This is a genomic window from Ohtaekwangia koreensis, assembly GCF_900167975.1.
Classification (GTDB): domain Bacteria; phylum Bacteroidota; class Bacteroidia; order Cytophagales; family Cyclobacteriaceae; genus Ohtaekwangia; species Ohtaekwangia koreensis.
On record NZ_FUZU01000003.1, the window covers coordinates 403,701 to 865,073 of the forward strand.

Below are 461,373 nucleotides of genomic sequence, written 5' to 3' on the forward strand. Positions count from 1 at the left end.
ATAATCAGCTGGAACTTTCGTTTTCTCTTCGCTCATTGTCTGTTTTTCGAACCGTCAAAAATAAGTTTTTTTGCCTGCCACACCGCATCTTTCAAGAAAAAAAACGATGTATTTTTTAAAAGGTAAGAGCATCAAAAAAAGCAGCTTTGACTTTAATAACTAAATTTTTAGTTTTGATCACTATGCGTCATCAAGCACTGCAATTTCTGATCGTTATAAGCTTGCATTTTTTGTTCTTGTCCTCTTCACTTGCGCAACCCTTGATAACAAAAAAACGCAACGTTGAAGTTCCTGTTTACAGGTCGATGCAAGACTCTATTCGATTGGCTAACGTTGATGCTGTGCTTCAAGCGATATCAAGCCACGAGCCCGTGGATATAAAGGTGCTTGACAGCATCATGGCGTTGAAGCAGACGATTTATCAAGAGTCCGTTCTTCGTCTCAGAACAATTTATAAACCATCTGAAGATTTTATACCTTTTGATAGTATACACTCACGAAAGGACATTCATACACTCAAGAAAGTTAGCATCGCCAGCAGAAAACTTAACACGCTTCCGGAAGAGCTTCTTCAATGTGATAGTCTCGAAAGCCTGGAGATTGTAAACTGTTCGATTCGTAAAATTCAAAAGCAGATCAATAATCTTCCACGACTAACAAGCATTACGATCCTGAATAATAAAAGTAAAAGGCCACTGAAGCTTAGCAAGAATATACATGTAACGTCCTTCACCATCCATGGTGATCGCCCTAATGCATTGCCTCGCTCCTATCGGAAGTTCAAGGCGTTAACGATGCTTGATCTTTCCAACAATGTACTTACAAAATTTCCCAACGGTGCAGCACACAACACGAAGCTCGATGAACTAAGTCTGCAGCACAATGAGATTACACTGGTTCGTGACAAATTGAAGAGTCATCCCAACCTTCAAAAGCTGGCATTGCAGCAGAACAATATTTACCGCATACCTGCCAGCATCGCTCAATTTCCGAACCTTACGCGTCTCAGCCTCAATCATAATAAAATTACCGAAGTAGCACCTGAAATAAGCACGCTGAAAAAATTAGAACATTTATCGTTTTATAACAACCAGTTGACCTCTGTTCCATGGGGTGTATATCAACTGCGAAGTTTAAAAGTTATTGATCTATACTTCAATCAGATTGATACCATCAGTAACCTTATCAGCAATTGGACATCTCTGGAAATACTTTTCGTTGCTCACAATAAACTGCTGGTGTTACCCGAGAAACTTACTGCTATAGCTTCGCTTCAGGAGATTTATGCATATGATAACCGACTTACGCGAATTGCCGAAGATATAGACCGGTTGTCGAACCTTCGGATCATGCTGGTAAATAATAACTGCCTTAAACAAATTCCGCTTTCGTTGCTGAATCTCGGGGGGATTGAAGAACTCGATTTTTCGGAGAACTATATGACTGATCTACCCGAAGGTATATTTGATTTTAAAAATCTGAAATTCATTTCACTGATGAACAATCCCTGGAATGAACGAACCAGGATTCTAATTGATAAAAAATCTAGAGCATTGGCCGATAAAGATATAACCATTCGGGTTTCTGGACCTTCCTATACCTTTCAATGATCATTACTTTTTTTTGATTTACGGGCGGTCTCTTTTTCTGCCAACAGTTGTACTTTGGCTTTTCCAAGCTCTGCTTTTTGTTCAGCCAAAACGGAAGGATATTCGAGGCTGAGGGATTGAAACTGTTTATAGATGATTGACACCATCGCGAGCCGTGCATACCATTTGTCGTCTGCCGGTATAACAAACCAGGGAGCATGATCTCTGGATGTAGCCTTTAATGCTTCTTCGTATGCCTTCTGATAGTCGTTCCAATGCGCACGCTCCTTTAAATCGCCAAGGGAAAACTTCCAGTTCTTGGTTGGATTATCGATGCGCTCCAAAAATCTTTTCTTCTGCTCCTTTTTAGATACATGCAAAAAGAACTTCAGGATGATCGTTCCGTTTTCTGACAAATTCTTTTCGAAGCGGTTGATCTGTTTAAACCGCTTCTTCCAGAAATCTTTATCTATATCTTCAACGGACTGAACACCGGGGAGATTTTCATTGAGTATATATTCAGGATGAACCCGGGTGATTAACACATTCTCGTAATGCGACCGGTTATGAATGGCAATTTCACCACGTGCCGGTAATGCTGCATTATGTCTCCACAAATAATAATGATCTAATTCCTGACTCGAAGGTGTCTTAAAGCTATATACCCGAACACCAGTGGGATTAAGACCACTTAACATGTGCTTTACAGCACTGTCCTTTCCTGCAGCATCCATCGCCTGCAGAATGATAAGCACACTATAGCGGTTATGCGCATATAGTTTGTCCTGGATCTCTGCGAGGTGTTCAAGCCCCTGGTCAAGTAATATCTTCGATTCTTCTTTTGTGATCTCCTCGCCGGTATAGGATGTATCGTAGTCTGAGAGCTTAAATTTCTTGCCTGGCTTAACCAACATTTTTTTTATCTGTACAGCTGCTTCTTCAGTGATTGTCATGTGTGGTTCCTTTATAGAAGAAAGATAGCTGTTTTCAGATACAGATCTTATACTACAATCTAAAATTGGCGTGACCGCAGCATCACCAGCGTACACGCTTCCAATGCTTCTATGCCTTTGTCTTCTGCCATTTTTTCGAACTCTTCATTTTCCGTTCCGGGATTAAAGATGATCCGCTTAGGATTTAATCCCAAGATATAGTCATACCATTCCGGCTGCCGTTGTGGACCGATATATAATGTAACCGTATCAACATTTTCAATCTTAGGCTTCTGCTTTATATCGAGAATTTTATTGCCAAATACTTCACCTGTTTTTATACCGACCGGCACGATTTCATTTTCATACTGCGTAAGCATCGATGCTGCCAGGTAGGCATACCGTGATGGATCGTTGGTTGCTCCTATGATGACTGTTTTCTTATTCATTGCTTATTATGTTCAAGCTTTATCAGAAGATCTGCTGTTGTTAATTTTCATAAAAGCTGCCTCAGCACAACGCTCACCATCCATGGCAGCTGAAACAATTCCACCGGCATATCCGGCACCTTCTCCACATGGGAAAAGATTTTGTATCTGCGGATGCTCCAGTGTCTCTTTATCACGCGGAATCTTTACCGGTGAAGACGTACGGCTCTCAACCCCTACAATCTGCGCTTCATTTGTAAGATAACCCTTCATCTTACCTCCAAAGTTCCGGAAACCTTGCTGCAACGCATGGGCTATCCGTTTTGGAAGTATCTCCCGCATCTCAACAGAAGCCAAACCTGGTTGATAGGACGTCTCCGGCAATGATGACGAAATCTTTTTCTCAACAAAATCTACAAGCCGCTGTGCGGGAGCCAATTGTGTACCACCTGCTACAGCGCATGCCTTTTGTTCTATAGACGATTGAAAAATCATGCCTGCAAGTGCACCGTGATGAGCATATTCTTTAAAATCAGTTTCATCTATAGCGACCACAATGCCTGAATTTGCAAACCTGGAATCTCTTCTCGAAGGGCTCATGCCGTTAACAACAACTTCTCCGGGGGCGGTGGCTGCCGGTACAATAAAACCTCCGGGACACATGCAGAACGAAAATACACCGCGATCTTTTCCATCTATATTTGCCTGATGTACTAGCGCGTAGGATGATGCTGGTAAATATGGGCCGCGATCTCCTTCACAGTGATACTGGATCTGATCGATCAAAATCTGCGGATGCTCTACGCGAACACCCAATGCAAACGGCTTCGCTTCTATTAGTATTTTTTTATCATGAAGCAAATGAAATATATCGTGTGCAGAATGCCCGGTGGCGAGAATGACAGCCTCGCTTTCAATCTTATCTCCACTCTGTAGAACAACGCCCTTTATAGCTTCATCTTTTACTATGAAGTCTATAACTTTTGTATTGAAGTGCACTTCTCCTCCAGCCTGTATTATACTTTGTCTGAGTTCAGCTACAAGCTTGGGAAGTTTGTTGGTCCCTATATGTGGATGCGCATCGAACAAAATCTCATCTTTAGCACCGTGTGCTACCATAATCTCCAATACTCTTCGGATGTCGCCACGTTTTTTAGAACGGGTATATAATTTACCATCGGAGTATGTGCCTGCACCACCTTCACCAAAACAATAATTTGATTCTGGATTAACAATGTGATCTTTGTTGATGGATGCAAGGTCTCTGCGTCTTGCTTGCACATCATTACCGCGTTCCAGTACGATGGGTTTTATACCGAGCTCGATCAAACGAAGTGCTGCAAATAATCCTGCAGGACCGCTGCCTACCACAATGACTTGTCGCTTATTGCTTACATCATCATAGTTCTTGGTATAGCTTGTGGATGATCTTTTTTCTGAAGGAGAAAGCAATTCGCACTGCACGCGAATCACAACCTGGCGCGAACGTGCATCGATGGAACGTTTAACCGGCTGGATGTATACATCTCCATCTTTTTTTAAGCCAAGCTTCTGGTATAGCAAGGCTTCGAATTGATCTTCATCAAACGCCTCTTCGGGCGATAGTACTAGTTCTACTGTTTTCATATCGGAAGGTTTTTATCCTTCAAAAGTTTTAGCAAAGATAAAGGAGCTTAAAGTAAAAAGCTAAAAAGCTTTTAGCCCTTAACGGAATGAGAATACATTTCCAAAGTTCAGTCCGAAATGAAAACTGGTTGATAACTTGGATTGATTGAGGTCGTCAAAGTAACTCGCAAAAGTGGGATCTACATCGAAACTTCTATAGCCAAAATCATACGAGGCAAACGTGTCGATTGTGAAACCACGACTATTGTTTTTACGCATGATGCGATAGCCGAGTAACGGCCCCCATTCTATGCGTTGCTCTACCGAGTTAAATGTAAATATTTGATTAGGATTCTGATCGATTGGTTGATTAACAAAATGACCAAGATTCGTAAACCTTATTTCATGACCGAAATACCACATGCCTGCTTTCAGTCCGTTGTAAAATTTTTGTTTGATGCTGATGCTATATCCCCGTTGGAATTGTTTGCCCGGTGCAATGTTCAGGTCTGAAGTAAAGAAAGGATCACGTATACCCACAAATTCGAATTCATGCCCAAGTCTCTCCTGCAAGTAAAATTCTACTCCAAAAGGAATTCTGCCAACGGCGAGCCATATAGGATTCGTACTCATGATCACGCCTTGAAACTCGTTCCCTTTCTCCCTGAAATATCTAAAACCCTTTGCTTGTTGCTTGGCCCGATGTGTACTCCTGGTAGCAAGCTGCGTGATTTCTTTACCGAGTTTACGGTCATTATAATAAGGTCTGTAGTAACCGGAGAGTCGTCCATCCGTTTCGTATATTTCCCACGTACCGGTTTTCAATTCACCCTCATACGCTCCCTTGGTTTGCAAGCTTCCATTGGGATAGTAGCCGCGATATATACCTTTATCATCTATATAGTCGCACTCACCTTCACGTTTACCATCCTCATAATAAAACATCCACTTCCCCTGGCGTTTCCCTTCTTTAACAAGACCCTTTATTCTTAACTTTCCGCTAGTATAGTATTCGCGATACTCTCCCGTTCCCTGGTCAAATGTAGCTTCACTCTTTACAGACCCATCGGTGTTAAGCGTTTTCCAATATCCGTTCTTTTTGCCTTCTGTAAATTCTCCCGAAGACCGTGTAGTACCATCTTCAAAATAATATTCCCATTTACCAGTAGGTTGATCTTGTACATACTTACCCTTCGATAAAACTTTACCAGAAGGATAATAGGTGATCCACTCGTCATTCTTCTTTCCATTCTCATAATCCCCTTCACTTTCAAGCGATCCATCTTCTGCCAGGTATCGCCAATGTCCTGTATTCTTGGTTCCTGTCTTATTACCTTCGCTTAATACTTTTCCCGAATGATAATACTCAGTATATCTCCCAAAATCATCGGTATAGTCTATCTCGCCTTTTAATGTCCCATCTTCAAAATAATTTCTCCAGATGCCAACGTGCTTCTTGTCCTTATAGGCTCCCGTTTCTTTTACTTGCCCATTTTCATAGTATGATTTCCATTCCCCCTGACGGTCCTTACCATTCACGATTCCTTCCATACTTTTCTGACCACTCTCATAAAAGTATTCCCATAAACCATAGTTTGTGCTTTTAAAAAGAATGCCGCGCATCTTAAGCTTACCGGTTTCATAGTAAAACTCCCAGACACCGGCTGTCTCGTTATTCTCAAATTGTCCTTTTGATTCAATGTTGCCGTTCAGATAATACGACAAGTATTTACCATGCGCGATGTTACGAATGGTGTCTTTGACCTGGTATATTTCCTTGATGTGTTTCTTCTCGGGATCGTGGTAGGTTTGCCGTGTAAATCCCTGACCGACAACAAGCGTTTTACTTGCCAGAAGAAGCAGAAGAAAGAGAAAGCGTTTTTTCACAAGCAGGCATTCAAACCTCGGCCAAAGATACTAATTAGAAGTGAGATGGCTGTATCTGCTTTTTCCTCAGAATATTAATAACATTATTCATGCGATCGAAAGACCACCAGGTCGGTTTCGTTGGTATCGCCATTAAACATTTTAGCCTGGTAATAGATTTTTGATAATGGGGGAACGCTTCGTGTAAGCCACACATTTCCGCCAATAACGCTGTGATGACCGATAACCGTTTCGCCACCGAGAATCGTAGCCCCTGCATACACTACAACGTGATCTTCCAGAGTCGGATGGCGCTTGCGCGAAGCATCCTCTTTGTTAACACTCAATGCTCCAAGAGTAACGCCCTGGTATATCTTGACATGATCGCCAATAACAGAAGTTTCACCAATCACCACACCGGTACCGTGATCGATGCAAAAATGTCTTCCTATCGTTGCTCCGGGATGTATATCAATGCCCGTCTTGCTATGTGCATGTTCCGTGATGATGCGTGGTATTTCCTTTACGCCTTGCTTTAACAACTGGTGGGCCATACGGTATGCTGCTATAGCATAAAATCCTGGATACGTACGCACTACTTCACTCCTGCTTTTCGCAGCCGGATCTCCTTCATACATCGCGGTAACGTCTTCTTCAATTCGTGTATGAATATCAGGCAACGCCTGAAAGAAATCATCCGCGAGTTTTGTGGAACCACCTGCATCGGAAGCCAGATTGTTTCGCAGCAATTTTTCAAGGTCATCCTGTTGTTTATTCATCAGCCGCGCAAAATCATCCTCGGATAAATGTGAGAGTTGTGTGAAGTCGGCAAACAACGCTCCCAATAATTCCACAAAGAAATAGGACACCTCTGCGGGTGTCGGGCACGTTGGGCACGCCTGGTGCGATTGATATAGTTTCTGAAGAAACGACTTATCCATGTGTACAAATCTGGTGGTAATTGTACCGCGTAAAAACGGCATTCTGGGTAATAACGTGTTTTCTAATCTTTTGATTGAGCGATTGAAGAATTAATCTTCATCCCTTATGATTCCATTCGCTTGCGGGCTTCGATACACCATAACAATTCACTTACAAATCCTTTCGCACGCTTATCAAGTACAGCTTTATCTTTTGCATTGCCTTGTTCATCCAGCAACTCCTGCGCTTTCGGAACAGGAAACATGGCAGGAACTACCCAAGCCCGAATTTTCCACAGCGAAAATTGCAATGAAGTAATTACTTGTGTTCCGCCAAACGAGCCATCGGATACAGTAGATATAGCGATTGGTTTCCGATGCCAGTCCTTGTATAGAAGGTCCGTTACGTTTTTTATACTGGCCGGATAGCCACCGTTGTATTCCGGTGTAACAATGATAACTCCATCAGACTTCCGGATCTTGTCGGCAAACTCCAATGTCTGCGGAAGTGGATTCTCCTGGTGATCCAGTCGTTCGTGAAATACAGGGAACTGGTATTCATTCAAGTCCAGAATCTCAACTGTTCCGAGCCCGTTTTCAAGTATATAGTTTCGGAAATATAGGGCTACGCGATGGCTGATGCGACCGGTACGAACACTGGCAGAAATTACGGATATATGCGGCATACAATGTCAGGCTTTTAAAATATATACTTCTATAGTGATGATGAAATGGATTCTACGGTCTACTCAATACGTTGTATTTCGTATACTTTGTTGTTAAAGTTAAATGTATCTTTCACCTTTAGCCCCAACAGCTTTGTACCAATGGGTGATGCCGTTGATATAGCAAAAAAAGATTCATCATTTACCTTCAGCAGTCCAGCACTGATGGATATATAGAAGTTTCCCTGATTGGTTCGTACCAGGCAGCCCGGCTGCACCACATCAGTTTGTACCACGGTCTCCATCTGACTGATAGTCTGCTTTAGTTTTACAGCTTCATTCAGCTGCACGCTATACTTCTCCATCTCCAGCTGCATCATAGCGCGGCCGGTTTCATATTTATCGCCTACACTACTTTTTGTTTCTTCATCGGCAGATACCTGCAAGGCTTCCATTGCTTTCTGTGTTGTTTCTATCCGTTGATCAACATAGGCGTGGCAAAGCTTATATAGCTTTGATTTGAGTTCACTCATGCGTTTAAAAAATATAGTCTGTTTAAAATTAACTTTTGATGGCGGTCACTTCTATCTCCACAAGGTAATCCGGATCGATCAATGAACTGATCTCGATCATCGAGGTAGCAGGTTTGATCTGCTGAAAGAACTCGCCATGTGCTTTTCCGATAGACTCCCATTGTGATATATCCGTTACAAACATACGGGTGCGCACAACATCCTGTAACGTAAACCCTGCCTGTTGTAAAACTCTTTCTATCTTCTCCAGAATAAATTTTGTCTGCTGGTAAAAACTTCCTTTACCAACCACACCATTCTCATCGGTGGCTACCGTTCCTGAAATTTCAAGATGATTACCAACCAACACAGCCCGGGAGTACCCGACAATATCTTCCCATTTGGCACCAGAAGAGAAATTTTTTCGTTGCATTTGTGTGTATCGTATTTTTGAATTGAATGAGCAAGTTAACGAACGAAGATCATAAACGGTATAGCCGCCACCTTGTGTTACAAGAATTTGGTGTGAACGGCCAGATAAAATTAAAAGATGCTAAAGTATTGGTGGTGGGTGCCGGAGGCCTTGGCTCTCCTGCCCTGCTCTATCTCGCGGCTGCTGGCATTGGTACACTGGGGATTGTAGATGCCGATACTCTTGATCTTTCTAATTTGCAGCGCCAGGTATTATATACTGAAGGTGATGTCGGAAAAAAGAAAGCGCTGGCGGCAGTATCGCGATTGAAGGCACTGAACTCTGCCATTCAACTCCAGGGCTATGCTTTTTCCTTGCAGGCTTCCAATGCGTTGGATATAATCCGTGAATATGATGTTGTGCTGGATGGTACGGATAATTTTCCGGCACGCTATCTGATCAACGATGCCTGCGTATTACTCAACAAACCTTTTGTGTATGGATCGATCCTGAAGTTTGAAGGTCAGGTTGCGGTCTTTAATCATTTGAAAAATGACGGAAGCTTCAGTGCGAACTACCGCGATCTCTTTCCAGAGCCACCAGATCCTGCGAGCACGCCTAATTGTGAACAAGCAGGTGTGTTGGGTGTGTTGCCAGGCATGATTGGTTGCATGCAAGCCAATGAAGTTATCAAGATCGTTGCAGGCATTGGCGAACCACTCGCGGATAAACTTTTATTGTTCGATAGCACTACGATGCAGCAGAATATCATCACCATTCCAAACCGGCAGGCACACGCTACTATAAAACATTTAGTGGATTATGATGAATTTTGTGGTATAAATGGATGGAAAAATAAATCTTTGAACCTTAATCAAGAGAATACAATGAAAGAAGTAACGGTACAAGAGTTAAAAGAACTCATCGACTCCAAAGCAGATTTTCAATTAATCGATGTACGCGAGCCACATGAATTCGATATCTGCAATATTGATGGTGAGTTGATCCCACAAGCAGACGTTCCGCACAGCATCGATAGAATCTCAAAAGATAAACAAGTGGTCGTCCATTGCCGCAGTGGTGCACGCAGTGGTAACATGGTACAGTGGCTTGAAAAAAATCATGGATTCACCAATCTATATAATCTCAAAGGTGGCATCCTCGCGTGGGCAAAAGAGATCGATCCTTCCATGCCTACATATTAGTAGCGATTTAAAAGATTGATCACAGGTATAAAGCTCAAGATTAAAAAGAGTAATCGCTATATCTATAGTCGTTACTCTTTTTAACCTTCATAACTATTACCGGAGATTTACTATATTTTTCCAGGCAACCTGAATCGTTATCGAAGAATTGCCACTGTAGCTTCCTGGCTATAGTGTGAAAGACGTTTGAATTTCGCTGATTCAAAAGATTGAAAGGTCGGGCTTTTTAAAAAGCACTTCAAAGGTTGTTCCAATATCAACTTCGCTTTGAACTTTAATCTTTCCACCCAATGCTGACATTTGAGTTTGTGCCAGGTGAAGTCCCCGTCCTTTACCATCAATGTGCAGGTGAAACCTGGCATAAAGCGTAAAGAGCTTATCCTTGTTTTTTTGTAAATCAATTCCTAAGCCATTATCAGAAATGATAAGAGAGATATAGTCATTTGCATTTACCGCAGTTATTTTAATATCAGGAACTCGGTCAGGATGTCGGAATTTAATTGAATTACCTAACAAGTTAAATAACACGCTTTCAAGATAAACTTTGGAAGTAATGATTGATTGAATTTCTGAAAAGTCGGTGCTGATAATTGCATTTGCATTCTTGATTTCTTTTTCAAGATCTGAAATCACTTTACTGGTTATCTTTTCCAGATCGAGTTCTTCTAATTGACTCGGTGTGTTTTTGATCTGTAATATCTGATTGAGATCGGAAACTACGGAATCAATCTCCTCCGCAGTAAAAACCAGTTTATCAGTTATTGTCTTCACCTCATGAGGAACATTTTCAGTCAGGTTCAAAATGTTACCAAGCCCCAATATCCTGGCAACAGGTCCTCGCAGATTATGTGCAGTAACAAAAGCGAATTGCTCAAGCTGATGGTTGTATTCTACCAGTTCTTTCGTTCTCCTGCTTACCTCTTCTTCAAGGGTTTCATTTCTATGCTTTATCTCTCTATTTCGATTCTCAATTGTAATCTTGGCATCGTAAAGTTGATAATTCTGTTGTGATAGTTCTTCGTTAACGTTAATCAGTTCCTTCGTTTTTTCTGTAACAACTTCCTCCAACGCAATTTTTTGTTTTTTTATCCTTCGTATATTGAGTTGTATAACGCTATATAGTAAGGCAAAAAATGAAACTATATAGAGAAGATAACCCAGTGCTGTTCTATACCACGGTGGGGCTATTCTAAAAGTAAATGAAGCCGGTTCACTGACAACTCCATATATATTTTTTGCTCTGACATAAAAAGTATAGTTTCCTTCAGGCAAATTGGTAAAAAACGCTTCCTTGATGAGGGTCCAGTCTGACCACTTATTTTCAAAACCATCCATTTTATACTGGTATAGGTTTTTATCGGTATCCTCAAAAAATGAACAAAGAAACTCGAACTTGAAGTTGTTAAAAGCAAAGGGCAAAGTATGAGTTGATTCTTTTTCAGGATGCTGATAAATTAAAGAATCCCGGGTCCATACTTTCTGAATAGACAGCTGTATCGGGTCGTTATAAAAATATTTCTGGTTCGGGTTATAGCTATACACTTTCCAATTATTCCCGATCCATACTTCCCCCGAATTGCCAACAAGTATTGGAGCATCTACATCTAGTCTTAAATCCCGAAAAGGAGTGGCAATTTTATTGAATGGTGTTAGTAGCAGTTTGAAGTTTCCGTCTGACTGTTTTTTTAAAACCCCTGCTGTTTCGTTTTTGTGTGCGTGAGCTCCCCAAAAATAAATATCACCTTCCGGACTTTCTGTAAAACTATAGATACAAAATCCTTTCCCCAATGCCTTGTTATACTTCTCCTGAGACTCAAATCGGTCACTGTTTTTGTTATACCGATATATTCCATCAACAGTAGCTGCAACAACTTCTCCATTCAAACGATAAATCCTGTTATTGAGGTTTGACGGCAATCCGTTTGGTTTGCCATAAAAAGTGCGGGAGACCACGGAATCCATCTGCTCATTTAACTGTAGCTTCCAAATGCCTTTGTTGTAATGACTGATCCAGATATTTCCTTCCTCATCCTCCTGTATATAGCGCGTCTCCTCTTCAAACCCCTTTATTTTCTTCTTGCTCCATTCATTTCCTTTTTGCTGCAGCAACCAGATACCGTTATAATAAGTACCCAGAATGATCCTGTCAGAATGCTTTCTAAGCTCACACATTGACATTACCCATTCATGTCCAAGGATCTTCGTTACCTTCTTGCCTTGTAGCTCGAACACGCCCGATTCATTCATTACGTAGAGCTTGTCCTGAAAATTGTAAAAATTCCATGCACCACCTTCTGTCCCTTGCAGTAAAGTAAAAGTATTTCTGTTTTCCTGGTATAAAATTCCCTTATCGGTTCCTATATATTGATCACTTCCTTTTCTTCCCAGGGAGAGGACAAAGCCCTCCAAACCATTTTCACTGTCGTAATAGGAAAGCTGAGAACTGGATATAACCTGGAGAATTTTCGAATCACCATTTACCCAAAGATTATGTTGCTTATCTTCAAAGAGATATCCCCATAACATAAGGTCATCTTTATATATACTGTAATGTAATTTTCCCTCCGTGCTAAAAAAAAGGATTCCCTTCCCGATATGAATTGCAATATTGCCATTGTCAAGGCAGGCCATACTCTGGATTTTCAGGTTTTTCAAATTCTGGTTGAGTTGTTCGGAAAAAACCTTCCACTGTTCCGGGTGTTTTTCATCAACGAGCCAGACCTGATTTTTATCATCCAGCACCAGGAAACTGTCAGGGCCATAATCCGTAACCCATTTATATACCATTCCCTTTATTTTCCTGAAATAAGGTGCAGTCTCAAATCCATCATTTTTGTATCGATGTAACCCATTATCTTTTTGAATATATAGGTTGTTGGGATTCTGAATCATTCCCTGACTCAGGGTATGCAAAATTTTGAAATGGCCATCGTTATAAACATAGACGTGATTTTCACCTCGAAAAAAAACCTTGTTGTCAATGACTCTGATCCAGGTAATCGCCATGTTCTGTTTACAGGAGTCAGGCAGTTTTGAAAGCAACGAATGGTATTCATACCTTTCGTTGGCCTTGCGTTGGAAATAACCCAGATCATAGTCAGACGCGATGTAAACTTTACCTGCGGAATCAATGTCAACTGCATATATAGCCTCTTTGTCTGGTAGTGACAGAAGATCCCAACGGTTACCATCATACTTGAGCACACCTTCTGTGTTAGCAATATAAATAGTGCCTTGCTTATCCTGACGCACAGCCCAATTCTGACTGGCTCCTTGATAAACCTCTATGGGATAATTTTGCACGAATAGTTGCTGCCCTCTGATAAGAAAACAGGTAAAAGAAAATAAGCAAGTAATTATCAGATAGCGCATTTAATTCCTGCGTCAGTTTGTTGATTTTGAAAGTCTAAAAGTAAGGCTCAGCACTGAGCCTGATAATAGCACGACCATACCCATACATACAGCCTCGTTTTTTTTGGGGGATATATTTTAGTTGCTGTATGTATTCTTTGGGTGACTTAAAAATTGTTCGAATTTATAGTAATCCATCCATCCATGAAATAAAGAGAATACGGACGGAAGCATCTATATTTTCACTGATAAAAAATGGTTTCTCTACTCATTATGTTCTCAGTAAAAATACGGAGCCTCTTAGGTCATTTTTACCGATTCATTAGGTTACCACTTTTAATACTTTTGATATAATCCGATATCCAACCGATCTGAATGATTCAGATAATCTGATTTACCAAATAGAAGACCAATGAAATACACGGGGATGTTGAACATCACAGCAAGTTAATCGCAATTTCTAATTATTGATGCATAGTATATGAAGTTCTATATATCTGTTATCCTGCTTATCGCTGGCTGCTACAAAATAAACGGACAGCAACTTTTAATACAGAAATATCCCATAGAGGTATATCAGGCTTCTACTCAAAACTGGCGTATGGTGCAAGATCACCAAGGCACACTTTATTTTGCCAATACAAATGGGGTGCTCATATTTGATGGCATTCATTGGCAACTGATCGCACTACCTGGCAAAGCTTATCTCCGATCGCTTGATATTCATCAAGATGGCAAAGTATATGTTGGAGCAGATCGAGAATTTGGATATCTCGAAAGAACAGGTAAGGGCAATTTTAAATACGTTTCATTCATGCCGTTACTCCCGGAAACGAGAAGACATGATGTAAAAAATATAAGCGATGTAGAGGTTTGGGGTGAAACAGTCTTATTTAGTGATGATGAACATGCCTATATATACCGAAACGGCAAAATTGATTTTTTGAATAAAACGGGGTTGTGGTTTTATCAATTGGGAGATTCGGTGTATACGATAAGAGATGAACAGTCTACGCTTTACGTATATAGGAACAATGCGTTTGTGGAAACAGGTTTAAATCTGAATATCAACATCACCCTGATAACAAGTTATAAAGGGAATCTCTTGATGATGGATGATAAAAATCAGATATGGGTCGTGGATCCAGGCGCAGCCTCTAAAGACAAAATGTCTGTTCTTTCCGAAAATCTTAATGCAAGTTTGAAAGAACTTTCTATAATAAATATTCGCCCGCTATACGATGGAAGGTTTGCCATTCTCACGGATCGTGAGATTATTATTGTTGATCTGAATGGTAAAGTTCTCTACAGGGTAACCCAGTCAATGCTTGACGATAGTAATTTACAGAATACTATACTATATGAAGATGCCCAACACAACCTCTGGTTTACAACAGACGAATTTATAGGTTTAATCATTACAAGTTCTCCGCTCGCCTATTTTGATAAAACGAATGGTTTTCATGGAGTCATATATTGTTTAGAAGAGCAAGATGGACAACAATACACCGGTACAAGTACTGGACTGTATCACCAAATGGACGGAGGTGAATTTGAGTTAATTCCGGGAGTGGAGGGGCCCATTTGGACTATTTATAAATCAGACGATCATCTTTACGTAGCATATGACAGCGGTGTCTTCGAGGTAATGGGACGAAAGGCTACTAAAATAATATCACATGAATATCCTCAGACACTATATGCTCCTAACAAACATCGTGACTGTTTGATTATGAGCAGTTATAATTCAGGTCTCTGGTTGCTGAAAAAAAACAACACCGTGTGGACGAAGCATAAAATAAGAGGCTTTGAAGAAGAAACCAGGTATATCCAGGAAGATGACAAGGGTAATGTATGGATTTCGCATGAAGGGAAAGGCATTTGGAAACTACAGTTAAATGAAGCGATGGACGCTGTCATTTCTAAAAAGCTCTATACAACATCCCATCAACTTCCTTCCAGTCTCAACAACAGTATCTTTAAATTAAGCGATCAGAAAATCATTGCTGCAACGCAAGATGGTATATATTCTTACAATGAATCTAAAGATGTCTTTGAACCAGATTATCGTTTTCAAAAGGCGCTACAAGGTATTACTATTTATTCATTGGCTGAGGGTGAGGACGGTCAGATTTATTTTAGGGGAAATGACCACGTGAAAGAGATTGCTGGCGTACTGACAAAAGAAATTAACGGAACGTACTCAGCTTTACTCACGCCCTTTAATAAGATCACATGGGGCGATTCAGACGGGATCTTAATGGCTACGCAGCAAGGAGCATGGTTCGGTAATAATAGCAGGATTATAACGTATAATCCTAAACAAAAAACACACTACCAGCAACCTCTCCAACCTATTATCAAAAAAGTAATAGCAGCTGATTCTATTATTTATGTAAATGGCACTACGCGTCAGACCGCAAGCATTCCTTACTCGTGGAATAGCATCTTGTTTGACTTTGATGTGATGTACTATGAAGATGCTGAAAAGAATGAATTTCAATATAAGCTACTCGGTTTCGATAAAGAATGGTCTGCCTGGACTAATGCGAGAGAAGCGCACTTTACGAATTTGCCGGAGGGTGACTATACATTTGTAGTACGTGCCCGGAATATTTATAAAAATAAGAGTCGAATTGCAAGCATGACATTTCATATAGATCCGCCCGTTTATAGAACATTGTGGGCCTATATAGTATACTTGATACTGGTTGTCGTCATTTTTACGGTTCTGTTGTACTGGCTTATTAATCTCAAGACAAAACGGGTGAACAGACAAAAGGAAATCCTCAAAAAGGAGGTCGATGAAAAGACCAGGGAACTATTGGCAATGAATGAGGAAGTAAAAAGTCAGGCCGAAGTTCTTAAAGCTTCAAACTACACCAAGGATAAATTATTTTCGATCATCTCCCACGACATGCGCGGGCCTATACATCAGGTTCGGGAGATATTCAACATGATTGAATCGGGATATATATCACCGGATGAATTTAGAACGCAACTCATGCCTGATCTTAAAGAACGGGTTACGTATGTAGCTACACTTACCGACAACTTGTTACACTGGGCAAAAGGACAGATGGAGGGTATACAGGTTAAACCATCTGTGTTTAATCTTTTAAATGTCATTGATGAAAATATTAATTTACTAAGCGCGCAAGCGTTGAAAAAATCTATCAACCTGACTTCAGGCTCGCAAAAGTCTCTTGACGTCTATGCCGATAAGGATATGATAAAACTTGTAATCCGCAATCTCATCAGCAATGCGATTAAATTTACTCCTGAATACGGTACGATTGAAGTAAACACGAGAGCAGAGAAAAGATATACCTACATATCGGTGCGCGATACGGGGACGGGTCTTTCCCCTGAAGATATCGGTAAAATCCTGGACAAAGAATACTTTACAACGTACGGAACAGCAGGAGAAAAAGGATCTGGACTTGGGCTAATGCTTTGTCGCGAGTTCGTTGAAAAGAATGGCGGTGAGTTTACTATAGAAAGCCAGCAGAATGTTGGAAGTACATTTACGTTTTGTCTGGCAATACCCTGAATCACAACGCCCGGATAACCTATAACGATCACCGTACTGCAATCCGATGTGTCAGCACTTGGTTGTTCCAGTGGATGCGAAGTATATACAAGCCGGCTGCATAGGTTGAGAGGTTGAGCGTTTGTGAAGGATTCTCTTTAGAGAACGTCAGATCGCTTGTAAATAACAATTGTCCCTTCGGAGAAATAAATTCAATCTGGCAGGCCGATACTTCTACGGCGCTGAAAGGTTTGATAGAAAGTGTATCGTCAATAGCCGGATTCGGATATACTATAAATGGATTTTCGCGCAGGTACTTCAGTAAAGTTTCTACAGTAAGATAATTGGGTATACCATAGCCCAACAGGTTATCAGGTGTATTGGCTTGTGAGCCCGACTGACGAATGATGTCCAATATCTCCTTGTTGGTTAAAGAAGGGTAATGCTGCCATATACCGGTTACCAGACTAGTAATGATGGGTGCTGCGAGCGAAGTACCCGAAGCTGACCCCACTGAACCATTGGGAAGTATAACACTTGTATTGGAACCCATCGCAGCTACATCTGGCTTGACAATTCCATCTATACTCGGGCTTGGGCCCTTGGAGCTGGAGGGCACGCGTATACCTGTACTGGTTACCGAAGCAACTGCCAGTATATCTTTAGCATCTGCAGGTGCAGTTATAATTTGCCACGCAACTGCGCCTTCATTACCAGCGCTGCAAACTATAATTATACCACGGTCCGCGGCCCATTGTGCAGCACGTGTGATTACCGTAGTCTTTCCATCCAGTGCGGCCTTCGCGTAGTCCATGGATGAATCATCAAAGGTATTATAGCCTAATGAAGAGTTGATCACATCTACACCGGCACTATCTGCAAGTTCTGCAGCAAAGAGCCAGTTATACTCTTCAATTCTATATTCTGTACTAACGTCTTCGGTAACGAAAAGCTGGTAACTTGCTTTGTAAGCGCCCCCGGTATAGGTACCCTCCTGATGGGCAGCGATCACAGAAAACACTTCTGCACCATGCTCATCGTATTGAAATATATCTTTTGTGTTATATACAAAATCATGCGATACCGTCAGGTTTATCCGGTTCTCAGAAAATATAGCCTGGAACGGTTCATTTACATTCACGCCTTGAAAACCACTATCAAAAATTCCAACGACCATTCCTTCACCATGAAATCCACCGACATGCATATCATCTATACCTACCATGCCGAGTTGGGTTTGGGTTACATCGGATGCTTTGGATGAACGTGCTTTGGTATTCGACTTTTTCCGTCCATTGGTCATGAGCTTGGCATTGGGTGCTACATATTCCACGCGTTCAACGAATGATAAACCTTCAAGTGCTGAGACCACCGACTCATCGCACTGTACCAGCACGCCATTGAACCAGCGCGTTTTAAAGTATACTTCTGCGCCAGCATCACGCACAGCAAGTACATAATTCGGATTTACGGGCAAATCTTGTTCCGTGATTGCTATATTTTGATTAGCCCTACGATCGATGGCGCGTTGTGAAAGAAATTCTGCCGGATTGGAAGTAGTATAAGGCGTGCCTGCCTTATCTTTAAATATAACTACATACCGGTTTACCTGTGCGAAGGATGTTATACTGATGAGCAGTAAAACTATAACGCGAACACCATTACTCCACACCATACGCCCTGATTGTCTGTTGATAGATTGTACCACTCTCCACTTGTTGCTGCCCGAGACAATTATCTTTTGTACAGAAGCTTAGTTGAGTCGTTGCCTTGTGAACAAGTCCTATATCTTTAGCATATACTTCTTTGCGCTGATCAAGGAAGACAATATAGTCGTCATTATCGCTTTGGTTCACAGTGAGACAATCGGAAAATGATTGATCATTAAAAGTCTCTGTTGTATTTACAGACTCCAGTATATACTCGTCTTCTTCCAGAGTATTGTAAGCATTACCATTCCACGTGACTCCTGCATTTACCGGAAACTTCAATTTTACATATGAGATATTCTCTTCGTTCTGTACTATTTCAAGGTTGCTGTTTCGTACTGACCAAGTTGCATTATAGACCCACGGGTCGATGTCTGTATTTCGTTTGCTGCGGTGAATTACGAAAGCACTGTCGCCTTCAGTGTTCAGGAACTTATCAACGATCGCCACCTTTAATTGATACTGCAATGTTTCAGGGACGCCTAAAGTATAGATGATCTCATTGACATCATAAACCTGGTAGGAACCTGTTTTAAGCGGGAAATATGCTTCACCGATGCTACGCTTTTTATCATCATCAGATGAATCACAGGCCACCACCATCATCCCGGTAACTGCTGCTAAAATTAAATATCTGAGAAAATGTTTCACTGATTAATCATTTTTCTTTAAATCCGCGCTCGAATTTGAACGTAAACACCCTCAAAGTTATTTTTTCCAGAGCATTTTAACTATGGCATTAAAGACATTCGTAAAAGTAGGCAGCATATCCAACCTGAGCGATGCACGGTATTGTGCAGGTATGGGCGTTGATTTGCTCGGTTTTCGCGCAATTGAAGGACAAGAGAGTTATATCAGTCCAAAACAATTTCAGGAAATAAGAGGCTGGGTTACGGGCCCACAGATCGTGGCGGAAGTATACGGCATAACAAACGCAGAACAATTGGCAGCTGTTTTAGAAAATTACCGCCCCGATTACCTGGAGCTTGGTAAAAAAGAGTGGCAGGCTTTGCGCGAGCTTATAACGCTTCCGTTCATCCTCTCCATTGACTCTGGCGAAACGCTGGCATCCATTGAAGCCGAACCTAGTTTTATATTGGTACGCGAACGCAGTGACCTGGCACAACTTGCCAACGATCATGAAATTTTGCTGGCGGTTGAATCTGCTGAAAACATTGAGCGCATCGATAAGCAGAACATTCACGGTATAGCGTTGAGTGGCAGCAGTGAGATAAAACCGGGACTTAAAGATTACAACGAGCTCTCGGAGATTTTAGAAATGCTCGAAGACGATCATTAACTATAACACTTTAATTATAGAATCTCGTATAGAATCGGTGTTGATTGCCTGCGCTGTATCAACACCGATTATTTTTTAGACACTTATTGATGTGTAACGCTATCGCTATGTAAACGAATATAGGTTTCGATGATTTCGCGATCTATACCTGTCTCTTCAATCTTTTCAATACCGCGTTGTACCAGGGTATCACTTTTCAGTGTAACGGTGAAGTGAAATGTTTTGTCTTCCCACTCGCGGAAGTTACAATACTCCAGGTGCTCGGTGTATTGATCGCCCGTAAGTGTATAGCGACCACCACCGGCTACATACATGGCGGAGGTAGAGTCTTTACCATGATTAAGATCGTGATTCAGGAATGCAAAATGTGTGTCGTTGATGATCTTTATCATCCGCTGACCTTTTTGATAATCTGTGTGTGTTGTGTCATTCTTTTGAATAGTCGTACCAGTGATCAGCAGCCATGTTCCTTGCAGCGATTTTACTTTGTCTGGTCCGTGATTTAAAGCATTACGCTCGCACGACAGGAGCATAACAAGAGCGGACACGCAGAGAATTCTTACGTTCATATTGATAAGTTGGGTTTGTTTGGGGCCCGAATATAAACGATAACTTTTTACAGTCACATATTTACCCACTGTAACTGTTAAAATTTAAACTCCGCTACAACAGCAGCATGATCGGAGGCTTGATGCAAGGGACTTTCTATTGTGTTCTTACCATTGAATATACCACCGCGCTCTATCCTGCTATCAGTATATTTATCCGACAACGCTTTTGAAACCAACAGGTAATCAAATTGCTTCCGGGTGTTGAGATATGTGCCGTGTGTACCTTCATTGCGGGCAATTATATTTTCCATGCCTTGCATAGAAAGAAGCGGTTTTAACGATTTGCTATCAGGAGTATCGTTCAGATCTCCGGCTACCACTACGTTATCTTTTGTGAGGTTGAATTTTTGGTTGATGATTTCCTGTACGCGCTCCGCCTGAAGTTGCCGCTTGTTGTTATTCGCACCCGGACTGCCATATCCCTGGCTCTTAAAGTGGTTACACAAAATGTGGATAGGGCTTCCATTGTAATCAATGGTATACATGGCACAATCACGGCTGAATATTTTATACTGCCGCTTGTTTGCTCCCGTGTAGGTATCAAAAATATGGGTCTCAATATTCGTGATTGGATAATTGGAATAAAGACCTACATCTATACCACGGTCATCATTACCATCGATCAGCATCGAATATTTATACTTGTTCGTCAACAAATTCTTGTTGAAATTCTCCATCGCGGTACGGCTTTCAACTTCAACGGTGCAGAGTATATCTGCTTCCAGCGCATCAACAATGCGCGCTGTATTTTGCGTAGCGACCTCGTGTACTTCCTGTTTCACCAATTGCACCCACCCAAGCCAATCCTGCTTCCCTCCTGCTTTCAACTTGACCTTACCGGTCGCTATACTATATAGCTTTTCACGCACCTGTATAATCTCGAAGTACTTCTTCTTTACTGTGGTTTCTATACGGTTCTTTATGATGTGCTTTATCTCCACCTCATCCTGCGTGTAACTATCTTTGCAAAGTAATTCTATCAGGCGATAATAGTCTTTTAAGATAAGGGAGGCTTCCGCAGAGAGTCCATCCAATTCAAAAACTTTAGGACGTTCGAACAGGTTGTTCAGGTTGTAAGTAGCAATTTTCATTTTATCAAACAGGTATAGCTATCGTTCATAAGGTTAACCGGTAGTGCACTCAATCACTCTCAACATCACTATACCAGGCACACCGGAAACCTAAATCTTTCTTACGATAAGAGGTTTATGATCATCTTCATTATAAAAACAAACCTGTTTGATTCTTCTGAAAACAGAGTAGTATCATTTCGTTAACGTTTATCATTACTAACAACAGGTATACCAAATATCAGCTATACTTTCGGGGACTTGCAACTAAAAAGAGATTTAAATTTCTGATTACACTATATACTTTACTAACAACGTCTTTTCGATAACGCAATCTGTATTACTCAACATTAAAAAAATGTACTATATTTTTGTGTGATTAACCTGCGCTGTATCATATTGCGCAATTGGCAAGGTGAATGTGAATACAGAGCCTTTATTTTTTTCGCTTACTACTTCCATAGACCCACCATTGTTTGCAATCATCTGCTTGCAAATAAGCAGCCCCATACCTGTACCTTTTTCCTGGTTGGTGCCTAGCTTGGTAAAGTATTCATCGTGGTGTAATAACTTTTGGGTTTCTTCTTCAGTCATGCCAATGCCGGTATCTTCAACAATCACCTTCACAGCATTAGCGTGACGCTCACCTGAAATTTTAATTGAACCGTTCGCCGGTGTAAACTTAATAGCGTTGCCAACCAGGTTCCGCATAATAATTTCAACCTGGTTCTTATCAGCCCATGCTATATGTTCATCGGTTAATGCATTATCGCATGTTATTTTTTTCTCAGCCAGATTTCTTCTGAACTGATCCGATACGTGGTCTGCAATGTCCCGAAGTATAATTTTTTCAGAATTGGTCTTGACTTCACCAAGCTGCGCCCGCGCCCATTGAAGAAGATTCTCCAATGCATTGCCGGATGCCTTTACCTGGTGATTGAGCTCTGCCAACAGTCCCTCATATTGTTCGGGTGTAAGGCCACCAATTTTATATAAATCCAAAACGGCCTGCAGATTTCCAAGCGGCCCGCGGAGATCATGGCTGATTACTGAAAACAGTTGGTCCTTAATTCTATTAAGTCGCGCCAGCTCGCGATTCGAATATGATAATTTATCATTGAGTTTCTTCCGCACCTTCCCTGTTCGAAGAGCGATATAAGCCAATATACTGATGAGTGCTATAATAATACCAAAAGCAATCTTCACGTAGCGATGTTGGCTTATAATCGCCACGTTGGCTTCGTTTATTTTTTGCAACAACTCAAGCTCACTTTGCTTTTGCTTGAATGCCTGCGTTGCCTGGAGTTGTTTCAAGTTTCTGCCGTTGATCAAAAGTTGTTTTTCACGTGCTACCTCATAGTACTTGTTCTGATATTCAAACGCTTTTTTATAGTCACCAAGCCCTGCATACAAAAATGCATACGACTCATCGATATAGTCCATCGGATTGAAGAAATCATTAAACTTGATTTGTCTATTTGAAATTATATACTGTGCACTGTCCAGATAGCGCAACGCCATCGGGTAGTTCTTCTTCTTTACAAATACTCTTCCGAGATGAGCATAGGTTTCAATCTCGTTCTCAAATTCTGAAGTAAGCCTAATCAGTTTCAAGTTCCTGAAGTAATAGAACAGACTGCTATCATAGTTCTGCTGGCGCAAATGAACGCTTCCTATATTACCGGCCAGTATAGCAATCCATGCGGTATCGTTACGGATAGACGCAACCTGATATGCCTTTCTAAAATCTCTTATTGCTTGCTCGTATACTTCCTGCTCGCGTAAAATCAGGGCAAGTCCATTGTAACAATTAATGATCGTTCTATAGTGAAGTGAATCTCCTCCTACAGCAAGCGTTTTGGTATAGTATTCTTTTGCTTCTTCATAATTCTCAGCCTTATGTTGAATGAGCGCGATTTCAAAGTAGCTATGCGCTTCGCCTATTTTATTATTTTGCTTCTCAAACAAGACTGCACTTTCCATAAAGAAAACAATGGCATCATTCATCCGTCCATTGCCAAACATAGTTCCTGCCCAACCATAAACGCTCGGCAATATCTTTTCAGAAAATTTTTTATCACGGGCAATGTTTACGATCGTGATTACATCGTCATCCTGGAAATGTAATTTCCCTGCATGAAAAATAGTAATCATCTCATCAAAGGCAGACTGAAATTCGTGTGACGTTGAAGCCTCTTCAAGCCGCTCCCTGAAGTCAGGGACAGATTGTCCTATAACCAACAACGGCATAGCTTGCAACAAGATCATTACGATCAGTATATAAATTCTTGACAACAAAAAAGCAGGTTGATGCGGCATGACTTATTTCCTAAGTTAATATCCGGTACGCTTATAAACTACACAAGCCGTAAAAAATAAGACTTAATTTAGAGAAATAGAATCACATATAACACCTGATTTGATTGAGCTCACAGGCAGCATTGGCTTAAAGTGTCATTCTTAATAATTATGTTCATCGGTATATCAATGAAAAAAACGTATGTTGCTTTAAAAGCACCGACTTGTTAAAGGCCATAAGTCCGTATTCAATCAATCGATGTAGCCACCCTATATTTCTGATTTATGTCGCTACATGTTCTCCGTTATCTACGGGCCGATCATACGAGAAGTATTCCAATGATGATGTTTTAAGGTTGCTTCATGCAACCTGGATAAATTATATTTCGTAAATTTACAAAGGTGTAACTATCGGGATCATGATCGTTGAGAACTATTCACCGTCTGCAACTCTAAAGCCTTTCATCAAAGCTTTTGTAATCATCGAAAGCGAAGATGGAATGAAAAATAAAATACTGCCTGATACTTCGATCATCATGGCGTTTCGATTTAAAGGAAGTATGGTATATGGAATACAGGGCTCACAAAACATGATGCCTGCCGCTGTAATATCAGGACTTCGTAAGTCTCCACGAATTGTACAATACTCGAAAAAGACTGCAACGCTGCTCGTTAAATTCAATGAAGGTGGCGCTGCTGCATTTTTTAAAGAGCCGCTGCACGATCTCTTTGAACAGAGTATATCACTCGACAACCTGGTTCCTCGCTATAAATTGACACAAGTTGAAGAACAGCTGGAAGAGGCTAAAAATAACGCAGCACGGATTTCAGTTGTTGAGCGCTTCCTTGTCTCAGAGTTAAAAAAATCTTCAGACGATCTGCTGGTCTATAGCGCTATTCAAAAAATTAAATCTACCAATGGAGCGATCCGTATAAACGAACTGCTGGAGGATCTACCGATTAGCCGTGATCCTTTCGAGAAGCGTTTCAGAAGGATCATCGGGACTTCTCCCAAGCAATTCTCTACTATTGTCCGGATCAAAGACCTGATCAATATATATCCACAAAAACAAAATCTTACCGACACGGCTCATGCTGCCGGTTATTTTGATCAGGCGCATTTTATAAAGGACTTCAAATCGTTTACGGGGCAAACACCGCTCACGTTCTTCAAAACTCCTCCACGCTGGTAACGCATCATTACAGATACACTATACTTCTCTCCTATCTGAAATCCAACCGATATCGATTATCACTTGTACGGTGAATGAGGTTGATGCCTAACTTCTTTTTCAGATTTTGGATATATACATCAATAGAAGTATCGAACAGGTATATCTCGGAGCCCCAGATGTTTTGGAGTAAATTTTCATGAGAAATAACCTTGCTCGGGTTTTGTGCAAAGAAGAAAAGAAGTTCAAACTCAGGTTTGCTTAGCGTTATCTCATGATCACCGATATGTACTGAATTTGATTTACGGTGTATCCTGAGATTACCCACTTTTAATTCAGCTATACTCTTCCTGATAACAAACTTGCGTTTCAGTACCGTAGCTACTTTATAGGTAAGCGCTCGAAGTCCGATAACTTTTTCTATATAGTCATCGCCACCTGTGTCGAGTGCAGCTTCGTGATAGTAACTTTCAGATTTAGCGGTAAGGAAGAATATATAGGTATCTGCAAAACGCTTCATGCTCCTTAACTCGCGACAGATTTCGATACCATTGGGATGAGGCATCATAATATCCAGAATAATCAGGTCAGGCGCGAAGTCCTTTGCAACGGCTATAGCATCATGGCTTTCATCAATCGTCTTTACAGTGAAGCCCTCTTTTGCCAGGTTGTACTCTAATAACTCAAGGATGTCTCTGTCATCATCCACCACCAATACCTTGAAATGCTTTTTATCTCTCATAACTTTTCCGATACGGAAAAATACAGAGCAAACGTTATCGCATCTTTACACAAGCATTACGAAGGAATGAATTTTATAGCGTTGAGAGGTTGCGCACAGCAGCCAGTCCGTTACTTCTTGCCGAGTTTCACAGCACGATCTACTGCCTCAGCAGTTATATTCTCATACTGTACCGACACGCGGGCATCCGTCTCCAGCCAATTTAAAATCTTCTCGAGGTTCTTTTTCTTTACGCGCTTTAGTACAGGTACTCCGAGTTGCTTTAAAGACGCTGCATTATAGTGCTGTTCCAACTGCGATTTCATAGGAACAACCATCAGCTTTTTACCAAGGTATAGGGCTTCAGCAGGGGTTTCAAATCCTGCGCCACACAATACGCCTTTGGCGGAGGTTACACTCTCTGCAAATTCATCTTTGTTTACAGGATATACCGAAAGCTTTCCGATGTGGTATGGCTTCCGCGCATGCTTTGAAAAGATATGCCATTTTATCTGCGGAATCTTCGCCAGTAACGGCACCAGTTTTTTATCATCATATGACGGCAGGTAAACGGTATAGTGATCTTTCTCTATATTCTTACTCTCTCGCACTGCCGCACGAATCACAGGTGTATATATATTCTTGTCGTAACGCTCAAAGTGAAAGGATACATATTTATCTACGGGAGCATAGTTATGAAGCACCCATTCTCCTACCGGATCCATCTTTTTAGGTGTTGGCACTTTCGATGAAAGTAAAGCAGACTGATGGCTAAGACCTACACAAGGTATATCTCGCTTGCGACACGCCCAGGAAGTAATCGGTTCAAAATCATTTATCACCAGGTCATACTTCTCTACCGGAAATTTTTTAATCTCCTTATATACTTCCTTGGAACTGTTGTGCTTGAAAGTGCGCATAAAATCTATACCACCGCTTTTACCAAAGTAAAAACTCAAACCTTTTGATTTATACTTTACAGCATACGGAAGTTTGATATCGGCTTGTGCTCCGCTAACAAACAGATCAAGGTCACCATACTGTTGAAGAATTGGAATGATATCTTCGGCACGCGCCAGATGGCCGTTGCCGGTACCTTGAATAGCAAATAGGATTTTCACTTTTTAACTGTTAAGAATTCATTGACAAGGTCGCGAAAAATTTCATCGTTATCGAGCCTGTCACCCCTGAAACGCTTCGGTAATTTTATAGCCTGAGCAACTTTATCCTGGGCATACCGGTAAATGCGCCAATTCGTACCATCGTATTCCAGGCACGAAAGATTTTCAATCCAGTCACCGGAATTCAAGTACATAACCTCTCCTTTCTCCGTTTGAATTTTTTTTATCTCCGGATGATGAATATGGCCACACACAACATAATCGTAACCATTTTCAATGGCTATATCTCCTGCTGTCTTTTCAAAATCATTAATGAATTTTACTGCTGACTTGACACTATCTTTTAAACGTTTAGAAAGTGATATTTTTTCGCGGCCCAGTTTCAGCAAACACCAGTTTACAAAAGTGTTGATCAGAATCAGTGTATCGTATCCTATAGCACCGAGTTTCGCCAGCCATTTGGAGTATTGCATGGTAACGTCAAACACATCCCCATGAAATATCCACGCGCGTTTACCATGAAGCTTGAGTACAATTTTGTTATCAATGATAAATGACCCAAGACGAAAGCCTGAAAATTTTCTGAGCATCTCATCATGATTACCGGTGAGGTATATAACTTTTGTATTCTTGGCAAGCAGCCCCATAATGTGTTTCACCACCTGCATGTGCGACTTGGGCCAGTAGCGTTTACTGAATTGCCACATGTCGATGATATCACCATTCAGAATGATTTTCTTGGGCCGGATCGTTTTGAGATAACGCAACAGCTCCTCTGCATGACAGCCATAGGTGCCAAGATGAATGTCGGATAAAATGACGAGTTCAACGTCTCGTTTCTTTTTCTTGCCCATGGTTAAAAATAATGATTCCCCAAGACAATAAAGCCTCTGGGGAATCCCCAAACCTATGAAGAAGTTCTTTGCTTCAAAGATATAGGGCTATTGTGAAGTGAGTTGTCTGATGCTGTTATCAAATTGTTAACCGTTGAACTTTAAGCACCATTGCTAACTAACAAGTGTATTCATGAATCATATATAATACTTCACGAGTAACGATTAGCCAGTATACTCAGCCAAGCAGTTCTTTCTTACGTTCGCAGCGTTTGATCGAGTCTGCGGCAGTTTCTATAGTCTTGGCGTCAAACGAATTTTGAATGTGCAGTCGGAAGTAATGTATAGCATCGTCCAGTTTACCTTGTGCTTCGCGAAGCAAACCATATTCATTATAGATACTTGCGTAACTAATTCCGGATACTTTGATCGCTAACTCCAGCACACGCTCAAGTTCCTCGTGTTTACGAAGTGCTGAAAGGCAATAACAATAGTTATAGTATGCCGCGGGATACTCCGGTGAAAACTTAATGGCTAATCGGTAGTGCTCTTCCGCCTGGACGTAATTTTTAAATTTTGTTTCGTATAGCCATCCCAGGTGATTATGCGCTTTACCAAAATCAGGAGCCTCTGCAAGAATCTCTTCCAGCAGATGTGCTGCTTCACTCAACCTTCCTTCGCCAATCATCCGGTCAGCACTCAGGAACTTCTCTTCGAGATAGAAATTTGTTGTATCACTCATACCGAAATTTAAAAAATTAAAAATGAAAACGAAGATACTTGATGGTCTCTCCTTTGGCTGCGAATGCTTCTTCGTAACGGGTTTTAATATCAAAACATTCCGGGCGCAGTTCGGAGGCATATACATCGCTTGTAAATTTCAGCTCATGTATATCATTTCTGTTTTGAATCTCTTCGAGCGAGTATTCATATAGCGGAGTATTATCGGTTTTGAGTCGGACATAACCTCCTGGTTTAAGGAGGCGTTTATACATTTCTATAAAGCGCGGGCTGGTTAATCGCCTTTTGATATCACGTTTGGTAGGACGAGGATCCGGAAATGTAAGCCATACTTCATCGATCTCGCCTGGCTCAAAGAATTTTTCGATCATGAGTATATGCGTACGGAGGAATGCTACATTCTGTAGGTTTTCTTCTATAGCAATGGTACTCCCTTTCCAGATCCGCTCTCCTTTCACATCTACACCAATAAAATTCTTGCCGGGGAAAAGTCGGCCTAGCCCTACAGAATACTCACCGCGACCGCAGGCTAACTCTACCGTTATAGGTTGATCATTTTTAAAATATTCCGCTCTCCACTTTCCTTTGATAGCCTCGTAAATCGGCTTTGTTGGCTCAATAACATTACTCCGCTCTTCAATGATCTTAAACCGTTCCAGTTTTCGTTTCACAAATATATATTTTCTATTTTTTTCTACTTTCAAGATTCTGGATTGTCAGATGTAAAGCTGAAGATTGCCAGATTAATAAAATTTACGATTCAATGAATCAATCCTTATCCGTGAATCATTTTTATATGGTATCAATAATATAAAATTACAATCCTTCAATCTCAGCTACTATAAATGTACTTCCTCCAACAAAGATTACATCGTCTGTCGTGGCTGTAAGCTTTGCTTGTGCTATAGCATCATTGACATTGGGTATTACTACGCCCTTCAATCCAAACTTACCCGCCTGTTCTGCCAACGTAACGGCATCCAGCGCCCTTGGAATATTGGCCTGGCAAAAGTAATAGTTAGCATCCTTTGGCAAAAGCTGTAATACACCCGAAATATCTTTATCCTTCACCATGCCGATAATCACGAATAATTTTTCGTAGACGAGGTGTTTTAACTGATGTACTACGTTTTCAATTCCATCGATGTTATGGCCTGTGTCACAAATGACCAACGGAGAAGCACTCAGTTTTTGCCACCGTCCCTTTAAACCCGTTTGTGAAACGACCTTGAGTAGACCTTCGACTATATGCTGATCTGAAATCTTCCAGCCAGACTCCCGAAGTATGCTCACTGCCTTCAAAACACCGGGCAGGTTTTTCCGTTGATATTCCCCTTGCAACGGCAGGTCTAAGCGTTCCACTACCGGAACCTTGTTCTTAAAAACATCAAAGAGTATATTTCCTTTTTCCGCAGCAAGATTTACGCTATACGCATCAGAGGCGAAGCATAACGATGCGTTCTCTTGCTTCGCTTTATCTATGAATACTTTTTCAACGGTGGATTGACGTTCACTGATTATGACGGGAACATTTTTCTTGATGATGCCTGCTTTTTCTGCCGCTATCTTTTCAAGTGTATTTCCCAATAAGTCGGTGTGATCCCATCCTATATTTGTAATCAGCGAAAGCTCGGGAGTGATTACATTGGTAGAGTCGAGTCTTCCGCCCAAGCCAACTTCAATCACAGCAATATCTACCTGTTCACGAACGAAGTAATCAAACGCCATTGCTACAGTAATCTCAAAGAATGAAGGTTGAATCGAATCGATGGAAGTTTGGATACGATTCACAAAATCAACAACGAAAGCTTGTGTGACCTCTTTGCCGTTCACGCGAATGCGTTCTGTAAAAGACTTCAGGTGTGGCGAAGTATATAGTCCGGTTTTATACCCGGCAGACTGCAGCACCGATGCCAGCATGTGCGAAGTGCTTCCTTTTCCATTGGTCCCGGCTATATGAATCGATTTGAATTTTCGCTGTGGATTATCCAGTGATTCACAAAGCGCTATTGTGTTGGTAAGATCACTTTTATACGCTACTGCCCCGATGCGTTGAAACATGGGAAGGCTCGTGTACAGATACTCCAAAACATCTTCGTACTGCGTAAACATGGGCGCGAAAATAATTGCAATTCGTGATAGTCCGTGATCCTGAAACAATACTTTAAGCGCTGACTTTGGAAAGTGTATTTTCAAGGGCGTTTTATTCATTAAAAGATTTTCAAAAAATCCACACTTTTTAGCCATCCAGGGTTAAAATAAAGTCACCTACAACGTTTTCGGTCATTTTTCTTTCAAACGTGCGGTACTTTTAGAGGCACTCTTTAAAAAAATTCCGATTTTTGATTTACAACCAGAATTAACGCCTTATGAAGAAATCATTAATCTTTTTGCTGCTGCTCATGGGCTTCAGCATATTGGCCGTCTTTATGCCGGCCTTACCCAAACAAATTGTAACCGAGGGATTGAACGGTGGAGACATTGCCTGGATGCTTGCAGCTTCAGCATTGGTACTTTTGATGACACCAGGTCTTGCTTTCTTCTACGGTGGTATGATCGATGTGAAGAACATCATATATACTATGTTCCAAAGCTTTATCGCGATGGGTGTTGTAGGTGTACTTTGGATCGTTGTTGGTTTTAGTCTGGCCTTCGGAGATTCCATCGGTGGACTCATCGGTGATCCCAGATCTTTCTTTATGTTTCAGAATGTTATGGATGGTAAGCCATGGTCACTCGCCCCGACTATACCGCTTATCCTTTTTGCATTCTTCCAATTGAAATTCGCGATCATCACTCCTGCCTTAATCACGGGTACATTTGCTGAACGCGTTCGCTTTAAGTCCTATATTATTTTCCTGGTACTCTTCTCGCTGTTTATATACTCTCCACTCGCACATTGGACATGGCATCCGGAAGGATTCCTTTTCAAGATGGGGGTTCTTGATTTTGCCGGTGGAACTGTTGTACACATGTCTGCTGGTATAGCTGCATTGGTAGCTTCTATATTTCTGAAAAGTAATGAAGAGAAAAAACACATCGCTCCTGCTAACATTCCCTATGTATTGCTGGGTACAGGTTTACTGTGGTTCGGATGGTTCGGCTTCAATGCCGGGAGTGCATTTGGTGCAAACTCATTAGCTGCATCTGCATTTGCAACCACCAATACTGCCTCTGCTGCTGCGGGCCTTGCTTGGATATTATTTGATTCTGTTCGGGGTAAAAAACCTTCTGCACTTGGATTTTGTATTGGTGCCGTAGTGGGATTGGTAGCCATAACACCGGCTGCAGGTTTTGTTACTATACCTTCCAGTTTATTCATTGGTACATTTGCGAGCTTGATCAGTAACGTGATGGTTCATTGGAAAACTACTAAGACTTCACTCGAAGATACACTGGATGTATTTCCTTGCCATGGTGTAGGTGGTGCTGTTGGTATGGTAATGACAGCGTTGCTTGCTAACACCGCTGTGAACGGTGCTAACACAACAGGCAATGGTCTTTTCTTTGGTGAGACTGCTCTCTTCATTGTACACATGAAGGCGTTGGTCATCGTTGTGACCTATACATTTATAGGCACGGGTATATTGTTGAAGATCACAGACCTGATCTCACCATTAACAATAAGCCAATCGAAAAGAACAGTTGAACCTGCTTTTGAAGGTGAACTGATGCCCGACTTAAGCTCGGCTAAATAAACACTAGCATCTGAAAGAACTACAAAAGGCCCTGCAATCTGCCGGGCCTTTTTTTATTCTAAAATTTTGCCAGCAACACTATAACGGTTACTTTAGCTTTCTCTGACCCTTACAAATTATGATCATCCACTCTTCCTTCTCTGACTTCGTTGTTTTTCTGTACGTTCATCTATCACAGGCTGATAATAGTTATGATCCGTCTGAGCTCTCCGCTATCAAGGGGAAAATGGCGAGCCTATACCCGGACGGAACTGACATCGAAAGGAAACTATATACTGCTATTCGGGAGTATAACTCTTTCGACAGTGCTAAGCTTAGCGACTTGTTTCTGCAGACTGTAAAACACTTTGGACAGGAACAACAATTACAAAAAAGTAATTTGCTTGATGCGATGCAGGAAATCATCCGAGCCGATGGTAAAGTAGACCAATCGGAAACCAAAGCACTTGAAGCATTGAAACAGCTTATCGAAATTACCGTATAACAAACTAACTATGAGAGGTCTTTCGATCATTCCGCTACTGATACTATTTTCATTTGCAGCCTGTAAGAAACCTGCATCTATAGCGAATGACGATTTCCCAACCGGCACGCTGCCTCCGCTGGTGTTGCGGGCCTATCTCAAAGATACACTTTCACAAAAAGCACTGGAGGCATTGCAACTGAGTGATCTCGCTGGAGTCAAGATAAAGTATAACTCCGGAAACTATGCGAGTTATTTTGAATACGAAGCGGATCGCGAAGTACTTCTTAAAACAATGGCTTCCTTACCATTTCCGAAGTATGCTATAAAAGCAGATACGGTTTGTTACCAGGTCTCCTATCGGGATCTTGCTTCCATAAGACAACGCATTACACTCACGGAGTATGAAGCGTCAGCTTTCTTTTGGGATACCGCTATAGATGAATATGATGTATTCGAATGCCTGAAGTCTCCGATGAGGCACACGCTTCTCATCAGCAAAAAAACTAAAAAGGTATATCACCGTATCGAGTATACCGGTTGATGTATATCTCATTCACAAATAAAAAGAGGATGCCTTATCTAATCAGGCATCCTCTTTTGTTTTCAGTATAACATCTTTTACTAATTTGTCATAAAAGCAAGTTGCGTTATGGTATGCTTGTCTTCATTGAAGCCCACCAATACTTTAAGCGGAGCCTTTCTATCTTCACCGGCACACATGATTGGCATTGGACAAACAAACTTAAAGGTCTTTACGCCTTGAAGCTCGGTCTGTTTTGTCTCGGTAGTAAGAGAAAGATCACCAAACATAAACTCGCCTTTAAAACTATTGGCGGCAAATTTTTTATCGCCATCCGTATTGAAAGTAAACCCGACAAGTTTAACCTCTTCAGCTTGTGCGGCGAGCACGATGCCATAGTTCTCGTAAAAATAAGTTACCTCGCCACTGGCATGAGTCTTCTTTTCACTTGGTTCACCATATTTAGCAATGAAATCAGAGATCTTCAAGCCCTTTGCAAATTTCAGATCGCCTAACTGAAGATCGTAGGTTTGCGGATTGAATTTAACTTTTAGCGATGATTCATTTGTAAAACCGGTAAAGGCTGTACATACTACAAACAACAGTAACACTTTAGTTTTCATAGGGAGAGTTTAGGGTTTATAGATTAAGACTATTATTTCTTTACCGCCAATCTATATAGCATTGCGATCATAGCGATGAAAAATAATGTACCCAGAATCTGATACCCACCTGCTCCAAGACTTTCAACCAATCCATGTTCAAGATTCAAAGACCCCATAATCGATGGCAATACCACTGCGAGGATTGCCACGATCACACCTGTCAATGCTCCTCCTGCAATGAGTCCGGTAGCAAATAAGCTTCCACGTCCCAGTTCATCGTCTTGTGGTTTTTCTCCCTTACGCTCCGCTTTCCAATCAACATAGCCTTTCACAGCACCACCCGCAAAAATAGGAAGCGTAGTGGACAGTGGTAAATATAGGCCTATAGCAAATGCGAGTGCTTTAATGCCGCATAGCTCCATGGTTATCGCTATAAATACTCCGACAATTACGAATTGCCAATCGAGGTTATATGAAAGTATGCCACGCGCCAGCGTAGCCATCAGTGTAGCTTGTGGTGCTGGATATGTATCACTCCCTATAGCATGTTTTATACCTTGCGCTGCCATGGCTGCTGTTGGAGTATCCAGTATCTTCACAATTACTCCTATCGCTATGGATGAAACTATAGCGCCTATAAAAAGTGCGAGCTGCTGGTAGCGTGGTGTAGCACCAACAATAAAACCTGTTTTCAGATCCTGCGAAGTGCCACCTGCATTTGATGCTGCGATACAAATCATACCGCCTACAACCAACGCGAGTGGTTCATAGAATTTACCAGACCAGCCAATGCTGGTAAAGATCAAACAAGTACCCATCAATGTAGCAATCGTCATTCCGGAGATCGGATTGTTACTGGTTCCTACCAAACCAACGATACGGCTGGATACAGTAACAAAGAAGAACCCGAATACTACAATCAGTAGCCCGATAAAAAGTTTTTGAAATATACCATCACCTGGAATGATCGTGCCAGGAAGTATAGCTGTTAAGAGTACCAAAGCAACGCTTCCTATAATTACAAATTTAAACGACAGATCATCTTCTGTGCGCAGTACACTACCCTTTCCTTTTTCTTTAAGTGAGCCCATGCTCTCACGGAAAGAGCTTACAATCGTCGGTATTGTTTTGATCAGCGTTATAAAACCTCCTGCTGCCACAGCGCCTGCACCAATCTGGCGGACGTAGGCGCGGTATAATGCATCTGCATAACTTCCGAACGTATGCGTCTGTGGATCCCAGTTGCCGTAACCTCCGGGTGTATTGAGATTGGCAAGACTTCCTAATTTTACCAGTTGTGTAGCCACTGTATCCGGAGCAACGAGTGTACTCAGCAATGGTATAACAGCCCACCACGCCAGTACAGAACCTGCTACTAAGACTCCTGAAATCCGTGGCCCTATAATATAACCCACGCCTAAATATTCGGGTGTTATTTCTCCGCGCGTTGCTGCGGAAGGCCAATATTTACTGGCCTGATTTGTAACGTAGGATGGTACTTCTGCTATGACGTGAAATACTTTTTGAAACAGCGCATATACCATCGCTATACCCATTCCTGCGAAAGCAGTTTTTGCAAACACACCGCCCTTTTCTCCGGCCTGTAATACGGAGGCACAGGCAGTTCCCTCCGGATACGGAAGTGTGCCATGCTCTTTTACGATCAACGATCTTCTCAGCGGAATCATCATCAATGTACCCAACATTCCTCCGAATGCTGCGAGTATAAGGATGGTGAGGTAATCAAAATATGCTTCGCCTATACTTACTCCATCCTGACCGGGCGAAAGAAAAAGAAAACCGGGTAATGTAAACACAACCCCCGCTGCGATCGTCTCCCCTGCAGAGCCTGTGGTTTGTATAATGTTATTTTCAAGAATTGTAGTCTTCAGAATTTTACGTCCCAGCGTAATGGCAATCACCGCGATGGGAATCGAAGCTGTAACGGTAAGCCCGGCTTTTAGCGCCAGATATACTGTTGATGCTCCGAAAAGAATTCCAAAGAGTGAGCCGAACGTAACTGCTTTGAGCGTAAACTCCGGAATGTTCTGCTCCGGTGAGATGTACGGTTTAAAAAATTTATTTACTTCCATAGGTGGTTAATGAGTGCGCGTGAATATTTATTGAATATTACCCATCAGTTTCCGGATTGGTTTACTAAATACAATTACGATAAGGCCACCAACAAACATGATCTTTACAATGAGACCAAAGAGATCGGTGAGTAACGAGGGATTGGCAGTGATTGCTTCATCATTAAATTCTCCGGCATATATACCGGCAAAAAGATTACCGAGTGCAAGTGCCATAAAGAATACCCCCATCATTTGGCCGACCAATCGTTTTGGAGACAACTTGGTTACACCACTCAAGCCGATCGGGTATAGACAGATCTCACCAAATGTGTGAAACATATAGGTTACGATCAACCAGGTTGGTAAAGGTTTACCACCAGCGATCACGATGTCTGATGCACCGATCATTACCAGGTATCCTAATCCCATAAAGATTAAACCTAAAGCCATCTTCACCGGAGTAGTCGGATTTAATTTCCGCTTTGCCAATGAAAACCACAACCAGGTAAATACGGGAACAAAGAGTATAACAAAGAATGGTGGAGCAGATTGCAGCCAGCTTGCCGGCATGGTAAAGGTGCCGAATACGCGTTGTGTATAGCGGTCGGCAAAAAGATTCAGCGATGAACCTTGTCCTTCATAGCCTGCGTAAAATGCCGTGGTTATTAAGAACATCAGGAATATAGCGAACACTTTCCGTTTCTCGTCTGTGTTGAGTTTCTCAAAGAGAAATACATATACAAAGTATATCAGTACAGATATACCGATCACAATTCCGGAAGCTTCGGCAAATACTACTGGATTTATAGTAATGATCCCCATCAGCAATGATGTGACGAACGCAGCCAGTGATAATGCTGCAATCCATAAACCTGCGCGAATTGTATTGTCACGCTTTTGTTGTTGCGCAGCATTGGGCAATCGCGTTGGTTCGAGGCCTGCTGTTCCGAGGTATTTCTCTGTGATCTTAAACTGAATTAATCCGAAGATCATACCAACACCCGCTGCAGCAAAACCATAGTGCCAGTTTATATTCTCTCCTAAATATCCGACAATGATCGGTGAGATGAGTGCACCGGAATTTATGCCCATAAAGAATATAGAGAACCCCGCATCACGCCTTACTTGTTCTTCCGGTGGGTAGATCTCTCCTACCATACTGCTGATGTTCGGCTTCAGTAATCCTGTTCCGATCGTGATCAGCAAGAGGCCTATAAAAAATGTTTCAGTGGTAGGAAGTGCTAAACATATATGTCCTAAAGCGATGATACAGCCGCCATAAAATATACTCTTACGAAGTCCGAAGAATTTATCGGCAAGCCATCCGCCTGGCAGTGCGAGCAAGTATACAAACATGGTATAGAGTCCATATATAGCACCACCGGTTTTGTCGTCAAGGCCCATTCCGCCCTCCTCAACAGAAGCCACCATGAAGAGCAGCAGTAGTGCCCGCATACCGTAGTAGCTAAAGCGCTCCCACATCTCCGTAAAAAATAAAGTAGCCAATCCACGCGGATGGCCAAAAAATGTTTTGTCAGAACTCATTTAAACCAAAGGTCAGGTAGGTAAAATAAAATATTGCTTGCGGTTCTTTAAACCGGCTTGAAAGTAGGCCGATAAATCCATTTTCGCAAATAGTCTTTGTTCACCGCAACAGGAAACAAAATATAATTGCAAACGATTGAAACGATTTCAAATTGCCCTAACTTTGCATCTAACTCATTAACCCAAATTGAAACATGTTGGAATTCGGAACCAGATCCCGATCATTCGGGATCGAACACCTCGGTATTCCCGAAGGGAAAGCCTACTGGAACCTCTCACCCGATGAACTGACCATGATGACACTGGAAGGTGGCCATGCAAAGATCACCCGAACGGGCGCGCTCGCTATAGATACAGGTGAGTTTACCGGCAGGTCTCCTAAAGATAAATTCACAGTAAAGGATGACGTTACTGAAAATTCAGTCTGGTGGAATAACTTTAATATACCTTTCGATGCTGCTAAATTCGAACAGCTCTATAGGAAGATGCTGGTATATTTGAATGGCAAAGAATTTTTTGTGCGTGATGTATATGCCTGTGCCGATGAACGCTATCGGATGAATATACGAGTGGTCAACGAATATGCGTGGTCCAATCTTTTTGTATACAACATGTTCATTCGCCCTTCGGAGGAAGAGTTGAAAGCGTTTGAGCCCGAGTGGCTCATCGTAAACACCCCCGGATTCCATGCTGATCCTGCCGTAGATGGAACACGTCAGCATAACTTTTCAATTATAGACTTCACTCGCAAAATTATTCTTATCGGTGGAAGCGGCTATACCGGTGAAATCAAGAAAGGAATTTTTTCAGCGTTAAACTTTATACTTCCCTATCAAAAAAATGTACTGCCTATGCATTGCTCTGCCAACATGGGTGAGCAAGGTGATACAGCTATATTCTTTGGTTTATCCGGAACGGGAAAAACAACGCTCTCTGCAGATCCAAACCGGAAGTTAATTGGTGATGATGAACATGGATGGACTCCGGATAATGTGATCTTCAATTTCGAAGGAGGTTGTTACGCGAAAACAATAGATCTTTCTGAAGAAAAAGAACCTGATATTTTCCGGGCTATCAAACCGGGTGCTCTCCTTGAGAATGTCTGCTTCAAAGAAAAAACGAATGAAGTAGATTACACCAATGGGTCGCGTACTGAAAATACGCGCGTGAGTTATCCTATAGACTATATCCAAAATATAGCACAACCTTCTCTTGGCAAGAATCCAAAGAACATTTTCTTCCTTACCTGCGATGCTTATGGTGTGCTGCCTCCTATCGCCAAGCTTACTCCGGGGCAGGCTGCGTTTCATTTTATATCAGGCTATACGGCGAAAGTAGCCGGAACAGAAGCTGATGTCGTTGAGCCTACCATGACTTTCAGCGCGTGCTTTGGTGCTCCGTTTATGCCTCTTCATCCTGCTATATATGCAGAAATGTTAAGCAAGAAAATGAAGGAAGCAGGTGTGAACGTATGGCTGGTAAACACCGGTTGGTCTGGTGGAGCGTATGGTATAGGTGAGCGTATGAGTCTGAAACATACTCGAGCACTGATCACCGCTGCATTGAATGGAGAACTTGATACTGTTTCTTTCAAGATACACGACGTGTTTGGTATAGCTATACCTTCCGATTGTCCTAATGTACCAACAGAAATACTCGACCCCCGAAATACATGGCATGATCATGACGAATATGATCACAAGGCTCACTTTCTGGCAGAAGCGTTTTTGAAAAACTTCGAGAAGTTTGCAAAGAATGCGAATGCAGAAACATTGGCCGGTGCGCCTACCATAAAGATGCACGTGCAATAGCAAGATCGCACTTGTTGGCTTTATTAAGAAGGGATTGATAAGAGGCCGCCTCGAAATTTTCGGGGGCGGCTTTATTATTTCAACGAGATCATTTTCCATTAAAATGGATTTTTTACCGTTTAGCGTTAACTCGCGATTGTTTCAACATTCAATTTGTTATACTGCGTATTGTAATAAATCGAAGTTTCACCTTAAAAAGTCAATCGTATGAAGTTGAAGTTTTTTAGCCTGGTGTGTTTCATGGCGCTTTTTTCTGCACCGTTATTCGCGCAAGACGCTGCGGCCGTCACCGATGAGGAGTTGAAGAAATATGCGGTTGCTATGGATTCTGTGAATGAAATGCAAGCTGTTCTTACTGGACAAATCAAGCAGATGGTTACAACGAATCAGACTGTAACAGCACAACGTTACAATGAACTTTTCAAGATCATTGGTGATGAAGGGAAGTTACTCGAAGCGAATGCAACTCCTGACGAAATCAGATTTGTGAAGGATGTAATTGCTAAGAAAGACGAAGGTACTGCGAAGATCAAGGAAACGTATCAATTGCTGGCGAAAGACTATGTTGGTGCTGCGGCATTCAACAAAGTAAAGAAAGCGATCAGCAGTGATGAGAGTTTGAAATCAAAGTATCAGTCCATTATGGATGAGCTGGCAAAAGACAATGCCGTGAATTAAAAGCCGTCATCCTATAAAAGAAGGGCTGCTCTGAATCAGAGCAGCCCTTCTTTTTTTTATCTGCTAATGCAAGACCCTCCAAAGTCTCAAAGCTTTGTGAAGCAATCGCCATGGATGAGACTACAGTATATACAGATGTAAGTTTTTCAGCACAACCTTAATGTTATGGTAAAGTTATAGTATAGTAAATGTCATATATTTGCAACCTTAATGATGTTGCCAAATGCGTGATCTTGTCAAGCCCTTGCTACTTCTCTCCCTTGTGTCGTTCAGTTTTATAGCCCATGCTCAATTTGATGGATTATTTTCCCCATTCGACTGCCGTGAGCATGCTGAACTGTTTTACAATGAACCTGTAGAAGAGCCCATCGTTACGATCGACTCATCAATCTTTGCCGCGGTTCCCGAAGAAATGGAAATTACGGTTGATACCATCAACGGCTGGAAGCAGTGGAGCTCGGTGGAGAATTTTACATTTGGTAAAGATCGCGGAGCGATGACTATGATTACCGACATCCGCGCATTGCATCCCTATTTTCGCGACCAGATCAGAACGTTGATCGCGGCCTGCCATGCAAAAGGAATTGAACTTGCAGTAGTAGAATCTTATCGTACTCATGCAAAGCAAAATGAGTATAAAGTAATGGGAAAGAAATATACCAGCTCGGGTGCGGGCCGCTCCAAACATCAATATGGTCTTGCTATAGATGTTGTTCCGATTGTTGATTCAGTAGCCGTATGGGATAATAAAGAGCTTTGGAAAAAGATTGGTGTTGAAGGTGAAAAACTCGGCTTGCGCTGGGGAGGTCGCTGGAGGACACCGTATGATCCTGGTCACTTCGAATGGACAGGCGGATTAACTTCGGTGCATTTGTCACAAGGACAATTACCCCCAGTCCCCAAATGTGATATGCTATATCCTTGCATGGAAGAAGACATCCGGATTCTCCGGAAGTACTGGAAGGAATGGGAAATCACCCAGAGCGCTATGACGCGCAAATAGCTATGAAACTTACTTTTCCGGAACACTTTTTCTTTGGAACAAGTACAGCGGCAACACAAATTGAAACTGCTTTCGAACACGACTGGCAAGGACTTACATCGCGCGATGGTTTTCTGTTTGAGCAAACTACCGATCACGAACTTAGAATTGAGGAAGATGTAAACATCATCGCTTCCCTTGCTCCCAATTATAGGATGAGTTTGATGTGGAGTAAACTTCAGCGTGAGCCTTTAGGCAACTTTCATCCTGAAACAAAACAACATTACCATTCTCTATTACAGCAATTAAAATCACGTGGTATAGGTATCATGATGGTGCTCCACCATTTCACGAACCCGTTGTGGTTTGCCAAGCGTGGTGGCTGGGAGCGTGAAGAGAACATTGCATTGTGGGTAGACTTCGCTAAAAAGGTGGTGGATGAATTTGGTATATATACTTCGTACTGGAATACCTTTAACGAACCAAATGTATATGCAAGCTATGGATGGATTACAGGGTTCTTCCCTCCTTTCAAGATCAATCCGTTAACCGCCGGCAAAGTTGTGATCAATATGGGAAAGGCTCATGATATAGTATATGACTATATCAAAACGAAACTGCCCGATCAACCGGTGGGTATATCTCACAACGCAACGGTATTCTCTGCCGAGAATATATTAGGCTGGTTCCCCGCTCGTCTCAGCGACTGGTGGTTTATGGATTATGTACCGAGTCATTTCGAAAAAGTAGATTTCTTCGGGATGAGTTATTACGGACGCATTCCACATGACCCGTTGCCCATTACCTATTTACAAACACCACATAAAATAAGAGAGCTCGGCAGAAAGCATGATGACATCTGGGAATATTACCCGGAAGGAATGCGCGTGTGCCTGGACCGTTACTGGAATAAATACAAGAAGCCCATCATCATTACTGAGAATGGTGTATGCGATGAAAGTGATTTCCTCAGGCTGCAGGCAATACAGGATTATGCTGAGGTTATGCACCAGGCTATCAAGGATGGTATTGATATACGCGGATATTATTTCTGGAGTACATGGGACAACTTCGAATGGCATCTGGGCCCTTCCATGCGCTTCGGGCTATATGAATGTGATCTAAAAACCAAGAACCGCATGATGAAACCAAGCGGTGCGCTATATGCTTCGCTGGCACATTCAAAAAAAATCAGCATTCAAAAGCATAAAGAAGTTACCGTTTAAGAAATTTGCGCTATCTTCAATTTATTGCTTTACCTGCAACCGTACTATGACAAGAAGTTTACTTTGCCTGCTATTTGTAGCCCTTTCTCTCCTTCCGTCTACTGCACAAACTAAAAAAGAATTCCTGTACGTGGGCACATTTAGTGTTCGTGGCAGTGAAGGCATCTATATCTATACTTTTAACCGCGCGAAGAAATCATTTACGCTGGTCCAAACCGTTACCGGACTGGAGAGTCCCTCCTTCCTCGGTATTCATCCTACACGCAAATTTTTATACTCTGTAAATCGTGGCAAAGCAAGTGAGAATGAAACGGGTGGTTCTGTAGCAGCCTATACCATTGATCAAAAGACGGGTAAATTAAACACGCTGAATACGCGCTCTTCATTTGGTGCCGATCCTTGTCACATCAGTTTTGATAAAACAGGCCAATATGCTTTTGTATCGAACTATAACGAAGGCAACTTGGTGGTGCTCCCGTTGTTTGAAGACGGACTCGTAGGCAATCCATCTGACTCCAAGAAATATATAGGCAACAGTATAAATCCAGACCGTCAGCAAAGTTCACATTTACACTCTGCGTTGATCTCTCCAGACAATCGCTTTCTGTATGCTGCTGACCTGGGCACGGATAAGATCTATATCTATAATTTCAACCTGAAAAAAGGAACGCTGGAAGATTCCAAACAAAAAGAAGCATCTGTAAAACCGGGGACAGGTCCGCGACACTTTACTTTTCATCCATCCGGTAACTATATGTATGTAGCAGAAGAACTGACTTCTACCGTTGCTGTTTTCAAAGTAGATAAGAAGACGGGTGATCTTAGCATTCTGCAAGACTCTGTTCTTTCCTTACCAAAAACCTTCACAGGTAAAAATACAAGTGCTGATATACATGTCGATCCGAAAGGAAAATTCCTGTATATGTCTAACCGGGGATATAACGGTTTGAGTATTTATTCCATCGGTGCTGATGGTAAAATAAAACTCACCGGGCAGCAGACAACAGGTGGCAGCACTCCACGTAACTTCATGATCGATGCGAAGGGAGAATATATATTTGTGGCTCACCAGGATACAGATACCATTGCTATATTTCGTATCAATCCGAAAACGGGTAAGCTCACGCCTGTCGGTAAACCCCTTAAAGTGCCCGCTCCAGTTTGTTTGAAGATGATCTCTTTAGGATAAACTTTCATTTCGCGGCAAGATTTTACCAGATTACCAACTCTCCGATACAACTCGCAAATCATGACTCACAGCCCGAAGCGTTAGCTGCGGACTGTGAGAATGAAATATACTATACCGTCAATTTAGTTAAACGATACTGAATAGTTTTTTGTGGTATAGTTAAGTCCTCCGCTGGAAGATGTTATCTCGTAGCCAAACTGTACATCTCCTACAGTTATATCTCCAAACCAGCCACGCGCTCTTACCCAGTCCATAATCGGTTTCAGATTTACAGTTGCATTGTTGGTTTTGGTCGTGCGCAGAAAAGAGTACACCATGTTGTTTCCATTGTAGCCACGAAACACATTCCACGTATGTCCACCTACTGAGACATTAGTATGCGTAGGAATGGGATAACCCAGAGCATTCCAATTATAGGATATAGGTTTAATGTTACCACTTCCGTTTGGATTGCTGGTATAATTCATCCATAGCATAATCTCATGTTGCTTGGCCTTATCCCATACATCGAAAGAAGCAGTCCAGGCTCCGCCCGGAGGAGTAGTAATACTGATACTACTTGTACAGGAATTTAAAGAACTTAATGTGCGACCTATATAACGTGTAGAGTTCGGATAAGCCTTTATACCATCTGTATTGGGATGGTTTGCCCATACTCCCCAGTTACTATACGAATTCGCCCAAATAGATTGAGGACCAGGACCTGCCTTTTGTCCCCATACATTATTATAGACAGTATACCCACCGTTGGACCAACTGGCCCATGCTCCTGTAGCTCCCCATGCTGCCAGAACTTCAGCGCTGTTAGAGGGTTGAACATCTTCATCCTGACAACCTAAAATAATGCTTGCGACAAAAAGGAATGTAAAAATTTTTCTCATGTTTTGTTGGTTTAAAACGTTTGCATAAAAGTATCGCTACCAACAGGACTTTTTGTTTCCATTTTAGGGTCAAATGGATAAGTGAGGGTATCAAATATTCTAAAGTGCGGTACGATTTCGATACAGCAAACGATTGAAAATGTAATTTTCAGTCTCTTTTACCAAAATCAAGCACCCAATAACCAGCTATACTTGCACCGCCAACTTCGAGATATATAGTATCCATGAGGTTCTTACAATGATTTTCGCTTTCCTTCCATCCTTCCATTACATCGGCAACATTAAAGTATCCGCGCGCAATATTCTCGCCTACATATATACCCGCATATCCTGCCTGCTGCGCTCTGGCAATGGGTGGAGTTCCGTCTTGTGATAAATGACTGAAGTAATTATGGGTATACATATCGCGTGCATGATCAAGTGCGACACTTTCAAGTGTATCATTCCAGGTTAATGCGGCTACTGGTGGCATAGTATCTTGTCCGCATTGGCAGCCTGTGCTGCGAAGTATATTAACGGCTTTCAGCAATTCGTCTTGTATATTCTCTGCTTTCACAGGTTCATCATCGGAGCAGCTTACTATCGTAAATGCTATATATATAAGTAACGCTATAAAAGGTATATTTACTTTCATTTATTAATTCGTTAACCGTTAATTGTTACTGATCATCTGTTATCCGAGAAGGCGTAAATGATTCCTTTCCCCAAATATAGATATTGAAAATTAACTCATTGACTCCTTATTACTTTCGATCTGATACCATTTAGGATAAACATGCTTTCATGACAAACTGGCTATCTTCCAGATATTAATGGGTTCAGCTTAGTTTTCAATAGGTTTCTAAGGCCAAGGTAAGGCTCTTTGGCCTTCCTATACCCTTCCTTTTTTCAAGCCACTTGGCTACTCATAAATATAATTTGGGGTTCTAAACTTTGAATCAGAAATCCACTATCAAAATTTCATGAAAATTTGGGGTATGAAATTAAATCCTCATACTTTTGATACATAAGACAATTGCATTTGTCTTTAGCTCCCAAACTAAATCATCATCCGTACAAGTCTAATTTTTATTCACAGATGTTAAAAACTTTTCTTCCCTCACTTATACTATTGCTTCTTTTGTCTTCTACATTGATTTCCGCTGCACAAAATTCAGGCGCGCTTTCATATCAGGATTCAACATGGACAAAACCAACCGAGCCATTTCGTGTTGCGGGCGATATATACTATGTTGGCTCGTACGACCTTGCGTGCTATCTTATCGTGAGTGCTGAAGGACATGCACTTATTAATACAGGTCTTGAAGAATCTGTTTCAATGATTCGTAAAAACGTAGAGTCGCTTGGCTTTAAATTTACCGATATCAAATTCTTGCTAACCACCCAGGCGCATTTTGACCATGTGGCCGGAATGGCGGAGATAAAAAAAATTACCGGGGCAACGATGATGGCGAATGAAGCCGATGCAAAAGTTTTGGCTGATGGTGGAAAATCAGATTTCGCGTTTGGTGGCAAGAGCGGTCTTTTTACTCCGGTAACAGCGGATCGCTTGTTACACGATGGTGATATACTAAAGCTCGGAGACACAAAATTAAAAGTCCTTCACCATCCTGGGCACACGAAAGGTGCAACGAGTTTTTTAGTAGATACCAAAGACGACAAGCGTTCATGGAAGGTGTTGATTGCAAACATGCCTACTATGCTTTCGATGACCAGGATTTCAGGGATGCCTTCCTATCCAAACATTGGAAAGGATTTCAAATATACCTTGGCCTCTATGAAAAAACTTGACTTCGATCTTTGGGTCGCATCACACGCCAGTCAGTTTGACTTACACGACAAACGAAAACCCGGTGACTCTTATCGTCCTGAAGCTTTCAACGATCGTCCCTCCTATGATGCCACTATAAATAGCCTGCAGCTTGAATACGACAAGCGATTGAAAAGCGGACAGTAGGCTTTCAACGATGTAGCTTACACTGGATGATTGGAATCTATACTTTTAGGTATATCCGCATTGTTGAGCGGTATGCGAACGGTTACTGTAGTTAATTGCCTTCGCTCGCTTTCGATGGTGATGGTTCCACCTAAAATTTCAAGTGCTTTCTTTACTATAAATAAACCCAATCCATTACCGATTGACTTGTCTGATCCCCTATAGAACATTTCGAATATTCTATTGCGTACATCCTGAGGAATACCAATTCCATTGTCTATCACTTGAATAATTAACTGTTGGTTTTCGAGGTAAAATATAGCCTTGACAAACGGATCTTCTTTTCGGAAGACAATACTGTTCTCCATGAGGTTTACAACAATATGATTCAGCAAAACGGGATCACTCATGAGAGATTCACCCACTTTATTTTCTATTTCTATTCTTACTTCGTTGCTGGTATTAATAGTATTCAGTTGATTTTTCAGAGATTGAATAAATTCATCAACACGTATATTTTCAATTTCACGTTTGGAGCGAAACAATGTACCGGTATCACTTAACCGCCCGAGAAGTCGTAACATACGACTAGCAGTATACTCTATATTGGAAAAGTAGGCGTTTAATTCTTCCTGTTGATTTTGCATTTTGGCCAGCCGCGCCAAACCGAGTAGCGATGTGATTGGACCTCTTAAGTCATGACTGGACCGGTAAAGAAATGTATCAAGTCCTTTATCGGTTTCAATAAGTTGCTCGATGGTGAGCTTGAGTTCTTCTGTTCTATTTTCAACAAGTTTTTCCAGATTTGAATTAACTCGCTGGAGCTCTTCATTTACAGAATTTACCTCTTCATATACTTGCTCCAACTTCTCATTCTTCTCTTTGATTTCTTCTTTTTGTGCCTCCACTAACTTTGTACGCAATGTTACCAACTCTTCCAGTTTTCGTTTCTGTTTAAACAGAAAATTAGTTCGCATGTGAATAACTACAAGCGTAAATATGAGAAGTAAAATTGCCAGGCCGGCTTTAACGCTCATCCGTTGGTGCCACTTGGGAACAACAATAATTTGTATACTGGCGGCATCGTCATTCCAATACCCGTCTCCATTGGTAGCACTTACTTTAAGTGTATAATCACCAGGCGGCAAATTAGTATACGTGGCTATTCTGCTTTCACCTATATTGTTCCAGCCATTATCAAAACCTACCAGGTGATATCGATACTTGTTCTTTTTTGGAAACTTGTATTCAAGACATGCAAACTCGATAGAGAAAACATTTTGATCCGGTTGGAAAGTAATTGTTTCAAGCTTCGATATACTCTTCGATAACAGTTGTGACTTGTCGTTCATTTCCACAGCATCATGAAACAGGCTAAGCTTCGTAAACACAACTTTTGGTTTGCTGTGATCTTCCATCACTTTTTCAGGTCGAAATATATTCAGGCCGTTCGTGCCTCCAAAGTAATATTCTCCTGTCGAGCTTTTTAATCGCGCTCCCTCATTATACTGTACGCCTTGCAGGCCATCAGCTATCGTATAATTAAAGATCCTGTCATGTGCAGGGTCATATCGATGCAGGCCATCGAAAGAAGTAAACCAAAGGTTAAGAGAATCGTCCTCGAGTACCGAAGGTATACTCTCTTCGCGAAAATCCGGGAGAAGCTCACTAAAAGAAAATGTTTCAGGATCAAACCGAATCAATCCCTTGTCATCGGTACCGACCAGAAGTTTTCCGTTATTATCCAGGGTAAACTGAATAATTTCATTTGTTGGTAAGCCCGATGAATCTCCGGGTATATTTAAGAATGACTTGAATGTTCTTGTCTTAGGATCATACCGATGTATACCTGCCAACCGCGTTCCCATCCAGATATACCCTTGCCTGTCTTTACGGATACAGAAGACCGATGCTGTTTGTGTGGTGATGCGACTATCGCCTGCTATCGTCAGTACATTGAATACTTTTCTATCCGGGAGAAATTCATTTAGTCCGCCCAATTGTCCTACATAAATCCGGTTATCATCTTCCAGAAGTGACCAAACGTGGTTGGTGCTAATACTGGTTGTATCATCCGGATGATGCATATAGCGTGTAAAGGTATTCGTCTTTGTATCCAGATAGTTTAATCCGCCGGCAAAGGTACCTATATATAGGTTGTTCTTATGATCGACCAGCAGCGACTTCGCCACATTGGTACTGATGCTGTTTTTGTTTTTCGGAGAATGCAGATACGATGTAAACTCCCTGGTGACCGGATCAAACTTATACAACCCGGCCCCATCGGTTCCAATCCATATCTTTTTATCGTGATCTTCTGCGATCGCAAGCACAGAATTTTTCCCAATACTTTCCATGTTAGCGTTGAAGTACCGGTAATACTCAAAGCGGGGACGCGCCCCGGATATAAACGTTAGTCCTGCACCAAAGAGCCCCAGCCAATAATTATTCTGCTCGTCAATATAAATAGTATGCAACGTTGCATTGTTAAGGATGCGATTTTCCCGGATAAGAATTTGTGTAAACTTACTGTTACCTTCATATCGATAGAATCCAGACCCATCTGTACCAACGAGAAGTATACCATTGCGATCTATGGCCATGGACGAAATAATATTGTTACCGATAGAAGGTTTGCCTGGCGTATGAACAAAGTATTCGAACGTTCGATCATTTTCATTTTCCAGCCTTAACACTCCACTTCCATTGGTACCGAAATATATAGCACCAGTTGAATCCTGCACTATATTTACAACCAGCGTAGACGTTAACCCATCAGGTGCAATGCTCTGAGGTATAGTATGCTCTACCCCCTTGGCTCCGATGATATTAATTCCTTTACCAGTACATACCCATATCTTTCCATTCCTGTCTTCCAGCAGAGAATTTACCGCATTGTCTGCCAACCCGGTTCCGTCTTCACGGTAATGGTAGCGTGTGATATCGAACGTCTCCAGATTGATCTTGTTCAATCCCCAGTATGTACCCACCCAAAGGTTATGGTTACGGTCTTCCAGTTGACAGAGGATTGTATTCTGGCTGATGGTATTTTTATCTGAGCGGCTGGTTAGAAATTTCTGAAAGGTCTCTTTCTCACTGTTATAAAGATTGAGACCATTATAGGTTCCTATCCATAGTCGACCCTTGCTATCCAGCAGTAGAGATCGAATTACATCATTGCTAATACTTGTAGAATCGCTATCTGAGTGGCTGAAGTGTATAAAAGAATATCCATCGAAGCGGTTAAGGCCATCACCGGAACCAATCCACATGAACCCATCCAGATCTTTGGTTATACAAGAAATACTGTTTTGCGATAATCCTTGCTCACTGGTGAATGTGTTGCTATATACAAAAATTGGAGATGATGGTTGGGACAATCCATACTTACAGGACAATAACGCAGCTATCGCCAGAAGCAAAGTCTTTGCTCTGTTTCCAAAGAATACGTGAAAAATTACGTTGGTTGACAACCCTCCCAATTTCGAAAATAAAATCGACATGAACCAGAACACGGATTGAATCTTTACTTACCACGTCACAAATTCCGGTTCGCTACAAATGGCTAGCATCCAATCCGACTATTTCGTCCCAAATCCTTTTCGCTACCGGTATACCAGATTTTATATTCGCTTCGCGGATCTGTGCAATGTGCTCACCGGGATAGCGCACATCTTTACCATGTTCAGGTTTTGAAGTATGATAATCGTGGATGATCTGATCCAACGAATTTGCTATAGCCGGAAAATGACTGAGCTTCGCTACATCGATTGCTATATATACCTGAGAAAGGGCATGTTCCGCTTCGCGCGTTGAAATCTCGTGCGTGGACAGTCCTCCGGAAAGTATAGTGGCCAGTATATCCAGTAGTAATGACAACCCTGAGCCTTTCCAATAACCGATTGGTAATACTCTTCTGGAGGCAAGAATTTTATCAGCATCCTGCGTGAGATTTCCATCAACATCATAACCTCCGGGCACGGGCAGCTTTTGATTCTTGGAGCGGTATAGATCCAGGGAGCCATACGAATATTGCGACATGGCTGTATCCAGCACGATAGCTTCATCTTTATAGGGCACGGCTATTACCAATGGATTATTACCAAGTTTACTATCCGTAGCGCCCCAGGCAGGCATATTGGCAAGGGTATTTGTCCAACCTATAAATATGAATCCTTTGCTTGCTGTGTGCCAGCCGTAATATCCTCCCCGCATCCAATGATTTGTATTGGACAACGCTATACATCCTATGCCATATTGTGTTGCTAATGCCATAGCCTGATCGGCTGCATATATAGCATTGAGTGGCCCAGGGCCAAGATTGCCATCCCATTGCTCGATAGCACCGAAACCACTTTTCCGTGAAGGGGCCTGGTCTACTTTTATATACCCGTCTTTAATATAGGATATAAATCGCGGGAAGCGATTTATACCATGGGTATAGATTCCTTCTGCACTGTTGATAGAGAATATCTCTGCACACCGTGCGCCATTGTCAGGAGTAAATCCGTGTTTTTTTAATATAGAAAGAAATGTATCGTACATCTGCTGGTACGGTACATGTATAAATGCTGAATCGTTGCTCATAAAAAAAGCGCTAACCAGTTTATCTGCTTAGCGCTTTTAAGTTAATAAATGCTTTCGACTTAATCTTTCAGAATACGCATCTCTACGCGTCTGTTCTTGGAACGTGCGTCCGGTGTCATTTCATTGGCCAGTGGTTGAGAGCCACCAAATGCTTTAGTCTGGATTCTCCCTTTTGAAATACCTTTCTCCACCAGGTATTTCTTAACAGCATCTACACGGCTTTGAGAAAGTTCAAGGTTTGCCTTCGGGCTTCCCACATTATCAGTATGACCTTCAAGTTGTATTTCGATACGTGTGTTCTCTTTCATCATCTGTACGACTTCATCGAGCTCTCCGTATGATTTCGGATCAATTATAGATTTACCTTGAGAAAAGATAAGGTGATTAAGGATGATGGTTTGTCCTTTTGGAGTTAATGCTACATCACGGATTACTTTTTTGTTGGCATCTATATCCTTCGGATCAACTATAACCGTTCTGGGATTATACCCTTCTGCGGCTGCCGTAATCTGATATTTAGCAGTTCCGAAAATTGAGAATGAAAATGTACTATCATTAAAACGCCCGAAGATACTGCCTGTGGGGATACTGCTATAGCGGATATTGGCTTTTATACCTTTACCGGTACGGGAGTCGGTGATTTTTCCTTCTGCAGAAATAGCATCGTTCTGGGCATAAAGCGTGTGAGTAACAAGAATAACTAAAATGAGGCTGATTATTTTTTTCATAGTCCTAAAAGTATAAAAGCTTAATCACCCAAACAAAACTTATGCCGCAGATAGCGCCTGGACATCGCCCTGTAAACCAGCCCATAGGTGAATTAACTTTCCTTTCATGCAGCTCGTCTCTTTTCAGAGGAAAAATCTTTGTCAATCCAGCGAACGGTCTCTCGCCATATAATAGCCTCCATATCTTTTCTGAAAAAACCGAAATGCCCTACTTTCTTTTTTAGGACATCCTCCGGAGTCAAGTACCAGTGCTCTGTTTTCAAACTTCTATAAAACCGTTTCAGATCAAGTACAGCATCATATGGTGCCAGCGCATCATCCGAGAAGCTGATCATTAATGTCGGCTGTTGCAAGGTATCAAACGACTTCTTCTCAGAAGGCAATTCATCAAATATATAGTTCTTATTCTTCGCCCATCGCGCCCATTGCCGCGCAACTTCTGCGGGCAGGTCTTCAAACAACTTTAAGCGAGATGCTGGAAAATAGCCAAATACTTTTGTCGCTATAGGTATAGCGAGATACCAGAACATCAGCAATTTTAGTTTTATACCAAGGCCTTTATAGTTCTTCCAGTATGGAGTTTGTGAACCGATCATGATAAACGTCGACAGATTGGACATGCCTATCAATTGTCCGCCAACACTGTGCCCGATGATGATCAATTGCGCGCCTGGATGTACATGCGTGATATAGCCAATCATCGCATCAACGTCTACGGACCAATCGTGCATGTCGTATAATGCATCTTCCAATTTTTCAGGACGTGAGTTTCCTATACCTCTGTAATCGAAAGTATATACATGAAAGCCTTCACGTGAAAGCCATTTTGCAAAATCGCTATAGTATTGTTGTCTCACTCCGGTGGCAGAATTGATCAGCACCACCTTTTCATGTGGGCTTTCTGCCATAAACCAGGTAGCCGACAGGTGAATACCGTCACGGGCTACCACATCTAAAACTTCTTTCAATAAGGGTCTTTACTGAGGGTTCTTTTAAAGACTCTTAGTACTTGATTATCAGTCTAAAGGTTTCGTTTGTCTCTATAATGTTGACACATGAGAGCTTAATCCCACAGTCCTTTTCCCTTTGAAAGGCTATAGCGGCCTGCACCGGTGAAGAAAATGGCCAGTGCGGTGAGCATGAAAAGCATGTTGGTTTCAATCATCCAGCCTCCATAATCGTTTAGTTTCAAGGCTATATCACGATGTGCAACCCAAATGGTCATAAACATATTAATGGCAATGACCAACGCGGCAAGTCTTGTTTTAAAACCAATGATTACAAAGATGGGTGCTATACATTCGCCAATGATACTGCCATATGCAACAACTGCCGGAAGACCGGCAGCTGTTACTAGATTTTTTACATGTTGTATATCTACAAATACTTTGAAGATGCCATGAAAGAGAAGTATACCTCCGCACGTGAGTCGCAAGATCAATCTGGCAAGATCATCGTTATGAAACTTCATCGCGTCAGCTTGCTACAGAAACGGATTGCACTTCGTTCTCATCCGGTGAAGGATAATCAAACAAATTGTATTCTTTTATAGCTTCCTCTACTTTATGGGGCACAAATTTCTCCCAGCCGTTCTCTCCTTTTCTGATCATCGCCAATACATTGTCGGAAATGATATGAAGCTTCCTCGAATCAGCATCACTTACATCCTCCAGTTTATTATTGTCCATCAGATAACGGAACAAGTATTTGAGATTAGCAGGTAACTCGGTCTCAAAATCTTTTAATGTAAACAGCTCCTCGGAATCTTTGCGCAACGCAGGGTATATATATAGCTTCACGTTGGAGCCGAAGAGTGAGGCAAAGCATTCCAGAATTCCACCGCGGGTATTCTCGTATGTTTTCTCATCGAATACTTTCTGCAGAGCATATATACCCATAATGATACCGATCTTCTTTCCTTTGGTGATCTTCGACAGGTAATCCACCAGGCGATAGTATTCAAAGTAATTTGAGATCAATACATTCTGTCCTAACGAACAAAGTATATCTGCACGATGAAGAAAATCTTTTTCATCGATCTTGCCATCGGGGCTAAGATCATTTAACGTAAGTTCTGAAAGCAATACGATCTTGGAGCGATCTACGTCCTTCTCTTGTTTGAAATGTCTGCGTGACGTAAGTAACATATCAACGTTTACATGTGTAGGCGGTCTGAATCTACCACGCAACACGAGCACGTTCTTTTTATATAGTTCATCCGAAGGCTGCATCACATTGCCATCGGGTCCAAACATGGCTGCCTTTGTCAGGCCATTCTTTACCATCTTGAGTGCCATCAGGCGATTGTCCACATGCTTGAAGTCTGGTCCCGACAACCGGAACATATCGATTTCAATTCTGCGTGCAGTAAGTCCATCGAGTAACGACATCAGAATATCTTCCGGATCGCTCATAAAGTTACAAGCGTATAATAAGTTCACACCTACTATACCCAGCGCGAGTTGTTGTTGTAGCTGGTCGGTGTCGTGCATCTTCACATGGATCACGCAATCATTGGGTTCGCTCTTCGGTGTGAGTTGAAAACGAAGTCCAATCCAACCGTGTCCCTGATTGGTGCGCTCATAGTTGAGGATTTCCACGGTATCCGCGTACGCAAAAAAGCGCGTGTTCTCGATGCGATGTGGCAATCGTTCGGGAAGCAATACATATTCGTGGTCAAGCATCCGGAACAACCGGTCTTCACAAACATACCGATCGCATACCCCATAGATAGCGTCACTGAATTTCATGTCGTAAGCCGACATCGTTTTCGCTACTGTGCCGGAGGCGCCCCCTACTTTGAAAAAGTTAGCCGCTACTTCTTGTCCCGCCCCTATCTCGGCAAATGATCCGTATATTGATTTGCTTAAATTGATTCGCAGGGCCTTTTCCTGCGTAGTAAGTTTTCTGAATTCTTCCATAAGCTGTCTCCTGCTTTCGCGTCTAATTTACCGCTAATGGCAACGCGTTGAAAGTTAATTTATTTAAAGTTCATTAACATAACTGATCAGTGACCTGTAAAGTTTTGACATGTAGGATTTTGAGTCTATATAAAAAATAAAGGGGCAACTGTTTAGTTACCCCTTCCATATCAATTTTGTATTGAAAAATTCTCACGTGCTGCCCGTTTGATTTCTTCCCATTCATCGGGTGGCGGTGGTGTGCCCTTATGAAATTCTTCGAGCAGCCATTTCACAAGTTCTTTTTTCATTCCAAATTGCTCCACAGCTTCTTCACAGAATTCGATTTCGTGTTTATCTACAACGTCATCGGCATATACCATAAGCACCAGGTCATAGAGAAGATTCATCCGGTCGTTATGATTGTCCGGTACATTCATGAAATGCTTCTCATCACTATCTACAAGCTCCTTTACCTGCCGATCTTTCAACCCATAACGCTTCCCGATTTTATATAGCAACGCTTCTTCCTTCTCGTGCATGTGACCATCCACCTTGGCAAGCGCCAGAAGATTTTTAATGTGATTCTTTTTATAGGAAAGATATTGATGCTCGAAAAAGCCAATCATAGTTAAAGGGTTTATTATACCATGAAGTTACGATGCTTGTACGCGACAGGCAACTTTTAAACATCTAATTGTAAAGTTTAATATGCACACATGTGTAGTATACATATTCTCCGCAAAACAATTTTACGCTGTAGTAGTCGCTGCCTCCTGTTCTTTTAAAGCACGCCTTAGTATTTTACCAACATTGGTCTTTGGTAATTCAGTTCGAAACTCAATATGTTTTGGTACTTTATAGTTGGTAAAGTTCTCATGAAAGAATGCTTTTAGTTCTTCTTCATTCAAACTCTGGTCCTTCTTTACTATAAATACTTTGATTACTTCACCAGATTTAGCATCCGGTACTCCGATCGCTGCTACTTCCAGAACCTTGGGATGTCCTGCAATAACATTTTCAATTTCATTGGGGAACACATTAAAGCCGGATACTTTGATCATGTCCTTTTTACGATCAACGATCTTAAAATATCCATCGTCATCCATCCTTCCTATATCTCCGGTACGAAACCATTCCCCCGGAAAGAATACACCTTCGTTATCCTTCTCCCAGTAACCCGACATAACCTGTGGACCACGCGCACAGATTTCTCCGGTGTCACCTTGCGATAACTGCTTTCCGTTATCATCAAATATAGCTACTTCGGTGCTTGGCATAGGTATACCGATGCTTCCCAGGCGATGCCCTCCATCCAGCGGATTACAGCAAAGCACAGGTGATGTTTCACTCAATCCATATCCTTCTATCAAAGGCTTTCCGGTAACTTCCTGCCAGCGCTTTGCTACAACATCCTGAACTGCCATGCCTCCTCCTATAGCACCTTTCAGCGCATTGAAATCAAGATCCTTAAATCCGGGTGTATTGAGTAGACCATTGAACAATGTATTAACGCCTGTAATGATCGTAAACCTATATTTAGCAAGCTCCTTCACAAATCCTTTCATATCGCGCGGATTGGTGATCATAACACTTTTAACACCCGTGCTAAACATCAGGAAACCATTTACCGTCAGCGCGAAAATATGATACATCGGTATAGCCGTGATGATCAGATCGTCTCCTCCCTGCGACATATAGGGCTTGAACCATTCGGTGATCATGGAGTTGTGTGCTATAATATTTCCATGCGAAAGCTTTGCTCCCTTTGATATACCTGTAGTGCCACCCGTATATTGCAATACTGCTATATCTTTTACACTAAGATCAGGCTTTGTGAATTTAAGCGATGCTCCTTTTTTTACTGCGTCTTTAAATGGAATAACATTTGGAAGATTGTATTCGGGAACCATCTTCTTAATATACTTTACAACGAAGTTTACGAGCGTTCCCTTCAATCCACCCAACATATCGCCAAGCTGTGTAACGATTATATGTTTGATTGATGTATTGGCGAGTATCTTTTCAAGATGGTTAGCAAAATTTGCAACGATAACAATCGCGCTTACCCGGGCATCTTTAAACTGATGCTCCATTTCTCTGGGTGTATAGAGTGGATTTGTATTCACTACTATTAACCCGGCACGCAGTGCTCCAAAAAAAGCAATCGGAAACTGAAGCAGGTTGGGCATCTGGATAGCGATGCGATCTCCTTTTTTCAATCCAAGACTCTGAAGATAAGCGGCAAAGTTTCGGGAGAGTTCATCAACCTCTTTGAAGGTCATCTCTTTTCCCATGTTTACGAAAGCAACTCTGTTGCTATACTTCGCACAACTTTTTTCAAAGAGATCAACTAACGAGGTGTAATCATACAAGTTAATTTCGTGAGGGGTGCTTTTAGGATAATGCTTGAACCAAGGGAAATCCTTCATAGTATGTTCGCTCTTAAATTTCTTCTGTAAAGATTCCCAAAGCAAACGATTGTTTGCCAGCAAATCAAATCAGATTACAAGATTTATATAGTGGTAATGAGAACCAAATCTTTAGAATAAAAAACAGCAGCTTGTCACAGAACTCCATAAAAAAATAAACCCGCCTCTCCTGGAGAAGCGGGTAGCTCTGAATAACTCATTAACCTAAACTGAGCTGCTGTAGGAGAAGGATTCGAACCTCCACGAAGCGGTTAGACGTTGACCTGATCTTGTTTCATGAAGAAGCGAGATCAGGGTGCATTGCTTTATTCCGTTTACCTTCACCCCCGAGACCGGAGGGCATGTCTGCCAGTTTCAACACCCTACAATATGTTGTGTGATGCGTGTGTGTGTTGCCCCCGATAAGTTATCGGAGGACTTTGCTGTAGAGGGAGGGCTCGAACCTCCACGGAGCAGTTAGGTCGCCAAAGGCTGGACTTTATCCTGTAATCTCCACCCTCGAGACCGGAGGGCATGTCTGCCAAATTCCAACACCCTACAATAGATGTGTGTGGGTTTTGAGTGTGAGTGTGTTTTTCAGTGCGTCTCGTTGTAAATTATGTAACAAAGTAACACCTAAACTAGTACCTGAATCAATAAACGATCAGAATATTTGTATACTTTTCAATTTTATTTCATATTTTTGAATTAAACTTAAAACCAGATTTCAATATGGCCGAAAATTATAAAGTTGACAATGTGGATCTGAAGATTCTTGAGATTCTGATGCAGGATGCAAAGAAACCTTATACAGAAGTTGCCAAAAAAGCTTTCGTTTCGGGTGGTACAGTGCACGTACGCATGAACAAAATGGAAGAAGCCGGGATTGTTGAAAAGACTACACTTAAAGTTAACTATGCAAAACTCGGGTACGACATCACCGCTTTTATCGGGATATTCTTACAGAAGAGTGCCTTGTATGATCAGGTGATGGCGAAGCTTAAGGCTATTCCCGAAATCACCAGCATCCATTATACAACCGGTAACTATAGTATGTTTACCAAAATACATTGCAAAGACACGAATCACCTGAAGCAAGTGCTTCATGATAAAATACAACAGGTTGAAGGCATTGAACGTACGGAGACGATGATCTCTCTCGAAGAAAGTCTGGACCGCAGCCTTAACCTGACCTGAACCAACGCCAATCTTTTATAATAACTACACCATTCGAAAGAAACTTTGATCCTGGCCTTAGAAGGCTGGGATTTTTTATGTCCTTGACTTCTAATTGATTGATTAACGGAGAGATCATAATTCCGCGCTGTCAAATGCTTTATAAGGCGATAGAAAACTTCTATGGGGAAATAAACACGGTAGAGAACCTAAAAATCTCATTTTTGTTATAGCTTTGTAGGTTTATAATCAGTCTAAATAGACGAATTGAATGAGTAAAGATAATCAGGTATTAGAAGCGTTAACTTCCAAGGAATACGAGCACGGCTGGTCCACCAACATCGAGACCGATTCTGCTCCCAAAGGGTTGAACGAAGATATTATACGATTCATTTCTTCCAAGAAGAATGAGCCGGAATGGTTACTTGAATGGCGTCTGGATGCATACCGCCAGTGGACTAAAATGAAAGAGCCTACCTGGCCAAACGTTACCTACCCTCCTATCAATTACCAGGATGTTATCTATTACTCGGCACCCAAGCAGAAGATAACACCGAAGAATCTGGAAGATGTAGACCCCGAATTGATAAAGACTTTCGAAAAACTGGGAATCTCTCTAACAGAACAGAAGAGACTTACCGGTGTGGCCGTTGATGCTGTGATAGACAGTGTTTCGGTTGCCACTACATTTAAGGAGACGCTGGGAGAACTTGGAATTATATTCTGTTCCTTCAGTGAGGCTGTGCTGAAGCACCCTGATCTCGTGAAGAAGTATATGGGATCGGTTGTCCCTGTCAACGATAATTATTTTGCAGCACTGAACTCCGCAGTGTTTACAGACGGATCGTTCTGTTACATTCCGAAAGGCGTTCGTTGCCCGATGGAATTATCAACTTATTTTAGAATCAATGCTGCCAACACCGGACAGTTCGAGCGTACGCTGATTATTGCTGATGAGGGATCTTATGTAAGTTACCTCGAAGGATGTACAGCACCGATGCGTGATGAAAATCAATTGCATGCGGCTGTGGTTGAGATCTACGCGATGAAAGATGCACAGGTAAAATACTCTACCGTGCAAAACTGGTATCCCGGTGATAAAGAAGGCAAAGGTGGTATATATAACTTCGTTACGAAACGCGGTCTTTGCTTTGGCGATGGCTCGAAGATTTCATGGACGCAAGTTGAAACGGGATCAGCCATTACCTGGAAATATCCTTCGTGTATCCTGAAAGGCGATAACTCGATGGGTGAATTTTATTCGGTAGCCGTAACCAACAACTATCAGCAAGCTGATACCGGAACGAAGATGATTCACATTGGTAAGAATACCAAGTCACGTATTGTATCCAAAGGTATATCTGCTGGTCATTCGCAGAATAGCTACCGCGGACAAGTACATATCATGAAACGCGCAGAAGGTGCACGCAACTTCTCTCAATGTGATTCTTTACTAATGGGCGATAAATGCGGTGCGCATACCTTCCCCTATATCGATGTTGAGAATAACTCTGCGAAGATCGAGCACGAAGCAACTACATCCAAGATCGGTGAAGACCAGATCTTCTATTGCTTACAACGTGGTATAGATGAAGAATCAGCAGTAGCATTGATCGTAAATGGCTATGCGAAAGAAGTACTCAGCCAGTTACCGATGGAGTTTGCTGTTGAAGCACAGAAACTTCTCGCATTAACCCTGGAAGGAAGCGTAGGATAATAATGATTAAAGCCCCGAGTCTATACTATATAGACAAGCTTTACTCCCAAGTATAAATATAAAAGCAACGAATAGAGATGTTAACAATAAAGAATCTACAAGCGAAAATCGGTGATAAACAAATCCTGAACGGAATCAACCTGGATATTAAGCCTGGTGAAGTGCATGCTATTATGGGACCGAACGGTTCGGGTAAGAGTACACTGGCATCTGTACTTGCAGGTCGTGAAGAGTTTGAAGTTACCGGTGGTGAAGTTGAATTTCTTGGAAAAGATCTTCTTGAGTTAGCACCTGAAGAACGTGCACGTGAAGGTGTATTCCTCGCGTTTCAATACCCGGTGGAAATTCCAGGGGTGAGCACTATAAATTTCATGAAGACTGCCGTGAATCAGATTCGTGTTCATCGCGGACAACAAGCTTTGGATGCAGTATCTTTTCTTGGATTGATGCGTGAAAAAATGAAACTCGTAGAGATTGATCAATCATTATTGAATCGTTCCCTCAACGAAGGTTTCTCCGGTGGTGAAAAGAAACGCAATGAAATTTTTCAAATGGCGATGCTCGAACCAAAGCTTGCTATACTTGACGAAACCGATTCAGGTCTTGATATCGATGCATTGAAGATCGTTTCAAACGGTGTGAACAAACTTCGTAATAAATCAAATGCTGTAATCGTGGTAACACACTATCAACGATTACTGGATTATATAGTGCCTGATTTTGTACACGTACTTTATAAAGGAAAGATTGTAAAATCCGGTACGAAAGAACTGGCCCTCGAGCTTGAAGCAAAAGGCTATGATTGGATTAAAGATGAAGTTTCTGTAGCCTAACGCAAGTACGATGAGTGTTACTGTATCTAAAAAAAATATAACCCAGGAAATTGCATCCGGAATTGAAAAAAATCTGGCAGCAAACATTTCTGATAGTGCACTACGGAAAGAAGCGTTAGAAGCTTTTCGTGCCCTTGGTCTTCCTGCCAATAAATCGGAAGAGTATAAGTTCACACCGATTACACGTGCGTTGGAGAAGAACTTTGAATTCTCTGGACCGAACGCAATTGTAAAAGAGTTTGATATCACCCCTATAGCAATTCCGGGACTCGATGCAGATGTGTTGGTATTTTTGAATGGCGTGTTTTCAAAAACTGCGTCTTCGATCACATCAAAAAATCTGACGGTTCTTACTATACAGGAAGCTATCGCTTCTAAAAATGAAGTAGCGCTGAAGCATCTTGGCAAGTATGCTGATTTTAAAACGGATGCTCTTGTTGCCTGGAACACCGCTGCATTTCAAGACGGTGTATTTGTGCATGTAGCGGATAATACAATCATTGAAAAACCGGTGGTGCTATATCATATTCATGATGCAAGCGCTGGCCAGGTTATATCCCTCAACAGAAACCTGATTATTGTTGGCAAGAGCAGTTCAGTTACTGTGCTTGAAAAATTTGACTCAACGGGTTCGGCTAATTTCTCGAATACCGTAACGGAAGCCATTGTTGCTGAGAATGCTGGTTTAGAATTATACTCTATCCAGAATGATAATGGACCACGTTATCAATTCGGACTCACCCAAATTCATCAGTCAAATTTCAGTCGCGTAAATACCTATACTTTTACGCTCAGTGGAAAACTGGTTCGTAATAACCTGCACTTTGTATTGAATGGCGAAGGAATTGAATCGCATATGTATGGACTATATTTATTGGCGAAAGATACACTGGCCGATAACCATACCGTTGTGGATCATAAGAAGCCTAATTCCTTTAGCAATGAACTATATAAAGGGATCATGGGCGACAGCTCCAAAGGGGTTTTTAACGGAAAGATATATGTTCGTCCGGATGCCCAGAAGACAAATGCTTTTCAAGCAAACCGAAATATACTCTTAACGGATAAAGCAACCGTTAACACAAAGCCACAGCTTGAAATCTGGGCCGATGACGTTAAGTGTTCTCACGGATGCACCACTGGACAATTGGATGAAGAAGCACTCTTCTATCTCCAGACCCGTGGCATTGGCAAAGACACTGCGCTGGCCATGATGCTCTATGCATTTGCCGGTGAAGTATTAGAGTACGTAAAACATCCGGTGATTAAAGAATATCTAGATAACGTAATCAGCGAAAGGTTACATAAAAACTTTTAAGTATGGTTTCCTCCTCTCCGGCTATAACCCGTAAACTTGATATTGAGGCGATCCGAAAAGAATTTCCGATCCTGCATCAGCAAGTAAACGGACGTGATCTGGTATATTTTGATAATGCTGCCACTTCGCAGAAACCTTTAAGCGTAATCAACGCACTGATCGATTACTATAAAGGTTACAATGCCAACATTCATCGCGGCATCCATACATTAGCGGAGAAGGCAACGAAAGCATATGAAGAAACACGCCATGCTGCGAAACGTTTCATTAATGCACAATCCGAACAGGAAATCATCTTTACACGTGGCGTTACTGAAAGTATAAATCTCGTATCGTCTTCCTATGGAAGAGCCTTTATTAAAGAAGGTGATGAGATTATAATCTCTGGCCTGGAGCACCATTCAAATATAGTTCCATGGCAGTTCGTATGCGAAGAGAAGAAAGCTACGCTACGGACAATTCCGGTGTCTCCGGAGGGCGAACTGGATCTTGATGCGTATCGAAAATTACTTTCATCAAAAACAAAACTGGTATCTATCAACCATGCTTCCAATAGCCTGGGTACTATAAATCCCGTAAAGGAAATTATAAAACTGGCGCACGAAGTTGGAGCGGTTGTACTGGTTGATGGAGCGCAAGCCGGAGCACACATTGAAATTGATGTGCAGGATCTGGATTGTGATTTCTATTGCCTCTCATCGCACAAGATGTATGGCCCTACCGGAACAGGTATACTATATGGTAAGAAAGAACTTCTGGAAAAGATGCCTCCTTACCATGGTGGTGGTGAAATGATCAAAGAAGTAACCTTCGAGAAAACTACGTATAACGATCTCCCTTATAAATTCGAAGCGGGTACTCCAAACATTGCTGATGTAGTAGCCTATAAAGCTGCATTTGATTTCATTAACGAACTTGGTAAGGAAAATATAGCGGCCCACGAACATGAGTTGCTGGTATATGCAACCGAACGCGTTTCGAAATTAAAATCAGTGAAGTTGATTGGCACAGCCAAACACAAGGTTGGTGTCTTATCGTTCGCGGTGGAGGGTATACACCATTTTGATATCGGGCAGATGTTGGATGCACGCGGAGTCGCGGTTCGTACCGGGCATCATTGCACGCAACCTCTAATGACTTGTTTCGGAATTGAAGGAACTGTGCGGGCTTCTTTTGCAGTTTATAATACGAAACAAGAGATTGATCAGCTTGTGGAAGGACTGGAGCGGATCATTAACTTCATGAAGTAACTTATGACTGTCAATCAGATTCAAGACGAAATCATTAGTGAGTTTTCCCTGCTGGATGGAGATATGGAAATGACCGTATTCTACATCATGGAGTTAGGACAAAAGTTACCGGTGATGCCGGAATCTGACAAAACAGAAGAAAATGTAGTAAAGGGCTGCCAATCTAAAGTGTGGTTAACTGGTATAGTAAAGGATGAGAAGATTTTCTTTACGGCCGATAGCAACACCGCTATAACAAAAGGTTTGGTGAGCTTGCTGGTAAGAATCTTCAATGGACAAACTCCGGATACGATTCTGAATACAGACCTATATTTCATGCACAAGATCGGGATGGAACGATTCATTGGGACACAACGTTCCAATGGTTTTGCCGCCATGATCAAACAAATGAAACTGTATGCGCTTGCTTTTAAAACTAAAATGGAAGTAAAGTCATGAGTGAGCAAGTTGAAAACGTAAATCTGTCATCTACTTCTGTTGCCGACCTTCGGGACAAAGTGGTACAAGCCATCAAAACGGTTTACGATCCGGAAATTCCGGTAGATGTATATGAGTTGGGCCTCATTTATGAAATCAATGTTTATCCGGTTAACAACGTGTACGTCCAAATGACGCTTACGTCACCCTCCTGCCCTTCTGCAGAGGTAATTCCGGGTGAAGTGGAACAAAAAATTAAAGCCATTGAAGGTATCAATGATGTGAAAGTTGAAATTACCTTTGATCCTCCCTATACGCAGGACATGATGAGTGAAGCTGCGAAACTTGAACTAGGATTTCTATAATTTGTTATACTATCAGATTTAACTGTCAATAAAAACTATGTATCCCGAACAATTAGTAGCACCTATGCGCACCGATCTTACGAGCGCAGGTTTTGCTGAATTAAAGACTTCTGAGGAAGTTGATAACTACCTTCAAAACAAAAAAGGAACAACTTTACTGGTTATCAACTCTGTTTGTGGTTGTGCAGCCGGTGCGGCGAGACCCGGAGTAAAGTGGGCCTTGCAATCTTCTCCCAAGAAACCTAGCAACCTGGCTACGGTATTCGCTGGTGTCGATAAAGAAGCTGTTTCAAAAGCCAGAGAATATACGCTTCCATATCCTCCTTCTTCTCCAGCTATTGCTTTGTTTAAAGATGGAGAATTAGTACATTTTGTTGAGCGCCATCACATTGAAGGCAGAAATGCTCAAATGATTGGCGAGCACCTTGCCGAAGTTTTTGAAGAATTTTGTTAATAAAAAAAGCGGGTTTATAGCCCGCTTTTTTATTTTACAAGTACTGGATTCAGGAGTTAGTTAATAACTCCTTTCTTATTTCCATTCACATCAAGCTCGACAATTTCATAGCTGAGTCGTTTGAGTCCAGGTAAGATGTTTGCCTTATCTCCTACTAACAGTATATTCAGTTTACTTGTATCGATCCATTTCGAAGCCAGTATATTCAGCTCGTCTTTTGATATAGTGCTGACAATCTTGTTCTGCTGATCAACAAAATCACCAGGTAAATTATAGCGGAGTATATTGGCTATAAACGATGTCTTTTGAAAGCCCGTTTCATAACGCAATGCATCACGCTGTCCGATAGCACTTCGCATAAACGACAACTCGCTGTCCTGTATACCTGCCTTCGCGTACTTTGTAAGTTCATTGATAACCTCTAAAAGCGCACTGTCTGTTGCCGCGGCTTTTATACCGGCACTGAACACAAACTCTCCGGTATATTTATCGCCCGAGAAACCGGAACGCGCACCATAGGTCCACCCTTTATCTTCACGTAAGTTGAGGTTCACACGACTATTGAATGCGCCACCCAATGCATAGTTCATCAAACCTGCTTTATAGTATTCACCGATAGCATCGTATTTTAAACCTGTAACATAGCCAACACGAAATTCAGTCTGCGCTGCTTTCGGCACATCCACTATATAGATACGTGTCTTCTCAACTGCAGGAGCTTTGGAAGGTAAAGCGGGTTTTACATCTTTCGCAGGAAGCTTCTTCAGAAAATCGAGCTTGCCAAGAATTGTACTTTGTGTTACATCTCCTACGATAACAACATCCACTCCAGTGGAAGTAAAATAGTTTGTGTAGTAGTTCTCTACATCTTTCAGCGTCAGGTTCTTTACGGAGTACTCGGTTCCGATATCACTCAGACCAAGAATATTATTGCTGCCATAATTCAACCGGGTATAAACATCGCTGGCAATAATTGCAGGTTGTGATTTACGCTGCTTGAATCCTTCAACAGTTTGCTTTTGAATTCGGGCAAAGGCTTCCGGGGTAAATTTCGGACGAAGAATTCGTTCTTCCAGCAAGGCGAGTGTCTTATCAAGATTCTTCGTCAACGACTGGACATTCACAGTAATACCATCCAGACCACTGGAAACACTGATGGAGCTTCCTAATTTCTGAAGCTCTGCCTGCAACTGCTCGGCAGTATACTTCTGTGTATCTTCATTCATCATCGAAGCAAAGATTCTGGGCAGTCCAATCTTCGAAGTATCATTCGCCATTAGTAAATGACCTCCAGGGATAGTAACCGAAAGTGTAACGATAGGAAGTTCTTTACTTTCAGTTCCGATCACGCGGATTTTATCGATATCTTTTCTCCAGAACCCTGGTATTTTTACAACGGGATTCACACCATTGCCCGGTAATTTGGTACGATCGAATGCATCGCTTGGCTTGGTGTACTTTAATCCGCTATATCCATAGTCGGGTGCTTTATAGTTTGATGTATTTACAGTATAGTTATCCGGTGCTGCTATGTTACTTTCATTGCCTTTTGTAACTACACTGAGAATAACGGCTGCTTTTCCTTTTATATAGGTGTTGTAAACTCGGATCACATCTTCTTTCGTAACTTTATTATAGGCATCGAGCTCTTTACCAATTCTGTTAGGACTTCCGGTAAAAGTCTGGTAGGCCGCGAGTTGTGATACCTTGCCGGATACACTTTGCAGACTATAGATCAATTGCGCCTGCACGCTTCCTTTAAACTTTGCTATATCTTCATCGGTAACGCCACGTGTTTCAAAAGTCTTGATAGCATTGTCGAGAAGTTTCTTTGATTCAGCAAGTGAAACTCCCGGAGAGGGTGTTAAGCTTAATCTGCATTCACCTGCGAGTTCCGTTGTGGAATTAAATGCCGCTGCGTTCAATGCCTTTTGGTCCTTGACGATCTGTTGATATAGTATAGAGTTTTTACCTTGCCCCAGAATTTCCACCATGCAATCCAGTGCGGGTTCATCCGGATGATAACTGGGGACAGTGGGATATGTGATCACGAGTTGTGGCAGCCGCGCATAATTATCAACGAGCGTAACATAGCGATCGCTTGTGATAACCGGTGCCGGTAATTTCATATTCTGAACATCGGGGCCTTTTGGAATCGATCCAAAATATTTTTGTGCAAGCTTTACAACATCGGCAGCTTTAACATCACCGCCTACCGTTACCGTTGCGTTGTTCGGTCCATACCAGCGAAGGAAGAAATTTTTAAGGTCGTCTACACTTACTCTATTCAGATCTTCTATATATCCGATGGTAAGCCATGAATATGGATGTCCATACGGGTATAGATTCTTGGCAATGGTCTCACCCATCAATCCATACGGGCGGTTATCATAATTTTGACCGCGTTCATTCTTTACAGTAGCACGCTGGATCTCAAACTTCTTTTGTGTAACGGCATCGAGTAAAAATCCCATGCGATCGGCTTCAAGCCAAAGCATTTTTTCAAGTTGATTGCTCGGTACAGTTTCAAAGTAATTGGTGCGATCACGATTGGTTGTACCGTTGAGTGTCCCTCCTGATTCAGTTACAATTTTGAAGTGTTGCTCATCTCCAACGTTATCACTTCCCTGGAACATCATGTGTTCAAAAAAGTGCGCGAAACCAGACTTGCCAATTTCTTCACGTGCAGAACCAACGTGATACGTTACATCAACATGCACGATCGGATCGCTGTGATCTTCATGTACAATGACGGTGAGCCCGTTTGGTAATATATACTTCTCGTAGGGAATAATGACTTGGTCACCTTTCTTCTCGATTTTTTCTACCAGCTTTGCTTGTGCTGCCAACATCATGGGCGCACAAATCAATGCCAGGATTAATAACTTCTTCATAGATTAGATTAATGAGTTTATCCTGCGTTGAAATACGCGAAAAAATTCTGTGTCGTAAATCGATTTATGACAAACGCTAAATTGAAGAAGTCAGTGGTGTTGTGTCAGGTAAGACCTCTTTCGAGGATGAGTCTGGTTTCTTCGAGATCGAGTTCATATTCAATCCTGCGCAGTACTTCGTCACTGATCACTCCTTCTCTGCGCAGGCGTATCAAGTCTGCACGTTCTTTATGAAGCAGCTCTTGCTGAAGTCTGTGAAATTCGTGGATCTGCTCTTCCTTTAACTTTTGTTCTGTCTGATCTTTTCGCAGTCTTTGAATTCGGATCTCATACTTTGTTTTGATCTGATTCAAAACATCATCGCTTAACGACAACGCATAATTTTCTTCGATGTGCTCAATGATAGAAGAAGCCAACATCAAACGGGCCCGCTGTTCATCCTCGTAATCTTTTCCATCGACTTCTATACCAAACCAATTGATCATAGGCCGGAGTGTTAAACCCTGCAATACCAAAGTCGAGAAGATCACACAGAAAGTAAGAAAGATAATCAGGTTACGATGCGGAAACGGAGTTGATCCGTTAATCGTCAACGGCAACGCGAGTGCCGCTGCCAAGGATACAACGCCACGCATACCTGACCAGGCTACAATGGTTGTGAGCTTTATGTTAGTATCCGGTTCTTTTTCACGGATGCGTTTACTTAACCAGCGTGGTATATAGGTGCCTGGATATACCCAGATGATACGCCCTATAATTACAGCAAGACTGATAATCACGGCATACTTCCAGGCCCAAAAAGAATTCGCTCCGATGTTCTCTATTATTTCCGGAAGCTGAAGACCGATGAGTATAAAGATTACACCATTCAGAATAAAGAGCACCGTGTTCCAGGAACCGTATGCCTGCAACCTTGTCTGTTGTGAAAAAACTTCACTGGAGTTCCAGCTCACATATAGTCCTGCTACTACTACTGCGAGTACACCTGAAAGATGGAATGATTCAGCTCCGAGGTAAGCAACAAAAGGCGCCAGGAAGGTAAGCGTTGTATCGGTGGTGGCATTATCAGGAGTAAATTTATGAATCCATTTGAAGATGAACCCCACCAGCAACCCGAAGACTATACCACCCGTAGCTACAATCACAAACTGAAGACCTGCATGCCAAATATTGAACGCCCCTGTAGAGACTGCGATCACGGCATAGCGGTATGCGATAAGACCCGTAGCATCATTTACCAGGCTCTCTCCTTCTAATATAGTAATAACACGTTTGGGTACACTGAGCCCTTTTGTGGCGGCTGTTGCTGCCACTGCATCCGGAGGTGAAATGATCGCACCCAGTACAAATGATTCTGCCCAATCAAATCCAGGAATCATCATGTGCGCAACCCAGGCGACAGCGCATGTGGTAAAGATCACGCATCCTATAGCCAGCAATGTGATGGGTCGTTTCGCTGCTTTGAAATCCGGCCACGAAGTATTCCACGCGGCTGAATATAGTATAGGAGGCAGGAAGACCAGGAAAACAATCTCAGGATCAAGCGAGATGGATGGCATCCCCGGAATCATACCGATGACGATTCCAGCTACCACCAACAAAATCGGATAGGGAATTCTGATCTTATCCGTTACCTCTGCCAGAGCAGTGACTACGGCAAGCAGAATAATAACAGTAGCAATATTTTGCATGCAGCGGGGTTAACTGACTGAAGACTATATTAGTAACTGAATTTACTCAGGAACTCTTCCAGTTCTTCCTTTAGTGGTCGATTATTAACAATCCCCAATATATCATTTACCTGTTGATTTACCTTCACGTTGAGTTCGTGCAATCGCAGGTGTTGGTTGATAAAAATAAATTCCAGCGGAGGAATGAGTTCTTTGAGAACGTCCAGTATATCAATGACCTTAAGATTGCGATCTACTAGGTTGTAGGTTCCATTCTCCAATGGAGCAGTCAGTAAATTTGCAAGGGCATTCGAAAGCATATCCACATGAATGAATGTGCGCGATTGTTTGCCATCGCCTTGTATCGTAATGAGTTTATTGAAGTTTGCTTCGAAGGCGAACTTGTTGATCACGGCATCAAAGCGCATGCTCCGGCTATAACCGTATACATTACCACACCGCATGATATAGGTGTTGATCTTGCTTGATAATCTTCGTACATGTTCTTCACCGCGTACTTTAGAGATCGCGTACAAAGTCTGCGGATCCGGAGCCGTAAGTTCATCCACAGCGTCTTTTGATGAACCGTAAACTCCTGTGCTGCTGGTATAAATAAACCGTTTTACATCGCTTTCTTCAACAGCATAAACAAGTTCAGCCGTACCCCAATGATTTACCTGCTCATACGAATGAGCATCCGCATTCGCGAAAGGCGTTGTTACTTTGGCCGCCAGGTGATATACTACATCTACGCCTTTCAGTACTTTACGAAGTGCACGGGAATCAAGTAACTCTCCTTTTACAAAAGTTATCTTCGTGTGTTTCTGAAGCCTTAATCCCAGGAACATATTATAGTTCAGGCGGCTCAGATTATCATATACTATTACTTGATCTACTTCAGGTTTTGCAATCAGCGCACTGATCAACTCAGTGCCTATATATCCGGCACCTCCGGTAACTAATACTTTCATCTTATACTTAAATGCTTTCTTATTTGTTGATTAAATCCGTATGCAGGCCACATTCAACTTTGTTCATTCCGAACCAGCGGGCTTCGCGCTCCTGCATTTCAGGGTCTAATTTACGGGTGCAAGGTTCACAACCTATACTGATATATCCTTTTTCTTCCAGCGGATGTTTAGGAAGATTATACTCCTTTTGGTATTGCCAGATCATTTTAGCATTCCAGTCAAGCATCGGGTGAAAACGAAGACAGCCATGTTTGGCAGGTTGCTCAACTTTCATCGCGGCACGCACAGCGCTTTGATCGGCGCGCACGCCATTGATCCATACATCATGTGACAGAAGGATGGCATCCGTTGGTTGTGTTTTATTGAGATAGCAGCAGTGGTCAGGGTCTGATGTAAAGAGAAGTCTGCCGTCTGCATCACGCTGCATAAACTTCGGGACATCGGATTTCAGGTCGACTATATTTAGTCCGAACTGATCACCAATGTAATCTCTGAACTGAACTGTTTCCGGAAAATGATAGCCTGTATTGATAAAATAAATCGGGATCGTTTTATCGATGCGACTCAAAATGTGCAGCAGTACCAAACTGTGCGATTGGAAGGATGACGTTGTAAAAAGCTTCTTGCCTTCCGCCTGATATGCCTCCAGTTTAGTTTTGATTTCCTCGAATTTCACTGCAACTTATCGGTTAAGTAAAACATTCTAACTACTTAATAATCAAATAATCAATAATACTATACTAAATAACTACTTTATATTTCTATATTGGTTTACCTAAACCCTAAACCTTATCTACCTTGAGCTCGAAATATCGCGTTCTTTTAGCAGTATTGCTTACACTCCTGGCAATTTGTACCCAAGCCGTGTTTGGGCAAACCAAAATTGTGCAGAAAATAGTTCACATTAATCAGCAATCGGTTAATGTTTCGCTTGACAAATTAACACCTAATGATTGTCAGGTTGGTGCCGGCTCTATTGCCGTTTCTGTTTCCGGAGGATCCGGCAAGTATATATATTCCTGGACCGGCCCTTCCGGTTTCACCTCCTCGCAGGAAGATATAACAAATCTCAGTCAGGGAATTTATACACTTCAGGTCAGCGATGGCAGCGACTGTATCCTTTCCAAACAATGGGAAATGGCCTATGCCTGCGCTTCAGGCTGCAAGCTGGTGGATGTATCCACCGTAACAAATTCAAAGACCTGCAGCTCGAATGACGGCTCTATCAATGTGGCAATCAGTGGTGGCTCCGGTGCATACTCGTTCATCTGGTATAATAAGAACTTCAACATCGTTGGCAATACTAAAACGCTGACGAGTGCTGCTCCGGGTACCTACTATCTCGAAGTTACCGACACAAAGAATACCAGCTGCACCACGATGTTCTATTATTACATCGAGTCATCCTTAAAAGTAAACTTCACCACCGTATCAAATACCAAATGTACTATACCGTATACGGGCAGTATCGCGGCCGTTGTCACGGGAGGTTCAGGAAGCTATTCCTATCAATGGCAATATCCGGACGGACAAAAAGCAACTGCTGGCGGTGCGTCTTTAGCAGGATTACGGGGTGGCAATTATATACTGATTGTCAAGGATAAGACTTCAAATTGTGAAGTAGAACAAAACATCTATCTCGCCAATACAGCCGCTGCAACGCTTGGGATAGGCGAAGTGATTTCCCCTGCCACAATGTGCGCGCCAGCCAATGGCTCGGTAGATGTAACGATCACCAAAGGATCCGGAAATTATACCTATTCATGGTATGAGCAATCCACAGGCGTATCTGTAAGCACGGCCGAAGACCTTACCAATGCTGTCGCGTCAAACTATACTGTGTATGTCGCGGATCTTCTTTCGGGCTGCAATGCATCCAAAAAGTTTGTGATTCCCGATAAAACGCAGAAGCCAGAATTTATACTTGCAAAAACCGATAACACAAACTGCTCCACTCCTTTTAATGGAGCCATCGAACTTGTGTTTGCAAAATCAGGAACGTATGCTATATACTGGAGCAATGGTGCTATATCTCAAAGTATAAAAAGCCTCGCTCCCGGCTCCTATGGTATATCGGTTACGGATAAAACAACGGGTTGTAAATCTATCATCACCCCAAGTGATGATCAAGCTGTTAACATTAAAGACCTCTCTGAACAACCACTTGAAGTAACCATTGATGCGGTTGCTGATAATACGAAGTGCATAACTCCAAACGGATCAATCCAAACTTCGATCACATCAACTTCACCAACATCCATTTCATGGACAGGCCCGAATGGTTTTATATCCGATCAGCAAGGTCTGTCCGCACTGACTGCCGGTGATTATATACTTACAGCTTCAATCCAGTGCAACACCGCTCCGGTTATTGAAGCTGAAGAGTTCACCGCTCAGGCAAGTTCTTCTATCGAACTGGATTTAAGAAAGATCATTTCAGATCGTGACAACAATCTTGATCCATCCAGCATAATAATTACCAACATGCCACGAAGCGGAGCAAGCGCCTCCATCACCGATGAATTGCTCTTACGAATTCAATATCAAAATACATTTAAAGGTATTGATAGTATTCAGATACAGGCATGCGACCTGATGAAGGCATGCTCTGAAAATATAATTACCATCAACGTTGAGACGATCTCTCAATCCAAACAAGATGGTATAGTGGTATATAACGCGGTGGCTCCCAACAGTATAGGCAATAACAAGTTTATGCGCATCGAATACCTTCCCCAGGTCGATAACCGCGTCAGTATTTTCAATCGATGGGGTGATAAAGTTTTTGAAGTACAGAATTATACGAACGAACTTCCCGGAAAACGCTTCGAGGGATTAAATGATAGTGGTAAAGAGCTGCCTACAGGTACATACTTCTATAAAATAGAATTCGCAGACGCTACCAACCCTGTAACGGGATATCTCTCACTAAAGCAATAATCACATGAAGCATCTTTACCTTCTGCTTTTCCTGGGGACTTTCATTCAAGCTTTTTCCCAGGAAGACCCGCTCTATGTTCAGTATATAAATAACCCGATGATTCTAAACCCTGCCTATGCGGTGCTCAATAATAATTTCAACGCTTCGGTTTCATATCGCAAGCAATGGGGAGGATTCGAGGGAAGCCCTTCAACCTTTCATGTGAGCAGTCATACATCGTTAGCTAAAAATAAAATGGGTCTCGGTATACTTTTGATACAAGACAAAACCGGAGCCAATAGCAACACAGAAATGAACATGACGTATGCGTACAGGCTAAACTTCAACGGCACGCATTTATCTTTTGGCATGCAGGCTGGTTTTATAAACTATAAAACGGATAACACTTTATTGAATACGTACGACCCAACTGACCCTGCTTTTAATTCCGATATAAATGTAATCAGACCCAACGTTGGTGCAGGCATCATTCTGAACAGTGAAAAATTCTTTGCAGGGATTTCTGTTCCCAGGATGTTGAATACTACAACACTTCTCTCTACGGACACGGCATCAACCAAGGCCAGACTTTATGATCAACATTATTATGGAAGCTTCGGGTATGTATTTTATTTATCAACACGTATGCGGCTAAAGCCTTCATGCTTGGTACGTTATGTTCAGGGTGCTCCTTTATCTGTTGATTATACTATTGCTATAAATCTGGATGAGAAGTATACCGCGGGTTTATATACACGTAATCTAAATGCAGGTGGATTTCTTTTACAACTCAGATTTGCAGGCGCTTATCGCTTCGGGTATGCATTTGAAGTGCCCCTGAATAACAATACGGTTGCTACCCGGTTTAATACGCATGAGCTTACACTCGGAATTAATTTGTCACTTTTCAGCTTTCAATCTTCTTCGATTACAAACTTTTGATTCTTTTATGAGGGTGATTTAAAATAATCTACTGAACCTTTTAATCTTAAACCTGTTTAACTTTATGACATGAAGATAAAGGTATCTCGGAAAGAACACTTTAATGCGGCTCATCGACTTTTCAACCCGGAGTGGTCTCCTGAAAAAAATCAGCAGGTATTCGGAAAATGTAGCAATCCTAACTTTCATGGACATAATTATGAAGTCATCGTCAGTGTCATCGGAGATCCTGATCCCGCCACGGGATATGTTTATGACATGAAGATATTGAGCGATGAGATCAAAGAGCATGTGTTAAATAAGTTCGATCACCGAAACCTGAATCTTGATCTCGAATATTTTAAAGACCTTAACCCAACAGCCGAAAATATCGCCCTTGTTATCTGGAGAATACTACGGCAGCGAATTGACTCTAAATTTGAATTGAAAATTACTTTGTATGAGACAGAAAGGAATTTCGTTGAATATCCGGCCAGTTAATCCTGAGGAAGAAGACATCGCAGATGATCACGTGGCAACATCTGCAGACACGCCTATGCGTGAAGATGCTTTTAACATGGACGATGAGGAGAAGATTGATCTGATTGAAAAACACTTTCGTGAGATCATGAACATCCTTGGACTCGACCTTACGGATGACAGTCTGAACGGAACTCCGCGCAGAGTCGCCAAGATGTATGTGAAGGAAGTTTTCAGCGGATTGAATCCGAAGAACAGACCACATGCCCGGCTATTTGAAAATAAATATAATTATGATCAGATGCTGGTGGAGAAGGACATCACGTTCTACTCACACTGCGAACATCACTTCGTACCTATATATGGTAAAGTACATGTAGCGTATTTCTCCAGTGGAAAAGTAATTGGCCTTTCGAAGATCAATCGAATCGTTCAGTATTTTTCGAAACGTCCGCAGGTACAGGAAAGGTTAACGGTACAGATCGGGAAAGAAATGCAACGTGTATTACAGACAGAAGATGTAGGCGTTGTGATCGATGCAAACCATATGTGCGTTGCCTCGCGAGGCGTTGGCGACACAAACAGCAAAACCGGTACAGCTTATTTCTCAGGAAAGTTTAAAGATGAAAATATTAAACGCGAGTTTCTAAACTACATAAATAGCAAATAAAGCCCGAAAAGGGCTTTTTTTATGAGGCATCGCAACATATGTGTTGTACCGGATTATTAAGGTATTATGTTCAACGTACATCATTAATGGTTAATTTGGTTGTATAAGTAAACCCAGACCCCCATTATATGTCATTAGAACAAGATCTCCAACAAGAAGACTTTCAGAACGAGTATCAGAAAGCCTTACTGAACATGCTCTTCACCAATTACTACATGGTGGACAAGATGAATGGTGTTTTCAAGAAACACGACATTACACGTCAGCAGTACAACGTTATGAGAATTTTAAAAGGCCAGTTACCAGGCCACGCCTCCATCAATCTTATCAAGGATCGTATGCTTGATAAAATGTCTGACGCTTCTCGTATCGTTGAACGGTTACGCGTGAAAGGATTTGTTACGCGTGAGTTTTGTGAGAAAGACAAACGAAGCGTTGAAGTAAAAATCACACAAACAGGACTTGCCGTCTTAGAGAAAATGCAAGCCGAAGTCGAAGCCTTTGAAAATATTCTTCACAATCTTTCAGAAGATGAAACACATCTTTTGAATCATTTGTTGGACAAGATAAGAGGTTCGGATAAAGTGAAGCAAACGAGTGCAAAGCAAACGCTGGAAGCCGAAGCTTCTTCGCGATAAAAAATTTGCTACTTTAGCATCGCTTTAAATTTTAAACTCTTATGGTATTCGATTTAGAAATGATCAAGGCTTTGTATGCTAAGATGCCCGCACGCATAGCCAAAGCTCGAAAGGTTGTTAACCGTCCTCTTACGTTGTCTGAAAAAATATTGTATTCTCATCTCCATGAAGATCAAAAACTGGAGAATTTTGGCCGGGGAAAATCATACGTAGATTTCGCACCTGACCGTGTAGCAATGCAGGATGCCACCGCGCAGATGGCTTTGTTACAATTTATGTCTGCCGGAAGGCCAAAGGTAGCGGTACCGTCTACTGTACATTGCGACCACTTGATCGTTGCTAAAACTGGTGCACAGGAAGATTTAGTAAACGCCAACGCAGAAAGTAAAGAGGTATATGATTTCCTCGCTTCTGTATCAAACAAGTATGGAATTGGTTTCTGGAAACCAGGAGCTGGTATCATTCACCAGGTAGTATTAGAGAACTATGCTTTCCCTGGTGGCATGATGATCGGTACTGATTCACATACAGTAAACGCAGGTGGCTTGGGAATGATCGCCATCGGTGTTGGTGGTGCTGATGCTGTTGATGTTATGTCAGGCATGGCATGGGAGTTAAAATTCCCGAAACTTATTGGAGTAAAATTAACAGGTAAGCTGAACGGATGGGCATCTGCAAAAGATGTTATTCTGAAAGTGGCAGGGATCTTAACTGTAAAAGGTGGAACCGGTGCTATTGTAGAATACTTTGGTGAAGGTGCTACTTCATTGAGCTGTACAGGTAAAGGTACCATCTGTAACATGGGCGCTGAAGTTGGTGCTACCACATCTACTTTCGGTTACGATGAGTCCATGGCACGTTACCTTGCTTCTACCGGACGCGCTGAGGTAGCAGAACTTGCTAACCAGGTACAGGAACATCTTACCGCTGACCCTGAAGTATATGCTGACCCTGAGAAATATTTTGATCAGGTAGTAGAGATCAATCTCACTGAACTTGAGCCACACATCAACGGTCCGTTCACTCCGGATTTAGCAACCCCTATATCTAAGATAAAAGAAGAAGCTGCTAAAAACGGCTGGCCTACTACAGTTGAAGTAGGATTGATTGGATCTTGTACAAACTCTTCTTATGAAGATATATCCCGCGCAGCGAGTCTTGCCAGGCAAGTTGCTAACAAAGGATTGAAGACAAAAGCAGAGTTTACCATTACACCAGGTTCAGAGTTAGTACGCTATACTATAGAACGCGATGGTTTTATCGATGCATTCGATCAGATCGGAGCGAAAGTATTTGCTAATGCCTGCGGACCTTGTATCGGTATGTGGAGCCGTGTAGGTGCAGAGAAAAAAGAAAAGAATACCATTGTGCATTCATTCAACCGTAACTTCCAGTCACGGAACGATGGTAATCCGAATACATATGCCTTTGTAGCGTCACCTGAATTGGTTACAGCGCTTGCTATAGCAGGAGATCTTACCTTCAACCCGAACACAGATTTCCTTACCAATGAAAAAGGCGAGCAAGTGAAACTTGATCCTCCATCCGGTGATGAACTTCCAACAAAAGGTTTTGATGTAGAAGATCCAGGATTCCAGGCTCCCGCTAAAGACGGAAGTAAAGTACCGGTTAAAGTTAACCCTGCCTCCGATCGTCTTCAGTTGCTTGATCCATTCAAAGCTTGGGATGGTAACGATCTGAAAGGTTTACGTTTGCTGATCAAAGCGAAAGGTAAATGTACCACGGATCATATCTCAATGGCTGGTAAATGGTTAAAGTATCGTGGACACCTTGACAACATTTCGAATAACTTGTTGATTGGTGCTACTAACTTTTTCAACGAGAAGATCAACAGTGTAAAGAATGGTCTTACAGGTCAATACGATGAAGTACCAAAAGTACAACGTGACTATAAAGCAGAAGGTGTAGGTTCAATTGTAGTCGGTGACGAAAACTATGGAGAAGGTTCATCACGTGAACACGCAGCTATGGAGCCACGTCACTTGGGCGTACGTGCTATACTTGTAAAATCATTCGCGCGTATCCACGAAACAAACCTGAAGAAACAAGGTATGTTGGGATTGACATTCGCTGACAAAGAAGATTATAACAAGATTCGTGAAGACGATACTTTTGATATTGTTGGTCTGACTACATTTTCTCCTGACAAACCATTGACGTTGGTTATTCACCACGCGGATGGTACTGAAGAGAGCATCACTGTAAATCATACTTACAACGCTGGTCAGATCGAGTGGTTCAAAGCCGGATCTGCTCTTAACCTGATGGCAAAGAAATTTGCTGACGAGAAGAAGCAACCTGTCGCTGCGAAACCAGCTCCTGCTGCTAAAGTTGTAAAAACTACTTCGCCTGCTCCTGCTGTTAAAACGATCAGCAAGCTTATCGCTGCAGACAAGACTAGCAGTGCTCCTGTAAAGAAGGCGGCTAAGAAAGTTGTGTCGAAAAAAGCTGCTCCTAAGAAAGCAGTGAAGACAACAACAGCGAAAAAGGCTGCTCCTAAAAAAGCTGCAAAGAAAGTAGTTGCTAAAAAGGCCGCTCCTAAAAAAGTGGTTAAGAAAGCAGTAGCGAAGAAAGCCGCTCCTAAAAAAGCAGCGAAACCTGTGAAGAAAGTAGTTGCTAAAAAAGGAGCCAAGAAGCCCCTTAAAAAAGTAACAGCAACAGCGAAGAAAGCTGTTAAGAAGTTACCTAAAAAAGCAGCGAAGAAATTCGCCAAGAAGAAAAAATAGAATTGTAAAAGGAAAAAGAAAAGCCCCGCTAAACCGGGGCTTTCTTTTTTTACACCCATTGAACGGAGCTGTTTCAAGTCATGTCGAGAATCAAATTTAATCGTTAGCTTCGAGGCAAAAATATATAGTCAACGTGCAGTACGATGTTATTGTAATCGGAGGCGGAGCAGTCGGGCTCGCCACAGCTTTACAGCTTATCAACCGTAACCCGGACCTTAAGGTCATTCTTCTTGAGAAAGAAAAAGTAGTCGCGAATCATCAGACCGGTAACAACAGTAATGTTATCCACTCGGGTATATACTATAAACCCGGGAGTTTGAAAGCGAGGAACTGTATCCATGGTTATAATCTATTACTCGACTTCTGTAAAAAGTACGATGTTCCGCACAATATCTGTGGTAAAGTTATCGTGGCTACAGATGAGCATGAACTTCCTTTATTGAAAAACATATTCGACCGCGGGCAGCAAAACGGATTGCAGAATCTTAAAATGCTTACGGCTTCCGAGTTAAAAGAACATGAACCGCATGTAGCAGGTATAGCTGGTATATATGTACCTCAAACCGGTATTGTTGATTATAGAGCTGTTGCCGAAAAGTATGCTGAAGTATTTCAGCTGCAAGGTGGTGAAATAAAATTGGGCGAGAAGGTTGTTGATATCCACTTCCACACAGAGAAGGTTGAAGTCGTTACCGAGAACACTACCTATAGCGGGAAGCTGGTGGTAAACTGTGCAGGTCTATATTCTGATAAGATTGCACGACTTACTTCTTCGAACGTAAACGTAAAGATCATTCCCTTCCGGGGAGAATATTATAAACTGAAGAAAGAAAAAGAATACCTGGTGAAGACGTTGATATACCCGGTGCCGGATCCGAACTTCCCATTTCTCGGAGTACACTTTACCACGATGGTTGGTGGTGGTGTTGAATGTGGACCTAACGCGGTACTTGCTTTTAAAAGAGAAGGGTATAAAAAAACAGATATCAACCTTGCTGAACTTGGTGAGACATTAGCCTGGCCTGGCTTCCGTAAAATTGTATCAAAGTACTGGCGCACAGGCGTTGGCGAAATGTATCGTTCGTATTCGAAGGCTGCATTTACAGAGGCACTTCAAAAGTTGTTACCCGAAATAAAAGAAGATGATCTGATCGAAGGCGGTGCAGGTGTTCGCGCACAGGCATGCGACAAAACGGGTGGGCTACTGGACGACTTCATGATCCTGGAAGAAAAGAAGGCAATCAATGTTTGCAATGCTCCCTCTCCTGCTGCTACATCTTCACTCTCCATTGGAGAAACTGTCGCGGAGCTCGTAGAGAAAAGACTATAACCGTAAATATTCTATCTGCGCACTTGCGTAAGGTCAAGCATAAAAAAAGAAGAGGTCGGGTGACCTCTTCTTTTTTTTATACTATATCTATACTTTTTAAGAATCAAACATCGAACTCGATGGTAGTGCCAGGATTGAGAGTTCCGCTTGACGGCGTGTCTCTTTTATCTGACTTCTCATCTTCTCCCCTTACCTTTTCTTCTTCTTTGCTGGCTTCACCTTTTTGGCCGGAGCTTTTGCTGCTTTCTTCACCGAAGAGGGCTTGCTGCTCGACTTGGATTTTTTTGGTGGGCTCACTTTTTTGCTGGTGGCTTGGGGCTTGGCTTTGACTGTCTTCTTGGCTTGCTTTTTCGGGCTCGCCGAAGAGACTGACTTGCCCGTCTTCTTCGATGATTTCAGGTTCGAACTCAATTTTTTTTTTGACGACTGATCGGTATCAGTAGTCTCGACTAACGTATTTTCGTCATCACCTTCTTCAAGTCCGGTTTCTTCTTCCTGAACAAGTTTAACCTTCGTTACCTTGTATTGAGAAAGTTTGTTACCAACAGCTTTCCAGCCTTTGACATCGACAACTTCCTCCAGGTTTATAACCTCCGTTGTTTTAGGTTTGTCTTTCGCCTTCACAATTTCTATTTCCACTTCTGGTGTTTCTGAAGTTGTTACCGCTACCAGACGTGACCCTATACCTTCTGATATAAATCCAAATTCTTTATCAAGCGTAGTGGTTTCTATAAGGAAACGCTTCACCATATACTGCTTGCTCTCACCATCAACATATACCGCAGAGATTGCCTTTTCAGGACTAAACTTCTCTACGCGCAAAGTCTTTTCCGGATCGAAGCGATTGGTGAGTTCAAAGTTTGTGATCTTGTACGATCCGTTACGATAGAACGTGATGATCTTGTCATCTACATCAAACTTACCAATATAGCGTCCGCGCTTATCTTTATTCAAGCGGCCTGCATCTTCATCAAACCACAGATCGAGTTTACTAAGTGTTGAGCCACCGGCCTTCAGGAAATCTACTTTCCGAACCGGGTATGGTGTGATGATATTTCCTCTTGAGCTTCTTCCTTTTATCTCCAACTCCGCGAAGTCGTAAGTAAAGATCTTCTTGCGCGCTGTACTGGACTGCGAAAGTTTTACTTCTACTTTTTCAGCTTCACCGTTTGGATTTCCGCTGACGTATAAAATCTTGGAGTTCGGATTTCCTTGTGTCAGATCATATTCTTTATCGCGGGTTACACCTGGAATATTGAAACGCTTCGCGAAGCTCTTGCCTCCCTTACCGTCAGAGTATATCACATTGAATACCATGCGATCATCCCCTTTCTTCCAGATACCTACGTATAGTATATCTTTACCCATAAAGACTTTTTCCTGAATCCTGGAGATTCTTGCTTTACCGTCCTTGCGGATCACAATAACATCATCCAGATCAGAGCAATCACAAATATACTCGTCCTTCTTCAGGCTATACCCTATAAAACCATCGGTACGGTTTACATATAGCTTCTGGTTGTTCGCAATAACTTCCACAGCTGTAACGGATTGGAAGCTCTTGATCTCCGTTTTCCGTTCGCGGCCCTTGCCATATTTTTCCAACAGCCTTTGGAAATAGGCAATGGCATAGTCGATCAGGTTTTTGAGGTGATGCTCTGTTTCCTTCAGTTCCTTCTGAAGATCGCGAAGCATTTCATCTGCCTTGAACGAATCGAATTTAGAGATACGCTTAATTCTGATCTCTGTAAGACGAACGATATCTTCGGTTGTAATCTCACGATAGAATTTCTTCTTATGAGGCTTCAGTCCTTTATCGATAGTCGCGATAACTTCTTCCCAGCTTTCAGCTTCTTCAATGTCGCGGTAAATTCTGTTCTCAATGAATATCTTTTCAAGAGATGAGAACAGGATTTTCTCCATCAACTCTTGCCGTCTGATTTCCAACTCTTGTTTCAAAAGTTGAACAGTCTGATCCGTGTTATACTTCAGGATCTGGTTAACCGGTAAGAACTTCGGCTTGTCATCTATAATAACGCAAGCATTCGGAGAAATAGAAATCTCACAATCTGTGAAAGCATATAGTGCATCGATCGCTACTTCAGGAGATTGACCTGGCTGAAGATGAAGCTGGATCTCGACAAACTGTGCCGTGTTATCTATAACCTGTTTTACTTTAATCTGTCCTTTCTCACTCGCCTTCACGATTGACTCCATCAACGAAGTAGTTGTCGTTGAGAAGGGAATCTCTTTAATGGCCAGTGTTTTCTTATCGACTACTTCGATCTTGGCTCTCACCTTGATTTTACTTCCACGCAATCCCTGGTTATAGTCTGAGAAGTCGGCTATACCTCCGGTTGGAAAATCAGGATATATCTTCGGGTTCTTACCTTTCAATATATCAATTGATGCTTTGATAAGTTCAATGAAATTATGAGGAAGGATTTTGGTAGACAGACCTACGGCAATCCCTTCGACACCTTGTGATAACAGCAGTGGAAATTTTACAGGAAGTGTTACCGGTTCACGCTTACGACCATCATACGAAAGTTGCCATTCAGTAGTCTGTGCGTTGTAAACAACATCCAATGCAAACTTGGAAAGACGAGCTTCAATGTAACGCGGTGCTGCTGCACCATCTCCCGTACGTATATCTCCCCAGTTACCCTGCGTTTCAATAAGAAGATCCTTCTGTCCTATATTAACGATCGCATCACCGATAGAAGCATCACCGTGCGGGTGAAACTGCATAGTGTTACCAATAACGTTTGCCACTTTATTGAAGCGACCATCATCCATTTCTTTCAGCGAATGCATGATCCTGCGCTGCACGGGTTTGAACCCGTCTTCCAGGCGAGGCACTGCGCGCTCCAGAATTACATAAGACGCATAATCCAGGAACCAAGTCTGATATAAACCATCAATGGCAATGGAGTGTATAACATCTTCACTCCCACCGGTACCGTTGGTTTTCTCTTCGTTCGACTCGTTGTCCTGATTCGCTTTCGGGTTTTCTTTCTTACTCATGACCGATTAAAAAATATAACTTCAAAAATGCTTTTTGATTTCTCTCACCTATATACTGCAAGAGCTTACTGAACTTCTATGCCTCTACTTCTTCCTCTTCCGTTTTCTCGGCACTCGCCTCCACTTTATCAAGTTCAACACGAAGGTTTTCAATGATAAAGTCCTGACGGGTTGGAGAGTTTTTACCCATATAGAATTCAAGTATCTTCTGAAGATGACTATCCTTGTGAAGCAACACAGGCTGCAAGCGGATGTTCTCTCCTATAAATCTTCCGAACTCATCAGGAGATATCTCTCCTAAACCTTTGAAGCGCGTGATCTCTGGTTTGCTTCCAAGTTTTCTAACCGCGTTTTGTTTTTCCTCTTCGCTATAGCAATAGATCGTTTCTTTTTTGTTCCGTACCCGGAAGAGTGGTGTCTCCAGGATGAACACGTGACCTGCCTTTACTAAATCAGGGAAGAACTGAAGGAAGAATGTCATCAGCAATAACCGGATGTGCATACCATCCACATCGGCATCGGTAGAGATAATTACTTTGTTATAGCGCAGACCATCCAAGCCATCTTCAATGTTCAATGCATGTTGCAGCAGGTTGAACTCTTCATTTTCGTAAACAACTTTCTTGGTCAGTCCATAACAGTTCAGCGGTTTACCACGCAAGCTGAACACGGCCTGTGTTTCTACATCACGTGATTTTGTAATGGAACCACTCGCAGAATCTCCCTCGGTGATGAAGATCATACAATCTGCACCCTTCGGATTTTTTTCATCGAAATGATACCGGCAATCACGAAGCTTACGATTGTGCAGGTTCGCTTTTTTCGCACGCTCATTTGCCAGCTTTTTGATACCGGCTATTTCTTTACGCTCACGCTCCGATTGTTGAATACGTTTCTTTAAAGCTTCGGCAGCAATCGGATTTGTATTGAGGTATATCTCCAGTTCTTTGGCTACAAAGTCGCCAACAAAACTTTTAATAGGCTGCCCCCCTTCCGGAGCGGTATAGATAGAACCTAATTTTGTTTTTGTCTGAGACTCAAACACCGGCTCCTGTACGCGAATGGCAACAGCTCCAATTATACTGGCGCGGATATCCGCTGCATCAAAATCTGTTTTATAAAACTCACGAACACCTTTTACAACGCCTTCGCGGAAAGCGGCCAGGTGAGTACCACCTTGTGTTGTGTTCTGCCCATTAACAAATGAATAGTATTCTTCACCGTACTGATTGCCATGCGTAAGTGCTACTTCAATCTCTTTTCCTTTCAAGTGAATGATCGGATAACGCAAATCATCCGGATCAGACTTTTGTCTTAACAGATCCAGCAAGCCATCCTTGGAGAAAAACTTTTGACCGTTGTAATTGATCGTAAGGCCCGCATTCAAAAACGCGTAGTTCCACATCAGGTCATCCAGGTATTCCGGAATGAAGTGATAGTTTTTAAACATCGTGCTATCCGGCTCGAACTCAACATACGTACCGTTGCGTTCATCCGTCTTTCCTAGCTTCGGATCATTTACCAAAACTCCCTTCTTGAACTCAGCAGTCTTCTGCTGCCCTTCGCGAAACGCCTGAACTTTGAAGTGACTTGACAAAGCATTCACTGCTTTCGTACCGACACCGTTCAAACCAACAGACTTCTGGAAGGCACCTGAATCATACTTCGCACCGGTGTTGATCTTGGAAACAACATCCACCACTTTACCCAGCGGTATACCACGCCCGTAGTCGCGCACCGTAACTTTGGATTCCGTTATATGTACATCGATGTTCTTTCCATAGCCCATCATGTGTTCATCGATACAGTTATCGACTACTTCTTTTACCAATACATAGATACCATCGTCCTTCGATGAACCATCACCGAGTTTACCGATATACATACCAGGACGTAAGCGAATGTGTTCACGCCAGTCAAGCGACTTGATACTGGACTCATCATAGGTAAAAATAGAGGACTCTTTCTCCGATTTTGCCATAGCACGAAAAGGATTTAGTGTTCAGAAAATTGAAGATCAAAAAATTCAAGTTCAAAGTTTAAAAAATCTGCTGTGTGGTAAAGTCCTGAAGCAAAAAAAATCGCGCTTCGGGCGCCTCAGCAAAAATCTATAAGCATCTAATAACATGAATTTTAAAATCACTTCAAGTAATTCAATAAAAACTTTAACTATAAAAATGAATAAGATAAACCAACTTAAACATCTGAATTACAGACTATAAATGTGATCAATTTAAATTGATCAATTAGATTTTTTGTTTGTAAAAAATTTAATAAACGGCCAGCTGATCGCCCATACCACGATCAAGCCAACACTTCCATAAATAACAAAACCGATGCGGCTGAAATCAAAACGCTCATCGCTGTTATAGGCATTGATCAGGAATAATCCCACTATAAAAAAGAAATTGAGAGTAACGATCAATCCAGTGAACCAAGCCTTGAAAGATTGCTCTTGCTTAAAAAAAGCAGAGATTATGAACACCAGTACGTTGACGATCGTGACCAATCCCAGCACAATATAGAAGAAAATATCCCGCGCCAGTAAAACGGTTTCGACTCCCTCCTGTCGCACAATCACATTTTCGGGAAGATCAGCATACACATATAACATGGCTCCCAATACCCCCAGCAACGAAAAAAACCACACCGCACGAAACAGCTTAAACATCATACGTCTTTCAAATTTGGCGCAATTAACCACCATCATTTTTAACAACCAAAAGTCCTTCTGATTTAGGATGAGAAGAAGAATGACTTAAAATGTGCCAACCAGCTTCTTGCATATGATTTCATTATGCCTTTCATTTGCACACATAAACGCATCGGGGTGCTGTGAAAAACAGCTGAGATTATACCCGGGGAACCTGATTCTGGTTAGTACCAGCGAAGGGAATGCAAGCTTCGATTTTACTGCTAAGGGTATAAGATATTGAGCCGCATTCCTTTTGGATGCGGCTTTTTTATTTTCATTAAACTGATAATTATGTCTTTCAACCTTGTCACGCAGAACCTTCGATCATGGCAGAATCGTAAAGAGTGGTTCTTCAACCGCGAACACACTGACACCTATGAACTCTGGTATGAAGGCCGCTACAAGCGAGCGGAAATCTGGCAGAAGAAAATCATCGGTGATCTTATCAAGAAGGATGAACGTATAGAAACCCTTCTTGAGTTTGGCTGTGGTACCACACGTTTCACGCGGTGGTGGAAAGATATAGGAATTGAAGCAACCGGAGGAGACCTCTCTCCTTTCATGTTGGGACAGGGTGTACAATTATTCAAAGGTGATCTTGTACTTGCTGATTCACACTATATGCCCTTCAAAGACAACATGTTCGATGCCGTTGCCTTTATTACTACTTTCGAATACTATAAAGATCCTGTGAAGGTAATTCGTGAAGCGGCACGAGTTGGTAAACATGGAGTAGTGTTTGGCATGATGAACCGGAATTCTCCGAAGATTGTCCGCAGACGAGTACAGCAATTCTTTGGTAAAAATCCTTTTTACGTAACAGCCACCTTCTATACCCCGGCAACGCTCACAAAAATTATCGAAGAGGCGCTGCGCGGAAGAGACTATACACTTGAATGGAATTGCACAGGACTTCCTGAATGGTTTCCGGTTCAACAATGGAAAGTGCCTTACGGAGATTTCTTCGGGCTATACGTGAAGATCAATTCTTAGAACATTCAACTCAACACACCTAATCGATGGAATCTGATTTCCCGGACACCGGAAAAATTCAAAATCGCTTCTTCAAAGAGAAAGTATTTCCATTCTGTGGCGCTACACGCAGTGAAGTAGTCGTAGGGCCGGAGTACGGAGTGGATGTAGCGATTGTTACCTTACCCAACGGGCTGGCTATGGCTATGACAAGTGATCCGCTTTCGCTGATCCCGACACTCGGCCTGCGCGAATCAGCTTGGCTATCGGTTCAATTGATGGCCAATGATATGGCTACCACCGGTTTTGCTCCCCAGTATGCGCAGTTTACTTTAAACCTTCCTGCAACGCTAGGGGTACACGAATTTGAGCAGTACTGGAAATACATTCATGAGTTTTGTTCGCGGCTTGGTATCGCCATCACGGGAGGTCATACAGGTCGTTTCGAAGGAATCAATTCCACTATAGCCGGAGGCGGCACTATGATCACAATCGCTCCAGGCGAACAGATCATTACCAGTAAGGGTGCGCAACCAGGCGATCTGTTGATCATGACAAAAGAGTGCGCATTGATCGCGACTTCCATTCTTGCTTTAAGTTTTCCGGAGACGATAAAGGAGGCGTATGGTTCATCTGTTCAACAACAAGCATCCGCGTTGTTTTATGAAACAAGTTCTGTTGAAGCGGGTCTCGCTGCCGGAGAATTTCATCGTCATATAAATGCTATTTCCGCCATGCATGATGTTACGGAAGGTGGTGTACTCGGTGCAATCTTTGAACTCGCGCATGCTTCTGGATGTGGTATTGTGGTTGAAGAAGATGCTATACCGGTTGGTAAAGTCCAGAAAAAAATAGGCGACCTGTTTAAGATTGACCCTATGTACTGCGTTGGAGCAGGCTCCATGATCATCACAGCGAAAGCAGATAAGGCAGCGTTATTGCTCGAACATCTGCGAAGCGCTAACATAAAAGCAACCATCATTGGTAAGGTAACGGAACCTTCAGAGGGCTTGATTCTTCACAACTCACAGGGTATACGCCCCCTGCAGCATCCCGGTGCTGACCCTTACTGGAATGCATTTTTTGATTCCCTGAACAAGGGATTGAAATAATGTATAGATCGATAATATAAAATTGATTGTGAGCAGATTATGGGTATTCAAGTTAAATCTAAAATTCAACACCAAATTAACGGAGGAGTGTATCTGGTAGTCAATCCGGCTGAGGGTATTGATACGGTTTTTCCAAAAGTTAAAGCTGCGCTTGCAGGAGGTATAGATGTGCTGCAAATCTGGAATCACTGGCAAGAACATCAGGATCAAAAAGCATTCATCGACACTATTATAGTCGTTGCCCATGAATACAATGTCCCGGTATTCATCAACGAAGAATGGCAGTGGCTAAAGAATACAATGCTGGATGGTGTGCACTTTGATAGCGTTCCATTAAACTGGGCATCCATCCAGCGAGAAATCGATCGACCATTTTTAACCGGCATAACCTGTGGTAATGATGCAGAGCGTATTCAGTGGGGCATCGACTATGCAGACTATCTTTCATTCTGCTCCATGTTTCCTTCAGCATCTGCCGGAACTTGTGAGATCGTTCGCCCGGAAGTCGTTCGCGAGACGAGACAAAAAACCTCGGCTCCTATATTTGTCTCCGGAGGTATAACGCCAGACTTAATCAAAGATTTACTACCCCTCGGTATCAATGGCGTTGCTGTAATCTCGGCCATCCTTAAAGCAGATGATCCTACGCAGGCAACGCGCCACTTCAAGCTTGAATTGAAGTCAAAGTAAATTATAATTATATACATCCATTACTTACCATGAAAACTTCGCTTCTGCAAAAACTCGCCTGCCCTTTCGATAAACACGACCTTGAGCTTAAGGTCTTTAAACAAGAACAGGATACAATTCTGGAAGGTATCTTAACCTGCACGCAGTGTAATCGGTATTACCCGATCATCTATGGCGTACCCATTATGTCGCCTGATGAGTATAGAGAGAAGTCACTCGAACATCCGTTGCTACATCGATGGGGATTGCAACTTGATAACGATTCCAAAACTTTTAGACTTCTTGCCGCTGGTCAGGAAATTGAAAAATGAGTGAGGAAACACATCGCGTCTGTAAAAACTTGTGATAAATTTACGCCCTTACTAAAAAAGATCATGAGTGAGTTACTTCAAAACGTGCAGGAAAAAGCAGAGACCTGGCTTAACAGTCGCGCTATTGACAATACAACCAAAGCTGAAATCAAAGCCCTGTTGACAAAACAGGACCCAAAAGAATTAATCGATAGTTTTTATAAAGACCTCGAATTTGGTACCGGTGGACTTCGCGGTATAATGGGTGTTGGTTCAAACTGCATGAACAAGTATACCGTTGGTGTGGCTACTCAGGGACTGGCGAACTATCTGAATAAAACATTTCCGGGCAAACCTATCAGCATTGCCATAGCGCATGACAGCCGGAACAACAGCGGTTACTTCGCAGAAATTGTCGCAGGAGTTTTCTCTGCCAATGGCATCAAGGTATATATGTTCGATGAACTTCGCCCCACTCCCCTGCTTTCGTTTGCCATTCGTTATTTGAAATGTGATTCAGGTGTGGTGATAACCGCTTCTCATAATCCGAAAGAATATAATGGGTATAAAGCATACTGGAATGATGGAGCCCAGGTTGTACCTCCTCACGATAAAAACATCATCGAAGAAGTAAAAGCCATCACATCATTCGACCAGGTAAAGTTCAAACCTACACTGGCGAACATTCATCTTATTGATGAAGAAGTTGAGCAAGCTTACTACGAGGAAGTAAAGAAGATCATCCCCAATCACGAGGTGATCGCTAAACATAAGAACATTCCACTGGTATACTCAAGCCTGCATGGTGCCGGTATAACTATGGTGCCCGAGTGTTTGAAGCAAATCGGTTTTACCAACATTCATGTCGTAAAAGAACAAGAAGAACCGGATGGAGATTTCCCAACGGTTAAGTCTCCGAATCCGGAAGAACCTTCTGCGATGGAGTTGGTCATTAAAAAAGGAAAAGAAGTAAATGCCACCATGGTAATGGCTACCGATCCGGATACTGATCGTGTTGGAATGGGCGTGCGTAAATCTAATGGCGAATTCATTCTTTTGAACGGCAACCAGGCGTTTAGTCTGATGATGTACTTCATCATGAAAAACCTGAAAGAAACGAACAATGCCTATATCGCCAAGACGATTGTTACATCAGAACTGATCGATACTATGGCTGCCAAGTTTGGTGTAGAGTGCTATAATACCCTTACGGGATTTAAGTATATAGCAGAGTTAATGGGCAAGTTCGATGGCAAGAAGAAGTTCGTTGCTGCAGGTGAAGAAAGCTATGGCTACATGGCCGGTGATTTTGTCCGCGATAAAGATGCAGTTTCATCGTGCGCATTTTTTGCTGCGATGGCGGCAAGTGCTACCGATGAAGGCAAGTCTATGTATGACTGGCTTATCGATATGTATGTAGAGTTCGCATACTATAAAGAAGGTCTTCTTAACGTAACTAAAAAAGGACAGCAAGGAGAACAAGAGATCAAAGCGATGATGGAGAAATTCAGAAACAACCCTCCAGCGGAAATCATTGGCAGTCGCGTGGTTCGTCTGTTAGACTATAAACTCTTGAAGGAAAAAGATTTGCTGACCGGCAAAGAAAGTGATCTGGAGTTTCCGAAGTCAGATGTACTTCAATTCTATCTTGAAGATGGCACTAAAGTTTCGGTGCGCCCATCCGGGACCGAACCTAAAATAAAATTCTACATTAGCGTGAATGCTCCTTTAGCATCCCGCGATGAATTCGAAAAAGTTGATCAACAGTTGGATAAAAAAATCAAAGGTGTTGAAGAATACCTGCTAAGTGTCTAATAATCATAGGTGTTTACGTTTTTGGAGCAATCTATTTTTACCAGCAACGTAAACACCTAAACACTTTACATTTTCTATCTTTGCAGCTTGATCATGAAAAAAGTTGCTTTTTATACACTTGGCTGCAAGCTGAATTATTCAGAGACATCCACTATTTCAAGGGCATTCGAAGAAAAAGGCTATAAGAAGGTCGATTTTACCGACACTCCTGATATTTTCATTATCAATACTTGTTCGGTTACCGAAAATGCCGACAAGAAATGTCACAAGATTGTACGCGAAGCACGAGGCATTTCTCCTGATGCATACGTAGCCATCATTGGCTGTTATGCTCAATTAAAACCAAAAGAGATTTCTGAAATTCCAGGTGTAGATGCAGTACTGGGAGCGGCAGAAAAATTCAGACTCGTTGAATTACTGGATGGTTTCGTTAGAAAACCACAGCCAGAAGTTTTTGCCTCTGAAGTTGACCAGGCTACCAAGTTCAACACCTCCTACTCGATCAATGATCGCACGCGCACCTTCCTTAAAGTACAGGATGGATGCGACTACTCTTGCACGTTCTGTACTATACCTTTAGCGAGAGGAAGCAGTCGCAGTGATAGTATTGAAAATATACTTTCAACAGCACGAGATATAGCGAAGACTGATGTACGGGAGATTGTATTGACTGGAGTGAACACCGGAGATTTCGGTATTCAACAAGGACAACGCGTTGAGCGTTTTATAGATCTGATAAAAGCACTTGATAACATTGAGGGCATTGATCGCTTTCGAATATCCTCTATAGAACCGAATCTCTTAACAGATGATATCATTGAATTTGTAGCACAATCCAAAAGATTCGTTCCGCACTTTCATATACCCTTACAATCAGGGTCTAACAAAATTCTGAAGCTTATGCGTAGAAGATATCTGCGCGAACTATATATAGAGCGTGTTGCAAAGATTAAAGCGCTTATGCCACATTGTTGTGTAGGTGTAGATGTGATTGTAGGATTTCCGGGCGAAACCCAGGAAGATTTTCTGGAGACCTATAAATTTTTAAATGAACTAGACATCTCCTACCTCCACGTATTTACATATTCAGAGCGCGAGAATACACCTGCTGCCTCTATGGCGGGAACGGTGCCTGGAAACCAACGATCTGATCGTTCTAAAATGCTCCATATACTTTCAGATAAAAAGCGAAGAAAGTTTTACGAGGAAAACCTCGGCAGAAATTCAACTGTGCTGTTTGAAAATGATATAGAGAATGGAATGATGCATGGCTTCACAGAAAACTATATTCGTGTTTCAGCGAAGTATGATCCTATTCTGATCAATGAGTTGAAACACGTCAAGCTTCTCAATATCAACGACCAAGGCTTAATGGAAGCAGAAGATGTTCAAACTGAAATTTTCGCCCATTAAATTATTTCTTTAAGCACCACCTTGAAGTAGGTTAGTTGTAAGATTACGGCCTGCAACTCTAAATTCTATACTATATAATCGGTATTTCTGCAGAATTATCGTTCACCTTACACTTCTGCCATCTTTCCTTTCTCTGCAAGAATCAGTTTCTTCCGCTGCTATACATTTGTATTATCAATCCAATAAAGAAATAAGCAGTCTACTCCTAACCTGTCTGCTTTTAGGTTGAAAGAGAAAGCCACGAACTGGGGGTTTGGTTGTGAGGGGCTTTCTCTTTCTTTATTTATATACTTCCCGATCTTATTCGATCTCTTTCTTTACTGTTTTACAATTCCATCCTTTATCTCAATCCTTCTATCCGCCATCTTCGATAATTCTTCATTGTGAGTAACAATGATAAACGTTTGCTTCAGATCCTTGCGCAGTTGAAAGAAAAGGGAATGGAGTTCCAGCGCATTTTTTGAATCCAGATTTCCGCTTGGTTCATCCGCGAGTATAATAGCTGGTGAATTGATGAGCGCCCTGGCTACCGCGGTTCGTTGCTGCTCCCCTCCTGAAAGTTCAGAAGGTTTATGGTTTATCCGTGAACCAAGTCCCAGCATTACCAATAAATCTTCTGCCCGTTTTCGGAGCGCTCGTTCATCCGAGGTGCTCGCTATCAATCCAGGTATAAGTACATTTTCAAGCGCAGAAAATTCCGGAAGCAGGTTATGAAATTGAAAGACAAATCCAATGGATTTATTCCGGAAGGCTGCCAGGTTCCTGGACGACTGCGAAAAAACATTCTTGTCGTGAATGAAGACTTGCCCCTTGTCGGGTATATCAAGCGTCCCCAGAATATGTAGCAAAGTACTCTTACCAGCACCAGAGGCGCCAACAATGGCAACTACTTCTCCTTGATGGACTTCGAGATCTACTCCCTTCAGCACCTGCAGCTGACCGTAGGATTTTTCAACCTGTATAGCTCTTAACATCGCTAATTATATAGATTCCTTTGAAATAAAGCTTTAAATACGCTAGTTTCGCCCAAAACAAAAAATTCAATGAACATTCACGAATACCAAGGGAAAGAAATTCTGAAGAAATATGGTGTGGCCGTTCAACGGGGCATTGTAGCAGATACTCCTGACAATGCAATCATTGCTGCAAAAGAATTACAAGCAGAGACCGGCACGAAGTGGTTTGTAATTAAATCTCAGATACATGCGGGTGGTCGTGGAAAAGGTACAGTTAAAGAAACAGGCTCACGAGGCGTTGTTCTTGCAAAAGGTATAAATGAAGTTCCTGAAAAAGTAAAAGCTATCTTGGGCGGTACGCTAATAACAATTCAGACCGGACCTGAAGGTAAAAAAGTTAACAAGGTATTGATCGCTGAAGATGTATACTATCCAGGTGAAGTAGAACCAAAGGAATACTATATGAGCATTCTATTGGATCGCTCAAAAGGTTGTCCGGTAATTATGGCCTCTACCGAAGGTGGAATGAACATCGAAGAAGTGGCTGAAAATCATCCTGAAAAAATTATAAAAGAATGGATTGACGCGGAGTTAGGCTTACAACCTTTCCAGGCACGTAAGCTTGCTTTCGCATTAGGATGGGAAGGAAATGCTTTCAAAGAAGGTGTGAAATTCATTCACTCACTTTATAATGCATACTTAGGATTGGATGCATCGATGTTTGAGATCAACCCTTTATTAAGAACATCTGATAATAAAATACTGGCTGTTGATGCCAAAGTAAATTTAGATGACAACGCATTATATCGTCATAAAGATCTGGCAGAGTTGCGTGACATCACAGAAGAAGATCCATTGGAAGTAGAGGCAGGCAAAGCAGGTTTGAACTATGTGAAGCTTGACGGGAACGTTGGCTGTATGGTAAATGGAGCTGGCTTAGCAATGGCTACGATGGACATCATTAAAATCTCCGGCGGTGAGCCTGCGAACTTCCTTGACGTGGGTGGTGGAGCAAACGCTGAGACGGTAGAAGCTGGTTTCAGAATTATCCTTAAAGATCCGAATGTAAAAGCTATACTCATTAATATTTTCGGGGGTATTGTTCGTTGTGACCGTGTAGCCAATGGCGTAGTGGAAGCGTACAAGAAGATTGGTGACATCAAGGTTCCGATCATTGTTCGCCTGCAAGGAACAAATGCAGAAGAAGGAGCTAAAATTATAGAGCAATCAGGATTGAAAGTATTCTCCGCTATACTATTAAAAGACGCAGCACAACGAGTAAAGGAGGTATTGGCATAGGAATTTCCATTACTTCGCAAATTTCCTATATTGTATAAACTTTGACCGTAATGCGATCAATTAAAAGACTCCTCGTTATATCTTCTTTTATTACTGGTGTTGGGCTTCAATGTGCCGATGCTCAAAGTTTCTATGCGGTAAGAAAGAACAGAAACTTCTTGGTTGGATTGGGATCTGGAACTGCCAACTACTATGGTGAGATGGTTAATCCAGGAGAGTTTGGAATACTGAAATTCAATATTGCTGCTAATGCTGAGTACTATGTTCATAGTCGAATCAGCGTTCGGGCCAATTTAACTTTCTTTCAGGTATCTGGAGATGACTCAAAAGCAGATGATGATAGACAAGAAAGAAACCTCTCTTTTACCTCAAACAACATCGAGCTAAGCGCGCTTGGCGTTGTGAATCTAAGTCCAATGGGACTTAGGTTTTATCAACGATCCAAGCTAAATCTTCATGCGTTTGCAGGTATTGGGCTTCTTTACTTCAATCCAAAGGCTGAATATCAGGGTAAGAAATATGCACTTGCTCCTTTAGAAACAGAAGGCAAGAAATACAGCAGGATCACACCTGTTATTCCGGTTGGTTTAGGAGTTAGGATTAAATTAGACCCTTTTTTCAACCTCTTAGTAGATGGCGGTTACAGAATAACATTTACCGATTACATGGATGATGTTAGTGTAAGGCGTTATCCTGACGCTTCAACTTTAAAGAGTGATTTATCCAGAGCGCTTTCTGATCGAAGAGTAGAGATAGGAACCCAGCCCGCTAATCCGACTCAAGCAGGTGTAAGAGGTAATCCGAAAAAGAATGATGGATATTTCCTGGCAAATATTACTGTCCAATACTATATACGAAAAGAGCTGTTTAATAATTCTCAGCGGAAGCTATATAACAAGAAGAGGAAGTATTATTACAACAGGCCATAATTACTTTAGCATATAAATGAAAAAAAGTGTAGTGACTACTATTTAGCCGCTACACTTTTTTCATTTATACTCGAATTGGGGACTATTGCCTCGTATAGTATATGGATGCCAAGTGATGGTGAACTACCTTAAAAGGCCATGCAATTATATAAGATGAGTGAGTGAGATACCTCAGTGAGCGATGTCAAGAGCTTCAAACCTCGAGTAACTACTTTTATATTCAGGAACAACTTCCTTCATAAGCGTTACCATTTTGTGCTCATTTTTATCGTCTATAAACTCTTCCAGTAAATCAAGGTTTCGACAAACTTCATCGTATTGATACTCCGATACTTTTGCCTTTAGAATCTTCTCATGGTGTGTAGGGATCGTATTTTCCTGATCACTTAAAAGTTCCTCGTACAACTTCTCTCCATCACGCAATCCGGTAAAGACGATCTCTATATCTTTATTTAATTCCTTACCCGAAAGCTTTATCATTTTTCGGGCTAAATCAAAAATCTTCACGGGCTTGCCCATATCAAATATGAATATCTCTCCACCATATCCCATAACACCGGCTTCAATAACTAATTCACATGCTTCCGGAATTGTCATAAAGAACCTGGTTATCTCTGGATGGGTTACCGTAATGGGACCTCCCTTTTTTATCTGCTCCTTGAAAATCGGAATAACCGAACCGTTGGATCCCAAGACATTTCCAAACCTGGTGGTTACAAAAGACGTCTTGCCCATACCTGTTTTCTCCAGATGACGGTTCAATGACTGTACATAGATCTCTGCAATACGCTTTGTACATCCCATGACATTCGTAGGGTTTACCGCCTTATCCGTGGAGATCATCACAAATTTCTGAACCCTAAATTCAACCGCCAGATCTGCAAGTAGCTTCGTTCCAAATATATTAACCGATACCGCCTCAGAAGGATTACTCTCCATTAGCGGAACATGCTTATAAGCAGCAGCATGAAATAATGTATGTGGTTTAAACTCATTGAATATTTTCCGGATTCTTGATTTGTTACAGACGTTAGCAACAAATACAAACAGCTTCGTTTGTTGATTCTTGGCTCGAAGCTCGCGTTCGATTTCATAAAGCGGAGACTCAGCCTGATCAATTAATACAAGTGTATGAGGCTTGTAGCTCAACACTTGGCGAGCGAGTTCAGAACCTATAGATCCTGCACCTCCTGTTATAAAAATAACCTTACCGCTTATCTCTGTTTCAATGCTCTTATTATCAAGTTTGATAACTTCTCTTCCGAGTAAATCTTCAATGTTTACATCGCGGATTTCTTTTACATCCCAATCATTTCGTAACCACTTGTCGAATGAGGTAACATAGCTTACGCGGATGAGGTGATTTAAAGCATCATCTACTATTTCATTTTTCCGCTCGATGGAAAGATTCTTCACAGCTATAATGATCTTTTTTATTTTATGCTTCAATACAAGCTCAGGCAACTTATCGTAGCTATATATCTTGGTTCCATTAATATCCTTACGATTCTTTTTAACGTCATCATCCAGAAATGCAATAAGTTTATATTGGCCGGTCATGTCTGCTTCGATCGCTTGCTTTGTTAAAAAACCAGCTACTCCTGCACCAAAAATCAACACAGGAATCTTATTAGGGAAACTTGATTTATAGTAACTAAAAACACTTTTAACAATTAATCTATATTGATATAGAAGTAATGAAGAAACAAAGAATGAAATAAACAGAACAGAGTATGGAATAAGATTCTTCCCAACGTTGTAGAAGTAAATCAAGTTTAAGATGATCAAAAATGACAAACTCAAAAATTCCGTATATAGAATTCTCACTGCGTCCTGTATACCTGTATACCTTACAATTCCGGCATAGGACTTTGTCAGCAAAGTAGAAATAAGTGAGATAAATAAAGCAATCGGAATGCTGTAGGACGGATCGAACATGTCGATCGTATTGACATTGAAATTAAACCTCATGAAAAAGGCTAACCCTAACGACAAGGCTATTACCGATAAATCAATAAGTATTATAACCCATCTGGGCAGAAAGGTGAGTCGATTAATGATGTCCTGAAACAAAGGCGTAATTTTTAGTTCTTCTATAAAGACTTCACTCTCCCCTATTCCTTTGAGGAAAGTTTTCTGGAGCCCAAAAATCTTTTTAATCCCAAAACACAGCCTCCAGCAATTAACCATTCAAGACCTGTGATAGGGACAGCAGCGTCAGGATCCGTTGTCTGCGGGTTGCCCGGCTGTGCTACGAGAGTGAAACTTCCTACAAAAAATATAACTAGTAAGACAAGTGTAAATTTTATTCTCCGCATCATTTTAAGCTCAAAACCTTAAAAATCTTTATTTTATTTTTATTCTTAATACTAACAAAGTAAACTCCTGAAGGAAACTCTGTCAAATCAAATTTTCCAATGTATCCATACCCCTCTTTGGGTTGCATTAAAACTCTTCCGATCACAAGGCCCATGGAGTTTACAACTGGTAACTCAGTGGCATTTAATTCTTTGGCTTCCACAACTAACATGGTTCCTAAAGAAACCGGATTAGGGTAGATACGATAGCCTTCCAAAGATAAGTCAGATTCTGATCCTTTAATAGTGATATCTTGTTTTGATACAGTAATGCAGCTACCCTGCGTTACTTTTAATTGATACTCACCTGATTCATAGACATTCAAAAGCCTCTCAGCGCCTATAATCGTGCCATTCAAGTACCACGTATTTCCTGATTCAAAATTAGAGACTAATACATTTCCTCCCTCAATTGAGATATTCGCTTGTTGAATTTCTTCAACATTTAGAGACGTTACCTGCTTTTTGATAAGCCCCTCACATTTTGAGGTCTTTTCCGTTACTTCTAAAATGTTGGCGCCAATTACAAGCTTTTCTTTTGGAACGCTTATTTCAAGCGTACTTCCGTTTCCTGCCTGACTGGATACTTCTTCATCTCCAATTGTAACAACGTAGTTATAGGCTGAAGTAGTATTATTCAGGTATATGGATACACCTTCTCCTTTACAGAAACTATTCTTCGTTGTTGACAAAGAAAATTCTGACGTATAGGAGGGTGAAATAGTAATCTCGAATCGATCGGAGCCAAAGCTTTTTGGATCAGAGGTTACAGCGAACTCATAACTTCTTACTGTGTTAACATCAATGCTGGCACCAGTAAATTTATCGGAAAGAGAAATAAGAACATTATTCGTGAACGATTCAATCTCCGTAAAATCAAGTTTATAGGAACCTGCTTCTACATTGTCGACATTAAGTCTGATGGTTTTATTACAACTTAAAGCAGGCAATGAATTAATGGAAATCTTTGTGCCATCGTCAAGCGAAGTTGAAAGATTCAAAGCATTATTTTGAAGCTTAAAAGCATCAGCATAGTCGTCAAATTGTTCGGTAGCATCGTCACGAAAGTGAATAGCCGTTTCATCACGGGTAGCACCTTGGCGCAAAGTAATGCGTAACACATTGGCTGGTGCCGACTCTCTGAAGAAAGTCCCCTGCCCTGTTGGTGCCTTAACAGATTCCGTGGCACTAAACGTAATCGGCCCACCGTTACTCTTCACGAAGAAAGCCTGTCCTAATGGTATATACCTTGTTCCTCCGTTAACACCAATCGTGCCGTTATAGCTTGCATATATAAATGGACTCACTGCGTTGTCAACCATGTATATAGTATTTGTCAGGCCCGTTTTTGTCCAGCCCGTAGCGGCATCCCAATCGATCGTAGAAGGGTAGGGATTACCTACTAAGTTCCAACCGTCATTTGCATTATTGCCAGAAGACGTATAGGAAACCAACGGCGAGAAATTAACGGTTCCCGAATTGATTGGATTTCGTACATCCCATAAAGCATTTCCCCGAGTTGATATAGGGGATATATTTCCGCGTATAAATAATGTATACCCTTTTCCTGTTACCAAAACTTCTTTGTTACCATTGACAGGAAAATCCTGATAGCCATCATTAGAATCATTAACACCATCGCCATTTGTATCGGTAACGGTCAATTCACTATACGAAAACATAGACTGAAAGGTACCGCATCCGGAGCAGACACTTGTACCTGTAAAAGAACCCGTAACCGGGATCTCACCTTGAATATCCTGAACAATGGCATTCTGAACAGGTGAAGATATATACCGGTATATTCTTCCGTTGTTAAAAGTTGGACTATTACTTCCGCCTTCAATGGACATATACCGTTGTACAGTTACACTCCCTAAAACCTGGGAAGTGCCCGAGAGAATGCCAATGGCTGCATCCACTGACGGATCATCGTCAGATGAAAGTAAAGTAAAGACGGCTGTATCTGCTGCGCCATCAGCGTCCATCGTTGCATTGGCTGCCAGCGTTAGTATACCCCGTAAGTTTTGATTATTTTCTATACGAAGATCAGGACTGGCCGTGGTGTTTGCTACAGTCGCGTTATTAAAAGTTGTTACACTGCTTCCGCTAACCACTTGAGTTACACCTGCTGTTCCCAGGAAAGCTACTGTATTAGTACCTGCTACAAAGGAACCATTGTTAGTGAAAGAACCATATATATTCAGCGTGGTAGGTGATGTCAATGTCCCGCTTATAACGATGTTCTGAAAAGAAGGATTGGACGTCCCAAGTATAGAAGAGGTGCCATTAAAATTAACGATTCCGTTGTTTCGATTAAATGTACTGTTATTCGTGAGGTCTCCAGACAGTGACAGTGTTGAGCTGGGTGCATTAAAAGTTCCTGCAGAAATTACCAATGAAGTAACCAAAACTGTATTGGCACCACTGGTAAATGTCCCAGATGTAAGGGTAAATATACCGGAAGCATTCAATGCAGTAGTTAATGTTATAGTACCAGCATTACAGGTAACAGCATTGAGTACACCACGCGCCTCTGCTCCTGTTGACATTGTACCACCGGTATATATTAGATTATAGGGGCCTCCTAAAGGAATAGCGCTGGTTCCTGTAAAGGATGCCGCAGAGTTTCTGGTAACCGTAGCACCGTTGCCAAATGTTAATCCAGATATATTATCAAATATACCATCTGTAAGTGTAAAGGTATTCGATATAGTCAGCAGACTTTCTAATGTTACCAATGTTCCAGTGGTTGACCTGTTCAAAATAAACGCACCTAAAACATTGCCTGTCGGAGAAAATGACAGCGTACCTACTGTACCAGTGCCTGTAATTGTAATGGTTGAAGTAGCATTTGAAGAAATCACGCCTCCCGAAAGTGTATTATTAAATTGAGACTGTAAGTCAAGGGAGTGGTCTTCAATATATAGGGTTGTACCAGTGGCAAGGTTCAGGTCGTCCAGAATAACCAACGCGGCATTCATATCAACGCTTCCATTAACAATTGTCAGATCCAATGTGGTAAGATCATTTGAGAAAGCTATAGTAGCATCCATCCTATCAACCGAGATGGATTCAACGGACGTCACGCCGGCAACAGGAAAATCCATACCCAAAGTACCCGATCCATTAATCTCAAGGTTGCTGTTATCACCATTGAAAGCTATTGTGTTTGATCCGCTGATCGTACCATTAACAACCAGGATTGCATCCGCATCACCACTGTTGACATTTATACTTCCTCCTGTGAGACTTATCTCGCCATCGATTTGAAGTGTCCGTTCCAGCGTTGTTGTATTCAATAACAGGTCACCGCCCGTGAGGTATACATTTCCCGGAACAACAAGATTGTCATTACCAATGTTCAAATTTCCAGTGGTCACGTATAAATCATTTCCCAATGTTAAGGAGGTGAGTGCACCGAGCTCGATCGATACACCTGAAGCATTATTGATTTCGGTATCAACACCAGAAGTTGAAGTATGGCCTGCTCCTATAAATTGGGGATTTGATCCTCCATATACTATACGCGAGCCAGCATTGAAAATACGATTGGCTACACGAATATTGCCCACACCACTTGATGAGCCCGTAACAATCGCCCCGGTGGCATTTTCCGATTCAACGATAACAGTTCCACTGACAGTCAGCGAGCTTCCGCTACCTCCCATCATTTGAGACTCTCCTATCAATCGCAAAGAATGTGAAGCAGGTATACTATAATTCAATAGGCTGACATTGCTTATGGTGCCTGTGTTCAAGAACGTATGATCCACACCTGGTGAAACGAAATTAATACTTCCGCTACCGACACCTACTTCTGAAAATGTTCCACTTATGAGTTCAAAATTACCGGCTATATTTAAAACATCTGTGCCATTTCTCGAAACAGCAAGAAGGCCTCCAGGTGCGTTCATGCTGAAGTCGCTGCCTATATTTATAGTACAAATACCGGAAGTGGTAAGATCTGAACCTGTGGCATTTGTTGAAGTATAAATAAAATCTCCGGTAACATTATATATAGTGCCTGGCGCAGCTCCGGTTGTTGACAAGCGTACACGTGACGTTCCTTCAACCGTTAAATTTCCTCCAATAGCTATGGTGGGATTCTGCGTAGTGGCCATCTGAAAAACGCCTGTACCTGTACTTAATACTCTGTAACTACCTGCAACAGAAGTCAGTAATCCATTCATATTAAAAGTGCCCGTCTGCAGTGGACAATTCCAAACAACGTTGCCAAATGATTGCGACCAATTACCTCCCGCACTCCCTACTGTGAATGTAGTATAGCCTTCTATCTGTAAAGTCGAATTAACATGCCACGAAGCAAGTGGTATTGATCCCTGTGTGGTTGTAAAAAGATGACTATATACCGATCCTGCCCCGAAGACTAAATTGTTGCCGGTAGTACCCGTTAAGTTTGAGTTGTCTTGTCGAACTAACGTGCCATATATATAGTTCTGAGAAAATCCCGGGCTGCCTTCCGATAGTATAGTTAAGGTTCCACCCGTGTTAATTGTAACCACAGCATTCACGGTCATACCATCGACAGTAACTGAATATGCACTAGGTATGGATATGTTATGATTGACAATTATTTCTGTGGAGTTGGCCGTAGTCGGGATTATGCCTCCAGCCCAGGTCGATGCATCATTCCAAAGCCCATCTTGATTTGAAGTTATAGTCTGGGCAAGCGAACAAGTGGTAATCAGTATAAAACTGATTACCACGCTAAAGCAGGTAAGTTTATTCATAGAGTAGCGGGTATCTGATTCTATCTAAAGTTAGCGGAACCATCCAAGTAATAAAAATTTACAAGGATGTTTATACCACTAAAGAAGTTACCATCTCTACAAATAGTATAATACCAAATGAACTACAAAATAAGTTTAAACACTGATTGTTTGCACAACTCTGAGTTAGCTTATAGCAGACAGTTTTTTAATCACTGCCACTATCCCTGACAATTGCTTCACTGTAAGATTCGATCCGGACGGCAAGCACAACCCAGATTCAAAGAGCCTTTCAGAAACACCGGAAGAAAAAGACGGGAATGATTTAAATACAGGCTGAAGATGCATCGGCTTCCATAGCGGTCTGCTCTCTATATTTTCTTTTTCGAGTGCTAAACGCAACTGCTCACGGTCGAATCCACTTTGAGTTGGATCAATCAATATTGTTGTGAGCCATCGGTTGGAAAATGCTCCTTCAATTTCATTTTGGAAACTGATTCCCTTGATGTCAGACAACTCCCGTCTATAAAAGTTATATACTTCTCGGCGTTGCTGTACCCTTTCATTGAGCACAAGAAGCTGACCTCTTCCGATACCAGCGCATACATTGCTCAATCTATAGTTATACCCAATCTCAGTATGCTCGTAGTGTGGAGCAGGATCACGAGCTTGTGTAGCCAGGAATTTTGCCTTGGTTATCCAATCTTTGTTGGCAGCCACCAAAGCTCCGCCTCCGGAAGTTGTAATGATTTTATTTCCATTAAAAGAATAAATTCCAAAGTCGCCAAAGGAACCAAGTTTCTTTTCAAAATATGTAGAACCTAATCCTTCCGCAGCATCTTCGATTACAGGTATCTCATACCGTTTGGCAACCGACATGATCGCGTTCATTCTGGCAGGCATTCCATAGAGATGTACAGCAATGATAGCCTTCGGCTTTTTACCTTTCGCGATACGATCTTTTATTGCATCTTCCAGCAATGCGGGATCCATATTCCAGGAGTCAGCTTCTGAATCAACAAATACAGGTATAGCTCCCTGATACCGGATGGGGTTACAAGAACCAGAAAAGGTAAAGCTGGAACATAACACTTCATCTCCGGCTCCTATATTTAAAATAATGAGAGCAAGGTGAATTGCCGCAGTACCCGATGAAAGTGCAGCACAGTAACCTACTGAATTATAAGCTGCAAGTTCCTCTTCAAAAGAACTTATATTGGGCCCCACAGGAGATATCCAATTTGCATCAAATGCTTCATTCACAAATTTAATTTCGTCTCCTCCCATATGGGGAGATGAAAGGTATATTTTTTCTGTATTCATGTTTAGAGTGTAATATTCGTTAGTTGAAAGTATCCTTTGTATTAATTTTCTTTTGATAGTAAAACGCAGGGATTAGTAACAACAATAGCGTTGGATTCAAAATCAGCCTGTGCAAAAAAGAAAGTAGTGGTCCATTATAATCTGGATAGTATATTTTCATCACAAAGTATGGGATCAGAAAAAAGATAATTCCTATACCCTGTACCCAGAAAGAAAAGATCAAATACTTTCTCTCGTAGAATAAAGCATAAATCAATCCGATAGTCAACAAATCGTTTAGCAAAAAACGAATGGTTCTGTTAATAATAAACTGATGAATGCTGCTGTTGGTCAAATTAAAAATTTCTGCAACATTAATGCGTTGAAAGAGAAAAACCAAAGCGAGTCCAATGGCTGAAAGTATTCCTATAACAATGCGTAACCTCATTTTTTTTGAGATATCGTGGTGGGTGAAATCCTCACCCACCAAATCCATAAAACCAAAACAGCAACATAAATTATCGCCGTAAAGAAATATTTGTGAGTAAAGTACATATAGTCTGGTCTGTTACGCGCTACCCAAAAAAGCATGGTGATTCTTCCCAGATTTATCAAATGTATAAGTATGAATCCCACGGGAATAAACCAGATCATTTTTTTACTAAAAGGTCCAAAGGCAATAATGAAGGAGATAAAGACAATCATTACGTTGATACCATTGCATCCTTCATAAACAGAGACGATACGCTTTCCATCACAAAAAAGCGTGGTTGTAGGTTTGGTCATCGAATTTTCAGTGATGACATTCATTCCCAATCCGATTAAAACAGATGCTGAGTGGTTTGAAACCACTTGCGTTATAGGATCCGGTTTTGGATGATACGATGTTATATACATGCCATATAGTAAACTCAATACTATATATAGTCCGACGAATTTACCAAGGAAGTAAACAGTTGGTTTGAATTCTTTAAAAGATAGAGCGCCCATGTTCAAATTTCTTTTGCCGGTACACCGGCTACCGTTACAGACGCAGATACATCTTTGAGCACAACAGATCCCATGCCTACCTGCGTGTTATTTCCTACTGATACTCTATTTAAAATATTGGCGCCTGAGCCAATGAGCACAGACTGGCCAACGTTTACTTCTCCTGCAATGTTAACTCCACACATAATGGAGGTATAGTCTCCAATTTTAGTGTCGTGTCCGATGGTACTGTTGAGATTAATCAGTACATGATTGCCGATATGTATATCGGTTGTTAAAACAGAACCTGCACCAATTACACTTCCGGTTCCTATTGCAATGCTGGTTGGGTCTTGTAAAATCACTGAAGGATGAATCAAGACTGGATATTGTACAGCGAACTTCTTCAATTGTGCTTCGACTTTCTTTTTAACCAGCGGGTCACCTATGGCAAGAACGATATAGATGGGGTGCTTCATTGATTTCAATACAGATATATCACCTATGATTTCAAGTTCTTTTATATAGGTATTAGGTGCTTGAAGATCATCGATAAAACCAACTGGCTCCCATTCGGGCAATGAACGCAGAAGAGCTAAAATCTCTCGACCAAGTCCTCCTGCTCCATAAATCAGCAGGGGCTTCTTCATGGCTTATTATATTTAATAATCTTAGCTGGATTTCCCACGGCCACAGCGAAATCCGGTATATCATTAATGACAACGGAGCCCGCACCTACCGTAGCCCATGCTCCTACTCTCTTCCCGGGAATGATGACCGAACCCGCTCCTATAAATGCTCCCTCTCCGATGGTAACACAACCACAAAGTATGACACCCGGTGCTGCGTGAACATAATCATCCAAAATACAATCATGATCTACTCGCGCTCCTGTATTAATGATAACATGATTTCCGATACGGGCTTGTGCCTGTATAATCGTGCCTTGCAAAATCATGTTGCCAATTCCCATGGTGGCGAAGGTAGACACAATGGAAGAAGGATGGATCACATTTGTGAATTGATGCCTAGTTTGAGAGACTACTCGTTTACGGATGAGATTACTCCCAATAGCAACCACTGCTTTGGCAGAAGGTTCAAAGTCTGGATCATACTGTCCTTGTTGTGGTATACCAAATAAATCTCCAGCATATTTCGGGTCGAACAGCGCAACAACATTTTCGCCTTGAACTAATAAACTGTCCAGTACCACACGGGCATGCTCACCACCGCCTTGTAAAATTATTTTATGTGTTGCCACGAAATTTTTCCATTGTTACCGAGGTGCCACTGCTAACACCTTCAGCTTTAAAAACTTTTACAATTGTCAAAAATAATATTTTAATATCTAACGCAAAGGATATACGGTCAACATACCATACATCGCAGGCAAAACGCTCTGGCCAGTTCAGTGTATTACGACCGTTCACCTGTGCCCAGCCGGTAATACCGGGTTTAACTTCATGCCTTCTTCTTTGTTGTTGATTATATAGCGGAAGATATTCGACCAGCAACGGACGCGGTCCTACAATAGACATATCTCCTTTCAGTACATTAATCATTTGAGGCAATTCATCGAGCGAAGTCTTTCGTACGAATTTGCCAACGGCTGTCAGGCGCCTATCATCGGGCAACAAATTGCCTTGAGCATCCCGTTCATCGGTCATTGTTTTGAACTTAATGACCTTGAATATTTTGCCATCCTTTCCAGGGCGCTCCTGCAGAAACCACACGTTTCCCTTGTTGGCAAACCATAATAGTATAACAGACAACACCAATATAGGCGAGGCTATAATCAGCACCGCAAAAGCAGTGAGTCTGTCGAAAAAAGGTTTTAAAATCGATACGTACACACTCGATACTTTATTGACAAAGATACGTTAAGCTATACATGACACGTTGCATTTTATATTGTTAAGCGCGCTTTATATTCATTCAACAATTCGTTCCATACAAACTGCTGATCAAAATTTGCTACTATATAATCTCTGGCGGCTTTTGAATATGATTGTCGTAAGGATATATTTTCCATCAGTGTAACCATGGCTCGGTATACTGCTTCCGCGTTCTTTACAGGAACAATGATTCCGGTTTGTTCATGCTGAATAATTTCATTGCAACCATTGATGTTCGACACGATACAGGGTACATTGAGACAACACGACTGCATCACTACATTCGGAAATCCTTCTCGATAACTTGGAAAAACAAAAACATCGGAAGCCATTATCCAGGGGCGAACATCAGACTGAAAGCCTGCCAGGATAACGCTCTTATTATTGTGCAAAAATTTATAGTCGTCTTCATGAAGCGGATCAAGCTCCTGCTCAAACGGACCAATCAAGAGTAAATATACCTTTGCTCCTCCTGGTAATTCGGGGAGCTTTTTAAAAGCATGAACGAGTTCTCCTATACCTTTATCTCTAACGATTCGTCCGACAAAGGAAAATACAACATCGCCCTGTTTTATTCCGTAGCGTCTGCGCAGTTCGCTTGCCTGCTGCTCTATATCTTCGGATCGTTTAAAACGACCTGTATCTATACCGTTACTACTGCCTTTGCCGATGATCTTCAGTTTGTCGTTATTAACACCCAGCGATTGCGTCATATAGTCTTTCAAGCCTACTGAGTTCGGATATACACCTGTAGCACAAAAGTAAGTTATCTTCTCGGTGACTACGAGTATAGATCGTTTCAACCCGGTTGCTTCAACCAAAGGCAAACCTGCTACGGTATGCATGCGGACAGGCACGCGACACAGCCAGGCTGCGAGCATTCCAATAAGCCCGGCTTTAGGCGTATGCGTATGCACTATATATGGACGGATAGACCGGATGATTCGCATCATTTTCCAAAGACAGAGAAGATCCTGAATGGGTGTGATCTTTCTTGTAAGTGGCACTTCAATGTGCTTTACCCCTTCCTTTAGTACTTCCGGTATTTCCTTGCCCGCTGCACTCATGGTATATACTTCAAAACCTTGTTCGCGCATAAAGCTAAATTGTCCCTTCAGTAAAAGGTGCAGTGAAATAGGAACCGTAGTAATGCGCAGCAATCTAGTTTTTTCCATGAAGCTGATAGATACGATCTGCAGTTTCTCCCATCGTTAAACTTTCCATTTTATAACGATTCTTACAAAAGTTGTAGTGTTCCAGAATTTGCGTCAGTCCGGCTATACTTTGCTCCGGAAAGCTTCCAAAATTGTGTGGATGCCACCACAAGTGATATACTTCGCCGCGCTTGGCAGCACGCTCCAGTTCACTCTTAACGCGGCCTATCTTCATGGTATTCAAAAAGTATTCCGAAGGCCTATACGGGCGTAGCAACCTGCTTGCCGGCAAGCACAATGGAAGACCAGAGCGTACTTCGACTGTATCCAATGCATAGGTGTTTTTCTTCCCGATAGGTATATATGCATCAGCTCCTCGATTGAGACGTTTTAGCATTGATTCATTTTGTGTGCTGCGGATATCCCAGAACCAATCGCGAGGATTATCGCGAACCGTTACAAATCCTTCTTCATAACAGGCACGAAGATAATCTTCATTGAATTGGTTTCGCGGGAACACCAACGATTTCAACTTCTTTCCATACAGGGCTGCTGACTGCTGTGCTGCGCGAAGATCCGCACGAAACTGTTCCAGAGTCTGCCCTGCTTCGTTACAGTAATAGTGAGCAAAAGTATGTGACCCTAATTCCTGGTATTGTGTATTTAGAATGATCTTTATCAGTGAAGCTGCATAATGAAATGGATCTTCTTGCTCATCTTTACCTATGCCTTGGGTATCGATAAAGTTATAGGCCGACAATTGTTTATCGGCATAGGTTGGTTTCTGCGAAGGTATAGCATTACGTAGCGACTCATTGTTGTTATGAAACAACATTCCTACACTGGCCCAGGTAACATGTACTTCGTGCTGTTCAAACAACGAAAGCATTTGAGGTATAACCTTACGCGTATTAAAAAAATACTGCTGATACTGTTGCAAACTCCATTTTTCAAAGCCTCCCCAATGGAGTTCAAAATCAAGAGAGATTGTAAATATACCTTTCGTCATGTGGTTGCATTTGTAGCGTTCTCCCGGGATCGTCTCAGCTTGATTAATTGTTGATGCTTCCAGGCTTTAAATTTTTCTTCATCCATAAATGCCATAACAACAAACAAAACCAAAATCATAACCTGGCTTTTCTGTCGCATCGCTAAACCTAAATTTCCGGAAATCTGTGCTAAAGCAATTGATATAGTTATAAAACTTAAGAAGGCGGTTTTTGCCAAAAAATTGCCGGTCACCAGAAATTTCAATCCCTTTAAATTCCCAATAAGCTTTAATGATATTAACAAATAGAAAACATTTTCAAATGAAACGATGATACCAAGAAATCCGGGAGCATCCACGAAGAGTGGCCGATACAGAAATGTAAAGACCTGCATGGGTAAACTATATTGAGAGATGTCTACACCCGAAGATGCTTTGGTAAGTTCTTTTGCACGATGCGACAGGTCTAATCCCTGCGTTACAAATTGCTCTTCATCAATACCCACCATAGTAAGAACATCTTTATAAATAAAAAAGAAAGCAACGGAAGCACCCGCCAAAAACATAATTCGTAATGCTATGCTTACCCCTTTAGATGAAAAAATAAATCCCATGGCCGATGATACCAATATTACAAGCATGATGTGCGGCCTCACATGATAAATAATTAGCCCCCCAATAGCCAGCGCCCATATTCTTTTTTTGACGTTAGTAATCGCGTAAAAGAATAATCCGAGCCCCATAAAAATAATAGACCCCTTCCCCAACGATGTTGACCAAAAATGAAGGTTAGGTAAAAAGAAAATTAAAGTAAGAAGGTCATATCCATAAAACTCATGCTTGAACCGAATATTCTCCTTAAAGAATATATAAAAGTATACGAACCCGAGAAAACCAAAGAATGAGAATAGAGCCATTAGAGCTTCGTAAGAAAAGCCCAGATAATTTACAAAAGGATAGCTCACCCATTCAATGAATGGGGTACTTGTTCCATAGAAATCAGACCAGGAATCTCCCCTAAAACCGATAGATACTTTTCTGTAATAGTTTCTGGAGTCGGAAGGATTGTAAAGTATATATGCAAAGTATGCGAAGGATAATAAGATGTGATAGAAATAGAGCCTCTTGAGAAGAGCATCATCTATAATGGGATGTATTTGCTTTAACCTGTTGATTAAGGCAAATGAAATCAATCCTGTAATTATAATGACTAATATCCCTCCAAGCATGTCTAAAATAATTCAAGATCTCCAAAGGAAGGACTCCACCCTTCGAAGCCCGTAAAGTTGCTTAAATCTGGCAATATTATATTGTGAATCATTACAGTCGGTCCAACTTTACGTTTTAATACTAACATATCTGCTCCCAGAAGATTCGCGATTCCAAAGTTCCCTGACGTTACATAATCAGCATTGTGTTCGTGAACCTTACTATCCAATATCTGCTTCAAATTCTGAACATACTTTTTATCGGAAAAAAAAACATCGGTGATTCTGAATTCCGTCCCTGCAAACGTATGCTTGATTCGATAAAAAAATAATGCTTTCAATTCTTTATCCTCAACTCCTGCCGCATGGTATTCTGCTACCGGTACATCTGCATAACGCCACTTCAATGTCGCAGCAGAGTGCTCTGTAATTACATTAGAGCCATAGAGCAAATTATTTAATGATATCAGCTTAGCCAACCCAACATTATTCAAATAGTATGAGATTGATTCATCTTTTTTTAACGTCGTTTTTTGCCTTGCCTTTTTTCGTAACACAACATCGAGCATCATCGATACCGGTCTTATCACCTTCATTTGAATCGGTAACTTACCGGCCTCTGCCCAACCTAGTTTAGTATATCCTCGTTTACTTTTTTTATTAGGTGTACTGAATAACATCCCATATTCATATTTATGGCAATGATCTATTAATGCCAAGGTTAGTTTTCCAAACATACCGTTACCTTGATAGTCCGGATGTACAACAGTATCTACTCCCCTCACCGCTTCAATGATCCCATTACTTGACCTCCACTTCCAACGCATAAATGTTCGAACGCCAACGATTTTATTTTTGTCAATGGCCAATAATACCAATGACTTTCCAAAAGGGTTATCCTGATGTTTCCATCGCCAATAAATTTCAGATTTAGGAAGAAGACTCTCTCCTAATCCTAGCTTCAGTAGGCTTACGATTTCAGGTATGTCACCTTCCTCTGCGAGGCGAATTTCCATATAGTTTAAAAGGCAGGTAGGTACTTATTCTTTAGATTGCTAACACGGCTAGATAATAGTTTGAACTCTAAACACCTAAAGGTTTTTCGTATTTATTACTCTGACTTGTAGTGTCCAAACAGGTGAATCTAAAACAACTCGAGATCACCAACGGATGGCCCCCATCCATGAAAATTAAGGAGCGTATTGGCAGCATCAAACGTTATATTTCGAACTGTAACAATAGGCCCTACTGGTAACTTTCTTAAATATGGTCCTGCTCCGTTCAACCAAGAATTTAGTCCTGAAACTGTGACATAGTCAGCCGCATGGAGTTTTACCAGTTCCTTTACCATAGCACGTACTTCTGCCCTATACTTATCAGCGTCCATGAAAATATCGGTTACCCTAAGTTCATTGCCTGCTTTGGAAGACTTCAATCTATATACCAATAAAACATTCAGCTTTTCTCCAGTTTGTAATGCACGAGTAAAGTATTGGGCTACCGGTACATCTTGATATCTCCATTGTAATGAATGTACAGAATGTGACGTAATGATTTGATCTTTACAGCGTGCTGCGTTCTGTTTCAAAAGTTCTTCAAGCCCCGAATGTTGAAGATGCAGTTCCTGGCAACTATCATTTATCTTTATTGATGACCGTTTAAGTCTTGACATATTTAGTGCGATAGAAAATGGATGTACTATAGGAATGCTAATAGGAAGTTTCCCTGCCTCTTTCCATCCCATCTTAAGATATCCTGGCTTACTACTATTATTCGGAGTATTGAAAACAAAATGCCATTTTTCACGGGCGCAGTAATCCAAAAGCTCCAGAGTCAGTTTCTTAAAAATACCGCGGCCCTGATAATCTGGATGTGTGGCTGTATCTACTGCACGGACAGCCTCAAAGATTTGTCCTGCAGATCTCCATTGCCATCGCATAAACGCCCGCACACCTACCAATGTATCATTTTCAAAAGCCAGTATTACAGGAGATTTACCGAACGGATTATCAATATGTTTCCATTGCCAATACTCTTTTGACTTTGGCATGAGTTCCTCGCCAAGGCTTTTTTTTAGTAACTCAACAATTAAAGGTATGTCGTGCTCGGTAGCAGTCCTGATCTCCATAGCAATTCTTTGTCATGCAATACTCGCTATTTTTCAACATTATTGCTTTCCGCTAATCGAGGGAAATGCTAATTAGTACTCTTTTACTTCCTGCTTATATACGTCTTCAAGTGCCTTCACCATTCTCTCCATGCTAAATTCCTCCTTAACACGTTGTCTTGCCTGGAGGGCTAACGTATTTCTTTTTTGGGTATCTGCAATTAGCTCTGCTGCAAATTCAACCAAACGCTCCGGTTCATTAACATCGCACAGAAGGCCATCTATACCGGGCCTGATCACTTCTTTTATACCTCCTGCATTCGTAGTGACTACGGCACATCCCGAAGCCATAGCTTCTAATAACGCAATGGGCAGACCTTCGAAGATGGAAGTCATCATATACAAATCAAATGTCGATAAGTACGGACGCACTTCTGTTTGAGTACCGGCAAAATGGATTCTGTTCTCCAGGTTCAGCTGCTTTTGTTTTTCGAGCAACAGATCCTTCAACGGACCATCTCCTACAATGATGAAATGGGTTTCTGGTCTTTGTTCAAGAATTTTTTTTGCTAGCTCAATCCATAGATCCAATCGCTTTTGAAAACGAAATACTGCTATCGTACCAACTAAAGGTGCATCAATAGGTATATTAAACTCTTTACGAACATCCTCTCGTTTAAATTGTCCAGGTGCGAATCGTTCGGTGTTAACACCATTCAGAATGGTATTCAATGATGCCTTTAAATTCGATTTATGTTTGCGTATAGATTGCTCTACATCTTCCGAGACGGCTATGATTTTCGTAAGCCAATTCAGTGTGAGCAGATTTACTAGTCGCGTAGCTATATGATAACGCTCCTGCTTATTATGCTCGGTATAAATGACAGGAATACCAGACAGTTTCCCCGCAATACGGGAAGCTACACCAGCCCATGGAAGATGTGCGTGGATCAAATCTATATTGTGCGCTTTTGCATATTCTGAAACAGCCTTCGACTTGAACAGTAGCTCGATATTGTTACTTGCCGCAATACAAGTAACTTTTCCTCCGTGTTCAAGAATAGAGCTCACCATAGCGTCCTTCCACGGAAGAAAGTATATATAATGAAACTCGAATTGATCTTTATTATGCACGCGCAGTGTTTCCGGTAGCAACATTTCAGCGCCTCCCCTGCCTAGTGATTTGATAACGTGAAGGACTTTTATTTTTCGATTCATACTGCGCTTTTACGGTTCAGAACTTTGGTATATGCGTCAGCGAATTTTTTCGCTATTCTATCATTCATGAATTCTTTTTGCACAAATTGATTAGCATTCTTTTTAAGCTCAGTTGTCTTGGTTGTGTTTACGAGTACATCTTTTACTGCTGCTATAAATTCGCCTTCGTTATCCTTATCGATCAACCAACCTGTTTCATTATTTCTAACAACCTCGCTGATACCACCAACGTTATACGCTACTACGGGCACCTCGCAATAAAAGGCTTCCAATATTACTCCGGGCAGTCCCTCTATCCTGCTTGGCAATGTGAACACATCAGCATTAGACAGAATCGACAACACATCAGAGCGATACCCTAACAATATCACATGATCCTCAAGTCCCATCGCTGCAATTTTTTGTTGCAGGCTTTCACGAAGCTTTCCATCTCCCAATATCAACACTTTAATATTGTTATATTCTTTCGCTACTTCACGGGTTATACGCAGTAATGCTTCGTGATTTTTTTCCGGAACGAGGCTGGCAACATTCACGATCACTTTTGCCGAGTTAAAATATGGACGTACATCTTCCGACAGAGTCTTATCAATGATTGCAGCATCGATACCAATCGGTATCATCGTAGTTTTCTCTGGAGGTATACTATAGGTCTTAATAAAGTCAAGCCTGCATAATTCACTTACTGAAATGATATGCTGTAGCTGATTAACCAAAAATTTATTAAAGACAAGTTTAGGGTGGGACGTAATGAAGTCGCTTACTTTATTGGCGTTCCTATATACAATAGGAGTTTTCCATCGGTAGAATAATTTAGATAAGGCAACAAATTTTAAAGTATCACCTGCATTCGCCTGAATTATATCTGGCTTATTCTCTTTTATATATTTGGCTAGTTGCTTCCAACCCTCAACATCAAAAAATCGTTTCGCCAAAGGTCTTTTCAGATTTACCAGCTTCCCTTTAAAAGGAAGTTTCGCGTTGCCATCGAGTAAACAAATAACAGTGACTTCATGCCCCATATCCAGCAGGTGGTTGGATAACTGGCAGGCGAACATCTCTGCTCCTCTTAACTGAGGCTTTTGTATGAACTGGAGGATTTTCATTGAAAATTATACTTTGACTTCAAACTATTGAATGGTTTCTCTACAATAAACCAAGACAGTGATGACACCATTAGTAAAATCATAATATTGAAAACAAAGAAGAAGAAATCGTGACTGAGAAAACTACTATGTCCTATTATTTTATAATAGTAATTATCGGAGAAACCAGGAATCAACGTGTGATATAAATAGATACCATAGCTTATCTTACCGCAAAAAACCAGTTGGTCATTGGTAAACATTTTTTGATAAAAAAAAGATATAGCATTCTTGCTTGGAACAACTAAATGAAATAATACAAACAACGAAAAGACTGACATAACTACTTTAGCCGGGATGAGCAATTCCAATGAGTAGATTTGCGTAATTATTAACCATGTTAAAATGACTAACGAAACAAAATTGATTACTTTAGAAAAAGTGGATATCCTATCCTCATGATATCGTTGAACAAATGCGAGCAAAGCTCCAAAACCAAAGGCGTCAAAAGCTGCAAACGGTAACAGTCCGAAAAACGTACCTTCTTTAACAAATATGATCTGGAAAGACAATCCTGTTAAAATAAAAACAACTATAAGGAGCCAGGTAAATCGTCTATTAACAGTCAAGACCAAAATGGGCCAAAGAAGATAATATTGTTCTTCAACGCTTAATGACCAAAGGTGCGAAACTGTTCCGCCTAGTTCATTCCTTTTAAAAAAAAGTATATTGGATGAATAGGCTAGAAAGTATGCTAGCTGATCTTGGATCAAAGTATATCCATAGAAAAACAAAAACAATACGAACAAATAGTATATAGGGAATATCCTTAGCGATCTTCTTATATAAAAGACCTTAATCGCAGACCAAACTCCGCCTTTATCAGCATCAATTTTATCCTTATAACTAAAAAGAATAGAGCTTATCAGATAACCACTGAGTACAAAAAAAATTGTAACGCCAATAGCTCCATTAGGTAAATAATTTAACCAATGACTCTTTGAAACCCAATGAGATATAATTACTAAGAGAACTGCAATAGCTCTAAGCCCGTCTAAGGTTTTAATGTATTTCATCGTGGCGAGTTAGGGATAACAGTGACTTTTGGAGTTCAAAGTCCCAAGTGCCATTTGACAAAATATACTCCATTCCTCTTTTGGAAATCTCTTCTCTAAATTCAACATTTGAAATTAATTCTGTCAGTTTCGTGGCCATATCATTAATTTCCCCCGCCGTATAAAGCATAACAGTTTCACCATGCATAAACAAGCTTGGTATTTCGCCAGCCCTTGGAGCTAACGTTGCTTTTCCTGCAGCTAAATATTCTCGAAGTTTTAAAGGAGAATAATGAAATCCTTCTGATGATCTGGCACTCACAATAGCAATATCAAAAATTGAAACAAAAGAAGGAATTTGGGCAAACGCTTGCCTCCCCGCAAAAACAACAGCATCAGTGATCTCCAGTTCTTCAACCAACTTTTCTATGTTTACTTTTTCAAATCCATCTCCAACAAGAAGTAAACTGGTATCTGGATGCGATTGATGCACTTGGTTAAAAGCCTTCACCAATAAATCTAAACCATGAAAATTTCTAAAACTTCCTGTCCATCCAATTACCGTTTTATTGCTAAGTCTTAATGACTCTTTGAGTGATTTTGCATCTTGATTTTTCTTGAAAAGGTAAGGATCTACAGCCATTGGCGAAATCAATATTTTATTTTTTGGAATCCCCATCTTTTCCAATTTGTCAGCTACTTCCTGAGAAACGCAAGCGACTAAATCTGATCTTTTTAGCGCTGGGGCTTCGACAAATTTTTCCAGAAACCATCCCCAAACAAAGCGGTTTACACCCCATTTGGCAGATTCCCAAACCTGAGGTGCGTGGACATACGTAATTAAAGGCACCTTATATTTATTAGCCATTTCTCTACCTGGCCCAGGAAACAAATCGTGCTGTTCCCAGATAAAGTTTATATGCTCAGCATTAAATGGCAGAGGGTAAGAGTAATTGCTTTTTCTCCTAGATTTTCTCCACAGTAGTAAATCCTTTATCAATGTGATTAACATCAAAGGAATCCACCTACTTAATTGGCCTTGTCTTCCTTGTTTTATATTTCTGGCTGCTAACGGATAATGAATGACTTCATCGGGTTTTGCTATTCTGTCCGTAGTTAATACGTAAGCATCGCCTAAAGCCCTTGCTGCTGCCGCTGCCCATCCTGCAACTGTAATCCAAAGGGCTTCTGCACCAGCCCAATCACTGCTACTACGAGGCATAATAAATATGGCACAATTCTTCGTTATACTATCGGACTTCTTGCTCATAGTTCGTCGGTTGTCTATTCGGCTATATTTGGTTCTTCACCTCAAACATTGTCTCAACAAAATTGTAGTAACTGCCTGTATTAGGATAATAGTTTATGACGATTCGTGTAAGCATTGCTTATGCTGCACTAGGGAGTGCTTCGCCGTGGGATTATAAGAATTGAAGTTCTACTTATCAATTTGACGGCACGTTTAATAAAAGAGACTAGTTATTTGTCACAATAGCTTTCAAAGTATCATCCAGAATAATTGATTTCTCGTTGTTCTTTTCCAACATTTTTAAAAACTCCCTAAACTCAATATCAGGATCATGTAGCCCTTGAGCTGCTATATGTCTTTTGTTTGCTTCCATATCAACTAAATCATCCCTATACCCTTTACTGTAGGGTGTTTTAAAGAATGTAAAACCTGTTATATAAACCTCTTTAAAAGGCGATTTCAAAATGCTATATAAAGCCGCGTAACCAACGGTTGGCTTAAACCCATTAAATGGTTGCTCTATTTCGCGGTAATAAGCATTCGAAAGAAGATATGTTACCTTTAACTCATTGTATTTCTTATAAAAGTTATAGTTCAATCTCCATCCTTCTTTGTTATTAATTGGATTGACTACATACTTTACATTCCGCTTTTCAAATAATTGAAAGTCCAATGGACCTCCTCCGCTCAAGTTATTTTCATAAAAAGAATGAAATAAGACATCTGTTTTTGTACCGATAAACACTTCATTCTCTTGTCTCCAAGTTGTTAATGCCTTATTGATTCTAATCACTATGTCAAAAGAATCAATATAAGCACCAAGCTCCTTCTCATAAGCTGAGCTGGCAGCTCCGATTACTGCGATGCGCTTTCCTTTAAATATCTTATCAGGGTTAAAAATTCTAATACCCCAAGGCATTATGAATAAACCAGATATAGCTTTCAATAATTTAACGATCATAGCTAGTAAATGAATTGATATAGTCTACTCCGAGACCTTTCATTTGCACATTATTATACCCAAAGAAATCAACTCTATTGGAAGAAGCTGCTTCCCAGTCGTTTATTGAATCCCCTATAAAAGCAACGGTTTCTGATGGGTATTCAAATTCTTTTAACAGATCTGCCACAAGTTGTTTCTTCGGTGTTGGCGACCCATGTATAGAAATAAAATATCCATCGAGTTGTAGTTGCTGACAGAGATAGCGGAGCTCGTTCTGATCGGAACCTGACACGACATGCATTTTATAGTCTTGATAATTCTCTTTTATAAAAGCAATGGAATCATGAATCAACAATTCTATGTTTAGCAACTCTTTTCTCATCACCTGCGAAAATTCTTCCGCCAATGTAAGCACTTCCGGTTCTGTAATAGTTTCCCTTCTAATCACTTCAAAGAAGTGTCTGAATTTTACATAGCGCGAAAGTCCACCATTTTGTCGATGATAAACGAGTAGTTGCTCCACTTCTTGATCGGGATATGATGCCAACACCAATTGAAAGCCGCGATCACGAACGGGCATAGAGTCCATCAATACGCCATCAAAATCCCAAAAAATGGCCTTATACTTTGTAAAGTCTGTCATAGATAGCTTCGGCAATCAAAAAATCATCTTCCAAATCCACATCTAGTGATTTAATTGCACCTAACACGAAGATGTCAAGGTTTGGAGTGACTCTGTTGTTATACTTAAGATAGTTACTCTTGCTGTTGATATAAAAGGCATGATTTACCTCGTAGAGTGGCCTTAAGTCCTGCGTTCTTGGCCAATTTCCTCCTTCAATATCGAAGTTAATCATTTGCCGGCTATCGTTGTCCCAAAGAAACTGTTGCAGCTTATTCACGCTTAGCAAACTATCAAATGAATTATTGTTGAGGTTTTTAAAGTACTGTTCAATAGCTTGGTTGTAATCTTCAACACCAACAAATGGTGTCGTTACATGCAACCAAAGTATATGATCGGTGGATACGCAAGTCGGGACATAGGCAATCAGGTCTGATACCTTTGTTTCAGAAAGGCACAAATTCTCTGGTCGTTCAATAATACGGAGGCGGGTGTCTTTAAAACGTGATCCCACATCAATGGAAGCCGGATCATTCGTTGATAGTATAATTTCATTAACGTTTTTGAGCTTGAGTATATTTTGCAATTTTAAATACAAAAGCCCTCCCTTTATTCCGCAAAAGTCTCTTGTGTTCTTATTTGCAACACGCTCACTGCCTTTTCGCGTTGGAAGGAACACGCTTATCGAATTATCCATAGATGATTGAGTATACAGAATTTACATTAAGAGATTTATAATTAGTCGGTGTCAAACTATACAATGAGCAAGAACAAGAGTCTACAAATTTTTTGAACAAATATTCGTTCTCATATATAAGACTCTGTTCTTTCTGTGTAATCGACCCCTCCTGGTAACCGTCATAACCGATTACTGCCAACTCTTCAACACCTAAGCACAATGCAGTTTGCAATGCTATTGCCGTATGTGAATCCCCAAATTTATCCGTAAAAAGGTCAGAGGGCAATTCATAAGATTTGCCTCCAATAGCAGCAGGAATATATGTACCCATTTTTCTTGGATATGGAGGCAGCACACAGTTCCCTTTAAAATTTTTTATGTCTTCAAAAACTTGCTCCAATCTATAGCCTTCGTTGCCAACGAGTGAAAAATACTGATCGAAATTTATATCTTTATATAGTGCCGCGTTTTTTGACGAAGCGTGTATTATTACAAGATCGTTTTGTGCTTTGATGAATTCACTTATTGCCCTTTGGTGGTATCTGGCTGTAGGACCTCCACCGATGATCAGCCCTTTTTTACTTTTTTTGTTTGGTCTAAATTCGGCTAGCCTCTCATTGTCAATTATACCTGCTTTCTGATTTTCAAGAGCTCTAATAATACTATTGATTGAGTAATACCGGGTAGACACCCACTCCATTACATCCTTTTGTGGAAGCGAATTAGCGCCAGAAACCATATACGGTAGGTTTGTACCCCAGTGATAATTCTGTTTTAATTTTTCAAATCCGTCTACTGTCTTTGAAAGAGCATTAAAGTTTAGCTTCAGGCCCATCCTGGCATTCAGTGCGGTCAGCAGCAATTCTGTTTTCAAATTACCGGCACCACGTCCCATACCTGTAACAGTAGCATCAATAATCTCGGCACCGTGCTCCGCAGCAGTCAAAGAATTAATGAGCGCCAACTCCATATTATTATGACCATGAAAGCCTAACTTAACGGAGGTACGTTCTTTTACCATCTGTATAGTATCAATAACATCTTGCGGATATACACCACCATAAGAATCTACCATGTAAAAGTAATCTGCTACAGCATCTACATATTTTAGTTCATTTAAAAATGCAGTATTCTGCTTCCACTTGCTCATGTACATGGTGTTGAAACCTACTTCAAATCCCATCTTCTTGATTTCTTCTGCAAGTTTTAACGCGCGGCTAAACTGCTCTGGATCAAGCGCAATTCGAACCATATCAATCAGTCCTACGCATGGCTTTAATAGTTGCTCAACATGTTCAGGTCTAACATTTTTTTCATCCAGAATAATTACCAGCTTTTTAGTCGACAATTGCCTGGCTTCCCGCAACACATATTCCGGGCAATAAAAATATTCACCCAGATATTCTTTCATGGGATTATTTCTATAACCAATCTCTAAATAATCGACTGGTAAATCATTAAAGGAGTTCAGGTAAGTGTTCACCAGATCTCTATTAAAATCCCAATTCGTGTAGTAGCCACCATCACGAAGGGTACAATCCAATATTTTGTAGTTTATTATTTTATCCATTTCAATCTCATCCTAACGTTGAACACTCTATACACTATGCGAATTATTCTGGCTACTATTTTTGTCATCCAATCATAATCATTCATTCTTATACCTTTAAAAAGTGGCGGTGAGGTGATCGTTTTTTGATCATAATACTTCGCTTTAACGCCACCCTTCAAAGCATAAAAACCATACTTTATACAGCCAGTTATATCTTTGTTTGGCAAATCGGTTTTAAGCAAGCTCAAGATATCCTCTTTATCATTCGGAATATAGGCAACATCCAAAAACCAGTAAAAACTCTTTGCCAGCAAAATTACAGGTTTTCTCCAAAAACTTGATTCAATCCCTATACTGGAGCCAAAGACGATAATTTTATCAGCCATATTTATCAGCGCATAACTATCTACCGGGCTTTCAGGTGGAATCACATGGATATTTGGATGTATCTTATCCAGCGTAAGGATTCCGGTGGCCTCTGCTCCTTTGACACCTTTTAAATTAGGATGCATGCGGATTATCAGATTAGAATCTGGTAACTGTTTCCCCATCAAATCCACCACATAGTTGATACCGTCTAACTGGTCAACGAAAAAAGGATTCTTGTATTCTTTACCTACGGCAGCAAATTCATCGTCCGAACTTGTGAATAAAACAATGTTCCTGCTACTGTTTTTTACTTCCTCAGGCAACAAGCCTTTTTGTTGGCCTGCTACATACGACTTGTCAACAATAACTTTCCCCGCTTTCTTTTCCTCAAAAAACTGGATACCAATCTTCGTCTTTTCATCGAGTGTATATTCAGGATTATTCCAAGCCTTGTTTATCCACTCCGTCTTTGCTACAATGTTATGTGGTAATGTATTCTTGAAAATTTCTATATATCCTCCCGGACGGGTCCGCTCATAATTATAGCAATCTATACCTAAAGCTTCAGCCGCACGAAATATAGCTCTCTTATAGTCCATTCTGCCATTAAAACTTACTACGGTGTTAATACCGTTCTCCTTCAAAAAACGCTTACTAGCTATATATAGCGCCAAAGAATTAACTTTTGATTTCATTATATAGGTTGACTTATTTGCCAATTCCAAATCGCGACTCCGTGTATTAGAGATATAGACCGAAAGCAGTGCCTCTCCGATTTCAAAGTTGTGGTATTTGGTATTAAAGTCAATAGCGGCATTGTCGTTAAAGAACAAATTGGCTTGATTCAAGTCATCCGCTGTTAAGATATCCTGAAAACTTAAAGGCGTGTAATCACCATTAAATAGCCTTAGATTTCTATTCGCATTAATCCTACATGAAAAGCAGACGTTCGGCCTTCCCTCAAAATTAAAATAGCATGCATCAAAGCTATTTAAGCAATTCAAATAATATATTTTATCTGACGGACCTTTCGATTCAACACGTTCTGCCAGTTGATCCAGCATAATGGATCTTGAGCATGTGTTTACATTATATGCTGAAACTATCAGAGTATTCATTTTCAATTTATTAAAATTTTTTCCCAGCTATTCATAACTTTTTCCTGCGTGAATCTGTCCAGTCCCTTCGTAACGTTTCTTTTCAGATGCGCATACAGATCCTTATTTACAAGAAGCTCGGTCATTGCTTCTCCCATTTTTTCATAATCACCTACCGGAAATAAATAGCCGTTATCTCCATGAAAAATTATTTCTTTAGGACCTGTCTTGGCTAGTGACGAAATCACTGGTGTGCCTAATGACAAAGCCTCTACCACTACATTTGGAAAGCCTTCGCGAAGCGAAGCATTTATTAGTGCGACAGCATTCACCATATAAGGATGCGGGTCACCTATAAATCCCTTCAGCTTAACGTAATCAGTCAACTCAAGCTTTCTGATCAATGCTTTCAAATGAAGCATCTCCGAACCATCTCCTAAGATAACTAAATCTGCTCTTTCAAAAATCCTGAATCGATGATATGCTTCTATTACCTGTGCTACATTCTTTTGCCGGCTAAGTCTCGACACTATTGCAAAGTATGTGCGGCTTTCAGGAAGTTCTGATGCTTGCTCCGCGTTCTTTTTGGGCAGAGGAACCGGGTTATAGATGGTTACTAACTTGCGCTTATTAAGAAAAAACCGAGTAACATCTTCCTTCAATTCTTCTGATGGGCATACTACGTATTTTACCCAGGGCATATTATAGAAAAACCAGAATTGCCATTGCTTGTACTTTTTATAGCCTATCAAAGGATAGATATCAAATCTGGTGACTGTATGTCTGAATAAAACGCATGTGGCTAATAAGCTGCCTATACGTGACATCGCAATCAGTCGCTTCGGTCTAAGCGTTCTGACTAGCTTTCTTACATTTGCTATAACATATAATGCACTAAGTACCTTACTGGTGTATCGCTTATGATCTACATGAACAATATTTACTCTGGGATCCAGTTCAAAAGCGATGTTGCGTATAAAAAGAGCTATAGTAACAGCATGGCCACGGCTAACCAAATGGTTAGCGAGTATAGCAGTATTGCGTTCTGCTCCACCTTTCTTCAGTGAGCCTACTAATAATAGATAATTAAATTTCATCAATTGTACGTTGGTAAGAATCTACTAAGCAGTGAAGAACTATTATAGATAAATATGGATACATCCTTTGAAATACCATGCTCTCTAATAAGTTGGATCAAATCTTCCACAATCAACTCTCCGTAAAGTTTATTGTTCGTTTTGTGAATTGAATCACTACTAAAGACTTTTTTATTCTCTTCAATCAAAGCAGAAATAACATCATCAGAAACAGAGGGGTTTTTCAAAAATGTAGTATCATAAAAATAATCTGAATTCATCAAATCTATACCACAAATAATGATTCGCTTATATTTCATTTTAATTCCGAAAAACAAGAGACCGACTATTGAGGCTCTCTTCCAAAAATTAATAAAATTGAATAAACCATATTTGTACAAGAAATCAATCACCGACAAAGAGAGATTAAAATATCTCTGGGAGGAACCAGGGATTGAAAAAAAGTCCATAAATGACCCGACACCAAATACCTTATCACGAAAAGCGCTATCTCTCGCAAAACGAACATCTTTATATATTACTAATGAAGATTTATATTGTTCTTCTACAGAAAGAAATAGTTTCTTAAAAGTCTCATATCTTCCCTTGTCCCTTGGTGTTTCAAAGAAATAAAAACTCGGCACAAAACTATGAACGGGCCAAAAATTAAAACCTATAGTATCATAACCAGCAAACTCTTCCCAATGAATTTTACTAATTTCATTAATGGATTTTCCGCTTCCTAATATAACGAGGGTATCTGATTTTTTTCTCTTCTGTAGTTCATTCCAAGTAACAGTTTTACTTTCACCTTTTTTTCTCCAACTAATCTTCGAAAACTTCAGAAGAACTTTATATATAAAGTAATTTATATAGATGATTCGTTTTATCATTGCATTAAAACTGTTGCAGTTCAACCATTTTCTGGAATTTCTTTGAATTCACTTTCAAATCATCAAAATTGCCTATATCTTCAATTACACCTTTATTAAGATAGATGATCCTGTCAGCATTCTTAACTGTCGACAACCTGTGGGCAATGATAATAATGGTGAATTGTCCTTTAAGTTGATCTATATTTTCCTGAATGCTTCGTTCTGTTTCGGAATCAAGTGCTGATGTTGCTTCGTCCATAAATAGGAAGTCAACATCTTTATATAACTCACGGGCAATAGAGATGCGCTGTTTTTGCCCACCACTCACCATAATACCATTATTTCCTAACTGTGCTTTTTCTTTATCGGGCAGGCCCATTACAAAATCATATATAGAAGCCATTTTCATAGCCCGTTCAAATCGCTGAATATTGGCAGGCGTTGGTACATCCCAAAATGTTATGTTATTAAATACAGTATCATTGAAGATAACGGGCTCTTGTGTGATATACCCTATTCTCTTTTGAAACGATACGATATCAATCGTCTGACTATCCTTATCATCAATAAAGAACATTCCTTTTTCACCACTTAAAAGTCCGCTCAATACATTCATTAACGTGGTCTTTCCAGAACCACTTTCTCCTACCAGCGCAATGGTTTCATTTTTTGGTATTTCAAGGGAGATATCCCGAAGTATAGGTTCATTTCCATAGGAGAAAGATAAATTTTTCAGTAGCAATGACTTCTGAAACTTATCTACTTTTTCGGTTCCTCTCACCTCCTGATGTGATCTCAGTTCATTCGTAAATTCAGACATGTTCTCCAAAGAACCGGAAACTGATAAAAAAGTATTCCAATAGTTCTGAAGGGCCATTAAAAAGGTAAGGGACCTATAGAAGAACAATAAACTCAAAATAATCAGTCCCAAGCTCTGAGAGAAAAATTTTACCTGTACCAGGATCACGGACACTACTACCACCATAACGATTGGTTCTCTCATGGCTGCCAGAAATGTAGACATCAGGCCTATTCTTCGTTGTGCCTCTTCTATTTTTAGAATAATGCGTTTTAGTTTATCTCCAAAATCGTGTATCAGTCCTGTAGCCTTTAAGTATTTAAAGTTTGCAACCTTTTGAATTAACAATCCTTGAAAAATGTGAGACTCCTTCGTTAGCTCCCGAGACAACTGCTTTGTAATCTGGTATACTTTTTTAAATATCAAGTTAGTAAGGGCTCCACCGATAGCAACCAGAATGGCGAATTGAGGATTAACCATAAAGGCAAGGAAAATATATACTGCTACCAATACACCGTACTGAAAAGATGTAAAGTAAGATCGATAAGCCTGCAATACTTTCTCAACTTCTCCGCTAAATGTGTTTTGAATTCTTCCTGAGTCACTGCTTACAAAAGCTTTATATTTAAAACCGGAAAGCAATGTGATATTTGAAAACCGAATTATCCTTATAAATCGTTGTTGCAAGAGCACTTTATAATATCCTTCAGCATATTTCATTAATCCTTTCAAAACAAAAAAAGTAAGGATTACCAAAAGAACTGTTTGTAGTGTGAGGCTAAAACCCAACCAACTCAACCCGTCAACCAAAAAAGATAAATTTCCCATCTGTTCAGACTGAACCTGAGCACCACTATTATCCACCATCTGTAGTAACGGCAGAAACATAGCCAACCCGAAACCATCCAGAACACCTACTGCTAAACTTATACCGACAGAAATAAAAATTCTGTAACCAAGATAATTATAGAAGTAGTAGAAGTCTTCAAATTGTTTTTTAATTAATTGCTTTAGCCTATCCACAGATTCAGAATTTTAACGAATTGATAACTTCGGTTTTTTCAGTTTATACTAGTCCCTGATTTAGTATAGTCTCACATAGAGCCCAGTCTAAAGGGGAATCTATATCCTGTGAGTGTAACTCATCCATAACATACTTCCTGACTTTTTTAAATTCATGAAGCGGTTGTTTTCGCAATGAAAAAACATTAATCATGTATAATGACCCATTATAAAAGTAGCTTGACGGAGCATCCTGCCGTCTCTTAAAAGAACCTGACTTACTTTTTTGAAGAAATCCTTCCTGGTCCTCTTCAAAAATATTAAAATAAGGACTATAGGGACTCACCCCTACGGATACAACCATGTCCAACGAACTAGTATATAGCGCTTTGATCTCCTGTAAATGTTCTGCCTTACGGAAAGGCGATGTCGGCTGCATTAGCAAAACAGAATCATATTGAATTCCGTTCTTCGCATAAAAGTCCAAAGCATGCAGTAATACCTCGTAGGTACCGGCTGTGTCGGTAGCCAACGATTCAGGTCTGGTAAAGGGAACTTTCAAACCCGTTTCCAGAACACAATCAATAATTTTATCAGAGTCTGTAGAGATACATATATCTGCATCATCTGTGAAAGTTCTTGCAACTTTTATACTGTGATGTATCAACGGAATTCCGCCCAACGGCTTAATATTTTTAAGGGGTATACCCTTTGAACCACCACGTGCCGGTATAATTACTAAGGTTTTCATTTATAGCTCAAGGTGTTTAATATCCATCTGTGCTTTGAGAAAATCCTGTTGATTACCTATATCAAGCCAGTAGTTGAGTATCGGAAAGTTTACAACTTTACGCTTGCTGCGTATCAGATCATCCATCAGATCGGTTGCATTATACATGCCTTCCGCAGGAATGAGATCACGAAGTTTTGATCTCAAAAGATAGATACCTGCATTCGAGTAATATACATAGGTTGGTTTTTCTTTTAGTGAAGTAACATGAAGATCATCACTTAACTCCAATACTCCATAGGGTATATTTACACTGTACGGAACGCTGGCAACGCACATATCTGCATTGATAGCAAGAAAGTGTTTATAGAAATCCTCAAAATCAAGTGTTGTCAGAATATCAGAATTCATTACTAGGATATGCTCGTGGCGAATTTGTGGCGCCAGGCGAAACGCTCCTATCGTACCAAGTGGTTCATCCTCCTCGATATACTTTATATTGACACCTTTCGACTTTCCATCTCCAAAATAATCCTGAATGTTTTTTCCCAGGTACTTGATACTGATGTAAAAGTCTTCAACACCATATTTGATAAGTCTGTCGATATTGTGTTCAATGATGGGTTTATCACCGACTTTCAACATGGGTTTAGGCGTAGCATCTGTAAGCGGTCTTAAGCGCTCACCCCTGCCACCCGCCATAATCAGTGCGGATATAGGAACTATAGCTTGCACTTGTTTCAGATCGATCAGCTTTACAATACGCTCTTTTGAATCAAGCACAGGAAGCAGATGAATCTTAAGTCCTTTATACAGTTTTACTTCTTCTGCATTGATCTGATCTTCGCGAAGGAATTTGAATTTCCGGTTCATGTAAAGATTTACATTCTCAGATATCTCTCTCCCTGACAGAAGGCCTCTGCGAATATCACCATCGGTTACTGTTCCTAAAAGCTTACCTTCTTCGTTGATAATAAAAAGCGTGCGACTGTCTTTTGAAGACAGCGCATCTAACTTTTGTAAAGCCTGACGAGCATTGCTTTTGTCGTCTATTACATATTCTCTAAAATCAACAAACATAATCTATGGCTAATAAAATAGTTGCTTTAACGAACTACATATCGTATCGGCTGAGCCGTCTCGATAGTATATATTTTCACCTGTATAGTCACCCTTTCCAGAAATTGACTTAACTGCTTCCAACATAGCGTCACTGGATATCGGAACATCTACGATATTATCAGATTGCATGCGTCCTTTTTGGCGGTCGCCTACATTGATAACGTATTTGTGTAATGATGCTGCTTCAATGATTCCACTGGATGTATTACCCAATAGAAATGCACAATGATGCATTACCGAAAAATATCCTCTTGTACCTAAATTCTCCACCATTACTATATGAGGCAGACCTGATAATTTTTCAATGAATATATTTCGAACCGTAGCTCCTAACGTATCGGCATTCGGCATTGTAATTACAATTTGAAATTGAGACAACGCCATAAAAGTCTTTACCAATTCATTGGCATAATGTATATTCTCCGATACGTTCACTGTCTCCGGATGAAATGTTACCAATATCGTAGGCGCTGCCATATCAATATTCCATTTATTCTTAATCTCATCCTTCGATAAGAAAGAAATATCTGCCAGCGAATCAAGACTTAATGCTCCTACATTATATATATGTTCGGGTTCATCCAACATTTGCTTTAACCGTTCTGCATACGCTTCGGTCGAAACAAAGTGACACCACGCAGCCTGTGAAATAGAATGCCTGAAAAAATTATCAATAGCCCCTAATGTTTTTTCACCACCATGTAAATGTCCAAATTTTACACCAAAAGGGACTCCTGCCGTTACAGCAGCAAACATCTCGTAACGATCTCCCAGGCAGAGCACTATATCATATTGACTTGCACGCATTCCCCAGTACTGCGAAAATTTCATCATCGTTAATGACATCGCTGTAGCAATTGCTTCAGGAGAATCACCTGTTAATAAAGACTCAATCTTTGTATCAATGGAAAAACCTTCTGCTTCAATCGCCTTTACTGTATAACCATGAAAAGGAGACAAGTGACTTCCAAAGGCTATAATCTTCAAATTGAAGAAAGTATCGTTCTGCATCTTCTTCAGTAAAGGAAGATAGATACCAAAATCTGCTCGTGAGCTTGTCAGAACGCCTACTCTCAATGGAAGTGTTGCCATGTTAATTTTTCACCAGACGCTAAGTTCTTCGATACTTTTTTTCCTATAACAAGATCAAGTAACATCGGAGATATACCGTCACCAGGGCGCTTCATGATGAGGTCACTCTTCGACAACACATCCCCTTCTTTTTTATCGGTCGCTAAATGTATACTCTTTCTTACCAGGCTTTTATTCGGCAATTCAGATGCAGAAGCACGCTTCCTTCCATCACCTTGCAAGGCAAGCTCTACATTGCGAATAGATCTGACCATGTGTGCCAGTTCATTTGGTTCCAGTGATGCTTTGTGATCAGGCCCCGGCAAATTACGATCAAGTGTAAAGTGCTTCTCTATTACGGTAGCTCCTAATGCCACTGCTGCTATCGGAATTTCTATACCTAATGTATGATCCGAATATCCTACACGAACTTTAAATGCATCTCTGATAGAAAGCATAGCGCCAAGATTAACATCTTCGAAAGGTGTAGGATATTGTGAATTGCAATGCAGCACTGCTATATCTTCAATAGGGACACCTGCTTGCGTCAACACATCCAGTGCTTGCTCAATCTCTCCCAAGGACGACATACCGGTAGAAACCACAACAGGTTTCTTCTTTGAAGCCATGTGCTTGAGGTATGGATAATTGGTGATTTCTCCAGACGGCACTTTAAAGAAATCGATACCGACCGAATCCAGAAAGTCAAGGCTGTCCTCATCAAATCCCGTTGACAGAAATTTGATACCAGCTTCATCTGCATATTTCTTCAGTATGTGATGGTCAGCTTCGCTTAGCTCAAGCTTCTTTAACATGCCATACTGCGAATCATCCCCATCGTTAATATTTTTGGATTGATAAGAAGCTTTCTTGGCTTCTGTGCTTACAAGTTTGTCAGCTTTAAACGTCTGAAACTTTACATAGTCCGCACCCGCTTCCGCAGCAGCATCAATCAATTGCTTTGCTTTTTCTATCTCGCCATTATGATTAACTCCGGCTTCTGCTATAATAGTAACTTGACTCACGGTGTTGTATTAAAGATTATAAATATCAGATTTATACCCGGCTATGTTTTGGGACTGAGAGAACCACTCAATGGTCTCTTTCAATCCTGCATCCAATGTATACTTTGGTTTCCAGTCTGTATACTCTATAAGTTTTTGATTGCTGCCAAACAATCTGAACACTTCACTCTTCTCAGGTCTTAATCGCTGTTGGTCTTCTTCAATTTTAATATCCGAACCAATTTGACTCACAAGCTTACGTGCCAGGTCTCCAACCGAAATTTCAGATTGAGTGGCTATATTAACATCATGCCCCAGGAGCTCATCACATTTAGCAATGGCTACAAACCCTTCAACGGTATCTTTTACATAAAGCAAATCACGTGTCGGTGTGAGATCTCCAAGTTTTAGTGACGTTGCTCCATTCAGTAACTGTGTTATAATAGTAGGTATAACTGCTCTTGCAGATTGACGTGGACCGAATGTATTAAATGGTCGTACAATTGTAACCGGTAGATTAAAACTTCTGTAGAAAGACTCAGCTATACAATCTGCTCCTATTTTAGATGCCGAGTACGGAGACTGCGGTTGACGAGGATGACGCTCATCTATAGGTACATATTGCGCTGTACCATATACTTCTGATGTTGATGTAACCAGTACGCGTTTAGTATTAAGATCGCGTGCTGCCTGCACTACATTTAACGTTCCTTTTACATTGGTATCAACATAGCTATCCGGTGAGTGATAGCTAAATGGTATAGCGATTAAAGCCGCAAGATGAAAAACAACATCAACGCCTTGCATGGCGGTACGCACTCCATTGGGATCACGTATATCTCCTGCAAAAATCTCAAGTTTATTCTTCAATTCTTTTGGAAATGTATCAATCCACCCCCAGCTATTAAAAGAGTTATAGTAGACAAAGGCTTTTACTTTACATCCTTCTTCAAGGAGTCGTTGTGTGAGATGGCTCCCTATAAATCCATCTGCTCCTGTAACTAATACTGTTTTACCTCTTAATTCCATGTATTCTTATTAGTATTTCAAATAACTTTAATACTTCTCTTCTTTTAGTTCCAATGGATTGACTGGGCTATCGAGCAATTTAAACTGTTCATAATCTATATACTTTCCGAACCAGGTTTCGCGTTTACAAAGCTCTTGAATCAACCTTAAGTAGGCTACTTCTGATCCATGTAACCCATCAACCGCTTCGTTATCGTTAGATCCAATAGTCTCCAGTGAAATAAAATTATGCACCCTTAGATTGTTTGCGCTAAATGTAGAGTCTAATTTTAGCATATATCTATACTTTCCTGATTCAACCATTCGATTATAAATCGCTGTTGGGTAAGGAGGTACGAACATCACCAATTCAATACCATTATTTTTGCAATAATCCACAAATGATTTCAGAATACTGATTGCATCATCATTTACCTCAGCTCCCCACTCAAATCTGTGCCTTCCCGATTTAATTCTTTTCTCAACATCCCTAAATGAAATTTTTATACCACTCTTAAAATCATGAATTATCTTTCCATAATAATAGCTCCCATCATCAGTTCTATATCCAGCGTTATTCATCATAGCAGTTATACCGTAGCGATTGTCGCTTTCCGTAATACTTTTTATTTGAATTTTACCATCCATTAGGTCAGTATATATATCGAGAGAGGATTTACTTAACATATTCAATTCGCTCACTTCAGAATTATACTCACATCCCTTTTTTAGATTATCCCAATTTTCGTTAAAGAAATATTGATCAAGGCCCAGTATAAGTACTTTAGGTTTGTAAGTGTTTTTATTCCATTCATCAATCAGGCATGGCAAATCACCTATTCTCGATATCAGCCTTCCTCCATTAAAAAAAGCTCTGGGCTCTTTAAAAAAGAAATCACGTATCTGGAGTACTCTTGACGTACCAACCGCAAGGATATCAGGCCTTCTAGATAGTATCTCGCCAAGTTTATAGTCCTTTGATTGCTCACTATATGCCAACCCAAGCAAGTGATGTCGTCCAACGGTTACTCTCGACAAATCGCTCATCTCACCGGAGACCTTCAGAATAACATAGGGCAACGAAAAGAAAAGAACTACTGGCAATACGAATACCAATATTTTACATAGAAACTTCTTCATCAAAATTGAAAGTATATGAAATCCTGATTACCAAATGCACCAAAGAACACAATCAAGGCAACCAAACCGTAGTATATAGTGAGCCGCCAAGCTACATGCCTGCTTCTTACAAATTCAGGCATACCGTTTCTAAACAACCATTCCAACAACAAAAAAAGAAATAATATTATAATAAATTTTTGATCTATACCTTCGAGACCATGGCTGGGTAATAACTGATTTGTAAAAAATCCATATATATAATCAAATGCCTCTCCTATGTTCGCTGCTCTGAAGAAAATCCAGGCAAAACATGTTAGTAAGAAGGTTGTCGCAATTTGAAATGTCTCCTTAAATGTGGGGAAGAAACGTCCTTCCGCAACGGTATCTGTATGAACTCTGTTTTTACCAGAGATAAGAAGTGGTAAAAAGTATAGCCCATTAAGCGCTCCCCATACAATGAATGTCCAGTTCGCTCCATGCCAAAAGCCGCTAATCAGAAAAACAATCATTGTATTTCTAATTGCCTTCATGGTATTTACCCTGCTTCCTCCCAGTGGTATATAGATATAGTCCCGAAACCAGGTCGTTAATGAAATATGCCAGCGTCTCCAGAATTCTGCTATGTCGCGTGAGAAATATGGCGTTCTAAAATTAACGAGTAACTCAATACCAAATAGTTTGGCCGTTCCAATCGCAATATCCGAATAGCCCGAAAAATCTCCATATATCTGGAAGGCGAAGAATATCGCACCCAATGCTAATTCGACTTTAGAAGCGGTTGCCGAGTTCTCGAATATATGGTTCACAAAGACTGCGCAATTGTCCGCAATCACCACCTTTTTAAACAACCCCCAAAGAATAAGTCGTAACCCATCAGCAGATTGAGTATAGTTAAATTTTCGATCAGCAGTGATCTGTGGTAACAAGTGCGTAGCTCGTTCAATCGGACCTGCAACCAACAAAGGAAAGAAACTTACAAATAAAGAATAGTCTACAAAGTTGTGAATTGGTTTAGTGTTTCCCCGATAGATATCAATTACGTAAGACATTCCGTGGAAAGTATAAAATGATATTCCAACAGGTAGCACTATATTAATAAAAACAGGATTCATGGTGATCCCGAAGAAAGAAAGCGCCGCCTGTGTGGAGTCTGCAAAGAAATTAAAGTACTTGAAAAAGAAGAGAACGGCCAGATTGTTAAATATACTCAACCACAAATAGAGCTTCTTTCGACCCTCAGAGTTATATATTAACAAGCCAAACGAGTAATCGATAATAGTTGACAACATCAGTAGGAAAACAAAGCGCCAGTCCCACCATCCGTAAAATATATAGCTTACTAACAGTAACAAGTTATTCTGTGAGCGTCTGCTATGCTTTAACAGCCAGTATAGCGTATATACTATAATTAAGAAAAAAACAAATTCAATTGAATTAAATAGCATCTGGGTCAAATAAGTTATTCATATTATCAAAAAACAGTGAGTCACTATTCCTGATAATAATCATTACCGTTTTTCTTTTTCTTGCGGCCATAATAGTACCCACCATATTGGTAACCCGACCCGTAACCATAGCCATAACTATACCCTCCATAACCATAGCCAAGACCGGATTTCCGAAGATCATTGAATAGCACACTTACGCGAAGTAGTCTTCCTGATTTATAAAAATCATCGAACGATCGCAATGCCTCCTTCGGTGTATAATCTTGACGGATGACGAAGAGCGTATGATTAACATGCTTCGACAAGACAAACGCATCTGTAACCAGGCTTAAAGGAGGTGTATCAATAATAATATAGTCGAACTCGGTACGTAAATAATTTATCAACTCTTCCATCGCTGGTCGCAGAAGCAATTCACTTGGATTCGGTGGCATTGGGCCACTCGCTATCAGATATAAACTATCGACTGAAGAGGTTTGTATTATTTCCTCTTTAGTTGCCATGCCAGACAGGTACTGGCTAAGACCGATCGTATTATTCAAACCAAGTTCATCGTATAGTTTGGGCTTCCGAAGGTCAGCACCAACAATTACAGTACGTTTACCTGCTAAAGCATATACGGTAGCCAAATTAAGTGTAGTGAATGATTTACCCTCCCCCGGAATAGAAGAGGTAACCATAAAAATTTGATGGTCCTGACTTCCAGTAAAGTAATTTAAATTAGATCGTAAAGATCGAAAAGACTCAGCCATTGCAGAACGTGGCTTATTGTAAACAATCAATGCGTCTGATGCCGGATTATGCCCCACCGCACCAATTACAGGGGCTGAAGTCATATTCTCAATATCGTCTTTTGACTGGATTCGATTATTAAGAATTTCGAGCAAGATAAATATTGACAGCGGTACCAGTAAGCCAATCCCAACTCCAATCATTAGATTTTGCATTGTCTTAGGTGATATAGCTCCGCCCGCCATGGGTGGATTGACCACCACTATATCCGAGGTAGTAGAAGCCATGGAGAGTCCAGCTTCTGTTCTTTTCTGCAAAAGAAATATATACAGATTCTCACGTAGTGAGTAGTTGCGTTGTATTCCAACCAGCTCTCGTTCTGTACTTGGTAACTTGGCGAGCTGATCCTCCACAAGTTTAATCTGATCGTTTATAAACTTGATGTTGATCTTTTGAGTGCTCCGGTTATTTTCTATCGTCTTTAATATATCTGCTTTCAGAAACTGAATTTTCTTAAGCTTGGCTTGATATTCGGGATTATCTTCCAGATGCAACACGCCTCGTGTTGTGTTAGTTTTGTATAGGTTGACCTGCCCCTGCTCTTCGATAAGTGTTGTTATTAGCTGTGTTATAATTCCATCTGTAATACCAACACTTTGAGGCGTAAAAATGCCTTCATACTGATTTTGTTCTAACAATTGCGAGATATAGGTAAAGTAATTGTCTAATAACCTGTATTGAAATTTTTGATTTTCGTAATCCTGGAGTTTCAGATATAATCTGTTAGTTTCTTCCGCAAGCTCTGTAATAACATTTCTTCGCTTGAAATCTTCGACCTGATCTTCGTAATGCTCGAGTGAGTCTCCAATGACCCCTAGTTGGTTGTCCAAGAACATGATGGCGCGGGCCACCATTTTATTTTTTTTCTCTACGTCGTAATCCTGGTAACGCTCAATGAATTTACTCAGAAAATCGATTTCTTTTTGAATAACAGATCCGTTAATCTCAAGATCTACTACCGACGATCCTGTCATCGCCCATCCGATTTTTAGCCGGCTGGAGTAAGACTTCGCCAACGACAACGGATTGTTGAATCTAACTACCAACGTCTTGTTAAATAATTCGGAGACATCCGCTTTTCGAGTCACGAATAATTGGTAGCCATTTATTTTAACAGTGTCGTTGAACTGCAGCGATGAAAACTCTTTTCCTGGTTGGTCATCATCAACCTTGTATTGCAATGAATACGTATGCTGATCTATTACTTTAAAATAAAATGATTTGCCGTAAGGTCGCTTATCTTTATTGGCTATAGCTTTTATTGTTAATGGGAAATTAGGCTCATAATACTCCGTTGTTTTTATATCTCCTTCTCTAAAATAGGACACATCGAATCCAAGCTCCTCAACTACCTCCTGAAGTAGGGGGTATGATTTCATTATATAAATTTCATTATAGAAATTCCTATATTCAGTAAGCAACTCATTGTTATACAAAAATTTCGCACCGACATTTTCTTCGCTTTCACGAATAATGATGGATGCTTTGACCGGGTAAATACGCGTACTGTAGCGATTCATCAAGTATGCAACACTAACGCTTATGATAAGCGAAAGCAATATGATATACCAATAGCGTATAGCACGATCCGCTACGCGCTTAAAATTGATTTGAATCCCTTTGGAAGAAGTATTGGGGCCTTCAGTAATATCTGGTATAGGAGCCTGGGTATTCAAATTTTTTATCGGGATAAAGTTACAATTAGCACGATGAACGAAATGGTTGTCGTTATTATACCCAGGTTATTGGTAAAATATCTTCTGAAGGGACGTTGTCTTAACGGAGGAACTATAATCACATCGTTTTGTTGGACAAAGTAGTAGGGAGATTCTATATAGTCTTCTTTTAGGAGATCAACGTAGAAAACTTTCGTACTGTCACCACTTTGTCGAAGTACCTTAACATGACTTCGATCGGCTAATTCAGACAAGCCACCAGCAAGACCTATCGCTTCCATCATAGTGAGTCTTGTATTAGTAGCTTGAACGGTCCGTTCGCCATTTACTTCTCCTAAAACAGTATATCTGAAATTGAGCATTCTTACTCTTACCACAACATCAGGCATAAACTGCGAAGCTCGCTTTTGAATAGAGTCCTTTGCCTGAAAAAGTGTCAGTCCTGACACTTTTATTTTTCCTAGTACGGCATAATCAATTTCTCCGTGGGTATCTACTAAAATACCGCTCAACATAGCACCAGAGCTACCACCACTGCTACTTCCAGAATTGACATTTAATCTTGAAAGAAAATCAAAATCATCGTTCTCCTTACTAAGAGTCTCAAAATTGATGCTTAATATATCGAGTGGTTGGATACGGTATTCTCTTATCTTTAAGACATGGGAGCGTAATATCGTATCCTTCGGAATTTCATCTCGGTGTTTGAGATCATCCTTTTGCAAATAAACAATTTTTCGATTAGGAACGCAGGCGCCAAGAAGCAAGAATAGCACGCCTAAAATCAGACAAATTCGGGTCATTTCTTTGTTTTTTCCTTCCTTAAGGGGGGTAAATATACAGTTATTAAACCCAATTTCAATTTCAATTCACCCACCGCAACAACAATCTATCCTACCTTCAACACTCTTTATCTATTTGGTGGAACGGAAATATAGTTTGCATTCAAACCTTTATTGAACACGGGTAAAGTTAACAAATCTGACTATAATTTTGGAGTAGAATAGCACTAATACTCCAAACTAAGGGATAAAAAAATTATAAAAGCAAACATTCAATCCTCGAGCATAATCAACACTGAATTGAGGATGTCTCTCCTGAAATCTTCAATCTACATAAGCGGAAAATGTCACACGTTGAACTGGGTTTCTTGGATCGTTTGAATAGATTGTTACAGCTTTTTGTTGCGTGCCCTTACGATCTTGTGGCTTAAAATTTACTTTGATGGTACTGCTTTCACCTGGCTTAAGCGTGGGCTTGGTGGCGGATGCTGTTACACATGTACAGTTGCCTTGCAATGAACGGATATTAAGTTCCTTCTTTCCATTGTTGGTTACTGTGATTTCGCGCGTAGCCCCAGCGGATGAGACAGTACCGAAATCAAGTGACGTCATTCCTAAGCGAAGTTGTGGTGCCTTTGAAAGTTCTTCCGGTTTTAAAGGCTCAAAGTAATCCTCGAGTGTAGCATAAACCGAAAATGACTTCACCGGATTCGACTCGTCATCGGTTTGAATTTCAACGTTGTCTGATTGGAAGCCATATGCATTCTTGAGCTTCCCGTTATAACTGATTTTGATATTACCCTTTGCACCGGGCGCTAATACTTTAGGTGTAACATCAACTTTTATATAGGCTGGACCTACAAACTTTCCACTAAACGTAATGGCTTTGTTACCTCCGTTCAGTACTTGAAAGTCGCGTGTAGTAAATTCGTCTTTGCGATATACTTTACCAAGATTAAACGAGCCTGCTTTAAGTTTCCAATTGCCATTCGCTATATGAAAGTCAGATGGTGTTGCAGAACCCCCTGTGTTAACCTGACCTTTTATTTGCAGAACGATAGGCGTTGCTTCAAGGTCTGTTGTTACAGTTAATGATTTTGTAAAGAAACCCGGGCGGCCTTTCGGATTGAAGCTCGCCTGTATATATCCGGTCTTACCTGGTGCTACAGGTTCTTTTGACCATCCAGGAGTTGTACATCCACACGATGCCTGAACTGTTAATACTTTTACAGGACGCGTACTTCCATTTGTAAAAACAAACTCATGCGTTACAGGTCCCCCCTCCTCTGCTACAGCACCGAAATCAAAAGTCTCTTCTTTGAACTGAAGTGGTTTTGATTGTTGTGCCCATGCCTGAGTTCCTGCTATCACCAGTATTAAAATGAATAACCGTATCATTTTCATCATTATCAATTTGTAGAAGATCACAAATTTAAAACTAATTCAGTTCTGCATTATTTTATTTTATTTGCAAAGATTATGGCAAGAATTTTAACAGGCATACAAAGCAGCGGCCGCCCTCACCTGGGCAATCTATTGGGAGCCATCATTCCGGCAATAGAGCTTTCAAAGAAAACAGGCAATGAATCATTTTTCTTTATCGCAGACCTTCATTCCCTCACCACTATAAAAGACGCCGAAACACGTACCAGCAACGTGCGGGCTGTAGCGGCAGCATGGCTGGCATTTGGTTTCGATATCGACAAAAATTATCTCTACCGGCAATCCAGAATTCCGGAAGTGTGTGAACTCACATGGTATCTTAACTGCTTCACGCCTTTTCCGATGCTGGCGAATGCTCATTCCTTTAAAGATAAATCTGAGAGACTTTCAGATGTTAATGCCGGACTTTTCACCTACCCTGTTCTCATGACTGCTGACATTATTTTATATGATGCACAGTTTGTACCGGTAGGCAAAGACCAACGTCAGCATGTGGAGATGGCGCGTGACATTGCTACTACTTTCAATACGCAGTACGGAGAAACTTTTGTTATACCGGAAGCGAAAATTGAAGAGCAGGTAATGACTATTCCGGGTACGAACGGGCAAAAGATGAGTAAGTCGTATGGAAACATTGTTGATATATTTCTATCCGAAAAAGAATTGTTGAAGCAGATAAAAACAATAGTAAGTGACAGTACTCCGTTGGAAGCTCCCAAGAATCCGGATACTGATAATACGTATGCTATATATAGTTTGTTAGCAAGCGAAGAACAAAAGCAGTCACTACGAGAAAAATACCTGGCTGGTAATTTTGGTTACGGTCATGCGAAGCAGGAGCTGTACGAACTGATACTTCAGAAATACAGTAAAGAGCGCGAAGCATTTAATTTCTATATGAGCAATCCGGTGGAGCTCGATCGGAAACTCGAACAGGGTGAAGCAAAAGCCCGTGTCATCGCGCATGAAGTCCTCCACCGCGTAAGGAAGAAGTTAGGCTTTGAATAACGAATTAATATATTGTGTAGCCTGTGCTACACAACATATTATATATAGTATAGCTCTATTTTGCTGTCCAGACAACTTCTTTCTTGTCTTTACCGATAGCCAGTGTGATTCGCACAGGGTTTGTCTCCAGGAATAACACGGTATCCTTCCCTTCGTATTTCTCAGTTTCTACTGGAATGCCTTTTAAATAAGCAATCGGCATCAACACATCATTATCGGGGCACAATTCTTCATGTATATCCTGTAAAGCATCCTCAAGGTATTCGCCATGTTTCAGTTGGAAGTCATCCTCCAGATCATGAAGCTGTTCTTCCAGATCGTCATACTTGGGGTTGTTGTAATTAATTTTGTCCAGCTCTGAGCGTTTTTTAACAATTTCCTGAAGAGCCTTGTCAAGTGCCTGAATATCCATGTTTCGTATTTTCCCCCAAAGATTAAAGAAATCATTGAATTTGAAAACAGGTTTTGCAAAAGAGGGAATAGAGTCGTCTGGAATTTATCGTTATAAAATTTCGTAAGATGGTCCAATTCAGTAAGGTCTGCCAATAAAAATCGCTCGATTTTCATTTTACGGAATGTCCTTCGCATCACTTCCATCCTCTTGTCTGTTGACGTAAATTCACCAATTCAAACATGTGCATCAACCGTTAACATTTAAAATTTCAGGTTTATGAATCAGGATTTCCTGCCGATCAACGGCACCGACCACATTGAATTTTATGTTGGCAACGCCAAGCAATCTGCCCTATATTATCAGCATTGTCTGGGCTTTGAGTTGGTAGCCTATGCGGGACCAGAAACCGGAGTGCGCGATCGTGCCTCGTATGTACTTCAACAAAACAAGATCAGGTTTGTATTAACTACAGCATTACAAAAAGATTCTCCTATAGCAGAACATGTTTGCAGGCATGGCGATGGTGTGAAGGTGCTGGCGCTATGGGTTGACGATGCACGGAAATCTTTCTTTGAAACAACATCGCGTGGAGCGGTCGCAGCGCAAGAACCGACTCTTATTAAAGATGAGTGTGGCGAGGCCGTTGTGGCATCTATCAAAACCTATGGAGATACAATTCACACTTTCGTTGAGAGAAAGAATTATAGCGGACCATTTCTTCCGGGCTATAAAGCACGCAAAAGTATACTACCTCCATCTCCTATAGGTTTAAAATACGTAGACCACTGCGTGGGAAATGTAGAGTTGGGAAAGATGAACGAATGGGTAGGTTTCTACGAGAAAGTGATGGGCTTCAGCCTCCTCGTTACGTTTGATGACAGTGATATCTCTACAGAATATAGTGCTTTAATGTCCAAAGTAGTTTCCAATGGAAATGGCTATATCAAGTTCCCGATCAATGAACCCGCGGAGGGCAAGAAGAAATCACAAATAGAAGAGTACCTTGATTTCTATTACGGTCCTGGTGTACAACATATAGCGATCGCTACCGATGACATCGTGCATACTGTAAGCGAACTTCGAAAACGGGGTGTTGAATTTTTATACGTGCCCGAGACCTATTATGAAGACGTCCTCGATCGTGTTGGAACAATCAACGAAGATCTCAAAGAACTAAAGAAGCAGAATATACTCATTGACCGTGATGAAGAAGGGTATCTGCTCCAGATTTTTACTAAGCCTGTCCAAGACCGTCCTACACTTTTCTTCGAGATCATTGAACGCAACGGAGCTAAATCTTTCGGCAAAGGAAACTTCAAAGCGCTGTTCGAATCAATTGAACGCGAGCAGGCATTGAGAGGAAATCTTTAGCTTGTTGTCCTCGGAAGTATAAACCGTATCAAACAAAAAAGCATAAGGTTGAAAGAATGCACTACTCTTTCAACCTTATGCTTTTTGTTTAAGCTTTCTAATCGAAACTAATTATTCCATTAAGACGCTTTTATACTTCTTCGGATCCTGAAGCGCTTTGGCTGCGCCTTTGCTTACGGATTGAAGTGCTTCGTCATCTATATGTACCGGAAGTTTTATACGTTCTTCAAAGCGTTCGCGTAATCCACGCAAGTATGCGCTTCCTCCAGTGATGTGAATTCCATTCTGGTAAATATCGGCTGCCAGCTCAGGAGGACAAGTCTCCAATGTCTGAATCACGGCATGTTCAATGGCACCAATTGACTTATCCAGTATATGTGCTACCTCGGTATGATCGATTTTGCGTGTTACAGGTATACCTTCCATCAGGTCCTTCCCGCGTACCATCATCGGCTCAGGTTTCTCCGCAAGGGTATTTATAACTGCACCAACTTTTATTTTTACCTGTTCCGCTGTCTTCAGACCAATGGCCATGTTATAATTTCTGCGGAAGTGATCCTGTATCTCCTGATCAAATGTATCACCGGCAACCTTCACGGACTGAAAAGCTGCAACACCAGATAGAGAGATGATCACAATTTCGGTGATACCTCCTCCTATATCTATAACCATTTTTCCATTCGGCTCGCGAATGTCGAGGCCCATACCCATGGCAGCAGCCAGTGGTTCAAACATTAAATAGGTGTGCTTAGCATTGAACTGTCCTAAAGCATCGCGCAATGCTCTGCGCTCAACTTCTGTCGTTGAAAATGGAATACCCGAAATGATACATTCATATCCGCTCAGAAAAGATCTGTCGGCATTTGCCTGACGAACCATCTCGTGAATCATCCGGCTTGCAGAATCATAGTCTGCTATAACTCCACCTTTCAAAGGCTTTACCGGTTTGAGTTCATCGTGGTTTTTTTCAAACATATTGTAGGCCTTCTCTCCTACTGCTTTCACAGTGTTGCCCTCTACATTAAATACGATGTATGATGGTTGCGACACCAACAGATTATTTTTATCGCGTACCAGTGTATTGTTGTTGCCAAGGTCGATCGCCAGGCTTCGGTTTCTAAAAAAATTCAGGTTCATCATCACAAAAAAATTTCCGCTCGTAATCTATATTCTCCAAAAATCTATCTCAGCTTTTCCAAGCACTCAAATATCGTAACTTCCATAAGTCTAACCAATCAGAAGTACCTTATGTATAATGAATCAAGAAAATCCAGGAGAAGCTTTCTGAAGAAGGCCTTTGGTACAGCAATCATCACGAGCACTGCGCCTTCTCTTCTCTCTGCCTCCTCTTCAAAAATTGTAGCACTGGAGCAACAAGGTATTCTTGAAAAAAAGTATACGGCCAACGATCAGGTAAATATTGCTATAATCGGCATGGGCATCATGGGTTTCAGCAATGCAGAAACCAGTGTAAAGATACCGGGAGTAAAACTGGTAGGTGTATGCGATCTATATACCGGCAGACTCGATCACGCGAAGGAGGTGTATGGTAATGGCATCTTTACGACAAAAAATTATAAAGAGATATTGGACCGAAAAGATATCGATGCAGTGATCATCGCTACATCAGATCACTGGCATGACCGGATGTCGATCGAAGCCATGAACAAGGGCAAACATGTATACTGTGAGAAGCCGATGGTACACAAACTGGAAGAGGGCGCTGAAGTAATCGCCACACAAAAGAAGACAGGCAAAGTACTGCAGGTTGGAAGCCAGCGGGTGAGTTCGATTGTAACGCAAAAGGCGCAGGAGCTTTTCGAGTCGAAGATCATTGGTGATCTGGTGATGGTCGAGACCTATATGGACCGCCACAGCGCCAACGGTGCGTGGCAATATTCAATACCTACCGATGCAAAGGGGGGCACTGTGGATTGGGACAGTTTTATAGGCGATGCTCCAAAAGTTGCGTATGATCCTGTACGTTTTTTCAGATGGAGGAATTACCAGGATTATGGTACGGGGGTTGCCGGTGATTTGTTTGTACATCTATTCTCTGCGCTTCATGCCGTGACGAGTTCGAAAGGACCGAACCGGATTTATGCTTCCGGTGGATTGAGACATTGGAAAGATGGCCGCGATGTCCCCGATGTGATCACAGGTATATATGACTATCCGGAAACCAAGCAGCATCCGGCCTTTAATCTACAGATGCGCGTAAATTTTGTGGACGGAAGTGAAAGCGGTGAGCGGCTTCGTTTTATCGGCACCGATGGTGTGATCACGCTGGGATGGAACTCTGTAAAAGTAGAACGTCATAAGATCTCAAATATACCTACTTATGGCGGTTGGGACTCCTTCAATACGTTTACAGAAGCGCAACAAAAGGAGTATAAGAAATGGTACGATGCTACCTATACTCCTATTAAACCGTCCATCATTGAATCAGACCTTGAGTTTAAAGCTCCACAGGGATATAGTGCTAACCTCGATCATCATTTGAATTTCTATGCGGGCATCCGTGAAGGTAAAGCTATAAAAGAAGATGCGCTCTTCGGCATGCGTGCAGCCGGCCCTGCCCTCGCCAGTAACAAAAGTTACTTCGAGAAAAAAATAATTACCTGGGATCCGGAAAACGCGAAACTCGCGTAGCGTTTCTTCAGTATAGCTATGCCATGTACTATAGCTATACCGGAGGGTATAACAGCCAAAACGACATATACTCCTATAGATGGGGTAAAAATCAAAAAGCCCTGCGCATAGCAAGGCTTTTTTGATTAGAATCAGAAACTACTTAGTCTTCTTTTTAACACGGAGTGAAATTTCGTTGTCAAAAGCCAGCTTCCGTAAGGAACCAAGTGTTCTACCAACTTGCTTTGCAATTTTTGTAGAATTGTTTCCTTCTTTTACCAGTCTCTTAATGTCAGCAATTTCTTTCTTGGTAATTACCTTACCGTGATTCGATGGGTTTTTCTTTGCCATAGCTTTAAAAATTTAAATTTCACAAATATAGTGTATTTATAGTTAATATTTATACCTGATATGTACTCTTGCTAAAAACACAGGCTGGTACGGTTTTTTAGAAGTCACAACGTTAATGCGACTTCACACCGTTTTAGCTATATATGTATGGTTAAAATAACTGAGGTTATAAGAATATAGGAACCGTAAATTATTTTATATATATGAGTATAGATACCTTAACTGCCCGGGGTCAGTCAATGAATATCATCGATCAAATACGTGATCGGCGAAACGACCTTATTAAGGATTTTTTGGATGAACGTACGCTCATCAATTATGTATCGGAACAGTATAAAATTACGGATCTGTCTCCCATGAAGATTCAATTCATAAAAAATGAACTGAAGGATTTACTCGCTTCTCCTGTAGACGCCGAGTTTTTTAAACCGCTGATAGACGAATCTAAAAAAACAGACAACTTTATCCTCGAAGACTATCACGACAAATTCTTCTACCAGGAAATCATGTTCATCATAAAAAACTACATATACTAAACCACTGCTATACGCAAGGTATGCGTCTCACCACTGTTTCCGCAAAACAACGGAGTGCCTATGAGCATTTTAATTTTAAATGGAGTATATAGCGTCCTGGCGCGACTTTAAGCTTGGGGTATTGACTTTACCTTCATTCCCCTTACCTTGCTGCCTGCAATGTATACTTCACTATGAAAAAACTTTCAATCTACATCATCGTTGTGCAGCTGCTGATAGCATGCTCCGCGCCACCCAAGGAAGAAACTAAAACCACTGAACAACCTTCATTGGACAGTCTCCTCCATCAGTATCATGAAGAACGGCTCAAGCTCTTTCCCATGGATGCTACCATGGCGGGAGATAACCGGTATAATGATCGTCTTCCGAATAACATTACACAGGAATACCGTTCGCAGCTAAAAGAGTTTTATACCCGCTACCGCGATCAGCTCACGGCATCCGATCGAAGTAAACTATCAGAAGAAGACCAGATGAGTTACGACATTCTTTTATGGGAATGTGACATTGCTCTGGAAGGCTTGGCCTTTAAAGATTACCTCACCCCTATAAATCAATTCTGGTCCTGGCATTTAATGGCCGGACAATTAGCCAGTGGCAGCAGCATGCAGCCTTTTAAATCTGTTAAGGATTATGACGACTGGTTGAAGCGTCTGGATGTCTATGCGGTTTGGATAGACACAGCCATCGTAAATATGAAAAAAGGAATCGCCCAAGGGTATGTCATTCCGAAAGTACTCATTAAGAAAGTTATACCTCAATTGTCTGATCTTGATCATGGCCCTGTAAAAGATCATCTATACTATAATCCGATTAAGCTATTGCCTGCAGATTTCTCTGCCGAGGACAAAGCCCGCCTTACCAAAGCGTATGAGGAGATGATTCAAACCAAGATCATTCCCGGTCATAAAAAACTAAATGACTTTATTAAGAAAGAATATCTAGCAGCTGGCCGTGAAACGTCCGGTATATCTGCATTGCCCGATGGAAAAGAATACTATAATTACCTGATCAAACAATTTACCACTACGACTAAATCTGCTGACGAAATATTCGCGTTGGGAAAAAGTGAAGTGGAACGCATCACAAAAGAAATGGAAGCTGTAAAGGAGCAAGTTGGTTTTAAAGGAGACCTGAAAGCATTCTTCGCTCACATCCGTACAAAAAAAGAACTGATGCCGTTTACAAAACCGGAAGAGGTGATTGCACATTTCAATGCTATACATGAAAAGATGAAGCCGAACCTCGCCAAGTTGTTCGATAAAACGCCGAAGACTCCATTTGAGGTAAAGCGCACGGAAGCTTTCCGCGAAGCATCAGCAAGTGCAGAGTATAATCCCGGGTCACAGGATGGTACGCGTCCCGGTGTATTTTACGTTCCCATTCCGAATGTTAAGGAGTACAACACACTTTCCGATGAAGATTTGTTTTTACATGAAGCTATACCAGGGCATCATTACCAGATCTCATTGCAACAAGAGAATACATCATTACCTGCTTTCCGCAGAATACTAGGCTATAGTTCATATGCTGAAGGCTGGGCGTTATATACTGAATCTCTTGGCAAAGAACTGGGACTATATACTGATCCGTATCAATACTTCGGAATGTTGAGTGCAGAAATGCACCGCGCCATCAGGCTGGTGGTTGATGCTGGTATGCATACACAAGGTTGGACACGTGAGCAGGCCATTCAATATTCGTTAGATCATGAAGCTGAAACCGAAGAGGGAATCATTGCCGAGATCGAACGCTATATGGCGATACCGGGCCAGGCTTTGTCGTATAAAATTGGCCAGTTAAAGATTCGTGAACTGCGCACCAAGGCCGAGCAGGAATTGGGAGACAAATTCAGCATCGCGCAATTCCATAATCAGGTTCTGGATTCAGGATGTATACCCTTGAAAGTATTGGAAGATAAAATCAACCGTTGGATTGAATCGGTGAAGAAGGGTTAAGATATAAGGCTTCGTCTTCGTATATATATCATTCAGGTTCGAGGTGGCGTATAATCAGCGTCTGCTTCGGACCTGTTCTTTTTAAGCTATATTTTAAACCTCGAAGACAATATACTCTCCTGGTAGCTGATCGGAAGCCGGATGATAAACTTGGAGCCTACGTGAAGATTTGTTTCCAGGCGGATAGTACCGTTTAGTTTTTCAATGGCTTTGCGGACGATATATAAACCGAGGCCGTTGCCCTTGCTACGATCGCTGCCTCGGAAATACATTTCAAAGACGCGTTCCTGATATTCTTTTAATATACCCTGTCCGTTGTCTTCTATGGTCATCACGCATTGATCGCCTTCCTGGTAAACGTGGAGATGTATAAAAGGATCCACCGGTGTACTGAAGTTAATAGCATTCTCTACCAGATTTTCAAAAATGATCAGGATCATAGCAGGGTACGACACCAGCGACTCCTGCAAGGTAACTTCACATGAAGTCTTTATACCCTTTGCCAAAAGCTCTTCTCTGAAATCGTCACATATATTCAGGAAAATCTCCTCGATCAACACTTCTTTATATACCAGTTGCTGTGTTCCAACATCGCTGATGGATTGAAGCTTGACCAGCATTTTGTCAAGGCTCTTAGCAGTTTCGCGTACCTTATCAAAAAGCTCCAATGCATTTTGATCTTTCACAGTTACATTCGCTACTTCAGCAAGCCCCATAAACGTTGTGAGCGGCCTTCTGAAATCATGTGACGATCGATAGAAGAAAGTATCAAGTTCTTTATACGCTTCGTTGAGTTGTGCTGTACGTCTGCTTACGGTCTCATCCAGGTCCTGGTTGATCTCTACGATCATTTCATTTGTCTCACGAAGTTCTTCCGACTGCGCCTGAATTTCTTCTGTCTTCTCGATCAGTTCATCGTTTAACTTTACCAGTCTTTGGTTTGCTTCGGTAAGCTCTTCGGATTGTGCCTGGATCTCTTCTTTCTGTTCAGTGATCGAACGATTTGCTTTCCTGATCTGGTGGTTATACCGGTAGCTTTTAATGGCCAGCACGGAGATCAGAATTATACCGGTAATAACAAAAAGTATCACCGTGTTCTGAAGGTTAATCTGCGATTCCTGGATGTCAATTTTATTTTTCTGAAGTTCACGTTGCTGGTTAAGCATCACGATCTCCTGATCTTTCTTTTCTACCTGGTATAGTGCTTGTAGCTCGGCCAGACGTCCGGCACTGTTCTCGCTATATAAACTATCATTCAGGCTCGAGTACTCCTGATGCTCCATCAATGCTTTCCTGAAATCGCCCTTCGCTTCATAATACTTCGACCAATAGAATTTATTATTCATGAGCAAAGTCTTCGACTGTATCTCCTCTCCTATACGTTGTGCTTTGCTCAGGTAATCACTCGCTGCAGCCAGATTGCCGAGGGCGGTATATAAACTTCCGATGGAATTATAAGACACACCCAACCCAAACTTGTTGCCGATCGACTCATCCATAGCAAGGGCTTCCTGCTGATAACGTAACGCTTCTTTATAGTTCTTTTGACCCTCATATACCAGTCCTAGATTAAACAAAGTAGCGGAAACACCTTGCCGGTGATCGATGCGTTTTCGAATTGCCAGTGACTTCTCCAGATATTCCAGCGCCAGGCTATATTTACTCTCCTGGAAATAAATCAAGCCAAGCACATTATAGCAATTGGATATTCCATGTTCATCCTTGATCTCCTGCCGTAGCGCTAATGACTTGTCTATATATTCATGCGCCAAACGGAAGTTGAATTGATTTTTATAGATCCACGAAACACTACTTAAGATCTTTGCGCATTCGTGCTTATCGGCAAGCTTTTCAGAAATCTTCAGAGCCTCAAAAAAGTAACGCAGTGCCAGATCGTTTTGTCCTTGCTCTTCATACACAGCGCCAATATTATAGTATACGGTTAGCGACAGTGAGGGAACATTTTTCTGTTCCAGCATTTTCAATGCTTTGAAAAACAAATTCAACGCATTGGTATATTCGCCCTTATTTGTTTTCAGTTCACCATCGTTAATCAAACATTGAAGTTGCAAAAAATCATCGTTCAATGCCTGAGCGACTACACACGACTTGTTTATATACTCGGATGCTGTTGTATACTCGGTGAGGTTGCGATATACCTTTGATAACAGAAAACCTGCATCTGCTACATTTCGAGTACTGCTTTTACGTTCGTATAGGGAAATTGCTTTCTTAAGGCTCTCCTCCGCCTCCTTGTTCTTCCATTGAATCATGTAAAGCCTGGACATACTTTTATAGGTATAGGCTAGATATTCTTCCGAGTGTATCTGATTTAACACGTTCAATGCCTTTGAATAGAAGTAAGCAGACGAATCGTATTTCGCGATGACGCGGTATAGATTTCCGGTCATCACATAGCCGTAGGCTAAGAAATCATCATCGGGAATTGGCAGTGAGTACGCCTCGCGGTATAATTGCAGAGCAGCGGTATACTCCCCTACATCCTGGTGGTAAAAGCCATTGAGGATGAGTGCATGTCTCAACCCCTTTTTATAATCAATGCTTTTAGCTTCTTCGCATGCTTTCTCTGCATATAAGTGTCCTTGTACAACATCATAGTTATAGCTGGCCGAACTTATCTCACAAAGTAATTCAACTCTGTCTATAGTACGTTTAGTAGAATTCAACACTTGCAAAAGACTGTCCACCATGGCCTTCTGACCAAATGCATGGAGTCCTGAAAAGAATAAACAAACCAAGACTATAGAAAGTCTTTTCATGCGGTAGATTAAGCCGGTTTATAAATTGCTTAATTTAAAGAATAGCTTTCAAAAAAGTATTTATTTCGAATAATTCATTTTCAAACAGTAACTTTCACAGGTTATACGGTCAAAATGTTTAAATCACTTGCCTTTATCAGTAAATCTGAATTAACCCGTGAGAAGCAAAAAGATTATCGCAACGTTGTTATCATTCAGGTCGTTATCATTGTCTCGGGGCTAACATTATCGGAGTTCTTATTACAGGGTACGCAAACGCCAGCCGCAAAACTTGTTACCACTGTTTTCTCTTCGTTCGCAGCCATATATGCTTTTCTGCTTTGGGATCTGCTGAGAAACTTCACCCGTAGTGTTCTGCTGGTGCGTCTATACCTGGTGGTGCTGATCGGGATTGTATTCATTGGTACATTGGTAGAGTTTCCATATTATACTATACTCGAAGTTCCTAACCGCCAGCTATATCTGTTAACGATCCACGGATTATTGTTTCCGATTGAAGTTACTGTGATAGCCTTTGCGATACGCGATATCTTCTCAGGTGAATTTCTCACACCCGATAAACTGTGGGGATCTGCGTGTATATTCTTAATGATCGGCATCTCCTTTGGAAGTCTGTATGATCTCATTTGTATTGTGAGTCCCGGAAGCCTGGGCGTAGCGTTGGGCATGGGGCTTCCTAACTATTCGGAGTGCGTACGCTATAGCCTGTGCATTCTTGGCGGTCTCGATCCCGCGTTGCCCAATGCCAGTCGTCTCATCAGAAACATCAGTGTAATTGAAGCTGTGTGGAGTAATTTATTTGTAGTTTTGATTATCGGAAAACTTATGGGACTCCCCCGACCTTCTAAGACCGATACGGCTGAAACATAGCAACATTATCTTTCACAACAGTAACAATAGGCGATTCATGAATCGCTATATCCCTTTACCTACGCTAAATCTAACTTTATATCTATATGAACAACCGCAGACTTGTGCCTTTCATCGTCATCGGAGTGATCGCTCTTTTCGTTCTTGCAGGACTATCTTCAAACATCTTTTATAAGATCGGTCCCTCAGAGCGAGCCGTTATCTTCTACCCTTTCGGGAATGGTCTTGACAAAGAGCAAATTATAGAACCGGGCACACACATGAAGGCCCCCTGGAATGATGTGATCATGTATGAAGTTGCTGAGATCACATCGGAAGAGAACATGGACATCAATGATAAAAACGGTTTGCCTATACATGTTGATGTATCCGTTCGTTACTTCCCGATGCCTAGCAAGATCGGTGACATTCACGAGAAGTTTACCAAGGACTATGTTAACCGTCTGGTGATTCCGGAAGTACGCTCGGTGTCCCGCCAGGTGATGGCGAAGTATACTGCTGAAGAAATTTACTCTACGAAACGTGCAGAAGTAGAAGTGTCTATCAAAAGTGAAACTGAAAAAATCCTCAACGCTAATTTTGTAAACGCAACGGCTGTGCTGATCCGATCTATCAAACTTCCGGATCAGATTCGTGTAGCGATAGAAAATAAACTTCAACAAGAGCAGGAAGCGCTCGCGTATCAGTATAGACTTGATAAAGAAAAGAGTGAAGCGGAACGTAAACGCATTGCAGCAGAAGGTGAAGCACGTGCTAACAACATCGTTAACAGCAGCTTATCAGACAAGCTCTTGAAGATGCGCGGCATCGAGGCTACCCTTGAACTTGCCAAATCGCCAAATTCCAAGGTTGTTATCGTTGGTTCTGGTGGGGACGGCATGCCACTGATCCTGGGCAACAATTAAAAAAAACATACTTTTTTAATGCATTTTTAACGCATTCCTTTCGATTGCAACAATCTGCCCTGTATATTTAAAACCGCTGTTAAATCTCAAATTAAAATGTCGAAAACTGCTGAATTAATCATTGATGGTAAGTCCTATACACTGCCAGTCGTTGAGGGAACTGAAGGAGAAGTTGCTGTAGATATCAGCGATCTTCTTGAAAAAGCCAAAGTAATTACTCTGGACTTAGGGTATAAAAATACAGGTGCTACCAAAAGTGCTATTACATTTTTGGATGGTGACAATGGCATTCTTCGTTACCGGGGCTACTCTATAGAAGACCTTGCTGAAAAATCGAATTTCCTGGAAGTTGCTTATCTGTTGATCTTTGGCGAGTTGCCAACCAAGCCGCAATACGACAAATTTTCCAACGACATTAAAACGCATACACTCGTACACGAGGATGTGAAAAAAATATTGGATGGTTTTCCATCCACAGCTCACCCGATGGGTGTGCTTGCTTCTTTATTCTGCTCACAGACTGCCTTCTATCCGGAATCACTGGATCCGAATCGCTCTGCTGAAGGAGTATATCTTAGCATTGTACGTTCACTTGCAAAGATGCCAACCTTCGCGGCTTGGGCTTATAAGAATGCTGTAGGACATCCGGTAAATTATCCGGACAACTCGCTTAACTATAGCTCACGCTTTTTGAAAATGATGTTTGCACTTCCGGCTGAACAATATGAAGTTGACCCGGTAGTTGCAGATGCCCTTGACAAGCTTTTGATTCTGCATGCGGATCATGAACAAAACTGCTCTACCTCTACAGTACGTATTGTAGGTTCATCCAAAGCCAGTATATATTCTTCCATCTCTGCAGGTATCAATGCACTTTGGGGACCACTTCATGGTGGTGCAAACCAGGAAGTGATTGTGATGCTGGAGGCGATCAAGAAAGATGGTGGCGATACAGAGAAGTGGATCAACAAGGCTAAAGACAAAAACGATCCGTTCCGTTTGATGGGATTCGGACATCGTGTATATAAGAACTTTGATCCTCGCGCGAAGATCATCAAGAAGGCTGCCGATGATGTACTGGGTAAACTTGGTATCAATGATCCTGTATTGGAGATCGCTCAAAAGCTCGAAGAAGCTGCATTGAAAGATCCATACTTCGTAGAGCGTAAACTTTATCCAAACGTAGACTTCTATTCAGGTATTATATACCGTGCGTTAGGTTTACCAACCGATCTGTTTACCGTAATGTTCGCGATGGGTCGTATGCCAGGCTGGATCGCACAATGGAAAGAACTCCGTGAAAACAAAGAGCCTATCGGTCGTCCGCGCCAGATATATACTGGTGCTAAACTGAGATCATACGTAGATATAGTGAAACGCTAGAACTGTTAAACGTTATCAGGTAATGGTTATCCGGCAAACGAATAATCATTACCTGATGATGAATAATAGATAACTGTTAACCCCTATGGAATTACAACAACAATTTGAAAGTGCAGTAAGTCGTTCAAAAGAATTGACGAGACGTCCTTCGAATGAAGAATTGCTTTCGCTCTATGCACTTTATAAACAAGCTACCGAAGGAGATGCAAGTGGTGAACGCCCCGGAGGTTTTGACTTCAAGGCAATTGCCAAGCACGATGCGTGGGAAGAGCTGAAGGGTAAATCCAAAGAGCTGGCTATGCAGGAATATATCCTATTGGTTGAAAAGCTATATCAACAATACGCGTAACGCGTGAATCTCTTTTATCAGCCCCTTCTTCCTGAAGGAATTCTATACCTCGATGCCGATGAATCCAGGCATTGCATAAAAGTTCTCCGTCACAACACTGGCGATGTCATTCATATAACAGACGGCAAAGGATTTTTCTACGATGCTGTTATAACAAAGGCTGATGATCGTCAATGTACATTTCGTATCCAGGAGAAAAGCGCTAAGCCAGTCCGTGATTACACCATACATATAGCCATCTCTCCTACCAAAAATGCAGATCGCATTGAATGGTTTGTAGAAAAGGCCGTAGAGCTTGGTGTTGATATCGTCTCGATTATAAACTGCGAAAACACAGAGCGTACTTACCTCAAGAAAGAACGTCTTGAAAAAGTAGCAGTCAGCGCTATGAAGCAATCGTTGAAAGCTACGCTTCCACGGATTGAAGGCTTACTGGAATTTGATGCTATCGTAAAAAGTGAAGCGTCACAAAAGTTTATAGCATTTGTCGATCAGCAGAATCCTGACCATTTAAAAAATATAGCGCTTCCCGGAAAAGATTACCTGGTGTTGATTGGACCTGAAGGTGATTTCTCTGCTGAAGAATTAAGTGCCGCTATCGCGAATGGCTTTCAGAAAGTTAGCCTTGGACAAAGCCGATTAAGAACTGAAACCGCAGGACTGGCAGCATGCCACATTCTCAACCTTGCCAATGACTGATCATTAAAAATCAATTTGTAGCTTCGTGCACAGGCCGTTTGAATCGGCAAGATTGATTGGGGTAACTATATAGTTGGCGATCTTTGTACTAACTTTACTTTTTTACACCGCCTATGGTTTTGAATTACATTTGGGTTTCGTTCTTCCTGATCGCGTTTGTTGTATCACTCGTCAAGTTAATTTTTCTCCAGGATGTTGAAGTCTTTCCGCAGATGCTGCAGTCTACATTTGATATGGCGAAGACAGGCTTCGAAATTTCAATTGCACTTACCGGTGTAATGTCGTTGTGGCTTGGCCTTATGAAAATTGGTGAGCGTGGTGGCATCGTTCCTATACTTTCAAAAATCGTTGGCCCTTTCTTCTCGCGCTTGTTTCCGGAAGTACCCAAAGATCACCCGGCAACAGGTTCTATCATCATGAATTTCAGCGCGAACATTCTCGGGCTGGATAATGCCGCTACACCGCTTGGATTAAAAGCGATGAAAGAATTACAAGAGCTCAATCCAAATAAAGACACTGCTTCCAATGCGCAGATCATGTTTCTGGTATTGAATACATCCGGTCTTACGGTTATACCGTTGGCTATCATTGCTGATCGTGCAACACTGGGTGCTGCGAATCCTACCAGCATCTTTATACCTACCTTGATCGCTACATTTTGCTCCACCATTGTTGGACTGATCTATATAAGCATCAAGCAAAAAATTAATTTGTTTGAACCTGTTGTGTTGGCCTACCTGGTTGGACTCAGTGCATTTATATGGCTGGGCGTTTCATACTTCGCGTCATTGTCGCAGGAAGAGTTGCAGCAACAGTCTTCACTATTTACCAGTGTGATCATTATTTCCATCATTATTTCATTTTTACTCCTGGGATTAAAAAGGCGCATTCCACTTTTTGAAACTTTTGTTGAAGGTGCCAAGGAAGGCTTTGAAACATCTATTAAAATAATTCCTTTTTTGATTGCTATACTCGTTGGCATCGGCTTGTTCAGAACATCGGGAGCATTAAACTATATTATACAAGGCATAGCCTGGGGCTTTACGCAAATGAATATAAACAGCGACTTTGTAGGTGCATTACCCGTTGCATTTCTGAAACCGCTAAGCGGACAAGCGGCACGCGGAATGATGATTGAAATTTCGAAGACTACTCCGGGAGGACCAGATTCTTTTGTAGCCAATCTTGCAGCCATATTCCGCGGCTGCGCAGAAACAACATTTTACATTCTTGCAGTGTATTTTGGTTCAGTAAATGTTCGCAAAACGAGATACGCATTAACGGGTGGATTAGTAGCCGATGTTGCGGGGATAATTGCTGCTATCTTTGTTGGTTACATGTTCTTCTATTAGAAGATAAAGTAAAGTGAATTGTTGTTAAACTCCTCAATCAGGATTATCATTGTTATATGGAAAGAAAAGCGGATATCCAGAAGACTATTTACGATAACGCAAAGAGTCACTTCCTCGGAAACTTCCCAGATTCGTTACCTATCGAGCAAGCTTACGTACACATTGGTATGTACTTGGGATGGATTATTGATTCAGGTTTGTACTCCGAATATTTTGAAGACGAAGCATCGAATCAGATATTCCGTTTCAAACGCAGAGAAATATCCTGCACAATTCTAAGTGAGATCTGGGATGGATACCTGGGCTACGAATTGTTTAATCGCCAAGGAAATATGTTTACATATTATTACTATGGCGGTGGTCTCTATAGAAATGACTACGATGAAATACTCGTGCGTACACTCCCTTCTATTTACCACGTAACGGATAGCTGGGAAAACTACGAGAAAATAAAAACCCGCATCGACATGCGCTTCTCCGACTGGAAAAAATTAGTAGGAGCTGCTTAAAGTATAATTATTATAAATAGAAAAAGCAGGTGTTTATACATCTGCTTTTTTTATGCAATTCATTTTCTGTGGATATACTATATCTCCACACGCTCCTCTCTTCTCTCCTACTTCATGATCTTTCCATTCTTATCAACAATACTTTGTAGAGCATCTGCCTTGATAGTAAGCTCACCGGTGTCCTGTTTAAACATGATCTCCTTCGGAATAAAGGCAAGTTGATAATTACTGCTCCACGCAAGTCCGTCTGAACGATAGATCTTCGCCAGGGTCGCAGCATACTTGTTATCCTTGTTCGCTTTCTCACTATACATCAAAACAAAATAGATCTGACCAGCAGCGTCCGAGAATGTAAGCGATTTTGCAGAAGGCAACCCGGATTGTTTGAAGCTTGATTTATCGATCGCGAATTTAATCTTGATATCGGGTATACGCGTTGGTGTTATTGAATAAAAATAACCTTCAGCATTCACAGAGTCTTTATAGTATAAACCGGTCGTATACTTTTCATCGATGATGGATAATGGCTTGAACTTCGAACGGCTTACATCTTTAAACAACGGTATAGAATCAGGAACCTGTACCAGCCAACGCAATGCTTCGTTACGCTTTACCAGTTTTTTGTCGAGCGCTTTTTTCTCACGCTCAGCATAATCTTTTAAGGTTCGTATATAACTTTTCAATACAATAGTATTGTTATATGTACTCGTGATGAAGTTTGCATAGTCTTCAGCTTTTGTATCTATATTCTGCGTGTTCAGCTTATCGGCTATACTATCAAGCTTGGAAAGATAGCGTTGTTCACGACTGGCGCGCTCAAGCTGCTGATGCACATCCGTTGAATCAGCTTGCTTCTTATGCTCTATGAGCGTTGACCTATATTCCAGGTCTGCAATTTTTAAACTGAAAACTTCCATAGGCAACGGTTCCTTATCGAACTTTTTCAATTGCTCCATCAGTAATTTATCGATCAATGTTGTCAGGTCGCTCTTTACAGATACAGAATCTTTACTCAGCTTATCACGCAGTTTATTGATTTCGATATCATACTCTACCAGGTGTTTATTCATGGGCAGGATCTCTTTTTCAATTACCGCTTTCGACTTATCAGCAAATCTCCTATAGTCCCATACTTCCATTTCGTTTTTATAGAAGTCTGCAGCAGAAGCACCATCCTTTTTAAAGTCAGCAATCTCGCGAGGCACCATCACCTGGTTATAGCTTACTTTGCCTAAAGTAGCCAGGCTTGATTTATAGTTTTCAAATGCTTTCACAGAAGAATCATATCGCAACGCCAATGCTGTTAGTGATTTGGTAAGGTTTTCATCCGCGCGCAAATAAAACTCTTTCTCTCCCGGATAAGCTTTTTGTATCGATCTGAACAACACGTTCGATTTACGATACAGGCTATCGGACAAAACGAAATAATGCTTCACCATTTTTATCCGGTCAATTCGTTCGCGAAGACCTTCCAATTTTTTCTGAAGATCAAACTGCACATCAGAAAGCTTTACCCCAAATTCACCCGTGCGTAAATCCCTTCGATTATATATTTCGTAATATTCATCATTGCGCTTCAGTTCTTTTTCGGTGATGAGCTGATACGCCTTTGTATAGAAATAGATAGCAGTGTCCATCTCCGCGATGGTCTTTTCTGTCAACTTCAAAATATCTTCCTTGGCCGATTTCTCGTGGGCGATGATTCCCATGTACAGGTAGGCGTTGGGGTTATCTTCATTCTCTTTGAGATACTTCTTCAGGAAGGGCTCTGCGGCCTCATACTGCTTGGTTTTAAGCAGTCCGAAGATATCCTTATACTTTACTTTCTGCCCATAGGCAGAGCTTACGAGAAGCATCAGGACAACAACCTTGATAAAACCAACTTTGATCATGACAGGGTAGATAGATTAACGTACGAAATTAATTAAATTCAGAGAACAATCGTAACCACAAGATGTGCTACAGAGTTGTTATCTTTGCTATATGAAGCAGAAATACAAAACCTATTACCCAAATGGGTTATATCCGTTTCATAATTTCCACACATTTTAAATTAACCTCTTCCTGATATGAAAAACATATTGAAGAACCCACGTACAGCATCGATCTTTAAAATGATAAGACCCTGGATTACGCTGGTTGCTTTAATACTTGTGTTGCGCTATACCGGCATCCTGGCGGGAATATCCGTTATCACCAACACGGCTATGATGAGAACCGGTGTTCTGGATGCTGATTCGGAACCGCTCGAACTGACCAAGGACTTCGACTACAACTTTTCTATCACCGATCTCGAAAATAAGAAAGTAGATTTCAATCAGTTCAAAGGCAAAACTGTATTCCTGAATTTATGGGCAACATGGTGTGGACCATGCCGTGTTGAGATGCCATCAATACAAAAATTATACAATGAAGTTAATCATGACGATATCGTTTTTGTAATGCTTTCGCTTGATCGTGCGGAAGACAAGGAGAAAGTTGTAAAGTTTGTGAACGATAAGCAACATACCTTCCCGGTATATGTACCCGCCGGATATTTACCCGAGCAATTAAATGTATCTTCGATCCCAACCACGTTTATAATCAGTCCCGAAGGGAAAATTGTATCGAAGAAAGTCGGAACCGCGAATTATGATACCGAGGAATTTAAAACGTTTCTCGAAAAATTATAGTCTACGCGATAAGTTCCAGTAATTCACGCTTCACAGTTTCCATACCGGTGCTGGCTTTATCAGCAATCATTTTTATATAGGGTATATTTCCGATGTCAGGAAGTTTCGGATCCACTACATATTTCATGGATTCGTATGGAACGTAATTGATTAAACCTGCTGCCGGATATACCGCCATGGATGTTCCTACCACCAGGAATATATCTGTTTTCTTTGCATAGTCGGCAGCCACCTCCATCAGTGGCACCATCTCGCCAAACCATACTATATTTGGGCGAAGCTGTGATCCCTTCTCACAGAGGTCGCCTATATTTAACTCCCAGCCTTCGATGGGATATACCAGTCTTTCATCTTTGGTACTCCGCGATTCGAACAAGCTTCCATGCAAATGAATGACCTTCGTGGAGCCCGCTCGTTCATGAAGATTATCTACGTTTTGCGTTACTACCGTGACATCAAAGTAATTTTCAAGCTCAGCCAAAATCTCATGGCCACGGTTGGGCATTACTTCGAGCGCTTTCTTTCTGCGCTGATTATAGAAATCGAGCACGACTACAGGATCTTTATACCATCCTTCCGGTGATGCTACATCCTCCACACGAAATCCTTCCCACAACCCATTCGAATCACGAAACGTAGGGATTCCACTTTCAGCGCTAATACCCGCACCACTTAATACTACAAGCCTTTTCATTCTTAAATTTAGGTATATTTCAAAAAATTATATTCCTCTTTTGTTCAACTAATTTCTAACGCTGTTCCAATTTAATCCATGGAGTTTATTACGTACCGGAAATTTTACGAGAAAGATCAGTCCGATGCACTCGTTGAAATCTTAATAGCAAATGGAATAGAGTACGAAACTACTGAAGATCGTGAGAGCCTGGATTCATTATATGGCGACAAACAATTTAGCCGACAATATTTTGTGAAGATCACGCAAAATGATTTTGCAAAAGTTGATTCACTTCTATCAGCCATTTCTGCTAAACAACTGGAGTCGGTAGATCAAGATCACTACTTGTTTAGTTTCAGTAATGATGAGCTATTTGAAATCCTTGCTAAACCAGATGAATGGAATGAATTTGATTACCTCCTCGCACAACAAATATTAAATAAACGTGGAGTGGAAGTAAATAGAGATACAATTCAGCTCCTGAAAAGGCAACGTATAAGGGATTTATCAAAACCAGAAGATCCAGGCAAGGTGTGGATTTATGCTGGCTATATATTTGCCATCCTTGGTGGGCTGTTGGGTATATTTATAGGCTGGCATTTGAGCTCATTCAAAAAAACATTGCCGAATGGAGAAAGAGCTTATGCCTTTCAAAAAGACGACCGGGCACATGGTTGGAGAATTCTATTTATAGGCATGGCCATGTTTATTATCTCCCTCTACATTAGAATATCAGCATGGGATTTCTGAAGTCAGTAATTTCAGTGAGTATCTACAAAATATTACAAAAAAATCGGTTAACCATTATCAAATAAGGTTAACCGATTTACATCTGTTTTCAGGAGCTGCTAAAATCTAAAGCTTATACTGGTTGTAACGTTTCTTGGTTTCTGCGGATTGATGGTAGACCAACCGTTGTAGTAGTCTTCGTTGGTGAGGTTATCAACCTTGAACGCTATGCGGAACGCATCTGTACTATAGGAAAGTGCTGCATTCAAAAGTGTATAGGATGGAATCATAAATGTCCCGGTAGTAGCACGGTCCAGTGTAGCATATTCACTTGCATAGTTCCCTCCCACTGCTATACCCACTCCTTGCAGAGCACCTTCGCGCAGTCGATAGCTTACCCAAAGGTTCGCCATGTTTCTCGGACCAGCACTCTCCGGTCTTCTGCCGATAAAGTCCTCGCTGTCGGTCTTCGTCATCTTGCTGTTGTTATGGCTATAGCCACCCATTACATTCATTCCCGGAAGCGGTGATGTTACAATGCTGAACTCAATTCCTTTGCTATAGTTCTCTCCATCCTGCACATAGTAATTCAAGCGTGTAGCATCTTGTCTCACGACATTCGATACGAGTATATCATAATAACTCAAGGTAGCACTAACCTTACCATCATACAGGTCTGTCTTTACACCCACTTCCCATTGGTTAGCCTGTTCGGGATCAAACGACCTTACGGTGATGTTATCGCCAGCACCTTCCGTACGAGGAGCAACATTGGAGAAACCATTCATATAGTTTGCAAACACAGAGAGTTGATCTTTGATCGGCTGATATACTATACCGAACTTCGGTGACAAGGCAGTCTGGTTGCTGGCATCGTCATCCTTGTTTACAAAGTGGTCAACACGCAAGCTCACCATGGCAGATAAGGTTGGCGTAATGTTCAATACATCTGAAAAGTAGGCACTGAAAACTTCCTGTTCTGCCTTCGTGTTGTTCAGCGTAGTTCCGGCAAGAATTGCATCGGTGGCTGCTTTGGACAATACACCGCTATCATTATCGGTTTCATAAGCTTCCGGATCTGTAATTCCGAAAACAAGCTCGTTTACGTCTTTTACACTGGCGTTGCCTATATATATAGATCCATTCCCCACATAGCCTGTGTCATTGTTCTGCGCACTGTTGTTATAGTAATCCAAACCGGCAACAACGCGGTTACGAAGGTTTCCTATTGTGAAATCGCCAATGAAATTCTGTTGGATATCGGTAGTAAGCGTGGAAGAATTCTGTTTGCTGATATAGCGTCCGAATACGCTTCCTTCTGATATTGTATAATACTGAGTGGATTCATATAGATATGAATAATATCCGTCTGATTTAGCTGAGCTTCTTGAAAGCACAGTCTGCGATCTCCAGGTATCTGAAAGTTTATAGTTCATCTGGGCCTGTAGGCTGAACGTAGGATTCTTCATCGCCAGATCGTTGCTGGTATAGGAGCGCTTATGATCGTAATTCAACGCCTCTAATGTAGGCACCGTAAGCGGGGCACCACGATCCAGAAAGAGCATGGTTTGATTCGTATTCTCCGCCGCTAAGAATTCTGCATTTACAAGGAATGAAAGTTTGTCGTTCACTTCGTACGCTAATGATGGAGCAATGAAAAATGATTTCCTGAATCCGGCATCCTGAAAACTGTTCTCGCTGTGATAAGCAGTATTCACACGCAACGCCACTTTCTTTTCTTTGCTAAGCGGTGCATTTATATCTGCCGTAATTCTGTTCAATCCGAAGCTGCCCGTGTTGTACGCTATCTCTCCGCCAAACTTCTCATACGTTGGCTTTTTGGTTACAATGTTAATCAGACCGCCATAAGAAATAAGACTACTTCCATAGAGCGTTCCAGAAGGACCGCGTACTACTTCAATGCGTTCGATGTTTGCTATATCCAGTCCGCCATTCGTTAGTCCAGGCAAGCCGTTGATCAACGTTGGCTGCACAACAAATCCGCGGAGCGAAAAATATCCTGCACCATCACCACTTCTACCCGTGGACTCCCAACGTTTATCAAGGCCAGGAGCATTCTTCAACGCATCGTTAAAGCTGGTAACAACCTGGTCTTTGATAAGCTCGGAACTGATCGTAGTATATACTTGTGGATTCTCTATATTCTTCAAAGGAAGCTTGGCAACATAATCACTTTGTTTCCGGTCGAACTCATTTGTTTTATAGCCGCTCACTACAATCTCATCAAGCTGTTGTGAGTTTTCATTTAGCACAACTTCCGGTACGGCAGTAGTCTCACCTGCCTTTACTTCTATACTATATTCTTTCGTTTCCAGACCGATGAAAGAAACAAGCAAAGTATAGTTACCCGGATCGACATTCTTTATTTCATATTCACCCTTATTGTTTGCAATGGCGCCTTTGTTTGTGCCTTTAAGGATTACGTTTACGTGTGAGGCTGGTTGGCCGTCGGATGATTTCACTTTACCTTGTACAGAACCTTTGTTCTGTGCCCAAAGGCTTGTGCTGATCAACAGGAAAAAAAATAATAGATACTTGGGTTGCATATAGTTTAGTTCGATAGCATTTAGAATTCTGTCAGGACAATACAGTATCACTACACCTCTACAGGAGGTCTATATATAGCGTTACTTAGATTGATTTTAAATAGTGCGCAAATATGATTGCGACAGTGTGAGAAAACAAAGGTCTAAACACAATTCACCTGTAAAATACCCTATAGAAGGTATATGAATAACCTGATTAGTGTAGTCTTTAGGGTGACGCATGAGGCTATTATTGGCCAGACCGGATTATTAAGCGTCAGTTGATAACCGTGTGTTATTCCGGAACACGAAAATATTAAACAAAAAAATCTTGAGACACTGAGCTATAGGAAGTGAAGTTCTATCCCCACCCTATTGACATTTTTTCAGTATTTGATTAATAACACCCTTTAACTTAGCAAGGGCAGTATAGTATAGATATAGGTTGAATCGTGTCGACCTATTTAACACACAACTTCTCAGCGGATTTCCAAGGGTTGACCATTTTGCTATCGGCCGTTACATCCGGAGGAAGAATTCTGAGTTTGCCATCCGCTTTATCGCTTACAAATTCAAGAACGATGCGTGTGCAGAATTGTCCTTTGCCATGATCGATCTCTATTGTGGACGATGCTTTATCCACTTTTACAATCTGATACTTCTCAACCATAAACTGGTTTATTTTCTTATCGCCAAGATTTTTCTCTTTCAGGTAATCAGATGATATATAGGGCTGCAGATTGTCCCAATTGGTCATGGCTATCATGAATTCATCTGTGGCCTGTCGAATCGCTTTTTCATCTTGAGCCCGTGCATCGAATGATATCGTAAGTATAAAAAGCAGGGAGGTTAAGGTGAGGGAATGCATATAGATGGGTTATCGGTTATTCGAAGATGCAAAATTCAACTTAGAGTACAAATAAAAAAGCTTAAAGCAGAATCCGAGGTTTTCCACTTTAAGCTTTCTGCTTAGTATATATTCTTAGTATATCTACAGATATCTACTTCTTCCCTTTACCTGCGCTTTTCTTCGCTGCTTTCTTGGGAGCCGCCTTTTTTGCTGCTGCTTTTTTAACAGGTGCCGTTTTCGCGGGAGCCGTTTTTGCAGCAGGTGCTGGTTTACCAAATCTTCCTTTTTTCTCAGGAGCATTCGCAGCAAGCGTAACACATTCCTCTAGCGTAAGGTCTGCAGGCTCCTTGCCTTTCGGAATCTTTACATTCTTCTTACCGGCTTTTATATAGGGACCAAAACGTCCGTTCAGAATTTGTATATCCGGGTTTTCATCAAAGGCTTTAATTAGCTTATTAGCATCGGCAACACGCTTGTTCTCAATAAGCTCTACAGCCTTCTCCGGATCGATCGCATAAGGATCTATATCTTTAGGTATAGATACAAATTTCTTATCGTGCAAAACATACGGACCGAAGCGGCCTATATTTACCACGATTGGTTTCTCTTCAAATATACCAAGATCGCGTGGCATCTTGAAGAGCTCCATCGCATCTTCCATGGTAATGTTCTCAATGAATTGCCCAGGGCGCAAGCTTGCAAACTTTGGTTTCTCACCACCGTTGTCATCCGGGTTCTCACCGATCTGAACGTAAGCACCAAACTTACCAAGTTTGGCATATACATTCTTACCGGTTTTTGGATCTGTACCCAACTCACGCGCCTTGCCTACTGATGAACGCTCTATCTTTTCCGTAGAAGTAACTTTTTTATGGAAGGGCTGATAGAAGTTATCGATCATCTTCTTCCAGTTCAGTTTTCCGCTGGCGATTTCATCGAACTCCTGTTCTATTTCAGAAGTAAATGAAAAGTCGGTTACATCCGGAAAATGCTCTACCAGAAAGTCGGTTACAACCATAGCGGTATTGGTCGGGAACAGTTTGTTTTTTTCTGCCCCGGTAATTTCAGTCTCCAATGCTTTTGAGACTGTATCGCTCTTGAGTGTAAATACATTGTACTTGCGCTCTACACCTTCGCGCATTTCTTTCACAACGTATCCTCTTTTCTGAACTGTTGTAATCGTAGGTGCGTAGGTAGATGGCCGGCCTATACCAAGCTCTTCAAGTTTCTTTACAAGACTCGCTTCGGTATATCTTGGAGGATGACGGGTAAATACTTGCTTGGCGATTAACTCATCCAGGCTTAAGTTCTGTCCCACGGTAAGAGGCGGCAATACTTTGCTGTTCTCTTCTTCGTCCTCATCATCGCCTGATTCCATATATACTTTGAGGAACCCTTCGAATTTGACTACCTCACCGGTTGCCACCAATGTGCGTGGATTGGTAGATATGGCGATGGTAGCGGTCGTCTTTTCAAGTTCAGCATCTGCCATCTGCGAAGCTATAGCACGCTTCCAGATGAGGTCGTACAGACGAAGTCCATTTCGATCCATACCCGGATCCATCACCGAAAAATCAGTGGGCCTGATCGCTTCGTGAGCTTCCTGTGCGGATGACGATTTTGTTTTAAACTGACGTGGTTGAAAAAATTCTTTTCCAAACGCGGATTGTATTTGTCTCATCGCACCGTTGCGTGCTTCATCTGAAAGGTTCACAGAGTCTGTACGCATATAGCTGATCTTACCAGCTTCGTATAGCTTCTGTGCTACCATCATGGTTTGTATAACCGAGAAGCCCAGCTTACGCGAAGCTTCCTGTTGCAAGGTAGACGTTGTAAAAGGAGGTGCCGGTGATCGCTTGGACGGTTTAGTCTGGAGATCTTTTATACTATACTTGGCGCCTTTGCATGACTCCAAAAATTCCAGTGCCTCTTCTTCGGTATCAAATCGTTCGGAAAGTTCAGCAACGAGTGTCTTGCCTTTGTCGAGGTTGAACTCTGCTGTTACACGATACGATGACTTTGCTTTGAACTCGCTGATCTCACGTTCACGCTCAACGATCAAACGAACTGCTACACTTTGAACGCGTCCTGCAGATAAACCTGTCTTTATTTTTTTCCAAAGTATAGGAGACAATTCATATCCCACAAGCCGGTCAAGCACACGTCTTGCCTGCTGTGCATTTACAAGATCGATATCAATACCACGCGGAGACTGTATAGCATTGAGAATAGCGTTCTTCGTTATTTCCGTAAATACGATCCTTCTGGTTTTCTTATCCGTAAGATCCAATACTTCTTTCAAGTGCCACGAAATAGCTTCTCCCTCACGGTCTTCATCGCTTGCGAGGTATACCATTTCGGCATCCTCGGCAAGTTTTTTTAATTTTTGTATGATATCTTTCTTACCTTCTGTTATTTCATAAGTCGGTTCGAAGCCATTTTCCACATCGATTGCTCCTCCACCCTTGGGCAAATCGCGGATGTGTCCCATACTGGAAGCCACCTTAAAATCCTTTCCCAGGTAGCCTTCGATGGTTTTAGCCTTAGCGGGTGACTCAACAATTACTAGATTTTTTGACATGCGGATAAACTTTCAAACAGGTCAAATATCTGGAAATTTTTAAAAAATCAAATTTCGCGTGTTAATATTGACGTCAAGCAACCTCTATAACAGTCAGAAAAGAATTACATATGCCGCGCTATTTATATCTCGTACGCCACGCACAAAGTGCTGAAAAACAGGTCAATCAGAACGATATTGGCCGCGAATTAACATCCGCCGGTGTTAAGCAGTCTTTATTAATTGGTGGATATCTTCTACAGCAACAAATTATACCGGATGTGATCATGAGTAGCACCGCAGAACGTGCTCGCATGACTTCCAGCCTGATCGCGGATGCACTCCGGACGGATCCTGATAAAGTTGTTTTACAGGACGATTTATATGAAGCCTCTACGCGAACATTTTTTCAATTCATAACCCAGCTCGAAGATCATCAGCAACACATTATGTGTGTCGCGCATAACCCGGTGATCTCATACCTCGCCGAATATCTGAGTGGTGCCGAAGTTGGTGATATGGTGCCTGCCGGTATGGCCATTATCAAATTTAATATTCAATCGTGGAAAGAAGTGAGCCAGGGAAATGGTGAACTCGAAAATTACGTCACTCCGGAAATGCTTACACCATGATCTATACCTTGTGGTATGATTATAATGAAGTATTCGTGCTGACCGAGTTCCAGCCATTGAGATGAATAAAAAAGAAGAAATCATTCAAAGCTTTGATCCGAATGGTCCCGGTATAAACGGGAATCTGTTCGGCCTCCCCTATACACCCGAGACTTCGGAGATCGTAGTTATACCCGTGCCGTGGGAAGTTACCGTGTCGTATCATACCGGTACGGCTCTTGGCCCTGCTGCTATACTGGATGCATCGTCACAAGTAGATGTATACGTTAAAGATATACCGGATGCATGGAAACTAGGTGTGAGCTTAACCAACATACCGGATAACTTACTGGAAGAGAGTAATAATCTTCGCGAGCTTTCAGCGCAGCACATCAGGCGGGTTGAACGTGGTGAACCGATCCATGCCGCAGATCCGCTTATTGCAAAAATCAACGAAGCGTCCGAAAATCTCAATATATATATCAAGTCAGCAACACAACGTTACCTGCGCGATTCAAAAATGGTAGGTTTGTTAGGAGGCGATCATAGTACACCATTGGGTTTTCTGCGAGCGCTGAGTGAAAAGTATGAACGCTTCGGCATTCTGCAGATCGATGCACATGCTGATCTGCGCAAAGCGTACGAAGGCTTTACATACTCACATGCTTCGATTATGTATAACGCGCTGAAGTTGCCATCGGTTAGCCGGCTGATACAAGTTGGGATCAGGGATTTTTGTGAAGAGGAACAAGACGTTATAAATCGTTCGCGAGGCCGCATCTCAACGTTCTTCGATGAAGATCTGAAAGCTTGGCGCTATAAAGGCGAGACGTGGGATGCACTCTGCAACTCTATAATTAAAGAGTTACCGGCAAATGTATATATCAGCTTTGATATCGATGGGCTCGATCCTAAACTTTGCCCCAACACCGGCACTCCGGTGGCTGGAGGACTCGAATTCCAGGAAGCGATTTACCTGATCAAAAAAGTAGCGCAGTCCCGAAAAATTATTGGCTTCGATCTGTGTGAGGTCGCGCCAGGCCAAAATGATTGGGATGCCAATGTCGGTGCCCGCCTGCTATATAACTTATGCAACTGGATGGCCGTGTCGCAGGGAAAATTAAAAATTGCGTTTTGAAATGTAGTGTGCTCTATAGCTTGACTTTACAGCCGGTCGAATCGGGAACTTAAATATTATATCAAAAGAAATTTCCGTTCTCCATCGTCAATTCTAAATATCTTATATCTTTGCCCCCCGGCAAGCCGGCACGACCAGCTCCTGCTGAACTCCCCCAGGATCGGAAGGTAGCAAGGGTAGGCGGTTGTAGCGGTGCGATGTTCGGCTTGCTATTTTTTTTTGAAGGTTTTCAGATACGGGATTAAAGTATTCACAATTACATTTTCCATGAACCATTCCTGGTTTTTTCTCCTTCTCTTAAAAGATATCCTTAACAAACCGAATAAATAAAAATCATCATGAAATTTTTCATCGACACTGCTAACCTGAACGAAATCAAAGAAGCCTATGATCTTGGCGTATTGGATGGAGTAACTACCAATCCTTCACTGATGGCGAAAGAAGGTATTAAAGGCGCGGATAATATTAAAGCTCACTATAAAGCTATCTGCGATATAGTTGACAACAACGTAAGTGCTGAAGTGATCGCTACTGATTTTGATACGATCATCAAAGAAGGTAAAGAACTTGCAAAGATCGATGATAAGATCGTGGTGAAAGTACCGATGATCAAAGATGGTGTAAAAGCAATCAAGAAATTTACAAGTGAAGGTATACGTACAAACTGTACACTGGTGTTCTCTGCAGGCCAAGCTATACTTGCTGCTAAAGCTGGCGCAAGTTATGTATCTCCTTTCGTAGGGCGTCTTGATGATATATCTCAAGATGGTCTTGAACTGATAGCTCAGATCAGACTGATCTATGATAACTTCGCTTTTGACACTGAAATTCTCGCAGCATCTGTTCGCCATACCATGCACTTGATTCAATGTGCAGAGATCGGTTCCGATGTTGTTACATGTCCATTGAATGTAATCACAAGCTTATTGAAACATCCATTAACGGATAGCGGATTAGAGAAATTCCTGGCTGACCATAAGAAGGTAAACGGGTAATTTTTGCTGTTCGCAGTTAAAAGGTTCATAGTTTAATGTTGAAATGATTAAGTTTAACGTTGAACTTTGAACCTTTCATTTTTTTAAAGCTTCAGTATGTTTTCAAACGATCCGGTAGTAAGCGTTCAGGACGCCAGCATTTTTCAAGATCACAATACCATCTTAAGTGATCTCAACTTTAACATTGAAAAAGGAGAATTTGTATACCTGGTGGGCCGTACCGGATCCGGAAAATCATCGTTATTGAAAACACTCTATGCAGACCTTCTGCTCAGGTTGGGAGATATACATGTTGCCGGCTTCGGCATTCGTGGTATCCGGCCTGCTCAGGTTCCGTTGCTTCGCAGAAAGCTTGGTATAATCTTCCAGGATTTTCAATTACTGAACGATCGCAGTGTCGCTGAAAATCTCATCTTCGTAATGAAAGCCACCGGTTGGAAAGACAGTACAAAGATGAAGGCACGTATGAATGAAGTGTTGATGAACGTTGGTCTTGGTTCTATCGAGAAGAAAATGCCACATCAACTTTCCGGTGGAGAACAGCAACGCGTGGTAATCGCGCGAGCACTCATCAACGAGCCGATGATACTGTTAGCCGATGAACCTACGGGAAATCTCGATCCGGAAGTATCGCAAGGTATATTGAAAATATTTCAGCAGATCAATAAGAGTGGCACAGCTATACTCATGGCAACGCATAGCTATAACCTCATTAAAAAATATCCGGCAAGGGTGTTAAAATGCGAAGATGGCAGAGTTATAGACTCGGCAAAGGAACCGTTTGAGCTGGCAACCGAAAGTTCCAACTAGACTTATTCACTGACTATAGCTAAGAGTATATCTATATACTTGTTGACTTCTTGTCTTTCTCCTGAGCTTTATAACCTTTCTCCAAAGAGTGTAGTTGCTGATTAAGCAAATCTATTCTCACCAATAAATTCAGCACGAGCGCGTCTTTTACTTTCTGGCTTGGATGTGTATGCATTTCTTCTTTCAATACCAGGTACATGGCTTCCAGCTGTTGAAAGTCTTGAGTGAAACCGTTCAATCCCTCGCTCCTTTGAAACTCATCGATCATCTCAACCTTTTGCGAGATCTGCTCCACATAAAACGCTTCTACATCGGTAAATTCTTTCAAGGCTATATCTGAGTTCGCAGGCTTCTCCCCTCCTTTCGGTATCAACAGGTATACTGACAGCACCATGAAGATCACGGCCGCTGCGCGCCACAACGTGAGCGAATTCCACCAGCCGCCCCGTTGTAAGCCAACCGAAGCCTCTACATTTTTCCAAATCTTGTCCGAAGGCTCCTGGTCATCAAAAGCACTTCGGTTCTGACGGACGAAATCTTCTATTTTCATAACGCTTAAATTTATAGTGTGTGGTGTGAAAAATATATACTTAGTTTTGAATCTCTTTTCCTAAAAACTCGCGCAGTTTTGCTTTCGCCCGGTTGAGTTGAGATTTGGATGTTGATTCTGTGATACCCATGATCTCGGCTATTTCCTGGTGATCGTATCCTTCCAGTAAATATAGCGAGAGTACCGATCGATAACCATCCGGCAATTGCCCGATGGCGCGCTTTACACGCTCAACCGTAAGTTCATCACCATATTCTACCGGTGCTTCCTCCTCGGCAACATCCCAGCGATCATCGTCTGGTATGGATTCGTGTTTGCGCTTATTTAAAACATTAATCGCTTTGTTTACCACGATGCGCTTCAGCCATGCCCCGAAAGCAGAATCGCCCCGGTAACTTTCAAGGCTTTTAAACGCACTGATGAAAGCCTCTTGCAACGCGTCTGCTGCATCATCTTGATTGCCCGTGATTCTATACCCAACATTGAACATAGCCTTTGAGTAAAGCTTATACAGCCTGTAATGGGCATCACGATCACCCGCCTTACAGCGCGCAATCAACTCGTCCTGCATGTTCAATACCAATGTCTCCAAGCGTAATTATCGTCTTCGTATAGGAAAGACAAGGTAGAAAGAAAAGGGTTGCATGACGATACCGTTAAACCCTAACGTTATTCGTGATCCGGAGCAGCCATCCATGCTACTACTTAACAATATTGAGGGGATTCTTCAGACCGGAGTATTCGATGAGTTCAACTCCGGCACTACCAATGAACATTTTGGCATCGATCTTCAGGGGAATACGATTCTTGTCGTCTGAGAACCAGGCAGTAATGGAATTCTCACCATCGAACAACTCGTTCTTGGGCATAACAGGCTTGAAAACCAACGCTCTCACTTTACCAACCTTGAGCTTCACGTTCTCTTTTCCCTGGTATATAATTTTCAACTTATAAAACTCATCTTCAAAAAAACCTGCGATCGTTACGGTATCCTTTACTTTAAGTTTAGAAAAGTCCATCACACGGAGGTAAAGAAATCCTCCGATCATATCGCGCACATGAGCAGGCGCTTCATAAAATTTAGGTTCCTTGAATTTACCGGTCTTCTTATCTATAGTTTTCACTTCGATCTTTCTATTCTCATGATCGAAGTTTGTCCACTCGTCTTTTTTATAGCGCCCTTCGCGAATTCTTCTGTAAAATTGATGCGGCACCAAAGCAACCGTATCTATATAGGCTCCCCATTTATCATCGACATCAGAAACCCAGTTCACCATACCAACAGTTTTGCCTTCAACATCCACTTTGAAACAATGGCGGTCGTTCATTTTATAGTAAGTCGGGGCAATGGTGGCACTACCTTTTCCTACAGTAAAAATTCCGTACGTCATTTTAAAGCGAATGACTTCACCCCGAGTGAAACTTTCGTTTCTCACGGTTGGGTACATCTCACTTTTTTCGCCTATAAAGCCCGAAAGAACTGAGATCAAAAAAAATCCAAAGGCCAACTTCTTCATACTGCTTTTTCAAATTTACGCAAAGCAATTTATTGACACGTAAACGCTATGTTAAATTCAAAGGATGTGCCAACCCTGAGATGTTGGCACAAATCCTCAAATTTCAGCATTCATTAAACTGAAACATTGTTTTCACGCAATGCATCATTCAACGATGTTTTCTTATCAGTGCTCTCTTTGCGTTTTCCGATGATCAATGCACAGGGTACATGAAAATCGCCCGCAGGAAATTTCTTGCTATAGGAGCCTGGTATAACTACAGAACGCTCGGGCACATAATTTTTATATTCAACAGGCTCAGAACCAGTAACATCAATGATCTTTGAACTCGCTGTTAAAACTACATTGGCACCCAACACAGCTTCTTTACCAATGCGCACACCTTCTACAATGATACAGCGTGACCCAATAAAGGCATTATCTTCCACAATTACAGGCGCGGCTTGCACCGGTTCGAGCACACCTCCTATACCAACGCCTCCGCTGAGGTGAACATTTTTGCCGATCTGCGCACAGCTTCCTACGGTTGCCCATGTATCTACCATGGTACCTTCATCAACATACGCACCTATATTTACATACGAAGGCATCATGATCACTCCTCTGTTTACGAAAGATCCATGACGTGCAATAGCATGAGGCACAACGCGAACGCCAAGCTCTTTATAGTTACGTTTCAGTTTAATCTTATCGTGAAACTCAAATGGCCCTACTTCGATCGTCTCCATTTGTTGAATCGGAAAATAAAGTATCACCGCCTTCTTAACCCACTCATTTACTTGCCAACCGTTCGCAGTAGGTTCTGCTACACGAAGTTCTCCTTTATCTAATTTTTCCACGACTGAACGGATTGCATCCTGTGTTTCGGATGACTGAAGAAGTGAACGGTCTTCCCAGGTTTTTTCGATGAGTTGTTTCAATTCCATTATATTAGTTTTAAATCGACATGCAAGAAAGAAAAAAAAGAAGAATAGTCATTGCCTCCGTGCTGAAACCCGTTGATGACACGCGCATGTTTGAGAAAATTGGTAAGAGTCTGGGAGAAACAGCGCGATTTGATATTCATATTTTTGGATACCCTTCCGGAAAAATTCCGCAAACTTCCGATTCTGATATAACGCAGCATGCTTCACAACCTTTCGGGCGACTTAATATCAAGCGGTTGACACAACCGTTGAAGATTTTAAAAAAGATACTTCGCCTGAAGCCCGAACTGCTGATCATTACTACGCACGAACTTCTCTTTATAGCATTTTTTATTAAGCTGCTAACGAAATGCTGTCTACTGTATGATGTGCAGGAAAATTATTACCGGAACATTCTCTATACCAATGCATACCCCAGTATGGTGCGTCCGCTGCTGGCGGTATATGTAAGGATTAAGGAAATCATATTTTCATCATGGATCGACTATTTTATAGTGGCTGAAACGGGATACACTTACGAGATTACTTTTCTAAAAAACAAGAGCATCATCATTGAAAACAAGATGAAGAGGCCTTCTGGTATACTTCCGAAAAAAAACACAGCAGACCAAAATATACATCTTCTTTTTAGCGGAACGCTTGCCGAAACAACCGGAATATTTTCCGCCATAGCGTTAGCAAAGTCGTTATATATTGCTGAGCCCCGAATTAGACTTACCATTATCGGGTACAGTCCGCAGGCAAGAATATTTAATCAGATCAAGAAAGAAATAGCGGGTGCAGATTTCATTCACCTGATCGGTGGCGACACACTGGTTCAACATTCGGAAATTTTAAAAGCAATTCAGCAAAGTGATTTTGGTATCATCGCGTATCCTCCGAACAAGTCAACTGAGAACTGTATCCCAACGAAACTATATGAATATCTGGGGTGTAAGCTTCCCATTCTCATGGTAAATCATCCACTCTGGGTAAAGCGCTGCCATCTATACCCTGCGTGTATACCTATAGATTTCAATACTCTTGATGTCTCCTCTATTCTTCTCCAAATGTCTTCCACAAAATTCTATATAACGGCTCCTGAAGATGTATTCTGGGAAGAAGAAGCAGAGAAACTTGTAAACCTGGTTGACCACATCCTATTGATTCGTAACGACAAAAAGAATGTTTTCTAAAATGTATTATTATTTCCTATACCTCCGCACCTACCTGATCATTAAAAGAAAACAGTTACTGAATGCGGTTAGTCTTACCAGAAAAAATAGCTATACTCCGTTTGTTATTCTCAGCGAACCCCGGTCTGGCTCTACCCTGCTTCATACCTATCTTAATTCGCATACACAGATTAAATCGTATGGAGAAGTACTGCGTGAAAATCTGGAAGAACGTCCGGATAGAACGATCAAAGATCCTCTGAATAAACTTGCCTTTAAGCCACATACCCCGGCACTGAAAGCGATTGGTTTAAAATTATTCTATGAGTATTATGAGCATCCGCTTTACGCGGAATCTTTTAAAAATGTTATTGACCGAAAGGATATTAAGATTATACACTTGATCAGAAGAGATCCTTTGAAAGTATATACATCGTTGAAAATCGCTCAGAAGACGAACGTTTGGAGTACACTCAAGTCTGCTGATGCAAATAGGATTCAAAAAATCCAAATTGACTGCGAGGACTATACTTCTTTTTTAAAATCTTATCTGAAGCACCAGCAACTTTTCTCTGCAATGTTTACAGATCATCCGTTACTTGAAATTGCCTATGAAGATCTTGCTAAAAATCCGGAACAAACGCTTTATACTGTACAGGAATTCCTGGGTGTTAAACCCAAAAAACTATTTAGCTTACTAAAAAAACAAAATCCCGACTCATTGCAATCACTCGTTGTTAACTATGATGAAGCCGTAAAACTAACACACGAGTTATACCTATCTAAACTATAATACCAGATCGTCATCATCGTGACGATCTGGTATATCTATATCTGTTAATTTATTTAGCCAACTGGAATTTGATTGGCAGCGTCATCCGTACAGAAACGGGCCGATGATTTTGCACACCCGACTTCCATTGAGACAGCAACGAAATTACACGTTCGGCTTCTTTGTCACAGTCCGCGCTAATACCACGCACTGTTTTTACATCTACAACTTTCCCTTCACTGTTGACAACAAAACTTACATATACTGTCCCCTCTATACCGAGACGTCTCGCACTGGCAGGATATCTCACTTTACGTTTTATGAATTCGTACAGCGCATCCATGCCACCATCATAAGCAGGCATTATTTCGCAAATAGTTACCGGCCCCGTAGGAGCAGGTAAATCGGAAGGAAGCTCTACTCCTTGGCCAGTACCTGTATAAGGAGTCGCTTCTCCAGTACCGGCATCATCACCAGTATTTACCGATGTCACTATATCAGCATTAGTCGGTATAATTGTCTCAACCTCAGCGGTTGTAACTTGAACTTGAAGATTATCGCTTACCGCAGCGGCAGCAGCCTGACGTACTTGTGGTTGTGGTGGCAGAGGCTCCGGAATATAGGGCTGCTGTTCAAATATTATAGTCTCATCTTCCGTAACAATTGGTTTTACATCAGCTATTATATCTTCACTCATAAAGGATGATAGTATAGGTATAATAAATACCAGTATAGATAACCCTATACTTACTGAAAAACCCGCGACCAGATTATTTGAGTAAGACTTCCTTACTTCATAAGCACCATACGCTTTGTTACGATTCTCAAACACCAGATCATCCCAGTCGTTGATTGCAAAGGTTTCTGTTTTCATAATTCAGGCGGTTTAGTAAAAGATTTATTTATACTTAAAATCCGCCTCCCGGAAGAAGGTCACATAAATTCTAAATTATTTTGACAAAGATTTTATAGGCCTCCTTTAACAAAGAACAAGAATTATTCTAAATAATTTTTTAGACTAGCCTAAACTTATATTTTTGTAAAACCGTTAAACACTCAAGGATGCTGAGTTATACCGAAGAAAACTACCTCAAAGCCATTTACCACTTGTCTGACAGTGGTGCAAAAGCTGTATTGACCAGCGAGATCGCTGAAACCATGAATACAAAAGCGGCTTCTGTAACAGACATGATCAAAAAGCTGTCGAACAAGAATCTCATCGCGTATGAGAAATACTATGGTGTGAAAATTACCAAACAAGGAAGAACGGAAGCCCTGATGGTGGTACGCAAGCATCGCTTGTGGGAAACATTCCTGGTACAAAAACTTCAATTCAGCTGGGACGAGGTGCACGATGTAGCGGAACAACTTGAACATATCCAGTCGACATTATTAATCGAGAAGCTGGATGAGTTCCTGGAATATCCAACCGTGGATCCGCATGGTCACCCAATCCCCGACAAGAGCGGAAAAATCCTCGAAGTAAGGCAGATACCACTCTCCGAATGCTCGGGCAAAAAGAAAATTATAGTGCGGTCAGTTAAACATGGCTCACCTTCATTTTTGCAGTATCTGAGTAAAATCGGAGTATATATAGGTGCAGGCATTTCCATTTTAGACAAAGTTGAGTTTGATGGTTCACTTGAAATTATGATTGACGCCAAGAAAAAAGTATTCATCTCGCGCGAAGCCGCGCAAAACTTATTAGTAACTGAATAATTATGATATATATAGTAGCCAAAATAAAATCACTCGCAAAATACCTTTCTCTACTTGCTGCTGTGGCTCTTCTGGCACTGACAAGTTGCTCCAAGAAACAATCCACAGAAAAGCATGATAAGCTCGTAATCGTAACCACTACGGGAATGATTAAAGACGCGGTCGAAAATATAGTGGGCGGTCATGCAGAAGTAATCGCCTTGATGGGACCAGGCGTTGATCCACATTTATATAAAGCGACACAAGGTGATGTAGAGAAACTTACCAATGCAGATATAGTCTTCTATAATGGGTTACACCTCGAAGGAAAAATGGGCGAAGTCCTTGAAAAACTCGGACATTCCAAACCCGTCATTGCCGTAGCTTCAGATATACCGGATAGTTTGTTGCGGGCAGTGCCAGGCTTTCAGGGTACACATGATCCACACATCTGGTTTAATGTAAAACTATGGGAGAATGCTGTGCGTACGATCAGTAAAACACTCGAACAACAAAATCCAGCACAAGCAACACTCTATGCAACGCAACGCGATCACTATATACACCAGTTGGACTCGCTACACGAAGTGGTCAAAGTAAGGATTGCTGAGGTTCCTGTACAACAACGGGTATTAATTACAGCACACGATGCTTTCGGATATTTTGGAGATGCCTACGCTATAGAAGTAAAAGGCTTGCAAGGAATTTCTACAATGTCGGAGTTTGGCGTGCGCGATGTAACGAATCTTGTAAACTTTATCATTGCACGAAAGATCAAAGCTATATTCGTAGAAACATCTGTATCTAAAAAATCTATTGAAGCCGTAGTAGAAGGTTGTCACGATAAAGGCTGGGATGTAAAAATCGGAGGAAGTTTATTTTCCGATGCCATGGGAAATGCCGGTACACCGGAAGGTACTTATATAGGAATGGTAAGTGCAAATGTAAAGACGATCGTTGATTCCCTAAAATAGTGGGACTAAAAATTTAAGCACAAAATGTATGGACAATGAAAATATAGTATATCCGGCATTAGAGGTTCACGACCTGACCGTAGCATTCGACCGGAAGCCGGTATTATGGAATATAGATCTTACGTTACCGGAAGGAAAGCTGGTAGGAATTGTCGGTCCGAATGGTGCAGGTAAATCAACACTGATCAAAGCAGTGATGGGACTATTGCCCCTGAGTAGTGGATACGTAAAACTATTTGATCAACCGATTAATGATGTGCGTAAAAGAATCAGCTATGTACCGCAGCGTGAATCAGTAGATTGGGATTTTCCTGCCTCTGTCCTCGACGTTGTGCTCATGGGACGCTATAGCAAGCTTGGTTTATTCAAGCGACCGCGCAAGGCAGATTACGATGTTGCTTTGGACTGTTTGAAAAAAGTAGGAATGGAAGCCTATATTAACCGGCAGATCTCACAGCTTTCCGGAGGACAACAGCAACGCACATTTCTGGCGCGTGCCCTGGCACAGCAGGCAGATATATACTTTATGGACGAGCCATTTGCAGGAGTAGACGCTGCCACCGAGAAAGCCATTATAAATTTGCTTCGAACCATGACGGAAGCAAAGAAAACAGTAATCGTTGTTCATCATGATCTGCAATCTGTAACGCAATACTTCGACTGGTTGCTCATGCTGAATACACGATTGATAGCGTGTGGCCCCACATCCACGGTTTTCACACAACAAAATCTACAGGAAACCTACGGAGGTAAACTCACATTGCTCTCCGATGTAGGCGACCTGATCCGCAGAGAGAATTTTCCAAACAGAGAAGGTGTAACGAGAAAAGTATTATGAACTCGCTCTTTGAATTCTTTTCATTTGCAGATCCCAACATCAGGTTCGTAGTGATCGGCTCTGTGCTGCTTACGGCCAGCTCTGCTATAGTGGGTACATTTACTTTTCTCCATAAAAAATCTTTAGTTGGAGATGCCATTGCACACGCTGTCCTGCCTGGAATTTGTCTCGGGTTTATTTTATCCGGCACAAAAAATCCGGCTTACCTGATAACGGGCGCGTTCATCACCGGGTGGATATCGCTTATAGGTGTTGAGTACATTACCAAGCATACCCGCATCAAAGATGATACAGCCATTGGACTTGTGCTTTCTGTATTTTTTGGGATTGGTATACTTATGCTTACCGTTATTCAAAAAGGTGGAAATGCATCGCAGTCGGGGTTGGATCATTTTCTATTTGGCAAAGCTGCTGCATTAGTGGGTGATGACCTTATAGTATTTGGTGCTGTAGCCGTTACGTTGTTGATCGCGGTCTTCCTGCTGTTTAAAGAGTTTTCATTATTGGCGTTCGATAAAGAATACGCTAAAGCCATAGGACTGCCCGTGCGCTGGATAGACCTTGTCCTCACCTCTCTTACAGTATTGGCAGTAGTGATTGGGATTCAGGCAGTCGGAGTTGTATTGATGGCAGCTATACTTATAACACCGGCAGCCGCAGCTCGCTTCTGGACGAATAAAATCAACGTGATGGTTTTGTTAGCCAGTGTCTTCGGTGCGTTTAGCGGCCTGAGTGGTGCCTATATTTCATATATAGCCCCCGCGATGCCAACCGGTCCCTGGATTGTTATCGTTATTTCTACGATCGCGTTTATATCATTTTTCTTTGCACCCAAACGAGGTGTTATCAACAGAGTTCTTCGTCAGCGGAATATACGGAGAACTATTAATGATGAGAATGTTTTAAAAACACTATACCAGCTTGGAGAGGAGAACAAAGATTACTTCATCCAACGTAATAAGGAAGAGATCATTCGCAGAAGGCGATTCTCTCCTGAAGCATTGGGGAAAATTCTTCAGCGTCTCGAGAATCAAGGCTATCTAGATAAAACCAGTAAGCATTGGGTGTTGACTGAAGAAGGGAAAGCCCGTGGGCAACGTGTAGTCAGGATTCACAGGCTATGGGAGCTATATCTTACTACACATTTGAATATTGCACCCGATCACGTGCACGATGATGCCGATACGATAGAGCACTTGCTTACACCCGAACTTGAAGTTGAACTGGAAAGACTTTTAAATTACCCGAAAGTTGATCCTCATAAATCTGAAATACCGTATTCATAATACACCGTTACGCTGAATAAAATGAAAACGAGTTTATCATATACGGAATTAAAACAGTATTGATATGAATAATAATGATCTGTCTATAATATTTACAGCATCACTCGTAGCAAGCAGTTGTGCTCTGCTGGGATGCTTTCTGATACTTCGAAAAATGGCGATGGTAGGTGATGCTATATCACATGCGGTATTGCCTGGTATAGTAATCGCTTTTTTGATATCAGGTTCACGCGATTCGATGACGATGCTGATCGGAGCAGGTTTGATTGGTGTCCTTACAACTTTCCTCATCGAGTTTCTTCATAAAAAAGCAAAGCTTCAAACCGATGCGTCTATAGGAGTTACCTTTACCTGGCTGTTTGCTATAGGTGTAGTGCTTATATCATTGTTTGCCGGCAAAGTTGATCTCGACCAGGACTGTGTACTATATGGTGAAATTGCCTATGTACCATTGGACACGCTTATCGTTGGTGGACAAAGCATAGGTCCTCGTGCCCTTTATATCATGGGTATAATTCTCACGATCATTATCCTATTTATCTGGATTGGCTATAAAGAACTATTTCTTACAACATTCGATCCCGCTTACGCAAGTGCCATCGGTATATCAACTACCCTTTGGCATTACCTATTGATGGGTGCTGTATCTGCAACAACAGTAGCATCCTTTGAATCGGTGGGCGCTATATTAGTAGTGGCGCTGTTGATCGCTCCTGCCGCAACGGCATACCTGATCACCGACAATTTAAAATGGATGTTAGTGATTGCATGCATAGCAGGTATTGTCGCATCCATTACAGGATACTTTTTTGCAGTATGGCTGGATGGATCTATAGCGGGAGCAATTGCTGCGATGGCAGGTGCTATATTTGTGCTGGCGATGATCTTCTCTCCTACACATGGTATCCTGATGAAGAAAATCTCGGCTCAGCCGGAGTCTTAAAATAAGCTCAATAACAGTTTTACAATAAAGATATACTCTCCTACTTTGTCGCTATGTCAGCTAACAACTTTTTGAATGATACAATTGTAGCGATGGCTACAGCACAAGGTCTCTCCGCTATAGCAGTGATCAGGCTTTCAGGTGAAGACGCCATAGCCATTACTCAAAAAGTTTTTCAAGGAAAAAATTTAATAGAGCAACCCTCCCACACAGTGCATTTCGGAACGCTGCGTGATGGTACTAAATTAATTGACGAAGTATTGGTCACGATCTTTAAGGCACCTAACTCCTTTACAAGAGAAAACAGTACAGAAATTTCGTGTCACGGTTCTCCGGTTATTGTAAAAGAGATCATTAAAGTTTTATTGAAGCATGGTGCACGATTAGCAGAACCTGGTGAGTTTACCAAGCGCGCTTTTCTCCATGGCCGCTTTGATCTGGCACAAGCTGAAGCTGTTGCTGATTTAATAAATGCAGAAACTGACAATGCACGTCAGGCTGCGTTGAACCAGATGCGTGGCGGCTTCTCCAAAGAGATAAATAATCTTCGTGAAGAGTTGATTCACTTTGCATCGCTGATTGAACTTGAACTTGACTTTGGTGAAGAGGACGTTGAGTTCGCTGAGCGTGATGATTTAAAAAAACTGATCAAGCGCATCCAGACATTCTTACTTTCTTTAATTCAGTCCTTCGACCAAGGCAATGTTATAAAGAACGGTGTGCCTACTGTGATTGCTGGAAAACCCAATGCCGGAAAATCTACATTGCTCAATACACTCTTGAATGAAGAGAAAGCCATCGTATCAGATATACCCGGAACAACCCGGGATGTGATTGAAGATGAAATGGTATTGGGAGGTATAAATTTCCGTTTCATTGATACAGCAGGAATCCGCGAAACACAAGACGTTATCGAAGCGATGGGCGTTGAGCGCACACGCGACCGAATGAAAAAAGCATCGCTTATAATTTATCTGTTCGATCTCACACAAACTACATTAGAAGAAATTCTGCAGGAAGAAGAAGGCCTTAAGGCATTAGGTATACCCTATATTAAAGTCGGTAACAAAGTTGATAAAGCCGATGATGCGTTGGTGAATATATTGCAAAATCATGATTTCCTGTTCATCAGTGCTGCGAACAAAACAAATATAGGGGAACTGAAAGAAAGGATATTGTCGACATTCGGAATACAGACCGTGAAAACCGGTGACGTAATGGTTACAAACCTTCGGCACTATCAAAACTTGCTTCAAACAAACGCGGCCCTGGACCGCGTCCTCGAGAGCATGCACAACGGAGTGACTGGTGATTTCCTTGCCATGGACATCCGCCAATCCCTACACTATCTCGGAGAAATAACAGGCACAATCAGCACCGATGATTTGCTCGATAATATATTCTCGAAGTTTTGTATTGGGAAATAAGATACAAAAAAAATCCGAACAAAATCCAAATAACAGTTTAATAGTCAATACGTTATAAAATAACAGGAAGGATTGCCTTGGCAATCTTTCTGGTTATTTCGGGTCTTTTTTGTTGCTAGTTTGTTACTCGACCTTCTGAGCACTATACGCGCAACAAAAATTAAGGGTCACCGGGGAGCTGATGTCAGATGCTGACACTCCCTGACACAGTTAGACACACTTAGACACGTATAGACACATGAGCTCGAACATTAAAAGCACTACAAGCAGTTGTTGCTCGAACAGAATCTTGGCCAGGAAAATATTAAAGTCTCTCCTCTTGAGACTTTAAGGAATGCATCGCAGGAATACTTCGAAGTAAACGAGGCCGCCTCCATCATGCGAATCAGCAGACGGACTTTATACCGACTGATCTCACTCAAAAAAATTAAAAAGAAAAAAATGCTTTCCAGAACAGTGATCCTGAAGGATGACATCAAATCATTTTTTACTAAGCAATATATATCTATTGGCATATATACCGATATAGATTGTGCCTTGAAAACCCGGACACATTATTTTTGGCATATAATTCAACATTTGCCATGTGCTTGATGGCAATAGTACAATTAAATAAAACATACTCTTCACAAGTTACTACCAACTGCGGAAAGGATATTTAAGACAACGACCTCTGTTAGATTTATGCTGTTTTTGATATACTATAAATCAAAACATCAAGAATCTGACATGACCTATCACTCGTCAACTTGTGGTTATTAAACTATGTTTTCGAACTCAACATTAAAAATCCGTCTACCTGAATTTGTCTACAAATGCTTTAATTCATATCATTTTTTATATAATCTACTTCTATCAATACCGGAAAATGATCGGATGGGAATTTACCATTATAGCTATCGGTAAGAATTCCATAACGTTTCACGCGAAAGGCGGATGTTAGAAATATATGATCGATCCTGCGATCTGTTTTGCTGGTAATGTCGAAGCTGTTAAAAGTACCATTCGGAGTCAGTTTAATCTCAGCAGTGGTATATGCATCTTTCAATATTCCTGACGTATGCAGCAAGGCATAGCTTTCATTGAACTGATCAACATTGAAATCTCCGGTGAGTACCACGGGTGCGCTACCCGCTATAGTTTTAATCTTGTCCAGGATTAAGCGGGCACTCTCCTTGCGTGCCTGCACACCCCGATGATCAAAATGTGTATTGAATACATAGAACTTAAGACCGCTCTTTTTTTCTTCAAACTCTCCCCAGGAGCAAATGCGCGGCAGAGCGGCGTCCCACCCCTTAACAGGTTTATCCGTAGTCTCTGCGAGCCAGAACGTTCCCTTCTTTAACAGACGAAATTTATCGGTCTTGAAATATATAGGTGAGAACTCACCTTTCTTATCGCCATCATCTCTGCCAACTCCTATATAATCATAGCCTGGCAAGTTTTTAGAAAGATCTTCACGTTGATTGAATAAGATTTCCTGTCCTCCAAAAATATCGAAATCGTAGAAGGCGATCATTTGTATGATCACCGGCAAGCGTTGCTTCCAGGCATTCAAACTATCGCCAGCATTATCGTAGCGCATATTATAGGTTGCAATTCGAAACGTCTGTGCATGCACAAATCCTGCTGATAAAACTATAAACAGGCATAGGGTTAACTTCTTCATTTATATAGTTATTTATTTAAGAGTATACTTTAAATGAAGCGCACGTCTTAACACTGCGTGCGCTCCCAATGCTTTAATTAATGTCCCATCCGGGGTTTTGCCCAAGCGCCGGATTCATTAACCGGTCATTCTCCGGAATCGGATATAAATAATGCTTGTCCTCCCATACCCGCGGTATATTTGTAAGCCACGTGATCTCTCCCGACGTTGTGTTGGACAATCGCTGCGGATTTACACCGGAGCTGATCGTAGGCGCAACATTAATATATGTTACACCGGCCACCGGGTTTTGTGGTGGCGTGATATAAAAGCAAACATCAAGCTTACCATCTTCATTCAGATCCAGCGGCTGGTCAACGGCAGGAACATAAAAGCCATTCCACGTTTGCTCCAGCAATTCACCATGCTTCCAGCGTACAAGATCATAAAACCGAAATCCCTCCAACACCAATTCAATACTACGCTCTCTGCGAATCTCCAAAATTACAGGATCCGCTATATCCGGAAAATAATTAGCTTGAAGATAAGTATCCACAACGGTAGGCATAGTGGTCAGACCACTGGTGATACCGGCACGCTTTCGTAATGCTCCTATAGTCTTTGTCCAATCTGCATCCGTAAATATACCAAGCTCTGCTTTTGCCTCGGCAAAGTTCAGTAAAACTTCCGCATAGCGGATAATTGAAATCGAATTATCATTCCGGCTGCCACCATCATAATATGTATCATCCAAGCACCATTTAATAGGTTGATACCCGGTATAGGTATAGGAAAAAACAGGAGGCGCAACTTCGGTTATACCTGCATTCGTCCGTTTATAGTCTCCCATGCGAATCGTCTGCTGAAGTCTGCTGTCGCGGGATTTTACTTCCTGCGGAAACGTCATGGTCTCATAGCCGGCTTTGTCGGTAAAGGGAGTGCCATCGATCGTCAGGTATGTATTGATGAATGTTCGCGTAAAGCTTAGACGTGCGCCATAGGTAGCGCTGGTCCACCACCAGTTCGCATCATTGAAAACACTGAGCGTTGGATCGCACAATGCCGCCAGCATAATTTCAGAGCCTACCGGGACTTTAGAGGTAAATAACTGACGATATGATTTGCCAGGGCCCCCTGTTTCATTTATACTGAAACCCGCTTCATCCATCACAACCTGTGCTGCCGAAGCTGCTTCATTCAACAACGCTTCTGCACCGGGTAAGCCAAGTTCGGTATGATACTTCCGAAATGTACCTTCGAATAAACATACTCTCGACTTAAAGGCATACGCTATATATTTCGTAACCAGGCTGCGTGTATTATCGGTAACTGTACGGATGTTGGTCGTTGCGTAATCCAGGTCGGCCAGAATGGAATCCATCACCACGGTGCGTGAATCACGGCCGCTAAATAATTTGGGATCATCCACATCCATAGGTTTACCGATCCAGGGTACATCTCCGAATCTTTTTATTTTATCGAAATAAAACCAGGCACGAAAAAAACGGGCTATACCTATATAATGCCGTTGTACATCTGGAGCAATGTTCGGGTAATTACAATTTTCAATAAAGTAATTTACATTCCGCAGATCTCGCCAATCCCATCCTGAACTCTGGCGCGGCCCGAACGCACCTTCGCGAATGAAATCAAGGGGTTGACTACGCGCTCCATAATCTGACATCTCATCACCGCGATGAATGTTATTAGCGGTTGGCAATATATTGTAAAATGAATTAGCATAAAGTTCCAGTCCCTTCTCACTTCCGAAGACAGCATCTTTGGACGTTGTGGCTTCCGGAAGTTGCTCCAGGTCACAACTGGCCAGGAGTATAATAAACAAGAACAACAATCTGGTATATCTTTTCATAAGCATGATTTTTAAAATCTGACGAATGATTTATTAAAGTGTGATGGAAAGCCCGATGGTATAACTCTTCAACATCGGATAGTTGTTTCCGTTACCGGATGATCCTGTCGTAAGAACTTTATCCGAAGGACCTGTACTTTCAACATCCAGATCACGTGTCACTTTATAGAATGGTGACCACGAAAACAGGTTTTCACCGGATATATATACCCGTGCACTCTGCATTTTTATCCTTTCCATCAGCGTCTGTGGCAGGTTATATCCGATCTGTATATTTTTCAAACGGAGGTATGCTATATTTTGGAGATACTTCGTTTGCTTTACCCCTAGTTCTCTGGATGTGCTTTGTGCAGTATATCCACGCAGGCGTGGAAAATATGCATTTGGATTTTCTTCTGTCCAGTAATTACCGAGCATCGATTCAGGCATACTGTTATACGGACGGTTATAAGGTCCCCAGAAATAATCAGCTTCCGCACCAGGCCACCAGTCTTGCTTGCCAACGCCCTGAAAGAATGCAGAGAAGAAAAAGTTATTCCAGTCTGCTCCAAACATCGCCCCATAGGTATACCGTGGTGAGGTGTTCCCTATAATTACCATATCGCCCGGATCATTAACCGTATTGGCACCGTTGTCTATAATGGTGCGACCGTTGGCAGCAATTTTGCCATCGATATCCTTGAACTTGATATCACCGGGAAGGATTTGTCCGGAGTTTGAAGCTTTGATCAGGCTTTGATCTGCATGTGCATCGATATCTTCCTTCGAAGTGAAAAACCCTTCGGTAACATATCCCCATACCTCTCCGATCTTTTGACCTTCGTAGTAATCGCTGAGTTTTTTATCCGGGTTATTATACCGTAGAATTTCAGATTGATTATCAGCCAGTGTCAGTCGAACAGTATAGTTAAATGGTTTGGACGCCAGTGAGATTTCATCTGCCCAGCCCAATACAATTTCCCATCCGGTAGTTTTCAGATCAGCATAGTTTCCTTTGGGAACATCGGTACCAAACACGGCAGGCAACGTCATGCCTACTGTAAACATGTCGGTTGTCTTCCGTATATAGGCATCTGCGCTCAGGGTTAATCTTCCGGATAACATGCCGAGGTCAAGTCCTATATTTTGAGTAGTTGATGTTTCCCAGGTGAGTCCGTCCGGTAATACTCCCGGCTGACTGGTATACTGCGGCTTCACTCCATTCAATATCAAGCTTGATTGCGATACGGCAAATTTTTCCTGGAATGCGTAGGATGCTATACTTCCATTTCCGAGTGACCCATATGATCCGCGCAACTTCAGGTCGGAGATAAATCTTTTGGATACATTCCAGAATGATTCATTGGAAATGCGCCAGCCGGCCGATACCGATGGAAAGAATGCGTACCGCTCATTGGCCGGAAACTTCGAAGAACCATCGTACCGTCCATTGACCTCGAGTAAATACTTATCATTATATATATAATTCAACCGGAAGAAGCCACCCAGTATATTCCATTTCTCCCAGCCACCCACGGTAGTGATCGATTGACCAAGTGCCAGGTTTATATCCTGTGCATCTTCATATATAAGGCCATTGCGTTGTGCCGATAAACCTTTATAGGTTGACTGCTCATAGTTATACCCGGCCATAGCCTTTACATAATGCTTCGCCTGAAATGTATTCTCATACTCAATGTAAAAGTTGGTAGCCAGGTATTGCGTTTCATTATAGGCATCTTTAAGATCATTGGTATTTGTGCCTACATATTCAATCACACCAGGTCTTCTGCTATAGGGCACAGGTGTGCGTACCGTCTTTTGATTATCGTCTGTATCCTGAAATGTAAAGTTCCCTTTTACACTGAACTTATCATTCAGGAAATCGGCTGTAAAAGAAGTGGTGTTACGCAGCACGCGGTTTTGCATATCGATTCCATTTTTGCCATACCAATAATCGCCAACGGTATAGGCAGCGGAATAGGTTAACGTTCCATCCGGATTAAACATCGGTGACATGGCGTGCCCTTCATCTGCCAGGTTTCGCCATATACCACCACCCTCTCCTACGTTCAGCGGATTGTGATAATTCATGGTAGAAAACTGTGCATTGTTTTCAAGTTGCAACCACGGACGAATCTGTATAGAGCCCTTCGCACGAAAGTTATACATCTTGTAGTCATCAGAATTATAGCGGAACAATCCCTTCTGATCAAAGTATCTTCCCGTTACATAGAATGAAGTTTTATCACCGCTACCGGAAACCGTAACATTGTGCTCCATGGCACTGGTAGATTTCTTATACAGTTCTTTATACCAATCCGTGCTGCCATAATATATATACTCACCTGTAGGACCAACTTCTACGCGCGGCAAACTTGGATCTTCAGATCTTCTTTTCAATTCAGCCAGATACGCAGGAGAAAACTTCAATGTCTTGTTTACATTCTGCGGGGTCTGTGAGTAATCATTCCATGCCGTCCACGCTTCATTGAATACCGATGCCCATGTATAGCCATCCGTTACCAGGTCTGGCACAGCCGTTGGTTTCTTGATTGAATAGTTGGCAGAATAATCAACCGTCATTCTATCTTTAGCAGGTTTCTTGGTGGTAATCAATACCACACCAAAAGCACCACGTGCGCCATAGATCGCGGCAGACGCTGCATCTTTAAGCACCGATACACTCGTGATGTCGCGCGGGTTTATCAACCTCGGATCACCTTCAACACCATCAATCAAAATCAACGCGCTTCCACCTTGTCCAATGGACGTGGTGCCCCGAATGTTATAGCTTGGTGATTGTATAGGTTTACCATCTTCCAGGCGGATGTTCAGGTTTGGTATCATACCCTGCAGCCCTTGCGTTAGATTGGGCATAGGTCTGTTTTCAAATACTTCGCTCGTCACCTGGTCAACAGCACCGGTCATATTTACTTTCTTTTGTGTGCCATATCCTACCACAACAATTTCCTCAAGCGATTTTGAATCGGGTGCAAGTTGAATATCGATCGTGGTTTGCTCACCTATAGCACGCTCTACGGTTTTATACCCGATAAAGCTGAACTGAATGGTTGAACCTTCGGGGGCATCTAAAGTATATATACCGTTGATGTCAGTTGACGTTCCGGTAGCGGTACCTTTAACAAGTACATTTACTCCGGGGATAGCCTCACCGGTACCAGCGTCCGTTACTTTTCCCTGAACCGTTTTAACAATCACTGGAGCAACTTCCTTATCGGCAACGATTTTCCGGGAAACAATAATGTTATAGTTAATCTGCTTGAATTGCAGTTCGCTATTCCTGGATATCTCCAGGAGTATATCTGCCACTGTAACATCAGGTTTATAAAACGAGAATTTACCTTTAACCTTCCGGATCGAACTTTGATAAACAAATACGTAATCTGTTTTATCCTCGATGGCAGAAAAGATCTCTGTGATTCCCGCATTCTTAAGGTCAATAGAGATTCTTACCTCGCGAATGTTCTGTCCGTGAGAAGGTGCCGCAAGCAAAAACTGTATGGCGAGACACTGCCATATAAAAACATAGACTATTTGTTTTGACGCGAACATCAATATTTTGAGTAATTTCAAGCTCATAAGTAGACTATAAAGGTTTACAAATCTTTGTGGTCGGCCCATCCCTGTTGCCGCAGCGGATGGGCTTCTTTTTTATACTATAGGCATTTCTTCAGCCGGGAAGAAACCACCTGATTTATAGAGTCATATTTAAATCATAGGCATCAGGGGTTACAAGGTTTTCCGGATATTATTATTTCACGCTCACTTGCAAAACGGTACGTTATACCGTGCATAATTTTCAAGCCCTCCAGTATATTGGTTAGCCTGTCACTTTTATACTTGCCACTGATGGTGCAGTTCTGCAGTGCACCATTTTCGAGTTCGATCTTTACGTTATACCACCGCTCCAATGTATTCACCAGTTCTTGCACAGAGGTACGATCAAGGTATATAATGTTCTCAGTCCACGCCATATAGCGCTCTGCCGGTACGTTACGAAACTTCCAATCCATGAGAGCCTCGTCATATTGTATTTGCTGATTAGCTCCTAACACAGCTTCCTCTTTCTTACGAATGCTTGCAACGTGTACTTTTCCTGTACTGACCGTGATTTCTATGCGCTCATGATGGTATGCGCGAATGTTAAAAGAAGTACCACGCACAGTAGTCAGCAGTCCACCGGATGTAACTATAAATGGTTTATCCGGATCCGGCTTTACTTCGAAAAATGCTTCACCATAGAGTGTGATTTCGCGTGTGTCGCCAACAAATTTTTCCGGAAAAGAAATTGTGCTGCCCGCATTCAGTTTTACAACGGAGCCGTCATCCAACGTAATCGTAGCCCGCTGTCCTAAGTTAGTGGTATGCGTTATATACTTGATTGTTTCCTTTTTCCCAGTGCGGAAATTATATACAAATAATCCTGCCAGGAGAAGTATACTAACGGATGCCGCTATTTTAAGGAATGAAAACGTGAATGATCTGCTCTCCGGAGCCAGGACTTCGTTCTCAGCTTCATCAAGATCAATCGTACGGGTAAGAGATTGGTATATTTCAATTTGGATACGATCCTTATCCGTCAGTTGCCAGTCCGACCAATACTTTTCATCTTTTTGAAAAGCATTAAAAAACACATCGAAATATTTCTGCTCATCGATTGAGCACTCTCCTTTAACATACCGGTCCAGCAGTGCTTTGAATTCTACTTGTGTCATGCCATTGCGTTATACTCTATAGTATAGGCAAGCCCGCTAAACACGGGGGTAAAATCTTTCAGAAAAGCACATATAATAAAACAGTAATACGATTAACAGAATGGTAACACAAGGCTTGGAAATACTTTAGAGCAACAGGAGTACTATACCAATATGAATCACGGCATGCTCAATAGAATCACGAAGATGTTTTAGTGCATTGGAAATATGCCACTCCACGGTACGCGTAGAAAGATTGAGACGCTCCGCGATTTCTGTATTGGAGAGATGTTCAAAACGGCTGAGGTAGAATACATTCCTGCATTTTTCCGGAAGGTTGTTCAAAGTCGCTTGCAGTAAACTATCGAGCTCTTTAAAATCGATGAGCTCTTCGGTACTGTTGATCGCCTTGTCTTTTCCTCCCAGATATAGTGTGTGCTCCATACTCAATTCAGTTCTGCGCAGATGTTGGGCTACCTGGTATTTTACAGATTGATATAGATAGGCTGAAAGAAAAGTAATCTGCAGGGTTTGCCGCTTCTTCCAGATCGCCAGAAAAACCTCCTGGACAATATCTTTTGATGCATCTTCATCACGCAGCAAAGCATAGGAAGCGCGATACATACCTTCCCAGTAGCGATCGTACAGCGTGCTGAATGCAGCACGGCTATCGTTCTGCAACAGTTTTAGTAATTGTTCATCCGGGAGTGTATGTATGTTTTGAGACTCCATATAGGAGTTCAAATAACTTAAATAAAAAAGGAGCCAGTAACGTAAGTAGCATTAAGGAATTCTTAATTTTTAGGAATCGGAACATCCTGTTTGTCACAATATTCAGAGCTAACACTATATCGCTGAGAGTTCAATTAATAAAACGTTAATATATCCTTTGATGTAAAGTAACGCTATTGCTGTTTCTTTGAGTCCCCCAAAACCCCGTGTCACCCGGATACGGAAAAATTACTGGCTGCATTTTGAATCTATGCTACTTCCGTTTGTCTTACGGATCGTGTTTTTCTGTTACATCGATCAACAAAATCATATACTATAACAAATTCAGAAGAGCTTGTTCTGATCTACTTCTGAATTGACTACTATAATAACAAAACAATTTGGACAATGCTGAGCAAGAGGTCTCACAGTGTCATACCTTTTGGCTAAGACGAGAAACGATAGGTTTCATACTTCGTTGACATTTTTTTTGTTTGATTTTTAATGTTTGCGTGGCATTCTCATTTTTTACTATGCGCTTCAAAGGGTTGCATAGTAAGATATAGTATACCGACAGAGTCAGCGCTTTCCGTGTCAAGGGTGTAGATGCTTTCTTTTAAAGGAATTGCTAATACTTCTGAATACAGATATATTCTGAAGATAATCGCTGCTTGCCGTACCTACGAGCAGATAATATTTATTGCTATCAAACAGCATAACTTCATACTTGAGTCTTTTTACCTGTGAAGCTGAATCGTTCCGGTATGAAACAATTTCAAATCCATTCAGGCTATCAATGACAATTTTGCGGATACCATTTTTGTCCACTTGACAGTCGGCACAAACGTCTTTCAATTGACCTAACGCAAAATCTTCACTTTGCTCTATATAACTATTCTCCATGGATGGGCCGGCAAAAAAAGAAAGATCAAAGATTTCCTGTTCGTTCCACTTGCCTTCCCTAGTATACATTAGCGAAGGACCTTGCAGCAGTTGCGCAAGTTTAAGAGGCTTTGCATCTATTGTAAAAGATAATGCACGCTGATCAGCTATATTCTCTTTTGCAACACGGGTTGTTATCAGTGCATTCCTGATATTGTCAGAGAGTTCGCGATCATTCTCTTTCAGGTATGCACTCATCACCGTGATAGCATGTCCATTCAATGGAAAGACCAGTGACCATTGTATGAAGTTTAGCCCCTGTGAAATCCGAAACGTTTTATATAACATGGCTTCCGTACTATCTATTGTAACCGGAATGGTGCTTAACAATTCGCCACCTTGTTTTGCCAGGGCTTGAGCGGTGAATCCACCTGCTATTGTTTTGAAATCCAGTGGCGATTGCAATACCATGATTGAAGCGGTGAGGCGCGTATGCTTGAAGCCACCTATATCGGGGGCAAGTGTAAACTCTTCTGGCGGAATCAGCGTCACCGGTGTTCCGGGTATATGAATATATTTTTGTTTGCTATCCGATTCACGCATGGAGCAACCTGATATAAAGAGTAATACCAATATGATATAGCTGGTGAATGTCCTCATAAACAAAAATTTAGATTGGTATATATTGTACTGAAAAATAAAGGAAGGGTGTAACAAGCACCCTTCCAGCCAGGCTTAGGTTAATTTATTTTTTTATAACACGGACAACTTCACTTCTACCACCGTGTTGTGATTTCACATAGTATACTCCTTGTTGTAATTCGTTACCGAGTGAAATTTTTGAATTAGTTTGAAGTCCGACAAGTCTCGATACGACATGACCACTCTTATCTAATACGATCACGGTTAGTTCTTCCTGCGTGGCTGTGGACACCTCCAGGGTTGCTTCTGCATGAAAAGGTGAAGGGAAAACTTTTGTATCACCATTACGCGCAGTGGCTAGAGTTACCGGGCAATTGTTAACGCTTACGAAAATTGCTTTGCGGTACAAGAACAAATCCGGTACATTACTATTGGTGACCTCAGTAGAGTAAGCGCCTGCATTCGCTACGGCTACTGCTGGAATAATGAGTACGGGACTGGTGGATGGATCAGATACAAATGAGAAATCGCTTGTGAACCAGGTAAAGCTGTTGTTGGGAGATGCTTCAAGCACATCGGCTGAAAGTTTCAAAGTGTCGCCTGCACAAACGGTTACCGATTGATTTGTACCAACGCTATCCTGTGGAGCGTAGCTTCCAGGAAGCATTTTAGAAATATTCGGCTCTATATCCGCAAAGGTAAGTTTGTTACTTCCAACAATTAATTGAAAAAGGGAAGCTACACCGGAAAGGTTTGGCAGGTTTTCAATTCGATTGTTCTCAATGTTAAACAAATATAGCTTTGTAAGCGAAGAAAGAGATGACGGTACAGAACCAGTAAGTTTGTTGTTGGCTGCATTGAAATATACTATACTGTCCATTAATCCAATCGTAGCGGGCAGACAGCCGCTAAGCTGGTTTTCGGAAATATATACCTGCTTGACTTTATCCAAAAAACCAATTACGGATGGAATCGTACCACTGAGTTGGTTGTTCTCCAGGAAAAGACTTTCCAGGTTAACTAAAATAGCAATGCTTACCGGTATCTTTCCTGTCAGTTTATTTTGTGCCAGGTTGAGGTAACGCAAATTGTAGAGTAGCCCAACCGTTGCTGGTATAGAACCGGTTAGTGAATTGCGGGAAAGATTCAGCGTTGTTAACTTGGTTAAGAATGTAAGTGAAGCAGGGATGCTTCCTGAAAACTGATTCTCAGACAAATCAAGCGTTGTCAGCTTGGATAAATTACTCAGCGCAGAAGGGATCGATCCGCTAAGCTGATTGCCAGGCAACCCAAGATTTTTCAATTCAGTGAGTTTTTTTACCTGGTCCGTTAGCGTTCCCGTCAGGTTGTTAAAGGGAAGGTATATTTCAGTAACACGTTTGCTTGTTACGGTAACACCTTGCCATGTACTTACCGGGCCACTTAACCAGTTGGTAGCAGAAGCCCAGCTTCCACCGTTGGTACTGTTGTAGAAAGCCACCAGCGCAGTGGAGTCAGCAACCGTTACCTGTGCCATACTTTTATAGCCCGTAATAAACACGGACAATACTACTGTCCAAACCACTGCATTCCACGGTCTGAAAAGTTTACGTTGTAGAAGTTCTTTGTTTTTCATTGTGTTTAATGTTTTGAATATGTTTAGCCTGGCTTATTCTATTTTTGTTTTTTGCGCAGCTTTAAAGGGAGTCGCAAGGATGCTCTTTGTGCTGCACCAGAAGATTCTTCCACGGCGAGGCCGCCTACGTAATTTGATGTACCGAGTTTAATAGAAGAGTATACAGTTTGAATTGTAGCAACCGGATCAGTCCCGGGGATCACTGAGAAGTCGTAACGTGCCCGGTATATATCTGCAAGCTGTGGATCCGCGGCACTGGCCTGAATCCAATATATATACTTCTCTTGCGTGTCAAGCGAGATACCGGCAACCTGACTGGCACTCAGTACTTTTAGTTCGGTAAGAGAGCCGGTTCCATCCAGGTCTCCACTCAGGATTCTGAATTCACCGGTAGCCTCATTGGCGTCCAATACAAAAATCTTCCCGGAGGAATAGTCTATTTTAACATCGAGTACATAGCTCAACCCGTCAGATACATCAAATAGTGATTGCAGCGATCCCGATCCATCGGCATTGCCCTGCAAAATCTGATAGCCACTGGTATAGTTCAGATCGGCTAAATATACTTTGTTATTATTAGGAAGATAGGTTATCCCCATGATGGACTCAAGACCATCGCTCGTATCGAACAGCAATTCCGGTGTTCCGGAACCATCGGTATTTCCCCGGTATATACTGGTGCTTCCCGACCAGTATATCTTTTGATTGGCGGCATCCAGACTCAGATCGATTATTCCATTTCCACCAGTCTCTGTAAAATTGAACAACTCTACCCTTCCTGTATTATTCAGATTGCTCTGAATCAATGCCCCGGACTCATCCAGATATACTTTGCTATTGGCAAGGTCGACTACCAGACTGCTTACGCTCGCAGCGTTGGCTGTCTTATATACAGTTTGTGTTGCCGGAGGATCAAAGACAGCTTTCTTAATAAGGACTGCCTGTGATGTAACGATATCATCTGCAGCAGAATAATATACATTCCTAACCGTAGCAGGCTTAGCCTTCACGGAAAACGCTATAGCATTGGAAGTTTTTCCGAAAGCGGTAAGGGTGATATTATAATTGCCGGGTGCAATATCCGGTATATATACCGATACCTTATCGGGTAATACATCCCCCGCATTCACGAGTGTGGCTACGGTGTTACCAAACTTGACTATATTATTACTTTCAGTCAGATCAAAATCAGTACCCGTTAGCGCTACAGTAGCGCCCGGAATTCCCTGTGTAGGCGTGACCAGTGTAATGGCAGGCTGACCTTCCACTATAATTTTCCGATCCTTGTTTGAAGTCTCTCCAGACTGATCTACGGATATAGACCATTCACCGGGGCTGATGTCCGAAGGCACCACAACGGTGAGCTGATTTTCTGAAGCCGTAAGCGGAGTTCTACTCGAAGCACCGTTGCCGGTAAATGTCACCCCTATATCTTCCTTCACTGCACTAAAATTGGCACCGGTAATCGTGAGCGTTGCGCCACGCTTTATAGTACCAGGATTCAAGGCAGTAATAACAGGAACTAATTTTGAATATATAGTAAAATCGAGGCTTGTTCCGGTCTTGCTATCTTTGGTTACAGAGATTGGGCCGGACTCTGCTCCTTCCGGAACGCGAACGATTAGTTCTGTTGCCGTGGCGGATGTAACAGTGGCAAGCTTGTTATTGGAAAAACGTACTTCATTCTGTGCAGCCACAGTACTGAAGTTTTCTCCCTTTATTACAACAGTACTGAGTACCGGACCACGGTTGGGCTGGAGCTCAAATACAACAGGTGTGCCCGCAGCCGAAAGTGTAAAGGATGGTCCTGTTGCAAGACGGCCGTTTACGTCAACCGTTACAGGGCCTGATGTAATTCCTGCCGGTAATTTTACCTGCAACTCTCTTTCTGTAGCTTTGGTTACCGCTACATCTATACCGTTAAACTTAACTTTATTCTCCGACAATATAGAGCTGAAATTATACCCTGTGATCTTAATGGTGGCACCCGTCAGTCCTGATCGCGGGAATATATCTGTAACGGATGGATATACCTCGAAGAGTATATCTGAAACAATTTCGATATCGTCGTATTCAATTTTCAAAGTACCATCTGTTGCACCCGGAGGAACAACAACTTTTAAATCGCGCGATGTACTTTCAGGCAAAGGATTGCCGGATGCATTATCGCCTGTAAAATATATAGTAACATCGGCGCTTGTATTCAATCCTTTTCCTTTCAATGCAATAGTATCTCCTACTACTCCCTGACCGGGCTCAAGAGATGCTATAATTCCTGTATTCAGTGTAAAAGATACTCCGAGGTATCCCAGCACACTGATACTGCCAGTACGGGCAGATGGCGGGACAATCACTTTCAACTCGATGGACGATCCTCCGATCACGGCTGCCAGCGCCTTAACTTCCTTCGGATTAAACCGAACTGAATTCGTCTGTGGCTGTGATCTGAAGTTATTTCCTTTTATCGTAACGGTATCTCCAATCCATGCATGATCTGGTTCTATTTTATCAATCACCGGAACGAGGATGGTTAGCGGCGGGCTATCAGCAGTTTCTTCATCCAGTATATTAACATGTATAGTACCGGACTGAACGCCATCAGGGACTTTCACATATAGTCTTCCGGTAGTAGAATTATCCAAAGGTTTTACGCTACCGGATATACCCTGGAAAGATATATCATTATACTCATAACCGGGGCTAAACCCTTCCCCTATAATAGCAATGGTATCGCCAACCATAGCTTGAGCAGGTTCTACTGAAAATATTTTCAGGGGAGTGAATTCATCCTCTTGCTGACAGGATATAGTAGTATAGATCAGCAGCACACTTGCTATAGCAGTCGCTGCTATTTTAAATTTTAATGTCGTCAGAAGCAGGTAAAGATCTTTTCGTAGCATCATGGGGTTAAGTGTTTATAAAAACAACTCCTGCCTTACGGGGCAGAAAGTTGTTTGTATGAAATCAGTCCAGTTGTAGTGAGAATAACTTCTTACCTAGTTAGGATAAGGAGCATTTTGAGGATCGTAGTTCACCCATGATCCGGTGAAATTCCATCCGTTATCATCTGCAAATCTGCGGGCACCACGGAAGAATGTAGTGGTAACCGTCGTGCTGGTTGTGTTAGCAGTAAAGAAGCTGTCCAGTAAATTTGCATTTGTTCCGTTCGTCTCAACAGCAGAAGTTGCGCTTGAAGGTCTTACGCTTGGATTGGTTAATGTCCATGCAGCAGTAGACAAGCCACTTTGAGCTACCATGCTTCCTGCGCCCAGGTTAGAACATACTGTTGCGTTGTTACAAAGATTCGTTGCGCTTAATGTCCACACATTGTTAGGAGCAACCGGTTCAGTGAAGCAAAGAGAAGCTGCTACATTGAAAGGTTTCACCGCAGTATTGTGTGTTAACTGTACGCCTGCAGGTGATGCAACAACAGAAGTTGTTTCAGCAAATACCTGGTTCCGTGGCCAGCCTGTAATAATCGTGTTGTATACATCTATACCGGTGTTACGTCTCAAATGTAAGCCATCCTGAAAACGTGGGTCCGGAGAAGGGTTGTTTACAACGGTACGGGTACATGCCGGATCGTAAGGACCGATCAATGTGAAATTACTGAAGCGAGCAGTGGTACGTGTTCCGTTTACACCATCAGCATCTGTATCGGATTCAAAACCGTTCGATGCAGAGTTGTCAGCAATTGCAGGATCGCGCACAGCGATTCCAAATTGTACTTTACCTTTATATCCGAAATCACTATCGAAGTCATCATCCTGGTTACGATAAGAGATCAGGTATTTGGCATTTACGGCACCACCAAACCATTCGAAAGCATCGTCACCACCATAGGAAACCTGGATGTGATCGATGTCGGTTTCACTACCGACACTATATAGAGTTAAACCATTCTTCTCGCTATTTGCAACAGAAGCTTGTGGTATACCACCGAACTCGATACGCACATAACGCAACACGCCAGAGTCGTCAGCATCGTTTGTACCACCGTACTGAGGTGCTGTAACGCATGCAGGATAACCTTCTGCATTCACGTTTGCACCCTGGTTGTTTACAGCTCTTCCTAAAATGTTAACGCCACCCCAGTCTTTGGGAGCACGTGAACCTGCAGGTTGATTAGATGTAAAAACAATTGGATTGGTAGAAGTACCGTTCGCTATAATTTTTGCGCCACGTTCAATGGTCAGAGTTCCTCTGGAAGCTTTATCACCACGAACAACAACACCGGCCTGTATAGTAAGTGTTGCGTTATTGTTAACCCGTACATCGCCATACAAGATATAGGGATTGCCGGCAGGTGTCCACGTAGTGTTCGCAGTAATGTTTGTAATGGTGCACTCCGTTGCTGTAGAAGGGCCAACCGGTGTAGCAAGCAAACTTACATTACCATTTCTGCTAGGATCATTGATGAGACTGTTTGAATCATCTGTTGCCAGCTGGTCGGAACACGCATAGAGCATGCCAGCAACGGCTGCCACTGCAATGGCGCGTGTTGCTAAAATTTTAAAGTTGTTTTTCATTGTGTGTTGGTTTATATTTAACAATTATTTAAACTGGACTGCATTTCCGGTTTTCATTGTGTGATGGCTCCGACTGCATCGGGGCCATTTTTATATAGCTATATCTATAGATCATGGAGTTCCGGTCAATTCATTCTTCTTCCATAGGATCCATAGCGTAAAGCATTCTAGAGTGTGAGATTTAGTCCCAGCATGAAATAGCTTCCGGGACGATATTCCTGGAACATCCAGTCTTTATTGGGAAGCTTCGTTCTTCGCTGATCATCCCAGTATTGATTACGGTCATAATCGCGATACAATCTGCGCGGCTGATTGAGCAAGTCCTGAACACCTCCTTTAAATTCCAGATACTTATTGATACGCTGTCGTACAACAAGATCGATTACCTGTCGGGGCAGTTCGTATGTTTCAGGAAAGAAAGATGTACCTGCATAGATTAAGCGCTGTCCCAGTACGTTGTACAGCACCGATAGTTTAGTGCCCCATTGCTCCTGATCGAAATATAGTCCTACATTAATTACGTATGATGCTGTACCTTCCAACGGACGCGTGCCGATCCGGAAGTCATCAAAATCATTTGCCTGGTCAGGAAACAAACCATCTTTAAATTTGACTTCACTCTTCAGCAACGCAAGGTTTGCTATAGCTGAAAATTTTCTTGCCCAACGCCAAGGAAGAAACGCGAGGTTCTTACGCACTTCGGTTTCTATACCATACACTATAGCTTTAGGAGTGTTATCATATCGTATAAACTCACGGCTTCCTTCACTATAAGCATATGGTTCAATGGCATTGTTCAACCGCTTGTAAAAAGCGCCGATTGATACAAATTCACTTTCAGAAGGATAAAATTCCCAGCGAAGATCGAAGTTATGAATCTCGGCATCCTTGAGTGTATCATTACCAACCGAGACATTGTCCAATCTTGGATCGGTGATGTTGATGGGAATAAGCTCGCGGTAATTCGGGCGGTTGAGTGTTTTTCCATAGGCACCACGCAGTAACATCTTATCTGAAAAACTCCAGCTTACATTCACTGAAGGAAGCCAGTAGTCCAGGTACCGATTGATCAGGTCTGCTTTAATCCCTGCACCGGTCAGGTATTCGCTTGGAGGGATTCGCAGGTATAGGTCTTGTCCTTCATAGCGAATTCCTCCATATATCTGGAGCTTCTTATGGATGAGTGGTATATTAACCGATGTATAGCCAGCGTAAATTTTACCATCCACTGTGAATACACCCGACAGATATTTGTTATCGAATATATAGGCCCCGCTCCCATCCGTTTTAAAAGCATCGGGATTGAATATCTCCTCAGCCTCGTATTCATCAACATCATTGCCCGCGGATTGATACGATAACCCATTGATAGCAATGAGTCGTGAATCGATGTCCTTCGTTTTATTTTCATTGAAGAATCCGGCACGAAAAAATATACCCGATTCATTTTTCTTCTCATAGTCGAGCGTAAAGGTCAGGTTGTCTTCCGAGCCGTTGGAATAGAACAGTGAGTTCACGGTCGTGAAGGGATTGGAAGCCGTTCCACGGATATACTGCTTTGCATCCGGATTGTTATTATCCGAAGCACTGGCCGGCAACAGCAACAGCGAACGCTGCGCAGGTACATCGTCATTGGCTAAACTATATCCGGCAGACCATAGAAGTTTATGGCTATTGTTCTTTCCGAGTGTGTGCGTACCTGCCAGCTGACTTGCGAGTATCTCGCGACTTCGATAGGTATAGGTGATCTTGCGGAGATAGGAATTATAGTCTGTGGAAAAATCGCTTCCATCGCGAACGATCGTTTCATCTATACCGAGCCTATTATATATACCTTTTAACTCCAGACTATGCCTGGGATTAATAATGAGATTTAGATTTTGCAATACACCCCACCGTGCCGTTACCTGGCTGATGGTATCTCGATAAGCTTCTATATCACGCTGCTTGCCATCACCTGTTGAAATACGTTGCGGCTTAAAATCCTGGCGAACAATTTGCGTAGCTTGTGTGGTGTTGATTGAAGTAAGATTGCTGAGTCGTACACTGCCCAACCGCCAGGCGTTATAGTAATTTATGCCTGCACGATAATCCATTCCGGATTTTGTTTTCTGAAGGTTCCATTTGTGATAGAGCTTCTTGGCCCAGTTTGCATTTGCAGCAAGTTCATCAGCTGTATACTTGGACGGATCACGGGAATCGGCTAATGTACCGAGCCCTCCTGCCGGTATAGCTGCAGTTTCAGGAAATCCTGAAGGCAATGCCCGGGAGCCATCATCTTTACCGAGCCAGTCTCTGCTCCCACCACTATAGGTATAGTAATTTTCAAAGTTTGAATCCGGCCTATACCATGAAGATAAATTTACTTCCAGCTGCCGTGCTATAGATGTATTCTTAGTTTCAATTTTGATCACACCTCCCGCGAAGTCGGACAATAGTTCCGGGCCGGGGCTGCGATACACCGTCATCTTGTCGATCATGTTGCTGGGCAGCATATCATATGAAAATGCTCTGCGATCGGCTTCAGAACTGGGAGCTACCATGCCATTTAAAAACGTCAGATTATAGCGCTCCTGCATGCCGCGTATACTCACAAAATTATTCAGCACCGTTACACCCGGTAAGCGTCTTGCAACATCAGCCGCATCCTGATCTACACTTCGCGAGATTTGCTGTGCAGATATACCGGTAATGATCAGGGAAGAACTGCGAATTGAATTCAACAGCGATACTTCATTGGTCTCCACTACATTTCCGGATAACGCTTTATCGCCAATGATAACTATATCCTGAAGCTGTGTGCTCGATGGTCGCAGTTTCTGTTCGATCAACGTTGGTTCGCCCGCAGTAACTTTTACATCGCGGACGATGGTACTTTCATAGCCGAGGTATGAGAATGCAAGCTGATATATACCGATCGGTATATCTTTTATCAGGAAGTTTCCCTCAACATCCGAAGTAGCGCCCCAGGAAGTACCTACGATCAAAACATTCGCTCCAATCAAAAGCTCCCCGGATTCAGCGTCAGCGATCGACCCCTTTATAGACCCGGTAGTTTTTGTGACTTTTGATTCTGCAGGCTTTACATAGATGATGATGTTGGATTTATACTCTTTATAGGCCAGATTCGTTTTCTGAAGAATGAGATTTAGTGCATCCGCTACGGTGATGTCGGTTTCGTTGCAGGTAATCCGTTTGTCTTCGGGCAGATCGTTGTTGTTATAGGTTACGCCATAGCCGCTTCGCTGCCGCACAACATCGAGTGCTTGTTCGAGAGAGGCATTGCGAAGTGAAAGAGAAATTCTGAGTTGGTTAATATCGACTGACTGACCTGCAGCCTGAATTTGTCCGGCCAAACAGGTGAACAATAGAAGAACAATGAAGTTTCTGGAATAAACAGAAGTTCCAGGTAAAAGTTTTTGCATACTTTTGACTTGCTTTTTTTGGTTAAATCTTAATCGGTTATTTCCGGAAAGCAATGAGCTTCAAAACTCATTTTCAGAACGGAGGTGTTCGAGCACCTTCGTTCCCTTTATAGATCCGTGAGTCACATATTTTTTCAGTGCATCTGTAATAATTTTAGTGCGAACATTTTCCTGCGTATAGTTTTACTGTATTGCCTTCAATCTTGTAAGTGATTCTGTTAGTGATGCTCAACATCTTCAGCACATCCTGCAGCGTTGTGCCCTCCTGGAAACTGGAGGTAAACGTACAATCCTCAACTTCCAATTGATTTGCTTCCACATGTATATTATACCAGCGCTCCAACGTACTGGCCACTTCCTGAAAGGAAGCTTTTTGCAGTACAAGTTTCCCCTCTGTCCATTCTATAGTATGCTCTACGGATATAAGTTCTTCTTTCGAAAATGAATTTGTGTGGCGATCATACTGGACTTGTTGATTTACCGTCAGCAGGTGCTGCTGCTGTGGCGTAACAGATGCAGTGTCCTGGAAAACAGAGACTGAAACTTTGCCTGTCAAAACGCTGACTCGGATTGTATTCTCTTCCGGATAAGCATGTATATTAAAAGAAGTACCGAGGACTTGTGTACGAAGTTTACCGGTATGGACCAGGAACGGTTTTTCTTCATCATGCACAACTTTAAAAAAGGCTTCACCTTGCAGCGTCATCTCGCGGGTACCATTTCTAAACCGATCCGGATACGTAAGTTTACTTCCGGCATTCAATACTATATGTGAACCATCCGGCAAATTAAATTCAAGGCGCTGGCCTGCAGAAGCGCGTTGTGTGATATAATGTACAGGATCAACTATATTCAGAATGCTCTGCCAGTGGGCAACAAAGGTATAGATACAGACCGCCAGCAAAAGCAAGGATGCCGCGATGCGGTAAAGCGTGGCGAACTGTATGCCGCGACTTTGTGGTATAGCAAGGTTTTCCCTGACTTTATTGTAGTGCAGTGGATGAGACTTTAGTTCTTCTTCTTCAGCATCGATCTGCTCCCAGCTTTTTGTAAATATCTCTTCCGTTACGGCATCGTCCGGAGCACTGCTCCGTATAAATGCAATTACTTCTGCACGCTCCTGCTCATTGGCACGATGCTGCAGAAATTTATCCATCAGCTCTTTCGATATTTTTTGTTTCCGCTCCAATTGAATTCCTTTTATATAGAATACACCAGACTGAAGCGGGAGGTCTATCGGAGTTGGATTTTTTTTAAAATATATTTCCTATGAATAGAAGTATCCCGATCGGGACATCGACATGGAGTTTAAGATACTCACGGATTGTTCTTAAAGACTTAATCATTTGCAGGCGGACAGTGTCTTTGCTAATGCCCAGTGTCTGTGAGATCTGATCGTAGCTCATACCATCAAATCTGCTCATTATAAAAATAGACCGCCTCTTCTCCGGTAACAATGCTATAGCCCTGTTGGCGAGCTGTATATACTCTTCATGAATAAGTGAATCTTCAACCGCGTTGTGAAATGTAGTTAATGAAAGGCAATACTCCTTATTAAGAGCCGAGTTCCGTTGCAGATCTCTCAAGTGATTCAGGATGTGATTCTTCGTGATCCTGAATAGAAAATTATTGAATGATTGAGCTTCGTCAATCGTATCACGATTGTTCCAGATTTTTACAAATACATCCTGGGCGAGTTCTTCTGCAACCGGCTCGCTCGCTACAAAACGCAATGCATAACGGTATACCTTACCAGCATAGCGATCGAACAGTTCACGAAAGGCAGGTTCACTCCCACTCCTGAGCGCGATTACCAAATCGGATATACTTTTTTGAGAGAGCTTTTTATGGAACATAACGCTTTTAGCAAAACTGACTTTACTACCACAATTTCGTCCAGAAAGAACATCTCAAGTTTACACCATAATTATGTATCCATCCTTATTTCAATATTAAGTGTATGTTAAAGTATGAGCGACTTTAGCAAAGCCAACTGACATTTTATAATCCCCTCCATGTGGATATATCTACATCTTATCCCGCCTTGGATGTCGGGAGGTACTTTAGGTTAAAAGAAACAGAGCAATAAAGCATCTGTATCTATTCCATTAGATGGGTATAGATCTTGGATCAAGTACATATAGTATTGATAATATATCATCTTCAAAATGGAAAGAGGCTGTCCTAATGGATTAAGACAACCTCTTTTATTTTGTGTAGTCGTTTTAATTAAGTGTATAGATCAATCCAAGCTTATCCACTTCATCTCCCGAATTTCCAAAGAAACCGGTTACACGCCAGCCTGCTGGTGCAGTATAGGTTATCGTTGCGCTGGTTTGCGCTCCGGTAGATATACTTCTCCCCTGGTTGGTACGAAGCTCTATATAAAATATACGTGTACGTCCATCTTTCTGACCAGAACACATTTTTACAGCTTGAACATATTCACCTGCATTCAGGGTGAGCGTCTTTTCAGTTCCACCGGTACCGCCATGGGATAGTATAGCTCCGCTTATCAACTGAACGCCTACCTGATCTACCCGCGAAGCACCGCGCAGAATAAATTTACTGGCTATTGAGTTGGTAGCGAGCTGAGCTAAATCATTAAACGGTGTACCATGCGGACCGCCAAACAGGTCACTTTGCAGGAAGCCGCTTTTAAGTGACCACGAAAAGTTGGTAAGTAAAGGATAATGATCCGAGAGAGGTTGATTATCATCCGTTACAAAATCCGGATCATCCAACTGATAATATGTCGGTGTGAAGTCTATAAATTTGCTATCACGATAAAAGATCTTGTCTACTACTTCGCAGGCATTGGTCATGTTTGGAAATTCACATACGAGCGCTGGACTGCCCATAGCCGGTATATCTCCATTACGGACGACTTGAATCCATGTATCTGTAAGGCCATTGTTAGTGATCAGTTCACGAATGTTATCCTCGGCACGTGTATAGCGACAGTTCATATCGCCCATCACGATAACGGCATTGCCACTTGAATTTTGTGTAATGAACTGTGACAACTGTGAAATGTTTGCGCGTCTGGCAGCGAGATCAGCAGTAGCTGTTCCTGCATTGGGATGTGCGTTGTAAAAGTCTACATATACACCTTCATCAATGCGTATGCGGCTGAACGAAAAACCTTTTGGCGTAAGGCAATCCGTACCATTGCAGTTGTTCCATTTCACGCGTTGAAAATCGGTATACGGAAATTTCGAAAGTGTATTGAGTCCATCACCAAAAGGCACTCCTCCGCTGGTGGGTGTACGGTATGTATGATTGTCGTTAGCGTAGAGCGCGGCATGGTAATTAAAATCTTCCTGTACATGCACAATGTCATAATCACGAATGCGCAAGCCCATCTCAGGTGTATTGGCTTCGGGATTCGAGCTAGATATTCCTTCTGGTAGTCCTGCTACATTATAGGTGAGCACAGAGAAAGTACCTGTTGACGCAGTGCGTGCAGCACTTCGGATGTCTGTTATTTCCTGTTCGGATTCAACCGTAACATCCGGCTTGATCACTTCATTGTCGCAGCCCGCGAGCGCAACCAGCACAGCCAGTAAAAAATTTTTCTTGTTTTTCATTTATAGTATAGTTTTAATGTTAGTTTGGTTACGCGTGGTTCTTTAGAAGTGCCGAGTCTTTATGAAATTTTTATATACCTATAGCTATCGATCTGACCACTATATATGCTTTGCGCTCTGGATTAACAGATCGTGTCGTCAGTAGTTGTCAGCGTTTTTTAGTATTGGCTTCAAAAGTAAGCATACATCGAGTCGGTTGAAATATGTTATGTAGTATATTACAAAGACTTCATGAGAAGTTAATCTACCAACACTACTAAATCTTATTTATAAATCAAGGTCACAACATATTTATAAAAGAATCAACTCCTTATAGTGTACAGATGCTTTTTTACTAGCACCATGACGGGCTATCTTCCATTAGCATTTTAAATAACACTTGATGAGTATATTTTCACAAACGCGTTCTATAGTAACTTTAAAAACAAGAATGACCTTATTCAAAATCCACAACAGCGCGCATCACATGAATGGTCAACTTTTTGGTGTGACGAGCAAAAAACTTCAGACATCAGTATTTATACGTATCTCCTTGTAAGCATTACCCCTTCGCGTGATCTACATGGTATAACTTTAACTATATAATAATCTCAACACAGTTGCCGTATCGAAAAACTGTTTTTTATTTACAGTAACATTCAGACATGAATCATTCGGCAACATCCAAAGACGAACCCACTATTGTCTCTGAACTTAACAAGGGTAGCAAGCAAGCTTTCGATTGCCTTTTTGATATATACCATGCGAAGCTATTTCTATACTGCTTCCGGTTTGTAAAATCAAAAGATCTGGCTGACGAAATTGTGCAGGAGACGTTTATAAAAATCTGGAACTCGCGGGAAGGAATAGATCCCGGGCTATCCTTCGGTTCTTTCCTGTTTAAGATAGCATTCAACGGTATACTTGACTTTCATCGAAAAGTAGCACGTGATGCTGCGATGCAACAGGAAATGGTTTACCGGATTGAACAATCTCACAATCATACTGAAGATGAAATAATATATAAAGATCTTCAACGGCTCAGCGACGAAGCAATACAATTAATGCCCGATCAGCAACGTCTTGTTTTTAAACTAAGCCGCGAACGTGGATTATCGCACGAAGAAATAGCAACACAATTAGGTATTTCATCCAATACCGTTAAAGTTCACATTTTCAAATCACTCAAGCACATCCGCAGCTACCTGCAGCAAAACGCAGACTTCTCCTTTGTACTCATCATAACTTTCCTTTCCCAGAAGCGATAGCCATGCTTACAGTATTCTCCCAGCACTTCATATTAAAGCACTTTTTTGTTAACAAATCCTTAATCACATCTGACTAATACCTCCTGCATGCCACCGGCGTATTAAGGTCGTATGCAAGATCATGATACTAACGCCATCGACATTGACGCGCTCGTCAGAAAGTATATACAAAATACATGTACACCTGAAGAGCTGGAAGCATTTATACAACTATGCAATAATCCGTTTCTGGAAGATCGTCTGAAGATGGCTATGGAAAAGGTTTGGAATGATACTCCGAACCAGGCACATCTTCGTGCAGAACACTCGCAATTCATTCGTACACAGATTGAAGCTTCGCTATACTATAAGAAGTCTGAATGGTATCAGTTGCATCATTATTGGAAAGTTGCTGCTGCTGTCGCCTTGCTATTGATATCTTCATTTCTGGCATATCAGTACCAGGATTCGCTGCGCGAATTAGTCGATCCGGTAAAAATGGTAACGGTGCATAACCCTGCCGGCAAACGATCTAAAATCTTACTACCGGATGGCACAACGGTATGGCTAAATGCAGAAAGTACATTAACGTATCCGCATTGGTTTAAACGTGCGCGCAGAGCCGTGGAACTTTCCGGTGAAGCATTCTTTGAAGTAAAGAGAAAGGAAGATCAACCGTTTAACATTCAGGCAGGCACTATAGAAACAACGGTGCTGGGCACATCTTTCAATATCAGAAGTTATCAAAACGAAAAATTTGTCATCACGGTGGCAACCGGCAAAGTAAAAGTAGAAGATGCAGAAAAGCATGGTCTTCTGCTATTGGCTAATCAACAAACTTCTTATCGCTCTGCCTCCGGGTTTTCAAAAATTGAGACTATAAATGCAGGCGAAGCACTCGCCTGGACAAAAGGAACCCTGCTCTTTAACAATAAAACATTTAAAGAAGTAGCCACAATGCTGGAGCGATGGTATAACGTAAAAATTATACTGGCCAATGATAAGCTTAACAATTGTGTGCTGATGGGCGAACACACTAATCAATCACTGAATTCAGTATTATATACCCTTCAATTCATACTCGACATTCGCTATACCTATAAAGATGGCGTGGTCAATATAAAAGGTGAAGGTTGTGCTGCTGTCAACCCATAAATGAAGTATACCATGAATGATTCATCCTGAAAAACAAAAGCAGAAACATTACTGCTTCTGCTTTTGAGAAGAGAACCCTCCTGCTCTACTTTGGACGGTCAGTGCAAGGTTGTTCTCCGGTCAATAACACTCTATCAACCTTATCAAAAATATGAAAAAACCACTACTTAAAACAGTGTTGAATATTTCCCTGCGGCTTTTGAAGATCTTAACGGTGATCTGTATTTTCTCAGGAATTATTCTGGCGAATGAAAGCAGGGCTCAACATCTGACAGATGCTTTAATTTCACTGGATCTTGAACACGTGAAAATAACAGAAGCTTTCCGGGCGATCGAACACAAAACAAATTTAAAATTCAGCTACGACAAATCACTGGAAGAAAATCGCGCGACTGTTTCCCTTCACGTGAACAACACCGCTGTCGAAAAGATACTCGACATCATTGCTACACAGACGGGCCTGGTATTCCGACAGGAAGGAAATACGATTGCTGTTAACGCCCGAAATATAAAGAAGACGGCAACGGCTGATGAAGTGTCTTCTGTTCATTCAATGATTATACAGGGAACCATCAAAGATGCTCACACGGATGAACTGCTTCCTGGTGTTAATATACTTATCAAAGGAACAACACAGGGAACCACAACCAACAGCAATGGATTTTTTTCAATAGAAGTACCCGATGCCAATAGTATACTCGTATTCTCATTTATAGGATACGTTACCCAGGAGATTACAGTGGGGAATCAAACCACTATAGCTATAGCCTTGTCCAGTGATGCACAATCACTGAAAGAAGTAGTTGTAATCGGATATGGTGAAATGAACAAAGGCGATCTGACTACTGCTGTCTCTTCCGTGAAGGCTAAAGATCTTGCTAATCAACCTGTAACAAGTTTCGATCAGGCCATGATCGGCAAGATGGCGGGCTTGCAAATTTCACAAACTACGGGCGCTCCGGGTGGCAATATTAACATCCGCGTACGTGGCGTAAAATCTATTACAGCAGGCAACGATCCGCTCTACGTGATCGATGGAGTTCCTCTTTCCGAACGAATCAAGAATGCACCAGGCGGTCCTAACCCTGCGAGTGGCGCGAGTTCCTATGCCGATCAACCTCTGAATCCATTAAGCTCTATTAACCTCAATGATATAGAGTCTATAGAAGTTTTGAAGGATGCATCGGCAGCCGCTATATATGGGTCGAGAGGATCAAACGGAGTAGTGATCATCACAACAAAAAAAGGAAAATCAGGTAAGCCCGTTATAGCCTATGATACTTATGTGGGTTGGCAAAAAGTGTCCAAAAAAATCGACATGATGGATGCCTATCAATATGCGGCACTTGCCTGGGATGCTCACAACAATACATACCTGGATGCGACCCCCAGCGGTACCGTTAACGATCCGAACAGTGCGCGGCCTGCTGCCGGTCAAATCCCATATGAAGTACTTCCTTATCTGGATGCAAACACTACCGCAGGCTTCATAGCCAACAGCGGTACATCTATACCGGCAAATATACTTGAACTGATGAAGCCGGAAAATAGAGGCAAACTGGTAAACACCGACTGGCAGAATGAGATCTTTAGAACCGCGATGATGCAGAGCCATAACTTGTCTATCTCCGGAGGTAAAGACCATGTAAACTATTTTGTGTCGGCAAGCTATCAGAAGCAAGATGGCGTTGTTATCAGCTCCGGCTTTAAGCAATATGGACTGCGTGCTAACATAGAGATCAAAAACAACAAACTTAAAGTAGGTGTAAATGTTAACCCCTCCGTTGTAAAGAACGACATTGTAAATGGTGAAGGTCCCTGGTTTGACGAAGGTGTCATCGGCAATGCTCTGGCCGCCTCTCCTATCTTTCCAGTATATAATAATGATGGCTCCTATAATTTTGGAAATAACATCTGGTGCTGCGGACAAACAACGGTGGTCAATCCCGTTGCACTGGCAAATGAAATCAATGACAATCTCACACAGGTGCGACTGTTGGGAAACGCTTATGCCGAATATGAATTGACCGATGGACTGAAGTATAAATTGTCTGCCGGTACAGACATCAATAACTATAAACGTGATTATTTCCGTCCATCGCAGACCGTTGAAGTAGCAGGGCTTACAGGGCCTCAGCTTCCGGTGGGCTTTTCAAGATCCAAACTATTTATCAACTGGTTAATAGAACATACTTTATCCTATAACAAAGTTTTTGGTGAACACTCTATTGCTGCTATAGCGGGCTTTACCTCCCAGATGGAACGTGAAGAATCAAACTCAGTAGAAGGCATAAATTTTCCCAATGAATATGTACAGACCCTTGATAACGCGGGACTCATCACAAGTGGTTCTTCTTCTGCACAAGAGTGGTCATTGATATCATACCTGGCACGTATACAATATGACTACCGTGGTAAATATCTTTTATCAGCATCATTAAGGCGCGATGGTTCTTCACGTTTTGGTCCGGGTAACAAATGGGGAATGTTTCCTTCCGTATCAGCAGGCTGGAAATTATCAGAAGAGCCCTTTATCAAACAGATCAATGTATTCAGTAATTTGAAATTGCGTGCCAGCTATGGTCTTACCGGAAACTTTCAGATAAACAATTACTCACAGTTTTCTTTAGTAGGCACAACCAGTTACGTATTTGGAAGTTCATCCACGGTGGTAAGCGGCCGGGTGCCGGGTACAGCGGGTAACAATACTTTGGGATGGGAGAAAACAGCCATGTTCGACATTGGTTTTGAAAGCGGATTTTTCAACGACAAAATTTCCCTGGAGGTAGATTATTATAATAGCAATACATCTGATCTTCTATTGGACGTTCCTGTACCGGCACTATCGGGATACGGAACACAGTTGCAAAATATAGGCAAGGTCAATAACAAAGGCATTGAAGTATTACTGACAACACATTCTATACTCGGGCAACTGGAAATTGATAATTCGTTTAACATTTCGGCCAATAGGAACACCGTTGTAGCGCTCGGTCCCGATAATGCTCCGATCATTGCCACAGGGGGAACCGGCAACACCTATTTTATTACGCAGGTCGGCAAGCCGATTGGTTCGTACTATACTATGGTTTCTGATGGCGTGTTTAACAGTGCCGATGAAATTACAGTTGCCAACGGGTTTCCCGGCAACTCAAAACCAGGTGATCGTAAATTTGTTGACGTTGATAAAAACGGTATACTCTCTCTGGATGGTGACCGCAAAATTACGGGGAGTTACTTGCCGAACTATATTTTCGGATTCAACAGTACATTTCGATATAAAGGCATTGACCTGGGGTTTGCTATACAGGGCGTACAAGGCCATGAGATCTTCTACCTGAACAACCGCTATATCTATAACAGCGAAGGTAATTTTAACAACATGGTTGGGGTAGAGAATCGCTGGAAGTCACCAGAAGATCCCGGAGATGGACAAGTATTCCGTGCAAACCGAAATGCAAAAGGGAATAATGCAGTTCCTACCGATCAATATATACAGGATGCTTCTTTTGTACGTGTGCGCAATATTACTATAGGGTATAATCTTTCCGCCAGCGTAATTGGAAAAGCGAAACTGAGTCGTGCGCGCCTCTATGTTGCTGTGCAGAACCCATTCACCTTCACAAAATTCAAGGGGTATAACCCGGAGATTAACAGCAGGCCCGGAAATGCGTTGGCCAGTGGTGAAGACTACAATACATACCCGTTATCGAAAACACTTTCCATTGGTGCCAATATCGCATTCTAGAATTTCCTAACCACAACAAAAATGAAAATCAGAATATATATATTAATATTCCTGGCAGGAGTATTTTTCTCCTGCGGAGAAGATTTCCTGGACAGAACGCCCATCTCCAACACAACAGCAGATAGTTATTACAAAACTGCTGATGACATGACCAACGCTGTGAATGCCGTTTACTCCAAACTGGCAAGCAGTGCGCAATACGGCAGCAATTTTTTACAACTGATGGAGTACCGGTCGGACAACATAAAAAATAATAACCCAGGTGCTGGCGGCGGTGTGCTATATCAATGCGAAACCTTTACAGATGTACCTTCCAATAGTACACTCTCTGCAACATGGTCATCTTTATACGAGGCAGTGTATGCCGCCAACATCGTCATCGGCAGAATAGATGGTGTTACCTTCAAAGACGAAACTCTTAAAAAACGATTACTTGGAGAGGCTTATTTTCTTAGAGCACTCACGTACTTCAACCTGGTGCGCTTGTGGGGAAAGGTTCCTTTGGTGTTACGGGAAGTCTCTGTAGATGAATCAAAGTCTATAAAACGTTCGGCTGTATCAGAAGTATATACCGCCATTGAAAGTGATCTGAACATAGCCATTGAGAATTTGCCCTCTGGATATGCCTCCAACTCCGTTGATCTGGGACGAGCCAGTGCGATAGCTGCAAAAGCATTGCTGAGTAAAGTATATTTATACGAGAAGAAATATACACCGGCTCGCATACTCCTGTCCGAAATTACAGAGGCTTCCGCCAAGGATGGAACTCCCCTCCTGCTCACGGCTGTGAAAGATGTATTCAGCGCTTCCAACGAGATGAATAAGGAAATCATCTTTGCCATACGATACCTGAAAGGCAATTCTGGTACAGACCATGCGAACTGGTATACTTCAGGAGATTCAGACACTGATCTCTCGGTTATAACCGCACTCTATACTTCTGCCGACAAGCGAAAAGACCTGATGGTATTACAAGGTAGCGGAACCAATAAATGTCCTTCAAAACTATATGAGGCACCTACCGGTAACCGTCAGGGAACAGACTTTCCAGTATTGCGCTACGCCGATGTATTGCTGATGATGGCAGAAGTATTAAACGAAGAAAGCTATACTGCCGATGGTCTGGCATTTACATACCTGAATGCAATACACACGCGTGCCGGTCTTACTGCTTATAGCTCTGCCGATCTTGCGGATCAATCGGCTTTTCGTCAAGCCGTATGGAATGAACGCAGACTTGAGCTGGCGCTGGAATGCGATCGCTGGTTTGATCTTGTTCGCAGCGGGCAAGCTATAACTGCCATGAGTACCGTAGGATATACCATACAGGAATATCAATATATATATCCCGTACCCCAAAAGCAGATCGATATCGTAGGAAGTGATATCCTGGATCAAAATGATCTTTATAATTAATATACAAAATCAAAATGGTAAGCCTGTTTATTCTTTTCTTCTGCAACGGTTGTTGTCTGGTATATATCTATCGTGCAAGCGCCACGCTTCAACCAAGGCTTTCTAAAAACGCTCAAAACTATATCAACGATTTTTAAACAAATAAACTGATATACAAATTTTTTAACTATGCAAAAAACAAAAACTTTACTATCATCATTATTGCTGTGGATAGCCTTTAGCAGTTCATTGCTGGCGCAGCAGTACAAGACCAATTATATTATTAACACATTAAAGCGCCCCCAAAAAGATCTGGTGGCTGTTTGTGCCCACCGCGGCTACTGGCGCGAGCGAGGTGTTCCTGAAAATTCGCTGGCAGCCATTCAGCGTGCCGTTAATGTAGGCATCGAAACAATAGAGCTTGATATAAAACTGAGCAGTGATGGCGTACCGGTGCTGATGCATGACGTTACGCTTGGTCGAATCACGAATGCTCCGCAGGTTTTTCCAAGCAAAGGAAATAATCCTCCAGTAAACTGGTGTACCAATGGAGATTTGCAGAAGCTCCGATTAAAGGACAGATATGGCTCACTTACAAATGAACATTTACCAACCTTGTGGCAAGCGCTTGAGTATATTAAAAATCAACGGCTTTCCGTTGTCATTGTGTTGGACATTAAAGACCGCCAGGCTACACGCGCATGCTGGGACGTTGTCAAGTGGGCAAAAAATTACTGGGGCACTCCCGCTTACGACTGGGTTATCTTTAAATTAAACGCAACTGTTTACGGAGAGAACCCTTCAACCATGGAAGACGATTTACAGCTAAAGAAGGGACACAAGGGTGACTTCGGACAATGGATAACATGGGAGTATAATTTCAAATACGTTCCTGTCTTCACCACCAACATGTATGAGAAACTCAACTGCCTCAAGACCTACAACAATTACAAGAACAAGCCTTACTTTATTAGTGTTGAAGTTGATTTGAAACAAGATCGTGGCATTCATTCCGACATTGTTAACCAGGCAAAACGCGATAAGAAAACATTAGTTTGTTTCAATGCGTTACCCGATGCAGGAGGAGACCGTTTCTGGAAAGTGGATTATTCTGGCACATACCGGTTGAAAGATATATACTATACTGCTCCGGGTGGTAGCCCGCGCGATACAGATGACAAGAGAGGAAGCTGGCAATGGCTGGTGGGCTGGAGATGCCGTTGGATTACTACTGATGAGCCTTATACACTGATAACAGATTATCTAAAACCACAAGGCAAAAGAAACACAAGCTGGTATTACAAAAACTGGGCGAACTCTGCTTCGGGCCGACTCTCGGAAGAAGGCGACTCGTTACTAGTGGAAGACGACACATTGTTGGATACGATCAATTATACTTCACAAACAACTGACGCCTTTAGTAAAGCTTCAACCTCTTCAACTACCGATAGTCTTTCGGTGTTTCCTAACCCAACGGATGGCAGATTGAGTGTAAGTGTTTTTTATAACATCACGGGGTATGTAACAATCAATCTTTATGATGCTTCCGGTGTTGTTGTATTTCAGCAAGGTATACGAATGGAGGATGGACTTCAGGACCTAAATATACTCGACCTGAAAGCAGCAGGAGTTAAACCCGGTATATATGCGCTTCAGGCAATACTGCCTGAAGGACGAGCGCAGAAGATGATTCGTATCGTATTAAGATGATCTTCACAAAGTATAGTTCGTATCCTAATTATTAATAAGAAATTATTCTCACAGGAGTCGTTGGTCTCACGCATGAAAACATTTCACATGCCTTACAGATCAGCGACTTCTGTAGAAGTCCAATCTGAATATATACATCATGAATATCACCGAGTATAGCGTTGCAAAATTAATCTATCCTCTCCTTTTTTGTTTTACTTTACTTTATACTTCGAACGCCTGTGCGCAGCAGCTACCACGAAAATCTGTTAAAAGTATACAACAGAGGCTCAGTAATTCTACCGGAAAAGATGTAATGGTTATCTCTCATCGCGGTGACTGGCGCAACGCTCCCGAAAATTCCCTGCAGGCAATTCGCAATTGCATCGCCATGGGCGTTGACATCGTGGAGATCGACATTCAAAAAACCAAAGATGGCCAGCTTGTACTCATGCATGACAAGACGCTTGACCGAACTACTACGGGTAAAGGCAATGTTTCTGCCTGGACACTTGATTCTCTGAAGACTTTGTTTCTTCGCGATGGTATCGGCCATACTACAGCGCATAAGATTCCTACTCTCGAAGAAGCAATGCGCGCTGCGAAGGACTATATCATGGTTAACCTGGACAAATGCTATGATTACTTTCCGCAAGCCTATAGCATTCTTGAGAAAACCCAAACCGTTGACCACGTTATCTTAAAAGGTTCTAACAAAACGGTAGAAGCCGTGAAAAAAGATCTTGCTATATATTTGAATCAAATATACTTTATGCCGATTGTCAATCTGGATAAGCCCGGTGCTGAACAGATGATTCGCGACTTTCAACAGCATTTAAAGCCCGTAGCCATCGAGTTTGTTTTTTCTTCTGATACCTCGCGCGTTATCTCGAAGTTTAACGAGATAAAACAAAAAGGATCTCGTATTTGGGTAAATTCCCTATGGAGCGAGTTGTGTGCAGGACATGATGATGAGCGTGCTGTTGTTGATATCGACAAAAATTACGGGTGGATTCTCATGAAAGGTACCAACATGGTTCAGACCGATAGGCCATTGTTATGGATAGAATATCTTTTTAACCACCACACGGTTAAGTAGTACGTGCCTGCCATTAAGTAAACAGGAAACACCTATTGTATACTATATCATGTAGCGCACAATTTAAATGCACATAGTTATATACATATCAAATATCACATCACAAATTTATACAGTATATAAGGGCAGAATTTTTATACTACTATGCCGGTTGCACCGAGAGGCATTTGTCTTTGAAACTGAATGGCCTTTTGCGGGGAACTCAAAGCAAGATGATTCTCAAACACAAAAGCACTTGAAAAGATCGTCTTCAATAGTTTACTGATATGGTTGTCATTAAGATGGACATTAATAGAAGCGTCTACTTGTTTTTCCAAGCGTTGGGCTATACGCTCACCGATAATATTACGGGCAAAAGTATTGGCAACTACCAGATCACGATCAATCAACGGACGATTGCTTTGACGCGCGCAAAAATCCGACAGCGATTGCAGAAAGTAGTTAGACGCATAGGCATCGTCCATGATTCCAACCAAGCCATATTTATCTGGAATTAAATCCTTCTGTAAAAACCAGTACGATTCTAACTCATTTAGCATAAAATTCATTTCTCGTTCAATACCCATTTGGCTGGCTCGTTTGAGCCCGGTGTCGAAGAACTCCGGCACGAGATTCACATAGGCGATACAATGGTCACGCAGAATCCTGGCCGTTTCTACATCGATGCGGCTATTTGACATTGCGGTAACTTTGATTAAAAGTGCTACAACATGGTCAGTTTGCCGTTCATGATCTACTGCCGCATCAATCATCTGTTGTATGGTTCCGATTCTCATAGCGTATTTTGATTTTACTCATATTGATCATACTTAACCAAATTTAACGATAACGTTAAGCATATCCCTTCAACAACACTTCACTAAAATAATCAGCTATATCATTGATTCATCGCAATGTCTGCAACTGAAAATTTGCTAGCCCGCCCAATGGTGACCTTCTGATATGACAAAGGGGATAAATGAACACCGCTGATCGTACAGCTAACAGTTGCATCTATACTTTTAGTTCTGTAAGTCCGTCTGAAGTGTTTGGAAAGGTCCTGAATGGCTTGCTCTACGGTATTTGGTTTCTTGAGATAATCGGTAGCGCCCAATTCCTTGCAAAGCTCTATATCTTTCTGATCGCGGCTTGTAGAATATATAATCACGGGTATACGCAAATTTTGGATCTTTCTTTATATTTTTCAAACATGCCTTTCCATCCATGGCTGGCATATTGATATCAACAACAACATAATCCGGAAGTGCCTTGCTATTTTCAAGAAATTCAAGGGCGGCAATACCATTTACGGCGTTCACACACTCGATACGCGGATCAAATGAATGTATCACTTCGCAAAACAGATTAAAGTCATCTATATCATCTTCTGCATATAGTATCAGCATACTGCTGTGATGTCTAATTATAGTATAGCAATTGCTTTTGCAAGCAGATATTCCGTTCGTCAACGATCCTGATCTCAACATTACTAAAACAAATCATGCCGTTGATATATATATTGTCGGATTTACCCCCGTATGACTCGTTATCATAAGTAACCGTAGGGTTGATGGTTTCTTAAAAAATAAAAGACCAAGGCCTGAACCTTGGATGTATCCGGTCAGGAGCTCTATAGAATATCTTGACACATTGGCTGGATGATCTGCATCTATTCCCAATCTATATACTTTACGATATACTAGCCTATATTTTCACAAGGAGACAGAAGCAGTATTGGTACCGCTTTTAATTTACTGAACACTATGCGTGTTGCAATACAGTATATAGCAATTTGTTTACTTATACTAAACAAGTGCATCAAATTGTTTACCAATAGTGAATATTAATTTTTTATTATATATATTAAGCTAATAAGAATATAATGTACCTTTGCTTAGTAAATAACCCATTTATGGCCAAAGTTAGTCGAAAAGATATTCAATTATCCATTGAAGGTGCCCTTCAGCAGACGCTCCTAAAACTCGATCTTCCAGAACCTTCCAAAAAAATTGAAAAGCTTGTGGATAATTTCTCCCGAAAGTTTTCAGTAAAAGTAAAAGATGCCATTAAAAAGAATGACAAGGCAAAGAAGCGAGCCAAGCCAGAAAGTACACTAAAGAAAACAAAAGCGTAATCACACACACAACTATTTGTTGTAGATTTGACTTATGACAAATAATGGACGTGATCTGAAAAGAGTATATATTCCAATGCTTCAGCCTTATTTTGAGGTGCTGGAGCATCTGGAGACAAAAATGAATCACGATCAATGGATCAACTATGTAGAACGCACTGTAGAGTATATCTGCAACGATCCTGAACAATACCTCGGAAATAATATACCCTCAAAAGAAGTAGTAGCAGAAATTATCAGAGAAGTATTTGAGGAATTTCTAAGCAGCCATGTATCAATGGTATGAGCCCTCAAGTGATCTGCTTAATTATGTTTGCTATAAATGACATTCATGTCATTATTCAATTTTCTCGAATAAACCTCATCATTGCTCTCGGAGTGTAGTACTCCCATTTGGATAGTTTTTTTTACTAAAAAATCAGTAGCACTAAAAAGGCTGCTTATATCGAAAGATTCCGCATATTATTATTTGATAAAAGGTTTTCTTCTGATTCCGAAAATCACATTTAGAATATTAACTATATATATCATTTAAAAGGGCTCCTTCAAAGAGCTGGGTAGATTAACCACTTCGGGCTCATCTTTACAAGATAAAAAAAGATGATAGAGAATATCGATACTGTTACTAAGAAGTATCTTCATAAATGCATTAATTAAGTATTCGGACACCACACGTTATAAAATTAAATTTCAGATTTAAATGATTGCATTTTATGGCAAACCACTTCGAAAAATCTATAGCGAAAGATTCCAATTCCCATATGGGAGCGATTAATATAATATGGTGTTTTCACATACTTCTTTTTACTAAATGCATTTACGCATTGTATAGCTTCCTGGCCGATGAGCTAACAAAATCTGCGCCTGCAAGCCGCTGATAAAGCGAGGCTTGGAATGGACAATGTCACAAAGAATTTGCATTTGCAAAAATGGCGTATTTGGAAATTATTCGTCACCGGCAAACGCTTTCCAAAATCAGCGTTATTTGATTCGGGTATTAACGGTTACCACAATGCATATCAATATGCACTACAAGGGAACGAACGATATCTAAAGTTCTACAAGATGCCCCGGACTGTGATCCGTTTGCTTAATAAATACCGGATTATAGGATAGGCGTACTCGCCATGAGTCCTCAAAATATGCTCCAAGTTACAGCAAGAACACCATTTGGGACAATTTCGATAATTCAGATATACCTCCGCCCGTACTTTTGAGACAATATCATTGTCCAACAAAATTTTAAATGTTATGAAAAACTCCTTCTTACTGTTTTGTATCCTGCCTTGCTTCATTTCTTGCTCAAACGACGATTCGGACAACGATCCAAATCCGAATCCAGGCCTGGAGATCGGATATCCGCAGGAATGGGTCTTCACGGCAGGTGGTGAAACGACTCCGCCTACAGATCCTTCAGTAGCCGAATATGATTACATCTACACGAACGGGAGTGCCATGTTTCGCGACAACATCCTGAAGTCCTATCCGCTAAGTGATTTAGTTGAAGAGGAAAAATGCCTTTGGTATGTCGCCGAGGCCGGAAAAGTCGACGGAAAAATGAGCTACACCATTCAATTGAATGAAAACAAAAGTCGCTTCCTGGGCGTCGGGATGTCGTCCAACAAGGAGGAGGTACACCTCTATATAGCAAACGGTATTCTTGTTACGCCGGTCGGGTCTCAGTCGTATTATGCACCTCCTGATGGCGATGATGGTGCGGAGTATCAATTTTATATTCACAAGATGCCGAGTGTCAATGACGTTACAACGGTTGCTATAGAAAGCGCGGGAATGCCGGGATGGTTTATCAGTGACTCTCCTCCGGGATTTAATTATGCGCAGAACATTGTAACCTTTCAGCAGTCAAAGAATGCCACAGGTGCACCGAAGTGGCAGTGCAGAGGTGCAAATTAATCTAACGTGATCTCACAATCATGATATTGTGAGATCACTTTTTACTTCTTTGTAAATCCAAAATATGCTGTTCACTTTTTAGAGCTGTTATTAAAAAACAAGTCGGCAAAAAAGCTATGGCTGGAGAACTTTGTCCGCGAACTGCGATGGCGTCATACCAGCATAATCTTTAAAACTTTTACTGAAGTGGGAAACATTGTTAAATCCACAATCGTACGCAACTTGGCTAACCTGAGCCCCTTTAACACTCAAAAGCTGCTTTGCTTTCTCCAACCGAAACTGCTTAATAAACTCCCCGGTAGACTGGCCCGTGAGCGCTTTCAATTTGCGATGTAGTTGCATGCGGCTGAATCCGATCTCACGATTGAATTCATCGACGCCAAATTCAGAATTTGAACAAGATTTTTCCAGAACGGAAAGCGCCTTTTGAAGAAACTCAGCATCCAGCGAAGTCACAACAACATCATTCGGCTGTAGCATAATCTCCTGGCGGTATAAATCCCGGAGTTTTTTACGTTGAACGATCAGGTTTTGAACACGTACTTTTAACTCCTGCAGGTCAAATGGTTTCACGAGGTAATCATCGGCCCCACGTTGTAAACCTTCAATTTTACTTTGCTGTCCGGCTCGGGCAGTAAGCATCACCACAGGAATATGGCTTGTCGTAAAGGTGCTTTTTATTTTTTCACACAGTGTGGTGCCATCCATGCGTGGCATCATGATGTCCGAAATAATTAGATCCGGGAGGAACGCTTGAGCTAGTTCCCAGGCATGGAGTCCATCTTCGGCCTCAACAATTCTATAATCGCGCTTCAAGGTGTCACGGATAAACGATCGCATGTCGGCGTTATCCTCAGCGATTAAAAGGATGGGCAATTCTTCGTTTTCTGTCTCTGTCAGTTTTTCTTCGGCGCTTTTTACAGATTCACGATACCTCGGGTCTACCATGTCTTTCTTTCCGCTTGCCTGAGTAAAATCGTCAGCATGGTAATGTTCCCGGTCAACAGGCACGGCAAGTATAAACTCGCTACCTTTGCCTTCAGTGCTAATCACCTGCAAAGAACCTTTGTGCGTTTCGGCCAATTCCTTTGCGAGGGCCAACCCGATACCCGTACCTTCCCTGAAACGGGTAGACGATGTATCAACCTGATAGAACCTGTCAAAAACAAATGGAATATGCGCACTCGAAATTCCAATACCATTGTCGCGGATGCGGATAACAAGATCCGATGGCTTGCGTACCTCAACATCTACACGTCCTCCGTCTGGCGTAAATTTGAATGCATTCGAAAGCAGGTTGTAGATGATCTTTTCAATTTTATCGCGGTCGACCACACCAGCGCCATTCCCGTCATCGAACATGATGTGATATTCCATTTGGCGTTGATCCGCCTGTGATTGGAATGCAGAACAAAGCGTAGCTATAAAACGGCGAAGATCCGTTTCCTCAAGATGCAATCTCATTTTACCAGATTCAAGCCGAGATAAGTCCAGTAACTGATTGATCAGCCCATGAAGCCGCGTCGCATTACGATACATCATATCAATATCTGATCTCGAAAGGTTGCTATCAGGTTCCGAAAGACTTTTCTGCAATGGACTCAGTATTAAACTAAGTGGCGTACGAAACTCATGAGAGATGTTGGCAAAAAAACTGGACTTAACAGCATCTAGTTGCTTTAACTTTTCAGCGCTGCGTTGTTTAATTCGGTAACGATTATAGAGCAGAGCAATGAGCAAGAAGGCGAGCAAAGAAATTCCTATGAGATAAATTCGTTGCGTACGCTGTTTTTCGAGTTGTAACGACTTGATCTCATTGTCAGCATGAAGATTTGAAATCTCGTTTTCCTTTTTTTGACTTTGATATTTTGCTTCAAGCTTATCAGCGGCTTCTTTGTTGTGAAGAATATCCAGACTGTCTTTCATTGCCACGTAGCGAATATAATTCTCATGCGCCTGCCGATACTGCTTTAGCTCACTGTAGATATCGCTCTTATTCTGATACCCATCCATGACCAATGCCTGAACGTTTTTCTTTTTCGCGAAAAACATTCCCGAATCAATGTACACAAGAGCCAATTCAAGTTTCTTCAGGTTATAAAAAGTGATCGCTGCTGCAGTGAAGTCATAGGCGATTCCTACCGAGTCTGGAATTGTCCTTTTTATTCTGAGCGCATCGAAATAATAATCGAGCGCACGATTGTATTTGCCCAGTTCAAAATAAATATTTCCAACATTGGTGTACGTCTCGCCAAATTCGCGCTTTTCACCTAGCTTTTGATATAAGCCCGAGGCTGTTGCGTACCTTTTCAACGCTTCATCAAATCGTTTTTGTTTGCGATAAATCCGGCCGAGCAACCTGTTGGCATAAGCGACAGAAGCGTCTTTGTTTGCCTTTTCAGCAATTTCAAGAGCTTTCAAAGCATAAGCTTCTGCTTTGTCCGTGTTCCCTAGAATGTTTAGAATGTTCCCTAGGTTAGACAGACTCTGCGTCAATTCGTCATTACTTTTATATTGTTCAAAGATCGCAGTGGCCTTAATGTAATTTTCCACCGCAACTGTAAAGTTATTCTCCTCTTTCTCCACATTGCCCAGCATGTTGTAGAGTAGTCCAAGCTTTAGCGCTTCGTTTTGAGCCTTGGCTGTCACAATACCTTGGCCTAAAACATTACGGGCGGAATCCAGTTTTTGTTGCCGTAGATATACGATACCAAGTTCTAGGTACGCATCCGTTAACAAAGCTGAAAGCTCTTCGGCAACCCCACTTTTGATAGCATCCTTTAATGTTGCCTCCGCGTCTTTGTAATTACTGGTCTTGGAATACAAAGCCCCGAGGTGTGTAAGGCTGATAATGATTTGCTTATTATCTCCCTTTTGCTTGGCTTGATTCAATGCCTGTTTAGTTGCAGCTATTTCCGAATTGGAATCCTCTTGGAGTGAGTTGGAAGATTTTTTTTGCGCGTGCATTAACGTAGCCATCAGGCAAAACGCAATTGTAGCGACAATCATTTTTATGATGACACGGTCTGCACGTCGAGGGTAGAAATTTGGGGTCAAGCGCGATGAGGGTATAATGCTAAGCTAGTAGAAACCGCGTTTGGAAGCAATGACCAGTGCATTGAAAACAGCGCCGGCAATAAGATTTAGTCTGTGATGCTAATAGCAGTATATTTCTTTGTGCCTGCATAAAAAACAGTCAATTAGATATCAACTGTGCCTGCATGACTTATAGACTTGTTGACAGCTGTACTATTCACTCGCATTGCTTTGGTCCTTGAGTACGAAGATAAATTGATTCAACACCAAATTCCAATTGCATATTGCCGCGTTGATATCCTTACGGAAGAAACAAAAATGCTGGTTATACTATTTACTATATACATCCACGGACACGTGACTCACTCGGCGGCTATAACAGCTTTTGTTTGCGTTATTTATAAATATTAATTGCTGTCCCGTTAGTATACTACAAACTGTCCAATAGAGTTACACCCTTGCCATATCCTGTGCATGTTTCCAAAACAGAAAATAGGAGATAAATGATTTTTGAAGTGACCCTGTTGGTGGCAAGTACTAAATCAAAATATTCAAGAGAAGCTTGCTAGCTCTTAATTTCAGGTAGTGTTTTTGATTTATTTCACTACAACTTGGCTGAGACGATTCTTCATTGATAAAGAATTGCCAGTATTAAATTGATTTTTAAACAGTTCAAAAAAATATCCTTTTCTCGCGATCAAGTCCTCGAGTGAGCCTTGTTCAACGATTCTTCCATTTTCAAGATATATAATTTCGTCAGCAAACCCAAGAGCGCTAAGGCGGTGTGTAATCGTAATGAGTGTACTTATTTTACAGGTATCGATCAGAAATCGATATATACTTTCCTCACTGGCAGCGTCAATTTCCGAGGTTGCCTCGTCGAGTACGAGCAAATCCGGATGGCGGACGGCTGAGCGCGCAATTGCAATTTTTTGTTTTTGTCCTCCACTTAGCTGCGATCCTCTTTCTCCAAAGGAGCGCACCGATAGGTCAGTACCCGCCTCATCCTGCAGCCGTATCTGCTGAAGTATATCTGTTAAATTTTCTATGCTAGAGTTATCATTACCATAGGAGAAATTCTCCTGTAACGTACCATTGATGATAAAGTATTCCTGTGAGCAAATGCTATAGGAGTTCATCCATTGCATCATCGGTATATCTTTTAAGTCCTGTCCATCAACAAAGATACTTCCCCGTTTAGGTTCGATAATTTTACTCATTAAGTCTGCCAGCGTTGTTTTCCCACTACCACTGGTGCCCACAAGCGCATAATGTTTACCGGCTTTAAAAGTAAAATTAAAGTCCTGCAATATCGGTTTATCGGCGTGCGCAAAACTGATATTACGAAACTCGACTGCATTAAATGGTTTAGAAAACATGGTTAACTCACCTTCCAGGTTTTGCTGCGGAGGTTCATCAAAGAGTTCAAAGAGTCGTTTGATAGAAACCGAAGTTTTTACAAGGTCTACATATAGGTTAACGACATTGCGCAAAGGCTCATGCAGTTTATTGGCATATTGCAGAAAGGCTATAAGTGTACCCACGGTCATGGCATCCTGTAGTACAAGCTTTCCCCCGTAGGCCAGCACTACGAGTGGAATGAGGGCGAGTAGAAAAACAGACAACCCGTTTGAAGCGGATGACAAGACTGTTGAATGAAGGTTGAGTTTCACGATTTCAGAGATTCTGGAATCCATTGTTTGATTTTCCGAACGATAGCCGTTAAACAACTTTATGAACTTAATATTGGAAAATCGCTCGGTCAAGAAAGCCATCAAATCAGATTCTTCGCGTCGGGTTTTTTCCACAACGCGTTTGATGGAAGGTGAAAACAATTTCATCACCATCAAAAGAAGCGGGTACAATATCGATACCACCAGAAACAATTTCATATCGAGCACAATCATCAACACGATTAAAGCAATGATGGTAATGATGTTATTAATCATGCTGATCACCGTACCCGTGAATGCTCTGCGTACCTGTCCCACTTCATTGTTTATTTTATAAACGATGGTGCCCACACTCTGGCTGCGAAAAAACTGAATCGGTAATTTTAGCATGTGAGCAAATAAACTTGTTGTCAGGGTAACGGTAATTTTATTACTGATCCAGGTATATAGGTAGTCTGCCAAAAAGCCTGCTATAATGCGGAGTATATAAATCGCTGTCAACGTAAAGATTATGTTGAGCAGCAGATCGTAATTGCGCTCGCCAAAAACTTTGTCGATAATAATTTTTAAAAAAAATGGTGTTACAAGCGATCCTAAATTTCCAATGAGTAGTAAAACCAGAAGCAGCAATCCATATCCTTGATAAGGTTTAAAAAATCCATAAAACCGCAACCATATACGCATCGCTATATTTATTTAATTCCAGACAACGTCCTGGTAGGCATCTCGGATGGCAACCATTTTATGATAGGCGTTCCACATATTCTGACGGGCAAAGGATTGGAGGACGCGCTGGTAATTCTCGTGATTGATAAAATTCTCGGACAACGCTATACAAGGCTTTAGTAACAACACGGCATGCCATATACCACCGGGGCAGTATACGAGCTCGCCAGGCCGCTGTATATATATCAACGGAGCAGCCTTGCGAAAAAGTGGAAAAGCATCCCAATCGGGAGTAAAAGGGTTAACGCGACCCTGGTATAAAAAAGGCTCATCAGAATTCAAGAAGAAAACCCAAAGCTTTTCTCCTTCAAAGAGAGCATTCCAAAAACTTGTTCCCCATATATCAACGTGCAGCGGGCTGAGCGCATGCGCAGGGCCTAAGTATAAATTTGACAGATTTATTTTCCGTTCTTCCTGCGCATGCTCCTGGTACCACCGACGATACCAGCATGGGAAATACTGATCCACCGGATACTCCGATCGCATATCCGTGGCCAAATGCAGCGAAGTTTTAGCATAGTATGGATTAGGCTCATCACACTCCCGCATATATTTTATATAGTTCTTAAGGGAGGTCCTTATAAATTTAGACTGGCCATCTTCCATACGATCGGCCAGGATCATATGATCACCATGGCGGTCTTCAAAAAAATGTGTATTCCATTTGGGATATGCCGGCCATTGTTCCATGATGGAAGTAAACACCACCGGGGCTTTATTCAACTGATCCCGTGAGAACGTGGACGTATGCTCCAGTGAATCAAACATCGCATAACAATCCAGCAGGTGCTTATAAGGTTTCATAAGCGTATTTGTTGATCACACGAATCATGTGATTGAGATCCGAAAAGAAAAAATAGTCTACTTCACAATCGGGTATATCAATGCGATAACGACTTTCAATAAAATTTACCCAGCCGATGGCTGTATCTTCCTTTTGTACAAAGAAAGACAGCAGGTTAAGTTCGAGCAACGAGTCGGTAAATTTGGTATCAATCAGAAGATGGCTCCGCAAGGCGAGTAGCGCATCTGATTTCTCAAGGGGTACTGCTGGTATACTCATGACACTATTTTTCTTTTAACGTTACAACCGGGTCGATATAGTTTACACGTATAGCGTGAAAGAGAATCGTGGCAAAGGCAACCAGGATCAGTAAGAAAACCGGGGCCATAAATTCAAGCCACGAAATCATATGACGATACGAAAATTTCATCATCCACGCTTCCAACAGGTAATACGCTACAGGTATAGCAAGTACGATCGCCAGTAGAATGAGCTTTGAAAAATCGCCGACCAAAAGGGCCAGCAACCGGGAGAAGTTTGCGCCAAAGACTTTACGAATGGACAACTCGCGTGTCCTGCGCTCGACGGTAAAATTTGCAAGCCCGAACAATCCCAAAGCGGCAATAACAATGGAAAGGAAAGAAAACAACGTTGATATCTTTCCCATGTTTGTTTCATTCTGATACAACCTGTCCAGGGTGCTGTCAAAAGCATAGTAAGAGAATATCTCCGAAGGGTTATTGGCTATATGAATTTCTTGCAAGGCGTGAAGCGCATCCTGATAATGGTCGGGTTGTACACGCATAATTATATACTCCGCTTCTTTTGGCATAATGGCAACAACCAGTGGCTGTATGGGGGTAAACAAGGAGTTGAAATGAAAATCCTTCACCACGCCGATCACTTCACCTTCCCCACCCCACACTTGAATAGGCTGGTGAAGTATATTATCTCCCATGATTTTGCGGGCGCTCTCATTTATAAAAATTGGAACACCGGCATTGCTGGCAGCTTTCTTTGCAAAGCCTTCAACCTTCTGAATCTTTAGAACGTCAACAAAATCCTCGTCAACAAAAATTACCCCGAAGCTGGTACTGTCATGAGCTGGTTTGTCAGGCCATACAATACCGCCAACCATTGGGCTACCCGCAAATAAGTTATCACTGCAGAATGTTACGCCTTCTATGGATGATTGCTGTTTTAATTTTTGTTTCATCACATCAAGCTTCTCCAGATCGGCTTGCGTCAACTCTTTAACGAGTATATTTTTCTTCTCATAGCCCAGGTCTTTCTCCTTCAGATACGATACTTGATTGATGACACCGGTAGTAAAGACAATCAGCAGTATGGATAAAAAGAACTGAAAGCAAAATAATGTTTTGCGCATGAGGTTCCCTCCTATCTTCACGTTCTGGTTAACGTTTAGCATACTGATTACTTTAAACGAGGTAAGTATATAAGCGGGGTATATCCCGGATATACCACCGGTCAGTAGTATTATTCCTATGACCGTGATCCAAAATACAGGCGAGGTATAGGGCAGGCTAATGTTTTCTGAAAGCGCGGTGTTAATATAGGGCAACGTTACTGCCAGCATGACGATCGCGATACACCCGGAAATCACGGTAATGGAAAATGACTCGATTAAAAATTGCCAGATGAGTGAAGTCCGTTCCGCGCCGATGACACGTTTGGTACCAATCTCTTTGGTTCGCTTAAAGGCACCGGCCGTATAGAGGTTCATGAAATTTATACAGGCCATCAGCAGGATAAGCAAGGATGCACCTATAAACAGGTGTACATATTCAATCCTACCACCGTTAACTTTTCCATCAAGCAAGTCAGAATATAGATATATATCATCGAAGGGCTGCAGGAGTACGGTGGCTGCCGTCATTTTTTTTAGTTGTCCATTAATGTGATTGGCCACAGTTTCCGCTTGCGCGGGGTCTGACAAGGCAATATAGGCCTCATAATTATAGATGCCAATGTGCTCCTGATAATCTTCGGTTAATAACAAGCCGAAATCAAACTGAATGGTGGAGTTGGTGGGAAAGTCCTCGTATACCCCGGTGATATCAAATTCATTGCGACCGTCGAGAACAATAGTATTGGTTGAAATTTTATTCCTCCATTCTGAACCTAATAACGTATTGGCCATCGATTCAGAGATCACCATGGAGAGTTGATCGGGTAGTGCTTTCTTGGCATCACCATATAAAAAACGCCTGCTGATCAGGTTGAAAAAATTACTGCTGATTCCCTTACCTTCAAACTCAAGGCGCTTGTCATTGGATTCTACGACGTGTTTATTCTCCCGTGTTTCGACGAACACTAATTCCTTTATACCTGCCTGACCTTGCTGCAGCGTTTGAATGATTCTAAAGGATGTAGCCCGCGCAGACTGGGTTTTCTCGTTTAACGGATAATTGGTGATGACTTGAAAAACTCCCTGACTTTCCGGTATAAAGTTATTGAAGGTCAACTCCTTTTCAATCCACAAGAGCAACAGTATGCAAGACGCCAGTCCACTCGAGAGTCCGATCACATTGATAAAAACACTCGCCTTATTTTTTCTAAACGATCGCAAGGCAGACTTGATATAATATATAAGCATAGTATAGGATTTCGTATAGGCAAAAAATACTAACTATATTTCACTAAATAAAAAGAAAACAAAATTTTTATGTTGGCTCAAGTATACTCGGTGTTGCAACAACAGACGCCCCATCAAGAAGCGTTTGGATATACGGGTCCGTGGTTTCAATTCGTTTGCCATGAGCACGGAAGAAATCGATCAACTGGTAACCAAAATAAGTATTGATCAGGTTTGTATTGGAAAAGAAATTGCCCACGATCAAAACGTCGATGAACTCCAACATTTTCGGCGATACTATACCGGGTATTACTTTCTTTCCGCTCTTGCGCACCAAGGCTCCATACGCATCGATTGGATCCATCGGATAATTCATGACCATGGCTACACGCGGATCTTCAAAGTAAGGCTGTATACATTCATCATCCACAGCAAACAACATCCATCGTTTATCTGCAATATATTCTGGCAAAGGTTTTCGGTCGCTTTGCATATCGGCCGCTAACGGGTAATGGGTTGAGCGTCCGGGAACACTATAGCGCTGTAATAAGTTGGCAACCGGTATATGGCGACTTTGTATATCCTGCTGGTATATATAGGCCAGTCTGCCACTGAGTGCAGCTGCTGCATAGCTGGTGCCGGAGCGGATGGCAGGTTTACCGGACTCGCCCTGTATACGCTGATGTATACCTTTTGCCAGCACGTTGATATAGCCTTCACCCACATAGCAGAAGTCCTGCATCCGTCTAAATATACCCGTTCCCACTCCGATCACCGTTGGGAAGGCTGCCGGATAGCATGGATAGCTTGTCTCATGGTGCGCCGCAGCAATGACAACCTGGCCATTATGATAACACTTCATGCATGCTTGTCTAAGAATTTCAGGTGGTGATGAGCGGACAATACCCAGGCTGATGTTGATGATGTGAACATCCTTCCGTTGTGCGCAATATTCCAGTGCCCGGCAAAGAAGGTCAACGGTGATTTTCTCAGTGTCGAGCCTGATGGAAATAATCCTGCTGGCGGGTGCCAGGTAATGAATGATACTGGCAACATTGGTGCCGTGATAGAGCATAGACTTGCTTTCGCCCGCTTTGCCAGCCTCTCTTGGGAGGGTTACCTCTTCTGCCGCTGCAGAAGAGGTAAGGCGGTGATAAGAGAAGTCCACGCCCTGATCAATAATAGCCACACCGATTTCTTCCATGCTCAATTTTTTAAGTAGGCAAAGTTTTCTTCCGGGTGATATACCGCGTCGATGAGTCCGAGCAGATCCAGGAATTTTTTATAGTTCGTACTTCCTTGTGAAACAAAGACATTACCCGTATGGCGCGCGCTATAGGGATGCATCGTCGAGGGTATATCTTCTGTTGAAAATGGCGCGATCAAACTTTCGATGAGCTCATGTATAACCGGGTTTTTCACACTGTTAATAATCCCTGGCAGCAGTATAAATTTCAGAATTGCATATTTATCCCTGCGGTCCTGGTGGGTAACAATAAGGAACGAGCTGTTCACGGTCATTTCCTTGATATAATAATGCAGGGATGGACGTTGCAGGGCACTGGTGAAATGATGCTGAAAAAAACTATATAAATCTGTTTCGGCCACCAGTATATTAATTTGAAAAAAAGCCTTTGTCACAAACGGCACCTGCAAAAAGGATACAAGTAGTTCGCGTTCGGCTTTCAAACGCTCATATACCGGGTATCCAATTGCACGAAGGCGCTCAAATATAGAAGCTGCATAGCGATAGGTATCAAATGTACCGCCTTCGTTATAGTAGTCTTGCCATTGCTTGACCAGCAGGCTCAGCTCGCTGACTACCTGCTGATCATCGCATGAATCTTTTAGGGTATCAACAGTTCGTTTGCAAAATCTTCCCAGGTTCAGGTTAGCTTGATTTAAGGGTAAAAAATTCTTTCTGTTTTGTTCACCTGCTCTAGAAAAATCATGCATACGGTTATAAAAGTAGCACTGCTTATGCTGCTCGGTAACCACATCGTGATAGAGGTTGCCAAAGCTTGGAATGTCCTGCACAAAGGATTTAAATGTACCAATCATACCCAAAGATTTTTATTTGTTGGCATGTGTCTGATGATCGTCCATTTTTACTTCTTTGAACGACACACGATCAGGCTCTTTGAGTTTAAGCAGGTACATGCTTTTAAAATAATCCCCTAAACGTGTCTTCCAAACCGTGCAAGGAAACTTGTCTTCGGTGAGATCATGCAGAGCATCGTAGGCGCAGCTCAGTCCACCGCAGACGGGGTTAAACTTGCAGGCGGCACATATAGGATGAACTTTGGTGCGACTATAATTCAAATATTTCTCAAAGTCGGATGGCGTCCAGCGCCGGAATACATTTACGCCGCTGGATTTTTGGGTATCGTGTACAGTCTCCCAACATTTGTGGATGGTACCATCCGGATCGAATGTAAAGAAGTAGGGTGATACATACGTTGAGCAATCTGATTGCTTCTGAGGTATATTCCAACGAATCCTTGCTTTGAGTTCGCTGTTATGCTGCGCCCACCTGTTAAAGCGATCAACCTTCGTAATACTAAACTTGTTGGAGACCTCGAAGAATTCATCTTGTGAAAGGTATACCATGTCCGCCGTCGGTGCTCCCTCGTACGCTTTGAGCCAGGCCAGTGCCAACGAAACCTGTTTGTGCCGTTGGGGCCATATTCCGTAACTGGAAAGGTCGTCGAAGAAGCGGTCAAAGGTTGCCGCTACACGTTTATCGGTATTGATACGAATCGTCAGATCTATACCTTCAGGCATCATGGATAAATTCTCCATAATCTTCTCGTAGTTTTTCCCCTTCGAGTTTTTCAAGGGACGGTATGCATCATGCACTTCTTTTGCACCATCAACAGTAACCTGCAGACTTGAAACTTTATTGGCTTTGAGAAATTGCCAGGTTTCCATATCCAGGTATATACCATTGGTGATAATGGACGCCTCATACGGTATGTGATATTGCTCGGATAAGGCAATGAACTTTTGAGAAAGGAATTCGATAGCCTGTTTGTTGATCAAAGGCTCACCACCATACCAGGTGATGGAGAGTGAGGACCATTTCTTTACCGGCGCGTTGTTGATCATATCTTCTATATATGAAACAATTCCCTGGAGAACCTTTTCATCGCGCAAGGTCTTGTTCGGCTTGACCACCTCAAAACAATATGGACATCCCATGTTACAGAGGATCGTTGTGCCAATGGTGAGCCCGATATGACCGCTATTTTTATACTTGTTACTTTGGGTGTTTATATAGTCATCGCGGTATTGCTCTACTTCATTTATCTCAGGGGCCACTAAAAAGCCATCATCAAAAAGTTGCTGCAGTTCGTTATCGAACTGCGGGTACTGTTCCATATCGATTGTCTCACCTGCCGGCACCGACGAAAGCATATTGGCTAACGGCATGCTGATAATGTTGAGGCCACCGCTCACGATGTTGTACAGCAGCGCTTCATCTGTCTCTTCGACAGGAATAATCTCATTGTAAAAACTCGATTTTAATTTCATAGTGACAATAGCGTTTAGGGTTATTTTATGGACTTCAAATATGGGTACTGGTAAAGGGTGTTAATGCTGTAGCAAGACGGCCGCCACTTTCAATACTTTATCTTCATAGGGCCTCATGTCGCGCACATGCGTTCGCGCTACGAGCACATCCGGTATAAGACCAGTTCCTTCCTGGTATACGGCGGGATCGAAACGATAACACCGTATGGTCGTATGCGCTTTGATCGTAAGTCCCGAAGGAAACGTATATAGCGTTGGTGAAGCGATCGCTCCGCGCGAGTTTGTATCACCGACGGTATAACTATTGGGGCGCTTCTTCATTCCGATGATGAACATCTCCGATGCACAGGCTGTGGCTGCATCCTGTAAGATCACCACCTTCAAGCTTGCAGGAAGGACAAATTCATCCCGTGCCGGTGTGATGGTAATGGTTTCCTTTAACCAGGGGAACACCACCGTTCCCAGGTTAACGACCTGATGCAGAAACAATGATAAGCTGGCGTAGGCATCCCCTGCGTAGCCACCGCCATTACCACGCAAGTCAATGATCAAACCTTGGGAGGCAATGATTTTTTTCCGGTTGTTGAGGATGTGATAAAAATTATCGCCTTCCCAGTTGTTGAACTTGATGTAAAACAAAGAGTCGTCTATAAGTTTGGTTTCGCCATGCTTGGGTATAAATCGTGCATCGATAGATATAGGTTTATCCAGTGGAATCTTCACCGTACGTATGTCTCCGGGTGTGGACTCCAACATCATCTGAAGTGTATCGTATCGCCTGCGAAGCAGAAGATCATAGTGATCACGCGTTGATGCGTTCAAAGCCGAACCATTGATGGCAACAATTTTACTTCCCAGGGTGACGTCTTTTTTGATTCCTTCGTTGAAAACGGCCACCACCACCGGCACGCCCGCTATATCTCGGACAACGACGGGCAGCCGTGCCGATTTTACAGCGGCAACAGTATCATTGCGAGGAAGCGTAATACCAAAATGTGGATCCTGAAATTCCGTTTCGATGAACGCACGAAGTGCGCTATACTGCCATGCTGCATTTTTACTTGCACCACTGTACAGCAGCGTGTCAAGCTTGGCTAACAATAGCGTTTTGTTCAAGTGTCGCTCAGAATAAAAGGGATATTTTTCCAGCAGTTTATGCACGAATCGGTTCACAAGTTCAGTTTCCGTAAAAGGCACCCCATTGTCCTTGAATTCTATCAGACCACTTAAGTGCCCCTCACGGGTGCCAAAGACTTCAAAGCTTGGGATAACCCCATCCCGCAAGCGATCAAGCGACCACTGCGAGTATTGATCAAACATCGAGAGATCAGAGTGATAATTGCCCGCAATGCTGTCAAGCCAGGAGAAAACATGAGTGCGTTGATGGCTATAGTATTCTTCCATCACCAGTTCACCCAGTATAAATTCCGATGGCTTGTTTTTATCGCGTGGAAAATATAGCAGCGAAATTTGCCCATGGGCAAAGGCCTTGAGTTCAGCCAGGTCATGACCATCGCTGCTGTCCCAGGTAGCCAGATACGAATATAGCGGGGGCTGATAGCCGGTGCTGGCGATGACAAATTCTTTTGCAAGCCACCGCTCACCAGAAGAAAGTATCACTATAAATTTTTCCACGTTGTTTGTATATAGCTTTGCCGAGACCCGCGCGACATCCTCCCTGAGGGGAAGCTGCTCAGGCAGTTGCGCGCTATACATGAAGGCTCCGGAAGAATTTCTGTCAAAATACTCCAGGACCAAGCCAACTGTTTTCGTTACACCCTTGGCGGCACTCCGTACTTTAATGCTTGCACAGTCTTTTTTATCGGGAAAACAAAATATATAGTTAGGGTTCCCTGTTTGCAATAAATCAACTGTTTGCGCTCGGTCGGATTTAAAGCCCACTACGCTAAGCTGTCCATACGCAGGAGCTATAGAATGCAAAAGAAAAATTATGATTCCCAGTTTTCTCATGTTGACAGGATTTGAAAAATCAAACCATGTATTAATTATTATATATACCACCCACGTGTTGCACCGACATTTTACCATAGAGGCTATGGAGGCCCCGCAGCAATGATTGCTCTATAAAATTCCATTGATCCACGGGGGTATATCCGCTATACCGTGAACGACACACCGTAACCAGAAGCGGTTTAATTTTATTTACAGCAAGTGCCTGGATGAAATCATCCACACGAGATTGTATTAAGGCTTCGGATACTTTCAAAGGAGAATCATACTGTTCTTTAAAGCTGTTTAGATAATAATAATAACGTTGACCGATCTTGCGGGCTTCTACGCGGCCGAAATCAAAGAAACGCAGTCGATGGTAAGGTGTATTTAGAAAGGCGGTATACTCCTCACGCGTGATTTCAATTCTCAATTCACGTTTCAAAGGATTTTGTATGCACGAAAAATAGTCCAGGTCGATGTCGAGCATAACGTCCTTGATTGTCGTAAGCTGTTCAACATGTTGTTTGTAAAATTTAAAGATCACAGCGCCATCTCCCAACGCCTCGGGATCTTTACCATGTTCTTCCAGAACAGACATCTTGCCGGTCACCAGCTTCTTGCCTTCTCCATTGGATGAACGTACATACAAATGCATCGCCCGGCTGTTGGTTTTGTTATGTCTTTGCTTAACCCAGTATACCTTTTTAAACAGGCCTTCATAAATGGCCGGGATAATAAAGTTAGCGATGGTGAGTTCCTGATGGGTGAATTGTTGGACCCGCTTAAGATTCCCGTTTAACAAGTGGATGGAATTGTTGAGCGTTGGGGCGCCCATGTCAGAGTGCTCATCCACGTGGAGAAGCGCATGATCCCGCCCACGAATCAGCTTATGAAGCAGTGCATGCTTCCATACAAAGAAAGCTTCATGGTGTTCTTCAACGGTGAATAATGGAATAGTTTTATCGCGCATCATACAAAGCAGTAAAGTTCGATATACAGGTAAATTATACTTCGATGAGTACATGTTTTTCAATGAGCTCGCGTGTCTTATCCGGTGTTTCCGCCGTGAGCTTTTCAATGCAGTTTGTTTTTTCTACCGTGCTGGTTTTATAGGAGAATATATCCTTGTAGGATTCATCAACGGGAATGGCCCGGTAGAGAATGCGATCAAAGAGATATAATTTTCCGTCCAAACGAAGGGGACAAAAACGATGTTCGTTAAAGCGCAAGCCACCTTGGGCAGAAGCGGTCGTTGGCGAAGCATGTGAGGTAAGCTTCTGCCGGAAATAATCCAGATCCGTCCAAAGGTGAACATAGAGCCAATTAGACCATTGATCGTAATATTGCCGCACATGTTGCTGGAAGATATCAAATATACTTTGGATGGTTTGCAAACAATACTGCTCCCGGTCTTTCTCAACGGGCTGGATGGGCTCATGAAACCGTATATAATCAATACCATCAACGGTATAGTTAAGGACGACTACCACCGGTATCTTCAGCAGGTAGGAAATAAAGGCCAGTCCTTTCCGTACTTTTACGCGCCCGTTTAGAAAGGAAATGTCCACCATGTTTTCATTGTGTTTGGTCTGCCCTCCAACACCCTTGTTACCATCCAGATAGGCAAGGGTAACAATGCCCTGCTTCATTTGTTTGATAATGGAAAATATAGCACCCTGCTCTTCAACATTTACCATCTCCATCGAACAACCATTTTTATAGCGATTGCTATATAATTCACTTACCTGGTTGTAATCATTGTTAGCAACACTGTCAGTGTCGGAAAGAACATGAACCTGGTGACCACGCTTTAGTAACAAACAAACCAAGTTATTATAGGACCCGGTATGAAATGTCACAAAGAGCACAGGCCGTTCCGGAAGCTGCTCCAGGACGTTTGCCGGATCCACTACTCTAGCGTGCTCCACGGCAAAGTTCTTGATATCTTCGTGCGCTTTCAGTGCATTATCCACCACGGACTTATAGACATCCATGTGGTGTTCAAAATTTGTATCACCCAGAAAGTTATACAGGTTGGCAGACGCGGAGGCATACCGTAAGATGTTCTTTCGTACCATAGATTTTGGGTTTAGCGATAAAATAAACGATTACCTAAATTGAGTGTTACCAGTCATAAGACTTTCCCCTTTCGCAAATAAGGAAAGTCTTATGGATTAGTCGCGGACGTTCAAATATAGGGCACGGGCAGTCGCGGTATTACTACTCCACTCTCCTACACGAATATCCCGCCGGTACCCTGTCCCTATAGCTTTGCTAAAGTATAAATCCTTCGACTTGTTGTCTGCGCTGACCGCATCTACAAGCCGGAGCGTAACAAGTATATCTTGGGTGACAACGATTTTATACGATTCTAAATTTATTCGCTGCCATCCTTCCTTCTTGCCGATTCGAAACTCAACAGGCGCCGCAATCAAATTAGCAGGGGCTCCTGCATCATCGAGTTGATATATACACAGCTTGAAGAGCAAGCTGTCGAAGGTGTTGAATCGAAGGTGAAAATTGAAATCGACCAATGAGTACTCTTTGTCAACATGTATGACTGTGCCGGATTCATCACTGGATTCGGACAACAGACCGGAAGCGCCTTCAGTACTTTTTATGGCTTTGGTCAGTCCGATAGCCTTTTGATGCCCGGAGGTTTTATAGACTGCTGAATAATCCGTGAACGTGCTGCTTTCAGAGACCATAGGCTTTGCAGCGGTATTCGCAGTGAGTGTTGCATGGGATGGTGAGGCGCTGCGGCGATGTACCAAGACGCGGTTGTTGGTAAGTGCTTCAATCTGGCTGGCAGCGATCACAATGGCAGGCGCACGTTCTCCCTCCTGTTTAGTCCAGTCACTCTCGAAGGCACCCCTGTATAAACTGATACCCGGTTTATTGGGCATTCTTGAAAACGTAAGCATCCCTCCCTTCGTATCCTTACCATAAGCCTTAACCCATTCCAGGGTGATGCAAAAATCTTGCGCTACATCAATCCGATAAGGCCGCACATCGATGTCCACCCAACCTGAATGTTTGTCGACTGTAAAGAGCACATTGGAAGACAATAGTTCCTCTGTTGGATCATCATTGCTATTGAGTGCATATATATGCAGGCGCATCAGTACGCTATCATACGTGTTCTTTTCAACATGTATGGAAATAGTGTTCAACAATATCTCACTGTCTACATCCACTAGCAGTCCCAGTTGTTTACCTTTCCCAGCATTCTCCTCCCCGCCCCAGCCATTAAATCCTTTGAATTTATTCTTGTCTTTTTTTCCGAATTCAACCAGCGCCATCTGGTCTGTTATCTCGACAGACCGCAATACCTTGGCCTTTGGCTGAAGTGTAAAAACGCTACCATCCTTTTGCTTGAACTCTTTTCCCCTGAAAATAAGAGGTTCATATCCCAGGAAAGTTATTACCACGCTATCGCTATCGGCCAGGGAGGAAACGTTCAACTCGAACATGCCATCACGGTTGCTTACCTCGCCAATATTTTTTCCGATCACACCGATACTGGAAAACTCCAGCGGCTCCCGGGTATCAGCATCAATAATTTTGCCTCTCTGCGACTGTCCTAGTACGGGCGAGGAGAGCAAGCATATAGCGGCCACCAGCATTTTTGCTGCACACATCACTTGATTTTCACGAAGCCTTCTCATCGGTATCATTTATATACTTGCTTATACTTATTTGCCGGATACCTTTTTCCCTTTCAGTTTATACAAAAACTTGTCACCCTTCACTTCTATCGTTGCCAGTACAGAATCACCTTTAAAGGAGCAGTTAAAAATAGAATTAGTCTCCTCTACGTTAGATGAAAATACCAGGCGATTGCCTTTAACCCGCAGCACATCCAAGGTATACTGTTTGCCAGCCTTGTTCACTACTTTACCGTTATAGGTTTCACCACTTTTGTTCAAGATGATCGTCCCATAGAAATTTCCATACGGCGTATCAGTAACAGAATACATCCAAGAACCTGAGAAATCGTTTTGGCCTTGTCCATAGGAAATGGCAGTCGAAAGAAGCGAAATACAAATGATAAACAATGTTTTTTTCATAACGTTAACTTTTAAATACCGGCATGACTTCATGCCGGTATTAAGATAGTAAATTATTTCAGGCAAGTGTATACCTACCCGAAATATCAGATACCTTTAAAATAAAACGTCGTCGTTGTCACCGGTCGATGAGAAACCGGCACCATCAGCAGGCTCTGTTTCAGAGTTGCAACCTCTGGGACGTTTATCAAAATTACTGCAGAGTGATTCTAGCTCTTCCAGAGAAACATCTTTTCCCTCCAGGGTCTTTTTGCTTCGTGTTGAAGGTTCTAGGATTTGCTTGGGAAATTTTTCATTCTTTTCCATAAAGTGAACTTTAATAAGGTGGTTTGAAAATTAATGATGTGCCCGTATACCGGGCTTGTTAGAGAAAAGTACTTTAGAAGAGGACGTCATCATTGTCCCCTGTGGAGCTGAAGCCAGCTCCATCTGCCGGTTCAGTCTCGGAATTACACCCGCGTGGTCGCTTGTCGAACTCTGTACACAGTGATTCGAGTTGCTCCAAGGAAACTTCGACCCCGTCAATAGTTTTGGGGGCTTTGTTCGAGGGCTCCAAGAGCTGCTTGGTCTTGGAGGCTTCTTTGTTTTTCATGTTTGTTCTAGTTTAAGTAAAACATTTATTTATACTATAACAGCGCTATTATAGTCTTTCAGAGTTTACCAAATCGTGTTTCGTAAATTGGAAGGTTGCCCGGACAGGCGACCGCTCAGCATCTGCCGGTTTGATCTTGGCGAGAACATCCAATGGTAAGTTGTGTGTGAATTTTTGTTTGAGGCATTCGATGATTTTTTTGCGGGCCTCGCCCTGGCACAATATATCTTTCATATAGGCTCCTCGTAACAGCGGTTCTTCTTCCGCGAGCTGCCGAATGTACGCCGCGACAACGGAAAGCCACGTGGTATGCATGCATCCCAGTGTGATGTGGGCAGACATGCTATCGGTAGTGATCACCTCGTGAACGAACCCGCGAGGAAAGTATACTATATCTCCAGCTTCTATATCCAGATCGTAGAGAAGGTTCAGCTTCGAAAAGTCGAACACCCGGCCACCTTGCGGTTGCGTGGGAAGATACAATGCGCTCTCGTAAATACGCCAGCGTTTTTTTCCAGCGATCTGAATAATAAACAGATCATGCTCGTCAAAATGTGCTGGGAAACATTGGGCTTGCGCAGGAGTAATAAAAATATTGGCCCCCGAGGTAGTCTTCAGATCATTATTGATTGTTTCCAAAAGACGCTCCAGTGCAGGCCACTCATACTGACTGGCGTTAATGAGAATGGTGGCTTTTTCCTGCATATAGAGTTGTTCCATCTTGGAAACATTAAAGCCCTTTCGAATAACCACATTTTTTGAGTGCTGTGAGTTCAGATACTCTGCGGCAGGAATTTTCTTCTGCGCGTTGGGCATGGTTATCTCCACACGTCCGGATATACTCCCGCGCTCAAGCACAACATCGATATCCTCCAGGCTCATAAGCCTGTTGAAGTAATGCGGATCGTTTCGTTTTACAACAAGAGGTTTCTTTTCCAGGTACTCTTCTACAAAAGTCTCCTTTGACACAGGGTGTATCAACCATTCTAAATTCATAATATCTGGTCTTTATTTTCGATATATATATAGCTCCTTCTATAGGGATTCTCCTAGCCGATGAGCCAGTGTTATGCGTGACTGTCGCGCAATAACTTTTCGCAGTGGATACGCTTCCAGCTTTATAACCTGCTCGCACAATTGCTCAGCCAACTGCTCGGACTTCAGTTGCAGGCTTTTCTCGCCCCGCATGTGAGCCTGATAAAATCCTTCGCGCAAAACGTCAATTTCCTGCGCCCACACTTGCAATGCACTGGCGATCACCTTTGCCCAGGTCGTGTTGAATACATCCATCACAATTTGCGCTGCGGGTTGTTCGGCGCCCCCTGTTTCCAGAATGAAGCCCCTAGGTACATAGAGAAAATCTCCCGTTTCCAGAACTGCGTCCAACAGCAATTCACTGCTATCCCGCAGAAAGGGCTTACCCGCCTGGGATGCCATTGGCTGGTGGACGAGCGGGCCATAAACTTTAACGGGTACCCTGCCGTTGGTCTGAAGTATAAAACGGTCAAATACCTCATAGGCTGGCGCAAAACTTTCTCCTCCCGCGGGCATGATGCGAAGTCTGCTCTCGCAAACGCATTGCAGTATGTTGCTGACGTCTACAGAAAGATCGTTTGTCCAATTCATAAAACGATCCAGGTTCTCTACTACGATGGTTGCTTTCTTTTGATGAAATAATCTTTCAATCTCAGGCAGCTTAACTCCATTGCGAATGATGACATTTCCCGTGTGACTATAGTCTATATATTGATCTTCTCCCAGTTTGTTGGTGGGATGTATCAACCGGATGGATAGCAATGGAGAATCATAGAAATCGGTTAATAGCGAGGAGACGGTCATATCATCTATATAACCGCTATAATACTGCTCATCCTCCCGTGCAATATGAAGCGGAAATACATCAAAATAATGGTGATAGAAGTCTTCGGGCACTATCGGGTGCAATAGACTTGCCAGATCCAGGTGCTTCATGGGTATATAGCTATAATGTTGTAACTCAATTGAATTTCAAAAACGTGGTCTGCGTGCGGGCAACCATTCCGATTGCGTGTTACATAAAAATCAAAAGATCATTTTGAACTTTCGACAGCAACTGGGTGCTGTCCTGCAATAGTCTTAAACGAAAGGCTTCCGTTTTTATTAGGCCTATACTTGTTACTTAACAAAGAAATATTTTCAAGGGTAAGCGCCTGATTGATCTCCTGCCTGATGGCGTTGAGAATCTCCTCCTTGTCTACATTTCCTTTATAGCCATCGGCAAAGAATCCGCTTCGAAACACCTCGCGTTGTCCGGCCAGTTTAGTAATGCTATCCAAAATCAGTCGGGTCCATGTGGTTCCATAAATACCCAGGGTGATATGGGCTGAGATTTCCTGATTAGTCATGGCTTCGTGGACGAAGCCCCGGGGCATGTAGATCAGGTCTCCGGCTTGCAAATCCAGTTCGACCGAAGGCACAGCTTGTTCTCCGCTATACGGTATACTGGGCTGGCTCCCCAATGGCAGATATACCGGATTCTCATATATCTTCCAACGTTTACTTCCGTGAACTTGCAGGATAAAAACATCATGGGTATCATAGTGTGCTTCAAACCCCTGCGATTCGGCCGGAGATATATAGATGTTTGCCCCGGAAGAGCAACTCATACTTTCATTAACGGCATCAGACAACCGGGCAATAGACGGCCACACGTTGGAAATCTGTTCAATAATAATAGTGGCCCCATGCTTGGTAAACAACTCCAGTACCTTTGCCGTGTTCAAGTGCGATTTGACTTCGACATTTTGCACGCGGCTCATACTGGCATATTGTTTTTCAAATATCACTTTATCCGCTGCCGCCATACGCACGTCATAACTACCGAGCGCATGCATCCGACTGACGATAAAATCAATATCATCCAGGGTAAGTATGTCTTGAAAGTACCGGGTATCGCCACGCCTAATCACCAGGGGTTTTCGCTCCAGATAATTCTGAAAAAAATCTGTAACGTGGAATGGCCGTAACAGCCATGAGAAGTCCAGCTTTTCATTCATAGGAAAAGGTTTAACGATGGAACACTATATACGTTCAAACACCGGAAGTATATCAACGAAAGGATTAGGATATATTTACCCTATTACTATATATATATAAACTATATCTGCCGGGGAGTAACGTGGATATGGACATGAATATAGTAAAAAAACAACGCGTGCAAATATTTATATTTAAAAAAAATATAACTGGATATACCTATGGCGTATCAGAAACCTTCGCCGGTGCTATCGGAATTATACGAAAGTTCAGTGAGCCGGAAATACCTACTCTCTCCAGACAAACAATGGCTTGTAATACTGGCGTGCTCTACCTATATATCCATTGACGACATGACGGGCCCTGAATTAACACTGGCCGGGTTGAGTATTAACCCCGACAATTTTTCAAAAAGCCGGCAGCAGGTGTTTACTTGGTTTGCCATAAGGCACATGGAAAGCCTGGAGGAATTTCAAATTGCTTCGCTTCCGCAAGCACTAAAAGCAAACAATATAGCATTCTCGCCGGATAGCAAACGGTTGGCCTTTCAGCATACAACCCCGGTACAGGTACAACTTTGGATCGTGGATCTTCAAACCATGACCGCCAGTCTCCTATCGCTGCACCCGGTGCATACTATACTGACATCGGGCTATGCGTGGCTCAACAATACACACCTGCTCGTGCTGACTCCCGCCCTGCCCGATTCGGTTAACACCACAGCACCAGTGGCCAATGCAGAACCGACTATCTTCGATACAGACCATGGCAAAAAATCTAACAGCAGGACTTTTCCGAATCTGTTACGAAACCGACATGAGGAATCACTCTTTGAATTTTATACAATGTCTCAAATGATGGTATACTCGCTCGATGGGCCTGCGCGCAAACTCGGCGCGCAGGCTACATATGCCTCCTATGCAATCTCGCCCGATGCCAGGTATATTCTCATGCGAAAAATTATACGCCCCTATTCTCACAGTGTTCCGCATGGGTTGTTTCCCCAACAGGTAAGTATATTTCACATTGACTCTGACCAGGAAGAACCAGTCCATACCTTACCACTACAGGAGACGGAGTCTTCTAATTTCAGTGCTGTCTCTCCCTTTCCACGCCACCATCACTGGCGCGGCAATCGAGCGGCCACACTCTGCTGGGTGGAAGCCCAGGATGATGGCGAGCCCGGCCGGGATGTAGCGATCCGCGACGCCTTGTTCGAACGGGATGCGAGCGGTGGCACTACGCGGTGTATTTGCAATCTACCCTTGCGATATGGCCAGGTATACTGGGGGGATTCACCTTACGCGTTTATATATGAGTGGTGGTGGGAGAACCGAAAAATGAATATTTATACTTTGACAACGGAGGCGGGTCGAATTACAAAACAATTACTGCTGGAGCGTTCGTTCGAAGATCCGGTATCGGATCCCGGTAAACCAATGACATTTCCAAAGCAATTTGGAACGCCCATACTCTACACACATGATCGTGAATATATATACTTGACCGGTGAGCGGGTCCTGCCCATGGAGAAAGTGAAGATCAGTTTTTTAAACAAGCTTTCCTTACGCGATGGCTCCATTCAAACGCTCTGGACAAGTCGTGAAAATTTTCATGAACAGGTTATCACAATGCTGGATGCTGAGCGGGAAATCATTCTTATCTCACGCGAATCCCCGACGCACTATCCGAACCTGGTTGAAGTGAATTTACAAAGCAAGCATGAACGATACCTCACCAAGTTTCCCAATCCTTTCAGAGCATTTGAATCCATTCGAAAAGAGCGCTTGCATTACCGGCGACAAGACGGAATATCCTTGTTGGCAGATATCTACCTGCCGGCAGGATTTCAAGTGGGTGATGCGCCGTTGCCTTGCCTGGTATGGGCCTATCCTCAGGATTTCAAAGACAAACGAAATGCTGAGCATGCTCAGTCTTCGACCAATACATTTCCACGGGTAAGCTGGGATAGCCTTCGTCCCTGGGTGCTGAAAGGATATGCTGTACTGGAGCGCATCCCCTTCCCCATTGTTGACACCGAGTCGGGCCCTGCCAACGATACCTTCATTGAACAATTGATTATGAACGCGGAGGCTGTGTTAGCCACCGCGGCTGCGGCTGGCTTGATCGATATGAACCGGGTAGCCATTGGCGGCCACAGCTATGGAGCCTTCATGGTGGCCAACCTGATGACTCACTCGACACTCTTTAAACGAGGCATCGCTCGCAGCGGTGCCTACAATCGCACCCTCACACCGTTTGGATTCCAAAATGAGGAGCGAACTCTCTGGCAGGCGGACCACGTTTATCACCGCATCTCACCCTTCAACTATGCACACCTCTTGAAGGGACCGCTTCTTCTGTTGCACGGCGCTTGTGATGACAATCCGGGGACCGCGCCGCTTCAGAGCGAGCGTTACTTTCACGCCATCAAGAGTAATGGAGGAACGGCCCGGCTGGTGCTATTTCCCTATGAGAAGCATACATACCAGGCAAAGGAAAGCATCCTTCACATGGTTTACGAAATGGAAAAATTTCTTGAGGACCTATAGTCTAGTGAATCTCGGCTGAGAGCTTGTCAATTAATTTCCGGAGCTCCTTAATTGCAGTCTCATCTTTGTCTCGTATTGCGCGATTAATGGCCGAGATGATCTTGGCTTTAAGCTTACGCACACGGTCGTCCTTATCTAAAAATACCGGCTCTGCATCTTCCTCTTGTGCTTTGGTTGTTTTGGTCTGGCTAAGCCGAGAAGCCTTTTTTTCGTATTCATCCAATATATCAGCACGAATTTTCTTTGCCTTCACGGCCAGGTCCGCTTCACTTTTTATAAGGATTTTATCTGCATACGGCGCATCTGGGAGGATCTGAATATCGGAACGCTTTGCCTTGACAGTGCCGCTTAAAATTTCTGTTTTCAACTTGGGATTACCACGGCTGATGATGTTGAGCCCTTCTGCGAATTTCGCATCCCGCTTGATAGTGCTTTCACTTACGTTAAACTTTTCGGCTATACGTTCGGAGGTCGAAAGTTCACTTTGACCTTTCGATCGTACGTTCTCATAGCCTCCCTTTTTATTCTTCAGCGAATTGTATTTCACACCACGATAGTAGCTGAGCTGATCAGGAGTCAGATTTCTACGCCCCATCTGGTTGTCAATCATCCATACCTTGGCTGTGTCAATGGTTTCGAAATCTATCTTTTTGATTTTGAAGTCAATATTGTGCTTCTGGCAAATTTTAAATCGATTGTGCCCATCGACTAAAAAAAAGGAATTCTCCCGGGGCCATACCACAAGCGGATCACGGCAGCCATGTTGAAGGATGTTGCTTTCCAACAATTCAAATTCCTCTTTTGTCAAAGGGATAATATACTCCTTCAGTTCCTTTAGAATCGTAATTTGTTTTTCTAGTCCTTTCACGCTTGCCATATATACACCAAAATCAAAATTAATAAACCGTTGCAACATGATTTTTAGAATTGAATAATTTTATCTTAATTATTCAAAAGTTGATAGCCATGTTTAATAAAACCTACTTTCACACGAATTATTCGATAACCTTCCAACTCAATGAAACCGGCAATCTTACCGGTACTTTGACAGTTGAGTCAAGTCAAAGTGCTTTTCTTTTCCATGGACTTCATGCTGCCGATGGAGCTGGCACAAAGATAACGTTTATAGTTGATTGGATACATCCCCTCGTTGACGGTACATGTTACAGTGCATTCGCAGGCGAGATTCGTAATTTACAACAAGACTCGTTCTCAATGGAGCTCGACTGGCTGCTCATCACCGAGAACGGTTCCCTTCAGGGTTTCGCTTTGCTTCATACCGATCCGTCTGCAACGGATAAAGTAAGTCCGGTTCCTTTCCCGAAGTCTCTCACTATGGACATTCGTAAAAAAAGAAATCCGATAGCGAGTCATAACGTTATTCTCCCCGCACCATAATCCACTGATATACTATAATTTCTTGCAATGAGTATATATAGTTCTTGACAAGCAGGAGATGGAGTGATTGGCTTTCAAAACACTATCTTAAATTACATAATTTACGTAGAGACTCGAAGCGTATTTTTTTAGCCATCGCAGGTAGGTTCGTTTCAAAATTATTGGGACACAAGCCCATAGTGTCAACTGAGTGATATGACAGACAAAGGTTGACGCACTTAACAAAACTCGGTGTATCAGACCACACTTAATTCATCGAACTCCTATACTCTTGCCGTAACCCCGGTGTGTTGCTTAAAGACTCGTGTAAAGTGCTGCGGGTACTTGAATCCAAGCTCATAAGCAATTTCGCTCACCTACTTATTTGCATCAAAGATTTTCGCTTTCGTAAGTTTATTTTTCTATTTATAATTTTTTAGTTTTTTGTTTCATTATCAGCTCTTCTTATTAAAATATAAATAGTAGAACCTGCTACTAGATGCATAATGGACAATGGTTATTCTCCTTCCTGCAGGTGAATTCGGTGTCCAATTGGACTTAGTATTGAAATTGCTAAAAATTGGTATCGGCCTTAAGCCGTATTATATAAATTAGAATAGCGGTTTAAAAAAATGGTTGCTTTTTTATGAGCAACCATTCTTATTGACCTGGTATTTAATGTATCATTAGAATACAGGGGCCGCGTAATTATTTTTGTGATTTCGCAACTTCCTGGGCTTTATAGTATTGTTCAATAACAGCCTGGAAATTAGGCACCAATTCTGCCAGAATTTTTGCAAAATCTCCGGCTTCTTTCCTTCTCCAGTCTTTCATCAATTCTGGAAGCATGGCACCCACGGTTATCGGGATAGCACCTGCCTCGGTTAAGCGGAGCATAGCCAGGTTATGTGCTTCAGGTGTAATATCTCCGCTGGCATCTGCAACTGCATAAACAGTATAGCCTTCTCCAAGGGCAGACAGAGCAGGATAGACTACACATACGCTGGTCCACATACCGGAGATAATGAGTGTCTTCTTACCTGTAGCTTTAACTGCATTAACGAATTCCTTGCTATCCCAGGCATTAATTTCTCCCTCTCGGTTAACATACTTTGCATTTGGGGCATTGTCTTTTACCTCGGGCAGTGTGGGACCATTTGGTCCTGTTGGAACGGATGCAGTATAAATGGCAGGGATACGCAACAATTGGGATGCTTTTGCAAGAGCGGAAAGATTTCTTCTTAATTCACCAACTGGCATACTGTGAACAGTTTGAACCAAACCACTTTGATGGTCGACAAATAAAAAAACAGCATCATCTGGATTGATTAGCGTTGTTTTCTTTTGCTGAGCATTTGTTACTGTGAAATTTAGGCACACAAAGAGTATAATCGATAGCACCTTTAGAACTGACGAATTCACTAATTTTTTCATAATTTTTTTAAAAAGTTATACTTATTTGGTTGATGTAAAATTGCTTCAACAACAGATCTTAACACGGTGAGATATGATAAAAAAAACCGTTGATAAATATCAACGGTTTAAAAAATGCTCCTTGTAGTAATTCGTTATTCTGTTTTTAGATGTCAATTCTCTTTGTAGTAACCGAAATACTTTATTGGCGACCACGAAGGGACTATCACCGGTAATTCGGAAGCTAGGCTGCTGTACTTTCCTTTACCGAATACAACTCTACCTTCCACTGTCAATACCGAATTGATGTTTTTTTATTTCATCCTCAGGTATAGTAAAGTAATCTGAACTTAATAAAGCAAATCGGCCAGATTGCCCGGAACAATCTTCCCATTTCATTTTCAGTTTGCTGAAACCATGTCGGTCTGTATGTGAATAATCGAAGTGCTTCTTCCCTTGTTAAACGATTGTCTTTTGCCAGTATCTTACATTTTCCAAGGCATCGAGAAAGAAGTAATGTTCTCGTTATAACAAATATGCATGCGAAATGGGATCCCTTAAGTGCATGGGCAAGCACTGTTTCCGCAAGGGCTACGAGTAATCTTTTATAAATGTTTTTGAAATAAAATAATGATATAGTTTCGATACTGATCACGGTGATTTGACGACACGAAATTGCACCATCATCGAACGCAGTAACGATGAGAAAGGATAAAAAAAAGCGTTGGTAAATGTCAACGCTTTTGAAAAAATTAATAATGATCTTCCTTACCGTGCCAAAGCTGTTTATTTCATTGCTTGCTTTCTAATCCTGCTTAACGTTTCTTTCGTTACGCCTAGGTAAGAAGCAATAATGTGCTGAGGAAATCGCAAAATAAATTGTGGGTTGTTTTCCGCAAATTCTTCGTAGCGTTTTTCTGCTGTGTTGCTGATGGTGGAATTTAATCTTCGGTTATTGGCAATGGCAAACCTTTCATCCATTAAGCGTATCATTTCTAGCCAGGAAGGTATTTTTTTTATCAGATCCAACATATCAGCTCTTGAAATAATGAGCAGTTCGGTCTCTTCCCAAGCATCAATATTATATCTCGAAGGCGTAAGCATAATGGAACTTTCGCGGTCGGTTGCCCAATAATTTTCAATGTAGAGATGTACAATATGCTCAAACACCTTTGGCATCTACACTATATTGTCGCATAGCGCCTTTTATGATAAAACCAGTGTTCTTGCACACTTCTCCTTCCTGCAAAAAATATTGCTTTTTTCTGAGTTTTTTGGGTTGAAAGGCAGCCACAATCATTGCTTCTTCTTCGTTTGTAATTGGCGAAGCCGTGTGATTATTGACGTATTCGATCAGCTTTTTATGCATTGCTCTTTCTGGATAAGATAATCCCAGCAATTTATAAAATATCCACCGATATGATGACGAGTTAATTTACATGTCTAATCATTATTGTTCTGTCACAACATAATCAATAGATTGATATTCAAGTATTTATAATTATTAATCAAGGTGAGTTGCAGACTCAGTATTGAGATTCACTATGGCGCAGTAATTTTTCAGCCACACGTTCCGGACCGCCTACTACGCAGCGCGTGCAGCACTACGGATGCCTGTTATTTCCTGTTCGGATTCAACCGTAACATCCGGCTTGATCAATTCATTGTCGCAGCCCGCAACCAGCACAGCCAGTAAAAAATTTTCTTGTTTTTCATTTATAGTATAGTTTTAATGTTAGTTTGGTTACGCGCGGTTCTTTAGAAATGCCGAGTCTTTATGAAATTTTTATATACCTATAGCTATCGATCTGACCACTATATATATTTCGCGCTCTGGATTACCAGATCGTGTCGACAGTAGTTGTCAGCGTTTTTTAGTATTGGTTTCAAAGTAAGCATACATCGAGTCGGTTGAAATATGGTATGTAGTATATTATAAAGACTTCATGAGAAGTTAATCTAGCAACACTACTAAATCTTATTTATAAATCAAGGTCACAACATATTTATAAAAGAATCAACTCCTTATAGTGTACAGATGTTTTTTTACTAGCGCCATGACGTGCTATCTTCTATTAGCATTTTAAATAACACTTGATGAGTATATTTTCAGAAACGCGTTCTATAGTAACTTTAAAAACAAGAATGACCTTATTCAAAATCTACAACAGCGCGCACCACATGAATGGTCAACTTTTTGGTGTGACGAGCAAAAAAAACTTCAGACATCAGTATTTATACTCTTGTGTTTGATACAATTTAGATCGGTACGGGTGGCTCAACGGTGACCGGTATATACAGGCGAATATGGGAGTAATTTTTTTATCAATCGCCGTGAATCCAACCAGAATCTCCTTGACTATACGGTATAGTCTTTCATAGCCGATTATATAATTATATAGTATTGTCCATCGCAGCATTTTTTTGAATGGCGTTATCTCAAGTTTGGGTAAATCACCCCAAAGGGTTATAGACAAGCCCTTCTTAATTCGTTAGTTTTAATTACTTAAAACTCAATCGTATGTTGTGTAATAGTTGATTCTCTCTCAGAGATTATGCGAATACATCAGCAAATGTTGCTTGCAATTTTATTTATCTACACATGATTTATTGTCAGTCACTGTTTCATCCCACCTAAATTTTTATTCTATGAAAATCCATTCATCAAGTCGTTTCACTGCGCTGTCTTCGGTAAATCAGCAACGGTTCAGAACCAAGCTGGTCAATTGCAAAAAAAAGACTACGCTCCTATCATGGTATGCGCTCTATCTTTTTGTTACATGCGTTGGCATCTTTTGCGAAAGTTGCTCTCCGCGAGAAACCAAAGAAGAAGAGACTGCACCGTCCTTTCAAATCGTGGTCGATACCAGATTGAAGCCAAGCTCCCAGCCATTACCACGTTATCAAGATGGTGCCCCTCGGCCCTTGGCAACGCTCACTGACAAGTCCGGTAAACAAGTTGACTTCGTTGAGAACGAGTTGTTGGTCGAGTTAGCAACAGAGAGTGAGCTAAATGCTTTTTTGGCAAAATGGCGTGGCACCGTCCTTGCGGTTGACCGTCCGAAAACAGTGGGTATAGATGCGAGTCCAACATATCTAATTCGTGTTCAGACGGAGGTGGCGGATATATCCAAGTTGAAAAATAATTTGTCCGGGCTAAACACAAATGGAGGGTCTGATATCAGGGTGAGCAGTGAGGCCGCCATGCGTTTGATTGCAATGGGCGCTGAGACCGCCATTACGGGTAAGCCAGTAGGTATAAACTTCCTCACTACATCCGATGGGTTTCAGGATGAAAACCTTGTTGAGGCCCCTGCTTTTCCAAACCCTGGAGGTGACGCTAAACATCAAATTATAAATGAGAGCGGTGCGCTTGTTGAGAATTGGAGTCCCAATCCCTTTAACTGGACTTATATGAAGTCAGGCGGCAACTTTGATATAGGAGTCACGAGCGCGTGGAAAGTGCTTGAGCGGGTTGGAGCTTTCAAGAACAAGGTAAAAATAGCTGTGATCGATGGAGGATTTGGCAGCGGAGAAGATTTTCCGACTCCCTACGAGTTTAATAAAGCATCGTTTGCTGCGCTCGATCCTACGGGACCGAACGAGAATGAGTGTACAGGTGGTGCTGTTTGTAGATGGCACGGCTGGAACGTTGTCAATGCCGCCATGGGGCAGGTTAATAACGGCATTGGAGCGGCCGGTCCAGCGGGTCCTGTGGGAAAACTGCTTGCCATCCGCCGCAGTGCGGATATATTTAACAATCTCCAATCGATCACACTTGCCCTTTTTAGTGGCGCCAACATTATCAACATGAGTTTCACTGCGCGAGTACCTGCAATCTTGACGTGGGCAATAATCCCGTACAACCTTGCTACCCTCCGGGCTCATGGAGCAGGTAAACTTCTTTTCGCTTCTGCTGGAAATGATGGGGAAGATATAAACGAGGAAGATTGTTTCATTATATGTTGGGAGTCTGCTTGGTGGGCTCCAGCCGAAAATGGAGGGGTTATTGCCGTTGGGGCGATGAAAGCTGATGTACCGTTCCGCCGAAATAACAGCAACTATGGTGACGAGGAATTGGATATTTGGGGGCCTGGCTCGTTATGGGTTGGAAGGGACTATGACGATAACTTACCACATGTATTTACTGCAACTAGTGCAGCCTCACCTTATGTGGCTGGCGTAGCCGCGCTAATATGGGCTGCCAATCCAGGCCTTGACAACGAAGGGGTAGAACGCATTTTATATGAAACTGCCCATCAAGGAAAGTCAGGCCAGGTTGAGCGCTGGCCGAATGCATATTCCGCGGTGATTCGAGCCCTTGGTGGCACGCCTCCACAAATAACAATTGGTGTTCAGCCGACACTACAATTTGGTAGTTGTGAGATGACCTTTGATTTCTCTGCAAATGTCGTGGACCCAGATAACGGACCACCACAGGTCACATGGACAAGCGACATTTCCGGTCCACTGGGTTCAGGAAATTTCCTTACACGCTCGTTACCTGATGGTACGCACCACATCACCGCCACTGCGATGGATGGCATTGGTCTTACAACAAGTTCAAACGAGATCGTTCTGACGGTTGCTAATGCTTTCAAAGCCCTTATGCCGAGGGTGGAAATCATCTCTCTTACCAATCATCAGACCTTTACATCTAATCAAACCGTTACGTTGGAAGTAGGTGGCCTTGATCCGAACAAAGCTCTTGGAGGCTTGGTGGCGTCAAACGTCCGATGGGTATCATCGAGGGATGGCGAACTGGGTATGGGACAACGCATTTTCCGAACACTAACGCCTGGCGCCCATTACATTTATGTCTATTATACCGGTATCTGTGGTGGAACGGCTGATGACTTCCGGCTGATTCAAATTACGGAAAAGGTGCTGGATGGCCCGCCCAATATGTCAATCACGACACCAATCACTAATGATATAGTTGTGCGTGCTAATGAAAATGGTGAAGGCTGTCTTCGCGTTGCCGGCTTCGGTTATGATGAAGAAGATCATGATTTTGCCACTATTGAATGGTGGGAGACAAACCGAAACGATCTTCAATGGAAGGTTCTCTCTTTTGACCAAAACACTACTGTCTGTCTCAAACTTGGTCCAAATGCAACCGCTACCACACACGAGATTCGGCTTCGAGGTAAGGACAAATTTGGCCACACAGCCTACTCAGCGCCATTGAGAGTAACCGTATTACCTGGCTTGCACTGAGAGAGAGAGAGATAAAGAGAAAGAACAGAAACAAGAGAAGACGTCTCTGATAGATTAAAAATTACACAGGAAAAGTAAGATTCTCCTGTGTAACTTACCCTATTCGACTCTACCTGTGAAACCGCATTCGCAAGTAACTGTGGTTGTATCTGCAAGCCTTACATACCCGCTAATCTTGAGTACACCTATGGGCGTATTAAATTGTAAATTATAAAACAGTCCTGCTAAAATGCACAGTTGGATTACGCAGAGGTGACATGTATAATAACTATCAAGATAATGAAGAGGTTTGTTTTGGTCTGGACGGAAATCAACTACTAATTGTGAGTTACTATATAACAATCGCTTAAACCACTCCCCTTTCCAACACTAACCGAATTACTAACCGCGAACAAACTGCCATCAATTATTACAGAATAAATAATATGATCCATTTCATTGGCTTACAAAGGTAATCTACATCTCATTATTTCACTATATCTATAGCAAGCTATATTGATCACAGGAAAGATTTCCTCTGATTTGAATACCTTAGAATGGCACGATCATTAATTCATTACTCATCAGTGGATGCAGTAGAACCCATATAGCTACTAAAAAAATCCTTCCGATATGTTTCTCCTAATGGAATTTCTACAGCGCCAACATATATAGTATGATTATCGAATGATTCTATATAGTTTCTATTAACCAGATAGGATTTACTCACACGCATAAAGAGAAGAGAAGGAATTTTTTGATGAATAGTTTTTAAGTTCATAGCCGTGAACAGTTTCTGATTCTGTGTATGGATAACAACATAATCTTTTAGCCCTTCGATAAACCGGATATCGCGAAAATATACCTTGTAGTATTTACGATCCGCTTTAATAAACAAATGGTCCTCCGCGTTTGATTCAATCGTATTGGTTTGGGCTTGATCAGTCAGTAATTTCTTATAGGTAATCGCCTTGTTTATAGCTTTCTCTGCTCGCACTTTCTCGATCGGTTTCAGCAGGTAATCCACAGCATCCAATTCATAACTTTTTAAAGCATACTGCGAATAAGCTGTAGTAAAGATGATGAGAGTTTGTTTGGGTACACGCTAGGCAAATTCCAATCCCGTTACCATCGGCATTTCAATGTCCAGAAAAATAAGATCAACTTCCTGCGTTTTCAGAAAATCAAGTGCAGTCACAGCATTCGAAAATTTCCCAATGATCTCAAGCTGCGAGACTTCCTGTATCAGCGCTTGCATTTCATCACGGGCCAACGGTTCATCATCAACAATTATACAGGTCATACAGGTATAGTTAGATTTACAGTATATTCACGATCATCATCAACAATATCAAGAGTATATTTATCTTTATATAACAACTCCAATCGTCTTTTTATATTGACAAGTCCTAAACCGCTGTTCTTCTTATCCACAACCTGATACACCTTGCTTACCGAATTAGTACACGTAAAATGCAACCTCCGTTCCTTAATCTCGATGCGGATATTGATATAAGTGTCTTCATCAGTTACGTCTACACTATGCTTGATCGCGTTTTCAACGAATGTTGTAAACAGGTTAGGAGGCACAAAAACGCTATTCAATACACGTTTATCAGTGCTGCTCTCCAGCGAAACAGAAAGATTATCCCTCCTGATCTTTTCAAGGTTAACAAAGTTTGATAAAAAATTTATCTCGGAGGTTAACAATGTTTTGTCCTCATTATTTTCATAGAGTTGAAACCGTAAGAATTCCGACAGTTTCACAATGACAACAGAAGCCTTCTCGGGATCGGTTCGGATCAATGCTTTTACGTTGTTGAGCATATTAAACAAGAAGTGTGGATTGATCTGGTTTTTCAATTCGTTCAATTCCATGCGTAAGGTAAGATTATTTAACTCGGCAATACGTTCATTGTCCTTCATCCAGCGCTGTAAAAGCCTCACCGTAGTAGTAACAAGTATAACGCTGATGGATATAACCGTGCCCTCATAAACGCCTTGTATTTGCCTCGGTGTGTTAGCGACACGGTATTCCAGAAAGTATACATTCAGAATATATCCGATAGCCTGTAACCCTGCAACAACCAACATGACCAACAGCGTCAGGTATAGCATATACTTGCTTTTAAAGAAAAAGTATGGAACCAGCACATATATATTGATATAAACCATCACAACAAAAGTCAAGTATGTTGTCAATATGCAGTAATATCTATAGACCCCTATAAAGGAGTTTGAAAAATCGGATACCGACAGAATCGATAACAAGCCCAGCAGAAATATAGCATGACGCGAAAACCTGTGCCGATCTTCTATGAGAAGGTTTATTACATGACTGTTTCTTAGTTTTTGAGTATCTTCCGTCATCGTTGTGTCTTTAGAGCCTTGCATCAACATCCAGCGTTTGGAAATGCAAAATTAGACGAACTCCGCTTCCTGCACTATACAAATTTCTCCAGAATCCGGATTTGGTAGAAAATGCACCGGGTTTCGTATAATCCTCCCCTACCACGCGGCTATATATACTTCTTTTGCTTCCATTATTTAACCCTTTTATGGAAGCTAATATAGAAAACAGGAAGATGTTCAGAAGCGCAATAGCAGCGTTGTTTATGCTCGCACTATCGGGTGAGTGTTTTGCGCAATCGGGTGAGGCGAAAGACAATCGCCAGAGTTCACAACGCGCTGACACCATCGTACACAAAAAGTTTATTACTACATCACCACGGCTAGGAGGTGTTACCGTAACCAACACATTCATTCCTGTAAAGGCTGATGGAAATACGTTCACGATACAAATGCCTACGGTAGATATTGGTATTCCTGTATACAAAAATTTTAGAACAAAACATCCTGTGCTCGTAAAGGCTGGCATACGCTACCAGGGGCTTATACTTTCGGATGAACGAAAAATAGGAAGTAATGCCTTCCACTCCATCTCTATTCCGGTACTCTTCAGTTATTCTATCACGCGTGCTACAAACCTCACACTGATCAGTTCGACTTCCGTTAACTCTGATTATAAACAAGACATCGAGGAACAAGATATACTTTACACCGTGGGGGTCAGAATCGGTTTTCATCAAGATCGAAAATTTAAATATGGTATCACACCGACATACACAAAAGGTTATTCCGGCACATTTTTGCTACCGATTATAGACATCGATTGGACCATCAACAAACGATTAACCCTTACGGCTATATTACCTGCCCGCGCCACCTTAAAGTATAAAGTATCGGAAATACACTCGTTAGGTGCTACCGTATGGATTGGCGGTAACAATATGTACCGGCTCAATGAAGCCGAGAAAGAACAATATATACACTTACGGCAAAACAATGCCGGCCTCCTTTACGAAGCAAAGCTTGGACAACGCTGGAAATTGAATCTTACTGCGGGTTATACCCTTATGCAAAAACTGGAAACTTTTGATATCGATCAGAAAATATCATTAAACAAATTCAATGATCTTAATCATCGGAGAACGAATGTCGCTTATCACGAAAAATCATTTGTAGTCCAGACCGGCATCAGTTACCAGTTCTGACAGATTGATTAAACAGGATTTTCAATTATAGGCTTGCATTCAGCGGAGAAGAAAACATGATACGAATGAACAGGGTATTTTTCTTAAGTATACTACTAATACTTCCGTGTATGGTATATGCACAGGAGGTTTGGACACTCAAGTCCTGTATTGAATACGGGCTAAAGAATAATCACAGCAGCGCTATGTATGCCAATGATAAGGAAGTGGCGGATGCAAAAGCGAAAGAAGCATTGGCTGCATACCTGCCTACCATAACGTTAACCGGATCGCTGGACGATAATATTAAAGTTCAGGAGACCGTTATACCTGCAGGTGTATTCAGTCCTACGGATCTCCGCGTAGCGTTTACAAAACGTTACCAGGTTAACCCGGTGGCACAGTTGGATCAAACCATCTTCGACAAGTCTATTCTCACCGGTCTTCAGGCCAACCGGTATAATAAACTTCAGGCCGAGCTTAATGTTACCAAGAATGAAGAGACCATCATTTACAATATCAGTACGGCTTACTTTCAGATAGCAGTATACCGCGAACAACTAGCCCAGCAGCAAGCTACCAGTGAAACATATCGCGGGCAAATGCAGATCGCGGAGCACCAGGTAAACAAAGGTATAACACTGCCAAAAGATCTTGAGAAAATAAAAGTAAACTATAACAATGCACGCATTCAAATCAGAGTAGCCGAAACCAACCTGACGTTATCTGAAAATAAACTGAAATATGAAATGGGTTTTCCCATGCATGACCAGTTGCAGGTGAAATCTTCCGGTAATGAGGCCACCGAGTTTATTACTCCGGCTGCAGATATACCGCATGAGACTTCTGTGGTTAATCTTACAGATTACAAACTCCTGCAGGCTACTGCCAAGTTAAACGAGATCGATGAGCGCAGATTAAAAAACCTGATTTACCCTAAGCTTACCGCGTATGCCCGCTATGGCAGTATAGGGTTTGGCGATCAACTGAACCAGGCGTGGTCTTCCATGGCATCGTACTCTGCTATAGGGTTAAAACTCACCATTCCGATTGTTGATTTTAAACGCCATGCACAGATCCGGCAGGCGCGGTATAAATGGCAAAGCGCAAATGAGAATCTGTTGCTGCAGGAAAGTAAATATCAGATGGAGCTGGAAAATGCAAAGGTTAAGTTCATGCAGGAGCAACAGAACCTGGCGCTAAACAAAGAGAATATAGCATTGGCAAAAGCTTCATTCGAAGCTATTAACCTTCAATATCAAAAAGGCACCACTGATCTAACGGAGTGGCTAACAGCCCAGAACACATTGAAGGAATCGCAGAGTAATTATCTCAATTCATTATATACTTTTTTTCAGACGAAGGTCGATCTGGAAAAAGCACGGGGAACATTAAAAACTTTTTACCAGGCGCTATAATTAATTTATATGAAGAGTAAATATGTCATAAGCATCGTTGGCTTCCTTATAATCGTGCTGATCGCCTATAAGCTTTCAGCCAACAAAAAGAAAATTGACGAAAAGAAGAATAAGTCAACGGAAACAACGGTACGTGTACCCGTAAAAGTTGCCACAGCACAAGAGCAGTTGCAGGAGCTTACCATGATTAAAACCGGAAGCGTTGCTCCCTTTAAAGAAGTGAAAGCGCTGGCGTTGAACGGAGGTTTGATCCGCCAGGTTCGCTTCGAACTGGGCGACCATGTAAAAGAAGGACAAGTGCTGGCGGTAATGGATATACGCACACTTCAACTCGATCTGCAAAAAGCAGAGACCAATGCCGCCAAGCTGGAAAACGATCTGAAAATATATACGGAACTATGGTTGGGTAAAGCTGCTACCCAAGAGAAAGTAACAGAGATCAGCAAAAATTACCAGGATGCAATAAACGAGGTTAACCAGGTAAAAAAGAATATAGACGATGCGTCTATCAAAGCACCGATCAGCGGTATTATATCGGTCAAATCTGCTGAGCAGGGTATGTATGTAAATGGAGGTGGCGAAATTGCAACCGTCATCAATCTTTCCAAAGCAAAAGTAGCAGTTAACCTGACGGAGAACGAAGTATACCAGTTGGTGCAGGGACAACCGGTAAAGATTACAAGCGATGTATATCCGGATAAAGTATTTTCCGGGAAGGTTAGCTTTATAAGCCCGCAGGCAGATGCAACGCACAATTATAGTGTAGAGATCATGATGGATAATACCGAGCGTTCGCTGTTGCGTTCCGGAACATTTGTATATGTAGACTTCTCAAAAAGTACTACCGAAAAAATGCTGGTGGTTCCGCGCGAAGCATTGGTAGAGAGTACACGCAACGCTTCGGTATATATAGTGTCCGACAGTGTTGTACACCGGAAAGCAATTCAAACCGGAAAAGAGCTGAACGGAAACATCCAGGTTCTCGGAGGGCTTCGTGCCGGTGATGTAGTGGTGACCTCCGGCCAGATCAATTTGAAAGAAGGCAGCGCAGTTCATATATCCCACTAAACAGAAGCAGTCATGTCAATAGCAGAAGTAGCCGTTAAAAGGCCTTTACTGATCATCGTAATATTTACGGTGCTCATTCTCTTTGGAGTGCAATGTTATTTTAAACTGAACTATAACCTGCTTCCTAAAATAGAAGTAGCTACGGTTTCCATTAGCACGGTATACCCGGGAGCATCAGCCGCAGAAGTGGAAACTTCGGTAACTCGAAAACTGGAAGATGCATTTGCTTCGGTAGAAGGTCTTGATAAAATCTCTTCCACTTCGCAGGAAGGTGTATCGCAGATCGCCATCCAGTTAAAAAGCGGAATTGATCTGGATGAAGCCGAGCGAAACATTCAGCGCAAAGCCGACCAGGTATTGAATGATCTTCCGGACGACATAGACCGGCCCATTGTGAGTAAAGTAAACCTGGAGGAGACACCGGTTATTCGTGCCGGGCTCACATCACGACTGGCTCCACGAAAATTATACGACCTCGTAGACAAACAACTTCGTCCGGTTTTACAAAATGTTACCGGTGTAGGACAAGTTAATATCATTGGGGGCGATGAACGCCAGATACAAGTAAACATCAACCAGGAAAAACTCAACGCGTATGGCATGAGCATCACACAAGTGACGGATGCCGTTAAGTATGCCAATCAATCTTTCCCGGCCGGAAGAATTGAGACCACCAACGAGCAACTATCTATTCAATACGATGCCAATGTAAATTCGATTGAGCAGATCCGGAATCTCATTGTAAAGCAAAGACCCGGAGAAGGAAGTATATATTTAAAAGATGTTGCGGAAGTAATTGATGCCACGGCTCGCACAACGGCCATCAACCACGTTAACGGTTTACCTTCAATCGGTGTCCAGATCATAAAGCAATCTGATGCCAACGCGGTAAATGTAAGTGAGAAAGTAAGAAAGGCTTTCGCACAAATGGAAGAGCAGTATACAACGGAAGACCTGAAATTTACTATATCATCTGATCAATCCGTCTATACCCTTCGCTCGGCAGATCTGGTAATCGAAGACCTCGGGTTAGCTATATTGATTGTTGCCATTGTAATGCTTGCCTTTCTTCATAGTGTGCGCAGTTCGCTGTTTGTACTCGTGGCATTACCATCGTCTATTATACCAACATTCATTGCCATGTACCTCATGGGCTTCTCACTCAACCTGATGTCGCTGATGGGTATGTCTTTAGTGGTAGGTATATTGGTAGATGACTCGATTGTGGTACTCGAAAATATATACCGTCATTTGGAAATGGGTGCCAATCGCGTAAAGGCTGCTCTCGATGGCCGTAAGGAAATCGGTTTTACCGCGATGGCCATTACGCTGGTAGATGTGGTCGTGTTTCTGCCGCTTGCGCTGGCCGGTGGTATCATCGGTGCTATACTCCGCGAGTTCTCACTGGTAGTAGTATTCTCTACCCTCATGAGTTTGTTTGTTTCATTTACGATCACGCCCCTGCTTGCGAGCCGCTTCGGATCGATAGCAGAACTGAATCCGAAGACGTGGTGGGGAAAACTGAACCTCGGCTTTGAACGTATCATCGATTCCATTAAGGATCTATATGCGCGTACCCTTACCGTTGTGCTGCATAAAAAACGTTACCTGCTGTCGGGCGTCATTATACTCATTGTTGGTTCGCTCATGCTGGTGGCAAAAGGTTTTATTGGTGCTGCCTTTATACCGGCAGGCGATCAGGGCGAAGTGATGATCAGTCTCGAACTAGCTCCTACGGCTTCCATCTATCAAACCAATATGGTAACACAGCAGGCCGAGCAGATCGTTCTGCAAAGTCCGGATGTTGAAAAAGTATTTTCAAGCATCGGCTTTGTAAGCGGAAGTGTAGCGGGTACCAGTAACAGTGCCAACCTTGCCGAACTTAACGTTAGTCTAAAAGATATCAAAGAACGCACCATCTCTTCAGAAGACTTTGGCGTGCAAATACAACAAGCTCTGAGTACATCTATACCCGGTGTAAAAGTTACCGTATCTCCTGTCTCGATAACCGGCAACACAAATTCAGCACCTATACAAATTGCTATTAAGGGTGTTGACCTGGAGCAGGTTCGAAAAGTAGCGGAGCAATATAAAGATATAGTGGCCACTGTACCGGGAACTCAATTTGTACAACTATCTGTAAAAGATCAGAAGCAACAGATCTATGTAAAACTGAACCGTGAAAAAATGACTTTGCTGGGACTCAATGCCAGTCAGGTAGGCAATGCGTTGCAAAATGCATTTAGCGGTGATGATAAAAGTAAATTTAAACAGTCAGGAAATGAATATGACATCCTGATAAGTCTCGATCAATACAACCGCTCCGATATAGCGGACGTACAGAACCTTCCCTTTACCAACAGCGATGGACAAACCTTTCTGCTCAGTCAGTTTGCTGATGTTGGTAACGGGCAAAGTGAAAGTGTATTGCAACGCAGCGATCGGTTAAACTCCATCACTGTAAAATCAAACGTAGTGGGCCGTCCAACCGGTACTGTTGCTTCTGATATAAAAGAAAAAGTAAAACAGGTAACGATACCAACCGGTATAACGATTGAATACCTGGGCGATGTTAAAAATCAGAGCGATGCCTTCGGTAGTTTAGGACTGGCACTGCTCACCGCTGTTATACTGGTATATCTCATCATGGTTGCGCTATACGAAAGTGTTATATACCCGTTTGTAGTATTGTTCTCAATTCCGGTTGCGTTGATCGGTGCATTGCTGGCACTCGCGCTCACAATGGAAACACTGAATATATTTTCGATCATCGGTATGATCATGCTGTTGGGATTAGTATCCAAGAACGCAATCCTTATCGTTGACTTTACCAATCAGTTAAAAAGCGAAGGACATGCTGTAAAAGATGCATTGGTGGAAGCCGGCAAAGAACGACTTCGTCCGATCCTGATGACTACACTCGCCATGATTCTCGGAATGTTACCGATAGCTCTTTCAACAGGACCGGGCTCTGAGATAAAAAATGGTATGGCCTGGGTAATTATTGGCGGATTAACAAGCTCCATGATTCTTACACTGTTCGTAGTACCTGCTATATACTTGATCATCGAACGATGGAAAGAACCTTCCTCACACAAGGAAACAAGTGTGGTCGTTTCGTGATATCCTATATATAAAAATAATGCTATCAGCCTATGAAAAAATCAAGTCTTCTCGAAATCAGTGTATCCGACAGCAGGAACTCTTCCATTGGTTTTACGCTTGACCGAAACATGGGCGAAGCATTAACAGGAACATTCGTTGATTTTGACGCTACGATGCTTTTACTCGAAGCGGATCTATCAACAGCTGTCCTGAAGATGGCAATATATACCGATAGCGTAAAAGCAAAAGACGTGTGGCTTGAAAGAAGATTCAAGGGTTCAACCTGCTTTCGTGTAAATGAATATAGAACCATTACCTTTCAAAGCACCGATTGGGAGAAAATTTCAAATAACGAGTATCTCTTGTATGGTAAATTCTGCCTGTGCGGAATTTACAAATATGTTGTGTTTGAAATAACAGATCATGGCACCACGATGGATGCCGATGGAAAGACGAAACTATTGAAACTGGAATTTAAAGGAAACATAAAACGATTTGATTTCAATATAGCACGTGGCATATCAAGCTGGGACATCAGCGAAGATATCGAATTACACGGTATAATGGCATTCAAAACAGAAGTGAGCACAGCGGATGCCCGCCATTCCAGAATTGAGGCAGATCATTTATTTCACGAGGGATACCTCTAACATTGCGATTATACTGACTATATATAGCACAAACCTAAAGTATATACCATGGAAATCCTGTTATTCAAAACCAACATTGACAAGTGCAAATTAGCAAGGCTTCAGACCATACTGAATGGAGTTATCGGAATAAAAGAATGGACAATTGATCTGGGTGATTGTGATAAAGTATTGCGCATCATATCCGTGAACGTATCGGAAGAGTATATTTCAATTATACTAAAATCCGAAGGGTTCGAATGCGTAACCATGACGTATGAGTTATAAAATTGAGTGATACTTTTTTGAACAATCAACAACTATTGTTTATATAATTCGATTGCTTCGGGTAAATCAATAATTCGTCATCGCCCTACGTTGACGTAGAAAATTTTACTAATTTTCACTATGAAATATTTGATTCTGCCTTAACAGATTTAACCAGACCTAAACTTTAAAAAGAAAGTAAAATAAAAATTCAGTTAAAGATTTTGAAACTCGGAAAAGTATTCAACATTTAACTTTAACTCACCAATTAATTGCCTAACCAAATTTATAGCAATTTTACATGTCGCAGCGATTTGAATACACAACCGTGGCACAGGACTTCACCGCCAGATTTCCTATTCTTGCATATGTCGGCACTCAGGCAAGTTATTGGACAATTGCTAACCTCCTGCTTGTTGCTATTATAAATCAGCAGTCGAAAATAATTGCTTCACAATTCAACCTTCCGTTGTCAGTAAGTATAGGTTCCCTGATGTTGGTGGCTATAGTCCTGGGGATTGTCTATGGAGTCAGCCTCGGGGTATCTGATTATTACCTCGATCGAAATTTTTTCAGAAAACTATCTCTCGGAAAAGTGATTTTGATTAAGGCCTTCTGGTCATTGACACTTTTGTTTATCCTTTTATTCCTTTTGCGGTTTGTATTGTTTGACTTGTTGATTGCGCCATCATTAAATAGACGTGCGGCCATGTTGAGCGATGATTCATGGAAGCATACATTCAATTTACTGCTGATCTATTACTTATTCATGACATTGATCATCAATTTCGTGAATCAAGTAAACAAGAAATTTGGCCCCGGAGTACTGGCACCGTTGCTTCTCGGAAGATACCGAAATCCAAGAGAAGAAGAACGCATTTTTATGTTCATGGATTTAAAATCATCAACAACCATTGCTGAACAATTAGGTCATTTGAAATACAGCGCATTCATTCGTGACTGCTTTGCCGATATTAATGAAGTGCTATTTCCCTTCAGGGCACAGGTTTACCAATATGTGGGAGACGAAATTGTCCTAACGTGGCCTGTGCACGAAGGATTAAAGAATCACGTCTGTATCCGGTTTTACTTTGCCTGCAAAAAACAGTTTCAGAACAGGGCTGAATATTATACAACAAACTATGGCTTACTGCCGGAGTTCAAGGCGGGTGTCCATATGGGTAAGGTAACAGCTGTCGAGATAGGCGAAATTAAAAAGGATATTGCGTACCACGGTGACACCTTAAACACGGCTGCACGTATACAAGGGGTTTGTAATGAATATAAAAAGGATCTTATCATTTCTGAATACGTACTAAAAAAAATAGAAACAGGTCACGGTATGAAAACCGAAACGCTCGGAATGATCCTGCTCAGAGGGAAAACAGAAAAAGTAGGGATCGTAAGTGTGGATTACATTTGATTTCGTTGAGTCAAAACACTAAACCTCATTCACACAAATACAATACTGAGGGAAAGATCAAAATATAGTTATAGCACAAAGAGAGAAGAAAATCGCAGAAGGAAAGTATCTTTTACTTTGATATATATCCCGCTACGGTAAGCATTGGCATGAATTTCTGGGTATACATGCAAAAACTGAAAACCAATGAGGAAGATTACTGATAACCCTTATAAAGCGATTTTGTAAAGTCTACAATGAAATTCCGAAAATCAAGCATGAATTTGTGGACGTCCTAAATATAGGAAGCTTACAAGTTAGGGTAAAACAATAGCTATGATGTAAAGAACAAAAATCAATTTACCAGCGCCAGTATCAACCGATTTTTCACGAAAAATCATAAATAAAGAAAGACAGAAAAACCTAGGATCAATTCCAATATAGTGATTGTCTTCTTCAAACCAACAAATACACCAGGGACCCATTCTCTACCAAATGGATCATCTTGCCCGGAGTGAAGTCTCGGAGGAATATATATATTCCTCCGCTTCTGCCTGTGAACAAACCTTTGCCAAATCTTGAACTCGGAATAAATGCGGTCTGGTCCATACTTCATTCATGCAATAATTTTAATCTACTTCTTTGTTAAATGGTAATTGGCTGAATAAATATCCTTCCTGATAGTATATAAATCAACATTTAACTCAAGTGTCCACCCATCTCCCTTTACAATATTCGAATTACTTTCAGTTGGTTCTGTGATTGTTATTTTATTCCAGTTTGGACTCATCAGTGCTCCATTTTGTACAGTCAGGATTCCCCAGTTGTCCGTAATTCTTATAGTTGGATAAACCGTACCAAATTCTTCTAGGGAAATAATGTTTCGGGGGTCGAAAGAAACATTCATTTTTTCAAATAACAATTCAAAATGAGGGCTAGTTATGAATCTTGCAACTTGGAATTTTACGAGTTGAATATTCAATTCTTCTCGTTTCGTTTCTTCACTAATTATCACCTCTCCACTATAATTTTTTAAAATACTTGCTGCCTTGTCTAGAGCATTAAAAGGTACTTTAAGCCCAAAAGAATTCTGAAAATAATCCGACAAGTTTGTTTTAGCCGAAATATCCTTATTCCAGTATCTTTTGCTTTTTGAAAGCAAGTAGCCATAAATAGGAGTTGTTTGATATGCAAATGAGCGTACGAAGGTCTTATTGTTTAAAAATTGAGACAAGACCTCAGTGATGTGTCTTAGAATTTGTTGGTCATTTCTTCCGCTTAAAACTAATCCTGTGTATTCTGCAATCCCCTCATTGAGTTCAAGTAAATTCTCTATTGAATCCGCTTTTAGATAAAGTTGATACCTCGCTCTTCGAAAGGTCAGTGCATTTGAGATATGAGTGCGCCTTGTTTTGTCTGAACTTGAAAGAATAGCTCTCCTAAGAGCCTCAAGTTCAAGTCGTAAGTATATTCTTCCATCTTTTCTATCTAAATGATTATTATCGGCATTATTCAGATTAAAATTGAGTTGCGGCTGAACTCGATGAAAGAGCTCATGTGTTATAAGATTAAGCCGGTCATGGTTGTCATTGGGCAGAGGTAGTATAATCATTGCCCATCTTTTGCCACCCCATGTCAATGCTGTATTAGCAATATTTATTGATTTTGGTAGCTGCCCAATATATAGTCGCTTACTTTGCTTTAAAATACCATCAACGTCAGAGTCATTCGCGTAAACAATTCTTGTATTGGGGTCAACGAAAAGGATTGGAGAGTACAAATCAAGACACCATAACCCTTTGTTGGCAAACGTCACCGCCCTTGTCTCATCCAGGTAGTTTGATAATGTGTCCTCGAGAGTCTGAATTTGACCTGTCGATGCAAGGGAGTTTAGTAGCAGTAAAATTATAATTAGAAACGTTCTCATAGGTGAGTGATTTAACTCATTTAGATAGATGGTTCTTGTTTTGAAAAAGTTTTAGAACATTTAATTTTCAACCGAGGGCTGTGGATTTATTTCATAGTTCATCGATTTATATATATCAACCGTGGATTTATGGAAAACTCCGGAGGATTTTACACAAATCCACAGCGCTATAACTACAACTATAATGATTTTGATAGCTATATACAGCAACTAATCTAACCAATAGACCGCAAAAATATTGCCTTAAAAAATTCAAAACAGATACGGTATTTGGGAAAAGAAATATTACGGTCTTATATACCTTCGCATATCGAGTGGACTTTTCGATCCCATGCACGTTTGATCTAATTCGTTCAACTAATGGGTTAGATAATTGTGGTATCCTTAAATATAGCTCATTCCCATTTGCGGGATATAACTCAAGTTAAAAAATTCACCGTTCATTCATATGATCACCAAATCTTAATCAGTTTTCGTCCTGATATATATCATACAATGTCGCTCATTTTCATGTTACGTTTATGAAACAGTCAAAACCGGCAGATCAAAGCCGTAAAGACCGAGGGAATAGTAGTAATATTAATGCGATATACATGCAACCACAACGACATTCACAGGCTTCGCTCACGTCCTTACCATTACTTCAGTATTTTGTATATGGCTCAATAATTCTATACTTTGGCAGAAGTATATTTATACCTTTTAGTTTTGCATTGTTAATCAGCTTTGTCCTGCAGCCGGTTTGTGCATGGATGGAGCGAAAAGGGTTTAGCCGCGCGGGAGCAGTAATCACCGCCATCCTGCTGTTGCTGATATTAGGTATTCTAATGGTTGCTTTGCTGATCACTCAGTTTCTCGGTTTTCTCAGCGAGTGGCCTGTGGTACAGACAAAGATTCTGCAATCGTTTAACGACCTCAGTCAAATGTTTGCAGAAGTGTTTGGAATGAGCAGAAGCCAACAGCACAGTATCCTCACAAAAATTTCTGAACAGTCGGGGTCTAACGTACTGCAAATGATAAAGAACACACTTACAACATCTGCTTTCTCATTGGTTATGATTTTCCTTGTACCGGTATATGCGTTCTTGATTCTGTACTATAGAAAATTTTGGGCAAACAATCTTACCAAGCTGTTTCCCGATGAAAGACGGGGACACATCCGCGAGATATTAACCCTCACCATAAGAGCATACTACAACTTCATTAAAGGCATGGCCCTGGTATATATAGCGGTCGGCAGTCTCAACAGCATTGGATTGTTATTGCTGGGAGTACCACACGCTGTTCTCTTTGGGTTTATTGCTTCTATACTCACGTTCGTGCCCTATATAGGGATTATTGCCGGATCGCTGCTTCCTATTACCATGGCATGGATAACATACGACTCTATCTGGTACCCAGTAGGTATAATCGCTATTTTTACTTTTGTGCAATACCTTGAAGCAAATGTTATCTTCCCGATAGCCGTCAGCAGTCGCCTGAACGTTAACACCTTGGTTATGCTCCTGGCCATATTTACCGGTGGGTTAGTGTGGGGTATGGCCGGCATGATACTCTTTGTTCCGTTTGTGGGCATTGCCAAGCTGGTGGCGGATTCCAATCCTAAATGGAAGACTATATCCATGATTCTTGGATCAGAGAACACAAAATAATCACCTGGTAAAAAAAGTCATTAAGTATATCTGGAATACAAAATTCCGTAGAAGCAATTACATGTATACCGCACAAGCCCTTTCCAGTGCAAGCATTAACGAGGTTACGATAAAATCAAAAAAAAGACCATATCATGCATATTGATACATATAGGTCGTAACCCACCTCATCGCGCCTATAAATCAGTAAAGATTTAAAAAAAAGTCTCTGCCCTTACGCAACAGAGACTCAAAACCAACAACAACTATTATATTATATATCAGATTCTTCAAATATAACCTGAACTCTGCGTGGTAACGTCCCCAATGCCTGCTCCATTTCTTCGGCACTTACATACAATCGCATTGTATCAATGACCGCCCTTACAGCATTAACTATATCATCCTTATCCGAAAAATCATCCCAGGCATTCAAACCATCCTGCTGCACAATCTCGATCAGCAAATCATCCATGGTTTTTATTTTCCGGTGGTTGCCCTTCCGCCAGCCATCAACGTAAACGGCTTTAATCACCATTGGCAACTGCGCCAGCAATTGCAAAGATTCCTCAAACGTTAAATGATTTCTGAGCACTCGAAATGTACTGCGCAGTACCCTTGCTGCATGTGCCCGATCCGTTGTTTGCAGGTTCTCTTCCAGCCTGTTCAGGAATTCATTTCCCTTTACAGCATATTTATCAAATTCAAGAAGCATAATATATAGGTTAATTAATGTATACTACTAGCGGTCATTCTTTTCAAACCGGCCTGTTTTCTCCAGCACTTTCAACCGGTATGCTACAGCTTTGAATCCTTTCTCAACAACTTCCGGAGGCCTCGAAGGCCCTTGTGAAGGCCTTATGGTTTCGCTGATTGTAAAAGGCGCCAGCCGGTCTGCCATGATCTTCAAACCTGCCTCCTGCTCTTTCTTAGTTTTAAGCTCCTCATACTTTCCCCACACCACTACGCTTCGCCAGTTAGTCATATTTTCAATAGCATCAACCTGAAAACATATTTCCGGGTTACTCCGCATCATACGTATCTTCTCTCCTTCTTTCGAATGGGCGTAGATATACCCTTTATGATATACATACGTGACTGGCACAATGTATACTCTATTCTTGGCACGACACCCGATTCTGCCCAGTAACTGTTCGTGCAGGACATGATCGACCTGTTCTTCAGTCAATTTTCCAAGCATTGTCTTCTTGTTTAGAAATTTCTCCCGTTAACCGACAAAATTCCCGGCTGGCAAGCAAAGCCAGTGCATCCCCAGCCTGTTTTTCCCATTTCAATATCTGTTGCAAAAGATCGCCCACGGTATCCAACTCCAACACAACGGAAAATAAACAGGCCGTACGGTAGCTCGCTGTTTTATATGCATTAACATTCTGTATACATCCCATCATCAATATATCTTTCATGCATCCGGAGTCAGCAACCTGCAAGATCGTATTCGTCTCAGCTATCATTTTCTCAATCACCTCGCTTTTCCTTGAGCTCGATTCATTAAAAAGATAATTAAAGATTCGCTCTAGTTTGAGCAGTTTATACTGTGTGCTCTCGGCATACCGATTCATCTCCTCCTTCAATGTGACAGACGTAACCTGACTTATGTATGAAGCAAGTTCGTGGCGGAACCTGTCTTCAGTGAAATACATTTCCTGAAGCAGAAGTGTAAATACGTCTTGAACTGTAAGAATGCTTTTTTTCATACCCGTATTACTCTTGATTGGTAACTCAAGATATACCGTCCCCCCCTGGCATCACCATGACAAATGCTGGTCAGAAAGTATGATTTGTGTCACAGGCACTCTTTTCTTATCAGCTGATATATATGCAACAATATCTTATGCAATGAAGACCTTTCCTCCAACACAGAGCGCCTCCTGCGTGACAACTATTTTTACTACTGATGACGGTCATCATGGCAGCTGATGTTTTAAAATAATTACTTACGCCCATAGATTCTTACGTCATGAAAAATAGCAAAGAACTTCAGCACGATGTGCAGGAAGCATTAACCCAAAATCCGTCTCTCAAGGAAAAAATATCCGACTTACGCACATCGGTAAACAACGGGTACGTTATCATCACCGGCACTGCAGATAATGTAAAGCTGAGACAACAGGTCGATCAGGTAGTGAGAAATATACCGGGTATCACTTTCCGAAACGACATCAAAATTGCATCCCCTATTACACAACGTGTAGCGGTACAAATAGATTGGATCAATGGAAAAATTGGTCTTACTCAATAGCACGCTCATTCAAAGTCGTTTGATAACCGGAATCTAGGCTATGACTTTTTGAAAATAAATGCATAAAAAATGAAGACGTTCCTCCATCCCGAAACCACGTACATCATATGAAGCAATATATATATCCCTATAATACCCTCTCTGCAAAAGATGCCGCTAAAGTTGGTGGCAAGAATGCATCGCTGGGAGAAATGATCAGCAACCTCTCGCATCTGGGTATACAGATACCTGACGGATTTGCACTCAGTGTTGACGCTTACTATGAGTTTATGGAATTTGATAACCTGGCTCAACGCGTTCAGGATGTTTTGAATACACTTGACCGACAGTCGCTATCAAATCTGTCCAGTGTCGGAGCGAGGTGTCGAGAACTTGTGCATTCTGGTAATTTACCCGGGCCGGTGATAAAGGCTGTAAAAGAATACTATAGCCGCTTGCTGGAAAAAGGATTGAGTCACTCTGTGGCGGTGCGCAGTAGTGCGACTGCTGAAGATTCACCTACGGCCAGCTTCGCGGGACAACATGAATCTTTTTTAAATGTAACCGGTATCGACAATGTATTAAAATCTATTAAGCATTGTTATGCTTCTCTCTTTAATGATCGTGCTATAAAATATCGCATTGACAATGCTTTTACAGACATGCAAGTTGGTCAATCTGTGGGAATACAACTTATGGTGCGATCGGACATTGGCAGTGCGGGTGTAATTTTCACCATTGAACCCGAAAATGGAAATAAGAATATTATATATATAACCGGTGCATGGGGCTTAGGCGAAAGTGTAGTGCAAGGTGCGGTAAATACCGATGAATATTACCTCTTTAAAGGCGCTATTGAAAACAACGGGGAATGTATAGTATATCGAAGCCTTGGTAGCAAAGAGCAAATGCTGGTATACGGCGAGGGCGAGAATAATACCGTTTGGCGTTCAACAAATTCTTCGCTCCGCGACAAGTTCATTCTCTCCGATGAAGAGGTCCATCTTTTAGGCAAGTGGTCGCTTCAAATTGAAAAACATTACGGTACTCCTATGGATATTGAATGGGCCAAAGATGGTGCCACGAACAAAATATACATTGTACAGGCACGCCCCGAAACCGTACATGCTAATCGCAGATCCATTGCCATCACGGAGTATCACATGATCTCACACCAATCTCCTTTGTTGATTGGTAAGGCTGTCGGGCGTTCCATTGTCACTGGAAATGTATCTATAGTCAGGTCGCTTGCCGATAGCGCAAAAGTTAAACCTGGAGATATCATCGTGGCAGATATCACCAATCCCGACTGGAATGCATTGCTCAAGAAAGCAGTCTGCATAGTAACAAACAAAGGAGGACGAACCAGCCATGCATCTATTGTGGCACGCGAGCTTGGCATTCCCGCAGTAGTAGGTACGATGAGTGCAACAGAAAAACTGACTGACGGGCAGCAAATCACTGTGTCCTGTACGGGAGGTGACGAAGGATATGTATATACTGGCCGCATGCAATGGCAGGAAAAGAAACTTGAATTGCATTCCATACCTCACACCCGCACGCATCCGATGTTCATTCTTGCCGATCCGCTGAAGGCGTTGCATTATGCATCTTATCCCAATGAAGGTGTTGGTTTACTTCGAATGGAATTCATGATCAGTAACACTATACAAGTCCATCCGATGGCATTGGTGAAGTACGATGACCTTCCGGATGATCCAGAGAAAAAGCAAATCGATGCTTTAACACGGCACTATATTGATAAGAGGCAATTCTTCGTTGAAAAATTAGCGGAATCGATTGGTCTTGTCGCTGCAGCATTTTACCCGAAGGATGTAATTGTACGGATGAGCGACTTTAAGACAAATGAGTATATGAAGCTTTTGGGAGGCCGGTACTTCGAACCTGAAGAAGAAAATCCAATGCTTGGGTTTCGTGGTGCTTCGCGGTATTACCATGAGCGATACCGTGAAGGTTTTGGTCTCGAGTGCGCCGCTGTAAAAAAAGTGCGTGAAGAAATGTTGCTGTCCAATGTAAAGGTTATGATACCGTTCTGCCGCACCATTGCAGAAGCACAGCAAGTACTTCAAACTATGGCAACCTTTGGATTGAAAAGAAAACAAAACGGGCTTGAAGTATATGTAATGGCAGAACTACCAAGTAACATTTTGTTGGCAACGGAATTCGCGCAGCTCTTTGATGGATTCTCCATCGGGTCCAATGACCTTACACAGCTAACACTGGGCATAGACAGGGACTCCGCAATTATTAGCAGCCTTTTTGATGAAAATAATGCCGCCGTGAAAATGCTTATCCAAAAACTTGTTGACGTTGCACACGAAAAAGGGCTAAGGGTCGGCTTATGCGGCCAGGCACCCAGCGATGATCCAACCTTTGCCAGTTTTCTGGTTTCATGCGGAATCGACTCGGTCTCATTTAGCCCCGATGCTATGATACGTGGAATTCAAAATATAGGTGAAGCAGAGGCAAAATTAAATCAACTTGTGGAAGTGCCCTAGCGGATCATGTTCAACATTTAACAACAGGCAATCCATGTATAAACCTATTACCCAAGTGCAAATATCACCCGGTAAGAATATATCTGTGACAAAAGTCTGAGCCATAAAAAAGCCTGTATCATCACGATAATATATAGATATACATAATATTCAATTTGAACAAAACACTCATGAGCTACTACTATTCACGTACATTAAATATTCCTTTTGAAGATGTAGTTCAAAAGATTACCCTCAATCTCCAGCAGCAGGGTTTCGGTATAATTACTACCATTGACCTGAACGAAACACTCAAGCAAAAGCTTGCTATAGATTTCAGAAAATACAAAATTCTCGGTGCCTGCAATCCGCAATTTGCCTATAAGGCCGTGAGTATAGATTCACATATGGGCCTTATGCTTCCTTGCAATATTGTTATCCAGGAGCATGAGAACAACACCGTTGAAGTTTCCGCTGTTAATCCAACGGAAACTATTCCACTGATAGCTACCTCTACTCAGCTCAGGGAATTAGCGAGTGATGTGAGCGACCACCTTCGTACTGCCATTGACAATTTACATTACGACCAGCCTACCCAACAGCATGCAGAAGCCTTGCCGACAGTTAGGACGTCGCAGAACGAAAATATACCAATCCAGGGATAGAAATCCATAGTATATTTCTTTGAATAAAAGGGAAATATCTTTACGCGAATCGGAAAGAAAGAAATGAAGTTGATATTTTCATGAGAGCACAATCTCCCAAAGAAACTATATACTATCATTCCCGATCCAGCAGAGAAACCTATTGAAATTGTCTAAGCAAAAAATGGCAGGAGTAGTTTTTACGAAAGCATCCAGCAAAAAAAATTCGATCATCCTGGCACTGCTCCTGCTCTATTGAACCATGCTATATACAGGCAGATAGGATCCGCCTATATATAAATAGCACAAACAGCATTCTTATTCAGTCTACCATTTCTTTTTTATTAGTGAAAATATCATTTGGTGACGTACTTTTTTTTACCTTACCAGTAACGGCCGCCAACAACTCGTCAAACTTCTCATCAATTTTATCATTGAGTGCATCGGCTAGGTCCTCTCCTTTCCGCGATATTTTTTTTCGTACATCAGAACCTTTATCAGGCGCAAACAAAACACCCAATGCAGCACCTGCCGCTACACCAGCGAGCACGGCTAATATTGCCTTTCCATTATTCATATATAAATTATTATAAACTTTGCTCTAATTTATAGTGTCCTATCTCCTCTCACGATGAGCGCTGTCATCTTTTGTAAAGAGTTTAGTCAGATCAACAAGTTATAGCTATAGACATGAGCGAGTCTGTGTACCGTCCGTTGCATTCGAAAGCTGTGCCGTATTTGTATCTTTCAGAGTCTGCCGCTTTACATGTATACGGACTACATCGTTTATCGCGAGGTAGCCAGGTACTTGATGATGAATGTCAGACAGTTTGATGATAACGGTTACGACATTTTGACTGAAGGTGTCGCAAATTCGTTTCATGATATCAACTATAGATAAGAAGAGGTTGCGAAAAAAAATCCTTGATGCATGCGTTGCCCGACAACAAATTTTAATCGATGATTTCAAGGAACGAATCAAAGAATTAACCGCTGGGCAGCAGACGAATCATGATGAGTCGTATGACCAGAAGGATCTTGCCTTTAACTCCATGCAGACAACGGAGGTCAACGCTCTTAATAAAGAGCTTGAATTTGCCAACGCCGAACTGGATATACTCCGAATACTTCACCTGTCGGAAGACGTTGCTCGCGACCATGTGGCACCTGGGGCAGTTGTCGTAACCAATCATCACACATTCTTTATTTCTGCAAGTCTGGAAAAATTCACGGTTGACGGGCATCTATATATAGGTATATCAACGAGTAGTCCACTGTACAAGGCTATGGAAGGTAAAACCAAGGGTGAAACATTTAGCTATAGTCACATTGCATATAAAATAAAAGATATCTTTTAATGAGCAGGCAATCGATTCGTGATTTGGACTTATCTCCCAAACCAGGCAAAAAATATTGGGTAAATGGCGGCCGGGAATGGCGCGAAGAAGTAATATACTTTCTGATGGTTGACCGGTTTCATGATAACCACCACCGCTCTGCGGTTCAGAGCGGTGGAAAAACGACTGGGTACGGCACTCCTGAGCAATTACAAAGATCCTGTGGCGGTACGCTACAAGGCATCATTAACAACCTTGATTATATACTAGATTTAGGATGTACCGCACTATGGTTAAGCCCAGTTTTTGAGAATAATGAAGAGTCCTATCATGGCTACGCCATTCAAGACTATACGAAAATAGACAAGCGTTTTGGAACAACAGAGGATTTGGCGAATCTGGTAGACGCAGCGCATGTACGCAACATGCGCGTGTTCCTTGACATTGTATTACACCATTCAGGGAACAACTGGAGCTATCCTGATGATGCAGCATATTATTACTACAATGGTGTCGTTTTTCCTTTCGGCAAATGGAGATTTGAAGACAAACCTAGTCCAATTGAATTGCGTAACCCGGATCTCTATGCAAGAAAAGGGCAGATTAGAAATTTCGACAGCTACCCGGAAACTCGCGATGGAGACTTTATGAATCTGAAAGCCTTTCGACACGATGATTCACCTGAAGCTCTCTATACTCAGGAGATTCTCACGAAGATTCACTGCTATTGGATTCGCGAAACAGACGTGGATGGTTTCAGGCTGGATGCTGTCAAACACATGGGAGAAAAAACAATCAGCCAGTTCTGTTCTCACATACGAGAGTATGCCTACAAGCTTGGTAAACGAAACTTCTTTTTATTTGGCGAATTACTAGGGCCCGAAGAAATGTATAACCGATATATAGGCCCTAAAACATCTATTAATGTTGATGACACCGCTATATATTATGGTCTTAACTCGGTGCTGGATTTTCGGCTATATCATGTTCTTTCAAGTGTGATCCTTGGAGAAGCAACACCAGAGGAGCTTATTGATCGATACGAATCGTTACGAAAAAATGCCATGTCTCGCGGTGAGTTTGGTGAGTTTCTGGTCACATTCATTGACAATCATGATCAAGTCGGGCAACGTATAAAAGCCAGGTTCGGACATCAGGCCACGGCGCAACAAATCATTGCGGGTATAGGATTTCTGCTGTGTGCTCTGGGTACACCCTGCATATACTACGGAACCGAACAGGGTTTTCAAGGTGCTGGTAGTGGAGACTGGGCCGTCCGGGAATCAATGTTTAGCCTGGATGACAGGAAGACCAATGCACTCGACAAAAACAATACTATATATTGCCAGATCTCCCAACTGGCATCAATTCGAAAAAACAGTCCTGTATTAAAGTTCGGACGAATGTATATGCGCGAGTCGTCACAAGATGGTCGAAAATTTCAGCTACCGCTGACACAGGATTGCATGCTGGCCTTCTCCCGTATTTTATTTGATGAAGAAATGATCTTCGTTTACAATAGCTCAAAGCTTGAAGATGATGAAGAATATATAGCAGTTGATAGTTACCTGAATCCGGAAGGCAGCTTTTTTCGCTACTGCTATGGTGGCCAAGGAAAGATACATGTATTAAAGAATGAAGATGGAAGTCGCCACTTCATAAAGATTAAACTGTCTCCATCCCAATTCGTCATTCTCACCAATCAAAATATCAAGACCCCCTAACAGCAATGTCTGCGATTTTATTCATTGAATCAGTCACTGTATCTGGCGGTGCAGTAACAACTATACATACCTGCCAATTTGTAGCGATAGGCATGGGTTGCATATTCTGTTGATCCGCTCGAAGGCGATCAAAGTTTTTTATACAGACGATCTGCATCATATCCTGTTGGGTCAGTGTTATATAGTTTTACACACGTGCACAAAAGTTGTGTACCTAATAATAGTCCAACTAAAAAAAATCCTATGAAAACAAATGAAGAACTGCGCAAAGATGTCATGGAAGAGATCAAGTGGGATCCCAAGCTAAGAAATGTAGCGACAGAGATTGGCGTTGCCTCCAAAGATGGGGTGATTACACTTTCCGGAATATTGGATAGCTATTGGAAAAAAATTGCTGCTGAGAAGGCAGCACAACGCGTATTGGGCGTAAAGGTAGTAGCCTGTGATATCGAAGTCAAGATCGGAAACATGGGCAAACGCACCGACACCGAAATTGCTGAAGCTGTACGAAATGCACTTCGTTGGAACAGTGCGGTAAACGAAGACCGCATTGAAGTAAAAGTGGACGAAGGATGGGTATATCTTGACGGCGCAGTAGACTTTGAATTTGAGAAAAGATATGCCATTGAATGCGTTGAGGATCTTTTATCCGTACGGGGTGTTACAAACAATGTCAGCGTAAAAGTAAAACCAATAGACACTAAAGATATACAGCACAAAATTAGCGCTGCATACCACCGGAGTGCAACCGTTGATTCATCTTCGATACACATAGAGGCTGCAGGGAACAAGGTAACACTACGCGGTAAAGTAAAGTCGTGGGCAGAAAAGAAAGAAGCTGAAAATATTGCGTGGGCCGCACCGGGTGTAATGGTTGTGGACAATAAAATTGAAATTGATGTAGAGGTATATGCATGATTGATGTTCGTCCAAGCGGAGCGTTGAAAGGCGGAAGTAAACCCTTCCGCCTTTTCAATAAATCAGTTCGTTGTCAAAATGCTTTATCCTGAACAAGCGCGAAATAGATTTCATACATTATCGTATATACTTCGACACCTCCAACAAATTTTCTATACCCACATTATCAACCGTGGGATTATTAACAAAATATACATCCTGAAATTCTGGAAATACCTCCTTCTTTAAAAAAATTACTTCATCGGCCTCAGCACCTATAACATCAGCAGCTTCAACGCTTATAACGGGAACTGCGACTATAATTTTCGAAGGATTTTGATTTCGAATGGATCGTAAACACGTTATCATACTATCACTGCAGACCAGTTCATCATTTACCAGGATCACTTGACGATGCTTAAGAGATATAGGCTTACCGGTTGTTCTATGGTATTGTCTGTTTTCACACATCATCTCCCATCGGAATGTAGCGATCTGATGACTGATATAATCTTGCGGAATTGTGTGGGAGCAATCGTGGATATATACTTCATCCCCACTGATAGATCCTATACTTCTCCTGCTGTCAGCCGGATGAGGAATCGTTCTGCATGGCATTACATCGAGCGGTATATGCAATACCTCAGCAATAGCCGATGCCACTTCAACGCCTCCATGCGGTATACCTACCACCACGCTGTCATGGTATCGATATATGTCGAGTTTATGCCCCAGCAAATATCCTGCCTCCCGCCTGTCGCGCCATGGGGTGTTTATCGTTTGAACTTGCATAGCCATCTTGTTTTTCCTAAAGATATTACCGGCAGGCTCTCATAAACATGACGGTGGTCATATACGAATAATGACTATTCTTTCTCTATGATGTTAATCACCTTGTAATCGCAAAAAGTCATATTGCAGCGATAACGGTCATCGTACCTTACAATATCATTTTAAAACAAGTATCAAAAAAAAATACATGAGTCTATGAAACATCACAGGAAGTATATACTGTTGACAATCATTCTGATTGTTATACTGATTTCAATCGCTATAAAAGTATGGGGAATACTATAGTAAAGCCAAAGCTATCAACTCGTGTGCCCAAGTGTAATTTGTACACAGGTACCTTCACCTGGTTTACTTTCCAGGGTCAGAGATCCCTCTAGCATTTGTACATAATGCTTTAGAATATGTAGCCCAAGACCAGTCCCTTGTATATTGCCAACATTCGAAGCACGATAAAATAGATCGAAAAGATGTTTCTGATCGGCCTCCGGTATACCTAAACCTTTATCCCGAACAGACAGATGAATCTTACTGTTCACATCAGATAATACATAGATCGGCGAATTTTCAGGCGAGTACTTAATTGAATTGGTAACCAGATTATTCAGGATATTACCAAGCAACATGGGATCTGTGTTCACATCGGTACGGCCACTATGTGTATAATGTATAATTTGTCCTGGCTTTGCCATTACCTGAAGACTGTTACAAACCTCCTGGAGATACCTCTTGATATCTATTCGATGGCAGTTGGCCTTCACCTTTCCCTCTTCGATTTTAGTAACAGAAAGAAAATCATCTAACATAATGGTGAGACCGCCTACAGCTGATTTAATCCGACTTAAATGTTTTCCGGCTTTCGCCCGATCCACACCCACCAGGTAATTTTCCAACAGGAATGCAGAAGATGAGATGGTTGTTAACGGCGTTCTGAATTCATGAGAAGCCAACGTCACAAACCGTGATTTAAGTTCATTCAACTCAATTACGGTTTCAAGCGTGCGCTTTATATTATCTTCGGCGCGCTTGAGAGTTGATAAGTCAACGATGGCTGTTAACAAGCACTTACGATCATACAAGAGTATCTCATGGACATGTAAAGATGTAAAGATCGGTTCCTTGTTATGAGGTCTAATATAGCCTTCGTTGCGTTGTTTATCATTCTCAAAAACTCCCCATTCAGCTACTGACTTTCCAATGAGACCATTCACATCAACGTTTACCATGGAAGCGAACACCTTGTTACAGTTCAATATTTTATCCGTATCGTATTCGCTAACAACGATTGCTATAGGGCTTTCATAGAACACTTTCTCAAAGAGTACATTTGTCCGTCTCAATTCGTTTTGAATATCCATCCGCTTATTGAAATTATAGCGTACTGTTAAGAAAGCAACAGTCAGTAGAATAACAATACCAATCAATAATTGAGTAACTATGCTTTTAAAGCGATCTATACTTTGCTGATGCTCAGACTCTCGCACAGCAAGCAATTGCTCTTCAGCTTGCTTGATGCGATGAATCTTGGCTGTTATGAAGTCTGCAAGTCCAGTATATTTCGTCAGTATCTTATTTCTATCGCTTAGATTTTGTCGTGTTGTATTATTGATCATTATTGTTGAATCAGCCTTTAGCGTAAGCTGATGCAGCAGCAGGGCAAGCGAATCAATCCTTTCTTTTCGGTCTTTGTTATCCTGCGTCAGATATACCATGTCTTTCACCTGAGCCGGCAAATCTGCCCGTGAGGCCTTATCGCCTGGACCATAGGTTGAATCATTGCTATAGAGAACAGCCCCGAAGTTGGCATATATATTACTATAGGTTGATGCCATTTCATCAGCCGGATGGATTACCGCACGTGGATTCCGCACCTTAAACGATGACAGCCGTGCGTCATCATTATTTTGATAACACAGGACACCGAGAACAACAACCGCAGCGACCTGCAATCCAAATAAAAAACCCAAGATGGCTTTAAAAGAAATCATCAATCTATACTCTAAGCGTCAAAGTAACTATATACTAAAAGCATTATCAATGATATTCATCATCACACATGCCTGTAGTATACATCTTGGAAAGAATATCTGATATTTACTATCTGCCCGCTTAATCGGTGGCGCTAACTTGTTCAATTAGATTCATAGGATTGGGCTATGTGCGTATACTATAGAAGAGATTGAAAGGGAAGAATGAATAACGGACAAATGATCCCCGTCATAAGCATCGATACAAAAGGGCACCCCAATAAGTTGCTAGTCCATCGTTATAAATATCAGAAAAAGTTTTGCAAAAAAAATAACTAGCACTAAGAGCGACAATGCCACCAAGGTCAATGCAACTGTCCCGGAGATCGCCCGTGTAAAATAACAGACGATAACCAGGAATGCCAGAGTAAGCTTGACAATAGCGTCAGCTATATTCAGGTTCTTTGTCATAACTGTTGGTTTAATGTATTATATAATGTAATAGGAATATTCTTGACTGAATATTAATGCAACAACTTTTCAAGCTTGCGTATATCTACTAATTTGAGTCCTTCGCCCGAAATCTCGATGAGACCTTCTTCTTTAAAATCAGCAAGTGTTCTATTTAGTGACTCGGTGGCCGTTCCTACAATACTGGAAATATCTTTGCGGGCAATGGTAATGAGTCCGTCTTTGTTGACACCTGCAAATCGTTGGCTCATCTTAAGCAACGCATTGGCTACGCGCTGCCTCACCGATTGGTATGCTATATCAAGTAACCGGTTCTCCATCTCCTCGATATTATTAGAAAGCATCTTAATAAATTTCCTGGCGACATCTTTACTAGAATATATTAACGTGATGAAATCTGTTTTCGGAATAATCGTTATTTTAGAATCCTCCTGCACCTCGGCATTTTCATTGTAGGACTTATCCTCAAGAAGCGGAACAAATCCCAGGAAATCCCCTTCCCGGTGTATACCTGTAATTAACTCCTTACCATCATAATTGACTTTGTAAGTCTTCACCTGTCCCTTCTCAATGAAATATAGGTCGCTGGGAGTTTGTCCCTCCATAAAAACCAGTTCCTTTTTCCGGAAGCACCGCTGGGGTCTATTTTCAGAGAGTCGCTGAAAATCTTTCAGCTCACGTGTTTTACTAAAAAAGGCGCTTACATCCTGAGGGTTATTCCCGAAAGCACTTTTGATTAACTCATTTTTTTTAAGTCTCGTTTCAATTACCCTCAATAAGTCGACCCCATCGAAAGGCTTGGTTATATAGTCGTCTGCTCCCAGATTCATCCCGGCTCGAAAATCTGTTTTATCTGCTTTTGCTGTCAGGAAAATAAACGGAATACTTGCGGTCTCTGTTTCTTTGTTCAAAATATGAAGTACACCATAACCATCAAGCTCCGGCATCATGACATCACATAATATAAGATCCGGATGATTTCGCTGGGCCAGATCTACACCAATCTTGCCATTCAGCGCATGTATAACATTGTATTTTGCTAGTTCCAAAATACTGGCGATGTTATCGGCCATCTCCAGGTTGTCTTCAATTAGCAGGATACTGTAAGCCATATATATGAGGTTGGGGGTTTGTAACAATATATTGAATTATCAAATGCACTCATGCTACCTAGCGGTAGCGGAATAAAATCGGCCAAAGAAGCCATAGTATATCCATCAGCAAAAATACAAGCGTTACTGTTGTTGATATTTTATTGGTGCTGAAAGGCATACATACATTTAACCGACGTGAAACGGTATATACTTTCATTTTGATTCATTTAGAAGTACAAGGTTCCTATCCTAAAGGACTATACTAAAGTAATTACTCTATTAAATGTACTTTATGAGCTCTGTCAATGGGAAAAATGATTTATGTCAGAATCAAAAAGCGCTGGGATACAAATCCCGGTGGCGCTATAACCAGTTTCTGGTGGGTCAGCTATACATCCGGCCACTGACATTGTTAAAGTCACTAAGCGCAGCTCATGCCAGAGCCAGTTTTCGTAGTTCCTGAAGTTCTTCTTCCTCGAAAGATAGCACGGGCATTAACACCGTGTCATGCAGTAGCGGAAGATCAATAATGTGCAGTAAATGAATTTCCGCAGACGAAGTCTTCTGCCACTGAACTGCAAACTTAAAGGCATTAAGAGACTACTCTGAAAAATCGCATGGGACGAGTATATGTTTCATGTTGCTTTGTTCGGAAAGGTATACCTGTACTAAAAAAGTCTTTATAACGCTAGCATAATAAAGGTGATGATTTACCTCTGCACGGCGTATGATGAAAATCATCCCCGGACAAAACTAATTTCATTCTTTAAACCCTTTCAAGCAAGTAGCTTAGTTTTAAAATTTTAGTTATGAAAAAGATACTTGTACCAGTTGACTTTTCCCAGCAGTCCAACGAAGCATACACGGTTGCGCTTGACTGGGCACAAAGCACAAAAGGAGAAATAGTTCTTGTCCATGTGCTCGTACCTCCTGGCCCTTACGTTGGATTGGCTGGTGAAACAATTGCCTATGATATGACCTATTTTACCCAGATGGAAGCAGATATAAAAAAGGCATTGCAAAAAATGAAAGAACGTGCAGGTTCAGTACCGGTGACGACTGACATCGTTTATGGTGACCTGGTATCGGGTATATCAAATGTTATCGAAAAAAAAGAAATTGACTTTATTATAATTGGCACTTCGGGTGCCTCCGGTCTTACAGAAACTTTCATTGGCTCCAATACCGAAAAGGTTGTGAGGTTCTCAACCGTACCGGTGTTGGCAGTGCGAAAATCGATCGCTATAAAATCAATAAAAAATATACTATTACCTTCAACGTTGAATCTTAACCAGACAGATTTCATCCAGAAGCTAAAGTCGTTGCAAAAATTGCTTCACGCAACCTTGCACATACTACTGATCAATACACCACTGCATTTCAGACGCGATGCTGAAGCAAACGAAGCGCTAGGGGACTTTGTCAGACATTATGGGCTTACAAACTACAAGCTTTACTTTAGAAGCTATACACATGAACAAGAGGGCATACTGAATTTTGCATCAGTGGAAAAGATGGATCTTGTAGCCATGGCAACACACGCCCGTAAAGGACTTGCCCATCTTTTCAACGGCAGCATTACAGAAAATGTAGTGAATCATACTGACGCTCCCATCTGGACTTATAGACTTAAAGACCACGTCTAACATCGCTCATGCCAGATAGCATCGGTGCTTTTCTTACGCCTTATCTACTTTCGTTAATTGTATCAACAGGTATAGGATTAATCATTGGCTTGGAGCGTGAGTTCCGGAAGGTAAGCGATAAAGATCATTTTGCAGGAATAAGAACTTTCCCTTTGGTCTGCATATTAGGTTGTATTGTTACTTATATAGGGCGCGATATTTCGATATGGATTATCGTTGCAGCAGTTATCGCATTTATAGCTTTCATTGCCGTTACCTACTATGTACGATCGACAAAAGGCCATCAAGGTATAACCACGGAAATCTCATTAATTATAACCTTCATATTGGGAATGATGACCTCCCAGGAGCTCATTAAAGAATCTCTGGCCGCCACTGTGATAACGACTACGTTACTTACATTGAAAGGACAGTTTCACTCATTTGTTTTAAAGATCACCGAAGACGAACTTCTTGCATTTATCAAATTCATCGTCCTTAGTCTTCTTCTCTACCCTTTTTTGCCAGATCGTTATTATGGTGTAAACGGCATATTTAACCCGCAGGAGACTGGATTTATTGTGATTGTTGTTTCATCCATCAGCTTTGTGGGCTATCTGCTTATCAAATATACCGGTACAAATAAGGGTATATTACTGACGGCATTGTTAGGCGGCATTGTTTCAAGTACAGCTGTTGCCTGGACATTTGCTTCGAGAAGCAAAAAGTCTGGCCCATCACAATCTGCGTTATATGCTGCTGGTATAACACTTGCGTCGTCTATCATGTATCTGAGGGTTGTTGCTGTGGCAATGATCTTTAACCGTTCATTCGCTGCATTACTAATATTGCCCTGCGCAACCATGTTTATCCTGGGACTGATTTTCTCTCTGACTTTCATCAAGCAGAACAACACCACGATTGATGCTGCTAAGCCTATTCAACTTGGCAACCCGGTGAATATTCTGAATGCCTTTGGATTTGGTCTCCTCTACATTGCTATAGCTTACCTCGTATACTACAGTGAAAAACTTCTCGGTAACAAAGGCTTGATTCTTTCGGGTTTCATTTCTGGACTCGCAGATGTGGATGCCATTACAATCAATATCGCTAAACTATCACAAGACCATATTGCCCGTCATTCTGCTATGGCTGTTCTGCTAGCAACATTCAGCAATACCTTGATGAAAACTCTTATTGCATCACTGCGGGGAACTCCGGAATTAAGGAAGAAAGTAACACTTGCGATGGGTTCCATCATGGCGACAGCTATCCTGTTTATTATATTCTTCACGTTATGGCCTGACACTTTGTGACGTGTAATATATAGTTCAGGAAAATTTATATAGCTCCAGGAAAAGCCTATATATACCTTAACGATCCGTGCGATCTTACTCATGCCGGTGAGCGAATACATGCTGCCGGGACAGTTCATTTTTTTGCAGTAGCTCAGCCATCCATATATCAAGATATTGTAGGATTCCCTGCAGATCAGCACTGAAGCCATTTTCGACATACGCACCAGATACTGCCATCCCAAGTAACATACATTGTGCAGATGAAAACCCTAAAAGCATTCCAAGGCAGTAGCCTGCATTGAGGTTGTCTCCTCCGCCCGTTAACACTTTCGGTTTGAGTACCAGTCGGCCATTGAGTTCATTTGCCTCATGCTGGTGAAAAAGAATACAGCGATCAACAGGATGCACCAGCAGGGCATCAATGTTCATGGATTTATATAGGGAATCGCCTGCCTGTTTTACCGGAGGTAGCCCGGGGCTGTCGGTTATATAGTCAATTCCGCGTAAGGCTGCATAGATCTTGAGCGTTTCATTTTCATTTAGGCCCAGCGTTACTTTTCCATAGCAGGAAAAAGAACTGACCAGGTCAAGAACCTCATCAATTTGCTCGGTAGTTTTCTTTGATGGATCACACAAGTCAAAGAAGAATAAGTAATCCTTTCGCTTCGATGGCTTAATAATATCTTCAAGCATACCTTCCCAAATATTACTGGCATGTGGCAGGTTCGCCCAATCCACAAATGCAATCAATGTACTGTCAGAAATTGCTTTATGAATTGCCTCTATACCTGCAATTTTTATTATGTATTCCCATGTATACTGATCAAAGACTTCGAGCTCCGAAAATATAAGTTTACCATCGCTAAATTCGATAGCATCACTTTGCCCCGGATTTAAAACGCTGATCGTTTCACTCCGCGGATTCATACCAGAGAACACTTGATGCAGCTGCGGGTATCCCATACTTCCCAGGCAGTATGTTTGTATTCCCAATCGACCAAGCGTATCCGCCAGAATTGGCGCGTTTCCTCCAAATTTGACGCGCTGTGTATCCATTTGAATCTGACCGCTCTTTCCACATGCAAGAAGGATTCTATTGGCAAAATCCCGAATCGAGTCGAAATATAGTGTGCGCGTATTCTGCTTTTCCATGACCGCCCGCTTGATCTTATCGACAAATCCATCAAATCCTACAAACACCTTTTTGCTCGCTGCGGAGTTGTGCTGTGAGCTTCGCAGCAACTCTTGCAATTCCGACAAAGCAGAGATCGTGGTATCCATATAGTTATATATATATACTTATTTATCTATCACATCAATCTGGTAAACAAAGGGCGGTACAAGTCCACCCTTTGTTTTTTCTCCTGCTCAAGACACGGCAACCTTTTGTGTCGGTCTCGCCGGAGTTTCTTTCTCTTTAGGAATTGACACCTTCAGAACACCGTTCTCATACTTAGCATCGATGCTTCCCTCTTTTACATTGTCAGGTAAACTGAAGGATCGTATAAAGGAATTGAATGAATATTCTCTCCGGGAATATTCGCCATTCTTCTCCTTCTTTTCTTCTTCTTTCTCGGCGCTGATTCTCAGCACATGATTCTCGACTTCGACGTTAAAATCTTTCCGTTCCAGTCCTGGAGCTGCAAGCTCGAGTTTAAATTCTTTGGACGTTTCAGTCACGTTTGCCGTTGGTATATTTATACCCAGGCGTGAAGGAAAAAGATCGCTTTCCAAATCTATGAAATCACGATCGAATAGTGGTGTGCCGAAGAAATCGGAAACCAGTGCGGGAAGACCTCCATTTTTTTTTACTGTTAAGTTCATATTTACCTCCTTGTTTTTTCTTAAAAGTATACCTCTACGCACTATTCACCGATGACAGCCATCAGCACTGTCCAAGATTTTTGTCGTCTTATATCAACATAAAATACAACCGGAAGTCGGAAACAACATTAACCAAGCACAATATTAAAACAGATGTATATATTGTTTAAGTACTCAAACAGGCACCTGTATGACAAGGGTATATTTTCCAGTACTCTTATTTGCTATAATCCGGGGTTGGAGCCAGATTTGTTATTCAACACATGTATTAATCAACTGTACAAGTTCATCAACATCAAACGGCTTGCGGATATACCCATAAGCGCCCATGTCCATGGCCAGTTTTACCTCGCTCTTTTCACAACTGGCAGTAATGTATATAAAGGGGATGGACGCTGTTAGCGGGTTCGCTTTCAATTCCCTGATAACCTGATAACCATCTATACCGGGCATCATAATATCACATAATATAACATCAGGTTTTGAATCAACCGCCAGCGTAATTCCATGACGGCCATTGTCCGAACTGAGAACGGTAAACCCGGTGAGTTCCAGAATTTCCCCAGTGTTTTCCCTGATCTCCAGGTTGTCTTCTATAATTAATACAGTTTTCATGGGTAGATAGCTTTCGGTATTTTTACTGTGAAGGTCGTTCCCTCTTCCTGTTTGCTTATGCAGGAAATCTCGCCTCCCATCACTTCAACATATCTTTTCACAATCGTTAACCCGAGACCTGTTCCCTGTATATTGCCCGTGTTCTTAGCTCTGAAAAATTTACTATAGAGATATTTCTGTTCCTCTTCCGGAATCCCTATCCCGCGATCTGCTACCGCTATAATAAGGGCGTCCGGATTGAGAGTCGATGTCACTGTAACAACAGACGCCTCGGGAGAATATTTCATAGAGTTCGACAGCAGGTTCACTAATATATAGCGAAGTTTCTTCTGATCCACTGTTACATTGGTATCCCCTTCATGCAGAATCAATACCTGTTGATCTTTCCTGCGTGTAGCCTGAACATCCTCTACTACTTCGTTCATAAACTGCCCTATATCAATTGTATCGTATTCCGTTTCAACCTTACCCTGATCAAGTTTATCAAGAGAAAGAAAATCATTGAGGATATTCGTAAGATTACTAACCGATGACTTGATACGGGTGAGGTGCTTTTGAATACGTTCGTCATGTTGTAATGCTACGTATCGTTCAATAAGTGACGTACTCGACAGAACAATACTCAAGGGTGTTCTGAACTCATGGGATGCCATGGATACAAAACGGGATTTGAGTTCGCTCATTTCCTTCTCACGGTCTAGTGCCCGATAGAGTTCAGCGGTTCTGGTTTGCACCAATTGTTCAAGTTCTTCCTGCATCATACGCTGGTCGTGTATATCAGAACAAGAGCCTATAAAACCGGTAAATATATTATCAATGTAGGTTGGCTTTCCTACATCCTGAATCCACCGATACTGCCCATCATGACGGCGCAGTCTATACTCCATTACAAAGGATTGTCTTCTATCAAATGCGTTCGTATAGGTGAGCATACATTGTTCGAGGTCTTCAGGAAGAATTCCCGTTGCCCATCCGCTACCAAGCTCTTCTTCAATTTGTCTGCCTGTATAACCAAGCCAGGTATTATTAAAGTAAGTACAATTTTTATCCAAGCCGGAAACCCAAATCATAACCGGCGAATTTTCTGCCATACTCCTGAACCAGGCTTCGCGTTCGGCGACAAGTTTTTTGGTTTTAACTTGATCCGTTATATCTGTTACAAATGCAACTGCTAAAGTTTCACCATCTAACTCGTAATGTCCAAGGCTTATTGCAACCGGAAATACCTCTCCATTTTTTTTACGCCCGTAAAGCTCCATCCCCAATCCCATGGGTCGCGTTTTGGGCTTAGCGAAATACCCGCTGCGATGATGTGCATGGCGAGCCCGAAGGTCATCCGGTAAAAGAACCTCAATGGGTTGACCTATTAACTCAGCAGGCGAATATGCAAAGAGCCCCTCAGCACACGGGTTTGCAAGCCCAATACTTCCTTGTTCATTAATAACCAATATACTGACGGTAGCACACTCAAAGAGAACACGGAAACCAGCCTCACTTTCAAGAGAAATGACCTTTTGTTCCACCACTGTAAGATTTTGTTAAACGAAGCTAACAAAAAACAGTATGAAAAGCATCTTGGGTTTAACAACACTCTTATGAATGAATGCTCGATATCCCCCAAGTAAAAAAATAATACACTTTACATCTGGGGTAATTCCGGACAAGGTCATTTCAAAGATACGCTATATAGTTTATGAGTCATTCGGTGGTCCACCATATATATATCTTTGTAAACATGGAACTGGTTATCCCGGAAATCACATGTATAGTAACGGATATAAATAGGTATAGGATCATACAGGTTTATTGTATGGCGTGATTCTTCCTTCAGATAACGTACAATCTTCGGAGACTTTTTATTCAACTCACCTGTAACCAGATAATGTGAAAGTTCAATTGCTTTTTCGAGGCGAACACAACCGTGACTAAAAGCTCTCACCTCACTGTTGAACAATTTCTTGGCGTTGGTGTCATGCAAAAAAATAGCGTATGGATTATCAAAAACGAATTTTACAATTCCCAGAGAATTCTCCGTTCCCTCGCGTTGTCGCAGCAGCACGGGAAAATGGTTTTTGCTAAACCTATACCAGTCAACACTATCGGGATTTAGCAAGGTCCCATCTTTATTAAGGACATCGATATGGTTTCGCGTTATAAAGGAAATGTCTTTTTGAATTACCGGCAGGTATTCCTCGGCCGCTATTTTGCGCGGTATGTGCCAATAGGGATAGGTTACCAAGCATTCAATTCTGCTGCTTATTTCGGGTGTGGGAGTCTTGGGAGTACCCACAATAACCTTTGATTCAAATATCACCGAGTCGTCTTCCACCAAGTAAAGCATAAAGGCCGGAATGTTGATGAATATATACCGGCGGCCTGTCATATGCTCCAGTCTCCACCGCTCGAGATTAACTTCCAGTGTTTGCAATACTTTATTCGTTTGCTCCGGTATATCTGCCAAATGCAATAACACAGTTTCATGCTGGTTTCCTGGGAGGGAATCAATCAATAATCGAATTGCCTTTTTTAGTGAGCGATAACCAAAGTGTGCAGGCTCAAATCTTGAAATTCCGTCAATAACATTCCCATCCACGGAGACTTGCTCAAGAGAGGACAATGACAACGAATCAGTCCGGAAAGTTGCAACGGCTGTTTGACCGCTACCTATATGCTGTACAATGGAAATATAGGCATCTGTCAAAAGCGACTCCATGCGAGTAAAATCGCTCGGGGTAAGCAATCTATTCTTTAAATTTTGTATTTCACCGCTGTGATACCGATCAGGATACAATCCATGATACCGTGCATGGTTAATAAAGTAAATAAGAGAATCTGCGGCAGGCTGTAACTTGTCATGCGAGCACCAAAAGAGTTCCTCCCTTCGTTTTTCATAAAAACCTCTGATGAGTTGCACCTTGAGTCCGGCATAACATGCATCGGCTGTATCCGTTGGCATTGTAGTATGATGTACTTGAACAAAGCTGATTACTTCACTTGCCTCACTTGCAGAGGAAGACTTTTGGCTTGTGGTTTTACTGCAACCTGATAAAGCCATTCCGGCAAGCGGTATAATGATAGCTATGAATAAAAAATTGACTCTCATGATTTAAAATTGACCCTACGTGAAAGTTCGTTGAATAAAGTACCTCTAACCATGACCAGGGTCATACTCGTCCATGATGTTTATCGCATGGCGAGTAGCCTTCGAGTGTTAACGCATATAGGATCACCGCAGCTATGGAGCCTATATAATATTTACCTGACTTTAATCAGGAATGTAGAGAACTTTTAACATTGTATTACGCAGATATAGCTGGTAGCTTGACTATATATTTTAAAGTTCAAAACTATGATATCCCCTATCGCAACAACAAAAAATTATATCCTCCAGCCTTCATTACTTGCCAAACACATGAAAACTCTGGAGTGGCTATCGGCAACTGCCTTCTGGAAAAAAGAGATGCTGTTCTTTCGGAAACTACTCGATGAGTATGCCGGCAAGTTTACGGCAGATGATGATCATAAGAAGGTGCATCATCTCCAAAATATCGTCACCTACTATAAGGATGAGTTAATTGACAGCCTTGCCGCCAAGCTACGACTTCATGAAAAAAAGCTTGCCGACATGCTGGAGACCAAAGATGAGTTGAATACGGTATACATTAAAGAACACATAGCACTTATGCAGGAACTACAATCCGCCAACGACCAGGTGAGAGACTATAAAGAGGAGTTATTTTGCCTAATTGAAAAAGCAATGTAACCAGAATAAAGCCTGACCCAAGCGGCTGACATCACAAAGACAAAAGGCAGCAGCATGTGCAGAACTACAAACGTATACCCGAGGGTAAAGGGCTTCGACACAAATAAATTATCAATCAATTGCTGAGAGCTATAGAACGGATAGGAATACACAACATCAGAAATTCTACCCGGCCTTTCTTTCGCGTGCATCCGATGCTTTTCCACCACGCAGAAAATCATCGATTGCCACGTTAAACTTTATCATATCATCCGATTGAATTCTGTAGCTGGAAGTATATTTCATTGTATTTTTCTTATCCCCGGAAAGAAGGTTATTTATGGAGAGTTCTTGTACCAAACTTGGCTCATGACCTAAAATTTTAGTCAGATTCGTTACCAGCTTTTCTTTTTGATCAGTTTGTCCCCCACAGATTGTAATAAATGAATAATCACTTATATAAAATCGCTCTTCAACTAAAAAAGTTTTTAAGGGTGAGGCAATTTTACCTGCCCATATAGGAGCAACAAATATATACCGATCATACGAACCCACATCGAACAGCCGTGGCTTGATTTTAGGAATTCTGTTGAATACCAGGTCTAACATGATTGCAAAAGCATTTCGCTTCTTCACCTCTTCGATTTTAAAAATATCACATTTTAGTTTTTCCTGAAGTACGTTGGCAAGCACTTCGTTGTTATGGGTATACGAATAGTAAACAATCAGCGTTTTCATACTTTGCTATTTAGGTATATACTTCTCATTAATTATACATCACAATACAAACTATGGAAAATTATCAAAACCATGCATGCAGGTTTAGTCATCCATAACAATGATAAAGTAACGGCACAAACAAAATACTCGGGGTGATGAAAATCACGATAATGAAAGAATATTATCACAGGTGATAATTCTATTATCGCATCACGAGAAGTCAAAAGACATCTATAGCATGTAAAAAGTTAATATACTCCATACCGGTATGATAACTGCTACAGGAACTCAACGTCGCAAGGAATTACAGACTTCATCAAAAGTAGTATAGTGGACAATATGGCAAACACATAACTGCTGGTGTGGGATATATACTTCCAGAATGAGTATGATAATTATCATACAACCACATTGACAATCGTCAGTAGTTCCCAATAGTCCATGAGGCATATTTGACTAATAGAAATATAATTAACGTGGCATCGCAATCAAACACCAAATTCCTTACCGAAACCGGAGACACCGCAAGATTTGCTGTCAGGTTTTTCAAGGAACTATTTAAACAACACCAGGAAGTTGATGAATTTCTCAGGCAATGTTTTTGGGTTGGGTACAAGTCCTTGCCATTGGTGGTCACCACTGCTTTCATTATGGGGTTGGTGCTGACAATTCAATCCAGACCCACATTGGTTGAATTTGGAGCAGAATCCCTGTTGCCGGCTATGGTTGCCGTCTCGCTGGTACGTGAGATCTCACCCGTCATTACAGCTCTTATCTGCGCAGGCAAAATAGGTTCTGGGATGGGTGCGGAATTAGGTTCTATGCGAGTAACCGAGCAGATCGATGCGATGGATGTATCCGGCACAAATCCCTTTCGATATCTTATCGTTACCCGCATACTGGCAACCACGCTCATGCTTCCTATACTATCAAGCTTGTCTAATGCTGTATCGCTATATGGCGGCTACCTCGGAGTAAACATCCGAGGTGAGGTTAGTTGGCATCTATACTGGACGCAAGTCTTCAATGCTCTGAGTTTTGGCGATGTACTTCCATCGTTGATCAAAACATTTTTCTTTGGATTTGCTATAGGAGTTATCGGATGTTATAAGGGGTATAATTCTAAAAAAGGAACTGAGGGAGTTGGCAGATCGGCGAACTCTGCGGTCGTTGTCGCCTCGCTACTTGTATTTATCATTGACCTGATTGCCGTTCAGATCACAGATCTTCTCGGCTTAACCTGAATCGTCATGAATAAGGCTGTCATCAAAGTAAATAAGTTGAATAAATCTTTTGGAGATAACCACGTATTGCGTGATTTAAACTTGACTTTATTGAATGGCGAGACGCTGGCCGTGCTGGGAAAATCGGGGTCGGGCAAATCGGTTTTGATCAAGTGTATTATTAGTTTAATAGAACCCGACGATGGAAAAGTAATCGTACTTGACAACGATGTTAATGAGATAAATCAGGATGAGCTGGATATACTTCGCGCCAGAGTAGGTTTTCTTTTTCAGAGCAATGCACTATATGATTCAATGACGGTGCGGGAAAATCTGGAATTTCCGCTGCGAAGACATTGGGAGAAAGGTATGCGAGAAACCAAGGCGGAGGCTGCAGTACAGGAGGTGCTTGAGGATGTCGGTTTGGCGCATACCGTGGATATGATGCCAGAGGAACTTTCGGGGGGCATGCGTAAGCGAATTGCACTGGCGCGAACCTTAATTCTGCGACCTTCGATCATTCTCTATGATGAACCTACCACTGGTCTGGATCCTGTTACAGCGCGCGAAATAAGTGAGCTCATTGTTGAGGTTCAGAAAAAGTATAACACTTCATCTATAGTTATATCACACGATATGCATTGTATTAATACAACGGCAAATCGGGTCGTCATGCTAATCGATGGCAGGTGTTATGCTGAGGATACCTATGAAAATCTTCAGCTCTCTATGGATCCAAGAATCAGGGAATTTTTTGAATAGCCATGAAAAATAAAACCGTCGATAACGCCAAGGTCGGACTATTTGTAGTAGCGGGAATTATATTCCTGGTATTCACGCTATATATGATCGGCAAAAACCGTAACCTGCTGGGGACCACATTTATCATAAAGGCAATTGTGAGTAACGTTAATGGGCTTGTGCCCGGTAATAACGTTCGCTTCAAGGGTATAGATGTAGGCACTGTCAAATCCGTCAGCGTGGAGAATGATACGGCCATTGTCGTTACGATGCTCATCGATGAAAAACTGAAATCGTTTATAAAGAAAAATGCAATTGCTTCCATTGGTACCGATGGACTGATGGGGAACAAGCTTATTAATATAAATTCACAACCAGGCCATGCGGAACCGGTACACGAAGGAGACATAATCTTCTCCAGAAAAGCTGTGGAGACAGATGAGATGTTGAGAACACTGAATACAACCAACGACAACATCGCCAGGATTTCAACCAACCTGTATGAGATCACTGAAAAACTTAACCGCAGCGAGAGCCTGTGGACATTGCTGTCGGATACAGTCATTACGCAAGATCTTCGTTTAGCTGTGCACGACTTCAGAATTGCAGGCAAAAGCACCGCTTCATTTACCAGAAACGCCAACGGTATTGTTGAAAAATTTCAAAGCGGTGATGGCCTTATCAACCGACTCTTTATGGATACAACACTTGCCGGTCAGTTGAACTCTTCACTGCAACAAATTCAGGATGCCAGTGTGAAGACTTCAGAAATGATGAAAGACTTGCGGCATGTAGTTGAGGACATGAAGGAAGGAGAAGGCACAGCAGGATTAATACTCTCTGACACACTTTTACGCGAGAAACTTTTCAAAAGTGCCTCCAACATCGAACAAGGTACAGAGCGATTTAATGAAAACATGGAAGCCCTCAAACATAACTTTCTGTTTAGGTCCTATTTTAAGAAAAAGGAAAAGCAACAAAGAGACAGCACACAGGCCAATAAAAACTAAACCTGAATGTCATGAAAAACATAAAGAATATACTTTGTCCGACCGACTTCTCCCCAGCCGCGCAGAATGCTATAGCATATGCTGCTAAACTTGCGCAGATCGTTCAGGGAGATCTGACTTTACTCCATGTTCAATCTGTATTTGACTTTACCCCGGCATCCCTGGTGTCAGGAAAAAAAATCCTCCTTACCAATGCTGTCGAGCAATTAGAAACACAATGCACAGAAGTGAGTCGTGCCTTTAAGATATCCTGTTACCCTGAAGTTGAATCCAGTGCGAGCAAGCTGAGCACTGTAATCCACGAGAAGGCAAAAAACTTTGATATCATTGTTATGGGCACCGATGGAGCCGATGATTGGTATCAATTCTTCGGTGGAAGCAACACCTATAATGCCATCGCCCGAAGTGAAACACCTCTCCTGCTTATACCGTCAGGCTATATCTTCAGCGAGATCAAAACCATGGTATATGCATTCGACTATTTAAAAGAAAGACATCTCCCCATAACCCATCTGCTTCCTATTGTCAAGGCTCTCAACTGTAAGCTAACGATTCTTCAAGTGATCGAAGAAGCGTATAGCCAGGACGTTGAAGATGATTTAAAAGAGCTCCAATATATCATTGGCAATTTTTATGGCGAGGACCTACATTTTGATTACAGTACGATCCGATCTAACGATGTTGCCCAGGCAATAAACAGCTATATAGTACGAAATCAACCCGACTCATTGGTCTTATGTTCAGTTCACAGAAACATTATCCAACGCTTGTTTCACAACAGCCTCATCAAGAAGATTACTGCCTTTTGTAATTATCCTTTATTTGTAATTCACTCCTGAGTAGAAAAAAAACATTTTGAAAACTACTTTATGTCTATGACTAAACCACTCAACAGGCTAAAGCTGGATAAAATCAATCTGGAAAAGGTTTTCAACTTCCTACCATACCCTTTGCTTGTATCGGAATTAATCAATGGCGTTCGTCAGAATATATTTGTGAACAAAGCCTTTGAGGAAGAAATTGGTTTTCCCCTGTGTGAAATTCCTACGATCGATAGTTGGTTTGAAAAGGCCTATGCCGATACCGCATACAGGTCTCTGATTATCTCGGAATGGAAGCAACAGGAAAGTATGGCAAATCATTCCGGAGCTGATGCCATTGTCATGCAGGCGAAGATTAATACAAAATCTTCCGTAGACCAATGGTATGAGGTAAAAGCAACCATCCACGGAGAGATACAATTTGTTGCCTTCATGAACATCGATAAAGAGATTCGCAAGGAGGAAGAAATGGAAAAGCTGATTGAAAATAAAGATCGCATACTGTCAATTCTAAGTCACGATCTTCGCTCGCCCCTTGGCAACTTATCTAGTGTGATTCAGCTCGCGCTGGACGGTAACCTTACCGATGATGAGCGTAACAGTATCCTTTTAAAATTAAATCACCAGATTTTTCAGATGCAAGAATTTTTAGACACAACCTTGCATTGGAGCAGATCTTCGTTTGAAGAAACGAAAATAGTATATAGGCAAGTATATAGTAGTTATAGAATCAACAGCATTCTATCCCTTTACAATGACACGATTGAGCGTAAACACATCCGGGTCACTATTGAGCTACGCAACCAAGTTATTTTAACCGATGAGGGTATATTTACTATCGTAATCAGAAATCTCATATCGAATGCCATCAAGTTCACACCGGTTGGAGGTGAGGTTATCATACGTGAATATCAGCAAAACGATTGTTCCATTGTCGAAATTCAAAACTCTGGCATCGGTATCGGAAATGCAAAAATTAGTGCTATTCTCTCCGGTGACTACATTTCAGAAAAGGGTACACAGGGAGAGAATGGTCTCGGGTTAGGCTTGAAATTATGCCTGCAACTTCTCACAAAGCTGCAAGGCAAAATGAGCATTGAAAGCTCAGCGGGGCACTCTACTTTCCGTGTTCATTTACCCTACAAAGGGTAACCAGAAAGAGTAGCATGAAACATATAACCAGAGTATAAGTTTATAAGTATATATCATGATGTCCTATGAGTGATCAATCTGTGCAGAAGATATCATCGCCGTTGCTATACCTGGCGGATGCATTGCCAGGGGTAACCTACCAGATAACGCTTCTTCCCCACATAACCATCAGTTATGTGAGCAAAGGTGTCACTACACTTCTGGGGGTACCCCCGGACGAATTGCTATTTAAACCCACAGCTTTTTATCGTCAATTTTTGGCCCCAGCGGACAAACAGATCATAGACCACAAGATCGAAATTGCGCAGCACTCTCATAAACTCGAAAAACTTCAATTACAGATAATCGATATCTTTGAGAAACCTCGTATTGTTGACGATTGGTTTGTTGGCGTGTTTAATGACGATAATGAGTTGACTGCTATTGAAGGATATATAGCAGAGAGTAAACGAACACCAACAGAATGGAATTTGCTAAACCAACTGAAAGCATACCGGAATGCGATTGATGTAAATATTATTTCTTCTATAACCGATACCCACGGCGTGATAACCTATGCGAACGAAAATTTTCAGAGGGTCTCCAAATATAACCAGGAAGAGCTTGTTGGACATAATCACAGCGTGGTACGATCAGGGTACCATTCAAGAGAATTTTTTAAAGAACTCTGGCAAACTATATCTTCCGGCAAACGGTGGAGCGGTGAGATTCTAAACCGTGCAAAAGATGGCACGCTCTACTGGGTTGATACAGTAATAATTCCCATTTTCAACGAAGAGCGCGTCATCACCAGTTATCTTTCTCTGCGTACGTTAATCACGGACCGTAAAAATGCAGAGCTGCAGAAGGATGGCTATATACGGGTGTTGGAAGACATTGCGCACATCGTTGCCCACGATGTGCGGGGTCCGGTATGCAGTATTATAGGGTTAACCAATCTTATACAAACCTATACTAATGTCCCAGACACGCTGCGTCAACCGCTGGATTATCTCAGACTTGCCACCAATCGCCTCGATGATCTTACCCATAAGTTGTCGGACAAAATATACTCCACTGAAATGGATCTTCGGGCCAAAGACAAATAAATGGAATGAAATTAAAGCACGAACCGCTGAAGATTGTCCAGGTATATACATAGCTCAAAAATAAAATCGGATGCCGTTACTAAAAACAAAACCATTGCTATAACGAGGGCTGTTTTCAAGCTTGTCTGCATAGGCATCTGCATAATTAATTCCTATACCAAAGTTATAGCAAAGGTTAGTGTTACCGGTTTGGAGTAAAAACACCTCAATTCCAACCAAGGCATTTACTCCTGTTATTACTTTCTTTTCAGAAACTCCCGATTGAGGAATAATAAGTACGGGCCCTAAATCTATATACAAACGGCTCCGTTCATTGATATGGGAGTAGACAACAACACTAGAGCTCAACATTGAAAACACTCCCCATCTATCAAATTGCACCTTGTAAGCTTCCAACCAATGCACACTACTTGTAATCCTCACGCCTACGCGATGATGCATGACAGGTAACGTGACTTCCAGACCAATCCAGGAATTATCGGTCAGCTGACCCGCTGAAACACCTACCGAAAAATGTTTTATATCTTCCCTGGTATATGCATTATCCTGAGTAAACACTGGAGTATACGCCACTACCATAGCCATGGTCATGATGAACATCAACCCGGAAAATCTTAAAGAGTCATGCATAGCAAAAATTGATTGGGAGATCGAAACTATATAGAGCTAACCGCATGTATTATGATGTCGATCATCGAAAGAGTTGATTATGATCATGACCGAGGTGCGCATATCAAAAAAGACTAAAATCATTGGCGTTAGAGACATTGGTCATTACATAAGATATAGTGAGGATATATCTTTAATACCACGACAGTTCAACGACTAAAGCACTTGATAATTGGATACTCCATGAAACTAACAATTCAGACACCGCATTTCGATGTACAAGAAAAACTTCTAAATTTTGCAGAAGAACATATCCGGAAACTTCATCTCTTAAATGATAGAATTCTGGAAGCACAGGTGTGCATGAAACTTGACAAATCAGACAGAGGAGACAACAAGGTCTGTGAAATTAAGCTCATCGTACCCGGCAATGATTTGTTTGCATCTAAGCGATGCAACTCATTTGAGGACGCAATCCTGAAGTCAGTGTCTGCGCTCAGACACCAGCTTGAACGGTGAGAAACAGCGCACAGCCAGCATACCGAAAACACGCCTAACCCAAATACTTATGGAAACTGATTATACATCTACCCCCTATATTATCACCAACATAATTGCGATCTTCACCGCTATCATATCCATGATACGGCCGAATATAGGGCGTGTGCTTTTAAGTGGTATATTTATAGGAGCAGCGGCTTTCAATGGTTTTACAGCCTGGAAAAATCCTGACTTGTACTTACTGTTTGGCGAGTTAACCACCAGCGGCCTTTACCGCTCTATAATACTAGGTCCGTTCAGCAGGCACATCGAGCTCTATATATCTATACTTGTATGCTATCAGGTCCTTGTCGGGGCATTCCTGCTCTATAACGGCAAGCTAATGAAGGCAGCCATGCTTGCAGGTACTATTTTCCTGTTGGGCATTGCCCCACTGGGGATAGGCTCTGCATTTCCTGCCCCGCTCATCCTGGCAACATCATTAATAATACTTATTCGCAGGAAAATTGAATATAGTATATATGAAGGCATGGGGCGAAAAATAAAGCACTTCCCTCACTAACACCCGGTTACTTCGTCTAAGGGATATTCCTCACTTTCTTATTCTTGCGTATATAGGAATATTTCCGATCGGTAAGCGTAATGAGTATTGCAAACCAAGGAGACTTTTCTGGTCCAGAATCTTGGATCTTTTTAAAACCATGATTGCCTGGGCCTTGTTGACATGTTTTGTCGTCCCTGCGCGTTCCCTTATCCATCGAATCAAAATACAATGGCACCGCTTCCATCGAATTATGGAATGTTGCTTCGTGATTTTTTTTGATTGAGTCCCAACAAGTTTGCTTCTTTTATAATTCGCTTCCGATCGACAATACGAATTGTTTTATCCGTCTTGTCAATGATTCCCTCCCGTTTAAACTCTTGTAGTTGTCGTACCAGCGTTTCTTTAGCGGTACCCACCAAGTTAGCAAGATCTGTTCGGGACAACTGTATATCACTTGCTATATCTGACTGTTTTGACGAATTAAATTTCATGTCCAACAGCAAGAGGTTAAAAGCAAGTCGCTCTCTTACCGATTTCGTTCTGAGATTTGTTATACTGTTAATAAACAAGCTAAACTCATGACCCAGCGCCTTTAGTAATGCATTCGACAACGTAGCGGAGCTGCGCAGGACTTTCACAAAATCATCCTTGGGAATGAAGGTGATCTGCGAATCAATAATGGTAGCGGCTGAGTCGGAGTATAACTCCTCTCCCAGCAGGGCGTGATATCCGATTAACTCCCCCTCACCACATAAATAGAAGATTTGCTCCCCTCCTTTGGCAGTTGTTTTAAACTTCTTTACAACACCAGACCTTATGTAATATATACCTGTGGGAATACCTCCATCGCGAAAAAGCATTTCGCCTTTTTTATACACATGTGTAACGCCAGGCCCTAAGAGCGCTTCTTGCTCCTGAACGGTCAGTTGTTCAAAAAGCTGATCGGTTTTAAGGCGGGAGTTTCCTGATAAAATTTTCGTGATCATTACCGTAATTCTTTCGCCCAATTTAATTTTTATAAGTCAATGTCTCCATTGACTTATATCAATGGAGGCGTTGATCTTTATCATTATACGATAATCAAATCGTATCTATCTTGTTGCAATATATATCAACATTATTTTTTTGAATGGAAGCTTAATGCCTGAAAATCGCAAACAAGACCAAATAGGCTAAAACAAAGCAATTATTAATGTATCCATAACATTGAATCGGCACTGCAAAAAACATATTATGGTGTATTGTTGTTTTCTCCATACACCATATAAGTAACTCTCATGTTACATTTAAAACAGACACTCCTCCACCAGATTAAATCGGCTACCAATGAAAGAGAAATTGAGATTATCATCTGCCATACTATATACCATTTGAGAGCAAAGGGAATACCTGCTGACATTATTTTCCGATTTATAATCGGTATGAATAAAAACCTCGCAAGGGTTTTAAAAGAGGTGGATTCCAACAGAGAAGAAAAAAACATAACCGTAGCGATTATGGTATTGAGAAAAATCCAGAAACCTCAAGACTGATAGATCCCTCTATCTGTAGAGCATTAAGTATACAGTGTCTATAAAATCCGTAAACCCGTAATGAGACAACTCAAAATTATTAAACAAATTACCAACCGTGAAAGTCAATCGTTGGACAAGTATTTACAGGAGATCGGAAAAATCGGCCTCATCACATCCGATGAAGAGGTCAACCTGGCAAAACGTATTCGTGAAGGCGACCAGGCAGCTCTTGAAAAAATGGTAAATGCCAATCTACGGTTTGTTGTATCGGTTGCCAAACAATATCAAAACAATGGTCTTAGTCTAAATGATTTAATTAATGAAGGCAATGTAGGACTTGTAAAAGCCGCGATGCGTTTTGATGAAACACGCGGGTTTAAATTTATTTCCTATGGAGTATGGTGGATACGCCAGTCCATTATGCAAGCCCTTGCCGAACAGTCAAGGGTTGTTCGCCTTCCGTTAAACAGAATAGGAAATCTGAACAAACTCAATCGAACCTTCTCCTCACTCGAGCAAAAATTTCAGCGTGAACCATCGGCAGATGAACTTGCTGAAGTTATGGAAATAGCAATTGAAGAAGTATTGGAGACTGCGCGTATGGGAAGTCGTCAAATATCACTCGATGCACCCTTTGTACAGGGAGAGGAAAATGGATTGCTGGATACACTGTTTGATGAATCGCATGACACTCCGGATTCAAAGCTTATTGGAAATTCGCTGTGTATGGATATACAGCGAAGTCTGTCCATTCTTACCGAACGAGAAGCAAATGTGATATCACTCTACTATGGACTCAATGGACAATCTGCCATGACGCTAGATGAAATCGGATTTAAATATAGCCTCACGCGTGAACGCGTACGACAAATAAAAGAAAAGGGAATTAAGCGACTGCAGCAAACATCCAAAAGTAAATCATTAAGGCACTACCTGGGTTAACTTCATATATATATATTACTATTATCTGAAGGACATTCTCCAAACAAGAGGTGCTGTTTTATGTACTAAATGAAGTATGCCGGACCTGAAAGGAAATTATTCTTCAGAACCCCTCTAAACAACACTACAAAATAATGTGTATGGGCAAATAGCAGCAAGCTCGTCAAGAAAACATCGGTACATTCATATTATATACCTTTGCAAGGTGCATCGTTACTTTATGTAAAGATGATCAAAATCAGGTAACAGGAACGGTTTTTATCAGTGCGAAATATATAGCAAAGTAAATATTTTGCAACGCACCTGTTTCAAATGTAAGAGTATGAATTCTGAGTTGAGTCATCTATTGATCGGCAGAGATATTCGCACCAACCAGCGCAACCAGGAAGTAATCAAGCGGATAAAAGATCAAGCAGCATTCAATGAGCTGTTTGCATTTTTATTTCATCATGAACGTGCTTTGGTTATGCGCGCTGCTGAAGCTATCGAAAAAATCACACGCCAGCATAAAGAGTATATACAATCGCACAAAGCACATCTGCTTAGCCTAATGCAGACCTCCGATCATGTGGAACTGAAGTGGCATATTGCACAATTACTGCCACGATTAGAATTATCAAATTCCGAACTCACTGTTGTCTGGCATAAATTATATTACTGGGCAATGAACCCAAACGAAGGGAAGATTGTGCGTATAAATGCTCTGCAAGGTCTTCATCAATTATCTCTACTGCATCCATCATTAAAGGGTTCGCTCGGCGAGGTACTCACCCAGCTGGGATACGAAAAAACACCTTGGCTTCGGGCATCCATTCGTAAGTTACAAAAACGGCTGTAACGAAATAAACATTGCTTCATTGAAAGCAAACGTCGGCATACTAAACGATATATACTGTATTTATTTAGTCAAATCATTACAAATTCAGAATCTATCCAGAATGATGTTGTTTATTCGTACAATTAACATGAGAAAGATTACTGCTATCGTCTTCTTATTTCTTTATCTGTCAGCCAATACAGAATTAAAACAAATATTTAAGCTCCCTGTATTTGTAGCGCATTACTTGGAGCACAGGCAAAACGACCGAAATATAGGTCTAGTCGATTTTATTGTTCTTCATTATTTTAGTGGAGATATAAAGGATGCAGACTTTAACCGCGATCAGCAGTTGCCCTTCAAACGAATTTGTTGTACTGTATATATATTTCTTGCGTTGCCTGCAGATAATTCTGCTGTGCTTCACCATATATTATTTCAAGAGGAAACGGTCTCATTTACCTTTTCGCCCCAATTTACTTCTTCCTCCTTTCATCTTTTAATCTGGCAGCCTCCCAAAGCCTAAAGATATAGTTTGACCATCGCTGGTCAGGCAAAGTCTTCCTGAACGTCCTTGTATTTTCTGGTAACTATTTTATTAACAGAAGCTAATCGATGCTGCTTCACACAGATCCTTGTCTTTGACAATTCAGTTTGTGTTTAGTCGCCAGGCTTTGCCTATAGTTCTTAATTAATGAGGTATTCAAATTATTAAGCATTATGCTCCATTCCATCATTCAATTTTCAATACACCACAAGCTTGTTGTAGGCTTATTTATACTGGCGCTCATCGGTTGGGGAAGTTATTCAGTTACCCAGCTTCCCATTGATGCTGTACCCGACATTACCAACAATCAGGTGCAAGTGTTAACGATTGCTCCATCACAGTCCGCCTTAGATATAGAGCGACTGGTTACATTTCCGATCGAGCAAACCATGGCTACTATACCGGGTATACAAGAGGTTCGATCGTTTTCCAGATTTGGATTATCCGTTGTCACGATTGTATTCTCTGATGAGACGGATATATACTGGGGGCGACAACAGGTGAGCGAAAGACTCACTGAAGCCAGGAAACAAATTCCAACAGGCACAGGAACGCCTGAATTGGCGCCCATGACCACAGGTCTTGGTGAGATCTATCAATATATCATTAAAGTAAAGCCTGGCTATGAGCGTAAATATTCCTTGATGGAGCTGCGTACCATCCAGGATTGGATTATCCGAAGACAATTGCTAGGGACTAAAGGTGTAGCAGATGTGAGCAGTTTTGGGGGCCACCTGAAGCAATATGAAATTGTTCTTTCTGCGGAGAAATTAAAGAGTCTGAACCTTTCGATCACCGAAGTTTTCGCGGCACTGGAAATGAATAATCAGAACACAGGGGGTGCGTATATAGAAAAAAATATCAGTGCTTATTTCATTCGTAGTGAAGGCTTGGTAAAATCCATTGATGACATCGGTAATATCGTTATCCGATGTTCCCCTACCGGGTTGCCTTTGCTCATCCGCGATGTAGCTTCAGTTAAATTAGGCAAAGCTATACGCTTCGGGGCCATGACACAAAACGGGAAAAGTGAAACCGTTGGTGCGGTGGTGATGATGCTAAAGGGCGCCAACTCGTCCGAGGTTATAAGAGATGTAAAAGAACGGATTGCCAGCATTCAGAAGACTTTGCCAGAGGGTATAATGATTGAGCCGTTTCTGGATAGGACCAAACTTGTTAACAACGCCATCGAGACCGTAACCCGAAACCTTGCCGAGGGTGCACTGATAGTCATTTTTGTTTTGGTTCTTTTACTCGGGAATCTGCGCGCAGGTTTGGTGGTGGCTTCAGTCATTCCACTGGCCATGCTTTTCGCCATCATCATGATGAACCTATTCGGCGTATCCGGTAATCTCATGAGCCTTGGGGCGATCGATTTTGGGCTGATTGTAGACGGTGCTGTCATCATTGTTGAAGCAACGCTTCATTACATAATGACTGCCACCAACCCACACACCTACAAACTTACACAGCAACAAATGGACGAACAGGTTGGATCTTCTGCGCGCAAAATGATGAGTGCTGCAGCATTCGGACAAATCATTATCCTGATCGTATATCTTCCTATTCTTTCGCTGACGGGCATAGAAGGAAAGATGTTCAGGCCAATGGCACAGACGGTCATCTTTGCAATCATTGGTGCATTCATATTGTCGATAACGTATGTGCCGGTAGCCTCTGCGTTGTTTTTAAGCAAGCATCGTGTTTATAAAAAGAACATGTCCGATCGCATCATGCATTTTTTGCAAAGTATATATTCTCCGGCGTTGGTCTGGGCGTTGCATAAAAAGACAATAGTTCTAAGTATTTCTGCCGTATTGCTAATAGTCAGTATAATTATTTTCTCAAGGCTGGGTGGTGAGTTTCTTCCTGAACTTGACGAAGGCGACTTCGCTGTAGATACTCGTCTGTTTACAGGAAGTAACCTATCCTCTACTACACAAGCTACACTTCAAGGAGAAGAGGTATTGTTAAAGAATTTTCCGGAGGTAGAAAAAGTGATTGCCAAAATCGGATCAGCCGAAATCCCTACTGACCCAATGCCCATCGAAGCGGCTGATATGATGGTTGTCATGAAAGATAAGTCTGCTTGGGTAAGTGCGCGAACCAAGGATGAGATCATCCAAAAAATGCAGCATGTACTAAGTGAAAATGTACCTGGCGTATGGTTTAGTTTTCAACATCCCATCCAAATGCGTTTTAACGAATTGATGACAGGTGCTCGCCAGGATGTTGTGGTAAAAATATACGGTGAAGATTTGGATCAACTCACAGCCTATGCATCACAGGTAGGCAAGTTGGTAAACACAATCAATGGTACAGAAAGTCTTTTTATTGAAAACATTACTGGCCTCCCTCAGATTATTATTCGTATAAAATTCGATGAGCTCGCCCGCTTCAACCTTCGTGTACAGCAGGTCAATGAAGTAATCAATATGTCGATGGCCGGGCAAAGTGCCGGGTCATTATTTGAAGGGGAAAAACGATTTGATATGGTTGTGCGCCTGGATCAGAAAGAGCGGCAGTCCATTGAAGATATTCGTAATCTTTCCATTACTACCTCGAACGGCATGCAGATTCCGCTATCGCAAGTAGCGGATGTTGGGCTTGAGGTTGGGCCGAATCAAATCCAACGCGATAATACAAGACGAAGAATTGTAGTTGGCTTTAATACCGTTGGTCGCGATGTTGAAAGTATAGTGGAAGAACTACAGACGCAGATTGATGCTCATATTAAATTACAACCTGGATATACTGTGACCTATGGAGGAACCTTCGAGAACCTGAAAGAAGCAAGAGCACGCCTGGCAGTAGCCGTTCCCGTCTCACTCATCCTTATCTTCATACTTCTGTATTTTGCCTTTGGTTCAATCAAGCAGGGGCTACTGATTTACACCGCCATTCCGTTGTCTGCTATAGGAGGTATATTTGCGTTATGGTTGCGTGACATGCCCTTCAGCATTTCAGCGGGAATAGGCTTTATTGCACTTTTTGGTGTGGCTGTTCTAAATGGCATTGTACTCATTGCCGAATTTAACCGTTTACGAAGTGATGGAGTTGGTGACCTGACAGCGATCATACTAAAAGGAACAGCAACTCGTCTTCGTCCCGTCATCATGACGGCCACAGTAGCTTCCTTGGGATTTTTACCGATGGCTCTATCGCATGGCAACGGAGCAGAAGTACAAAAACCGCTGGCTACCGTTGTGATCGGTGGACTCTTCAGTGCGACATTACTTACCCTGATTGTTTTACCTGTACTATACCTGGTTACAGAGCAATTCTCTCTGCTTATTTCAAAATCAAAAATACTTTTCCTTGCGAGCCTCGGTGCAGCAAGTATCGGCACACAGGTGCAGGCGCAACCTGGCAAAGTATATATTTTTAAAACCGAGCATGAGTTCGTTCATAATATTCCTTCCAGAATTTTTACTACCGTTGATTCTGAAGCCGTCAGATTGAAACCAAATGCTGACATCGTTATTCATTCGATGGAGGGAATCGAGCTCTTTAATTACGAAAGTGTATACGGCTATACGAATAATACCAACCGGTACAGAGCCTTTGGTAAAAAAGGGATTCTTTCGTTCTATGGTTACTACAAAATAATTGATACTACTGGTATTGTTTTATACTCCAGGAAAATATACCATCGAAAAGGCGGACCAGCGGAGAACTACTTCTTTAGCAAAAGTATACATGACCAGGTGTATCCGCTTACACTGCGTAAACTCAAAAAGACGTTTCAAGGTAATCCAACCTTTATTGGAAAAATCAGACCTGTGTTTCGTGTTCCCCGTTCTGCACTTATCGAAAAAGATAGTACCGGAAAGACAAGACTTAATAAAATATACCTTGATTCAACTCAAAAATCGTTATGAAATACCTCATGCTAATATTTATAACACTGTGTGTGGTTTTCCCCATAACTGCACAAGAGACAATCCTTTCGATGGATAAGGCAATCAAACTCGCCTTGGAAAGAAATCCAACCATACAGGCTGCTGCCCTTGAAACTTCAAGACAATATACTTTAAGAAAAGCCTGTATTGATATACCCAAGACGGAAGTAATGCTGACTTCTGGCCAGTATAACAGCATTCGGAAGAATGACAACCATATAGCAGTATCGCAAGGCATTCCTTTCCCCTCTTTTTTTTATGCTCAACGCGCACTGAATAAAGCATTAATTACTTCAGCTAAGTTTAAAGAAGCTGTGGTGCGCAATGAATTGATCCTCGAGATAAAGCAGACGTTCAATCAGCTGCTATATCTGAAAGCGCGACAACGCACACTCCTTCGGCACGACAGTCTGCTCACGGATCTGGCAAACATCAATACGCTACTCTACACAACAGGAGAAGGAACGTTGTTGGCAAAAACTGCCGGTGACACACAACTGCTTGAGATTAAAAATTTAGTTGCCAGGAATCAATCCGATGTAAATACCACACTGAATCGTCTTGAGATGTTATGCCAGTTCTCGCCCATCAGGGATGTTGAAGGATACCTGGAGACATTGGTAGCTCCGGATGAAATCAATACGTCCGCTCTTTCTGAAAGCCCTTCCCTTGCATTTGCTTTACAACAAGTGGAAGTATCAAGACGCAGGCAAAAAGAGGAAGTCTCTCGCATGCTGCCGGATTTGCGTGTCGGATATTTTAGTCAGACTCTGATTGGATCGCAAAATATAAATGGCCGGGATGAATTTTTCGGATCAGGCAAACGCTTTTATGGTTTCCAGGTAGGTATATCTGTTCCATTATACATGGTATCGCATTCGGCAAAAATAAAGGCAGCCAGCCTGGCAACAGATGCAGCTCAGAAGCAAAGCGATGCTTTCCATTTGACTCTTGCACAGCAATATAATGAAGCTATTCAGGAATTGTATAAAAACAAGGCTAGTGTAAACTACTACAAAGAGTCTGCGCTTCCTACGGCAGCTCATTTAACTAGTCAAAGTAACAAAGCGTATCAAAGCGGAGAGCTGAGTTATGCAAATCACATCATGAATTTACGACAGGCGCTCAGCGTGGCAGAAGGATATCTTCTTGCTTTCCAACAATACAATCAAAGTATCATCATCATTGAATTCTTAAATGGCAATTAACAAAATGAAAAATATAATTATGGCTATAGTATGCATGGTATCACTTACAGGGTGCCGTGATAGCATTACTAAAGAGAAACAGGAAGTTACTACAATGTCTGATTCAATGGACTTTGTCAGGCTCACCCCAGCCCAATACAATGCGGCAAACATCACATTGGGTAAAATTAGCAGGAAGGCCATCGGGTCATCGCTTCGGGTCAACGGAAAGCTCGATCTACCGCCATACGACATGGTAACCATTGCAGCCCCGATGGGAGGCTTTGTACGATCAACAGCACTCCTACCCGGAATGAAAATCCATAAAGGAAGTATATTGGTAACTTTGGAAAATCAAGAGTATATACAATTACAACAAGACTATCTCGACAATTATAGCAAGCTACAATTCCTGGAGGCAGAGTATAACCGTCAGGCAGAACTTGCGCGCGAAAATGTGAATGCTGTGAAGTCGCTCCAACAATCCAAGTCTATATTTGAAAGCTGCAAAGCTGTTCTTGAGGGCCTTGAAGCAAAGCTGATTATGATTAATATAGATCCTTCATCTGTCAGAGCAGGAAGAATTAAATCTACCATTAATCTTTACGCTCCCATGGATGGATTTGTTTCTCAGGTAAATGCTAATGTTGGCCAATTTATAAACGCAACAGACGCACTATCCAAAATTGTAAATCTCGATCACATCCATGCTGAGTTGCAGGTATATGAAAAAGATATCAATAAAATAGCAGTAGGACAAAAGGTAACTTTTCAGACAACCAATACACATGCAAAGTATATGGCTGAAGTGTACCTCATTGGAAAAGAAATCAATGGAGATCGAACTATTGGTGTTCATTGTCATTTAAATAAACAAGATACAGGCTTGCTCCCGGGAATGTTTATTACGGCAAGCATCGATACTGCGGTATACGAAACAGACGTAGTGCCGAATGAAGCTATCGTTAATTTTCAGGGACAAGATTATATTTTTGTATCTTCCGGAAGTCGGCAGTTCAAAGCTATTCCCATTGCGACAGGAAATAGTGTCGGCCAATTTACCTCTGTAGCCTTCGGAAACAGGATCGATAGAACAACCGATGTTGTTCTATCAGGTGCGGGTAATTTGATCGGTCTGTTAAAAAACAAACCAGAATGAGATGTATTAATGGAATCCGCCACAACAGAATACGCAACACAAGGCCTCACCTCAGAGCAGGTACTTCAAGCACGTGCTCAATATGGGCGCAATGAAGTGATCAAAAGGGGAAACCCATTACTCAAGAAACTAAAAAGTATACTCCTGGATCCCATGTTTATACTATTGTTGGTGGCCGCTGTTATATATTTCGTTAACGGGGAAATTGGCAATGGTATATTTATGATCATTTCCATCGTCTTCATCACCGGTATATCTTTATATCAGGAATCGAGGAGCCACAGCGCGCTCTCTGCACTCAAAGAGCTTACACAGCCTATGTGTACGGTAATTCGTAATGGAGCACGAATCAAAATTAAAAAAGAAGAAATTGTTATAGGGGACTATATGGTCGTTGAAGAAGGCACGTCTGTGCCTGCCGATGGCATTATACTTCAATCCAATGATTTTTCAGTTAATGAATCTATACTCACCGGCGAATCTTTACCGGTGAGTAAATCAAAAGAAGGAGAAAACAATAAAGTATTTCAGGGAACAACTATAGTTGGAGGTTTGGCTATCTGCCGGGTAGAAGCGATTGGAATATATACTGCACTTGGCAGAATTGGGAAGAGCCTTGAATGGATTGAAGAAGAAGAGACACCGCTGCAAAAACAGATACGCAACTTTGTAAAAAAAATGGCTCTGGCAGGTGCTCTCATTTTCTTTATAGTATGGGGAATCAATTTTACTCAATCCCGTGAGGTATTAGCAAGTCTGCTCAAGGCACTCACGCTGGCAATGAGTATACTCCCCGAAGAGATACCAGTAGCCTTCTCAACTTTTATGGCCTTAGGTGCCTGGCGTTTGATGAAGTTGGGAGTCATTGTTAAGCATACTGGAACGGTGGAAACACTGGGCAGCGCCACCGTAATCTGCACCGATAAAACCGGAACGATTACAGAAAATAAAATGAGCTTGGCAAAAGTACTAGCCTGGCCTACCAGACAGATTACATCGTTAGAAAACTTTGGCGACCCGGAGAGAGAATTAGTAACGTGGGCCATGTGGGCAAGCGAACCCATTCCTTTTGACGCTATGGAAATCGCATTGCATGATGTCTATCGAACAACCACTAGATCAGATGAAAGGTTACACTATAAAATGGTCCATGAATACCCATTGAGTGGGGTCCCTCCTATGATGACACACGTTTTTGATAATGGCACAGGACACAGGATTATCGCAGCTAAAGGAGCACCGGAAGCACTGATGAAAGTGTGCGCATTCTCGAACGAAGATAAGGTTGTTGTTAATGATGCCCTGCAAGCATTAACGTCCGAAGGATTCCGTGTTTTAGGTGTAGGAATTTCCGATTATACCGGAAAAGATTTTCCTGCCACTCAGCAACAGTTACCATTTGTTTTCAAGGGTCTTGTGGCCTTCTATGATCCTCCCAAGAAAAATATAGGTGAAGTATTTCAGTCGTTCTATAATGCAGGAATTCAGGTAAAGATCATCACAGGAGACAATGCTGCAACGACCTCTACCATTGCAAACCAGATTCATTTCAGAGGTACCGATAAAACATTGACTGGTGAAGAATTGACACAGCTTACAGATGAGGCGTTTTCTAAAAAGGTAATGGAGGTGAATATATTCTCGCGCATGTTTCCTGATGCTAAACTTAAAGTATTAAATGCGCTTAAATCGAATGGCCAAATTGTGGCCATGACGGGCGATGGCGTGAATGATGCCCCGGCATTGAAAGCGGCACACATTGGTATTGCTATGGGAAAAAGAGGTTCCGAAATTGCCAAAGAAGTTTCCTCATTGATAATTTCCGATGATGATCTGGCCAAAATGGTTGATGCCATTGCTATGGGAAGAAGAATATATACCAACTTAAAAAAAGCTATTCAATATATCATTTCCATTCATATTCCAATTATACTCATGGTGTTTATACCCTTAGCATTGGGGTGGGTCTATCCTACTATTTTTTCTCCCGTACATATCATTTTCCTGGAGTTGATCATGGGACCGACCTGCTCAATCATTTACGAAAATGAGCCATTGGAAAAAAATGCCATGCAGCAAAAGCCCAGGCCCATTACCAATACTTTCTTTAGCCTTCAAGAGCTAAGTATAAGTATTATTCAGGGTCTGGTGATTACTATAGGTATACTTTTAATTTATCAATATGCTGTTCAGCATCACTACAATGAGGCCACGACCCGAACTATGACTTTTGTGACGCTTATTGTTTCCAACGTGTTTCTCACACTTGTCAACCGTTCATTTTACTATTCAATTTTCAGTACGATCCGCTATAAGAATAATCTAATTTTGATCGTCATTGCAATCACCATTATACTGACAGCGTCGCTCCTATATATACCGGCATTGATGCGCCTTTTCAAATTTGAAACTCTTGCTATATTTCAGCTATCGATCTCCTTACTCATGGGGTTTACTTCAGTGATCTGGTTCGAAGGACTTAAAGCGATAAAAAGAGTTAGCGATGCTTAATGCGCCAGAATCATATTGGCAATCGCGGTTACACCAGAAAACTGGTATATAGATTTTAAGTACTTATACAAAATCAACTTGTCCTTTCGCCAGGGAAGCTTGACCTCCGTAGCATAGGATTCCATCATGTTGCAGAGCACACCAATTTTATAAAAGTCAATCAACACCAGCGAACTGGTGTTGTTAACTTACTTAGATATTTTGTGTTTCTCCTCTGTATACACTTTCAACAAGTCATTTAACCTTTCCTTCGAGGCTCCTCCAGCCACCTCCATTATGCGCAGTAAATCCATGTGATTGAAGTATACCTTTTGCTGAAGCACTGCGCATTCCGGATGCGCAGCATACGATAACCGTTTTATCTTTTCTTAGTTTATTGAGGTTCCTATTGAGCTCTGGCAATGGAATATTAATACTACCGGTCAAATGACCGGAAGCAAATTCCTCCCGTGATCGCACGTCTACTACTTGTGCACCATCTTTAACTAATGATGCCAAATCTTGATCACTTCCCTCACCGAAAATTTTCTTTAGTTGATCGAACATATAATTTTTGTTGTTTTATTTTCTTGTGCAGCACTCGCGAAATTCCACTTACAATCGCTCCGTAGATTTTTGTAAGATCATAGCATCGTTGTAGGACAGACGAATTCCGATAGCTCAAAACGTTTACTCTCCTTTATAGCTGTGACCCCTCCTTCTATATCGATGAGGTTCTCGTAACCGTTCGATTTCATCACCGAAGCAAAGATCATTGAACGATAGCCACCGGCGCAGTATATATAGTATGTTTCTGTTTTGTCAATAACCTTCGCACCGTCCTCAATGTAATTCAATGGCGTATTAATCGCTCCGATGATGTGTTCAGAATCAAACTCGCTCTTTTTCCTAACATCCAGAATTTTAACACCTCTCGTCTTGTGCAGTACAGCAAAATCTGCTACGGATATAGAAGGGATACAATTAATTTCAAATCCACCGTTTTGCCATGCTTCAAAACCACCCTCTAAATATCCGACTGCATTATCGTAACCCACGCGCGCTAATCTGGTAACAGACTCTTTCTCCCGACCTGTATCGGATACGATAACAATTTTTTGTTTGATGTCTTTTATCAGTGTCCCAACCCAAACCGCAAAACTTCCATCAAGCCCGATATTCCAGGATCCTGGTATGAATCCTTTTTTAAAAATGGAAGGATCGCGCGTATCAACAACCAGTACATGATTCTCGTGAATAAGCCGTTGGAATTGGTGAACATTCAATGCCTTTGTTCCTCGTTGTAACACTTCGTCAACATTTTCATAGCCCTTGATATTCATTAAGACATTTTTAGGGAAATACGCTGGTGGCGGAGTTAAACCTGCAAGTATTTCTTTTACGAACTCTTCTTTTGATAGATTTCCTCGTAAGGCATAGTTCGTCTTTTTCTGATTACCCAACGTATCACTCTTTTCCTTACCCAAATTCTTACCACATGCAGATCCTGCACCGTGAGCCGGATAAATGACGAGATCATCGCTTAGAGGCATGATCTTGTTTCGCAGCGAATCATAGAGCATGCCCGCCAACTTCACCGCTGTGAGCTCTGCAATGACGTGCTGCGCCAAGTCTGGCCTTCCTACATCTCCGATGAAGAGTATATCACCTGTAAAGAGAGCCTTCTCCTTACCAGACTCGTCTATCAACAGATAGCAAGTGCTCTCCAATGTATGACCGGGTGTATGTATGGCTTTGATCTTTGCCCTGCCAAGATTGAAGACCTGATGATCGTGCGCAATAAGCGCATCGAACCCGGTTTCCATTTCCGTTGGTCCATATACAATGGGAGCTCCGGTTTTTCGAGACAGGTCAACATGGCCGGAGACAAAATCGGCATGAAAATGCGTCTCAAAAATATATTTGATCGATGCCTTTCTTTCCCCAGCGAGCTGGATGTATTGATCAACCTCGCGCAACGGGTCAATCACAGCAGCTTCCCCATCGCATTCTATATAATAAGCTCCTTGAGAAAGACAGCCCGTATAGATCTGTTCAACTTTCATAAGTATCTGTCAGTTATTTTAAAAGTTTTGTAATGTGTATTGTTGAAATACATTTTCGATGCAATCACAACAAGCAACCCGGCAATGCTTTTCTTCCGAATCTTGTCGGGCATATAGGTGGCAAGCCTTGCACCTAAGTAACTCCCCCATAAAAAATGGAATTCCGAAAATGATTGCCGCTTGACATCGACTAACGTCTTCATAATATAATTTTATGACAAAAGTACTCCTGATTAATTGCCATTGTCGGTGACAAATGTTACACTTCTATCATGATTTTTATCTGTTTCAGAAATATGGAACCTCTCCAGAAAGTGAAGTGAAGAAATATGGGACCGTAAATCTTTTTGTATTGGGAAATGATTGTTGAAAGTCACTGAACGTATTAGATCGCAGAGCTTAACTCATCGAACTTCTATACTCCAACGGAGTCACTCCTGTGTGCTGCTTAAAGACTCGCGTAAAATGCTGAGGATATTTAAAACCCAACTCATAGGCTATTTCACTCACTGACTTATTTACATCGATTATCTTCGCTTTCGCTATATCAACAAGTTTCAGATGAATATACTCGTTGGCTGATCTACCAGTTTCCTTTTTAAAAAGATCACCAAAATAGTTGGCAGAAAGATTTAATTCACTTGCACAGTAAGCTACAGATGGCAATCCAACTTCCTGTGGTTTATCGGACGTGAAGAAATCATTGAGCAATGTTTCAAAGCGTTCGAGTATTCCTTTGTTCACATTGTCCCGGGTTATGAACTGTCGGTCGTAAAATCGTACGCAGTAGTTCAGAAACAATTACTAACTTCCTTAAATTGAACAAAAAAAACAGCCTATGAAATATAGCATCATCATATCTTTTTTACTTCTGACGGTATGTCTTACTGCATTTGGTCAAGAGAAGCAATCTCGTAAATCTAAAAACCCCAATTCGGCTGCTGCTGAAAAAGGACTAATCAAAGTATCCGTCATGTACCCTTTCGCTGAAGGCAAGACCTTCAATATGGAGTATTATGAAACTAAACATATGCCGATGGTCGCAGGTTTTCTAGGATCAAACCTGGTTAAATATACTATAGAGAAAGGTCTCGCGAGCGGTATTCCCAACCAACCATTACCCTATATGGCGGTCGGAACATTCTATGTAAAGAGCCTTGATGAATATCAGGCGGCAATCGCTCCGAATAGAGATGCTATAAGAGCTGACTTCGCGAATTACACGAATGTAGCTCCAGTAATTTTAGTTAGTGAAGTGGTGAGGTAATTCTCTATTGTAGGTAGGGTGAGAACTTGTTTACACTGGGAAACTGCAAGGGAGATTTGTCCGAAAGAAAAGTGATTAGCGTGGTACTTTATATACCATGCCATACTTCTTTTCCGTAGCTGCATATTCTTCTTTAGTCCTTGTTTTCATTGGCTCACCCACTGCTGTACCATTTTCCACGAAGTATTCTTCGAACCCTGCCGGAGTATACTGGAAAACCATGCGAATATTTTCTGTTCCGGGATTTTCCAATCCGTGCCAAACTCCTCTGGGAACAAATACAACTGTTCCTGTCTTTACATCTATTGTTTTTTCATCTAAGGTTAATATCCCTGCTCCACTTTGAATAAATATAACCTCGTCATTGTACAAATGTTTATGAACCGGCATCTTCCGCCCGGGTACTATATCCTCGGTGCAAAATGAAGTGCTTTCAATTCCATGATCTGCAGCTGAAAATTTTATAGTCATTAGCGCCTTGCTGCGTCCCATAATGATATGTTTCCCTTCTTCTTCATGCACTACTATAGCTTTGTCATTTTTGATGGGAGGCTTCGCGAATGTATGTTTAAATAAACTCAGGGAAAGCGCGGCGGTTATACCCGCGAATCCAAATTTGAGGAAGCCCCTTCGCGGGTTTTCGATATTGCTCATTGCACGTTGTGATACTTTCATTACTACTTGAATGTAACGAAAAGATAGCGAAAGCACTAACGTAAAGATTTTACGGACACGCTAATCGCGAAACCATGAAGTATAGCAGTGAATTTATTGAAGTAAACTTTATAGCAGTAGTAGTGGAAAGCGCAGTCCCAACTTTTACGTTGATGCATCTCCACAAACCAAAGTTATTTCACGTACTCAATTTTGGTAACATGCCAGATAAATTCACCTGCATCTGTTTTCACTACTGCTTTATCGCCCACTTCTTTTTTCATCAGCGCCTGTGCCATAGGTGAGTCTATCGAGATGTAGTCTTTGGTATCAAAAATCTCATCATACCCGACTATACGGAAGCGTTTTTTTGCGCCCTTGTCATTTTCAATTTCTACCCATGCACCAAACAATACTTTGCCTTCCTGGAAAGGTGAATAGTTAACAACTTTCAAGTCATCAATACACTTGCGTAAATAGAGCACACGCCGATCTATTTCGCGAAGGCGCTTTTTATTATAATGGTAATCTGCATTCTCAGAACGATCTCCAAGGCTTGCAGCCCAGGCTACTTTTTGCGTAGTCTCGGGCCGTTCAACACGCCACAGGTGATCCAACTCAGCTTTTAATTTTTCTAAACCTTCAGGAGTAATTAAGGGCGTTTTCATGATTCATTAATCACGGAGCAATGCATCCGACTTTCGCTATACAATGTATTTAATCCTCAAATTTATCGAAATAATTGAGGTATACATTGTGAGGCAAGCTAGTTGAAACAGGAACCAGTAACAAAACACGAAAATAGCATCAAATATCCATCATGTCCTTAAGGATATAAATACAATGAACCCATAAGGATTCATTGTCGACAAGTATATATCTGCGAGAGACGTTTACACAGCATTGTTTTTATCGGACTGGCTTTAACGAAGCGGCAAAACCTCCGCGTCTAAGGAGCTTAACTTCTACTGTACTGCTTTTATCAACTACCAGATACTTCGATGCTAAAACCTTATCGTGATCGCCATCAGATATAAGCATAAGTATATATTGCTTACCCTCGGGCAGGAAATCAAAAAGAATTGATTGTCGCTTTTCCTTAAGCTCAGCGTTAATACATGCTATATACCAGTCCTCACCTTTTCTTCGTGCAAGGGTCACATCTCTTCCGGGGTATCCCGTCAGCAACCTGGTATCGTCCCATGCATTTGGCAGTTCACTAAGAAATTTTTTGGGTGCATCAGGCAATTGAGTATATCCTTCTGGCCTGTCCGCCATATGCTGGAGGGCAGATTCAAACAAGACGCTAAGCGCCAGTTCGTGCCCATAAGACGTAACATGTGGATGTTGTGAATTTGTAAATGTTACCGGAGTATAATCCATAGAGCCTACAACATTTCTTGTGAATGGCAGCACCGAATTGTGCTGAGGTGCTTCCATTGTAAAATCCGGAATGTTATTATACCATTCAGCTCCCTTCACAGCTTCATACGTCATGAGATTCGGATAGGTACGTGCCCATCCTCTAGGAACCAGACATCCATGGAAATATACCAGCATTTTAAACTTTGCAGCATCTTCTAAAATATCAAGATAGTACTGAATCATGTTCTGCTTCTCACTTTCAAAAAAGTCAACCTTAATACCAGCGACTCCCATTTTTTGAAGTTTTGTAAATTCCGCTGTCCTATTCTTATGCGTGACCATTCTATCCACTGGTGTTTCTGTAACCCACGTATGGTTCCCTCCTGAGTTATACCAGAGTAATGGCTTCACTCCCTTTGAGCGGATATAGTTAACCGCATCGTTAAGATTACCACCGTTGCTCATCTTTTCCCATTCCCAGTCAAGTAAAGTATACGTCCACCCCATTTCAGCAGCGAGGTCTGCGAATTTACAAACCACCTGATAATCTCTGGTGCCGTGATTACTTGACCAATAGTTCCATGAAACCAGTCCAGGCTTTATCCAACTTGTGTCCTCTATTTTAGACGGCGTTGATACATCATCTACCAATGTTGACTCTACTATATCTCCAAGACCACCAATAATAATTACTCGCCATGGAGATTTCCAGGGAAGCGTGATTGCAGGCGTTGACTTCCCTGTTCCTCTACCGTCATCCGGATTCGGAAACGTAAGCTTATACTTCGTTACATCAGCAATGTTACTTAACTTCGTTCCACAGTAATCTCCATTTACATCAGCTTCATGCAACAGAAACCAGCAAGAGCTATCACCGGCCTGAACCAAAGCAGGGTAACACCACTCCTGACTTTGTACCTGATCACCGTTCATCTCAATATAGGTTCTTTCATTTGCTGCATTCCAACTCTCCATCCAGCGTGTATTCTTTTTTGGAATTGAATATGCAGTGAACTCATCTTTTACCACAAATGAGCCTTTCGTCTCCGGAAATTCATAGCGAAAAGCACAACCATCATTGTATGCGCGCAAGACTATATTAATTTTAGCATTCGCAGGTGTCTCAAAGGAGTAAACTATCTCCGTTGCTGTGTTGTTGCGCTTGGAGCGTTTACCATGTATAGCTGTATATTCATCCTTTACCAATTGAGGCTTGCCTGTTTTACGAAGGGCCAGGTTGTTTGAAAAATTCTGGTCATCGCGTAACAACCCCACGTCTATACGGTTAAACACCTCAGACGTTTTTCCGTTATTCAAATAATATACTTTAAAATACCAGGCGCCGTAATCACCGGTTTTCGAATTAACTAAATCAATTTTTATTTTTTGATTGGGCGATACAACCGTTTTTGTCTGGGAGTAAACGGTGAATGAGATAAACGTTAAAAGTATTAGTATTCGCAGGTTCATAGTGTTAAGAAAGTCGTTAATCATTTTAGAATCTCCTAGGATGCTTGCAAGTGTGCACAGCCAGCACTTGATTTAGCTGGAAAGTAAAGGGTTCTCGCGCTCATGGAAGGGTTCGAAAGATCGCAGATTAGGACACCAAAGGTCTACGAAGGCAAGTATAAGTCGTAAACGACTAGTAAGATTATACTTTTTATCCGGTATACATGTATAGCAACAAAGCAAGTAGAGTAGTCATACATTCAAACTCATTAAGCTGAGCATATTTTTGGATGCGTAAATGTCAGTACCTCAGACATGGCACTTCCCTCCCACCAGTCCATTAGAACTTCAGGATAAAAAAATCTCAAAATTTATTTTGCGAAACCGATTAGTTGCGCATATATTTGCAACTGATTAGTTGCAAATTAAACAACAGCGCATATGAGAAGAGATATTTTTCAGGCGATTGCAGATCCGACACGGAGGGCAATCATAACCTTAATTGCATTGCAGGCAATGACACCGAACGCCATTGCTGACAACTTCAATACTACACGACAAGCAGTTTCCAAGCACCTGCGCATACTCACGGAATGCGAACTCGTAAAACAAGAACAACAAGGAAGGGAAATTTACTATTCACTTGAAATTGAAAAAATGAAAGAGATTGATAAATGGTTGAACCAATTACGGAAGATTTGGGAGACCCGATTTAATCAACTTGATCAAGTATTATCAACCATGAAAAAACAAAAAAAATGAAAAACAATTCACCATTTGATTTTACGCTAGACAAATCAACAAAGATGGTATCTATAACCATGGAGTTTGATGCCGATCTTTCACTGGTATGGGATGCATTTACAATACCGGAAATTCTTGATCAATGGTATGCACCGAAACCCTATACCTCTAAAACAAAATCCATGGACTTCAAAGTTGGAGGTCGTAGGTTTTATGCTATGGTAAGCCCTGAAGGAGAAGAGCGCTGGGCCGTTCAGAGATATACTTCCATTAGTCCCAAAACTAATTTCAAGATGTTTAATGCCTTTTCGGACAAAGATGAAAATCTTCAGCTGCCAGGTTCTGATTGGAATTTTAATTTTAGTGAGGAAAACGGAGCAACAAAAGTATATATCAGTATATATAATGAATCCCTCGAACGATTGGAGATGTTGCTTGAAGGCTTCAAAATAGGAATGGCTATGACATTTGAAAACCTGAAAGATCTATTGGCAACTTTATCAAAAAAATGATTTACGTTTTCAAAACTTCTGTCAAAACAAAAAATCAGGTTAAGAAACTCGAACCGCATATTAATACTATACTTCCAAATGAGAAGTGGAATTTCGATGTTGAAGACTGCGACAAGATTTTGCGTATTGACAGTGAAGAAAATATAGCTTTGAAAATAATAGACTTACTAAGGAATCAAAAATTTTGCTGCGAAGAATTGGACGAAGAAATAAAAGAAACAATTTAAAAAATTAAAATTATGGCACTTATCAATCCTTACATTCACTTCAATGGAAATGCCGAAGAAGCATTTACATTTTACAAATCTATATTCGGCGGAGAATTCACAAAAATTATGCGTTACAAAGACCTGTCAAGTGCTGAGTATCCAATAGCAGAAAATGATGCCAATAGGCTTATGCATGTTGCTTTGCCCATCGGCAAAAGTAGTATGTTAACAGGTAGTGATGTTTTAGGAATTATGGGGGAAGTAACAGAAAACGACAACAGAAATACCATATCAATTAGTGCAGAAAGCCGCGAAGAAGCAGACAAATTATTCAATAGACTTTCAGAAGGAGGAAAAATTGAAATGCCAATTGCTGACGGCCCGTTCGGTGCATACTTTGGAATGTTTGCTGATAAATATGGTATTCAATGGATGGTGAACTTTACTGCTAACTAAAACTATATATATCCAAGCAATGAATAATCGCCTATATCATAGAGTGCGCTTTATCATTGCAGACTGAAGAACCTTCAATTTGGTTATAAGAAGAATAAGCTTGGTCGCTTTGTGCTGGCTGCTGTCAGCACAAAGCATTAAGGTTCTCTTTGAATACCCTTGTATTAGAAGCGAAGTTAAAGAACATTGACAACGTTGGATTACGGTGATTGTTCAGACGCTTCGTATTTCTCTGAATATTTTCAGGGAAAGCTCAATGTATTCTTTCAATTCCTCTTCTCTCTCCTTTGACCAAACAAATCGCATTTCAACTTTTGCAGGTATATCTGCGAGCTCAAAATATTTTATATTCAAGTTCATTCCTTTCACAGCTGACTTCGCAATAATCGTTACGCCAAGGCCTTCGCTTACCATTTTCAAATTCGTTGATGCATTTGGTGATTGAAAAACTACCTTGGGAGTAAATCCATTTTTACGAAAAAGCCGATATAATACATCACTATACATCTGCCCGTCTTCTCGGGCCGGTAAAATCCAATCAGCATTAGCCAAGGGTCTCAGGTCAGCACTTTTGAGGTTTACTTTCAAATTCCTGGGCATCGCGACTACAAAATTTTCTTTATACAACATCGCAGATTCAATGCCATCAGGTCCAACTTCATTTGGTATTATTCCGAAGTCAAGTTCACGATCCAGTATCTTCGTAAATATAATGTTACAAGAGTTTTCTAAAAGTCCAATCTTTAAATGAGGGTATGATGTTGTAATCGTCTTTAAAAAATAAGGCAACACAGAATACATAGCCGAGCTCACGTGTCCAATCATTATTTCTCCGGCTTCTCCCTTATGTATCTCGTTAGCTCTTTTTTGTGCGTGACCAAGCTGTTTAAGGATTCGCGTGACTTCATTTTTGAAGAATATACCAGCGGCAGTAAGCTTGATTTGTTTTTTTGTTCGATCAAATAATTCAGCACCAACCTCATCTTCCAGGTTTTTTATCTGACGACTCAAAGCTGGTTGTGCTATATATATACTACTGCTTGCCCTATGAAAATTTAATACCTCAGCAACTGCGAGGAAGTTTTTTAATTGATCGGTTGTCATATATACTGATGCAATAATGTTATCAATCAATGCAAATTAAGTATTTTTTGTTATCAAACAATTTCGCTTGCTTTAAGTATTGAAAGGATTTAGGACATCTCTTCTATAGCACCGAATAAGGAACTACTGGATGCTTCTAGGAAACCTATATAAAGAATACTATTACAAATGATTAGTAAAGCGTCACTACAACATGCGGAAGTACTTAGCGAACTAGGTGCAGAAACTTTTTATAAATCGCACAAGGACAGTGCACCTGCCCATGAAATAGCTACTTACATGAAGAAAGTATACAGTCTGGATGCTATCAAAAAGGAATTGGCTAACCCTGTAAATATTTATCACATAATTCAACATGAAAATATAGTTGCCGGATTTTCCAAAATAGAGCTCACTATGAAACATCCTGCAATTAAACCAGAGCATGTTTCAAAGATGGATCAAATCTATTTGCTGGATTCTTTTCATGGCCTTAAGCTAGGTGCTGAACTCATGAGTTATAATATTGACTACTCGAAATCACGCGGGCAAAACGGAATGTGGTTAGTGGTATGGATCGGGAATATAACGGCAATCTCCTTTTACAAAAAATTTGGTTTCCGAATAGTCGCCAAAGATGAATTTAATCTTACCGAAACTCACGTCAGCCCATGCCACATTATGTTGTTAGAATACAATTACAACAAAACAAGTTAGTATATACAATGTTAGGACGAACCTTTAAATAACTAATCAATGACAAATGCTTTAGGCTTTCTAGCACTTACTCTGAATTTAACATCGATGACGATGAAAGATATTCTATACCTGCGGGTTTTGTCGTTAGTGGCAAACACCATTTATATACTATATGGTTTGCTCATCGGTGCCGCACCCATTGTAACAGGGAGTTTTATCGCGGTAGTGATTCATTCTGTTAGTATCTACAAACTTAAGCACCCGAAGCAAATTACGTTGTCTAAAAAATAAACTGATCGAATTCTCACAACTCCCAAATCATGCTCCATGAATAAAAACGATTTGAAACTCAGAATGGAAACTGTTTTTAACAATTTCGTTCATGCCATTCAGCAACACACGGATATAAATAAGAACAGGGCTGATGGAGGTTGGTCGGTGGGGCAGATTGCCAACCATATTCTAAAAGGGACAGACACGAACTTAGGCTCTACTAAAAAGACAGAACGCCCCTACGATAAAAATGCTGATTCGATCAAGATGCTCTTTTTGGATTTTGGTAAGAAGTTCTTCAATACACCAGATATTGAACCCGATGTAAAACAATATACAAAAGAAGATTTGGTCATCTCTTTATATGAATTACAGAAAGAAATTTTTCAAATGATTGACAACGAAGATTTAACTGAGACTTGTGTTGATTGGGAGTTGCCTGTATGGGGAAATCTCACTAAATACGAATGTGTTATTTTATATGAAAACCATATTATAAGACACACAAAACAGGTAACTGACTTTCATAAAGTAACGGCACAAGAATTTTAACAACGAAACCATTGAGACATCGTAACATGAATTGTTACAGCAGGAAGTTTCATAAAGATCGGTTTTACATAATAAGATTAACAAATGCAGCCGAAAGAGAAAATAATAACAACCTATAATGCTACGGCTGAAAGCTATGCGGCTACCCGCATTGACGAACTCTCTAAGAAGCATTTTGACCGTTTGATTTTGAAAGAATTCGCGCGGCTCAATAAAGACAAAGGTATATGTGCGGACTTTGGCTGCGGCCCTGGACAAACTACAAAGTTTTTATTTGACGCTGGTGTAAAGAATATAGTTGGTATCGATATTTCACCAGGAATGGTGAAGGTTGCCCGAGGAATTTTTCCATATATAGCGTTCGAGGAGGGCGATCTCCTTGTCTTACCTTACAATGAAAGTCATTTTGCATCTGCGGTGGCATTCTATGCTATAGTGCATTTTGATTACAATCAGATTGGCCAAGCGTTTGCTGAGGTAAACCGTGTTTTGAAAAAAGGTGCCCATTTTTTATTCTCATTTCATGTGGGACAAGAGACCGTACATTTTGATAAGGCAAACGATATTGATGTTGATATTGATTTACACTTCTTGCAAACCGAGAGAATACAGGAGTTACTTTACAGTAACAATTTCAAAATAATTGATACTATAGAACGCTTCCCCTATCCAGATGTCGAGTATGCCACCAAGCGAGCTTACGTGTGGGCTGAAAAATTTTAAGCTGTTAATTCCATGAACAAACTTCGTTGGTATTACAACTATTCGCTTTTCAAAATTTCGGCCGGGTTACACTGAGCAGCCCGTATAGTCTGCGATCCAATCATGATGAACGCCATCGCCAAAACAGCCAGCAATCCACCAAACAATTCCACTATACCTATGCGATTGTGGAAAGGGAAATTGGTAAGCACTATATTTTCAAAGAATATATAGGTTATGGGAAGGGCTATCAGTGCAGATATAGCAAGCATAACCACGAATCCGTGACTTAGCAAGAGCACCAAGTTACCAGCGGTTGCACCTAATACCTTGCGTATGCTAATCTCCTTGATTCTGGTTTCAGTTGTGAATACAACCATCCCAAGCAGTCCCAATGAAGCGATCGAGATGGCAATGAATGAGAGGAAGCCGATAACTTTTATCATAGCAGAGAGTTCGTTGTAGGCATCCTCGATTGAGTCTTTATAAAACTGGGCATCGAATGGATGAACAGGATCAACGCTCTTCCATACTTCCTGAATCTTTGCCATTGTCTCAATCGGGTTGTCGGTGTTAACACGTACATTCACTAAGCCATCCCTCCCATCGCTTGTCAGAAATGCATCCGGTGTGAGGTATGTGAACACAACAGGTTCGATGTTTGAGTCGAGCTTGCTATAATGAAAGTCTTTTATGACGCCTACGATCGTAAGCTTTTTATTGTTTAAAAGTACTTCCTCTCCAATGGCCTTTTCCAAATCACCATTGCCAATGTTAAATTGCTTTAGTGTTTTTTCATTAACGATCAATTCGCTGGTAGCATCTTTCGTCACTGGTTTTGTAATAAAATTGTGACCCACGATTAGCTTGTAACCGTGCAGTGGTATATAATTCTCATCGACTATATTTAACAACACCAAGGCCGAATCGCGCAAGCCTTTATATTTCAGGAAGCCGCCCCAGGCATTGCCGACACTGGTTAAGAGCCTGGACTGCGAAACTCCGGACACTTCCGGCATGGCTTTTAGTTTGTTGATTAGAACCTCCGGTTTATTTTTTTGAAGATTGATGTTGAGAATGTTTTCGGTATTAAAGCCGAGATCGAAAGCAAGTATATCTTTATACTGAACATAACCAATGACTGTGCTGGTAATGAAGATCAATGTAAATGTATACTGAACCACCACCAGCGAGCGCCTGAAGCTAATGCCCTTGAATACCTTTATAGAAGACGCATCCTTCAGTGCATGCGTGATGTTGACTTTCGCGAAAAATATAGCAGGTAAGAAGCCAGCCACTATACCCACCACCATGGAAAAAGCAATAAACATCAACAGCATCGGCGATGTTATTTCGAGCTTTACTATTTTCAGAAGCTCAGGAGCGATGTCAATAAACTGCGGACGCAGCACCAGGAACATTGCGAAAGAAAGAACGAGACTTACAAACGATATGATCACAGCCTCAGCAAGGAACTGCATACATACCTGGCTCTTTCTTGCTCCAATCACCTTGCGTAAACCCACTTCCTTGTAACGTCTCATCGATCTGGCAATAGAGAGGTTGGTATAGTTGAAACATGCTGACAGTATCACCACGAATGCTAATCCGCTAATGATCCACAGTACTACGCCAGGCATCGCAGGTCTTATTGAGTTTTCCAACTCCTCACCCACCATGATGTCGTACAAGGGAAGAAGCGTGAGGTATATCTCTGCTTCTTTGTCCAGTTTGTTTTCCTCGGCACAGATCGCATCGATTTGTGCCTGAAGGTTGGAAGCACTTAAATTCTTGGGGAGCAGTATATATACATAGTTTCTCTGCCAGACATTTCCCCACGTAAGAAGGTCTTGATCTTTTACAATGCGCGGTTCGATTGTGCTAAAGGAAACAAGCGATTCAAATTGGATATGCGAAAAGAATGGAACATCCTTAAGGATGCCAGTGACTTTGTAATCGAGGTCGTTGATATGAATGGTCTTACCGAAAGCATCTTCGGCACCGAAAAGTTTTTTCGCCGAGGTTTCCGTAAGTACGATGGAATTAGGTGAATGAAGCGCGGTAGCAGCATCGCCTTTCAACATCGGTAATGTAAAGATCCGAAGCATTGAAGGTTCAGCATATATACCCGTAAGCGGAATAACATTGCCGTTGATGTTTGCATCACCCGAGAATTCAGTTTGTAACTTCGTAGTCTCCTCAACACCGGATACTCTTTCCTGTATCAGTCTGTCAATTTTTATAGAGGTTGAGGCAAACTTACTGCTGTGGCCCTGCTTAAATTTAGCATTCGAGGTAATGCGATATATACGGCTGCCTTTCTCGTTGAACCTATCGTATGACAGCAGGTCGTGCACGAAAGCGATGAGCAACAACCCCACCGACATGCCTATAGCAAGGCCAACGATATTGATTATGGAGAACAGCTTATTGCGCATAATACTGCGCACCGATGTTTTAATATAGCTTGCTATCATGATCCAGTTATTTAATCAGTTCTGCTTCCTGTAGTTGACTTGTTATGTCAATACAAATTAGGATTGAGCATCGTAAGAAGAAAATAAGTTTTACCGGATACCAAAAGCTGAATGCTGAATGACGTTTTTCAACACCTGAAGTTTTCAATCTTTACCCAGCCATTCTTTGAAGTGAGAAACCCTATCGCCACTAACGGTGACGTCTTGCTTTGTTTTTGGAACCAAGTCCAGCTTAAGTTTTCCAGCTGATATAGTGTGTATCATTTGAATCGAATTCAGCGATACAATGAATTGCCTGCTAACGCGAAAAAACTGTTTAGGTTCGATGACCTGCATAAGTTTATCAAGGCTGTAATCAACGGGAAGAATGGTACCATCATTTGTAACCAACAAAACTGTTTTCTCCTCGAGATGAAAATAGGCAATACTTTCAGTTTTGATGGATCTGATCTTCGTTCCAACCGTTACCATAAATCTGTCTTTGAACTGTGAATGATTTTGTTGGCTTAACTGGTTGATCAATGTCTTAATATATACTTGCGTTGATCCTGATTGCAATTCATGGTTGGATCGCAAGTACTTGAATTTAGTAAGCGCTGCAGCAAGTTCAGTGTCGTTAACAGGCTTAAGCAAGTAGTCGATGCTGTTGACCTTAAAAGCCTTGATCATATATTCATCGAAAGCGGTTGTAAAGATTATCGGAGTCGTTAAGTTCAATTGACTGACAATTTGAAAACTGTCACCATCTTCAAGGTGAATATCCATAAAGATAAGATCAACCGGAGTAGTCGGGTTTGTTGTGAACCATGCTATCGCTTCTGCTACGGAAGAGATTTGAGCAAGCACATCGATTGAAGCATCATACTTCTTCACAAGCGAGATCAGTCGTTGAGCTGTCAGCCGCTCATCTTCGATAACTACGACATTCATAACAGCGGAATTTTTACCATAAACAATTCTTCATCTTGTGTAATTTGTACAGGACTTTTGGTAAGAAGTTGATACCGGTTTTTAATATTTTCCAAACCAATTCCTGTTGATGTGGTTCTTTCAATTTCATTTCTGGGTCGTATAGGGTTTGTAACAACCAGGTAATTATCCTTAATCAAAATCGTGACAATCAAAGGTTCTTTTTGTGACATACGATTATGCTTAACACAGTTCTCAATCAGAAGCTGCAAGGTCAATGGAGCAATACGATATTTTTCAGCTTGCTCATCTGTTATATATATCTTCACATCAAACTTGCTCTCAAACCTGATCTTCAGCAGGAATGTATAAGACTCGAGGAAGTCTAATTCTGTCTTTAAGTATACTGTATCGTTGTCCTTCTGCTCAAGAATATAGCGATATGCTTTTGAAAGTTGATCTATAAATTTTTCAGAAAGGTGTGGATCAACATGAACGAGAGAAGATAGTATACTCAGGCTGTTGAAAAGAAAATGGGGGCTAACCTGGTTCTTCAATGCTTCGAATTGGGCCATGGCATTTTCCCGTTTAAGTTGCTCCGTCTGAATTTCCATATAGCGCATTCTATAATGCGATTTGCGATTTAGTATCAGATAAAAAATGGAAATAGAAATGACAATAGTAAGCCCGGTGTTTGTTCGTCTCAAGGCATTCCACCATGCAAACTGAGGTGGCCTGTTACCGGGCCTGCGAATTTCCTCCTGACTCAAGGGCTCGGTCAACATTGACCAGAACTTGACATTGAGCTTAAAGAGAAGTTGTGATAACAATACTGCTACCAGGGCAACAACGATAGACAAAGCAATTGTCTTGATCCGCAACTCAAGCATACCTGGTCCTATGATTTTTTCCGAATAATCAATAATGCGATCGATCGCTATAATAAGCAATGCATAAAATATGAAGTTCACAATCGCAGGGAATACAAGGAACTGTACATTCTTCCAATGTGCCAGGGGAATGTTGGCAGAAATTGTAATGGGATAATATATACATAGCACCGTTAGCGCCAGGTACATAGCCTGTTTAAAACTTATCTTTCCCTGCACCGGATCAGTCATATAAATACTAATATACTATAACCAAAAAAATGAGTACGTTTCAACTCATACCTGGCATTCTGAGTTACGGAAATAGTTTGTTGAATGCCAATTTTTTAGGGTTGAATCGATTTAACAATTCTATTTGTCCAACCTCTTTCGAAATTTCAATCTTAACGTTCAAACCTTGCTTTTATCAAACCATCGTCATACATTCAACTAAATTATTAGTTACTCATAATACTATATGTTTCCATTGATAAAACTTGTGAAGTGAGTAATCACAGACCACTGTTATGAAAAAAATCAAATACATCATTTCCGTTATTGGGTTTCTATTCTACTCAATACAAATTAACGCACAGCCAACCGATATAAGATATCTCAACGAATCTCCGCCTGGTACAACTCCTAAAGTATTTGCGCCCGGTAAGGTCTCAACAGAAAACGAATTTGAATTTGGAGCAGTTTTCTCCAATGACAACAACACATTTTATTACGGTGTTGAAATCAATGGCAAGGCAGAAACACGCATGATGAAATTTGAAAACGGAAGCTGGAATCAACCCGTTAAAATTCTTTTCCATGAGGTATATAACTACAACGATCCTTTCCTGACGCCAGATAATAAAAAGCTGTTTTTCATTTCCGACAGACCCTTGACTGGTATAGGACCAAAAAAAGATTATGATATCTGGTTCATCGAACAGCAGGACGGAAAATGGTCTGAACCGAAAAATGCAGGTAAGAATATCAACTCTAGCAAGAATGAATACTACATTTCATTTACGAAAACGGGCAAGATATATTTCTCATCCAATAGAGAAGACCATGAGAATAAGAACAATTACGACATCTATTCGTCTGAATTAAAAAATGGAGAATTTCAGCCATCCATTAAATCGAGTCCACAGATTAATACAGCTTTCTACGAAGCAGATGTCTTTGTGGCTCCGGATGAATCCTATATAGTATTTGCAGCAAATCGGCCCGGTGGATTAGGCAGCGGTGATCTTTATGTAAGCTTCCGCAAACAGGATGGAACCTGGACATCATCGAAGAGCTTGGGGAATGCAATCAACACAGAGACCGATGATTTCTGTCCGTATGTAACTGCGGACGGAAGCTATCTATTTTATGCAAGCCGAGGAGATATCTATTGGGTGTCCACTGATGTGATTAAAAAATTGAGATGAAATTTTATATAAATTTAACTTGATCCATACAAGATTATCTTTTAATAAAATCAACTATATATCAGCATCTATAATAATACTGATATATAGTTAATGCCTCATCACGCGGGAAGTTTATAGGCTACCAGCGATTCAACTTCTACTTCACAACGATTCAAAGCCTCGTTAAAAATATCTGCACGCTGCTGTAAAAAATCGGAAGATCGCTTTCTATAGTAGGCAATTCCGGCTAGTAAGTTATCTCCAAATGCGCGCAATTCCCGAATCGTTTTTTCATTCGCAGATGTCAGCTGCTGAAGCTGCTCCTGGAGATACGCTATATTAAGCGAGAGTTCTTTGATAAACATGTGCGGCCTTTCACCATCCACAATATTGCAACGACCATAAATATAGTCTACCATCTCCTTCAGGGAAACAATTTTATTGAAGTAAGCTACATTTGGTCCCGGGCACATGGTAATGCCTCGCATTTGTTTGAAAGGCGGTAATTTATAATGAGTAGTCACCGCATTGCTCAATCCAACGCACAAGCACTCTTTAGATACTATATCACGATATTGTTTCTCATATTCATCCGCTGGTAAATTCAGTGCTTGCAACTGTGCAATTTTCATTTTCTGATATAGATGTGACGCTGTACAAATTGGCTTATCAGTAAACTCTGTGTTGGACACCAGGTGCTTTTCCGTACACGGGCTCCCTGGTTTGCCAGCACGGATGCGAGCCAACCTTTCCGTTTCTGAGCTTGTCCCTTTTAAATAATTAAAGCGTATACCCAATGGAGAATTCTTGCTGAGTAATATATCATTCTCCCTCGCAGCACATAGTTGATGCAATGTAGAATCATCCACTGTAGTGGCTTCCGGGCAAAGTAAAAATGGTGTCCCCCATCCAGTACTGGCTACATCATAATAGGACAATAGAAGATTCGCTTCTTCGGAAGTTCCTATACCTCCCTGTACTGTGATTTTCAAAGGATGTGGCTCCGGAAAAGTGGCAAGTCCTTTCTGTTGCATCACCGAATTGTAAAGTGTGTGCAATGAATCTTTCAATTCATCGCGTCTGATCCTGAATTCCTCCAATATAGGACCGAGCAAACTTCCGTCCGTGGCAAATGCATGGCCACCACAATTCAACCCCGATTCAATTCTGAATTCACTTACCCATATACCTTTCTTGGCTAAGTATTTTCCTTGAATGAGAGCGGAACGAAAGTCGCTTACTTTTACGACAACACTCTTGTCAAATATACCCCAGCCCTTTGGACGAAAAGCCTGCAACGTCTCCAGGTAATTAAACAATCGAGGATTAAGGCCTGCCGAGAATATCACAGCAGAATTCGTGAGATCACTGTTAGCATATCCCCGAAGTGCCGCAAGGGCGTCCGAGGAATCTGTGAGTATAGTACCATCCGCATCATAATTATTTTTATCCACTTTCGTCATGATGTTAACATCGATACGCCCTGCACGTACCTGCTTTCGGAGGTAGTCGGCGAGCAACGACTTCCTGCTACTGTCATCACTGTGCATCATCTCAATATATAGCAGTCTAAGGCTATGCTCATCCGGTAACATTTCGAAATATTTGGATATTTCAGAGCCTGTTTCAAACGCTGCGGAAGCTAGTTTTTCCACTTGCTCTTTTACTATATCATCAATGAGATTTAAGTAATCCGTTATACGTCTGGCACGATAGTCATGTTCCTTCGGGGTGATCGGTATATAAGGTTTGTTCACTTCCTTATAATAATGCATACGCATTAGCTCAATGAGTTTGTCTTCGATGATAGAGATTACTGAATTTATACCATAGCGAGCTACCTTGACGGGAGAGTCAATAGTATACGCTAATCCCAGCACGGGGATATGAAAGGTGTGCAGCGGTGTATTGTTCATAAACTATATTTGTATTGGCCGCAAAAGACCAGTATATACTCCTGGCATCCTATGACAAAAATCATAGAACAACAAAACTGAATATATTTTCCGTTGCAGATTTTCCATTACAGATTTTACTACCAGAACAAAATTGCAAACTCAACGGTATGGATATGCTAAGAATGGTCACCGTGCACGTGTGGATATCCACGGGAAGCGATTAATCAACTGTGCGTAATGCCGGTTCGTTTTTACCAATGCCGGTATTATGATTGAATTCTAGGGGCCGCATCTTCTACAATTCAATTGCACGCTGAAAAGATCACATCCATCAAAAAAGCGACCGCTTAGATTCAAAATTAATTGGTGGATCAAATAGAATCCTCAAAGTCCTCATCGTTTTTTTTTATTTTGTCTCCCCAAAATGGGGATAAACCTTATAATAAGTAGAATGCTAGGAGACGTGTGGAATTTGTTTCGGACCTTTGTATCAATGCTTTCATCCATAAAATTATATTGCTATGTACTCCTGCTTTTCGGTTTTATGCCTTTGCACGCATCACCACCGGGAGGATTAAAGTTTCACGGCAGTGAGCAACCCATAAATCAACGGACCTCATATAATGTCTTTGGAAATAACACGGCTGAATTCTCCGGTTACTTTGATATAGAGTTCAACCTTTCCCTATATCCCAGAACAGAATTCGGATATATTCTGCGGATCAAAAACAAAGAAAGCAACAGGATCTATAATCTATTTTATGATGGTCAGGGCGGAAATCTCGTCTTCAAATTCAATGAAGAGGGCAAGAGTAATCTGATCGTTGCAAGCATGGACCGGGAAGAACTGCTCAACATGCATTGGTTTAAAATGAAGATTTCATTCGAGCTGAAAAGTGACTCCATAAAACTCACCATACATAATCAAACCTTTGGAGCTGAAAATAAAAATCTTCCTGACACGTATCATCCAATTATTCTTTTCGGTAAAAGTGATCATATTATTGATGTGCCTTCCTTTGCTATAAAAGATCTGTCTATAGGCAGTCAGGAAAAGTACATGTTTGCATTGAATGAAAGTAAAGGCAATATCGTTTACGACATCGGCGGTGAAGCCATTGGTGAGGTTTCAAATCCGGAATGGTTAGTAAACGATGCATACCACTGGAGGTATAAAACTTCTTTCAAATCTAAATCGGTAGCGGGCGCTAACTATAATTCAGAGAAGAAAGAGATTTATTATTTCAACAGAGATTCATTGTACATATATAATGTACGATCGGGTAATACGAACATTAAAGTCTTTCAGGAAAAATGTCCCGTTAAACCTATACTAGGCACCAACTTCATTGACGAGCAACACAACAAACTATATTCATATGAAGCTTATTATGCTCCCCCACAGGATGATTATGACGGGCCTACTGTAGCGAGTCTCGACCTGGATACCTATCAATGGACTCCCGAAAGTTCTGAACAGCTGACGAGTCCTCTGCATCACCATGGTTCGTACTTCAATCCCTCTACTCAGGATTATACTATATTTGGTGGCTTTGGAAAAATGCATTACAGTAAGGACTTTATCTCCTACGATTTGAATAAAAAGGATTGGAGTACTGTGGAAGGTTTTACAGGAGACTTTCTATCACCGCGCTACTTCTCCTCTGTAGGATATTATAAAAACACCAATTCCATATACATATTTGGCGGGATGGGGAACGAGTCAGGAGAGCAAACTGTCGGGAGAAAATACTATTATGATCTCTATAAAATAGATTTGAACACCAGGCATATTTCGAAGCTTTGGGAAATTCCATGGGAGCGCGACAACGTAGTTCCTGTTAGAGGAATGGTTATACTTGACGATTCCTGTTTTTATACCTTATGCTATCCGGAACACTTTACCGAATCACTTTTAAAACTATACCGGTTTTCGTTGAAAGACGGCAGCTATCAAATACTAGGCGATTCAATTCCTATATTTTCCGATAAGATTACAACCAACGCCAACCTATACTATGACAGCATGCTGAACAATATGTATGCGGTTGTTCAGGAATTTGATGATGACATCTCTTCAGACCTGAAAGTATACTCTTTGTCCTTCCCTCCTCTTACAGCGGAAGAATTGGCAAATTATTCACGGGAGAAAAACCCCTATAGATGGGCCGTAATTATTCTTTCGTGCCTGTTGGCAACTGGGATTAGTTATGTTGTGTATAAAAGGGTAAGGCCTAAAAAACAGAGCAACGTTGAAGAAGACATTCAAAGTGAATCTATACCCGCCACGAAAACGGAGACAACAACGCTATCAAATGCTATATATCTATTTGGAGAGTTCACCGTTCGCGACCGAAACAATCGGGATATTACTTATCTGTTCAGCGCGCAGCTGAAGCAAATATTTTGTCTTATACTCGAATATAGCACTACGGAGGGCGGTATAGCATCGCAGCGACTCAGCAATATATTATGGCCAGACAAGCCTGCAGACAAAGTAAAGAATTCAAGAGGCGTTACGATAAATCATTTGCGCAAAGTACTCAGCGAACTTGATGGAATAGAATTAATTTATGACAAAGGCTATTTCAAAATAGAGCAAACCGCAGAATTCTATTGCGACTATTCCCGATGTATGGAAATCATTTCTACAAGTGAGATTGAGACATATAGAGATGAACTGATTGAAATAGTATCACGTGGTAAATTCCTCCAGCTCTCTGATCATCCCCTATATGATTCGTTTAAAGAAGAGATGGAAAAGAAACTCGAACCTGTGCTCCTGTTGGAAATGGAAAAAAGTTTTGAGGCTGAACTTTATCAGGCAACTATTGCTTTAGCAGATGCCCTTACAAATATAGATCCGTTGAACGATGCAGCGTTGACTTTTCAGATTAAGGCGATGCAACGATTAAAGATGAACGATGAAGCCAGGCTCCGTTATCAGACTTTTATAGTAGAGTATAAAAAAGTAATGGGGACTGATTATCCCCATCCTTACAAAAGTATAAATTAAAGTTATCCGTTAAGAAGTCAAATGCGTTTATGCTTTTCACCTTAACGGATAACGATTCACTGATCATTGCTTCTCCAGCATCTTAATGAAATAACCTCCCACTACCGAACGCGCTTGAAAGCCAACCTGCGTAGCATCCGGTGTTTCATACCAATCGCTCATCGGAACACGATCAGGTGTTTCCGTAACAAAGCCATATACCGGATCGATAAACTTCTGAAACGTTGCAGTATCATTTGCCAATGTAGCAGTCCAAATTATCCAATCGGATTTGGTATAGGTTCTTCGGTTATCCAAAGGCAAACCATATTTGTTTTGCTTCGTAAGATAGTAAGCAACTTCTTTCTCTAAGACTTCTTTCGGGAAGACTCCAAGGTTTAATAACTTGTCCCAAACAAGATTATACTTCTGACTCCACGTACCAGGCTGATCAAATGTTAATCGGAAGTGATCACCATCGCCAGCCATCTTTACCCACTCCTGTGCCATCTTCTTGGCTTCAGAAGTATATTTCGCTGCTATATCTTTTTTACCAAGCATTTCCGCCAGTTTACCATACCCTGCTATACCCATGATAGCTTTTGCAGAAAGGTTTACGTTGTGTGCAAAATGTCCAGCAAAATCATCCGTGCAAAGTTGATTTTCCGGATCAAGACCGTGTTCCAAAAGATAGTTAGCCCAGGTCGTCAGCGCTTCCCAATGCTTCTCTGCATAGTCAGCTTTACCTTCTACATTGGCAATCGCCGTAGTAAGAATCAACATGTTTCCGCATTCTTCAACCGGCATATCACCACCATACGTTTGTCCATTGGCTTGTGGATATGTACCTACATCATGCGCAGCAAAGGGCTTGGTCCATTTACCACTTTCAGTATAGTAAAAGATCGGGTTCAGCATTCCCTTCAGTAACTCGGGATTATACTTCAGGAATAGCGGTGCAGAAGGATACGTGACATCCACTGTTCCAATAGAACCATTACTAAAATTCTCCTTCGACAGAAAGAGTGTATTGCCCTGATCATCTTTAACCAGCTTGTGCGCGGCTATAGCCTGGCGGTATGCCAGCAAACAAAGACGTGCATAGTTTTCACCACCCGCCTTCAGTGCATCACTATATATCTTGCTGTCAAGTTCATCACAACGGGCTATTATCTTCTCATAGTCGGTAGCAGCAGTAGCCAGGGCGTTGTCAAAACTAACTTGCCCGCCTTTCGTCCACCATCCCTTCAGATTCTTTCCAAAGTACTGTATCGATTCAACATCATCATAGGCCAGCATCACATACCCCGCAGCCGGTGTTGAAGACACTTTTTTCAGGTTGTCAGTATAGGCAAGTACTGGCATTGTACTGGACAGAACAGCGGTGATCTTATCTTTTTCGGAATTTATTTTTCCGCTCTCTGTAAAAGATTTTTTAACAGTTGAGAAATCACCAATAGCCAATGCGTTGTTTTCAGATTCCTGTGAAGCGAGATAAAAGTAGCCCCAGTCTATCCGAACGTTGTCACCCTTCTTTTCTAAAACAGGCTGTTCTGTAGTTCCGGTCTTTGCGAAGTGAATGCCTCCTGTTTTTCCGATAGCAACTTCAACTTCCTGGTTCAATTCATTCACGGCCCATTCGGGTGTAGCCTCTAAATAAACCTGCACATCATGCGATTGACCATCGTTGGAGACTGCGCTATAGCTGATATAGTTTACAGGTCGCGAAAGCAAATCCAGGTCGTCCATCAACAAGGGCGATGCAAATTCGAGGTGTAGATCTATAGGACCGCAAGTGAAATTATACTTAGTTTGAGTCGCAGTAATCTTTACACTTTTCTGCACTGCAGTCTGCACAAAGATTGGTTTTTGACTACTCTCTGCGAAGAGACCGAAATCTACATAGGCCAAACCACCACGATCAAGACAATGTGCTGCTATAACATTTTTGCCATTGGTATTTAACAGGCTCTTATCAAGTTTAACGGTAACATTACTCTTGGCACGGTTACCCGTGTTTACGATCTGTGTTCCATTCAGGTATAATTCAAAATCATCATCGTGCGAATAGATCAGATATAGCTCACCTTCACTTGCAGGCAAGGTGAATTCTCTGCGCACCCAGATTTCTTTTGTTTGCCACGGTGTATTGGTTTCAAAAGTATTCGGTGTACCAAACCCTGCCTTACCAGTTTTCCACGATGCATCATTGAAGTCCGATTTCTCCCATCCTGTTGCGGGTTGACTCGTTATATATTTCCCTTCCCATGCGTCATATTTAGCATTGGGTAAAACAGGCTGCAATGGAATCTCTTCTTTTCCGAGGAACCGATAAACCTGCCCGTCCACACGAACAGCTCCGATCATCGAATGATTCCTGCCTGTCCAGTGCTTTACCGGAGTATCAAACAGTTGATCAGAAGTTGACCACGCGCTGGTATACGGATCAATTGTTATTAAGGGATATGCAGGAGAACGGAATTCTGCACCAGCTTCATCTTCCTTTTTTGTTTCGGGCTGCGAGCAGGAAGCGAGGACCCCGGCTATAACAATGGGCAGTACTCTATTTAAATATATCTTGAACATAAAGTGTATATATGTTTAACTGTTTACTTTTCATTGGAGAAAGAATACGGGAAGTCGGCTTTATCGATTCCTCGCTTTTTATCAGGTGAAGCGCTCATCGTAAAGTTAATCACTGCGCCTTTCATCAGGTCTTCGTGTGTCAAGTAATTTTTGGTGTATACTTTACCATTTAACTTCATCTCCGATATATAGCGATTTTCTTTTGAATTATTGGCAGCTGCTATCGCGATCTCCTTCCCATTGTCAAGTTTGATTCTAACAGACTTGAACAAAGGCGACCCCATGATATATTCATTACTGCCCGGACATACCGGATAGAAACCTAGTGCAGAAAAAACATACCAAGCAGAAGTTTGTCCGTTGTCTTCATCACCGCAATATCCATCGGGTGTGGAAGCATAGAGTTTGTCCATGATCTCGCGCGCCCAGTACTGAGCCTTCCAGGGTTCGCCTGCATAGTTATACATATATACCATGTGTTGAATCGGCTGATTGCCATGTGCGTATTGGCCCATGTCCATCACTTGCATCTCACGCATTTCGTGAATCATCGAACGGCTTTCCATCCCTCTTGACCCTGGAATAATAAAAACAGAATCGAGCATCGTTACGAATTGTTTTTGTCCACCCATCAGATCAATCAAGCCCTGGGGATCATGAAAAACAGACCATGAATAATGCCAGCTGTTTCCTTCTGTAAAATCGCGTCCCCAGTCGGTAGGTTTAAAAGCATCCGAGAAGGAACCATTGCTTGCACGACCTGCCATGAGTTTGCGTTTGGCATCATAGAGGTTCTTATAGTTTAAGGCTCTCTTCCGATATACATCTATTTCCTTCTGTGGTTTGTGAAGCGCTTCCCCCAGGCGATATATAGTCCAGTCATCATACGAATATTCCAGCGTACGTGCTACATTCTGATCAACGTCTACATCGTTCGGTATATATCCGTATTTATTATAGAGTTCATACCCTTTTCTTCCTGAAGCCGAAACTTTAGGGTGTACATTATTGGCGCCATGCTTCAATGCCTCCCACAACGTTTCAATATCATATCCACGCGCACCTTTCAGATAAGCATCGGCAACAACAGACGCTGAGTTATTACCAACCATGATGTCGCGATGTCCCGGACTGGCCCACTCGGGAAGAAATCCACTTTCTTTATATGCATTCGCAAGACCTTCCTGCATCTTTGCGTTCTCAGAAGGAAATAAAAAATTCAGGAATGGGAACAGGCTACGAAATGTATCCCAGAAACCTGTGTCAGTAAACATATATCCCGGCAGTACTTTTCCATTATAGGGGCTGTAGTGCATTACTTTACCAGCAGCATCGATCTCAGAAAAATTCCTCGGGAATAAAACTGATCTATAAAATGAAGAATAGAATGTTCGGATGTTGTCAATGTTATCGTCTTCAACTTTGATTTTTCCTAACACATCGTTCCAACGTTGTTTTCCTTTGCTTACAACTTTATCAAAATCGGCATCGCCTAATTCTTTCAAGTTGATCAATGCCTGCTCTTCACTTATAAAAGAAGATGCTACACGTGCATGTACCTGCTCACTGTCGGTCGTTTCAAAACCAATAATGGCTCCGGCATGATTTCCATTAAATTCCTTTTCACCTTCTGCAATTTTGCCATCCTTGACAGCAGCAAAATAAGAGAATGGTTTATCGAAGATGATCACAAAATAATTTTTGAAATTATCAGGAACTCCTCCGCTATTGCGCGTGGTATACCCTATAATTTTTTTCTCTTCCGGTATAACTTTCACATAGGATCCTTTATCAAAAGCATCGGTAACAATAAACGAGTTTTTACTCGCAGGAAATGTAAAGCGGAACATGGCTGCTCTTTCTGTTGGAGCAATCTCCGTGGTTACATCGTGATCAGCTAAATGTACCCGGTAATAATAGGGCTTCGCGATTTCTGCTTTATGCGAAAACCAGCTTGCCCTTTCATCTTCATTGAACACAGCTTTCCCGGTAAGCGGCATTAAAGAGAATTGTCCATAGTCATTCATCCACGGACTAGGCTGATGAGTTTGTTTAAATCCTCTGATCTTATCGGCCGTGTAGGTATACATCCAGCCATCGCCCATCTTACCGGTTTGTGGTGACCAAAAATTCATTGCCCACGGAAGAGCAACAGCAGGATATGTATTTCCGGTTGACAGCTCAAATTTTGAATTCGTTCCTACCAGGGTGCTTACATAACTCACGGGATCTGAAACCTGCGCATTTACGTTCAGAATGAGACACCACAAAAACAATGTTTGTCCTAATAATCTAATCTTCTTCATCATTTACTTTATTCTATTTCAACATTAAAATTTAATTCACATCTATATCTTCACTATACCTATATACTTAAATCACCAACTAATTTTTACATGTACACCATCCGGGTTGTTTTCAAACTTGAGAAAACAAGTTTTGCTCGAAGCGTCCCACGAAGACTCTGATACCAACGATTTGCCTGTAGCATCCGTCACTTCAATTTTGTTCGCCTTCGCAGGCAAGAGTATTCTCATTACGTTCGTAGTGTTCAATGGACTTTTCGCTATAAAAGAGTATCCGTTCTTCATTACCTTCTCTTCATAAACTCTTGCAGCAGCGGCCAGCACTTGTGGTGTCGCTGGATTTTTAACACTGCTGATATTGTATAAAAATGCCTGCTCACCCGGCTTCACTTGCTTTTCATTTAATACTGGAATTTCGGGATCAAACAAATCAATAAGCTTCCCTCTCACAGTATAGGGAGATTGATCTGGATTTTCATCCACCACAGAAACGAGTTCGTAGGGTCCTCTTGTAAGCACGAAATGATTTTTAAACTCAAGCTTACCTCCTACTGCTTTTGCTTCGTATAACTTCTTTATTGTGTTTACAAATTCTTCATCGCTATTCCCTTTTAACACAAACTCCTTCGGGTCGTTGCGCATGATATATACTTTCCCTTTGCCATAGCTATACTCGCCTGCTCCAAAGGGAGCTTTCAAACCAAGCTTCATAAACAAATGTTCTGACGGAGCTTTGAAAGTATTTCCATTGGTATTCCACCACTCCTGCACGCCTTGAAAAGCATCTTCATCTCTGCCACAGTATAGAAGAACGCCACCGTTCTTTACCCAGTCAGCAAGGTGATCATGCGCTGCTTTATCCATTGGTTTCATATTGGAATAAGACATGATCAGAATTTTTATATCCTTCCAGGTTTTGGCGAACGATGCATTTTCTATATGCACTGTCTTCACAGGAATGCCACGCTTTAACAAGGGCAGTGCTTGTCCATAGAAATTGGACAGCTGTGGGTCTTCATAGCCACTGTGTGTGGGGAAGCGCTGAAACATCAATGAATTGGACATGAGCACACCGATGCCTTGCGAACCACTTACTTTATTTTCAGATAGCGGCATGTTGTTCAATGTATTGATCATGACTTGCATCTGCGTAGAATAAAAACGCGGGATCTGTTCTTTCTTATCGCTGTTGGCGCTCGTGCGATAGTAACCCTCATATATACGGTCCGGCCAGGGCATCACTTCGTAATCAGCAATCATCGGATAAAGCAATTGTGCAGTAAACGTTGCCTGGTAATTTTTCTTATAGTCTGCCCAATCGCGTGGCCAGTCTTCTATAGGATCGGTAAGAAAAAACATCTTTCGTCCCGTTGGTGCCGTCATAGACTCCATCGATCCGTATTCGAGAAAAGCTGTTTCAAATACGCGTTCTTTCATTTGCCCATTAAAGTAATTCGGCTCGCGTGACGTGCCGGTCCAAACCTGTGCTATATATCCATCCACACATGGTAAAGACGCAAGGCTCGCTTCTGGACTGACGATCATCCATTGCGAATAATTTACCAGCGAATGTGTTGGCACATAGCAACGGACATTCATTCCTTTACTCTTACCATAGGCTTTTGCATAAGTGAAACACTCATTCAACGCCCGATAGTATAGATGGTATTTTAACTTATTGGACAAATATGTATTCTCGGCCGACTCGTGCTGAGGTCTCCAGTCGAATCCGTAGTAATCTTTCCACTCTCTTTTAAAAGCAGTGCTATAACCGGAGCGTGCCCAGAACTCAGGCTCTTCCAGAAATATAGCATCAATGCCTGCATCGATTACACGCTTGATCACTTTCTCTTTCATATAGTTTATGAAATTCATAGAAGGCACGATATAGGGAACCATGAGTCCGTGCCACAACGTATCGCCCTTCTGTGTTACCTGCCCTTCATCGAGATGCTTCTTTCCATCCCATTCCCCGGTGAAATAATCCTGGTATTCTCCCCAGGCGATGCCGGTCATAAAATGTGTAGTATATCCTTTGTCGCGCCAGCTTTGAACACGGTGTTCAAAAGACATATTTCCTTTACCGTGATGATCTTTCACGCTATACACGATAGCAACATCTGCTCTTACATCCGTTACAGGTTTCCACGGATTGGAAGTCTGAAAAGTAGTTTTCTCATGGGACCGGGTTTGTGATTTCTTATCCTTTTGCTGAGACTGCGAATGTACCTGAAAGCAAAGCGTCAACAGGAGATAAAATATGATCGTTTTTTGCATGAATACTCGTTGTTATAATAAAACAAAAAATCCTTTCCGCCAGGAAGATGCTTATTATCAACGGCATGACTATACGCATGCTATGATAAGGATAAACATCTTCCATTTCGGAAAGGTTGGATTAAAGCCACCTCATTACAAGGTGACTCCAAACCTAACTCTATATCTTAAGGAATCAACAGTTGTACGGGGTCGTTATAATTCCATCTTCTCGTTCCGCTGCCTTTTGGTGTATCGTAGTTGATCCGTGCAGCAGCCCGAATAAAGACCACTCTGCCGGCAGGAATAGTACCGGTAGATTCAATCGTGATGGTTTCTCCCAACAATGAATTGAATGCCGATCCGGTATATTCGATCTTATTCGACCAACGCTCATCGCGTGCGCGATACCCTACAGACGAAGAGTAACTAACAAACAACTGAATATCAGTAACGTTCTGGAAACTGTTGCTATAGCCGCCCATGGGTTCGATCTTACTCCGAAATACTTCTTCTGATACGGCACGTGTAACACGCACTTTCGCTTTTACTTTACCATTGATGACTTCAGGTTCCCCCACCCATTCTACTTTGAGAAACGGCTGTACTTCGAACTTCACTTTCGTGACGCCGTTGATCGCTACTACCTGAGATTCATCTGCAAGCGGAACACCACGCTCGTCTTCGCGCATGAGCGGAATGAAGGGTCCGTCAATACGAATGTGATACGTTCCCGGAAATAGTTTTGTATTCTGAAATTTCCCATCCGGCATACAAAAGAAGTCGGCATTCGGAGTTGCATTCTCGCCCCAGCTGTCTTCGGTTAAACGCACACGTATACCTTCGCTGCCCTGGTCTGTTAGTACCGGTTCGCCTGTTTCTATATCTACCACTTCACCTTGCAACGTTTCTGCTGGAGCCTCCGCGTTGTCCATCTCAAATAGACTGCATGAAGTGAAAGAAAACAGCGCTATCACGGGTATATAAAATGATATCTTTTTCATCTTCTATAATTTCTTAATGGTCCAATAAATCGTTATTCATTACCGGTTCGGTTGTTGATCAATCACCGGACTCTTTGATACTTCACCACCGGGTATAGCAAAGTAGTAATCCACTATATTATACTCGAACGTCTTCAGGCTCACCCATTGGAACCGTGCATCGAAGAAGTACTTGCCACTTTGCGTGGAGAAGAATGGATATAGTCCGCGAAAGCGATAGCGTGCGTTGTTACTGAAAGCATCTTTCTCTCTATACTCACCCCAGAAGCCATCGCGTTCTTCATAGTGTTGTACTCTCCATCTGCGCAGATCCCACTTTGTTTTATGTTCGAGTGCAAGTTCCTTGCGGCGCTCTTTCCGAACCATGTTACGTCCTGCTACATCTGCTGATATACCTCCGACTAATGCTGTTGCTCCTGCCCTTTCACGAATTTCGTTTACTGCTGCTGTCGCTACTTGTAGCAGATCCGATCCATCGGGAGAAGCTTCGCCCGCCAATCGTAATTCTACTGCTGCTTCTGCTGCGTTCAATAACACTTCGGCATAGCGCATCAAAATAAAAGGCTGCGCAGATTTACCTTCACCTGCTTCAAAAGAAGGATCGGGGTTTAACCATTTGCGTCCATATAGTCCGGTGAGACAGCTTTCTCCATTATCGTAGAATGGACCGTTAGCACCGGCAGCCGTCATGTTTGTGCCTTCATATGAAACGATCTCCTGACCATTTCCTTCTCTCGGACTAAGATATAGTGTCTTTGATCCTTGCGTATGCGCTGACAAATTCTGATACCGTGTTTCAGCAGATGCATACGTATAGTTGTTGAAGAACGGACTTACGGGTACAGGCCCGGTATATACTCCTGCGCGGATTTCGATTTCTTTTCCTTTGAATACATCCCCAGGGAAAATTACATACGCGCGGAGACGCGGCTCTGCATTTTCGAAGAAGTCCATAGGTGAATCGTACATCAGGTAAGTTCCGTCTGTATTCGTAGAACCCGTGGTAACTTTGATAGTACCATCGGAATAGCGATCGAATCCATCAAACAACTCGAGGAAATCAAGCGTTGGGCAGGTGCCGGATGCGAGTGGTGCTTTAAAAATAAACGGTGCACTATACGCATCATAACCGTGTGTGAATGTTGGGTACCCGTATTCTTTTACATATATATTCTCCGGGCTCGTCAGGTCACTAAACATGTCCACCATATTCTGATATTGTGCATTCGCATCGCCTGATGCCCATCTCTTTTTATAGAGCGAGTACCGGCCACTGCTGATCACTTCGCGGGCCGCTATATATGCTTCCTTGAAATATTTTCTCGAAGCGCTTTGTGCCGACTCTGCAGAAAATCCCATAACACGCACACCGGTTTTCTGTCCTAGTCCGGTGAGTCTCCCGGTAACCGTCTCATTATACTTTGCTACACTGCCTGCATATAGCATCGCTTCGGATTTAAATGACAACGCTACATATTTATTCGAGTATCCTCTCTCAGGACTGTTCGGTTGAAGTAACGCAATTGCCTGATCGTAATCTGCAAGCACCTGGTCCCATGTAGCTTCTTCAGTTGCGCGTGGTACTTCGAGCTCATCCTCATCAGCAGGATAACGTATAACTTTTGTTACCAATGGCACACCACCAAAGCGTTTTGCCATGGCATAGAATACGGTAGCCCGCACAAAATAGGCTTCACCTAAATAATGGTTGTACGTAACCTCTGGAAAATTACTTTGGTAATCAGGCAAGGTTTCGATCAGGTAGTTTGCATCGCGCAGCAACACAAACGCTTCTGTCCAATAAGGTGTTCTCTCACCTGTGAAGGCTGAGCATATTCCATCGCGGTTCAGTGCTTCCCCGGTACCTTCTATACCCATGGCGCCCAGCCATCCATTGTATTCGAAGCCCCATTGTGCCATATATTTGAAATCCTCAAATGGCATTCTGCTATACATCCGGGCCATGTAAACTTTCATACCGGATTCATTTGTAAAAAGCGTTTCATCGCCCACGACATTTGGAGGCGGTATATCCAGATCTGCGCAACCTGAGAAGGTTAATAGGCCGATCAGGAGTGTTATATATATACTTTTCATATTTATATACTTCAATTTTATAACTCGTAGTTTCTCAGTATAGATTTTTAAAATCTGGCGGAAACGCCTATTGTATATGTTTTGTTGAGTGGATACAACCTTCCGAGATCATCGTCCGGATGTTCGGGGTCAACAAACTTCACTCCTGTTATCGTGAACATGTTATAGGCATTGGCAAACACACGCAGATTCATAGCCGAGAGCACCTTGTTCTTTTTCGGCAATGTATAGCCGAGTTCGATGCTCTTCAGACGGAGGTATGCTGTACTGACACGGTTGAATTCAGAATTCTCGCGCGCATATCTTCCGGTATATCCATAGTAGCCTCCCGCCCATTCCGTTTCCGGATTGTAAGGATCCGCCTGCGGATCTACGGGGTGCCAGCGATCTGTATATTGTTCCAGTGTACCACCTCCGTTTGTTCCCCATATAGCATATAGTGGTTCTTTATATTGCATCGAGCCCATGGCCGTTCCCTGGAAGAGGAAGCTCAGGTCAAAACTTTTATAGGTACAGTTATAGGCCAAACTAAAATTCAACCAAGGTGTTTGATCGTAGGCATACGGATGCTCATCCTGAGCGTTGATTTCACCATCACCATTCCAGTCTTCATATTTATAGTCTCCGGGTAATATATCCCGATCTTTATATATAGGATACGACCAGATGTCCTCCCAGTTCGTATAGCGTCCTGCAGATTCATACCCGAACTGTACGCCCTGATAGCGGTTGTTCAGGTTATCGTTGCGCCAGCGGTCATACGAATTTCCCCACGGTCCTTTTTCCACGGCAACCAAATGCTTTCTGCGTGTAATAGTACCAATTGCTTTTACAGTATAGGAAAGCTCTCCTATACTGTTACGATGTGAGAGTTCGAGATCTATACCGAATTGACGATCGCTGTTCAGGTTTTCTCTGGGAGCACCTGTACCCACTACAGTAGGTACATCTCCCGAACGGTTGGCAAAAAGTCCTTCCCTGCGGCGATCAAAATAGTCGAGTGACAAACCAAAGAGACCATTCCATCCCTCAAAGTCTACCCCTACATCGAGGGTGCGCGCTTCCCACCAGGTGATCTTTTCATTCGGTACAATCAACGACACACCATTTACAAATTCACCTCCGAACATATAGCCGGGAGCGTATTGATTGTAATAACCATTTTCTGAATTACCACTTGTGGCCGGGTATTGATAGCCAGGGTACCAGTCGTACTTCAATGCGTCATCATCCGCCGTTACACCATAGCTTGCGCGCAGTTTGAACTGATCCACAAACGACAGAAATGAAGCCGACTTGAAGAACGATTCTTCCGATATACGCCAGCCTATTGATCCGGATGGGAAGAAGCCCCACTGGTTGTCTTTAACAAATTTAGAAGAGCCATCATAACGGAATTGAAACTCCGCTATATATTTATCAGCATAAGTATAGTTTGCTCTTCCGAACATCGCGGCATTGGCAATCTCATAGAGATCATTATCACCTGAGTACATACCACTCACCTGCGCTTGATTCACACCACCCAAAAGATAGTCCATCGCGAATGCGAGGTTGCGCTGCGCATAGAAGTTATCTCCTTTTCTCTTCTGACTTTCCAGACCAAGGAATCCTACTACTTTATGATCACCGAATGTACGGTTATAGTTCAGTAAGAATTGCCCGAGCAATTGCTGCTTGGCATACATGGTGCGGGCCAGCTGATTGGGTGAACTTGCGTTGTATAATTTTGAATCATACGAATTAGTCAAGGTGTTATAGGTATATTGATAATACTCTCTACGGAAAGCCGTGTTGTCATCGTTACGATAGTCGTAGCTGATGAGCGCTTTTGCAGATAAACCTTCGAGGTCGTCTGACACCGTGGCAAAATCAAAATTGAGAGAGAACGAAGACTGGAAGTTTTTCTGATTATACTTCCTATAGCCTGATACATCCGAGGTCATCATGGCCACTGTATTCGTTTCGAGATTCAATCCCTCATAGTTCAACATTGTATTTTCAGGATCGGCATATGCAGGAAACAATACACCTTGCGCCCAGTAATTCCGAATAATGTCTACTGAGCTTGCGAGGGGTGCATTTGTCTGATCCGAAAATCCGCTGAGGTTGACATTGAATGTTAATCCCTGAACAAGCTCCGTAGTAATGTTTGTACGCAAGTTATACTTACGATAGTTCAAATCGCCTGACTTGAAAATCCCTTCCTGAAAAAGATAGCCACCGCCTATATAGTATTGTGTTTTGTCGTTACCACCGGTAATGCTTAAGTCATGCTGTGTTTGTGGAGCAAAGTCTGAGATCAGCAATGAATTCCAATCTGTAGACCTGCGTGCTCCGCTCCGGAAAGCTTCGAAATCTTCTTGGTCATATATAATGCTCCCGCCATTGATATTATTCATCGACTTCTCATTATATATAGTCATCGTCTGATATGGATCAGCAAGCTTCGGCATCCCTGATGGTTTCTGTAGTGTATAGGAACCGTTGTAAGTGATGGATGTTTTTCCTTGTGTTCCTTTTTTGGTAGTAACCAGCACAACACCATTCGCAGCGCGCACACCATAGATCGCTGCCGAAGCATCCTTCAACACCGATATATCTTCGATGTCACTCGGGTTGAGGCGTTGAAAATCAGACATCGAACGAGGTATACCATCGATCACCACCAATGGATTTCCGAGATATCCGCGTATATCAAATACGTTGTTGAAGCTACCCGGCTCAGAGCTTTTTTGCCATACACGAACACCGGCTACTCTACCGGTGAGCATGTTCTGTGGATTTTCACTTTTGGTGCGAAGCATCTCTTCACCTTTGATGCTCGTTACCGCTCCGGTCAAGGTAACTTTTTGTTGTGTACCATAACCCACCACCACAACTTCACCAAGTTGGTGTACATCTGCAGCCAAGACTACATCAACGACAGATTGAGAAGCGACCGATAGCTCCTGCGTTGTGTATCCTATAAATGAAAAAACCAGTATAGCATTTCCGTCCGGAACCGCTATCGAATACTTTCCATCAGCATCGGTTGTCGTTCCATTCGTTGTACCCTTAATGATTACGTTCACCCCTGGCAAGGAAGTTCCATCGTCAGCCGATGTTACCGTACCGGTTACTCTCATCTCCTGTTGCAATGCTCCGAACGAAATGACGGGAGCGAAAACAACACACTGAAAAATGATTCCGTACACGGAATGCTTTATCAGTTTTTTAAATAGTTGCTTGTATATATTCTGCATATGCTAGATGACTTATTTCATTTTTCAAGTTCATATTGCGCCAACACAGCATACTCAGTAGCAAAGGCAAAGTTGAACATGCCTTCTGTGTTGTTCTTACCATTATCACGGTTCCAGCCTACCAATAAGTTTGTCGGGAGAAAACCTTTGTACAGGAAGTTGGTGTACGCGTAGTCAAGGTTCTTCTGAAAAGAATTTATATAGTTAGCCGTAGTTCCATATGCCGGATATACATCTACATATCCACGCATCAATACTCCATCAAACCAGTTTCTGAAACCGCTGATATCGTATGTATAGTAGCCTTCTTTAGTCTGTCCGAGTTTTGCGAAATATTGGAAACTGGCATCCGACAATTTGCTTACATCCTCCAGGTATATATTGTCGCCCGTTACCCGGAATAAATCAGCGCCACCGGAAAGCATGGAGCCGCTGTTGTAGGTAATCGCAGGGCCGACACGATCCTGACACGTAGTACCTCTGCGATACAGCGTTCCATTGATAGTTTCCGTTTGAGGGTTACCCGGAGAGCAGCCTCCTCTCATATCATCATATACGCCATCGTTACGCAGCAACTGGTTTTTCTGCCAGCTATATATCTTCTTTGCAAAATCCAGGTAGTAGTCGCTTTTCTTTACCTGCATGGTTTTGCGGGTCTGCTTATCATCAGCATCTATATAGCTATAGGTCACTTCATCGTTTTTGTCTTTGTATAGCTCATGCAGCCATACCAACGGACTGACTACCGGCCCATTGCTGCAAGCATGCTTGGTTACATAACCGGGTCCCCAGGTAATGCCACCACGTTCTGCTCCGTTGGCGTCACGTGTACAATCCCATCCATCGAGTACATATTCGGTTAGGTACTCAGCTTTTTGCAGATACGCTGCATTATCTGTGAGTTTATAGGCCTCGAGTAATTCGCGGATAAGCCACATCTGATCATCATATACATTTTCAATTCCTGCTACTTGTGCAGATCCTTTCGAACCTCCGCGGTTCACTCCATATACCGACCATTCTTTGTTTTGGGTATAGGAGGTCAGTTGAAAGGTCCCCATATAGTAATCTGCATTTTCATATAGCTTGTGCAGCAATTCAGAATACTTGTTGAAATGTTCAGTGTAAAGCGCAGCGTTGCCGTGATCTTTTTGTGCTTCGAGCGCACGAAGGATCGCATTCACGGCTTCAATCGCGCTGGTATACATCCATACACTGCCCTTCTCTTCAGAGCGGACGTTGGTATAGGGATTATAGTATCGGGCCATTGCCATCCCGTCTCCGGTGAAGTGAGCAGCAACAGCGTTGTCTGTAAGTTCCATGGCCCTGCGAAGGTTCTGTTCCGAAAGACTTACCTCGTTCGGAGGATCAACAGGACCATCATCTGACGCAGGGTCGCTACACGCTGCTATAACCATTAGCAGAACAAGACAAGACGTAGTAATTGTGCGAAATAGTGTCATGGTATATTTCATTCTTTATTTCAGATTAATTGTATGGAACACCAGTTTGTTTTCACCCGTGTTAGCCTCTCCGTTGTATACACCAAAAGCGAGTGTTACATTTTTACCGTTGAACGGAGACAAGTCGTACACGAATGATGCATAGGCTTCCGGATTGCCGGCTCCGCCATTGCCATGCTTAAACTTCCAGCAACCGTTATCAGCAGCGCTGGCTTCTTGTGCAGTATTTGATTGAGGTGCTATATGGCTCACGGTACCATCATCTTCAATCGCTGTGAGTTTGAAGTAAGTATAGTTGCTACCGAAATTGCGTGTGGTAAAGGTTAGCAGATTGCTACCGGGTGCTACAGCAAATTTTGCATATAGGTATGCTTCCGGAATGGTTGTATTCACGTCAGCAGTATTACGCGTTTTGAGAATATAGCCTTCTGAAGGAAACACTTCCGGATCTTTTATGAGGGGAACGAAAGACCATTCTGCTGCCACATGAGATACATTGCGCCATGCGCGATACGCATCTACATAGTTATCACGGTTGCCCGATACAGGGCTAAGACCTGTGAAGGATTTTTTATTATGCGGCATGGTAGACCGTGCCGTCTCCTGTGTAAGCTTCCATCCTGGAATAACTTCAGTGCCCGGCAGCCAATCCCAGTTCACTACCTTCTTATCCGCAAAGCGAATCGCGCGAAGAACAAGTTGTTTCCAATAGTCGCCCGTTGCCTGACGATATATACCTATAGCAACGACAACCTCTTTGCCTATATAATTGCTTAAGTCAAATTCAAAGTCAGCATAATCTCCCGAACCGTACGTTTTGTTCTCCCCTATTTTTACAGCGAGCGGCTCTGCTGCAGAAAGATCAACTACCTGTACACCAAAGTGTGCAGGACTTGCAGGGTCAGCGTTGTGCGTACGCATTCTCAGCGATAATATTTTATTATCTTCTGTGATCAGTTTACGACCATATACATACGAATCGAAAACATTCAGGTCTGCAGGGTTGCTGCGTTGATCTTCACCATTACGGATTTGCAAAGTGGTGCCTTCATTTTGCTCTTGCCATGCTCCCCAGAAATCAAGCGTAGACATATAGTTGCATGCCCAGTCCCAATGCGGATATGCATCGGCATTACGTCCGCCACGATATTCGTTATAATACCACTTATTGGCAGTAGAGAGTTGATCGGCTGTTAAGCCACGAAGAAGTTCCCGGCTGCCCACCGCTACATTTAACGTCACGATGCCGTCAATAAAGTCCGCGGGTGTCACCTGTTTGGTAACGGTGATATAGTTTGCTTTGGAAAACGTTACGGTATAATTATCAACGATCAGGTTCTCGATGGTATAGCTACCATCATTTCCACTGGTCACTGTTCCGGCAACACCTACACTTACCGTTACACCGGAGAGAGGTTCACCACCGGCAGCGGCATCTGTAATAATCCCTGTGATTTCCGCAGAGGCACTTACCATCGTGACCGTGGTTGTGGCTACCTTCTCAGCATTAAAATCTTTGGGCGCTACGCTTTTGCTGACGGTCAACCATCCCGTTTTTGAAAACGTGACAGCGTGTATTTTCAAAGACACATCTTCGAAAGTATACTTTCCGTCTGCTTCGGTTGTCACCGATCTATCTTCTTCACTAACACCAGACACGGTAACCGTAACATCAGCTATAGGCTGTCCTTCGCTGTTTGCAACAATCCCGGTTATTGTTCCGGAACCGCTACTGCTCGGGTCATCTTCTTTGTCGCAGGAACTCAGAATGAATGCCCCCAGCAAAACGATGTACGAAAAGAATTGTAGAGTTCTAATCATGGGTTGAAATGGTTTTTAGGTTAAACATTGTAGTTGCTAAAAGCTGCTTGCTTTGCTGATGGGTTGCTTTCACCATCGTTTGCAATCAGAATGCAAACGTTAACGACCACTGGTTAAATTATGGGTTAAAACAGGGTTAATGGCCGAGAAAAAATTGTTAATCCTTAAAATTTGGCGTGTTTTCAAATATTCTTCCGACACGAAAGTTGAAGGCTTAGATAAAAATTGTTGCTCAAGTTTCGGGCATTCATGAAGCCGAAAAATTTCGAGGCCATGGAGGGAGTTAATGAAGTGCTACAGGACTTTTTGTTTTCGACCTCCTAAAAAATCATAACAAAAATCATGATCGGGACTGTAGAAAAGTCAACGTAAGGGACGTGGTATATTCCAACCTTTGGTCTATGTTAATTTAAAACACACGAACCATGAAAAACAAAACACTTCTGATGATCATGCTAATGGTATTCGCATTATCATTCGCCAACGCTCAAGAGTCACAACAAAAAAGAGAGATGGCACCAAAGCATAGAGGCATGCATCCGCGCCTTCAGGCAGATGGAACTGTAGTTGATGATGAGGGTAAAACACTCGGCTCTATTAAGAATGGGAAAGTATGTGACGAGACCGGAAAAGTTATCGGTGTGATTGCCGGGCATGGTGACGTGACTACGGCAAACGGAAAAGTAATTGCCAAAATGCAGAAAGATGGAACCTATAAATCTATGAAAGGCCATGTAGTGACAACGGACCCGGATGGCGTTGTAAAAGTAGCCGGAAAAGAAGTCGCTAAAGTCGAAGCGGGATATAAAGAGAAGAATCACGGATGTGCATTGCATTGTTTCTTTAGCTCAAAAAATGAAGAGGCCAAGGAAATCGATCATCACTAAAATGAATAGCCACTCATAACCAGACGCTCCTGAACCATTCGCGAATGTTATATTAAAAACTAAAAATTCATACTCGTTTAAAAATTCTCGAAGAAAGTACCAGCAGTTCTTCAGCAGATAAAGAATGTTTTACCAGGTATATGGTTGGACACAAAAGCTTATAGGCTATAAGCTTTTTTAAGGAATTTTGTAATTCATTAATCTTAAAGTATAAATACTATATCCTGGAATTACGTTAGATTTGAAGTATCAGATGCAGACAATCCGTTCCATATCGGCCATATTGTTAGCCATCCTTGTGTTGGTTTCTTCCACCAGCTTTATAGTCGGTTTCCATATATGTATGGGCGAGGTTCAGAATGTAGCGTTGTTCACGAAAGCCGATAGCTGCGAAAAAGAAGAAAGCCTTCCTCCATGTCATCGCCATCAGAAAGCACCGTGCTGTGCCGATGAAACGTTCTTCCATAAAGGCGACAACTTCAAAGCTTCAATTGATCATATTTATATAGTGGGGCCCACTCCTGTTGACGTTGAGCAACCTATGGTTCTGGTTTCAGAAATTATTCCGGGCTCACCGATTGCTCAGTTTCGATATTACTACTACGATCCGCCTCTGCGATCTTGTGACCTGACGGTCGAGCATCAAGTTTTCTTAATCTGATTTTTCCATTCTGTTTGAAGGGAAGCCTTTCCCTTCCTGTATCGCTATGCCTTGGCGAATACATCGATTCACTTTTTACATTTCATTTCAAGTAATGATCGAAAGCCAAATTTCCTTCCTGCTTTGAAATGACAAGCAATTGGGATCGCCCAAAAGATATATACATCAAACTGCATTTCTCAAATCATATACCTATAGCATATGACACACGAACATCATCATCAGCAATATACATGTCCAATGCATCCGGAAATTGTGAAGGATGCTCCCGGTCAATGTCCAAAGTGCGGCATGACTCTCGTTCCATTGAAAACAGAGATCAAAGAGAAAAAGAAAGAACACAGTATACCGCATGATCATCATGGAATGTCTTCTGATAAATCAATGGAAGGAAAACACGACCATCATGCAGGTGGTGGCCATGCCCATCATGCTGGAATGATTGATGATTTTAAAAAGCGTTTCTATGTTGTGTTAATTCTGACAATCCCCATCATGGCTTTATCGCCTATGATACAACATTGGCTGAATGTCGATTGGACATTCGCAGGATCAAACTATATCTTGCTTGCACTTTCATCTGTGGTTTTCTTTTACGGAGGCTGGCCCTTTCTTACCGGGTTTGTGAGCGAAGTAAAGTCCAAGACATTGGGTATGATGACGTTGGTGGCAGTAGCAATTACCGTTGCCTATATCTATAGTGTTGCCATTATTATGGGATTGGAAGGAATGGATTTCTTCTGGGAACTGGCAACGCTGATTCTGATTATGCTCCTCGGGCATTGGATCGAAATGAAGTCCATCATGAGCGCGTCAAAAGAACTGGAACTTCTTGTCCAGCTAATGCCAGCCGAAGCACACCTGGTTCATGGAGATCATGTGATGGATGTTAAAACTGATACTCTAAAGGCTAATGATATTATTCTCATCAAGCCCGGTGAAAAAATATCAGCGGATGGTGAGATCATCGACGGTCAAAGTTTTCTGAACGAGTCCATGCTTACGGGCGAGTCGAAGCCGGTTGAAAAAGATAAGGGCGATAAAGTGATCGCAGGTTCCATCAATGGTGAAGGATCATTGAAAGTTAAAGTAACACACGGCACAAAAGATTCATACCTCGCGCAGGTCATCAAACTTGTACAGGATGCTCAGGATGCAAAATCAAAAACGCAGCTTCTTGCAGATCAGGCTGCGAAGTGGCTTACCATCATCGCGCTCGTTTCTGGTGCACTTACTTTCATTACCTGGTTGGTGATTGGTAAAGATCTCGCATTCGCGATGGAGCGGATGGTTACTGTTATCGTTATCTGTTGTCCTCACGCATTGGGTCTTGCTGTTCCACTTGTTGTTGCCAGGTCCACGGCAATTTCTGCGAAGAGCGGATTGTTGATCAAAGACCGAACAGCGTTCGAAAACTCCAGAAAAATTTCGACACTGGTTTTCGACAAGACTGGCACACTCACCCGGGGAGAGTTTAACGTTGTACGCTTTGAGTCGCTAGACTATATCTATAGCAAAGAACAAATACTAAATCTTGCAGCATCGCTTGAAGGAAACTCAGAGCATCCTATCGCCACCGGTATAATTCGAAAATCGAAAGAGCTCAATCAAAAGCCGATGTTATTGGAAAATTTTAAGGCCATCACAGGCAAAGGCATTGAAGCAACGGTGGATGGAAAAGATATAAAAGTTGTTAGCCCGGGCTATTTGCGCGAGAATACATTAGACGTTGATGTAAAGTCTTCACAAGCAGAAACCATTGTCTTCATAGTGATCAATAACAAAGTCGCAGGATTTGTTGCTCTTGCCGATGAAGTACGACCTGAGTCTGCTGAGGCCATCCGGATTCTTCGTTCTCAAAACATTAAGACACTTCTTCTCACTGGTGATAATAAAGAAGTCGCGAAAACTGTAAGCGATTCGTTGGCCATGGATGGATTCATTGCTGAAGTTCTTCCTCATCAGAAACTTGAAAAAATAAAAGAGCTTCAAAGCAAAGGTGAATTTGTAGCCATGACTGGTGATGGTGTAAATGATGCACCTGCCCTTGCCCAAGCCGATGTAGGAATTGCCGTTGGTTCCGGCTCCGATATTGCTGCGGAGACTTCAGATATAGTGCTCGTGAACAGCAACCCGCGAGACGTTGCTAATCTCATTCTGTTCGGGAAAGCAACCTATAGGAAAATGATTCAGAACCTGGCATGGGCTACAGGATATAATATAGTGGCTATGCCCCTTGCTGCAGGTATACTATATAATGCCGGAGTTATGCTAAGCCCTGCTATGGGCGCAGTGCTGATGAGTGTAAGCACGGTAGTGGTAGCGATCAATGCAAGGATGTTGAGAATAAAATAGCGGTGAAAAAGAATTTCAACTATGTTAAACTATACAACGAGCTGTTCATCCTATACGGACAGAACCTGACGCTTAAGTCACATGCAAATCATGGGATAAATTAATATTGTGTGCTGAGGAAATAACCGTTGTACACGATCGAACACTATATAGCTCAACGGGACTGGTTTTAAAATCAGACCTTACACCACCGGATTAAACCCAACAATCTTGACCATCATATGATTATCAGGTGGCGCAACATATATATGACCTGTTTTTATTTTTTCCCTGTGGTGAGGAATCTTGCATGTAAAGATTGTGTGCTTCAAATCCGGAGTAAGCGAGTCGAAGAATTCGGTCAATGCAACAGAGCCTCCCGCTGACGCACCGACAACCACTATAAATCTACGTTTGGCCATAAGCCTTGAGTGCGTAAAAATAATACCTGAAAAGGATCGACTTATGGACGGCAGACTATATTAAACTGAGCGCGCAGTTGAAGCCACATGAACGCACCAAATCCAAGCCAAAATAATGGTTCTATTTTGCGAATTAGGTTTATCGTTTATTTTTACGACTATATATTAATTTAATATAGTATACGCATATATTGCTTACAATAAAGTTATCTATTTCACCTTTTACCTAACCCTAAACCTTATCGCTATGGCATCCCCTCTAAAAAATGATACCCCAATAGAAAAGACCGCAGAAATGCTGGACGAAGACCGTTATTGGGCCATGATCCAACAGGCACAAGACTCTACCGAAGACCTGGACGAAATGGAAGAACAACTGATCGAGGAAGTAGAAAAACTAACGCCTAAAGAAATAGTAGGCTTCTACCTGCGAACTCATTATTTTACGTACAAAGCCTATACCTCTGAATTGTGGTGTGCAGGGTATATCATTAATGACGGCTGCTCTGACGATGGCTTCGAATACTTCAGACTCTGGTTAATATCAGCAGGAAAAGAAATTTACTATAACGCTCTAGCCAATCCGGATTCACTGGTAGATGTTGTGGAGACCAACAATGATACCTACGACTTCGAAGCGCTGACGTATGTGCCTCCGACTGCTTTTACAAATAAAACAGGCCTGGACCTCTACGACTATATTGATGAAGAAAACTTCAAGTACCGGAGCGAACCTGAGATGGAATTCACCTGGGAAGAAGAAGACGCGGAGAGTCAGCAGAAAATCTGTCCGAAGTTGTATGCAATGTTTTCGGACGATTAGCTATATATAGTACTCTGACCCATACTATTATACTATAGGAGATATAAACCGATATTCAAATGGGGAATCTTTTATATACCCTATAACGCATTCTAGTGATATGCCTTCGGGCACATCACCTTCTGAAAATATACTCTGTACCAACACGTATAGTCGCGGCTGATAGAGATTAGAATACCTGGCACTTTCAATAATATAACGCAGTGATCATAAGCATTGGTACCCAAAAAGGTAATGGATAGTTTTATCCAGGCACAATATCTTCGCTAGATAAATAAAATCCCCCATGAAAGCCGAAGGTATTGAATGTAAAGTTTATTTTAATCGCTATATCCGCAAGAACACGTTGTGTGTGCTGATAGCCCTGTCGTTGTTAACCATCAATTCCTGTAAGGACGATGATGACGATGCTGACTCCTCACAGGCAGAAGGTTGCGTCATAATACACTATACGAATACTTATAGCGGAACTGAAAGCCCAACGGTGACCTATACCAATACCTCCGACATCGTCTACGCCTATGATGATCAGGGCAACGAAACCGGTTTCACCGTAAAGCACGACTACGTGTACAGTGATGGCACGACTGCTTCATACTCGGGGTCTAACAATTATCAATACGACAGCGAGGGATTTCGTATCCGTACGGTTAGCCAGTCAAACCGCACGGAGCGCGATAAGTCAACGAGCTTCGGTTCCTACAACACCGAATATACCTACGAAAACAACCGTCTGATCAAATCGACTTCAGAAGATACATGGAATGGCGGTCCGAAGACCACCTCCAGTTACCTGTATGAATACAACAGTGACGGCAACCTCATAAAATTTACCAATGTCAACTACAACGAGGTTATGACGATCGACTATAATGGCAAGTCTATTCAAAAGATAACGAAGGTCGATGCAAAAGGAAGTTCCACTTCTCCGTTTTTTGAATACAACAGCAAGGGATTGATTGTGAAATGGATTGAGACGCGTGGAGCGTATACGGAAGAATACAGGTTCGAGTATGATGCGAATGGACAGGTAACTCGCCAGGAACGTTTTATCAATGGAAAAAACAGTTCAGCTTCTGTATCTGAATATGATACGAAACAATCCATCTATGCAAAAAAAGATACACGTCCGAAAGGTCATCCCTTGATTCCTGGCTATTATCCGGATGTTGTTTATAAAAACAATGTGGTACGGGCCATGTATTATGAAGGGAATGCAGAAGGTAACGCATGGGAGCTCACTGGTTCCTCAGTACATGTATATAATTACAATGCGAGTGGCTTTCCGGTGTCATCTACAGCCAAAGGGTTTGACAAGAACGGTGCACCGACCAATACCGCCAGCACTACCTACGAGTATAAAGATTGCCAGTAGCCAGACACTGAATGTTATTGCTGAATCAACTTCAGGCATGACACTATAAATGCCCTGCGTGTAATCATGTATATAGGGTAACCTGTGTGAATAACCCGCAGGTTACCATTTACTATACGCCGTTTATTTACCGCTTTTATTCTATCTCGCGTATACCTCATAGACACCTACATCATTTTGATCAACAGCGTTATATATACTGTACTATAGTATGTTATCCTTGTTTTACATTTCTGAGCGAGATGATCCGCGGTTTTAATCATGAGCCATCCAGACAAGTAAATTGAGCCATCAGAGAAAGCTGTTATAGGCACAAGCGCTGACCTTTGTGTCATCATTAAAAAAATAACAGCAATGACAACAATTAAAAAGATAGCGCTTGGTAAAAACGGACCACTCGTATCCAAACTCGGCTTAGGTTGCATGCGCATGTCGTCCGTTTGGGGTGGCGCAACGAATGACGAAAATGAAAGTATAGCCACCATCCAAATGGCATTGGACAGCGGTATAAACTTTTTGAATACCGGGGACTTTTACGGCAGCGGCCACAACGAGTTGCTCGTAGGCAAAGCCATTAAAGGCAGACGTGACGATGCCTTTATCAGTGTCAAGTTTGGTGCAATCTTCTATGGTGGTCAGTGGCTCGGATTGGACCTGCGCCCTATAGCGATTAAGAACTTTATCAACTATTCTTTGGTACGTTTGGGTATTGACACCATTGATCTATACCAGCCCTGCAGATTGGATAACAGTGTTCCTGTTGAAGATGTGATCGGCACTGTAGCCGACCTGATTAAAGAAGGAAAAGTACGGTACCTTGGTGTTTCTGAAATAAATGCCGATCAACTGCGTAAGGCTCACAGTATACATCCCGTAACAGCATTGGAAATTGGTTATTCATTGGCCGATCGCCAGATTGAAAGCGATCTCCTTCCTGCTGCGAAAGAGCTGGGTATAGGGGTCGTTGCTTTTGCCAACACGGCCGAGGGTTTACTCACCGGAGAGATGAAAGCACCTCTTCCTGCCAATGGTTACCACAATCATTTTTCACGTTTCCAAGGAGAGAACTTGATTAAGAACCTGGAAAAAGTAGAAGTGTTAAAACATATAGCAAAGGAAAAAGGATATACCCCTACACAACTCGCAATAGCATGGGTAAATGCGCAGGGCGATCACATCATGCCCCTGGTAAGCATGAGCCGGAGATCACGGCTTCCAGAGAATATTAAAGCGATGGAAATCATAATTACTCCAGAAGAGATGAATGTTCTGAACACGCATTTCGCTCAGGGATCTATACTAGGCGGTACATATCTGCAAAGGTAAACGGAGGGGGTATACAAAACCCCTCCTTGTTTTATAACTTTACATCATGACGAATCCAACAGAAATAATTCCGGGAGTTATTTTCTATTCATATCTCTCGACCATGCGAAAAGAGAAAGTCGGCTTTCTCAAACATAACACATTGGTGTTGCAGGTTTCAGGACACTTTACGTTGGAAACTTCCGCGCAGAAAATTTCAATGAGCAAAGGTGAGATGTTACTCATTGGCAAAAATCAATTGGGAACCCTTACCAAAACTCCCATGGCCAATGAGGAGCATTATGAAACTATTGTCATTTTCCTTCAGGAAGATCTGCTCAGAAAGATTGCAATGGAAGAACAAATAGAGATCAAGCAAAAATATACCGGCCCACAGAACATTCTTGTTCCGTCAAACGATTTTCTCAAAGGCTATTTTCAATCCGTAATACCCTATATCCGGAACCCGACAAAATCCATCACCGCTGACATTGGTATTTTGAAAGTAAAGGAAGGTGTAAAATTATTGCTGCATGTTATACCCGAAGTCCGTAATTTATTGTTTGACTTTTCGGAACCCCACAAAATCGATTTACAAGAATTCATGCTCAGTCATTTTCACTACAACCTTCCGGTTGAAAAATTTGCAGGACTTACCGGAAGAAGTCTTGCGGGTTTCAAGCGCGACTTCCAAAAAATATTCGGGATGGCACCTCGTCAATGGCTGTTAGAAAAAAGACTAACGGAAGCACGAAGTCTCATCGAAAACAAAAACAAAAAACCCTCTGCAATTTATCTTGACTTAGGATTCGAGAGCCTCTCCCATTTTTCACATTCATTCAAGAAAAAGTTTGGCAAAGCGCCTACTGAATGCATGGTTTTACAAACGGCAAGAGAAAAGTGATTGTCTTTCGCCTTCTCTCCTATTGACACTTATGCAAGTGATGGAATAGAATTTTAAGTATACATTGAAGAAACACATGATATTGATCCACGCTACTAGTATATAATTCATCACGTTAGAATAGACAACCCTATATATGCGCAAACATGTTATATTTTTCCAGGGAGGAGGAGGCGAAGAAGACTACGCTGCTGATGGTAAACTTGTCGATTCACTACAGAACATTATAGGAGACGACTATACTATCCATTATTCACGCTTGCCCGATGAGCCCGTTCCGGATTTCGGAAGGATTAATCAGATCGACAATGCAATTTCGAATAGCGCTGATGACATTATTTTAATAGGACACTCTTTAGGGGCTTCGATGCTCTTGAAATACCTTTCTGAAAATGAGGTGAAGAAGAAAATATCAGGAGTCTTTCTGATCTCTACGCCTTTCTGGAGTGGTGATGAAGGTTGGAAAGAAGCACTTAAGCTGAAAAAGGATTTTGCCGATACGTTATCCAAAGACATTCCAATTTTTATGTACCACTGCAGTGATGACGAAGTGGTACCTTTTGCACTCTTTGCCCTATATAAGCAACATCTTCCCTGGGCAACTTTCCGCGAAATTCCCAGTGGAGGCCATCAACTCAACAACGACCTGACAATTGTGGCTCAGGATATTAAATCGTTATGAAATACAGCCTTATGCGGTTTATCTGTATCGCGTAGTCCGTTTATAATAATAATTTGTAATACCATCACATATACAGTTATGTGGTGGTATTTTCGTTGAAAGACCTATATATTTAACGTTACTATAAATCTGATCTACGATGTATGATACCAGACAACGTCACGCTTCGACTTATCAGAAACTCTTGATGCTCTAAAAAAGAAACACCTCCAAACAGAACGCCTTATGAAAAATAGTTTTCAGTTCCTCCTTCTCTTGTTTGTCATAGTAACACAGGGTTCCTGTCAAACCAACCCGGTTATCGATGCTTTTCCGCAAGGCACCATTTTACATGGCAACATCAATTACAACGGGGATAATCTTTCCAAGCACACGCTGGATATTTATATACCCGCCAACGCAAAGGGAAAGTTACCATTGGTTATTTTTATACATGGCGGAGGTTGGCTGAGTAATGATAAATACGCAGATATAGGGTATATGAAGAAAACCGTTGCTGAAATAGTCAACAGTGGTTTTGCATTGGCTTCCATTGACTATCGCTTTAGCACACAAGCAGTATTCCCAGCTCAGATTCAGGATTGTAATCGTGCTGTTTCTTTTTTGTACGACAATGCCGATAAATATAGTCTTGATAAAAGCCGTTTCGCTGTGATGGGCTTTTCGGCTGGTGGCCATCTGGCTACATTGTTAGGGTTATCAAAAAATGATGATATCAAATCTTTTTTCATTCCAGGAACAAGTAAGGCGTTTAACTTCAAAGGTGTGGTTGATTTTTACGGACCTACCGACTTACTATTGTTCCCGGGCAGCGACAACGAAAAATCACCGGAAGGTATATTAATTGGTGCAGCCCCACTGACTCGTCCTGATTTAGCGAAGGTGGCCAGTCCCATTACCTATGTAGATAAAAACGATCCGCCATTCCTGATCATTCATGGTGAAAAAGATGATCTCGTCTCTACAAAACAATCTTACTTATTAAATGCATGGTTGAATGTTGTCGGTGTTCAGAATGAACTCATCATCGTAAAAGATGCACCTCATTTTGGAGTCATGTTCGATGCTGACGAGGTTAGAAGTAAAGTCATAAGTTTTCTTAAAAAGCAATTGAATTGAGAAGTTTCAAAATATATCTTTTCACACCACATCATTAATAGTATATTGGGCTTACGCGAAACAGATTTACAAGAAGGACGTTTTTTACATACTATATTTTGAACAATGATGATGCTAATTTTTAATCTCATGGAAAGTATTACCCGAAAACTCTGTTTCGAATGACCGACGTAATACGATTTCATATACTCGCGCATATACTAATTTCATTTACGGGCGCACTTTTATTACTGGCCATTTGGTATAATATAAGCGATCGTTTCAAACAAATTCTGCAGGAAGACAATTCTCCCAAACGTGTCGATAAAGGTTTGCTGTATTTGAGTCTAGCGATCTTTGTATGGGTGGTTGCCGGCTGCTGGGCTTACCTGGGCAATGAATTCAATTTCTCACAAACACTATATTTCAAGACCGGGAATAATTTATTTTCCATTGTAAATGACCTCTTCCTGTTTCTTGCCTTATGCTATGCCGATCATGCCCCGCAGTTTATACATAAGCATAAGAGCAACAGTAATCGAATCGTTGTACTTATTTTTATCATGGCTCTTCTTACCTGTATTATACCGTTACTCCTGGGCGAATACAATGATATATATGGTGTGCGAATAAGCGCACTTCCGGACCTGATTCTGTCCGGCTTTTTAACGTTTCTTCTGATTGTTACTTTCTATAGAACATTTGCAAACCGGGGATTACAAATCGTTGCCGTAATTTCAGTTATTGCTATTGTCTTCATATTCGTTTCTATACTCCCCGATGTCTTTCCTGATTTGTATGACGATTTCACAAAAGACCTGATTAAAATCACAGCCAAAACTTCTTTCATCGCGATAACACTTGTGTTGACAACCAGCTGGGTTATTCAACTGGCTAGTACTCCCAAACCAAATGAGATGATGATCAGTTTTATGGACTGGTCACTAATAAAAATCACGATCCCATCGAAGGAAATATTTGGTGCGACAATTGAATTCGGCTCGAAGACTACGCAATATATCAACCTGCTGAAATTTGCCATCAGAAGAAAACATGGAAATGAAACTGCTCAAAGTATTCTAATCGGCCTGGGTGGTGAGATAAACAATCAGACTTACCTCAGCAGGATTATCGATAACATGAATGAAATATTAAAGCTGGAAGACGACCAGAAGTTAGACCGGAAGGATCTTTTTACATTCATCGGGCAGGGAAAATATAGGCTGCGGATAATTCCCGAGAATATTAAAATTGATGAAACGTTGTTACGGGAGTTTATCAATTCGCCTGAAAATCAAGTATATAAATCCATTGTAACTTAATGTAACTGCAGTTACACATCCTTTCTCTGAGTTACATTTTGCTATTCTTTGTAACACCCGTGGACCGTGGGATACCGGGCTATATACATTTGGACATCACACAAATGTTCAAGGTCCATGGCAAACATCTGGCTCAAGAAAAACATCAATCAACTTGTAAGCGAGGCTTCCGACAATGAGAAAGGTCTGAAGCGAACCATCGGCACCCTGGGCCTCATCGCCCTTGGTATAGGAGCCATTATAGGAGCCGGACTATTTACCAGCACAGCCGAAGCGATCGCCAATCATACGGGGCCTGCTGTATCGATAAGCTTCCTCATAGCAGGCACAGGCTGCGCGCTGGCAGGCTTGTGTTACGCAGAGTTTGCTTCCATGATTCCGATTGCCGGCAGCGCCTATACCTATGCGTACGCCACCATGGGCGAATTGATTGCCTGGATCATCGGATGGGATCTGGTATTGGAGTATGGTGTTGCTTCCGCTAAAGTCGCTACATCGTGGTCAGAATACTTGAACAAGTTATTGGGCAATGTCTTTCATGTTCAAATCCCCTATGAGTTTTCGCATTCTCCATTTCAATATTCGATGGAAGGGACGCGGGGTATAATAAATCTTCCGGCTATGTTCATCATCCTGCTGCTATCCCTTGTATTGATCAGAGGTGTTAAGGGATCTTCACTGGTAAACAGCATCATCGTTATTATTAAAGTAGGAATCGTATTGCTGTTTATCGGCTTTGGCTGGTCGTATATAAATCCGGATAATTATACTCCCTATATACCTGTCAACACCACCAACGTGTCGGGTGAATTTGGATGGACCGGTATCTTTGCCGGAGCCGGTGTTGTGTTCTTTGCTTTCATTGGTTTTGATGCTGTATCCACCGCTGCACAGGAATCTAAAAATCCACAACGCGATATGCCCAAGGGTATATTGTTATCGCTGCTGATTTGTGTAGTACTCTATATTCTCTTTGCACATGTACTTGCCGGTGTCGCTAACTATAAAGAGTTCAGAACCGTTGGTCAGGAAGCTTCTATTACCTATGTCATCGATACCTATATGAAAGGTTATGGATGGCTCTCGACATTAATTACCATTGCTATTCTTGCCGGATTCTCTTCCGTTATACTCGTCATGCTTATGGGACAATCACGCGTATTCTTCTCTATGTCAAAAGATGGACTTGTACCGAACGTATTCTCTCAACTGCATTCCAGGTTTAAAACACCATGGAAATCAAACCTGTTATTTTTTATTTTCGTAGGACTTATTGCCGGGTTTGTTCCCGCTTCCATTATATCTGACATGACCGTGATTGGGACGTTGTTCGCTTTTATACTGGTCTGTTTGGGTATTATAGTTTTACGCAAAACAGATCCTGCTATACCCCGCCCCTTCCGCACGCCTTGGGTGCCGGTAGTTCCTATCCTTGGGATTCTTGTTTGTGCCGGACTCATCTATACACTTGGTCCTGCCAATTGGTTACGGTTAATCATCTGGTTAGTCATTGGTGTTTTTATATACATCGGTTACGGAATCAAAAACAGCAAACTACAGCAGGATGCGCCCAGTAAAAGACTATAGTGTATAGATATAGCTAAATGATGAAATTCAGGCTAACCTATATTTACCATAATTCCAAATGAAATACGCTACAGATTCAATGCGTTTTCCTGTCTGATGGCGGAAGGCGCAACACCAAAACGTTTTTTAAAAGAACGACTGAAATGAGACACGTTTTCGAAGCCACTCTCGAAAGACGTTTCACTTATCGTTTTATGGCGATCATTCAAAAGGCGAAGCGCATGATTTAGTCTCTGCTCCAATAGCCATTTTCCAGGTGCGGTTTTATATACCTTCTGAAAATCTCTTTTGAAGGTGGACAGACTTCTATTGGTTAACTGCGCATACTCCTCCATCTTGAGATTGAAACAATAGTTTTCATCCATTACTCGTTGCAACGATATATATTGTGGTTCATGTAACAACGAGCAAAAATAGGACAACAATTCACCGTTCTTCGGATTGTCTGCAACGGTAAGAATAAGTTCTTTAAATTTTAATTCCAGTAGTGATGGATCCGGCTCATGCGTTTCACTGAAATACGAAGAGACTGAAAGAAAAAATGCAGACAACGGATCGCTTTGATCCACTATAATAACGGGTTCAATTTGTGTAGGCGTAGTATCAAGCGGTTTTAATTTTGCTTTTAATGTATTGCAAATGAAATCGTCAGGAATAAAAAACAGGACAACACAAAATCCTTCTTCCAGAAAGTTCTCAAATATCCAGGCGCCCTTTCGAACAAACACACAAGTTTCTTTACCGATAGCATAATGCTTATGCGCGGTATGCCAGATTTTCCTTCCCTCCACAACGTAAAACAGATAATTATACTGGCTCCATAGATCAGCAAACCGTGACTTCATGAGTCGCGCCTCCAATGGACAATTAAAAACCGTGATCAATGAATCACTGCAATTAAATTGGCGATAGTAGTTAGGCTGCTGTAAAACCCGTTCGTAAAAGTTTACCATATACTTCTGCTGACTAAGTTACAAAATATCATGAAAAGAGGTTAATTCGTTGACGTAATCGCAAGCTGCGTCCAGCGCCGAATGAACCGTTCAGTCATATCTCTGAACCGTTAAGCAACATCATAACAGCAAGAAGTAAGTAATTTTGACACTGGCTAAGAAATAATGTATGTCGCCCGATAGGACAACACCTGTAGAAATCAGCAAGGAGGAATTCAAGAAAGCAGAACATTATCTCAATAAGACTGAAGTCTAATTATATATATATCTATAAATTAAAAAAAGATGAATCCAAACAAACAATTATGGGAAAAAGGCGACTTCACACGCTTGGCAGAAACGATGCGCGACAGTGGTGCAGCCCTGGTAGCCAAACTCGGAATCACCAAAGATCTTCACGTTCTTGACCTCGGCTGTGGTGATGGCACTACGGCAATACCGGCAGCACAACTGGGTGCAAAAGTTTTAGGTGTAGATATAGCAAGCAATCTTGTTCAGGCAGGAAACCTTCGGGCCAAGGCTGCCGGTCTGACAAACTGCACCTTTCAGGAAGGAGATGCCACGAATCTGCACGAGTTGAGCGATCATACTTTCGACCTTACTGTAAGTATATTCGGTGCCATGTTCGCTCCCAAACCTTTTGATGTAGCAAAGGAAATGGTTCGTGTTACCAAACCCGGTGGACGAATTATTATGGGCAATTGGATTCCGGGAGATCCTACTCTGGTCGCACAAATATTAAAGATCAGTTCTGCGTATACGCCTCCTCCTCCGGAAGGATTTATCAGCCCGATGTTATGGGGAGTAGAGAGCCATGTTGTCGAGCGTTTTGGTAAGGCTGGTATACCGAAAGAAAACATCTCGTGTGTTCCGGATGCCTTTACATTTAGCGCGCCTTTCTCTACAGCAGAGTTTGTGCAAAGGTTTAAAAATTACTACGGCCCCACTATGAATGCATTCGAGGCCGCAGAAAACAACGGCAAGGCTAGTGATCTACAACGCGAATTGGAAGCATTATTTCAAAGTCAAAACAAAAGCGGCAATGAAAACAGCTTGTCAATTCCTGCAACATTCTTTCGCGTAACGGTTACACTTTGATATATACAGGGTCGCAACTTTCATGGCGGCTCTGGATAACACGTCTCCAAGTCAGTTCAATGACCGGGGGATGTGTCTATTATTTTCAAACTATATAATTACCAAGTGTTGCCTACTCAGCATTTTCCATTGGAGGAAATGCAGCACGTGCTCCACCATTAATAATACCTGTCGTAGAGTATTGCAATATTCCAATGACCTCCCATTCTGCAGTGCTGAACGCTTGCGCCCTTGTTCATTTCTTTGTTATAAAGTTGATTTACCAACGTATTTTTACAGACAACGGCCTTCAATCTAAATATAGCCTGTTAGGCTATAAGTAAAATCATCACCACTAAATAAAAAAGCCGTCTCAAAATTTTGAGACGGCTTCCCGGAAGTTCATCCAGTCGGTTTTACCAATACAACTGGTATTTTACTACAGTCCTTATTCGGGGAGCATTCCAAATACCCTTACTTCAGCAACGCTGAAAAAAGCATTTGAATTGCCCGTAAAAAGTGCTTCATAATTTCGAAGGCACCGTATTCGTATATACCTGACTTTAGGAGCGTCCGGGTCAACCGCTAAAGCAAACCCGGCTATAGCAGCAGCTTTATCCGCTGCATCTTCGTTGTCCTTTGGAAGACCGGAAGGCTTCGTGATGGTTCCGGAGTTCAGCAATGTCCAGGTTTCATCCAATGCTCCGCTGCTGCTAGGGTTGGACGCACCGTATATCTCATAGTCCAGGATCGTGGAGAAAACATAATACGATCCCCACCACTCCTGAAATGGATACAAGGTAATCGTAGTCAGGTCAACCTTTATACCTAAATCAAATGTTACCATCTGAGGTGAAGAACTTCCTGCACCTGTATCCGTAAAGTTAGCACCATCGTATGCATTTTGTGCTTTTCCGTCCCACATTCCAGCGACTCCACCGGCACCACCGTTTCCCGGAGCATCTCCTGCAAGCGATACGGCAGCAAATAATGATCGATCCAGTTCTTTCTCTACGAAGTTTGGTGTACCGCGTATACTATATTTAGTACAGAACGTATCAATGCATACAACGTTTGGAGTAAGCGGTAGCGGCCTGAAGACAGTACGCCATGTAAAGCTATCATTCTCAAAGTCCAATCCTTTTAAGATAGTGGTCGTTTCAGTGGCAGGCGTTATCACAACGGTATCGCCTGTGAGCGCTTTATAGCTCACTTCCATTTGAACGGGGCCAAGCGTTTTATCAATCAAGTCCCAATATATAGTGGTTGCTGCCTCATCATAGCCGATTGATTTTATTCTCCGGTTAGACAGCGTATTGCGATAGCGGCTGCCGTATGAATTACCGGTTATCGTGACCCCAACGGATGAATTTCCCGCAGCATCATAGGTATATACCGTGAAACTTTTGGTTCCCTCCTCCACACCAAAAATTCCATCAAACATAAAATCATTGTTCAATCCATCGATATCAAATAACACTGAATCGCGGAAGTTGTTCCAATAGATTTTACATTTCTCTACTTTCGGATCACGCGTAATGGTACCCCAAAGTCGCACGCGTTCCTTTCCGGGAAAAACAACAACCGAATCGAATTTACCGGTATAGATTATCTCACCGTCCTGGGTATACTTCTTATACTCATCCCAATCACTGCACGCGACCAGTAGTATTACCAGACAAAGTGTAGTGATGACGCTAACCAATTTGCATCTCGTATTATATATATATTTCATATTTTTCTCTTTATGGTTTTAACTATCAAACCTGCTATACACATTCTTTTAGCGAGGGTCACCGAAAACCTTAAGTTCATCAACACTTTGCGGACATGAGCCAGCCCAGTTTACTAGGCACCGGATGCGCAGATACCGGATCTTGGGAGCATTCAAATCGATGTCGTAGAAGAATCCGTTGGCAGCCGCTTCCTGATCGGACGCTGTCTCCGTGTTACCTGAACTTCCGGAAGGTTTCTTCAATTCATATTTACCCAGCAACGTCCAACTCTCATCCAGCGCACCACTCTGATTGGGATTGGCTGAGCCCCATAACTCGAAATGCTTTAAGGTTGTAAAGCCATAGTATAGATTGCTGAGCTCCATGAAAGGTCTGATCCAAACTTTACTCAGCTTGGCAGAGACTCCCATATCAACCGTGACGATTGAAGGAACATTCAACGTGGCGGCTGCCAGGCTGCTGAAACTAACGGGCCAGCCATAACGTTTGTCCCACATATTGCTTACCGCAGCACCCGGTTGTTGACTCGGATCACCCGGCAATGGAAAGTGCCGGAAATTCGCGGTGTTGAGTTCCACTTCATATATAGGATTGATGTCCTTGTATAAAGTGTCGGTGATGTTACTCCAGCGATCGCGAACAGCAATAGCAAAGTGCCGTGTTACCGTATCCATTCCGCTACGCTGGGAAAGAACTGAGTCGATTGAAGTATAAATACTGAGGTTGTTATCTACTTCCCATTCGTCAAACACATTCGTCTCCATGATTAATATACCGATGGCTTCCTGCGTTTTATTCACAGCCGTAAGCTTGTAACCTCCGAAGGCATCCCGTATATCTATACTCTCCAGCACCGACCAGATGGGAGCCGTGAGCGGCTTTACGGTAACAGAAATCGGATCTGAATGAACCTCCTGACGATTCACGGTATATAACTTGATTTCGTGCTCTTGTGTGTCAGCAAAACCTTCCACTACAAGGGAATCAACAAAGTAAGAGGACTTCACATCCATCTCTTTTCCGTTTGCCAGCACATACTTTGCTTGGACATAAAGCAAGTTGGGATCTGCCGGAAGCTTGTAGGATATAGTTGCTTTTCCCGGGAAGTTCTTCACTTGTATTTCCGTTACATGCTGAGGAATACCCGAGGATGTACCAGTAGGCTCCCGGTAACTGAGATCTTCGTTACAAGAATTGACCAGCAGAAGCGTTGCTATACTGATTAGCCAATATTTCATTGTATATATTTTCATCGTTGTAAATTTTAAGTGACCTGATTACCAGCCTGGATTTTCTACCAGCTTTGGATTTTTGCGTGTGTCTTCAGCGCCAATTGGCCAGAGATAATCGCGAGGCGTTACAAAGGTTTGACTATAAATGTGTGTCTCCCTATAATAAGTTGCGGCTGTTGTTCCGGTATAGTTCCAGCCAGTTATATCCTTATTAAGTTCTTCAGCAGATTTTTTCCAGCGGCGAAGGTCCCAGAACCTGTGTCCTTCGAAAGCTAGTTCGATCAAACGCTCCCGGTGTATAATTTCACGCAGTCCATCCTGGGTTGCAAACTTGGTTGCGTTAGACGAATAGTTCGTCCATGATTCAACAACACCGGCAAGTCCAGCTCTTGCTCTGATCTTATCCAGGTAAACAATTGCCTCCGTAGAAGCAGGCTCTACTTCGTTTAAAGCTTCAGCATATAGAAGGTATAGATCAGCAAGACGAATCTCGGGCCACGGATATTGTCCATAAGTCGTTCCATCATTATCACTGAAGACCATTTCCCAATTCACCAGCTTCTTAATATAATATCCGGTTTCATTCCAGCTCAAGGTTGAAGGCGCGCCTCCTAAGTCAGCCCATTTTGTCTGCGCATAAAATGCAGTATCAACACTACGTGCATCCTTCTTATACCAGATGCCACCATCAAAACCAAGATCGGCATAAAATCGATTTTCGCGATCAAAATTCAGTCGCGCAGTTATATACCCGGTTTTTATATTATAGCTCTCGTTTTTTGTAGCCTTGCGTAATTGTTCGTACTCTGTAAAATTAAAGGTGACGTCTTCTTCAATAGGCACACCGTTGCTAGTGTAAAACATCTTTGCAATTTTAAGAGGCGCTTCCCATACCCCGGGCGTTGGAAGACGGTTTTGTGCTTTTGTACCCGTTAAAAGTATTTGGCACATGTTAGAATTCCAGAAGTAACTGTTTGAATTTCCCCATACCACTTCGGTGTTCCAGGGCTCCGTTACCGCCTGCCGTACACTCAGTTGTATTTTTGTAGTATCAGCAAGTCCAAAAGGATCATTGGTATACTCATGTAATTTGTGCCCCACTCCTTCCGCTGCATCGATCGCAGCTTTACAAGCCTCTTTTGCTTTTTGCCATTTGGTGGGGTCGTACACGGGATTAAACAACAACTCTCCCTCCGTACCGGTAAAGCCTGCAAAGTCGCTGTTGCCATTAAACAACGGGCTTGCTGCCATCACCCAAAGTTTGGCCTTCAACGCCAGGGCTATGGGCTTGGTCACTCTTCCCATTTCCTGCAGATCGTTTTCAACCACATCGGGAAGTTTTGCAATGGAAGAGTCAAGCAACGCAGATATATAGTTGACACATTCATCTACAGGCCTGCGGTATACATAGCTTGCCTGTACATCGGCATCGAGCGAAACGTTTGCATCGATAATGGGAATCGGACCATACATGCGCAGCATATAGTAGTGGTAGTATGCTTTTAAAAATTCCACTTCACCAATCCATCGTGTTCGCATGTCCAGCGTCAGATCCGGTACCTTGCCTGGGTTACGAACATTTTCCAGAAAGATGTTGCAGCTGCGGAGTCCTGCGAAGAGTCTCTTATCACTGCCGCCCGATGCACCAAATTGGTATCCACGCCAGGCATCCAATAGTGGTGAATTACTATTCTGATTTCCCTGTGCAATTCTGAAAGCCGGGTTCCAATAAGTTCTGTCGGTCTGTGGTAGCCAAATCTCATCACCTGCCATAATCCCTATATTAAACCAGCCATCACCATTCTTGGGAATATAGGAATAGCATGTAAACAGATATTTTTCTGCTTCATTCTTTAATGAGAACGCATTGTCCAATGTGGTTACGTTATCCGGTACTACGTCCAGATAGTCATTGCAAGACACCGTGCTAAACATCAAACCAGCAACCAGCAGGAACAAGCCTGAGGAAACGCTCCAGGTATATCCCTTCTGTTCTTTTCGATTACTCCATGTATATATCTTCATATGTATATTCTTTATACTCACAATTTCATTCGGTTAAAAGTCGAGCTGAAGTCCGACCATATATATTCGCTGCACCGGATAGCCTAAGCCATTGCCTCCCATCTCAACATCCCAAAGCTTAAAGTTGCTGACAGCGAAAAGATTATTGGCAGAGAAGTAAAGACGCGGCTGTAAATCAAACAGCTTGGCTATTGGAGGAAATGTATATCCTATCGTTACGGTTTTTAGACGAATGAAACTTCCGTTGCGCATCCACCAGGTAGAACGTTGTATATTATTCCATTCGATCTGATTACTTAAGCGTGGCCAGAATGCATATGGGTTGGGATTCTCTTCTGACCAGTGGTCTTTCTGAATAGCGTCCAGTTCTCCGTTTTGAAAGCCAGTACCCAATACTATATCTCCCCGCTGATTATATCCACCGAACTGAATGAATGGAGAAGTTTTTAGCGGATCGATGAAGAATGTTGAGCGTGCAGCACCCTGGAACATAAAACCAAAGTCCAATCGCTTGTAGGTCATGGAAGGGCCTATACCATATACAATCTCCGGTTGAGTTGGATAACCAATGGCAACTACGTCATCACCGTTGATTACTTTATCACCATTAATGTCGCGATATTTTATATCGCCTGCTCGTACATCACTACCAAAGAATGACTGATCTGGAGAGTTGGCAACTTCTTCATCATCGATAAATAAGCGCTCGGCTATATATCCCCATCCTTGGGAGAATGAATAACCTTTCCGTGATAGGTGTGCCAGCTCGGAGCTATATTGAATCTGTTCATTCTTTGTAACCTTGCTTGTGGCATAGGTAAATGTACCAGATATAGTCAGTGATAGATCAGAGCCGATGGATGTAGAATAATCCATAGAAAGATCTATACCACGTGTTTCGCCTGATCCGTAGTTTGCAGAAGGAACACTGGTGAGCCCTTGTGCAGATTCTATATTCGGGTTAGGAAAGTATATATTTGAACGCTTCGTTTTAAATGCGTTGGCAACAACAGAGAGTGAATTGAACAAAGTAAAATCAACGCCAAGATTTGACTGCCTCGATACTTCCCAGGCGATGTTATCATTTCCGTAGCGGTTGATTCTATACCCTGGTCTAAAGTAGGCCGGTGTACCAATCGCAGTACCGAAGGTGGCTCCAAAAGTATTGTCGTTGGCATTTACATCCGAAAGATAGAAGAACCTGTCGTTGACATCTCCGATCTGATCATTTCCTACAAGTCCATAGCTAAATCTAAACTTAAGCTCGGATACAGTATTCTTGAGTGGTTCGAAGAATGATTCATTCGATACATTGTAGGCAACGCCAATCGATGGGAAAAATCCAAAGCGATTCTTCTCTGAAAAACGTTCTGATCCATTGTATCCAAAGTTAAATTCAGCCAGGTATTTACTATCATAACCGTAGGTAACCCTACCTGCCAAAACTGTATTACGTTGTGGCAACGATGAAACGACACTGCCTGCATTGCCAGCTTCAAAACTTGAAACGAATCCCGTTAGCAAGCCGCTAACTTCATGCTTATCGAAAGTTCTCGCATAGTTAATCGAAGCCTGAAGATATATTTTGGACGTTACTTCCTTGGGTAACTCCGCGTATCCCAGATACTCTGTTCCGGTCGGTTGAAACGCAGAGCCCTGTGCGCCATTGTTCAATACCGATACTGTATATTGAGAAGGATCAATCGGGTCTATATTTGCAGTATAGAAGAAAGGGTTATAGGCACGGGCAACCGAGTAAAATGAATATCGCTGAATATACCCCATCGCGCTGGCGCTTAGCCCTGGGGTTATAAATTCAAGATCCTGCCGGAGTTCTATCTGCGGATTGATATTGGATGATTTATATACCTGGTAACCTCTGACCATCTCAGCATATGGATTCAAAAACAATCCCCCTGTTAATGAACCCGAACCTTGTGTGGGTACAGAACCAAACAACGGGTGATTTATATAGGGTAATTTTGATTTGGGATATACTGCCGGAAACATAACCGGATTAGCGGACAGAGCATTCCGGAATGCAATGGCTCCTCCACCTACAGGTCCACGGTAGTCATCAAACTGTCCGTAGAGTCGCAGAATAAATTCTGTTGTTTTCGTAAAATTGATATTGATATTGCTGCGGATGGAATAATTTCGAAGCTTGATGTTACTATTGAAATCATTGATCGGATCAATTTTCAATACACCATTATCAACATTGTACGTTCCCGCGATATAGTAGGAAGCGTTCTCACTTCCACCGGATATATTCAGGTTGTAGCGTTGGTTCACGGTATAATCCTTAATCATTTGTTTGAGCCAGTTGTTGCTGGGGTATAGATTAGGATCGTCTCCTGCGAGCGTATGGTTTATTTTGTTTTCACCATAAGGCACCGCAGTAGCAGGATTTCTTGTGAGGGTTGCCTCATTAGCATCCCGCATATAGGAGATGTTATCGGTTAACTGATAATTTCTGGTATTGGAGGAGACCGTATTCTCCATGCGGAATTTATAGCGGGCTTTGCCGGGTATACCTAATTTTGTTGTTACCAGGATGACACCGTTCGCACCACGCGATCCATATACCGCGGCCGCAGAGGCATCTTTCAATACCGAAAAACTCGCGATGTCGTCAGTTTGCAAACGCGCCAGATCAGTGGCACTTGACTCTATATTATCAATGAGGATAAGTGGATTTACTTTACCGCTTCCAAAACTGGAAAGACCTCTGATGAAAAACGCAGAATTATCGGTACCTAACCCTGGCTCGCCGCTGGTTTGATAGGCTATAACACCCGCTACGCGTCCGGCAATTGCATTGGTAAGGTTACCCGTTGGAGATTTAAGACTTTCAGGTGATACGCTTGTGACAGCGCTCACCATGCTTTCTTTTTTCTGAACACCATACCCGACAACGACTACCTCTTGCAACGATTGGATATCCGGCATCATCGTGATGTTAATTATAGTCTGCGATCCAACCGTTATATCTTGTGTTGTATAGCCAATAAAGGTGATGTGCAATACATCCCGATCAGAGGGAACTATCAATTTGAATGCTCCATCGGCATCACTCCGGGTACCGGTACTGGTTCCGGATATCAGAATGCTTACGCCTGGCATCCCTGCCCCGCTCTCATCGAGAATCGTTCCGGAAATCGTACGTTCCGTGGCGTTCTGCTGAGCGTAACTCGCGCCTGCCACAAGCAGGCATAACAGTAAGATGATCAGGGTGCGTCCTTCAAAAAGGAGAAAGCCCAATCTTCTTTCTGACATCAGTAAATTTGATTTCATGTTTAGGATTTAGGGGTTGGGTAATTAAGAATCAACACCTTGACAGTGTTGGAGTAAGCCAAGCATGGCTTGGCCAGTATCTTGTAATCGCTTAATAGGTGTATTAAAGACACTTTTTTGATTATGCGTAAGAAGGCGATCTATTTCTAGTCATAGTTTTTGGGGTTTGTTATTTAAAAATGAAGTGATTGACTATGTGCAGGAATCGCTCGGCATAAGAAATGAGCCCCCCATATCGGAGGACTAAAGAGACGGCCGGTGACAGGTTGGCGTATCATTTCTTTACTGAGGATCAGGAATTTGTAAACAAACTTCGCTCATTCTTCAAAATTCAAGGGGTGTAAGTTGCTATTTTTAAGGGGGCATTTGTCTATTCAATCGTTTGAAATCAATATAAAATCGTTTGCAGAGTCCCATTTTAATAAAATGACAAGAGTTCGGACATTTTCGCCAAAAGAATCTCTTTTTAGAACGTGACTTTAAGATGTCAGCTACTGGAAGGGAAATCTTGCCATTTGGCCGGGTGATTAAGGTGTTCTAACAGAAAAACAGGGCATAACCGTACAGGAATCAAGGTGTTTCCATTTCCCTAAACATCAGATAAAGGTCGGTGACCTATCGCTTAAGCTTATGACCGATGTGAACGCTATATAAAACAGATTTGCTTCGCTCCGCAGCACCTGACTTGTTAAGTCTGTATTTAATCTGTTGCCATAAATCAGGCATACGATATACGGCTTAAAAAATACGCTGTGCAGTTTAGAAACGGGCAATAACTTAAACCTTAAATGTTACTTAATGATTAGGCGCAGTAAAACTTCCGCTGATTTATGAATTTCATCATCATCGAGGACGAACTGAAAACTGCCAAGTCACTACAGAATATGATCGTTGATATAAAACCCGAAGCTAAATTAATAGGTCAATATCAAAGTATAGAACGTTCCGTGGAAGCACTCACGCAAGGCGTTGAACCGGATTTAATCTTCATGGATGTTCAGCTCGCAGATGGCCTCTGCTTCGAAATATTTAAGGCAGTTAAAATAAAATGTCCGGTGATATTTTGCACCGCATACGATGAGTACTCGCTTGACGCATTCAACAGCAACGGTATAGACTATATTGTTAAACCGGCTTCAAAAGAAGACATCCGCGAGGCGCTCACGAAGGTAGATGAACTCCGGAACTTCTTTCAACAAAAATCAACACCAGACCTGGAAGTTTTACTTTCAAAACTTAGCCCACCCACTGGTAAAACCAGTTTCCTCGTCTTTAAGAATCAAAAATATACCACTGTCCAGATAGACAATATTGCATTCTTCTTTATTCGTAATGATACAACATCCATTATGTGTTTCGACCGGCAGGAGTTTACGCTCAACCAGTCTCTCGATCAGATTACCAGCACCATTTCACCCAAGCAATTCTTCCGCGTAAACCGTCAATACCTGGTAAACTTCAAGGCGATTAAAGAAGTGGAGCATTATTTCCTGCGCAAACTATATGTTAAGCTGGTCATTGAAACGCCAGACAAATTATTGATCAACAAAGAGAAATCTCACAACTTTCTAAGCTGGATGGAAAATCGTCACCGGCAGATATATGTTCATCTAAACTCTTAACGAGCCTCGAAATCCTCTGGCAGCGTAGTACGATTCTGCGCCATTGTGATACAGGAAGACATGATCATAACGGCAGTCGCAAAAAAGCGCACCGCCAAGTTTTCGAATGGCTGCAGGTGTCTTCACCCAACTTGATGTTTTCGTATCAAACTTTCCAAGTTTTTGCAATGCCCGGTATTCCTCCTCTGTCAAAAGTTCAATGCCGAAGGCATCTGCCAGATCTATAGCACTGTCCTTGGGTTTATTTTCTTTCCTTGAATCGAGCGCTTCACGATCGTAGCAAACACTCCTGCGGTCTTTGGGGCTCTCCGCTGAACAATCGTAAAAAATATATTCATCGGCCTTTTTATCGTAACCAACAACATCCGGTTCGCCACCCGTTCTTTCCATTTCACTGAGCGACCATAGCTTTTCAGTATTGGCCTCCAGCCTCGCATCCACATCCGCCCAATCAATACCTTTATGACGACTCATGTTTTTCTCAAAGCGTTTTTTCAATACACTGAGTAACTCTTCACGTTGCTCCAATGACAACTTCTTTTTATTGCCTTTGCTCATATATACTATATTAGGTCAATGATTTTATTTTTTCCAACTCTTTTTCAAGACGATCGAAGTTTTCTTCGTTCTTCTCCGGTGCAAACTTCCGGATGGTCTCGTATTCTTTAGGCGAATCAAAAATCATCTTGAACGTCACGTTGGTTTTATCGTCAGTCTGCTTATCAAATAAAGCTACAACCTGAAAGATTGGTTTTGAGAGACGATTCCAGGCGATGAGATTAGGCTTGTCTATTTTTATAAATACACATTCATTAACGTAGTTTCCCTTATCAGGACCATGCATAATGAAACTCCATTTTCCACCCGGCCGCAGATCGAATTCATTAAAAGTATTCGTAAACCCTTTTGGTCCCCACCAATTTTTCAAGTATACAGGGTCAGTCCAGGCACGAAATACTTCATCTATATTCGCATGAAATGTGCGCGTTGAAACAATTGTAAATTCAGAATCTTGTATAATATCCATGTCAGTATATTTTGCAGTCTGTACGCTCTAAAATTAGTTTTTTATTGTCAGACTAATGGCTAATCATTTAATCCTTCACCTTTTAGAATTTGCGGTATATACTTTTCAATTCTGGACTCTCGTGTCTTGGATTGTTTAGCTTGTGAAAAATAAAGAAGATATCCTCTTTGCCTTCCTGGTGTTAATGCATAAAAGGCTTTTTTCAACGCAGGAGTTTTATCTAACTTCTTTTGAAATTCCTCAGGCATTGAAAATTCTTTAGTCTCTTTAAAACTTACTTTTAAACCAGCCTCCTCTACTTCTATGGCTTCATATATATAGGCCTTCAGAGCTTTTTCTTTCTTCACTATTTCAGCAACATTGGTAAACCGGATCTGGCGCGCTGCCTGCACGTTCTCCGTTTGTTGGATTAGTATATGTTTACTGTCCTTTAACAAGGCACCCTTAAAAAATAAAAGCGCACAATACTCTTTGAATGCATGTATCAACACGATATTATTTTTTTCAAACGTGTAACACGGAACACCCCACTTCAACTCTTCGGTCAGATCACAATCAAGAACAATCATTCTCAATTTTTCCAATTCTTTCTGCCACTTTTCGGCTTTACTAAAAAAGAAATCAACCTTCGGATTCATTTTATTTATTGTTAAGATTAACTGAAACAGTTTTTCTGTCGGCAGGTCTGAAATACCATGATACCACGGTCAGAACCAGTAGTAACAACGCTGGGGCTATCTTGGTGGGAGCACCCGAAGCTATATGTGAAAATATAGCGCCCGACATAGCAAAGAAAAAGCCTGCGTAAGCCCATTCTTTTAGCAACGGAGATCTGGGTATAAGCACTGCAACAACTCCCAAAATTTTCCAAACACCAAGTATAGTAAGGAAATATACCGGATAGCCCAACGCTTTAATAAGTTCTACCTCCTCCTTCATATTGAGTAACTGTACGATTGCAGTGGACAGCATTCCCAACGAAAGCCAGAGCGTAGCAATCCAATAGATGATTTTATTTCTCTTTGTCATAATATAGTTATTTTAATTTACTGACGATGTCTTGTAATCGGTTATGCGCCATATTGATTCCCTGGGCAAAGGGCAACTTCAACATTTGATTTCTGTATTCAACAGATTTATATACTATCTGCATGGTGAGTTTACTGGTATCGTCTGTTAGTTTTTCAAATTCCAGGAACTCAAGCTGAACGGGAAAGGGCGTATTCTCCATTTCAAAAGTGCGCGTGATTTTCTGGTTTGGTACAAACTCATGGATTACACCATTCGACCGGAACACTACATTCCCATTAGCATCCGATGTTTCAAATTGCCAGCTACCGTGCTTTTTACTCTCAAGCTTCAACACCTTTGTTCCCATCCATTGCTCAACAATTTCCGGTTCTACATACGCTTTAAAAAGTAGTTCGAGTGGCAAGTCAAATTCCCGTGTTATCACGATTTCCTGCTTGTCGTCTTCGGCATTGATTTTTGTTTTTCGCTCCATGGTTGTCTTATTTTTTTGATTTATACTTTTTCATGATCGCTTCCAGTTTATTGAACCTGTCATCCCACATCTTGCGAAAGGGTTCAATGAAGTCTGCTATTTCCTTCATCTTTTTAGGATTTAAATGATAGTATATTTCTCTTCCGTTTTGCTCCTGCTTAAGTAGTTCGCACTCTGTAAGGATTTGCAAGTGTTTTGAAACTGTTGGTCTCGCTGTATCAAAGTTTGACGCAATTGCACCTGCCGTCATAGATTGCGAAGCAACCAATACAAGTATAGCTCTTCTGGTAGGGTCTGCTATGGCCTGAAATACATCTCGTCTCAAATTCATCGTGTAGCTATTTGACTACAAATATAATGTAGTCAAATAGCTACGCAAATTTTTATGCAATTTTTATTGACAAATATTCGCATGTTGTTACTTATATATCTGATTGCCAGGTGGATTTCCCTCTTGTGTAAGACGAGAACTGTTGCACATGCAACCAAAAGGGGGTGCACCAACCGTTTAAAATTCACGTTTTTGAATTATATGAAATCATTGCCATCCACGGAGTTATTCATATTGCCTACATTCTTGAATACGGTTTAAATCATTCTCAAGATTGCGAAGACGTTTAGCGTTTAGAATGCTCTTCTTACCAGCCGAAGCGCGGGTATATAAATATTCATAAATCATGCATGGAATGTTAACAACCCTATAATAAAGGTGTTTGCAAACGATTTGGCTGTTAGTTTTGAATGTCTCTTAACGACACATCTTATGAATTTACTTTTGCGGTATAGCCTTTTATTTTTCTGCTTTTGCATTTCGCTGACAGCGTTATGTCAAAGCACCAGCAAGTATATTGTGGTTGACCAGTTTGGTTATCTTCCCTCCTCCAAAAAGATAGCCGTTGTGCGTAATCCCGAGACCGGATTTGACGCTTCAGAGTCTTTTACTCCGGGATCTTCCTATGCAGTGATAGATGCCAAGACCGGGCAAGCGGTGCTGACCGGCACTGCCGTATCCTGGAATGCAGGTGCGCTCGATAATTCTTCGGGAGACAGAGCCTGGTGGTTTGATTTTTCTGCCGTGACTTCACCTGGCAGTTACTATATTCTGGATATAGACAAGAATGTGCGTTCATATGGATTCGACATCTCTCCTACTATTTACAATAGTGTTTTACGTCATGCGATGCGATCCTTCTTTTATCAACGGGCTGGCTATGCGAAAGAGGCGCGCTATGCAGGCACTGGTTGGGCAGATGGCGCCAGTCACTTAGGACCTCTACAAGATAAAAATGCGCGGCCTTATAATGAGAAAACCAACGCTTCGAAAGAGATGGATCTTTCAGGTGCATGGTATGATGCGGGAGACTTTAATCGATATACAAACTGGACAGCAGGCTATGTAGTTGATTTTCTCAGGTCCTATTTAGAAGCACCGGGAATCTGGACTGACGACTATAATATACCGGAGTCTGGCAATGGTATACCGGATCTTCTGGATGAAGTTAAATGGGGCATTGATCATCTGTTGAGATTGCAACAGCAAGACGGAGGTGTCGTGAGTATAATAGGCTGTGCGCATGCAAGTCCACCCTCCTCTGCTACCGGACAAAGTGTATATGGTACCGCGAGTACATCGGCTACGCTGAACACGGCAGCCGCCTATGCGTTTTCTTCTAAAGTTTTTGGCGAACGTGGTTTAACAGACTATGCATTACAATTAAAAACAAGTGCTATCAAGGCTTGGGATTGGGGCGTAGCGAATCCAAATGTTTTATTCAAGAACAACGATGCTGCTTCCGGTACATCCGGAGTTGGCGCTGGTCAACAAGAGACTGATGATTACGGAAGATTTATAGCGAAGCTGAAGGCTGCTTGTTTTCTGTATGAGATCACACTCGATCAAAAATATAAAGACTTCATCGAAGCAAATTATACAAAAGTACATCTCATCGAGTGGGGTTGGAATTCGCTCTATGAAGCTTCAAACAACGAAGTATTGCTATACTATACAACGTTGCCCAATGTAGATCCTACAGTCGCTGACAAAATCATTACTACGTATAAAAATACGCTCAATACCAGCGATCATTTCCTGGCACATCAAAATCACACAGATCCTTACCTGGCTTATATAAATGCGTATGGCTGGGGTAGCAATTCGATGAAATCATTGCAAGGATTAATTTTCACTGACCTGATCAATTACAACGTTGATCTCTCCCGAAACCAGGAAGCACGTGAGGCTTCAGAGACATACATTCACTATATACATGGCGTGAACCCGCTAAACATAGTATACCTCTCCAACATGTATGACTATGGCGCAGAAAATTGCGTGAATGAATTCTATCATACCTGGTTTGCTAACGGAAGTGCGAAATGGGATCGCGTTGGAACATCTCTCTATGGACCGGCTCCCGGATTTGTTACGGGTGGTGCCAACCCAAGCTATAACTGGGATGGCGTATGCCCAGGAAACGCAGGTTGCAATACGGAAAGTATAACTCCTCCTAAAGGACAGCCTGCTCAAAAATCATATAAGGATTTTAACACTTCGTGGCCGCTGAATTCATGGGAAGTAACGGAAAATAGTAATGGTTACCAGATCAACTATATAAGACTGCTTTCGAAATTTATTCAAGCCGGTGTTGATTGTCATGGTACGGCCAACGGAACTGCTTCGTTTGATGTTTGTGGACATTGCTCCGGAGGCGAAACAGGAATTACTCCATCCACCAGTATAGAAGATTGTAAAAATAATGTATTGAGTTCGGAAGAGCCTGTGTCGCAAAACTTCAAGTTATACCCTAATCCCGCTACATCTCAGGTGGTTGTCGAGCCTAAACTTAAGAGTACATATACACTTGAAATTTTCAATGCCCAAGGTAAAATGATTTTTACTACAGTAACTTCCGGAAAGAGTACAATTTCCCTTGCTGACCAGCATACAGGAGTATATCTCTTCAAGATCAACCAGGGTGGCGTGCAACACGTTCAAAAAATTGTGAAGTAATAATTCGTCATTCAGAACCTACCAGCCTTTGTCAACTTTATAAGCTATATACAGCGTGCCTGTATATAGCTTATACTTTATCTGTTATCCACTTGAAAGTAATAGCACTTTCGCTTCATGAAGCATGCCGTGGACTAAACTCCTCTCCTATTTTACAAGTATTGTTTGCACACTCCTCTCATCCGCAGAAATGCCAGATAGTAAGTTAAGTCCCGGCCTCCTGCAACGAAAAGCGCTAAAAATTGTCCCCGTTCCAGTGTAAAAAAGAGCTTTTTAAATATTTCTTCAACTTAACTTTGAAACTCAAAGTACTTTTAAATATCTTTACATCGAAACAGATAGTTGACATGAATCAACTATTTGAATTTATAAATCAGACAATATCTAATCATCAATAATTATGAATAACAAATCTGAAGCAACGATGAACAACAATTCAATTGTTTTGAACTTGATCAGCTGGCTGTTTGGCATCGCTGTTATCGCGATCGGCTTGGTTAATGTTTTCTGGGGAAACGATCTTGGTTTCGGTATTTTTCTTCTTCTTCTTTCTTTGGTATACTTCCCTCCTTTGAGTGCCATGCTTAAAGAAAAGACAAACCTCTCAATCCCTGGAATTGTAAAATTCTTACTTGGTGTTTTTATACTCTGGGCAGCGTTAGGCGTTGGCGAATTGTTTGGCAAGATTGACCTTATGATGAGTAGTTTTTAATACACTATACGGACTCTCCCTGAAGGAAGTGTCCGCGTTTGATGTATAGAAACAATATTGAAAGGAATAACAACGGAATGGCTACTGCTGCAGTATTACGTCATTCATGGTTGAACTCATTCTTCCCGCTCGGTATATTATCAGGTAAACGTCTCTTACTTTTCCGTACCATGCGGTTCTTTTAGTGTTTTAGGTTATCCGTTATCCAAAATTTGCATCTAAAAATTGAAGATGCACGTTTTAGCAGATATCACAGTCTGCTGAGGTATACTGGTCAACACCAGGCTATATACATTAGGCATCAAAACGGAAAACTAAAATAGAATAAAATGGAAAAATCAAACTTCTTACGGGGACTGGCCACCACAAGTTTCTATGCAGCGGATCTGGAAGGTGCCAAAAAATGGTATACTGACCTGCTGGGGATCGAACCTTACTTTAACGTTCCGGGGTATATAGAATTCAGAATTGGTGATTATCAACACGAACTCGGCATCATCGACAGTAAGTATGCACCACAGGGTGCAGCAACTTCTCCTGCTGGCGCTATAGTATATTGGCACGTTGATAACCTCGAAACCACACTTGATACGTTACTTTCATCTGGAGCTACTTTATACCAACCGATCACCGACCATAGTGGCGGAAAAGGAAGCTTCGTCACAACATCCGTTGTTGATCCTTTCGGAAATATATTGGGCATCATGACCAACAAGCATTATCTTGAAATATTAAATCAACGTAACGCAGCATCGTAATGATGGAAATGAAAGACGGAAAGCAAGCTGTCTATGCCAAAACACGAAAGGAATGGAGACAATGGTTAAGGGCAAATAGCCAAACTGAAAAATCGGTCTGGCTTATCCTGTACCATAAGAAGAGCAATGTAGAATGTGTTACCAACGATGATGCCACTGAAGAAGCGGTCTGCTTCGGATGGATTGATAGCCTGTGCAAGAAAAGAGATTCCCAAAGCTATTATCTTACGTTCACGCCCCGGAAGCCAAAAAGTAAATGGAGTAAACCCAACCGCGATCGAGCTGAAAAGATGATTCAAAAGAGACTGATGACAAAACAAGGACAAAAAGCAATCGATCTGGCAAAGGAAATTGGCACGTGGGAAACTGCTCAATAAATAACCTGCTAACGTGTAGGGCTGACGTTGAATTCAGAGCATTCCCCCATCAGAATATAATTTATTTGAAATCTGTACTTTCACTAATCCAGAAATCGAAATCACATTAACCATATAATTACTTTCTAAAAGCAGATCATGAACGTATTGATTGTATATAGTCATCCCAGTAAGAAATCATATACCTATCAAATACTGGAACTCCTGAAGAATGAATTACTTCAACAACAACTGACCGTCCAAATTTCAGATTTATATGCTATAAATTTTCGGTGTGATATGTCTGAAGAAGAGTATATCAGAGAAGGCTTGGGTAAACGTGAATTACCAATTCCCGATGACGTATTATCAGAACATAGAAAAATTAAAAACGCAGATTGCATTATTTTTTTGTATCCGGTCTTTTGGAGTGATTGTCCTGCAAAATTAAAAGGTTGGTTCGACAGAGTATATACAGTAGGTTATGCCTACAAGAATAACAATAGCATATCAAAAATGAAGACCATGAAATATGGTCTCGCCATGTGCACGGCCGGATATTCAAATGATTTTCTAATTGAAACAGGTATAGCACAAAGCATGAAAACCATTATGATTGACGATAGACTGAGAAACCGATTCGATCAGAAAGAGATGGTCATTCTCGGAGGTACATTAGACTTAGAGAATGTTAGGCAAAAGCACTTAGAGAAAATCAAAGAAATCGCAATCAGAATCAAAGCTTATCTTCCGTAGTGCTCAATTCACATCGTGAATTCAAGTGATGTCAGTTCCGCTATGCCATGACTATTTTAGCTGGTATATTTTGACATTGTAAATCTCATGATGAGAGCTTGTAGTGCAAGACCTAAAACATATACATATACTATATATACAAGATTTTACACATTATAAAAGCGCATTTAAATCACCTTGAAGTAAAATAAGCTGCATTTATAGGTTGCTTGCTTAAAATCACATTTACACCAAGGATTATTCCCTCTAACTATCCTCAATTTTACGCAATCGTTAGCAGTCATTTATCCCTCATATACTCTCGATTTATAGAGCCTCAAACAACCTGAACACAGGTAACGAGTTATCTACAACAATGTAAAAATTATTAAAAATTAACATTGAAGTGAATTACGATGCAATTAACCTTTAAAGAGCTATTATTTAAACATTTTATATACCCACATATTAGGTATAATAATGAGTATTGACAATACGATGGGCTAATCAGATCATCTTTACGACCTCTAGTATAAAATCCAAAGGGGTTACTTCGCTATGTTATACAGGTATGGATTTCCTTTATCATAATGACCGTAGATTATGAAGATGATGTTTACAGATTGTATTATAATTTCTTTCTGTTATCCAAGACTTTGATAACAAGCGCTATAGATAATCCGCTATACAATTAACTTCATTTTTGGCGATTTATGTGATCCCATTTTTTAATACAACGAAATTCATCTATGCTAAAATTACGAATCCTATCATGTCTGGTTGGCACTGTCTTGATATGTATTACTAATTTTTCATTTGCACAAAATGATTGCCCCGTGGTTGGCTGGGCAAGTCAGAACGGTGGAGTAACAGGAGGTGGAACCGTAGCAGCTGCTACGATTGTTACGAATTACAACGACCTTAAAACAGCCATCACATCTACTGCCGTTAAAGTCATCAATATATCAGGAACGATTACAATACCTTCCGGTGGGCGACTAAGTCTCAAAGACCAATCCGGAAAAACAATCTTTGGTTTACCGGGTTCGAAGTTGGTTTCAAGCGATCAGTCTGCAGACAATTCAGGTATACTATATATTCGGAACTGCTCGAATATAATATTCAAAAATGTGACGTTTGAAGGACCTGGCGCGTATGACGCTGATGGCTGGGACAACATGACACTGGATAATTGCACGAATGTATGGATAGATCATTGTGAATTTCAGGACGGCATGGATGGAAACTTCGATATTAAAAATTCATCAGACTATATTACTGTAACGTGGTGCAAATTCATATATAACAAAGCCCCACGAGCCGGTGGCCCGGGCGGAGCAGATGATCACAGGTTCTCTGACTTGTTCGGATCAAGTGATGGTACTACCACTGACCGGGGCAAACTTCGCGTAACCATGCAATATTGCTGGTGGGCTCAAGGCTGCAAAGCGCGTATGCCACGTGTACGTTTCGGTAAAGTACATATAGCCAACAATCTTTTCAACAGTACAGTTGCTGCCCAGTGCATACAGGCAGGGTTTGAAGCCGATCTATTGGTGGAAAGCAATGTGTTTGAAAATGTAAACAGACCCATCGACCTGATGGACAACAACTTTACAGCGGTCACCGAAAAAAATAATAAGTTCTTAAGCACTACCGGAAACAAAGCAGGAAGCGGTACGGCCTTTACACCGCCCTATACATTAGATGTAACGCTTGTAGATAATGTGAAAGATACGGTTATAACGAATGCTGGAGCAACACTGACGTCTGCATCTTGTGATGTTACCACTCCGGTAACCTATACATTGAGTACTACAGCTACACCAACCGTAGGCGGAACCATTACCGGTGCAGGTACATATACTTCAGGAACTGTTGTGACAGTAAAAGCAACACCGGCTACCGGATATACCTTTACCGGATGGAGTGGTGATGCATCCGGGACAGATGCTACCATTACAGTAACCATGAGCGGTAACAAATCGGTGACTGCTAACTTTCAGGCGGATGCGGCTACTCCTACAAACTATATACTTAGCACCACCGTCACACCAAACGCGGGTGGAACGATTAGTGGAGCGGGCACATATACTTCAGGAACTGTAGTGACGGTAAAAGCAACACCGGCTACCGGATATACCTTTACGGGATGGAGTGGTGATGCATCAGGGACAAATGCTTCCATTACCGTAACCATGAGCGGTAACAAATCCGTAACTGCAAATTTTCAAGCGGATGCGGCTACTCCTACAAACTATACACTTAGCACCACAGCCACACCAGCTGCGGGTGGAACGATCACCGGTGCTGGTGCATATACCTCCGGAACAGTAGTGACGGTAAAAGCGACACCTGCCACTGGATATACTTTTACAGGATGGAGTGGTGATGCATCAGGGACAAATGCTTCCATTACCGTAACCATGAGCGGTAACAAATCTGTAACTGCAAATTTTCAAGCGGATGCGGCTACTCCTACAAACTATACACTTAGCACCACAGCCACACCAGCTGCGGGTGGAACGATCACCGGTGCTGGTACATATACCTCCGGAACAGTAGTGACGGTAAAAGCAACACCTGCTACCGGATATACCTTCACAGGATGGAGTGGTGATGCGTCTGGTACAGCTACTTCTGTGACTGTAACCATGAGCGGCAACAAATCAGTGACTGCTAATTTTCAAGCGGATGCCGTTACGCCTACAAACTATACACTTAGCACCACGGCCACACCAACTGCGGGTGGCACAATCACTGGTGCGGGGACATATACTTCAGGCACTGCAGTGACGGTAAAAGCGACACCTGCCACTGGATATACTTTTACAGGATGGAGTGGTGATGCATCAGGGACAGATGCTTCTGTAACGGTAACTATGAGCGGGAATAAATCAGTGACCGCGAATTTTCAGGAGCAAGTTATTGCACCAGTAACGTATACGCTTAGCACAACATCTATACCTACTGGTGGTGGCACTATACTCGGTGCAGGGACATACGATGAAGGTACTGTCGTAACCGTAACCGTTACACCTTCCATCGGATATACATTTACCGGGTGGAGTGGCGATATATCAGACACCTCCCCTTCTGTTACAATAACGATGAACAGCAATAAATCGATTATAGCAAACTTCGATGCGCAAAGTAGCGTGAGCACGATCGTAACACCACAAAAATTATTTTCCCCTGACAACCGAGGTGACGCCACAACAGAAACATGGTTGATTGAGAATGCATACTTGCTGGACGGATGCGAAATTATAGTATACAACCGGCAAGGACAGAAAGTATATTCTTCTGTCGGATACCCATCGCCCTGGAACGGAACACTGGATGGAAGACCACTTCCGGATGGTGCATATTTTTACATCATCCGATATCCAAATCAGAAGAAACAAACAGGAAGTGTAACCATTGCAAGATTGAAATGAAACCAGCGATAAAAATCCTATTAATCCTTATTGGCTTGCTTCCATTGTCGTTCCTGAATGTACAGGCACAACAGAGCTTAATGTATAGCCATTATTTTCTGAATCCCTTTTTATATAATCCATCTTTTGTAGCTCCTAATGGATATACCGAGGTATATCTCAACTATAGAAATCAATGGGCAGGAATTGAAGGAGCCCCCACAACCGGCACGGTAAGTATACATGTACCATTAAACTATAAAGCCGGTGTAGCATTTACAGCATACCAGGATAAAGCAGGTGTGTTAAAGACCACTACCGGCCTGATAACATTTGCTTACCAGGTTTACCTGGGCAATAGTATAAAGGAAGAGCATAAAATTGGCTTTGGTATATCTGCAGGAATGACGAGCAACTCAATTAATGCAGGAGACGCGTATGCAAATGATCCCGTGACTGGAACGACATCTTCCTTCGAAGGGCAATTCGGTATACATTACCAGTTAAAGAACTTCAAGTTAGCCTTTGCCATTCCACGACTCTTCAGAACCTACGTGGCCTCCGAACAGGATTTCAACAAGGTTGGCATTGAACAAATCAAGACAACAATCACTTCGGCCAGCTATATGATAAGATTCAGCAGCAGGGTTGCGTTTGAACCTATGGTAACCTATCGTACCTATGAAAATACAGTAAGTCAATATGAAGGACTTGGTGTAATCCACATCGATAATATAGCATGGTTCGGAGGATCCTACAGACAAGATTATGGAGCCACTGCTTTTATTGGTTTCAACATCAAGGACAAAGTAAAACTCGGATATGCGTATGAGTTTGCAACATCGCAGATAAATTCCTTCGGGGATGGAACGCATGAGATGCAACTTGTACTACGACTTGGGAAAAAGAAGAATGAAAGACCACAGTCAAAAAGCAAAGCACAAGTAAAACAACAGCCGGTTGAATCCAGCCCGAAAGAAGAAGAGGAAGAGGAATATGTTATCGGAGGAAAAGAACAGGAACGTGCAGCGGAAGACCAGGAGCATGCAGCAGAAGAGCCGGAACGCATAGCAAAAGAATCTGAACATGTGGCAAAAGAATCTGAACAACAAGAGGAAGTCGCACAACAACCACGGGTGAAGCAAAGCGAACCATTGCCAACCGCTGCCGATGGTGAAAACCAAAAAGACCAAACGGTAAAATCACTATCAGGAAACAAATTGGTTCCAGGTCATTATGTAGTAGTGGGTGCATTTCGCTCAATTGAAAATGCTAAAACCTATACGCGTACACTGAAGCGAGCCGGCTATCCTGCAGACATTGCATATCAACCTGAAAAGGGTTATTACATTGTACACATGACGAATGCTCCTACACTGCAAGAGGCACAACTACTGCGGAATAAATACAGGCAGATGTCGCGCTACTCTTTCCGTGATACGTGGATCCTTAGTGTAGAGGAATAACGATATAGTCTGAGAGACAGCAAACTCAGGGAGATCGACCAACTATATATTGATGATCGCAGCTGTAATAAAAAGGCCTGTGGATATTTATCCATTCCGCTTATATTGGAGCATGTTTAGTCGCAAACAAGCATCCAGTATCCGACAGGAGTTTTGGACCGTCTTTGGAAAGTATATGAGCCCTGTGCTCTCGGCTGAGGGCATGAAGATCAATTGGGTGAATTATCACACCCGGATCAAGGACGTATACTTTCGTATGGATGCAGGGCAAAAATCAGCTGCGATCTATATATCTCTTGAACACAACGACTCGCATATACGCGCACTGTACTTTGAACAATTTCTGGAATTGAAAACAATCCTGCATTCCACTTTGGAAGAGACGTGGGATTGGCAGCAAGACGTATCGATAGACGGAAAGATGATCAGCAGAATCTATAAAGAATTACCTGGAGCGTCCATTATGAACAAAGAGCATTGGCCAGACCTTATCTCCTTCTTCAAACCCAGGATTATTGCACTTGATAGTTTCTGGGAAAATGCAAAGTATACATTTGATACGCTGAAGTGAATCACACTAATGGCAATTTTCCTGACGTGCGTACCGGGCTATATTTCTCCAGGAACTAACGTCAGGATAAAATGCTTATCTATACAAGGCTATAATTTAAAAGTCAGCGTACCATTTATCGCTCTACCGGCTCTACCAGGTAAAGAATTTACAGTACGGGCACGATATTCCGGATAATATATTTTTTCATCCAGTATATTATTCGCGTATACACCTATGATAAAGTTCTTGCCAAGTTTATACTGAACGTTCGCGCTTAAGTAATTATAAGCTTTTACAGGAGGGTTCACGGCTTGTGTATAACTACGGTCAGTATCACCACCTTTGCCATAATACGAATTGAACACACCCAGTTGTAAGCCAAACGGGAACGAATAGGTAGCGCCAGCCTTTAACATCAGTTTCGGCATACCGTAATCATCTTTATTTCCCTGATCGTCAAGTGTCGTCTGATAACTGAAACCCGTTGTCAATGAAAATGAATTGGTAACAAAAGTCTTCGTTTCTAATTCAACACCTTGTGAGCGAAGTCTCCCTCCATTTAAATATGTAGGAACCATAAATGTAAGCCCCGGTCCAAATGAAACTTCGATTCTCTCGGAGTCATCAATAGATTGACGAATGATATCTGTTTGCAAACTATTATAGTATGTCAGATAAACCTCAAAAGTAGACTTCGTATAAAAGAGCTGTGTTTCAAACGTGCCGATGGTCTCTGGCTTTAAGTCAGCATTCGGATAAATGTCCGGGACGTTATTTCCGTAGCGTTCACTTTGCGTAGGAGAACGGAACGCTTTACCATACAGAACCTTGATGCCCGAAGACGCATTTACATAAAATATACTTCCGATGCGTGGCGCAATATATAAATCGTTGCCTGTTACTTTGTTGGTTTGTGCGCCCGCAATAAGTTTAACATGCTTACCAATTGTATAGTCACCTTGTGCATATATACTCCACCATGTTTGGTTATAGTCCTTCACAATCTGGTAGGGCGATTCGTTACGGGGAGCAGTCTTATCAAATGGATTGGTCGGCTCATAGCCCAATGGATTCTCTGAGCTTGCAGTCTTTGAATACGTTCTTGCACTTCCGGTTTGGGTATTCGTCAATCCGCCAATAACTAAGTTCATATTCTGAAAAGGCTTCACATAGTTAGTCAACTCTACAAGGTAGTCGTTGGATTTACCATCATCCTCAAAATTAGAAAGAGAAGGATAAAGCTTTTTCTTGAACATGTTGTTATAGGTAACATTCAAAGTCGCGCGCCAGTTATTCGTAATCTCCTTGTCGTAGCCTAAATCAATGAGCAACCGGTCAATAGTAGTATTGAAATGCAAAGCGGCATCATCACCCCCGGCAGTCTTGTTAAGCCATGATGGCAACGTACCCATGTTGGCTTGCTTGGTATGCATATAGTTGGTCAGTAACTTAAAATCACCAAACACAAGATTAGCATTGGAGCCAAATGATTTCTCATACATTTTGATGGTGTTCTTGCTTGGTGGAACAACCGTGATGCTATTATCCGGTTGAATTATAATTTCAGGTTCACCGTAAGCAGAAAAATCCCATCCATCCGTATCAAAATAATTAACACCACCTGTAAACTTAAGTTTGCCTAAATCTGCAGCACCACTTACCTGTGCCTGCTTTGAAGCAAATGTACCATATGAAACACTGGCAGAAACCGGAGCTGACTCCGAAACATTTTTAGTTATAATATTGATGATACCAGTGAGGGCACAAGTACCATATAGAACTGAGCCAGGTCCGCGAATAATTTCGATTCGCTCCACACGGTTCAACGGGAATGAGCTATATATAGCGGCGTTCATACCATTGTCAAGGCTTTCGCGAAAAGGGCGGCCATCCACCAGGATCAGAACATTTGTATTCGCTATAGCAGTAACGTTACCACGGATAGAAACCATATTGTTTCGATAGGTATAACCGCTGTTAAAGTAAACATTCGTTGCTCTGTCCAGTACTTCACTCAACGACCTTGCGCCAAACCGTTCAATATCTCTTGCACTGATTACACTAACAATGGCAGGAGCGTCCTTAATGCTCTCTGCAGATTTAGAAGCCGTTGTGATTCTGATGTTCATAATTTCTTCCAAACTCAAATCGAAATAATCATCAGCTTTCAATGTATCCGCTTGCTGTCCGTACAAGAGCAGCACTGGCCCTGAATACATTATAAAGACAAACGCGGTAAAAAGATTTTTCATGATTGTGATTAAATAAGGTTAAGTAGTAATTGACGTTTACATTTATACAGGTATTTCAACGCCTATATATTTAGTATTCTTAGCCGCAAAGTTGATATGTGCCAGATACGGTTACAATGGTGAATACCGGATTTATAAAAATCAGGTCTTAGAAATTATCGTAAGGTCAACATCTGGAGAGGTGCGTGATTGGAGGATTCTTTTTACGGGATATACTTAAAAAATCTAAGGGTTTACCTTAGCTCTAAAAAACAAGCATTTTTCAAACGTTTAAAATATCTTTCAAGCGGATCGCTTGCAGTTCAGGGAACAGTCGGTATATAACAACAATGACCTATAGCAATATCTTTAGGTAACTGTCAGGTACGATTACATTAATCTCAGTGTCGATTTTGTCCGCTTCACTTAAATAAGTATGTTCTATGAGGTTAGAGGTGTATTTTTGCATCTATGGAGCTAAAGCTACCCATTAAAAATCTGATCCGGCTCAATTGGCTACTATCACTGATCCCCAGCGTTATTGTCTGTATTTTCCTCCTGCACGACAAGGCACAGACACATGTCATTCACATCACCATAATGACAGCAATCGCCATTGCAACCATCGGACTCAGTAATATCTATATTATCGTTGTCCTGGCGCAAAGATTTGAAATCAGCTCCCGGAAATTCAAACTGTATCGCTACCTGCTAACGTATACAGCCAGTGCTATAGCATACTTAATCATCTGGCCAACGTTTGTCTTTTTCACAAATTACATTACCTCTTCCTACGTTCTATACGACTTTATTCTCTTGGGTATAGGAAGTGCAATGGTCAATTCATTGATTGTGGTGTTCCACAACTTTGTTCTCTTACAAAGCGAAAAGGCACATGCCGATCTTGAATTCTCCAAGCTTAAAACCGCTCATGCAGAAGCTGCCAACCTGCTCTTAAAACAACAAATACATCCGCACTTCCTATTCAATGCACTCAATACGGTAAAGGCGCTATACCGGACCGATTCACGCGCGGGCGATTCATACATTGTTCATCTGGCAAATTTTTTACGAGCTTCTGTCTTTAGTCACTCCAGCAAAATATCTTTACTGGAAGAAGAGTTATCGCTTTTAAAAGATTATCTGGAAATGCAGAAGATCCGTTTTGGTGACGCACTCGACTGTTCAATTTCAATTCCTGAAAATATACTGAAAAGCTTTTCTCTTCCCTCCTTTTCACTCCAGCCGTTGTTGGAGAATGCTATAAAACATAATGAACTGACAGAAGAAGCACCGTTAAAAGTATATATATGCAAAAAAGACGACCGTATTATCGTTTCTAACAATCTACAAAAAAAGATGGTGAATGTCTCATCGACCAATCACGGGCTGGCTAACCTGGCAGAACGATACAGGATTTGGTCAGGCGATGAAGTGATCATAAAAGAAGATGACCGTACATTTTCTGTAAGTATAAAATTGCTAGCAAATGAAAATAGTAATCATCGAGGATGAAAGGGTTGTCGCGAATGACCTTGAGGCAAGTATACGGCAATTGGTGGAATCCACCATTGTACAGCTTCACTCGGTTAAAGAAGCGATCGCGTATTTTAAGAAAGGAAATATACCAGACCTGATCTTTAGCGACATTCAATTAGGTGACGGGCTTAGCTTCGAAATATTCATAGCCGTGCCTCAAACCGCACCGGTGATATTTTGCACAGCCTATAATGAATACGCACTGGATGCTTTCCGTGTCAATGGCATTGACTATATTTTAAAACCCTTCACGGTAGACACTCTGGAACGTTCCTTACACAAATACACCCAGCTAAAAAAAATCTTCGCACCAGACCAGAGTCTCAGTTATAGCTCAATGATCAAGATGCTGACCGAGCGCAACCCCGACCGCGCTGCATCGGTGCTGGTATATCACCAGGATAAAATTATACCAGTTAAACTGGAAGACACCGCTTTATTTTATCTCGAGAATGAAGTCACGCACCTGCTAACGTTTTCCGGCAAGATGTACTATCCCAACAAGAAACTTGATGAACTTGAGCAATTAACCGGAAATTTATTTTTCAGAGCCAATCGTCAATTTCTGGTCTCTCGTAAGGCTATATCTGATGTATCCAGTTTTTTCTCCCGGAAACTTTCTGTTAACCTGACTATACCCTTCAAAGAAAAAATTATGGTTAGTAAAGTAAAATCTCCTGTATTCCTGGAATGGTTGTCCAAAACCGTCTGACATAGTCCACAGTCGATTTTCGTTAAGTAACTTCGGGCAGATAATATCATTACAGCGGTTCGCAGTGCCATTATCTATATAGCTAATTATTTCATTACGGGCACACGTTGCTTTCTCCACCCCTAAGTACATATCCGACAGCTTCGCTATCGCTTTTGTCCGCTTCACTTATTTCCTTCTTTCTGCAGCCGTATAAACCCTACATCTTTGATCCATACATACACAAGCTTTCGCTTGATGTAAAAAACATTAAATGTACTGATATGAAAAAGTTAATTATTGTATGTCTCATGCTGGCGTCTGCCAACACTTTTGCACAATCCATTTTAAAGCGGTTAAGCTTCGGACTCAAGGCGGGTGCCAACTATAGCAATTTCACCAACGCTGATTTTTCAACGGATCCATTGGTTGGATTTCATGCAGGGGCGTTGGTTAATCTCAAATTGACGGACAAGTTTTCGATACAAGAGGAATTTCTGTTCTCGTCTCAAGGAGCAAAATTCAAAGAAGATTTTTTAGGCAACAAAGAGATCAAGATATATTATCTGAACGTTCCTATACTCCTTAAGTACCGGACAAATATGGGACTATATTTTGAAGCCGGCCCCCAAGTAAGCATGCGCCTCAGTGAAGATATGGAGAATATGCCGGAAAAAGATTTTTCACAGCAAATTGATGTGGGTGTTGCAGGAGGACTGGGATATCAATCGAAAACTGGCTTTGGCATTGGCGTACGATACTGTGCTGGGCTATCAAAAGTTGCCAACTTCGAAATCGGGAACACCAAGCCTGAATTTAGAAACGATGTAGCACAGGCAAGCATCTTTTATATCTTCTAATTATATATTAAAGACCGTTCTGAATTAAAGGTTTGGGATAGGGGTATTCAGCCAGGTTCAGAAAGTCATCCCGGTTTCGAAAGAAAACGGGATTTTTTTGTCAGGACTCTAATCTCGAATGAAATGATAACCTTATATCAGTATACACATCGCTCCAAATCCGTTCATCACCAGTAGTTCAAGCTAAAATATTCAAAGGTATATATTCCGCCTCCATTTGCATTCTGTCCGCCTAGATGACTTTCCCGCTATAGATGATCCGTTATCGATTTAACTTTACCTCCAGATTATAAACATTCATTCACAATGCATAAAAACCACGAGGAATTACAGTTGCTTCAGAAACAAGGCGAAGCGTGTCTGACAAATGTAACCGACTTCTTAAAAACATTCATTGCCAATCCGATTTCCAAAATTGTTAGATTGGAAGAGGAGTTGATGTTTTGCAAGGCCTATATTGAAATACAACAACTGCTGTTCAGAAATGCGTTGACCTACGAAATAGATCTGTCGTTGGATATCACGCTGGAGAAATTTGTTCCGCATTTCTCCATTTATACGTTGTTGGAAAACGCTATCCGACATAATCACTTTACTGAAGAATCTCCATTGAAAATAATTATTGTCACTGAAGGCGACTACTTAAAAGTTATCAACAACCTCCATCCTCAAAAAAGCATGGAGTCTCCCACAGGTCAAGGTCTATTAAATCTTGCGGAACTGTATCGTCTTCTTTCCGGAGACGAAATACATATCCTTCAAAGTAAAAATTATTTTACAGTACACATAAAGCTATTTAACAATGAAGCATATCCATTCGAGGAAGCCTATATCTATTGAAGGCCATCTGACATATATAGTACAAATCCTTAAAACCAATATCAAAAAAAAGGGACGTAAGTAAACTTACGCCCCTTCACTGCAAACACAAATAGGTTATTAGTGATTAGGTGCTGTTGAGGTTACGCGTAATGCGCTACCCATGATTGTACCATTGAAATGATTTGACGACTGATCAACAACAGTTGTACCGGAAGCTTCATCAAAATTCCAGTATCCTGTTAAACCTGTTTCATTCCCTACCAACAGTTGATTTTTATATTGATTGATTTCAGTAACCGTGAGCGCTTTGGTCCACACCGATACATCATCTATCGTTCCTTTAAAGAAGTAGTTTATTCCATTGGTAAGTTTCTTGCCGATCTTCGCTGTAGAAGGATCGCTTGTGCTCATTGTATAAGAAGATGAACCTTGTAAAGTTCCCCCTACATTTACTCCGTCAACATATAAATCAACGTCTGATATACCTTTTAGAACCGCAGTAACATATTTCCAGTTATTGGTAAGTCCTGTAACGCTGGCAGATCTTCCTCTTCTGTATGCAGAATTGTTTCCACCACGGCCATCACCGTACTCTGCAAATACATTTGTACTGGTAACCGCAAACCAGAAACCTTTATATACAGTAGTATTTTCCTGACTTACAAATATAGGGCCTGTAGCCGGGATGGTTGGATCTATATTTACCCATGCCGAGACGGTTATCGGGAATGTAGTCGTATTGAGAATATCACCAAGATCAACGTAATCATTTACACCATCAAATTGAATTGCTCCGTTGATACAACGATTGGGTGCACTTGATGCTATGCGTTCTGCGTTTCCGAATATTGTACCATTATAATGATTAGGCGATGAATCCAATACGGTTGTACCAGACGCTTCATCAAAATTCCAATAGGCAAGAAGTCCGGTTTCACTTCCGCTCAGCGTTTGGTTCATATACTGATTTATTTCAGTAGTTGTTAAAGCTTTGCCCCAGATCGAAACATCATCCATCAAGCCTTTAAAATGGTATATAAATCCATTGATCGAACGTTTACCGATCTTTGCTGTAGCAGGATCATTGGAGCTCATGGTTGAATTTGAACTCCCTTCAATTGTACCTCCAACATTTACGCCATTAACGTATATCTCAATGTCATTTATACCTTTGAGAACAGCCGTTACAAATTTCCAGCTATTGGTAATGTTGCCAACGTTAGCCGATCTTCCTCTTCTGTATGAAGGATCATTGCCTCCTGCTCCGTCACCATATTCAGCATATACATTTGTATTGGTTGTAGCAAACCAGAAGCCTTTGTAAGTAGTCGTATTATCCTGGCTGGATACTATAGGCTGACTGCCGGTTACGGTTGAATCTACATTTACCCATGCAGCCACCGTAACGGGGAAAGTTGTTGTATTTAGAATGTCTCCGAGATCAATGTAATCATCTACGCCATCAAATTTTATAGCCCGGTTGGTACATCCTGGTGGCACTAAACGTGCAGATGCAAGTGCGTTGTCTGTAGATGGCGCTGGCTCGCGCTTGCTTACTTCGTAATCATCGTAATTATCACACGACACTACAGCAAACAATACTATACATAACAGAGAATGAAAATACTTAAAAGAATAATTTGTCATAACGCTTCATTAAAGGTAGGGTTCGATTTTTAAAATAACTGTATGAGCATGGCCCATAAACTTCCATTGCACCGGAAGTAATTTTGCGGACGCATTCCTGGAATGCATCCGAAGTCTGATCGTGAATTCGGATTTATTTCATTTATATCATCTGGTTTTTAAAACATAGTATACACGTGCGCACAGGCGGTAGGCCATGCGTCGTAACGCTTAAAAATCTTTTATCAAGTAATTCGGTAAAACAAAAAATACATACGGTCGGCACCGTGCTGGCAAAACCCTGTTTACGATGGGGGCATATTGTAATAAGTTATAAGTCAAAAGTATAGACTTAACCATTACAGTAAAACAATGGATTATCAGGTGCGTCAGTTTTGGGAATAACTGCGTCAGGTGAGTGAACAAATACGTCAGGCAGGGCTACTATAATTCAGTGCCTCCAGAACTTCGGCTTTTTTACTGTGGGCAACATCTATATTCTTCGCGTTCGACATCACCAGAACCCCTCCCCTTCCTTTCAGATATCTTTTAACATACTTTATATTCACAAGGTATTTTTGATGTACCCGAATGAAAGTATCCTGCGGCAGCATTCGTTCATAGTCTTTCAATGTTTTGCTGGATATAATTTTACTGTCATCATTCAAATAGAAGGTGGTATAATTTCTATCGCCTTCACAATACAAAATGGAATGTATAGTAATGATCTCAAGGCCGTTCAGTGATGGTATAGCAAGTTGTTCCGGGTATTGTTTCCGGCTGGCAAGCTGTTCCCGTAACAAGTCAAGAATTTTGTGGGTAACACGTATATCCTTATCCTTCACACGCGATACTGCAGTCGTCAGTTCTTGCACATCGATCGGTTTTAGTAAATAATCAAGCGCATAATTTTTAATGGCGTTGATTGCATAGTGATTATGCGCGGTTATAAAGATAATTTCGGCTGCAGTAGCTCCTATTTCCTTTAACAGATCAAACCCAGACCCCGAAGGCATTTCTATATCCAGGAAAATAACCTGTGGATTCATGCTCACGATTAATGATTTTCCTGCAGATACAGAATCCGCTTCTCCAATAACTTTTATATCAGGACAATGCTTTTCAAGCATGCTCTGTAAAATTTCTCTGGAGCTTTGCTCGTCATCTATAATAACGGCTGATATTTTCTGACTGCTCATAAATAATTATATAGATGGAATCTTAAATGTTACCAATGTGCCGGGATGATTACCGTACTCGTCTTCCAAATCCTCAATGGACAATTCTATTTTCTGTTTACGTTCGAAGTTAATGATCTCGATTCTGTCTCGGATGAGATTTATACCTTTGGAACGATGATTCTTTTTTAATGAAAATGATTTCTTTCTGCCGATACCATTATCCCGCAACGTTATGATAATAAACTCGTGACCCATCGCCAATTGAATAGTGAGTTTTTGATCGCTGGCCGTATGCTGAAATCCGTGCCAAATGGAATTCTCAATAAAAGGCTGAAGAATCATAGAAGGCATTTCCTGCGTATAGATATCTAACGCAGGATCTACATCTATACTATATGTAAAGCCATAATTCATCCGGAGCTTTTCTATTTCGAGGTAATTTGTAATGGACGCAAGTTCTTCGTGTATAGGAATTGTGATCTCTTCGGATTGATCTAAAATGGATCGCATGAGTTTGCCGAATCGTCCCAGGTATTCCTGCGCCATTACGATATCATTTCTCAGGAACAATGCATGAATGGAATTCAAGGCGTTAAAAATAAAATGAGGATTCATCTGCGCACGCAATGTTCTGAGCTCCGACACAAGTGCCCGCTGTTGCCACATTGCCTTTGTTCTTTGCTGACGAAGATAAAAAGCAATTCCACCCCAAGCCACTGCAATCAAGAGACCGATTACGGAGAGTATAAAAAAATTACTTCGCCAGAATGGCTTCTTTATAGTAAAAGAAAGTGAAACTTCCTTACTCCAGATTCCCGACCTGCCTTTGGCCGCCACTATAAATTCATATTCACCCCAGGACAATTCGGGTAAATAAACAAAAGGATCGCGCGTATACTTCCATGGGGAGTCACGATGCAATTTATACCGATATAGTACTTCTCCTATACTATTATACAACGGGCTTACATACTTAATCTCGACATCATTTTCAGAATGGTTGAAAATCAAACTTTCCATCTGAGGCAAATAACGTTTGCCGTGAACGGTGATGTGATCTATATAGATCAAGGGTTGTATTGTATCTTGTATGGACAGATGCCGATCAAAAAAATTTAGTCCCTTATTCGTAGCCACCCATACAGTATCCTTAAGCACTAACAAATCCGTTATTTCATTGGTAAGCATTCCGTCCAGTACAGTATAGTGCTCTATTTTAAGCTTATCAGGATAGCCCGTTATTTTATTAACGCCATTGCTCGTGGCTACCCATATAGCACCACTGGCATCGGCTGAGATTGCATTGCAGACACCACTGGTCAAGCCTTGCTCCTCGCCAACGGTAACATATTTTTCATGCTTGTCGAAGAATATAACTCCATCACCATTGGTAGCCAGCACCAGGGTTGTATCCGATAATTCCTCAAAATCGTTTACTTGTACCTTGTCGTTAAATCTTTCCGGGTTAACGGCTATCAAAGAATCATCTATAGCTTTATAGAGATGTTTGTCTGTGGAGATCCACATGGTATTCTGTTTATCCAGGAAGAACGCATTAGACCGTTCTCTCTTTAAGACACCATAATTTCCATAACCAAGTTTGCAGTCGGAAGGAAGAACGGTTACATCATTTTTATAGGCTTCATAAATGCTTCTGCTTAGTACAAACACCCGGTCACTCGCTCCAAGCCACAGTTCACCTTGTGGATGTTCAATCATTTCTCGCACATTGCCACAGAGTAACGTGGTTGAATTCCTCTCTAACAGATATAGCCCTACCTGGGAGGCAATCCAACATCTACCTCCATTAAAATGGATTTTGCGTATTCTGCAATCTTCTTTAACGGCATTATTTGCAATGGGTATAGAACGCATGCGTCCATGACGATATATACCGACAACACCATCTTCATATCCGAACCATAGTGCGTTGGCAGGGTCCTTGGACAAGCACGATATCTTACTTGAAACCAATCCATCAGCAACGGTATAACTAAATATATCTTTCCCTGAGCAAAAGAAAATGCCGCCATCCAGAGTAGTAATCCAGCAATTTCCTTCCCGGTCGCGTATTACAGAAGAGATCTTATACGCCTGCAAGAAGGGAGTCAGGAATTTTCGGGTAATTTTGGAATAAGGTATAACACCCTTATTTGTACAAATCCAAATATTGTCGTGATCCTGACCTATATTATAAACAGACAGTGTACTTGATGCCGGGCGCATAAATACACTGAACGTATCATCTTGCAGATTCCCTGCATAAACATGACCATGGCTACTATACAATATATCATGTTGACTTAGTTGAGCGCTTCGGGGGAGTTGCAAATTAGCCGTTGTTAACAAATGACACGTGTCCGTTTCCAAGATCGCATCCTGCTTTTCGTTCATTTGTACTTTATATATACCGGTTCTTGACACGATCGCAATTCTGCTGTTTCCTATTGAAAAAATGTCGTTGATGGATTCAAAGTCATTGTTGTGAAAAAAACGATGGATTTGTTTGTTCCGTGAATAATTGACGATGCCATCTCTTAACGTTGATATCCACACAGTGCCTTGCGCATCCTCGAACATCCCGGAGATGTAGGATTGTGAATCCAGTAGCCTTAGCGTTGTATCTGTTGATGAATTGGTGATGAAGCCGTCTTTGAAGTAAGATACCTTTCCATTCAAGGTTCGAAACCATATTCTATCGCTGCTGTCCTCAAAGAAATTAAAGACTTCGTTATCCGATAATCCATCGCGAATGGTAAGATGCGAAAAGGTATATCCATCGTATCGGCTTACTCCAAGGGGTGTACCAAACCACATAAAGCCTTTGCTATCCTGAAACGATGCATATATAGTATTGGAAGGCAAACCATTGTCGGTCGTGTAGTTCTTGTAACTGCGACTTTGTGAATGGCTTTCAAATGTGGTAAAGGTATAAAGGACAGAAAGCAGCAAAAAATAAATACTACGAGGCATGTAACAGGCCTTATGAATTCAAACGACTCAACACAGAAAAAATTCCAAAGAGGATTTTCGCATGTTCATTACTAAACCGATACTCAATCATGAAAAAAGCTTTGTAACAATGTTTATGTCTTAGGACTTTTACGGTATTGTGGGTACATCCTGACCTCGCTCAAACATATACATTAGCGTATTCAATCCGTCACTTTTTCAATTTCTTTTTTGACGGAAAACAAAATAAAACCTTATATACCGGATTTTTCCGGTATAGTATAATTCGATAATTTTCTATATGGATTCTCCGCCAAGCGGCTTAGAAGGCTCAGTGGTTACAAAGGCTACTTACTTGTGCACATTCAATTCTTCGCGTACAGAATTCACCGGAAGTTATGCGCTCATACTATTTCTTTACAACCTTCATAGAAATGATACCTTCTCTTCCTTTCAATTGAACAATATAGGATCCGGCGGGGAAATCTTTCATAGGTATAGTGCCGGTATAAGTGTTGTCAGATTCGAGTTGTAAGTCGGTTGTAGCAATTTCATTTCCAAATACATTTAACACGGACACAGAAGTCAGCTTACGCGAAGCATCAACCTTTATACTGAGCTTATCCGTTACAGGAACCGGATACACTTTTATAGCCTTGCTGCCTTTTTCAATACCAGTAATAAAGAACTCTTTCATACCGGTTAGCGTACAGCCATCCACTTTAACATTCACAGTATATATACCAGGTTCTTCTGGTGTAAGTGAAGGTGCAGTAGCGCCTTCAATCATCGCTCCGTCTTTATACCACTGAATACCTTGAGTGTAGTCAACGGTGAGACTACCAGCCGATTCTGTAATCACAACATCAGGAGCAGGCTTGTCTATCACAACGGTAAAACGCTGATCGCCCTTTGATTCAGGTGCATCGGTTATTGAAAAGCTATAAATATACTCTCCTGAAACAGGAATGGTCTGGTTCAGATAATGATCAATAAGCCTCAGGGAGGCGTCCGTCTGAAACGATCCTAGGTTACTGAACTTTAATTTATAGGAACCGGGTTTTGTATCCGCTACATCAAGATTGATCTGTGTACCACACGACAGCGTGGGCATTGAATTGATAGCAAGTCGCTCATTCTTTTCGGTTACCGTTGAAAGGTTGAAGCCTCCATTTTTTAGTTTCCATGCATCTGCATGACTATCAAATTCTGTTGTAGCATCCTCCCGGAAGTGAATTACGGTTTCATCCTCAAACGAGCCATTTGAAAGTCTTATTCTTAATAAATTCTCCAATGAAGCTGTTCTAAAAAATACAGCAGTCTGGCCAGCAGCTTTTATAGCTTCTGTCGCACTAAATACCGGACTAGCCGTTGCCTTAACCCAAAAGCCCTGTGCCGTTGCTATATATCTTGATCCTCCATTCACTCCTAATGTACCATTCCAGGAAGCATACTGCAATTCGATTCCACCGTTATCAGGTATATAAATAGTGCCATCGATATTGGTCTTCGTCCATCCTGCCGCATTCCAATCGATTACCGATGGGTACGGATTACCTACCAGGTTCCATCCGTCATTCGCTATATTTCCGGAAGATGTGAAAGTAACCGGGAAAGATATATTGCCTTGATTGGCGACACCCCGGATATCCCAAACCGGTGACGTGAGGTAATTACCACGCACAAAAATCGTATAGCCAATACCAGGCCTTAATACTTCTGTATTTACGATTGAAGGAAAATCTATATACCCATCGTTTACATCGACAAAGCCACTTCCGTTAGTGTCGGTAGTAACAGCTTCATCGTATTCAAACATCGACTGGTTTGTAAGGCAAGCTTTACAATTAGAAGAACCGACAAAGGAACCTGTCACCGGTATTTCCTGCTGTATATCCGCTACGGTTCCCTGTTGCACTGGTGATGCTATATACCGGTATATCCTTGTGTTGTTAGCACCTTCCAACGCCATATAGCGCTGCACCGTAACATTTCCGCTTACCTGCGCACCGGCCGGCAATGTTGCAATACCTGCGTCTGCCACCGGATTGTCATTTAACGACATAAGCGTGAATATGGCAGTGTTACTGCTGCCATCTGCATCCAATACTGCACTGGGAGCCAACGTTAATATACCCTGAAGATTTTGATCGCTCTCGACTCGTACACCGGCATTCGAAGCGGAGTTCGCAACATATATATTATTAAAATCAGTCACCGCTGTCCCACTGATTAACTGTGGAACACCCACTGTGGAGCCCGAGAATTTTACAGTGCCGTTATTATGATTGAACGTGCCCGTATTAAAAGTAAAATTAGATTTTACATCCAGCGTATCTGTGCTTGAATTAAGGGTTGCTCCATCAATGGCTATATCTCCGTTCACCTGAATCAGCGCGGATCCGCCCTGAAAAGTTCCGCCCGAAAATGTAGCGTCATCTCCGACAATAACACGATGCGATCCCTGGTTTACAGATCCTGAGTAATCCGATGCCACCAACAGTGATGCTATATTTATATCCGTATCAAGTATACATATACCATCATTTGCGCCATCGAATATAACGGCATCTGTAGTGAGCGGAACGGTAGCTCCGCCGGGGCCGCCCGCAGATACGGACCAATTCGACCGGTTGTTCCAGTTGGACAGAGACGAAGCGACCCAATACCGATTGAGCTGCGATGTTGAGAGTGTCCACCATGCATATAGATCTGCTGCATTAAGCGTTGTGATGGTTGCTGTGTTATTCGTGGTGTTTAATGTTGGAGTGGAAGAAAAATCAGTCCATGTATTGATCGTACTATTCCAGCGCTCTGGCCGCAGTGAATTTTCATCTATTGTATTTCCAGTGGCGCTATGTTCGTCATCTCTATAGGTAAATGTTAATGATGAAAGTAGCGGCTTTGCAGTATAATCCACGGCATTTACCTGCCAGAACCTGTCGATTGCAAAAGCAGACTGATCGGAGCCGGATGAACCATTAAAGTCAGTAACACCAGTAGGTAAATTTGCTGCATTGTTCCAGTTCGTTGTATGGTATGTCGAGAAAATGAAATAACCACTTCCAGAGGCGCTCGATGGTGTGAAGGTTACTGGAATATAGTCTCCGTTATATCCCCATGGGATTGTATAATTCCCGGTGAATGTACCGATATACCATTTGATCGCATTATTTTCTCCCTCGCTGATAATATACCCGCTGTTTCGGGTAATAGCATCTGCACTTGGGTTTCCTACAACGAGCACCGCTCCTTGAGTTATATTGATCGTAGCGCCATTGAGAATAAGTCTGGCTTGAGCCTGTACGTCACGAACACACGTTGTGATCAAACTAACTGCTAAAAAAATTGAGGCTGCCTTAAAATAGATATATCGCATATAGCATCTGATTTCTTAAATGAAAAACTCAAACCGTATTGCTATAAGACTATATATAAAGTAAATAGGTATCTATATATAGTCTTCATGATCCATCACAAATACGGGACGGATCACAATCATTGGCAACTATGTGAGTGAACAAAATGATGTTCAACCAATAATATTGCTTTCATAAAAATATAGATCCATCATCTTACTTTGAAATAATGTTTGAACACTTCATCGTTTTCTTTTTATGACATTTAAAAAATCAGATTTTTCCTGATGCATACAACGCTATAGCTATGCATTTTTGATGATCGTAGGAAGTTTTCTGATAAATGAACTATAAATCCCAGGGCAATGAAAAAGATCTATCTGAGTATTGTATTCTGCATAGGAGTACTCCACGGAATACTGGCGCAAAATATTGGAATCAATGCTTCGGGAAGCGCTCCTGCACCGTCCGCTATGCTTGATGTTTCTTCTACTAACTCTGGCCTCTTAATACCGCGCGTAGCACTAACAGCAATCAATTCAAGCTCACCAGTCACATCACCTGCTACAAGTCTTTTGGTATATAACACTGCAACCGCAGGAACATCTCCTAACAATGTTATTCCAGGATATTATTTTTGGAATGGCAGTACATGGTCGCTGCTGATCGCGGCATCATCTTCGGGCAGAGTAGGTATAGGCAATACCGCTCCTACAGAAGCGCTCGATGTAACAGGAAATTTTCGTTTCAGTGGTGCATTCATGCCTAATAATAGTGCCGGCACAGCGGGATATATATTGCAATCCAACGGTACGGGTACTGCTCCCACATGGGTTTTACCTTCCACCGTTGCCGCAACCACAAGCTGGCTCCAGAATGGAAATAGTATAGCAACTTCTGCAAGATCGATTGGTACAACCACCAACTTTGCACTTCCTTTCATTACAAATAACGTAGAGAGAATGCGCCTAACAGAAACCGGGAATCTCGGTATCGGTAATGCCGCTCCAACAGAAGTGCTTGATGTCACTGGAAATCTTCGTTTCAGTGGTGCACTCATGCCTAACAACAGCGCAGGTACAACAGGGTATCTATTGCAATCCAACGGTACGGGTACTGCTCCCACATGGGTTTTGCCTTCCACGGTTGCCGCAACCACAAGCTGGCTCCAGAATGGAAATAGTATAGCAACTTCTGCAAGATCGATTGGTACAACCACCAACTTTGCACTTCCTTTCATTACAAATAACCTAGAGAGAATGCGCCTGACAGAAACCGGGAATCTCGGTATCGGATCCAGTACATTTGATGGTACAAATCCAGAAAAATTATTAGTGGATGCAGGAACAACAACCTCCTATAATTTAATGATGGGCAGAGGTAGTATTAACAGCTATCTGCAGATCAATATAAAGAATAACTCTGCGGCCGGTAGCGCCAGTTCCGACCTCGTGGCTACTGCGAACAATGGCACTGAGTCGGTAAACTATATAGATATGGGTATAAATTCCAGCGGATATACCAGCGTAGCTCTGCCGGTATTGGGTGGCGCAAATACAGCCTATCTATATGCTACGGGAAATGACTTTGTTATCGGCAATGGTACGGCTACACGCTCAATTCGTTTCTTTACCGGAGGCTTCGCCAACGCGAATGAAAGAATGCGCATTGACGGCACCGGCAGAGTGGGCATCGCGAACCTCTCTCCTACTGAAGCTCTTGATGTAACCGGAAACCTTCGCTTTAGTGGTGCTTTGATGCCCAACAACGCAGCCGGCACTTCAGGCTTTATACTTCAATCAAATGGCACGGGCTCAGCGCCAACCTGGGTCGCGCCTTCTGTTGTGGCGGGCGGTGCTAACTGGACCCTCGATGGAAACAACGTACTGGCTGTACGCAACTTCGGAACAACCTCCAATTTCGATCTTCCATTTATTACCAACAACACTGAACAGATGCGCATTACGGCCACAGGCAGTATTGGTATAGGAACAACAGATATAGAAGATGAAAAAGTGTTGATTGATGCTGGTACTACTCAAACTGCATTAAGTGCAGTTGGTACTATAAATGATTTCCTGGAGATCAATGTTCAAAACTTCTCAAACGGAGCGCTCGCCAGTTCAGATATAGTGGCGACTGCAAACAACGGCACTGAAAACTCAGTATACGTTGATCTCGGGATCAACAGTGCCGGATATTCAAATGGAAATAGTAATATTTTAAATGGCGCCAACCTCGCGTATGCGTATGCCAATGCCAATGATTTCAAAATCGGTAACGGTACACCCGGAAGAAACTTGATATTTTTTACGAACCCAACCGGTGGTGTACTGGGAACGAATACTGCCAACGGAGTGGAGAGAATTCGTATTTCGGCGGCAGGTTTTGTTGGTATAGGAACGAGCAACCCTTCCCATTTACTTCACCTCGGTGCTGACGATGCGGTTAAACCAGGTGGCGGCAGCTGGAGTGTTCCATCTGACAGAAGATTAAAGAAAGACATTGCCGCGTTTACGGATGGACTGGATATCCTTACTAAAATCAACCCTGTATCCTTCCGCTACAATGGTGCAGGTAGTATACCCGATGATGGAAAGCAATATGTAGGTATAATAGCACAGGAGGTGCAGGAGATCGCTCCCTATACCATCGATACCTTCCACGATGATGCTACCAACACAGATTATCTGAACTATAATCCCAATGCCGTTATGTATATCCTTATCAACGCGGTAAAAGAACAGCAGGTAACGATCGATGCATTGAAGAAGCAACTCGAAGACCAAAACAAACGATTGACAGCGCTTGAAAACAAACTAAAATAAAAAATTCACTTTGTGAGTATACCTGTAAGATCGATTTAAAGCCATGATAATATATACCGAGTCCCGGTTTTTCCCGGGACTCAGTTTTTATACCCAATACCGTTAATGGCTGAAACATGCAGTCCCATTCCAAGTTCTCCTGTAAAGGCATACTCGGTAAAGCAACGGCGTCTTCCCTCGATGTCACTAAGCCACTGCTCTCTTATATATAAAGAGTCATTATACCTATTAGCTAACATCAGTTAGACAGCTAAATATCCAGTTTTTATAAAAATTAATATAAAAAGAAAGAAATAATGAGTCAGGGCTTGCATATATAGGATCGCAAACATACTTTTGTCTATCGAATTAGTAGAGTAAATCAATTCCCACCAGATTGTTTTTATAGCGAAGAAGGGAGAGAACAGGCTCAATGAACTTCTGGCAACCAGTCTCCACCAAAGACAAGGTGCTCAAGCCTGCCAAGTTTAGTTTGGAACTATAAAATCAAAGTAATGAAAACGAACGATTTTTCATGCAGGGATTTTCCATTGCCGGAAAATACATTTAGACTGACTCACTACAACTGTAGTTGTTGTTGTTGCCGCATGTGCTGAGCCTTCTGCGCTCGCTATCTTATCTTCCGATAAGCATTCTATACTATATATGGTTCCGGGTACACTGGTCTTAATGAATTTTTGGTGGAAATTCCTTAAAGTAACGGTGTACTCCGTAGCCACCAATTTCTGATCATTTACATCTATACTTCTTATTATTCATGAAATCTTTCATCTCCATATTGGTAGCTTACTTCCTGTTGCTCATGGCCAGCGCATCGTTTGCACAGGAAACTTCTTCAAATAAAGTAATTGTTACCGGGGTACGCTTCGCATATCCACTGATAGAGAAATGGATCCAGGACTATAAAGCTGTTAACCCATCAGCTTCCATTAGCATTGAAACACGTACAACAACAGATCCTACCAAATACGATCTTTTAATTGAAGCTTACGAACCTGAAAGAGCGATAAAAGAAACGCGTGACTATCTATATATAGGGCGCTATGCATTATTACCAGTGGCCAATGCTTCTTCCGCGTTCGCAAAAACATACCATGATAAAGGCTTGACAAATGCCTTGATCAAGCAATTATACTTCCACGATATACTGGCTGACAAGGATAAAAAGCAGGAGATAAAAGCTCCTTATACTATATACACCCGTTTACAAAAAGCCGGGGCACCGGTAACATTCGCGCGGTATTTCGGATATGAACAACAAAACATTTCCGGTAAGGCAATCGCGGGGGCAGATGAACACCTGATCAAAGCATTGCTAAAAGACTCCACCGGAGTTTCCTATGGCACGCTGGGACTTTTATACAATCCGAAAACACGTAAGCCTTTGGACGGTCTTTCTGTTCTACCGGTAGACCTCGACGAAAACGGGCGCATATCCAATGATGAAAAGATATTCGATGACCTGGAGACTGTTATTACACGACTCGAAGATGATAAAGTAAAAAACGTTCCAATCGAATACTTACATATATCACTGAGTAAAATCAGTACGAATCCGGATGCTTTGAAATTCCTGCTCTGGATTATCGACAATGCGCAGGAAGATCTTCACGCATTCGGTTATCTGAAACCTGAGATCAAACGCTTCGAAGCGGAGAAAGAAAAATTCCTGCAACGCGCGGCTGCCCAGTAACCTAACAACTTTAACAACTCCATACAACGTGTCCTTTGCTGCTCATAAAATGAGTAGCCCGGGAATCCTTTAACCTTTTATAAACATGAAAAAATTTCTACTCACGTCATTCTTTACACTTTCCCTGGCAGGGTTTGCTTTCGCACAAGAGAAGCTTGCCGGTTCTATTAAGGATGAGGGCGGAGATCCTTTACCTGGCGCCACCATTGTACTGAAGGGAACATCATCATACGCTGTAACAGACACCGAAGGAAATTTCTCGATTGCTCCGGCAAAGGAATTTCCATTTATACTTCAGGTAAATCTGGTAGGCTATAAACAACAAGAGATCGAAATCTACGAACTGACCGAAGAATCAACTGACATCACGCTGCAGATTGAAAATATACTAAATGAAATTGTGGTTATCGGCTATGGCGAAGTAAAGCGAAAAGATATCACGGGTTCGGTCGCATCCGTGCCTGCAGAGCTTAAAGCACAACCGGTGAGTTCTCCAGAGCGATTGCTGCAAGGGGCAACGGCCGGGGTACAGGTTACACAAACCAGTGGCCAGCCCGGAGGTGGTGTAAGTATACAGATCCGTGGTAACAACTCGATTACTGCAGTGTCCGATCCACTATATGTCATTGACGGCTTTCCAATCAACAATGACTATAGCATTAACGATGCAGGTGTAACAGACGGTCCCAAGCTAAATCCACTGTCAACGATCAGTCCTTCGGATATAGAGTCGATCGATGTTTTAAAAGATGCATCGGCTACCGCGATCTATGGTTCACGTGGAGCGAACGGTGTTATTATAGTCACTACAAAAAAAGGAAGTAAAGGTGGAAAGTCATCTATACATTACGATGGCTACTATGGCGTACAAAAAGTAATCCGTACTATACCCGTACTAAATGCACGTGAATGGTGGGAGTTGAGAAAGGAAGCGTATGCAAACACACCAAATGGTAAAGCAGCAACGCTGCCTGCATCCGGTACATTTAATTACGATACGACAGGCGCTGGCACTGATTGGCAAGGTGCCGCCTTTACAGAGGCTCCTATTCAAAGCCATAGTCTTTCTATACTGACGGGTTCCGACAAAACAGGAATTGCCTTTTCAGGAAACTATTTCAAACAGGAAGGTATACTTCGGAACACAGGGTTTGATCGCTACGCTGCACGCATTAACGTAGAACATGACATCAACGAGCGTTTTACATTTACATCCTATATCACGGGAAGCTATACTATAGGAAGTGTTGCGCCGCAGGCTATTGTACCGAACCTGCTCCTCACCTCTCCTGCTATACCCGTATATGATACACTCGGAAACTTTGTCCGGAATACCTCTACGGATTCACCGTTACAAAATCCAATCAACTCGCTGCTGAACCAGATTAACGAAAGCCGTACAACACGATTTCTTGCCAATGTAGCAGGCGAATATAAACTTACTGAAGAACTATCATTCAAAGTATTGTTGGGTACCGATATAGTCCTCAACAAACAAAACCGGTATTTACCAAACAGTACCTACGAAGGAAATCCGTCAGGAGGCGTGGGTACAGGGGGTATCGCTACCATTGGTACATCCAATACCATTAGCTGGCTGAATGAGAATACGCTTTCTTATTCCAAAATATTCAACGGCATCCATAATATAAATGCAGTAGTAGGTTTTACAGCGCAAGCTTCTGATACCAAAGGTGAAGTAGCTTCTGCCGCTACATTTGCATTTGATGATCTTACCTATAATGCATTGCAGAATGGGACAGGCACCAGAACGCCAGGTTCATTTGCATCTTCCTGGCAGTTGGCTTCCTTTCTTGGCCGGATAAACTATATACTACGCGAAAAGTATTTGCTAACGGTAACCCTACGCGCAGACGGTTCATCGCGGTTTGGTGGTGGTAATAAATGGGGATACTTTCCATCTGCGGCATTGGGTTGGAATCTGAACGAGGAGAGCTTTCTTGAAGATATACAGGAAATCAGTATTCTTAAACTGCGCCTCAGTGCTGGTGTAACCGGAAACCAAGGCATTGTACCGTACTCTTCTATATCGCAGATTGCTCCATACCGCTACAACTTCTCCAACGCAACGGTGCAAGGCTATGCCCCTAACTCTGTAAACAATCCGAATCTTGGTTGGGAACAAACTTTTCAAACCAACATTGGTATAGATCTCGGTCTGTTCGACAATCGGGTAAATATAGTAGCGGATTACTATCAGAAGAAAACTACTGACTTGCTGTTGAACGCATCAGTGCCGGGCTCTTCAGGACTTTCTTATTATGATCCTTCTACAAATACAAGCCAGGCTTCTACCATTTACCAAAATATAGGGGCTGTAGAAAACAAAGGTGTAGAAGTGGCTGTAAATGCACAAACCCTCCGCGGTAGCAAGTTAACCTGGAACACGCTTTTTGTATTCTCGAAAAACTCGAACAAAATCACAGACCTTGGTGCCGGTATAGATCGGATTATACCCAACATCAGTCAGCCTTCTGTATTACAGGTGGGCGCACCAGTAGGTTCTTTCCTGGTATACCAGACGGATGGTTTGATAAAACCGGAAGAAGCAGGATCAACTGCGCTTACTCCTCAAGCTGATAAAACAGCAGGTGGACAAAAGTATAAAGATATCAGTGGACCGAACGGAGTACCCGATGGTGTTATTACACAAACTTATGATCGTGTTATTATCAAGAATCAGCCGGGTATAAATCTTGGATTGACCAATACAATAAAATACAAGACTCCGGTCGGAGATATAGATCTGACTATATTCTTTCAATCTTCACTGGGTGCCAAGCTATATAATAATAACCGTGCTACCCTGGAGCTGGGTACAGGATACTACAATGGTTCAAAAGATATGCTGAACCGCTACAGTGCAACCAATACTGATACTGATGTTAAAGAAGCATACCAGGACCCGGCTGTTACTATATCAGATCGCTTCATCGAAAACGCTTCGTACCTGCGGTTAAAGAATGTAACAATCGGGTATACATTTCCGAAAGCATGGACTGCACGGATAAAAATACAAGGCCTGCGGATCTATGGTTCAGCCCAAAATCTCTGGACAAAAACAGATTATACCGGGTATGATCCCGAAGCCAGCTTCTCGGGGCAGTCTTTGATAAACCGGGGTATCGACAACGGTGTATATCCAAATTCCAAATCAATATTGGGTGGAGTTAGCCTTACATTCTAAGCAACCGCACCAATCAATCAACTATATACTTGTAAACAAGCTCATATGAAGTCCTTAAAATATATAGCATTAACGGGAACTATACTCTTTGCTTTCGTTTCATGCAGCAAATTTCTGGAAGAAGATCCGGAAGGTTTTATCGCCACGGATAGTTACTATAACACCGAGGCCGATGCTATCAATGCCGTGAACGCGGTATACTATTTATTAAACGCAGGAGGTAATGCCGTACAAACGCCCTATAATACATTATTCAACACCGGCCTTAACTTTGAAGCCGACGATGAATTTCCAGGACCTGGTGCAACGAACCCGGACGTTCGTTCTATGGCCAACCTGTTGCATACATCTTCCAACCTCCGGGTATATGAGTTGTGGCAACAGCACTATGCAGCAGTACGCAAAGCAAATTTAGCAATTGAGAAAATACCTACTATCAATTTCAGTGAAACGCTTAAAACAAGATTGATCGGTGAAGCTAAATTTCTCAGAGCCTTATGGTATTTCAATCTTGTAAGACTATACGGCGATGTTCCGCTCATCAAGGGTGTACAAACCGGTGTAACATCAACGGACTATGCCATTGAACGAACACCTTCTGCGCAAGTATATGCACAGATTGAACAGGACTTGAAAGATGCAGCAAGTGTACTGCCTGATTCCTATGTATCACCGGATGTAGGAAGGGCTACAAAAGGTGCTGCACTCGCGTTGCTATCAAAAGTATATCTAACAAAAGCTTCACTCCCATTGAACCTTACTGCGCATTATGAAGACGCTGTAACGACCGCTGAGCAAGCGTTATCACCAGCAGACGGTGGTACGGGTACATTTGGCTATGCGCTGCAAAGCGATTACTCAAGAGTATTTCTACCTGCCTATAAAAATAACTCCGAACATATATTTTCGGCACAGTTCAAATCCGGATCAAGCTCAAGCTATCTCACACAAGGCAACAATCAAAACCCGAGATCAATCAGAACACAGGTTCCAGGGCTCGCAGGTTCCTATGCTGACCAAGTATGGTTCTATACGGTAGACGATGCTTCCAAACCCGGAGGTAAAGACAAGTTCTTCAGTGTCTTTAAACTATATACTTCAAAAGATAAAAGAAGAGACGTAACGTTCGTAACTAATTTTAAAAGTCCTACCAATGGTAAACGTTACGGAGCATTGAATGACCCGGCCATCAAGGGGAGTAAACTTGATTCTATACCTTACTTCAACAAAACGTGGGACCCTAACTCAACAGCAGTTACCAGTGAGTCGGCAGCCAATGTGGCAATCATTCGCTATGCAGAATTACTTCTGATCCACGCTGAAGCGGAAAACGAATTGAATGGCCCGACAGCAAAAGCCTATAGCTCGCTTAATAAAGTACGGAACAGAGCAGGACTTGATGACCTGACCGAAGGATTAACACAAGCACAGTTCCGTGATTCGCTATACCTGGATCGCAGGCTTGAACTTGTATTCGAATATCAGCGCTGGTTTGATCTCGTACGTCAGAAAGATGCAGATGGCAATTCCATTTTTGTGAAGACGCTTCGTGCCTCTGGCAAAGTCAACGCGGAAGATAAACACAGACTACATCCTATACCGCAACAGGAAATTGAATTGAATGCCAGCCTTCGGGATAATCAAAATCCCGGGTACTAAAAAATCGGATCACTAATAGCTATATCTATATAGTATATACGTGATCTTTAATTAAAAGGGAAGTTGTCCACCAGGCTTCCGGTTAACAACGCTAAACAAAACAGTATGACCGTTTCCTCTTCTTTCAAACAGTACGCAAGAATTTTTACTACTTTGATTCTTGTCGGGACTTTCGCGAAGCATGCTGCAGGACAGCATAGTCCTTCACAACCTTATCAAGGTAAAATCGGGCGCAATCTTGCAGAGACAAAAGCCTGGTGGCCTGAAAAAAAGAAGGCTCCACAAAATGCACCCAATGTAGTCTGGATCTTACTGGATGATGTAGGTTATGGTGCGATCAGTACATTTGGTGGTCTCATTAAAACACCTACACTCGATAGCCTTGCCAACAACGGGCTCCGCTATACTAACTTCCATACTACAGCCATCTGTTCCCCTACGCGTGCTGCATTGCTCACCGGAAGAAATTCTCATTCGGTACACATGGGACTATTTCCACAAACTGCGATTGGTACACCGGGGTATGATGGCTATATGCCATTGGAGAAAGCAACCATTGCAGAGATACTTCGTGAGAATGGATACAACACCTATGCTGTGGGCAAGTGGCATCTTACGCCTCCCTCCGATGCAACGGCTATCGGTCCATTCAACCGTTGGCCTACTGGCTGCGGGTTCGATCACTTCTATGGATTTCTGGGAGGATCAACGGATCAATGGCACCCTACTCTATGGGAAGACACACGTAAAGTAGAACCGGCTTCTGACGGAAAACATTTCAACACACGCCTGGCCGATAAAGCAATCGGATATATAGCAGAGCAAAAAACAGTCGATGCATCAAAACCTTTCTTCCTATACCTGACACCTGGCGCTGGCCATGCTCCACACCAGGTTGCCAGAGAATGGTCTGATAAGTATAAAGGTAAATTTGATGGTGGATGGGATAAATACCGCGAAGATGTACTCGCACGGCAAATTGCATTGGGCGTTGTTCCGAAGGGAACTGTATTGCCAGCGCGTAATCCTGGTATAAAAGAATGGAATACATTATCCACGGATGAGAAGAAGCTATATGCACGTTTCATGGAAGTATATGCGGGCTTCGTTACACAAACCGACTATGAGATCGGACGCATTATAAACTTTATACGCAAGACAGGGCAGCTTGAGAATACGCTGATCGTTGTATCGGTAGGCGATAATGGTGCGAGTAAGGAAGGAACGTTTGTCGGTGTAGTAAATACCAACGACCCGGCACAAACCGAAGCGCAGCGTCTGCAGCAAAATATAGCAGACATAAACCTGATCGGTACCGAAGCGTCAAAGCCAAACTATCCATTGGGTTGGGCTATGGCCGCAAACACACCTTTCAAATACTGGAAGCAGGATGCCAACTCTGAAGGAGGCACTCGTAATCCGCTGATCGTTTTCTATCCGAAAGGTATATCTGAAAAAGGTGGCATTCGTAATCAATATAGCCACGTGATCGATATACTTCCTACTACGCTCGATCTTACCGGAGCGCAGGTACCATCGATCATCAATGGATACAGACAGGAACCTATCGAAGGAACAAGCCTCGCCTATAGCATAAACAATCCGGCTTCACCATCACGTCACGTTGTTCAGCATTACGAAATCATGGGGTCCCGGTCTATCTATAAAGATGGGTGGAAAGCTGGAACACTCCATAAGAAAGGCGAAGATTTCAGTACCGACAAATGGGAACTCTATAACCTGAATGAAGATTACAATGAACGCTTTGATCTGGCCGATAAAAATCCGGAGAAGTTGAAAGAGCTGCGCGAACTATTCGACAGGGAAGCTGCAAAGTATAATATATATCCCTTGAAAGATGGAACCGAAAAAGAACTCGATTATAATCCACTATACCAGCGAAACGAACAAAGCGCTACGGTATTCTATCCGGAAGCCGGAGAAGTCTTTGGTATAGCCAGCCCCATTGTCCCCTATCGCTCCTATACCATTACCGCAGATGCGGAAGTATTAAAAGGTAGTGAGGGAGTACTCTTTGCTTTGGGTGGCCGCTTTGGGGGTGTGAGTTTGTTCATTAAAGATGGAAAGTTACAGGCTGCCAACAACACCGGGGCAAAGCTCACGCACCTGGTTTCAGACAAGCCCGTACCAGCCGGAAAAGTAAAGCTGAAATATATACTCACCTATAAAGAAGCTAAAGAGCCAACCGATGCTGCGGGTACGCAGGCCCTTTACATCAATGATGTAAAAGTAGCCGAAGCTCCGATTGTCAAGGCACAAGCCAACATTCGCAATACGGACGAGATCAATGTTGGCAAAGACTATATCACACAAGTATCTGATCGCTATAAAGGTCCTTTCGCCTTTACGGGAAAAGTGAACAGCGTATTGGTGGAGAATAGTAAAGACCAGCCTCTCTCGCTCGGAAGCAAGTAATCATTCTAAATGTAGGACCGGGACAAAAACTGGTTCTCAAAATATACTCTGATAAAAAAAATAACATGACACTTTCAGATGTAACAACACTCGCAAAAAAGATCCTGGTCGGGATTCTTGTAACGCTTGTCCCCTTCATTATCCTTTTCGGTGGCTTGTGGCTCACGCAAAAATTACTGAGCTAACATTATAAGTAAAACTATATACTCAAAACTATATACCAACATCCTATATGAAAATTGAACCGCATATTGCAAACAGGATATTCAGAAACATACTTCTGAGCCTCTTCATTTACGCTTTGCCAATAGTGCTAATGCTGCTGACGTTTTACCTGTCGGGTGAAAGACCGTGGGAAAAGAAAGCACCAACGCATCAGGTTATCCGAAAATAATATCAACCCTAAATCCAACTATATATGATCAAGTTTTTTGAAGCACTTTTTCAAAACCTGAGCACGTGGGGTTTACCTGTGCTGGTACTCTTACTGGGTATCGTTGAGTTTTCATTGGGTCTCTATAAAAAACACTGGGACAAGAATGAACGTATACTGGATATCGTATGCTATACTGTTCCAAAAATTGTTGTACGCCCATTGGTAGCATACTTCGGTTTGAAATTCTTACCACTGGCTTTACCCGGTTTTAAAGCAGCGTTTGAATGGGTACCCTTCTGGTGGGGCTTTTTTATTCTCTGTATCGCGGATGATTTGACGCAATACTGGTATCACCGTTTGCATCATGAAGTACCATTCCTCTGGCGGTTCCATCGAACGCACCACTCTGCGCCCTATATGGGCATGGCAATGGCCGGACGACAGAATATCATCTATACTATATTTTTTTCACAGACATACCTTACCACGGCATTGGTATATGTAGGCCTTGGTTACCCAGCCCTGTTTGTAAAAGGTATCAAATCAATCATCACTACACTGGCACATTCCAGCATTCCCTGGGATAAACCTTTTTATGAAAAGAAATGGCTACACCCCATTGCCTGGGTTTTGGAACGCCTCATCTCAACACCAGCAACGCACCACGCACATCATGCTGATACAAACGATGATGGTATAGGGCACTATAAAGGAAACTTCGGCAATATGTTTTTCCTGTGGGATATCATTTTCGGTACAGGCATCATCACACGCAAATACCCAACCGCGTATGGCATAAAGCATTACCAGAAAGAAGAGTGGTACGCACAATTCATGTGGCCTATTTTCAAGTCGAAGAAAGCAGGCAGCGAATTATCCGCAGACGGACCTATGGTACAGGAGGACCCTATAGCAGAAGAAGCCGCTACAACGGAACGGGTAGTGCTCGAACCGGTTCGCAGAGAATCAAAACTTGGTCTCACCTAATTATACCTATAAAACAGATAAAACTTCTTCCAACAACCCATGAAAAAATTCTCACAATTCACGCCTCGCTATACGCGGCTGAAAATAGCAGTATCGTTACTGTTGACAGTAACACTGCTACCATCGGCCTATAGCCAGCAAGGGAAAATCAGCAAGTCAGTAAAAGATTCACAGCCCTATAAAGTTGAGTACCTGAAGAAAGCTGCTGCAGGCTCGCCCAATGTATTACTGATCTTGCTGGATGATGTCGGGTATGGTGCTACCAGTGCGTTTGGCGGATTGATCCACACGCCAAATCTGGATACACTGGCCAACCAAGGTCTGCGCTATACCAATTTTCATACAGCCGGTATATGCTCCCCTACACGTGCAGCATTGCTCACAGGAAGAAACCACCATTCAGTAGGCATGGGGTTGTTTCCGCATTATTATCTCTCTGCAGATTTCCCAGGGTATAACGGACATATCCAACCCGAGAAAGGAACAATAGCAGAGGTGCTACACGAAAACGGATATAGCACCTATCAACTAGGCAAATGGCATCTTACTCCCGATGATGAAAATACAGACCTCGGTCCTTTCGACCGTTGGCCTTCCGGAAAAGGGTTTGATCATAACTATGGTTTTCTTGGAGGTGCAACGGATCAGTATAAGCCTGACCTAGTAGAAGACAATCAACATATCAAACCTGACGGCAGACATTTGAATGCTTTACTTACGGATAAAGCGATCAGCTATATCAGCAAGCAGAAAGAACTTGCTCCATCGAAGCCATTCTTTTTATACTATGCTACCGGGGCAGGTCATGCTCCACACCAGGTAGATCGTGAATGGTCTGACAAATACAAAGGTAAATTTGATGAAGGATGGGATGTATACCGTGAGAAAGTATTTGCCAATCAAAAGAAACTCGGTGTTATACCGGCCAATGCACAACTGCCACCGCTCAATGCATACCTGAAGGCATGGAAAGATCTGCCGGCAGACGAGAAGAAGCTATATGCACGGTTCATGGAAGTATACGCAGGTTTCCTGGAGTATACCGACTATGAAATAGGGCGTCTGCTCAAGCACTTGAAGACAAGCGGTCAGCTTGAGAACACCGTTGTCTTTGCAATCATTGGCGACAATGGAGGAAGTAAAGAAGGCCTGGAATATGGTGTCACCACGAAATCCATTCGCTTTGGTATAGATAACATCAAGCGCGATGATTATCGGAAATTTATACTTAGTGAATATGATAAGATTGGTGGAAAAGAAGTTGCCACGGTAGCAAACTATCCACTCGGCTGGGCGCAGGCAACCAACACGCCTTTCAAATTCTGGAAGAGTGATGCGAATGCTGAAGGCGCAACGCACAATCCACTCATTGTATATTTCCCGAAAGCTGTTACAGACAAAGGAGGTATTCGCAATCAATATACGCATCTCATAGATCTATACCCTACCATTGCAGAGCTCACTGGTGTGAAGCAACCTGAAACAATCCGAGGTGTTAAGCAAGATCCATTGCATGGCACCAGCCTGGTATATTCTATACTTGATAAAGGTGCTGCATCGCGCCATACACAACAATACTATTGCATCTTCGGAAACCGGGCAATCTATAAAGACGGATGGAAAGCCGGTGCTGCACACAGACCGAACTCGCTGGATCTATTTACCTATGCAGATGAACCCAAGACCACATTGGAGAACAATCCGGATACAGAAGTATGGGAACTCTATAATCTGAATGAAGATTTTAACGAGCGTACCAACCTTGCACAGAAGTATCCTGAAAAGCTAAAGGAGCTCAAGGATTTGTTCGATACCGAGGCAGCCAAGTATAATATATATCCACTGATTGATATTGAATATGCGGCCGGACGCTACAAAGAATTACAGCAACGTCAGCAGGCACAACAAGCCAAAAAATAAACCTATGGATAGATACCCTGGTCATCCAGGGTATCTAAGCTTTAACGGATTCCAGTATACATATATATTCATTGCAACCACCTCTATGAAAAGATCGATAATACATGTGAGCAGATTTAGTTACAGAATCTTTTTTATACTATCCAGTATATTTGGCTGCCTGCAAATACGTCCAGCGCTATCGCAGGCTCCCATTGCCAAGCGTGCTATATCTGGTCCGAACATCATTATTATACTGGCCGACGATCTCGGGTATGGGGACCTCTCCTCTTTCGGACAGACCCAATGGGAAACTCCCAATATTGACAAGCTTGCAGCCGAAGGTGCTAAACTCACACAGTTCTATGCACCAACGCCTTATTGCGCGCCTACGCGGGCCTCTCTCCTTACCGGGCTATATCCTATACGTCATGGTTTAACTTCCAATCCAAATCCTGAGAAAGCACAAAACAATTACCAGACCTATCGCGGTGGTGATGCTATAGGGATTGCGGACAACCAGTTGCTGTTAAGCGAAGCATTGAAGGCATCGGGGTATGCAACAAAAATTATAGGCAAGTGGCATCTTGGTCACAAGCCTCCTTTCTTTCCAACACGTCATGGATTTGATGAATATTATGGTATACCCTATTCAAATGACATGCGCCCGGTTCTGTTGATGGAGAATGATAAGGTTGTAGAATATCCGGTAGTACAAACCACACTTACAAAGCGCTATACCCAACAAGCGCTGGAGTATATCGACAAAAATAAAGATAAACCGTTCTTCCTATATCTGCCGCACGCCATGCCGCACAAACCTATGGCTGTATCGGAAGAGTTCTATACTCCTGAAACGAAAGGCGATCTATATGCCGATGCGGTGCGTGAGCTTGATTGGTCGGTTGGGGAAGTAATGAAAAAATTAGCACAGACAGGGCTTGATGAAAACACGTTGGTAATTTTTGTTTCGGACAACGGTCCCTGGTTTGGTGGAAGCTCCGGAGGATTGCGCGGTATGAAATCACAGAACTGGGAAGGTGGTATACGTGTACCATTTATAGCACGATGGAAAGGTCACATTCCCGCAGGTCACGTAAGTCATGAACCAGCAGGCATCATTGATATATTTCCAACGGTAGGGGTATTGGCCGGAATCAAACTTCCGAAAGGAATAGTATTGGATGGTCGTGATATCACACCAATATTAACATCCCGTGCCAACACACCTCACCAGGCACTCTTTTCATTTTATACAGACAAACTTCAAACTGTACGAAGTGGTAAATGGAAACTTCACATTAACTCGCCAGAGTCGGCTAAGCTTCCTTCGGACTCTACATGGGTTGATCCTCGCAGTCCCGATGGCGTAACCATTCTGGCTCCGTTCGAGCAGGCAAGAGCGCATCAGTTCCCGGGGATACAAACGGGTGATGATGCTGCACCCGGATTATTATTCGACCTTGAAAATGATCCTTCTGAACAAAAAAATGTAGCTGATAAATATCCCGAGATCGTTGAGAAGCTACAGAAACTGGCAACAGCTTTTATTCAGAATAAAGGTATATGAGCAAACACGATAAATAAAAACACAACGCATAAAAGGTAACAGTATATCAAAATATAAAATTATACTATATGAAAAAGAATCTCATCATCGTCATTATGTTGCTCACCGGTTCATTGGTGTCGGCACAAACACAGCAAGGTGTTGTTAAACTTCGCGGTACAAGACTCACCTATCCATTGGTGAATAAGTGGATCGAAGAATTCAGCAAAGAATATCCGAACATCAAAGTAACGATAGCACCGAATGCACCTGCTGACAGTATCGATTTTAACATTGCTGCCTACGGACTTACCGACAAAGATTTTCAGGGTAATAAAGAAGGCGTTGCCATTGCCCGCTATGTACAGTTGCCGGTAGCAAACAGTAAGCGCGGCGATCTTGCTTCGCTTCAGGAAAAAGGATTTACTGAAAAAGATTTTAACAATCTATACTTCACATCCGGTACGCCCGACCTGTTTGCTTCGTCACAAGCTAAGTCTCCAATCACATTATATACCCGCGAAAAACCTGCATGTGCAGCCCATACCTTTGCCAAACATTATGGTAACGATGCTGCAACCTTACAGGGTACCGGTGTAAAAGGCGATGATAAAGACCTGGCGAATGCAGTACGAAATGATGTGAATGGTATATCGTTTAACAACCTGGGGTTTGTTTACGATATCAAAACACGTAAAGTATCTGAAGGGCTGGCAGTCATTCCACTTGACCTGAACGAAAATGGAAAAGTGGACAAAGATGAAAAAGTATATGCTACGCTGGACGAGGTTATAGGCTATATCGAAAAAACCAATAATCGTAAATTTGTGACTGAGCGCGTAAACTTTGTGTTCAGTAAAAATTCAGCCAACAGATCCGCTGGTGTATTCCTGCATTGGGTGTTGAGTAAAGGACAGCGATTCAATCACGGAATCGGATTCCTCGAACTGGATGAAAAAACACTTACGGCCCAGAAAGTTATATCCTCTTCTGTATTCAAGGTGACTTCGGTCCAATCCTGCGAAGGCGCCAGTGATATCACGCAACAACGCAAAGCAAAACTTGCATCCAATAAATAATCAGCATGAACGTTATAATACATAAGCTTGTGAAGGAGTATATATGGATTAGTGTCGAGATATTTGCAATTGTATTACTCTTATCATTCCGCGGTATACCAGACTATATAAGCAAAGAGATGTCGGTAGTAAAAGGCGGCACGTTGTCCACCATTGATCCGGTCAGCAAAGCAGCCACGAAAGTAAACATCAGAGCATTTCTTCTTGATAGAAATCTCGTGACGGTTGCCGACTTCGAAGTCTTCATTAAAATGACACACTATATTACAGAAGCTGAGAAGTTTGGAAATGCAGGTATATTCGATGCTAAAACCGGTGAATGGACCTTGATCGATGGCGCAGACTTCCGCCATCCGTTCGGTAAAGATAAACCGGCTGCATTGCCAGATCATCCGGTAACGCAGGTGTCTTGGAACGATGCGCGTGCCTATGCTAAATGGAAAGGCAAGCGTTTGCCTACACAATGGGAATGGGAGCATGCTGCTAAAAACGGTGAGAGTACACAACAACAATATAGCTGGGGTGAAGACCTCGTTGTAGGCGGAAAGTATAAAGCCAATACATGGCAGGGAAGTTTTCCTTATCACAATACGGTGGAAGATGGCTATGCTACAACGTCACCGGTAGGTGCGTTCGGAGCGAGCAAGATTGGACTCACCGATATGGGTGGCAATGTATGGCAATGGTGTGAAGATAGTATTGAACCAACCGGGCGGGATAAAGAGATTGACCCTTCCGTAAGACGTGTATTACGGGGTGGATCATTTCTATGTGATCCACTGGTATGCCATGGGTTTCAAATTGTCGGGAGGTCCTCCTCTACTCCGGAATCCTCGATGGTTCACATTGGTTTTCGATGTGCACAGGACCTGAAGTAATCAAACTATATATCTATAGCCTGTTATTCAATGCAGGCTATAGATATCACTACTCAATACTTTAAAGCTTTTGTGGGATCCATTGTAGCGGACTGCCAGCTCTTTATTCCCACCACTGACTTACTATACTCACCTTTGTAAGTGAAGCGCAATACCAGTGCGTAACACCACTGTCGCAGTGGCTAAATTACATTTCGTCTGAATTCCTTCTAAAATTCAATTTGTATTCAGAATTCCTGATGATTTTTGTACGGAAGATCAGGCTATGAAACGATTTTACTTTTTGCTCTTTCTTTTTTTACTTCCGCTATTTTGCTTTGGCCAGGTCAAAAGTGTTACGCTTTCGGGTATTCTGCAAGACAAGGTCTCGAAACGCCCCCTCTCCTATGTGGGCGTTATCCTCAAATCAGAACGTGACAGCACATTTATATCCGGTTCCATAGCAAACGAAGAGGGTCGGTATACCCTGAGTAAAGTCCTTCCCGGAAATTATATACTCGAGATCTCTTATGTCGGCTACCAAACGAAGTACACCTCCGTATTGGTAGGTAAACTCAGTGAATATCTTGACCTTGGTGTAGTCGAATTGGAAGAGACTATAACTTCCTTGAATGAAGTCGTCATTACCGGAAAGCAAGATGCTGTAGCGGAGACACTGGATAAAAAAACATTTTCAGTTGCAGAAGGTATCAATCAGCGTGGCGGGTCTTTATTACAAGTCATGCAAAATCTCCCCGGCATTACTGTAAGTGATGAGGGTACCGTGCAACTCCGCGGGAGCGATAAAGTAGTAGTACTTGTGGATGGCAAGCAAACCGCGCTGACCGGGTTTGGCAACCAGCGAGCATTAGACAATATACCGGCTTCTGCCATTGAAAGAATCGAAGTGATCAACAATCCGTCTTCCAAATACGATGCTAACGGCAACGCGGGCATCATCAACATCATCTATAAAAAAGAAGTAAAGGAAGGCTTCAACGGAAAGGCAGGGCTCTCCGCAGGATTGGGGGCGTTGTGGATCAAAAAAGAAAATTATCCGACCATACGACCACAGTATCAAAACACTCCCAAGATCAATCCTTCTATAGCGCTCAATTATAGAAAGAAAAAAATAAATCTTTTCATACAAGGCGATAATCTATATACAAAGACATTAAATAAAAACGAGTTTGTAGACAGGTACTATGATAATGGTGATACGGTAAAGCAGCAAACCAAAAGAAACCGGACAACAAATATAGCAACTGCCAAGGGAGGATTCGACTGGTATATGAACGATCAGAATACAATAACGGTATCGGGATTGTTTAGCAGTGAAAAGATACTCGATCGTGGGGATGAGCCTTTTTTCAATGGCAGTTTGTCCGAACGTCAGCGCCTTTGGCAATTTCTGGAAGACGAATTAAAAACGACTGTTACGGAAGTTGCTACGTGGCAGCATAAATTCAAACAACCCGGCCGGCTGCTGACGGTAGGCGTTAACTATACCTTTCACAGGGAGGATGAGAAGTATTACTTCACCAATATTTTACCTACCTATATTGGTCTCGATTCCTTTAAGCTTATTTCTGACGAACATGTGGGAGATTTCAGTATAGATTACGTTCGCCCAATGAAATATGGAAGATTTGAGACTGGCGTAAAATTCAGAAACCGATATATACCCACGAATATGCGTTTCATTCCTGGGCAAAATTCACCGCTCGATGTAAAGGCGGGCGGCTGGGCTAATTATAGAGAAGCAATCCCGGCTGTATATGGCAACTATATTTTCGAAAATAAGGATTTTGAAGTCGAAGCCGGTTTGCGCGTTGAGTATGTAAATATATACTATAAAGTAAACCCGGACCATAGCACCTATAAGGGCAGTGGCTACAACTATACGCAACCGTTTCCCAACCTTCGGCTGGCGTACAAACTTAACAGCAACTATACACTTTCCTTATTCTACAATCGCAGGGTGGATCGGCCCAATGAAGTGGATATTCGGATCTTTCCCAAATATGATGACGCTGAAATTATCAAGGTTGGAAATCCCGGGCTTCGCCCGCAGTTTACAAATTCCTTTGAGTTAGGATCCAAGGCAAATTGGGACAATGGCTATCTATACTCAGCCTTGTATCATAAGCGTATGGACGCTACAATCACCCGCATCGCCAGCACCGCTCCGGGGTCCAACCTTATATACAATATATTTCAAAATGCAGGAGCCAGTTATACAACCGGAATAGAAATTATACTTTCACAGAACATAGACCAATGGGCAACGTTTAACCTTAACCTGAACGGTTACCAGAATATCATAGAGGCATTTCGTGTAGTTAATAAATATCCACAGGAAAATACATTCACGGCTGGTCGTCAGGAAATCTTATCCGGAAGTGCAAAGTTGAATGGGCTCTTTCACTTGCCCGGAAAATATGACATACAGTTCACAAGTGTATACATGGCACCTGATGTTGTGCCGCAGGGAAAAACATATTCGCGCTTCTATATTGACCTGGGAATAAAGCGACTCATTCAAAATGGCAAAGGCGAAGTATTTTTGAATGCTACCGATGTTGCTAATACGCTACGGATAAAAAAACAAATTCAGGGCGATGGATTCCATTATGTAAGCACTGATTATTATGAGACCCAGGTTATCCGTTTGGGCTATACCTATAAATTTTAGCACCCGAATTCCAAAATAAAAGCGACCAACCGGTCATAGACCGTTGTAACTTTTCGTATTGGGTCTGCGTACTATAAAATTTGCATACGCAGATTAGACTAGTATCAACACCTGAAAAACGATGACCAACCATTACGTGCACGAAGTAAACGGAGAGCAGATTACAGTCTTTACAAGCAAAGAAACCGTGATTGATAATCCTCAGTTATTCCTCGATATTATTTTCAACCTACCCACTGAAAAAATAGTTTTGTATAAAGAGAATTTACACGAATCATTCTTTGATCTGAAAAGCGGGGTAGCCGGAGAACTGTTACAAAAGATTGTAAATTATTCCATGAGTCTCGGTATTGTTGGTGACTTCTCGGTATATCAAAGCAAGAGTCTGCGCGACTTCATTTACGAAAGCAATAAGTCAAACCGGATTGTATTTGTAAGCACATTGGAAGAAGCCCTCGACAGGCTGAGTCGATAACAGATATGTTTCCGAATCTCCAACATTTATACTATATAGCTGTAGCATGTTCCTTAAAATTTGATTTTTTTTTATCAGCAAAACTTCATTTCCATGCCATCTCAAAAAACCGTTGACGAAATGATTCTGAACCTGCCAAAAGCTGAGCAGACTATGGTAAAACGCCTCCGTATGCTTGTGCAGGAGTGTCTTCCCTCCGCGATTGAGAAAGGATACTATGGAGAAGGTGTACCTTTTTATTCACACCATCATATGATCTGTTTTATCTGGCCAGCATCCGTGGTATTGGGAGCTAAAAATAAAGCTGCAAAAGAAAAAGGTGTGTCACTTGGATTCTGCCAGGGGAATTTAATGTCCAACGAAGATGGCGCCTTGTTGGCCGAAGGGCGCAAGCAGGTATATATATTGTATTTTAATTCTGCAGATGAGATCAAAGACGACCAGGTGAGGGCTTTACTATTTGAAGCCGGAATGATTGACGATACCTTTGCGAAAAAGAAGAAGCATCTAAAAAACTGAAGGTTAGCATTCCATTCCTTCCCTCCTCCTTCAAGTGGTTGTACATTGATTCGAACAATGTTATATAGCTTGTTTTAACCAACATAAACTACCAGGTAGTATTGGCGGGATTCGAACCCGTTCAGCTATAGTTTTGCCATTAAACTAACAACCGGGAATTTTGGTTTGAAGATATAGCTTAATCATTATTTCGACAAATACACGCAGGAACAACACCGCAGGAATTCCATTATTTTCCTTAACTATAATTGGATAATCCGGTATTCCAGATAATGGATTACATGACGAGACCATGTATATATTTCAGCACGTCCATTTGGAGAATGCAGACGCGGCACAGAATTTTCACGCCTCCCGCCAAATTATCGATACCATGAATCACATTACTTCAATACTCACAGCAGCCATTATCATTACCGCTTGTGGCGGAAAAAATACCGAGTCTAACGTTTGATTCTCCCCGTGAAGAGAAATCCGGAAAAACGAAAGCACTCGAAATCGGTGCGGATCTGTTACAGGATAAATGTCCTTGGAAAAGGTCCCAGTTGTAATGGCACATTTTTTTATAAGTAATCGCTCAGTATCTTTTTTTCTGCACTACTAATAACTACAACGTAAATAAAATTGAATCAAAGCACGCGTCATTCATTTGGTAATAAACTAAATGAGTATTCCCTACACACCAGACCAATGGACCATAAAAAGAAAATTTTAATAGCAGATGATGATGAGGATGTTCTCTTGCTTTTGCGCAAAATACTCCATGACAACGGATTCGAAGTTCAATGCCTCCGCAACGCCAACACCATTGTAGATGGAATGAGTGAATGGCCGGATTTATTTATACTCAATAAAGAGATGGCGGTGATTGACGGAATAGCCATTTGCAAGTACCCGAAACTTCATAAGGTCGCGAGCAATATCCCAATCGTAATGATCTCCGGAGTTGACTGCCAGCAAAAAGCGAAAGCCGCAGGCGTGGATTGTTTTATCGAGAAACCATTGGACACGACTAAACTACTCGAAGCAATTAATCATTGCTTATTTGTTCCTCACTGACACTATGCTATCTCTGACATTACCTTCCGCCTGCATTCAAAACTCTTCGATGTCTACGTCCGATATATTAACGCCATTTAGTTCGTTTAAAACACGTGCTGAAATAACCAGGTCATAGTCTGCGGTAATCCCGATATCATCACCACCGGGTGTACCCTTTACGGCCAGCAGGAAGTAAGACGGAAGCGGTTCGCTTGTATATACATCCTTAAATTCACCTGAAATTTCCACGATAAGCTCCTTGCAAATTCCCAACCCTGTGAATTGATTCTCGCGGAAAATTTCAAGCAGCCTTCTAGTTGCTATGTGTGAGTATTGAAACTTAAAAAGGTCATCAGACGATAAAGCATCGAAAACGATGTGAAATCTATTTACAGTAAAAGGAGTTTGTCCGCTTCCATATATCTGGCTGATCACCTTCGAGGGATTTCGCCAATGAATTTTATAGTACATTCTGTGATCGATGCTCACTTTAAATAATTTTTACGCGCCAGCAATGCCATAGATTCCATCAGCATGCACCCGCTTAACTGCGGAGTCAGGTATGCTGTCTCTCCGGGCGGCTGTCGCCAGTTATTACTAAATATAGTCTTGGTCCTGTCCATTCCGTTTAACCAAAGCGTCTCCGCGTTATGTTTGATAAATGCTATATACTTGTTACGCAACGAGGATGGTATATCCGGATGCAACGTTAATAAAGTAAGATAGCGTACGCCAATGCCGTTGAATAAACCACCGTCACCATTGTCACTTGCACGCATAATTCCGTCAGGGGACATAACGTTATCGATGATCATGTGGTCAGCAGTTCTAAGGGCATCGTTTAAATATACTTTGTCTTTCGTAATTCCATAAAGTTCAAGTGCTGCTCCTATGAAAACTCCCTGGTTATAAGCGAATCTCCAACCGGGATCATCCTGCAATTTGCCATCATTGTTTGCATTGATACCATCGTATACCAGACCATCGAGTCTATTCACAAGTGTCGACTTCTCCCAGGTATAGATCTTCTTTGCCCACGTCAGGTATATCTCTTCTTTCGTTTCAATGTAAAGGCGGGCTGCCAGTATAGCAGCAGGTACATTGGCTGGCGTATTCTTATAATAGGTTTGCGTTTTTCGCCAGGCAATTCCTCCACCTATAACATCATTCCAGCCATTCTTGATATCATTCCAGAGTATAACACTTTCGTTCAGCCACTTTTTGTCATGTGTAACCTGATAGGCACGGTGCATAGCCAAAGCGTTCCACTCCATGTCATCATAAAATTCGTTTAAAAATGTATTGCCGTTTTTAACGTTTACTCCTGTATACCAGGCATTCATATAATCAATATATACATTCTTTCCGGTTCGTGCATAGGCATCTACCAATACATCCAGTGCATGGGCCTGAGGCCAGTAATTAAACTTTCCGTCATCCGGATTAGCATTACTATAGAACTTAGCTGCGTTCCAAAAATTCGTATTCAAAGACGCTATACCGCTATCTGCAATTTGCTCCCATTGAAATGTATTTTGAACGTCACTATCAGCGATATAATCATGCTCTGCAGAAGGAATGTAGGATGAAAAAAATATAAGGTTTATCAATATCAATAGTCTCATAAGAACATATTATTATTGTTATCTTCATTGCACCGATGCACGACCTGATGCAAAAGATGCGATATCCAACCCAATGTATTTATTCAATCGGAAATAATTATACAATTTTTTATTCATTTTTATGGAATTCACCTGCTTCCAACATCTTCCGTTGTGACTTTTAAAAAATCAAGTATTCTATTCCTGATCATTTACCTTTGACGATATGAAATCTTCATTTTTAGCACTCGGATTTTTTGCATTCATTCTATCCGCCTGCGCCCAAAATAAACCCTATACCATGAATTCATTTGACTTTGAGAAAGCCTGGAACGAAGTAACTGATTTTGAGAATAAAGGACTGCCCGAATCGGCTTTAAAAATTGTTAACGAAATCGCCCAACAAGCACAAGCACAAAACAACGTTGGCCAGCAAGTAAAAGCCATGATCCACCAGCTAAAACTGGCGGATGTAAAAGAAGAAAATGCGTTTGTTAAAAACATGATCCGGCTAAAGGGTGAAGCCGATCATGCGTCCTATCCGATGAAGCCACTTCTGCATTCCATGTTGGGCGAGTTATACTGGCAGTATTACCAAAGCAATCGATACGAGTTTATCAATCGTAGTGCAACTATCAATGTAGAGGAAAATGACATTGAGACCTGGAACCTCCCGAAAATTATACAGGAGACGTTTACACAGTATAAATTAAGTCTTGAGGAAGCCGATAAAAGTAAAAAGGAAGTCGTTGACATCTACGAGCCTGTCATCTACAAAGGAAATGATCTTGGAAGAAAATACCGTCCCACACTTTACGATTTCCTGGCACACCGTGCGGTGGATTTCTTTATGTCCGAGGAGCCTCACATCACAAAACCTGTATATGCTTTCACGCTTGATAAGAAAGAGTATATATCGGAAGCAGCAGCTTTTGTACAGGTAAAGGTTACTTCACCGGATACATTGTCGATGAAGTTCTATGCTCTTACTATTTTACAGGACTTGATTCAATTTCATTTACAGGATGCAGACCCTGGTGCTCTGGTAGATGTAGACTTGAAGCGATTGAAATTTGTTCGTATGCATTTGACACAGCCGGATAAGGATGACCTTTATATGCAGGCGTTGGAACGACTTGAACAAAAAGTAAAAAACAATCCGTTGGCTGGCATTGTTCTAATAGAGAAGGCGCGTGTGCTGGTAGAACATGGGGCACTATATAAACCATTGCTTGGCGATAACCACAAATGGGATTTAAAAAAAGCGTATGCATTGTGCGAAGAAGAAAAGAAACGGTTTCCGGATTCTGATGGCGCTATACGTTGTGAAAATCTGCAGGAAGATATCCTGAGTAAGTCCATTAATGCAACGATCGAAGAGCACAATGTTCCCGGCCAGCCATTCAGAAGTCTGGTACACTATAAGAATTTTACCGATCTGTATTACCGCATCATTAAAGTAACGCGTGACGAAGTACAATCGCTACGCAAAAAGCTGGAAAAGGATTATAGCAATCACGAAGAAAATTTCATTGAGCATTTTACAGCGAAGCCTCCTTTTAAAACTGGTAAGTATACATTGCCAGATGATGGCGATTACCAACAGCACAGCATTGAAGTAAAACTTGACGCACTTCCTGAAGGAGAATATATGGTGCTTTATAGTCATCATTCTAACTTCTCTACGAAAGACAACGGACTGGCGTATGCCTTCACCGTTGTTTCCAACATCGGTTACGTGCATCGTGCTTTACCGGACGGAAGTGCTGAAATTTATACTTTGCACCGCCAGTCAGGCGAACCACTTGCAGCGGTAACAACAACGTTATTCTCACAACGCTATAATTATAAAAAGAATACGTATGAAAGAATCAAAGTTGGAAGCTTTGTTACCGATGCCAACGGCTATCTCAAGGTAGGGTATTTGAAATCGGAGGACCAAAGAAGTTTTTCGGTGGACTTTCGTACTGGCAACGACTTTAATAGTACTGATCCTATTGACCGCGGTCAAAACTATTACTACTACTCAGGCGCCATCGACCAATATAAATCCGGTAAAGAGCCCGCAGAGACACAAACGTTCTTCTTCCTCGATCGTGCTATATATCGCCCCGGGCAAACTATATACTTTAAAGGACTCGTGATCAGCAGCGATGGAAAGAATCCGCTAATCATGAAAGGATATACTACAACGGTACGGTTCCTGGACGTAAACGGCCAGGAACAGGGTACGAAGATGGTAACGACCAATGAGTATGGAACTTTTAACGGAGTTTTTACAGCTCCTTCCGGAGGATTAACCGGTAACATGCAAATCCGCAATGACGATGGTAGCGGTGATGTATACTTTTCTGTTGAGGAATATAAACGACCAAAGTTTGAAGTAGCCTTTAACCCGGTCACGGCATCCTTTCGCTTGAACGATGTTATTCAGGCAGAAGGCTATGCACGCGCTTATTCAGGTGCGAACATCGATGGGGCGCTTGTGAAGTATCGTGTTGTACGTGCCGCTAATTTTCCAATGTGGTGGTGGGCGCGTTGGGGAAACTTCCCTACTTCTCCAGAAGTAGAAATTGTCAATGGAAATTCAACATCCGATTCGAATGGTAAATTTACCATCAGCTTTACGGCCGTTCCTGATTTATCAATAGAACGTTCGTCCGATCCTACCTTTACTTATAAAGTATATGCTGACGTAACGGATATCAACGGAGAAACACATAGCTCTTCTACAGCTATAGCCGTGGGTTATAAATCCTTACGTATAAATGCTACGATTGATAATGTAAACAAGGACGACCGTGAATTGAAAAAAGAATTCAACATTCAAACGTCCAACCTTGCAGGTGAATTCCAGGCAGCAAAAGGACAGTTGAAAATATACCTATTAAAGGCACCTGCCAAAACATTCCGCCCTCGCCTATGGGAACAGCCCGATCGGCAGCTACTCTCCCGTGAAGAGTACTATACTTTATTCCCCAAGGATCAGTATGAAGACGAAGTCAACAAGTACAAGTGGGCCAAAGATAAAGAGGTATATACCATGACGTTTGATACCGGGAAGAACAAGACCTTTACAATCCCTAACCTTTCACAATGGAAAGAAGGCGAATATATACTGGAAATAACATCTGCCGATAAAGACGGTGAGGCGGTGCGCGAGGTAAGTTACTTTACCGTCTATGCTCCCACGTCCAAATCAATTTCCACTCCGGCTGTCATGTATTACCAACCGGTAAAGATGAAAGTCGAGCCTGGCGAAAAAGCTTCCTTCACAACCGGTACATCCGAAGATAAAATAAATGTACTCTACGAAGTAGAACAGGAAGGTGTATTGCTTTCAAAAGAATGGATTACACTAAAGAACGAACAGCGTCTTTTCGAAATTCCCATCAAAGAGGAATATCGTGGTAACATTGCGATACATTATACTTTCATAAAAGACAACCGGCTATATATAGAGCAATTTGATGTTACCGTGCCCTATACGAACAAACAACTGGATATATCTTTTGCGAGCTTCCGCGATAAACTGCAACCGGGTGAACAAGAGCAATGGAAAATCATTGTCAAAGGTAAAGCAGCAGACAAGGTAGCAGCCGAGATGGTAGCGACTCTATACGATGCTTCCCTCGATGAATTCAGAGCGAACAGCTGGTACGCTCAATTCTATCATAACAAAAATGCAAGTCTAGGTTGGACCAGTGCATCCGGTTTTGATCATGTAGATCTCACTCCCTATACACGCGAATGGAACCATGGCCATACAAGATCTGCGCAAGATGCTTCCTTCGATCATTTGAATTGGTTTGACTATAGCTTCTATCAATTCAGATCGCGATTCTATCTCTATGAAGAAGCAATGCCAATGGCTGCTGGCGCACCGAGAAAGGAAGCAAAAAAATCTTCCATAGCTTCTATGGATGAAGTAGAAGGTGAACTTGCAGCTGATACTACAGCATCTGATGGATATGGATATAATGGATATAACAACAAAGCTTCAAAGCCTGATGTAAATACAAAACCGATAGAAAAAGTTGATTTATCTGACGTAAAAGTCAGGACCAACTTTAATGAAACCGCTTTCTTCTTTCCTCAGCTAATGACGAATGAACATGGCGAGATCATTATCAAGTTTACTATACCTGAAGCGTTAACGCGCTGGAAGATGCTTGGCTTTGCGCACACAAAAGATCTGAAATCAGGCTTTGTCCAGAATCAACTGGTAACACAAAAAGACATTATGGTGGTGCCGAATCAACCGCGATTCTTCCGTGAAAATGATATCATGAAATTCTCAGCCAAGATCAGTAGTCTTGTCGATAAAGAATTAACCGGTATAGCACAGTTAGAATTTTTTGATGCACTTACCATGAAGCCTATCGATGACCTGATCAGGAATCAAGTCAAATCAAAAAACTTTGCATTGAAGTCGCGGCAAAGTACCAGCCTCGAATGGAGCATCGAAATACCGGAGGGGCTACAGGCCATTACATATCGCATCGTTGCTAAAGCCGGTGACTTCTCGGACGGCGAGGAGATGGTATTGCCGGTGGTAACAAACCGGATGCTGGTAACGGAGACATTGCCTTTACCAATACGCGGCAAGCAAACGAAAGAATTCAAATTTGAAAAACTGCTAAACAACAAATCGACTACGCTGCGTCATCAACGCTATACATTGGAGTTTACTTCTAACCCGGCATGGTATGCTATACAAGCACTCCCCTACCTGATGGAATATCCATATGATTGTGTTGAACAGACTTTCAGTAAGTATTATGCCAATAGCATTGCAGCACATGTAGCGAATTCCAATCCGCGTATTAAGCAGGTCTTTGATACTTGGAAGAACATACAGCCTGATGCACTGCTGTCCAATCTTGAAAAGAACCAGGAATTGAAATCAGCGTTGCTGGAAGAAACTCCCTGGGTGCTTCAGGCGAAAGATGAGAGTCAGCGAAAGCGTATGGTGGGTGCATTGTTTGATCTGAACCGGATGGCCAATGAACAGGAACGTGCGCTTGAGAAGATCACCAAAGCACAAAGTGGTGACGGTGGCTTTAGCTGGTTTCCAGGGTTTCCATCTGATATATATATGACCCAGCATATCATTGCAGGCATGGGCCATCTGGATGTGATGGGTGTGAAGTCCATACGAACTGAAGGCAAAACCTGGAGTATGATCACGCGTGCCATTGAATATATAGACGCCAATATGAAACGTGATTATGATCGCCTGAAAGAGCAAGCCAAACGAAAAGAAATCAACCTGGATGACAATCAGATCGGCTATCTTCAATATCATTATTTATATACCCGCAGTTATTTTAAGGATCGTGCAATTCCTGCAAACAGCAAAGAAGCATTTGACTATTTCCTCGGGCAAGCTAAAAAATATTGGTTGAAGAACACGCTATACCTGCAAGGCATGACGTGTCTGGCACTTAAACGTTTTGGTGATAACACGACACCAGCCGCCATGATCAAATCATTTTCCGAGCGTGCTTTGCATTCGGAAGAAATGGGTATGTATTGGAAAAATGATCATGGTTATTACTGGTATCAAGCTCCTATAGAAACGCAGGCGCTGATGATTGAAGTATATGACGAAGTTGCTGCCGATACAAAATCTGTAGAGGATATGAAGGCCTGGTTGTTAAAACAAAAGCAAACACAGGATTGGAAAACTACCAAGGCTACCACAGAAGCTTGCTATGCATTACTTCGAAGAGGCACCAATGCGTTGGCCAGCAGTAAACTTGTAGATATATATGTAGGGGATGAAATAATAGACCCTGCAAAGCGAGCCGATACTAAAACAGAAGTGGGCACCGGCTATTTCAAAACTGCATGGCAGGCAAATGAGATCACGGCCGACATGGGCAAGATCAAGATTTCAAAGTCTGATGAAGGAGTAGCATGGGGTGCTGCCTATTGGCAATACTTTGAGCAGCTTGACAAGATCACACCCGCCGATACACCCTTGAAGCTGAAGAAGGATCTATACCTGCAACAGAATACTGATCGCGGTCCGGTGATAACGCCTGTGACTGATAAAACAGAATTGCATGTAGGCGATCTCGTGAAAGTAAAGATCGAATTGCGTGTTGACAGAACGATGGAATATATACATCTCAAGGATATGCGCGCATCAGGTTTTGAACCGGTGTCCACCATCTCTACACATAAATACCAGGACGGATTGTATTATTATGAGAGCCCACGCGACCTGGCTACCAATTTCTTTATCGGTTACTTGCCAAAGGGAACCTATATATTTGAATATGCACTGCGTGTTTCGCAGAAAGGAAATTTTTCAAACGGAGTAACAACTATTCAGTGTATGTATGCGCCTGAGTTCACGAGTCACTCACAAGGTATACGTGTACAGGTAAAGTAGTTAGCAGTTACGATTTGCAACCAATACGTTTTTCTCCTGCCGCTTAATCTCGGCGTGTGCTATGAAAAGTTATAGCACACGTTGAGGTAGGCGATGTAATCACAAACCGTTATCCGAAATTTTACTTCGTCTTTTTTACAGGCATTTTCCAACTACATTCGCCACGTGTCAGTATATTTACGGATATACGGATCAGTATTTACAGAATATATTTTTACTGAACATCTGCCATCTTAAACACAGATGATGTAAGAAGAATACCTCTGCACAACTTTTTCAGCCACAGATCGACCTTCATCAAGTGCCCATACGAGCTGCATTCGCCCTGTCCTAGTAGTTTTATACTATGTTTCATAGTAGTTTTTTACCAGTAAAAAACCTTGTAGTGTTTAACGATAAGTTAAAGAAACTATCTAGCAATCGCGCTATATACTTGCACGAAAGTATGACAACAACCTGCAAATGCATTTCATCTACCCTTCATATAATTTTTTTCACTTAACCTTTAACTATTTATGAGTTACACCCTAAGTCCAGATGTAGGCAAGCCTATTTCAAAAGACACCGCCGACAAATGGATTAAAAACCATCATGACAAGCATCCAGAAAAGAATTCGATTCGCGCACGCTTTTTTGGAAGCAACATCATCAACGAACTTCTCTCCCAGGAAGGATGCGTTGGTATGCGTATATACTATGCCACGAATGATGAAGGCGAGAAACAACTTCTGTTGGTAGGTGCACGCGAAGACGGAAGTAACATCTGGCCTTCAGGTAGTGGAGACGAAAAAACAATGAGCACAAGCGGGCTTATCGTTGATGCTTCAAATCCTTGCCCTCCGTTCTGTCCAACAAATTAAACTTGTACAAAAAAAGACTTTCTCTAATGAATTTTGAAACGTTTGTGGTTATCCGAAATATATCCGTACTATCTGTACTGGTTCCGCTGATCTTGCTTGTGTTCGCCCTCCGCAAAAGAGAACAGCCCGTTCCCGTAAAACTCTTAGGTATACTTCTTTCTGTATCAGCACTTTCAGATGTACTTAGCCTGGTGCTATACATGCAATTTAAAATCAACCCCAATCCTGTTAACAGCGTTTATGTATGGCTCCAGTTTATCTTAATGAGCCTGATCTATAAGGCTGCCTATACTCGTATCTGGTATAAGCGGATTATAGACATCGGCATTATAACCTTTACCATTTTTGCAATTGTAAACATGTTCTTTATACAAGGTGTTAACGGTTTCAATTCAAATACATTTACTGTTTCGAGTATAGCGTTTATGTTCTACTCGCTGCTTCACAGCTATCAACTGGTAAAAGACTTACCGGAACTACACATCGAACGGATGTTTATGTTCTGGTTCAGCGCAGCTGTATTTATTTACTTTGGAACAAACCTATTCCTCTTCGCTACCATCGACCGGCTGATCGTTAAAGCCGACAATCAATTCCTGCTCTCGTGGGGATTTCATAACGGAACCAATGCTTTCAAGAATCTATTATTCGCTATTGCCCTCTACGTGACTACGCTCAGTCGTAAAAGTATACTGAATTGATTCTCTTGATGACCCGATAGTATATTTCGTATATCAAGTACCGTATTGCATCGACATCCCCGATCTGGGGAACCCATCTATATACTTCTTTTTCTAAAATATAGTGCCAACCCTTTTGGTACCGTTGATAATATTTAAAATCCGTTGACGTAAATTATATACCCATTTTAGACTAAAAAATGCCTTCCGCATACTATATCATAAAATAACTCATTTCTAGTTTGGCTTTACTAACGAGTATATTTTTCAAAAAAAATATTGTGTCTTTGAATTTTATTGACGTTTGGCATGTTGCCGCTTAAGATTTAGTGTAGAACTAACAAATCACCCCACATATGCAATCGATAACGACAAAAGGATCAGGCAATGAAATCTTACAAGATCAGCAGCGAATTTTCAGATTCAAAAGAATTTGTAGTAAACCTACCAGAGCGCTTTGACCATCTTGGTGGTCTGGTAATCAAGGACAACCGTAATGTTGTCAAAAAGGTGGATACACACCACGGTACATTTGTAGTGAAGAGTTTTGCGGGCATGTATTTTTTTAACCGGCTCGCCTATTCTTTGTTCAGGAAATCAAAAGCATCCCGATCCTATATATACTCGGAGATGCTGAATGAAAAAGGTATAGCCACCCCTGCTCCTGTGGCATGGGTCAACTCCTACACCTGTGGCCTGCTTACGCAGAGTTACTTCGTAAGTGTTTATGAGCCCCACCAAACACTGGAAGAAATTTTGAAACATGGCAGCATGCAGGATGAATCAAAGAAAGAAGAGCTGTATCATAACCTCGCGGAGTTCACCTCCCGGCTTCACTCCCTGGGTATTTATCACGAAGATTTTTCCATGGGCAACATCCTGGTAATACCAACTTCGAATGGCTATCAATTTTCTTTGGTTGATCTGAACAGAATCAAGTTTCAAAATATAGGTTATCGAAAGGGAGTTCGAAATTTTGTTAAACTCGGAATCCCTCAGGAGGACATGAACTTGCTGCTCAGCAAGTACGCTATACTATCCCAACAATCACCTGAGCGATCTATAAATCTGTTTTGGAAAGACAAGAAGCGCTCGTCCTTGCTGCGCAAATTCAGAAAAAGAATCCGTTCCTATACGGTTGCTCCACTGGAAAGACTGTTGGCAGGAAAAGCGTTTTTAATTTTCTTCGACCAGCTTCAGACATTTATAGATGTATATAGCATATCAATGACTTGAATAATTATTACCTGTTAATCCATACCATTATTTGCCTGGACAGATTTCCATGGTACAATCCATTTTAGTATACTAGTAAATAATTTCCACGGATGAGCTTTTTAACGACTATAAATGGAGTACGGAAAAGTGTAATGCGAAGAATGACCAGAAACATTGGCACTTCACACTTTGAGCATACTATAGATTTAACAAGTACAATAGAGATTAAGAGAATTCTGATTTCCAGACCCAATCATCGGCTGGGCAATCTGTTGTTGATTACTCCGCTTTTACAGGAAGTGTCTGAAACGCTTCCCGAATGTAAAATTGATTTATTCGTGAAAGGAAGTGTAGCGCCAATCCTTTTTAAAAATTATCCGAATGTGGATCGCATTATTCAACTTCCTAAAAAACCACTTAAAGATCTGATGAAGTACGTGGGTGGATGGATGAGGATTAAGCGAAACCGTTATGATATAGTTATCAATGTTGTTAACAATTCTTCGTCTGGAAGACTCTCCACAAAATTCGCTAATTCTAAATACAAATTCTTCGGGGAGATCAACGAGGAAATCCAAATGAGATATACCGACCATGAACACATCGCGAAATATCCGGTTTATAGCTTTCGGAATTTTTTAAATAAACTGGGTTTTCCAAAGAACGAAAAACAGGTTTCACCATTAAATCTGAAACTCAGTCCGGATGAATTAGCAGAAGGCAAAAAAAGCTTACAGGACATTGTAAAGAACGACAAGAAAACGATCGCGTTATTCACCTATGCAACCGGTGCAAAACGTTATTCAGAATCGTGGTGGGAAGAATTTTATGAGCGTGTAAAAAAGGAGTTCCCGGATTATAATGTAATTGAGGTACTTCCTGTTGAAAATGTTTCGCAGATCGCATTTAAAGCGCCATCGTTTTATAGTAAAGATGTCCGGCAGATAGGATCACTCATTGCCAACACCGATGTATTCATTGGTGCGGATAGTGGCATGATGCATTTAGCCAGTGCTTCGCTGGCAGCAACGGTAGCACTATTCAAGGTTACCAGCACAAATACATATAGACCTTATGGAAACAAAAGCACCGCTATAGATACCACCACCGGAAACCTGGACGATTGGATGAAAGTAATCCGCGGCATTCTTACAAAGGAATGATTATATCGCAAGTATATCTGCTACCACATCGAGTTCAGTAACCTTCGTTTCATAGGCAAAAGGCAAAGATTCATTTTCCACAGGGAACTAAATATTTATCATCACGGGTTGTCTCAAAGATCAACCGTTTAATGTATATGGAATTATTCCCAGTCACGCCACGCTTGCCAGAAGGCTTCAGCTATATATCATCTCCGGAAGCTCACGCATGGAATGGGAACATGGTATAGCCCCAGTTCAGGAGGTGAGATACTCAATAACCTTGCGGACATTAAAGCAACATGGCTGACTAGCTTTTTTGCATGGCCGCAAACCCCGAGAGTGTAAAGGTTGTGATCAGAAAAACAGGAAATATATAGCTTTTACACAGATGTCTCAAAAGGCCATTGCTTTTCAACCTTAGCCTTGATAAGGTATACCACTACACCGGCCGCAATCACCGTTAAGCCGCCTGCTACCATTTTATACCCGGTAGAAATCAAAATACAGCCCCACATCGTGATTGCCAGATATACCGGCCATGGAAAGAACGGCATTTTATACGGAAAGTTCTTTCCATTGTCACTACGTAACATCAGCAACCCGACCGCTTGTCCTATAAATTGCACCAGTATACGCATTGCCAGTATAGCACTGATTACATCGCTTAGTTTAAAAAGCATACTGAACACCAACGCTATCGCTCCTAAGAAAAGTAACGATACGTGTGGAAAGTTTCCTGTAGGATGTGTTCGTGCAAAAGCTTTGAAGAATGCACCGTCAACGGCTGCGGCATACGGTATGCGACTATACCCGAGTGTGGCAGAGAATACGGAAGCAAAAGCAACGAGCAGTATCAGATACGTTACTACTTTGGCTGCTATGGGTCCGGAAAGATGAAGCATAAAAAGGCTGATCACAAACTCGCTGTCCTTCGCCTGCTGCCAGGGAATTACACTTACGATACTGATATTCATGAGCAGGTATAGGATAAATATTCCCGCTATAGAAAGGAACATGCTCCTCGGAATATTCCGGGATGGGTTAATGATCTCTCCACCGAGGTGGCAAACGTTGTAGTATCCAAGATAGCTATATATACTCTTAACGGAGGCAAAACCAATGGCTGCTGCAAAAGCATAGTTCAAAGTAAGGCCATCATTGATTTGCTTTACAGGTTCAATAATATTTCCATGCACTATACCGCCCCCAATGATCCAAAGCATAGTCCCCATCACGGCCACCCAAAGGAGCACGCTAATCTTGCCAATGTCTTCGATTTTACGATAGAGTAAAAAAATTATAGTCACCACTACACCCGCACTGATGAGCTTTGCCTGCAACGGTGTCAATGGTGTTAAATATGAAAAGTAAGATGAAAAGCCGATCGCTGCCGATGCTATAACCAGTGGCGCCTGGATCATCGTTTGCCAAACAAAAAGAAAGCTCATCAATTTGCCAAGGCCGCTTTTCTTATAGGTCTCTTTCAAGAAGTTATAGGAACCACCCGCCATAGGATACGCTGCACCCAACTCACTCCAGATCATGGCATCAATAAAAGATAACGCAGCGCCTGCAACCCAAGCATATAGGAAGTATGGGCCATTCATGATACCGATTACCATCGGCAGCGTTATAAACGGGCCGATCCCTACCATGTCGGTCATGTTAATGGCGGTCGCCTGTAATAATCCTAATCGTCTATCCTGCCGGGCCTCAGCCATTGTGAATCGTAATTGTCAAAATCATATAAGCAGGATTAATCCTTCAAGGTAATTTAAATTCTCTCAACAAAATCAAATGAAAATAATTCCAGGTTTAAAAAAATTAATCAGAGATTTTTAACGATGAAACAATTTAGAGCCTTTTACATAATTTCTTTTATTATAACTATACTAAGCCTATAGACTTATTGTATTCGTTAGAAATATTCTTATCTTTATGCGTCACTCAGGCATTCTGGAAGATAATTCTTTTGGAGTGAAGTCTATGTATAGGTAAACATGAATGGGATGAACTAACAACGATGTTAAATCAGATCGGACGTATAACGTGTGCTCGTGAACCCACCAAAAAACGTTAGCATCCTTAGCCCGTTCGAAAAAACACCAAAACGATTTCGTATAGTTTATAGGTATATCTTAAAGTATATCTGTATTGTCAATTACAAAATTAAGATTGAACATAACGCAAATAACCATGAGCTTTTCCATTGAATTACCGTACAAACCGCTCTTCCACATTGGAGAAGGAGAACCTATTATTTTATTGCACGGACTATTTGGTAATCTGAGTAATTGGGAACACGTAGCGAATGAATTTACTACGACACATCACGTGCTGGTTCCAAGACTTCCATTGTTTTCCAATCCACTGACAAAGGAACGATTGGACAACCTCGTAGATTATCTGGATGCATTCATTGAAGCCCATAACCTTGGCAAAGTCATTCTCATGGGAAATTCGCTGGGTGGCCATGTAGCGTTACTATATGCGTGGCGACAACCAAACAAGGTTAAGAAGCTGGTGTTAACCGGCAGCTCCGGACTTTTCGAAAATTCATTTGGCGGCACATTCCCGCGTGTAAAGGATTACTCCTATATACAGGAAAAAGTCGAGAGTACTTTTTATAAAAGAGAAGTCGCTACGAAGGAGCTTATTGATGAAGTTTTTGAAACTGTACAAAGCCGTTCGAAAACATTAAGCATCATCGGACTCGCACGCGCAGCTCAACGTCATAACATGACGAATCTCTTGCAACAAGTGACAGCGCCTACATTGCTGATCTGGGGGCTGCAAGATACCATAACACCACCGGAGGTAGCATTGGAGTTTCACGATCTGCTGCCACATTCCGAATTAATATTTTTGGATCATTGCGGACATGTAGCCATGATGGAGCAACCCAAACTTTTCAATCAGCATGTGCGCAAATTTTTAGAAACAAATTCTGTACACGGCGTTCACTAGCAAGATGTAAAAGCAAATACTATATATAAAAAGAGGTTCACCTTTCAGCGAACCTCTTTTATATAGTTTCACTATCCCAAGCGCCCTATATTTTGGAAGGCGCATGCCCAAAGGCATTTTTAAATGCGTATGAAAAATGTGAAAGATCTTCGAAGCCTAAATCCAGGTATATATCCGTAGGCTTCATTCCTTTTTCCTTGATTTGGTAATACGCTTCCTGCAATCTTTTCTGAAGCAGCCACCGGCTGGGAGATGTATGAAATATCTTTTCAAAATCTCTTTTAAAGGTAGCAAGGCTCCTCCCACTGAGGTACGCATAACGGTTAAGGCCTACATTGAAGTGATAATTATTCAGCATAAATTCTTCAAGGTCTATTTTACCTGGTTCCGTAAAATCGAAAAGTATATCTTTCAATTCGGGCTTGGCCCTCAATAAGATTAACACTGCTTCTTTTACTTTCAATGAAAATAAAGGTTCATTGTCTCCGTGCTGCAATGTTAAATACGGCATGAGCGAATCTATATATGTTTTAAACAAAGGATCCGGATCAAGGCTGATGATGGGTCCGCCTTCATACTTATGGTCAGACGAATAACCATTTTCCCTGCTTAATTGTCGCAATGCCTCCTGATCAATCCGAATAGACAAAGCTTTGAACTCCCCTCCTTCCGGAGGTTGTTTCACAAACTTAACAAGCGTGTTTCGTTTACAGAATCTAAAATCGCCTTCGTTAAAGGTATAACTTTCAGTACCGATATTCATTGCCAGTGACCCTGAATTCTGGTAACTGAAAATATGCTCAGGTATAAATTGTTCTCCCTCCCGACTGACATCGAAGTAACAGGAATAAACAATCTTCGGCAAAGGATTTTTGTCGGGCATTCAATCTCACTTTACAGTGTCTAAATATACAGATGAATCAAAAATTATAAAGGCTGTCGTTCACAAATTTAAGTACCGTTTTGGTATATAATTTCGTAATGAATGAGATTACTTTTTTTCGGGTATAAATAACTTTCCTTGTTCTGTGTTAAGGAAATTAGTGGCCTTTGAATGATCCGTTGAGATCGTTACAGGCAACCATTTTTCAAATTCATTTTGTCTGCGATCATCAGCTTGCCTCAAAATTTCTGCTGCTTCACTACCCAATACCAAATGTATAGGAGGCTCGGGATGTAGTACCAATTCGATCATTACGTGAGCCGCCTTGTCAGGATCACCCATGGGTATAAATTCTCCACTCTCAAGAAACTTTACGCGTGCGCCTACAGTCGATTCATACCCTTCTACCGAAGGAGCAAAACTCATAGATGCACCCGCCCAGTCCGTACGAAAACCTCCTGGCTCAACAGACGTTACTTTTATACCAAGTGGAGCAACTTCACGTGCCAGTGCTTCCGTAAAACCACCGAGTCCGAATTTTGCTGTCTGATATATAGTTAGCCCTGCGGTCCCAACACGGCCGCCAACAGAGCTGATCTGAAGAATGTGGCCACTCCGTTGCCTGCGCATATAGGGCAACACAACACGTGTTACTTCTATCGGTGCATATAGATTTGTTTCCAATTGACTTCGTACCTGCTCATCTGTAAAAGCTTCCGCTGCACCCATTATACCAAACCCGGCATTGTTTACCAATACATCTATACTGCCGAAATGTTGGACTGCCTTTACTACGGCCGACTGAATTTGAGTCTTGTCCGTTACTTCTAACGCTATAGGCAGGATTTGATCCGGAAACTTTTTCAACAAATCGTCAAGTGCTTCCGGCTTCCGTGCAGTAGCCGCTACGTTGTCTCCACTATTCAGAACTGCTTCTGTAAGGCTCCTTCCCAACCCGCGGGAACTGCCTGTGATAAACCAAACTTTTTTCATGATTCCTTTTTTTATTAATCATGCAAATATCCATTGGTTTCACTGGGGTGACTTTGTTGAAAAGCTCAAAGACGCTTTGTTGAAAAGCTCATCATTTTTATGCAGACTCTATTGAAGGTTATTATAGGGTTCTTTTTTTGAGGTGTATACTATATGCGTTTACGACTCATTTAAAACTTTATACGCTTGGGTCGGTGACGACAGAAACACCTGGTATAACTGTGCTGTCATCCCAACGTGGATTTCAAACTCACCAGTTTGCAAGGCAGTATATAGTGCATCGGCCACCTGGCTTGCAGGTATACCTCTTTGCTCTCCGCCAATTTCTTTTGCCATGTCTGTATTTACCAAAGGAGGCATCAATTCAAAAACCTGTACAGACGTATTTTCCAATGAGTGTCTCAATATCTGAGTATAAGCATGCAGCGCTGCTTTACTGGCAGAGTAAGTAGGTATAGATGCCGCAGGAGCGAACACTACGATAGAAGTAACATTTACAATGGCAGCTTCTTTTTGCTTCTTTAAAACCGGCAAAAGATTTTCTGTCAGCCGTACTACAGATAAGTAGTTGATGGAGATTTCTTCCTGTGCAATGTCAAAGGTATTTGCACTTTGATGCAGGCGATGTACATGGGCCACACCAGCGTTGTTTATCAAAACACTCAGGTCACCAAAATCATTCTCAATTTTTGACACCAGGCGGAGTACATCAGCTTCTACTGTAACGTCACACGCTATAGCAGTAACATTTTTAAACTGGCTTGCTGCTTTGGAAAGTTTTGCTTCATTCCGTCCCGTGATAATAACACGGTTTCCTTTTTCGCTTAAAAGTTTTGTGATTTCTAAACCAATCCCAGAACCACCGCCTGTAACCAGTATCGTTTTGTTTTCAATATTCATTGTATAAATTGTTTATGTGTGTTAATTATGTGTTCCCGTATGCAAGCATATACTATATGCTTGTGAATAGATTTTATCAAGCTGTTGCGATTTGACGATCTGTGCTGGCCGCTATATTTTCCCATGTATTCAACTCAGCCTCCATCGCAGTAATTTTTTCACGGAAGGAAGCAAATGAATCTTTGCCAACCGGTAAATGAAGCGGTGGCTTCTCACTATTCGCGAGTTCAATTACAACCTGTGCAAGCTTGGCCGGATCACCCGGTAGAGTACCATGAAGCTGACCGGCTGCTACTCTCATTTGTCCCACCGTGGAAGCGTAGGCGTCCAGTACATTCTCTGTGACGGTATAGGAATCGGTCGATAGAAACTCTGTATTAAAAAGCCCTGGCGCAAGAGCCGTGACATGAATTCCAAAGGGATTAACTTCTAACGCAAGCCCTTCAGATATACCTTCCACAGCAAACTTGGTCGAACCATATATACCCAGGCCAGGCACTGAAGCTTTATAGCCGAACAAAGATGAAATGTTAATGATATGGCCTGACTTCCTGCTGCGCATGTGTGGTAAAACAGCACGCGTTACGTGCAGCAAACCAAAGACGTTGGTATCATATTGTTTTTTAATTTCATTATCAGATGCTTCTTCGAAAGAACCGAGCAGGCCATAGCCCGCATTGTTAACCAACACATCGATCTGACCGAAATGTGAGATTGCTTTCTGCACACCTTCTTGTACTTGCTGTGTATTTGTTACATCCAGCACAACTACCAGCAAATCTTTATGGCGTTTCAATGTGATTGCAAGTTGCTCCGGATTTTTCCGCACCGTTGCAATTACTTTATCACCAGCGTCAAGCGCGGCCTTCACTATATCCAGGCCCATGCCTCTAGAGGCTCCTGTGATAAACCATACTTTTTGGATCTTCATTTGATTCTAAATTTAATTGTGGAGTTAGTAACGATAAAAATGACCGATCGGTCATTTTTATCTCAAAAAAAATCATTTTTCTTTTTCTTCAATTTCTTTTTTCAATGCACGGATCAGGACTTTGATAGCTTTATTGCTTCCGGCTACACGCGACATCATAATGCCTCCTTCTATCATGGCAAATAATTTTGTTGCGAATTCACGCGCATCCCAGCCAGACTTGAATTCACCGTCAGCTATACCTTTTTTAATGATACTGGCTATACTTTGCTCTGATCCTTCAATGATTGCATTTACTTTCTTGCGTATCTTCTGATCAGTATCGTCAGCTTCCATCCCAAAATTCAATAGCGGGCAGCCACCGGTAAAGGGCGGATCCAACGGGTCACTGAAAAGATCGATATAGGCAAACAACTTTCCTTTTGCCGTTGCCTGCTTGCTTAAGGTAGCATTCACACTTTCTACAAGCTTGTTCAGGTGATAATCAACAACAGCATGAGAAAGGTCTTCTTTATTCTCAAAGTGTACATATAGGCTTCCCTTCGCCAACTTCGTAGCTTCCAATATATCGCTCATAGACGTACCGGCAACACCTTTTGTATTGAAAAGTGGCGCAGATTTGCTAATGATTAATTCCCGGGTTCGCTCCGCTTTTGTCATCTCCGTGACTTTGATGGCTCAAATATAAATGACCGATTGGTCATTTTACAAGAATCACTAAAAATATTTTTTAGGGACAGAGAATAAATACAATTCCCTGGAAAATTCACGAAAAACAAATCTGCCTCGTGGCTATATCAGGATGATCCTATCAAGGAAGGGTTATTAATTCCCATGGTGACAAGAGATTCCATCTGCTGTGTTTTAAATTTCAGCGCTTGTTTCTCGATCTCCTTCTTAACCCGCCATTCCAGGTCGGAAACAACATTCATGTAATTCATAAATGCTTCATAAGGAGAACTATAGGGACTGAAGTATTGATGCACGTTGCCATCATCACTTTTTTTAGTAGACATGTAATAGAAGTGATCGCTTGTTTGTAAATGGCGGTAATCATCTATGAGGTCAGCATTATTCGTGTCGATGATATCGTGATGAAGCTTATTCAGAGAATCAAACGCATCGCGTTGTAAGTCGTTTCCCAGCCACGCAGAAAGATCGCGCGCCTGATCGGCCCATGAAATAATTTTACTGGTAGAAAGTGTATCTCCGGCTGAATCGCGCTTTACAACTTCGGATGGATTTATGAATCCAAATTGACGCAGGTTCGCGAGTATAGAAATAACCTGTTCAAGAAATTTAAATATACCTCCGGATGCTTTCTGATGCTCTCCGAATGTTTCGTAATCCATACCCAAGCCGATATAGTTTTGTTCGGCCGGAATTTGCTGTAACCAATTTACAAATTTACCAGGCGTCAATGGCCACTGGTTCCAGTTAGCATCTGAATACCGAAAAGCGATATCATCACTCAATGCATAATTTCTGGGGAAAAGCATTAAGTCGCTATCGGGATGAGTATATACTTTATTAGGCGACCGTCCTTTCAATATGCCCTCAATTCCATCGAGGTATATTCCTTTAAATCCCAGGTCATACATCATACTGCCAATGGCATCGGAGTATATTAACTCCGTATTCCTGAAAACAGAAGGTGATATACCTATCAGCTCTTCTATTTTTTGTTTGTGTTGTCCAACCTGTGCTATAAATTCATTTTTATCAGTAAGGAAAGATAACGAGTGGTAATATGTTTCACCCAGAAATTCAACCTTGCCGGTAGCAGCAAGGTTCCGGAAGCTGTCGAGTACTGCCGGTGCATACTCCTGGAACTGTTCCAACGCTATGCCGGATATCGAAAACGTAATTCTGACAGAAGGATATTTACGGATCAGCTTCAACAGCAATTCATTTGCCGGTATATAGGAATCGCGCGCGATCCGTTGAAGTATATTTTCATTTAATGAATCATCAAAATAAGATATACCAGATCCTATATCAAAAAACTGGAATCTTCGCAGGCGCCTTGGTTGGTGTACCTGAAAATACAGGTTCAGATATTGCTTCGATTTGTTTGATGCTTTGTAGTTCATGATATAGATCATTAATTTTTTTTGCTGCCTGACTCCAGGTCAGCGTTTCAATTTGTTTTTTACCACTGGCCTGAAGCGACCTTGAAAGCGCCTTATGTTTCAGCACTCCTATAATAGCGTTTGCCAAAGCATCTGTATCCCAGAAGTCGGCTTTTATAGCATGGTCCATCACCTCTGCTATACCCGACTGGTTCGATACAATTACCGGTACACCGGCCTGAATTGCCTCAAGTGGTGTAATGCCGAAAGGCTCCGATACCGAGGGCATCACATATACATTGCTCACCGACCACACCTGGTGAATTTGTTTTTCTTTCAAGAATCCGGTGAAATGAAAATGTGAAGAAATCCGAAGTTGTGCGACACGTTCCATCATGGCTGGCAGAAGATCACCAGACCCGGCCATAATAAAATGAGCATCCGGAAAATGGAGCAACACTTTGCGCGCGGCTTCAATAAAATACTGTGGACCTTTTTGATAAGTGATTCGTCCCAGGAAGGTCACGATATGTTCACTAATCTTCGGAAGAACTGAAAAATCTGTTTCCTCTTGGGGAACAATTCCATTATGAACAACCTTTACTTTTGCTCCATTAATTTTATACTTGGACACCACTATATCTTTTGTCCACTGGCTTACAGCAATAACCAGATCGGCCTCCTGCATTCCTTGATATTCAATATCAAACACGCGCTTATCTATATTCTTTTCTCCTGCTCTGTCAAATTCTGTTGCGTGCACGTGAACGATAAGCGGTTTATTGCTGCTCCTCTTTGCTTCTATACCTGCCGGATATGTAAGCCAGTCATGCGCGTGGATAACATCAAATGTATACTGCTTTGTTAACTCTGCTGCTACCTCGCTATACCGTTGCACTTCGTCCAGCAGAGCCGGACCGTAGGTGCCGGTGAATTCGTAACGCTTCCCTCCTTTCGTTACAACTTCTTTTATAGTAGTAGCCGGAAATTCATAGTTCCATTTTTCAACGGTGCTTGATTGCTGCCACTGTTCAACATCGGTATAGGGCGCCAACGTAGACGCTACTGTTATTTTTATAGATTGTCCTTCACCTTTCACAGGAGGGATCACAGAGTCCACTTCCTCTTTTGTTGCACCCACTAAAACGTCTGAAGCATTGATCAACTCGATACGCTCATCACCATGGGCGCGTGGCACAACAAAAAGAATTTTGGCATTCTCTTCCATCAATGATTGCGTAAGGCCAAGGCAGGCCGTTCCGAGTCCTCCGGAAATATGCGGTGGAAATTCCCATCCAAACATCAGAACTGTCATGCGTGGTTACGGTTAAAAAAATAAGTTTCCAAAATTCGCTCTATAGAAATGACAGAAGTAAACAGGTAACATGTCATCACCTGTTTTCCGAGTACACGAAGTATACATGGTCTACACTACAGATACTTCACACACTATAACTAAATCGTACTAGTTCTTCTTTGTATGTTTAGACATCAACGATTCGATCCCGTCACTTTCTTACGCATTAAAAATTTGTAAGAACCTTAACTACGACAACATTCAGGAAATCAAAAACGTGAAATAAGATTATTCAACTAAAATTGCTAAAATCAATTGTATAATCATATCAGCATTTCCAGTATTTTTTGTGATAACTTAATGTTCTACTGCCATGGACATGTCGGTCAAATAAAAAACTGCTTGTCAAAGTCTGACAGTCTCTTCTTTATACAATAAACTTATCTCAATCCTATACTTGCTAACAAGCATGGACGGTATATTACTAACGTATATTCTTACTTTTTAGAATCCTTCCAACGCTCAAGTTGATGCTTCACAGCATCTATCGATTGCTGCACAGCATTTTCAAAAGTATCACTTTGCCTGCTGGCGAATAGATCATGTCCTGGAATAACCAATTTTATTTCACAGATCTTATTCTCACCGGTTTCAGAATTATCCAGCTTCAGATTTACCCGACCTTCCAATATCCGATCGCTCAGCGACTCCAGCTTACCAACTTTCTCTTCCACGAAATCTATCAACGTCTGGCGCGCTTTAAAATCAGGTGTTTGAATAATGATCTTCATAATTGTAATCGTATTTATAGTTCGTTACGGATGTCCAGTTCGGGCAGTGATGTGACAACGTATATTTTAACGTTTTAGTTTTCCTGGCAGTCATCGATTCGGACATCAATATATTAATTATCCGGATAATGTACGGGCTGTCTCCATATATAAAACAGTCTTTCTGTTCGACACTCAGATTTTTACCCCAAGACTATATATAAACCTGACAAGGATCAGTTTTTTAGTTGACCGATATCATCCGCTCGGTTCGATTCCACAGGCATCTTTGAGTTCGGGATGAGATCGCGCATTTTAAATGAAAGTAGAATCAACACTCCTGTATAATTTTAAACTATACAAATATGTATATAACAGCAGAAGAAGCCGTTCAAATCATCAAACCTGGTCAACGGGTATTTATTCATGGAGGTGCCGCTACACCTCACTTCCTATTACAACATCTGGCAAACCGATATCATGAACTATGGAATGTAGAGCTTGTCAGCATCAGCCTGCAAGGGGATGCAATTCTTGCAGACAAAAAATATAAAGACAGTTTCAGAATGAATTCATTGTTTGTTTCGCAAAACATTCGTGAAGCAATTAATAGCGGACGAGGTGATTATATACCTGTATTCTTAAGTGAGGTGCCGAATCTTTTCAGAAAGAATATACTTCCTATTGACGTGGCCATCGTGCAGGTATCACCTCCTGATAAGCATGGATACTGCTCGCTGGGTGTATCAGTAGATGTCGCTGCTGCCGCTGTGAAAAATGCCAGGTATACTATTGCTCAAATAAACCCGAGGATGCCCAGAACGTTGGGAGATGGCTTGATCAAAGCAGATACGTTTGATGCTATGGTATATGCCGAGCAAGAGCTTCCCGAGGTTCGATGTATCAAAGAGAACGGTGAAATTGAAATGAGAATCGGAGCATACTGCGCAGAACTTGTAGAAGATGGAGCAACGATTCAAACAGGCATTGGATCTATACCGGATGCCGTACTGGCGTCCTTAACTAATCACAAGCAACTTGGTATACACACCGAAATGTTTTCTGACGGAATTATACCTCTTGTGGAAAAAGGTGTCATTACGAATGAGCGTAAAAAGAAACATCGTGGAAAGATCGTTACCTCTTTTGTGTTGGGAAGTCGCACGCTATATGATTTTATAGACGACAATCCATCGGTCATTGCACTGGGTATTGATTATGTAAATGATACCGCTGTCATCCGGACAAATCCAAAAGTAACCGCTATTAACAGTGCGATCGAGGTTGATATAACTGGTCAAGTGTGCTCGGATTCTATCGGCACTTATCATTACTCAGGAGTGGGTGGACAAATGGACTTTGTGAGAGGCGCATCGCTTTCTGAAGGTGGCAAGCCTATTATAGCATTGCCGTCTATAACATCAAAAGGTATATCGCGAATTTCGTCCTTTCTCAAGCAAGGCGCTGGTGTTGTTACCACGCGGGCACATGCACACTATATAGTAACGGAATATGGAATCGCATACCTGTATGGAAAAAATATGCGTCAACGGGCAAAGGCGTTGATTGATATTGCACACCCTAACCACAGGGAAGATCTGGAGAAAGCTGCCTTTGAAAGATTCCGCAGCTACGAATTTGAGCGCACGATGTATTAGCGAATATATAGCGGTCCCCTCATTGAAACTGTACAGGTAGGTTATGCCTGTACAGTCAAGAGAAGTGCATCAACTCACTGATTTTTTTACATAATCTACTTCTATCAATACCGGAAAATGATCGGATGGGAGTTTACCATTATAGCTATCGGTAAGAATTCCATAACGCTTCACGCGAAAGGCGGATGTTAGAAATATATGATCGATCCTGCGATCCGTTTTGCTGGTAATGTCGAAGCTGTTAAAAGTACCATTCGGAGTCAGTTTAATCTCAGCGGTGGTATATGCATCTTTCAATATTCCTGACGTATGCAGCAAGGCATAGCTTTCATTGAACTGATCAACATTGAAATCTCCGGTGAGTACCACGGGGGCGCTACCCGCTATAGTTTTAATCTTGTCCAGGATTAAGCGGACACTCTCCTTGTGTGCCTGCACACCCCGATGATCAAAATGTGTATTGAATACATAGAACTTAAGACCGCTCTTTTTTTCTTCAAACTCTCCCCAGGAGCAAATGCGCGGCAGCGCGGCGTCCCATCCCTTAACAGGTTTATCCGTAGTCTCTGCGAGCCAGAACGTTCCCTTCTTTAACAGACGAAATTTATCGGCCTTGAAATATATAGGTGAGAACTCACCTTTCTTATCGCCATCATCTCTGCCAACTGGTGATACCCGCATGCTTTCGTAATGCTCCTAAGTCTTTGCCCAATCTGCATCCCTAAATATACCAAGCTCTTCTTTTGCCTCGGCGAAATTTAGCAAGACTTCCGCATAGCGGATAATTGAAATCGAATTGTCATTCCGGCTGCCACCATCATAATATGTATAGGAGTTCAAATAACTTAAATAAAAAAGGAGCCAGTAACGTAAGTAGCATTAAGGAATTCTTAATTTTTAGAAACCGGAACATCCTGTTCGTCACCATATTCCAAGAGAACACGATATCGCTGAGAATTCAATTAATAAAACGTTAATATATCCTTTGATGTAAAGTAACGCTATTCCCGTTTCTTTGAGTTCCCCAAAACCCCTCTCACTAACGTAAGAATTATTTTTCTATGAGAGATTTTCTTCTGAGCCTCCGGATACGCATAAAACTACTGGCGGCCTTTGGATCTATATTACTTCTATCGGTTTTACTGATCGCACTTTCCGTTACATCGATCGACAAAATCATATACTATAAAAGTATCAATGAAGAGGTCGACATCCTAAAGCTCAGACTGGAAACACTTGACCTTGCTTCAAAGGATTTTATATATGAAGGATATAAATCAAAATCATTCCTCGAAACGCAAAAGGCTTCTTCCATCAACTCTTTTACAGAGAACTATAGTGCGGCTAAAAAAATCATTCAGGAAATCCAAAACATCCGGACAGATAATGAAACTGATACTCAATTAACCCAGGTGCTTCTTGTAACATTGGACAGTCTGCAAAACGATTTTAATACCTTGGTGAACCTTCTTCAAAATCGAGGGTTCAAAGACTACGGGCTTGAAGGATCATTACGCACAGCCATACACGATGTTGAGAATTCAGGATTCGAATTTGACAAAGCAACGATGCTGATGCTGAGACGACACGAGAAAGATTTTTTTCTTCGGAAGGATCTTAAATATCAGGATGAGTTCAATAAACGTTTTGATGTCTTCCGACAACAGATCGAATCATCCACTAACGCTGCGCTTCTTTCATCCCTCGTAAATTATCAGACTGAGTTTAATAAAGTAGTAGAAATAGAAAAGCAAATTGGCCTGACAGAACATCAGGGTATTCGCGGAAGAATACAAAAATATTTTTCGTTAATCCGTCCACATATAGAGTCTATTCGCACGGCAGTGAAAAATCAGAACGAAGCACAAATTGCACAAACCAAATGGATGCTCTGGATTATCTTCTGCGTACAAATTATAGCCGGTATAGCAATGGCACTTATATATGCAGGTTTGTTAACCAAATCTATTAAAGAAATTCGAGGTGGAATGCAGCGGCTCGCCAGCGGAGTGTTCCCTGACAAGCTTCGGGTTCTTACTACTGAGGAAATTGGTCAGACCAAAATTGCATTCAATCAATTTATAGACCGACTCAAGGCGGCCTCTATATTTGCAGGTCACCTGGGTGCCGGAGAACTTCATGCTAAATATGATGATCAGTATACCAATGATGTGTTGGCAAAATCGTTGATCAGTGCACAGGAGAAACTCCGACATGCCGAAGAGCACCAGCGGAAAATAAACTGGATGAATGAAGGCGCTGCACGTTTCAATGATATACTTAAAGATGATTTCAAGGAAACCAATTTGCTGGGAGACCGGATCCTAAAAATGCTGGTAACCTATATGGGCGCCAATCAGGGTGCACTATATATTATGAAACGTGAAGAAGGCCGGGAATTCCTCGAACGTATTGCTACGTACGCATTCGACAAGAAAAAATTCATTAACGAGCAGATCACTCCTGGCAGCGGGCTTATCGGACAATGTGTTCTGGAAGGTGAAACTATATATCTGAAAGATGTGCCGCGGGATTTCATCAAGATCACTTCAGGTTTAGGCGAAGCTACGCCAAGGCGGGTTGTCATCGTGCCGCTTAAAACAAGAGACCTCGTTATGGGTGTAATTGAATTGGCATCCTTTCAGGATATAGAGCCGCATCACCTTGAATTTATCGAAAGGATTGCTGAGAATATTACCACCCTTCTTGCAAATAAACAAGCAGCATCGGAGATGAAAAGATTGCTCGAAGAATCGCAGCAACGATCTTTTTCATTCGCACAACAGGAAGAAGTCATGCGCCTGAATACAGAAGAGTTTCAGGCAACGCAAGAGGAACTCGAACGGCAGCGGTTTGCTTTGCAACAGGAAGTAAAAAGTCTGCGACTCAAATTGGCAAGCGTTGTTGTTGAGCTTTGATCTTAGCCAAGCCCAAACATCTTAAACGTAAATGTAAAAGGCGCAAAGTATAGACCGTGTTTACAAACAATTAATGTTCTGGTAATTTTGATTTGATGCCATCTGTCAAACTTCGTTTACATTTGCATTTATTTACAGGATACTTCTATGCATGTATTAGTAGTAGATGATGTACAGGTGGATCGATTTATAGTGAAGAAACTACTCATGCCAATGTATGGCGTTACGACACTATCATCTTCAAAAGAGGCTGTCGCCTTCGCACTGAGTCATACCTTTGATGTTGCGTTACTGAATGTAACACTTCGTAACGATATGGATTGTATCGAATTACTCGAAGATCTCCGGAACATTTGTGCTCTCCCTTTCACCGCTATTGCTACCACCTGCTATGTGGATAAAGCACGGCATAAAAAAATCCTTCGTTCCGGATTCCAATCAGTGATGCTTAAACCCTTTGATGTAGATCAGTTCAATGCGCTCGTGGATCGACACGAATTGCAGCCCGCTTTTATCAAGCGTTGATTTACTTTATACTTTTCTTGTCATACCTTCACAACAAATTTATTCCGTGTTCAGTGAACAACCTGAGCCGGCCTTTTCTTACTATACCTATGAAACACTCTGCATTTCTTTTGTTATTTCTGGCAACAGCTTCTTTCGTTCTGGCGCAAGAGTATACCTCGTCTTCTATACATGCGCACAACGACTATGTGCACCCTATCCCCTTCCTTACGGCCTACTACCAGCACGCAGGTTCCATTGAAGCAGATATATTCCTGCACAACGGCGAGCTATACGTTGCACACGAAGAGAAAGAGATCCTTCCTTCCAGAACACTCGATAAATTATACCTGGAGCCTTTGCAGGCTAAAATAAAATTTCATGACGGTGCTGTATATCCCAAGAATAAACCACTTAATTTTCTGATCGATTTAAAAACGGAAGGTATTCCTACATTACAGCTGCTGGTAAAAAAGCTGAAAAAATATCCAACGATAACGGCTTGCAAATCACTTACCATAACCATCAGCGGAAGTGTTCCGGATCTAGCCCGATGGAATGAATTTCCAGACTATATATACTTCGATGGAAGACCAGCCATTACCTATACACCGGAACAGCTCAAACGCATCAGCATTATAAGTGATGACTTTAAGCAATACACAAAGTGGAACGGTAAAGGTACACTTACGGCTCCTGATAAAAAGAAAATTGAAACCGTGATTGCCAACGTTCATGCGTTGGGCAAGAAAATACGATTCTGGGCAACACCGGATCTTGTGAATGCATGGATCACGCTTCAAAAATTAAAGGTAGACTATATCGGTACAGATAACGTTACAGAGCTTGCATCCTTTATAGAGAAAGAGCCTAAATCGGTTTTTAAAAATACAACCACACATGATGTCCACAAACCAGTTATAGCGGCTGAAAGCGTACAGGTAAAAAATGTTATACTGCTGATCGGTGATGGTATGGGGCTGACGCAAATATATGCCGGCTATACGGCAAACCAGGGAAAGCTAAATCTCTTCACGATCAATACCATCGGTCTTTCGGTTACGGCTTCCGCTGATAGCTATATTACCGATTCTGCAGCGGGCGCAACGGCTATGGCCACTGGCCAGAAAACAAATAATCGTGCGATAAGTGTGGACACCTTAGGAAAACCATTGGAACCTATAACCGATATTCTTAACCGAAAGAAGTATAAAACCGCTGTGATCTCTTGCGGGGATATTACTGATGCAACGCCCGCAGCATTTTATGGACATGTTGTAGATCGCGAATTTAACGAAGCCATCGCTGCCGATTTTATTTCCAGTCCTGTTGACATTCTCATTGGTGGCGGTGGTACACATTTCACGACTCGTAAAGACGGCAGCAATCTCATTCCGGCTTTGCAAAAGAAAGGGTATACATTCTCTTCCGATTTACATTCACTCGATACGATTCGATCCTCCAAATATATAGTGCTGGACAATGCAGCTGCATTATCGATGAAACAAGGGAGGGGCAATTTTCTTGCATCATCCTTGCAAAAAGCCTTGACTACATTTTCAAAAGACAACAGTTCATTCTTCATTATGGCAGAAGGTGCACAAATTGATTATGGTGGACATGCGAATGACATGGAGTATGTTGTAAAAGAAATGCTTGATTTCGACAACGCTATCGGTGCTGCCATGAAGTTTGTAGATCTACACCCGGGAACACTTTTAATCGTTACAGCGGATCATGAAACGGGTGGGCTCACATTACTCGATGGTGATCTTAAAAAGGGATCTGTACACGGCAACTTCAGCACGCATGATCACACAGCCGTAATGGTACCGGTCTTTGCTTACGGAAGCGGCGCCAAAGAGTTTGCCGGTGTATACCAGAACACGGCTATATTTGACAAGATCATCAAGCTTTTGGGAGTAACGAAGTAAAGTATAGAAACCGACTATAGAAACGCTCCCTAAGGTATATATACAGGATCACTTCCCCACGCTTTATTAGGCTGAGATCCCATTTCCAGGATCAACGTTCCGCCCTTCACGATCTCATCGTGAAGCAAGTAGGTTCTATTGAAAGGTGTGCCATTCAAGGTTGCGGACTGGATATACTTATTTCCTTCCTTGAAATTCGTTGCCTTCAGTGTAAATGTATTCGTGCCTGTATGGATGCTCACTTCCTCAAAGAATGGCGTGCCTAAATCATAATACGGGAGCCCCGGACAGGTTGGGTATATACCGATCATATTAAATGCAAGCCACGCAGACATCTGGCCGCCATCTTCATTTCCACTCAATCCGCCCGGACCGGTGCTATATTCTTCTTCTACGATCTGGTGAATACGACCTTGCGTCTTCCACGGCTCACCGGCATGATTGTATAAATATACAGTTTGGTGCCCCGGCTCATTGCCATGCCAGTAATATCGCTGATCAAAAAACGTATCCAGCTTAGTAATGAAATTTTCCTTACCACCCAGTACAGCGATTAATCCTCCTATATCCTGCGGAACATACCAGGTATATTGAAAAGGCGACCCTTCGGTAATATAGGACGCGCGTATAGCATTGGAATCAAATGACTCGATCCATTTTCCATCTGCGTAGCGTCCGCGTGCATAACCTATGGCAGGGTCTATGACATTTTTATAATTTCCTGCCCGCTGACTCAGTCTTTTATAGTCCTCATTCTTTCCAAGTTTCCTGGCAACCTGCGATAATACAAAATCATCGTATGCATACTCCAATGTCCTGGACACCTGTTCGCGTTTATGAAAGGATTCCAATACTGAATCTTCCAACGGTATATATCCATATTGCAGATACGATGCTAATGCGCGCCTGCCCTTGCCATCTTTATAGCTTGCTGTATCGGTATTCACTTCGAATGCATTTTTTCGCATGATGGTATAGGCACGTTTCATTTCATCTGACGCTATATCTTTCATCAAGGCATCTCCGATCATGGCTATCGCATGATCTCCGATCATCGCTGCTGTGTAGTTATTCCAGCATGGAAATATAGGGAGCCATCCACCCTGGTCAGCTTTCGTCAACAATGATTTAACCATATCACCGGAAGATTGCGGCTCCAGTAGCGTCAGCAAGGGATGTACAGCCCTATAGGTATCCCACATCGAGAAGTCGTCATAATAATCATAGCCCGTAGCGGTCATGATCTTTCCACTGCCACCAAATTCAGGATAAGATCCATCCGCGTCATTGAATACGCGCGGCAACAATTCAGCATGATATAGCGCGGTATAAAAAAGTTTTTTACTTTCTTCACTGCCCTTTACCTCAACCTTGGTCAATGCTTTATTCCAGGTAGAAGCAGATTCATTTCTTACCGCATCAAAGTCCCAACCTGTTATAGCAGCTTCCAGATTTTTACGCGCGCCTTCTATACTTGTAAAAGAAGTACCAATCTTGACATGGACTTCTTTTATACCGGGGCGTACTGCGACATAAGCGCCTACAGAACTCTTTGCTCCTGTTGCTGCTATATTCTTGTCTTGTATACTATCACCATTCCAGGTGCCATAATGCTCAAAGTCGGTATCAAACACGGCAACAAAGTATCCGCTAAATCCTGCGGACTCGCCCCACCCCTGGTATATTCTATGAGCCGGATTATAACCTACAATTTCTTTCTTAGCAGGATCAATCTCAATATACCCTTCACCTTCATCGCTGTTGGGTTCCACTATAAATTGTATTGCATCTGAATCCTCAGAGCTAAAGCGCATGATGGATGCCCTGGAGAGTGCCGATACTTCAGCAGTAATTTTATACTTGTCCAGATATACTGAGTAATAATCGGGACTCGCTTTTTCATTCGCATGATGGAATAGCGATGCACGTTCTTCCGCCTTTACTTTCAATGCACCGGTCATGGGCATAATGGTAACACTTCCATAATCTTGCGTGCACGAACCACTCAGCCAATGGCTTCCACGAAAGCCCTGGAACAGGCTATCGCGATAGTAATACGGAGCTATACATTTACGCTCGCTTGCACGGGTCTGTGGAGTCCACTGTGTCATACCATGCGGGACACCGACGGCAGGAAAGGTCTGTCCTTTTAATTCAGAGCCCGCTTCGCTATGCTTCTCTGCACTTTCCGTAGTGCTCGCAGCCGTCCCTACGAGCGGATCTACATAGGCTATAGCCGTAATCGTTTCACGGTGGTTGCATGCCGACACTATACCGGAAAGAACAGTGACAAAAATTACAGCACGATGCAGAAATGGCCTCTTTAATAACATATGCACAAAGTATATCTCCAAATATAGGAGAATACTAATGCACTTCGCCAGCTTGCATCTCTTTCTTCACCACAGGGGCTGAAACTTTTGGCACAATGCCCTTCACTTCAAGTTTAATTACGGTAGCAATCGGATCAATTGCCTGGCCTGGCAACATGATCACCAACTGATCTTGCTCTCGTTTACTTTCCAGTTTTTTTCCGGTAGCCAGAAGTTTAGCGCTATAGATTTCATTCTTAAGTCCGGGCACAACGAGCTTACCATCATTCGGCCAATCAAACACAGACAGGTAAAGTATAGTATTTCCGTTTTGTTCTTTCTGCGTACAACGCCCCCAGGCTAACGGCAACAAGGGCGATGCCTTTGTTGCATAGATAGCCTCACCGTTGCTTTTCATCCAGGTTCCCACGGTCTTCAGACGATCTATACTTTCAGCGGGGAATTCACCGTCAGCTTTAGGGCCTACATTTAATAAATAGTTTCCACCCTTCGAAGCAATGTCCACTAAATTCCGAATCATCGTTTCAGGACTTTTCCATTTGTCATCGTAGCTTTTATAGCCCCACGTTCCATTCATCGTCATGCACGTCTCCCAATCTTTACCATCGAGTTCACTCAGATCAGGAATCCTCTGCTCCGGTGTTTTAAAATCTCCGGGAAAGTTTGGACGCTTCAGGCGATCGTTGGTAATCATATTCGGTCGCAGCGCCAGCAGCGGTTGAAACTTCTCTGCAAATTCATCCGTCATTCCTGTAGGAGTATCCCACCACAACACCGCTATATCTCCATACTGCATCAGTATTTCTCGTACCTGTGGCACCGCTATATCATTTATATACTGCTCCATAGTTTTCGTTGTCTGCGCAGGATCCCAATGTCCACTATGCGTTTCGGTATAGGCATCAATGCGTGCGCTATCCGGATTCGCCCATCCCTCTGATGCTTTCTTACGTGCTGCTGCTCCTCCTGGATTAACCCAGTCTTGTGCATGCGAATAATATAGTCCTAATTTAATTCCATGCTTGCGACAAGCTTCCGCCAAGGGTTTGATCAGATCCTTTCCATAGGGTGTAGCATCCACCATATCCCATGTGGTTACCTTCGAATCGAACAACGCAAAGCCGTCATGATGTTTTGCCGTGATGACTATATATTTCATTCCGGCATCTTTCGCCAGCTTCACCCAGGCATCCGGATCATACTTTACCGGATTAAATTGTTTTGCATACGCTTTATAGTCTGCTACCGGAATCTTTCCCCGGTTCATGATCCATTCACCAATGCGATTAATACGCTGGCCGTTGTGTGTGCCCGCAGGCACCGCATATACCCCCCAATGGATAAACATACCGAAGCGTGCTTCACGCCACCATTTCATCCGCTCGTCTTTGCTTACGGTCTGGCTATATATAGTGCTGACTATACCCAAAGCCATAATCCATGTTAAAAATACCTTTTTCATAGACTATATCATTTATGTTAACGTGTACCTGTATTTACTTACGCAGCAATGCCGTAGCACACCACAATACCGGAGCCTGTCCATGCATATCGCCTGTAAGACGTTTCCGGTCGAGATAATACTGACGATCATTTTTCTTATTCGTTCCTTCACATACTTCCCGAATATCACCGTTTGCATCAATGTAGGATATAAGCGCAAGCCAACCTTTCCGCGATGCGGCACCATATACTTCTTTGTCGAGCCATCCGTTTTTTACTCCGGTGATCATGGCAAACGTAAACATACCGGTACATGATGTCTCTGGCCATGATTCTGGATCATCGATCAACTGACGCCACATACCATCGTTTGCCTGATACTTTAAAAGTGTTGCCATCATTTTCTTGTAGCCTTCCATAATGCGCGGGCGATCAGGATTACTTTCAGGCAATGAACGCAACAGTTCGGCAGTACCAGCCGCCATCCAGCCATTGCCGCGTCCCCAGAAAAATGGCACATCCGGAGCATGATAGAATAAACCATTTTCACGCTGCAACGAGTCCAGGTACATCACCATTTCACGAGCCGCCCGATCTATATACTTCTGCTCGCCTGTAGCGCGATACGCCTGTGCCTGAACAGCCGTGATCATAAACATATCATCGATCCAGAGACGTGTTTGCCACGTATGGCCCATACGGTGATATAGGTGTGACTCCTCCTTCACGCGCGGACCTTCCGGTGGCCCCCATTGCTTATCTGCTATAGCTTGTCCCATGTCAAGATACTTTTTCTCTTTCGTCTGCATATATAGCTCTAGCGGGATTGATCCGAATACAGTATAGTCAACATGATCGGGTACAGGCACCAGACTCGCTTCTTCCTTGAAGAACGGTTCGAACCGTTGGATCAAGGCTATCTTTAATTTCGCGCCCTTGCTTTCCTTCTCGAATGTAAGTGCACCATACCACGCGCATACTTCCGGATACGTGATCGTCTTCGGAGGTGTCGGTCTTCCGAAGTTCGGATGTGGTGTTGCTATGAACCGGTCGGCCACACGCTTTCCTATTTCTTTGGGAGAAGCGCCCTTGGGCCACTTCGTCAGATCCGCCTGCGCTGATTGTGCAAATGTACTCTCATACATAAACAGCAGGCTCACCACAAAAAGATGTATTGCTATTTTTTTCATACCGTAGATGTTAGACTCTTCAACAAGCGCTTGCCCTATATTTATACTTCTTAATAAAGAACAAATCCCCCTTTTGCAACCAGTTTGATTTTTATATTCTTTCCTTTAGTCTTCATTGATTCCGTTGCAAAGCTTGCTGAATCTTTACCATCGGTGATCATGTTCAAAGTAGTTTCCTTGTTTATAAAGGGCAGGTCAAAAGAAACCTCTTGTTCAGTAAGTTGTCCGTTGATACCCGCTATATACCATGCATTACCTTTTCTCCGGGCTACCACGGTATATTTTCCCGGCACACCAGCTATATATCTCGTTTCGTCCCATGCTGTAGGAACTTTGCGAAGGAAGTTTTTAGGCTGCTCCGGCAAAGCCTGGTACGACTTCATGTTGTCGGCAAAGTGAAATATACCGGACTCGAAGACCACCGACAATGCAAGTTCATGCGCAAATGTAGTCTGCCGTTTCGCCTCGCGTTTATTCGTGAATGTGACAGGAGTATAATCCATCGAGCCAACCACATTCCGTGTAAACGGTAATATAGTATTATGCACCGGAGCCCGATCGCAGAATTCCTGTCGGCCAGC

The 461,373-nt window shown here is 41.8% G+C and carries 369 protein-coding genes, 1 other RNA gene, 4 pseudogenes and 2 riboswitches (2 of these 376 running past the window's edge); of the genes and pseudogenes, 170 read left to right on the forward strand and 204 right to left on the reverse strand.

Features of this window, described 5'->3' with window-relative positions; genetic code table 11:
* Positions 1 to 36 carry the 5' portion of a DNA topoisomerase (ATP-hydrolyzing) subunit B gene (gyrB, locus tag B5Y40_RS20850; RefSeq protein ID WP_079688778.1) on the reverse strand. Its footprint begins 1,920 nt before the window's first position, so the window shows 36 of its 1,956 coding nt (coding positions 1–36); the start codon lies at positions 34 to 36; its stop codon lies beyond the left edge, outside the window.
* A gap of 146 nt (positions 37 to 182) precedes the next feature.
* On the opposite strand from gyrB, the gene B5Y40_RS20855 reads away from it, so the two are divergent.
* On the forward strand, positions 183 to 1,610 hold the full coding sequence (locus B5Y40_RS20855) for a leucine-rich repeat domain-containing protein (RefSeq protein ID WP_079688779.1): 1,428 nt from the start codon (positions 183 to 185) through the stop codon (positions 1,608 to 1,610).
* Here B5Y40_RS20855 and B5Y40_RS20860 read toward each other — a convergent pair.
* The 8 genes from B5Y40_RS20860 to B5Y40_RS20895 all read right to left on the reverse strand — a co-directional run bounded on the left by B5Y40_RS20860 (position 1,604) and on the right by B5Y40_RS20895 (position 8,950).
* Positions 1,604 to 2,542 (reverse strand): polyphosphate kinase 2 family protein, encoded by a 939-nt coding sequence (locus tag B5Y40_RS20860; RefSeq protein WP_079688780.1) that lies wholly within the window; start codon positions 2,540 to 2,542, stop codon positions 1,604 to 1,606. The two genes, B5Y40_RS20855 and B5Y40_RS20860, sit on opposite strands and share 7 nt — an antisense overlap.
* A gap of 59 nt (positions 2,543 to 2,601) precedes the next feature.
* Entirely contained in the window at positions 2,602 to 2,970 is a 369-nt protein-coding gene (locus tag B5Y40_RS20865; protein ID WP_079688781.1) for a CoA-binding protein, read from the reverse strand.
* 12 nt (positions 2,971 to 2,982) lie between these two features.
* Positions 2,983 to 4,575, reverse strand: a complete 1,593-nt coding sequence (locus tag B5Y40_RS20870) for an NAD(P)/FAD-dependent oxidoreductase (protein WP_079688782.1) — start codon at positions 4,573 to 4,575, stop codon at positions 2,983 to 2,985.
* Positions 4,576 to 4,653: 78 nt separating this feature from the next.
* Entirely contained in the window at positions 4,654 to 6,441 is a 1,788-nt protein-coding gene (locus B5Y40_RS20875) for a toxin-antitoxin system YwqK family antitoxin (RefSeq protein ID WP_079688783.1), read from the reverse strand.
* 83 nt (positions 6,442 to 6,524) lie between these two features.
* Complete coding sequence (epsC, locus tag B5Y40_RS20880; RefSeq protein ID WP_079688784.1) at positions 6,525 to 7,361, reverse strand: serine O-acetyltransferase EpsC; 837 nt, start codon at positions 7,359 to 7,361, stop codon at positions 6,525 to 6,527.
* A 104-nt stretch (positions 7,362 to 7,465) separates the two neighbouring features.
* Positions 7,466 to 8,026: an NADPH-dependent FMN reductase gene (locus B5Y40_RS20885; RefSeq protein WP_079688785.1), complete on the reverse strand. Its 561-nt coding sequence runs from the start codon at positions 8,024 to 8,026 to the stop codon at positions 7,466 to 7,468.
* A 59-nt stretch (positions 8,027 to 8,085) separates the two neighbouring features.
* Complete coding sequence (locus B5Y40_RS20890) at positions 8,086 to 8,538, reverse strand: hypothetical protein (RefSeq protein ID WP_079688786.1); 453 nt, start codon at positions 8,536 to 8,538, stop codon at positions 8,086 to 8,088.
* Positions 8,539 to 8,566: 28 nt separating this feature from the next.
* Positions 8,567 to 8,950, reverse strand: coding sequence for a RidA family protein (locus tag B5Y40_RS20895; RefSeq protein WP_079688787.1), 384 nt, complete (start codon positions 8,948 to 8,950; stop codon positions 8,567 to 8,569).
* Positions 8,951 to 8,976: 26 nt separating this feature from the next.
* Between B5Y40_RS20895 and moeB the strand changes: the two genes are divergently transcribed.
* Complete coding sequence (moeB, locus tag B5Y40_RS20900; protein WP_079688788.1) at positions 8,977 to 10,134, forward strand: molybdopterin-synthase adenylyltransferase MoeB; 1,158 nt, start codon at positions 8,977 to 8,979, stop codon at positions 10,132 to 10,134.
* A gap of 201 nt (positions 10,135 to 10,335) precedes the next feature.
* On the opposite strand, the gene B5Y40_RS20905 is transcribed toward moeB, so the two are convergent.
* Positions 10,336 to 13,437 (reverse strand): sensor histidine kinase, encoded by a 3,102-nt coding sequence (locus B5Y40_RS20905; protein WP_159453766.1) that lies wholly within the window; start codon positions 13,435 to 13,437, stop codon positions 10,336 to 10,338.
* A 529-nt stretch (positions 13,438 to 13,966) separates the two neighbouring features.
* On the opposite strand from B5Y40_RS20905, the gene B5Y40_RS20910 reads away from it, so the two are divergent.
* Positions 13,967 to 17,038: a sensor histidine kinase gene (locus B5Y40_RS20910; protein ID WP_079688790.1), complete on the forward strand. Its 3,072-nt coding sequence runs from the start codon at positions 13,967 to 13,969 to the stop codon at positions 17,036 to 17,038.
* Positions 17,039 to 17,066: 28 nt separating this feature from the next.
* Here B5Y40_RS20910 and B5Y40_RS20915 read toward each other — a convergent pair whose 3' ends face one another.
* Together B5Y40_RS20915 and B5Y40_RS20920 are read right to left on the reverse strand one after the other, a co-directional pair.
* Positions 17,067 to 18,725 carry a S8 family peptidase gene (locus tag B5Y40_RS20915; protein ID WP_143785863.1) on the reverse strand — a complete coding sequence of 553 codons (1,659 nt, stop codon included), beginning with the start codon at positions 18,723 to 18,725 and terminating at the stop codon, positions 17,067 to 17,069.
* Positions 18,679 to 19,377, reverse strand: a complete 699-nt coding sequence (locus B5Y40_RS20920; protein ID WP_143785864.1) for a hypothetical protein — start codon at positions 19,375 to 19,377, stop codon at positions 18,679 to 18,681. Before B5Y40_RS20920 ends, B5Y40_RS20915 begins: the two co-directional genes overlap by 47 nt.
* Before the next feature lie 82 nt (positions 19,378 to 19,459).
* On the opposite strand from B5Y40_RS20920, the gene B5Y40_RS20925 reads away from it, so the two are divergent.
* Positions 19,460 to 20,026, forward strand: a complete 567-nt coding sequence (locus B5Y40_RS20925) for a beta/alpha barrel domain-containing protein (protein WP_079688793.1) — start codon at positions 19,460 to 19,462, stop codon at positions 20,024 to 20,026.
* Positions 20,027 to 20,109: 83 nt separating this feature from the next.
* Here B5Y40_RS20925 and B5Y40_RS20930 read toward each other — a convergent pair whose 3' ends face one another.
* From B5Y40_RS20930 to B5Y40_RS20940, 3 genes are all read right to left on the reverse strand, one after another.
* A complete protein-coding gene (locus B5Y40_RS20930) occupies positions 20,110 to 20,595 on the reverse strand; it encodes a lipocalin-like domain-containing protein (RefSeq protein ID WP_079688794.1) in 486 nt (161 codons plus the stop codon).
* Between the two features lie 77 nt (positions 20,596 to 20,672).
* Positions 20,673 to 21,728 (reverse strand): endonuclease/exonuclease/phosphatase family protein, encoded by a 1,056-nt coding sequence (locus B5Y40_RS20935; protein ID WP_079688795.1) that lies wholly within the window; start codon positions 21,726 to 21,728, stop codon positions 20,673 to 20,675.
* A gap of 342 nt (positions 21,729 to 22,070) precedes the next feature.
* The gene (locus tag B5Y40_RS20940) at positions 22,071 to 24,026 is read right to left on the reverse strand and encodes a tetratricopeptide repeat-containing sensor histidine kinase (protein WP_079688796.1); all 1,956 of its coding nucleotides are present in this window, start codon (positions 24,024 to 24,026) and stop codon (positions 22,071 to 22,073) included.
* Positions 24,027 to 24,424: 398 nt separating this feature from the next.
* Between B5Y40_RS20940 and B5Y40_RS20945 the strand changes: the two genes are divergently transcribed.
* Entirely contained in the window at positions 24,425 to 25,198 is a 774-nt protein-coding gene (locus B5Y40_RS20945) for a helix-turn-helix transcriptional regulator (RefSeq protein ID WP_079688797.1), read from the forward strand.
* A 31-nt stretch (positions 25,199 to 25,229) separates the two neighbouring features.
* Here B5Y40_RS20945 and B5Y40_RS20950 read toward each other — a convergent pair whose 3' ends face one another.
* The 6 genes from B5Y40_RS20950 to B5Y40_RS20975 form a co-directional block, all read right to left on the reverse strand.
* Positions 25,230 to 25,919, reverse strand: coding sequence for a response regulator transcription factor (locus B5Y40_RS20950; protein ID WP_079688798.1), 690 nt, complete (start codon positions 25,917 to 25,919; stop codon positions 25,230 to 25,232).
* Positions 25,920 to 26,029: 110 nt separating this feature from the next.
* The gene (locus B5Y40_RS20955; protein WP_079688799.1) at positions 26,030 to 27,019 is read right to left on the reverse strand and encodes a glycosyltransferase family protein; all 990 of its coding nucleotides are present in this window, start codon (positions 27,017 to 27,019) and stop codon (positions 26,030 to 26,032) included.
* Entirely contained in the window at positions 27,016 to 27,873 is an 858-nt protein-coding gene (locus B5Y40_RS20960) for a UDP-2,3-diacylglucosamine diphosphatase (RefSeq protein WP_079688800.1), read from the reverse strand. The genes B5Y40_RS20955 and B5Y40_RS20960 overlap by 4 nt, the downstream gene beginning before the upstream one ends.
* A gap of 217 nt (positions 27,874 to 28,090) precedes the next feature.
* The gene (locus B5Y40_RS20965) at positions 28,091 to 28,594 is read right to left on the reverse strand and encodes a tetratricopeptide repeat protein (RefSeq protein ID WP_159453767.1); all 504 of its coding nucleotides are present in this window, start codon (positions 28,592 to 28,594) and stop codon (positions 28,091 to 28,093) included.
* Between the two features lie 16 nt (positions 28,595 to 28,610).
* Positions 28,611 to 29,264, reverse strand: coding sequence for a tRNA (guanosine(46)-N7)-methyltransferase TrmB (gene trmB, locus B5Y40_RS20970; protein ID WP_079689288.1), 654 nt, complete (start codon positions 29,262 to 29,264; stop codon positions 28,611 to 28,613).
* Positions 29,265 to 29,409: 145 nt separating this feature from the next.
* Positions 29,410 to 30,840 (reverse strand): bifunctional folylpolyglutamate synthase/dihydrofolate synthase, encoded by a 1,431-nt coding sequence (locus B5Y40_RS20975; RefSeq protein ID WP_317043567.1) that lies wholly within the window; start codon positions 30,838 to 30,840, stop codon positions 29,410 to 29,412.
* Positions 30,841 to 30,962: 122 nt separating this feature from the next.
* On the opposite strand from B5Y40_RS20975, the gene B5Y40_RS20980 reads away from it, so the two are divergent.
* The 3 genes from B5Y40_RS20980 to B5Y40_RS20990 all read left to right on the forward strand — a co-directional run bounded on the left by B5Y40_RS20980 (position 30,963) and on the right by B5Y40_RS20990 (position 33,298).
* On the forward strand, positions 30,963 to 32,291 hold the full coding sequence (locus B5Y40_RS20980) for an ammonium transporter (protein ID WP_079688802.1): 1,329 nt from the start codon (positions 30,963 to 30,965) through the stop codon (positions 32,289 to 32,291).
* A 118-nt stretch (positions 32,292 to 32,409) separates the two neighbouring features.
* Positions 32,410 to 32,775: a tellurite resistance TerB family protein gene (locus tag B5Y40_RS20985; protein ID WP_079688803.1), complete on the forward strand. Its 366-nt coding sequence runs from the start codon at positions 32,410 to 32,412 to the stop codon at positions 32,773 to 32,775.
* A gap of 10 nt (positions 32,776 to 32,785) precedes the next feature.
* Positions 32,786 to 33,298 carry a hypothetical protein gene (locus tag B5Y40_RS20990; RefSeq protein ID WP_079688804.1) on the forward strand — a complete coding sequence of 171 codons (513 nt, stop codon included), beginning with the start codon at positions 32,786 to 32,788 and terminating at the stop codon, positions 33,296 to 33,298.
* 80 nt (positions 33,299 to 33,378) lie between these two features.
* On the opposite strand, the gene B5Y40_RS20995 is transcribed toward B5Y40_RS20990, so the two are convergent.
* From B5Y40_RS20995 to B5Y40_RS21005, 3 genes are read right to left on the reverse strand one after another with little or no spacing between them, the layout of a single operon-like run.
* Positions 33,379 to 33,900, reverse strand: a complete 522-nt coding sequence (locus B5Y40_RS20995) for a DUF7738 domain-containing protein (RefSeq protein ID WP_079688805.1) — start codon at positions 33,898 to 33,900, stop codon at positions 33,379 to 33,381.
* Positions 33,901 to 33,932: 32 nt separating this feature from the next.
* A complete protein-coding gene (locus B5Y40_RS21000; RefSeq protein WP_079688806.1) occupies positions 33,933 to 35,975 on the reverse strand; it encodes an OPT family oligopeptide transporter in 2,043 nt (680 codons plus the stop codon).
* A gap of 27 nt (positions 35,976 to 36,002) precedes the next feature.
* Complete coding sequence (locus tag B5Y40_RS21005; RefSeq protein WP_079688807.1) at positions 36,003 to 37,502, reverse strand: peptide MFS transporter; 1,500 nt, start codon at positions 37,500 to 37,502, stop codon at positions 36,003 to 36,005.
* A 194-nt stretch (positions 37,503 to 37,696) separates the two neighbouring features.
* On the opposite strand from B5Y40_RS21005, the gene pckA reads away from it, so the two are divergent.
* From pckA to B5Y40_RS21030, 5 genes are all read left to right on the forward strand, one after another.
* A complete protein-coding gene (gene pckA, locus B5Y40_RS21010; protein WP_143785865.1) occupies positions 37,697 to 39,313 on the forward strand; it encodes a phosphoenolpyruvate carboxykinase (ATP) in 1,617 nt (538 codons plus the stop codon).
* A gap of 207 nt (positions 39,314 to 39,520) precedes the next feature.
* Positions 39,521 to 39,991, forward strand: coding sequence for a hypothetical protein (locus tag B5Y40_RS21015; protein ID WP_143785866.1), 471 nt, complete (start codon positions 39,521 to 39,523; stop codon positions 39,989 to 39,991).
* A gap of 223 nt (positions 39,992 to 40,214) precedes the next feature.
* Positions 40,215 to 40,994: a M15 family metallopeptidase gene (locus B5Y40_RS21020; RefSeq protein ID WP_079689291.1), complete on the forward strand. Its 780-nt coding sequence runs from the start codon at positions 40,215 to 40,217 to the stop codon at positions 40,992 to 40,994.
* Between the two features lie 2 nt (positions 40,995 to 40,996).
* Positions 40,997 to 42,199 (forward strand): family 1 glycosylhydrolase, encoded by a 1,203-nt coding sequence (locus tag B5Y40_RS21025; RefSeq protein WP_159453768.1) that lies wholly within the window; start codon positions 40,997 to 40,999, stop codon positions 42,197 to 42,199.
* A 46-nt stretch (positions 42,200 to 42,245) separates the two neighbouring features.
* Positions 42,246 to 43,388, forward strand: a complete 1,143-nt coding sequence (locus B5Y40_RS21030; protein ID WP_079688810.1) for a lactonase family protein — start codon at positions 42,246 to 42,248, stop codon at positions 43,386 to 43,388.
* A 122-nt stretch (positions 43,389 to 43,510) separates the two neighbouring features.
* Here B5Y40_RS21030 and B5Y40_RS21035 read toward each other — a convergent pair whose 3' ends face one another.
* Both B5Y40_RS21035 and B5Y40_RS21040 read right to left on the reverse strand, forming a co-directional pair.
* The gene (locus tag B5Y40_RS21035; RefSeq protein WP_079688811.1) at positions 43,511 to 44,269 is read right to left on the reverse strand and encodes a GH12 family glycosyl hydrolase domain-containing protein; all 759 of its coding nucleotides are present in this window, start codon (positions 44,267 to 44,269) and stop codon (positions 43,511 to 43,513) included.
* A 148-nt stretch (positions 44,270 to 44,417) separates the two neighbouring features.
* Entirely contained in the window at positions 44,418 to 44,903 is a 486-nt protein-coding gene (locus B5Y40_RS21040) for a CAP domain-containing protein (protein WP_079688812.1), read from the reverse strand.
* Positions 44,904 to 45,347: 444 nt separating this feature from the next.
* Between B5Y40_RS21040 and bla the strand changes: the two genes are divergently transcribed.
* Complete coding sequence (gene bla, locus B5Y40_RS21045; protein ID WP_079688813.1) at positions 45,348 to 46,226, forward strand: subclass B3 metallo-beta-lactamase; 879 nt, start codon at positions 45,348 to 45,350, stop codon at positions 46,224 to 46,226.
* A gap of 17 nt (positions 46,227 to 46,243) precedes the next feature.
* Here bla and B5Y40_RS21050 read toward each other — a convergent pair whose 3' ends face one another.
* From B5Y40_RS21050 to B5Y40_RS21085, 8 genes are all read right to left on the reverse strand, one after another.
* Entirely contained in the window at positions 46,244 to 49,708 is a 3,465-nt protein-coding gene (locus B5Y40_RS21050) for a ligand-binding sensor domain-containing protein (RefSeq protein ID WP_143785867.1), read from the reverse strand.
* 52 nt (positions 49,709 to 49,760) lie between these two features.
* Complete coding sequence (gene yiaK / locus B5Y40_RS21055) at positions 49,761 to 50,792, reverse strand: 3-dehydro-L-gulonate 2-dehydrogenase (RefSeq protein ID WP_079688815.1); 1,032 nt, start codon at positions 50,790 to 50,792, stop codon at positions 49,761 to 49,763.
* Between the two features lie 59 nt (positions 50,793 to 50,851).
* Positions 50,852 to 51,520 (reverse strand): OmpA family protein, encoded by a 669-nt coding sequence (locus tag B5Y40_RS21060; RefSeq protein ID WP_079688816.1) that lies wholly within the window; start codon positions 51,518 to 51,520, stop codon positions 50,852 to 50,854.
* A gap of 104 nt (positions 51,521 to 51,624) precedes the next feature.
* A complete protein-coding gene (locus B5Y40_RS21065; RefSeq protein WP_079688817.1) occupies positions 51,625 to 52,488 on the reverse strand; it encodes an alpha/beta hydrolase family protein in 864 nt (287 codons plus the stop codon).
* A gap of 95 nt (positions 52,489 to 52,583) precedes the next feature.
* A complete protein-coding gene (locus B5Y40_RS21070) occupies positions 52,584 to 52,991 on the reverse strand; it encodes a DoxX family protein (RefSeq protein ID WP_079688818.1) in 408 nt (135 codons plus the stop codon).
* A 4-nt stretch (positions 52,992 to 52,995) separates the two neighbouring features.
* On the reverse strand, positions 52,996 to 54,441 hold the full coding sequence (locus tag B5Y40_RS21075; RefSeq protein WP_079688819.1) for a nicotinate-nucleotide adenylyltransferase: 1,446 nt from the start codon (positions 54,439 to 54,441) through the stop codon (positions 52,996 to 52,998).
* Between the two features lie 170 nt (positions 54,442 to 54,611).
* Positions 54,612 to 55,049: a tellurite resistance TerB family protein gene (locus tag B5Y40_RS21080; RefSeq protein WP_079688820.1), complete on the reverse strand. Its 438-nt coding sequence runs from the start codon at positions 55,047 to 55,049 to the stop codon at positions 54,612 to 54,614.
* A gap of 123 nt (positions 55,050 to 55,172) precedes the next feature.
* Entirely contained in the window at positions 55,173 to 56,852 is a 1,680-nt protein-coding gene (locus tag B5Y40_RS21085; protein WP_079688821.1) for an AMP-binding protein, read from the reverse strand.
* Between the two features lie 711 nt (positions 56,853 to 57,563).
* Between B5Y40_RS21085 and B5Y40_RS21090 the strand changes: the two genes are divergently transcribed.
* The 8 genes from B5Y40_RS21090 (at position 57,564) to B5Y40_RS21125 (ending at position 64,361) form a co-directional block, all read left to right on the forward strand.
* Positions 57,564 to 58,028, forward strand: a complete 465-nt coding sequence (locus tag B5Y40_RS21090) for an Lrp/AsnC ligand binding domain-containing protein (protein ID WP_079688822.1) — start codon at positions 57,564 to 57,566, stop codon at positions 58,026 to 58,028.
* A gap of 250 nt (positions 58,029 to 58,278) precedes the next feature.
* Positions 58,279 to 59,724 (forward strand): Fe-S cluster assembly protein SufB, encoded by a 1,446-nt coding sequence (gene sufB, locus B5Y40_RS21095; RefSeq protein ID WP_079688823.1) that lies wholly within the window; start codon positions 58,279 to 58,281, stop codon positions 59,722 to 59,724.
* Between the two features lie 77 nt (positions 59,725 to 59,801).
* Positions 59,802 to 60,557 carry a Fe-S cluster assembly ATPase SufC gene (gene sufC, locus B5Y40_RS21100; protein WP_079688824.1) on the forward strand — a complete coding sequence of 252 codons (756 nt, stop codon included), beginning with the start codon at positions 59,802 to 59,804 and terminating at the stop codon, positions 60,555 to 60,557.
* A gap of 10 nt (positions 60,558 to 60,567) precedes the next feature.
* Positions 60,568 to 61,875, forward strand: coding sequence for a Fe-S cluster assembly protein SufD (gene sufD / locus B5Y40_RS21105; protein ID WP_079688825.1), 1,308 nt, complete (start codon positions 60,568 to 60,570; stop codon positions 61,873 to 61,875).
* 2 nt (positions 61,876 to 61,877) lie between these two features.
* Complete coding sequence (locus tag B5Y40_RS21110; RefSeq protein ID WP_079688826.1) at positions 61,878 to 63,125, forward strand: aminotransferase class V-fold PLP-dependent enzyme; 1,248 nt, start codon at positions 61,878 to 61,880, stop codon at positions 63,123 to 63,125.
* A gap of 3 nt (positions 63,126 to 63,128) precedes the next feature.
* Positions 63,129 to 63,563 carry a SufE family protein gene (locus B5Y40_RS21115; RefSeq protein ID WP_079688827.1) on the forward strand — a complete coding sequence of 145 codons (435 nt, stop codon included), beginning with the start codon at positions 63,129 to 63,131 and terminating at the stop codon, positions 63,561 to 63,563.
* A complete protein-coding gene (locus tag B5Y40_RS21120) occupies positions 63,560 to 63,907 on the forward strand; it encodes an SUF system Fe-S cluster assembly protein (RefSeq protein ID WP_079688828.1) in 348 nt (115 codons plus the stop codon). Before B5Y40_RS21115 ends, B5Y40_RS21120 begins: the two co-directional genes overlap by 4 nt.
* A 37-nt stretch (positions 63,908 to 63,944) precedes the next feature.
* Entirely contained in the window at positions 63,945 to 64,361 is a 417-nt protein-coding gene (locus B5Y40_RS21125) for a BrxA/BrxB family bacilliredoxin (protein WP_079688829.1), read from the forward strand.
* Positions 64,362 to 64,417: 56 nt separating this feature from the next.
* Here B5Y40_RS21125 and B5Y40_RS21130 read toward each other — a convergent pair whose 3' ends face one another.
* The 4 genes from B5Y40_RS21130 to B5Y40_RS21145 all read right to left on the reverse strand — a co-directional run bounded on the left by B5Y40_RS21130 (position 64,418) and on the right by B5Y40_RS21145 (position 70,572).
* Positions 64,418 to 67,255 carry a M16 family metallopeptidase gene (locus B5Y40_RS21130; protein ID WP_079688830.1) on the reverse strand — a complete coding sequence of 946 codons (2,838 nt, stop codon included), beginning with the start codon at positions 67,253 to 67,255 and terminating at the stop codon, positions 64,418 to 64,420.
* A gap of 104 nt (positions 67,256 to 67,359) precedes the next feature.
* Positions 67,360 to 68,946 (reverse strand): Na+/H+ antiporter, encoded by a 1,587-nt coding sequence (locus tag B5Y40_RS21135; protein ID WP_079688831.1) that lies wholly within the window; start codon positions 68,944 to 68,946, stop codon positions 67,360 to 67,362.
* Between the two features lie 29 nt (positions 68,947 to 68,975).
* Positions 68,976 to 69,896: an NAD-dependent epimerase/dehydratase family protein gene (locus B5Y40_RS21140; RefSeq protein ID WP_079688832.1), complete on the reverse strand. Its 921-nt coding sequence runs from the start codon at positions 69,894 to 69,896 to the stop codon at positions 68,976 to 68,978.
* A 19-nt stretch (positions 69,897 to 69,915) separates the two neighbouring features.
* A complete protein-coding gene (locus B5Y40_RS21145) occupies positions 69,916 to 70,572 on the reverse strand; it encodes a phosphoadenylyl-sulfate reductase (RefSeq protein WP_079688833.1) in 657 nt (218 codons plus the stop codon).
* A gap of 122 nt (positions 70,573 to 70,694) precedes the next feature.
* Here B5Y40_RS21145 and B5Y40_RS21150 point away from each other — a divergent pair, with 122 nt between their 5' ends.
* The 7 genes and pseudogenes from B5Y40_RS21150 to lhgO all read left to right on the forward strand — a co-directional run bounded on the left by B5Y40_RS21150 (position 70,695) and on the right by lhgO (position 79,602).
* Positions 70,695 to 72,836, forward strand: coding sequence for a T9SS type B sorting domain-containing protein (locus B5Y40_RS21150; RefSeq protein ID WP_079688834.1), 2,142 nt, complete (start codon positions 70,695 to 70,697; stop codon positions 72,834 to 72,836).
* Positions 72,837 to 72,840: 4 nt separating this feature from the next.
* Positions 72,841 to 73,758: a PorP/SprF family type IX secretion system membrane protein gene (locus tag B5Y40_RS21155; protein WP_079688835.1), complete on the forward strand. Its 918-nt coding sequence runs from the start codon at positions 72,841 to 72,843 to the stop codon at positions 73,756 to 73,758.
* Positions 73,759 to 73,827: 69 nt separating this feature from the next.
* Positions 73,828 to 74,238: a 6-pyruvoyl trahydropterin synthase family protein gene (locus B5Y40_RS21160; protein WP_079688836.1), complete on the forward strand. Its 411-nt coding sequence runs from the start codon at positions 73,828 to 73,830 to the stop codon at positions 74,236 to 74,238.
* Positions 74,198 to 74,887, forward strand: coding sequence for a GTP cyclohydrolase I FolE (folE, locus tag B5Y40_RS21165; RefSeq protein WP_079688837.1), 690 nt, complete (start codon positions 74,198 to 74,200; stop codon positions 74,885 to 74,887). Before B5Y40_RS21160 ends, folE begins: the two co-directional genes overlap by 41 nt.
* 128 nt (positions 74,888 to 75,015) lie before the next feature.
* Positions 75,016 to 75,525, forward strand: a complete 510-nt coding sequence (locus tag B5Y40_RS21170; RefSeq protein ID WP_185145742.1) for a MarR family winged helix-turn-helix transcriptional regulator — start codon at positions 75,016 to 75,018, stop codon at positions 75,523 to 75,525.
* Positions 75,526 to 75,566: 41 nt separating this feature from the next.
* Positions 75,567 to 77,813 (forward strand): annotated as a pseudogene (locus tag B5Y40_RS21175) (aconitate hydratase); the annotation flags it as partial.
* A gap of 592 nt (positions 77,814 to 78,405) precedes the next feature.
* Positions 78,406 to 79,602: an L-2-hydroxyglutarate oxidase gene (gene lhgO, locus B5Y40_RS21185; RefSeq protein ID WP_079688838.1), complete on the forward strand. Its 1,197-nt coding sequence runs from the start codon at positions 78,406 to 78,408 to the stop codon at positions 79,600 to 79,602.
* Between the two features lie 189 nt (positions 79,603 to 79,791).
* Here the strand turns inward: lhgO and B5Y40_RS21190 are convergent, their stop codons facing one another.
* The 3 genes from B5Y40_RS21190 to B5Y40_RS21200 all read right to left on the reverse strand — a co-directional run bounded on the left by B5Y40_RS21190 (position 79,792) and on the right by B5Y40_RS21200 (position 85,303).
* A complete protein-coding gene (locus B5Y40_RS21190) occupies positions 79,792 to 82,629 on the reverse strand; it encodes a DNA gyrase/topoisomerase IV subunit A (RefSeq protein WP_079688839.1) in 2,838 nt (945 codons plus the stop codon).
* Positions 82,630 to 82,705: 76 nt separating this feature from the next.
* On the reverse strand, positions 82,706 to 84,610 hold the full coding sequence (locus tag B5Y40_RS21195) for a DNA topoisomerase IV subunit B (protein WP_079688840.1): 1,905 nt from the start codon (positions 84,608 to 84,610) through the stop codon (positions 82,706 to 82,708).
* 261 nt (positions 84,611 to 84,871) lie between these two features.
* Positions 84,872 to 85,303 (reverse strand): hypothetical protein, encoded by a 432-nt coding sequence (locus B5Y40_RS21200; protein WP_143785868.1) that lies wholly within the window; start codon positions 85,301 to 85,303, stop codon positions 84,872 to 84,874.
* Positions 85,304 to 85,445: 142 nt separating this feature from the next.
* Positions 85,446 to 85,541, forward strand: a riboswitch (TPP riboswitch).
* Between the two features lie 74 nt (positions 85,542 to 85,615).
* Between B5Y40_RS21200 and B5Y40_RS21205 the strand changes: the two genes are divergently transcribed.
* The 6 genes from B5Y40_RS21205 (at position 85,616) to mtaB (ending at position 91,616) form a co-directional block, all read left to right on the forward strand.
* Complete coding sequence (locus B5Y40_RS21205) at positions 85,616 to 86,317, forward strand: class I SAM-dependent methyltransferase (protein ID WP_079688842.1); 702 nt, start codon at positions 85,616 to 85,618, stop codon at positions 86,315 to 86,317.
* Positions 86,318 to 86,343: 26 nt separating this feature from the next.
* Positions 86,344 to 87,408, forward strand: a complete 1,065-nt coding sequence (locus tag B5Y40_RS21210; RefSeq protein WP_079688843.1) for an AIR synthase family protein — start codon at positions 86,344 to 86,346, stop codon at positions 87,406 to 87,408.
* A 39-nt stretch (positions 87,409 to 87,447) separates the two neighbouring features.
* Positions 87,448 to 88,098: a thiamine phosphate synthase gene (locus B5Y40_RS21215; RefSeq protein ID WP_079688844.1), complete on the forward strand. Its 651-nt coding sequence runs from the start codon at positions 87,448 to 87,450 to the stop codon at positions 88,096 to 88,098.
* 29 nt (positions 88,099 to 88,127) lie between these two features.
* On the forward strand, positions 88,128 to 88,409 hold the full coding sequence (locus B5Y40_RS21220) for a Trm112 family protein (protein ID WP_079688845.1): 282 nt from the start codon (positions 88,128 to 88,130) through the stop codon (positions 88,407 to 88,409).
* A 63-nt stretch (positions 88,410 to 88,472) separates the two neighbouring features.
* Entirely contained in the window at positions 88,473 to 90,203 is a 1,731-nt protein-coding gene (locus B5Y40_RS21225; RefSeq protein WP_079688846.1) for a phospho-sugar mutase, read from the forward strand.
* Between the two features lie 93 nt (positions 90,204 to 90,296).
* Positions 90,297 to 91,616 carry a tRNA (N(6)-L-threonylcarbamoyladenosine(37)-C(2))-methylthiotransferase MtaB gene (mtaB, locus tag B5Y40_RS21230; RefSeq protein ID WP_079688847.1) on the forward strand — a complete coding sequence of 440 codons (1,320 nt, stop codon included), beginning with the start codon at positions 90,297 to 90,299 and terminating at the stop codon, positions 91,614 to 91,616.
* Between the two features lie 317 nt (positions 91,617 to 91,933).
* On the opposite strand, the gene B5Y40_RS21235 is transcribed toward mtaB, so the two are convergent.
* Positions 91,934 to 92,590, reverse strand: coding sequence for an ABC transporter ATP-binding protein (locus B5Y40_RS21235; protein ID WP_079688848.1), 657 nt, complete (start codon positions 92,588 to 92,590; stop codon positions 91,934 to 91,936).
* A gap of 69 nt (positions 92,591 to 92,659) precedes the next feature.
* Between B5Y40_RS21235 and sucC the strand changes: the two genes are divergently transcribed.
* Together sucC and B5Y40_RS21245 are read left to right on the forward strand one after the other, a co-directional pair.
* Positions 92,660 to 93,871, forward strand: a complete 1,212-nt coding sequence (gene sucC / locus B5Y40_RS21240) for an ADP-forming succinate--CoA ligase subunit beta (protein ID WP_079688849.1) — start codon at positions 92,660 to 92,662, stop codon at positions 93,869 to 93,871.
* A 50-nt stretch (positions 93,872 to 93,921) separates the two neighbouring features.
* Positions 93,922 to 94,800 carry a DUF6089 family protein gene (locus B5Y40_RS21245; RefSeq protein WP_079688850.1) on the forward strand — a complete coding sequence of 293 codons (879 nt, stop codon included), beginning with the start codon at positions 93,922 to 93,924 and terminating at the stop codon, positions 94,798 to 94,800.
* Between the two features lie 171 nt (positions 94,801 to 94,971).
* Here the strand turns inward: B5Y40_RS21245 and B5Y40_RS21250 are convergent, their stop codons facing one another.
* From B5Y40_RS21250 to B5Y40_RS21420, 35 genes are all read right to left on the reverse strand, one after another.
* The gene (locus tag B5Y40_RS21250; protein ID WP_245840688.1) at positions 94,972 to 96,771 is read right to left on the reverse strand and encodes a polysaccharide biosynthesis protein; all 1,800 of its coding nucleotides are present in this window, start codon (positions 96,769 to 96,771) and stop codon (positions 94,972 to 94,974) included.
* A gap of 346 nt (positions 96,772 to 97,117) precedes the next feature.
* Positions 97,118 to 101,911, reverse strand: a complete 4,794-nt coding sequence (locus B5Y40_RS21255; protein ID WP_079688852.1) for a beta strand repeat-containing protein — start codon at positions 101,909 to 101,911, stop codon at positions 97,118 to 97,120.
* Positions 101,912 to 102,076: 165 nt separating this feature from the next.
* Positions 102,077 to 103,213: a DegT/DnrJ/EryC1/StrS family aminotransferase gene (locus B5Y40_RS21260; RefSeq protein ID WP_079688853.1), complete on the reverse strand. Its 1,137-nt coding sequence runs from the start codon at positions 103,211 to 103,213 to the stop codon at positions 102,077 to 102,079.
* Between the two features lie 19 nt (positions 103,214 to 103,232).
* Positions 103,233 to 103,640 (reverse strand): exosortase F system-associated membrane protein, encoded by a 408-nt coding sequence (locus B5Y40_RS21265; RefSeq protein WP_159453769.1) that lies wholly within the window; start codon positions 103,638 to 103,640, stop codon positions 103,233 to 103,235.
* Positions 103,637 to 104,182, reverse strand: a complete 546-nt coding sequence (gene xrtF / locus B5Y40_RS21270) for an exosortase family protein XrtF (protein ID WP_079688855.1) — start codon at positions 104,180 to 104,182, stop codon at positions 103,637 to 103,639. The genes B5Y40_RS21265 and xrtF overlap by 4 nt, the downstream gene beginning before the upstream one ends.
* Before the next feature lie 2 nt (positions 104,183 to 104,184).
* On the reverse strand, positions 104,185 to 104,811 hold the full coding sequence (locus B5Y40_RS21275; protein WP_079688856.1) for an acetyltransferase: 627 nt from the start codon (positions 104,809 to 104,811) through the stop codon (positions 104,185 to 104,187).
* Positions 104,808 to 105,422 (reverse strand): acetyltransferase, encoded by a 615-nt coding sequence (locus tag B5Y40_RS21280; RefSeq protein ID WP_221408969.1) that lies wholly within the window; start codon positions 105,420 to 105,422, stop codon positions 104,808 to 104,810. Before B5Y40_RS21280 ends, B5Y40_RS21275 begins: the two co-directional genes overlap by 4 nt.
* Entirely contained in the window at positions 105,409 to 106,014 is a 606-nt protein-coding gene (locus tag B5Y40_RS21285) for a sugar transferase (RefSeq protein WP_079688857.1), read from the reverse strand. Before B5Y40_RS21285 ends, B5Y40_RS21280 begins: the two co-directional genes overlap by 14 nt.
* Before the next feature lie 53 nt (positions 106,015 to 106,067).
* Positions 106,068 to 107,231, reverse strand: coding sequence for a glycosyltransferase family 4 protein (locus B5Y40_RS21290; protein WP_079688858.1), 1,164 nt, complete (start codon positions 107,229 to 107,231; stop codon positions 106,068 to 106,070).
* Entirely contained in the window at positions 107,218 to 108,219 is a 1,002-nt protein-coding gene (locus tag B5Y40_RS21295; protein ID WP_079688859.1) for a polysaccharide deacetylase family protein, read from the reverse strand. Before B5Y40_RS21295 ends, B5Y40_RS21290 begins: the two co-directional genes overlap by 14 nt.
* On the reverse strand, positions 108,216 to 109,427 hold the full coding sequence (locus tag B5Y40_RS21300) for a hypothetical protein (RefSeq protein ID WP_079688860.1): 1,212 nt from the start codon (positions 109,425 to 109,427) through the stop codon (positions 108,216 to 108,218). Before B5Y40_RS21300 ends, B5Y40_RS21295 begins: the two co-directional genes overlap by 4 nt.
* 2 nt (positions 109,428 to 109,429) lie before the next feature.
* Positions 109,430 to 110,422 carry a GNAT family N-acetyltransferase gene (locus tag B5Y40_RS21305; RefSeq protein WP_079688861.1) on the reverse strand — a complete coding sequence of 331 codons (993 nt, stop codon included), beginning with the start codon at positions 110,420 to 110,422 and terminating at the stop codon, positions 109,430 to 109,432.
* A 128-nt stretch (positions 110,423 to 110,550) separates the two neighbouring features.
* Positions 110,551 to 111,534, reverse strand: a complete 984-nt coding sequence (locus B5Y40_RS21310) for a GNAT family N-acetyltransferase (protein ID WP_079688862.1) — start codon at positions 111,532 to 111,534, stop codon at positions 110,551 to 110,553.
* Between the two features lie 72 nt (positions 111,535 to 111,606).
* On the reverse strand, positions 111,607 to 112,731 hold the full coding sequence (locus B5Y40_RS21315; RefSeq protein WP_245840691.1) for a glycosyltransferase: 1,125 nt from the start codon (positions 112,729 to 112,731) through the stop codon (positions 111,607 to 111,609).
* Positions 112,728 to 113,837: a glycosyltransferase gene (locus B5Y40_RS21320; protein WP_079688863.1), complete on the reverse strand. Its 1,110-nt coding sequence runs from the start codon at positions 113,835 to 113,837 to the stop codon at positions 112,728 to 112,730. The genes B5Y40_RS21315 and B5Y40_RS21320 overlap by 4 nt, the downstream gene beginning before the upstream one ends.
* A complete protein-coding gene (locus B5Y40_RS21325; protein WP_079688864.1) occupies positions 113,834 to 114,892 on the reverse strand; it encodes an acyltransferase family protein in 1,059 nt (352 codons plus the stop codon). Before B5Y40_RS21325 ends, B5Y40_RS21320 begins: the two co-directional genes overlap by 4 nt.
* A complete protein-coding gene (locus B5Y40_RS21330) occupies positions 114,879 to 116,141 on the reverse strand; it encodes a glycosyltransferase family 4 protein (protein WP_079688865.1) in 1,263 nt (420 codons plus the stop codon). Before B5Y40_RS21330 ends, B5Y40_RS21325 begins: the two co-directional genes overlap by 14 nt.
* A 205-nt stretch (positions 116,142 to 116,346) precedes the next feature.
* Positions 116,347 to 117,081 carry a glycosyltransferase family 29 protein gene (locus tag B5Y40_RS21335; RefSeq protein ID WP_079688866.1) on the reverse strand — a complete coding sequence of 245 codons (735 nt, stop codon included), beginning with the start codon at positions 117,079 to 117,081 and terminating at the stop codon, positions 116,347 to 116,349.
* The gene (locus B5Y40_RS21340) at positions 117,071 to 117,706 is read right to left on the reverse strand and encodes an HAD family hydrolase (protein WP_079688867.1); all 636 of its coding nucleotides are present in this window, start codon (positions 117,704 to 117,706) and stop codon (positions 117,071 to 117,073) included. The genes B5Y40_RS21335 and B5Y40_RS21340 overlap by 11 nt, the downstream gene beginning before the upstream one ends.
* A complete protein-coding gene (locus B5Y40_RS21345; RefSeq protein ID WP_079688868.1) occupies positions 117,684 to 118,382 on the reverse strand; it encodes an acylneuraminate cytidylyltransferase family protein in 699 nt (232 codons plus the stop codon). Before B5Y40_RS21345 ends, B5Y40_RS21340 begins: the two co-directional genes overlap by 23 nt.
* The gene (locus tag B5Y40_RS21350) at positions 118,375 to 119,934 is read right to left on the reverse strand and encodes an aldolase catalytic domain-containing protein (RefSeq protein WP_079688869.1); all 1,560 of its coding nucleotides are present in this window, start codon (positions 119,932 to 119,934) and stop codon (positions 118,375 to 118,377) included. The genes B5Y40_RS21345 and B5Y40_RS21350 overlap by 8 nt, the downstream gene beginning before the upstream one ends.
* A complete protein-coding gene (locus B5Y40_RS21355) occupies positions 119,922 to 121,403 on the reverse strand; it encodes a capsular polysaccharide export protein, LipB/KpsS family (protein ID WP_079688870.1) in 1,482 nt (493 codons plus the stop codon). Before B5Y40_RS21355 ends, B5Y40_RS21350 begins: the two co-directional genes overlap by 13 nt.
* Positions 121,404 to 121,405: 2 nt before the next feature.
* Positions 121,406 to 122,479, reverse strand: coding sequence for a glycosyltransferase (locus tag B5Y40_RS21360; protein WP_079688871.1), 1,074 nt, complete (start codon positions 122,477 to 122,479; stop codon positions 121,406 to 121,408).
* Complete coding sequence (locus B5Y40_RS21365) at positions 122,479 to 123,351, reverse strand: hypothetical protein (protein WP_079688872.1); 873 nt, start codon at positions 123,349 to 123,351, stop codon at positions 122,479 to 122,481. The genes B5Y40_RS21360 and B5Y40_RS21365 overlap by 1 nt, the downstream gene beginning before the upstream one ends.
* 4 nt (positions 123,352 to 123,355) lie before the next feature.
* Entirely contained in the window at positions 123,356 to 125,155 is a 1,800-nt protein-coding gene (locus B5Y40_RS21370) for an ABC transporter ATP-binding protein (RefSeq protein WP_143785869.1), read from the reverse strand.
* Positions 125,156 to 125,198: 43 nt separating this feature from the next.
* Positions 125,199 to 125,885 carry an acylneuraminate cytidylyltransferase family protein gene (locus B5Y40_RS21375; protein ID WP_079688873.1) on the reverse strand — a complete coding sequence of 229 codons (687 nt, stop codon included), beginning with the start codon at positions 125,883 to 125,885 and terminating at the stop codon, positions 125,199 to 125,201.
* Entirely contained in the window at positions 125,886 to 126,944 is a 1,059-nt protein-coding gene (locus B5Y40_RS21380; protein ID WP_079688874.1) for a nucleotidyltransferase family protein, read from the reverse strand.
* 9 nt (positions 126,945 to 126,953) lie between these two features.
* Positions 126,954 to 128,078, reverse strand: a complete 1,125-nt coding sequence (neuC, locus tag B5Y40_RS21385; protein WP_079688875.1) for a UDP-N-acetylglucosamine 2-epimerase — start codon at positions 128,076 to 128,078, stop codon at positions 126,954 to 126,956.
* Positions 128,060 to 129,082: an N-acetylneuraminate synthase gene (gene neuB / locus B5Y40_RS21390; RefSeq protein ID WP_079688876.1), complete on the reverse strand. Its 1,023-nt coding sequence runs from the start codon at positions 129,080 to 129,082 to the stop codon at positions 128,060 to 128,062. Before neuB ends, neuC begins: the two co-directional genes overlap by 19 nt.
* A gap of 9 nt (positions 129,083 to 129,091) precedes the next feature.
* Positions 129,092 to 130,090, reverse strand: coding sequence for an NAD-dependent 4,6-dehydratase LegB (locus B5Y40_RS21395; RefSeq protein WP_079688877.1), 999 nt, complete (start codon positions 130,088 to 130,090; stop codon positions 129,092 to 129,094).
* A 27-nt stretch (positions 130,091 to 130,117) separates the two neighbouring features.
* Positions 130,118 to 131,209, reverse strand: a complete 1,092-nt coding sequence (locus B5Y40_RS21400; RefSeq protein ID WP_079688878.1) for a hypothetical protein — start codon at positions 131,207 to 131,209, stop codon at positions 130,118 to 130,120.
* On the reverse strand, positions 131,209 to 132,636 hold the full coding sequence (locus B5Y40_RS21405) for an MBOAT family O-acyltransferase (protein ID WP_079688879.1): 1,428 nt from the start codon (positions 132,634 to 132,636) through the stop codon (positions 131,209 to 131,211). Before B5Y40_RS21405 ends, B5Y40_RS21400 begins: the two co-directional genes overlap by 1 nt.
* Before the next feature lie 44 nt (positions 132,637 to 132,680).
* Positions 132,681 to 135,107: a polysaccharide biosynthesis tyrosine autokinase gene (locus B5Y40_RS21410; RefSeq protein ID WP_245840695.1), complete on the reverse strand. Its 2,427-nt coding sequence runs from the start codon at positions 135,105 to 135,107 to the stop codon at positions 132,681 to 132,683.
* Between the two features lie 5 nt (positions 135,108 to 135,112).
* A complete protein-coding gene (locus tag B5Y40_RS21415) occupies positions 135,113 to 135,910 on the reverse strand; it encodes a polysaccharide biosynthesis/export family protein (RefSeq protein ID WP_079688880.1) in 798 nt (265 codons plus the stop codon).
* Positions 135,911 to 136,213: 303 nt separating this feature from the next.
* Complete coding sequence (locus B5Y40_RS21420; RefSeq protein WP_079688881.1) at positions 136,214 to 137,296, reverse strand: DUF1573 domain-containing protein; 1,083 nt, start codon at positions 137,294 to 137,296, stop codon at positions 136,214 to 136,216.
* A gap of 72 nt (positions 137,297 to 137,368) precedes the next feature.
* On the opposite strand from B5Y40_RS21420, the gene trpS reads away from it, so the two are divergent.
* Entirely contained in the window at positions 137,369 to 138,340 is a 972-nt protein-coding gene (trpS, locus tag B5Y40_RS21425) for a tryptophan--tRNA ligase (protein ID WP_079688882.1), read from the forward strand.
* 55 nt (positions 138,341 to 138,395) lie between these two features.
* Here the strand turns inward: trpS and B5Y40_RS21430 are convergent, their stop codons facing one another.
* Positions 138,396 to 138,752, reverse strand: coding sequence for a hypothetical protein (locus tag B5Y40_RS21430; protein WP_079688883.1), 357 nt, complete (start codon positions 138,750 to 138,752; stop codon positions 138,396 to 138,398).
* Positions 138,753 to 139,010: 258 nt separating this feature from the next.
* Here B5Y40_RS21430 and hppD point away from each other — a divergent pair, with 258 nt between their 5' ends.
* Positions 139,011 to 140,105, forward strand: coding sequence for a 4-hydroxyphenylpyruvate dioxygenase (gene hppD, locus B5Y40_RS21435; protein ID WP_079688884.1), 1,095 nt, complete (start codon positions 139,011 to 139,013; stop codon positions 140,103 to 140,105).
* A gap of 111 nt (positions 140,106 to 140,216) precedes the next feature.
* Here hppD and mreB read toward each other — a convergent pair whose 3' ends face one another.
* Positions 140,217 to 141,245 carry a rod shape-determining protein gene (mreB, locus tag B5Y40_RS21440; protein WP_079688885.1) on the reverse strand — a complete coding sequence of 343 codons (1,029 nt, stop codon included), beginning with the start codon at positions 141,243 to 141,245 and terminating at the stop codon, positions 140,217 to 140,219.
* Positions 141,246 to 141,353: 108 nt separating this feature from the next.
* On the opposite strand from mreB, the gene B5Y40_RS21445 reads away from it, so the two are divergent.
* The gene (locus tag B5Y40_RS21445; protein ID WP_079688886.1) at positions 141,354 to 142,757 is read left to right on the forward strand and encodes a Gfo/Idh/MocA family protein; all 1,404 of its coding nucleotides are present in this window, start codon (positions 141,354 to 141,356) and stop codon (positions 142,755 to 142,757) included.
* A gap of 138 nt (positions 142,758 to 142,895) precedes the next feature.
* On the opposite strand, the gene B5Y40_RS21450 is transcribed toward B5Y40_RS21445, so the two are convergent.
* A complete protein-coding gene (locus B5Y40_RS21450; RefSeq protein WP_079688887.1) occupies positions 142,896 to 143,087 on the reverse strand; it encodes a hypothetical protein in 192 nt (63 codons plus the stop codon).
* A 203-nt stretch (positions 143,088 to 143,290) separates the two neighbouring features.
* Here B5Y40_RS21450 and B5Y40_RS21455 point away from each other — a divergent pair, with 203 nt between their 5' ends.
* On the forward strand, positions 143,291 to 143,623 hold the full coding sequence (locus B5Y40_RS21455) for a hypothetical protein (protein ID WP_079688888.1): 333 nt from the start codon (positions 143,291 to 143,293) through the stop codon (positions 143,621 to 143,623).
* A 173-nt stretch (positions 143,624 to 143,796) separates the two neighbouring features.
* Positions 143,797 to 145,581, forward strand: coding sequence for a DUF885 domain-containing protein (locus B5Y40_RS21460; RefSeq protein WP_079688889.1), 1,785 nt, complete (start codon positions 143,797 to 143,799; stop codon positions 145,579 to 145,581).
* Between the two features lie 86 nt (positions 145,582 to 145,667).
* Here B5Y40_RS21460 and B5Y40_RS21465 read toward each other — a convergent pair whose 3' ends face one another.
* A complete protein-coding gene (locus tag B5Y40_RS21465) occupies positions 145,668 to 148,361 on the reverse strand; it encodes a tetratricopeptide repeat protein (RefSeq protein ID WP_079688890.1) in 2,694 nt (897 codons plus the stop codon).
* A 114-nt stretch (positions 148,362 to 148,475) separates the two neighbouring features.
* Between B5Y40_RS21465 and B5Y40_RS21470 the strand changes: the two genes are divergently transcribed.
* The 7 genes from B5Y40_RS21470 to B5Y40_RS21500 all read left to right on the forward strand — a co-directional run bounded on the left by B5Y40_RS21470 (position 148,476) and on the right by B5Y40_RS21500 (position 154,428).
* Positions 148,476 to 149,231 carry a hypothetical protein gene (locus B5Y40_RS21470; RefSeq protein WP_079688891.1) on the forward strand — a complete coding sequence of 252 codons (756 nt, stop codon included), beginning with the start codon at positions 148,476 to 148,478 and terminating at the stop codon, positions 149,229 to 149,231.
* A gap of 86 nt (positions 149,232 to 149,317) precedes the next feature.
* Entirely contained in the window at positions 149,318 to 150,136 is an 819-nt protein-coding gene (locus tag B5Y40_RS21475; protein ID WP_079688892.1) for a prohibitin family protein, read from the forward strand.
* 96 nt (positions 150,137 to 150,232) lie between these two features.
* On the forward strand, positions 150,233 to 151,519 hold the full coding sequence (locus B5Y40_RS21480; RefSeq protein ID WP_079688893.1) for a citrate synthase: 1,287 nt from the start codon (positions 150,233 to 150,235) through the stop codon (positions 151,517 to 151,519).
* 85 nt (positions 151,520 to 151,604) lie between these two features.
* The gene (locus B5Y40_RS21485; RefSeq protein WP_079688894.1) at positions 151,605 to 151,868 is read left to right on the forward strand and encodes an acyl-CoA-binding protein; all 264 of its coding nucleotides are present in this window, start codon (positions 151,605 to 151,607) and stop codon (positions 151,866 to 151,868) included.
* 3 nt (positions 151,869 to 151,871) lie between these two features.
* A complete protein-coding gene (locus B5Y40_RS21490) occupies positions 151,872 to 152,567 on the forward strand; it encodes a 16S rRNA (uracil(1498)-N(3))-methyltransferase (RefSeq protein ID WP_079688895.1) in 696 nt (231 codons plus the stop codon).
* 113 nt (positions 152,568 to 152,680) lie between these two features.
* A complete protein-coding gene (locus tag B5Y40_RS21495; RefSeq protein ID WP_079688896.1) occupies positions 152,681 to 153,919 on the forward strand; it encodes a nucleoside recognition domain-containing protein in 1,239 nt (412 codons plus the stop codon).
* Between the two features lie 56 nt (positions 153,920 to 153,975).
* Positions 153,976 to 154,428 (forward strand): DUF7832 domain-containing protein, encoded by a 453-nt coding sequence (locus B5Y40_RS21500; RefSeq protein WP_079688897.1) that lies wholly within the window; start codon positions 153,976 to 153,978, stop codon positions 154,426 to 154,428.
* A gap of 107 nt (positions 154,429 to 154,535) precedes the next feature.
* Here the strand turns inward: B5Y40_RS21500 and B5Y40_RS21505 are convergent, their stop codons facing one another.
* Positions 154,536 to 156,320 (reverse strand): hypothetical protein, encoded by a 1,785-nt coding sequence (locus B5Y40_RS21505; protein WP_079688898.1) that lies wholly within the window; start codon positions 156,318 to 156,320, stop codon positions 154,536 to 154,538.
* 177 nt (positions 156,321 to 156,497) lie between these two features.
* Between B5Y40_RS21505 and B5Y40_RS21510 the strand changes: the two genes are divergently transcribed.
* On the forward strand, positions 156,498 to 157,100 hold the full coding sequence (locus B5Y40_RS21510) for a TlpA family protein disulfide reductase (RefSeq protein ID WP_079688899.1): 603 nt from the start codon (positions 156,498 to 156,500) through the stop codon (positions 157,098 to 157,100).
* A 1-nt stretch (position 157,101) separates the two neighbouring features.
* On the opposite strand, the gene B5Y40_RS21515 is transcribed toward B5Y40_RS21510, so the two are convergent.
* Positions 157,102 to 157,794 (reverse strand): SIR2 family NAD-dependent protein deacylase, encoded by a 693-nt coding sequence (locus tag B5Y40_RS21515; RefSeq protein WP_079688900.1) that lies wholly within the window; start codon positions 157,792 to 157,794, stop codon positions 157,102 to 157,104.
* Between the two features lie 78 nt (positions 157,795 to 157,872).
* Here B5Y40_RS21515 and B5Y40_RS21520 point away from each other — a divergent pair, with 78 nt between their 5' ends.
* Positions 157,873 to 158,526, forward strand: a complete 654-nt coding sequence (locus B5Y40_RS21520) for a hypothetical protein (RefSeq protein WP_079688901.1) — start codon at positions 157,873 to 157,875, stop codon at positions 158,524 to 158,526.
* Positions 158,527 to 158,624: 98 nt separating this feature from the next.
* On the opposite strand, the gene B5Y40_RS21525 is transcribed toward B5Y40_RS21520, so the two are convergent.
* From B5Y40_RS21525 to topA, 3 genes are all read right to left on the reverse strand, one after another.
* Positions 158,625 to 161,072 (reverse strand): TonB-dependent receptor, encoded by a 2,448-nt coding sequence (locus tag B5Y40_RS21525; protein ID WP_079688902.1) that lies wholly within the window; start codon positions 161,070 to 161,072, stop codon positions 158,625 to 158,627.
* 439 nt (positions 161,073 to 161,511) lie between these two features.
* Positions 161,512 to 161,919, reverse strand: a complete 408-nt coding sequence (locus B5Y40_RS21530) for a hypothetical protein (RefSeq protein WP_079688903.1) — start codon at positions 161,917 to 161,919, stop codon at positions 161,512 to 161,514.
* Positions 161,920 to 162,052: 133 nt separating this feature from the next.
* Positions 162,053 to 164,482, reverse strand: a complete 2,430-nt coding sequence (gene topA, locus B5Y40_RS21535) for a type I DNA topoisomerase (RefSeq protein WP_079688904.1) — start codon at positions 164,480 to 164,482, stop codon at positions 162,053 to 162,055.
* A gap of 110 nt (positions 164,483 to 164,592) precedes the next feature.
* On the opposite strand from topA, the gene B5Y40_RS21540 reads away from it, so the two are divergent.
* The 5 genes from B5Y40_RS21540 (at position 164,593) to B5Y40_RS21560 (ending at position 168,015) form a co-directional block, all read left to right on the forward strand.
* Complete coding sequence (locus tag B5Y40_RS21540) at positions 164,593 to 165,093, forward strand: SixA phosphatase family protein (RefSeq protein ID WP_079688905.1); 501 nt, start codon at positions 164,593 to 164,595, stop codon at positions 165,091 to 165,093.
* 61 nt (positions 165,094 to 165,154) lie between these two features.
* Positions 165,155 to 166,210 (forward strand): agmatinase family protein, encoded by a 1,056-nt coding sequence (locus B5Y40_RS21545; protein ID WP_079688906.1) that lies wholly within the window; start codon positions 165,155 to 165,157, stop codon positions 166,208 to 166,210.
* A 119-nt stretch (positions 166,211 to 166,329) separates the two neighbouring features.
* Positions 166,330 to 166,424: signal recognition particle sRNA small type (ffs, locus tag B5Y40_RS21550), an RNA gene on the forward strand.
* A 124-nt stretch (positions 166,425 to 166,548) separates the two neighbouring features.
* Entirely contained in the window at positions 166,549 to 167,205 is a 657-nt protein-coding gene (fsa, locus tag B5Y40_RS21555; RefSeq protein WP_079688907.1) for a fructose-6-phosphate aldolase, read from the forward strand.
* 96 nt (positions 167,206 to 167,301) lie between these two features.
* The gene (locus B5Y40_RS21560) at positions 167,302 to 168,015 is read left to right on the forward strand and encodes a cell division ATP-binding protein FtsE (protein WP_079688908.1); all 714 of its coding nucleotides are present in this window, start codon (positions 167,302 to 167,304) and stop codon (positions 168,013 to 168,015) included.
* Positions 168,016 to 168,046: 31 nt separating this feature from the next.
* On the opposite strand, the gene B5Y40_RS21565 is transcribed toward B5Y40_RS21560, so the two are convergent.
* The 4 genes from B5Y40_RS21565 to B5Y40_RS21580 all read right to left on the reverse strand — a co-directional run bounded on the left by B5Y40_RS21565 (position 168,047) and on the right by B5Y40_RS21580 (position 171,008).
* On the reverse strand, positions 168,047 to 168,565 hold the full coding sequence (locus B5Y40_RS21565; RefSeq protein WP_079688909.1) for a hypothetical protein: 519 nt from the start codon (positions 168,563 to 168,565) through the stop codon (positions 168,047 to 168,049).
* Positions 168,566 to 168,605: 40 nt separating this feature from the next.
* The gene (locus tag B5Y40_RS21570) at positions 168,606 to 169,157 is read right to left on the reverse strand and encodes an RNA polymerase sigma factor (RefSeq protein ID WP_079688910.1); all 552 of its coding nucleotides are present in this window, start codon (positions 169,155 to 169,157) and stop codon (positions 168,606 to 168,608) included.
* 109 nt (positions 169,158 to 169,266) lie between these two features.
* Positions 169,267 to 170,082, reverse strand: coding sequence for a DUF3108 domain-containing protein (locus B5Y40_RS21575; protein WP_079688911.1), 816 nt, complete (start codon positions 170,080 to 170,082; stop codon positions 169,267 to 169,269).
* A 113-nt stretch (positions 170,083 to 170,195) separates the two neighbouring features.
* Entirely contained in the window at positions 170,196 to 171,008 is an 813-nt protein-coding gene (locus tag B5Y40_RS21580) for a 2,3,4,5-tetrahydropyridine-2,6-dicarboxylate N-succinyltransferase (RefSeq protein WP_079688912.1), read from the reverse strand.
* Between the two features lie 20 nt (positions 171,009 to 171,028).
* Between B5Y40_RS21580 and B5Y40_RS21585 the strand changes: the two genes are divergently transcribed.
* Both B5Y40_RS21585 and B5Y40_RS21590 read left to right on the forward strand, forming a co-directional pair.
* Positions 171,029 to 172,183, forward strand: a complete 1,155-nt coding sequence (locus B5Y40_RS21585) for a glycosyltransferase family protein (protein WP_079688913.1) — start codon at positions 171,029 to 171,031, stop codon at positions 172,181 to 172,183.
* A 1-nt stretch (position 172,184) separates the two neighbouring features.
* Positions 172,185 to 172,955 (forward strand): Stf0 family sulfotransferase, encoded by a 771-nt coding sequence (locus B5Y40_RS21590; protein ID WP_159453770.1) that lies wholly within the window; start codon positions 172,185 to 172,187, stop codon positions 172,953 to 172,955.
* A 49-nt stretch (positions 172,956 to 173,004) separates the two neighbouring features.
* Here B5Y40_RS21590 and B5Y40_RS21595 read toward each other — a convergent pair whose 3' ends face one another.
* A complete protein-coding gene (locus tag B5Y40_RS21595; RefSeq protein WP_079688915.1) occupies positions 173,005 to 173,808 on the reverse strand; it encodes an energy transducer TonB in 804 nt (267 codons plus the stop codon).
* A 188-nt stretch (positions 173,809 to 173,996) separates the two neighbouring features.
* On the opposite strand from B5Y40_RS21595, the gene B5Y40_RS21600 reads away from it, so the two are divergent.
* From B5Y40_RS21600 to B5Y40_RS30130, 7 genes are all read left to right on the forward strand, one after another.
* Positions 173,997 to 174,653, forward strand: coding sequence for a metal-dependent transcriptional regulator (locus B5Y40_RS21600; RefSeq protein WP_079688916.1), 657 nt, complete (start codon positions 173,997 to 173,999; stop codon positions 174,651 to 174,653).
* A 2-nt stretch (positions 174,654 to 174,655) separates the two neighbouring features.
* Complete coding sequence (locus B5Y40_RS21605) at positions 174,656 to 175,606, forward strand: metal ABC transporter solute-binding protein, Zn/Mn family (protein ID WP_079688917.1); 951 nt, start codon at positions 174,656 to 174,658, stop codon at positions 175,604 to 175,606.
* 28 nt (positions 175,607 to 175,634) lie between these two features.
* Entirely contained in the window at positions 175,635 to 176,444 is an 810-nt protein-coding gene (locus B5Y40_RS21610) for a metal ABC transporter ATP-binding protein (protein WP_079688918.1), read from the forward strand.
* Positions 176,441 to 177,730 carry a metal ABC transporter permease gene (locus B5Y40_RS21615; protein ID WP_079688919.1) on the forward strand — a complete coding sequence of 430 codons (1,290 nt, stop codon included), beginning with the start codon at positions 176,441 to 176,443 and terminating at the stop codon, positions 177,728 to 177,730. The genes B5Y40_RS21610 and B5Y40_RS21615 overlap by 4 nt, the downstream gene beginning before the upstream one ends.
* A gap of 64 nt (positions 177,731 to 177,794) precedes the next feature.
* Positions 177,795 to 178,673, forward strand: a complete 879-nt coding sequence (locus tag B5Y40_RS21620; protein ID WP_079688920.1) for a metal ABC transporter permease — start codon at positions 177,795 to 177,797, stop codon at positions 178,671 to 178,673.
* A gap of 53 nt (positions 178,674 to 178,726) precedes the next feature.
* Positions 178,727 to 180,100 (forward strand): tRNA uridine-5-carboxymethylaminomethyl(34) synthesis GTPase MnmE, encoded by a 1,374-nt coding sequence (gene mnmE / locus B5Y40_RS21625; protein ID WP_079688921.1) that lies wholly within the window; start codon positions 178,727 to 178,729, stop codon positions 180,098 to 180,100.
* Between the two features lie 273 nt (positions 180,101 to 180,373).
* A complete protein-coding gene (locus tag B5Y40_RS30130; RefSeq protein ID WP_079688922.1) occupies positions 180,374 to 180,694 on the forward strand; it encodes a helix-turn-helix domain-containing protein in 321 nt (106 codons plus the stop codon).
* Positions 180,695 to 180,920: 226 nt separating this feature from the next.
* Here the strand turns inward: B5Y40_RS30130 and B5Y40_RS21635 are convergent, their stop codons facing one another.
* The 13 genes from B5Y40_RS21635 to B5Y40_RS21695 all read right to left on the reverse strand — a co-directional run bounded on the left by B5Y40_RS21635 (position 180,921) and on the right by B5Y40_RS21695 (position 203,709).
* On the reverse strand, positions 180,921 to 181,769 hold the full coding sequence (locus B5Y40_RS21635; RefSeq protein ID WP_079688923.1) for an endonuclease/exonuclease/phosphatase family protein: 849 nt from the start codon (positions 181,767 to 181,769) through the stop codon (positions 180,921 to 180,923).
* A 73-nt stretch (positions 181,770 to 181,842) separates the two neighbouring features.
* Positions 181,843 to 183,618 carry a RagB/SusD family nutrient uptake outer membrane protein gene (locus B5Y40_RS21640; protein WP_079689297.1) on the reverse strand — a complete coding sequence of 592 codons (1,776 nt, stop codon included), beginning with the start codon at positions 183,616 to 183,618 and terminating at the stop codon, positions 181,843 to 181,845.
* Positions 183,619 to 183,651: 33 nt separating this feature from the next.
* Entirely contained in the window at positions 183,652 to 187,200 is a 3,549-nt protein-coding gene (locus B5Y40_RS21645; protein WP_143785871.1) for a SusC/RagA family TonB-linked outer membrane protein, read from the reverse strand.
* Positions 187,201 to 187,343: 143 nt separating this feature from the next.
* Entirely contained in the window at positions 187,344 to 188,336 is a 993-nt protein-coding gene (locus B5Y40_RS21650; RefSeq protein WP_079688924.1) for a FecR family protein, read from the reverse strand.
* 126 nt (positions 188,337 to 188,462) lie between these two features.
* Positions 188,463 to 189,047, reverse strand: coding sequence for an RNA polymerase sigma-70 factor (locus B5Y40_RS21655; protein ID WP_079688925.1), 585 nt, complete (start codon positions 189,045 to 189,047; stop codon positions 188,463 to 188,465).
* Positions 189,048 to 189,620: 573 nt separating this feature from the next.
* Positions 189,621 to 190,568 (reverse strand): hypothetical protein, encoded by a 948-nt coding sequence (locus B5Y40_RS21660; protein ID WP_143785872.1) that lies wholly within the window; start codon positions 190,566 to 190,568, stop codon positions 189,621 to 189,623.
* A gap of 85 nt (positions 190,569 to 190,653) precedes the next feature.
* Complete coding sequence (locus B5Y40_RS21665; protein ID WP_079688927.1) at positions 190,654 to 192,165, reverse strand: T9SS type A sorting domain-containing protein; 1,512 nt, start codon at positions 192,163 to 192,165, stop codon at positions 190,654 to 190,656.
* 38 nt (positions 192,166 to 192,203) lie between these two features.
* A complete protein-coding gene (locus tag B5Y40_RS21670; protein WP_079688928.1) occupies positions 192,204 to 195,068 on the reverse strand; it encodes an IPT/TIG domain-containing protein in 2,865 nt (954 codons plus the stop codon).
* 93 nt (positions 195,069 to 195,161) lie between these two features.
* On the reverse strand, positions 195,162 to 196,694 hold the full coding sequence (locus B5Y40_RS21675) for a hypothetical protein (RefSeq protein WP_079688929.1): 1,533 nt from the start codon (positions 196,692 to 196,694) through the stop codon (positions 195,162 to 195,164).
* 167 nt (positions 196,695 to 196,861) lie between these two features.
* The gene (locus B5Y40_RS21680; protein ID WP_079688930.1) at positions 196,862 to 200,119 is read right to left on the reverse strand and encodes a TonB-dependent receptor; all 3,258 of its coding nucleotides are present in this window, start codon (positions 200,117 to 200,119) and stop codon (positions 196,862 to 196,864) included.
* A gap of 154 nt (positions 200,120 to 200,273) precedes the next feature.
* Positions 200,274 to 201,308, reverse strand: coding sequence for a FecR family protein (locus B5Y40_RS21685; protein ID WP_079688931.1), 1,035 nt, complete (start codon positions 201,306 to 201,308; stop codon positions 200,274 to 200,276).
* Positions 201,309 to 201,372: 64 nt separating this feature from the next.
* Positions 201,373 to 201,975 (reverse strand): RNA polymerase sigma factor, encoded by a 603-nt coding sequence (locus tag B5Y40_RS21690; protein WP_079688932.1) that lies wholly within the window; start codon positions 201,973 to 201,975, stop codon positions 201,373 to 201,375.
* Between the two features lie 369 nt (positions 201,976 to 202,344).
* Positions 202,345 to 203,709 carry a jacalin-like lectin gene (locus B5Y40_RS21695; protein WP_079688933.1) on the reverse strand — a complete coding sequence of 455 codons (1,365 nt, stop codon included), beginning with the start codon at positions 203,707 to 203,709 and terminating at the stop codon, positions 202,345 to 202,347.
* Between the two features lie 644 nt (positions 203,710 to 204,353).
* Between B5Y40_RS21695 and B5Y40_RS21700 the strand changes: the two genes are divergently transcribed.
* The 6 genes from B5Y40_RS21700 to B5Y40_RS21725 all read left to right on the forward strand — a co-directional run bounded on the left by B5Y40_RS21700 (position 204,354) and on the right by B5Y40_RS21725 (position 214,021).
* Positions 204,354 to 204,956, forward strand: a complete 603-nt coding sequence (locus B5Y40_RS21700; protein ID WP_079688934.1) for an RNA polymerase sigma factor — start codon at positions 204,354 to 204,356, stop codon at positions 204,954 to 204,956.
* A 111-nt stretch (positions 204,957 to 205,067) separates the two neighbouring features.
* On the forward strand, positions 205,068 to 206,090 hold the full coding sequence (locus tag B5Y40_RS21705) for a FecR family protein (protein WP_079688935.1): 1,023 nt from the start codon (positions 205,068 to 205,070) through the stop codon (positions 206,088 to 206,090).
* A gap of 151 nt (positions 206,091 to 206,241) precedes the next feature.
* Positions 206,242 to 209,838: a TonB-dependent receptor gene (locus tag B5Y40_RS21710; RefSeq protein ID WP_143785873.1), complete on the forward strand. Its 3,597-nt coding sequence runs from the start codon at positions 206,242 to 206,244 to the stop codon at positions 209,836 to 209,838.
* A gap of 21 nt (positions 209,839 to 209,859) precedes the next feature.
* Positions 209,860 to 211,254 carry a RagB/SusD family nutrient uptake outer membrane protein gene (locus tag B5Y40_RS21715; protein WP_079688936.1) on the forward strand — a complete coding sequence of 465 codons (1,395 nt, stop codon included), beginning with the start codon at positions 209,860 to 209,862 and terminating at the stop codon, positions 211,252 to 211,254.
* A 168-nt stretch (positions 211,255 to 211,422) separates the two neighbouring features.
* Complete coding sequence (locus tag B5Y40_RS21720; protein WP_079688937.1) at positions 211,423 to 212,943, forward strand: glycerophosphodiester phosphodiesterase family protein; 1,521 nt, start codon at positions 211,423 to 211,425, stop codon at positions 212,941 to 212,943.
* A gap of 139 nt (positions 212,944 to 213,082) precedes the next feature.
* Positions 213,083 to 214,021 carry a glycerophosphodiester phosphodiesterase family protein gene (locus B5Y40_RS21725; protein ID WP_079688938.1) on the forward strand — a complete coding sequence of 313 codons (939 nt, stop codon included), beginning with the start codon at positions 213,083 to 213,085 and terminating at the stop codon, positions 214,019 to 214,021.
* 134 nt (positions 214,022 to 214,155) lie between these two features.
* Here the strand turns inward: B5Y40_RS21725 and B5Y40_RS21730 are convergent, their stop codons facing one another.
* Together B5Y40_RS21730 and B5Y40_RS21735 are read right to left on the reverse strand one after the other, a co-directional pair.
* The gene (locus B5Y40_RS21730; RefSeq protein ID WP_079688939.1) at positions 214,156 to 214,797 is read right to left on the reverse strand and encodes a DUF1232 domain-containing protein; all 642 of its coding nucleotides are present in this window, start codon (positions 214,795 to 214,797) and stop codon (positions 214,156 to 214,158) included.
* A 225-nt stretch (positions 214,798 to 215,022) separates the two neighbouring features.
* The gene (locus B5Y40_RS21735; protein WP_159453771.1) at positions 215,023 to 215,406 is read right to left on the reverse strand and encodes a response regulator; all 384 of its coding nucleotides are present in this window, start codon (positions 215,404 to 215,406) and stop codon (positions 215,023 to 215,025) included.
* Between the two features lie 506 nt (positions 215,407 to 215,912).
* Between B5Y40_RS21735 and B5Y40_RS21740 the strand changes: the two genes are divergently transcribed.
* From B5Y40_RS21740 to B5Y40_RS21750, 3 genes are all read left to right on the forward strand, one after another.
* On the forward strand, positions 215,913 to 216,134 hold the full coding sequence (locus tag B5Y40_RS21740; RefSeq protein WP_079688941.1) for a Sec7 domain-containing protein: 222 nt from the start codon (positions 215,913 to 215,915) through the stop codon (positions 216,132 to 216,134).
* Between the two features lie 34 nt (positions 216,135 to 216,168).
* Positions 216,169 to 216,420 (forward strand): hypothetical protein, encoded by a 252-nt coding sequence (locus B5Y40_RS21745; protein WP_079688942.1) that lies wholly within the window; start codon positions 216,169 to 216,171, stop codon positions 216,418 to 216,420.
* A 965-nt stretch (positions 216,421 to 217,385) separates the two neighbouring features.
* Positions 217,386 to 218,048 carry a hypothetical protein gene (locus B5Y40_RS21750; RefSeq protein ID WP_079688943.1) on the forward strand — a complete coding sequence of 221 codons (663 nt, stop codon included), beginning with the start codon at positions 217,386 to 217,388 and terminating at the stop codon, positions 218,046 to 218,048.
* A gap of 114 nt (positions 218,049 to 218,162) precedes the next feature.
* Here B5Y40_RS21750 and B5Y40_RS21755 read toward each other — a convergent pair whose 3' ends face one another.
* The 18 genes from B5Y40_RS21755 to B5Y40_RS21840 form a co-directional block, all read right to left on the reverse strand.
* Positions 218,163 to 221,057, reverse strand: coding sequence for a hybrid sensor histidine kinase/response regulator transcription factor (locus B5Y40_RS21755; protein WP_079688944.1), 2,895 nt, complete (start codon positions 221,055 to 221,057; stop codon positions 218,163 to 218,165).
* 623 nt (positions 221,058 to 221,680) lie between these two features.
* Positions 221,681 to 223,441: an ABC transporter ATP-binding protein gene (locus tag B5Y40_RS21760; protein WP_079688945.1), complete on the reverse strand. Its 1,761-nt coding sequence runs from the start codon at positions 223,439 to 223,441 to the stop codon at positions 221,681 to 221,683.
* Between the two features lie 12 nt (positions 223,442 to 223,453).
* Positions 223,454 to 224,287: a cupin-like domain-containing protein gene (locus tag B5Y40_RS21765; RefSeq protein WP_079688946.1), complete on the reverse strand. Its 834-nt coding sequence runs from the start codon at positions 224,285 to 224,287 to the stop codon at positions 223,454 to 223,456.
* Positions 224,274 to 224,546 carry a hypothetical protein gene (locus B5Y40_RS21770; RefSeq protein ID WP_079688947.1) on the reverse strand — a complete coding sequence of 91 codons (273 nt, stop codon included), beginning with the start codon at positions 224,544 to 224,546 and terminating at the stop codon, positions 224,274 to 224,276. The genes B5Y40_RS21765 and B5Y40_RS21770 overlap by 14 nt, the downstream gene beginning before the upstream one ends.
* 4 nt (positions 224,547 to 224,550) lie before the next feature.
* Positions 224,551 to 226,884, reverse strand: coding sequence for an ABC transporter permease (locus tag B5Y40_RS21775; RefSeq protein ID WP_079688948.1), 2,334 nt, complete (start codon positions 226,882 to 226,884; stop codon positions 224,551 to 224,553).
* 67 nt (positions 226,885 to 226,951) lie between these two features.
* Complete coding sequence (locus tag B5Y40_RS21780) at positions 226,952 to 228,067, reverse strand: S8 family serine peptidase (RefSeq protein WP_079688949.1); 1,116 nt, start codon at positions 228,065 to 228,067, stop codon at positions 226,952 to 226,954.
* 2 nt (positions 228,068 to 228,069) lie between these two features.
* Positions 228,070 to 228,924 carry a hypothetical protein gene (locus tag B5Y40_RS21785; RefSeq protein WP_079688950.1) on the reverse strand — a complete coding sequence of 285 codons (855 nt, stop codon included), beginning with the start codon at positions 228,922 to 228,924 and terminating at the stop codon, positions 228,070 to 228,072.
* A 12-nt stretch (positions 228,925 to 228,936) separates the two neighbouring features.
* Entirely contained in the window at positions 228,937 to 230,397 is a 1,461-nt protein-coding gene (locus B5Y40_RS21790) for a FlmE/OhkG family radical SAM/SPASM peptide maturase (protein ID WP_079688951.1), read from the reverse strand.
* A gap of 60 nt (positions 230,398 to 230,457) precedes the next feature.
* Positions 230,458 to 232,368 carry a S41 family peptidase gene (locus B5Y40_RS21795; protein WP_159453772.1) on the reverse strand — a complete coding sequence of 637 codons (1,911 nt, stop codon included), beginning with the start codon at positions 232,366 to 232,368 and terminating at the stop codon, positions 230,458 to 230,460.
* Between the two features lie 31 nt (positions 232,369 to 232,399).
* Positions 232,400 to 233,323 carry a peptide arginase, FlmR/OhkR family gene (locus B5Y40_RS21800; RefSeq protein WP_159453773.1) on the reverse strand — a complete coding sequence of 308 codons (924 nt, stop codon included), beginning with the start codon at positions 233,321 to 233,323 and terminating at the stop codon, positions 232,400 to 232,402.
* Positions 233,324 to 233,354: 31 nt separating this feature from the next.
* A complete protein-coding gene (locus B5Y40_RS21805) occupies positions 233,355 to 234,428 on the reverse strand; it encodes a lysophospholipid acyltransferase family protein (protein WP_079688954.1) in 1,074 nt (357 codons plus the stop codon).
* Positions 234,429 to 234,524: 96 nt separating this feature from the next.
* Positions 234,525 to 236,018, reverse strand: coding sequence for a carboxypeptidase-like regulatory domain-containing protein (locus B5Y40_RS21810; protein ID WP_159453774.1), 1,494 nt, complete (start codon positions 236,016 to 236,018; stop codon positions 234,525 to 234,527).
* A gap of 27 nt (positions 236,019 to 236,045) precedes the next feature.
* A complete protein-coding gene (locus B5Y40_RS21815; protein WP_079688956.1) occupies positions 236,046 to 236,420 on the reverse strand; it encodes a hypothetical protein in 375 nt (124 codons plus the stop codon).
* A gap of 96 nt (positions 236,421 to 236,516) precedes the next feature.
* The gene (locus B5Y40_RS21820; RefSeq protein WP_079688957.1) at positions 236,517 to 236,726 is read right to left on the reverse strand and encodes a FlmA family RiPP peptide; all 210 of its coding nucleotides are present in this window, start codon (positions 236,724 to 236,726) and stop codon (positions 236,517 to 236,519) included.
* Between the two features lie 73 nt (positions 236,727 to 236,799).
* Positions 236,800 to 237,012 (reverse strand): FlmA family RiPP peptide, encoded by a 213-nt coding sequence (locus B5Y40_RS21825; RefSeq protein WP_079688958.1) that lies wholly within the window; start codon positions 237,010 to 237,012, stop codon positions 236,800 to 236,802.
* 48 nt (positions 237,013 to 237,060) lie between these two features.
* Positions 237,061 to 238,008 (reverse strand): JmjC domain-containing protein, encoded by a 948-nt coding sequence (locus tag B5Y40_RS21830; protein ID WP_079688959.1) that lies wholly within the window; start codon positions 238,006 to 238,008, stop codon positions 237,061 to 237,063.
* 39 nt (positions 238,009 to 238,047) lie between these two features.
* The gene (locus B5Y40_RS21835; RefSeq protein WP_079688960.1) at positions 238,048 to 238,983 is read right to left on the reverse strand and encodes a JmjC domain-containing protein; all 936 of its coding nucleotides are present in this window, start codon (positions 238,981 to 238,983) and stop codon (positions 238,048 to 238,050) included.
* A 98-nt stretch (positions 238,984 to 239,081) separates the two neighbouring features.
* On the reverse strand, positions 239,082 to 240,047 hold the full coding sequence (locus tag B5Y40_RS21840) for a cupin domain-containing protein (RefSeq protein WP_079688961.1): 966 nt from the start codon (positions 240,045 to 240,047) through the stop codon (positions 239,082 to 239,084).
* 201 nt (positions 240,048 to 240,248) lie between these two features.
* On the opposite strand from B5Y40_RS21840, the gene B5Y40_RS21845 reads away from it, so the two are divergent.
* The gene (locus B5Y40_RS21845) at positions 240,249 to 242,579 is read left to right on the forward strand and encodes an alpha/beta hydrolase family protein (protein WP_079688962.1); all 2,331 of its coding nucleotides are present in this window, start codon (positions 240,249 to 240,251) and stop codon (positions 242,577 to 242,579) included.
* 1 nt (position 242,580) lies between these two features.
* On the opposite strand, the gene B5Y40_RS21850 is transcribed toward B5Y40_RS21845, so the two are convergent.
* Positions 242,581 to 243,495, reverse strand: a complete 915-nt coding sequence (locus B5Y40_RS21850; RefSeq protein ID WP_079688963.1) for a ParB N-terminal domain-containing protein — start codon at positions 243,493 to 243,495, stop codon at positions 242,581 to 242,583.
* Positions 243,496 to 243,545: 50 nt separating this feature from the next.
* On the opposite strand from B5Y40_RS21850, the gene B5Y40_RS21855 reads away from it, so the two are divergent.
* Positions 243,546 to 243,977 (forward strand): hypothetical protein, encoded by a 432-nt coding sequence (locus B5Y40_RS21855; protein ID WP_079688964.1) that lies wholly within the window; start codon positions 243,546 to 243,548, stop codon positions 243,975 to 243,977.
* A gap of 247 nt (positions 243,978 to 244,224) precedes the next feature.
* On the opposite strand, the pseudogene B5Y40_RS29435 reads toward B5Y40_RS21855, so the two are convergent.
* The 4 genes and pseudogenes from B5Y40_RS29435 to B5Y40_RS29835 all read right to left on the reverse strand — a co-directional run.
* Positions 244,225 to 244,339: pseudogene (locus B5Y40_RS29435) on the reverse strand (helix-turn-helix domain-containing protein); the annotation flags it as partial.
* Positions 244,340 to 244,664: 325 nt separating this feature from the next.
* Positions 244,665 to 245,390 (reverse strand): isochorismatase family protein, encoded by a 726-nt coding sequence (locus tag B5Y40_RS21860; RefSeq protein ID WP_079688965.1) that lies wholly within the window; start codon positions 245,388 to 245,390, stop codon positions 244,665 to 244,667.
* A 765-nt stretch (positions 245,391 to 246,155) separates the two neighbouring features.
* Entirely contained in the window at positions 246,156 to 246,548 is a 393-nt protein-coding gene (locus B5Y40_RS21865; RefSeq protein WP_221408970.1) for a Crp/Fnr family transcriptional regulator, read from the reverse strand.
* Entirely contained in the window at positions 246,532 to 246,738 is a 207-nt protein-coding gene (locus B5Y40_RS29835; RefSeq protein WP_221408971.1) for a cyclic nucleotide-binding domain-containing protein, read from the reverse strand. The genes B5Y40_RS21865 and B5Y40_RS29835 overlap by 17 nt, the downstream gene beginning before the upstream one ends.
* A gap of 1,280 nt (positions 246,739 to 248,018) precedes the next feature.
* Between B5Y40_RS29835 and B5Y40_RS30135 the strand changes: the two are divergent.
* Both B5Y40_RS30135 and B5Y40_RS21870 read left to right on the forward strand, forming a co-directional pair.
* Positions 248,019 to 248,504, forward strand: a pseudogene (locus tag B5Y40_RS30135) (S8 family serine peptidase); the annotation flags it as partial.
* A gap of 84 nt (positions 248,505 to 248,588) precedes the next feature.
* Positions 248,589 to 250,589, forward strand: coding sequence for a S8 family peptidase (locus B5Y40_RS21870; RefSeq protein WP_159453775.1), 2,001 nt, complete (start codon positions 248,589 to 248,591; stop codon positions 250,587 to 250,589).
* Between the two features lie 556 nt (positions 250,590 to 251,145).
* On the opposite strand, the gene B5Y40_RS29840 is transcribed toward B5Y40_RS21870, so the two are convergent.
* The 3 genes from B5Y40_RS29840 to B5Y40_RS21880 form a co-directional block, all read right to left on the reverse strand.
* Entirely contained in the window at positions 251,146 to 251,595 is a 450-nt protein-coding gene (locus B5Y40_RS29840) for a LytR/AlgR family response regulator transcription factor (protein ID WP_245840727.1), read from the reverse strand.
* A 78-nt stretch (positions 251,596 to 251,673) separates the two neighbouring features.
* Entirely contained in the window at positions 251,674 to 251,871 is a 198-nt protein-coding gene (locus B5Y40_RS29845) for a LytR/AlgR family response regulator transcription factor (RefSeq protein WP_221408973.1), read from the reverse strand.
* Positions 251,868 to 252,962: a sensor histidine kinase gene (locus tag B5Y40_RS21880; RefSeq protein ID WP_221408974.1), complete on the reverse strand. Its 1,095-nt coding sequence runs from the start codon at positions 252,960 to 252,962 to the stop codon at positions 251,868 to 251,870. Before B5Y40_RS21880 ends, B5Y40_RS29845 begins: the two co-directional genes overlap by 4 nt.
* 164 nt (positions 252,963 to 253,126) lie before the next feature.
* Here B5Y40_RS21880 and B5Y40_RS21885 point away from each other — a divergent pair, with 164 nt between their 5' ends.
* The 7 genes from B5Y40_RS21885 (at position 253,127) to B5Y40_RS21915 (ending at position 262,011) form a co-directional block, all read left to right on the forward strand.
* Positions 253,127 to 254,122, forward strand: coding sequence for a DUF6268 family outer membrane beta-barrel protein (locus B5Y40_RS21885; RefSeq protein WP_079688967.1), 996 nt, complete (start codon positions 253,127 to 253,129; stop codon positions 254,120 to 254,122).
* Positions 254,123 to 254,187: 65 nt separating this feature from the next.
* Positions 254,188 to 255,519, forward strand: a complete 1,332-nt coding sequence (locus B5Y40_RS21890) for a TolC family protein (protein WP_079689301.1) — start codon at positions 254,188 to 254,190, stop codon at positions 255,517 to 255,519.
* 9 nt (positions 255,520 to 255,528) lie between these two features.
* Positions 255,529 to 256,587 (forward strand): efflux RND transporter periplasmic adaptor subunit, encoded by a 1,059-nt coding sequence (locus B5Y40_RS21895; protein WP_079688968.1) that lies wholly within the window; start codon positions 255,529 to 255,531, stop codon positions 256,585 to 256,587.
* Between the two features lie 12 nt (positions 256,588 to 256,599).
* Positions 256,600 to 259,710: an efflux RND transporter permease subunit gene (locus B5Y40_RS21900; RefSeq protein WP_079688969.1), complete on the forward strand. Its 3,111-nt coding sequence runs from the start codon at positions 256,600 to 256,602 to the stop codon at positions 259,708 to 259,710.
* A 32-nt stretch (positions 259,711 to 259,742) separates the two neighbouring features.
* Positions 259,743 to 260,342, forward strand: a complete 600-nt coding sequence (locus B5Y40_RS21905; RefSeq protein ID WP_079688970.1) for a YceI family protein — start codon at positions 259,743 to 259,745, stop codon at positions 260,340 to 260,342.
* Between the two features lie 48 nt (positions 260,343 to 260,390).
* Positions 260,391 to 260,609 (forward strand): hypothetical protein, encoded by a 219-nt coding sequence (locus tag B5Y40_RS21910; RefSeq protein WP_079688971.1) that lies wholly within the window; start codon positions 260,391 to 260,393, stop codon positions 260,607 to 260,609.
* Positions 260,610 to 260,916: 307 nt separating this feature from the next.
* Positions 260,917 to 262,011: an adenylate/guanylate cyclase domain-containing protein gene (locus B5Y40_RS21915; RefSeq protein WP_159453776.1), complete on the forward strand. Its 1,095-nt coding sequence runs from the start codon at positions 260,917 to 260,919 to the stop codon at positions 262,009 to 262,011.
* Between the two features lie 613 nt (positions 262,012 to 262,624).
* Here B5Y40_RS21915 and B5Y40_RS21925 read toward each other — a convergent pair.
* Positions 262,625 to 263,917 (reverse strand): hypothetical protein, encoded by a 1,293-nt coding sequence (locus B5Y40_RS21925; RefSeq protein ID WP_079688974.1) that lies wholly within the window; start codon positions 263,915 to 263,917, stop codon positions 262,625 to 262,627.
* A 521-nt stretch (positions 263,918 to 264,438) separates the two neighbouring features.
* Here B5Y40_RS21925 and B5Y40_RS21930 point away from each other — a divergent pair.
* Positions 264,439 to 265,569, forward strand: a complete 1,131-nt coding sequence (locus B5Y40_RS21930) for an AI-2E family transporter (protein WP_245840701.1) — start codon at positions 264,439 to 264,441, stop codon at positions 265,567 to 265,569.
* A gap of 253 nt (positions 265,570 to 265,822) precedes the next feature.
* Here B5Y40_RS21930 and B5Y40_RS21935 read toward each other — a convergent pair whose 3' ends face one another.
* From B5Y40_RS21935 to B5Y40_RS21945, 3 genes are read right to left on the reverse strand one after another with little or no spacing between them, the layout of a single operon-like run.
* The gene (locus B5Y40_RS21935; protein WP_079688975.1) at positions 265,823 to 266,263 is read right to left on the reverse strand and encodes a DUF2267 domain-containing protein; all 441 of its coding nucleotides are present in this window, start codon (positions 266,261 to 266,263) and stop codon (positions 265,823 to 265,825) included.
* A gap of 27 nt (positions 266,264 to 266,290) precedes the next feature.
* The gene (locus B5Y40_RS21940; protein WP_079688976.1) at positions 266,291 to 266,749 is read right to left on the reverse strand and encodes a pyridoxamine 5'-phosphate oxidase family protein; all 459 of its coding nucleotides are present in this window, start codon (positions 266,747 to 266,749) and stop codon (positions 266,291 to 266,293) included.
* A complete protein-coding gene (locus B5Y40_RS21945) occupies positions 266,730 to 267,263 on the reverse strand; it encodes a YciE/YciF ferroxidase family protein (RefSeq protein ID WP_079688977.1) in 534 nt (177 codons plus the stop codon). The genes B5Y40_RS21940 and B5Y40_RS21945 overlap by 20 nt, the downstream gene beginning before the upstream one ends.
* Before the next feature lie 263 nt (positions 267,264 to 267,526).
* On the opposite strand from B5Y40_RS21945, the gene B5Y40_RS21950 reads away from it, so the two are divergent.
* The 3 genes from B5Y40_RS21950 (at position 267,527) to B5Y40_RS21960 (ending at position 270,950) form a co-directional block, all read left to right on the forward strand.
* The gene (locus B5Y40_RS21950) at positions 267,527 to 267,808 is read left to right on the forward strand and encodes a BON domain-containing protein (protein ID WP_079688978.1); all 282 of its coding nucleotides are present in this window, start codon (positions 267,527 to 267,529) and stop codon (positions 267,806 to 267,808) included.
* Between the two features lie 107 nt (positions 267,809 to 267,915).
* Positions 267,916 to 270,306: a phosphoenolpyruvate synthase gene (gene ppsA, locus B5Y40_RS21955; RefSeq protein ID WP_079688979.1), complete on the forward strand. Its 2,391-nt coding sequence runs from the start codon at positions 267,916 to 267,918 to the stop codon at positions 270,304 to 270,306.
* Positions 270,307 to 270,476: 170 nt separating this feature from the next.
* Positions 270,477 to 270,950, forward strand: a complete 474-nt coding sequence (locus B5Y40_RS21960) for a DUF302 domain-containing protein (protein WP_079688980.1) — start codon at positions 270,477 to 270,479, stop codon at positions 270,948 to 270,950.
* 301 nt (positions 270,951 to 271,251) lie between these two features.
* Here B5Y40_RS21960 and B5Y40_RS21965 read toward each other — a convergent pair whose 3' ends face one another.
* Complete coding sequence (locus tag B5Y40_RS21965; RefSeq protein ID WP_079688981.1) at positions 271,252 to 271,506, reverse strand: YtxH domain-containing protein; 255 nt, start codon at positions 271,504 to 271,506, stop codon at positions 271,252 to 271,254.
* 105 nt (positions 271,507 to 271,611) lie between these two features.
* On the reverse strand, positions 271,612 to 271,812 hold the full coding sequence (locus tag B5Y40_RS21970; RefSeq protein WP_079688982.1) for a hypothetical protein: 201 nt from the start codon (positions 271,810 to 271,812) through the stop codon (positions 271,612 to 271,614).
* Between B5Y40_RS21970 and B5Y40_RS21975 the strand changes: the two genes are divergently transcribed.
* The 3 genes from B5Y40_RS21975 to B5Y40_RS21985 all read left to right on the forward strand — a co-directional run bounded on the left by B5Y40_RS21975 (position 271,811) and on the right by B5Y40_RS21985 (position 274,908).
* A complete protein-coding gene (locus B5Y40_RS21975) occupies positions 271,811 to 272,287 on the forward strand; it encodes a hypothetical protein (RefSeq protein ID WP_079688983.1) in 477 nt (158 codons plus the stop codon). The two genes, B5Y40_RS21970 and B5Y40_RS21975, sit on opposite strands and share 2 nt — an antisense overlap.
* Entirely contained in the window at positions 272,287 to 273,990 is a 1,704-nt protein-coding gene (locus B5Y40_RS21980) for an alpha-amylase family glycosyl hydrolase (RefSeq protein WP_079688984.1), read from the forward strand. Before B5Y40_RS21975 ends, B5Y40_RS21980 begins: the two co-directional genes overlap by 1 nt.
* Before the next feature lie 243 nt (positions 273,991 to 274,233).
* The gene (locus B5Y40_RS21985) at positions 274,234 to 274,908 is read left to right on the forward strand and encodes a BON domain-containing protein (RefSeq protein WP_079688985.1); all 675 of its coding nucleotides are present in this window, start codon (positions 274,234 to 274,236) and stop codon (positions 274,906 to 274,908) included.
* Positions 274,909 to 275,025: 117 nt separating this feature from the next.
* Here the strand turns inward: B5Y40_RS21985 and B5Y40_RS21990 are convergent, their stop codons facing one another.
* The 4 genes from B5Y40_RS21990 to B5Y40_RS22005 form a co-directional block, all read right to left on the reverse strand.
* The gene (locus B5Y40_RS21990) at positions 275,026 to 275,679 is read right to left on the reverse strand and encodes a phosphoribosyltransferase family protein (RefSeq protein WP_159453777.1); all 654 of its coding nucleotides are present in this window, start codon (positions 275,677 to 275,679) and stop codon (positions 275,026 to 275,028) included.
* Positions 275,680 to 275,978: 299 nt separating this feature from the next.
* Positions 275,979 to 277,664 (reverse strand): sensor histidine kinase, encoded by a 1,686-nt coding sequence (locus B5Y40_RS21995; protein WP_079688987.1) that lies wholly within the window; start codon positions 277,662 to 277,664, stop codon positions 275,979 to 275,981.
* A gap of 267 nt (positions 277,665 to 277,931) precedes the next feature.
* A complete protein-coding gene (locus tag B5Y40_RS22000) occupies positions 277,932 to 278,114 on the reverse strand; it encodes a hypothetical protein (protein WP_079688988.1) in 183 nt (60 codons plus the stop codon).
* Between the two features lie 53 nt (positions 278,115 to 278,167).
* A complete protein-coding gene (locus B5Y40_RS22005; RefSeq protein ID WP_079688989.1) occupies positions 278,168 to 279,226 on the reverse strand; it encodes a response regulator in 1,059 nt (352 codons plus the stop codon).
* A gap of 791 nt (positions 279,227 to 280,017) precedes the next feature.
* On the opposite strand from B5Y40_RS22005, the gene B5Y40_RS22010 reads away from it, so the two are divergent.
* Complete coding sequence (locus B5Y40_RS22010; protein WP_079688990.1) at positions 280,018 to 280,854, forward strand: universal stress protein; 837 nt, start codon at positions 280,018 to 280,020, stop codon at positions 280,852 to 280,854.
* A gap of 8 nt (positions 280,855 to 280,862) precedes the next feature.
* Positions 280,863 to 282,149, forward strand: coding sequence for an MgtC/SapB family protein (locus B5Y40_RS22015; RefSeq protein WP_079688991.1), 1,287 nt, complete (start codon positions 280,863 to 280,865; stop codon positions 282,147 to 282,149).
* 75 nt (positions 282,150 to 282,224) lie between these two features.
* Here the strand turns inward: B5Y40_RS22015 and B5Y40_RS22020 are convergent, their stop codons facing one another.
* The 5 genes from B5Y40_RS22020 to B5Y40_RS22040 all read right to left on the reverse strand — a co-directional run bounded on the left by B5Y40_RS22020 (position 282,225) and on the right by B5Y40_RS22040 (position 287,673).
* Positions 282,225 to 283,412 (reverse strand): hypothetical protein, encoded by a 1,188-nt coding sequence (locus tag B5Y40_RS22020; RefSeq protein ID WP_079688992.1) that lies wholly within the window; start codon positions 283,410 to 283,412, stop codon positions 282,225 to 282,227.
* Positions 283,413 to 283,499: 87 nt separating this feature from the next.
* Positions 283,500 to 283,955 (reverse strand): Hsp20/alpha crystallin family protein, encoded by a 456-nt coding sequence (locus B5Y40_RS22025; protein WP_079688993.1) that lies wholly within the window; start codon positions 283,953 to 283,955, stop codon positions 283,500 to 283,502.
* A gap of 252 nt (positions 283,956 to 284,207) precedes the next feature.
* On the reverse strand, positions 284,208 to 284,570 hold the full coding sequence (locus tag B5Y40_RS22030) for a response regulator (protein WP_079688994.1): 363 nt from the start codon (positions 284,568 to 284,570) through the stop codon (positions 284,208 to 284,210).
* On the reverse strand, positions 284,567 to 286,096 hold the full coding sequence (locus B5Y40_RS22035) for a sensor histidine kinase (RefSeq protein ID WP_079688995.1): 1,530 nt from the start codon (positions 286,094 to 286,096) through the stop codon (positions 284,567 to 284,569). Before B5Y40_RS22035 ends, B5Y40_RS22030 begins: the two co-directional genes overlap by 4 nt.
* Before the next feature lie 140 nt (positions 286,097 to 286,236).
* The gene (locus B5Y40_RS22040) at positions 286,237 to 287,673 is read right to left on the reverse strand and encodes a L,D-transpeptidase family protein (RefSeq protein WP_079688996.1); all 1,437 of its coding nucleotides are present in this window, start codon (positions 287,671 to 287,673) and stop codon (positions 286,237 to 286,239) included.
* A gap of 309 nt (positions 287,674 to 287,982) precedes the next feature.
* Here B5Y40_RS22040 and B5Y40_RS22045 point away from each other — a divergent pair, with 309 nt between their 5' ends.
* Positions 287,983 to 288,333 (forward strand): hypothetical protein, encoded by a 351-nt coding sequence (locus B5Y40_RS22045; protein ID WP_143785878.1) that lies wholly within the window; start codon positions 287,983 to 287,985, stop codon positions 288,331 to 288,333.
* A gap of 165 nt (positions 288,334 to 288,498) precedes the next feature.
* Here the strand turns inward: B5Y40_RS22045 and B5Y40_RS22050 are convergent, their stop codons facing one another.
* Positions 288,499 to 289,050 (reverse strand): flavodoxin family protein, encoded by a 552-nt coding sequence (locus B5Y40_RS22050; protein ID WP_079688998.1) that lies wholly within the window; start codon positions 289,048 to 289,050, stop codon positions 288,499 to 288,501.
* Positions 289,051 to 289,508: 458 nt separating this feature from the next.
* Here B5Y40_RS22050 and B5Y40_RS22055 point away from each other — a divergent pair, with 458 nt between their 5' ends.
* The 6 genes from B5Y40_RS22055 (at position 289,509) to B5Y40_RS22080 (ending at position 295,067) form a co-directional block, all read left to right on the forward strand.
* Positions 289,509 to 290,276, forward strand: a complete 768-nt coding sequence (locus B5Y40_RS22055) for an MlaE family ABC transporter permease (protein WP_079688999.1) — start codon at positions 289,509 to 289,511, stop codon at positions 290,274 to 290,276.
* A gap of 6 nt (positions 290,277 to 290,282) precedes the next feature.
* Positions 290,283 to 291,017 (forward strand): ABC transporter ATP-binding protein, encoded by a 735-nt coding sequence (locus B5Y40_RS22060; protein ID WP_079689000.1) that lies wholly within the window; start codon positions 290,283 to 290,285, stop codon positions 291,015 to 291,017.
* 2 nt (positions 291,018 to 291,019) lie between these two features.
* A complete protein-coding gene (locus B5Y40_RS22065) occupies positions 291,020 to 292,006 on the forward strand; it encodes an MlaD family protein (protein WP_079689001.1) in 987 nt (328 codons plus the stop codon).
* An 11-nt stretch (positions 292,007 to 292,017) separates the two neighbouring features.
* Positions 292,018 to 292,845, forward strand: coding sequence for a universal stress protein (locus B5Y40_RS22070; protein WP_079689002.1), 828 nt, complete (start codon positions 292,018 to 292,020; stop codon positions 292,843 to 292,845).
* A gap of 36 nt (positions 292,846 to 292,881) precedes the next feature.
* Positions 292,882 to 293,979: a sensor histidine kinase gene (locus B5Y40_RS22075; RefSeq protein ID WP_159453778.1), complete on the forward strand. Its 1,098-nt coding sequence runs from the start codon at positions 292,882 to 292,884 to the stop codon at positions 293,977 to 293,979.
* Between the two features lie 65 nt (positions 293,980 to 294,044).
* The gene (locus B5Y40_RS22080; protein WP_079689004.1) at positions 294,045 to 295,067 is read left to right on the forward strand and encodes a PAS domain-containing protein; all 1,023 of its coding nucleotides are present in this window, start codon (positions 294,045 to 294,047) and stop codon (positions 295,065 to 295,067) included.
* A 54-nt stretch (positions 295,068 to 295,121) separates the two neighbouring features.
* Here the strand turns inward: B5Y40_RS22080 and B5Y40_RS22085 are convergent, their stop codons facing one another.
* Positions 295,122 to 295,697, reverse strand: coding sequence for a hypothetical protein (locus tag B5Y40_RS22085; protein WP_143785879.1), 576 nt, complete (start codon positions 295,695 to 295,697; stop codon positions 295,122 to 295,124).
* A 222-nt stretch (positions 295,698 to 295,919) separates the two neighbouring features.
* Between B5Y40_RS22085 and B5Y40_RS22090 the strand changes: the two genes are divergently transcribed.
* Entirely contained in the window at positions 295,920 to 296,195 is a 276-nt protein-coding gene (locus B5Y40_RS22090; RefSeq protein ID WP_143785880.1) for an HPF/RaiA family ribosome-associated protein, read from the forward strand.
* Between the two features lie 49 nt (positions 296,196 to 296,244).
* Positions 296,245 to 296,739, forward strand: a complete 495-nt coding sequence (locus B5Y40_RS22095) for a hypothetical protein (protein ID WP_143785881.1) — start codon at positions 296,245 to 296,247, stop codon at positions 296,737 to 296,739.
* 230 nt (positions 296,740 to 296,969) lie between these two features.
* Here B5Y40_RS22095 and B5Y40_RS22105 read toward each other — a convergent pair whose 3' ends face one another.
* On the reverse strand, positions 296,970 to 297,707 hold the full coding sequence (locus B5Y40_RS22105) for a Crp/Fnr family transcriptional regulator (protein ID WP_079689009.1): 738 nt from the start codon (positions 297,705 to 297,707) through the stop codon (positions 296,970 to 296,972).
* Between the two features lie 606 nt (positions 297,708 to 298,313).
* Between B5Y40_RS22105 and B5Y40_RS22115 the strand changes: the two genes are divergently transcribed.
* The 7 genes from B5Y40_RS22115 (at position 298,314) to B5Y40_RS22145 (ending at position 309,300) form a co-directional block, all read left to right on the forward strand.
* On the forward strand, positions 298,314 to 299,177 hold the full coding sequence (locus B5Y40_RS22115; protein ID WP_079689011.1) for a sigma-70 family RNA polymerase sigma factor: 864 nt from the start codon (positions 298,314 to 298,316) through the stop codon (positions 299,175 to 299,177).
* A 322-nt stretch (positions 299,178 to 299,499) separates the two neighbouring features.
* Positions 299,500 to 300,015, forward strand: coding sequence for a hypothetical protein (locus B5Y40_RS22120; protein ID WP_079689012.1), 516 nt, complete (start codon positions 299,500 to 299,502; stop codon positions 300,013 to 300,015).
* Between the two features lie 127 nt (positions 300,016 to 300,142).
* Positions 300,143 to 300,520, forward strand: coding sequence for a hypothetical protein (locus B5Y40_RS22125; protein ID WP_143785882.1), 378 nt, complete (start codon positions 300,143 to 300,145; stop codon positions 300,518 to 300,520).
* A gap of 194 nt (positions 300,521 to 300,714) precedes the next feature.
* A complete protein-coding gene (locus tag B5Y40_RS22130) occupies positions 300,715 to 304,422 on the forward strand; it encodes an efflux RND transporter permease subunit (protein ID WP_079689014.1) in 3,708 nt (1,235 codons plus the stop codon).
* Between the two features lie 32 nt (positions 304,423 to 304,454).
* Positions 304,455 to 305,651 (forward strand): TolC family protein, encoded by a 1,197-nt coding sequence (locus tag B5Y40_RS22135; protein WP_159453779.1) that lies wholly within the window; start codon positions 304,455 to 304,457, stop codon positions 305,649 to 305,651.
* A gap of 4 nt (positions 305,652 to 305,655) precedes the next feature.
* Entirely contained in the window at positions 305,656 to 306,789 is a 1,134-nt protein-coding gene (locus tag B5Y40_RS22140; RefSeq protein WP_159453780.1) for an efflux RND transporter periplasmic adaptor subunit, read from the forward strand.
* Between the two features lie 9 nt (positions 306,790 to 306,798).
* Entirely contained in the window at positions 306,799 to 309,300 is a 2,502-nt protein-coding gene (locus B5Y40_RS22145; protein WP_079689017.1) for a cation-translocating P-type ATPase, read from the forward strand.
* 234 nt (positions 309,301 to 309,534) lie between these two features.
* Here B5Y40_RS22145 and B5Y40_RS22150 read toward each other — a convergent pair whose 3' ends face one another.
* The 4 genes and pseudogenes from B5Y40_RS22150 to B5Y40_RS22165 all read right to left on the reverse strand — a co-directional run.
* A complete protein-coding gene (locus tag B5Y40_RS22150; protein ID WP_079689018.1) occupies positions 309,535 to 309,846 on the reverse strand; it encodes a rhodanese-like domain-containing protein in 312 nt (103 codons plus the stop codon).
* A gap of 77 nt (positions 309,847 to 309,923) precedes the next feature.
* A complete protein-coding gene (locus tag B5Y40_RS22155) occupies positions 309,924 to 311,345 on the reverse strand; it encodes an MBL fold metallo-hydrolase (RefSeq protein WP_079689019.1) in 1,422 nt (473 codons plus the stop codon).
* Positions 311,342 to 311,548, reverse strand: coding sequence for a hypothetical protein (locus tag B5Y40_RS29850; RefSeq protein ID WP_079689020.1), 207 nt, complete (start codon positions 311,546 to 311,548; stop codon positions 311,342 to 311,344). Before B5Y40_RS29850 ends, B5Y40_RS22155 begins: the two co-directional genes overlap by 4 nt.
* A 196-nt stretch (positions 311,549 to 311,744) precedes the next feature.
* Positions 311,745 to 312,146 (reverse strand): annotated as a pseudogene (locus B5Y40_RS22165) (helix-turn-helix domain-containing protein); the annotation flags it as partial.
* A 37-nt stretch (positions 312,147 to 312,183) separates the two neighbouring features.
* On the opposite strand from B5Y40_RS22165, the gene B5Y40_RS22170 reads away from it, so the two are divergent.
* On the forward strand, positions 312,184 to 312,612 hold the full coding sequence (locus tag B5Y40_RS22170; protein WP_079689022.1) for an EthD family reductase: 429 nt from the start codon (positions 312,184 to 312,186) through the stop codon (positions 312,610 to 312,612).
* A gap of 75 nt (positions 312,613 to 312,687) precedes the next feature.
* Here B5Y40_RS22170 and B5Y40_RS22175 read toward each other — a convergent pair whose 3' ends face one another.
* The 3 genes from B5Y40_RS22175 to B5Y40_RS22185 form a co-directional block, all read right to left on the reverse strand.
* Positions 312,688 to 313,266, reverse strand: a complete 579-nt coding sequence (locus B5Y40_RS22175; protein ID WP_159453781.1) for a cupin domain-containing protein — start codon at positions 313,264 to 313,266, stop codon at positions 312,688 to 312,690.
* A 194-nt stretch (positions 313,267 to 313,460) separates the two neighbouring features.
* Positions 313,461 to 313,934 carry a transcription elongation factor GreB gene (gene greB / locus B5Y40_RS22180; protein ID WP_079689024.1) on the reverse strand — a complete coding sequence of 158 codons (474 nt, stop codon included), beginning with the start codon at positions 313,932 to 313,934 and terminating at the stop codon, positions 313,461 to 313,463.
* Positions 313,935 to 314,175: 241 nt separating this feature from the next.
* Positions 314,176 to 316,125 carry a glycoside hydrolase family 97 protein gene (locus B5Y40_RS22185; protein ID WP_317043569.1) on the reverse strand — a complete coding sequence of 650 codons (1,950 nt, stop codon included), beginning with the start codon at positions 316,123 to 316,125 and terminating at the stop codon, positions 314,176 to 314,178.
* Between the two features lie 396 nt (positions 316,126 to 316,521).
* Here B5Y40_RS22185 and B5Y40_RS22190 point away from each other — a divergent pair, with 396 nt between their 5' ends.
* The 4 genes from B5Y40_RS22190 to B5Y40_RS22205 are packed head-to-tail and all read left to right on the forward strand — an operon-like array spanning position 316,522 to position 318,001.
* Positions 316,522 to 316,842, forward strand: coding sequence for an ArsR/SmtB family transcription factor (locus tag B5Y40_RS22190; protein WP_079689026.1), 321 nt, complete (start codon positions 316,522 to 316,524; stop codon positions 316,840 to 316,842).
* Positions 316,839 to 317,336: an SRPBCC family protein gene (locus B5Y40_RS22195; protein WP_079689027.1), complete on the forward strand. Its 498-nt coding sequence runs from the start codon at positions 316,839 to 316,841 to the stop codon at positions 317,334 to 317,336. The genes B5Y40_RS22190 and B5Y40_RS22195 overlap by 4 nt, the downstream gene beginning before the upstream one ends.
* Entirely contained in the window at positions 317,333 to 317,563 is a 231-nt protein-coding gene (locus B5Y40_RS22200) for a hypothetical protein (RefSeq protein ID WP_079689028.1), read from the forward strand. Before B5Y40_RS22195 ends, B5Y40_RS22200 begins: the two co-directional genes overlap by 4 nt.
* A 12-nt stretch (positions 317,564 to 317,575) precedes the next feature.
* Complete coding sequence (locus B5Y40_RS22205) at positions 317,576 to 318,001, forward strand: VOC family protein (RefSeq protein ID WP_079689029.1); 426 nt, start codon at positions 317,576 to 317,578, stop codon at positions 317,999 to 318,001.
* Between the two features lie 213 nt (positions 318,002 to 318,214).
* Here the strand turns inward: B5Y40_RS22205 and B5Y40_RS22210 are convergent, their stop codons facing one another.
* The gene (locus B5Y40_RS22210) at positions 318,215 to 319,105 is read right to left on the reverse strand and encodes a LysR family transcriptional regulator (RefSeq protein WP_079689030.1); all 891 of its coding nucleotides are present in this window, start codon (positions 319,103 to 319,105) and stop codon (positions 318,215 to 318,217) included.
* Between the two features lie 168 nt (positions 319,106 to 319,273).
* Here B5Y40_RS22210 and B5Y40_RS22215 point away from each other — a divergent pair, with 168 nt between their 5' ends.
* From B5Y40_RS22215 to B5Y40_RS22230, 4 genes are all read left to right on the forward strand, one after another.
* Positions 319,274 to 319,801 (forward strand): GNAT family N-acetyltransferase, encoded by a 528-nt coding sequence (locus B5Y40_RS22215; protein WP_079689031.1) that lies wholly within the window; start codon positions 319,274 to 319,276, stop codon positions 319,799 to 319,801.
* A gap of 39 nt (positions 319,802 to 319,840) precedes the next feature.
* A complete protein-coding gene (locus tag B5Y40_RS22220) occupies positions 319,841 to 320,074 on the forward strand; it encodes a hypothetical protein (RefSeq protein WP_079689032.1) in 234 nt (77 codons plus the stop codon).
* Positions 320,075 to 320,110: 36 nt separating this feature from the next.
* Positions 320,111 to 320,608 (forward strand): DinB family protein, encoded by a 498-nt coding sequence (locus B5Y40_RS22225; protein WP_079689033.1) that lies wholly within the window; start codon positions 320,111 to 320,113, stop codon positions 320,606 to 320,608.
* An 84-nt stretch (positions 320,609 to 320,692) separates the two neighbouring features.
* Positions 320,693 to 321,331: a class I SAM-dependent DNA methyltransferase gene (locus B5Y40_RS22230; protein ID WP_079689034.1), complete on the forward strand. Its 639-nt coding sequence runs from the start codon at positions 320,693 to 320,695 to the stop codon at positions 321,329 to 321,331.
* 38 nt (positions 321,332 to 321,369) lie between these two features.
* Here B5Y40_RS22230 and B5Y40_RS22235 read toward each other — a convergent pair whose 3' ends face one another.
* The 3 genes from B5Y40_RS22235 to B5Y40_RS22245 form a co-directional block, all read right to left on the reverse strand.
* Positions 321,370 to 323,787, reverse strand: coding sequence for an ABC transporter permease (locus B5Y40_RS22235; protein WP_079689035.1), 2,418 nt, complete (start codon positions 323,785 to 323,787; stop codon positions 321,370 to 321,372).
* 144 nt (positions 323,788 to 323,931) lie between these two features.
* A complete protein-coding gene (locus B5Y40_RS22240; protein WP_079689036.1) occupies positions 323,932 to 324,717 on the reverse strand; it encodes a LytR/AlgR family response regulator transcription factor in 786 nt (261 codons plus the stop codon).
* Positions 324,714 to 325,817, reverse strand: a complete 1,104-nt coding sequence (locus B5Y40_RS22245) for a sensor histidine kinase (RefSeq protein ID WP_079689037.1) — start codon at positions 325,815 to 325,817, stop codon at positions 324,714 to 324,716. Before B5Y40_RS22245 ends, B5Y40_RS22240 begins: the two co-directional genes overlap by 4 nt.
* 275 nt (positions 325,818 to 326,092) lie before the next feature.
* Between B5Y40_RS22245 and B5Y40_RS22250 the strand changes: the two genes are divergently transcribed.
* Positions 326,093 to 326,992, forward strand: coding sequence for a TolB family protein (locus tag B5Y40_RS22250; protein ID WP_079689038.1), 900 nt, complete (start codon positions 326,093 to 326,095; stop codon positions 326,990 to 326,992).
* Between the two features lie 101 nt (positions 326,993 to 327,093).
* Here the strand turns inward: B5Y40_RS22250 and B5Y40_RS22255 are convergent, their stop codons facing one another.
* The gene (locus tag B5Y40_RS22255) at positions 327,094 to 328,890 is read right to left on the reverse strand and encodes a hypothetical protein (protein WP_079689039.1); all 1,797 of its coding nucleotides are present in this window, start codon (positions 328,888 to 328,890) and stop codon (positions 327,094 to 327,096) included.
* Between the two features lie 526 nt (positions 328,891 to 329,416).
* Here B5Y40_RS22255 and B5Y40_RS22260 point away from each other — a divergent pair.
* Complete coding sequence (locus B5Y40_RS22260; protein WP_245840704.1) at positions 329,417 to 331,888, forward strand: Kelch repeat-containing protein; 2,472 nt, start codon at positions 329,417 to 329,419, stop codon at positions 331,886 to 331,888.
* A gap of 63 nt (positions 331,889 to 331,951) precedes the next feature.
* Here B5Y40_RS22260 and B5Y40_RS22265 read toward each other — a convergent pair whose 3' ends face one another.
* The 8 genes from B5Y40_RS22265 to B5Y40_RS22300 all read right to left on the reverse strand — a co-directional run bounded on the left by B5Y40_RS22265 (position 331,952) and on the right by B5Y40_RS22300 (position 348,645).
* Positions 331,952 to 334,453, reverse strand: coding sequence for a glutaminase domain-containing protein (locus B5Y40_RS22265; protein WP_079689041.1), 2,502 nt, complete (start codon positions 334,451 to 334,453; stop codon positions 331,952 to 331,954).
* 23 nt (positions 334,454 to 334,476) lie between these two features.
* Positions 334,477 to 336,759, reverse strand: a complete 2,283-nt coding sequence (locus B5Y40_RS22270) for a GH92 family glycosyl hydrolase (RefSeq protein ID WP_079689303.1) — start codon at positions 336,757 to 336,759, stop codon at positions 334,477 to 334,479.
* Between the two features lie 72 nt (positions 336,760 to 336,831).
* Positions 336,832 to 339,036, reverse strand: a complete 2,205-nt coding sequence (locus tag B5Y40_RS22275; protein ID WP_079689042.1) for a hypothetical protein — start codon at positions 339,034 to 339,036, stop codon at positions 336,832 to 336,834.
* 167 nt (positions 339,037 to 339,203) lie between these two features.
* Positions 339,204 to 340,019 (reverse strand): DUF3823 domain-containing protein, encoded by an 816-nt coding sequence (locus tag B5Y40_RS22280; RefSeq protein ID WP_079689043.1) that lies wholly within the window; start codon positions 340,017 to 340,019, stop codon positions 339,204 to 339,206.
* A 39-nt stretch (positions 340,020 to 340,058) separates the two neighbouring features.
* Positions 340,059 to 342,116, reverse strand: a complete 2,058-nt coding sequence (locus B5Y40_RS22285; RefSeq protein WP_079689044.1) for a RagB/SusD family nutrient uptake outer membrane protein — start codon at positions 342,114 to 342,116, stop codon at positions 340,059 to 340,061.
* Between the two features lie 47 nt (positions 342,117 to 342,163).
* Positions 342,164 to 345,313, reverse strand: a complete 3,150-nt coding sequence (locus tag B5Y40_RS22290; protein WP_245840706.1) for a SusC/RagA family TonB-linked outer membrane protein — start codon at positions 345,311 to 345,313, stop codon at positions 342,164 to 342,166.
* Positions 345,314 to 345,378: 65 nt separating this feature from the next.
* Entirely contained in the window at positions 345,379 to 346,824 is a 1,446-nt protein-coding gene (locus tag B5Y40_RS22295; RefSeq protein WP_079689304.1) for a glycoside hydrolase family 76 protein, read from the reverse strand.
* 15 nt (positions 346,825 to 346,839) lie between these two features.
* On the reverse strand, positions 346,840 to 348,645 hold the full coding sequence (locus B5Y40_RS22300; protein WP_079689046.1) for a carboxypeptidase-like regulatory domain-containing protein: 1,806 nt from the start codon (positions 348,643 to 348,645) through the stop codon (positions 346,840 to 346,842).
* 425 nt (positions 348,646 to 349,070) lie between these two features.
* Here B5Y40_RS22300 and B5Y40_RS22305 point away from each other — a divergent pair, with 425 nt between their 5' ends.
* The 3 genes from B5Y40_RS22305 to B5Y40_RS22315 all read left to right on the forward strand — a co-directional run bounded on the left by B5Y40_RS22305 (position 349,071) and on the right by B5Y40_RS22315 (position 352,548).
* The gene (locus B5Y40_RS22305; RefSeq protein ID WP_079689047.1) at positions 349,071 to 349,532 is read left to right on the forward strand and encodes a 5-fold beta-flower protein; all 462 of its coding nucleotides are present in this window, start codon (positions 349,071 to 349,073) and stop codon (positions 349,530 to 349,532) included.
* A gap of 253 nt (positions 349,533 to 349,785) precedes the next feature.
* A complete protein-coding gene (locus B5Y40_RS30180; RefSeq protein WP_449580020.1) occupies positions 349,786 to 350,193 on the forward strand; it encodes an HYC_CC_PP family protein in 408 nt (135 codons plus the stop codon).
* A 201-nt stretch (positions 350,194 to 350,394) separates the two neighbouring features.
* Positions 350,395 to 352,548 carry a copper-translocating P-type ATPase gene (locus B5Y40_RS22315; RefSeq protein WP_245840709.1) on the forward strand — a complete coding sequence of 718 codons (2,154 nt, stop codon included), beginning with the start codon at positions 350,395 to 350,397 and terminating at the stop codon, positions 352,546 to 352,548.
* Positions 352,549 to 352,730: 182 nt separating this feature from the next.
* Here B5Y40_RS22315 and B5Y40_RS22320 read toward each other — a convergent pair whose 3' ends face one another.
* A complete protein-coding gene (locus B5Y40_RS22320; RefSeq protein ID WP_079689050.1) occupies positions 352,731 to 352,949 on the reverse strand; it encodes a hypothetical protein in 219 nt (72 codons plus the stop codon).
* 247 nt (positions 352,950 to 353,196) lie between these two features.
* On the opposite strand from B5Y40_RS22320, the gene B5Y40_RS22325 reads away from it, so the two are divergent.
* The 8 genes from B5Y40_RS22325 (at position 353,197) to B5Y40_RS22360 (ending at position 362,045) form a co-directional block, all read left to right on the forward strand.
* Positions 353,197 to 353,772 carry a DUF4240 domain-containing protein gene (locus tag B5Y40_RS22325; RefSeq protein WP_079689051.1) on the forward strand — a complete coding sequence of 192 codons (576 nt, stop codon included), beginning with the start codon at positions 353,197 to 353,199 and terminating at the stop codon, positions 353,770 to 353,772.
* A 286-nt stretch (positions 353,773 to 354,058) separates the two neighbouring features.
* The gene (locus B5Y40_RS22330) at positions 354,059 to 355,147 is read left to right on the forward strand and encodes a hypothetical protein (RefSeq protein ID WP_079689052.1); all 1,089 of its coding nucleotides are present in this window, start codon (positions 354,059 to 354,061) and stop codon (positions 355,145 to 355,147) included.
* A 354-nt stretch (positions 355,148 to 355,501) separates the two neighbouring features.
* Entirely contained in the window at positions 355,502 to 356,473 is a 972-nt protein-coding gene (locus B5Y40_RS22335) for an aldo/keto reductase (protein ID WP_079689053.1), read from the forward strand.
* A 46-nt stretch (positions 356,474 to 356,519) separates the two neighbouring features.
* Complete coding sequence (locus tag B5Y40_RS22340) at positions 356,520 to 357,356, forward strand: helix-turn-helix domain-containing protein (RefSeq protein WP_079689054.1); 837 nt, start codon at positions 356,520 to 356,522, stop codon at positions 357,354 to 357,356.
* 136 nt (positions 357,357 to 357,492) lie between these two features.
* A complete protein-coding gene (locus tag B5Y40_RS22345) occupies positions 357,493 to 358,038 on the forward strand; it encodes an alpha/beta hydrolase (protein WP_079689055.1) in 546 nt (181 codons plus the stop codon).
* Positions 358,039 to 358,263: 225 nt separating this feature from the next.
* Complete coding sequence (locus tag B5Y40_RS22350; protein WP_079689056.1) at positions 358,264 to 359,157, forward strand: alpha/beta hydrolase; 894 nt, start codon at positions 358,264 to 358,266, stop codon at positions 359,155 to 359,157.
* Positions 359,158 to 359,318: 161 nt separating this feature from the next.
* Entirely contained in the window at positions 359,319 to 360,458 is a 1,140-nt protein-coding gene (locus tag B5Y40_RS22355; protein WP_079689057.1) for a hypothetical protein, read from the forward strand.
* Positions 360,459 to 360,575: 117 nt separating this feature from the next.
* Positions 360,576 to 362,045: an amino acid permease gene (locus B5Y40_RS22360; RefSeq protein WP_079689058.1), complete on the forward strand. Its 1,470-nt coding sequence runs from the start codon at positions 360,576 to 360,578 to the stop codon at positions 362,043 to 362,045.
* A 68-nt stretch (positions 362,046 to 362,113) separates the two neighbouring features.
* On the opposite strand, the gene B5Y40_RS22365 is transcribed toward B5Y40_RS22360, so the two are convergent.
* Positions 362,114 to 362,998 carry a helix-turn-helix domain-containing protein gene (locus B5Y40_RS22365; protein WP_079689059.1) on the reverse strand — a complete coding sequence of 295 codons (885 nt, stop codon included), beginning with the start codon at positions 362,996 to 362,998 and terminating at the stop codon, positions 362,114 to 362,116.
* Between the two features lie 285 nt (positions 362,999 to 363,283).
* On the opposite strand from B5Y40_RS22365, the gene B5Y40_RS22370 reads away from it, so the two are divergent.
* Positions 363,284 to 364,096 carry a class I SAM-dependent methyltransferase gene (locus B5Y40_RS22370; protein ID WP_079689060.1) on the forward strand — a complete coding sequence of 271 codons (813 nt, stop codon included), beginning with the start codon at positions 363,284 to 363,286 and terminating at the stop codon, positions 364,094 to 364,096.
* 427 nt (positions 364,097 to 364,523) lie between these two features.
* Here B5Y40_RS22370 and B5Y40_RS22375 read toward each other — a convergent pair whose 3' ends face one another.
* From B5Y40_RS22375 to B5Y40_RS22390, 4 genes are read right to left on the reverse strand one after another with little or no spacing between them, the layout of a single operon-like run.
* On the reverse strand, positions 364,524 to 365,810 hold the full coding sequence (locus B5Y40_RS22375; protein WP_079689061.1) for a DUF4998 domain-containing protein: 1,287 nt from the start codon (positions 365,808 to 365,810) through the stop codon (positions 364,524 to 364,526).
* Between the two features lie 48 nt (positions 365,811 to 365,858).
* Positions 365,859 to 367,064 (reverse strand): DUF4959 domain-containing protein, encoded by a 1,206-nt coding sequence (locus B5Y40_RS22380; protein WP_079689062.1) that lies wholly within the window; start codon positions 367,062 to 367,064, stop codon positions 365,859 to 365,861.
* A gap of 24 nt (positions 367,065 to 367,088) precedes the next feature.
* Complete coding sequence (locus B5Y40_RS22385) at positions 367,089 to 369,068, reverse strand: RagB/SusD family nutrient uptake outer membrane protein (protein WP_079689063.1); 1,980 nt, start codon at positions 369,066 to 369,068, stop codon at positions 367,089 to 367,091.
* Positions 369,069 to 369,101: 33 nt separating this feature from the next.
* Entirely contained in the window at positions 369,102 to 372,365 is a 3,264-nt protein-coding gene (locus B5Y40_RS22390; protein ID WP_221408975.1) for a SusC/RagA family TonB-linked outer membrane protein, read from the reverse strand.
* An 830-nt stretch (positions 372,366 to 373,195) separates the two neighbouring features.
* Between B5Y40_RS22390 and B5Y40_RS22395 the strand changes: the two genes are divergently transcribed.
* Positions 373,196 to 373,987 (forward strand): LytR/AlgR family response regulator transcription factor, encoded by a 792-nt coding sequence (locus B5Y40_RS22395; protein WP_079689065.1) that lies wholly within the window; start codon positions 373,196 to 373,198, stop codon positions 373,985 to 373,987.
* Here the strand turns inward: B5Y40_RS22395 and B5Y40_RS22400 are convergent.
* Genes B5Y40_RS22400 through B5Y40_RS22425 form a run of 6 tightly spaced genes read right to left on the reverse strand, consistent with a single transcriptional unit; the run spans position 373,976 to position 376,849 of the window.
* Complete coding sequence (locus B5Y40_RS22400; protein WP_079689066.1) at positions 373,976 to 374,545, reverse strand: DUF4256 domain-containing protein; 570 nt, start codon at positions 374,543 to 374,545, stop codon at positions 373,976 to 373,978. The genes B5Y40_RS22395 and B5Y40_RS22400 overlap by 12 nt on opposite strands.
* Before the next feature lie 10 nt (positions 374,546 to 374,555).
* Positions 374,556 to 375,014: an SRPBCC family protein gene (locus B5Y40_RS22405; RefSeq protein WP_079689067.1), complete on the reverse strand. Its 459-nt coding sequence runs from the start codon at positions 375,012 to 375,014 to the stop codon at positions 374,556 to 374,558.
* A gap of 59 nt (positions 375,015 to 375,073) precedes the next feature.
* Entirely contained in the window at positions 375,074 to 375,652 is a 579-nt protein-coding gene (locus tag B5Y40_RS22410; RefSeq protein WP_079689068.1) for a YdeI/OmpD-associated family protein, read from the reverse strand.
* 1 nt (position 375,653) lies between these two features.
* A complete protein-coding gene (locus B5Y40_RS22415) occupies positions 375,654 to 376,043 on the reverse strand; it encodes a DoxX family protein (RefSeq protein WP_079689069.1) in 390 nt (129 codons plus the stop codon).
* A gap of 7 nt (positions 376,044 to 376,050) precedes the next feature.
* Positions 376,051 to 376,518 carry an SRPBCC family protein gene (locus tag B5Y40_RS22420; protein ID WP_079689070.1) on the reverse strand — a complete coding sequence of 156 codons (468 nt, stop codon included), beginning with the start codon at positions 376,516 to 376,518 and terminating at the stop codon, positions 376,051 to 376,053.
* A gap of 7 nt (positions 376,519 to 376,525) precedes the next feature.
* Positions 376,526 to 376,849 carry an ArsR/SmtB family transcription factor gene (locus B5Y40_RS22425; protein WP_079689071.1) on the reverse strand — a complete coding sequence of 108 codons (324 nt, stop codon included), beginning with the start codon at positions 376,847 to 376,849 and terminating at the stop codon, positions 376,526 to 376,528.
* 432 nt (positions 376,850 to 377,281) lie between these two features.
* Between B5Y40_RS22425 and B5Y40_RS22430 the strand changes: the two genes are divergently transcribed.
* From B5Y40_RS22430 to B5Y40_RS22465, 8 genes are all read left to right on the forward strand, one after another.
* The gene (locus tag B5Y40_RS22430; protein ID WP_079689072.1) at positions 377,282 to 379,528 is read left to right on the forward strand and encodes a glycoside hydrolase family 9 protein; all 2,247 of its coding nucleotides are present in this window, start codon (positions 377,282 to 377,284) and stop codon (positions 379,526 to 379,528) included.
* Positions 379,529 to 379,928: 400 nt separating this feature from the next.
* Positions 379,929 to 380,240, forward strand: coding sequence for a hypothetical protein (locus B5Y40_RS22435; protein ID WP_143785884.1), 312 nt, complete (start codon positions 379,929 to 379,931; stop codon positions 380,238 to 380,240).
* Positions 380,241 to 380,569: 329 nt separating this feature from the next.
* Entirely contained in the window at positions 380,570 to 380,998 is a 429-nt protein-coding gene (locus B5Y40_RS22440; protein WP_079689073.1) for a VOC family protein, read from the forward strand.
* A complete protein-coding gene (locus B5Y40_RS22445) occupies positions 380,998 to 381,375 on the forward strand; it encodes a YdeI/OmpD-associated family protein (RefSeq protein WP_245840711.1) in 378 nt (125 codons plus the stop codon). Before B5Y40_RS22440 ends, B5Y40_RS22445 begins: the two co-directional genes overlap by 1 nt.
* 138 nt (positions 381,376 to 381,513) lie before the next feature.
* On the forward strand, positions 381,514 to 382,110 hold the full coding sequence (locus tag B5Y40_RS22450) for an NAD(P)H-dependent oxidoreductase (RefSeq protein ID WP_079689074.1): 597 nt from the start codon (positions 381,514 to 381,516) through the stop codon (positions 382,108 to 382,110).
* A gap of 728 nt (positions 382,111 to 382,838) precedes the next feature.
* Positions 382,839 to 385,529, forward strand: coding sequence for an InlB B-repeat-containing protein (locus tag B5Y40_RS22455; protein ID WP_079689075.1), 2,691 nt, complete (start codon positions 382,839 to 382,841; stop codon positions 385,527 to 385,529).
* On the forward strand, positions 385,526 to 386,974 hold the full coding sequence (locus B5Y40_RS22460) for a PorP/SprF family type IX secretion system membrane protein (protein WP_079689076.1): 1,449 nt from the start codon (positions 385,526 to 385,528) through the stop codon (positions 386,972 to 386,974). Before B5Y40_RS22455 ends, B5Y40_RS22460 begins: the two co-directional genes overlap by 4 nt.
* Positions 386,975 to 387,086: 112 nt before the next feature.
* On the forward strand, positions 387,087 to 387,545 hold the full coding sequence (locus B5Y40_RS22465) for a DUF4268 domain-containing protein (RefSeq protein ID WP_079689307.1): 459 nt from the start codon (positions 387,087 to 387,089) through the stop codon (positions 387,543 to 387,545).
* Positions 387,546 to 387,634: 89 nt separating this feature from the next.
* On the opposite strand, the gene B5Y40_RS22470 is transcribed toward B5Y40_RS22465, so the two are convergent.
* Positions 387,635 to 389,779, reverse strand: coding sequence for a TonB-dependent receptor plug domain-containing protein (locus B5Y40_RS22470; protein ID WP_079689077.1), 2,145 nt, complete (start codon positions 389,777 to 389,779; stop codon positions 387,635 to 387,637).
* A gap of 450 nt (positions 389,780 to 390,229) precedes the next feature.
* Between B5Y40_RS22470 and B5Y40_RS22475 the strand changes: the two genes are divergently transcribed.
* From B5Y40_RS22475 to B5Y40_RS22490, 4 genes are all read left to right on the forward strand, one after another.
* A complete protein-coding gene (locus tag B5Y40_RS22475) occupies positions 390,230 to 391,273 on the forward strand; it encodes a sensor histidine kinase (RefSeq protein WP_079689078.1) in 1,044 nt (347 codons plus the stop codon).
* Entirely contained in the window at positions 391,248 to 392,009 is a 762-nt protein-coding gene (locus tag B5Y40_RS22480; protein WP_079689079.1) for a LytR/AlgR family response regulator transcription factor, read from the forward strand. Before B5Y40_RS22475 ends, B5Y40_RS22480 begins: the two co-directional genes overlap by 26 nt.
* 263 nt (positions 392,010 to 392,272) lie before the next feature.
* Positions 392,273 to 392,848 carry a porin family protein gene (locus B5Y40_RS22485; RefSeq protein ID WP_079689308.1) on the forward strand — a complete coding sequence of 192 codons (576 nt, stop codon included), beginning with the start codon at positions 392,273 to 392,275 and terminating at the stop codon, positions 392,846 to 392,848.
* Positions 392,849 to 393,154: 306 nt separating this feature from the next.
* Positions 393,155 to 393,688: a LytS family sensor histidine kinase gene (locus B5Y40_RS22490; protein WP_079689080.1), complete on the forward strand. Its 534-nt coding sequence runs from the start codon at positions 393,155 to 393,157 to the stop codon at positions 393,686 to 393,688.
* A gap of 99 nt (positions 393,689 to 393,787) precedes the next feature.
* On the opposite strand, the gene B5Y40_RS22495 is transcribed toward B5Y40_RS22490, so the two are convergent.
* The 4 genes from B5Y40_RS22495 to B5Y40_RS22510 form a co-directional block, all read right to left on the reverse strand.
* On the reverse strand, positions 393,788 to 395,317 hold the full coding sequence (locus B5Y40_RS22495) for a LamG domain-containing protein (protein WP_079689081.1): 1,530 nt from the start codon (positions 395,315 to 395,317) through the stop codon (positions 393,788 to 393,790).
* Between the two features lie 410 nt (positions 395,318 to 395,727).
* Complete coding sequence (locus tag B5Y40_RS22500) at positions 395,728 to 396,495, reverse strand: LytR/AlgR family response regulator transcription factor (protein WP_079689082.1); 768 nt, start codon at positions 396,493 to 396,495, stop codon at positions 395,728 to 395,730.
* Between the two features lie 6 nt (positions 396,496 to 396,501).
* Positions 396,502 to 399,450, reverse strand: a complete 2,949-nt coding sequence (locus B5Y40_RS22505) for a sensor histidine kinase (protein WP_079689083.1) — start codon at positions 399,448 to 399,450, stop codon at positions 396,502 to 396,504.
* Between the two features lie 388 nt (positions 399,451 to 399,838).
* Entirely contained in the window at positions 399,839 to 402,808 is a 2,970-nt protein-coding gene (locus B5Y40_RS22510) for a T9SS type A sorting domain-containing protein (RefSeq protein ID WP_079689084.1), read from the reverse strand.
* A gap of 345 nt (positions 402,809 to 403,153) precedes the next feature.
* Between B5Y40_RS22510 and B5Y40_RS22515 the strand changes: the two genes are divergently transcribed.
* The 14 genes from B5Y40_RS22515 to B5Y40_RS22580 all read left to right on the forward strand — a co-directional run bounded on the left by B5Y40_RS22515 (position 403,154) and on the right by B5Y40_RS22580 (position 426,107).
* Positions 403,154 to 405,616: a tail fiber domain-containing protein gene (locus B5Y40_RS22515; protein ID WP_079689085.1), complete on the forward strand. Its 2,463-nt coding sequence runs from the start codon at positions 403,154 to 403,156 to the stop codon at positions 405,614 to 405,616.
* 379 nt (positions 405,617 to 405,995) lie between these two features.
* A riboswitch (SAM riboswitch) is annotated at positions 405,996 to 406,103 on the forward strand.
* Between the two features lie 270 nt (positions 406,104 to 406,373).
* Positions 406,374 to 407,309, forward strand: a complete 936-nt coding sequence (locus tag B5Y40_RS22520; RefSeq protein ID WP_079689086.1) for a hypothetical protein — start codon at positions 406,374 to 406,376, stop codon at positions 407,307 to 407,309.
* A gap of 85 nt (positions 407,310 to 407,394) precedes the next feature.
* Complete coding sequence (locus B5Y40_RS22525; RefSeq protein ID WP_079689087.1) at positions 407,395 to 410,517, forward strand: SusC/RagA family TonB-linked outer membrane protein; 3,123 nt, start codon at positions 407,395 to 407,397, stop codon at positions 410,515 to 410,517.
* 45 nt (positions 410,518 to 410,562) lie between these two features.
* The gene (locus tag B5Y40_RS22530) at positions 410,563 to 412,176 is read left to right on the forward strand and encodes a RagB/SusD family nutrient uptake outer membrane protein (protein WP_079689088.1); all 1,614 of its coding nucleotides are present in this window, start codon (positions 410,563 to 410,565) and stop codon (positions 412,174 to 412,176) included.
* A 105-nt stretch (positions 412,177 to 412,281) separates the two neighbouring features.
* The gene (locus B5Y40_RS22535; RefSeq protein WP_079689309.1) at positions 412,282 to 414,612 is read left to right on the forward strand and encodes an arylsulfatase; all 2,331 of its coding nucleotides are present in this window, start codon (positions 412,282 to 412,284) and stop codon (positions 414,610 to 414,612) included.
* A 418-nt stretch (positions 414,613 to 415,030) separates the two neighbouring features.
* Positions 415,031 to 415,975 (forward strand): sterol desaturase family protein, encoded by a 945-nt coding sequence (locus B5Y40_RS22540; protein WP_079689089.1) that lies wholly within the window; start codon positions 415,031 to 415,033, stop codon positions 415,973 to 415,975.
* 39 nt (positions 415,976 to 416,014) lie between these two features.
* Positions 416,015 to 417,895 carry an arylsulfatase gene (locus B5Y40_RS22545; protein ID WP_079689090.1) on the forward strand — a complete coding sequence of 627 codons (1,881 nt, stop codon included), beginning with the start codon at positions 416,015 to 416,017 and terminating at the stop codon, positions 417,893 to 417,895.
* A gap of 85 nt (positions 417,896 to 417,980) precedes the next feature.
* The gene (locus B5Y40_RS22550) at positions 417,981 to 419,444 is read left to right on the forward strand and encodes a sulfatase family protein (RefSeq protein ID WP_143785885.1); all 1,464 of its coding nucleotides are present in this window, start codon (positions 417,981 to 417,983) and stop codon (positions 419,442 to 419,444) included.
* A 68-nt stretch (positions 419,445 to 419,512) separates the two neighbouring features.
* The gene (locus B5Y40_RS22555; RefSeq protein WP_079689092.1) at positions 419,513 to 420,502 is read left to right on the forward strand and encodes a type 2 periplasmic-binding domain-containing protein; all 990 of its coding nucleotides are present in this window, start codon (positions 419,513 to 419,515) and stop codon (positions 420,500 to 420,502) included.
* Positions 420,503 to 420,507: 5 nt separating this feature from the next.
* The gene (locus B5Y40_RS22560) at positions 420,508 to 421,380 is read left to right on the forward strand and encodes an SUMF1/EgtB/PvdO family nonheme iron enzyme (RefSeq protein ID WP_079689093.1); all 873 of its coding nucleotides are present in this window, start codon (positions 420,508 to 420,510) and stop codon (positions 421,378 to 421,380) included.
* Between the two features lie 265 nt (positions 421,381 to 421,645).
* Positions 421,646 to 424,054 carry a TonB-dependent receptor domain-containing protein gene (locus tag B5Y40_RS22565; RefSeq protein WP_079689094.1) on the forward strand — a complete coding sequence of 803 codons (2,409 nt, stop codon included), beginning with the start codon at positions 421,646 to 421,648 and terminating at the stop codon, positions 424,052 to 424,054.
* A 121-nt stretch (positions 424,055 to 424,175) separates the two neighbouring features.
* Positions 424,176 to 424,529, forward strand: coding sequence for a DUF4180 domain-containing protein (locus B5Y40_RS22570; protein ID WP_079689095.1), 354 nt, complete (start codon positions 424,176 to 424,178; stop codon positions 424,527 to 424,529).
* A 93-nt stretch (positions 424,530 to 424,622) separates the two neighbouring features.
* On the forward strand, positions 424,623 to 425,048 hold the full coding sequence (locus B5Y40_RS22575) for a DUF1801 domain-containing protein (RefSeq protein WP_079689096.1): 426 nt from the start codon (positions 424,623 to 424,625) through the stop codon (positions 425,046 to 425,048).
* Positions 425,049 to 425,738: 690 nt separating this feature from the next.
* On the forward strand, positions 425,739 to 426,107 hold the full coding sequence (locus tag B5Y40_RS22580; RefSeq protein ID WP_079689097.1) for a response regulator: 369 nt from the start codon (positions 425,739 to 425,741) through the stop codon (positions 426,105 to 426,107).
* Between the two features lie 36 nt (positions 426,108 to 426,143).
* Here the strand turns inward: B5Y40_RS22580 and B5Y40_RS22585 are convergent, their stop codons facing one another.
* Both B5Y40_RS22585 and B5Y40_RS22590 read right to left on the reverse strand, forming a co-directional pair.
* Complete coding sequence (locus B5Y40_RS22585) at positions 426,144 to 426,578, reverse strand: hypothetical protein (RefSeq protein WP_143785886.1); 435 nt, start codon at positions 426,576 to 426,578, stop codon at positions 426,144 to 426,146.
* Positions 426,575 to 427,714 carry a glycoside hydrolase family 76 protein gene (locus tag B5Y40_RS22590; RefSeq protein ID WP_079689099.1) on the reverse strand — a complete coding sequence of 380 codons (1,140 nt, stop codon included), beginning with the start codon at positions 427,712 to 427,714 and terminating at the stop codon, positions 426,575 to 426,577. Before B5Y40_RS22590 ends, B5Y40_RS22585 begins: the two co-directional genes overlap by 4 nt.
* 205 nt (positions 427,715 to 427,919) lie before the next feature.
* On the opposite strand from B5Y40_RS22590, the gene B5Y40_RS22595 reads away from it, so the two are divergent.
* From B5Y40_RS22595 to B5Y40_RS22615, 5 genes are all read left to right on the forward strand, one after another.
* Positions 427,920 to 434,096 carry an alpha-2-macroglobulin family protein gene (locus B5Y40_RS22595; protein ID WP_079689100.1) on the forward strand — a complete coding sequence of 2,059 codons (6,177 nt, stop codon included), beginning with the start codon at positions 427,920 to 427,922 and terminating at the stop codon, positions 434,094 to 434,096.
* 515 nt (positions 434,097 to 434,611) lie between these two features.
* Complete coding sequence (locus B5Y40_RS22600; protein ID WP_079689101.1) at positions 434,612 to 434,956, forward strand: hypothetical protein; 345 nt, start codon at positions 434,612 to 434,614, stop codon at positions 434,954 to 434,956.
* 26 nt (positions 434,957 to 434,982) lie between these two features.
* Positions 434,983 to 435,657: a hypothetical protein gene (locus B5Y40_RS22605; RefSeq protein WP_079689102.1), complete on the forward strand. Its 675-nt coding sequence runs from the start codon at positions 434,983 to 434,985 to the stop codon at positions 435,655 to 435,657.
* 366 nt (positions 435,658 to 436,023) lie between these two features.
* The gene (locus B5Y40_RS22610; protein ID WP_079689103.1) at positions 436,024 to 436,872 is read left to right on the forward strand and encodes a lipopolysaccharide kinase InaA family protein; all 849 of its coding nucleotides are present in this window, start codon (positions 436,024 to 436,026) and stop codon (positions 436,870 to 436,872) included.
* 92 nt (positions 436,873 to 436,964) lie between these two features.
* On the forward strand, positions 436,965 to 438,017 hold the full coding sequence (locus B5Y40_RS22615; RefSeq protein ID WP_079689104.1) for a glycosyltransferase family 9 protein: 1,053 nt from the start codon (positions 436,965 to 436,967) through the stop codon (positions 438,015 to 438,017).
* A gap of 362 nt (positions 438,018 to 438,379) precedes the next feature.
* Here B5Y40_RS22615 and B5Y40_RS22620 read toward each other — a convergent pair whose 3' ends face one another.
* Positions 438,380 to 439,720 carry an APC family permease gene (locus B5Y40_RS22620; protein ID WP_079689105.1) on the reverse strand — a complete coding sequence of 447 codons (1,341 nt, stop codon included), beginning with the start codon at positions 439,718 to 439,720 and terminating at the stop codon, positions 438,380 to 438,382.
* A gap of 475 nt (positions 439,721 to 440,195) precedes the next feature.
* Here B5Y40_RS22620 and B5Y40_RS22625 point away from each other — a divergent pair, with 475 nt between their 5' ends.
* Complete coding sequence (locus B5Y40_RS22625; RefSeq protein WP_079689106.1) at positions 440,196 to 440,966, forward strand: alpha/beta fold hydrolase; 771 nt, start codon at positions 440,196 to 440,198, stop codon at positions 440,964 to 440,966.
* Between the two features lie 85 nt (positions 440,967 to 441,051).
* Here the strand turns inward: B5Y40_RS22625 and B5Y40_RS22630 are convergent, their stop codons facing one another.
* The 8 genes from B5Y40_RS22630 to B5Y40_RS22665 all read right to left on the reverse strand — a co-directional run bounded on the left by B5Y40_RS22630 (position 441,052) and on the right by B5Y40_RS22665 (position 448,833).
* The gene (locus tag B5Y40_RS22630; protein ID WP_079689107.1) at positions 441,052 to 441,849 is read right to left on the reverse strand and encodes a helix-turn-helix domain-containing protein; all 798 of its coding nucleotides are present in this window, start codon (positions 441,847 to 441,849) and stop codon (positions 441,052 to 441,054) included.
* 108 nt (positions 441,850 to 441,957) lie between these two features.
* Positions 441,958 to 442,842 (reverse strand): oxidoreductase, encoded by an 885-nt coding sequence (locus B5Y40_RS22635; protein ID WP_079689108.1) that lies wholly within the window; start codon positions 442,840 to 442,842, stop codon positions 441,958 to 441,960.
* A 159-nt stretch (positions 442,843 to 443,001) separates the two neighbouring features.
* On the reverse strand, positions 443,002 to 443,742 hold the full coding sequence (locus tag B5Y40_RS22640) for an SDR family oxidoreductase (RefSeq protein WP_079689109.1): 741 nt from the start codon (positions 443,740 to 443,742) through the stop codon (positions 443,002 to 443,004).
* A gap of 76 nt (positions 443,743 to 443,818) precedes the next feature.
* Complete coding sequence (locus tag B5Y40_RS22645; RefSeq protein ID WP_079689110.1) at positions 443,819 to 444,673, reverse strand: oxidoreductase; 855 nt, start codon at positions 444,671 to 444,673, stop codon at positions 443,819 to 443,821.
* Between the two features lie 72 nt (positions 444,674 to 444,745).
* Entirely contained in the window at positions 444,746 to 445,333 is a 588-nt protein-coding gene (locus B5Y40_RS22650) for a TetR/AcrR family transcriptional regulator (RefSeq protein WP_079689111.1), read from the reverse strand.
* 137 nt (positions 445,334 to 445,470) lie between these two features.
* Complete coding sequence (locus B5Y40_RS22655; RefSeq protein WP_079689112.1) at positions 445,471 to 446,766, reverse strand: glycoside hydrolase family 57 protein; 1,296 nt, start codon at positions 446,764 to 446,766, stop codon at positions 445,471 to 445,473.
* Positions 446,672 to 448,060 (reverse strand): glycosyltransferase family 4 protein, encoded by a 1,389-nt coding sequence (locus tag B5Y40_RS22660; protein WP_221408976.1) that lies wholly within the window; start codon positions 448,058 to 448,060, stop codon positions 446,672 to 446,674. The genes B5Y40_RS22655 and B5Y40_RS22660 overlap by 95 nt, the downstream gene beginning before the upstream one ends.
* A 479-nt stretch (positions 448,061 to 448,539) precedes the next feature.
* Positions 448,540 to 448,833 carry an HPF/RaiA family ribosome-associated protein gene (locus B5Y40_RS22665; protein WP_079689113.1) on the reverse strand — a complete coding sequence of 98 codons (294 nt, stop codon included), beginning with the start codon at positions 448,831 to 448,833 and terminating at the stop codon, positions 448,540 to 448,542.
* 344 nt (positions 448,834 to 449,177) lie between these two features.
* Here B5Y40_RS22665 and B5Y40_RS22670 point away from each other — a divergent pair, with 344 nt between their 5' ends.
* Positions 449,178 to 450,470: an acetyl-CoA hydrolase/transferase family protein gene (locus B5Y40_RS22670; RefSeq protein WP_079689114.1), complete on the forward strand. Its 1,293-nt coding sequence runs from the start codon at positions 449,178 to 449,180 to the stop codon at positions 450,468 to 450,470.
* Between the two features lie 69 nt (positions 450,471 to 450,539).
* On the opposite strand, the gene B5Y40_RS22675 is transcribed toward B5Y40_RS22670, so the two are convergent.
* Both B5Y40_RS22675 and B5Y40_RS30030 read right to left on the reverse strand, forming a co-directional pair.
* A complete protein-coding gene (locus tag B5Y40_RS22675; protein WP_079689115.1) occupies positions 450,540 to 451,151 on the reverse strand; it encodes an endonuclease/exonuclease/phosphatase family protein in 612 nt (203 codons plus the stop codon).
* A gap of 15 nt (positions 451,152 to 451,166) precedes the next feature.
* Entirely contained in the window at positions 451,167 to 451,310 is a 144-nt protein-coding gene (locus B5Y40_RS30030; protein WP_221408977.1) for a RagB/SusD family nutrient uptake outer membrane protein, read from the reverse strand.
* A gap of 221 nt (positions 451,311 to 451,531) precedes the next feature.
* Here B5Y40_RS30030 and B5Y40_RS22680 point away from each other — a divergent pair, with 221 nt between their 5' ends.
* The 3 genes from B5Y40_RS22680 (at position 451,532) to B5Y40_RS22690 (ending at position 455,826) form a co-directional block, all read left to right on the forward strand.
* On the forward strand, positions 451,532 to 453,388 hold the full coding sequence (locus tag B5Y40_RS22680; protein ID WP_079689116.1) for a GAF domain-containing protein: 1,857 nt from the start codon (positions 451,532 to 451,534) through the stop codon (positions 453,386 to 453,388).
* A 147-nt stretch (positions 453,389 to 453,535) separates the two neighbouring features.
* Positions 453,536 to 453,913 carry a response regulator gene (locus B5Y40_RS22685; protein ID WP_079689117.1) on the forward strand — a complete coding sequence of 126 codons (378 nt, stop codon included), beginning with the start codon at positions 453,536 to 453,538 and terminating at the stop codon, positions 453,911 to 453,913.
* Positions 453,914 to 454,002: 89 nt separating this feature from the next.
* Positions 454,003 to 455,826, forward strand: coding sequence for an alkaline phosphatase (locus B5Y40_RS22690; protein ID WP_079689118.1), 1,824 nt, complete (start codon positions 454,003 to 454,005; stop codon positions 455,824 to 455,826).
* A 29-nt stretch (positions 455,827 to 455,855) separates the two neighbouring features.
* Here the strand turns inward: B5Y40_RS22690 and B5Y40_RS22695 are convergent, their stop codons facing one another.
* The 4 genes in view from B5Y40_RS22695 to B5Y40_RS22710 are tightly spaced (at most 50 nt apart) and all read right to left on the reverse strand, a layout consistent with a single transcriptional unit that may run on beyond the window.
* Complete coding sequence (locus tag B5Y40_RS22695) at positions 455,856 to 458,159, reverse strand: GH92 family glycosyl hydrolase (RefSeq protein WP_079689119.1); 2,304 nt, start codon at positions 458,157 to 458,159, stop codon at positions 455,856 to 455,858.
* Positions 458,160 to 458,193: 34 nt separating this feature from the next.
* Positions 458,194 to 459,621 (reverse strand): alpha-L-fucosidase, encoded by a 1,428-nt coding sequence (locus B5Y40_RS22700; RefSeq protein ID WP_079689120.1) that lies wholly within the window; start codon positions 459,619 to 459,621, stop codon positions 458,194 to 458,196.
* A 34-nt stretch (positions 459,622 to 459,655) separates the two neighbouring features.
* On the reverse strand, positions 459,656 to 460,792 hold the full coding sequence (locus tag B5Y40_RS22705; protein WP_079689121.1) for a glycoside hydrolase family 88/105 protein: 1,137 nt from the start codon (positions 460,790 to 460,792) through the stop codon (positions 459,656 to 459,658).
* A 50-nt stretch (positions 460,793 to 460,842) separates the two neighbouring features.
* Positions 460,843 to 461,373: the 3' end of a glycoside hydrolase family 97 protein gene (locus tag B5Y40_RS22710; protein WP_079689122.1), read on the reverse strand. It continues 1,383 nt past the right edge of the window; the window shows 531 of its 1,914 coding nt (coding positions 1,384–1,914); its start codon lies beyond the right edge, outside the window — the gene reads right to left on this strand; its stop codon occupies positions 460,843 to 460,845.

Coding starts and splice junctions, on each gene's coding strand:
- B5Y40_RS21020 (WP_079689291.1), top strand. CDS start 40,215: ATGCGTGATCTTGTCAAGCCCTTGCTACTTCTCTCCCTTGTGTCGTTC.
- sufD (WP_079688825.1), top strand. CDS start 60,568: ATGAGTGTTACTGTATCTAAAAAAAATATAACCCAGGAAATTGCATCC.
- B5Y40_RS21510 (WP_079688899.1), top strand. CDS start 156,498: ATGAAAAACATATTGAAGAACCCACGTACAGCATCGATCTTTAAAATG.
- B5Y40_RS21225 (WP_079688846.1), top strand. CDS start 88,473: ATGAGTGAGTTACTTCAAAACGTGCAGGAAAAAGCAGAGACCTGGCTT.
- sufB (WP_079688823.1), top strand. CDS start 58,279: ATGAGTAAAGATAATCAGGTATTAGAAGCGTTAACTTCCAAGGAATAC.
- B5Y40_RS21210 (WP_079688843.1), top strand. CDS start 86,344: ATGGAATCTGATTTCCCGGACACCGGAAAAATTCAAAATCGCTTCTTC.
- B5Y40_RS21110 (WP_079688826.1), top strand. CDS start 61,878: ATGGTTTCCTCCTCTCCGGCTATAACCCGTAAACTTGATATTGAGGCG.
- B5Y40_RS22240 (WP_079689036.1), bottom strand. CDS start 324,717: ATGAATGTCGTAGTTATCGAAGATGAGCGGCTGACAGCTCAACGACTG.
- B5Y40_RS22220 (WP_079689032.1), top strand. CDS start 319,841: ATGACAAATGCTTTAGGCTTTCTAGCACTTACTCTGAATTTAACATCG.
- B5Y40_RS21455 (WP_079688888.1), top strand. CDS start 143,291: ATGAGTATAGATACCTTAACTGCCCGGGGTCAGTCAATGAATATCATC.
- B5Y40_RS20975 (WP_317043567.1), bottom strand. CDS start 30,840: ATGGCTAAAAAGTGTGGATTTTTTGAAAATCTTTTAATGAATAAAACG.
- B5Y40_RS22170 (WP_079689022.1), top strand. CDS start 312,184: ATGAAATATAGCATCATCATATCTTTTTTACTTCTGACGGTATGTCTT.
- B5Y40_RS21310 (WP_079688862.1), bottom strand. CDS start 111,534: ATGGAGATCAGGACTGCTACCGAGCACGACATACCTTTAATTGTTGAG.
- B5Y40_RS22550 (WP_143785885.1), top strand. CDS start 417,981: ATGAAAAGATCGATAATACATGTGAGCAGATTTAGTTACAGAATCTTT.
- B5Y40_RS21930 (WP_245840701.1), top strand. CDS start 264,439: ATGAAACAGTCAAAACCGGCAGATCAAAGCCGTAAAGACCGAGGGAAT.
- B5Y40_RS22520 (WP_079689086.1), top strand. CDS start 406,374: ATGAAATCTTTCATCTCCATATTGGTAGCTTACTTCCTGTTGCTCATG.
- B5Y40_RS21710 (WP_143785873.1), top strand. CDS start 206,242: ATGAAAAAACCACTACTTAAAACAGTGTTGAATATTTCCCTGCGGCTT.
- B5Y40_RS21970 (WP_079688982.1), bottom strand. CDS start 271,812: ATGAAACGAATTTGCGACACCTTCAGTCAAAATGTCGTAACCGTTATC.
- B5Y40_RS21860 (WP_079688965.1), bottom strand. CDS start 245,390: ATGAAAAAATTAGTGAATTCGTCAGTTCTAAAGGTGCTATCGATTATA.
- B5Y40_RS21720 (WP_079688937.1), top strand. CDS start 211,423: ATGCAAAAAACAAAAACTTTACTATCATCATTATTGCTGTGGATAGCC.
- B5Y40_RS22070 (WP_079689002.1), top strand. CDS start 292,018: ATGAAAAACATAAAGAATATACTTTGTCCGACCGACTTCTCCCCAGCC.
- B5Y40_RS22590 (WP_079689099.1), bottom strand. CDS start 427,714: ATGAGACTATTGATATTGATAAACCTTATATTTTTTTCATCCTACATT.
- B5Y40_RS21090 (WP_079688822.1), top strand. CDS start 57,564: ATGGCCGAAAATTATAAAGTTGACAATGTGGATCTGAAGATTCTTGAG.
- B5Y40_RS21395 (WP_079688877.1), bottom strand. CDS start 130,090: ATGGAATTAAGAGGTAAAACAGTATTAGTTACAGGAGCAGATGGATTT.
- B5Y40_RS22445 (WP_245840711.1), top strand. CDS start 380,998: ATGATGGAAATGAAAGACGGAAAGCAAGCTGTCTATGCCAAAACACGA.
- neuC (WP_079688875.1), bottom strand. CDS start 128,078: ATGGCAACACTTCCATTGAGAGTAGGCGTTCTGACAAGCTCACGAGCA.
- B5Y40_RS22630 (WP_079689107.1), bottom strand. CDS start 441,849: ATGCCCGACAAAAATCCTTTGCCGAAGATTGTTTATTCCTGTTACTTC.
- B5Y40_RS20980 (WP_079688802.1), top strand. CDS start 30,963: ATGAAGAAATCATTAATCTTTTTGCTGCTGCTCATGGGCTTCAGCATA.
- B5Y40_RS21060 (WP_079688816.1), bottom strand. CDS start 51,520: ATGAAAAAAATAATCAGCCTCATTTTAGTTATTCTTGTTACTCACACG.
- B5Y40_RS22395 (WP_079689065.1), top strand. CDS start 373,196: ATGAATTTCATCATCATCGAGGACGAACTGAAAACTGCCAAGTCACTA.
- B5Y40_RS22375 (WP_079689061.1), bottom strand. CDS start 365,810: ATGAAATATATATATAATACGAGATGCAAATTGGTTAGCGTCATCACT.
- B5Y40_RS22435 (WP_143785884.1), top strand. CDS start 379,929: ATGAATAACAAATCTGAAGCAACGATGAACAACAATTCAATTGTTTTG.
- B5Y40_RS20890 (WP_079688786.1), bottom strand. CDS start 8,538: ATGAGTGAACTCAAATCAAAGCTATATAAGCTTTGCCACGCCTATGTT.
- B5Y40_RS22420 (WP_079689070.1), bottom strand. CDS start 376,518: ATGGAGCGAAAAACAAAAATCAATGCCGAAGACGACAAGCAGGAAATC.
- B5Y40_RS21375 (WP_079688873.1), bottom strand. CDS start 125,885: ATGAAAACCTTAGTAATTATACCGGCACGTGGTGGTTCAAAGGGTATA.
- B5Y40_RS22635 (WP_079689108.1), bottom strand. CDS start 442,842: ATGAAAAAAGTTTGGTTTATCACAGGCAGTTCCCGCGGGTTGGGAAGG.
- B5Y40_RS21750 (WP_079688943.1), top strand. CDS start 217,386: ATGAAAAACTCCTTCTTACTGTTTTGTATCCTGCCTTGCTTCATTTCT.
- B5Y40_RS22195 (WP_079689027.1), top strand. CDS start 316,839: ATGAAAAACAATTCACCATTTGATTTTACGCTAGACAAATCAACAAAG.
- B5Y40_RS29845 (WP_221408973.1), bottom strand. CDS start 251,871: ATGACCTGTATAATTGTTGATGATGAACCGTTGGCCCGTGATGAAATG.
- B5Y40_RS21540 (WP_079688905.1), top strand. CDS start 164,593: ATGCCGCGCTATTTATATCTCGTACGCCACGCACAAAGTGCTGAAAAA.
- B5Y40_RS21610 (WP_079688918.1), top strand. CDS start 175,635: ATGGACAATGAAAATATAGTATATCCGGCATTAGAGGTTCACGACCTG.
- B5Y40_RS21580 (WP_079688912.1), bottom strand. CDS start 171,008: ATGGAATTGAAACAACTCATCGAAAAAACCTGGGAAGACCGTTCACTT.
- B5Y40_RS21620 (WP_079688920.1), top strand. CDS start 177,795: ATGAATAATAATGATCTGTCTATAATATTTACAGCATCACTCGTAGCA.
- B5Y40_RS21125 (WP_079688829.1), top strand. CDS start 63,945: ATGTATCCCGAACAATTAGTAGCACCTATGCGCACCGATCTTACGAGC.
- ppsA (WP_079688979.1), top strand. CDS start 267,916: ATGAAGCAATATATATATCCCTATAATACCCTCTCTGCAAAAGATGCC.
- B5Y40_RS21940 (WP_079688976.1), bottom strand. CDS start 266,749: ATGCTTGGAAAATTGACTGAAGAACAGGTCGATCATGTCCTGCACGAA.
- B5Y40_RS21140 (WP_079688832.1), bottom strand. CDS start 69,896: ATGAAAGTATTAGTTACCGGAGGTGCCGGATATATAGGCACTGAGTTG.
- B5Y40_RS20865 (WP_079688781.1), bottom strand. CDS start 2,970: ATGAATAAGAAAACAGTCATCATAGGAGCAACCAACGATCCATCACGG.
- B5Y40_RS21980 (WP_079688984.1), top strand. CDS start 272,287: ATGAGCAGGCAATCGATTCGTGATTTGGACTTATCTCCCAAACCAGGC.
- B5Y40_RS21475 (WP_079688892.1), top strand. CDS start 149,318: ATGAACAACCGCAGACTTGTGCCTTTCATCGTCATCGGAGTGATCGCT.
- B5Y40_RS20950 (WP_079688798.1), bottom strand. CDS start 25,919: ATGAGAGATAAAAAGCATTTCAAGGTATTGGTGGTGGATGATGACAGA.
- bla (WP_079688813.1), top strand. CDS start 45,348: ATGTTAAAAACTTTTCTTCCCTCACTTATACTATTGCTTCTTTTGTCT.
- B5Y40_RS21205 (WP_079688842.1), top strand. CDS start 85,616: ATGTCTTTCAACCTTGTCACGCAGAACCTTCGATCATGGCAGAATCGT.
- B5Y40_RS21890 (WP_079689301.1), top strand. CDS start 254,188: ATGAACAGGGTATTTTTCTTAAGTATACTACTAATACTTCCGTGTATG.
- B5Y40_RS21200 (WP_143785868.1), bottom strand. CDS start 85,303: ATGATGTTTAAGCTGTTTCGTGCGGTGTGGTTTTTTTCGTTGCTGGGG.
- B5Y40_RS21415 (WP_079688880.1), bottom strand. CDS start 135,910: ATGACCCGAATTTGTCTGATTTTAGGCGTGCTATTCTTGCTTCTTGGC.
- B5Y40_RS22480 (WP_079689079.1), top strand. CDS start 391,248: ATGAAAATAGTAATCATCGAGGATGAAAGGGTTGTCGCGAATGACCTT.
- B5Y40_RS22425 (WP_079689071.1), bottom strand. CDS start 376,849: ATGAATTTGAGACGAGATGTATTTCAGGCCATAGCAGACCCTACCAGA.
- B5Y40_RS22410 (WP_079689068.1), bottom strand. CDS start 375,652: ATGAATCCGAAGGTTGATTTCTTTTTTAGTAAAGCCGAAAAGTGGCAG.
- B5Y40_RS21215 (WP_079688844.1), top strand. CDS start 87,448: ATGGGTATTCAAGTTAAATCTAAAATTCAACACCAAATTAACGGAGGA.
- B5Y40_RS22260 (WP_245840704.1), top strand. CDS start 329,417: ATGCCTTTGCACGCATCACCACCGGGAGGATTAAAGTTTCACGGCAGT.
- B5Y40_RS22155 (WP_079689019.1), bottom strand. CDS start 311,345: ATGAAAGTTGAACAGATCTATACGGGCTGTCTTTCTCAAGGAGCTTAT.
- B5Y40_RS21830 (WP_079688959.1), bottom strand. CDS start 238,008: ATGAATTTAGAATGGTTGATACACCCTGTGTCAAAGGAGACTTTTGTA.
- B5Y40_RS21035 (WP_079688811.1), bottom strand. CDS start 44,269: ATGAGAAAAATTTTTACATTCCTTTTTGTCGCAAGCATTATTTTAGGT.
- B5Y40_RS21470 (WP_079688891.1), top strand. CDS start 148,476: ATGTTTAAATCACTTGCCTTTATCAGTAAATCTGAATTAACCCGTGAG.
- B5Y40_RS22475 (WP_079689078.1), top strand. CDS start 390,230: ATGGAGCTAAAGCTACCCATTAAAAATCTGATCCGGCTCAATTGGCTA.
- B5Y40_RS21365 (WP_079688872.1), bottom strand. CDS start 123,351: ATGATAAAACGAATCATCTATATAAATTACTTTATATATAAAGTTCTT.
- B5Y40_RS22385 (WP_079689063.1), bottom strand. CDS start 369,068: ATGAAGATATATACATGGAGTAATCGAAAAGAACAGAAGGGATATACC.
- B5Y40_RS21635 (WP_079688923.1), bottom strand. CDS start 181,769: ATGAAGAAGTTAACCCTATGCCTGTTTATAGTTTTATCAGCAGGATTT.
- B5Y40_RS21885 (WP_079688967.1), top strand. CDS start 253,127: ATGGAAGCTAATATAGAAAACAGGAAGATGTTCAGAAGCGCAATAGCA.
- B5Y40_RS22205 (WP_079689029.1), top strand. CDS start 317,576: ATGGCACTTATCAATCCTTACATTCACTTCAATGGAAATGCCGAAGAA.
- B5Y40_RS22560 (WP_079689093.1), top strand. CDS start 420,508: ATGAACGTTATAATACATAAGCTTGTGAAGGAGTATATATGGATTAGT.
- B5Y40_RS21715 (WP_079688936.1), top strand. CDS start 209,860: ATGAAAATCAGAATATATATATTAATATTCCTGGCAGGAGTATTTTTC.
- B5Y40_RS21960 (WP_079688980.1), top strand. CDS start 270,477: ATGAGCTACTACTATTCACGTACATTAAATATTCCTTTTGAAGATGTA.
- B5Y40_RS21795 (WP_159453772.1), bottom strand. CDS start 232,368: ATGAGAAAACTGGGAATCATAATTTTTCTTTTGCATTCTATAGCTCCT.
- B5Y40_RS21160 (WP_079688836.1), top strand. CDS start 73,828: ATGAAGATAAAGGTATCTCGGAAAGAACACTTTAATGCGGCTCATCGA.
- B5Y40_RS20940 (WP_079688796.1), bottom strand. CDS start 24,026: ATGCCGCATCAACCTGCTTTTTTGTTGTCAAGAATTTATATACTGATC.
- B5Y40_RS22515 (WP_079689085.1), top strand. CDS start 403,154: ATGAAAAAGATCTATCTGAGTATTGTATTCTGCATAGGAGTACTCCAC.
- B5Y40_RS30180 (WP_449580020.1), top strand. CDS start 349,786: ATGCAGACAATCCGTTCCATATCGGCCATATTGTTAGCCATCCTTGTG.
- B5Y40_RS21645 (WP_143785871.1), bottom strand. CDS start 187,200: ATGAGCTTGAAATTACTCAAAATATTGATGTTCGCGTCAAAACAAATA.
- B5Y40_RS22370 (WP_079689060.1), top strand. CDS start 363,284: ATGAATCCAAACAAACAATTATGGGAAAAAGGCGACTTCACACGCTTG.
- B5Y40_RS21480 (WP_079688893.1), top strand. CDS start 150,233: ATGTCGAAAACTGCTGAATTAATCATTGATGGTAAGTCCTATACACTG.
- B5Y40_RS21755 (WP_079688944.1), bottom strand. CDS start 221,057: ATGATTGTCGCTACAATTGCGTTTTGCCTGATGGCTACGTTAATGCAC.
- B5Y40_RS21560 (WP_079688908.1), top strand. CDS start 167,302: ATGTTTTCAAACGATCCGGTAGTAAGCGTTCAGGACGCCAGCATTTTT.
- B5Y40_RS21235 (WP_079688848.1), bottom strand. CDS start 92,590: ATGTTAAGAGCTATACAGGTTGAAAAATCCTACGGTCAGCTGCAGGTG.
- B5Y40_RS22645 (WP_079689110.1), bottom strand. CDS start 444,673: ATGAAGATCCAAAAAGTATGGTTTATCACAGGAGCCTCTAGAGGCATG.
- B5Y40_RS21900 (WP_079688969.1), top strand. CDS start 256,600: ATGTCAATAGCAGAAGTAGCCGTTAAAAGGCCTTTACTGATCATCGTA.
- B5Y40_RS22130 (WP_079689014.1), top strand. CDS start 300,715: ATGCTCCATTCCATCATTCAATTTTCAATACACCACAAGCTTGTTGTA.
- B5Y40_RS22665 (WP_079689113.1), bottom strand. CDS start 448,833: ATGAAGATCATTATTCAAACACCTGATTTTAAAGCGCGCCAGACGTTG.
- B5Y40_RS22150 (WP_079689018.1), bottom strand. CDS start 309,846: ATGTTCGATCAACTAAAGAAAATTTTCGGTGAGGGAAGTGATCAAGAT.
- B5Y40_RS22280 (WP_079689043.1), bottom strand. CDS start 340,019: ATGAAAAAGATATCATTTTATATACCCGTGATAGCGCTGTTTTCTTTC.
- B5Y40_RS21780 (WP_079688949.1), bottom strand. CDS start 228,067: ATGGAAGAAATCGGTGTGGCTATTATTGATCAGGGCGTGGACTTCTCT.
- B5Y40_RS21000 (WP_079688806.1), bottom strand. CDS start 35,975: ATGGAAGTAAATAAATTTTTTAAACCGTACATCTCACCGGAGCAGAAC.
- B5Y40_RS21530 (WP_079688903.1), bottom strand. CDS start 161,919: ATGCATTCCCTCACCTTAACCTCCCTGCTTTTTATACTTACGATATCA.
- B5Y40_RS22670 (WP_079689114.1), top strand. CDS start 449,178: ATGTATATAACAGCAGAAGAAGCCGTTCAAATCATCAAACCTGGTCAA.
- B5Y40_RS21880 (WP_221408974.1), bottom strand. CDS start 252,962: ATGCAAGGCTCTAAAGACACAACGATGACGGAAGATACTCAAAAACTA.
- B5Y40_RS22010 (WP_079688990.1), top strand. CDS start 280,018: ATGAAAAAGATACTTGTACCAGTTGACTTTTCCCAGCAGTCCAACGAA.
- B5Y40_RS22230 (WP_079689034.1), top strand. CDS start 320,693: ATGCAGCCGAAAGAGAAAATAATAACAACCTATAATGCTACGGCTGAA.
- B5Y40_RS22140 (WP_159453780.1), top strand. CDS start 305,656: ATGAAAAATATAATTATGGCTATAGTATGCATGGTATCACTTACAGGG.
- B5Y40_RS22025 (WP_079688993.1), bottom strand. CDS start 283,955: ATGAACTTAACAGTAAAAAAAAATGGAGGTCTTCCCGCACTGGTTTCC.
- B5Y40_RS21355 (WP_079688870.1), bottom strand. CDS start 121,403: ATGAATACTCTGATAGTTTCAGCATATAATGTAAACACATGCTCAAGA.
- moeB (WP_079688788.1), top strand. CDS start 8,977: ATGAGCAAGTTAACGAACGAAGATCATAAACGGTATAGCCGCCACCTT.
- B5Y40_RS21770 (WP_079688947.1), bottom strand. CDS start 224,546: ATGAGTATACCAGCAGTACCCCTTGAGAAATCAGATGCGCTACTCGCC.
- B5Y40_RS22245 (WP_079689037.1), bottom strand. CDS start 325,817: ATGACTGATCCGGTGCAGGGAAAGATAAGTTTTAAACAGGCTATGTAC.
- B5Y40_RS22060 (WP_079689000.1), top strand. CDS start 290,283: ATGAATAAGGCTGTCATCAAAGTAAATAAGTTGAATAAATCTTTTGGA.
- B5Y40_RS22525 (WP_079689087.1), top strand. CDS start 407,395: ATGAAAAAATTTCTACTCACGTCATTCTTTACACTTTCCCTGGCAGGG.
- B5Y40_RS21135 (WP_079688831.1), bottom strand. CDS start 68,946: ATGCAAAATATTGCTACTGTTATTATTCTGCTTGCCGTAGTCACTGCT.
- B5Y40_RS21700 (WP_079688934.1), top strand. CDS start 204,354: ATGAATCATTCGGCAACATCCAAAGACGAACCCACTATTGTCTCTGAA.
- B5Y40_RS22705 (WP_079689121.1), bottom strand. CDS start 460,792: ATGAAAAAAATAGCAATACATCTTTTTGTGGTGAGCCTGCTGTTTATG.
- B5Y40_RS22505 (WP_079689083.1), bottom strand. CDS start 399,450: ATGCCTCGTAGTATTTATTTTTTGCTGCTTTCTGTCCTTTATACCTTT.
- B5Y40_RS22315 (WP_245840709.1), top strand. CDS start 350,395: ATGACACACGAACATCATCATCAGCAATATACATGTCCAATGCATCCG.
- B5Y40_RS21730 (WP_079688939.1), bottom strand. CDS start 214,797: ATGAGAATCGGAACCATACAACAGATGATTGATGCGGCAGTAGATCAT.
- B5Y40_RS21450 (WP_079688887.1), bottom strand. CDS start 143,087: ATGGCAAAGAAAAACCCATCGAATCACGGTAAGGTAATTACCAAGAAA.
- B5Y40_RS22305 (WP_079689047.1), top strand. CDS start 349,071: ATGAAAAACAAAACACTTCTGATGATCATGCTAATGGTATTCGCATTA.
- mnmE (WP_079688921.1), top strand. CDS start 178,727: ATGTCAGCTAACAACTTTTTGAATGATACAATTGTAGCGATGGCTACA.
- B5Y40_RS21195 (WP_079688840.1), bottom strand. CDS start 84,610: ATGGCAAAATCGGAGAAAGAGTCCTCTATTTTTACCTATGATGAGTCC.
- B5Y40_RS22175 (WP_159453781.1), bottom strand. CDS start 313,266: ATGAGCAATATCGAAAACCCGCGAAGGGGCTTCCTCAAATTTGGATTC.
- B5Y40_RS21945 (WP_079688977.1), bottom strand. CDS start 267,263: ATGAAAAAAAGCATTCTTACAGTTCAAGACGTATTTACACTTCTGCTT.
- B5Y40_RS21805 (WP_079688954.1), bottom strand. CDS start 234,428: ATGGTACGAAAGAACATCTTACGGTATGCCTCCGCGTCTGCCAACCTG.
- B5Y40_RS21350 (WP_079688869.1), bottom strand. CDS start 119,934: ATGGATAAAATAATAAACTACAAAATATTGGATTGTACCCTTCGTGAT.
- B5Y40_RS22405 (WP_079689067.1), bottom strand. CDS start 375,014: ATGGATATTATACAAGATTCTGAATTTACAATTGTTTCAACGCGCACA.
- B5Y40_RS22275 (WP_079689042.1), bottom strand. CDS start 339,036: ATGCAAAAAACGATCATATTTTATCTCCTGTTGACGCTTTGCTTTCAG.
- B5Y40_RS22605 (WP_079689102.1), top strand. CDS start 434,983: ATGAATTTTGAAACGTTTGTGGTTATCCGAAATATATCCGTACTATCT.
- B5Y40_RS21595 (WP_079688915.1), bottom strand. CDS start 173,808: ATGAAAACAGAAACCTTTGCAATCAACGACTGGGATGATCTGGTGTTT.
- B5Y40_RS22000 (WP_079688988.1), bottom strand. CDS start 278,114: ATGACAAAGAACCTGAATATAGCTGACGCTATTGTCAAGCTTACTCTG.
- B5Y40_RS21810 (WP_159453774.1), bottom strand. CDS start 236,018: ATGAGAAGGCTTCGTGAAAATCAAGTGATGTGTGCAGCAAAAATGCTG.
- B5Y40_RS22090 (WP_143785880.1), top strand. CDS start 295,920: ATGAAACTAACAATTCAGACACCGCATTTCGATGTACAAGAAAAACTT.
- B5Y40_RS22640 (WP_079689109.1), bottom strand. CDS start 443,742: ATGAATATTGAAAACAAAACGATACTGGTTACAGGCGGTGGTTCTGGG.
- B5Y40_RS21850 (WP_079688963.1), bottom strand. CDS start 243,495: ATGTTGCAACGGTTTATTAATTTTGATTTTGGTGTATATATGGCAAGC.
- B5Y40_RS21590 (WP_159453770.1), top strand. CDS start 172,185: ATGTATTATTATTTCCTATACCTCCGCACCTACCTGATCATTAAAAGA.
- B5Y40_RS21250 (WP_245840688.1), bottom strand. CDS start 96,771: ATGAGGTTTAATTTCAATGTCAATACGATCGACATGTTCGATCCGTCC.
- B5Y40_RS21265 (WP_159453769.1), bottom strand. CDS start 103,640: ATGAGGTTACGCATTGTTATAGGAATACTTTCAGCCATTGGACTCGCT.
- B5Y40_RS21430 (WP_079688883.1), bottom strand. CDS start 138,752: ATGGATATTCAGGCACTTGACAAGGCTCTTCAGGAAATTGTTAAAAAA.
- B5Y40_RS22660 (WP_221408976.1), bottom strand. CDS start 448,060: ATGACAGTTCTGATGTTTGGATGGGAATTTCCACCGCATATTTCCGGA.
- B5Y40_RS22265 (WP_079689041.1), bottom strand. CDS start 334,453: ATGTTCAAGATATATTTAAATAGAGTACTGCCCATTGTTATAGCCGGG.
- B5Y40_RS22105 (WP_079689009.1), bottom strand. CDS start 297,707: ATGATCACGAAAATTTTATCAGGAAACTCCCGCCTTAAAACCGATCAG.
- B5Y40_RS22400 (WP_079689066.1), bottom strand. CDS start 374,545: ATGAGCAAAGGCAATAAAAAGAAGTTGTCATTGGAGCAACGTGAAGAG.
- B5Y40_RS20960 (WP_079688800.1), bottom strand. CDS start 27,873: ATGGGCAAGAAAAAGAAACGAGACGTTGAACTCGTCATTTTATCCGAC.
- B5Y40_RS22020 (WP_079688992.1), bottom strand. CDS start 283,412: ATGGATACCACGATCTCTGCTTTGTCGGAATTGCAAGAGTTGCTGCGA.
- B5Y40_RS22485 (WP_079689308.1), top strand. CDS start 392,273: ATGAAAAAGTTAATTATTGTATGTCTCATGCTGGCGTCTGCCAACACT.
- B5Y40_RS22390 (WP_221408975.1), bottom strand. CDS start 372,365: ATGAAATCAAATTTACTGATGTCAGAAAGAAGATTGGGCTTTCTCCTT.
- B5Y40_RS21740 (WP_079688941.1), top strand. CDS start 215,913: ATGGCCAAAGTTAGTCGAAAAGATATTCAATTATCCATTGAAGGTGCC.
- B5Y40_RS21655 (WP_079688925.1), bottom strand. CDS start 189,047: ATGGAGTCTCAAAACATACATACACTCCCGGATGAACAATTACTAAAA.
- B5Y40_RS21735 (WP_159453771.1), bottom strand. CDS start 215,406: ATGCTGATACTATATGCAGAAGATGATATAGATGACTTTAATCTGTTT.
- B5Y40_RS22045 (WP_143785878.1), top strand. CDS start 287,983: ATGAAAACTCTGGAGTGGCTATCGGCAACTGCCTTCTGGAAAAAAGAG.
- B5Y40_RS22680 (WP_079689116.1), top strand. CDS start 451,532: ATGAGAGATTTTCTTCTGAGCCTCCGGATACGCATAAAACTACTGGCG.
- B5Y40_RS21295 (WP_079688859.1), bottom strand. CDS start 108,219: ATGACGAAAGGTATATTTACAATCTCTCTTGATTTTGAACTCCATTGG.
- B5Y40_RS22570 (WP_079689095.1), top strand. CDS start 424,176: ATGACCAACCATTACGTGCACGAAGTAAACGGAGAGCAGATTACAGTC.
- B5Y40_RS22075 (WP_159453778.1), top strand. CDS start 292,882: ATGACTAAACCACTCAACAGGCTAAAGCTGGATAAAATCAATCTGGAA.
- B5Y40_RS21345 (WP_079688868.1), bottom strand. CDS start 118,382: ATGGATAATTCGATAAGCGTGTTCCTTCCAACGCGAAAAGGCAGTGAG.
- B5Y40_RS21260 (WP_079688853.1), bottom strand. CDS start 103,213: ATGAATACAGAAAAAATATACCTTTCATCTCCCCATATGGGAGGAGAC.
- B5Y40_RS22530 (WP_079689088.1), top strand. CDS start 410,563: ATGAAGTCCTTAAAATATATAGCATTAACGGGAACTATACTCTTTGCT.
- B5Y40_RS22575 (WP_079689096.1), top strand. CDS start 424,623: ATGCCATCTCAAAAAACCGTTGACGAAATGATTCTGAACCTGCCAAAA.
- B5Y40_RS21420 (WP_079688881.1), bottom strand. CDS start 137,296: ATGATGAAAATGATACGGTTATTCATTTTAATACTGGTGATAGCAGGA.
- B5Y40_RS21335 (WP_079688866.1), bottom strand. CDS start 117,081: ATGATCGTTAAATTATTGAAAGCTATATCTGGTTTATTCATAATGCCT.
- B5Y40_RS21050 (WP_143785867.1), bottom strand. CDS start 49,708: ATGTCGATTTTATTTTCGAAATTGGGAGGGTTGTCAACCAACGTAATT.
- B5Y40_RS21520 (WP_079688901.1), top strand. CDS start 157,873: ATGGAGTTTATTACGTACCGGAAATTTTACGAGAAAGATCAGTCCGAT.
- B5Y40_RS29850 (WP_079689020.1), bottom strand. CDS start 311,548: ATGAAGACGTTAGTCGATGTCAAGCGGCAATCATTTTCGGAATTCCAT.
- B5Y40_RS21460 (WP_079688889.1), top strand. CDS start 143,797: ATGAAAAAACTTTCAATCTACATCATCGTTGTGCAGCTGCTGATAGCA.
- B5Y40_RS22335 (WP_079689053.1), top strand. CDS start 355,502: ATGACAACAATTAAAAAGATAGCGCTTGGTAAAAACGGACCACTCGTA.
- B5Y40_RS21120 (WP_079688828.1), top strand. CDS start 63,560: ATGAGTGAGCAAGTTGAAAACGTAAATCTGTCATCTACTTCTGTTGCC.
- folE (WP_079688837.1), top strand. CDS start 74,198: ATGAGACAGAAAGGAATTTCGTTGAATATCCGGCCAGTTAATCCTGAG.
- B5Y40_RS21670 (WP_079688928.1), bottom strand. CDS start 195,068: ATGATGCTACGAAAAGATCTTTACCTGCTTCTGACGACATTAAAATTT.
- B5Y40_RS22320 (WP_079689050.1), bottom strand. CDS start 352,949: ATGGCCAAACGTAGATTTATAGTGGTTGTCGGTGCGTCAGCGGGAGGC.
- B5Y40_RS21820 (WP_079688957.1), bottom strand. CDS start 236,726: ATGGAAAAGAATGAAAAATTTCCCAAGCAAATCCTAGAACCTTCAACA.
- B5Y40_RS29835 (WP_221408971.1), bottom strand. CDS start 246,738: ATGCATAAAAAGCTGATCGAATACGTCAATAATCACACGGCTTCGCCA.
- B5Y40_RS22350 (WP_079689056.1), top strand. CDS start 358,264: ATGAAAAATAGTTTTCAGTTCCTCCTTCTCTTGTTTGTCATAGTAACA.
- B5Y40_RS22360 (WP_079689058.1), top strand. CDS start 360,576: ATGGCAAACATCTGGCTCAAGAAAAACATCAATCAACTTGTAAGCGAG.
- B5Y40_RS20910 (WP_079688790.1), top strand. CDS start 13,967: ATGAAGTTCTATATATCTGTTATCCTGCTTATCGCTGGCTGCTACAAA.
- B5Y40_RS22200 (WP_079689028.1), top strand. CDS start 317,333: ATGATTTACGTTTTCAAAACTTCTGTCAAAACAAAAAATCAGGTTAAG.
- B5Y40_RS22210 (WP_079689030.1), bottom strand. CDS start 319,105: ATGACAACCGATCAATTAAAAAACTTCCTCGCAGTTGCTGAGGTATTA.
- B5Y40_RS21840 (WP_079688961.1), bottom strand. CDS start 240,047: ATGAATGAAAAGCTGGACTTCTCATGGCTGTTACGGCCATTCCACGTT.
- B5Y40_RS21080 (WP_079688820.1), bottom strand. CDS start 55,049: ATGATTGGCTTTTTCGAGCATCAATATCTTTCCTATAAAAAGAATCAC.
- B5Y40_RS21340 (WP_079688867.1), bottom strand. CDS start 117,706: ATGACAGACTTTACAAAGTATAAGGCCATTTTTTGGGATTTTGATGGC.
- B5Y40_RS21220 (WP_079688845.1), top strand. CDS start 88,128: ATGAAAACTTCGCTTCTGCAAAAACTCGCCTGCCCTTTCGATAAACAC.
- B5Y40_RS21585 (WP_079688913.1), top strand. CDS start 171,029: ATGCAAGAAAGAAAAAAAAGAAGAATAGTCATTGCCTCCGTGCTGAAA.
- B5Y40_RS21465 (WP_079688890.1), bottom strand. CDS start 148,361: ATGAAAAGACTTTCTATAGTCTTGGTTTGTTTATTCTTTTCAGGACTC.
- B5Y40_RS21005 (WP_079688807.1), bottom strand. CDS start 37,502: ATGAGTTCTGACAAAACATTTTTTGGCCATCCGCGTGGATTGGCTACT.
- B5Y40_RS22325 (WP_079689051.1), top strand. CDS start 353,197: ATGGCATCCCCTCTAAAAAATGATACCCCAATAGAAAAGACCGCAGAA.
- B5Y40_RS22695 (WP_079689119.1), bottom strand. CDS start 458,159: ATGTTATTAAAGAGGCCATTTCTGCATCGTGCTGTAATTTTTGTCACT.
- B5Y40_RS22250 (WP_079689038.1), top strand. CDS start 326,093: ATGAAAAAAATCAAATACATCATTTCCGTTATTGGGTTTCTATTCTAC.
- B5Y40_RS21855 (WP_079688964.1), top strand. CDS start 243,546: ATGTTTAATAAAACCTACTTTCACACGAATTATTCGATAACCTTCCAA.
- B5Y40_RS22455 (WP_079689075.1), top strand. CDS start 382,839: ATGCTAAAATTACGAATCCTATCATGTCTGGTTGGCACTGTCTTGATA.
- B5Y40_RS22535 (WP_079689309.1), top strand. CDS start 412,282: ATGACCGTTTCCTCTTCTTTCAAACAGTACGCAAGAATTTTTACTACT.
- topA (WP_079688904.1), bottom strand. CDS start 164,482: ATGTCAAAAAATCTAGTAATTGTTGAGTCACCCGCTAAGGCTAAAACC.
- B5Y40_RS21975 (WP_079688983.1), top strand. CDS start 271,811: ATGATATCAACTATAGATAAGAAGAGGTTGCGAAAAAAAATCCTTGAT.
- B5Y40_RS22255 (WP_079689039.1), bottom strand. CDS start 328,890: ATGAACAATACACCGCTGCACACCTTTCATATCCCCGTGCTGGGATTA.
- B5Y40_RS21760 (WP_079688945.1), bottom strand. CDS start 223,441: ATGCGTATATGGTTGCGGTTTTATGGATTTTTTAAACCTTATCAAGGA.
- B5Y40_RS20930 (WP_079688794.1), bottom strand. CDS start 20,595: ATGAACGTAAGAATTCTCTGCGTGTCCGCTCTTGTTATGCTCCTGTCG.
- B5Y40_RS21815 (WP_079688956.1), bottom strand. CDS start 236,420: ATGAAAAAAACATTGTTTATCATTTGTATTTCGCTTCTTTCGACTGCC.
- B5Y40_RS21400 (WP_079688878.1), bottom strand. CDS start 131,209: ATGAAGAAGTTTCTATGTAAAATATTGGTATTCGTATTGCCAGTAGTT.
- B5Y40_RS21085 (WP_079688821.1), bottom strand. CDS start 56,852: ATGAAGGATTTCCCTTGGTTCAAGCATTATCCTAAAAGCACCCCTCAC.
- B5Y40_RS22545 (WP_079689090.1), top strand. CDS start 416,015: ATGAAAAAATTCTCACAATTCACGCCTCGCTATACGCGGCTGAAAATA.
- B5Y40_RS21070 (WP_079688818.1), bottom strand. CDS start 52,991: ATGAAGTTTCATAACGATGATCTTGCCAGATTGATCTTGCGACTCACG.
- B5Y40_RS22650 (WP_079689111.1), bottom strand. CDS start 445,333: ATGACAAAAGCGGAGCGAACCCGGGAATTAATCATTAGCAAATCTGCG.
- B5Y40_RS22625 (WP_079689106.1), top strand. CDS start 440,196: ATGAGCTTTTCCATTGAATTACCGTACAAACCGCTCTTCCACATTGGA.
- B5Y40_RS21380 (WP_079688874.1), bottom strand. CDS start 126,944: ATGTTTGTTGATTTTAGAGAATATGTAATAGACGACAAAAGCAATGCT.
- B5Y40_RS21015 (WP_143785866.1), top strand. CDS start 39,521: ATGAAGTTGAAGTTTTTTAGCCTGGTGTGTTTCATGGCGCTTTTTTCT.
- B5Y40_RS21115 (WP_079688827.1), top strand. CDS start 63,129: ATGACTGTCAATCAGATTCAAGACGAAATCATTAGTGAGTTTTCCCTG.
- B5Y40_RS21845 (WP_079688962.1), top strand. CDS start 240,249: ATGGCGTATCAGAAACCTTCGCCGGTGCTATCGGAATTATACGAAAGT.
- B5Y40_RS22500 (WP_079689082.1), bottom strand. CDS start 396,495: ATGAGCAGTCAGAAAATATCAGCCGTTATTATAGATGACGAGCAAAGC.
- greB (WP_079689024.1), bottom strand. CDS start 313,934: ATGAAAACGCCCTTAATTACTCCTGAAGGTTTAGAAAAATTAAAAGCT.
- B5Y40_RS21985 (WP_079688985.1), top strand. CDS start 274,234: ATGAAAACAAATGAAGAACTGCGCAAAGATGTCATGGAAGAGATCAAG.
- B5Y40_RS21515 (WP_079688900.1), bottom strand. CDS start 157,794: ATGAAAAGGCTTGTAGTATTAAGTGGTGCGGGTATTAGCGCTGAAAGT.
- B5Y40_RS21255 (WP_079688852.1), bottom strand. CDS start 101,911: ATGAATAAACTTACCTGCTTTAGCGTGGTAATCAGTTTTATACTGATT.
- B5Y40_RS22380 (WP_079689062.1), bottom strand. CDS start 367,064: ATGAAAATATATACAATGAAATATTGGCTAATCAGTATAGCAACGCTT.
- B5Y40_RS22465 (WP_079689307.1), top strand. CDS start 387,087: ATGTTTAGTCGCAAACAAGCATCCAGTATCCGACAGGAGTTTTGGACC.
- B5Y40_RS21245 (WP_079688850.1), top strand. CDS start 93,922: ATGCGATCAATTAAAAGACTCCTCGTTATATCTTCTTTTATTACTGGT.
- B5Y40_RS20995 (WP_079688805.1), bottom strand. CDS start 33,900: ATGAAAACTAAAGTGTTACTGTTGTTTGTAGTATGTACAGCCTTTACC.
- B5Y40_RS22340 (WP_079689054.1), top strand. CDS start 356,520: ATGACGAATCCAACAGAAATAATTCCGGGAGTTATTTTCTATTCATAT.
- B5Y40_RS21895 (WP_079688968.1), top strand. CDS start 255,529: ATGAAGAGTAAATATGTCATAAGCATCGTTGGCTTCCTTATAATCGTG.
- B5Y40_RS22125 (WP_143785882.1), top strand. CDS start 300,143: ATGAGAAAGATTACTGCTATCGTCTTCTTATTTCTTTATCTGTCAGCC.
- B5Y40_RS22145 (WP_079689017.1), top strand. CDS start 306,799: ATGGAATCCGCCACAACAGAATACGCAACACAAGGCCTCACCTCAGAG.
- B5Y40_RS22355 (WP_079689057.1), top strand. CDS start 359,319: ATGACCGACGTAATACGATTTCATATACTCGCGCATATACTAATTTCA.
- B5Y40_RS22430 (WP_079689072.1), top strand. CDS start 377,282: ATGAATTTACTTTTGCGGTATAGCCTTTTATTTTTCTGCTTTTGCATT.
- B5Y40_RS21870 (WP_159453775.1), top strand. CDS start 248,589: ATGGGCGCTGAGACCGCCATTACGGGTAAGCCAGTAGGTATAAACTTC.
- B5Y40_RS22555 (WP_079689092.1), top strand. CDS start 419,513: ATGAAAAAGAATCTCATCATCGTCATTATGTTGCTCACCGGTTCATTG.
- B5Y40_RS21040 (WP_079688812.1), bottom strand. CDS start 44,903: ATGAAAGTAAATATACCTTTTATAGCGTTACTTATATATATAGCATTT.
- xrtF (WP_079688855.1), bottom strand. CDS start 104,182: ATGGGCGCTCTATCTTTTAAAGAATTCAAACCAACTGTTTACTTCCTT.
- B5Y40_RS20945 (WP_079688797.1), top strand. CDS start 24,425: ATGATCGTTGAGAACTATTCACCGTCTGCAACTCTAAAGCCTTTCATC.
- B5Y40_RS21725 (WP_079688938.1), top strand. CDS start 213,083: ATGAATATCACCGAGTATAGCGTTGCAAAATTAATCTATCCTCTCCTT.
- B5Y40_RS21315 (WP_245840691.1), bottom strand. CDS start 112,731: ATGAATCGAAAAATAAAAGTCCTTCACGTTATCAAATCACTAGGCAGG.
- B5Y40_RS21990 (WP_159453777.1), bottom strand. CDS start 275,679: ATGCAAGTTCAAACGATAAACACCCCATGGCGCGACAGGCGGGAGGCA.
- sucC (WP_079688849.1), top strand. CDS start 92,660: ATGAACATTCACGAATACCAAGGGAAAGAAATTCTGAAGAAATATGGT.
- B5Y40_RS22600 (WP_079689101.1), top strand. CDS start 434,612: ATGAGTTACACCCTAAGTCCAGATGTAGGCAAGCCTATTTCAAAAGAC.
- B5Y40_RS21615 (WP_079688919.1), top strand. CDS start 176,441: ATGAACTCGCTCTTTGAATTCTTTTCATTTGCAGATCCCAACATCAGG.
- B5Y40_RS21545 (WP_079688906.1), top strand. CDS start 165,155: ATGAATAAAAAAGAAGAAATCATTCAAAGCTTTGATCCGAATGGTCCC.
- B5Y40_RS22235 (WP_079689035.1), bottom strand. CDS start 323,787: ATGATAGCAAGCTATATTAAAACATCGGTGCGCAGTATTATGCGCAAT.
- B5Y40_RS20855 (WP_079688779.1), top strand. CDS start 183: ATGCGTCATCAAGCACTGCAATTTCTGATCGTTATAAGCTTGCATTTT.
- B5Y40_RS21910 (WP_079688971.1), top strand. CDS start 260,391: ATGGAAATCCTGTTATTCAAAACCAACATTGACAAGTGCAAATTAGCA.
- B5Y40_RS21835 (WP_079688960.1), bottom strand. CDS start 238,983: ATGAAGCACCTGGATCTGGCAAGTCTATTGCACCCGATAGTGCCCGAA.
- B5Y40_RS21950 (WP_079688978.1), top strand. CDS start 267,527: ATGAAAAATAGCAAAGAACTTCAGCACGATGTGCAGGAAGCATTAACC.
- B5Y40_RS22050 (WP_079688998.1), bottom strand. CDS start 289,050: ATGAAAACGCTGATTGTTTACTATTCGTATACCCATAACAACGAAGTG.
- B5Y40_RS22595 (WP_079689100.1), top strand. CDS start 427,920: ATGAAATCTTCATTTTTAGCACTCGGATTTTTTGCATTCATTCTATCC.
- B5Y40_RS21290 (WP_079688858.1), bottom strand. CDS start 107,231: ATGGAAAAAACTAGATTGCTGCGCATTACTACGGTTCCTATTTCACTG.
- B5Y40_RS20935 (WP_079688795.1), bottom strand. CDS start 21,728: ATGAAAATTGCTACTTACAACCTGAACAACCTGTTCGAACGTCCTAAA.
- B5Y40_RS21690 (WP_079688932.1), bottom strand. CDS start 201,975: ATGTTCCATAAAAAGCTCTCTCAAAAAAGTATATCCGATTTGGTAATC.
- B5Y40_RS22345 (WP_079689055.1), top strand. CDS start 357,493: ATGCGCAAACATGTTATATTTTTCCAGGGAGGAGGAGGCGAAGAAGAC.
- B5Y40_RS21785 (WP_079688950.1), bottom strand. CDS start 228,924: ATGATTGGTACATTTAAATCCTTTGTGCAGGACATTCCAAGCTTTGGC.
- B5Y40_RS22190 (WP_079689026.1), top strand. CDS start 316,522: ATGAGAAGAGATATTTTTCAGGCGATTGCAGATCCGACACGGAGGGCA.
- B5Y40_RS21650 (WP_079688924.1), bottom strand. CDS start 188,336: ATGACACAAGTAGAATTCAAAGCACTGCTGGACCGGTATGTTAAAGGA.
- B5Y40_RS22040 (WP_079688996.1), bottom strand. CDS start 287,673: ATGAGAGTCAATTTTTTATTCATAGCTATCATTATACCGCTTGCCGGA.
- B5Y40_RS22655 (WP_079689112.1), bottom strand. CDS start 446,766: ATGAACTACAAAGCATCAAACAAATCGAAGCAATATCTGAACCTGTAT.
- B5Y40_RS21155 (WP_079688835.1), top strand. CDS start 72,841: ATGAAGCATCTTTACCTTCTGCTTTTCCTGGGGACTTTCATTCAAGCT.
- fsa (WP_079688907.1), top strand. CDS start 166,549: ATGAAATTTTTCATCGACACTGCTAACCTGAACGAAATCAAAGAAGCC.
- B5Y40_RS20860 (WP_079688780.1), bottom strand. CDS start 2,542: ATGACAATCACTGAAGAAGCAGCTGTACAGATAAAAAAAATGTTGGTT.
- B5Y40_RS21190 (WP_079688839.1), bottom strand. CDS start 82,629: ATGAGTAAGAAAGAAAACCCGAAAGCGAATCAGGACAACGAGTCGAAC.
- B5Y40_RS22295 (WP_079689304.1), bottom strand. CDS start 346,824: ATGACACTATTTCGCACAATTACTACGTCTTGTCTTGTTCTGCTAATG.
- mtaB (WP_079688847.1), top strand. CDS start 90,297: ATGAAAAAAGTTGCTTTTTATACACTTGGCTGCAAGCTGAATTATTCA.
- B5Y40_RS22690 (WP_079689118.1), top strand. CDS start 454,003: ATGAAACACTCTGCATTTCTTTTGTTATTTCTGGCAACAGCTTCTTTC.
- B5Y40_RS21075 (WP_079688819.1), bottom strand. CDS start 54,441: ATGGAAGAATTCAGAAAACTTACTACGCAGGAAAAGGCCCTGCGAATC.
- B5Y40_RS22440 (WP_079689073.1), top strand. CDS start 380,570: ATGGAAAAATCAAACTTCTTACGGGGACTGGCCACCACAAGTTTCTAT.
- sufC (WP_079688824.1), top strand. CDS start 59,802: ATGTTAACAATAAAGAATCTACAAGCGAAAATCGGTGATAAACAAATC.
- B5Y40_RS22030 (WP_079688994.1), bottom strand. CDS start 284,570: ATGAAAACTGTATTAATTATAGAAGACAACCTGGAGATCAGGGAAAAC.
- B5Y40_RS21445 (WP_079688886.1), top strand. CDS start 141,354: ATGTATAATGAATCAAGAAAATCCAGGAGAAGCTTTCTGAAGAAGGCC.
- B5Y40_RS21275 (WP_079688856.1), bottom strand. CDS start 104,811: ATGAAGAAGCCCCTGCTGATTTATGGAGCAGGAGGACTTGGTCGAGAG.
- B5Y40_RS21790 (WP_079688951.1), bottom strand. CDS start 230,397: ATGAAATTAAAATCGAGTTTTTACAATGAGATTATTCCTGTCGAAGAG.
- B5Y40_RS21565 (WP_079688909.1), bottom strand. CDS start 168,565: ATGAAAATAGAAGATTTCGTCCGTCAGAACCGAAGTGCTTTTGATGAC.
- B5Y40_RS21495 (WP_079688896.1), top strand. CDS start 152,681: ATGGTTTTGAATTACATTTGGGTTTCGTTCTTCCTGATCGCGTTTGTT.
- B5Y40_RS21905 (WP_079688970.1), top strand. CDS start 259,743: ATGAAAAAATCAAGTCTTCTCGAAATCAGTGTATCCGACAGCAGGAAC.
- B5Y40_RS21800 (WP_159453773.1), bottom strand. CDS start 233,323: ATGATGCGCGATAAAACTATTCCATTATTCACCGTTGAAGAACACCAT.
- B5Y40_RS22620 (WP_079689105.1), bottom strand. CDS start 439,720: ATGGCTGAGGCCCGGCAGGATAGACGATTAGGATTATTACAGGCGACC.
- trpS (WP_079688882.1), top strand. CDS start 137,369: ATGGCAAGAATTTTAACAGGCATACAAAGCAGCGGCCGCCCTCACCTG.
- B5Y40_RS22490 (WP_079689080.1), top strand. CDS start 393,155: ATGCATAAAAACCACGAGGAATTACAGTTGCTTCAGAAACAAGGCGAA.
- B5Y40_RS21130 (WP_079688830.1), bottom strand. CDS start 67,255: ATGAAGAAGTTATTAATCCTGGCATTGATTTGTGCGCCCATGATGTTG.
- B5Y40_RS21320 (WP_079688863.1), bottom strand. CDS start 113,837: ATGAAAATCCTCCAGTTCATACAAAAGCCTCAGTTAAGAGGAGCAGAG.
- B5Y40_RS21170 (WP_185145742.1), top strand. CDS start 75,016: ATGTCATTAGAACAAGATCTCCAACAAGAAGACTTTCAGAACGAGTAT.
- B5Y40_RS21330 (WP_079688865.1), bottom strand. CDS start 116,141: ATGAGCAAGAAGTCCGATAGTATAACGAAGAATTGTGCCATATTTATT.
- B5Y40_RS21030 (WP_079688810.1), top strand. CDS start 42,246: ATGACAAGAAGTTTACTTTGCCTGCTATTTGTAGCCCTTTCTCTCCTT.
- B5Y40_RS22580 (WP_079689097.1), top strand. CDS start 425,739: ATGGACCATAAAAAGAAAATTTTAATAGCAGATGATGATGAGGATGTT.
- B5Y40_RS22495 (WP_079689081.1), bottom strand. CDS start 395,317: ATGACAAATTATTCTTTTAAGTATTTTCATTCTCTGTTATGTATAGTA.
- B5Y40_RS22085 (WP_143785879.1), bottom strand. CDS start 295,697: ATGCATGACTCTTTAAGATTTTCCGGGTTGATGTTCATCATGACCATG.
- B5Y40_RS21680 (WP_079688930.1), bottom strand. CDS start 200,119: ATGCAAAAACTTTTACCTGGAACTTCTGTTTATTCCAGAAACTTCATT.
- B5Y40_RS21325 (WP_079688864.1), bottom strand. CDS start 114,892: ATGAAATACATTAAAACCTTAGACGGGCTTAGAGCTATTGCAGTTCTC.
- B5Y40_RS21300 (WP_079688860.1), bottom strand. CDS start 109,427: ATGCTTGGAGGGATATTAGTCATTATAATTACAGGATTGATTTCATTT.
- B5Y40_RS21575 (WP_079688911.1), bottom strand. CDS start 170,082: ATGAAGAAGTTGGCCTTTGGATTTTTTTTGATCTCAGTTCTTTCGGGC.
- B5Y40_RS22215 (WP_079689031.1), top strand. CDS start 319,274: ATGATTAGTAAAGCGTCACTACAACATGCGGAAGTACTTAGCGAACTA.
- B5Y40_RS22450 (WP_079689074.1), top strand. CDS start 381,514: ATGAACGTATTGATTGTATATAGTCATCCCAGTAAGAAATCATATACC.
- B5Y40_RS20885 (WP_079688785.1), bottom strand. CDS start 8,026: ATGCCGCATATATCCGTAATTTCTGCCAGTGTTCGTACCGGTCGCATC.
- B5Y40_RS20870 (WP_079688782.1), bottom strand. CDS start 4,575: ATGAAAACAGTAGAACTAGTACTATCGCCCGAAGAGGCGTTTGATGAA.
- B5Y40_RS21305 (WP_079688861.1), bottom strand. CDS start 110,422: ATGGAAATTCGCCTCGCAGAGGAAGGTGACATACCTGAAATCGTAAGC.
- B5Y40_RS21745 (WP_079688942.1), top strand. CDS start 216,169: ATGACAAATAATGGACGTGATCTGAAAAGAGTATATATTCCAATGCTT.
- B5Y40_RS20895 (WP_079688787.1), bottom strand. CDS start 8,950: ATGCAACGAAAAAATTTCTCTTCTGGTGCCAAATGGGAAGATATTGTC.
- B5Y40_RS22005 (WP_079688989.1), bottom strand. CDS start 279,226: ATGGCTTACAGTATCCTGCTAATTGAAGACAACCTGGAGATGGCCGAT.
- B5Y40_RS20965 (WP_159453767.1), bottom strand. CDS start 28,594: ATGAGTGATACAACAAATTTCTATCTCGAAGAGAAGTTCCTGAGTGCT.
- B5Y40_RS22365 (WP_079689059.1), bottom strand. CDS start 362,998: ATGGTAAACTTTTACGAACGGGTTTTACAGCAGCCTAACTACTATCGC.
- B5Y40_RS21605 (WP_079688917.1), top strand. CDS start 174,656: ATGATATATATAGTAGCCAAAATAAAATCACTCGCAAAATACCTTTCT.
- B5Y40_RS22565 (WP_079689094.1), top strand. CDS start 421,646: ATGAAACGATTTTACTTTTTGCTCTTTCTTTTTTTACTTCCGCTATTT.
- B5Y40_RS21025 (WP_159453768.1), top strand. CDS start 40,997: ATGAAACTTACTTTTCCGGAACACTTTTTCTTTGGAACAAGTACAGCG.
- B5Y40_RS22675 (WP_079689115.1), bottom strand. CDS start 451,151: ATGCGGGTATCACCAGTTGGCAGAGATGATGGCGATAAGAAAGGTGAG.
- B5Y40_RS22330 (WP_079689052.1), top strand. CDS start 354,059: ATGAAAGCCGAAGGTATTGAATGTAAAGTTTATTTTAATCGCTATATC.
- B5Y40_RS20990 (WP_079688804.1), top strand. CDS start 32,786: ATGAGAGGTCTTTCGATCATTCCGCTACTGATACTATTTTCATTTGCA.
- B5Y40_RS22615 (WP_079689104.1), top strand. CDS start 436,965: ATGAGCTTTTTAACGACTATAAATGGAGTACGGAAAAGTGTAATGCGA.
- B5Y40_RS21600 (WP_079688916.1), top strand. CDS start 173,997: ATGCTGAGTTATACCGAAGAAAACTACCTCAAAGCCATTTACCACTTG.
- B5Y40_RS22225 (WP_079689033.1), top strand. CDS start 320,111: ATGAATAAAAACGATTTGAAACTCAGAATGGAAACTGTTTTTAACAAT.
- yiaK (WP_079688815.1), bottom strand. CDS start 50,792: ATGAGCAACGATTCAGCATTTATACATGTACCGTACCAGCAGATGTAC.
- B5Y40_RS21765 (WP_079688946.1), bottom strand. CDS start 224,287: ATGAAACCTTATAAGCACCTGCTGGATTGTTATGCGATGTTTGATTCA.
- B5Y40_RS22470 (WP_079689077.1), bottom strand. CDS start 389,779: ATGAAAAATCTTTTTACCGCGTTTGTCTTTATAATGTATTCAGGGCCA.
- B5Y40_RS21660 (WP_143785872.1), bottom strand. CDS start 190,568: ATGAGGACATTCACCAGCTATATCATATTGGTATTACTCTTTATATCA.
- B5Y40_RS22700 (WP_079689120.1), bottom strand. CDS start 459,621: ATGAAAAAGGTATTTTTAACATGGATTATGGCTTTGGGTATAGTCAGC.
- B5Y40_RS21665 (WP_079688927.1), bottom strand. CDS start 192,165: ATGAAAAACAAAGAACTTCTACAACGTAAACTTTTCAGACCGTGGAAT.
- B5Y40_RS21705 (WP_079688935.1), top strand. CDS start 205,068: ATGCAAGATCATGATACTAACGCCATCGACATTGACGCGCTCGTCAGA.
- B5Y40_RS21640 (WP_079689297.1), bottom strand. CDS start 183,618: ATGAAAAGATATACCAGATTGTTGTTCTTGTTTATTATACTCCTGGCC.
- B5Y40_RS22015 (WP_079688991.1), top strand. CDS start 280,863: ATGCCAGATAGCATCGGTGCTTTTCTTACGCCTTATCTACTTTCGTTA.
- B5Y40_RS21505 (WP_079688898.1), bottom strand. CDS start 156,320: ATGATCAAAGTTGGTTTTATCAAGGTTGTTGTCCTGATGCTTCTCGTA.
- B5Y40_RS21485 (WP_079688894.1), top strand. CDS start 151,605: ATGGAATTACAACAACAATTTGAAAGTGCAGTAAGTCGTTCAAAAGAA.
- B5Y40_RS21965 (WP_079688981.1), bottom strand. CDS start 271,506: ATGAATAATGGAAAGGCAATATTAGCCGTGCTCGCTGGTGTAGCGGCA.
- hppD (WP_079688884.1), top strand. CDS start 139,011: ATGAATCAGGATTTCCTGCCGATCAACGGCACCGACCACATTGAATTT.
- B5Y40_RS21360 (WP_079688871.1), bottom strand. CDS start 122,479: ATGAAATTTAATTATCTATTATTAGTAGGCTCACTGAAGAAAGGTGGA.
- B5Y40_RS21865 (WP_221408970.1), bottom strand. CDS start 246,548: ATGCCAAAGGTGTTTGAGCATATTGTACATCTCTACATTGAAAATTAT.
- B5Y40_RS22540 (WP_079689089.1), top strand. CDS start 415,031: ATGATCAAGTTTTTTGAAGCACTTTTTCAAAACCTGAGCACGTGGGGT.
- B5Y40_RS21695 (WP_079688933.1), bottom strand. CDS start 203,709: ATGAAAAACAAGAAAAATTTTTTACTGGCTGTGCTGGTTGCGCTCGCG.
- B5Y40_RS22120 (WP_079689012.1), top strand. CDS start 299,500: ATGAATTCTGAGTTGAGTCATCTATTGATCGGCAGAGATATTCGCACC.
- mreB (WP_079688885.1), bottom strand. CDS start 141,245: ATGATGAACCTGAATTTTTTTAGAAACCGAAGCCTGGCGATCGACCTT.
- B5Y40_RS22065 (WP_079689001.1), top strand. CDS start 291,020: ATGAAAAATAAAACCGTCGATAACGCCAAGGTCGGACTATTTGTAGTA.
- B5Y40_RS22095 (WP_143785881.1), top strand. CDS start 296,245: ATGGAAACTGATTATACATCTACCCCCTATATTATCACCAACATAATT.
- epsC (WP_079688784.1), bottom strand. CDS start 7,361: ATGGATAAGTCGTTTCTTCAGAAACTATATCAATCGCACCAGGCGTGC.
- B5Y40_RS22115 (WP_079689011.1), top strand. CDS start 298,314: ATGAGACAACTCAAAATTATTAAACAAATTACCAACCGTGAAAGTCAA.
- B5Y40_RS22080 (WP_079689004.1), top strand. CDS start 294,045: ATGAGTGATCAATCTGTGCAGAAGATATCATCGCCGTTGCTATACCTG.
- B5Y40_RS21500 (WP_079688897.1), top strand. CDS start 153,976: ATGGAAAGAAAAGCGGATATCCAGAAGACTATTTACGATAACGCAAAG.
- B5Y40_RS20985 (WP_079688803.1), top strand. CDS start 32,410: ATGATCATCCACTCTTCCTTCTCTGACTTCGTTGTTTTTCTGTACGTT.
- B5Y40_RS21995 (WP_079688987.1), bottom strand. CDS start 277,664: ATGATTTCTTTTAAAGCCATCTTGGGTTTTTTATTTGGATTGCAGGTC.
- B5Y40_RS21525 (WP_079688902.1), bottom strand. CDS start 161,072: ATGCAACCCAAGTATCTATTATTTTTTTTCCTGTTGATCAGCACAAGC.
- B5Y40_RS22610 (WP_079689103.1), top strand. CDS start 436,024: ATGAAATCTTACAAGATCAGCAGCGAATTTTCAGATTCAAAAGAATTT.
- B5Y40_RS22185 (WP_317043569.1), bottom strand. CDS start 316,125: ATGATTAACGACTTTCTTAACACTATGAACCTGCGAATACTAATACTT.
- B5Y40_RS22300 (WP_079689046.1), bottom strand. CDS start 348,645: ATGATTAGAACTCTACAATTCTTTTCGTACATCGTTTTGCTGGGGGCA.
- B5Y40_RS21405 (WP_079688879.1), bottom strand. CDS start 132,636: ATGCTATTTAATTCAATTGAATTTGTTTTTTTCTTAATTATAGTATAT.
- B5Y40_RS22510 (WP_079689084.1), bottom strand. CDS start 402,808: ATGCGATATATCTATTTTAAGGCAGCCTCAATTTTTTTAGCAGTTAGT.
- B5Y40_RS22285 (WP_079689044.1), bottom strand. CDS start 342,116: ATGAAAAGTATATATATAACACTCCTGATCGGCCTATTAACCTTCTCA.
- B5Y40_RS21675 (WP_079688929.1), bottom strand. CDS start 196,694: ATGAAAAACAACTTTAAAATTTTAGCAACACGCGCCATTGCAGTGGCA.
- B5Y40_RS21825 (WP_079688958.1), bottom strand. CDS start 237,012: ATGAAAAACAAAGAAGCCTCCAAGACCAAGCAGCTCTTGGAGCCCTCG.
- B5Y40_RS22460 (WP_079689076.1), top strand. CDS start 385,526: ATGAAACCAGCGATAAAAATCCTATTAATCCTTATTGGCTTGCTTCCA.
- B5Y40_RS22685 (WP_079689117.1), top strand. CDS start 453,536: ATGCATGTATTAGTAGTAGATGATGTACAGGTGGATCGATTTATAGTG.
- pckA (WP_143785865.1), top strand. CDS start 37,697: ATGTTGGAATTCGGAACCAGATCCCGATCATTCGGGATCGAACACCTC.
- B5Y40_RS20925 (WP_079688793.1), top strand. CDS start 19,460: ATGGCATTAAAGACATTCGTAAAAGTAGGCAGCATATCCAACCTGAGC.
- B5Y40_RS21925 (WP_079688974.1), bottom strand. CDS start 263,917: ATGAGAACGTTTCTAATTATAATTTTACTGCTACTAAACTCCCTTGCA.
- B5Y40_RS22415 (WP_079689069.1), bottom strand. CDS start 376,043: ATGACAAAGAGAAATAAAATCATCTATTGGATTGCTACGCTCTGGCTT.
- B5Y40_RS22270 (WP_079689303.1), bottom strand. CDS start 336,759: ATGAAGAAGATTAGATTATTAGGACAAACATTGTTTTTGTGGTGTCTC.
- B5Y40_RS21775 (WP_079688948.1), bottom strand. CDS start 226,884: ATGCTTATATATTATATCAAGTCTGCCTTGCGATCGTTTAGAAAAAAT.
- B5Y40_RS21935 (WP_079688975.1), bottom strand. CDS start 266,263: ATGCTTCTTGAATTTGATAAATATGCTGTAAAGGGAAATGAATTCCTG.